393 protein-coding genes, 6 tRNA genes, 3 rRNA genes, 1 other RNA gene and 1 pseudogene (2 of these 404 cut by a window edge) are annotated in these 461,373 nt (G+C 58.7%); 165 read left to right on the top strand and 239 right to left on the bottom strand.

Annotated elements, in window-relative coordinates; translation table 11 throughout:
* The 6 genes from HF945_RS10350 to ccmA form a co-directional block, all read right to left on the bottom strand.
* Nucleotides 1-1,483, bottom strand: the 5' portion of a protein-coding gene (locus tag HF945_RS10350; RefSeq protein WP_290522533.1) for a RimK family protein. Its footprint begins 5 nt before the window's first position; the window shows 1,483 of its 1,488 coding nt (coding positions 1-1,483); its start codon is at nucleotides 1,481-1,483; its stop codon lies beyond the left edge, outside the window.
* 231 nt (nucleotides 1,484-1,714) lie between these two features.
* Nucleotides 1,715-2,167, bottom strand: a complete 453-nt coding sequence (gene ccmE / locus HF945_RS10355) for a cytochrome c maturation protein CcmE (protein WP_290522534.1) — start codon at nucleotides 2,165-2,167, stop codon at nucleotides 1,715-1,717.
* Nucleotides 2,164-2,343 (bottom strand): heme exporter protein CcmD, encoded by a 180-nt coding sequence (ccmD, locus tag HF945_RS10360; RefSeq protein WP_290522535.1) that lies wholly within the window; start codon nucleotides 2,341-2,343, stop codon nucleotides 2,164-2,166. The genes ccmE and ccmD overlap by 4 nt, the downstream gene beginning before the upstream one ends.
* 1 nt (nucleotide 2,344) lies before the next feature.
* Nucleotides 2,345-3,103, bottom strand: a complete 759-nt coding sequence (gene ccmC, locus HF945_RS10365) for a heme ABC transporter permease CcmC (RefSeq protein WP_290522536.1) — start codon at nucleotides 3,101-3,103, stop codon at nucleotides 2,345-2,347.
* Nucleotides 3,104-3,772, bottom strand: coding sequence for a heme exporter protein CcmB (ccmB, locus tag HF945_RS10370; protein WP_290522537.1), 669 nt, complete (start codon nucleotides 3,770-3,772; stop codon nucleotides 3,104-3,106).
* Nucleotides 3,769-4,386 carry a cytochrome c biogenesis heme-transporting ATPase CcmA gene (ccmA, locus tag HF945_RS10375; RefSeq protein ID WP_290522538.1) on the bottom strand — a complete coding sequence of 206 codons (618 nt, stop codon included), beginning with the start codon at nucleotides 4,384-4,386 and terminating at the stop codon, nucleotides 3,769-3,771. The genes ccmB and ccmA overlap by 4 nt, the downstream gene beginning before the upstream one ends.
* Before the next feature lie 139 nt (nucleotides 4,387-4,525).
* Between ccmA and HF945_RS10380 the strand changes: the two genes are divergently transcribed.
* The 6 genes from HF945_RS10380 (at nucleotide 4,526) to HF945_RS10405 (ending at nucleotide 7,122) form a co-directional block, all read left to right on the top strand.
* Nucleotides 4,526-5,074 carry a lipocalin family protein gene (locus HF945_RS10380; RefSeq protein WP_290522539.1) on the top strand — a complete coding sequence of 183 codons (549 nt, stop codon included), beginning with the start codon at nucleotides 4,526-4,528 and terminating at the stop codon, nucleotides 5,072-5,074.
* Nucleotides 5,071-5,481 carry a DUF4279 domain-containing protein gene (locus HF945_RS10385; protein WP_290522540.1) on the top strand — a complete coding sequence of 137 codons (411 nt, stop codon included), beginning with the start codon at nucleotides 5,071-5,073 and terminating at the stop codon, nucleotides 5,479-5,481. The genes HF945_RS10380 and HF945_RS10385 overlap by 4 nt, the downstream gene beginning before the upstream one ends.
* Nucleotides 5,465-5,935, top strand: a complete 471-nt coding sequence (locus HF945_RS10390; RefSeq protein WP_290522541.1) for a CYTH domain-containing protein — start codon at nucleotides 5,465-5,467, stop codon at nucleotides 5,933-5,935. Before HF945_RS10385 ends, HF945_RS10390 begins: the two co-directional genes overlap by 17 nt.
* A 7-nt stretch (nucleotides 5,936-5,942) precedes the next feature.
* Nucleotides 5,943-6,128 (top strand): hypothetical protein, encoded by a 186-nt coding sequence (locus HF945_RS10395; protein WP_290522542.1) that lies wholly within the window; start codon nucleotides 5,943-5,945, stop codon nucleotides 6,126-6,128.
* A complete protein-coding gene (locus HF945_RS10400; protein ID WP_290522543.1) occupies nucleotides 6,094-6,654 on the top strand; it encodes a carboxypeptidase-like regulatory domain-containing protein in 561 nt (186 codons plus the stop codon). Before HF945_RS10395 ends, HF945_RS10400 begins: the two co-directional genes overlap by 35 nt.
* A 153-nt stretch (nucleotides 6,655-6,807) precedes the next feature.
* Nucleotides 6,808-7,122: a multidrug efflux SMR transporter gene (locus HF945_RS10405; protein ID WP_290522544.1), complete on the top strand. Its 315-nt coding sequence runs from the start codon at nucleotides 6,808-6,810 to the stop codon at nucleotides 7,120-7,122.
* 312 nt (nucleotides 7,123-7,434) lie between these two features.
* Here HF945_RS10405 and HF945_RS10410 read toward each other — a convergent pair whose 3' ends face one another.
* Complete coding sequence (locus tag HF945_RS10410; RefSeq protein ID WP_290522545.1) at nucleotides 7,435-8,358, bottom strand: LysR family transcriptional regulator; 924 nt, start codon at nucleotides 8,356-8,358, stop codon at nucleotides 7,435-7,437.
* A 426-nt stretch (nucleotides 8,359-8,784) separates the two neighbouring features.
* On the opposite strand from HF945_RS10410, the gene metE reads away from it, so the two are divergent.
* Nucleotides 8,785-11,076: a 5-methyltetrahydropteroyltriglutamate--homocysteine S-methyltransferase gene (gene metE / locus HF945_RS10415; protein WP_290522546.1), complete on the top strand. Its 2,292-nt coding sequence runs from the start codon at nucleotides 8,785-8,787 to the stop codon at nucleotides 11,074-11,076.
* Between the two features lie 901 nt (nucleotides 11,077-11,977).
* On the opposite strand, the gene HF945_RS10420 is transcribed toward metE, so the two are convergent.
* From HF945_RS10420 to HF945_RS10465, 10 genes are all read right to left on the bottom strand, one after another.
* Nucleotides 11,978-13,144, bottom strand: a complete 1,167-nt coding sequence (locus HF945_RS10420; RefSeq protein WP_290522547.1) for a CmpA/NrtA family ABC transporter substrate-binding protein — start codon at nucleotides 13,142-13,144, stop codon at nucleotides 11,978-11,980.
* A gap of 201 nt (nucleotides 13,145-13,345) precedes the next feature.
* Nucleotides 13,346-13,933, bottom strand: a complete 588-nt coding sequence (locus HF945_RS10425; RefSeq protein ID WP_035229821.1) for an ANTAR domain-containing protein — start codon at nucleotides 13,931-13,933, stop codon at nucleotides 13,346-13,348.
* A gap of 175 nt (nucleotides 13,934-14,108) precedes the next feature.
* The gene (locus HF945_RS10430; protein WP_290522548.1) at nucleotides 14,109-14,516 is read right to left on the bottom strand and encodes a globin family protein; all 408 of its coding nucleotides are present in this window, start codon (nucleotides 14,514-14,516) and stop codon (nucleotides 14,109-14,111) included.
* Nucleotides 14,517-14,570: 54 nt separating this feature from the next.
* A complete protein-coding gene (locus HF945_RS10435) occupies nucleotides 14,571-15,164 on the bottom strand; it encodes a DUF3365 domain-containing protein (RefSeq protein WP_290522549.1) in 594 nt (197 codons plus the stop codon).
* Between the two features lie 42 nt (nucleotides 15,165-15,206).
* Complete coding sequence (locus tag HF945_RS10440; RefSeq protein WP_290522550.1) at nucleotides 15,207-16,544, bottom strand: cytochrome c3 family protein; 1,338 nt, start codon at nucleotides 16,542-16,544, stop codon at nucleotides 15,207-15,209.
* An 18-nt stretch (nucleotides 16,545-16,562) separates the two neighbouring features.
* Nucleotides 16,563-18,542 carry an FAD-dependent oxidoreductase gene (locus tag HF945_RS10445; RefSeq protein ID WP_290522551.1) on the bottom strand — a complete coding sequence of 660 codons (1,980 nt, stop codon included), beginning with the start codon at nucleotides 18,540-18,542 and terminating at the stop codon, nucleotides 16,563-16,565.
* A gap of 43 nt (nucleotides 18,543-18,585) precedes the next feature.
* The gene (locus HF945_RS10450; RefSeq protein ID WP_290522552.1) at nucleotides 18,586-19,764 is read right to left on the bottom strand and encodes an alginate export family protein; all 1,179 of its coding nucleotides are present in this window, start codon (nucleotides 19,762-19,764) and stop codon (nucleotides 18,586-18,588) included.
* A 128-nt stretch (nucleotides 19,765-19,892) separates the two neighbouring features.
* Complete coding sequence (locus tag HF945_RS10455; RefSeq protein WP_290522553.1) at nucleotides 19,893-20,732, bottom strand: ABC transporter ATP-binding protein; 840 nt, start codon at nucleotides 20,730-20,732, stop codon at nucleotides 19,893-19,895.
* A gap of 103 nt (nucleotides 20,733-20,835) precedes the next feature.
* Nucleotides 20,836-21,837: an ABC transporter permease gene (locus HF945_RS10460; RefSeq protein ID WP_290522554.1), complete on the bottom strand. Its 1,002-nt coding sequence runs from the start codon at nucleotides 21,835-21,837 to the stop codon at nucleotides 20,836-20,838.
* 27 nt (nucleotides 21,838-21,864) lie between these two features.
* Nucleotides 21,865-23,226 (bottom strand): CmpA/NrtA family ABC transporter substrate-binding protein, encoded by a 1,362-nt coding sequence (locus HF945_RS10465; RefSeq protein WP_290522555.1) that lies wholly within the window; start codon nucleotides 23,224-23,226, stop codon nucleotides 21,865-21,867.
* A gap of 518 nt (nucleotides 23,227-23,744) precedes the next feature.
* On the opposite strand from HF945_RS10465, the gene HF945_RS10470 reads away from it, so the two are divergent.
* The gene (locus HF945_RS10470; protein ID WP_290522556.1) at nucleotides 23,745-24,902 is read left to right on the top strand and encodes a YbfB/YjiJ family MFS transporter; all 1,158 of its coding nucleotides are present in this window, start codon (nucleotides 23,745-23,747) and stop codon (nucleotides 24,900-24,902) included.
* Nucleotides 24,903-24,913: 11 nt separating this feature from the next.
* Here HF945_RS10470 and HF945_RS10475 read toward each other — a convergent pair whose 3' ends face one another.
* Together HF945_RS10475 and HF945_RS10480 are read right to left on the bottom strand one after the other, a co-directional pair.
* Nucleotides 24,914-26,167 (bottom strand): patatin-like phospholipase family protein, encoded by a 1,254-nt coding sequence (locus HF945_RS10475; RefSeq protein WP_290522557.1) that lies wholly within the window; start codon nucleotides 26,165-26,167, stop codon nucleotides 24,914-24,916.
* A gap of 11 nt (nucleotides 26,168-26,178) precedes the next feature.
* Nucleotides 26,179-29,331: a hypothetical protein gene (locus HF945_RS10480; protein WP_290522558.1), complete on the bottom strand. Its 3,153-nt coding sequence runs from the start codon at nucleotides 29,329-29,331 to the stop codon at nucleotides 26,179-26,181.
* A 384-nt stretch (nucleotides 29,332-29,715) separates the two neighbouring features.
* Here HF945_RS10480 and HF945_RS10485 point away from each other — a divergent pair, with 384 nt between their 5' ends.
* A complete protein-coding gene (locus HF945_RS10485) occupies nucleotides 29,716-30,603 on the top strand; it encodes an oxygenase MpaB family protein (protein WP_290522559.1) in 888 nt (295 codons plus the stop codon).
* A gap of 401 nt (nucleotides 30,604-31,004) precedes the next feature.
* Here HF945_RS10485 and HF945_RS10490 read toward each other — a convergent pair whose 3' ends face one another.
* From HF945_RS10490 to HF945_RS10550, 13 genes are all read right to left on the bottom strand, one after another.
* The gene (locus HF945_RS10490) at nucleotides 31,005-32,009 is read right to left on the bottom strand and encodes a DUF2914 domain-containing protein (protein WP_290522560.1); all 1,005 of its coding nucleotides are present in this window, start codon (nucleotides 32,007-32,009) and stop codon (nucleotides 31,005-31,007) included.
* A gap of 356 nt (nucleotides 32,010-32,365) precedes the next feature.
* Nucleotides 32,366-32,455: transfer RNA gene (locus tag HF945_RS10495), tRNA-Ser, on the bottom strand.
* 106 nt (nucleotides 32,456-32,561) lie between these two features.
* The gene (gene csrA, locus HF945_RS10500) at nucleotides 32,562-32,750 is read right to left on the bottom strand and encodes a carbon storage regulator CsrA (RefSeq protein ID WP_035229872.1); all 189 of its coding nucleotides are present in this window, start codon (nucleotides 32,748-32,750) and stop codon (nucleotides 32,562-32,564) included.
* Between the two features lie 267 nt (nucleotides 32,751-33,017).
* A complete protein-coding gene (locus tag HF945_RS10505; RefSeq protein ID WP_290522561.1) occupies nucleotides 33,018-34,244 on the bottom strand; it encodes an aspartate kinase in 1,227 nt (408 codons plus the stop codon).
* 159 nt (nucleotides 34,245-34,403) lie between these two features.
* Entirely contained in the window at nucleotides 34,404-36,998 is a 2,595-nt protein-coding gene (gene alaS / locus HF945_RS10510) for an alanine--tRNA ligase (protein WP_290522562.1), read from the bottom strand.
* A 243-nt stretch (nucleotides 36,999-37,241) separates the two neighbouring features.
* On the bottom strand, nucleotides 37,242-38,009 hold the full coding sequence (locus HF945_RS10515) for a sulfite exporter TauE/SafE family protein (protein ID WP_290522563.1): 768 nt from the start codon (nucleotides 38,007-38,009) through the stop codon (nucleotides 37,242-37,244).
* Nucleotides 38,010-38,255: 246 nt separating this feature from the next.
* On the bottom strand, nucleotides 38,256-39,305 hold the full coding sequence (gene nadA / locus HF945_RS10520) for a quinolinate synthase NadA (protein ID WP_290522564.1): 1,050 nt from the start codon (nucleotides 39,303-39,305) through the stop codon (nucleotides 38,256-38,258).
* A gap of 279 nt (nucleotides 39,306-39,584) precedes the next feature.
* Complete coding sequence (locus HF945_RS10525; RefSeq protein WP_290522565.1) at nucleotides 39,585-40,841, bottom strand: cyclopropane-fatty-acyl-phospholipid synthase family protein; 1,257 nt, start codon at nucleotides 40,839-40,841, stop codon at nucleotides 39,585-39,587.
* Nucleotides 40,841-41,632 (bottom strand): DUF1365 domain-containing protein, encoded by a 792-nt coding sequence (locus HF945_RS10530; protein ID WP_290522566.1) that lies wholly within the window; start codon nucleotides 41,630-41,632, stop codon nucleotides 40,841-40,843. Before HF945_RS10530 ends, HF945_RS10525 begins: the two co-directional genes overlap by 1 nt.
* Nucleotides 41,629-42,897 (bottom strand): FAD-dependent oxidoreductase, encoded by a 1,269-nt coding sequence (locus HF945_RS10535; RefSeq protein WP_290522567.1) that lies wholly within the window; start codon nucleotides 42,895-42,897, stop codon nucleotides 41,629-41,631. Before HF945_RS10535 ends, HF945_RS10530 begins: the two co-directional genes overlap by 4 nt.
* Before the next feature lie 3 nt (nucleotides 42,898-42,900).
* Nucleotides 42,901-44,346 (bottom strand): deoxyribodipyrimidine photo-lyase, encoded by a 1,446-nt coding sequence (locus HF945_RS10540; RefSeq protein ID WP_290522568.1) that lies wholly within the window; start codon nucleotides 44,344-44,346, stop codon nucleotides 42,901-42,903.
* On the bottom strand, nucleotides 44,343-45,248 hold the full coding sequence (locus HF945_RS10545) for a MerR family transcriptional regulator (protein WP_290522569.1): 906 nt from the start codon (nucleotides 45,246-45,248) through the stop codon (nucleotides 44,343-44,345). The genes HF945_RS10540 and HF945_RS10545 overlap by 4 nt, the downstream gene beginning before the upstream one ends.
* Nucleotides 45,245-46,198 (bottom strand): DUF523 and DUF1722 domain-containing protein, encoded by a 954-nt coding sequence (locus HF945_RS10550; RefSeq protein ID WP_290522570.1) that lies wholly within the window; start codon nucleotides 46,196-46,198, stop codon nucleotides 45,245-45,247. The genes HF945_RS10545 and HF945_RS10550 overlap by 4 nt, the downstream gene beginning before the upstream one ends.
* A gap of 188 nt (nucleotides 46,199-46,386) precedes the next feature.
* On the opposite strand from HF945_RS10550, the gene HF945_RS10555 reads away from it, so the two are divergent.
* Entirely contained in the window at nucleotides 46,387-46,779 is a 393-nt protein-coding gene (locus HF945_RS10555) for a DUF2493 domain-containing protein (RefSeq protein WP_290522571.1), read from the top strand.
* A gap of 386 nt (nucleotides 46,780-47,165) precedes the next feature.
* The gene (locus HF945_RS10560; protein WP_290522572.1) at nucleotides 47,166-47,465 is read left to right on the top strand and encodes a hypothetical protein; all 300 of its coding nucleotides are present in this window, start codon (nucleotides 47,166-47,168) and stop codon (nucleotides 47,463-47,465) included.
* Between the two features lie 241 nt (nucleotides 47,466-47,706).
* Here the strand turns inward: HF945_RS10560 and HF945_RS10565 are convergent.
* The 16 genes from HF945_RS10565 to aspS form a co-directional block, all read right to left on the bottom strand.
* A tRNA-Lys gene (locus HF945_RS10565) sits at nucleotides 47,707-47,782 on the bottom strand.
* 384 nt (nucleotides 47,783-48,166) lie between these two features.
* Nucleotides 48,167-48,242 (bottom strand) — tRNA-Lys (locus HF945_RS10570).
* Nucleotides 48,243-48,315: 73 nt separating this feature from the next.
* The gene (gene queC, locus HF945_RS10575) at nucleotides 48,316-48,984 is read right to left on the bottom strand and encodes a 7-cyano-7-deazaguanine synthase QueC (RefSeq protein ID WP_290522573.1); all 669 of its coding nucleotides are present in this window, start codon (nucleotides 48,982-48,984) and stop codon (nucleotides 48,316-48,318) included.
* Nucleotides 48,985-49,007: 23 nt separating this feature from the next.
* The gene (queE, locus tag HF945_RS10580; RefSeq protein ID WP_290522574.1) at nucleotides 49,008-49,649 is read right to left on the bottom strand and encodes a 7-carboxy-7-deazaguanine synthase QueE; all 642 of its coding nucleotides are present in this window, start codon (nucleotides 49,647-49,649) and stop codon (nucleotides 49,008-49,010) included.
* 658 nt (nucleotides 49,650-50,307) lie between these two features.
* The gene (ybgF, locus tag HF945_RS10585) at nucleotides 50,308-51,066 is read right to left on the bottom strand and encodes a tol-pal system protein YbgF (RefSeq protein ID WP_290522575.1); all 759 of its coding nucleotides are present in this window, start codon (nucleotides 51,064-51,066) and stop codon (nucleotides 50,308-50,310) included.
* A gap of 15 nt (nucleotides 51,067-51,081) precedes the next feature.
* On the bottom strand, nucleotides 51,082-51,651 hold the full coding sequence (gene pal / locus HF945_RS10590) for a peptidoglycan-associated lipoprotein Pal (RefSeq protein WP_290522576.1): 570 nt from the start codon (nucleotides 51,649-51,651) through the stop codon (nucleotides 51,082-51,084).
* Nucleotides 51,652-51,732: 81 nt separating this feature from the next.
* Nucleotides 51,733-52,983, bottom strand: coding sequence for a Tol-Pal system beta propeller repeat protein TolB (tolB, locus tag HF945_RS10595; protein ID WP_290525407.1), 1,251 nt, complete (start codon nucleotides 52,981-52,983; stop codon nucleotides 51,733-51,735).
* 23 nt (nucleotides 52,984-53,006) lie between these two features.
* Nucleotides 53,007-53,789, bottom strand: coding sequence for a cell envelope integrity protein TolA (locus HF945_RS10600; RefSeq protein ID WP_290522577.1), 783 nt, complete (start codon nucleotides 53,787-53,789; stop codon nucleotides 53,007-53,009).
* On the bottom strand, nucleotides 53,782-54,219 hold the full coding sequence (gene tolR, locus HF945_RS10605; RefSeq protein WP_290522578.1) for a protein TolR: 438 nt from the start codon (nucleotides 54,217-54,219) through the stop codon (nucleotides 53,782-53,784). Before tolR ends, HF945_RS10600 begins: the two co-directional genes overlap by 8 nt.
* A 3-nt stretch (nucleotides 54,220-54,222) precedes the next feature.
* Complete coding sequence (tolQ, locus tag HF945_RS10610) at nucleotides 54,223-54,909, bottom strand: protein TolQ (RefSeq protein ID WP_290522579.1); 687 nt, start codon at nucleotides 54,907-54,909, stop codon at nucleotides 54,223-54,225.
* Nucleotides 54,902-55,345: a tol-pal system-associated acyl-CoA thioesterase gene (ybgC, locus tag HF945_RS10615; RefSeq protein WP_290522580.1), complete on the bottom strand. Its 444-nt coding sequence runs from the start codon at nucleotides 55,343-55,345 to the stop codon at nucleotides 54,902-54,904. Before ybgC ends, tolQ begins: the two co-directional genes overlap by 8 nt.
* Nucleotides 55,338-56,366, bottom strand: coding sequence for a Holliday junction branch migration DNA helicase RuvB (ruvB, locus tag HF945_RS10620; protein ID WP_290522581.1), 1,029 nt, complete (start codon nucleotides 56,364-56,366; stop codon nucleotides 55,338-55,340). Before ruvB ends, ybgC begins: the two co-directional genes overlap by 8 nt.
* 146 nt (nucleotides 56,367-56,512) lie before the next feature.
* Nucleotides 56,513-57,112, bottom strand: a complete 600-nt coding sequence (gene ruvA / locus HF945_RS10625; RefSeq protein WP_290522582.1) for a Holliday junction branch migration protein RuvA — start codon at nucleotides 57,110-57,112, stop codon at nucleotides 56,513-56,515.
* Nucleotides 57,113-57,136: 24 nt separating this feature from the next.
* Nucleotides 57,137-57,655: a crossover junction endodeoxyribonuclease RuvC gene (ruvC, locus tag HF945_RS10630; protein ID WP_290522583.1), complete on the bottom strand. Its 519-nt coding sequence runs from the start codon at nucleotides 57,653-57,655 to the stop codon at nucleotides 57,137-57,139.
* A 334-nt stretch (nucleotides 57,656-57,989) separates the two neighbouring features.
* Nucleotides 57,990-58,730 carry a YebC/PmpR family DNA-binding transcriptional regulator gene (locus tag HF945_RS10635; protein ID WP_290522584.1) on the bottom strand — a complete coding sequence of 247 codons (741 nt, stop codon included), beginning with the start codon at nucleotides 58,728-58,730 and terminating at the stop codon, nucleotides 57,990-57,992.
* 176 nt (nucleotides 58,731-58,906) lie between these two features.
* Nucleotides 58,907-60,670, bottom strand: coding sequence for an aspartate--tRNA ligase (gene aspS, locus HF945_RS10640; protein WP_290522585.1), 1,764 nt, complete (start codon nucleotides 60,668-60,670; stop codon nucleotides 58,907-58,909).
* Between the two features lie 365 nt (nucleotides 60,671-61,035).
* Between aspS and HF945_RS10645 the strand changes: the two genes are divergently transcribed.
* The 8 genes from HF945_RS10645 (at nucleotide 61,036) to HF945_RS10680 (ending at nucleotide 71,285) form a co-directional block, all read left to right on the top strand.
* A complete protein-coding gene (locus HF945_RS10645; RefSeq protein WP_290522586.1) occupies nucleotides 61,036-61,410 on the top strand; it encodes an HU family DNA-binding protein in 375 nt (124 codons plus the stop codon).
* 160 nt (nucleotides 61,411-61,570) lie between these two features.
* Nucleotides 61,571-61,870: a PA4642 family protein gene (locus tag HF945_RS10650; RefSeq protein ID WP_290522587.1), complete on the top strand. Its 300-nt coding sequence runs from the start codon at nucleotides 61,571-61,573 to the stop codon at nucleotides 61,868-61,870.
* Nucleotides 61,871-62,108: 238 nt separating this feature from the next.
* On the top strand, nucleotides 62,109-63,332 hold the full coding sequence (locus tag HF945_RS10655; RefSeq protein WP_290522588.1) for a hypothetical protein: 1,224 nt from the start codon (nucleotides 62,109-62,111) through the stop codon (nucleotides 63,330-63,332).
* On the top strand, nucleotides 63,332-63,952 hold the full coding sequence (locus HF945_RS10660; protein WP_290522589.1) for a class I SAM-dependent methyltransferase: 621 nt from the start codon (nucleotides 63,332-63,334) through the stop codon (nucleotides 63,950-63,952). The genes HF945_RS10655 and HF945_RS10660 overlap by 1 nt, the downstream gene beginning before the upstream one ends.
* A gap of 210 nt (nucleotides 63,953-64,162) precedes the next feature.
* Nucleotides 64,163-65,374 carry a HAMP domain-containing sensor histidine kinase gene (locus tag HF945_RS10665; protein WP_290522590.1) on the top strand — a complete coding sequence of 404 codons (1,212 nt, stop codon included), beginning with the start codon at nucleotides 64,163-64,165 and terminating at the stop codon, nucleotides 65,372-65,374.
* Nucleotides 65,367-65,939: a response regulator gene (locus HF945_RS10670; RefSeq protein ID WP_290522591.1), complete on the top strand. Its 573-nt coding sequence runs from the start codon at nucleotides 65,367-65,369 to the stop codon at nucleotides 65,937-65,939. Before HF945_RS10665 ends, HF945_RS10670 begins: the two co-directional genes overlap by 8 nt.
* A gap of 118 nt (nucleotides 65,940-66,057) precedes the next feature.
* Nucleotides 66,058-67,818, top strand: a complete 1,761-nt coding sequence (locus HF945_RS10675) for an autotransporter assembly complex family protein (RefSeq protein ID WP_290522592.1) — start codon at nucleotides 66,058-66,060, stop codon at nucleotides 67,816-67,818.
* Nucleotides 67,815-71,285: a translocation/assembly module TamB domain-containing protein gene (locus HF945_RS10680; protein ID WP_290522593.1), complete on the top strand. Its 3,471-nt coding sequence runs from the start codon at nucleotides 67,815-67,817 to the stop codon at nucleotides 71,283-71,285. The genes HF945_RS10675 and HF945_RS10680 overlap by 4 nt, the downstream gene beginning before the upstream one ends.
* 463 nt (nucleotides 71,286-71,748) lie before the next feature.
* On the opposite strand, the gene HF945_RS10685 is transcribed toward HF945_RS10680, so the two are convergent.
* Together HF945_RS10685 and HF945_RS10690 are read right to left on the bottom strand one after the other, a co-directional pair.
* On the bottom strand, nucleotides 71,749-72,159 hold the full coding sequence (locus tag HF945_RS10685) for a PaaI family thioesterase (protein ID WP_290522594.1): 411 nt from the start codon (nucleotides 72,157-72,159) through the stop codon (nucleotides 71,749-71,751).
* 47 nt (nucleotides 72,160-72,206) lie between these two features.
* A complete protein-coding gene (locus HF945_RS10690) occupies nucleotides 72,207-74,558 on the bottom strand; it encodes a hypothetical protein (RefSeq protein ID WP_290522595.1) in 2,352 nt (783 codons plus the stop codon).
* A gap of 156 nt (nucleotides 74,559-74,714) precedes the next feature.
* Between HF945_RS10690 and HF945_RS10695 the strand changes: the two genes are divergently transcribed.
* Nucleotides 74,715-76,433 carry a proline--tRNA ligase gene (locus tag HF945_RS10695; protein WP_290522596.1) on the top strand — a complete coding sequence of 573 codons (1,719 nt, stop codon included), beginning with the start codon at nucleotides 74,715-74,717 and terminating at the stop codon, nucleotides 76,431-76,433.
* A gap of 155 nt (nucleotides 76,434-76,588) precedes the next feature.
* On the opposite strand, the gene HF945_RS10700 is transcribed toward HF945_RS10695, so the two are convergent.
* Complete coding sequence (locus tag HF945_RS10700; RefSeq protein ID WP_290522597.1) at nucleotides 76,589-77,620, bottom strand: DUF4062 domain-containing protein; 1,032 nt, start codon at nucleotides 77,618-77,620, stop codon at nucleotides 76,589-76,591.
* A 269-nt stretch (nucleotides 77,621-77,889) separates the two neighbouring features.
* On the opposite strand from HF945_RS10700, the gene HF945_RS10705 reads away from it, so the two are divergent.
* Complete coding sequence (locus HF945_RS10705; protein ID WP_290522598.1) at nucleotides 77,890-78,636, top strand: ParA family protein; 747 nt, start codon at nucleotides 77,890-77,892, stop codon at nucleotides 78,634-78,636.
* 153 nt (nucleotides 78,637-78,789) lie between these two features.
* On the opposite strand, the gene HF945_RS10710 is transcribed toward HF945_RS10705, so the two are convergent.
* The 3 genes from HF945_RS10710 to chrA form a co-directional block, all read right to left on the bottom strand.
* Nucleotides 78,790-80,484 (bottom strand): acyl-CoA dehydrogenase family protein, encoded by a 1,695-nt coding sequence (locus tag HF945_RS10710; RefSeq protein ID WP_290522599.1) that lies wholly within the window; start codon nucleotides 80,482-80,484, stop codon nucleotides 78,790-78,792.
* Nucleotides 80,485-80,505: 21 nt separating this feature from the next.
* On the bottom strand, nucleotides 80,506-81,141 hold the full coding sequence (locus tag HF945_RS10715; protein ID WP_290522600.1) for a TetR/AcrR family transcriptional regulator: 636 nt from the start codon (nucleotides 81,139-81,141) through the stop codon (nucleotides 80,506-80,508).
* Between the two features lie 1,542 nt (nucleotides 81,142-82,683).
* Nucleotides 82,684-83,829, bottom strand: a complete 1,146-nt coding sequence (gene chrA, locus HF945_RS10720) for a chromate efflux transporter (RefSeq protein ID WP_290522601.1) — start codon at nucleotides 83,827-83,829, stop codon at nucleotides 82,684-82,686.
* A gap of 96 nt (nucleotides 83,830-83,925) precedes the next feature.
* Between chrA and recQ the strand changes: the two genes are divergently transcribed.
* On the top strand, nucleotides 83,926-86,067 hold the full coding sequence (gene recQ, locus HF945_RS10725; protein WP_290522602.1) for a DNA helicase RecQ: 2,142 nt from the start codon (nucleotides 83,926-83,928) through the stop codon (nucleotides 86,065-86,067).
* Nucleotides 86,068-86,100: 33 nt separating this feature from the next.
* Here the strand turns inward: recQ and HF945_RS10730 are convergent, their stop codons facing one another.
* Nucleotides 86,101-86,538: an MgtC/SapB family protein gene (locus HF945_RS10730; protein ID WP_290522603.1), complete on the bottom strand. Its 438-nt coding sequence runs from the start codon at nucleotides 86,536-86,538 to the stop codon at nucleotides 86,101-86,103.
* Nucleotides 86,539-86,708: 170 nt separating this feature from the next.
* Here HF945_RS10730 and HF945_RS10735 point away from each other — a divergent pair, with 170 nt between their 5' ends.
* Together HF945_RS10735 and HF945_RS10740 are read left to right on the top strand one after the other, a co-directional pair.
* On the top strand, nucleotides 86,709-86,843 hold the full coding sequence (locus tag HF945_RS10735) for a hypothetical protein (RefSeq protein ID WP_290522604.1): 135 nt from the start codon (nucleotides 86,709-86,711) through the stop codon (nucleotides 86,841-86,843).
* A 205-nt stretch (nucleotides 86,844-87,048) separates the two neighbouring features.
* Entirely contained in the window at nucleotides 87,049-88,419 is a 1,371-nt protein-coding gene (locus HF945_RS10740) for a DEAD/DEAH box helicase (RefSeq protein ID WP_290522605.1), read from the top strand.
* Nucleotides 88,420-88,799: 380 nt separating this feature from the next.
* Here the strand turns inward: HF945_RS10740 and HF945_RS10745 are convergent, their stop codons facing one another.
* The 3 genes from HF945_RS10745 to HF945_RS10755 form a co-directional block, all read right to left on the bottom strand.
* Complete coding sequence (locus tag HF945_RS10745; RefSeq protein WP_290522606.1) at nucleotides 88,800-89,474, bottom strand: hypothetical protein; 675 nt, start codon at nucleotides 89,472-89,474, stop codon at nucleotides 88,800-88,802.
* 147 nt (nucleotides 89,475-89,621) lie between these two features.
* Entirely contained in the window at nucleotides 89,622-90,110 is a 489-nt protein-coding gene (locus HF945_RS10750) for an activator protein (protein WP_290522607.1), read from the bottom strand.
* Nucleotides 90,111-90,253: 143 nt separating this feature from the next.
* A complete protein-coding gene (locus HF945_RS10755; protein WP_290522608.1) occupies nucleotides 90,254-91,159 on the bottom strand; it encodes an aspartyl/asparaginyl beta-hydroxylase domain-containing protein in 906 nt (301 codons plus the stop codon).
* A gap of 216 nt (nucleotides 91,160-91,375) precedes the next feature.
* On the opposite strand from HF945_RS10755, the gene HF945_RS10760 reads away from it, so the two are divergent.
* The 3 genes from HF945_RS10760 (at nucleotide 91,376) to HF945_RS10770 (ending at nucleotide 94,713) form a co-directional block, all read left to right on the top strand.
* Nucleotides 91,376-93,100: a mechanosensitive ion channel family protein gene (locus HF945_RS10760; protein ID WP_290522609.1), complete on the top strand. Its 1,725-nt coding sequence runs from the start codon at nucleotides 91,376-91,378 to the stop codon at nucleotides 93,098-93,100.
* The gene (locus tag HF945_RS10765) at nucleotides 93,087-94,388 is read left to right on the top strand and encodes an LssY C-terminal domain-containing protein (protein WP_290522610.1); all 1,302 of its coding nucleotides are present in this window, start codon (nucleotides 93,087-93,089) and stop codon (nucleotides 94,386-94,388) included. Before HF945_RS10760 ends, HF945_RS10765 begins: the two co-directional genes overlap by 14 nt.
* A gap of 151 nt (nucleotides 94,389-94,539) precedes the next feature.
* Nucleotides 94,540-94,713 (top strand): hypothetical protein, encoded by a 174-nt coding sequence (locus tag HF945_RS10770; RefSeq protein WP_290522611.1) that lies wholly within the window; start codon nucleotides 94,540-94,542, stop codon nucleotides 94,711-94,713.
* A 426-nt stretch (nucleotides 94,714-95,139) separates the two neighbouring features.
* Here the strand turns inward: HF945_RS10770 and HF945_RS10775 are convergent, their stop codons facing one another.
* The 8 genes from HF945_RS10775 to HF945_RS10810 all read right to left on the bottom strand — a co-directional run bounded on the left by HF945_RS10775 (nucleotide 95,140) and on the right by HF945_RS10810 (nucleotide 104,676).
* Entirely contained in the window at nucleotides 95,140-96,528 is a 1,389-nt protein-coding gene (locus tag HF945_RS10775) for a DUF4397 domain-containing protein (RefSeq protein ID WP_290522612.1), read from the bottom strand.
* 479 nt (nucleotides 96,529-97,007) lie between these two features.
* On the bottom strand, nucleotides 97,008-98,213 hold the full coding sequence (sat, locus tag HF945_RS10780) for a sulfate adenylyltransferase (RefSeq protein WP_290522613.1): 1,206 nt from the start codon (nucleotides 98,211-98,213) through the stop codon (nucleotides 97,008-97,010).
* 179 nt (nucleotides 98,214-98,392) lie between these two features.
* Nucleotides 98,393-99,451 carry a succinylglutamate desuccinylase/aspartoacylase family protein gene (locus HF945_RS10785; protein WP_290522614.1) on the bottom strand — a complete coding sequence of 353 codons (1,059 nt, stop codon included), beginning with the start codon at nucleotides 99,449-99,451 and terminating at the stop codon, nucleotides 98,393-98,395.
* A 109-nt stretch (nucleotides 99,452-99,560) separates the two neighbouring features.
* Nucleotides 99,561-100,469: a 30S ribosomal protein S6--L-glutamate ligase gene (gene rimK, locus HF945_RS10790; protein ID WP_290522615.1), complete on the bottom strand. Its 909-nt coding sequence runs from the start codon at nucleotides 100,467-100,469 to the stop codon at nucleotides 99,561-99,563.
* 66 nt (nucleotides 100,470-100,535) lie between these two features.
* The gene (locus HF945_RS10795; RefSeq protein ID WP_290522616.1) at nucleotides 100,536-100,970 is read right to left on the bottom strand and encodes an ATP-dependent zinc protease; all 435 of its coding nucleotides are present in this window, start codon (nucleotides 100,968-100,970) and stop codon (nucleotides 100,536-100,538) included.
* Nucleotides 100,970-101,353, bottom strand: coding sequence for a lactoylglutathione lyase (gloA, locus tag HF945_RS10800; RefSeq protein ID WP_290522617.1), 384 nt, complete (start codon nucleotides 101,351-101,353; stop codon nucleotides 100,970-100,972). Before gloA ends, HF945_RS10795 begins: the two co-directional genes overlap by 1 nt.
* Before the next feature lie 494 nt (nucleotides 101,354-101,847).
* A complete protein-coding gene (locus HF945_RS10805; RefSeq protein WP_290522618.1) occupies nucleotides 101,848-103,233 on the bottom strand; it encodes a serine/threonine protein kinase in 1,386 nt (461 codons plus the stop codon).
* Between the two features lie 219 nt (nucleotides 103,234-103,452).
* Nucleotides 103,453-104,676 carry an argininosuccinate synthase gene (locus tag HF945_RS10810; RefSeq protein ID WP_290522619.1) on the bottom strand — a complete coding sequence of 408 codons (1,224 nt, stop codon included), beginning with the start codon at nucleotides 104,674-104,676 and terminating at the stop codon, nucleotides 103,453-103,455.
* Between the two features lie 183 nt (nucleotides 104,677-104,859).
* On the opposite strand from HF945_RS10810, the gene rnt reads away from it, so the two are divergent.
* Nucleotides 104,860-105,528, top strand: coding sequence for a ribonuclease T (gene rnt, locus HF945_RS10815; protein ID WP_102790302.1), 669 nt, complete (start codon nucleotides 104,860-104,862; stop codon nucleotides 105,526-105,528).
* A gap of 128 nt (nucleotides 105,529-105,656) precedes the next feature.
* On the opposite strand, the gene HF945_RS10820 is transcribed toward rnt, so the two are convergent.
* From HF945_RS10820 to HF945_RS10840, 5 genes are all read right to left on the bottom strand, one after another.
* Nucleotides 105,657-106,259: a peroxiredoxin gene (locus HF945_RS10820; protein ID WP_102790301.1), complete on the bottom strand. Its 603-nt coding sequence runs from the start codon at nucleotides 106,257-106,259 to the stop codon at nucleotides 105,657-105,659.
* A 158-nt stretch (nucleotides 106,260-106,417) separates the two neighbouring features.
* The gene (locus HF945_RS10825; RefSeq protein WP_119917285.1) at nucleotides 106,418-107,143 is read right to left on the bottom strand and encodes a PepSY-associated TM helix domain-containing protein; all 726 of its coding nucleotides are present in this window, start codon (nucleotides 107,141-107,143) and stop codon (nucleotides 106,418-106,420) included.
* A 166-nt stretch (nucleotides 107,144-107,309) separates the two neighbouring features.
* Nucleotides 107,310-107,642 carry a Grx4 family monothiol glutaredoxin gene (grxD, locus tag HF945_RS10830; protein ID WP_102790299.1) on the bottom strand — a complete coding sequence of 111 codons (333 nt, stop codon included), beginning with the start codon at nucleotides 107,640-107,642 and terminating at the stop codon, nucleotides 107,310-107,312.
* 417 nt (nucleotides 107,643-108,059) lie between these two features.
* Entirely contained in the window at nucleotides 108,060-110,252 is a 2,193-nt protein-coding gene (locus HF945_RS10835; RefSeq protein ID WP_102790298.1) for a TonB-dependent receptor, read from the bottom strand.
* A gap of 95 nt (nucleotides 110,253-110,347) precedes the next feature.
* Nucleotides 110,348-111,910 (bottom strand): hydantoinase B/oxoprolinase family protein, encoded by a 1,563-nt coding sequence (locus HF945_RS10840; RefSeq protein ID WP_290522620.1) that lies wholly within the window; start codon nucleotides 111,908-111,910, stop codon nucleotides 110,348-110,350.
* Between the two features lie 215 nt (nucleotides 111,911-112,125).
* Between HF945_RS10840 and HF945_RS10845 the strand changes: the two genes are divergently transcribed.
* The 3 genes from HF945_RS10845 to HF945_RS10855 all read left to right on the top strand — a co-directional run bounded on the left by HF945_RS10845 (nucleotide 112,126) and on the right by HF945_RS10855 (nucleotide 115,356).
* Nucleotides 112,126-113,310: an aspartate aminotransferase family protein gene (locus HF945_RS10845; RefSeq protein ID WP_290522621.1), complete on the top strand. Its 1,185-nt coding sequence runs from the start codon at nucleotides 112,126-112,128 to the stop codon at nucleotides 113,308-113,310.
* Nucleotides 113,307-114,215: an ornithine carbamoyltransferase gene (gene argF / locus HF945_RS10850; protein WP_290522622.1), complete on the top strand. Its 909-nt coding sequence runs from the start codon at nucleotides 113,307-113,309 to the stop codon at nucleotides 114,213-114,215. Before HF945_RS10845 ends, argF begins: the two co-directional genes overlap by 4 nt.
* An 85-nt stretch (nucleotides 114,216-114,300) precedes the next feature.
* Nucleotides 114,301-115,356, top strand: a complete 1,056-nt coding sequence (locus HF945_RS10855; RefSeq protein WP_290522623.1) for an ABC transporter ATP-binding protein — start codon at nucleotides 114,301-114,303, stop codon at nucleotides 115,354-115,356.
* A 206-nt stretch (nucleotides 115,357-115,562) separates the two neighbouring features.
* On the opposite strand, the gene HF945_RS10860 is transcribed toward HF945_RS10855, so the two are convergent.
* The 5 genes from HF945_RS10860 to HF945_RS10880 form a co-directional block, all read right to left on the bottom strand.
* The gene (locus tag HF945_RS10860; RefSeq protein ID WP_290522624.1) at nucleotides 115,563-116,666 is read right to left on the bottom strand and encodes a GGDEF domain-containing protein; all 1,104 of its coding nucleotides are present in this window, start codon (nucleotides 116,664-116,666) and stop codon (nucleotides 115,563-115,565) included.
* Nucleotides 116,663-117,766, bottom strand: a complete 1,104-nt coding sequence (locus HF945_RS10865; RefSeq protein WP_290522625.1) for a GGDEF domain-containing protein — start codon at nucleotides 117,764-117,766, stop codon at nucleotides 116,663-116,665. The genes HF945_RS10860 and HF945_RS10865 overlap by 4 nt, the downstream gene beginning before the upstream one ends.
* Nucleotides 117,767-117,971: 205 nt before the next feature.
* Nucleotides 117,972-119,450, bottom strand: coding sequence for a glycerol kinase GlpK (glpK, locus tag HF945_RS10870; RefSeq protein WP_290522626.1), 1,479 nt, complete (start codon nucleotides 119,448-119,450; stop codon nucleotides 117,972-117,974).
* Nucleotides 119,451-119,753: 303 nt separating this feature from the next.
* Nucleotides 119,754-121,370 carry an ATP-binding protein gene (locus HF945_RS10875; protein WP_290522627.1) on the bottom strand — a complete coding sequence of 539 codons (1,617 nt, stop codon included), beginning with the start codon at nucleotides 121,368-121,370 and terminating at the stop codon, nucleotides 119,754-119,756.
* A 32-nt stretch (nucleotides 121,371-121,402) separates the two neighbouring features.
* On the bottom strand, nucleotides 121,403-122,125 hold the full coding sequence (locus tag HF945_RS10880) for a response regulator (protein ID WP_035231354.1): 723 nt from the start codon (nucleotides 122,123-122,125) through the stop codon (nucleotides 121,403-121,405).
* 634 nt (nucleotides 122,126-122,759) lie between these two features.
* Between HF945_RS10880 and HF945_RS10885 the strand changes: the two genes are divergently transcribed.
* The 4 genes from HF945_RS10885 to HF945_RS10900 all read left to right on the top strand — a co-directional run bounded on the left by HF945_RS10885 (nucleotide 122,760) and on the right by HF945_RS10900 (nucleotide 128,579).
* Entirely contained in the window at nucleotides 122,760-125,645 is a 2,886-nt protein-coding gene (locus tag HF945_RS10885; RefSeq protein WP_290522628.1) for a ribonucleoside-diphosphate reductase subunit alpha, read from the top strand.
* Between the two features lie 126 nt (nucleotides 125,646-125,771).
* Complete coding sequence (locus HF945_RS10890) at nucleotides 125,772-127,064, top strand: ribonucleotide-diphosphate reductase subunit beta (protein ID WP_290522629.1); 1,293 nt, start codon at nucleotides 125,772-125,774, stop codon at nucleotides 127,062-127,064.
* A gap of 173 nt (nucleotides 127,065-127,237) precedes the next feature.
* The gene (locus tag HF945_RS10895; RefSeq protein ID WP_290522630.1) at nucleotides 127,238-128,026 is read left to right on the top strand and encodes a hypothetical protein; all 789 of its coding nucleotides are present in this window, start codon (nucleotides 127,238-127,240) and stop codon (nucleotides 128,024-128,026) included.
* Nucleotides 128,027-128,354: 328 nt separating this feature from the next.
* On the top strand, nucleotides 128,355-128,579 hold the full coding sequence (locus tag HF945_RS10900) for a hypothetical protein (RefSeq protein WP_290522631.1): 225 nt from the start codon (nucleotides 128,355-128,357) through the stop codon (nucleotides 128,577-128,579).
* Nucleotides 128,580-128,646: 67 nt separating this feature from the next.
* Here HF945_RS10900 and HF945_RS10905 read toward each other — a convergent pair whose 3' ends face one another.
* Nucleotides 128,647-130,353 carry an amidohydrolase gene (locus HF945_RS10905; RefSeq protein WP_290522632.1) on the bottom strand — a complete coding sequence of 569 codons (1,707 nt, stop codon included), beginning with the start codon at nucleotides 130,351-130,353 and terminating at the stop codon, nucleotides 128,647-128,649.
* 289 nt (nucleotides 130,354-130,642) lie between these two features.
* Between HF945_RS10905 and HF945_RS10910 the strand changes: the two genes are divergently transcribed.
* The 9 genes from HF945_RS10910 (at nucleotide 130,643) to HF945_RS10950 (ending at nucleotide 142,558) form a co-directional block, all read left to right on the top strand.
* On the top strand, nucleotides 130,643-132,283 hold the full coding sequence (locus HF945_RS10910) for an acetolactate synthase large subunit (protein ID WP_290522633.1): 1,641 nt from the start codon (nucleotides 130,643-130,645) through the stop codon (nucleotides 132,281-132,283).
* A gap of 110 nt (nucleotides 132,284-132,393) precedes the next feature.
* A complete protein-coding gene (locus HF945_RS10915) occupies nucleotides 132,394-133,824 on the top strand; it encodes an aldehyde dehydrogenase family protein (RefSeq protein WP_290522634.1) in 1,431 nt (476 codons plus the stop codon).
* 622 nt (nucleotides 133,825-134,446) lie between these two features.
* Nucleotides 134,447-134,587 carry a hypothetical protein gene (locus tag HF945_RS10920; RefSeq protein ID WP_290522635.1) on the top strand — a complete coding sequence of 47 codons (141 nt, stop codon included), beginning with the start codon at nucleotides 134,447-134,449 and terminating at the stop codon, nucleotides 134,585-134,587.
* 184 nt (nucleotides 134,588-134,771) lie between these two features.
* A complete protein-coding gene (locus HF945_RS10925; RefSeq protein ID WP_290522636.1) occupies nucleotides 134,772-135,293 on the top strand; it encodes a spore coat U domain-containing protein in 522 nt (173 codons plus the stop codon).
* 155 nt (nucleotides 135,294-135,448) lie between these two features.
* Nucleotides 135,449-137,815 (top strand): fimbria/pilus outer membrane usher protein, encoded by a 2,367-nt coding sequence (locus tag HF945_RS10930; protein WP_290522637.1) that lies wholly within the window; start codon nucleotides 135,449-135,451, stop codon nucleotides 137,813-137,815.
* 14 nt (nucleotides 137,816-137,829) lie between these two features.
* Nucleotides 137,830-138,537, top strand: coding sequence for a fimbria/pilus periplasmic chaperone (locus HF945_RS10935; protein ID WP_290522638.1), 708 nt, complete (start codon nucleotides 137,830-137,832; stop codon nucleotides 138,535-138,537).
* Nucleotides 138,534-139,481, top strand: a complete 948-nt coding sequence (locus tag HF945_RS10940; RefSeq protein ID WP_290522639.1) for a spore coat U domain-containing protein — start codon at nucleotides 138,534-138,536, stop codon at nucleotides 139,479-139,481. The genes HF945_RS10935 and HF945_RS10940 overlap by 4 nt, the downstream gene beginning before the upstream one ends.
* A 197-nt stretch (nucleotides 139,482-139,678) precedes the next feature.
* Nucleotides 139,679-140,473 carry an endo alpha-1,4 polygalactosaminidase gene (locus HF945_RS10945; RefSeq protein WP_290522640.1) on the top strand — a complete coding sequence of 265 codons (795 nt, stop codon included), beginning with the start codon at nucleotides 139,679-139,681 and terminating at the stop codon, nucleotides 140,471-140,473.
* Nucleotides 140,474-140,605: 132 nt separating this feature from the next.
* On the top strand, nucleotides 140,606-142,558 hold the full coding sequence (locus tag HF945_RS10950; protein WP_290522641.1) for a monovalent cation:proton antiporter family protein: 1,953 nt from the start codon (nucleotides 140,606-140,608) through the stop codon (nucleotides 142,556-142,558).
* A gap of 367 nt (nucleotides 142,559-142,925) precedes the next feature.
* Here the strand turns inward: HF945_RS10950 and HF945_RS10955 are convergent, their stop codons facing one another.
* The 5 genes from HF945_RS10955 to HF945_RS10975 all read right to left on the bottom strand — a co-directional run bounded on the left by HF945_RS10955 (nucleotide 142,926) and on the right by HF945_RS10975 (nucleotide 147,663).
* A complete protein-coding gene (locus HF945_RS10955) occupies nucleotides 142,926-143,342 on the bottom strand; it encodes a hypothetical protein (RefSeq protein WP_290522642.1) in 417 nt (138 codons plus the stop codon).
* Between the two features lie 10 nt (nucleotides 143,343-143,352).
* Nucleotides 143,353-144,630 carry a hypothetical protein gene (locus HF945_RS10960; protein WP_290522643.1) on the bottom strand — a complete coding sequence of 426 codons (1,278 nt, stop codon included), beginning with the start codon at nucleotides 144,628-144,630 and terminating at the stop codon, nucleotides 143,353-143,355.
* A gap of 184 nt (nucleotides 144,631-144,814) precedes the next feature.
* Nucleotides 144,815-145,237, bottom strand: coding sequence for a hypothetical protein (locus HF945_RS10965; RefSeq protein WP_290522644.1), 423 nt, complete (start codon nucleotides 145,235-145,237; stop codon nucleotides 144,815-144,817).
* A gap of 9 nt (nucleotides 145,238-145,246) precedes the next feature.
* The gene (locus HF945_RS10970) at nucleotides 145,247-146,560 is read right to left on the bottom strand and encodes a hypothetical protein (RefSeq protein ID WP_290522645.1); all 1,314 of its coding nucleotides are present in this window, start codon (nucleotides 146,558-146,560) and stop codon (nucleotides 145,247-145,249) included.
* Between the two features lie 173 nt (nucleotides 146,561-146,733).
* Nucleotides 146,734-147,663, bottom strand: coding sequence for a glutathione S-transferase family protein (locus HF945_RS10975; protein ID WP_290522646.1), 930 nt, complete (start codon nucleotides 147,661-147,663; stop codon nucleotides 146,734-146,736).
* 321 nt (nucleotides 147,664-147,984) lie between these two features.
* Here HF945_RS10975 and HF945_RS10980 point away from each other — a divergent pair, with 321 nt between their 5' ends.
* From HF945_RS10980 to HF945_RS10990, 3 genes are all read left to right on the top strand, one after another.
* Nucleotides 147,985-149,580, top strand: a complete 1,596-nt coding sequence (locus tag HF945_RS10980) for an AarF/ABC1/UbiB kinase family protein (RefSeq protein ID WP_290522647.1) — start codon at nucleotides 147,985-147,987, stop codon at nucleotides 149,578-149,580.
* A 461-nt stretch (nucleotides 149,581-150,041) separates the two neighbouring features.
* On the top strand, nucleotides 150,042-152,507 hold the full coding sequence (locus HF945_RS10985) for a membrane dipeptidase (protein WP_290522648.1): 2,466 nt from the start codon (nucleotides 150,042-150,044) through the stop codon (nucleotides 152,505-152,507).
* A gap of 37 nt (nucleotides 152,508-152,544) precedes the next feature.
* On the top strand, nucleotides 152,545-155,613 hold the full coding sequence (locus HF945_RS10990; protein WP_290522649.1) for a parallel beta-helix domain-containing protein: 3,069 nt from the start codon (nucleotides 152,545-152,547) through the stop codon (nucleotides 155,611-155,613).
* Between the two features lie 942 nt (nucleotides 155,614-156,555).
* Here the strand turns inward: HF945_RS10990 and HF945_RS10995 are convergent.
* Nucleotides 156,556-157,173: a lysophospholipid acyltransferase family protein gene (locus HF945_RS10995; protein ID WP_290522650.1), complete on the bottom strand. Its 618-nt coding sequence runs from the start codon at nucleotides 157,171-157,173 to the stop codon at nucleotides 156,556-156,558.
* Between the two features lie 296 nt (nucleotides 157,174-157,469).
* Between HF945_RS10995 and acnA the strand changes: the two genes are divergently transcribed.
* The 3 genes from acnA to HF945_RS11010 all read left to right on the top strand — a co-directional run bounded on the left by acnA (nucleotide 157,470) and on the right by HF945_RS11010 (nucleotide 161,960).
* Nucleotides 157,470-160,217: an aconitate hydratase AcnA gene (gene acnA, locus HF945_RS11000; protein WP_290522651.1), complete on the top strand. Its 2,748-nt coding sequence runs from the start codon at nucleotides 157,470-157,472 to the stop codon at nucleotides 160,215-160,217.
* Between the two features lie 844 nt (nucleotides 160,218-161,061).
* Nucleotides 161,062-161,352 carry a hypothetical protein gene (locus HF945_RS11005; protein ID WP_290522652.1) on the top strand — a complete coding sequence of 97 codons (291 nt, stop codon included), beginning with the start codon at nucleotides 161,062-161,064 and terminating at the stop codon, nucleotides 161,350-161,352.
* Nucleotides 161,352-161,960 carry a GNAT family N-acetyltransferase gene (locus HF945_RS11010; RefSeq protein WP_290522653.1) on the top strand — a complete coding sequence of 203 codons (609 nt, stop codon included), beginning with the start codon at nucleotides 161,352-161,354 and terminating at the stop codon, nucleotides 161,958-161,960. Before HF945_RS11005 ends, HF945_RS11010 begins: the two co-directional genes overlap by 1 nt.
* Nucleotides 161,961-163,008: 1,048 nt before the next feature.
* Here HF945_RS11010 and HF945_RS11015 read toward each other — a convergent pair.
* Together HF945_RS11015 and HF945_RS11020 are read right to left on the bottom strand one after the other, a co-directional pair.
* Nucleotides 163,009-163,872 carry an SDR family oxidoreductase gene (locus HF945_RS11015; RefSeq protein WP_290522654.1) on the bottom strand — a complete coding sequence of 288 codons (864 nt, stop codon included), beginning with the start codon at nucleotides 163,870-163,872 and terminating at the stop codon, nucleotides 163,009-163,011.
* A gap of 22 nt (nucleotides 163,873-163,894) precedes the next feature.
* Entirely contained in the window at nucleotides 163,895-165,145 is a 1,251-nt protein-coding gene (locus tag HF945_RS11020) for an oxygenase MpaB family protein (RefSeq protein WP_290522655.1), read from the bottom strand.
* Nucleotides 165,146-165,281: 136 nt separating this feature from the next.
* On the opposite strand from HF945_RS11020, the gene HF945_RS11025 reads away from it, so the two are divergent.
* The 6 genes from HF945_RS11025 to HF945_RS11050 all read left to right on the top strand — a co-directional run bounded on the left by HF945_RS11025 (nucleotide 165,282) and on the right by HF945_RS11050 (nucleotide 170,985).
* Entirely contained in the window at nucleotides 165,282-165,899 is a 618-nt protein-coding gene (locus HF945_RS11025; RefSeq protein ID WP_290522656.1) for a TetR/AcrR family transcriptional regulator, read from the top strand.
* Entirely contained in the window at nucleotides 165,896-166,891 is a 996-nt protein-coding gene (locus HF945_RS11030) for an AraC family transcriptional regulator (protein WP_290522657.1), read from the top strand. The genes HF945_RS11025 and HF945_RS11030 overlap by 4 nt, the downstream gene beginning before the upstream one ends.
* Nucleotides 166,892-167,150: 259 nt before the next feature.
* The gene (locus tag HF945_RS11035) at nucleotides 167,151-168,029 is read left to right on the top strand and encodes a fatty acid desaturase (RefSeq protein ID WP_290522658.1); all 879 of its coding nucleotides are present in this window, start codon (nucleotides 167,151-167,153) and stop codon (nucleotides 168,027-168,029) included.
* Nucleotides 168,030-168,241: 212 nt separating this feature from the next.
* Nucleotides 168,242-169,120 carry a fatty acid desaturase gene (locus HF945_RS11040; RefSeq protein WP_290522659.1) on the top strand — a complete coding sequence of 293 codons (879 nt, stop codon included), beginning with the start codon at nucleotides 168,242-168,244 and terminating at the stop codon, nucleotides 169,118-169,120.
* Nucleotides 169,121-169,133: 13 nt separating this feature from the next.
* On the top strand, nucleotides 169,134-169,934 hold the full coding sequence (locus HF945_RS11045) for an SDR family NAD(P)-dependent oxidoreductase (RefSeq protein WP_290522660.1): 801 nt from the start codon (nucleotides 169,134-169,136) through the stop codon (nucleotides 169,932-169,934).
* 289 nt (nucleotides 169,935-170,223) lie between these two features.
* Entirely contained in the window at nucleotides 170,224-170,985 is a 762-nt protein-coding gene (locus tag HF945_RS11050; protein ID WP_290522661.1) for an NYN domain-containing protein, read from the top strand.
* A gap of 311 nt (nucleotides 170,986-171,296) precedes the next feature.
* On the opposite strand, the gene HF945_RS11055 is transcribed toward HF945_RS11050, so the two are convergent.
* From HF945_RS11055 to HF945_RS11095, 9 genes are all read right to left on the bottom strand, one after another.
* Nucleotides 171,297-172,601, bottom strand: a complete 1,305-nt coding sequence (locus tag HF945_RS11055; protein WP_290522662.1) for a TRAP transporter large permease subunit — start codon at nucleotides 172,599-172,601, stop codon at nucleotides 171,297-171,299.
* Entirely contained in the window at nucleotides 172,598-173,092 is a 495-nt protein-coding gene (locus tag HF945_RS11060; protein WP_290522663.1) for a TRAP transporter small permease, read from the bottom strand. Before HF945_RS11060 ends, HF945_RS11055 begins: the two co-directional genes overlap by 4 nt.
* Nucleotides 173,093-174,082 (bottom strand): TRAP transporter substrate-binding protein DctP, encoded by a 990-nt coding sequence (gene dctP, locus HF945_RS11065; protein WP_290522664.1) that lies wholly within the window; start codon nucleotides 174,080-174,082, stop codon nucleotides 173,093-173,095.
* 8 nt (nucleotides 174,083-174,090) lie between these two features.
* Nucleotides 174,091-174,942: a TRAP transporter TatT component family protein gene (locus HF945_RS11070; protein ID WP_290522665.1), complete on the bottom strand. Its 852-nt coding sequence runs from the start codon at nucleotides 174,940-174,942 to the stop codon at nucleotides 174,091-174,093.
* Between the two features lie 71 nt (nucleotides 174,943-175,013).
* Nucleotides 175,014-175,835, bottom strand: a complete 822-nt coding sequence (locus HF945_RS11075; RefSeq protein ID WP_290522666.1) for a rhomboid family intramembrane serine protease — start codon at nucleotides 175,833-175,835, stop codon at nucleotides 175,014-175,016.
* A 1-nt stretch (nucleotide 175,836) separates the two neighbouring features.
* Nucleotides 175,837-176,877: an aminopeptidase gene (locus HF945_RS11080; RefSeq protein WP_290522667.1), complete on the bottom strand. Its 1,041-nt coding sequence runs from the start codon at nucleotides 176,875-176,877 to the stop codon at nucleotides 175,837-175,839.
* Between the two features lies 1 nt (nucleotide 176,878).
* Nucleotides 176,879-177,445 (bottom strand): elongation factor P-like protein YeiP, encoded by a 567-nt coding sequence (gene yeiP / locus HF945_RS11085; RefSeq protein ID WP_290522668.1) that lies wholly within the window; start codon nucleotides 177,443-177,445, stop codon nucleotides 176,879-176,881.
* A gap of 229 nt (nucleotides 177,446-177,674) precedes the next feature.
* Nucleotides 177,675-178,460 carry a lysophospholipid acyltransferase family protein gene (locus HF945_RS11090; RefSeq protein ID WP_290522669.1) on the bottom strand — a complete coding sequence of 262 codons (786 nt, stop codon included), beginning with the start codon at nucleotides 178,458-178,460 and terminating at the stop codon, nucleotides 177,675-177,677.
* Nucleotides 178,461-178,509: 49 nt separating this feature from the next.
* Nucleotides 178,510-179,394 carry a GNAT family N-acetyltransferase gene (locus HF945_RS11095; RefSeq protein ID WP_290522670.1) on the bottom strand — a complete coding sequence of 295 codons (885 nt, stop codon included), beginning with the start codon at nucleotides 179,392-179,394 and terminating at the stop codon, nucleotides 178,510-178,512.
* Nucleotides 179,395-179,824: 430 nt separating this feature from the next.
* On the opposite strand from HF945_RS11095, the gene HF945_RS11100 reads away from it, so the two are divergent.
* On the top strand, nucleotides 179,825-180,067 hold the full coding sequence (locus HF945_RS11100) for a CDGSH iron-sulfur domain-containing protein (protein ID WP_290522671.1): 243 nt from the start codon (nucleotides 179,825-179,827) through the stop codon (nucleotides 180,065-180,067).
* A 471-nt stretch (nucleotides 180,068-180,538) separates the two neighbouring features.
* Here the strand turns inward: HF945_RS11100 and ppc are convergent, their stop codons facing one another.
* The gene (gene ppc / locus HF945_RS11105; protein WP_290522672.1) at nucleotides 180,539-183,205 is read right to left on the bottom strand and encodes a phosphoenolpyruvate carboxylase; all 2,667 of its coding nucleotides are present in this window, start codon (nucleotides 183,203-183,205) and stop codon (nucleotides 180,539-180,541) included.
* A 151-nt stretch (nucleotides 183,206-183,356) separates the two neighbouring features.
* On the opposite strand from ppc, the gene HF945_RS11110 reads away from it, so the two are divergent.
* The 3 genes from HF945_RS11110 to HF945_RS11120 all read left to right on the top strand — a co-directional run bounded on the left by HF945_RS11110 (nucleotide 183,357) and on the right by HF945_RS11120 (nucleotide 188,025).
* Entirely contained in the window at nucleotides 183,357-184,298 is a 942-nt protein-coding gene (locus HF945_RS11110; RefSeq protein ID WP_290522673.1) for a GGDEF domain-containing protein, read from the top strand.
* Between the two features lie 76 nt (nucleotides 184,299-184,374).
* Complete coding sequence (locus tag HF945_RS11115) at nucleotides 184,375-186,054, top strand: trypsin-like serine protease (RefSeq protein ID WP_290522674.1); 1,680 nt, start codon at nucleotides 184,375-184,377, stop codon at nucleotides 186,052-186,054.
* A 42-nt stretch (nucleotides 186,055-186,096) separates the two neighbouring features.
* Nucleotides 186,097-188,025, top strand: a complete 1,929-nt coding sequence (locus HF945_RS11120) for an acyltransferase family protein (RefSeq protein WP_290522675.1) — start codon at nucleotides 186,097-186,099, stop codon at nucleotides 188,023-188,025.
* Nucleotides 188,026-188,199: 174 nt separating this feature from the next.
* On the opposite strand, the gene HF945_RS11125 is transcribed toward HF945_RS11120, so the two are convergent.
* A complete protein-coding gene (locus tag HF945_RS11125; RefSeq protein WP_290525408.1) occupies nucleotides 188,200-189,219 on the bottom strand; it encodes an LLM class flavin-dependent oxidoreductase in 1,020 nt (339 codons plus the stop codon).
* Nucleotides 189,220-189,454: 235 nt separating this feature from the next.
* Here HF945_RS11125 and HF945_RS11130 point away from each other — a divergent pair, with 235 nt between their 5' ends.
* Both HF945_RS11130 and HF945_RS11135 read left to right on the top strand, forming a co-directional pair.
* Complete coding sequence (locus HF945_RS11130; protein WP_290522676.1) at nucleotides 189,455-191,266, top strand: serine protease; 1,812 nt, start codon at nucleotides 189,455-189,457, stop codon at nucleotides 191,264-191,266.
* A 124-nt stretch (nucleotides 191,267-191,390) separates the two neighbouring features.
* Nucleotides 191,391-192,200 (top strand): putative RNA methyltransferase, encoded by an 810-nt coding sequence (locus HF945_RS11135; protein WP_290522677.1) that lies wholly within the window; start codon nucleotides 191,391-191,393, stop codon nucleotides 192,198-192,200.
* A 250-nt stretch (nucleotides 192,201-192,450) separates the two neighbouring features.
* On the opposite strand, the gene HF945_RS11140 is transcribed toward HF945_RS11135, so the two are convergent.
* Nucleotides 192,451-194,067, bottom strand: coding sequence for an FAD-dependent monooxygenase (locus HF945_RS11140; protein ID WP_290522678.1), 1,617 nt, complete (start codon nucleotides 194,065-194,067; stop codon nucleotides 192,451-192,453).
* A 77-nt stretch (nucleotides 194,068-194,144) separates the two neighbouring features.
* Here HF945_RS11140 and dinB point away from each other — a divergent pair, with 77 nt between their 5' ends.
* Nucleotides 194,145-195,248, top strand: a complete 1,104-nt coding sequence (gene dinB, locus HF945_RS11145; protein WP_290522679.1) for a DNA polymerase IV — start codon at nucleotides 194,145-194,147, stop codon at nucleotides 195,246-195,248.
* A gap of 162 nt (nucleotides 195,249-195,410) precedes the next feature.
* Here the strand turns inward: dinB and HF945_RS11150 are convergent, their stop codons facing one another.
* A complete protein-coding gene (locus tag HF945_RS11150) occupies nucleotides 195,411-195,626 on the bottom strand; it encodes a hypothetical protein (protein ID WP_290522680.1) in 216 nt (71 codons plus the stop codon).
* 251 nt (nucleotides 195,627-195,877) lie between these two features.
* Here HF945_RS11150 and ppnN point away from each other — a divergent pair, with 251 nt between their 5' ends.
* Nucleotides 195,878-197,245 (top strand): nucleotide 5'-monophosphate nucleosidase PpnN, encoded by a 1,368-nt coding sequence (gene ppnN, locus HF945_RS11155; protein ID WP_290522681.1) that lies wholly within the window; start codon nucleotides 195,878-195,880, stop codon nucleotides 197,243-197,245.
* Nucleotides 197,246-197,878: 633 nt separating this feature from the next.
* On the opposite strand, the gene HF945_RS11160 is transcribed toward ppnN, so the two are convergent.
* On the bottom strand, nucleotides 197,879-198,649 hold the full coding sequence (locus HF945_RS11160; RefSeq protein WP_290522682.1) for a 3-hydroxyacyl-CoA dehydrogenase: 771 nt from the start codon (nucleotides 198,647-198,649) through the stop codon (nucleotides 197,879-197,881).
* A gap of 163 nt (nucleotides 198,650-198,812) precedes the next feature.
* On the opposite strand from HF945_RS11160, the gene egtB reads away from it, so the two are divergent.
* The 3 genes from egtB (at nucleotide 198,813) to HF945_RS11175 (ending at nucleotide 202,385) form a co-directional block, all read left to right on the top strand.
* Entirely contained in the window at nucleotides 198,813-200,102 is a 1,290-nt protein-coding gene (egtB, locus tag HF945_RS11165; protein ID WP_290522683.1) for an ergothioneine biosynthesis protein EgtB, read from the top strand.
* A 22-nt stretch (nucleotides 200,103-200,124) separates the two neighbouring features.
* Nucleotides 200,125-201,111, top strand: a complete 987-nt coding sequence (gene egtD / locus HF945_RS11170) for an L-histidine N(alpha)-methyltransferase (protein WP_290522684.1) — start codon at nucleotides 200,125-200,127, stop codon at nucleotides 201,109-201,111.
* 749 nt (nucleotides 201,112-201,860) lie between these two features.
* Complete coding sequence (locus HF945_RS11175) at nucleotides 201,861-202,385, top strand: acyl-CoA thioesterase (RefSeq protein WP_290522685.1); 525 nt, start codon at nucleotides 201,861-201,863, stop codon at nucleotides 202,383-202,385.
* A gap of 154 nt (nucleotides 202,386-202,539) precedes the next feature.
* Here the strand turns inward: HF945_RS11175 and HF945_RS11180 are convergent, their stop codons facing one another.
* Nucleotides 202,540-203,127, bottom strand: a complete 588-nt coding sequence (locus HF945_RS11180; RefSeq protein ID WP_290522686.1) for a DUF2846 domain-containing protein — start codon at nucleotides 203,125-203,127, stop codon at nucleotides 202,540-202,542.
* 244 nt (nucleotides 203,128-203,371) lie between these two features.
* Here HF945_RS11180 and HF945_RS11185 point away from each other — a divergent pair, with 244 nt between their 5' ends.
* The 4 genes from HF945_RS11185 (at nucleotide 203,372) to HF945_RS11200 (ending at nucleotide 207,046) form a co-directional block, all read left to right on the top strand.
* Nucleotides 203,372-203,872: a DUF1289 domain-containing protein gene (locus tag HF945_RS11185; protein WP_290522687.1), complete on the top strand. Its 501-nt coding sequence runs from the start codon at nucleotides 203,372-203,374 to the stop codon at nucleotides 203,870-203,872.
* A 237-nt stretch (nucleotides 203,873-204,109) separates the two neighbouring features.
* Complete coding sequence (locus tag HF945_RS11190; RefSeq protein WP_290522688.1) at nucleotides 204,110-204,745, top strand: TetR/AcrR family transcriptional regulator; 636 nt, start codon at nucleotides 204,110-204,112, stop codon at nucleotides 204,743-204,745.
* Nucleotides 204,745-205,548, top strand: a complete 804-nt coding sequence (locus HF945_RS11195; protein WP_290522689.1) for an SDR family NAD(P)-dependent oxidoreductase — start codon at nucleotides 204,745-204,747, stop codon at nucleotides 205,546-205,548. The genes HF945_RS11190 and HF945_RS11195 overlap by 1 nt, the downstream gene beginning before the upstream one ends.
* 13 nt (nucleotides 205,549-205,561) lie before the next feature.
* The gene (locus tag HF945_RS11200) at nucleotides 205,562-207,046 is read left to right on the top strand and encodes an NAD(P)/FAD-dependent oxidoreductase (RefSeq protein ID WP_290522690.1); all 1,485 of its coding nucleotides are present in this window, start codon (nucleotides 205,562-205,564) and stop codon (nucleotides 207,044-207,046) included.
* A 115-nt stretch (nucleotides 207,047-207,161) separates the two neighbouring features.
* On the opposite strand, the gene HF945_RS11205 is transcribed toward HF945_RS11200, so the two are convergent.
* Entirely contained in the window at nucleotides 207,162-208,094 is a 933-nt protein-coding gene (locus HF945_RS11205; protein WP_290525391.1) for an IS110 family transposase, read from the bottom strand.
* 537 nt (nucleotides 208,095-208,631) lie between these two features.
* Here HF945_RS11205 and HF945_RS11210 point away from each other — a divergent pair.
* Nucleotides 208,632-209,579 (top strand): patatin-like phospholipase family protein, encoded by a 948-nt coding sequence (locus tag HF945_RS11210; protein ID WP_290522691.1) that lies wholly within the window; start codon nucleotides 208,632-208,634, stop codon nucleotides 209,577-209,579.
* Between the two features lie 56 nt (nucleotides 209,580-209,635).
* Here HF945_RS11210 and HF945_RS11215 read toward each other — a convergent pair whose 3' ends face one another.
* Together HF945_RS11215 and HF945_RS11220 are read right to left on the bottom strand one after the other, a co-directional pair.
* Complete coding sequence (locus HF945_RS11215) at nucleotides 209,636-210,565, bottom strand: glucosaminidase domain-containing protein (protein WP_290522692.1); 930 nt, start codon at nucleotides 210,563-210,565, stop codon at nucleotides 209,636-209,638.
* Between the two features lie 35 nt (nucleotides 210,566-210,600).
* Nucleotides 210,601-210,840, bottom strand: coding sequence for a hypothetical protein (locus HF945_RS11220; protein ID WP_290522693.1), 240 nt, complete (start codon nucleotides 210,838-210,840; stop codon nucleotides 210,601-210,603).
* Nucleotides 210,841-211,118: 278 nt separating this feature from the next.
* Between HF945_RS11220 and HF945_RS11225 the strand changes: the two genes are divergently transcribed.
* Nucleotides 211,119-212,732 (top strand): ABC-F family ATP-binding cassette domain-containing protein, encoded by a 1,614-nt coding sequence (locus tag HF945_RS11225; protein WP_290522694.1) that lies wholly within the window; start codon nucleotides 211,119-211,121, stop codon nucleotides 212,730-212,732.
* Entirely contained in the window at nucleotides 212,711-212,914 is a 204-nt protein-coding gene (locus HF945_RS11230) for a hypothetical protein (protein WP_290522695.1), read from the top strand. The genes HF945_RS11225 and HF945_RS11230 overlap by 22 nt, the downstream gene beginning before the upstream one ends.
* On the opposite strand, the gene HF945_RS11235 is transcribed toward HF945_RS11230, so the two are convergent.
* The 6 genes from HF945_RS11235 to HF945_RS11260 all read right to left on the bottom strand — a co-directional run bounded on the left by HF945_RS11235 (nucleotide 212,881) and on the right by HF945_RS11260 (nucleotide 216,861).
* On the bottom strand, nucleotides 212,881-213,357 hold the full coding sequence (locus HF945_RS11235; RefSeq protein WP_290522696.1) for an NYN domain-containing protein: 477 nt from the start codon (nucleotides 213,355-213,357) through the stop codon (nucleotides 212,881-212,883). The two genes, HF945_RS11230 and HF945_RS11235, sit on opposite strands and share 34 nt — an antisense overlap.
* Nucleotides 213,358-213,718: 361 nt before the next feature.
* Nucleotides 213,719-213,803: transfer RNA gene (locus HF945_RS11240), tRNA-Leu, on the bottom strand.
* 58 nt (nucleotides 213,804-213,861) lie between these two features.
* On the bottom strand, nucleotides 213,862-214,545 hold the full coding sequence (locus tag HF945_RS11245; protein ID WP_290522697.1) for a hypothetical protein: 684 nt from the start codon (nucleotides 214,543-214,545) through the stop codon (nucleotides 213,862-213,864).
* A gap of 66 nt (nucleotides 214,546-214,611) precedes the next feature.
* Nucleotides 214,612-215,487 carry a hypothetical protein gene (locus tag HF945_RS11250; RefSeq protein WP_290522698.1) on the bottom strand — a complete coding sequence of 292 codons (876 nt, stop codon included), beginning with the start codon at nucleotides 215,485-215,487 and terminating at the stop codon, nucleotides 214,612-214,614.
* Between the two features lie 67 nt (nucleotides 215,488-215,554).
* Nucleotides 215,555-216,100 carry a hypothetical protein gene (locus HF945_RS11255; protein WP_290522699.1) on the bottom strand — a complete coding sequence of 182 codons (546 nt, stop codon included), beginning with the start codon at nucleotides 216,098-216,100 and terminating at the stop codon, nucleotides 215,555-215,557.
* A 173-nt stretch (nucleotides 216,101-216,273) separates the two neighbouring features.
* Nucleotides 216,274-216,861, bottom strand: coding sequence for a Fe-Mn family superoxide dismutase (locus HF945_RS11260; RefSeq protein WP_290522700.1), 588 nt, complete (start codon nucleotides 216,859-216,861; stop codon nucleotides 216,274-216,276).
* A 303-nt stretch (nucleotides 216,862-217,164) separates the two neighbouring features.
* On the opposite strand from HF945_RS11260, the gene HF945_RS11265 reads away from it, so the two are divergent.
* Complete coding sequence (locus HF945_RS11265) at nucleotides 217,165-218,346, top strand: acetyl-CoA C-acyltransferase (RefSeq protein WP_290522701.1); 1,182 nt, start codon at nucleotides 217,165-217,167, stop codon at nucleotides 218,344-218,346.
* 544 nt (nucleotides 218,347-218,890) lie between these two features.
* Complete coding sequence (locus HF945_RS11270; protein ID WP_290522702.1) at nucleotides 218,891-220,702, top strand: beta-ketoacyl synthase; 1,812 nt, start codon at nucleotides 218,891-218,893, stop codon at nucleotides 220,700-220,702.
* Between the two features lie 138 nt (nucleotides 220,703-220,840).
* Here HF945_RS11270 and HF945_RS11275 read toward each other — a convergent pair whose 3' ends face one another.
* Nucleotides 220,841-223,465 carry a DUF6351 family protein gene (locus HF945_RS11275; protein ID WP_290522703.1) on the bottom strand — a complete coding sequence of 875 codons (2,625 nt, stop codon included), beginning with the start codon at nucleotides 223,463-223,465 and terminating at the stop codon, nucleotides 220,841-220,843.
* Between the two features lie 199 nt (nucleotides 223,466-223,664).
* Between HF945_RS11275 and HF945_RS11280 the strand changes: the two genes are divergently transcribed.
* Entirely contained in the window at nucleotides 223,665-225,083 is a 1,419-nt protein-coding gene (locus tag HF945_RS11280; protein ID WP_290522704.1) for a phospholipase D family protein, read from the top strand.
* A 95-nt stretch (nucleotides 225,084-225,178) separates the two neighbouring features.
* Here HF945_RS11280 and HF945_RS11285 read toward each other — a convergent pair whose 3' ends face one another.
* The 5 genes from HF945_RS11285 to HF945_RS11305 all read right to left on the bottom strand — a co-directional run bounded on the left by HF945_RS11285 (nucleotide 225,179) and on the right by HF945_RS11305 (nucleotide 230,462).
* On the bottom strand, nucleotides 225,179-225,484 hold the full coding sequence (locus tag HF945_RS11285) for a hypothetical protein (protein WP_290522705.1): 306 nt from the start codon (nucleotides 225,482-225,484) through the stop codon (nucleotides 225,179-225,181).
* A gap of 60 nt (nucleotides 225,485-225,544) precedes the next feature.
* Nucleotides 225,545-227,764, bottom strand: a complete 2,220-nt coding sequence (locus HF945_RS11290) for an EAL domain-containing protein (RefSeq protein ID WP_290522706.1) — start codon at nucleotides 227,762-227,764, stop codon at nucleotides 225,545-225,547.
* 228 nt (nucleotides 227,765-227,992) lie between these two features.
* Nucleotides 227,993-228,373, bottom strand: a complete 381-nt coding sequence (locus HF945_RS11295; protein WP_290522707.1) for an MmcQ/YjbR family DNA-binding protein — start codon at nucleotides 228,371-228,373, stop codon at nucleotides 227,993-227,995.
* Nucleotides 228,374-228,470: 97 nt separating this feature from the next.
* The gene (gene prfC, locus HF945_RS11300) at nucleotides 228,471-230,051 is read right to left on the bottom strand and encodes a peptide chain release factor 3 (protein WP_290522708.1); all 1,581 of its coding nucleotides are present in this window, start codon (nucleotides 230,049-230,051) and stop codon (nucleotides 228,471-228,473) included.
* 75 nt (nucleotides 230,052-230,126) lie between these two features.
* The gene (locus tag HF945_RS11305) at nucleotides 230,127-230,462 is read right to left on the bottom strand and encodes a DUF2834 domain-containing protein (RefSeq protein WP_290522709.1); all 336 of its coding nucleotides are present in this window, start codon (nucleotides 230,460-230,462) and stop codon (nucleotides 230,127-230,129) included.
* Nucleotides 230,463-230,604: 142 nt separating this feature from the next.
* On the opposite strand from HF945_RS11305, the gene HF945_RS11310 reads away from it, so the two are divergent.
* Nucleotides 230,605-231,021 (top strand): hypothetical protein, encoded by a 417-nt coding sequence (locus HF945_RS11310; RefSeq protein ID WP_290522710.1) that lies wholly within the window; start codon nucleotides 230,605-230,607, stop codon nucleotides 231,019-231,021.
* A 492-nt stretch (nucleotides 231,022-231,513) separates the two neighbouring features.
* On the opposite strand, the gene rimI is transcribed toward HF945_RS11310, so the two are convergent.
* The 8 genes from rimI to HF945_RS11350 all read right to left on the bottom strand — a co-directional run bounded on the left by rimI (nucleotide 231,514) and on the right by HF945_RS11350 (nucleotide 240,389).
* Entirely contained in the window at nucleotides 231,514-231,999 is a 486-nt protein-coding gene (gene rimI / locus HF945_RS11315) for a ribosomal protein S18-alanine N-acetyltransferase (RefSeq protein WP_290522711.1), read from the bottom strand.
* Complete coding sequence (locus HF945_RS11320) at nucleotides 231,989-232,762, bottom strand: hypothetical protein (protein WP_290522712.1); 774 nt, start codon at nucleotides 232,760-232,762, stop codon at nucleotides 231,989-231,991. Before HF945_RS11320 ends, rimI begins: the two co-directional genes overlap by 11 nt.
* A gap of 94 nt (nucleotides 232,763-232,856) precedes the next feature.
* Nucleotides 232,857-234,407, bottom strand: a complete 1,551-nt coding sequence (locus HF945_RS11325) for a 2-isopropylmalate synthase (protein WP_290522713.1) — start codon at nucleotides 234,405-234,407, stop codon at nucleotides 232,857-232,859.
* Nucleotides 234,408-234,606: 199 nt separating this feature from the next.
* Nucleotides 234,607-236,325: a DUF3592 domain-containing protein gene (locus HF945_RS11330; protein WP_290525409.1), complete on the bottom strand. Its 1,719-nt coding sequence runs from the start codon at nucleotides 236,323-236,325 to the stop codon at nucleotides 234,607-234,609.
* Nucleotides 236,303-236,905 carry a rhombosortase gene (gene rrtA / locus HF945_RS11335; RefSeq protein ID WP_290522714.1) on the bottom strand — a complete coding sequence of 201 codons (603 nt, stop codon included), beginning with the start codon at nucleotides 236,903-236,905 and terminating at the stop codon, nucleotides 236,303-236,305. Before rrtA ends, HF945_RS11330 begins: the two co-directional genes overlap by 23 nt.
* Nucleotides 236,906-237,229: 324 nt before the next feature.
* Entirely contained in the window at nucleotides 237,230-238,873 is a 1,644-nt protein-coding gene (gene groL / locus HF945_RS11340) for a chaperonin GroEL (protein ID WP_290522715.1), read from the bottom strand.
* Between the two features lie 110 nt (nucleotides 238,874-238,983).
* Complete coding sequence (gene groES / locus HF945_RS11345; RefSeq protein WP_035231498.1) at nucleotides 238,984-239,274, bottom strand: co-chaperone GroES; 291 nt, start codon at nucleotides 239,272-239,274, stop codon at nucleotides 238,984-238,986.
* A gap of 437 nt (nucleotides 239,275-239,711) precedes the next feature.
* Nucleotides 239,712-240,389, bottom strand: a complete 678-nt coding sequence (locus tag HF945_RS11350) for a pyridoxamine 5'-phosphate oxidase family protein (RefSeq protein WP_290522716.1) — start codon at nucleotides 240,387-240,389, stop codon at nucleotides 239,712-239,714.
* Nucleotides 240,390-240,641: 252 nt separating this feature from the next.
* Here HF945_RS11350 and HF945_RS11355 point away from each other — a divergent pair, with 252 nt between their 5' ends.
* From HF945_RS11355 to HF945_RS11400, 10 genes are all read left to right on the top strand, one after another.
* Entirely contained in the window at nucleotides 240,642-241,403 is a 762-nt protein-coding gene (locus tag HF945_RS11355) for an SDR family oxidoreductase (RefSeq protein WP_290522717.1), read from the top strand.
* 253 nt (nucleotides 241,404-241,656) lie between these two features.
* On the top strand, nucleotides 241,657-241,965 hold the full coding sequence (locus HF945_RS11360; protein WP_290522718.1) for an MGMT family protein: 309 nt from the start codon (nucleotides 241,657-241,659) through the stop codon (nucleotides 241,963-241,965).
* 75 nt (nucleotides 241,966-242,040) lie between these two features.
* The gene (locus HF945_RS11365; RefSeq protein ID WP_290522719.1) at nucleotides 242,041-243,585 is read left to right on the top strand and encodes an MFS transporter; all 1,545 of its coding nucleotides are present in this window, start codon (nucleotides 242,041-242,043) and stop codon (nucleotides 243,583-243,585) included.
* A 494-nt stretch (nucleotides 243,586-244,079) separates the two neighbouring features.
* Nucleotides 244,080-245,084: a response regulator gene (locus tag HF945_RS11370; protein ID WP_290522720.1), complete on the top strand. Its 1,005-nt coding sequence runs from the start codon at nucleotides 244,080-244,082 to the stop codon at nucleotides 245,082-245,084.
* 238 nt (nucleotides 245,085-245,322) lie between these two features.
* Nucleotides 245,323-246,219, top strand: coding sequence for a 2-dehydropantoate 2-reductase (locus HF945_RS11375; protein ID WP_290522721.1), 897 nt, complete (start codon nucleotides 245,323-245,325; stop codon nucleotides 246,217-246,219).
* A 733-nt stretch (nucleotides 246,220-246,952) separates the two neighbouring features.
* A complete protein-coding gene (locus tag HF945_RS11380; RefSeq protein ID WP_290522722.1) occupies nucleotides 246,953-248,857 on the top strand; it encodes a TonB-dependent receptor in 1,905 nt (634 codons plus the stop codon).
* A gap of 206 nt (nucleotides 248,858-249,063) precedes the next feature.
* Complete coding sequence (locus tag HF945_RS11385; RefSeq protein ID WP_290522723.1) at nucleotides 249,064-249,621, top strand: cob(I)yrinic acid a,c-diamide adenosyltransferase; 558 nt, start codon at nucleotides 249,064-249,066, stop codon at nucleotides 249,619-249,621.
* Between the two features lie 566 nt (nucleotides 249,622-250,187).
* Nucleotides 250,188-251,540, top strand: a complete 1,353-nt coding sequence (locus HF945_RS11390; RefSeq protein ID WP_290522724.1) for an ATP-binding protein — start codon at nucleotides 250,188-250,190, stop codon at nucleotides 251,538-251,540.
* Entirely contained in the window at nucleotides 251,537-252,208 is a 672-nt protein-coding gene (locus HF945_RS11395) for a response regulator (RefSeq protein WP_290522725.1), read from the top strand. The genes HF945_RS11390 and HF945_RS11395 overlap by 4 nt, the downstream gene beginning before the upstream one ends.
* Before the next feature lie 311 nt (nucleotides 252,209-252,519).
* Nucleotides 252,520-252,855: a periplasmic heavy metal sensor gene (locus tag HF945_RS11400; protein WP_290522726.1), complete on the top strand. Its 336-nt coding sequence runs from the start codon at nucleotides 252,520-252,522 to the stop codon at nucleotides 252,853-252,855.
* A 244-nt stretch (nucleotides 252,856-253,099) separates the two neighbouring features.
* Here the strand turns inward: HF945_RS11400 and aceF are convergent, their stop codons facing one another.
* The 5 genes from aceF to HF945_RS11425 form a co-directional block, all read right to left on the bottom strand.
* Nucleotides 253,100-254,758 (bottom strand): dihydrolipoyllysine-residue acetyltransferase, encoded by a 1,659-nt coding sequence (aceF, locus tag HF945_RS11405; RefSeq protein WP_290522727.1) that lies wholly within the window; start codon nucleotides 254,756-254,758, stop codon nucleotides 253,100-253,102.
* 37 nt (nucleotides 254,759-254,795) lie between these two features.
* Nucleotides 254,796-257,468: a pyruvate dehydrogenase (acetyl-transferring), homodimeric type gene (gene aceE / locus HF945_RS11410; protein WP_290522728.1), complete on the bottom strand. Its 2,673-nt coding sequence runs from the start codon at nucleotides 257,466-257,468 to the stop codon at nucleotides 254,796-254,798.
* A 685-nt stretch (nucleotides 257,469-258,153) separates the two neighbouring features.
* Nucleotides 258,154-258,987 (bottom strand): hypothetical protein, encoded by an 834-nt coding sequence (locus HF945_RS11415; protein ID WP_290522729.1) that lies wholly within the window; start codon nucleotides 258,985-258,987, stop codon nucleotides 258,154-258,156.
* Nucleotides 258,984-259,550 carry a 1,6-anhydro-N-acetylmuramyl-L-alanine amidase AmpD gene (ampD, locus tag HF945_RS11420; RefSeq protein ID WP_290522730.1) on the bottom strand — a complete coding sequence of 189 codons (567 nt, stop codon included), beginning with the start codon at nucleotides 259,548-259,550 and terminating at the stop codon, nucleotides 258,984-258,986. Before ampD ends, HF945_RS11415 begins: the two co-directional genes overlap by 4 nt.
* Nucleotides 259,551-259,595: 45 nt before the next feature.
* A complete protein-coding gene (locus HF945_RS11425; RefSeq protein ID WP_290522731.1) occupies nucleotides 259,596-261,824 on the bottom strand; it encodes a DUF1631 domain-containing protein in 2,229 nt (742 codons plus the stop codon).
* Nucleotides 261,825-262,022: 198 nt separating this feature from the next.
* Between HF945_RS11425 and HF945_RS11430 the strand changes: the two genes are divergently transcribed.
* The 4 genes from HF945_RS11430 to HF945_RS11445 all read left to right on the top strand — a co-directional run bounded on the left by HF945_RS11430 (nucleotide 262,023) and on the right by HF945_RS11445 (nucleotide 267,071).
* Nucleotides 262,023-263,354, top strand: a complete 1,332-nt coding sequence (locus tag HF945_RS11430) for a sodium:alanine symporter family protein (RefSeq protein WP_290522732.1) — start codon at nucleotides 262,023-262,025, stop codon at nucleotides 263,352-263,354.
* Between the two features lie 408 nt (nucleotides 263,355-263,762).
* Complete coding sequence (gene nadC / locus HF945_RS11435; protein ID WP_290522733.1) at nucleotides 263,763-264,605, top strand: carboxylating nicotinate-nucleotide diphosphorylase; 843 nt, start codon at nucleotides 263,763-263,765, stop codon at nucleotides 264,603-264,605.
* Nucleotides 264,606-264,711: 106 nt separating this feature from the next.
* Nucleotides 264,712-265,941, top strand: a complete 1,230-nt coding sequence (locus HF945_RS11440; RefSeq protein ID WP_290522734.1) for a glycosyltransferase — start codon at nucleotides 264,712-264,714, stop codon at nucleotides 265,939-265,941.
* A gap of 23 nt (nucleotides 265,942-265,964) precedes the next feature.
* Nucleotides 265,965-267,071 (top strand): glycosyltransferase family 4 protein, encoded by a 1,107-nt coding sequence (locus HF945_RS11445; RefSeq protein WP_290522735.1) that lies wholly within the window; start codon nucleotides 265,965-265,967, stop codon nucleotides 267,069-267,071.
* A gap of 74 nt (nucleotides 267,072-267,145) precedes the next feature.
* On the opposite strand, the gene HF945_RS11450 is transcribed toward HF945_RS11445, so the two are convergent.
* From HF945_RS11450 to HF945_RS11480, 7 genes and pseudogenes are all read right to left on the bottom strand, one after another.
* Entirely contained in the window at nucleotides 267,146-268,177 is a 1,032-nt protein-coding gene (locus tag HF945_RS11450; RefSeq protein ID WP_290522736.1) for a polysaccharide pyruvyl transferase family protein, read from the bottom strand.
* Between the two features lie 32 nt (nucleotides 268,178-268,209).
* Nucleotides 268,210-269,040, bottom strand: coding sequence for a Stf0 family sulfotransferase (locus HF945_RS11455; RefSeq protein WP_290522737.1), 831 nt, complete (start codon nucleotides 269,038-269,040; stop codon nucleotides 268,210-268,212).
* Nucleotides 269,041-269,053: 13 nt separating this feature from the next.
* Nucleotides 269,054-270,313 carry an oligosaccharide flippase family protein gene (locus tag HF945_RS11460; protein WP_290522738.1) on the bottom strand — a complete coding sequence of 420 codons (1,260 nt, stop codon included), beginning with the start codon at nucleotides 270,311-270,313 and terminating at the stop codon, nucleotides 269,054-269,056.
* A gap of 313 nt (nucleotides 270,314-270,626) precedes the next feature.
* Nucleotides 270,627-271,490 carry a glycosyltransferase family 2 protein gene (locus HF945_RS11465; protein ID WP_290522739.1) on the bottom strand — a complete coding sequence of 288 codons (864 nt, stop codon included), beginning with the start codon at nucleotides 271,488-271,490 and terminating at the stop codon, nucleotides 270,627-270,629.
* The gene (locus HF945_RS11470) at nucleotides 271,477-273,342 is read right to left on the bottom strand and encodes a hypothetical protein (protein ID WP_290522740.1); all 1,866 of its coding nucleotides are present in this window, start codon (nucleotides 273,340-273,342) and stop codon (nucleotides 271,477-271,479) included. Before HF945_RS11470 ends, HF945_RS11465 begins: the two co-directional genes overlap by 14 nt.
* A gap of 366 nt (nucleotides 273,343-273,708) precedes the next feature.
* Nucleotides 273,709-273,825 (bottom strand): annotated as a pseudogene (locus HF945_RS11475) (prepilin-type N-terminal cleavage/methylation domain-containing protein); the annotation flags it as partial.
* A 337-nt stretch (nucleotides 273,826-274,162) separates the two neighbouring features.
* Nucleotides 274,163-274,528, bottom strand: a complete 366-nt coding sequence (locus tag HF945_RS11480; protein WP_290525410.1) for a prepilin-type N-terminal cleavage/methylation domain-containing protein — start codon at nucleotides 274,526-274,528, stop codon at nucleotides 274,163-274,165.
* 373 nt (nucleotides 274,529-274,901) lie between these two features.
* Between HF945_RS11480 and pilB the strand changes: the two genes are divergently transcribed.
* The 5 genes from pilB to yacG all read left to right on the top strand — a co-directional run bounded on the left by pilB (nucleotide 274,902) and on the right by yacG (nucleotide 279,798).
* Nucleotides 274,902-276,608 (top strand): type IV-A pilus assembly ATPase PilB, encoded by a 1,707-nt coding sequence (pilB, locus tag HF945_RS11485; protein ID WP_290522741.1) that lies wholly within the window; start codon nucleotides 274,902-274,904, stop codon nucleotides 276,606-276,608.
* Between the two features lie 2 nt (nucleotides 276,609-276,610).
* Nucleotides 276,611-277,834, top strand: coding sequence for a type II secretion system F family protein (locus tag HF945_RS11490; RefSeq protein WP_290522742.1), 1,224 nt, complete (start codon nucleotides 276,611-276,613; stop codon nucleotides 277,832-277,834).
* Nucleotides 277,835-277,839: 5 nt separating this feature from the next.
* The gene (locus HF945_RS11495; RefSeq protein ID WP_290522743.1) at nucleotides 277,840-278,715 is read left to right on the top strand and encodes an A24 family peptidase; all 876 of its coding nucleotides are present in this window, start codon (nucleotides 277,840-277,842) and stop codon (nucleotides 278,713-278,715) included.
* A gap of 151 nt (nucleotides 278,716-278,866) precedes the next feature.
* Nucleotides 278,867-279,469 carry a dephospho-CoA kinase gene (coaE, locus tag HF945_RS11500; RefSeq protein ID WP_290522744.1) on the top strand — a complete coding sequence of 201 codons (603 nt, stop codon included), beginning with the start codon at nucleotides 278,867-278,869 and terminating at the stop codon, nucleotides 279,467-279,469.
* 140 nt (nucleotides 279,470-279,609) lie between these two features.
* Nucleotides 279,610-279,798, top strand: coding sequence for a DNA gyrase inhibitor YacG (gene yacG / locus HF945_RS11505; RefSeq protein ID WP_290522745.1), 189 nt, complete (start codon nucleotides 279,610-279,612; stop codon nucleotides 279,796-279,798).
* Nucleotides 279,799-279,986: 188 nt separating this feature from the next.
* On the opposite strand, the gene HF945_RS11510 is transcribed toward yacG, so the two are convergent.
* From HF945_RS11510 to HF945_RS11525, 4 genes are all read right to left on the bottom strand, one after another.
* Entirely contained in the window at nucleotides 279,987-280,940 is a 954-nt protein-coding gene (locus HF945_RS11510; protein ID WP_290522746.1) for a Nudix family hydrolase, read from the bottom strand.
* A gap of 172 nt (nucleotides 280,941-281,112) precedes the next feature.
* Nucleotides 281,113-282,315 (bottom strand): bifunctional glutamate N-acetyltransferase/amino-acid acetyltransferase ArgJ, encoded by a 1,203-nt coding sequence (argJ, locus tag HF945_RS11515; RefSeq protein WP_290522747.1) that lies wholly within the window; start codon nucleotides 282,313-282,315, stop codon nucleotides 281,113-281,115.
* 128 nt (nucleotides 282,316-282,443) lie between these two features.
* Nucleotides 282,444-285,170, bottom strand: a complete 2,727-nt coding sequence (secA, locus tag HF945_RS11520) for a preprotein translocase subunit SecA (RefSeq protein WP_290522748.1) — start codon at nucleotides 285,168-285,170, stop codon at nucleotides 282,444-282,446.
* Nucleotides 285,171-285,391: 221 nt separating this feature from the next.
* Nucleotides 285,392-286,324 carry a M23 family metallopeptidase gene (locus HF945_RS11525; RefSeq protein WP_290522749.1) on the bottom strand — a complete coding sequence of 311 codons (933 nt, stop codon included), beginning with the start codon at nucleotides 286,322-286,324 and terminating at the stop codon, nucleotides 285,392-285,394.
* 111 nt (nucleotides 286,325-286,435) lie between these two features.
* On the opposite strand from HF945_RS11525, the gene HF945_RS11530 reads away from it, so the two are divergent.
* Nucleotides 286,436-286,909, top strand: a complete 474-nt coding sequence (locus HF945_RS11530; protein ID WP_290522750.1) for a hypothetical protein — start codon at nucleotides 286,436-286,438, stop codon at nucleotides 286,907-286,909.
* 76 nt (nucleotides 286,910-286,985) lie between these two features.
* On the opposite strand, the gene lpxC is transcribed toward HF945_RS11530, so the two are convergent.
* The 19 genes from lpxC to rsmI all read right to left on the bottom strand — a co-directional run bounded on the left by lpxC (nucleotide 286,986) and on the right by rsmI (nucleotide 307,264).
* Nucleotides 286,986-287,903: a UDP-3-O-acyl-N-acetylglucosamine deacetylase gene (gene lpxC, locus HF945_RS11535; protein ID WP_290522751.1), complete on the bottom strand. Its 918-nt coding sequence runs from the start codon at nucleotides 287,901-287,903 to the stop codon at nucleotides 286,986-286,988.
* 110 nt (nucleotides 287,904-288,013) lie between these two features.
* Nucleotides 288,014-289,180: a cell division protein FtsZ gene (ftsZ, locus tag HF945_RS11540; RefSeq protein ID WP_246973899.1), complete on the bottom strand. Its 1,167-nt coding sequence runs from the start codon at nucleotides 289,178-289,180 to the stop codon at nucleotides 288,014-288,016.
* A 191-nt stretch (nucleotides 289,181-289,371) separates the two neighbouring features.
* Nucleotides 289,372-290,607, bottom strand: coding sequence for a cell division protein FtsA (gene ftsA, locus HF945_RS11545; RefSeq protein ID WP_290522752.1), 1,236 nt, complete (start codon nucleotides 290,605-290,607; stop codon nucleotides 289,372-289,374).
* A gap of 1 nt (nucleotide 290,608) precedes the next feature.
* Nucleotides 290,609-291,391, bottom strand: coding sequence for a cell division protein FtsQ/DivIB (locus HF945_RS11550; RefSeq protein ID WP_290522753.1), 783 nt, complete (start codon nucleotides 291,389-291,391; stop codon nucleotides 290,609-290,611).
* A complete protein-coding gene (locus HF945_RS11555) occupies nucleotides 291,384-292,307 on the bottom strand; it encodes a D-alanine--D-alanine ligase (RefSeq protein WP_290522754.1) in 924 nt (307 codons plus the stop codon). The genes HF945_RS11550 and HF945_RS11555 overlap by 8 nt, the downstream gene beginning before the upstream one ends.
* The gene (murC, locus tag HF945_RS11560) at nucleotides 292,300-293,730 is read right to left on the bottom strand and encodes a UDP-N-acetylmuramate--L-alanine ligase (protein WP_290522755.1); all 1,431 of its coding nucleotides are present in this window, start codon (nucleotides 293,728-293,730) and stop codon (nucleotides 292,300-292,302) included. The genes HF945_RS11555 and murC overlap by 8 nt, the downstream gene beginning before the upstream one ends.
* On the bottom strand, nucleotides 293,720-294,790 hold the full coding sequence (gene murG / locus HF945_RS11565; protein WP_290522756.1) for an undecaprenyldiphospho-muramoylpentapeptide beta-N-acetylglucosaminyltransferase: 1,071 nt from the start codon (nucleotides 294,788-294,790) through the stop codon (nucleotides 293,720-293,722). The genes murC and murG overlap by 11 nt, the downstream gene beginning before the upstream one ends.
* Nucleotides 294,787-295,944, bottom strand: coding sequence for a putative lipid II flippase FtsW (ftsW, locus tag HF945_RS11570; RefSeq protein WP_290522757.1), 1,158 nt, complete (start codon nucleotides 295,942-295,944; stop codon nucleotides 294,787-294,789). The genes murG and ftsW overlap by 4 nt, the downstream gene beginning before the upstream one ends.
* A complete protein-coding gene (gene murD, locus HF945_RS11575) occupies nucleotides 295,937-297,262 on the bottom strand; it encodes a UDP-N-acetylmuramoyl-L-alanine--D-glutamate ligase (protein WP_290522758.1) in 1,326 nt (441 codons plus the stop codon). The genes ftsW and murD overlap by 8 nt, the downstream gene beginning before the upstream one ends.
* A 14-nt stretch (nucleotides 297,263-297,276) precedes the next feature.
* A complete protein-coding gene (mraY, locus tag HF945_RS11580) occupies nucleotides 297,277-298,359 on the bottom strand; it encodes a phospho-N-acetylmuramoyl-pentapeptide-transferase (RefSeq protein ID WP_290522759.1) in 1,083 nt (360 codons plus the stop codon).
* Complete coding sequence (gene murF / locus HF945_RS11585) at nucleotides 298,359-299,717, bottom strand: UDP-N-acetylmuramoyl-tripeptide--D-alanyl-D-alanine ligase (protein WP_290522760.1); 1,359 nt, start codon at nucleotides 299,715-299,717, stop codon at nucleotides 298,359-298,361. The genes mraY and murF overlap by 1 nt, the downstream gene beginning before the upstream one ends.
* Nucleotides 299,714-301,117, bottom strand: a complete 1,404-nt coding sequence (locus HF945_RS11590) for a UDP-N-acetylmuramoyl-L-alanyl-D-glutamate--2,6-diaminopimelate ligase (protein WP_290522761.1) — start codon at nucleotides 301,115-301,117, stop codon at nucleotides 299,714-299,716. Before HF945_RS11590 ends, murF begins: the two co-directional genes overlap by 4 nt.
* Nucleotides 301,114-302,835 (bottom strand): penicillin-binding transpeptidase domain-containing protein, encoded by a 1,722-nt coding sequence (locus tag HF945_RS11595; protein WP_290522762.1) that lies wholly within the window; start codon nucleotides 302,833-302,835, stop codon nucleotides 301,114-301,116. Before HF945_RS11595 ends, HF945_RS11590 begins: the two co-directional genes overlap by 4 nt.
* Nucleotides 302,832-303,098, bottom strand: coding sequence for a cell division protein FtsL (gene ftsL / locus HF945_RS11600; protein ID WP_290522763.1), 267 nt, complete (start codon nucleotides 303,096-303,098; stop codon nucleotides 302,832-302,834). The genes HF945_RS11595 and ftsL overlap by 4 nt, the downstream gene beginning before the upstream one ends.
* Nucleotides 303,095-304,033, bottom strand: a complete 939-nt coding sequence (gene rsmH / locus HF945_RS11605) for a 16S rRNA (cytosine(1402)-N(4))-methyltransferase RsmH (protein ID WP_290522764.1) — start codon at nucleotides 304,031-304,033, stop codon at nucleotides 303,095-303,097. Before rsmH ends, ftsL begins: the two co-directional genes overlap by 4 nt.
* Nucleotides 304,033-304,473 carry a division/cell wall cluster transcriptional repressor MraZ gene (mraZ, locus tag HF945_RS11610; protein ID WP_290522765.1) on the bottom strand — a complete coding sequence of 147 codons (441 nt, stop codon included), beginning with the start codon at nucleotides 304,471-304,473 and terminating at the stop codon, nucleotides 304,033-304,035. The genes rsmH and mraZ overlap by 1 nt, the downstream gene beginning before the upstream one ends.
* 356 nt (nucleotides 304,474-304,829) lie before the next feature.
* On the bottom strand, nucleotides 304,830-305,609 hold the full coding sequence (locus HF945_RS11615) for an MBL fold metallo-hydrolase (protein WP_290522766.1): 780 nt from the start codon (nucleotides 305,607-305,609) through the stop codon (nucleotides 304,830-304,832).
* A gap of 267 nt (nucleotides 305,610-305,876) precedes the next feature.
* Nucleotides 305,877-306,254, bottom strand: an RNA gene (gene rnpB, locus HF945_RS11620) — RNase P RNA component class A.
* 179 nt (nucleotides 306,255-306,433) lie between these two features.
* Nucleotides 306,434-307,264, bottom strand: a complete 831-nt coding sequence (gene rsmI / locus HF945_RS11625; RefSeq protein ID WP_290522767.1) for a 16S rRNA (cytidine(1402)-2'-O)-methyltransferase — start codon at nucleotides 307,262-307,264, stop codon at nucleotides 306,434-306,436.
* A 92-nt stretch (nucleotides 307,265-307,356) separates the two neighbouring features.
* Between rsmI and HF945_RS11630 the strand changes: the two genes are divergently transcribed.
* The 4 genes from HF945_RS11630 to HF945_RS11645 are packed head-to-tail and all read left to right on the top strand — an operon-like array spanning nucleotide 307,357 to nucleotide 310,818.
* The gene (locus HF945_RS11630; protein ID WP_290522768.1) at nucleotides 307,357-309,246 is read left to right on the top strand and encodes a penicillin-binding protein activator; all 1,890 of its coding nucleotides are present in this window, start codon (nucleotides 307,357-307,359) and stop codon (nucleotides 309,244-309,246) included.
* Nucleotides 309,224-309,604, top strand: a complete 381-nt coding sequence (locus HF945_RS11635; RefSeq protein WP_290522769.1) for a YraN family protein — start codon at nucleotides 309,224-309,226, stop codon at nucleotides 309,602-309,604. Before HF945_RS11630 ends, HF945_RS11635 begins: the two co-directional genes overlap by 23 nt.
* Nucleotides 309,605-309,645: 41 nt before the next feature.
* A complete protein-coding gene (locus tag HF945_RS11640; protein ID WP_290522770.1) occupies nucleotides 309,646-310,233 on the top strand; it encodes a phosphoheptose isomerase in 588 nt (195 codons plus the stop codon).
* A 6-nt stretch (nucleotides 310,234-310,239) separates the two neighbouring features.
* Nucleotides 310,240-310,818: a BON domain-containing protein gene (locus HF945_RS11645; RefSeq protein ID WP_290522771.1), complete on the top strand. Its 579-nt coding sequence runs from the start codon at nucleotides 310,240-310,242 to the stop codon at nucleotides 310,816-310,818.
* Between the two features lie 467 nt (nucleotides 310,819-311,285).
* Here HF945_RS11645 and HF945_RS11650 read toward each other — a convergent pair whose 3' ends face one another.
* The 7 genes from HF945_RS11650 to rplM all read right to left on the bottom strand — a co-directional run bounded on the left by HF945_RS11650 (nucleotide 311,286) and on the right by rplM (nucleotide 316,002).
* Complete coding sequence (locus HF945_RS11650; protein ID WP_290522772.1) at nucleotides 311,286-311,681, bottom strand: ClpXP protease specificity-enhancing factor; 396 nt, start codon at nucleotides 311,679-311,681, stop codon at nucleotides 311,286-311,288.
* A gap of 11 nt (nucleotides 311,682-311,692) precedes the next feature.
* Nucleotides 311,693-312,331: a stringent starvation protein SspA gene (gene sspA / locus HF945_RS11655; protein WP_290522773.1), complete on the bottom strand. Its 639-nt coding sequence runs from the start codon at nucleotides 312,329-312,331 to the stop codon at nucleotides 311,693-311,695.
* Between the two features lie 95 nt (nucleotides 312,332-312,426).
* Nucleotides 312,427-313,083 carry a cytochrome c1 gene (locus HF945_RS11660; protein WP_290522774.1) on the bottom strand — a complete coding sequence of 219 codons (657 nt, stop codon included), beginning with the start codon at nucleotides 313,081-313,083 and terminating at the stop codon, nucleotides 312,427-312,429.
* Nucleotides 313,083-314,357: a cytochrome bc complex cytochrome b subunit gene (locus HF945_RS11665; protein WP_290525411.1), complete on the bottom strand. Its 1,275-nt coding sequence runs from the start codon at nucleotides 314,355-314,357 to the stop codon at nucleotides 313,083-313,085. The genes HF945_RS11660 and HF945_RS11665 overlap by 1 nt, the downstream gene beginning before the upstream one ends.
* A 5-nt stretch (nucleotides 314,358-314,362) precedes the next feature.
* Nucleotides 314,363-314,950, bottom strand: a complete 588-nt coding sequence (gene petA / locus HF945_RS11670) for a ubiquinol-cytochrome c reductase iron-sulfur subunit (RefSeq protein WP_290522775.1) — start codon at nucleotides 314,948-314,950, stop codon at nucleotides 314,363-314,365.
* 214 nt (nucleotides 314,951-315,164) lie between these two features.
* A complete protein-coding gene (gene rpsI, locus HF945_RS11675; RefSeq protein ID WP_290522776.1) occupies nucleotides 315,165-315,560 on the bottom strand; it encodes a 30S ribosomal protein S9 in 396 nt (131 codons plus the stop codon).
* Between the two features lie 13 nt (nucleotides 315,561-315,573).
* Nucleotides 315,574-316,002 carry a 50S ribosomal protein L13 gene (rplM, locus tag HF945_RS11680; protein ID WP_290522777.1) on the bottom strand — a complete coding sequence of 143 codons (429 nt, stop codon included), beginning with the start codon at nucleotides 316,000-316,002 and terminating at the stop codon, nucleotides 315,574-315,576.
* 248 nt (nucleotides 316,003-316,250) lie between these two features.
* Here rplM and HF945_RS11685 point away from each other — a divergent pair, with 248 nt between their 5' ends.
* The 5 genes from HF945_RS11685 (at nucleotide 316,251) to HF945_RS11705 (ending at nucleotide 321,907) form a co-directional block, all read left to right on the top strand.
* Entirely contained in the window at nucleotides 316,251-317,288 is a 1,038-nt protein-coding gene (locus HF945_RS11685) for an aldo/keto reductase (RefSeq protein WP_290522778.1), read from the top strand.
* A 545-nt stretch (nucleotides 317,289-317,833) separates the two neighbouring features.
* On the top strand, nucleotides 317,834-318,817 hold the full coding sequence (locus HF945_RS11690) for an IS110 family transposase (RefSeq protein WP_290522779.1): 984 nt from the start codon (nucleotides 317,834-317,836) through the stop codon (nucleotides 318,815-318,817).
* A gap of 140 nt (nucleotides 318,818-318,957) precedes the next feature.
* Nucleotides 318,958-319,581 carry a TetR/AcrR family transcriptional regulator gene (locus HF945_RS11695; RefSeq protein ID WP_290522780.1) on the top strand — a complete coding sequence of 208 codons (624 nt, stop codon included), beginning with the start codon at nucleotides 318,958-318,960 and terminating at the stop codon, nucleotides 319,579-319,581.
* Complete coding sequence (locus tag HF945_RS11700; RefSeq protein ID WP_290522781.1) at nucleotides 319,578-321,203, top strand: NAD(P)/FAD-dependent oxidoreductase; 1,626 nt, start codon at nucleotides 319,578-319,580, stop codon at nucleotides 321,201-321,203. The genes HF945_RS11695 and HF945_RS11700 overlap by 4 nt, the downstream gene beginning before the upstream one ends.
* Nucleotides 321,203-321,907: an SGNH/GDSL hydrolase family protein gene (locus tag HF945_RS11705; protein ID WP_290522782.1), complete on the top strand. Its 705-nt coding sequence runs from the start codon at nucleotides 321,203-321,205 to the stop codon at nucleotides 321,905-321,907. Before HF945_RS11700 ends, HF945_RS11705 begins: the two co-directional genes overlap by 1 nt.
* Nucleotides 321,908-321,937: 30 nt before the next feature.
* Here the strand turns inward: HF945_RS11705 and HF945_RS11710 are convergent, their stop codons facing one another.
* The 5 genes from HF945_RS11710 to HF945_RS11730 form a co-directional block, all read right to left on the bottom strand.
* Nucleotides 321,938-322,600, bottom strand: a complete 663-nt coding sequence (locus HF945_RS11710; RefSeq protein WP_290522783.1) for an outer membrane beta-barrel protein — start codon at nucleotides 322,598-322,600, stop codon at nucleotides 321,938-321,940.
* A gap of 66 nt (nucleotides 322,601-322,666) precedes the next feature.
* A complete protein-coding gene (locus HF945_RS11715) occupies nucleotides 322,667-323,965 on the bottom strand; it encodes an outer membrane protein transport protein (RefSeq protein ID WP_290522784.1) in 1,299 nt (432 codons plus the stop codon).
* Nucleotides 323,966-324,193: 228 nt separating this feature from the next.
* Complete coding sequence (locus tag HF945_RS11720) at nucleotides 324,194-325,339, bottom strand: acyl-CoA dehydrogenase family protein (protein WP_290522785.1); 1,146 nt, start codon at nucleotides 325,337-325,339, stop codon at nucleotides 324,194-324,196.
* A 197-nt stretch (nucleotides 325,340-325,536) separates the two neighbouring features.
* The gene (gene zapE / locus HF945_RS11725; RefSeq protein ID WP_290522786.1) at nucleotides 325,537-326,619 is read right to left on the bottom strand and encodes a cell division protein ZapE; all 1,083 of its coding nucleotides are present in this window, start codon (nucleotides 326,617-326,619) and stop codon (nucleotides 325,537-325,539) included.
* 68 nt (nucleotides 326,620-326,687) lie between these two features.
* Nucleotides 326,688-327,320 carry an alpha/beta fold hydrolase gene (locus HF945_RS11730; protein WP_290522787.1) on the bottom strand — a complete coding sequence of 211 codons (633 nt, stop codon included), beginning with the start codon at nucleotides 327,318-327,320 and terminating at the stop codon, nucleotides 326,688-326,690.
* 116 nt (nucleotides 327,321-327,436) lie between these two features.
* On the opposite strand from HF945_RS11730, the gene HF945_RS11735 reads away from it, so the two are divergent.
* Nucleotides 327,437-327,982, top strand: coding sequence for a YhcB family protein (locus HF945_RS11735; protein ID WP_290522788.1), 546 nt, complete (start codon nucleotides 327,437-327,439; stop codon nucleotides 327,980-327,982).
* A gap of 310 nt (nucleotides 327,983-328,292) precedes the next feature.
* Here HF945_RS11735 and HF945_RS11740 read toward each other — a convergent pair whose 3' ends face one another.
* Both HF945_RS11740 and HF945_RS11745 read right to left on the bottom strand, forming a co-directional pair.
* Nucleotides 328,293-329,168 carry a diacylglycerol kinase family protein gene (locus HF945_RS11740; protein WP_290522789.1) on the bottom strand — a complete coding sequence of 292 codons (876 nt, stop codon included), beginning with the start codon at nucleotides 329,166-329,168 and terminating at the stop codon, nucleotides 328,293-328,295.
* Nucleotides 329,169-329,230: 62 nt separating this feature from the next.
* A complete protein-coding gene (locus tag HF945_RS11745; RefSeq protein WP_290522790.1) occupies nucleotides 329,231-329,986 on the bottom strand; it encodes a Nif3-like dinuclear metal center hexameric protein in 756 nt (251 codons plus the stop codon).
* 194 nt (nucleotides 329,987-330,180) lie between these two features.
* Here HF945_RS11745 and HF945_RS11750 point away from each other — a divergent pair, with 194 nt between their 5' ends.
* Nucleotides 330,181-331,278 carry a trypsin-like peptidase domain-containing protein gene (locus HF945_RS11750; RefSeq protein WP_290522791.1) on the top strand — a complete coding sequence of 366 codons (1,098 nt, stop codon included), beginning with the start codon at nucleotides 330,181-330,183 and terminating at the stop codon, nucleotides 331,276-331,278.
* 398 nt (nucleotides 331,279-331,676) lie between these two features.
* Here the strand turns inward: HF945_RS11750 and hisC are convergent, their stop codons facing one another.
* The 6 genes from hisC to HF945_RS11780 all read right to left on the bottom strand — a co-directional run bounded on the left by hisC (nucleotide 331,677) and on the right by HF945_RS11780 (nucleotide 337,308).
* On the bottom strand, nucleotides 331,677-332,735 hold the full coding sequence (gene hisC, locus HF945_RS11755) for a histidinol-phosphate transaminase (RefSeq protein ID WP_290522792.1): 1,059 nt from the start codon (nucleotides 332,733-332,735) through the stop codon (nucleotides 331,677-331,679).
* A 72-nt stretch (nucleotides 332,736-332,807) separates the two neighbouring features.
* A complete protein-coding gene (gene hisD, locus HF945_RS11760) occupies nucleotides 332,808-334,106 on the bottom strand; it encodes a histidinol dehydrogenase (RefSeq protein ID WP_290522793.1) in 1,299 nt (432 codons plus the stop codon).
* Nucleotides 334,107-334,287: 181 nt separating this feature from the next.
* Nucleotides 334,288-334,932, bottom strand: a complete 645-nt coding sequence (gene hisG / locus HF945_RS11765; protein ID WP_290522794.1) for an ATP phosphoribosyltransferase — start codon at nucleotides 334,930-334,932, stop codon at nucleotides 334,288-334,290.
* A gap of 15 nt (nucleotides 334,933-334,947) precedes the next feature.
* Nucleotides 334,948-336,210, bottom strand: coding sequence for a UDP-N-acetylglucosamine 1-carboxyvinyltransferase (gene murA, locus HF945_RS11770; RefSeq protein ID WP_290522795.1), 1,263 nt, complete (start codon nucleotides 336,208-336,210; stop codon nucleotides 334,948-334,950).
* Between the two features lie 41 nt (nucleotides 336,211-336,251).
* A complete protein-coding gene (locus HF945_RS11775) occupies nucleotides 336,252-336,506 on the bottom strand; it encodes a BolA/IbaG family iron-sulfur metabolism protein (RefSeq protein ID WP_246973823.1) in 255 nt (84 codons plus the stop codon).
* A gap of 154 nt (nucleotides 336,507-336,660) precedes the next feature.
* Nucleotides 336,661-337,308 (bottom strand): phospholipid-binding protein MlaC, encoded by a 648-nt coding sequence (locus tag HF945_RS11780; RefSeq protein ID WP_290522796.1) that lies wholly within the window; start codon nucleotides 337,306-337,308, stop codon nucleotides 336,661-336,663.
* 172 nt (nucleotides 337,309-337,480) lie between these two features.
* On the opposite strand from HF945_RS11780, the gene HF945_RS11785 reads away from it, so the two are divergent.
* The 12 genes from HF945_RS11785 (at nucleotide 337,481) to HF945_RS11840 (ending at nucleotide 347,439) form a co-directional block, all read left to right on the top strand.
* Entirely contained in the window at nucleotides 337,481-338,449 is a 969-nt protein-coding gene (locus HF945_RS11785) for a KpsF/GutQ family sugar-phosphate isomerase (RefSeq protein ID WP_290522797.1), read from the top strand.
* Nucleotides 338,449-338,946, top strand: a complete 498-nt coding sequence (locus HF945_RS11790) for an HAD hydrolase family protein (protein ID WP_290522798.1) — start codon at nucleotides 338,449-338,451, stop codon at nucleotides 338,944-338,946. Before HF945_RS11785 ends, HF945_RS11790 begins: the two co-directional genes overlap by 1 nt.
* On the top strand, nucleotides 338,943-339,500 hold the full coding sequence (gene lptC, locus HF945_RS11795; protein ID WP_290522799.1) for an LPS export ABC transporter periplasmic protein LptC: 558 nt from the start codon (nucleotides 338,943-338,945) through the stop codon (nucleotides 339,498-339,500). The genes HF945_RS11790 and lptC overlap by 4 nt, the downstream gene beginning before the upstream one ends.
* A complete protein-coding gene (gene lptA, locus HF945_RS11800) occupies nucleotides 339,484-340,002 on the top strand; it encodes a lipopolysaccharide transport periplasmic protein LptA (RefSeq protein ID WP_290525412.1) in 519 nt (172 codons plus the stop codon). Before lptC ends, lptA begins: the two co-directional genes overlap by 17 nt.
* Entirely contained in the window at nucleotides 339,999-340,724 is a 726-nt protein-coding gene (gene lptB, locus HF945_RS11805; RefSeq protein ID WP_290522800.1) for an LPS export ABC transporter ATP-binding protein, read from the top strand. The genes lptA and lptB overlap by 4 nt, the downstream gene beginning before the upstream one ends.
* A 271-nt stretch (nucleotides 340,725-340,995) precedes the next feature.
* A complete protein-coding gene (locus HF945_RS11810) occupies nucleotides 340,996-342,459 on the top strand; it encodes an RNA polymerase factor sigma-54 (protein ID WP_290522801.1) in 1,464 nt (487 codons plus the stop codon).
* 41 nt (nucleotides 342,460-342,500) lie between these two features.
* Entirely contained in the window at nucleotides 342,501-342,800 is a 300-nt protein-coding gene (gene raiA / locus HF945_RS11815) for a ribosome-associated translation inhibitor RaiA (protein ID WP_290522802.1), read from the top strand.
* Between the two features lie 15 nt (nucleotides 342,801-342,815).
* Nucleotides 342,816-343,289 carry a PTS IIA-like nitrogen regulatory protein PtsN gene (gene ptsN / locus HF945_RS11820; protein ID WP_290522803.1) on the top strand — a complete coding sequence of 158 codons (474 nt, stop codon included), beginning with the start codon at nucleotides 342,816-342,818 and terminating at the stop codon, nucleotides 343,287-343,289.
* A gap of 106 nt (nucleotides 343,290-343,395) precedes the next feature.
* A complete protein-coding gene (rapZ, locus tag HF945_RS11825; RefSeq protein WP_290522804.1) occupies nucleotides 343,396-344,247 on the top strand; it encodes an RNase adapter RapZ in 852 nt (283 codons plus the stop codon).
* A gap of 29 nt (nucleotides 344,248-344,276) precedes the next feature.
* Complete coding sequence (locus HF945_RS11830; RefSeq protein WP_290522805.1) at nucleotides 344,277-344,546, top strand: HPr family phosphocarrier protein; 270 nt, start codon at nucleotides 344,277-344,279, stop codon at nucleotides 344,544-344,546.
* A 153-nt stretch (nucleotides 344,547-344,699) separates the two neighbouring features.
* Nucleotides 344,700-346,064 (top strand): magnesium transporter, encoded by a 1,365-nt coding sequence (gene mgtE / locus HF945_RS11835; protein WP_290522806.1) that lies wholly within the window; start codon nucleotides 344,700-344,702, stop codon nucleotides 346,062-346,064.
* A gap of 373 nt (nucleotides 346,065-346,437) precedes the next feature.
* Nucleotides 346,438-347,439 (top strand): IS110 family transposase, encoded by a 1,002-nt coding sequence (locus HF945_RS11840; RefSeq protein ID WP_290522807.1) that lies wholly within the window; start codon nucleotides 346,438-346,440, stop codon nucleotides 347,437-347,439.
* 187 nt (nucleotides 347,440-347,626) lie between these two features.
* On the opposite strand, the gene HF945_RS11845 is transcribed toward HF945_RS11840, so the two are convergent.
* Both HF945_RS11845 and pmbA read right to left on the bottom strand, forming a co-directional pair.
* On the bottom strand, nucleotides 347,627-348,418 hold the full coding sequence (locus HF945_RS11845) for a BPSS1780 family membrane protein (protein ID WP_290522808.1): 792 nt from the start codon (nucleotides 348,416-348,418) through the stop codon (nucleotides 347,627-347,629).
* A gap of 27 nt (nucleotides 348,419-348,445) precedes the next feature.
* Nucleotides 348,446-349,801 carry a metalloprotease PmbA gene (gene pmbA, locus HF945_RS11850; protein ID WP_290522809.1) on the bottom strand — a complete coding sequence of 452 codons (1,356 nt, stop codon included), beginning with the start codon at nucleotides 349,799-349,801 and terminating at the stop codon, nucleotides 348,446-348,448.
* Between the two features lie 42 nt (nucleotides 349,802-349,843).
* Here pmbA and yjgA point away from each other — a divergent pair, with 42 nt between their 5' ends.
* On the top strand, nucleotides 349,844-350,383 hold the full coding sequence (yjgA, locus tag HF945_RS11855) for a ribosome biogenesis factor YjgA (RefSeq protein ID WP_290522810.1): 540 nt from the start codon (nucleotides 349,844-349,846) through the stop codon (nucleotides 350,381-350,383).
* A gap of 173 nt (nucleotides 350,384-350,556) precedes the next feature.
* Here the strand turns inward: yjgA and HF945_RS11860 are convergent, their stop codons facing one another.
* The 9 genes from HF945_RS11860 to HF945_RS11900 all read right to left on the bottom strand — a co-directional run bounded on the left by HF945_RS11860 (nucleotide 350,557) and on the right by HF945_RS11900 (nucleotide 361,769).
* On the bottom strand, nucleotides 350,557-352,050 hold the full coding sequence (locus tag HF945_RS11860) for a C13 family peptidase (protein ID WP_290522811.1): 1,494 nt from the start codon (nucleotides 352,048-352,050) through the stop codon (nucleotides 350,557-350,559).
* A gap of 38 nt (nucleotides 352,051-352,088) precedes the next feature.
* On the bottom strand, nucleotides 352,089-352,550 hold the full coding sequence (locus HF945_RS11865; RefSeq protein ID WP_290522812.1) for a cyclic nucleotide-binding domain-containing protein: 462 nt from the start codon (nucleotides 352,548-352,550) through the stop codon (nucleotides 352,089-352,091).
* The gene (gene tldD, locus HF945_RS11870) at nucleotides 352,550-353,986 is read right to left on the bottom strand and encodes a metalloprotease TldD (protein ID WP_290522813.1); all 1,437 of its coding nucleotides are present in this window, start codon (nucleotides 353,984-353,986) and stop codon (nucleotides 352,550-352,552) included. The genes HF945_RS11865 and tldD overlap by 1 nt, the downstream gene beginning before the upstream one ends.
* A complete protein-coding gene (locus HF945_RS11875; protein ID WP_290522814.1) occupies nucleotides 353,986-354,822 on the bottom strand; it encodes a carbon-nitrogen hydrolase family protein in 837 nt (278 codons plus the stop codon). Before HF945_RS11875 ends, tldD begins: the two co-directional genes overlap by 1 nt.
* Nucleotides 354,819-358,685 carry a YhdP family protein gene (locus HF945_RS11880; protein ID WP_290522815.1) on the bottom strand — a complete coding sequence of 1,289 codons (3,867 nt, stop codon included), beginning with the start codon at nucleotides 358,683-358,685 and terminating at the stop codon, nucleotides 354,819-354,821. The genes HF945_RS11875 and HF945_RS11880 overlap by 4 nt, the downstream gene beginning before the upstream one ends.
* Complete coding sequence (locus tag HF945_RS11885; protein ID WP_290522816.1) at nucleotides 358,673-359,266, bottom strand: Maf family protein; 594 nt, start codon at nucleotides 359,264-359,266, stop codon at nucleotides 358,673-358,675. The genes HF945_RS11880 and HF945_RS11885 overlap by 13 nt, the downstream gene beginning before the upstream one ends.
* Nucleotides 359,267-359,402: 136 nt before the next feature.
* Entirely contained in the window at nucleotides 359,403-359,894 is a 492-nt protein-coding gene (gene mreD, locus HF945_RS11890) for a rod shape-determining protein MreD (protein WP_290522817.1), read from the bottom strand.
* A complete protein-coding gene (gene mreC / locus HF945_RS11895) occupies nucleotides 359,884-360,732 on the bottom strand; it encodes a rod shape-determining protein MreC (protein WP_290522818.1) in 849 nt (282 codons plus the stop codon). Before mreC ends, mreD begins: the two co-directional genes overlap by 11 nt.
* Nucleotides 360,732-361,769 (bottom strand): rod shape-determining protein, encoded by a 1,038-nt coding sequence (locus HF945_RS11900; RefSeq protein WP_035231859.1) that lies wholly within the window; start codon nucleotides 361,767-361,769, stop codon nucleotides 360,732-360,734. The genes mreC and HF945_RS11900 overlap by 1 nt, the downstream gene beginning before the upstream one ends.
* Nucleotides 361,770-362,042: 273 nt before the next feature.
* Between HF945_RS11900 and gatC the strand changes: the two genes are divergently transcribed.
* The 6 genes from gatC (at nucleotide 362,043) to HF945_RS11930 (ending at nucleotide 367,549) form a co-directional block, all read left to right on the top strand.
* A complete protein-coding gene (gatC, locus tag HF945_RS11905; RefSeq protein WP_290522819.1) occupies nucleotides 362,043-362,330 on the top strand; it encodes an Asp-tRNA(Asn)/Glu-tRNA(Gln) amidotransferase subunit GatC in 288 nt (95 codons plus the stop codon).
* 15 nt (nucleotides 362,331-362,345) lie between these two features.
* A complete protein-coding gene (gene gatA / locus HF945_RS11910) occupies nucleotides 362,346-363,806 on the top strand; it encodes an Asp-tRNA(Asn)/Glu-tRNA(Gln) amidotransferase subunit GatA (protein WP_290525413.1) in 1,461 nt (486 codons plus the stop codon).
* The gene (gene gatB, locus HF945_RS11915; protein WP_290522820.1) at nucleotides 363,803-365,257 is read left to right on the top strand and encodes an Asp-tRNA(Asn)/Glu-tRNA(Gln) amidotransferase subunit GatB; all 1,455 of its coding nucleotides are present in this window, start codon (nucleotides 363,803-363,805) and stop codon (nucleotides 365,255-365,257) included. The genes gatA and gatB overlap by 4 nt, the downstream gene beginning before the upstream one ends.
* A gap of 125 nt (nucleotides 365,258-365,382) precedes the next feature.
* A complete protein-coding gene (locus HF945_RS11920) occupies nucleotides 365,383-366,198 on the top strand; it encodes a crotonase/enoyl-CoA hydratase family protein (RefSeq protein ID WP_290522821.1) in 816 nt (271 codons plus the stop codon).
* 380 nt (nucleotides 366,199-366,578) lie between these two features.
* Nucleotides 366,579-367,361: a cyclic nucleotide-binding domain-containing protein gene (locus tag HF945_RS11925; protein ID WP_290522822.1), complete on the top strand. Its 783-nt coding sequence runs from the start codon at nucleotides 366,579-366,581 to the stop codon at nucleotides 367,359-367,361.
* A 38-nt stretch (nucleotides 367,362-367,399) separates the two neighbouring features.
* The gene (locus HF945_RS11930; protein WP_290522823.1) at nucleotides 367,400-367,549 is read left to right on the top strand and encodes a hypothetical protein; all 150 of its coding nucleotides are present in this window, start codon (nucleotides 367,400-367,402) and stop codon (nucleotides 367,547-367,549) included.
* An 8-nt stretch (nucleotides 367,550-367,557) separates the two neighbouring features.
* Here HF945_RS11930 and moeB read toward each other — a convergent pair whose 3' ends face one another.
* From moeB to hemA, 4 genes are all read right to left on the bottom strand, one after another.
* Complete coding sequence (gene moeB, locus HF945_RS11935) at nucleotides 367,558-368,313, bottom strand: molybdopterin-synthase adenylyltransferase MoeB (RefSeq protein ID WP_290522824.1); 756 nt, start codon at nucleotides 368,311-368,313, stop codon at nucleotides 367,558-367,560.
* Nucleotides 368,314-368,399: 86 nt separating this feature from the next.
* On the bottom strand, nucleotides 368,400-369,236 hold the full coding sequence (gene prmC, locus HF945_RS11940; protein WP_290522825.1) for a peptide chain release factor N(5)-glutamine methyltransferase: 837 nt from the start codon (nucleotides 369,234-369,236) through the stop codon (nucleotides 368,400-368,402).
* A gap of 1 nt (nucleotide 369,237) precedes the next feature.
* The gene (gene prfA / locus HF945_RS11945; RefSeq protein WP_290522826.1) at nucleotides 369,238-370,323 is read right to left on the bottom strand and encodes a peptide chain release factor 1; all 1,086 of its coding nucleotides are present in this window, start codon (nucleotides 370,321-370,323) and stop codon (nucleotides 369,238-369,240) included.
* A 74-nt stretch (nucleotides 370,324-370,397) separates the two neighbouring features.
* Nucleotides 370,398-371,660, bottom strand: a complete 1,263-nt coding sequence (hemA, locus tag HF945_RS11950) for a glutamyl-tRNA reductase (protein ID WP_290522827.1) — start codon at nucleotides 371,658-371,660, stop codon at nucleotides 370,398-370,400.
* A 225-nt stretch (nucleotides 371,661-371,885) separates the two neighbouring features.
* On the opposite strand from hemA, the gene HF945_RS11955 reads away from it, so the two are divergent.
* The 12 genes from HF945_RS11955 (at nucleotide 371,886) to HF945_RS12010 (ending at nucleotide 385,580) form a co-directional block, all read left to right on the top strand.
* On the top strand, nucleotides 371,886-373,598 hold the full coding sequence (locus HF945_RS11955) for a tetratricopeptide repeat protein (RefSeq protein ID WP_290522828.1): 1,713 nt from the start codon (nucleotides 371,886-371,888) through the stop codon (nucleotides 373,596-373,598).
* The gene (gene lolB / locus HF945_RS11960; RefSeq protein WP_290522829.1) at nucleotides 373,595-374,164 is read left to right on the top strand and encodes a lipoprotein insertase outer membrane protein LolB; all 570 of its coding nucleotides are present in this window, start codon (nucleotides 373,595-373,597) and stop codon (nucleotides 374,162-374,164) included. Before HF945_RS11955 ends, lolB begins: the two co-directional genes overlap by 4 nt.
* A complete protein-coding gene (gene ispE, locus HF945_RS11965) occupies nucleotides 374,161-375,063 on the top strand; it encodes a 4-(cytidine 5'-diphospho)-2-C-methyl-D-erythritol kinase (RefSeq protein WP_290522830.1) in 903 nt (300 codons plus the stop codon). Before lolB ends, ispE begins: the two co-directional genes overlap by 4 nt.
* Nucleotides 375,064-375,088: 25 nt before the next feature.
* Nucleotides 375,089-375,164: transfer RNA gene (locus HF945_RS11970), tRNA-Gln, on the top strand.
* Between the two features lie 74 nt (nucleotides 375,165-375,238).
* Nucleotides 375,239-376,198 carry a ribose-phosphate pyrophosphokinase gene (locus HF945_RS11975; RefSeq protein ID WP_290522831.1) on the top strand — a complete coding sequence of 320 codons (960 nt, stop codon included), beginning with the start codon at nucleotides 375,239-375,241 and terminating at the stop codon, nucleotides 376,196-376,198.
* Nucleotides 376,199-376,459: 261 nt separating this feature from the next.
* Nucleotides 376,460-377,104 (top strand): 50S ribosomal protein L25/general stress protein Ctc, encoded by a 645-nt coding sequence (locus tag HF945_RS11980; RefSeq protein WP_290522832.1) that lies wholly within the window; start codon nucleotides 376,460-376,462, stop codon nucleotides 377,102-377,104.
* 8 nt (nucleotides 377,105-377,112) lie between these two features.
* Nucleotides 377,113-377,700: an aminoacyl-tRNA hydrolase gene (gene pth / locus HF945_RS11985; protein WP_290522833.1), complete on the top strand. Its 588-nt coding sequence runs from the start codon at nucleotides 377,113-377,115 to the stop codon at nucleotides 377,698-377,700.
* Nucleotides 377,701-378,187: 487 nt separating this feature from the next.
* Complete coding sequence (ychF, locus tag HF945_RS11990; protein ID WP_290522834.1) at nucleotides 378,188-379,279, top strand: redox-regulated ATPase YchF; 1,092 nt, start codon at nucleotides 378,188-378,190, stop codon at nucleotides 379,277-379,279.
* A 300-nt stretch (nucleotides 379,280-379,579) separates the two neighbouring features.
* Complete coding sequence (locus tag HF945_RS11995; RefSeq protein ID WP_290522835.1) at nucleotides 379,580-380,809, top strand: ATP-binding protein; 1,230 nt, start codon at nucleotides 379,580-379,582, stop codon at nucleotides 380,807-380,809.
* A 45-nt stretch (nucleotides 380,810-380,854) separates the two neighbouring features.
* A complete protein-coding gene (locus HF945_RS12000; protein ID WP_290522836.1) occupies nucleotides 380,855-381,142 on the top strand; it encodes a hypothetical protein in 288 nt (95 codons plus the stop codon).
* A gap of 116 nt (nucleotides 381,143-381,258) precedes the next feature.
* The gene (locus tag HF945_RS12005; protein WP_290522837.1) at nucleotides 381,259-382,992 is read left to right on the top strand and encodes a DNA methyltransferase; all 1,734 of its coding nucleotides are present in this window, start codon (nucleotides 381,259-381,261) and stop codon (nucleotides 382,990-382,992) included.
* Nucleotides 382,992-385,580 carry a DEAD/DEAH box helicase family protein gene (locus HF945_RS12010; protein WP_290522838.1) on the top strand — a complete coding sequence of 863 codons (2,589 nt, stop codon included), beginning with the start codon at nucleotides 382,992-382,994 and terminating at the stop codon, nucleotides 385,578-385,580. The genes HF945_RS12005 and HF945_RS12010 overlap by 1 nt, the downstream gene beginning before the upstream one ends.
* Before the next feature lie 118 nt (nucleotides 385,581-385,698).
* Here HF945_RS12010 and cysE read toward each other — a convergent pair whose 3' ends face one another.
* Complete coding sequence (gene cysE / locus HF945_RS12015) at nucleotides 385,699-386,466, bottom strand: serine O-acetyltransferase (protein ID WP_290522839.1); 768 nt, start codon at nucleotides 386,464-386,466, stop codon at nucleotides 385,699-385,701.
* A gap of 52 nt (nucleotides 386,467-386,518) precedes the next feature.
* Nucleotides 386,519-387,292 (bottom strand): tRNA (cytosine(32)/uridine(32)-2'-O)-methyltransferase TrmJ, encoded by a 774-nt coding sequence (trmJ, locus tag HF945_RS12020; protein WP_290522840.1) that lies wholly within the window; start codon nucleotides 387,290-387,292, stop codon nucleotides 386,519-386,521.
* Nucleotides 387,293-387,449: 157 nt separating this feature from the next.
* Here trmJ and HF945_RS12025 point away from each other — a divergent pair, with 157 nt between their 5' ends.
* From HF945_RS12025 to HF945_RS12055, 7 genes are all read left to right on the top strand, one after another.
* The gene (locus HF945_RS12025; RefSeq protein WP_290522841.1) at nucleotides 387,450-388,268 is read left to right on the top strand and encodes an inositol monophosphatase family protein; all 819 of its coding nucleotides are present in this window, start codon (nucleotides 387,450-387,452) and stop codon (nucleotides 388,266-388,268) included.
* A gap of 274 nt (nucleotides 388,269-388,542) precedes the next feature.
* Nucleotides 388,543-390,000, top strand: coding sequence for an NAD-dependent succinate-semialdehyde dehydrogenase (locus tag HF945_RS12030; RefSeq protein ID WP_290522842.1), 1,458 nt, complete (start codon nucleotides 388,543-388,545; stop codon nucleotides 389,998-390,000).
* 171 nt (nucleotides 390,001-390,171) lie between these two features.
* Complete coding sequence (locus HF945_RS12035; protein WP_290522843.1) at nucleotides 390,172-391,299, top strand: isocitrate/isopropylmalate family dehydrogenase; 1,128 nt, start codon at nucleotides 390,172-390,174, stop codon at nucleotides 391,297-391,299.
* Between the two features lie 34 nt (nucleotides 391,300-391,333).
* Nucleotides 391,334-392,581: an aspartate aminotransferase family protein gene (locus HF945_RS12040; protein ID WP_290522844.1), complete on the top strand. Its 1,248-nt coding sequence runs from the start codon at nucleotides 391,334-391,336 to the stop codon at nucleotides 392,579-392,581.
* Nucleotides 392,582-392,756: 175 nt separating this feature from the next.
* Complete coding sequence (locus HF945_RS12045; RefSeq protein WP_290522845.1) at nucleotides 392,757-393,728, top strand: D-2-hydroxyacid dehydrogenase; 972 nt, start codon at nucleotides 392,757-392,759, stop codon at nucleotides 393,726-393,728.
* 83 nt (nucleotides 393,729-393,811) lie between these two features.
* A complete protein-coding gene (locus tag HF945_RS12050; RefSeq protein ID WP_290522846.1) occupies nucleotides 393,812-395,218 on the top strand; it encodes an amidase in 1,407 nt (468 codons plus the stop codon).
* 263 nt (nucleotides 395,219-395,481) lie between these two features.
* Nucleotides 395,482-396,690: a pyridoxal phosphate-dependent aminotransferase gene (locus HF945_RS12055; RefSeq protein ID WP_290522847.1), complete on the top strand. Its 1,209-nt coding sequence runs from the start codon at nucleotides 395,482-395,484 to the stop codon at nucleotides 396,688-396,690.
* A gap of 148 nt (nucleotides 396,691-396,838) precedes the next feature.
* Here the strand turns inward: HF945_RS12055 and secF are convergent, their stop codons facing one another.
* The 10 genes from secF to lptF form a co-directional block, all read right to left on the bottom strand.
* The gene (gene secF, locus HF945_RS12060) at nucleotides 396,839-397,762 is read right to left on the bottom strand and encodes a protein translocase subunit SecF (protein WP_290522848.1); all 924 of its coding nucleotides are present in this window, start codon (nucleotides 397,760-397,762) and stop codon (nucleotides 396,839-396,841) included.
* 12 nt (nucleotides 397,763-397,774) lie between these two features.
* Nucleotides 397,775-399,655: a protein translocase subunit SecD gene (secD, locus tag HF945_RS12065; protein WP_290522849.1), complete on the bottom strand. Its 1,881-nt coding sequence runs from the start codon at nucleotides 399,653-399,655 to the stop codon at nucleotides 397,775-397,777.
* 76 nt (nucleotides 399,656-399,731) lie between these two features.
* Nucleotides 399,732-400,094: a preprotein translocase subunit YajC gene (yajC, locus tag HF945_RS12070; protein WP_290522850.1), complete on the bottom strand. Its 363-nt coding sequence runs from the start codon at nucleotides 400,092-400,094 to the stop codon at nucleotides 399,732-399,734.
* Nucleotides 400,095-400,117: 23 nt separating this feature from the next.
* Nucleotides 400,118-401,230, bottom strand: a complete 1,113-nt coding sequence (gene tgt / locus HF945_RS12075; protein ID WP_290525414.1) for a tRNA guanosine(34) transglycosylase Tgt — start codon at nucleotides 401,228-401,230, stop codon at nucleotides 400,118-400,120.
* A 101-nt stretch (nucleotides 401,231-401,331) separates the two neighbouring features.
* Complete coding sequence (gene queA, locus HF945_RS12080; RefSeq protein WP_290522851.1) at nucleotides 401,332-402,399, bottom strand: tRNA preQ1(34) S-adenosylmethionine ribosyltransferase-isomerase QueA; 1,068 nt, start codon at nucleotides 402,397-402,399, stop codon at nucleotides 401,332-401,334.
* A gap of 255 nt (nucleotides 402,400-402,654) precedes the next feature.
* The gene (locus HF945_RS12085) at nucleotides 402,655-403,128 is read right to left on the bottom strand and encodes an RDD family protein (RefSeq protein ID WP_290522852.1); all 474 of its coding nucleotides are present in this window, start codon (nucleotides 403,126-403,128) and stop codon (nucleotides 402,655-402,657) included.
* Between the two features lie 61 nt (nucleotides 403,129-403,189).
* Nucleotides 403,190-403,276, bottom strand: a tRNA-Leu gene (locus tag HF945_RS12090).
* A gap of 40 nt (nucleotides 403,277-403,316) precedes the next feature.
* Nucleotides 403,317-404,027, bottom strand: coding sequence for a PP2C family serine/threonine-protein phosphatase (locus HF945_RS12095; protein WP_290522853.1), 711 nt, complete (start codon nucleotides 404,025-404,027; stop codon nucleotides 403,317-403,319).
* A gap of 1 nt (nucleotide 404,028) precedes the next feature.
* Nucleotides 404,029-405,090 (bottom strand): LPS export ABC transporter permease LptG, encoded by a 1,062-nt coding sequence (gene lptG, locus HF945_RS12100; protein ID WP_290522854.1) that lies wholly within the window; start codon nucleotides 405,088-405,090, stop codon nucleotides 404,029-404,031.
* Complete coding sequence (lptF, locus tag HF945_RS12105) at nucleotides 405,087-406,196, bottom strand: LPS export ABC transporter permease LptF (RefSeq protein WP_290522855.1); 1,110 nt, start codon at nucleotides 406,194-406,196, stop codon at nucleotides 405,087-405,089. Before lptF ends, lptG begins: the two co-directional genes overlap by 4 nt.
* 254 nt (nucleotides 406,197-406,450) lie before the next feature.
* Between lptF and HF945_RS12110 the strand changes: the two genes are divergently transcribed.
* The 6 genes from HF945_RS12110 (at nucleotide 406,451) to HF945_RS12135 (ending at nucleotide 413,037) form a co-directional block, all read left to right on the top strand.
* Nucleotides 406,451-407,920, top strand: coding sequence for a leucyl aminopeptidase (locus HF945_RS12110; protein ID WP_290522856.1), 1,470 nt, complete (start codon nucleotides 406,451-406,453; stop codon nucleotides 407,918-407,920).
* A gap of 55 nt (nucleotides 407,921-407,975) precedes the next feature.
* Nucleotides 407,976-408,395: a DNA polymerase III subunit chi gene (locus HF945_RS12115; RefSeq protein WP_290522857.1), complete on the top strand. Its 420-nt coding sequence runs from the start codon at nucleotides 407,976-407,978 to the stop codon at nucleotides 408,393-408,395.
* 31 nt (nucleotides 408,396-408,426) lie between these two features.
* Nucleotides 408,427-408,765: a hypothetical protein gene (locus HF945_RS12120; protein ID WP_290522858.1), complete on the top strand. Its 339-nt coding sequence runs from the start codon at nucleotides 408,427-408,429 to the stop codon at nucleotides 408,763-408,765.
* Between the two features lie 102 nt (nucleotides 408,766-408,867).
* Complete coding sequence (locus HF945_RS12125; protein WP_290522859.1) at nucleotides 408,868-411,627, top strand: valine--tRNA ligase; 2,760 nt, start codon at nucleotides 408,868-408,870, stop codon at nucleotides 411,625-411,627.
* A 28-nt stretch (nucleotides 411,628-411,655) separates the two neighbouring features.
* Complete coding sequence (locus HF945_RS12130; protein WP_290522860.1) at nucleotides 411,656-412,222, top strand: TetR/AcrR family transcriptional regulator; 567 nt, start codon at nucleotides 411,656-411,658, stop codon at nucleotides 412,220-412,222.
* A 17-nt stretch (nucleotides 412,223-412,239) separates the two neighbouring features.
* Nucleotides 412,240-413,037, top strand: coding sequence for a methyltransferase (locus HF945_RS12135; RefSeq protein ID WP_290522861.1), 798 nt, complete (start codon nucleotides 412,240-412,242; stop codon nucleotides 413,035-413,037).
* Here HF945_RS12135 and HF945_RS12140 read toward each other — a convergent pair whose 3' ends face one another.
* Both HF945_RS12140 and HF945_RS12145 read right to left on the bottom strand, forming a co-directional pair.
* On the bottom strand, nucleotides 413,038-413,724 hold the full coding sequence (locus tag HF945_RS12140; RefSeq protein WP_290522862.1) for a TetR/AcrR family transcriptional regulator: 687 nt from the start codon (nucleotides 413,722-413,724) through the stop codon (nucleotides 413,038-413,040).
* A 50-nt stretch (nucleotides 413,725-413,774) separates the two neighbouring features.
* Complete coding sequence (locus HF945_RS12145; RefSeq protein WP_290522863.1) at nucleotides 413,775-414,002, bottom strand: DUF2061 domain-containing protein; 228 nt, start codon at nucleotides 414,000-414,002, stop codon at nucleotides 413,775-413,777.
* A 187-nt stretch (nucleotides 414,003-414,189) separates the two neighbouring features.
* On the opposite strand from HF945_RS12145, the gene yegS reads away from it, so the two are divergent.
* Nucleotides 414,190-415,092, top strand: a complete 903-nt coding sequence (yegS, locus tag HF945_RS12150; protein ID WP_290522864.1) for a lipid kinase YegS — start codon at nucleotides 414,190-414,192, stop codon at nucleotides 415,090-415,092.
* On the opposite strand, the gene HF945_RS12155 is transcribed toward yegS, so the two are convergent.
* The 8 genes from HF945_RS12155 to ilvC all read right to left on the bottom strand — a co-directional run bounded on the left by HF945_RS12155 (nucleotide 415,084) and on the right by ilvC (nucleotide 425,410).
* Nucleotides 415,084-415,629 (bottom strand): tyrosine-protein phosphatase, encoded by a 546-nt coding sequence (locus HF945_RS12155; RefSeq protein ID WP_290522865.1) that lies wholly within the window; start codon nucleotides 415,627-415,629, stop codon nucleotides 415,084-415,086. The two genes, yegS and HF945_RS12155, sit on opposite strands and share 9 nt — an antisense overlap.
* A gap of 615 nt (nucleotides 415,630-416,244) precedes the next feature.
* A 5S ribosomal RNA gene (gene rrf / locus HF945_RS12160) occupies nucleotides 416,245-416,360 on the bottom strand.
* A 189-nt stretch (nucleotides 416,361-416,549) separates the two neighbouring features.
* Nucleotides 416,550-419,439: ribosomal RNA gene (locus tag HF945_RS12165) — 23S ribosomal RNA — on the bottom strand.
* A 336-nt stretch (nucleotides 419,440-419,775) separates the two neighbouring features.
* Nucleotides 419,776-421,316: ribosomal RNA gene (locus HF945_RS12170) — 16S ribosomal RNA — on the bottom strand.
* The 16S, 23S and 5S rRNA genes sit together here, the layout of an rRNA operon.
* Nucleotides 421,317-421,638: 322 nt before the next feature.
* Nucleotides 421,639-422,223, bottom strand: coding sequence for a protein-methionine-sulfoxide reductase heme-binding subunit MsrQ (locus HF945_RS12175; protein ID WP_290522866.1), 585 nt, complete (start codon nucleotides 422,221-422,223; stop codon nucleotides 421,639-421,641).
* A complete protein-coding gene (gene msrP / locus HF945_RS12180; RefSeq protein ID WP_290522867.1) occupies nucleotides 422,223-423,218 on the bottom strand; it encodes a protein-methionine-sulfoxide reductase catalytic subunit MsrP in 996 nt (331 codons plus the stop codon). The genes HF945_RS12175 and msrP overlap by 1 nt, the downstream gene beginning before the upstream one ends.
* A 274-nt stretch (nucleotides 423,219-423,492) precedes the next feature.
* Nucleotides 423,493-424,275: a CDP-diacylglycerol--serine O-phosphatidyltransferase gene (gene pssA / locus HF945_RS12185; protein ID WP_290522868.1), complete on the bottom strand. Its 783-nt coding sequence runs from the start codon at nucleotides 424,273-424,275 to the stop codon at nucleotides 423,493-423,495.
* A gap of 118 nt (nucleotides 424,276-424,393) precedes the next feature.
* The gene (gene ilvC, locus HF945_RS12190) at nucleotides 424,394-425,410 is read right to left on the bottom strand and encodes a ketol-acid reductoisomerase (RefSeq protein WP_290525415.1); all 1,017 of its coding nucleotides are present in this window, start codon (nucleotides 425,408-425,410) and stop codon (nucleotides 424,394-424,396) included.
* Nucleotides 425,411-425,576: 166 nt separating this feature from the next.
* Between ilvC and ilvY the strand changes: the two genes are divergently transcribed.
* Nucleotides 425,577-426,464: an HTH-type transcriptional activator IlvY gene (gene ilvY, locus HF945_RS12195; RefSeq protein WP_290522869.1), complete on the top strand. Its 888-nt coding sequence runs from the start codon at nucleotides 425,577-425,579 to the stop codon at nucleotides 426,462-426,464.
* 93 nt (nucleotides 426,465-426,557) lie between these two features.
* Here ilvY and ilvN read toward each other — a convergent pair whose 3' ends face one another.
* Both ilvN and HF945_RS12205 read right to left on the bottom strand, forming a co-directional pair.
* Nucleotides 426,558-427,049: an acetolactate synthase small subunit gene (gene ilvN, locus HF945_RS12200; protein WP_290522870.1), complete on the bottom strand. Its 492-nt coding sequence runs from the start codon at nucleotides 427,047-427,049 to the stop codon at nucleotides 426,558-426,560.
* A complete protein-coding gene (locus tag HF945_RS12205; RefSeq protein ID WP_290525416.1) occupies nucleotides 427,049-428,770 on the bottom strand; it encodes an acetolactate synthase 3 large subunit in 1,722 nt (573 codons plus the stop codon). The genes ilvN and HF945_RS12205 overlap by 1 nt, the downstream gene beginning before the upstream one ends.
* Before the next feature lie 447 nt (nucleotides 428,771-429,217).
* Between HF945_RS12205 and HF945_RS12210 the strand changes: the two genes are divergently transcribed.
* Nucleotides 429,218-429,694 carry a DUF4124 domain-containing protein gene (locus HF945_RS12210; RefSeq protein ID WP_290522871.1) on the top strand — a complete coding sequence of 159 codons (477 nt, stop codon included), beginning with the start codon at nucleotides 429,218-429,220 and terminating at the stop codon, nucleotides 429,692-429,694.
* A 69-nt stretch (nucleotides 429,695-429,763) separates the two neighbouring features.
* Here the strand turns inward: HF945_RS12210 and clpB are convergent, their stop codons facing one another.
* The 3 genes from clpB to rluD all read right to left on the bottom strand — a co-directional run bounded on the left by clpB (nucleotide 429,764) and on the right by rluD (nucleotide 434,397).
* Nucleotides 429,764-432,349: an ATP-dependent chaperone ClpB gene (gene clpB / locus HF945_RS12215; RefSeq protein ID WP_290522872.1), complete on the bottom strand. Its 2,586-nt coding sequence runs from the start codon at nucleotides 432,347-432,349 to the stop codon at nucleotides 429,764-429,766.
* A 286-nt stretch (nucleotides 432,350-432,635) separates the two neighbouring features.
* Entirely contained in the window at nucleotides 432,636-433,388 is a 753-nt protein-coding gene (gene pgeF, locus HF945_RS12220) for a peptidoglycan editing factor PgeF (RefSeq protein ID WP_290522873.1), read from the bottom strand.
* A 37-nt stretch (nucleotides 433,389-433,425) separates the two neighbouring features.
* Nucleotides 433,426-434,397 (bottom strand): 23S rRNA pseudouridine(1911/1915/1917) synthase RluD, encoded by a 972-nt coding sequence (rluD, locus tag HF945_RS12225; protein ID WP_290522874.1) that lies wholly within the window; start codon nucleotides 434,395-434,397, stop codon nucleotides 433,426-433,428.
* Nucleotides 434,398-434,467: 70 nt separating this feature from the next.
* On the opposite strand from rluD, the gene HF945_RS12230 reads away from it, so the two are divergent.
* Entirely contained in the window at nucleotides 434,468-435,283 is an 816-nt protein-coding gene (locus HF945_RS12230; RefSeq protein WP_290522875.1) for an outer membrane protein assembly factor BamD, read from the top strand.
* A gap of 141 nt (nucleotides 435,284-435,424) precedes the next feature.
* On the opposite strand, the gene HF945_RS12235 is transcribed toward HF945_RS12230, so the two are convergent.
* Nucleotides 435,425-437,050, bottom strand: a complete 1,626-nt coding sequence (locus HF945_RS12235) for an NAD+ synthase (protein WP_290525417.1) — start codon at nucleotides 437,048-437,050, stop codon at nucleotides 435,425-435,427.
* Nucleotides 437,051-437,141: 91 nt separating this feature from the next.
* Between HF945_RS12235 and HF945_RS12240 the strand changes: the two genes are divergently transcribed.
* The 3 genes from HF945_RS12240 to HF945_RS12250 are packed head-to-tail and all read left to right on the top strand — an operon-like array spanning nucleotide 437,142 to nucleotide 440,325.
* The gene (locus tag HF945_RS12240; protein ID WP_290522876.1) at nucleotides 437,142-437,384 is read left to right on the top strand and encodes a PP0621 family protein; all 243 of its coding nucleotides are present in this window, start codon (nucleotides 437,142-437,144) and stop codon (nucleotides 437,382-437,384) included.
* A complete protein-coding gene (locus HF945_RS12245) occupies nucleotides 437,374-438,927 on the top strand; it encodes a HAMP domain-containing sensor histidine kinase (protein ID WP_290522877.1) in 1,554 nt (517 codons plus the stop codon). Before HF945_RS12240 ends, HF945_RS12245 begins: the two co-directional genes overlap by 11 nt.
* 12 nt (nucleotides 438,928-438,939) lie before the next feature.
* Nucleotides 438,940-440,325, top strand: coding sequence for a sigma-54 dependent transcriptional regulator (locus HF945_RS12250; protein ID WP_290522878.1), 1,386 nt, complete (start codon nucleotides 438,940-438,942; stop codon nucleotides 440,323-440,325).
* On the opposite strand, the gene HF945_RS12255 is transcribed toward HF945_RS12250, so the two are convergent.
* On the bottom strand, nucleotides 440,274-441,377 hold the full coding sequence (locus HF945_RS12255) for an FAD-dependent oxidoreductase (protein WP_290522879.1): 1,104 nt from the start codon (nucleotides 441,375-441,377) through the stop codon (nucleotides 440,274-440,276). The genes HF945_RS12250 and HF945_RS12255 overlap by 52 nt on opposite strands.
* A gap of 119 nt (nucleotides 441,378-441,496) precedes the next feature.
* On the opposite strand from HF945_RS12255, the gene HF945_RS12260 reads away from it, so the two are divergent.
* Nucleotides 441,497-442,018 carry a GspH/FimT family pseudopilin gene (locus HF945_RS12260; protein WP_290522880.1) on the top strand — a complete coding sequence of 174 codons (522 nt, stop codon included), beginning with the start codon at nucleotides 441,497-441,499 and terminating at the stop codon, nucleotides 442,016-442,018.
* Nucleotides 442,019-442,030: 12 nt separating this feature from the next.
* Here the strand turns inward: HF945_RS12260 and HF945_RS12265 are convergent, their stop codons facing one another.
* From HF945_RS12265 to HF945_RS12325, 13 genes are all read right to left on the bottom strand, one after another.
* On the bottom strand, nucleotides 442,031-442,453 hold the full coding sequence (locus tag HF945_RS12265; protein ID WP_290522881.1) for a type IV pilin protein: 423 nt from the start codon (nucleotides 442,451-442,453) through the stop codon (nucleotides 442,031-442,033).
* Between the two features lie 17 nt (nucleotides 442,454-442,470).
* The gene (locus HF945_RS12270) at nucleotides 442,471-445,512 is read right to left on the bottom strand and encodes a PilC/PilY family type IV pilus protein (RefSeq protein WP_290522882.1); all 3,042 of its coding nucleotides are present in this window, start codon (nucleotides 445,510-445,512) and stop codon (nucleotides 442,471-442,473) included.
* 9 nt (nucleotides 445,513-445,521) lie between these two features.
* The gene (locus HF945_RS12275; RefSeq protein WP_290522883.1) at nucleotides 445,522-446,061 is read right to left on the bottom strand and encodes a PilX N-terminal domain-containing pilus assembly protein; all 540 of its coding nucleotides are present in this window, start codon (nucleotides 446,059-446,061) and stop codon (nucleotides 445,522-445,524) included.
* Nucleotides 446,058-446,783 carry a PilW family protein gene (locus HF945_RS12280; protein ID WP_290522884.1) on the bottom strand — a complete coding sequence of 242 codons (726 nt, stop codon included), beginning with the start codon at nucleotides 446,781-446,783 and terminating at the stop codon, nucleotides 446,058-446,060. Before HF945_RS12280 ends, HF945_RS12275 begins: the two co-directional genes overlap by 4 nt.
* Nucleotides 446,780-447,301, bottom strand: coding sequence for a type IV pilus modification protein PilV (pilV, locus tag HF945_RS12285; RefSeq protein ID WP_290522885.1), 522 nt, complete (start codon nucleotides 447,299-447,301; stop codon nucleotides 446,780-446,782). The genes HF945_RS12280 and pilV overlap by 4 nt, the downstream gene beginning before the upstream one ends.
* Complete coding sequence (locus tag HF945_RS12290; RefSeq protein ID WP_290522886.1) at nucleotides 447,301-447,789, bottom strand: GspH/FimT family pseudopilin; 489 nt, start codon at nucleotides 447,787-447,789, stop codon at nucleotides 447,301-447,303. Before HF945_RS12290 ends, pilV begins: the two co-directional genes overlap by 1 nt.
* A gap of 259 nt (nucleotides 447,790-448,048) precedes the next feature.
* A complete protein-coding gene (ispH, locus tag HF945_RS12295) occupies nucleotides 448,049-448,984 on the bottom strand; it encodes a 4-hydroxy-3-methylbut-2-enyl diphosphate reductase (protein WP_290522887.1) in 936 nt (311 codons plus the stop codon).
* Nucleotides 448,985-449,081: 97 nt separating this feature from the next.
* A complete protein-coding gene (locus HF945_RS12300; RefSeq protein ID WP_290522888.1) occupies nucleotides 449,082-449,552 on the bottom strand; it encodes a peptidylprolyl isomerase in 471 nt (156 codons plus the stop codon).
* A complete protein-coding gene (gene lspA, locus HF945_RS12305; protein ID WP_290522889.1) occupies nucleotides 449,545-450,039 on the bottom strand; it encodes a signal peptidase II in 495 nt (164 codons plus the stop codon). The genes HF945_RS12300 and lspA overlap by 8 nt, the downstream gene beginning before the upstream one ends.
* Before the next feature lie 75 nt (nucleotides 450,040-450,114).
* Nucleotides 450,115-452,922, bottom strand: a complete 2,808-nt coding sequence (gene ileS / locus HF945_RS12310; protein WP_290522890.1) for an isoleucine--tRNA ligase — start codon at nucleotides 452,920-452,922, stop codon at nucleotides 450,115-450,117.
* Nucleotides 452,919-453,887 carry a bifunctional riboflavin kinase/FAD synthetase gene (gene ribF / locus HF945_RS12315; RefSeq protein WP_290522891.1) on the bottom strand — a complete coding sequence of 323 codons (969 nt, stop codon included), beginning with the start codon at nucleotides 453,885-453,887 and terminating at the stop codon, nucleotides 452,919-452,921. Before ribF ends, ileS begins: the two co-directional genes overlap by 4 nt.
* Nucleotides 453,888-454,009: 122 nt before the next feature.
* Nucleotides 454,010-455,587: a murein biosynthesis integral membrane protein MurJ gene (gene murJ, locus HF945_RS12320; protein ID WP_290522892.1), complete on the bottom strand. Its 1,578-nt coding sequence runs from the start codon at nucleotides 455,585-455,587 to the stop codon at nucleotides 454,010-454,012.
* Nucleotides 455,587-455,826, bottom strand: a complete 240-nt coding sequence (locus HF945_RS12325) for a hypothetical protein (RefSeq protein WP_290522893.1) — start codon at nucleotides 455,824-455,826, stop codon at nucleotides 455,587-455,589. Before HF945_RS12325 ends, murJ begins: the two co-directional genes overlap by 1 nt.
* A gap of 41 nt (nucleotides 455,827-455,867) precedes the next feature.
* Here HF945_RS12325 and rpsT point away from each other — a divergent pair, with 41 nt between their 5' ends.
* Nucleotides 455,868-456,134: a 30S ribosomal protein S20 gene (rpsT, locus tag HF945_RS12330; RefSeq protein WP_022986431.1), complete on the top strand. Its 267-nt coding sequence runs from the start codon at nucleotides 455,868-455,870 to the stop codon at nucleotides 456,132-456,134.
* Between the two features lie 100 nt (nucleotides 456,135-456,234).
* Here rpsT and proB read toward each other — a convergent pair whose 3' ends face one another.
* The 4 genes from proB to rplU form a co-directional block, all read right to left on the bottom strand.
* Nucleotides 456,235-457,365, bottom strand: coding sequence for a glutamate 5-kinase (proB, locus tag HF945_RS12335; RefSeq protein WP_290522894.1), 1,131 nt, complete (start codon nucleotides 457,363-457,365; stop codon nucleotides 456,235-456,237).
* Between the two features lie 109 nt (nucleotides 457,366-457,474).
* Nucleotides 457,475-458,665 (bottom strand): Obg family GTPase CgtA, encoded by a 1,191-nt coding sequence (gene cgtA / locus HF945_RS12340; RefSeq protein WP_290522895.1) that lies wholly within the window; start codon nucleotides 458,663-458,665, stop codon nucleotides 457,475-457,477.
* 136 nt (nucleotides 458,666-458,801) lie between these two features.
* A complete protein-coding gene (rpmA, locus tag HF945_RS12345) occupies nucleotides 458,802-459,062 on the bottom strand; it encodes a 50S ribosomal protein L27 (protein ID WP_022986434.1) in 261 nt (86 codons plus the stop codon).
* A gap of 30 nt (nucleotides 459,063-459,092) precedes the next feature.
* Nucleotides 459,093-459,404 (bottom strand): 50S ribosomal protein L21, encoded by a 312-nt coding sequence (gene rplU / locus HF945_RS12350; protein WP_290522896.1) that lies wholly within the window; start codon nucleotides 459,402-459,404, stop codon nucleotides 459,093-459,095.
* Between the two features lie 278 nt (nucleotides 459,405-459,682).
* On the opposite strand from rplU, the gene HF945_RS12355 reads away from it, so the two are divergent.
* The 3 genes in view from HF945_RS12355 to HF945_RS12365 are tightly spaced (at most 29 nt apart) and all read left to right on the top strand, a layout consistent with a single transcriptional unit that may run on beyond the window.
* A complete protein-coding gene (locus HF945_RS12355) occupies nucleotides 459,683-460,654 on the top strand; it encodes a polyprenyl synthetase family protein (protein ID WP_290522897.1) in 972 nt (323 codons plus the stop codon).
* 29 nt (nucleotides 460,655-460,683) lie between these two features.
* Nucleotides 460,684-461,265 (top strand): YajG family lipoprotein, encoded by a 582-nt coding sequence (locus HF945_RS12360; RefSeq protein WP_290522898.1) that lies wholly within the window; start codon nucleotides 460,684-460,686, stop codon nucleotides 461,263-461,265.
* Nucleotides 461,265-461,373, top strand: the beginning of a protein-coding gene (locus tag HF945_RS12365) for a SelT/SelW/SelH family protein (protein ID WP_290522899.1). Its footprint extends 167 nt past the window's final position; only the first 109 of its 276 coding nucleotides appear in the window; the start codon lies at nucleotides 461,265-461,267; the stop codon falls past the right edge of the window. The genes HF945_RS12360 and HF945_RS12365 overlap by 1 nt, the downstream gene beginning before the upstream one ends.

Consider the following 461,373-nt stretch of genomic DNA (forward strand, 5'->3'; position numbering starts at 1 on the left):
CCGGCAGGCCGATGCGTTTGGCTTCCAGACGGCGCAGGAATTCCAGCATCACCTGGCGATACAGGTCTTCACCCAGCCAGGCATCCTCCACGCCGGCGTCGATGTTGGGATTGTCGTTCACTTCGATCACCACCACCTGATCACCAGACTGTTTAAGGTCTACCCCGTACAGGCCATTACCCATCAGCCGAGCCGCCTTCAGGGCGGTTTTCAGTACCCTGGCAGGGACTTCCTGTATGGGCAGGGTGCGGCTGTTGCCGGATTCGGTCTTGCCATTGCTCTGATGGTGATAGATCTGCCAGTGGCCCTTGCTCATGAAGTACTGACAGGCGAACAGCGGCCGGTTGTTAAGCACACCGATACGCCAGTCATAGTCCGTGTACATGAACGCCTGGGCCAACACTACCGACGACTGTTTCAGATATCCCGCCAGTGCCTCGGCCAACGCCTCCCGGGTGGCCACCTTGCTGATCCCACGGGAAAAACTGCCGTCCGGGATCTTCAGCACCATGGGCAGCTTCAATTCGCTGATCAACTGGTCGATCTGTTCGGCCTCGTCGGAAAAGACAAACGCCGTGGGCGGCACCGGTACGCTATTGGCCTGCATCAACTCGGCCAGATAAATCTTGTTGGTGCAGCGCAGGATTGACCCCGGATCATCGATCACCACCATGCCTTCCTGCTCCGCCTTGCGGGCAAACTGGTAGGTGTGGTGATCCAGCGCCGTAGTCTCACGGATGAACAGACCATCGTATTCCCCCAACCGGGTGTAGGCATCGCGCCCGACCATGTCCACGCGAATACCCAGTTGGCGCCCTGCCTTGATAAAACGCTTTAGCGCAGTCTTGTTGCTGGGAGGCAGCACCTCCTGCTCATTGATCAGCATGGCCAGCTCATAACGGTCGCTGCGACGGCGGCGCGGGTTACGCCACACCCGAGCGTTGAACTGCTCCAGTGCCTGGGCGAACTGGTCTTCCTGACTGCCTTTCAATTGCTTCAGGGTGAGCGGTTTCAGCGCCTCGATGCTCCAGTTTTCCCGGCGACGGAATTCCACCTTCAACAGCGGACAAGGCAACTGGTCAAAAATTTGCCGGCCCAGTTCCGCCAGCCCTTCCTGCTCTGTCTGCCCAAAGAACAGCAACAAAGAGATGCGATCCGCACCACCGCCCTTACGCTTCATGGCCTTGTCCAGGGCCGCCTCGAACTGGTCAAAGTGCAAACCATAGAGGGCCTTGCGACTGAGATCGTTGACGGTGCGCACCGACGGCATCACCCGCTGACCACGGGCCTCCGCCAACAGCGAACAGTAATAACCCGGGCTCAGGTATTTGTAGCTACGGCACAGGTTGATGACCTGCACCTTCTTGTCCGTACAGACGGCTTGCTCAGCCTGCAGATATTCCCGGGCAGACAACAGGTGGCGGGCAGGATAGTAGGCGGCCCAGTCGGAGGGATCGTCTACCAGAATAATGACCTGACTCATGAAAAGCCCTGACACTGGAGGCGCCGCGAAGGGGTGCCGATAGTGGCGAATTTAGGGCCAGTGGGAGGGGGAGAGCAAGGGAAAGTTAACAGTTAACAGTTAACAGTGAATAGTTAACAGCGCGCGATAGAGGGTGTCAGTTCCCAAACGCAAGAGGCCGCGCCCAGGCTTTGGACGCGGCCTCTTACTTGCAGTCATGACAAAACCCGACCGCGCGCTATTAACTGTTAACTATTCACTGCCTTTTTGCGCCCCCGGATGCCCCGCCTTCTCCAGTGCTTCCTGCACTTCCGGTGGCATGTAGGTTTCATCATGCTTGGCCAGTACTTCTTCGGCTTCAAAGCGGGACGTGCTGATCAGGGTACCGTTGGCCACAATGCCCTGCCCTTCACGAAACAGGTCCGGCAGGATGCCCTGGTAGTGCACCGTAAAGCTGCCCTTGCCGTCGGTGATATCGAAGCTCACATCCAGGGTTTCTTCGTTGCGCTTCACCGAGCCATCCACCACCAGGCCGCCAACCCGCATCTGGGTGTCCAGTGGCGCTTCACCGGCAACCACCTGCTGGGGGGTATAGAACAGGTTGATATTCTGACGCAGGGCGTAAAACATCAGGCCCACTGCAATGGCCAGGCCCGCCAGAACCGCCAGCACCACAATCAGACGTTGCTTACGTACGGAATTCATTCATCTACCTCAGCTCTGCGCTGCTGTCGCGCAAGGGTTTGTCGCACCTTTCCCTGTCCACGAAGCGCCAACACCATGTTGGCAATAATCAGAACCGCACTGATTCCGTAGGCGGTCCAGACAAAAAAACCATGCTTGCCCATGGCCAGAAAGTCGGCAAAAGATTCGAATGCCATGTTACTTGCCTCCTGTCCGGATCAGGGTCTGCACCCACTTGCTACGGCGCTCTCGCCACTCCACTTCACTACGGGCGCGTATCAGGACGTTCACTGCATACAACAGCCACAGGCCCAGCATACTGATCAGTAGCGGGTACTTCATGGCCGGGTTGATGGTAGATTCGCCAAACAACTTGAGCGTGGAGCCCTGGTGCAGGGTCTGCACCCATTCCACGGAATACTTCACGATCACCACGTTGATCACCCCGACAATGGACAGCAGCCCTGCTGCCCGAGCGGCCTGACGGGGCTCGCGGATCACGTTCTGCAGGGCGATCACGCCCACATACATAAACAGCAGGATCAGCATGGAGGTCATCCGCGCATCCCACTGCCAGTAGGTGCCCCAGGTGGGCTTGCCCCACAGGGAACCGGTAATCAGGGAGATGGCGGCCAGTGCAGCGCCAAACGGCGCGATGGCCTTGAGCATCACTTCCGCCATCTTCATGCGCCACACCACGGCCACCAACCCGGATACACCCAGCGCCATGTAGCCCATCAGCGCGCCGCTGGAGGCCGGGACATGGATAAAGATGATGCGGTAGCTGTTGCCCTGCTGATAATCGCTGGGGGCAAACACCAGCCCCCATACCAGCCCGGTGAGCAGGGTAATCAGGGCAATGGGTGTCAGCCACGGCAGTACCCGGGAACTGAAGGTATGAAAGTAGCGCGGGGATCCCAGCATGTGATACCAGCGCTTGATCGTTTGCCAGACCATTTAATTTCCTGAGCTGATTTTGAGACCCGCCGCCACGGCCAGGGGGCCAAGGCTGGCGGTGAGCGCCAACAGCGCACCGAGGATGGCCAGCACACCCGGCACCGGACCACCCTCCACGGCGGTTCGAATCACCCCGGCGCCGAAAATCAGCACCGGAATGTACAGCGGCAACACCAGTACCGCCAACAATATCCCGCCCCGGTTCAAGCCCACGGTGAGGGCCGAACCGATGGCCCCGATCACCGTCAGTGCCGGGGTACCCAGCAACAGGCTGAGCATCACCACACCCAGCACCCGGTCGGGCAGTTGCAGCATGTGGGCCAGCACCGGTGACACCAGCACCAGGGGCAGGCCGGTGAGTAGCCAGTGGGCCAACAGCTTGGCTGTCACCGGCACCACCGTCATTACCGGCGAGGTGAGCAACTGCTCCAACACACCACTTTCCTGATCGCGGCGGAACAGACCATCCAGGGACAGCATCACCGCCAGCAGCGCCGCTACCCACAAGACCCCCGGTGCAATCAACGCCAAGGTCTCCGGTCTGGGTGAGATTGCCAGCGGGAACAGGCTGATCACCATGACGAAGAAGAACAGCGGATTGATGATTTCCGCCGGGCTGCGCCACAGCACCAGCAACTCCCGGGACAGGGCCGCACGAAACGCCGTCATGCCAGCACCTCCGCCCGGCCATTGGCCAGATGCAGCCTACGTACACCGTCGCCCACCTGATGATGGGAGGTGTAGAGCACCAGGGTGCCGGCATCCGCTGCCCGTTCAATCTGTTGGTCGAGTTGCGCCACGCCATCCTGGTCGATGGCGGTATAGGGCTCGTCGAGCACCCACACGCCCTTGCGGTCAAGCCACAGGCGCGCCAATGCCACCCGCCGCTTCTGCCCCGCAGAGAGGTGGGCGGCAGGCACATCCTCAAAACCGCGCAGGCCCACCGCCGCCAGTGCCGCCATGGGATCACCGGACTGGGCGCCCAGCGCACAGGTAAATTTGAGGTTCTCCAGCGGCGTGAGTTCCTCACGCACACCCGGTTGATGACCCAGATACAGTAGCTCACTGCGCCAGTTGTCATCCCACCAGTCACGCTGACCTTCATAGAAGCCATGCAGGCCGACCAGAATGCGCAGCAAGGTGGTCTTGCCGGCCCCGTTAGCGCCGGTTATCTGCCAGATTTCGCCGGCCCGGGCGGTCAGGGAGACATCACGGAACAGCACGCGATCATCACGTTCGCATTGCAATTGTTCGAGTGTCAGTCGGATGGTGGTATCGGACACAATCGGGCTCCCTGAAACAGCGCCGGAGTATAGCACGGCAGTGCGCGCCGGGGTTGATCCAGCACACTACCCGGGCATCAGGCTTGATTACCGCGCCGGCTACGCTAGCCTGTAACCTAGTTCATATCCCGGAGCCTCCATGAAACTGCTTCTGCTACCCCTGCTGACCCTGTTGTTGCTCACCGGCTGTGGTGACAACAAACCTCTTGCCACCGTCAAGGAAGTGGATCTGCAGCAATACGCCGGCACCTGGTATGAGATCGCCCGCCTGCCACAGTGGTTCCAGCGTGGCTGCTACGATTCCACCGCCACCTACAGCCTGAATGACGATGGTACGGTAAAGGTGATCAATCGCTGTGAACGCAAGGATGAGGACGCCACGGAAGCCGTGGGAACTGCCCGGGTGGTGCCCGATTCCGGCAATGCCAAGCTCAAGGTGCGCTTCGACAACTGGGTATCACGGCTGATCCCCACCATCACCGAAGGCAACTACTGGATCATCGCCCTGGACAAGGACTACCAGACCGTGGTGATTGGCGAACCCAGCCGTGAGTACCTGTGGATCCTGGCACGCCAGCCAGCGCTTCCGGAGGATCAGTATCAGGCACTGGTGCAAGTGGCTGAGAGCAAGGGGTTCCCGGTTGACCAGCTTGAGCGCAATCGCAACCTGCGTCCCGCATCACCATGAGCGATCACCACGTCTATTTTGCCATTTTCGGTTTCGACCACGACCCGGCCCAACTGGATCTGTTGATGGGCCAGAGTGCGGACGACTACTGGCGGGAAGGGGAAAGCTTCAGTGCCACAGTGCCTGAGGCACAACGGCGAGAGAACCGCTGGATTATTTCCAGCCAGCTGGACGAGACTGCCAGTCATAGCGATCATTTTGAAAAGCTGCTGCTCAAGCTGAAACGCCTCGCCCCGCAGCTTGAACAACTGCCCGATGACTACCGCTATGGCATCGGCGTATCACACTACTTTTTCATGGACGATCCGACCTTCTACCTGCCTGCCGAGATTCTCGACGGCTTTCAGGCACTCGGATTCGACATCAGCTTTGACCAACTGGGACTGGACCATGGCGCTGGAAATTGAACGCAAGTTTCTTGTTCGCGACACCGACATTACCGACACCCTGGCCGGCGAGCGCCTGACACAGGGCTATCTCAGCCACGACAAGAACGCCACCGTGCGGGTGCGCATTGCCGGCGACAGCGCCTGGCTCACCATCAAGGGCAAGACCGAAGGCGCCACCCGCAGTGAATTCGAGTACCCCGTCCCGGTTGAAGATGCCAACGCCATGCTGAACGAACTGTGCGGCCAGGGCGTCATCGACAAGACCCGCTACCGCCTGCCCCAAGGCGACCTGTGCTGGGAGATTGATGTCTTCCATGGCGACAATGAGGGGCTGATCGTGGCGGAAATCGAATTGCCCAGCGAAGACACGACATTCGATAGACCGGACTGGCTTGGCGAAGAAGTCACCGGTGAAGTGCGTTATTACAACAGCGCGCTAAGCAGCACGCCCTACAAGCACTGGACAAACTGATCCCCCGGTGAAACCAAAAAAGACCTACTCACTCTGGCGGCAAGACGACAACGGGGTTATTGCCCGGGTCGCCCGTTACCCGGATAAACAGAGCGCCGAGCAGGCACGGCAGCACTTCGACGCCACCGGTCACAAACAACACTACTGGATTGCTGCAGATGATGACGCTGAAGGCCCCGCTACTGATCGCTAGCCTGGTGGCCCTGACCGGCTGCATCCCGACGATCAAGAAACAATGGGATGTACAGCCTGTGCAGGGCTCCGTGATCGACGCCCACACCGGCCAACCCATCGCCGGCGCCACCGTTATTAGCCGCAACAACCCTTCGCTGATCGCCACCACCAACAGCGACGGGCGTTTCATCATTGAGGAACAGACCCACGTGGGTTTTCACCTGCTGATGGCCGCCAGCGCCATGACGCATCAGGTCTGGCAGGTCAGCCACCCGGATTATGAATACGGCATTGCCCGTACCAGCACCTTGCTTCCGCCCCTGTCACGGGAACTTCGAACGCCACAGATTCCGCTGTTTCAGCAACTGCCTGCGTCCCCGGAAGGCTGCCCGGATTTTGGCTATCTGATGCAGCTTGGCGAATGGAAGCGTCGCCACGATCAGCGCAATCAGGACATACGTTTTGTGGAAACAGAGGATTGCCACAACCCCGAGGCTCGCGAGGCGATTTATGAACTGTGGTTTCCCGAACCGGAAAGGAGATAGCCCACCGTTGACCCAACGCTACCGCCCATCCGCAACCCGGCCCGGCCTATTGAAATTCTGCCGGCAGACACTATAGTCCGAATTCAATTCATGCCCGGGGACGACCCCGACCACGGCATCAATTCGGGGACGACCCCATGCAGGAGTTAATTCATGGCATGGGTGTATATCTTCTTCGCGGGCTTGCTGGAAATTGGCTGGGCCCTGGGTCTGAAAGCCAGCCACGGTTTTACCCGCCCCCTACCCACCGTCTTCACCCTGATTGCCGCGGCCCTCAGCTTCTGGTTGCTGGCCCAGGCCATGCGCGACTTGCCCGCCGGCACCGCCTACGCCGTCTGGAGCGGGATTGGCGCCTTCGGCACCGTGTTGCTGGGGATCGTCTTCTTCCAGGACAGCGTCTCCGTGGCCAAACTGATCTGCCTGTTGATGATCGTGGCGGGGATTGTCGGGGTTAAGGTGTTCTCCTGAGAACACGCCCCCGATGCCTGACCCACACCTCGCTCACCCATCTTCGCTATTGGATTGGGATGCGCAGGCGGAGATCGGCCTTCGCCGATTTCCGCCTGCAATGGCTTGAGCCTGTGGGAGTTTCAGCTTGCTGAACGAAAGCGGTTCTTGATCGGGGGATTGTGCTGGAGCCTTCATTCAACACGCTGAATTTCCCACAAACCCACGCATCCGGTTTTGCCTTTAAAAAAGGGTCTCCCAATATTCGCAACCTTCTTCGCCCAGACAAGCTGGGCTCCTACAAGGGCTCGCGCCCCCTGGTTTCGCTATTAACTAACTGCCTTTAACTGCCTTCACCCCACTCAGCGTCTTGAAACACAACGCCTGAGCGGTTTCCTGAAATTCCTGGATATAGGCCAGCGCTTCATCCTCGATACGGACTGCCGCATACAGGGTTCGCCAGACCCCTTTCTCCCCCAGCCGCACAGTCTTCAAGAGATCGTGTTCGGTGTACTCGGTCAGCGCCCAACTTGGCAGTGCAGCGACACCACGCCCCGCAGCCACCAGCTGGGCAGTCATTGGCGTCAGTTCCGCAGTACGGATCGCAGCGGGCTCCACCCGGGCAGGATCCAGGAAGACACTGAACACATCCAGGCGCGCCCTTTCTACCGGATAGGTAATCAGGGTCTGCTCCGCCAAGTCTTCTGGCTCTACCCACTTTCTGCTCGCCAGGGTTGAACGCCCGGATACCGCCAGCACCAGCTCATAACGGAATAACGGCAGATACTTCACCGCCTCGTCTTCCAGCGGATCGGAGGTGATCACCATATCCAGATCGCCGCGTAACAGCGCCGGCAAGGGGGCGAAACCGAAGGCCGCAGACAGATCCAGCTCCACGTCCGGCCAATGCTCGCGGAAGGCATCCAGCGCCGGCATCAGCCACTGGAAACAGGAATGGCAGTCGATGGCAATGTGCAACCGTCCGGACTGTCCTTCCGCCAGCCGCTTCAATTCCCGCTCCGCCTGCAGCACTTTTGGCAGGATGTCCTGACCCAGCGCCAGCAACCGTAGCCCTGCAGTGGTGAAACGCACCGGCCGGGTGCGGCGCACCACCAGCTCCACCCCAAGGCGATGCTCCAGATCCTTCAACTGGTGGGACAGGGCCGACTGGGTCACATGCAACCGTTCCGCCGCCTCCACCAGCGAGCCGGCCTCATCAATGGCCCGCAGGGTGGCGAGATGTCGTAGTTCAAGCATGAAAACCTCCAGCGTTTTCCTTGTGGGAGCTTGCCTGCAAGCGATTCGTTCCAACAGTGAAAGCATCAATGGCGAGACGTGAGGTCGAGTTGAAAGTTCAAAGTTCAAAGTTTAAAAGCGCGGACCAGGCCATCTTGCCGGCCAAGCCGTACCCGCGCACAAGCGTTTGATGCGCGGAGCCCCCAAACCCCAGGGGCTCCCTATCCTCTCTTCGCGTTTCAACTTTCAACTTTGAACTTTCAACTGCTGCTCCCCACCCAGCCGACCAGTCACTGCAGCCAATCCCCTCGCCACACATTAATGAGAAAAACTCATAATCAGGATTAGTTATTTGATTTTGCCTCAAGTAACGACATCAGCACAATAGCCTCAACTGGCTCGCCCCGGCGAAGCCTGACTTATTGAGAGCATAGCGAAGGACATATCATGACCACCCTGCACAACCTGGGCTTCCCCCGTATCGGCGCCCGTCGTGAACTGAAACAGGCCCAGGAAGCCTACTGGGCTGGTGATCTCCAGCAGAGCGAACTGGAGCATGTCGGCAAGAGCCTGCGTCAGCGCCACTGGGCCCTGCAAGCCGAGACAGGACTGGATCTGGTGCCCGTAGGCGACTTTGCCTGGTACGACCAGATTCTCGAATTCAGCTGTCTGCTCGGCGTGGTGCCCAGCCGCTTTGGCCAGGATGCCGACCAGCCCGTGGATCTGGACACCCTGTTTCGCATGGCCCGCGGCCGCGCCCCCAGTGGCAGTCCGGCAGCGGCCTGTGAGATGACCAAGTGGTTTGATACCAACTACCACTACATCGTGCCGGAACTGGAAGCAGACCAGCATTTCAGAATCGCCCGCCACAGCCTGTTCGAGCAGGTGGATGAAGCCAGCGCCCAAGGCCACAACCCCAAGCCCGTGATTCCCGGGCCACTCACTTACCTCTACCTGAGCAAGGGAGCGCACTTTGCCAGTGCGGATGACAACGCCAAGCTGGCACTGCTGGACAACCTGATTCCCGTCTACCGCCAGATCCTGCAACAGCTGGCCCATCAAGGCGTGGAGTGGGTACAGATCGATGAGCCGATTCTGGTGCTGGATCTGCCAGACAGCTGGCAGCGTGCCTACCTGCGTGTGTATGACCAGCTGACCTCGGCCAGTGAGGCCCGACTGCTGCTGGCCACCTACTTTGGGGGGCTGGAAAACAATCTGTTCACTACCCTGGCATTGCCGGTAGACGGCCTTCACCTGGACTGTGTCCGGGGTCAGGATGACCTCCGCCAGGTGATTCCCCGCCTGGGAGACAAGGTACTCTCGCTGGGCTATATCGATGGTCGCAACATCTGGCGAACCGATCTGGATGCCGCTCTCGCTGCCCTGCAGCCCGTGCATGATGCCCTGGGTGATCGTCTCTGGCTGGCGCCGTCCTGCTCGCTGCTGCACAGCCCGGTGGACCTTGAACAGGAAGACACTCTGGACGATGAACTGAAGAGCTGGCTCAGCTTCTCCAAACAGAAACTCCAGGAACTGGCTCTGCTGGGGGGGGCGCTGAAGGGTGACAGCAACGTGGACGCCGGGTTGGAAACCCAGCGCAGCGTCCTGCAGGCCAGGGCCCGCTCTGCGCGCATTCACAATCCGGACGTGGCTGCCCGCCTGGCCAGGGCAGCCCGGGAATCCCGTGAGCGCAAGAGTCCCTTTAACGAACGGATCGCCAAACAACAGGCCGCCCTGGAACTGCCAGCGTTCCCTACCACCACCATCGGTTCATTCCCGCAAACCCGGGAGATACGCAGCGCACGCCGTGACTGGAAAGCCGGCAAGCTGAGTGAGGCCGAGTACACCCGTCAGATGCAGGAAGAAATAGCCCGCTGCATCCGTTATCAGGAAGAAGTGGAACTGGATGTATTGGTGCACGGCGAAGCCGAACGCAACGACATGGTGGAATATTTTGGTGAACTGCTGGATGGCTTTGCCTTCACCCGCTTTGGCTGGGTGCAAAGCTACGGCTCCCGCTGTGTGAAACCGCCGATTATCTTCGGCGATGTCCAACGCCCTAAACCCATGACGGTGGCCTGGGCACGCTACGCCCAGTCGCTCACCGACAAGCCGGTCAAAGGCATGCTTACCGGCCCGGTCACCATCCTGCAGTGGTCCTTCGTCCGTGACGACCAACCCCGTGCTGACACCTGCAAACAGATAGCGCTGGCACTGCGCGATGAAGTACAGGACCTGGAAGCCGCTGGCATCAAGGTGATTCAGATCGACGAACCCGCTCTGCGAGAAGGGCTCCCCCTGCGCAAAAGTAACTGGCAAACCTATCTGGACTGGGCGGTGGATTGCTTCCGTCTGAGTACCGTGGCCGTGGACGATGACACCCAGATTCACACCCACATGTGTTACTCGGAGTTCAACGACATCATCGAGAGCATCGCCGCGCTGGATGCAGACGTAATCACCATTGAAACCTCGCGCTCCAATATGGAATTGCTGGACGCTTTCCGGGATTTCCACTATCCCAACGATATCGGTCCTGGCGTGTACGACATTCATTCCCCCAATGAACCGGCGGTGGACTGGATGGTGAAGCTGATGGAAAAAGCCGCTGAACAGCTGCCGAAAGAGCGCCTGTGGATCAACCCGGACTGCGGGCTGAAAACCCGCAAATGGGAAGAAACCCGCGGAGCGCTGGCGAACATGGTGGAAGCTGCCAAGCGGTTGCGTGCGGCGGGGTAAAGCGGCGTTACCACATAGGGCACAGAGTTCACTGAGGGAAAACATTCCCCCTGTGGCTCTGTGCGCATCTGTCGTTGCTATTTCGCAGTGGAACTACCGCTCCCACAAATATCAGTAGCGCGTTGCGAGGGACGAGTTTCGAAAGGCAAAGGCGGAGAGGACAGATCTTGTGGGAAATTCAGCTTGCTGAATGAAGACGCCTGCGCCTTCCCCTGATCAACCGCAACATTCGTTCAGCAAGCTGAATCTCCCACCAGGTTAATCCCCGAAGGACGGAAATCGGCGAAGGTCGGTCTCCGCCTTCACATATACAATGGCGGAGATGGGCTCACGCCCATTTCCGCCCTACGACGGTTCCGAAGGTGTATTAGCATTGTTACTACAGAGGCGCAGAGTTCACTGAGGGAAAACATTGCCCCTGTGGCTCTGTGCGGAGCTGTCGTTGCTATTTCGCAGTGGAACTACCGCTCCCACAAATATCAGTAGCGCGTTGCGAGGGACGAGTTTCGAAAGGCAAAGGCGGAGAGGACAGATCTTGTGGGAAATTCAGCTTGCTGAATGAAGACGCCTGCACCTTCCCCTGATCAAACGCAGCATTCGTTCAGCAAGCTGAATCTCCCACCGGGTTAATCCCCGTAGGACGGAAATCGGCGAAGGTCGGTCTCCGCCTTCACACATACAATGGCGGAGATGGGCTCACGCCCATTTCCGCCCTACGAACTGAAATAAACCCTTCGCGTGCAAGCACGCTCACACATTAATCGCCTGGCGCTCTATCAGTGCTGACGAGCAGCGGGTTGATGTTGAGGTCTTGAACTTCAGCATCAGGCATAAAGCTTCTGGCGTCATGCTGCCAGCAGGCAGACGGAGTTTCGAAACGCGTTACTCGCTTCTCATCAACTCAGCTTTCTGCCGGATCCTCAATAACTTTCAACAGACGATCCGGGCCAAGCTCCACCGGCTTCGGTTCACCGGGCAGTTGCCAATGTCCGGCATGGCGTTCATCCGGCTTGCTGTCCATTAACGGCAGGCTGGTAAGATCCGCCAGTGCATCGCGGAACAGGTCAGTGCGGTAGCATTGCGCCGCAAACGTCTGTTTTTCTTCCAGCGAACATTGCCGCCAGCGCTGCATTTCTTCCAGCATGAAACGGGCGTCGGAGCGCCACGGGAAGTTGGCGTGGAAGCCTGCAAACACATGAAAATGATGGGCCGGGAACGGCTGGCCGGTAAGGCCGCCTGGCAGGCGGTTACTGAACGGCGCACGGATGATTTCTTCCGGCACATCCAGCCAGGCGGGGTGGGCCAACAGGGACAGGCTCTCTACCAGATTGTCATCGGCATAGCAGGCCGCCTTGTACAGCGCCCGCAACATGGCCCGGTGTTCGTCCGGATGGCGCGCCACCCAGTCACGGGACACCGCCAAGACTTTCTCCGGCGCATTTTCCCAGATCTGGTAACCGGACAGGATACAGTGCCCCGCACCGGTCAGAGCCGCCAGACTGTTCCAGGGCTCACCCACACAGAATCCATCAATGTGGCCCATGCGCAAGTGATCCACCATCTGTGAGGGCGGCAGTACCACCAGCTTCACATCGTGGTCCGGGTCCAGCCCGGCCACACTCAGCCAGTGGCGCAGTTGATAACTGTGGCAGGAGAACGGAAACACCACCGCCAGCACCAGCGGGGCTTCCCCGCCACTGGCGCGGGCCGCCACCAGCTTGTTCATGGCGCTGGCCATATCATTGGCAGTGGGACCTTCAGAGAGTGCACACAACCCTTGGAACAACATGGGCGACACGGTAATGCCATTACCGTTCAGGCCCATGGAAAAGGCCGTCGCCAGTGGTTTCTTGATGCACCCCAGCCCCAACGACGTGGCCAGCATCATGGGCGCCAGCATGGGTGCAGCATCCAGCTGGCCTACCAGCAGTCGATCACGCAGGCTGGCCCAGCTCCACTCCGGCTGAAGCTCCACATCCAGACCCTCTGCCGCGAAGTAGCCGGCCTCCTGAGCCACCGCCAGCGGCAGGCTGTCAGTCAGCGGCATGTAACCGATACGAATTTTCATCCATCTTGCTCCGCAAGAGCCTGACGCCGGACGCTTGAGGTCGAACGTCGCAGAGGCTCATTCATCTCTACAGGACGCCTTGCCCGACTCACCGGTTTGGCTGGTGCATCCACCAGGCTGCGGGACTTTTTCAATGGCATCACTCGTCGCATCTTTTCTCCTGTATTGACGCCAGGCATTCGGCCTCAGGCATCCAGCGTTTTATCCCTGCGCTTTCAGCATCTCGGCATAATCCAGCACCGATCGGGCCACCTGTATCAGCGGCTGCCCAGTATTCATGGCCTGCCGTCGCAGGGTGCTGTAGGCATCCTGCTCGTTGAGCCGGCGCCGCTGCATCAGCAGCCCTTTCGCCCGCTCGATAATTTTGCGCTCCGCCAGCGCTTCACGGGTCTGTTCCAGTTCTTCCCGCAGGGCCTGGTATTCGCGAAAACGCGCTGTCGCCACCCGCATCACACCGCGTACCCGGGTCAGGTCGGTTTCCCCTGCCACATAGGCACTCACACCAGCACGCAATGCTGCCACCACCAGGTCTTCATCATCCTGGTTGCAGAACATGACCATGGGACGCGGGATATCCCGCTGCACCAGCGCCATGCTTTCCAGGGTGTCCCGGTCCGGGGCATCCATGTCTACGATGACCACATCCGGGTTACTGCTGCGCACCTTCTCCGCCAGACCGGCTGCGCTGGTCAGGCGGCACAGGATCTCGTGCCCCTCATCAATGAGGGCCCGTTCGAGAATCGCGGCGCGCGGTGGCTGGTCATCCACCAGCATGATTTTCAGAGCCATAACGTCTGGGGCATCCGGACAAAAAGTGTTATCAGATTGTTCTGCAACGGTTGTGCCAGTCATGGTCACCCTAACCTTTTGTTTTAAAATAAGTTTTATTTTTCACCAATACAGCACCTCAAAAGCGCACCTCCCTGGTGCACTTTTGGGTACCAAAAACGCCCCCTCGCGTCGCTCAATACTCAGCGGCGTCGATCATGGTGGTGGCCAGTATGGTGTAGGCGGCGGTCCAGGCCGCTTCGGTGTCGCTGTCAAAGGCATCACCCAGTCCCTGGCCCAAAGTCCAAAGCAAGGCCTGTGCCACCGTGTCGTAATCCGCCGGTTTCACTCCGTAATCCTTGTGGCGAGCCCCCAGCTTCTGTACTGCGGGCACAATGGTGTCGAGCTTGTCCAGCCCCTTCACCACCACCCCGATCATGGTCATTAGCTTCTTGCCCTGCTCTTCCATGTTGCCCTTGAATAGCGGCTTGAGTGACGGGTCGGTGGTAAAGAGGCGCTCGTAGAACAGCGCCGCGGCCTGATCGGAAATACCTTCCACTTTCGCCCAGCTGTCCTGTACCAGAGCAATCTGTTCGGGAGTCATGGTGTTTCTCCTGTTATTGAATACTGATAAGCGTGAAAATCCGCAGAAGGCGGTTTACATCGGTACGCGAATAACCACACCACCCATCACATCGCCCATTTCGAAATCGGTCTTGGGGGAATCCTTGTGGTTGTTATGACATGCCACGCACGGCGCAGCCACCGCCACGTCCGGGTACACCGCTGTGTAATAGGTCACATCACCCAGTTTTTCTTCACCGTAAAAGTTCTTGCCTGGGTTATCGGCGATGTACTGCAGACCTTCCTTTTCCAGATCGGTCTTGGGTGCATTCTGGGCATTGATCGGCCACAGAGATTGCAGGGAATAGGTGAAGTCGCTGGTCATTTCACTGACCGCTTCAGCGCCGTAACGGAACATCTGCGCCGGCAGCGGCGCCCCGTTTTCCAGGTCTTCCCAGTATTCATGGGGTTTGATGCTGTCAGCCCCGGCCGGGCCAAGGCGGCCAATGATCATCTTGGTGTAGTTGGTACGGTCTGCCTTCATCACCGCAAACAGGGAATCGGTGTAGACCTTGGGTTCAATGCCCCCACTGGGAGCGGCTTTTTCTTCACCGCAGCCACTCAGGATCAGGGCGGACATGGCGGTGGCCATCAGGATGGTGACGTTACGCTTCATGACGTGTTGCATGGGTACTACCTCCTCAGGTTTGGAATCGTTCAATCAGACAAATCAATAAGGACCCTTCTTCTCGCCCCGGGCCTTGTCGCGTTCCACGGCCATATCAATGGACGGCACATGGGTTTGCGGCTGGCCATTGAAGTTGTTTTCACGCAAGTGCGGGTCTGCCAACGCATCCAGGGAAAACTCCAGGCTGTGGCATTGCAGACAGACCGGACGCGCCATCTTCTCCACCGGGCGCAGGGTCAGGTTCTGGTTGTGCTCAACAAAGATCTCGCCGTGGGTCTCTTGCCGCGGCATATGGCAAGAGGCACAGGTCACGCCGCTGCCCGGCGGCAGCTCACCGCGTTTTTCCTTTTTCCACAAATCATGATGGGGAGAGCGCAGGTATTCGTTACTGTGCTCGTCATTGTGACAACCGATGCAGCTGTCCACGGCGGCAGTTTGCGTGTCGAATTCATGGGCGCCGTGACAGCTGATGCAGGTCAGCTCCCGATGGCTGGCTTCCACATGCATGTTGAGCACTGATTGCGCCGGCGTCATGGGCGACAGCCCCTGGGCAAGGCGCATGCCATGCCGGCCCTCGAGGAAGCCTTCCGATTCCGGCTCGTGGCAGGTTGCGCACTGCAGCGGTTCCGGGGAATCCACCCAGTCCTCACCCCCACCGTGACAGGCGGAACATTCCACACCCGCCTCGGCATGGGCATTGCCATCCCAATGCTCCGGGGTTTCCACCTCTGCTGGCGGCGCGCCGTTGCCTTTCATCAGCGCCACCAGGTCGGCATCGCTCATCTGGCGGGCCAGCAAATCCCTGGGCGGCTGTTGGGCGGGCTGCTTCAGCCAGGGCTCATCGGCGTGGGCCAGCAGGAAATCTTCATAGAGGGCGCGGTTATCATGAAAGTTATGGCAGCCAGCATTGGCACAGGTATCAAAGCCCATGCCTTCATGACTGGGACGATCTTTTTCGATGTCTTCGTGACAATGGGCACACATGTCCATGGGCAAGGTCACGCCCATGCCCACATCCAGCTCCGGGCGGTGTTCCACATGACAGGACACGCACAAACGGGCATCCACATTGGCCAGCCGGTCAGCGTTACGCGGATCAGTGAATTTGGATTTGGGGTGGGAGTCCTGGGCCTCTTCCAGTTGCTCACCATGGCAATCCACACAGGCGTTCTGCAGGACGGTTTCGCTGTCAAAGCCGTCGCCATGGCAAACGCTGCACTGCATTTCGATCTGGTGATGGCCATGGGTCATCGGCCCGGGAATAAACGCGGTTTTCGGGGCGTCCTGATCCACCAGCTGCAGACTCAGCCAGATGGCCAACCCCAGCGAGGCGAACAACCAGATGGCCCAGAGAATCGGATTACGTTTCTTGCTTCCCATCATCGCCCCCACGCCCGATTAAAAGTAGTACGCCGAAACGATGTGAAAAATCAGCAGGGCTGGCAGCGGCCAGCACACCAGTATGTGTAGCCAGGTAGTGCCCTGTCGTAGCCAGCCGACCCCGGTCATGGCCGCCTGTAATCGCGTTAGCAGTGCCGCCGTAATCCCGACCAGAGCGGTCCCGATAAAGCTCAGCATCAACCAGCGGTTGAGGTTTTCTCCCAGGGAAAAACCGGTGTGCCAGTAGAGCAATAGCAACGCCGCCAGCCCCAACACCGCATGGGCCACACGCCAGCCGCTGAAGCCTCCCATTGGCACTTTCGGAAAGCGTTTCTTCAACGACATCAGCAGTAACAGGCCCGAGGCAGCCAATACGGCGTAGCCACTCCACTGGCGCCACAGGCCATTACGGGAAAACTGTTCAAAAAGGGAAATATCGAGCACGGATCTGGCCGGCGCGGGAGAGGGTAGCCAGAACGCCAGCGCCATCAGGGTGGCGGCAATCGCCGAAACAATAGCCAGGGGAGTGCCACCGGGAACCTTTCGTGCCGTTGCCGCCCCGCCGCTACACAAACTCTCCAGCAAAGGCTCACAACCGCCGCAAACCGTGCCCGCGCCACTGCGATTCATCAGGGTCGCCGTGTCACAGCTGTCACCCAGAAAACCCTGTAATTGCCCGCGGGACAATCCACGGCACTGACAGATCACCGTGGCAGCCGGCCATTCACTTACTTCTCCGGCCCCACCTTCGGCCAGCTCACCGGTAAACCGAAAGCGCAACAGCTCCCAGGGCATCAGTCGGCGTCCGTCAGCAATTCGGTTGAGAATTTGCTGGCGCTCAGGCCAGGCGCCCACGGACACCACGCCCACGAGGCGCCCGGTGCGCAACATCAGGGCACGGTAGATGCCGGCATCCGCGTCGCGGTACACCAGAGTGCGATGCACCATGCCCCTTTCTTCATCGGCAAAGCGACCGGCACTGAACACTTCCAGCGACAGCACTTTCAACCAGGTGCTGTCTGCTACCGGGGTATAACTGTCATGACTACCTGCCAGACAGCCTGCCGCAACACGGGCCTGCTGCAACGCAGGCATCACCAGACCACACACTTGATCCTGAAACTGGGCACACTCGCCCACTGCATAGATATTCGGGTCCGAGGTCTGCATGGAGGCACTGACTCGAATACCGTTGGCGACCTTGAGCCCGGCCTTGCGAGCCAGTTCGGTGCGCGGCGCAATCCCGGTTGCAAACACGACGGTGTCGCACGACAGTTCCGTCCCATCCGCCAATACCACCGCGTCCACCCGTTCGCTACCGGCAATGCTGCGAACACTGGTATTGAGCCGTACATCCACCCCTGCATCGCGCAAGCTGTCAGCGACCATATTGGCAGCATCACTGTCCAACTGCCGATTCATTAACCGGTCTGCATGCTGAATCAGGGTAACGCGGGTGCCGAAACGGCACAGGCCGTGGGCCGCCTCAATCCCCAGCAGGCCGCCGCCGATGACAACCGTATGAGTGCTACGCAGTCGCCGCGCCATCAGAGCCTGGGCGTCATCCATATCGCGGAAACGCAATACACCGGACAACCCAGTGCCCGGTATGGAAGGAATATGGGCGTCACTCCCCAGCGCCAGAACCAGGCGACTGTAGTGGTGACGCTGACCGAGCGCATCCTCTACCCAGCGACGGGCAGGACTGATCCCGGTAATGGACCGGCCAACCAGATGTTCAACAGAATCATCCAGTTCGGCCGGCAGATTGGTCAGATCATCAAACCCGGTAGATCCGGAAAGGAAGGTGGAAAGTTTAACGCGATCATAGGGGGCCCAATGCTCTGCACCGAACAGCTTCACCGGGGTGGTGACACCACGGCGACGCAGTTCCACCAGACACTGCATTCCCGCCGGGCCGTTACCCACAATGATAATCGGCTCAGCGGTTTCGGCATCGGGTACCCGGGGTTGCGGCTGATAACGTCTTGCTTCCACCTGAAACCTCCTTTTCTGAGGATCTAACGGGGAAGGTCGGGGATCAGAACTTCAGTTCTGCCCAGGCCCAGTACTTGCTGGTATCAGACTTGAAATCATCGGCGCTGTAGTCAGCGTATTTCAGGCCTACCACGTAGTTCTTGCCGATCGGACGCGCTACCAGCAAATCGGTTTCTGTACCGTAGTCAGTGCTACCTTCGTTGGACTTGAAGTCATGGAACACGGCCAGCAGCTTGAAGCCGGCCAGCTTGCCGCCCACGGATACGAAGGTATCTTCCAGACCGTCAGCCGGTGTCGCCAGGAACTGATCCGCCCAGCCGTTGAACGCATGCTTGGTCGCCAGTGGCGTCTGGAACGCGACAGTGCCGTCATCTGAACCAAGCACTTCCTGTGCCACTTTCACGGTGACGCCCGCAACTTTTGCGCCCAGCTCGGCAAAGTAGTATTCGGTATCACCGGCTTCCACTTCCTGTTGAGCCCCTTCCAACGTGAGCAACAGTTTCAGGGAATCCAGATCAAAGGCACCGGCATAACGCAGACCAAAGGTATCGTTATCGGAATCGGGCACGTTGTCGGTTTCCAGCAGGTAGCCGTAACCGGTCAGGGAACCGCCCGGTGCGCCAGTCCAGCTGGCATTGACAAGATAGTTGGACACATTGGCGTCGAAGCCCGGAGTGATGCCATTCACCTGGGTGAGGTAGGCGGTGGAGAGGGAAAAATCACCCACACCGTAATCCACTCTGGCACCATCAAAGGTCTGCTCATCCTGACGCCAACCCACATTGCCCACAAAGCGGGCATTGTCGTAGATAATGCGCTGGCGACCATAATTGGCCACCAGCCCTTCCAATGCATCGCTACCGGTGTAGCGAATGGCCGCCCGGTTAAGCTCAGTGACTTCCGGGTCGGCAATCACCGGATACCCGGCCTGCTCCGGCGCATAGTTGTCCACCTGACCGACGATCCGGGTATCTTCGAACTCCCCCATCACGTCAAAGCCATAAAGCTTGCCGCTTTGATAACCCAAACGGGTGCGCAGGGTCAGTGCCTGACCTTCATCAGAAACACCGTCAATATCCACTTCTTCATAACGAAGACGCATGTTCAGCAGCGGTGTGCCGCTCTTCAGTGCCGTAATGAACGCATCATCCTCAGCATTGGCAGTTCCGGTAAAACCCAGCGTGGACAGCACAACGCCGGCGGCAATGGCAGAATATTTCATCATCGTTTCCTCAACACTTCCCAAAAATAAAATCAGTAAAACCGTGAATTCTGGACGCACCTTTCCCGTTCCCGCTTTTCGGTGCGCGAAAAAAGCAGGCAGTTAAATCACTTTCTGAAATTAGCGGATCAGGCGCGCTTGCGTGTCGCCTCGTCCTTCTCCGCTTTACGCTTTGGCAGTGGTTCCACCTTGCGCTGTTTCTCATACAGGAACTGCAGTACCTGCTGACGACAACGCACAAAGGTGGGGTCGTCCGCCAGCGCCAGGCGATCTCTCGGACGCGGCAATGTCACATCCAGAATCTCGCCGATGGTGGCGGACGGGCCGTTGGTCATCATCACGATGCGATCAGACAGTAGTACCGCCTCATCCACATCATGGGTAATCATGATCACTGTGGTACCCAACTGGGCATGGATTTCCATCAGGGAATCCTGCAGGTGAGCACGGGTCAGCGCATCCAGTGCACCGAACGGCTCATCCATCAGCAGCACCTGGGGCTGCATGGCCAGCGCCCGGGCAATGCCCACACGCTGTTTCATGCCTCCGGAAATTTCATCCGGCTTCTTGTGCATGGCGTGCGCCATGTGCACCAGCTCCAGGTTGTGCTCCACCCAGTCACGGATCTCCGCCTTGCTCTTGGTCTTCTTGAAAACCTGCTTGACGGCCAGTTCCACATTTTCAAAGGCCGTCAGCCAGGGCAGCAGCGAGTGGTTCTGGAATACCACTGCCCGCTCCGGACCGGGCTCGGTAACCTCATGTTTGTCGAGAATCACACCGCCGTCGGTGGCTTGTAACAGGCCCGCCACGATATTCAGCACCGTGGACTTGCCACAGCCGGAATGCCCGATCAACGAGACAAATTCGCCGGAATCAATTTTCAGATTCACATCCTTCAGCGCTTCGAAACTGCCTTTCGGGGTGTCGAATTTCATGCCGACATTCGAGAGTTCCAGTAATGCTTTCATTGTTTATCTCCTTGAGATCTCTTTACCGCTGATTGAGTGCTTCAGGCCGCGCCCTTCGAGGCTGCTGCCTGAGCATGCAAGCAGCGGTACAGGGAACTCATAGTTAGCGCTGTACAGAAGATTTGTCCCACACCAGAGCGCGTTGCAGCATCAGCATTACGCGGTCCAGCAGGAAACCGATCAGACCAATCACGATCACCGCCACCATGATCCGGCCCAAAGACTGGGAGCTACCGTTCTGGAATTCATCCCAGACGAATTTCCCCAATCCCGGGTTCTGCGCCAGCATCTCTGCCGCGATCAGCACCATCCAGGCAATACCCAGACTCAACCGCAGACCGGTGAACATCATCGGCAGCGCGGAGGGCAGTACGATCTTGCGCACATGACTCAGTGCATTGAGTCGCAGCACCCGGGACACGTTGGTCAGGTCCTGGCTCACCGAGGTCACACCCACTGAGGTGTTCATCAGCGTGGGCCACAGGCAGCACAGCGATACCGTGAACATGGAGGTCAGGAATGACTTGGCCACCAGAGGATCATCTGTGACGTACACCGCACTCACCACCATGGTCACCAGCGGCAGCCAGGCCAGCGGTGACACCGGCTTGAACAACTGGATAAGCGGATTCATGGCAGCATGAGCCGTACTGCTCAGACCGATCACAATCCCCAGCGGAATGGCAATCATGGAAGCCAGCAGGAAGCCGCTCATTACCGTGATCAGGCTGGTACCAATCTGATCAAAGAAGGTCGGCGCGCCGGTGTAATCCCGGTACACCGGCTCCCATTCCGGCTGTTGCTCCAGCCGGGAGGCAATGTACTTCTCCTGACGTTCATGGAACGCCGCTTCCTTGGCACGGGACGCCTGGTGCTCATCCACCAGGGAGCCTGCCTGCTCCCAGACATCAACCGGGCCCGGGAACTGCCCCAGCGAGGTATCGATACGCTGGGCCGCCAGTTGCCACAGCAACAGGAAGACGGCGATGCCCATTACCGGCCAGATCAACTGACGCAGCAGTGTCTGCCACTGATCCGACGACATCTTGCCGGTAGCCAGGGCGCGATAGGGTTCCATCCAGGTCGGGAAAGTCAGGGTCACCATGATTGCTACTCCTCGAGTGGCGAGCGCTTAAAGCGCGTCGCCCTCTTTCAGACCAATCGGGAATTTCGCCAGGTATTCGTTGGGCTTGCGACCGTCATAGGTGATGTTGTCGATAAAGCCCTTCTGCGGCGGCTTGAAGCCCGTCTCGGTGGCGAAATCAGGGAACTCATCGGCAGCGATTTTGCCTTCAGCGATCAGGGCCTTGGCTGCCTGCGAATAGATGTCCGGGCGATACACTTTCTTGGCGATATCCATGTACCAGCTGTCCGGTTTGGTATCGCTGATCTGACCCCAGCGACGCATCTGGGTCAGGTACCAGATAGCATCAGAGTAGTAGGGGTAGGTGGCGTTGTAGCGGAAGAACACGTTGAAGTCCGGCACTTCACGCACGTCACCTTTTTCGTACTCGAAGGTGCCCGTCATGGAGTTGGCAATCACGTCATAATCCGCGCCCACGTAGTTGGGCTGAGACAGGATTTTTACCGCTTCCGGACGGTTGGCGTTGTCGTTTTCATCCAGCCACTTGGCCGCACGAATCATCGCCTTCACCACACGGATGTGAGTGTTGGGATACTTGTCGGCCCAGCCCTTGCTCACACCGAATACTTTTTCCGGGTTGTTTCTCCAGATTTCGTAATCCGTGATGACCGGCACACCAATGCCCTTGAACACAGCCTGCTGGTTCCAGGGCTCACCCACGCAGTAGCCATAGATAGTGCCCGCTTCCAGGGTAGCCGGCATTTGCGGCGGCGGGGTCACGGACAGCAGCACGTCCGCCTGCAGCTGACCACTGGTATCGCCCTTGTGCGGCGCGTAATAACCCGGGTTCAGACCTCCGGCCGCCAGCCAGTAACGCAACTCATAGTTGTGGGTGGACACCGGAAAAACCATGCCCATATTGAACGGCTTGCCTTCCGCCTTGTATTTCTCCACCACCGGTTTCAGGGCATCCGCCTTGATCGGGTGCACCGGCTTGCCGTCTTTTTCGGGGATGTTCTTCTTCATCTCCTCCCACACGGCGTTGGAAACGGTGATCCCATTACCGTTCAGGTCCATGCTGAAGGCCGTGATGATGTGGGCTTCGGTACCATAGCCAATGGTGGCGCCCAGCGGCTGGCCGGCGAGCATGTGCGCACCATCCAGCTGACCGTCAATCACCCGGTCCAGCAGGACTTTCCAGTTGGCCTGGGCTTCCAGGGTCACAAACAGGCCTTCTTCTTCAAAAAAGCCTTTTTCGTACGCCACGGCGAGGGGAGCCATATCAGTGAGTTTGATAAAGCCGAACTTGAGGTCTGCCTTTTCCGGCCAACCCACAGAGTCGTCCGCCATGGCGTTGGCCGAGAGCCCCAACGTCAGTGCTGTCATTGCTGTGCGAATAAACTTTTTCATCAGTCTTCCCTCATTTGCCCGCTATCCCGCAGGCATAAAAAAAGCGCTCAGGGCTTCCCGTCTTCATTGACCGGATGCCTTGAGCGCCTTTGCTCGAATCTGTTCGTGATCGCCTTTGATCACGACGCGGTATTTGGATCACAACGCTGTTGCTGTGATGCCCTCACTAAGGCAATAGCTGTGCCAACTTTTAAAATTGTTATTTTTCAACAGCTTACCCTTTCACCTAACCGTCACCCTTCTTCTCCACGCCCATAAATTGCACAAGCGGCACTGTTCTGAACCAATTAACGATCACCAAAATGCATCACGCCCATGCGACAACCTGGTCCACAACCGGATACGCCCCCTTTTTGCGCCAGCATGGTGAAAAAAGCTCGCACCGCTTGCGACCAAAGGCGAATTATCACGAGAAGAAATAATGAACATCATTCGCAATATAGAGAGCAATAAGCCATGACCTGCTACGCTTCCCCCCAACTTACTGACACCGTTTCCAGAACCGACCGAGAACCCCAATGGCCCCACAAGAACACAACGCTTTCCGCATAGCCCTGGCCGGCGCATTCAGCCTGGTCATTGCGCTGGGTATCGGTCGTTTTCTGTTTACTCCTGCCCTGCCGGACATGATTGCGGACACCAGCCTCACAGCGGTCACCGGTGGCTATCTTGCGGCGGTGAATTACGGCGGGTATTTTCTCGGTGCCATCCTGGCCATGACCGTGCCAGCCCACAGAGCCCGCACCGCATTCTGGTTGGCGTTATGGGTGAGCGTGATCACCAGCCTGTTGATGGGGCTCACCCATACCTTCACACCCTGGGCAATCAACCGCTTCCTGGCGGGCATTGCCAGTGCCATCATCATGGTCAACGGTTCTGCCCTGGTGCTTGGCGCCCTGCCCAATCACTTGCGGGCACGGCTGGGAAACATCCACTACGCGGGCATCGGTCTGGGCATCAGCATCGCCGCATTGACCGTAGCCCTGATCGAGGGGCTGGCCGGCAGTTACCCGGCCATGTGGTTTGCGTGTGGCATTGTGGCGCTACTGTTGATGGTATTCCTGCGCGTGATCCCCGCCTTGCCTCACGCCAGAGAAAACGCCCACACCCGCGTACCGGTAAACCGAAAAGCGCTCACTTTCCTCATTGCCAGCTATACACTCGCCGGCTTCGGCTATATCACCAGCACCACCTACCTGCCGGTGATCGCCCGACAACAACTGCCCGGCCTGGACAACGCGGCCTTCTATACCTGGCTGGCCGTGGGGCTCGCAGCCATTCCCGCCAACCTGCTATGGGGCAAGCTGGCCAGCAGGGCTGGCGAACGCAATGCCCTGATGATGGCCCTGGTCGTGCAAGCCATGGGCGTCAGCGCTCCCGCCTGGCTACCCGGCCTCAGCGGGCTGGTCATCAGCGGTATCCTGGTAGGCGGTACCTTTACTGCCGTGGTGGCCCTGAGCATGTACTGCGGCCGCCAACTGGCACCCCATGCCGCCAGCATGGCCCTGGGCGCGCTGACTGCGTGTTATGGGGTGGGACAGATTGTGGGGCCGGTAGTGACGGCGAACTTGCTGGAGACCAGCGGCAGCTTTGCACCGGGCCTGATCGGGGCTGCAGCGGCACTGGTAGGCGCGGCAGTGCTGTTGTTGCCTCTAGCCAGAGTCCGTTTCCAGTAGCCCTCCCGGATTCAGGGCGTCTGTCCGAAATATCGCTGCACTGCCCGTTCCGCTTCCCGGATCGGCGTCGCACTCTGTGACTGCGAAGGGGCAAAGTTGGTCGTCTCCAGATCATAGGTATAGAGATCGATACTCTGGTCTTCCTCTTCGGCTGTTCGGATCTGCCCCTGCTCAGACGGATAAAGCACCGTATTCACGATATTGCCCAGATGCTCCAGTAACACCGAGAACGTCCCCGTAGTTGATGAAGTCCCACCATGGCCGGGAGGCCCTTCAGTGAGACGCAAGCCCAACATCTTCGGGTTCAATGGCCGCAAGGCCGGGTACCGGGAAGAAACCTGCGGAGAAAGATGATCAAACGCATGAAGTGGAAAGTTATTGAGTATGCCACCGTCTACCCACAGGCCGTGATAATCACTGGCATTCTGGTTGTACTGACCAGTGGGAACATTGGCCTCCACCTTTACCGGTTTGAAAATGAGCGGCAGATTCATTGAAATGCCCACCGCCTCGGCCACCGGAAAGTCCGGCGTGTGACGTTTTGAGAACACCGCAGGACAATGGCGGGTAACATTCGCACCGGTAATGACCAGATCGACACCGGTAAGCTGGAAGAACTGGCTGAAGTTTAACGCAGCGGCACCGGAAACAATCACCCCTCCCGTGCTCTGCAGAATACGCCGGGACAGATACCCCGCCACGGCCCCACTGAGGAAACGTCGTGGCGCAAAGCCAGGAAACAGCCCACGGTCAAACACCAGATTATAGAGATACCCTTGTGGGTGTTGAGCAAGCTGGCGCACCATCGGATCACTGGTGGGCCCGAAAGCACCACTACTTACCAGGGCGCCAAACATCGCCGCCAGTTGAGACCATCCAGAAATGCTTTGCTGTCGGGCAGTGAGAAAGCTCGACACCGATACGCCTGCGGGCGCATCGTTTTTCATCTGTGGCTGGTTTCGGCTGTCAATAGAGCGATAGAACCCCGGATTCGGACCGTCAAAAAAACCGGTAAACGTGGACGCATTACTGAGGATGCGCTGCAGCTCAGCGGAATCGAGTCCCATCGCCAACATCAGGGCCGTGATAGCCCCAGCCGAAGCACCACTGATGCCCTTGATCTGGTTCTGCCCCGGACGGTTGATGTCGATGGGTAGCACCCCCATGCTCTCCAGCGCACGGATGGCACCGAGGTAAGTTACCCCTTTGCCGCCGCCGCCTTCCAGGGCCAGGTACTCCACATCCTGTGGTCTGGAAATCTGCATACCAGCTCCCGTTAGCCGTCAACCGGTAGCCAGTTTCCTTCCTCATCCTTCTCCCAGGCCGGCAGGCTGCCATCATCACGCAGGCGTACCAGGCTGGTTGGGAACCTTACCTCCCAGGGTTCACCCTCAGGAACCTCTTCCCCAGGGCGCCCCAAACGCTCGGCGATTTCCTCGGCAATAGGTAAATAGAGATCGCTGGTCACCGCCGGTAACGGTCCCCCCATCCATGGCTCTCCAAAGTTCATGAAATGATCCACCGCTCCTTCGAAGCCAGGACGCAACGGCACCACAACCCGACAATAGCCTGCCTTCATGAACTGATTGAACAACGGGTCCGCGTCTTCCATGGCAATGCGATCACTCCACTGTGACTTGCGCCCCCAGAAATAGGGATAGGTCAGCCAGGTCATCTGCTCCCATTCAAAGGCCTGCTCAAAGAAACGCACATAAGGACCTTCCGCTTCGTTCTCCCACAAATTGACCTGCGGCAAGCCATTGCTACCCGTTTCGACAGCATTGAAAAGCTCATAGTGCTGTTCTGTCATGATGCTGATACAGGCTTTTTTCAGTTCATCCACCATGATTTCCTGATTCAATGCCGGGCTTTTACCTTCAATCACAATGCCCGCTTCTGCTTTCAGGGCGGCCAGCTTTTCCTCATATTCGGCAAGGCGAGCCAGATAGGCCGTCGTAAGTTTCGCATGGGTTTCATGACGCCACTTGGCCATGGCCCGGTCGGTACGCTGACATTTCACTTCCACCGCAATCGCCAGATCAGAGTGGTCAAAACTGTTGATGGCCAGAGGAATTGCCAGTACTTCGTTATCCAGAGAGGTATGCCACACCCGAATACCCGCATTGGAAATACGGTTGCCACGCTGCCCCACCACAACATCCACACTGGCTTCATCAGACCAGGTGTTCCCCACCACTCCTACCGTTGCATAGATGGCACGGTATCCTTCATCAATCTGAATCTGGCTGGAATGGTTATAGTCTGTCTTGTCATCGCCACCACCCGCATTGTAATCATGAGACTTGGTGATATACGGCTCCGGAGGAGGCGTTACGTCGGTGGCATGGTAGGCGGATACCCAGGTGTGATAATTGAATTCCGTCAGCTGATCTGGCCGTATGCTGAAGGGCATGGGCTTGACCAGCTCAGTGGCGCTAACATGGGCACGACGCAGGGCTTCGAGCAAAAACGCCCCCGGTTCCGGAACCATGAAATCAAACATGGTACGCAGGCCGTAGTTGAACATCTGCGCTTCATAGACTTTCTCTATCCACTGGTAGATACCCCGTACATGCCCATCGCCACCGGTATTATCGAGAGTATGCTTATTGGTTTCCTCCACTTCCGTGGTGATCTTGCGCGACTCACGCTCAAGCACCCTCTCGGCAATTTTCTTTGAACTACGCTGCGTGACTTCCTTGGAAAACGTGGAGGCAGATTTGGTCACCTCCGTTTTGGAGCGTGAGTAAGACCCTTCCACACTGGCAGAGAACTCTACGGCAGGACCGTACTTGGCCGTAATACTCATTCCGGCCTTGAGCTTGGCATCTTCCTGAATGGTTTCACTACTTTCCCGGGCCATTTCGAAACGGTCCGTAGACTCCAGTTCGCGCTCTTCTGAGGTTGTGGTTTCCACTTCACGGAATGTGAGTTCTTCAGTCTGGTTACGACGGCGGTGGGTACGCTCCTTGCCTTCCCCCTGCAGCACATTCTCGATATGTGCAATATCACGGGCCTCATAGCGCTTGAGGAACTGCTTGACCACCAGCAGATCAGCCACCCCAACCGGTTTCACATCACCGTGGGTACGCGGTACACGAACGTCCAGCGGTAACAGCTCGGGGAGCGGAAACAAGGTGCCCGCAGAGATCCCCATGCTGGTCATCACCCAGGGCGTTGCTATAGGGGAATTGATCAACACCATGGTGTTGCCAATTCGTTTGAAGGTACGGTGCACACCAGGATCTGCCAGCTTTTCCAGCTGCTGACCCACCGCAGCAGCTTCCACACGCAACTGACTGACTACCTCATCCACGGGCTGCGCCGTGACACTCAGGTTGCGCAGCTTGAGGGCTTGCTGGGTATTCTTGCTGAGCTTTGCTCCCGCCTCCGCGGTCATCAGAAAAGACCGACTCTCCGGCTTGCTCGGCTCAAAAGCGGTTCGCCCGGCAAAGGTGGTGCGGGCCATCATTGGCGCCTTGTCCGCCATAACCAGCGGGGTAGAGAAATCAATCTCTGCCATCCGGGCCAACATCCCCGCATTATCCGTTTCCGGGACAGCGCGGGTCATATTCGGGTTGACCCGGGAAGACGGTGAGGCGATTGCGCTTTGTAGCGGTGACAGGTATGGCGAATACCCCTTGTCAAAGGCTGCCTTCAGGATACTTTGCGGCTGAAGCGCCTTGGGAGGCAACAGGGCCTTGCTGGGCTTGACGGGGGACTGCACCAACTTCTGTCCATCAATACGTGTCAGCTCATCAATGGCACCCAGTATGCCCTTGAAATTAGCCATCCCTTCGTCAAACGCCTTACGCGTTTCATCCGGATCAGGCTCTTGCTTTTTTTTCCGTGGGGAGCGGAGAATCGAGCCGAGAGAAAGCCCCTCAGGCATCAACAGGCTTCGCTGGCGGTATCTGCGAAGTCGCTCCGGCAGGTCAACCTGGTGAGCGTCCTCAGCCAATACCTGGAACAACATCATGTCACGCAACGCCTGGGTAATATGATGCAAGGGGCGGCGGTGCTCTTCAGGAAGAAACTTGATGGCAAGAATAGAATCCTTGAGCACACTCAGTTCCTTCTGATACTGAGCCATTGCCACCAGTTCAGTCGGTGACTTGCCAAAGGCTTCCTCAACCGCAGCAACCAAATCATCAGGATCAACCGCCGAGGCCTCTTGCAAGGCATCGAACGAAGCCTCTACGGTACGCAACTGGGTGTCGAAAAGCAGACTCTCACGTGCCCCGATGAACGCCTTACTGGCAACAAACTTCCGTGCCTGCCCCTTGATCTTTTCCCGAGGAGTGTCTGAAGAAGCGAACTCGCGGAGCTTTTCCTGAAAGGTGGATTCGGTAGCCAGCGAAATTGAGGTGATATCCTCTCTGGGCTCCACCGGTGGACGAATATGGATAAAGTTGAAAAGCGTTTCCATGGCGATCCCTCGCTTTCGTTTAATGGCATTGTTGTGCGATCCGTGCACGATGAAGTCACCCTAGTAGAGGACATAGCCATAAACTGAGAAAACAATCACAGATAGAAGAGAATACGAAATAGCTTACATGTCACGCTTTTGTGCCCGCGCGACGAAGACTCATACTTGTATCGATGCAACCGGAACCTTCTGGTTTCCCATCCTTCCAGCATGCTCCCGACGCAGCCACCTCCGTTCATTCAAGCGCTTGATACGCTCATGCGGGCGGCTCCGCAGTGAACAACTATCGGTATTCTGTCACTTGTTTGAACGCTTGTGCCAAGCCCAGAATGAGACATACTCTTTTCAAAGTCTCACTGCAAACAAAGGCAGAAGGAGCGCAAAATGGCTACTCCCTCCAATAAAAAAGCCGACCCCATCACCCTCGGGCCTGACTCCCTGGCCTGGACCCATGCCGGGGACAACCTCCAGCTGTTGATGGCGGGTACCACGCTGCTGTTGCAAGTCTCCCATCCTGTGGTGGGCGCTGGCGTGGGTGACCACTCCGTATTCAAGGAAGACCCCTGGGGTCGCCTCAAGCGTACCACCGAGTGGGGGCTACGCCTGATGTACGGGGGCGAGCAGGGTTCGCCCCAGGCAGGGCGTGATCTTCGCGAACTGCACCGTAACATCAAGGGTGCCGATGCCAAGGGGCGCAAGTATTTTGCGCTGGACCCGGAAGCCTATGCCTGGGTGCACATGACCACGTACTACGCCATGATCACTACGCAACGGCTATTCGGTGACAAGCCGTTCACTGCCAGTGAGGAAGCCCAGCTGTTGCAGGAATGGGTGCAGCAGGGCCGGGTGCTGGGCATTCGTGATCAGGATATGCCACACAGCGTTCCCGCGTTCTGGGAATACTTCAACAACATGGTGGAAAACCGGCTGGAGAATACCGACACCGCCCGTTATCTGCTGGATGTGAGCCTGAGCCGGGTAAAAAAACCGCCGCAGCTATCGCTCATGCCGGACTGGTTGTGGAAGCGCCTATACCGTCAGTTAGGCAAGGGCGCCAAGCTCACCACCTATGCCACCCTGCCCCCTGGTCTGCGCAAGAAATTCCACGTGCACTGGACCGGACGGCTGGCACGTCGCTTCGAGCGCAAGCGCCGGACGATTCGCAATCTGGCCAAGCTGGTGCCGCCGAAGGTGCGTTACCTGCCGCCGGCCTATCTGGCGGTCACCGGTCAGCTTGAACGCTTCCAACCGGTGATTCGCGAAGCCGCTTAGGTGCAGTTTTACCACAGAGGTCACAGAGTTCACTGAGGAAAAGCCTTACCTCTTTGGCTCTGGCTGATCTGTACCAAGCGTTTCGCGGTGGAACCACCGCCCCCACAAACAAAGATCACGAGGGACGAGTTTCGAAAGGCCAAAGGGAAAGACCCTCGCCTGGTCGGAAATTCAGCGCGCTGAAGCTCCCTCAGGGTCAAGCATCGTAGGGTGGAAATCGGCGAATGCCGATCTCCACCGTCACACCCAATGGCGGAGATGGGCTAACGCCCATTTCCGCCCTACCACGAATCTAAAATCATAGTAGCTGTCTTACCACAGAGGGCGCAGAGCTCACTGAGATAAAACACAAGTGATTCTCTGTGATCTCTGTAGTAAATAATCTTTTTGTGCGTCCTGCGTCAGGCATCAGGCTCAATCACAAACCGCATCACGCCGATGATCTGGTTGTCTTCGGTGCGCACTTCCACGCGCCAGTGGCCGGCTGACGGTTGCGGGACATGACGCTTGTGTGACCAGGTACGAAAACCCGAGTCCCGACCGCCGAAAACTTTCAAGGGGATGCGATCTACCCGTTCGCCGTTCTGGAACCAGTAATGATAAACCTCCTGCCCGAGGCCCAAGGGCGCTTTGATGGCGGTATAGGCATAGAGCCCCTCCTCCACTTCACTGGCAGAAAAAACCTCGCCGGTGACCAGCGGTAGCCGTTGTTCACGGTTAAACGACAACGCCATGGCCCGCTCTTGAAGTGACAAGGTCAACGGCGGCACCAGCGGCGCCAACCAGCGGGGCGCCAGGGCGATCACCGCAGAAACGGCGACCAGTCCCAGCCAGCGAAACCATTTTCGCGGCCCACCAACACGCCAGAAGCTGGGCAGGGCAAACAATGCTGTCAGCCAGCCCGACCAGGTCAGCGCCTTGTCGGTTTCCCATTGAAAGATCAGCGGCAGCAACACCAGCAACGCCACAAAAAGCGCCCAGGCGTGGAAGCCAAAATACAGCGCCCTGTGGCGGGCCAGCCAGAAGTAGATCGGATCAATGATGCTCATCAACGCCGCACTGATGACCAGGGTGGTGAAGAGGATATATTCCGCCCCACCGGACCACTGCAGCAGGACAAAAGGCAGACTGAAGAAGAAGGCTTCCTGATGCACCGCCTGCAGCATCAGCTTGAGCGCCCCCTGTGAGACTCCTTCCATGGCAGTACCAACAAACCTCTGCTGCCAAAGCCCCTCACTGAGTAACAACACCCAGCTGAGCACCAGAAACCCGGTGAGCACTGCGGCCAGCCAGGGTTGCCGGTCTACCAGAAAATAACTGCCAAGGCCCAACGCAAAACTGACCACCGCCCACAGGTGGCGGAGGCGATAGAGAGTATCTGACAGGGACTGCAGGGCCAGAGGCAAGGGCGTTCTCCGTTGGTGATTGGCAATTTGATGATGCTTGGCAGGCGGGGTTCCTGCGCCGGCGGATATTTTAGGAGAATTAAACAATACACCTTCCAGAATTCCGGAGATTCCAGAGCATAACGCGGCCAGTCTTGTTGTGGGAGCCCGGCTTGCCTGGGCGAACAACCCCGTTTCAAATGACGAAAGGCGGGGCTCGAAAGACAAAACCGGAAACCGTGTTGAGCGGTTTCGGATCTCGTTACCCGCTTGCGTCAAGGTTCGCCCAGGCAAGCTGGGCTCCTACAAAAGCGGAAAGCTATCTTATGGGACTGCACAAACAAAAACGCCCCGCAGTGCGGGGCGTTTTCAGAATATGGCGGAGAGGGCGGGATTCGAACCCGCGATACGGTAACCCGTATGGTTCCTTAGCAGGGAACTGGTTTCAGCCACTCACCCACCTCTCCGGAATGCGGTACTGCTGGTGTCAGGAAAATGTGCACTCTTTGTTGGCGCTGTTTCCTGACACGCCGCGCATCATAACGATTTTACGGAGAAAATACAGCCCAAAAATCAGGCAGACTCGCTGTCTGATGATTTTTCGTGCTGAATCCGCTGATAAATTTCTTCCCGGTGCACGGCAACCTCTTTCGGCGCGTTCACACCGATGCGTACCTGGTTACCTTTTACACCCAGAACGGTGACGGTGACTTCGTCACCGACCATCAGGGTCTCTCCGACTCGACGCGTAAGAATAAGCATGATGATCCCTCCTGGGGTCCTTGTTGTCCGTGAGCGCAATCCGTACCCGGGGCTAACGGGCTCCGTCTGGTGACGGTTCCTTGGTCGGGACCATTTGCCCACCCCTCGCACGAGGCCGGCAGTATGCCTGAATCCGATTCTCAAGTCTTGTCAGCAGCTGGGGCAAAACCTACCGGTCGTCGCCCGGCTACTACCGTGGACGCCTTCCGCCCCCCCCTGTCATACGGTGGTAAAACCGGGACAAGGGGGCTCGGAATGGCGGCTGGATCAGCCTTCCGGCTGATCCAGTTCGAAGGCGGAGTGCAAGGCGCGAACCGCCAGCTCCAGGTACTTCTCGGCGATGACCACAGACACCTTGATTTCCGAGGTGGAGATCATCTCGATGTTGACCCCTTCATTGGCAAGGGTTTCGAACATCTTGGAGGCCACGCCCGCGTGGGAACGCATACCGACACCCACCAGAGACACCTTGGCGATCTTGTCGTCACCGATGATTTCCGGGTTACCCAGCTCTTCGGACGCGTTGCGCAAGGCTTCCTGGGCGCGGTTGAAGTCGTTGCGGTGCACGGTGAAAGTAAAGTCGGCGGCCCCGTCCTTGCCCACGTTCTGCACGATCATGTCGACTTCAATGTTCTCTGCACTTACCGGACCGAGGATCTTGTAGGCGATGCCCGGGGTGTCCGGGGCGCCACGCACGATGATCTTGGCTTCATCACGGGTAAAGGCAATTCCGGAGATTACCGGCTTTTCCATATCAACCTCGTCGTCGACGGTAATAAGAGTTCCAGGGCCATCCTGGAAGCTGGACAGTACACGCAGCGGCACATTGTATTTGCCGGCGAATTCCACGGAGCGGATTTGCAGGACCTTGGAGCCCTGGCTGGCCATCTCCAGCATTTCTTCAAAGGTGATGGTGCTCAGACGGCGAGCATTGTCCACCACGCGCGGGTCGGTGGTGTAAACACCATCCACATCAGTGTAGATCTGGCACTCGTCTGCCTTCAGGGCAGCGGCCAGCGCTACTGCGGTGGTGTCCGAGCCGCCACGCCCCAGGGTGGTGATGTTGCCTTCCGCGTCCACCCCCTGGAAACCGGCAACCACCACCACACGCCCGGCATCCAGATCGGCGCGCATCTTCTTGTCGTCGATCTCTTCGATACGGGCTTTGGAGTAGGTGTTGTCGGTGCGTAACGGAATCTGGGACCCGGTATAGGAGCGCGCTCCCAGTCCCAGTTTCTGCAAGGCCATGGACAGCAGTGAAATGGTCACCTGCTCACCGGTGGAGACCAGCACGTCCATTTCCCGGGCCGGAGGGTTATCACTGATGCCTTTGGCCAGTTCGATCAGACGATTGGTTTCACCGCTCATGGCGGAGACCACAACCACTACCTGATCACCCCGTTTATGGAAGCCTGCCACCTTCTCGGCGACAGCTTGAATGCGTTCGACCGTACCTACCGAGGTACCGCCGTATTTCTGCACGATAAGGGCCATATAGTCGCTTTGTCTGCAAAAAAGAGCGCGTAACTTTAGCAGAAACGCACCTGGATTTCATGTCGGGGTGGTTTGGCGACCCTGGCAAGACACCATGACCGCCTGGCAAAAAACGCTGAAAATGGCGGAAATGCCCAGCACATCTGCCCTTCAGACCGCTTATTTACCTGCCACCCAATCCTTCACACTCGCCAGTGCTGCGGGCAGGGCCGCCGGGTTATTACCACCCCCCTGTGCCATGTCCGGGCGACCGCCGCCACGGCCGTCTACCTGCTCCGCCACATGCTTGAGCAAATCGCCGGCCTTGAAACGATCGGTCAGGTCTTTGGTGACGCCGGCCACCAGGGCCACCTTGTCACCTTCCACCGCTGCCAGCAGGATGATTGCGGAGCCAAGCTTGTCTTTGAGCTTGTCCATGGTCACCCGCAGGGTCTTGCCGTCGGCACCGTCCACGTTGGTGGCCAGCACCTTCACGCCATTAATCTCCTCGACACTGTCGGTGAGGTCGCTGCCGGCACCGCTGGCCAGCTTCTGCTTCAGGCGTTCGATCTCTTTTTCCAGTTCGCGCACTTTCTGCGCCTGGTTGCGCACCCGCTCGGCAGCGTTGTCCGGGGTGCTTTTCACCGTGGCGGCGATATCGCTGAGGGCCTGCTCCTGCTTGCGCATGGCGGCCAGCGCATTTTCGCCGGTTACCGCCTCGATTCGACGCACGCCAGCGGCCGCAGAGGCTTCCAGGGTAATGCGGAACAGGCCGATGTCACCGGTGCGGGCCACATGGGTACCGCCACACAGTTCCTTGGAGAACCCGTCACTGCCCATGGTCAGCACACGCACCTGGTCGTCGTACTTTTCACCGAACAGGGCCATGGCGCCGGCTTCGCGGGCCGCGTCGATATCCATCAGGTCGGTGGATACTGCCGTGTTGGCCAGGATCTGCCGGTTGACGATGGTTTCGATCTGCTCGCGCTGGGCTTCCGTCACGGCTTCGCCATGGGAGAAGTCAAAGCGCAGGTAATCCGCGGCCACCAGGGAGCCTTTTTGCTGTACGTGCTCACCCAGCACTTCGCGCAGGGCGGCATGCATCAAATGGGTGGCAGAGTGATTACGCATCACGGCCTTGCGGCGCTCCACGTCCACATAGGCGGCGATCTTGTCACCTACCTTGATGCTGCCACTTTCCATTTTGCCCATATGAATATGAGCCGCCTGGCGCTTGCGGGTATCGGCCACGGCAAAGCGGTTTTCGGCCTTCACCAGGAAACCGGTATCGCCCACCTGACCACCGGATTCCGCATAAAACGGGGTGCTGGCCAGCACCACCATGCCCTCTTCGCCGGCATTGAGGCTGTCCACCGCGTCACCGTCGCGGTAGAGGCCCACGACTTCATCTTCGTCAGCCAGCTTTTCGTAGCCGGAGAAATCGGTCACCGCTTCAATGTTGAGTCGATCGCTGTAATCGTTGGCAAAGCTGCCCGCGCCCCGGGCACGCTCACGCTGGGCTTCCATGGCCTTCTCGAAACCGGCCATGTCCACTTCAAGATCCCGCTCACGGGCCACATCGGCAGTGAGATCCGGCGGGAAGCCGTGGGTGTCGTAAAGGGTGAACAGCACATCACCGGACAGCACCTTGCCGTCCATGTCTTCAATGGCGCTTTCCAGCACTTTCATGCCGGCCGCCAGGGTTCGGCCAAACTGCTCTTCTTCCGCCAGCAGCGCTTTCTCGATACGGGCCTGCTCGCGCACCAGCTCCGGGTACGCCTCACCCATCTGTTCCGCCAGGGCGGCTACCAGAGTGGAGAAGAACGGCTTGTCTTGTCCCAGCTTGTGGCCATGACGCAGGGCACGGCGAATGATGCGACGCAGCACATAGCCGCGACCTTCATTGGACGGGATCACCCCGTCACAGATCAAGAAGCTGGACGAGCGGATGTGATCGGCGATCACGCGCAGGGACTTCTCTTCCAGATCATTGCAGCCGGTGGCCTTGGCCGCCGCCTTGAGCAGCGCCTGGAACAGGTCAATCTCGTAGTTGGAGTGCACGCCCTGCAGGACCGCAGCGATACGCTCCAGGCCCATGCCGGTATCCACGCTGGGCTTGGGCAGCGGCTTGAGCTCGCCGTCTTCCTGACGATCGTACTGCATGAACACCAGATTCCAGATCTCGATATAACGATCCAGGTCATCATTTTCGGAGCCCGGGGGACCGCCGGGCACGTCGGCGCCATGATCGTAGAAAATTTCGGAACAGGGACCGCAGGGACCGGTGTCCCCCATCTGCCAGAAGTTGTCTTCATCGAGACGGGAGAAGCGCTCGGCGCTGACGCCCATTTCCTTCAGCCAGATATCCGCCGCCTCATCATCGGACACGTGCACGGTGACCCACAGGCGATCTTCCGGCAGTCCCAGGGTGCCGGTGAGGAATTCCCAGGCGAACTTGATGGCTTCACGCTTGAAATAGTCACCGAAGCTGAAGTTACCCAGCATTTCAAAGAAGGTGTGATGGCGAGCCGTATAGCCCACGTTTTCCAGGTCGTTGTGCTTGCCGCCCGCACGCACGCAGCGCTGGGAGCTGGTGGCACGGGTGTAATCCCGGGATTCACGGCCCAGGAACACGTCCTTGAACTGGTTCATCCCTGCATTGGTAAAAAGCAGGGTGGGATCATCGTGGGGTACCAGCGAGGAGGACGGCACCTTGGTGTGTCCCTGGCTGGCGAAATAGTCCAGAAAGGCCTGGCGAAGTTCAGCACTGTTCATAGGAAAAACGGTTTCTTGGCTGGCTATCGGAAAGCGCCGAGTATACCGCCCATGGGACGCGGTTGCGATGGGAATAGAAGACAGGGCGAGTTCAAAGTTCAAAGTTGAAAGTTCAAACGCGGGTGAGGCCGAGGGAGGTTGCAAAGCCTTGCCCGCGCCCCCGGGGTATCGGCGCGGGCACGACCGTTCCAGGCCAGACATACCCGGCCCGCGCTTTTCAACTTTGAACTTTAAACTTTCAACTCAGCCCTTGATTGCCGCTGCCAGACACACCGTCAGCACCATCACCAGCAATATCCGCTTGAGGACCGTGGGAGAGACCCGGTGGGCAAAGCCGACGCCCAGGCGTACCCCCACCAGGGTGCCAGCGGCGACCAATAGACCTGGCAACCAGGCAACCTGATCGCGCCACATGAAGATGCCCAGCGCCAGCACGGTAAAGCTGCCGGTGATCGCCAGCTTCAGGGCATTACCGCGGAGCAGATCGTAGCGCATCTGCCCCACCAGCACGGCAATCAGGACAAACCCCACCCCGGCCTGCACAAAACCACCGTAGACGCCGGCAAAGAACAACCCGATCCAGGCCGGTAAGGAATCGTTGGGCACCAGTGGGGTTTCCTCCGGGCCCGGGGTCATCTGGTTGGGCTTGAGCACCATGATCAGGGCGACGACCACCAGGGTGGTCAGCAGTACCGGCTTGAGGATGGCTTCCGGCAGGTAGGCCGCCGCCAGGGCGCCCACCAGGGTACCCAGCAGACAGGGCACCAATATGGCGGGCAGGGGCGCAAACGGCATGGTGCCGCGCTTGTTGAACTGGCGCACCGCTTCAATGCTCTGGATCAATACCCCGACCCGCATGGTGCCGTTGGCCAGCGCGGCACTCATGCCTGTGAGCATCAGCAACGGCAGGATCAGCAACCCGCCGCCCCCGGCGAGGGTATTGATAAAACCGGCAAGTACACCTGCGCCCAGCAAGGCGGCGGCGAGCCAGGGGTCGGAGAGGTATTCCATGGGAGAGCCCGAATTCAGGGGATGGGAAACAGTTGAAAGTTCAAAGTTTAAAGTTGAAACGCGGGAAAGGCCAAGGGGAGCCGGGGCGCGGTGCCCGCGCACTGGAGGCATCGGCGCGGGCACCGCCTTTGAGAGCCGGAAAAGCCATCCCGCGCTTTTAAACTTTCAACTTTGAACTTTCAACTCAGCTCCGAATGGCGGAGAGGGTATTACCCTTTCCGCCCTACAGAGAGGTTGGAGAAGGCGTCAGCCCTTGAGGGACTTGCCGAAATCCAGCATGCGGTTCAGCGGGATCATGGCTTTTTCGGCCAGCGCCGGGTCGACGAAAATTTCCTGGCCGTTGCCGTCCGCGCTTTCCAGCACATCGACCATGTTCTGCAGGCCGTTCATGGCCATCCAGGGGCAGTGGGCACAGCTGCGGCAGGTGGCACCGGAGCCGGCAGTGGGTGCTTCCAGGAAGGTCTTTTCCGGGGCCAGCTGCTGCATCTTGTAGAAGATGCCCTTGTCAGTGGCCACGATGAAGGTGTCATTGTCCATGTCGCAGGCCGCCTTGATCAGCTGCGAGGTGGAGCCCACCACATCGGCGATCTCCACCACCGAGGCTGGCGATTCAGGGTGTACCAGCACCGCCGCTTCCGGGTAGGCCTTCTTCAGGTCCAGCACGCCTTGTGCCTTGAACTCTTCATGAACGATGCAGGCGCCGTCCCAGCACAGCACGTCCGCACCGGCCTTGTCGCGCACGTAGCTGCCCAGGTGCTTGTCCGGGGCCCAGAGGATTTTCTCGCCGTTACGGTCCAGATGCTCGATCAGTTCCACTGCAATGGACGAGGTTACCACCCAGTCGGCACGGGCTTTCACTGCGGCCGAGGTATTGGCGTACACCACCACGGTGCGGTCCGGATGCTGATCGCAGAAGTCAGAGAATTCCTGTTCCGGGCAACCAATATCCAGAGAGCAGGTGGCTTCCAGGGTGGGCATGAAGACACGCTTTTCCGGGCTGAGGATCTTGGCGGTTTCGCCCATGAACTTCACACCGGCCACGATCAGGGTGGAGGCCGGGTGCTCCTTGCCGAAGCGGGCCATTTCCAGGGAATCGGAAACGCAGCCGCCGGTTTCTTCCGCCAGTGACTGAATTTCCGGATCGGTGTAGTAATGCGCAACGAGCACGGCGTCACGTTCCCGTAACAATGTCTTGATACGTTCACGATAGGCCAGTCGCTGCTCTTCACTCAGCGAATCATCCTGTACCACCTTTGCCAAGTGGGCCTGTACCAGCGCTTGCGCTTCTGCCGTCATTGCTCTCACCGCCAGAAAATATCGATGGATATCAATCGGTTACCACCAGACCGGGATGGCTGGCGAAAAATAAGGCGGGCATGATACCACAACCCATGCCAATTCGGGCCGACAGCGGGGCTGAGCCCCCGCCCTCTTCCTAACCTGCGCCCGAAACGCCACTTTTTCAATGGCAAGGAGAATATGACGCCGGAAGTCTGAGGTCGGACGCTAAAAGCAAAAAACCGATTTCCTGCGCTGGCCTGGATTAGCGTCAGACGTCAGACCCAACTTCGTACTTCAGGACGCGTCAGGGCGCCAGAGGGGGCCATTGGCGACGATATGCACTGTGCTGATCGCCCGCTCAAGGAATGCCCCTTCGCAGTAGCACAGGTAGTAATCCCACATGCGAATGAAGCGTTCATCAAAACCCAGCTCACGGATGCGCGGCAACGCCGCCATGAAGCGCTCGCGCCAGTGATTCAGGGTGCGGGCGTAATCATGACCAATGTCGTAAAGCTCGGTGGTCACCAGATCAGTATGCCGGGTGAAGTGATCGGTCATCACCGAAACACTGGGCAGGAAACCGCCAGGGAAAATATAGCGCTTGATGAAATCCACCTGCTTGCGGGCATACTCGTAGCGTTGGTCCGGCACGGTAATGGCTTGCAGCAACAGCTTGCCCTCCGGCTTGAGCCGTTCACCCAGCACCTTGAAATAACTGGGCAGAAATTCGGCGCCTACCGCCTCGATCATCTCGATGGATACCACCCGGTCGTATTGGCCTTGCAACTCCCGGTAGTCCTTTTCCAGAATCGTAATCTGATCATTCAGACCGGCGGCATCGACCGCCTCCCGGGCGTAGCGGGCCTGCTCACGGGAAATGGTTGTGGTCGTGACATTGACCCCATAGTGCCGCGCAGCATGGATCGCCAGTCCACCCCAGCCGGTGCCAATTTCCAACACCTCCATGCCCGGCTTCAGCGCCAGGCGCTGACAGACCAGATCCAGTTTATGCTCGGCCGCCTCCTCCAGACCCGCATCCGGGCGTGGGTATACCGCACAGGAATACATCATTGAGCGGTCGAGGAAGAGCGCAAAGAAGTCGTTGCCAAGATCATAGTGTGCAGCAATGTTGCGGCGGGAACCTTGCAGGGAATTTCGATTGTGGCGGTGCAGCAGTTTGAGAGCCGGCTTCGACAGTTTCGCCAGACCGCCCTCCAGGGCTCGCATCGCCTGGATGTTGGCAGCAAAATAGCGGATCACAGCTACCAGGTCAGGGCTCTCCCAGCTGCCTTCCATGTAGGCCTCTGCCGCACCGAGCGCCCCGCCACTCATCATCATGGAGTAGGTTTGCCAATCGCGAAGTAAAATGGTGCCACCCTCGGTACCGCGACCGAGGCTGACCACATTGCCATCCGGTTCTTCAATACGCAGGGCACCATGCGGTAGAGCCTGGAGTTGTTTAAGCACCAGTCGGCGAGCCACGCCAGTGAGGCCACCCACCTGATCACTGACGGATATCGAGTTGTTGGACGCACTGTCACCAGACTGCATTACCCTCTCCTTTCACTGTTGTCCTGCACCCTTTCCTGAACCGGGTCTTTTTTTTTCGGGTGTCCGTAGAAACGGGCGCCTTTTCTCCACAGCTTGAATGCCTGCCAGTAGATTCCCTTCAGGGTGGCAAAACCGCGAGCGCCCATCCTTACAATGACATTACGCATCAGCGACGTTTCTGGATGCAGCAATGTCAGGTCCAAACCTGCGATAAAAACAACCTCATCATCGCACTTATCCTTCAATATTAGGCGTACATCGGGAAACGCCACGTGAAGGCGCCAGTGGTAACGCAACGCCATGGGCAGGAAGGGGGACACATGAAACGTTTTTTCATGGTCTACCGCGAGAGCACCATAATCATCGCGCTTCAAGGGCAGCGAGTAGAAGTGTTTCTCTTTCCACGGCGTGTTCTGCACTTCTGCCAGCATGCTGTCAGGCTGGTCCTCGCCGTCCGGGAAATGCAGATATAAAACCAGGGGATTGAACAGGGTCCCCAGGGTGCGCCACTGGCCCAGCATGCACACCCGCCCCTGCTGCCAGTGCAGACCCAATTCAGCCGCTTTACGCCGCACCTTCTGTGCCAGCGGAGTCTTGCTGTCATCCACAAAATCATCATCGCGAAACACCACCGGCCGCCAGGCGCGTCCCCACCAGGGCGACAGGTCCAGCAACTCATCGACCTGATCCAGATCACACCAGACCAACCACATCGGGTAATCAAAACGATGCTCGAAGGGCACCTTGCGCTGATGCCAGACTCGGCCGGTGGCCAGCGCCTGTCCGATCATGCCACCGCCCTCTTCTTCTCCAGTGCCGTCACCACATTCAGTGCCGACACCACGCCATCCTCATGGAAACCGTTGCGACACCAGGCGCCGGCGAACCAGGTGCGGTTGTTGCCGTTGGCCGCCAACAGGGTTTCCCGGGCAGCCTCCGTGTCCGGGGTGAACATGGGATGGGCAAAATGGCGCCGCTCCAGCACGGTGTCCGGATCGATCCGGTCTGTGGCATTGAGGGTCACACAGAAGGTCTCCGGAGCCTGGATACCCTGCAGGATATTCATGTTGTAAGTGACCTGAATCCGGTCGGTCTCCTCTTTCATCAACATGGCATTCCAGCTTGACCAGACACGCTGTCGCCGGGGCAGCAGTCGGGTATCGGTATGCAACACCACTTCATTGTCCTGGTAACCCAGACGGGCGAGACAGTGACGCTCGCGTCCATCCGCATCGCTGAGCAGCGGCAGCACCTGGTCGCTGTGGCAGGCAAAGATGACCTGATCGAACGTTCGCGTCTCGCCGTTGGCCACCACTGTCACGTGATCAGGGTGCCGGGTGACGGACTGAACCGGCGTAGCCACATGAAAAGTAGCCGGACAACGGTCCACCAGAGGAGACACATACTGGTTGGAACCACCGGGGACCACGTACCACTGCGGGCGGTTGGTCAGCGACAGCAGGCCATGATGATCGAAGAAGCGAATAAAGAAACGCGCCGGAAAGGCCTCCATCTGCGCCAGCGAGCAGGACCAGATGGCACCGCCCATGGCGAGCACATAGTCACGGCGGAACCGCTCACTGTAACCATGGCGTGTCAGGTATTCGCCCAATGGCATGTCCCCTGCCGGGTCCTCCAGCAAGGCCGTGGCTTCCTTGTTGAAGCGCAGGATCTCACGCACAAATCGCCAGTGCGTCGGGCTGACCCAGTTGCGCTTGCTCGCGAACACGCCACCCAGGCCATCACCACAGTATTCCAGACCATTGCGCTGGTCGCTCACCGCAAAGCCCATGGACGTGGGTTGCCCGGCCAGGCCCAGCTCGTCGAGCAGCTTCAGGTAATTGGGGTAGGTGCGGTCGTTGAAGACAATGAATCCCATATCGATGGCGTAGCGGCCATGATCCCGTTCTACGGGCACCGTACAGGTATGGCCACCCAGATAATCACCGGCCTCGAACACCTCCACATCATTGTCCTGAGCCAAATACCAGGCGGCAGTGAGGCCGCTGATACCGGCGCCGACAATGGCTATCCGCTGTTTACCGTCATTGATCATCTTTCAATTTCCGCCCTGTGCATGATTATCGTCATAGTCCTTTTTCACCGCCTTGAACGCCTGGGTGACCCGTTCGCGGACCCCGGCATGGGACACCACCGGCGCCGGATAATCCGGCACCAGCAACGGCTGCTTCCAGGGCTCGTGAATCGTCTTGTTATCCAGCGCCTTCAGCTCCGGCACCCAACGGGCAATGAAATGCCCCTCGGCATCAAAACGCTGACTCTGTCGAATGGGATTGAAGACCCGGAAGTACGGCACCGCATCCGTGCCCGTGGAGGCGCTCCATTGCCAGCCACCGTTGTTGGCGGCGAAGTCTCCATCAATCAGGTGCGCCATGAAGAAGGCTTCGCCCTTGCGCCAGTCCTGCCAGAGATGCTTGCTGAGAAACATGGCGGTGACCATGCGCAACCGATTGTGCATCCAGCCAGTAGCCACCAGTTGACGCATGGCGGCATCCACCAGCGGGTAGCCGGTGCGGCCCTCGCACCAGGCCTGAAACAGCGCATCATCACTGTCCCATTTCAGCAGATCGGTTTCCGGGCGAAATGCCCTGCCCCAACTCAGGCGCGGGTACTGGGCCATGATCTGACGATAGAAATCCCGCCATGCCAGCTCGCCAATCCAGCACGCGGCACCGTCGCGGGCACCGGCATCCGCCATGGCCTGTCGGGCAGCCAGATAGCAGCTGGCCGGCGACAGGGTGCCTGCGGACAGGGCCGCTGACAGGCCACTGGTGGCGGTGAGTGAAGGGAAATCCCGCAGCTTGCGATATTGGCCGAGATGCCGTGCGACAAAGTGCTCCAGCTGTGTTGCCGCCGCCTGTTCACCCGGCTGCCAATGCGCGGTGAGCGACTCAGCCACCGACACGCTTTCCAGCGCACTCTCCACTACTGCACGGTCGGCGAAGGCCACCGGTTTGGCAGAGGCTTTGCCAGGCAGTTCGGGCTGCTGAAAATGGGAATCCAGCCATACGTCCCAGCGTTTCTTGTAGGCACTGAACACGGTGTACGGTGTGCCCTTGCCCGTTCGCAGGGTGGCCGGAGGCACCAGCACGCTGTCATCAAACCCCCGAATGGATACGCCGGCATCATCCAGCGCCTTGGCCACTGCCTTGTCTCGGCGGCGTTCGTTGAGGGGATATTCGCGGCTACAGAACACCTGCGAGATACCCTGCTGTTGAGTGAAATCCTGCAACATGGCCGGGATACGACTGAAGTCACCGGCATCCTGCACGTGCAGGGTAATACCCCGTGCCGCCAGCTGTTCTCCCAGTTCGATCAGGCTGTGCAACACGTACCAGCGCCGCAGGGGGGCCACGCCATGCTCGTCCCACTGTTGGTCACAGAGAAAGTAGACGGCCGTCACCGGGCCTTCTGCCTGTAGCGCCTCCTTCAGGGCACGGTGGGCATGGATACGCAGGTCATTGCGATACCAGACCAGATTCATGCGCCTCCCTCCTGCTGTTCGGGCTGTTGTGGCTGTGTCAGATCAATCTGTGTCAGGGCCTCCGCCACCGCATCCCGCGAGCCGGAAAGCACGTTGACCCCCGGCAGTTCGGCGGATATGGGCTCGGCCAGGTCGCCCCAGATGCAGGCCAGAAAATCCGGCTGGACGCCGGGCAACCAGCGCGCCCGCTGGGCCGCAGAAGGCAGAGCATCGGCGACCCAGATCACGCCCAGTTGTGAGTGGCCGGCATGGCGTTGCGCCAGGGCCTCATAGTCCATGGGCTGATCCAGACACCACAGGGGCCCATTGATGACCATGGCCAGCTCCAGCGCCGCCAGCGGATCGCCCAGTGGCACCACCAACCAGCCCTGTCGTTTGCGCCCCGGCGCCAGCGACAGCGCCTTGCCGCTCCATTTCTGGCTCAGCAGGCTGTGCAACAGCGAGGCTTGCAAGGACAGGGAAGTCGAGAGGGACAACTGCTCGCGCAGCGGGTCGGTAAAGTCGGCGATCACCCGGGCATGGCCATAATCCGCAACCAGGCCATTGAGCTGCTGCTCAAGGCGCCGCAGGTTCAGCGCCTCCAGTGAGGCCAGCGCCTGCTCCCGGGCCTGCTGCCAGACCGGCTCCGCGGTCACCTCCGTGTTGCTACTGTGTGAATCCAGTAATGCCTGTACCTGACGGATCGGTACACCCTTTTCCAGCCACTGCACCACCGCCTTTACCCGGGCCAACTGAGCGGCGGAATAACGGCGATGGCCCTTGGCTGTGCGGGACGGCTTTAGCAGCCCGTAACGTCGCTCCCAGGCGCGCAATGTCACCGGGTTCACGCCACACTGCTCACTCACCGCCTGAATGCTGTACCCCGACTCGTCGGTGTTCATGGCCGTGTCCGCATCACTCACACCCGGTTCCTCAGTCCCAGCGAATCCGGATACGGGGTCAGGTAACGTTGTGCCTGCAGGTAGGGCTGATCCACCTTGCGCAGGGCGCCACGCAGCAGGGTCATGGGGACGACCAGGGGCACATCTTCACGCAGGTAGGCGTCAATCTGTTCGTTGATCAGGCTGCGATCCGCCTGGCTCAGGCCATCACGGAGAAACCCCGCCAGATGCTGCAGTGTATTCACGTGAGCGCCGCGGGATACCTGCTTTTTCATGGCCTCCATCACAGCGCTGATGTACTCGTCGGCAATTTCCTCCAGCGGGCGCGCCTTCAGGTTGCTGAGCAGCGGGCCCAGCTGCCGATAGGTACGCTGACAGTGCGCCAGCAGCTGGAATTTGTGGCGGCTGTGAAAATCGATCAGCCGCTGCGGGGTCAGGCCCGCATCCACCAGCTGACACCAGTCGTCATAGAGGAAGACACGCTCAATGAAGTTCTCTCTCAGACCGTCGTCATTCAGTCGACCGGCCTCCTCAAGCGGCATGAGCGGGTAATGCCGTTTCAGGCCGGCGGCAAACAGGCCATCCGCATCACGGTTGAGCAATTCACCGTCTTCACGGTAAAGCTTTACCCTTTCCATGCCACAGCTTGGCGATTTTGCCATCAGGATGAACCCGCGCAGACCCGACAGCCCCGGGACGGTGCGCTCTACAAAATCGGTCATCAAGTCGGTGTGATCACGCAAGCCATCCGTGGTCACCATGCGCACCTGGTCATTCTGCTCGATAAGGCGCAAGGCCTTGCGCGGGGTGCTCAGCCCGGAGCCCATTTCCGGACACAGGGAACGGAAAGAGAAATGCTGTGCCAACACACCGGTGCAATAACGGGAATGCTTGTGGCCACCATCGTGACGGACTTCCATGCCCAACAGGCAGGCACTGATACCAACCGGGATCTTCTCTGCTGCTTCCATGACACCACTCACCTGTACAGAAAATTAACGTTGTACAAGTTTAGTCTGCCCGCCTGTCAACGGCCCGTGAAGCTGAAATCACAGCGCGCCGACCGGCTGTTACCCCCTTGCCACACTTCCATCACAGGGATGCAACACCTTGCGCATAGTCTTATACTTATCCATACACTGATCATATGGACAGCATTATGCGAATTCTCGTGTGCGGCGGACGTGACTACCGGGACCAGGATTGTGTTACCGACAGCCTGGAGCGACTTCGCCGATCCGGCCTGATCAGCCTGTTGATTCACGGTGATGCCAGTGGCGCGGACCGCCTGGCCAGCCAATGGGCAAAGGACGTAGGTCTGGACCAGGTGAGCTACCCCGCTAACTGGAAAGCCCATGGCCGGGCCGCCGGCCCCATGCGCAACCGTCGCATGCTCCATCATGGCCGCCCCCAGGCACTGATTGCCTTCCCCGGTGGCCGGGGAACTGCGGATATGGTCCATCTGGCACAACAAGCCGGCCTGCCCATATGGCGCCCCGCGCAGGATGAAAACATACCCCGGTTTGACGGCGGCGTTGTCGCTAGCCGTTGACCGAGGGAGCCTCTGAATAACTCCTTGCATACTCAGTCTTTCAGGCTGGCTCGCAATCTAGGCGCACTTTTGATGGCATGCTGGTTGCCTGTCGAAAAAGTGCAACAACGAGTGTGAGTCAGCCTGGAAGACCCGAAGGGCGCGGCCTGGAGCGCCCATCTGCTGTGCCTTGCCTCTCGGAAAGGGAGCCACCCTGACCATCGAGACAAGACACAACAGCTGCACGCTCCAGGCCACGCTGAGTACGCAAGGAGTTATTCAGAGGCTCCCTAGGTGATGGCTATACAACTTTTGGGTAATTGCGCCACAGGGCTTACAGTGTGAATATAATTCACCCTCTGATAGCCCTTTCTTCAGACCTGCCTGATTCCGCCAAGGAGAGCCCCATGGAAAATGGTCAACTGCTGCGTAGCCTTGTTCCGATCTATCCCGGCAACGATCGCATGCCCAACCGCCACCATTTTCTGGGCTACCTGCTCTACAGCCAACAGAAACAGGCCTATCTGGTGGCCAGCAAAAAACTGGACCCGAGCCAGAAGAACAACTGGGTTGCTTACGCCGGCGCCGCCCACCGTTTCGACAACAAGGTCATGGCCCAGACCGCGCGTAACCTGGTCAAGAAAGGCTCGGACATCATGGAGTTGTATGAAAAGGACGGAAAGCTGGTGATTCGCAAGGCGGTATGAAGAACGCTGCACGCAACACGCACCACGCTCCATGCAACTAAAGGCACCGTCACCGCAACGCTGACAACGCGCGGCTGCATCTGAGCGGATTACCAGAACGCAGGAAAGGCAATTGCGCGTGCACGTTCCCCCCGCATCCCAGAGCCCGGATTTTTTTGCGTGCCGCGTGTTGCGTGAAGCGTGATGCGGCCGCGAAGCGGCCACAAAAAAAGGCTGCCATGAAGGCAGCCTTTTTTGAAGATGGTGGGTCGTGCTGGATTCGAACCAGCGACCAATTGGTTAAAAGCCAACTGCTCTACCAACTGAGCTAACGACCCTGGACCCGGCACATCTTACTGATTTCACGGCAAAATACAATTACGCCGCCGGAAATCCGCCCCTTTCACAACACGCAGCTCCCGTGTCCAGCTCCGCCCCGGGGTAAATCGATGACCGGTGGGAGATTCCGCTTGCTGAACGCAGGTTCTGGCAACATCCCCTGATCCGAAAGCTGCATTCGTTCAGCAAGCTGAACTTCCCACAAAAACGGCAAGGGCGGTTTTACTACAGAGGTCGCAGAGATCACTGAGTTAAAACAAGGGGGTCTCTGTGGTCTCCGTGATCTCTGTGGTAGATCATCTGCTTTTATCTTTGCGTGAAGCGTGTTGCAGCCGCGAAGCGGCCACAAAAAAAGGCTGCCATAAAGGCAGCCTTTTTGAAGATGGTGGGTCGTGCTGGATTCGAACCAGCGACCAATTGGTTAAAAGCCAACTGCTCTACCAACTGAGCTAACGACCCGCTCCCGAAGGAGGCGCAAATAATACGGATTTATTTCCCGCTGACAAGGGGGGAGAACCGATTTTTTTGCCCTTTATTGATAGTTTGTTGGATCTTTGACCAACGCCTCTTCAAAACCCAGTCTGCGTAGCCGACAGCTGTCGCATTTGCCGCAGGCATTCCCCTGGGGATCGGCCTGATAACAGGACACGGTAAGGCCATAATCCAGTCCCAGCGCCACACCTTCCCGGATGATCTGCGCCTTGCTCAGGTGCATCAGCGGGGTCTCAACCGTCATGGGGCGCCCTTCCACGCCAGCCTTGGTGGCCAGGTTGGCCATGGTCTGGAAAGCCTCGATGAACGCCGGCCGGCAATCCGGGTAACCGGAATAGTCCACCGCATTCACGCCGATGAAGATGGCTTGGGCATCCAGCACCTCGGCCAACCCCAGGGCCAGAGACAGAAAAACGGTATTGCGGGCTGGCACATAGGTCACCGGGATTCCGTCGCCACCGTCCTCAGGCACGTCAATACTGTGATCGGTAAGCGCGGAGCCACCAATATTGCCCATGCCCAGTTCCACCACCCGATGGCTGCGCGCGCCCAGAGCCGCAGACACGCGAGCTGCTGCGTCCAGCTCGGCACGGGTGCGCTGGCCGTAGTCAAAGGCAATGGTGTGGCACTGATAACCCTGATCCCGGGCAATGGCCAGGCAGGTGGCAGAATCCAGGCCACCTGACAGCAGCACGACGGCATTTTTCATGGGAAATCCTCGCTTGGTCCGGTTCAGCGCCCCCGGGCGTCATTCCAGAGCAGTTTGTGCAGTTGCAGCTGAAAGCGTACCGGCAATCGGTCGGCGACGATCCAGTCGGCCAGATCGCCGGGGGGCAGCTGCCCCTGTACCGGGGAAAACAGCACATCCTCGACCCGCTCTGCCAGTTGATGCTGATCCAGCATGAAACGTGCCCAGTCATAGTCCTTGCGGTCGGCGAGCACAAATTTCACCTGATGGTGGGGACGCAGATGGGGAATGTTTTCCAGCCGGTTGTTGTGCTGCTCCGCCGAACCCGGCGCTTTCAGATCCATGACTACAGATACCCGCTCGTCCACTTCACTGATATCCATGGCGCCGCCGGTTTCCAGGCTAACCTCATAGCCCAGGTCGCACAGGGCACTGAGCAGCGGCAGGCAGTTGGGCTGGGCCAACGGTTCGCCACCGGTAACGGTGATATAGCGTGCGCCATATTCAGCTACCTGCGCCAGAATTGCCTCAAGAGTCCACTTCTCACCGCCGGAAAAGGCATACTCGGTATCACACCAGACACAACGCTGGGGACAACCGGTCAGGCGCACGAAGACCGTCGGGCGACCCACGGTACGGGCCTCACCCTGCAGGGAATGGAAAATTTCGGTAAGACGCAGTTCCACAGCCTCTCCTGAATGCCTGACCGGGATAAAAACCGGCCAGAGGCGGAAATGCGGCGGATTCTATCACCTTTGCCGGCATCTGTGCCCCCGGCAGTCGGGAATCAGGGCGACGGGGGAGCCCACCGCAGAGACTGGCGGGAAGACAAGCAGGAGAAGGGACGCTACATGCTCTGCGAAAGGTTACAGGGGGGCGTAGGCATCAGTTATTCGCTCCACTCATCCTTGGCGTGCCCCTTGGCAGCGCGGTGTCACGGCATTTAAAAACAATGGTTACCACAGAGGTCGCAGAGGCCACTGAGAAAAGCATTTCCTCAATACTCCCTGTGCCCTCTGTGGCAAAACGCTTTTATGGATTTAGGTCCATCGTAGGGCGGAAATGGGCGTGAGCCCATCTCCGCCATTGGCGCCGTGCCGGCGGAGATCGGCCTTCGCCGATTTCCGCCCTACGGACAAACCGGCGGGAAATTCAGGCACAGATCCGCACAGAGCCACAGAGGCGATGTTTTTCCTCAGTGAACTCTGTGGTGAAACTGCTTTTGATCCGGGGCTTTTATCGCACCGCCACCGAGCGCAGCGAAGGAATGCCCTCAGTGCGGTTTTGCCGGATTTGCGGATTGCATGTTGCGTGACCCATGGTGCGGTCGCGGGCGACCAATCATCAGTCGTTCAGTTGCTCAAGCAATGACTTGGCCTGACTGACCTTGTTGGAATCCGGATATTGCTTGATCAGCTTGTGCAGGTTGATCTTGGCTTCTGAGACCTGTTCATTGCGGGCCTGCATCACCGCCAGAGTATAAAGGCTGGACGGGGCCTTGCTGTGATCCGGGTAATCATCGACAACCGCCTGGAACTGTTCCATGGCCTTGTCGTTCTGTGGGGTCTGCTGGTTACTGTAGACCTGCCCCAGCCAGAAGTGAGCATGGCCACGGTATTGGCCATTGGGGAAATCCTTGAGGTACGCCTCAAAGGCGTCGGCTGCCGCATCGAAATCACGGGCAACCAGGTGATCCTTGGCCGCGTTATAGGCCTGCTTGTCGGCTTCCGGGTCAGCGGGTACTGCGCCCTCACCGCTCTCTGACTGCTCGGCAACGCCTTGTTCAGCCAGGGTATTGATTCGAGTATCCAGATCCAGGTAGCGCTCACGTTCAGCGTCTTTCATTACCTGTAATTCATGGCGCAGCTCTTCAATCTGCCCCTGGAGCATCTGGATCTGCTCCTCGAACTGCTGCTGCTGTTGCATCAGCATGATCAAGCCATCTTCGTTCATCGCGGGGGCAGAACGAGGCTGCTCACCGGCGGCTTGCGACATGCTACGTGCAGCACTGCGGTCCTCAATGGCCAGCGGCCCAGTACCCTGCGCATGCGCGCAGAGCACCAGGGAGCTGAGCAAGACGCCTGCGAACAGGCGTTTTGTCATCACTGCAGCCATCGTTTACGGACGGCCCGCGGTGTAGTTCAGTTCAACACGACGGTTCTTGGCCCAGTCCATTTCGCTGTGGCCGAATGCCGCCGGCTTCTCTTCACCGTAGGATACGACTTCGATCTGGGAAGCAGACACGCCCTGAACGCGCAGGAACTTCTCTACCGCCTTGGAACGACGCTCGGACAGAGCCACGTTGTACTCGCGAGTACCGCGCTCATCAGCGTGACCTTCCAGACGCACTTTGGCGTTGGCGTTGTTCTTCAGGTGGGTAGCGTGTGCACGCAGGGTTTCGAAGGCAGCAGCCGGAACGGTGTTGCTGTCGAAAGCGAAGTAGATCACCTTGGTGTTGGTGGTGCCGTCGTAGTTGGACGGATGGTTGTAGAAGTTATCAGCAGTCATCGGGATGCTGCTGGTGTCCGGCTTGGCCGGCGTGGTGGGCTCTACCGGGGTTACCGGAGCAACTTCAGTCTGCTCGGTGGTATCGGTAGCGGATGTGTCTTCTTCAGTCGGCGTGCTGGAACAAGCGGCCAGCGCGGCAGCCAACATCAGGGCGAACAGCGGGTTGAGAAATGAACGCATGAAAAGCTCCTATTATTTCCTAAGTTTGGACTCCGAGAACCTGGCGAGTGCCGAGTGACTCCTTGCCCACTCGATACTCTGTCAGAGGAACGGCGACCATGCCGGTTCTCTGACTTCCCCTTCCTTCGACGGCAGCTCCACTTTCACTCTGCCATCGATGGATACGGCTTCCAGAACCCCCGTTCCCCGGTCTTGCGTCCCGTAAATTACCATACTTCCATTGGGTGCAACACTGGGAGACTCATCCATGTCGGTACGGGTCACGATATTGAATGTTCCCCGCTGGAGGTCCTGGACACCAACATTGAAATTTCCATTTCGTCGGTGCACATAAACCAGATAACGACCATCTGGCGTCACATCCGGGCGCGCATTATAGGCACCCTGGAATGAAACGCGTCTGACAGACTTATCATTTATGTTCAGTTTGTAGATTTGCGGCCCGCCTGAGCGGCTGGAGGTGAACACCAGACTCTCGCCATCCGGCAGCCAGCGCGGCTCGGTATCAATGCCATAATGGTTGGTCAGACGGGTCAGCGCCTTGGTATTGATATCCAGCATATAGATTTCCGGATTGCCGTCCCGTGACAGCGTCAGGGCCAGTTTCTGCCCGTCCGGAGACCAGTCCGGGGCACCATTGATACCTTTGAAGCTGGATACCTTCTCCCGCTTGGTGGTGGACAGCTCGTGAACATAGATCGCCGGCAGCCCCTGATCCTCGAAGGATACGTAGGTAACCCGGCGACCATCCGGAGACCAGGCCGGGCTCATGATCGGTTCCTTGCTGCGCAGGATGGTGGTCACACGGTGACCGTCAGCATCGGCATACTGCAGCTGGAACGGATTGGCCGCACCGCGATTATGGGTCACGTAGAGAATCTTGGTGGAAAAGGCGCCGGGAATACCGGTGAGCTGCTCATAGATCCGGTCGCTGATGGCATGGGCCACATCACGCAGTTGCGAGACCGGCGGACGGTACGTCTCCTCCAGCAGCTTCACTTCGCTGCTCACATCATACAGCGCGTAGGTGATTTCATAGCCGCCGCTTTCCTGCGCCTTCATGCTGCCCGCAACAATGTACTCCATGCCAAGCACACGAAAATCCCGGTAAATGACTTCACTCTGGGTGGTGGGGCGGCTGAGCATATCCTCTGCCGGCAGCGGCTTGAACTGGCCACTTCGATGCAGGTCGGCAGCCACAATGGCAGAGACATCCTCCGGGGCTCCCTGGGAACCGGCAAACGGCACGATGGCAATCGGCACGGCATCCACCCGCCCTTCGGTCACCTTGATCAGCAGTTCTGCACGGGCAACCACGCTTGCCAGCAACATCACCACTACCACTGCAATACGACTCACTGCGAAACTCCTGTTGGCTCAAATACCATTAAGAATGAGCGAAACTCTTTATCAAACAAGGCCCCGGAGGGCACCGGCAATGGCGCTGCCAACTGCACGGCTTTCATTACGGACTCATCAAATTGTGGATAGCCGCTGGACTTGACCACAGAAACATCCAGCACATCACCACCCGGGATGGTACGAATCCGTACCGTGGTCTGCAGATCATTGCGGCCCCGGTAGGTACCCGGAATACGCCAGCGCTGCTTTACCGCCGCCCGAATGGCATCACTGTGACTGGCCACTTCCACATCGGACTGATCCGCGTTGCTGGCCGCGTCTTCTGCTTCCTCGGCCGCGGCTTCATCCGGCTTGCGATCCATTTCAATTTCTTCGTCTGCCAGCATTTCTTCCAAGCTGGGCTCCTCGATCTCCGGCACCTTTGGCTTGGGATCGGGCTTCGGCGCCGGTTTCGGCTCCGGGGCCGGCTTGGGTTTCGGTGCCGGCGTTGGCTTCGGCTTTTCCACCGGTTTGGGTTTTTCCACCGGTTTGGGCTTGGGTTTTGGCTTTTCCACCGGCTTCGGCTTGGGCTTGGGTGCCGGCTTCTTCTCCGGCGTCGGCTTCGCTACCGGCGCCTTCTTCTGTTTCGACGTCTCCACCATGGTGGCTTTCACGTGCGGCGGAATCACCGGCGTCTTATGCAGCGTGGGATCCGTACTCCAGCTGAACACCAGCAACCCAAACACCAGCAGGTGAATGAACAGGGTAAAGGTAATCGCAACCTGACGATCACTCATTGCTGCCCGCGGGCTCCGTAACCAGACCCAGCTGGGTAATACCCGCTTCCTGCAAAGCCGCCATCAGGGAAATCACACTGGCATACGCTACCTTGCTGTCACCCTCGACCAGAAACAGGGTCTCCGGCTTGTGCTTGTGAATACGCAACACATGGCCTTTCACCGTTTCCAGGCTGGCGGATTTCTTGGTGTCGCCCCCCACATTGATGAAGTAGCTGCCATCAGCGGTCACCGATACGATCACTGGCTCATCCTTGGTGGTATCGATGGGCGCACTGTTGCTGTCCGGCAGATCCACATTGATGCCCTGGGTCATCATGGGAGCGGTGGCCATGAAGATCACCAGCAGCACCAGCATCACATCGATGTAAGGCACCACGTTCATCTCGGCCACCAGCTTGCGCGGCACCCTTACCTTCACGCCACTCATGGATCAGTCTCCCCGTCCATGGGCCTGGCGATGGAGCACCGATGAGAATTCCTCGGCAAACATTTCGTTTTCGGTCAGCAGGGAATCACTCTGTGCAGAAAAACGGTTGTAGGCCATGACGGCAGGAATAGCGGCGAACAGACCAATGGCCGTGGCAATCAGGGCTTCGGCAATACCCGGTGCCACCACACTCAGGGTGGCCTGTTTCACATTGGCCAGGGCCATGAAGGAATTCATGATCCCCCACACGGTGCCAAAGAGGCCCACATAAGGGCTGGTAGACCCCACTGTGGCCAGAAACGGCAGGTGACGGGTCAGACGGGTCTGCTCACGTTGCAGCGCCACGCGCATGGCACGCTGGCTACCATCCATGACAGCATCGGCACTACGAGAACTCTTGGACAGCCGCACAAATTCCTGAAACCCGGCGCGAAAAATGGACTCGGTACCGGAATCCGGGTGGGGGTTGTCGCGGCTCTGCTTGTAGAGGGAGGCCAGATCATCGCTGGACCAGAAGGTCTCCTCGAACGCCCTGCCGGCTTTCTGCGCACGTCCCAGCACCCGGTAGCGGCCCACAATCATGTACCAGGACGTCAGTGACGCCAGAACCAACAGCGCCATTACCAGCTGCACCACAATGGTGGCATTGCTGATCAGACTGACAACCGACATGCTGGATGCCTCAACCATTGAGCCCTTCTCCTTCGCTGGCTGCGATAAATTTCTTGTATAACGCCGACGGTATAGCCGTGGGCTTGAGTGTATCCACTGTGACGCAGGCCACCTTAATCTCGGCCTGACACAGCAAGGTGTTTCCCCGACGCACCTGCTGATCAAACAACAGCGTGGCTTTTCCCAGCTTGCTAATGCGTGCTGTCACGTCCAGCGCATCATCAATGCGCGCCGGCTGGCGATATTGCACGTTGGCCGTATGAACAACAAACTGAAAATTGTCCTCGGCCAGCACATAGTGCTGGTAGCCCAGAGTACGCAGATACTCTGTCCGGGCCCGTTCCATGAATTTCAGGTAATTCACGTAATAGACGATGCCACCGGCGTCAGTGTCTTCGATGTAGACGCGAACCGGGAGGGTAAATTCCCCACTTTGCGCTTTTTTTTCAATCATTAAACAAATCGCCATCCCGGCGGGGGGATTTCAGCCCGAAATGCCGCCATGCATGGTTAGTAACCGTACGCCCCCGTGGCGTGCGCTGAATAAACCCCTGCTGAATCAGATAGGGCTCCACCACTTCTTCCAGGGTGCCCGCATCTTCATTCAGCGCCGCCGCCAGCGACTCCAGCCCCACCGGACCGCCATCAAACTTGTGCATGATCATGTCCAGTAATCGACGGTCGGTACCATCCAGGCCGCAGCTATCCACCTCGAGCATATCCAGCGCTCGCTGTGCCATGACTTCAGTGATCTGCCCATCGCCCTTTACCTGGGCGTAATCACGCACACGCCGCAACAGCCGATTGCCTATCCGGGGGGTACCCCGTGAGCGGCGCGCCACTTCCAGAGCCCCTGCATCATCAATGGGAATGGCCAGAATCTCACAGGCTCTTTGCACGATTCCTGCCAGATCCTCCACCGAGTAGAATTCAAGCCGTTGCACGATCCCAAACCGGTCACGTAATGGGGCAGTCAGTAGCCCGGCACGGGTGGTGGCGCCGACCAGGGTGAAGGGAGGCAGATCCAGTTTGATGGAGCGGGCAGCAGGCCCTTCCCCGATCATGATATCCAGCTGGTAGTCTTCCATGGCCGGATACAGAATCTCTTCCACCACCGGCGAAAGGCGGTGAATTTCATCCACGAAAAGCACATCGCCTTCTTCAAGATTGGTGAGGATGGCCGCCAGATCACCGGCTTTTTCCAGAACCGGCCCAGAGGTGGACTTGAGCTCACAGCCCATTTCACGGGCAATGATATGGGCAAGGGTAGTCTTGCCGAGGCCGGGCGGGCCAAAGATCAGGGTGTGGTCCAGCGCTTCGCGACGCCCGCGGGCGGCATCAATGAAGATCTCCATGCGCTCGCGGACTTTTGGCTGGCCGTGGTAATCGGCCAGGCTGGATGGCCGAATTGCCCTATCCTGCTGTTCTTCCTGGCTGCCTTCGTTGGCGGCCGATATCAGTCTTTCGTTATCCATGTTTGCGGCGATGCCGCCCCTGCCCGGTTGTGGTGACTGTCTCGAGTGGGGCTAGCGTACCCCAGCACCCACGTGTCTACCATTGTCAGTATCACAGTTACTACGAAGAATTGACTAAATGACACCCGGAATAATGCCTTGGGACGTCATTTAGCCAGATTTTTCAGCGCCATGCGGATCATCTGCTCGCTGCTGGCGCCCTCTTCTGCCACCTTGCTGACAGCCGCCACCGCATCCTTGTTGCGATAGCCCAGTGCCTCCAGCGCGGCAATGGCATCACTGCGGGCATCATCCACCGGATCCAGTGCCACCCGGCCTGGCAAGCTGACCGGCCCGCCATCAATCTTGTCCAGCCGGTCGCTCATTTCGATCACCAGCCGTTCCGCGGTCTTCTTGCCAATGCCCGGTACCTTGACCAGGGTTGAGGCATCCTGATCCTGGATGCACTGGGCAAGGCGATCCGCTTCGATACCGGACAGAATCGCCAGCCCCATCTTCGGCCCCACGCCGTTGACCTTGATCAGCGCGCGGAACAGCTCACGTTCATAGCGGTTGGCAAAGCCGTACAACAACTGGGCATCTTCACGTACCACAAAATGGGTATGCAGGGTAAGTGGCTGGCCGGTTTCCGGCAGCTCGTAGAATACCGTCATGGGCGCTTCCACCTCGTAGCCCACCCCGTTCACATCCAGCAGCAGCAGCGGGGGGCGCTTTTCCAGCAAGGTGCCTCGCAATTGTCCAATCATGCGGAATCCTTAATAAGGTATCGGTTATCGAATGCGGCGATTACGTACCGCAGTAGCGCCGGCCATGCGCGCCAGGGAAACCCGCATGTGCGCATGACAAAGGGCAATGGCCAGGGCATCGGCGGCATCTTCCTGGGGGCGCTTGTCCAGCCCCAGCAGGTGACGCACCATCTCGCCCACCTGGATCTTCTCGGCACTGCCCTTGCCGACCACAGCCTGCTTGACCTGGCGGGCAGAGTATTCGAACACCGGAATCGAGGCCTGCATCACTGCCGCGATGGCAGCCCCCCGCGCCTGACCCAGCTTAAGTGCCGAGTCCGCATTGCGGGCCATGAAGACCTTCTCGATGCCCACCTCTGCCGGGCCATATTCCTTCACCACCTGATCAATACCGGCAAAGATCTCCCCCAGCCGTGGTGGCATCTCTTTATGGGACGTCGAGATAGTACCAAACGCCACCGCCCGGGACCGATTGCCCACATGCTCCACCAGCCCATAGCCGGTGTGCCGCGAACCGGGATCGATACCGAGAATCAATGCCATAACTGCCTGACCACAAATAGAAAATCTGCGTCAGTTGTACCGAAAGACTGTCCGGATGTCCAGTTGGGTTAAGAGACGCTGCACGCAGCATTCAGCACGCGGGAGGGTTCGATCACAGGTGGCGGGGATAGCAGGGACTTCGCTACTGACACGCTCCCACAATAAAACCATTAGCCACCCCGCTGCCTTGTGGCTGCTGTGGGAGCGTGCCTGCACGCGAATTTGCCTTTCGCAACTCGAAACTCGCCCCTCGCCGCTCTCCCCTAAAAACAAAAAACCCCGGAAAAATCCGGGGTTCTGCTTTTCCTGGAAGCTCATAGCTCATAGCTCGCAGCTATTCCTCTTCCGCCGGCCAGCTGGCATTGGTGTAGACGTTCTGCACGTCATCCAGATCTTCCAGCATGTCGATCATCTTCTGCACGGTTTCTGCCGTGTCAGCATCGATCTCGGCTTCGGTGGAAGGGTGCATGGTCACTTCGGCTTCGGCGAATTCGAGACTGGCTTCGCGCAGGGCATCCACCACGTCACCGAACTGCTTGTCCGGGTTGGTGATGACCAGGAAACCCCCACCATCGATTTCTTCCACATCTTCCGCGCCGGCTTCCAGCGCCACTTCCATGAGCTTCTCTTCATCCACGCTTTCCGGCTCGAAGTAAATCTCGCCACGCTTGCTGAACAGGAAGGCGACGGAGCCACTGGTGCCCAGATTGCCAGCGAATTTGGTGAAGGCATGGCGCACTTCGGCCACGGTGCGGTTCACATTGTCGGTCATGGTTTCCACCAGTACCGCCACACCACCCTTGCCGTAACCTTCGTAGGTGATCTCATCCATGTTGCCGCCGTCATCACCGCCAGCGCCACGCTTGATGGCACGGTCGATGGTGTCGCGCGTCATGTTGGCGCCCAGCGCCTTGTCCACCGCTGCACGCAGACGGGGATTATCCGCAGGCTCACCGCCGCCCATCTTGGCAGCCACGGTCAGTTCACGAATCAGTTTGGTGAAGATCTTGCCGCGCTTGGCATCCTGGGCCGCCTTGCGGTGCTTGATGTTGGCCCACTTGCTATGTCCAGCCATTAAATTCTCCGCTTGCTTGCTGGAGGCCGGATGTCGAACGTCTGACGTCGAACGCCAAAACCCGCAATTCGCGGCGGGGGTTGCCTGCCAATCCATGACTGGACCACAGCCCCCCCAATGCTTTCAAGTCCGGGTTTAAGCGCCCGGCGTCAGACATCCGGCGTCCGACATCTTTATCAATCGTCTTCCTTGCGCACCTGAACACCCACTTCTCGCAGCTGCTTGCTGTCCACCGGGGACGGCGCATTGGTCATCATGCAGGAGGCGGTCTGGGTTTTCGGGAAGGCGATCACGTCACGAATGGACTCGCAACCGGTCATCAGCATGACCATCCGATCCAGACCAAACGCCAGCCCACCGTGGGGCGGCGCACCGTACTTCAGGCCATCCAGCAGGAAGCCAAATTTCTCATCCGCTTCCTCGTCGGAAATACCCAACGCTTCAAAGACCGTACGCTGCATGTCCGGATTGTGGATACGGATGGAACCACCGCCCAGCTCGGTACCGTTGAGTACCATGTCGTAGGCACGGGACAGGGCACCTTCCGGGTTGCTCTTGAGCTCTTCCGGGCTGCAGCTGGGCATGGTGAAGGGATGGTGCAGCGCGTGGTACTGCCCTTCGTCCTCTTCGAACATGGGGAAGTCCACCACCCACAGCGGGGCCCACTCACCTTCTACCAGGTTCAGGTCATGGCCCACCTTCACACGCAGAGCGCCCAGGGCTTCGTTGACGATGCGCGCCTTGTCGGCACCAAAGAAGATCAGGTCGCCGGTCTGGGCACCGGTGCGCTCCAGGATACCCTGGATCGCTTCCTCGGTGAGGAACTTGAGGATCGGAGACTGCAGGCCTTCTGCACCCGCGGCCAGATCGTTGACCTTGATATAGGCCAGCCCCTTGGCGCCATAGATGCTGACGAACTTGGTGTAGCCATCGATATCCTTGCGCGACAGGCTGCAGCCGCCGGGCACTCGCATAGCTGCAACACGCCCTTTCGGATCGTTGGCCGGGCCGGAGAACACCTTGAAGTCCACGCCAGCCAGCAGATCAGCGATATCGATCAGCTCCAGCGGAATACGCAGATCCGGCTTGTCGGAGCCAAAGCGGCGCATGGCTTCTGAGAACGGCATGCGCGGGAATTCCGGCAGCTCCACATCCAGCAGATCCTTGAACAGTTTGCGGGCCATACGTTCGGTGACGCCCATGATGTCGTCTTCGTTGACGAAGGATGCCTCGATATCGATCTGGGTGAATTCCGGCTGACGGTCTGCACGCAGATCTTCATCGCGGAAACACTTGGCGATCTGGTAGTAACGATCAAAGCCCGCCACCATCAGCAGCTGCTTGAACAGCTGGGGGGACTGGGGCAGCGCGAAGAAGCTGCCCGGATGGGTGCGGCTGGGCACCAGGTAATCACGAGCACCTTCCGGGGTCGCGCGGGTCAGGATCGGGGTTTCCACGTCCATGAACCCTTCCCCTTCCAGGAAGGCACGGATGGCATGGGTCAACCGGGAGCGAAACTGGAAGTTGCGCAGCACTTCAGGGCGGCGCAGGTCCATGTAGCGGTACTTCAGGCGCACTTCCTCGCCAGCACCACCATGCTCGTCCAGCTCGAACGGTGGGGTGGCGGCTTCGTTGAGGATGGTCAGCTCCTTGCCCAGCACTTCAATGTCACCGGTGGCCATCTTGCTGTTACGCACCGCTTCGTCCCGCATGCGTACGCGGCCCTTCAGCTGCACAACAAACTCGCTGCGCACCTTGTCGGCACGGGCGAAAGCTTCTTCGGTGTCCGGGTCAAAGACCACCTGAACCAGGCCATTACGATCGCGCAGGTCGAGGAAGATGACCCCGCCGTGGTCACGGCGGCGGTGTACCCAGCCGCACAGCTCAACTGTTTCTCCATCGTGGGAGGCTCGCAAATCACCGCAATAATGGCTTCGCATGCTAAATGTCCGTTCGTATTTCTGATGGCACGCCCCGGTTCAGGCAGCCCATGGCCGCCCCGGAAAACCGGGCCGTTTAAAAAGGCGCCACAGTATAGCGATTCCACTGGCTGCGAGCCATGCCACCAGGCAATCCGGCGCCAAACAATGGGTGGATAGCCACTTTTTTCTCCATAACCTTGAAAAATAGTGGTCCGGGCGCTTGTGAACTTGATTTTCCTGCCTTATAAAAGGTTCGAACCACATCAGTGACCCTCTGAGGTAATGCAGTCCAGGGGCAAGCCTGATCAGGGAAGCATCGCCGGCGTCCATCTCAGAAGACGTCATCACAACTCAGGAAGACACCAAAAAGGGGTAAGCAATCCATGGCTGCAAAGAAGAAAGCCGCTGCCAAAGCCGCAACCGCACCTGCTGCGCGCAAGGTCAAAACCATCACCGAACCCATGAACAAGACCCAGATCGTCAACCAGATCAGCGAAACCACCGGCCTGACCAAGAAAGACGTCAACGCTGTGTTCGATGAACTGGCTGTGATCATGGAAGGCCACCTGAAGAAGCGTTCCGCCGGCCAGTTCACCCTGCCCGGTCTGATGAAAATCGTGACCCAGAAGAAGCCGGCCACCAAGGCGCGCAAGGGCATCAACCCGTTTACCGGCGAAGAAACCACCTTCGCAGCCAAGCCAGCTCGTACCATGGTCAAGGTACGTCCGCTGAAGAAACTCAAGGACATGGCCTCCTGATGACGGCCCGGCCGCCGGCATCCCCGGCGGCCAGTCTCTCCCTCCTTCCCGGCCACCTCTGGCCTCAAGCCTGCGCAACCTTCTATAATGCGCGCCCTTGATCAAGGGCAACGGTTCACCCTGTCCCACGCCCGAACCCGATATGGAAGCAGGAGCCCCCATGGCTGAGCGCAAAGACAAGAAAAAGGTTATCGGCGAGCCGATGACCGATGAGCAGATCAAAGTATTTCTGGATTTCAACGGCGAAGAGGGCGTTTCCACCGATTTTCACGTGCTTGAGAAAGCCTACCGGGCCCTGCGCGCGGAAGATTTCGAGCGCTTCATTGCCTTCTTCCAGGAACAGGGCCGCGACCTGAATGCCCGTGATCCCCAGGGACGCACCTTGCTGGCCCACATCGAGAGCCATGTGAAATGCGCGGATTACGCGGACGCCCTGCGCGCCGCCGGCGCCACGGCCTGATCCCTGCCCCAACTGCAGCCCATCAGGCCGGCTTTCCGGCGTGATGGGCTCTCCCCGGTTTCATTCCCTCCCGTGCCTGTTACCGCCACCCTGGCGTTACATAAGGGCGATGGAATACATACCAAGCTGAACTTGTTCACAGTGCCGGCCCATGGCATTGTTATGCCATTGGGGTATACAGAGGCAGATAAACGCCCGCTCCCTCCTTAGTCTAGACAACAACAACAAGAGCCGCTGCATGATGGCATCATTTTCTCAACCGCTATGGCGTAGCCTGCTTCTGGTTACGCTCTGTACCGTTAGCCTGCAAACCCTCGCCGCCCGAGATGACGACGCGGACGACGAGATGGACGAGGTCACACCGGAAGAGCTGCAAATGCAGGAGATTCCGGTGGACGAGCGCATCTTTGTGGAAACCTGGAATGAGGTTCCCTACAAGAAGAGCTACTTCACCTACAACGATCAGCAAATCCGTGAAAAATGGGATTACCTGATGCGGGGCCTGAAAGTGCCCTACCCTTCCGCCGAGTACATGCGTGTCCAGTTCAACAAGTATCCGTTCATGACCGACGGTATCGAAGACTGGCACGGTGACTACAACGCCCTGGAGGAACGTTACCTGGAAGTATGGCGACTGTTCTTTTCCGGTGATTTCCAGAAAGCCAGGGAACAAGGGATGAAACTGGGGCCCATGGGCGAAATCCCGGCCCTGTTCTCCCAGCTGATGTACGCCATTTACCTGGCCGAGCGTCAGAGCATCAAGTACATGATGCTGCAGGACGTGGCAAACCGCGCCGAAGAATACTTTGACGTGATGAAAGAGGCCGAGGACGACCCGGAAGTGGCACCTATTGTCGCCAGCGTGAAGCTGGGCTATGCCTATGCCATTGCCCGAATCGCCGAGGAATCGCCGGTGCCGGTGGTGGTCGCCCGTCGCTACATCGGCAAGATCAAGAACAGCGCCGAAGAAGTCGTGGAAATCATGCCGGAGCAGCCCCTGGCCCACGCTTTCCGGGCCGGTGTCGACGCCGGCATCATGCGCCGTGTGGGCAAGTTCACTGGTCGCATGACCTATGGCGCCCGCACCACCACGGTAGAAGACTCGTTCTCTGATGCCCTGGAACTGGCGCCGGATATTCCCATCGTCAACTACGAGTACGCCAACGCCCTGATCTACATGAACCGCAAGCGCGATCTCAACGACGCCATCAGCTACCTGGAAAAGGCCATGAAGATCCGCCCGCAGTTCTCCATGGATGCCCTGGATGTGATGTATTCCTACAAGCGCCTGCAGGAAGTCCGTCTTTATGCGCTGAACTTCCGCAGCTTCCGCAAGTTTGAAAAGCTGCGCCGCAAGTTCAGCAAGAAGACCGACCGCAACCTGACCAGCGTCCTGTCCGATCCGCTGACCATGGAAATGCTCAACAACCCGGACGACTACGTACTGCCACCGCGTAACTGATGATGGCAATGTACGAAGACCGTATTTTTCCGGTACTGCTGGACTGGGCGACCCGCCCGGTCTGGCGTGACCGGGAAAAGCTGCTCCGCCAGGCTCATGGCAAGGTCCTTGAGCTGGGCGTGGGCACGGGAGCCAACTTCCCGCTGTATTCCGACATGGCCACGGAAATCCACGGCATCGAACCCGGCGAAGCCCTTCTCGATCTGGCCCGTGAGTCTGCCAGCCAGTGCCCCCAGCCTGACCGCTTCCATCTGCAAACCGGTGACGCCCAGGCGTTGCCCTATGCCGACGAAAGCTTTGATACCGTGGTGGCGTGCTTGGTGTTCTGCACCATTCCTGATCCTGAAGCCGCTGCCCGGGAAGCCTATCGCGTGCTGAAACCCGGCGGCACCCTGCTTGCCCTTGAACATGTGGCCAGCGAGAAACGCTGGGTGCGACGGGTTCAGGCTGGCCTCAACCCGGCCTGGAAGCACTTGGCGTGCGGCTGCCAGCTCACCCGCGACACCGCCAGCACCTTCCGCGAAGCCGGTTTCCGCCTCAACAAGGCCACCCACCGCAAGCACCCCAAGCTGCCAGTATTCGCGGCGGAGTTGCTGGACGGGGCGTTGCTGAAACCCTGAAATGAAAGTTAAAAGTTCAAAGTTGAAACGCGGAGCCCGCCCCCGGTTTTAGAATGCCGTGCCCGCGCTTGCCGGTAATGGCGCGGGCACGGCGGCTTAGAACCCAGGCAGCTCTGGCGCGCTTTTCAACTTTGAACTTTTAACTTTCAACTCAACCACCGAGGCAAATTGCCACACCCCTCTCCCCCCTTTTGCCTCTACAATAGCGCCATGGACAATCGCCTCCCCGTTCGCAACTGGCGCCTGCGCCTGATCTGGCTGCGCAGCCTGCTGGTATTGCTGTTTACCCTGGCTTTGATGCTGCTGCAGAGCCTTGGCCACACTGGCTATCAGCTGGCACAGCTCAGCGGGCTGGGGGCCTTGCTGCTACCCAGTTTGATCACCCTGCTCAGCCACCGCTCACGCAAACACCAAAGTCAGTTACTCACGGTGGAGCTGGCTCTGGATACGGCGCTGTTCATCCTGTTGCTGCAATCGTTCGGAGGGGCCGGCAATCCCCTATCTTTTTACCTGCTGGTGCCCGCACTGCTGGCATCACTCACCTTGCCACTGGCCAACGGGCTGGTGGTGGCCGGGCTGGCACTGGCGGGATATCTGGTCACCTTCAACTGGTACCACCGCCCCGCCGATGATACGCCGCTGCATGCTCTCAGCCATGAGCTCAGCGGCCTGCACAGCGTGGGCATGGGCGTGGTGTTTGTGGCGCTACTGCTCATGCTGACCTTGCTGGGCCAGGTCATTCAACGCCTCATGCGCCAGCAACAGCGCCAGCAGGAACAGGCTCTGGATCTGGCCGGGCGCCGGGAGCACATGTACCAGATTGCCGCCACCCTGGCGGATCAAGCCCACGAACTGAACACCCCGTTGGGCACCCTGGTCATGCTGGCGGACAACTTGCAGCATGCCCCGGAACTACCGGCATCCCTGCGTGGCGAGGTGGGCCAGATCGACCAGCTTGCGCGCACCGTATCCCAGCGCCTGAAACGCAATGCCGCCGAACACCTTTCCGGGCCACAACGTTTGAGCACATTGATCGAACAGTTGTCCCAACAGCTGCGTCATCTTGCCCCCACTCTCCAGGTGCAGAGTGAGCTGGCGGTTGACCCCTTGCTTCAGGATGGGGAAAGCTGGTTCCGGGTGCTCAGCAATCTGGGCTACAACGCCATGGATGCGGGCGCCAGTCGCTGGATCATTCACAGCGCGAAAGACAGTCAGGGCTATCTGCTGCAGACCAGCGATAACGGCCCTGCCCATGCGGATTCGGAACGGCAGGGGCTGGGCATGGGCCTGATTCTGGTGCAGACCGCACTGGAAAAGATGGGCGCCAGTCTGGACATGGAATTTGGCAGCCAGTGGACCCAGGTGCGTATCTGCTCTCCCCATGCTGATATGTCGACTGGCAAAGAGGAATCCCATGACTGACAATCTGCATTTGCTGCTGGTGGAAGACGATGAACTGCTGGCCGAGCAAACCGCACGCGCGCTGGGGCGCCGGGTCGCCAACATAGATGTGGCCCATGACGCCAGCAGCGCGCTGACACACATCAACAGCCTCTCGCAACTGGACGCGGCCATTCTTGACCAGAATCTGGGACAGGATAACGGGCTGGACCTGATCGCCCCGATCCGCGAACGCTTCCCCCGTTGCAAGGTGCTGCTGCTGACCGGCTACGGCAGCATCGCCGCGGCCGTGGCCGCCACCCACCGTGGCGCCCACAATTATCTCACCAAACCCGCCAGCGCCACCGATATTCTTGATGCTCTGCAGGCGGACCCGGCCAGTCTTGGCACTGCGCTTCCCGAGACGCCCCCGTCATTGCAACGGCTGGAATGGGAACACATCCAGCGCACCCTGGATGCCCATGATGGCAACATTTCCAGGGCCGCAGATGCGTTGGGGATTCACCGTCGAACCCTGCAACGGCGTCTCAAGAAACGTCCCAGCGCCAGCGAATACCAGCGGGAACGGGGCAGCACCTCCGACTAGCCAGTGTGCATTGGAGCCCAACCTTTTCCCGGTTGCCTGGGCGACCTTCAGGCTCCAACCCAGGCAAATTTTCACAACCGGATTTCGTGCCGCACCCTGTTGGCTTACACTGGCAGCAATGACTGACAAGGACCAGGGATTGACCGCCAAGCTGCCAACAGGATGGATCGCAGTACTGCTGCTACTGTTGTTGCCGATCCCCGTCGTTGCCCAGACCAAGCCGGAGCTGATCATCAGCGGCAATGCCAGTGATGCGGTGGCCGCCAATATCCGTGCCCTGATCAATCTTGAGGGCTATGCCTGTCAGCCCCCCAAGGCCCAGTACGGTCTGATCCGCCGCCAGATCCTCAACAATGGTGACAATGCCCTGAAAGCCATGGGCTACTACGAAAGCCAGCTTTCCCTATCCGCCAACACGGACGGCGAGTGCGCCATCGTCACTCTGCAGGTTCAGACCGGCCCCCCTGTACTGTTGACCCATGCGGACATCCGCTTGCACGGGGATGCCGCAGAAGACCCGGTTTTCCAAAGGCTGGTGGACGAAGACGCACTCCACATCGGCGAACGCCTGCAGCATGACCGGTACACCCGGCTCAAACGCAACCTGCAGCAAAGCCTCATCAATCGCGGCTATGTGGAAGGCAAGCTTACCCGCCATGAACTCACCGTGGATACGGAAAAGCGCAGTGCCACTATTGTTCTGATCGTCGACAGTGGACCACGCTACCGGTTTGGTCAGGTAGAGGTGAGCGGCAGCGAATTGGATCCCGATCTGATCCAGTCCTATGTGCAGTTCGAGCAGGGGCAACCCTTTGACAGCAAGCGGGTGCTGGAAACCCAGCAGGCCTATCTGGGTGCGGGGTATTTCAGCGCGGCCAGAATCCAGAAAGGCACAGCTGATCCCCAGGCACACACCATCCCTGTCAGCATTACACTCAGCGACAACCATCGCTGGTCATTGCTCACCGGCATCGGCTTCAGCACCGACACCGGGCCACGGGTGCGTCTGGGTATCGAAAATCGCCGGGTGAATCGCCAGGGGCATCGTTTCCGTGCGGAAACCCAGCTGTCCGAAGTGGAACAGGGGGCCGGGGCCAGTTACCAGATCCCGCTCTCCGATCCTCTCCGTGAGCGACTGGATCTGCATAGCAGTTATGTCAACGAAGACACGGACAGCAACACCAATGAGCGCTGGATGACCGGGGCCGACTACATCGTCGAACTGAAAAGCAAATGGGTCAGCACCCTGTCACTGGAGTATCTGCGCGAGACCTGGCAGATCGCGGATGAGGTGGATCAGGCGGAACTGGTCATGCCCGGATATCAGCTGAGCCGGATCAAGGCCAACGATCCGGTTTACCCCACTTTTGGTTGGCGGCTGAACGGTAAGATCCGGGTGGCTCATCAGGGGCTCTCCTCCACCGCGTCTTTCGTGCAGCTTACACCCAGTGCCAAACTGGTGTTTCCGCTGGTCGGCGGGCGGGTGCTGACTCGCCTGGATCTGGGTTACACCGAAATCAACGATGTCACCGAACTGCCCGCCTCCATGCGATTCTTCGCCGGGGGGGATTCCAGCATCCGGGGCTTCAGCTATGAATCCCTTGGGCCAGAAGATGCCAATGGCGAAGTCATCGGTGGACGCCACATGGCCACCGGCTCCCTGGAGTATGACCATCCCCTCACGGAAAAATGGCACCTCGCCGTCTTCAGCGATGCCGGCAATGCCTTCAACGATGTGGAGGATTATGAATTGCGCCACAGTGCCGGTGTGGGGATACGCTGGCGCTCCCCGCTGGGCCCGATTCGCCTGGATGTGGCTCGGGCGGTGGATGAAAACCGGGATTGGCGCATTCATCTGAGCATGGGGCCAGACCTGTGATCCGGCGCGCGTTTATCGGCTTGTTCGCCCTGATCACCCTGGCACTATTGCTGGCCGGGTTGCTGCTTTATGGTCTGGCAGGTACCGCCACGGGTAACCGCTGGCTGCTAACACAGGTCAGTGACCTGATCCCCGGCGAACTGAGTTTTGAGCACTGGGACGGCAACCTGCTCGGCACGGTCTCCCTTCGTGGCCTGGTCTATGAGAATGACAGCCTCAGTGTGACCCTGAACCAACTGGATGCCCAGCTGCACCCACTCACGCTCACCCGTGGCTGGCTGACTTTCGACGACCTGAGTCTGGGCCATCTTCTTATCAAAACCACCCCGGGCCCTGCAGAAGAGAGCAACAGCACGTCATTACCAGACAGCCTGACCTTGCCGCTGGGCATCCGCATTGAGCACCTGAGCGTAGACTCTGTCACCGTCAATGACACGCAACTGGCACAGACACTGGAGGGCGAAAGCCTGTCTGCCTGGCGCCGTTTCCAGTTGGCCCGACTGGAGGCCACCCTGCTGGACGATCTGGACGTGAACCTGAGCGCCCATGGCCAACTCGCCAGCCCCTATAACCTGGATGGGCGTCTGCGCTGGCGCAAACCGCTGCCGGACAAGGGAGCCGTGGCGGCCGCGCAGACTAGCGGAGAACTGGTTGCCCGTGGCCCCCTGACCGCCCTGCAACTGAACCACGATCTCTACTCGCCTGTGACCCTGCACTCCGCCGGCCACTGGCGCTATCAGGACCAACAGTGGCAGGTAGACCTGAAACACCAATGGCAGCAGCAGCCACTGCCGCTGAGCAACGATCCGGGCCTGACTCTGGATGCTGGCACCCTGATCACCCGCGGGCCACTGTCAGCCATACAGCTCAAAGGAAAAACCGCCCTGACAAGAACGGTGGCAGATCAGCAACCGCAGACCCTGGACATCGAACTTGATGCCCAGCTGGCAGAACAGACACTGACACTGGCAACCCTGACGCTCCAGCAATCCGGTCAGCAACTCAGCGCCAGCGGCACCCTGCAGCTTCAGCCACTACAGTGGGACCTGGCCCTCAACGGCGCCCTGGATACCGGCATGCTGGTCCCCACACTTCCAGGGCAGCTGACCATCGACGGGCACAGCCAAGGGCAGATAAAGGACAACCACTGGCAACTGGAACCCGGCTCACTCCAGGTCACCGGCACCCTTCGCCAGCAACCCCTGAGCCTGCGTGCGCACACCCGGGGCCATGCGGACAATCTGCAGATCGACAGCCAACTGCACTGGGGTGACAACCAGCTTACGCTGGCCGGCAAGGCCTGGCCGGAATGGCAATTGGAGGGCGAACTGGCGCTGGCCAACCTGACACAGCTGGAGCGTTCATTGCAGGGACGCCTGACGGGTAACCTTAGCATTCAGGGGCCTCCCCAGCGTCCACGGTTCAGTGGCACGCTTGCCGGCAATGCCCTGCGACAGGGGGAGCTACAGCTAGACGCCGTGCAGGCCAACTTCAGCAATGTGGGCACAGGCCCACAACAGCAAGCCGTCAAGGTGAGCGCCGCAGGGTTACAGCAGAACGGACGGGGGCTGCTGGACCGGCTGACACTGGACCTTCAAGGAACGCTGCCGGACCATCAACTTACGCTGGCGCTGACCCAGGAAGACACTCGCCTGGACACCCAGCTTGAAGGCACTCTGTCCCTGAACGACAACACGCCACCCCGCTGGGAAGGCGCCCTGCAAAACACCCGGCTGGAACAGGCGCACCTGGGCCAGTGGACCCAACAGGCAGCCAGCGCGCTGTTCCTGTCCGCCTCCCGCCAGCAACTGGGAGAACTGTGTCTGCAACAACAACAGAGCCAGCTGTGTGCCCAGGGTAGCCTGAACGACGCTCAGCAATTCACGCTTGATGCCAATATGAACGCCCTGCCGCTGGCATTACTCACCCCCCTGATTGGTCCGGACCATACGCTGGAGGGCACCTTGCAGGGAGAAACCCGCCTGAAAGGCACGCTGGAGGCTCCCACCGGGGATCTGAAACTGCAGACCCGGGACGCCAGGCTCAGTTTCAATGTGGAAGACGGCCCTGCTCCCTGGCAGCTGGATACGGTGTCACTGGAAAGCCGCCTGGACGGCCAGCAGGCCCACACCCGCTTTGTGCTGTCCACCGCGCTGGGCCAGGTCAATGCCGAGATTGATCATGGCTTTACCCCGGACGCAGCCATGCAGGGCCAGGTCGCCTTTCGCATTGAGCGGCTGTCGGTGGTGGAAATGCTCACCGCCGATCTGCGTGACGTCAGCGGCAAGCTCCATGGGGACATACAGCTGGCCGGCACCCCCCGCGCGCCCATTATCGAGGGCACGATCGCCCTGCAGGATGGTCACACCCTGGTACCCGCCCTGGGCACGGCGTTCAGTGATATCAACCTGCGCCTGACCGGCTCACCCAAGGGCAGGCTTGCCGTGGATGGTCAGGCCCGGATGGGCACCGGCACCCTCAAGGTGACAGGCTATCTGGATCCCAGCCGCTGGCCGCTGGCCCTAAAACTGCAGTTCAGCGGCCAGCGCCTACTGGTAGCAGAGCGGCCAGACGCCCAGGTGTGGGTATCACCTGATCTGACCCTGAGCGGAGACCTGGAAGGGATGATGCTCAGCGGTGAACTGCGCATACCGGAAGCCGCCATTCGCCCCGAGCAATTGCCCGAGGGCGCCATCACCGTCAGCGAAGATCAGGTGCTGGTGCATCAGGAGGGCAACAAGGACCAGGCCCTGCCGCTGGGTATGGACGTGACCGTGAGACTCGGTGACCAGGTCAGTTTCAATGGCTTCGGCCTTAACGCCACCCTGGGCGGCACCCTGCAGATTGCGCAGCAACCCCGGCAACCGCCGCAACTTAACGGTGAGCTGATCGTCGTCGAAGGCCGCTACCGCGCCTATGGTCAGAATCTGGCCATCAGTGACGGACAGCTGATCTTCCAGGGGCAACCGGACAATCCCGGTCTGGATATCCGTGCCTATCGCAAGATTCCCAGCGAGGCGATCACCGTGGGCGTACAACTGGGCGGCACCCTGCAAACTCCGGAAGCCACGCTGTACTCCGATCCCGCCATGGAAACCAGTCAGATCATGTCCTACCTGCTCACCGGCCGCCCCCTGGAAGGCGGCACCCAGAGCGATGCCAACCGCATTGCCCAGGCACTAGCCGTCTACGGCCTGGAAAAAGGCAGCGGTGTGACCCAGAAGATCGGTGACAAACTGGGGGTGGATGAAATTACCGTGGGCAGCGACTGGGAAACCGAAGATGCCGCGCTGATGCTGGGCAAGCAACTGTCAGAGCGGCTCTACCTGACCTACGCCATCGGACTGTTCGATGCCGTTTCCACGGTGATGCTCCGCTACACCCTCTCCCGGAGCCTGCATCTGGAGGCCCGTTCCAGCTCGGAAGCCAACAGCCTGGATCTGATCTGGGAGAAGGAGCTGCGGTAGAGGCACAAGCTACAAGCTGCAACACGTGGACATGCCCTGTTAAGCGGGTAGTTTTATGCTCCGCGCGGGCATGCTCTGAAGACAAAAAGGCACCTCAGTTCCTCGCTTAGGCGCGGATCGCTTGCAGGCAAGCTCCTACAGCCCCGCTTGCCAACAGCGTCAGATGCGTGCTGCAGGAGTTCCCTTCCAGGGGACGAACCTCGCGCAGCGAGGCGGTCGAAGGGGTGGGCGTAGCGAATATCATGCGCTTCTACAGTTGGTACCAAAGGCGTTTCTGGAATCATTACCTCGCTTAGGCGCGGATCGCCCAGGCGAGCTGGGCTCCTACAGTGTCTTCGTGGAAACGCAGTTTTTGTAGGAGCCCAGCTCGCCTGGGCGAATCCGGCCTCAAGGGAAACCGCCGACCTCCGGGAACGTTGGGACCTCTGTTAGCCCTATCAGTGTAGCTCGTAGCTCGCCCCTGTCAGCTAACCGGCAGCGCATAGGTGCCGGTCACGTGGGCCACCATGTCATCGCTGCCCTCGCTGAACAGCTGCACTTCCAGTACCGCCGAACGCCGCCCAAGGCGCAGGATAACCGCCTCGGCAATCAGATCCTTCTGGGCCGGGCGAGACAGGAAGTTGATGTTGAGGTTCTGGGTCACCGCCATCTCCACTCGCCCCAGAGCCCCCAACACCGCCGCATACATGGCCGCATCGGCCAACCCCATCATGGTGGGCCCGGAGATGGAGCCTCCCGGTCGCAGGGTGGAAGGCCGGAACGGACTGCGCACCCTGGCACGGTGTTCGCCGATGGATTCCACCTGCAATCCTTCTTCCGACGCCGCAGGCAACCCTTCATAGATCACCGCCTGCACCTGTTCCGCATTCAACATACTAATTCCTCACAAAAAAGGGCCCAGCCGGGCCCTTTGACAAACACTTAGTGACGTCGTTTCCGCAAGCGGAAATAGAGCAGCCCGAGCAATCCGGTCAGCATGCCAAAGCTGCCGCCGCCACCGCCACCGCCGCCGGAACTGAATCCGCTGCCAGAGACCGCGCCATTTCCGCCGCCGCTGCCGGTCTCGCCACCGGTAGAGCCATCACCGCCGCCTTCACCGCCAGCATTGTCGCCAGACCCCTCAAAACTGGGGGCATCTGACAAATCGCTGCTGACCGCAGTGAATCGATACTGCCCCTGGTACAGGGTGGTGACCAGCAGATCGTCCGTCGCCGGATCAACAATATCCGTTCTCAGCGGCAAGCCCGCCAGGCTACCTTCACCCGCCGGGGTAAAGGTGGCATGACCATCGGCCCCCAGGGTCAACAACCAGCGCTGCAGGACTGAGGCCGTGGAGCCCTGGTTGTCTCCACCATTGAGGTTATACAGCGCATAATAGCCTGCCGAGCCCTGAATGGTCTCTGACCAGGTTGCTGCGCCCAACAAGTTGGGCAGGAAATCCTGCGGCTTGCCCTCGTTATACGCCGGACCGTTCTTGTCGAACAGGGCCGCACTGGCCTCCGGCAAATTGAGGGCAAACAGGGTCTGATCTCTTGAGGCCACCAGTGGCGCCTCAAGCGTCTCTACCGTGTCGTCCAGCACCCCATTAGCGTAGGGCGCCGCCTCAAACATGAACGACCCCGCATCTTCGTTAAAGTTGAGCAGACTCAAATCGTCCACTGCTTTCAGGGCCAGGCCTGAAGCCTCTCCCAGCACCGCCCGGGAATCCCAACCATCGATCTCACTTATCTGGCCTGATTCACTGTCTATATGAATATAGTCATCAAAGCCGCCGCCGGGACCGTGACCGGTGATTATGCTGAAGTCGGGTTGGGATGCGACCTCAAACTGGTACAGCACGGCATGACGACTGGCTTGCACCGTACTCAACCCGAAATAGGATGAACCGTAATCGGCAAAATCCAGGCTGGCATCTTCTTCCAACACACCGGCATTCAGGTCAATGAAAGTCGACAGCGGATCACTGCGTCCGTATCGGTCATAGGCCACTTCATAGACCACGGCCAGCTGATCGTCACTGGTATCGGGGTTGGCCCCGCCAACCACCGCCAGCGCATCCGCACGCCAACGGAGCGGGATGGTGCCCTGCCAGGTCTGGGTTGCCAGGTTATAAACTCTCACCATGGACTGACAGGTGGCATTCCCCTGATGCAGCACGTACGCGAGAGAATGGTCGTCATTGAAGGCCACATGGCGTCCCAATACGCCCTGCTGCAATTGATAGTCCGACAGGCTGGCACCCGCTGTCACAGAGTAAGGCACCTTGCCATCGTCGAAGTCCAGCCCATCAGCACGTTGCGACACCCTTGCCTGCAGGGTGCCCGGCGCACTCTCTCTGAACAGGTGGGTGCCCGGATTGGCGCCGGCGCCCCAGACATGGACCACATCAAACAGCACATCGGGGGTCCCCGCCTTCTCACGACTGTCAAAGGCGAGGGAATGGCCGTAATGAATCAGGTCAGAGCCCCAGTCACGCATTGCTTCGGGCTCACAGGCGATGACCTTGTCGCGTACCACTGACCAGTTGTCATCCTCCGCCTGATCCAGGAAGTGGAACTCCCGGCCCGCAATCCAGCCATTGTAAACGCCATCCAGTGACCATTCGGAGCCATTATCCATCAGGAGCACATTGCCGGTGCCCCCCTCCAGAAAGAAGATATCGTCCGGCTCTTCCAGGTTTTGCCCTGGCGGGATTTGGAAGCGCTCGGACTCGGCAATATTATCCGGATCAAACACCACCGGAAAACTCAAGCGGATAAGATCCTGGCCGTCAGGGCTGTAAAGCGCCTCAAGCGGCCCGGTGCCATTTGCGGGGTAGGCAGCCAGCTGGGACAGTGGCTCCCTGAGCGTCAGATAGGCCGCGCCGCCCGTCGCACTCAGGTCTGAAGTATTGAGCTGGTAAATGGCCTCACCTTCGCTGAAGGCAGCATACACGGTGGTACCATGAACCAGGATATCCGTGGTTTGAGGGAGAGTACGCTGAATCAGACCACTGGCATCACTCAACGGGGCACCGTTGAATCCCCGCTTTTCCACCAACGTCGGGTAGGCGACAAAGATGCCATCGTCAGTGGCATCCACGGCAACGGGGGCCATATCCAATGCCAGGGCATCCACGGTCCCGGCCACCGAGTCGTAGACATAAAGATGGGTTTCCGAGATCAGGTAGGCATTGTCGCCGGCGCGCACGGAATCGATCAGTTCGGCTTGGGCACTGGCACACAACGCCATGCCCAGGGCGCATCCTGACGCCCACTTGAAAAGGTGGTCCATTACTTCCCCCGTTCCCTGTAATTCTTATCAATACTGCTGAGACTTTATTCTGACATTGATTCTAGACAACACTGGCGACAAAAGCCAAGACTGGAGTCGCACCGTCTTTATCCCTAGAATCGTCCCTTTCCCCGAGAACCCTGATACAGAGCCCCTATGCGCACTTCCCAGTACCTGCTTGCCACTGTCAAAGAAACCCCGGCGGACGCCGTTGTCATCAGCCACCAGCTCATGCTCCGTGCCGGCCTGGTTCGCAAGCTGGCCTCGGGCCTCTACACCTGGCTGCCCACCGGGCTGCGGGTACTGCGCAAGGTGGAGAACGTGATCCGCGAGGAGATGGACAAGGCCGGCGCCCAGGAAGTGCTCATGCCGGTGGTGCAGCCCATGGAGCTGTGGGAAGAATCCGGCCGCGCCCCCGCCTATGGCCCGGAGCTGTTGCGCATCACCGACCGTCACAACAACCCTTTCTGCCTGGGCCCCACCCATGAGGAAGTGATCACTGACATGGTCCGCAACGAGATCCACAGCTACAAGCAGTTGCCGGCCAACTTCTACCAGATCCAGACCAAATTCCGTGACGAGATTCGCCCGCGCTTCGGCATCATGCGCTCGCGGGAATTCATTATGAAGGACGCCTACTCCTTCCACACCGACACGGATTCCCTGGCCGAGACCTACCAGATCATGCACAAGGCCTACTGTGCCATCTTCGATCGACTGGGCCTGGACTACCGCCCCGTGGAAGCGGATACCGGTGCCATCGGTGGTGCCGCCAGCCACGAATTTCATGTGCTGGCCGACTCCGGCGAAGACGATATCGCCTTCTCCGACAGCTCCGACTACGCCGCCAACGTGGAACTGGCCGAAGCGCTGGCGCCGGTTAGCGAGCGTGCCGCCCCCGGCGCCGCCATGGAAAAGGTGGATACCCCCAACGCCAAGACCATTGAAGAACTGGTGGAACAGTTTGATCTGGCCATCGAAAAGACCATCAAGACCCTGGTGGTCAAAGGCGCCGAAGAAGGCCAGCTGGTGGCCCTGCTGGTCCGCGGCGACCACGAACTGAACGACATCAAGGCGGAGAAACTGGACGCGGTAGCCGCGCCCATGGAATTTGCCAGCGAAGAAGAAATTCGCAAGGCCATCGGTGCCGGCCCCGGCTCCCTGGGCCCGGTGAACCTGCCCATCAAGGTCATCGCCGACCGCAGCGTGGCGGTGATGAGCGACTTCGGCGCCGGTGCCAATGAAGACGGCAAACACTTCTTCAACATCAACTGGGAACGCGATGTGGCGCTGCCGGACGTGGCCGACCTGCGCAATGTGGTGGAAGGCGACCCGAGCCCGGACGGCAACGGCACCCTGACTATCAAGCGCGGTATCGAGGTGGGCCATATCTTCCAGCTGGGTACCAAGTACTCCGAAGCATTGGGTGCCAAGGTGCTGGATGAAAACGGCAAGTCCGTGGTCATGCCCATGGGCTGCTACGGCATCGGCGTGACCCGTGTGGTCGCCGCCGCCATCGAACAGAACCACGACGACCGCGGCATCCTGTGGCCGGAAGCCATTGCCCCGTTCTCCGTGGCGCTGGTCCCGGTGAACATCAAGAAGAGCCCCCGCGAGCGCGAGCTGGCAGAAAAACTCTACGCCGAACTCACCGCCGCCGGCATCGAAGTGCTGTTCGATGACCGCGAGAAAGAACGTCTGGGCGTGAAACTGGCCGACACCGAACTGGTCGGCATCCCCCACCGCATCGTCATCGCCGAGCGCGGCATGGACAACGGCGTGTTGGAATACAAGGGGCGTGGGGATGCTGAAAATACCGATGTGCCGGTGGATGAGGTTGTGGCGTTCATCAAGGAAAAGCTGGGTGTTAATTAATAGTTAATAATGAATAATTAATAGCTGGCGCGAGCCAGCGCCTGAGCGCCTTAAACGCAAGAGGCCGCGTCCAGACTCTGGACGCGGCCTCTTTGCTTTCAGAACCTAAAAAATCAGGCCCGCGGCGTTATTAATTATTCATTATTAACTATTAATTAGAGCTTCACCGTCCGCTTCACCGCCATCACCTGACTCATGGTGTTGTCGCCATGGGCGGTGAGTTGCCAGAGGGGCAGGCCGCGGCTGTCGGTTTCCTGGGACTTGGCGATCAGGCCCAGGGCACGCAGGTGGATCTTGAGCTGGTTGAAGGAGTGCGCCGCCAGCACCACGTTGCGCACAGCATGGGCGCGGGGGAAGTCTTTCTGCACATCGCCCAGGGCCTTGCGCACAATGAAGTCTTCCAGGGCTTTCTGCATCACGGGCTCAGAGGCCGGGTTCAGCATTAGCGGCGCCACGCAGGAGAACGCCTGATCCCAGCTGAGGCGGGTGGTGACCATGGCCAGCTTGCAGTCACCGCCTTCATAGACGTTACAGGAGTAATCCAGCGCCACCTGGTCATTGCCCCGGGACAGGGTCTTCAGGGGAGGCCGGGACTGGGCCAATGCCTCTTCCCGTTCTTTCTCCAGCTCCTGAATACGGGCCTTCAGACCGTTGGTGTCCGCCCCACCGCCGCTCCCGGCCTGATCGGCACGCACCCAACCCGTGGCACGGTGTTCGCGCATCAGGTTTGGCAACACCTTGCGGGCCACCTCGGTGAGGCCGGCCTCGGTGCTCCAGCGAAAGCACGGCACTTTTTCTTCCAGCAGGCGAACAAAATCATCCCGTCGCACCATGCCATCGCGGGTGCCTTCCTGTTGATCGTCTCTGAGCAAGGAGGGGTTATCATGGATAAAGGCCACCACCGGTTTGCGCTTGGTGGCCGCAAAGATATATTCACGGTGAACTTCGCTGAGCCCCATGGGAGACAGGTGCCCATAGCGACCGCCGACGATCAGCACGAAGTAGTCACTGGTCTCGATCAGCTTCTGGATCACCGGCAGCAGGGTATTACCATCGGCAGCGGCACTGTCCAGCCCGGTGGGGATCATGCCGTTCTCGATCATGGGCAACATCAGCGCCTGCCGCGCTCCCTGCATATCGGGGTATGTGGCACTGATAAAGACCTGGTAGCGTTTTGAAGCGGTCACCCTGGTTCCCTGTTCCTTTGGCTTTTTGCCCGCTCAGGGCATTGGCTGGTCGGCTATTAAACAGCCTGTCGACCAGCATCACAAGAGATGCCCCCAGACTGGCACTACCGTCACAGGCAGGCAAAATGGGACATCGGCTTCGATCATGCTAGCCTGAGATCAACAATAAAGGTAGCCGTGAACCCTGTTCCCGACCGTAGGAACCCGGTGGATTCACGGCTATAGTACAGGCCACCACTGCTTTCGACTTGCTGACAGGATAGAACGCCATGCAAACCATTGCCTTTTATAACCTGAAAGGGGGCGTCGGGAAGACCGCCTCGGCGGTGAATGTCGCCTGGCATGCCGCCCGCTGGAAGCATCGCACCCTGCTCTGGGATCTGGATCCCCAGGGCGCCGCCAGCTTCTATCTGGGCGTGGATGATGGCGACGGCTACAAGGCGGGCAATGTACTGAAAGGCAAGCAGCCCATTGGCAGGCTCAAGCGGGAGACCCGCTGGGCCAATCTGGATGCCATCCCGGCAGATATCTCCATGCGCAATGCGGACATCAAGCTGAGTGAAGGCGGCAGCGCCAAAAACAAGCTCAAACAGCTGATCGCCCCGCTGGGCGAGACCTACGAGCTGGTCATTCTGGATTGCCCCCCCACCCTGAGCCCGGTGGCGGAAAGCATCTTTGCGGCAGTGGACTACCTGTTTGTGCCAGTGATCCCTACCCACCTGTCGGTACGTGCTTTCCAGCAGGTACGCGACTGGATCGACAGCAAGAACTACAAGAACCTCACCGTGGTGCCGTTTTTCAATATGGTGGACCGCCACCGCGACCTGCATGTGGAAATGCTGGTCAAGCGTCCCAAGGTGATGAAGGGAGGTCTGAAAACCTGGATCCCCTACTCCACCCACGTGGAGCAGATGGGCGACCACCGCGCCCCCGTCGGCGAATTCGCCCCCTACACCCCCAGCGCCCAGGCGTTTCGGGCGATGTGGTTTGAGATTGCGGGCAAGCTGAAGCTTTAATTAATAATGAATAGTTAATAATGAATAACGTCGCGAGACGGGTTTTCGTGTTTTGAAACGCATGAGGCCGCGCCCAATGTTTGGGCGCGGCCTCATTGCTTGGCATTAAGACAGTCGCTGCTCGCGCAGCTATTAATTATTCATTATTAACTATTAATTGCTCTCCCACGGGTTCGCCCTCGCCAGAATCCGGCCCAGGTCCAGCCCCCGCGGCAGGGTCCCGTAATTGCGGTCGCCGTGCTGACCGAGACGAGAGGCAATAAACGCCTCCGCCACAGACTGATTCCCCGCCGCTACCAACTGGCTGGCCTGCATGGTCAGCGACAACCGGTCGACGATGTTACGGGCACGGTACTGGGCGTCTTCCATGTCACCGAATTCCTGTTTAAGGGCATCGACGGCCTGGTCCAGTCGCGCATCGCTACCCCGGGTCTTGCCCTGTTCGGCAAACCAGGTCTCCAGCACCGCCGGAGTCTTGGCCAGGGCGCGCAGCATGTCCAGCGCCTGCACATTACCCGAGCCCTCCCAGATCGCATTGATCGGCGCCTCGCGGTAAAGCCGCGCCATGATGAAGTCTTCGGTGACCCCGTTGCCACCGAGACACTCCATGGCTTCGTAGGCATGGAAGGGAGTGCGTTTACAGATCCAGTATTTGCCCGCCGGCAGGCCAAGGCGCAGCAACAGCTTTTCGTGTTCGTTTTTCGGGTCCAGGGTGGACTGGTCCAACGCCTCCCCCATACGCATGGCAATCGCCAGCGAGCCTTCCACTTCCAGCTGCAGGTCCGCCAGCACATTACGCATCAACGGCTGGTCCAGCAGGGTCTTGCCGAACGCCGCCCGACCGGAAGCATGGTTCACCGCCTGAGCCACTGCCTGACGCTGGCCAGCCATGGAGCCGATCATGCAGTCGAAGCGGGTCATGGCCACCATTTCAATGATGGCAGGCACGCCGCGGCCTTCCTCGCCCACCATCCAGCCCAGCGCGCCGCGCAGTTCGATCTCGGAAGAGGCGTTGGACACGTTACCCATCTTGTTTTTCAGGCGCTGTACCTGGATCGGATTCTTGCTGCCATCCGGGCGCCAGCGCGGCACCAGAAAACAGCTCAGGCCATTCTCGGTCTGTGCCAGCACCAGGAAGGCATCACACATGGGAGCGGAGGTGAACCACTTGTGGCCCACTAATTCGTAGGCTTCACCGGGACCCTCGGTGCCGATGGCCCATGCACGAGTGGTGTTTGCCCGCACATCGGAGCCACCCTGCTTCTCGGTCATGCCCATACCAATCGTCAGTGCCTGCTTTTCATAATGCGGCACATTGCGCGGGTCATAGGCGTTGTTGAGAATTTTCGGGAGCCACTCTTTCGCCAGTGACGGGGTCAGACTAATAGACGGCACCGCGGCAAAGGTCATGGTCAGCGGACAACCGTGGCCAGCTTCCACCTGGGCCTGCAGATAACTCTGCGCAGCCCGGGCGACGTGGGCGCCGGGCTTCGGATCCGTCCAGGGCGCGGAATGAATGCCTGACTCCAGGCCCAGAGACATCAGCCGGTGGTAGGACTCGTGATACTTGACCAGGTCCACCCGATACCCCTGACGATCATGGGAAAAGAACTGCGGCTTGTGCTCGTTGGCCAGAAAGCCCCACTCGATCACTTCCGCCGTCCCGGTTTTGGCACCGTGGGCTGACAGTTTCGCCTCTGCCCAGCCAGCACCATGCCGTTGCACCGCATCTCGCAGGGCGTCGTCGGTGTCATAGGGGTTGTAGTCCTCCAGCGCCCGGGCCTGATTGAAGACCTCATGGGTCTGGGCCAACGGGTCCGGTTTGAGGGTGTCGTGTTTGGCATTCATGGTTGCTCTCCCAAAAAATGGTTACGCCGTCTTGTGCAGCGTTTGCAAGTTGTCAGTCGATGCCTGTGCGCCGGTGGCGCGCAGGCAGAATTGGGTCAGGGATTGCGCCAACCCGGCCTTGGGCAACGGATCGGACAGAGGTCCCACCAGCGCCTCGGCAATGGCGCCCACCATGGCCGCGGCAGTCACTGCGGTGTCCTGTTCAGGGAGCTCTCCCAACCGCACGCCCTCGGCCAGAAACTGCTGGTACAGCTCGGCATAACGCTGGCGATAGACCAGACGCTCGGCATCCACCGCCGGATCCACCGGCTCGGCGATCAGCGACCAGGCCAGGGTCGGAGCGACCTGGGCACGGCGCACAAAGGTTTCCAGCACATGGGACAGCCGGCGGGAAAAGCCGCCGTGCAAGGTCATGGCATCGGCCACCGCCGCCACCTCCCGCTCGGTCGCCAGCCTGAAGACTTCTGCTGCCAGCACCGGCTTGTTCTCGAAATAGCGATACAGCGTGCCCACCCCGACACCAGCCTCAGTAGCCAGGGTCTGCATGGTCAGGTTGGCAAAGCCACCCTTGCGGACCAACTGCTCGGCACTGCGCAGCAGATGCTCCCGCTGGGCCGCCTTGCGGGCGCGGACGTTGTCAGTTTCCCGGTAGGCCATGATCGGAACCCATGTTCATTTCTTTTAAGAAGTGAATCATGGTTCCGGACTTGAGGCAAGGCCGGTGGTCGGGGTGGAGATGAGTTGAAAGTTGAAAGTGCAAAGTTGAAAAGCGCGCTGGAGGTGATCGTGCTCCGGCAAGCCGTGCCCGCGCAATCACCAACTGACATTGGCGTTCTTTTATCGCGTAAATGCTGAAGATGGCTGTAGCGCCAGTTATTCGGCTCCGCTCACCCCTTCGGGGCCGCCTTGCAGGCTCCTTTGCTTCACTCGGTGAGGCGCGAATTTGCCGTGATCGTGGTCCCCGCCTGGGTGACACGGTATCTGCTGATATGTCATCGCAATCTGACAGGTGTTTGTCCTCGCCGGACGGGCCCAAAGGGAGAAACTGGCTCCCCCTCTGGACTCCCCGCCACCCCGACTCCGTTCGGCCTGCTTCGCAGGCACACTCCGGTACTCAGGGTCTGACGGACGCAAAAAAGACTCGCTCCGCTCAGACAGGTTTTTTGCTCTACGCCGCCAGATCCTTCCGTTCCTCGACTCACTCTAACGGGGAAGGTGCCGTGCTGATGTTGTTGGTGCGTTTTCATGGCTGAGCGAGTGAAGCCGGGGGGGGTATGCATGCCCTCAGTTAGCCATGTGCCTCCCCGATTAAAAGCCGTCTGTTCAAATGCTGCTGTAGGAGCCTGCCTGCAGGCGATCCGAGCCTAAGCGAGGTAAAGAAGAGAGTGACGAGAAGCGAGTTTCGAATACCGGGGTTCGAAAACCTAAAACCTGTGGAAAGGAACCCGGTTTGGAATTTTGACTTTCAAAACTAGTCTCTCGCAACTCGAAACTGATTACCTCGCCAAGGCTCGGATCGCCTGCAGGCAGGCTCCTACGGTGAGGGAGCGGGGGACGTTTTGGCATGGCGTGTTGCCGCCGCAGCGCGGCCCCAAAAAATGCGTATCCCCTAATTAGCCCTTGTCTGCGGGCGGGACGGAGCGACGATAAACGCAAATTTCGCGCCTCACCGAGCGAAGCGAAGGAACGCCTGCAAGGCGGCCCCGAAGGGGTGAGCGGAGCGAATAACTGGCGCTCCTACAGCAACCTTGAGCGTTTGCGCGATAAAAGAACGCCAATGCCACCAGCGCGGCATCTTCCCCGTTAGAGTGAGTCGAGGAACGCAGCCCTGTGACGGCATAGAGCAAAAAACCTGTCTGAGCGGAGCGAGTCTTTTTTGCGTCCGTCACAGGGCGAGTACCGGAGTGTGCCTGCGGAGCAGGCCGAACGGAGTCGGGGCGCGGGGGAGTCCAGAGGGGTGTCGCGTTACACCCCTTTGGGCCCGTCCGGCGAGGACACGCTCACATCATGATGCGATGACATATCAGCAAAAGTCATGTCAGTCAGGTGGGAGCCACCACAACCGTCGATTCGCACCAGGCAAAAGCAAATTGGCAAATTGAGGACACGCATGTCCCCATGAAGCGCGCCCTCTGTATCTCTGCCCAAACGTCCTCTCCCGCGCCTTTCAACTTTGAACTTTAAACTTTCAACTGTCCTTTACAGCGCCCCAGCCACTACCCCCAGCCCTGCCATCCCCAACACCATCCCCCACAAGGGCACCTTGCCGCTGCGCAGCAGCGCAAAACCCGCCACCACCACCAGCAGGTCCCCAAACCCGTGCACTGCGGACACAAAAACCGGCTGGTACAGCGCCGCCAGCAACAACCCCACCACCGCCGCATTGATACCCGCCACGGCGCCGGCCAGGGCCGGGCGGGAAGACAGCCATTGCCAGCCTTCCATGACGCCCAGCACCAGCAAGAAACCGGGCAGGAAGATAGCCAGGGTGGCTGTCAGCGCCCCCAGCCAGGGACTGGACGGCAGTAATACAGCACCCAGATAGGCCGCCAGTGAAAACATGGGACCGGGCACCGCCTGAGCGGCGGCATAGCCCGTCAGGAACTGATCCGGGCTCAGCTTGCCGCCCACCAGTTCCTGCAGCAGTGGCAGCACCACATGGCCGCCGCCAAACACCAACGAGCCGGCTGCATAAAAATCTTTCCACAGCACCCACAGCCCACCACCAAACAGCAGCGGTACCAGTGCCAGCAGTGCAAACAATAGCAACGGCTTGGGGCGCCAGACCGGTGCAGATTGATCACTGTCCGCCGCCTCGGGTTGCGCCGGTCGCAGAGCCTGCCAGCCCACCGCTGCGGCGACCAGAAGCGCCAGTATCTGGCCCGGCAGAGAGGACCAGACCAGCAACAGCAAGGCCACGGCCACCGCTAGCCCCCGGGTCAGTGGTGACGTACAGAAGCGCTTGCCCATGTTCCAGACGGCATCGGCCACCACGATGACGGCCAGCCACTTGAGCCCGGTAATCGCGCCCCCCTGTAGCCACTCCGGCAAGGACGACGCATAGATGGCCAACAAGGCCATGACCAGGAAGGAAGGCAGGGTAAAACCGACAAATGCCGTGAACGCGCCGGCCACCCCACCGCGCACCCGGCCAATGGCAAAGCCCAACTGGCTGGAGGCCGGCCCGGGCAGGAACTGGGTCAGCGCCATCAGGCGGGCAAACTCGGCCTCATCCAACCACTGCAGTTCCTCCACGAAACGGCGGTGAAAATAGCCCACGTGGGCCGCCGGTCCGCCAAAGCTGACCAGGCCCAGCACCAGAAACTGACGAAAGATATCTTTCATGGCTGACTCAAGAATCCGTTAATTTCGCACTGGAACCTACCACACTCCGCGGTCAGATGGATGTCAGACGCCGGGCGCTACCGGTATACTCCGCCCATGCAATCTGACGCCCACTCCGTTCTCCAGCATGTGTTCGGCTATCACCAGTTCCGTGGTGAACAGCAGGCCATTATCGACACCCTTGTCAACGGCGATGACGCCCTTGTGCTGATGCCCACCGGGGGCGGCAAATCCCTGTGTTACCAGATCCCGGCACTGGTGCGCGAGGGGGTTGGCATTGTCATCAGCCCGCTGATTGCGTTGATGCAGGATCAGGTGGACGCCCTCAAGGCACTGGGGGTCAAAGCGGCTTTCCTGAATTCCACCCTGGATTTCGGGCAGGTGCGAGAGATCGAGGATGGCTTGCTCAATGGCGAACTGGACATGCTCTACATTGCTCCGGAGCGCCTGATACAGCCCCGCACACTGTCCCTGTTGCAGCAAGCCAATATCGCATTGTTCGCCATCGACGAAGCCCACTGCGTGTCCCAGTGGGGCCATGACTTCCGCAATGATTATCTGCAACTGTCGCTGCTGCACCGGGATTTCCCTGCGGTGCCACGCATTGCCCTGACCGCCACCGCCGACCAGCGCACCCGCACCGAGATTGCCGAACGGCTGGACCTGACCCAGGCACGCCATTTCGTCTCCAGCTTCGACCGGCCCAACATCCAGTACCGCATCGAACGCAAGGACGGTGCCCGTAACCAGCTGCTGCGTTTTATCCGCAGCGAGCACAGCGGCGATGCCGGCATCGTCTACTGCCTGTCCCGCAACAAGGTGGAAACCGTGGCCGAGTGGCTGTGCCAGCAGGGCATCAATGCCCTGCCCTATCACGCCGGTCTTGCCGCCAATGTGCGCGAAAAGCACCAGCAGCGCTTCCTGCGTGAAGACGGCATCGTGATGGTGGCCACCATTGCCTTCGGCATGGGCATCGACAAACCGGACGTGCGCTTCGTGGCGCACCTGGACCTGCCCAAAAGCATCGAGTCCTACTATCAGGAGACCGGCCGGGCGGGCCGCGATGGCGAACCGGCCACCGCCTGGATGGCCTATGGCCTGGAAGACGCCATCAAGCTCAAACAGATGCTGGCCCAGAGCAACGGCAACGAGCAGCACAAGCGCAACGAGAACCAGCGCCTGGAAGCGATGCTCGGCCTGTGCGAAGTGACCCATTGCCGCCGTCAGGCGCTGCTGCACTACTTCAATGAGGAGCTGACCAAGCCCTGCGGCAACTGCGATACCTGCCTTAATCCGCCGGAAACCTTCGACGCCAGCGTGGCCGCGCAGAAAGCCCTCAGCTGCGTGTACCGCACCGGTCAGCGCTACGGCGCCGGCCACCTGATTGATGTGTTGATCGGCAACCGCAGTGACAAGATTGCCAGTGCCGGCCACGACCATGTCTCCACCTGGAACATCGGCGGCGAATACAGCGCCACCCAATGGAAAAGCATCTACCGACAACTGGTGGCCCGGGGTCTGCTCAGCGTGGACATGAACGGCTACGGCGCCCTCAAGCTCACCGACACCTGCCGCCCCTACCTGCGCGGCGAACAGCCCCTGCACCTGCGCAAGGAGCTGGCCAAGGCGAAGAAAGCCACCACCCGCAAGACCCAGGCACATATCGCCGAAGCCGACCGCAGCCTGTGGGAAGCCCTGCGTGCCTGCCGCAAACGGCTGGCGGACGAGGAAGGCGTACCTCCGTACGTGGTATTCCACGATGCCACCCTCATGGACATGCTCGCCATTCGCCCACGCAACCGCCGGGAAATGGCCGCGGTCAGCGGGGTGGGGGATCGCAAGCTGGAAAGCTACGGGGATGAATTTCTGGCGGTACTCAACGGCAGTGACGGCGACGACGCCAGCGGTGTAGCCGAGCCCGCCGGTCCCGATCGCAACGACATCCTGGCCCTCGCCCAGGCCAACATGGCCCCGGCCGAGATTGCCCGGCAACAGAACCTGAATGAACAGACCGTGTACCGTGAGCTCAGCCAGCTGATCGTGGGCGGGCAGGTGGGGCTGGAACAGGCGTTGGGTCTCAGTGAAGTGGAAATCGGTATCATCCAGGACGCCCTGCTTAGCCAGCCCAATCTGGCCGAAGACTCCTTCAGCTACCGCCAGATCAAGGAATACCTGGCCGATGACTGGCCCACGGGGGTGCTCCATTGCGTGCGCCAGGCCATCCTGGCGGCACAATAACCCAGGTTCAGAAAGGACGCCCCCCAGGGAGGCTCATGACGCCTCCTCGTCATCCTCGCGCTTGAATGATCGCGAAAACTGCAGGATCAGGAAATTGATGATCGATAGCACCAAGGCGATTTCATACCGGCTGTAGGCCACCGAAATACCGATGGCCCCTGTATTCCAGAGACTTGCTGCGGTAGCAGTCCCGCTCACATTGCCCCCGTTTTTCAGAATCGCACCGCCGCCGATAAAGCCCATCCCGGTGATCAGGCCATACATCACCCGGGCTTCCGCATCCGAGCCGGTGTAGACCTGCATGCCCACCAACATGTAACCACAGGCTGCAATCGAGACCAGGGGAAAGGTCCGCAGCCCGGCGCCCCGGGCCATTTGCTCACGGTTCCATGCCACAGGAAGGGCCAGCACAAAGGCGATGCCCAGCTGATACAGGTGGGTGAGCACCTGCTCCCAGTCCAGTTCACTCATACATTACCTCCCTGTTCCAAGTGTGATGCACCAAGTCACATGCTATCCGGAAACACCTCTCACACTCTGTAAGAAAAAGCTTACAAGCTTGCAACAGTTTCTCCCGGACTAGCCCCATAGAGTATGAATATCTCTTCACCACAACCCTGACGTGAACACGGGAGCGCACAATGGAAAATGAAACCATGCTGGATCTGGACTGGATGCCCAGCGGGATGGACGCCATTTTTGAAGATGCCCATGCCGATATGGATGGCCAGTGGGAATCTGTGCAAAGCCAACAGCAGGACACCCGGGCAGCCTGATCCGTTGTCGGACACTGGCCGCCCTGCGCCTGCCTTTGCCCCGGATCTCCGCGGGCAACATCACTTGATCACCGCCTCCCAGCCCTGCACGTATACCTCCCGCAGGCACCCTGATCTTCTCTATCCCCTTGAACCGACAAAAGCCCTCGTCGCGAGGGGCCGAATCAGTTAGGCTTGCCGCCCATTTCGCGCTGATTGATCCCTGATGCATTTTTCCGAACTCGGGCTCTGTGAAGCCCTGCAAAACGCCGTGGCCGACAAGGGCTACGACACCCCGTCCCCGATTCAGGCCCAGGCGATCCCTGCGGTACTGGATGGCAGGGATGTGATGGCCGCCGCCCAGACCGGTACCGGCAAGACTGCCGGCTTCACGCTGCCCCTGCTCGAACGACTGCGCAAGGGCAAACCCGCCAGCAATAATCAGGTCCGGGCGCTGGTGCTAACCCCCACCCGGGAACTGGCAGCCCAGGTGGGCGAAAGCGTGGCGACCTACGGCAAACACCTGCCACTCAAGTCCGCCGTGGTGTTTGGCGGCGTCAAGATCAATCCCCAGATGCAACGCCTGCGTGGCGGCGTGGATATTCTGGTGGCTTGCCCCGGCCGCCTGCTGGACCTGTACCAGCAAAACGCCGTGAAGTTCGACAATCTGGAAGTGCTGGTACTGGATGAAGCGGACCGCATGCTGGACATGGGCTTCATTCACGATATCCGCAAGATCCTCAGCAAGCTGCCGCCCAGGCGCCAGAACCTGATGTTTTCTGCCACCTTCTCGCCGGACATCCGCGCACTGGCCAAGGGGCTGGTGAACGATCCGGTGGAAATCGATGTGAGCCCGCGCAATACCACCACCGAGCTGGTCAGCCAGTGGGTAGCCCCGGTGGACAAGAAGCGCAAGGCCGCCCTGCTCACCCACCTGATCCAGGAACATAACTGGTATCAGGTGCTGGTGTTCAGCCGTACCAAACACGGGGCCAACAAGCTGGCCAAACAACTGGAAGGCAACGGCATCGAAGCGGCCCCCATTCATGGCAACAAGAGCCAGAATGCCCGTACCCGGGCGTTGGCGGACTTCAAAAGTGGCAAGATCCGGGCGCTGGTCGCCACCGATATCGCTGCTCGCGGCCTGGATATCGAACAGCTGCCCCAGGTGGTGAACGTGGACCTGCCCAACGTACCGGAAGACTACGTTCACCGCATCGGCCGTACCGGCCGGGCGGGGGCCACCGGCCAGGCCATTTCCCTGGTGAGCGCCGATGAATTCCAGCAGCTCAGTGATATCGAGCGGCTGACCCAGCAACATCTGGAGCGCCGTATCGTGGCAGGGTTCGAGCCCGGCGAACCACTCCCCCAGGCTCGTGCGCTTCAACCCCCAAAACGCAAGCGCCCCAAGAAACCGAAAAAACCCGGTCAGGGCCAGGGACAAGCTCGCAGCCAGGGCAACCAGAAAGAGGCCAAACCGGCGGGCAATCGCCCACCTCGTGGCAATAGCAATAACGGCAACAAGCCGGGAGGCAACGGCCAGCAACGCCGCCGTCGCCGCCCCAGCGGCAACCGGGCACAAGCCAGTAAGGCCTGATGCCTGACGAAAAAAAGGCCCGCCCGGAAAACCGGGCGGGCCTTTTTGCATCAGTAAAAACACTCGCTATACCCCGCCGTAGGAGCCCAGCTTGCCTGGGCGATCCGAACGACAGCGAGGTAAGGAGTCCAGAAACGAATCCCGAAGCGCAAACCCCAAACAACGTTCATGCTTCCGGTCTTGCCTTTCGAAACTCGCTTCTCGCAACCCGAAACTTTATTCCCTCGCCAAGGCTCGGATCGCGAGCAGGCTCGCTCCTACAGCGGCTCCGTAGAAGCGCCCCAACCAGGAACACACCAACAACATCAACAAGACATCAACCACAAAAAAGGCGCCAGTCGGCGCCTTTCCTGTTTTCACGTGTGCGTGCTTGCGTCTCTTTACCGCTGCATCAGCAAGGTGGCGTAGTGCCCCATGTAACCCTTCAACTCGGCATCATTCAGATCCTTGAGGACCTTGTTGTTGACCGAGTGAACGGCCTTGCGACTGCCATCCACGCCCACATTCAAGGCTTTCTGGGTCACAAAGCCAATCTTCACTTCCTTGGTGTTCACCAGAAAAACATCATTGATGATCTTGTCGGACAGCTCACTCATGACACGGGTTACCAACGCGAGATCCTCGGTGCCACGGCCTTCTGCACACATTTCACAGGCCTTCTGGAAGTCCCTGGCGAACGCATCTTCCACCGGGAACGCAATATAGGGGTGGTTGCCATTATCATCACCCGCCGCCCAGTACATCTCCTTCACATTCGCCAGCACAGGCGCGAATTCGGCATTGGTCACTTTCTTGAAGATCTGCCGAGTGAGCATGCTGGATGCCTTGCCCGCTGTGGACACGGCAAAATCAATCACCTTCTTCTGGCCCCCGGACAGGTTCGCCATATTGGCCGGTTCGACCAGGAAAAGGCTGATGATACGGTCGGTCAGGTGGTCTGCCATGTGAATGAACTTTTCGGCGCTATCCTTGCGATCGTGCTCAACGGCGTGAATAAAATCTTCGGTGCTGTTCACCAGCGCCGGGTTCGCGGGAATCGCCACCACGTTCTGCATGTGTGTAATCCTTGCCTGTTGGTTTCAATCAGGGTCTGACCCAAGAAAAAGGCAATATTAAGTGCCCGCGGCAGGTTGTGGAACCGCCATAGGGACCAGATTACAAAGCGAATACGTCAATACCGCAAAGTGTCTACACCTCCCCCCTCAGGGGGAGGGGGAGCGGGGATGGATCTGGACCGGTGGCGTGGTCAGCATGACCCCGTCCATGGCGCAATCCGGGCCCAGCGTGACTGCATCGAAGGTGGCACCCGCATTGTCATTGGTCCAGCCGAGGGTTACCGGGCCGGGGCCGCAGATGCCGCCCAGCAAGGGCACCCTTACCTTCACCTGCATGTCCTCAACGGTAAGCTGGCCGGGGTGATCGACCTGGCCCTGCCAGGGCAAACCCAGCGCCTTGATGCTCTTGCACAGGGGATTGAACCCGCCAAAATGCACGGCCGTGACGGTGATTTCCCCGTTGTCAGCCACCTGGCCATCAAACCGGGTATGGCAACTTACCGGGATGCTGCCCTTTTTCAGGGCGAGATCACCACTGGCGGAGAAGTCGCCGGCAGGGAGCACAGTGACCGGGGTAGACGCCATGGCGGTGCCTGCCTGCGCCATAAGCAGTACCGTTACGATATTCCTTATCATTATTATTGTCCTGCCAATTTATGCGTTGGCATGGTGGCATGGACGACGACAGGCTGCCAAGCCAGACGCGCCGCAGAGGGCGCCTCAGAAATACCGCTGGGTGAGCGAAAACCGCCGCCCGGCGAAAGGGCGGCGTAACAGCATCACACCAGGCTGGCGCCTATGGCGTAGAGAATGCCGAGAATTACCGCCCATTTGGCGACAACATAGAAGGTTTTATTGCGACGTTTGACGGACTTGAGGAAGTGCTTGTAGGCCAGCACACCCTTGCCGATCTTGTTACCCACCCCGGTGTGCGTCGGATCCAGGTTGTCGATGAAGAACAGGCGATTGAAGAACCATCCGAAGGACCAATAGATCTTCTGCACCAGCTTCGATTTCAGCGGACGATCCACATCTGTCATCAGGATGATGCGTGGCTTGTCGGTATTGTTCCAGGCCGAGTGAATATAGGTTTCGTCGAATACCACACTCTCACCATCACGCCAGATGTAGTCATCCTCATTGATGGTCAGGCCACAGCCTTCATCATTGGGAGTACTCAGGCCCAGGGAGTAGCGCACCGTGTAGGCGAATGGATCGTGGTGACGATTAAGCTTCTTGCCCGGCATCAGCACTGCGAACAGGGCGATATTCATGGTTGGCATCTGATCCAGCAGCGCCATGGTCTTGGGCGCCAACTCATAGGCCGAGGGTAACTTGTTGTCGTAGACCTTCAGATAGAAGCTGGTCCAGCGACCATCCTTGTAGAAGCTGCTGGCGGGCAGATCATCCTTGGCGGTGATATTGCCACCGGTATACAGTGCCAGCGCCTCGTCCCGGATGGTTTCCCAGTTATCGTCAATCAGCTTCAGTTCGGGCAGGTGTGCCTTGTCGATCTGCGGCGTGGTGGGGATCTTCGACAGCAGGTACGCCGGAATATTGAACGGCACCATAAAGGTGGAAAAGTCCGTCAGCTGGCGCTTCAGCCCAAAGGGTTCCGCATTGCGGATGCGGATAAAAACAATACACCCCACATAGATCAACAGGGCGCTGATAATCACTGCCATGGTTTACCTCTCGACGCTCACAGCCTCAGCGACACAATCGCACGGGCCGCCTTCATTATGGCGGGGATTCTAAAGCAAAACGGGACGTAAATCCGGGACTATATCGGCTCGACGGCACCGCTGCTCGGTCAATATTCCACCCGGGCCAGCAACGAATTTGGCGGCCGGCCCCCAAACAGGTACATTTCCAGACTCGCCCCCAGACGAGACGCTTCCATGCGCAGGATCGCCCCTCTTGCACTGGCCTTTATCGGCCTGTTTCTTGCCACCCTTGGCCACGCCAGTGAACCCGCTATCACATTCAAGGACGTCATTGATACCGGCGAAAAGGCCCAGGAGGTCAAGGAGCAGGCTCAGAACGATGACTCCCTGCAACCCGGTGACACCCCGCTGAGTACCCTGCTGGCGATCATTGATGCCACCGAGCAGCGCGACTGGGCAGCGGCGGGCGAATATCTGGACATGCGCTATCTGCCTGCTGATATGGCCGATGCGGACCCTGCCGTCCTGATCAAGCAGCTCAGCATTGTCTGGAGCCAGCAACGCATCCTGGACCTGACCCGGATCTCCAATGAACCGGAAGGCCACAGCAATGATGGCCTGCCCAGCTACCGGGACAAGATTGGCACTCTGACGCTGCCGGATGAGACCCTAACGCTCTATCTTCAGCGTATCCCTGACGATGGCCGCCGGGTGTGGAAGATTTCCAATACCACGGTACGCGAGATCCCCCAGCTCTGGGAGACCTTTGGCTATAATCCCGCCATTGTTAAGCTGGCAGACTATCTGCCTGACTTCACCTTCCTGCATATGCAGAACTGGCAGGTAGCCGGGCTGGTACTGATTCTGCTGGGCTGCTGGATCATTGCGGCGCTCACCCGCCGGTTGCTGCTGGCCGTGCTGGAGCACTCTGATCGCTATCGCGACACCCTGCATCGCTTCTTTGCCGTACCGGTGCGCTGGTTTCTGTTCTTCAAGTTATTGCAACTCGGAGTTGGCGAGCTGGGCCTGTCCATCAAGGCGCGGGTCTACCTGAATGAATCCGCGCTGGGGTATCTGGCCAGCGTGTTTCTGGCGTTGGGCATCATCGAACTGCTTTCTGCGTTGTTCCTGAGCAATGCCACCAACCAGAAGTACTGGTCCGGGATCATCCGGCCGGTGCGCACCATCCTCAAGATGATCGCTATTGTGGTGATCTTCCTGCTCTGGCTCAGCGATTCCGGGTATGACATCACCACCGTGCTGACGGGCCTGGGCATTGGCTCCATTGCCATCGCGCTGGCCGCCCAAAAAACCCTGGAGAATGTGATCGGGGCCTTCACCCTGTATATCGCCAAGCCCATCCAGCCGGGCGATTTCTGCAAGGTGGGGACCACCGCTGGCATCATCGAAGAAATCGGCCTGCGCTCCACCCGCATCCGCCGTACTGACCGCAGCGTGGTGTACGTTCCCAACTCCGTGCTTTCCAGTGCCAGCATCGAAAACATCAGCGAGTCAGACCTGCGCCGTTACCGGCGCGACCTGCATATTCGGCTGGGCGCGACACCGGATCAGCTGCGCAACCTGCTGGCCGATCTTCGCCGGTTGATCTACAGCCACCCCCGCCTGACCGAGAAGGCTGCCCGGGTTCGCTTTGTGGATATCCTGCGCGACAGCTACCGGCTGGAAATCAACGCGTATGTAGACAGCAGTGAGTTCGGCGAGTACCTGGCGGTCAGCGAAGACCTGAACCTGCGAATCCTGTCCTTGCTGGAGCAACAGGGTCTGCAGCTGGCCGTACCGGTTCAGCAATGGATTCGGGGGGAGCGCCCGATGGAAAGCGAAGCGGAAAACGTTCCCGACAGCACTCTGCAGGCCTTTCCTGATTTCGAAAAGGAGGCCAAGACCACCATGAAAGGCACCCTGGACTACCCGGAAAAAGGACGCCATGAACAAGAATAAGCGCACCCTCACCCTGCTCCTTCTCGGCGCCTTGCTGCCTCTTGGCGCCTGCAGCTTTCGGCCGGGCAATGTGGACGAAGCGACGTTACGCACCGATGCCCGCCATCATCACGAGGAAGATCTGACGGTCAGCGCCAGCGTGATCAGCGACAGTGATGCCCGTGACATTTTCGGGGTGGGGCTTGGCGGACATGGCATCCAGGCGGTATGGATCGAGGTAGACAACCGCACCGGCCACCCCTTGTACTACCTGCCCGTAACCACAGACCAGCAGTATTTTTCACCGCTGGAGGTGTCGTGGAAGGTCAAGGGCAAATTCAACAGTGACGGTGAAAAGGCTGCCGACAGGATGTTCATCTCCCGCGCCATGCCCGTGGATGTCCCCGACGGCGAGCGCACCAGCGGTTTCGTGTTCACCAACCGCGATCTTGGCATCAAGGTAATCAATGTGGATTTGCTGGGTGGCGGCAAAAGCTGGCAGACCTCCTTCATGATGGATGTGCCCGGCATCAAGCTGGATGTGGAGAAGGTCAATTTCGACGGTCTCTATGCCGACCATGAATATCAGCAACTGGATCGGGATGGCCTGCGCCAGTGGCTTTCACAGCAGCCCTGCTGCACCACCAACGAAGACAACAGCAATACTGGCGACCCGGTCAACTTTGTCCTGGTGGGCGATAGCCAACTGCTGCTCAGCGCCATGGTGCAACGGGGCTGGGATGTGACGGAACGGATCCACGGCGGCTCCATCTGGAAAACCACCAAATCCTTCCTGGTGGGTTCCAGCTACCGCTATTCGCCTGTGAGCTCGCTCTATACCCTGGGACGCCCCCAGGACCTGGCGCTGCAGAAAGCCCGGGGCAACATCCATCAGCGCAATCACCTGCGCCTGTGGCGTGCCCCGGTGCTGTGCGATGGCGAGCCCGTATGGCTGGGCCAGATCAGCCGAGATATCGGCGTGCGCTTTACCTTCAAATCGCCCACCCTGACCACTCACAAAATCGATCCGGATGTGGATGAAGCGCGGGATTACCTGCTCCAGGACATGATCTTTTCCCAGCGGCTTGCCGAGTTTGGCTACGTCAGGGCCATGCCCCCCCACCCCATTGAAGACCCCGGCCATAACCTCACCGGCGACCCCTTTATTACTGACGGCCTGCGGTTAGTGATGTTTTTTCACAGCCCCATGACCCCAATGCACGAAGTCAGGAATCTGCACTGGCTGGAGGCCAACCGGGACCGCCGTCACTGGGTGGAGCAAAGCGAGAAAAGCGACGAGGCGCCCTGACCACAAGCGTTACTGCACTAACCCGCAGCAGGCCGTCATAAAGACTTAATGTGTATATACATTGACTATCTTTAAGATAGCCAATAACTTGATTGCAAGTCGCCGATAATCCAGCGACGATGCAGCCTGTTTTTTTGTGGTGTTTACTCCCATGTCCAAAGACAAGAGCAAGTCACGTAAGAAGAACAGTCAACTCATCGTTCGCATCAACGACGAAGAACGCCTGCGCTTTATCGAGCTCTGCGAAGAACTGGATACCAGTGCAGCGCGGGAAGTGCGTCGCTTTATCCGTGACTTCATCAAGGCCGAGGAATCGAAGTCTTAGTCTCGACCTGGCCTACACTTGCGTTTAATGGAGAGACATCATGTCCAAGAAGAAAAAGCTGAAAAAAGCCATCAAGCAAAGCAAAGCCAAGATCAACAAGCAGGAAAGCGTGCTGAAGAAACTGAAGAAGAAGCTCAAGAAGCTCTGATTCAGACAGCATGAAACGGGCCTGCGGGCCCGTTTTTATAGCCTCTGACAAGCTCGCCGCTCACTCTTTCTACCGTGCGGTAATTTCACCCCGTGTGCATGGCATCAAGTTTACCTCTTCCCCCTGTTACCAATACGGGCTCGCTCTTTTGTCCGTCTCCCGCTTGAAAGAGCGCCACGTCAACAGCACATATTACGGAATCTTGTTGGCCTCTCGCCGCAAACAAAGGGCCCACATAAGCGGGCCCTTTGCCTTGGATCCACTCGTTTGCCAAAGGGTTATGGCGCAGGCTGATCCGCCAGAGGCAGCAGGGTCAACGCCTCCGTTGAGCCATCACCAAGCGCGATCACGGTATAGACCTTCTCGCTCTCCAGCGTCACCTCTGCAGCAATGGCCACGTCGTTACTACCTGCTGCAGTGACCAGCGCCGTGATGTCACCCAACACACTAACAGGCAGATACCCGGAATCTTCCTGATACCCCAACCCAGTACCCAAGGTAAGCAGGGGAGCAACACCGCTCACGGTGGTGGTAACGCCCGCCACCAAGCCAGTGGTGGCATAGACGTCCACATCCGCACCCTCGCCCTCTGCAAAGGGGGCCGCATGCACAACCCGAACCCTGGCTTCCATGGACGGGGCACTGGTGAAATCATCCTGCAGGGCGAAGAGCCCCAGAGGCAGGGAGTCCGCAGCATTCACTGTACCGTTGGCAATCACGGTGTAATAACCACCACGCTGCAGTGTCGGCTGGCCTTCGATCACCGCGTCGGCAATATCGCCATCGGCCAGTACCACATCAAGCTTTGGCTGGCTGTTGACTGCCACATACCCACCCGTGCTATTGCCAAAAGCAAAGTCTTCCAGAGCCGGCATGGCTGATTCGTTGATGTACACATCAACCAACGCCCCTGGCACACCATGCACCACTCGCACATAGGCGGTGTCGTCCACAACCACAGGATTGCTGTCCGTTCCCGTCAACACCACCAGGTCGACCGGGGCTCGGTCGGTAAGGCTGTCCAGGGCCACCACCGAAATATTGTCGCCACTGTTCAAGTCAATGGGGCCGGAGTCATACACCACATCCTGACTGGCACCACCGGTGATACGAATCTGGTATTCACCCGCGTCCTGATCCGGCAGCAAGACATTGGCATTAAAGACAGCGTCATCCACTGTAGGAGCGCTTGGCAGGGCATCCCCATAGGCTGTTACATAGATATCCACGGTACCGGCGTTCGCGGCTGCGTGGATCACGTTGACCCGCGCCTTTCCAGACATCACCGCGTCCCGGGATTCTTCAACGGCCAGCAGATCGCCCAACATGGGGTCGGCCGCGATAATACTGAATCGATCGTTTCTTTCCAGATCATACGTTTGCGAAAACAGCACGTTGTCAGTCCCGGCTTCCAATACCTGCACAGCGCGCTCACCCGGAGCAAGATCGAGATTGCCGGAAGCCTGCTGGTAGGCCACATCCTGCAACACCACCTCACCGTCGACAGCCACATCCACGTTCACTGCACCTCGAATGCCATGCAGCACACGCACCTGGGGTTCAGCCAAATCCAGCGCTGCGCGGATATCATCATCCGAATCTCCACCACAACCGGCCAGCACACCCACCAAGGCCACAGCACCGATTCCTTTCCAGCACATCTTCATCACCAGACTCCTTATCGTAATTGTGTCGATAACAACATCCCCCCGGTACACAACCGGGATGACCCCAAGGGTCAGGTGAGATTTGAATCCCAACCGGGTAAAGCAAAGGTGAATAAATGCGTGAAAATTCAGTGAGTACGGCGTTCAAAAACCGTGAAAGCGACAACCGTGTCACAGGTTGTATTTGATGGGATCAACAAAACAGAGGAAATACCCCGGGCGGCTATAGCGTCTGTTTTGAGAAAACCGGTATCGGGTTCAGGGTGATAAATAACAGCTGTCAGCGTAAGCGCAACTATGAAATGCCGCCAAGGATTTCCATTGGCGCAGCCAGGCAAGCAGGCTCACACGCATACACCGGCTCAAATGTTTTTTGCGTGTCATATGATGCGTTGCAACCGCGCAGCGACAAAAAAAAAGCCTCTTTGCAGAGGCTTCTTCTTGTTCCTGTTTCCTGAGCGCAGGCGCTCATGGCCAGGTTATTTACCGGCGTCCAGCGCCTGGTAGTAATCCATCAGGATTTGGGCCACTTCCGGGCGGGAGAATTCCGGCGGCGGGGCAATGCCCTGGCCCAGCATCTCGCGCACCTTGGTGCCGGACAGCAGCACAAAGTCGTCTTTGGTGTGATCCGGTACATCGCGCATCATCACCACGCGATCGAGCTTCTTGGAATAGGCAGTGTGGTCCGCTTCGAAGATCTTGATCTCCAGGGCGCCTGCCGGCACTTTTTCCTGGAAGATGGTCTGGGCGTCGAAGGCACCGTAGTAATCGCCCACACCGGCGTGGTCACGACCCACGATCAGGTGAGTACAGCCACAGTTCTGGCGGAATACCGCATGCAGCACGGCTTCACGGGGGCCGGCGTAGAGCATGTCAAAGCCATAGCCGGTGATCATGACGGTGTTGGGCGGGAAGTACACTTCCACCATCTTGCGGATGGAGGCATCGCGCACGTCGGCAGGAATATCACCCGGCTTCAACTTACCCAGCAGCATGTGAATCAGGATACCGTCAGCGTTCAGGGCTTCCTGGGCCATGCGACACAGTTCTTCGTGGGCACGGTGCATGGGGTTACGCGTCTGGAAGGCGACCACATTGTTCCAGCCACGCTCAACGAATTCATTACGGATGGACACCGCAGTGCGGAACGTATCCGGGAAATCATCGGCAAAGTAGGAGTAGTTCAACACCTGGATGTCACCGGACACGATGAAGTTGCCGGCGGCCAGGAAGTTGGCCACGCCCGGGTGCTGCTTGTCGGTGGTGGCGAAGACCTGCTCGGCTACGGCTTCCAGTTCCGCGTCAGAGGCTTCTTCGATGGCCGCCACATCCATCACCGCAATCACCGGCTCGCCGTCCACATTGGGGTCACGCAGGGCGATGCGCTTGGCGCCCTCGATGGCGCTGACGTCCTTGAGCATGTTGACGATGGGCACGGGCCAGAACAGGCCATTGGCGGTGGTCATGTTTTCCGCCACAGACAGCATGTCAGCCTTGTTCATGTAGCCGCTCAGCGGGGTGAAATAACCGGCAGCCATCATCACCGCATTGGCGGCAGCAGCCGAGCTGACCACCACCGAAGGCAGGGACTCGGCTTCTTTCTGCAGGGCAACGCGCGCGTCTTCATCGGCGACGTACAGGGGGGTTAGTGCGTCCGCACCATGCGGCTTGACCAAAGCGACCATCTATTCACTCCAAATGCTCTATCAACGAGGTGTCCATTTCGCGGCGGAGTATAACAAAGGAAAAGCGTCAGGTCGGCCCGGCAATAAGGCATAAGGGAAGCACCAACAGGAATAAGAGGCGTGACGGGCTTCAGATGCTCTCGTCAGAGCGCCTGCGCCCCCCTTCCTGCCCAGCGCGTCTACACAATCGGTGGCTCGCCGGCCAAGGTCGGGCCTTCCTCGATATCATGGGTAAACTCTTCCAGGGACTGGGCCACCTCGTGCACTTCCTCGAAGCGGGCAATGTGGTAGAGCGCCTCGCCTTCATTGACCAGGGGCAGGTTGTTGCGGCCCACCAGGATACCGGCAGCAGGGGCGTGGATGTTCACATCATCGCCCCCGAACGGGCTGGATATCCGGCCGATCAGATCGCCCTTCTTGATCCAGGCGCCCAGGGCCACCAGCGACAGGAAAACACCGTCGCGTTCGGCACGCACCCAGCTTGAAGAGCGGGCGATGTAGGGTTCGGCAGGCGCCTTGGTGCGGCGGGAACCGGTCATGCCAAGGTACTGCATCACGTTCAGCACACCTTTCACACCAGCACGGATGCAGGACTCGTCAAAGCGCAGCGCCTCGCCAGCTTCGTAGGTAATTACCGGAATGCCCTGGGCCTCAGCCTGTTCCCGCAGGGTGCCCTCGCCCAGCACCGAATTGATCACCACCGGCACCCCAAAGGCATTGGCCATGGCAGCGGTATCGTCATTGGAAAGGTCTGCGCGAATCTGTGGCAGGTTGGCGCGGTGGATCGCGCCGGTATGCAGGTCCACGGCATGGGTGGCCCGGTCCAGCACCTGGGTCTTGAACTGCCAGGCCATGCGCGCCCCCAGGCTACCGGTTTCGGATCCCGGGAAACAGCGGTTCAGATCCCGGCGATCGGGCAAGTAGCGGGTCTTGTGAATAAACCCAAAAACGTTCACCACCGGCACCGCCAGCAAGGTGCCACTGAGCGTCTTCAGCGCGGAATGACGCAACAGGCGGCGGATGATTTCCACTCCGTTGAGTTCATCCCCATGAATGGCCGCACTGACCATCAACACCGGCCCGGGGCGACGACCGTGGATCACATGGATAGGCACATTCAGCGGGGTCTGGGTATAGAGCTGCGCCAACGGCAACTCCACCTTGGCCCGCGTCCCCGGCTGCACAGTAATGCCATCAATTTCAAAAGGCACGTTTTTCGGTTCTTTTGGATTTTTCATTTTTTCCGAAACCACCAGCTCACCCTGGGACCCGTTTTACGCACTAAAGCGTCCGAAGCAGCAGGGTTTTCGCTATTCACTATTCACTATTAACTGTTAACTGCCTTTGTTACCCCTTGGAGCCCTTGGTCTGTGTCCGGTAAGGCCGCGCATCCTTTTCGATGAACGCCATGACCATGCCGGCCACGTCCTTGCCGGTGGCCTGCTCGATACCCTCCAAACCCGGTGAGGAGTTGACCTCCATAACCACTGGGCCATGATTGGAGCGGAGGATATCCACCCCGGCCACGTTCAGGCCCATGATGCGGGCCGCGCGTACGGCGGTGGCACGTTCTTCCGGGGTAATACGGATCAGGCTGGCACTACCGCCACGGTGCAGGTTGGAGCGGAATTCACCCGGTGCGGCCTGCCGCTTCATGGCGGCAATCACCTTGCCTCCCACAACGAAACAGCGGATATCCGCACCGCCTGCTTCCTTGATGTACTCCTGCACCATCACCGACACATTCAGGCCCATAAAGGCCTCGATCACCGATTCTGCAGCCTTGCGGGTTTCCGCCAGCACCACGCCAATCCCCTGGGTACCTTCCAGCATCTTGATAACCAGAGGCGCACCACGAACCATGTTGATCAGGTCGGGAATGTCATCCGGAGAGTGGGCAAACCCGGTGATTGGCAGCCCCACCCCCTTGCGTGACAACAACTGCAGGGAGCGCAGTTTGTCGCGGGAGCGGGAAATGGCCACCGACTCGTTGACCGGGAACACCCCCATCATCTCGAACTGACGCAGCACCGCTGTACCGTACTGGGTAATGGAGGCGCCGATCCGGGGAATCACCGCATCAAAACCTTCCAGCACTTCGCCCTTGTAATGAATCTCGGGTTTGTGCGCCACCATGCTCATATAGCAACGCAGGGTATCGATGACATGCATTTCATGACCGGCAGCCTCACCAGCCTCCACCAGACGACGGGTGGAATAGAGTCGCTTGTTTCTCGAAAGAATCGCAATTTTCATGGCAGCACTTGTCTGTTTGGGTTAACTATCTAAGTAAGCGTAATAAAGGGTCGCTGGCAAGGCGGCTTACGGATTGTCCCGATCACCGCCCAGCAGGAAGGATTCTGTTGGCTCTACCAGGATTTCCGTCATGGCAGTGCGGCCGAGCAGCATCCGGAATTTCATGTTTTCCCGATCAGTCAGGGTAACTTCGATTGGCCACTGGCGGCCGCCCAGATCAATACGGGTAAGAATCACCGGGCGCTCTTCCTTGTGGCCGCCAGAGTCGGTGACCACCCGGCGATCCAGCACCGGCGCTTCACAGACGGTGACCTGGGGCTGATCCTGAATCGGGTGCAGGGAAAAACGCACCCATTCGCGACCATCGCGCTCGAAGCTTTCCACTTCAAAGGCATGGATGGCCGAGGTTCGCGCCCCGGTATCCACCTTCATCTTGATGGCATCAATGCCCAGTTCCGGCAGGCTGGCCCATTCGCGCCACCCTACGACCACTTTGCCCATCAGTCGCGTCCCAGCAGTTCAATCTTGTATCCATCCGGATCTTCCACGAACGCCAACACCGTGGTGCCGTGTTTCATGGGCCCGGGTTCACGGGTGATCTTGCCGCCCCGCTTGCGAATCCGCTCACAAGCAGCGTACACGTCATCCACGGCCAGTGCGACATGGCCATAGCCGGTACCCAGGTCATAGGAAGACTGGTCCCAGTTACAGGTCAGCTCCAGCACCGCACCGTCAGACTCGGGCTGATACCCCACAAACACATTGGTAAAGCGGCCTTCCGGATACTCCTTGCGACGGATTTCGTGCATCCCGAGCACTTCGGTATAGAAGGCCACGGATTTTTCCAGATCGCCCACACGCAACATGGTATGCAGAATTCGCATGATCGGAGTCTCCTGACAGGGAGGGAAATTCACAGGCGGGAAGCGAGCGCCTGCTTGTCAGGGCGAAGTGTGGTGGCAGAAGACGGAATTGACAAGAAAAAACGCCGGAGGCACGACGCCGAAAGGCCGACGCAAGGAAACGCTGTCAGGCGCCTGGCACGGTGGCCGGTTATTCGCGATCGGGGGCGAGTTGAAAGTTTAAAGGTGAAAAGCGCGCCAGAGCTTAGGTTGGGCACTGAACCGCCGTGGCCGCGCCATTACCGGAAATCGCGGGCACGGCATCTCAGTCACGATGACGCCATCCGCGTTTCAACTTTAAACTTTGAACTTTCAACTCAAGATCGCCAGCAGGCTGGCTCCTACGGTGGGTGTGCGAGATTGGCGATCGTCGGAGCGGCCCCAAAATTCCCGGCGCCTGACGCCAAACGCCCGATGCAGTATCGCGGGCCTTTGAATTTATGCGTCAGGCGTCGGGCATCCGGCGTCCAGCGTTTTTACGGCAAGAACATCGACCCCTGGTCTTCTACCCAGGCCTCCGGGACGCGGCCTTCGCGGATCCGTTGCGGATGATCGCCCACATCCACCCGGGCCACTTCCTGGCCGCTGGCATAGTTGAAGATTGACATCTGGTCAGTGCCACTCCAGGACACGTAGCAATGCTCACCATCCTTGCTGGTGGTGACCCAATACGGTTTCTCGCCAACCCCTTCCTTGAGGGTATATTCAAAGGTCTGCCGGTCCACCAGGGCCACGTAGTCACTCATGGTCCCTGCAACACACAGTGTCTTGTCGTCTGCGCTAAGCGCAATGCCATGGTGGGCCGAATCGTTCACATACAGTTCCCGAGGCAATCCGTTGGTCAGATCCGGCAGCTCCGCAAGCCGCAGCACCTTTTCCTCCTCCAGGTCATACTCGATAAAGCCGTGCAGGAACGACAGCTGGAAGTAGAAGTAGCGATCATCCGCGGTGTGCGCCATGGGCCGTACCGCCGTGCTGAGATCACCGTACCCTGCCGCCTCCAGGTCTGCCGCCAGGTCCAGCTTCTTGATGATATCCATGCTGTCCGCATCCACCACCTGGAAGACCCGCTCCCCCTTGGTGGCATCAAGCAGATTCTGGCCCAGCAGGGCGTCGGTGAGGTCACCGATCAGCTTGCTGTCCAGCGGGGTGTAAACCGTACCGATACTGGCGTGATAGATGCGATCTCCATCCTTGGAGTAAATGTTTTCATGGGGGGAGTCACCTGAAGGAAAACGCTTTAGCTCCGCGCCCGTTTCCACATCCAGAATGTGCACCACATTGCCTGTGGAGGCAGAGACCGCCACCTGGGTGCCATCCGGTGATACCGCCATATGATCGGAACGATAGCCATCCACTTCGAAGCGCCATTCGATCTCGCCGCTGGCGATATCAATGCCCACCACATCCGCGTAACTGGGGCGCGACACAATCAGCAGACGGCCATCGTTGCTGCTGTACATGTCGTCCACATACTGGTGGTTCCCCTCCCCAATCAGCAGGCGGATGCCCTGGAAGAACAACAGATCCTCAGGATTGCTGGCAATCGCTGCTTCTCTTTCCTGCTGATCAGGGATGCCGTTGATACGGCCCAGCCGGGCATAGGAGTCACGATCAATCACATCAACCATGCCTTCCCAGTTGTTACCCACGAAGATCACATCACGGGCCTTGGCCGCCGGCTCGGGCAGCTCGGGGGTCTGGGCTTCTTCCGCCACATTGGCCGTGGGTGCCTCACTGCTGGCGGCGCCAGTGACGGGAGTCGGCGTACTGCTGCCCCCGCCCCCACAGGCCGCGAGGGCAAGCGTCAGAGCGGAAGCCAGCAGTGAACGGCGAAAATTCAACGACGCGGCAGGGGTCATGGTCGGTATCCTCCCAATCAAAAGGGTGTTGTTATTCTGAGGACACCAGCCTAATTAAGACGATGGTACAAATTAAACAAGACTTCGTTTTCGATATGTAACGGAGGAGGCTGGACGCCAAATGCCTGACGCCAGAGGCAAAAAACCGCCGTAGCCTTGCGGCGTACGGCGGTTTTTTGTTTGAGCGTCAGGCGTCGGGCATCAAGCGTCCGGCGTAAATCAACTCAACTTTCGGCCATTCTTGGCAGCGATGCGCAGGCGCAGGGCATTCAGCTTGATGAAACCTTCCGCATCTTTCTGATCATAGGCACCGGCATCGTCCTCGAAGGTGGCGATGGAGGCGTCGAACAGGCTGTCGTTTTCAGAACGACGGCCCACCACGGTCACGCTGCCCTTGTAGAGTTTCAGGCGCACTTCGCCATTCACATGCTGCTGGGTCTCGTCGATGAGCTTTTGCAGGGCCAGACGCTCCGGGCTCCACCAGTAGCCGTTGTACACCAGCTCGGCATACTTGGGCATCACGGAATCCTTCAGGTGTGCGGATTCACGGTCCAGGGTGAGGGACTCGATGGCACGGTGGGCCGGCAGCATGATGGTGCCGCCCGGGGTTTCGTAGCAGCCACGGGACTTCATGCCCACGTAACGGTTTTCCACGATATCCAGACGACCGATACCGTTATCGCCACCCAGCTTGTTCAGCTTGGTCAGCACTTCCGCCGGAGTCAGATTCTCACCGTCGATGGAAACGATGTCGCCCTTCTCGAAGCCCAGGGTGATGTAGGTGGGTTTGTCGGGCGCCGCTTCCGGGCTCACGCTCCAACGCCACATGTCTTCCTCGGCTTCCCACCACGGATCTTCCAGGTTGCCGCCTTCATAGGAGATGTGCAGGAGGTTGGCATCCATGGAGTACGGGGATTTCTTCTTCTTGCTGGTGAAATCCACCGGGATCTTGCGCTCCTCACAGTAGGCCATCAGTTTTTCGCGGGAGTTCAGATCCCACTCACGCCAGGGGGCGATGACCTGAATGCCGGGGGCCAGGGCGTAGGCGCCCAGCTCGAAACGGACCTGGTCGTTACCCTTACCGGTGGCACCGTGGGAAATGGCATCGGCCCCGGTCTCCTCGGCGATTTCCACCAGTCGCTTGGCGATCAGGGGACGGGCGATGGAGGTACCCAGCAGGTACTCACCCTCGTAGATGGTGTTGGCGCGGAACATGGGGTAGACGTAATCACGCACGAATTCTTCGCGCAGGTCTTCAATGTAGATCTCTTTCACGCCCATGGCTTCTGCCTTGGCGCGGGCCGGCTCCACTTCTTCACCCTGACCAATATCCGCGGTGAACGTCACCACTTCACAGTCATAGGTATCCTGCAGCCATTTAACGATGACAGAGGTATCCAGGCCGCCGGAATACGCCAGCACCACCTTGTTGATCTTGGACATGAAAAGACTCCGCAATTGGGCCGACGACAGCGCATGGGCCGGCAGCCCGGTGAATCGAGGGTGCGTATTGTACCTGCACCCCAGTGGCGCCGTCACCTGTCACCACCGGCGGGATTCCGGTAGCATAGCCACTCCCGGCTGCCGGAGCGGCCAGTTCGGGGCTTTTTCTCTGTTGGAGTCATCATGAGCGATCAGCACCCCAGCCTTGCGCTGCGGTTTCGGGGTTTTCTGCCGGTAGTCATCGACGTGGAAACCGGGGGATTCAATGCCAGTACCGATGCCTTGCTGGAAGTCGCCGCCGTCCTGATTGATATGGACGCCCAGGGCTACCTGCGCCCTTCCACGCGTATCCAGTTCCATGTAGACCCCTTCCCGGGGGCAAACATCGAGCAGGCCGCACTGGATTTCACCGGTATCGATCCTGACAACCCCTTACGTGGCGCGGTCTCCGAAGACACCGCCCTGAAGGGCGTGTTCGAGCCAGTCCGCAAGGCCATAAAGAAACATGGTTGCAACCGTGCCGTGCTGGTGGGCCATAACAGCTTCTTCGATCTGGGTTTCATGAACGCTGCCGCCGAACGGGCGGATATCAAGCGCAATCCGTTCCACCCGTTCTCCAGCTTCGACACCGCTGCCCTCGCTGGCCTTGTCTACGGTCAAACCGTGTTGGCGAAAGCCTGTGAGGCCGCCGGCATCCGCTTCAGCCAGCGCGAAGCCCACTCCGCACTGTATGACGCCACCCGCACGGCAGAGTTGTTCTGCTCCATGGTGAACCGCTTCCGCGACCTGGGCGGCTGGCCGCCCCCTCCCCCCGGCGAAATGCCGCCGACTCTGGCAAAAGCATTAGACTGATTGGACGCCTGACGCTGCCCATTGTTTTGACCCTGTTTTAAGCGTCAAGCATCTGGCGTCAGGCCTCCAGCGAGCGGGCACAAAAAAAGGGCCGCTAAAAAGCGGCCCTTTTTTTGTGCCTGCGACAATTACAGCTTGTCTGCATTACCAGACAGGTACTCGGCTACGCCATCCGGGGAGGCGTTCATGCCGGCGTCGCCTTTCTGCCAGCCAGCCGGGCACACTTCACCGTGCTCTTCGTGGAACTGCAGGGCGTCAACCAGACGGATCAGCTCTTCCATGTTACGACCCAGCGGCAGATCGTTAACGATCTGGCTACGTACCACGCCGTTCTGGTCGATCAGGAAAACACCACGGAAGGCCATGCCACCTTCAGACTCTACGTCGTAGGACTGGGCGATGGTGTGGTTCATGTCAGCGGCCAGGGTATATTTCACCGGACCAATACCGCCTTCGTTGATGGGGGTGTTACGCCAGGCGTTGTGGGTGAAGTGGCTGTCGATGGACACGCCGATCACTTCCACACCACGCTCCTTGAAAGCGTCCATACGGTGATCCAGTGCGATCAGCTCGGACGGACATACGAAGGTGAAATCCAGCGGGTAGAAGAATACCAGGCCGTACTTGCCCTTGATGGCTTCGGACAGGGTGAATTCGTCAACGATGCTGCCATCGCCCAGGACGGCAGGAACAGTGAAATCCGGTGCGGGCTTACCAACCAGAACAGCCATGTTTATCTCCTTGTGTGAGAGGGGTAAAACCGGGGACATCACGTCCCGCGAAACTGTGCTCTATCATGGGGATTCCGGCGCGGCATGCAACCGGCTTTGTTGCGGAATCCAACCAATTGCTCAATGAATAGGCAATTGGGGCACTTCTGCAGCCATCTTTAGCGGCGGCTTCGACTCCAGATCACCGTGCCGGTAATGGCCAGAATGGTGAGTACCAGGGCCGCGAAGTCCATCACCAACTGCCCCGCCACGCCGGCAATCCGGCCCGCGTGCAGATCCAGCAACAACCGCTGCCAGGTCAGGGAAGGCGGCACACTCTGGTCAATCAGGGCTTTTTCCAGACCGTTTGGCAATGGCCTGGCGTCCAGCGGCTGCCAGTCCCCCTGATACGGACTTGCCATCAGCTGGTCCACGTCGTAACGCAGCAATCCATCGCCGGTGTCCAGGATCAATCCAGTGTCATCACTGCCCAGATGTTCAAAGGCCGGTAACCCATAGGCCTTGCCGATGCGTTCCACCAGCTGACCATTGCCGTCCAGCAGCATCAGCTCCTGCCCGCAACCGACAATCAACAGTCCGTTGTGGCGCGCAACCCCATGCAATGGCGGCGTGCAATGCAGAGTGTCAGCACCATCCACATACAAGCGCTCATTCAGTTCTGCATACCACTGACCTTCCAGAGAATAGCCCCTGATGTCGCTGGGCACCGGCGCACCGTACCAGCGCGCCAGCAAGGGCGACATGGGCTTGCTGGACCAGCCAAGGGACTCGATGTGATTGAGCATCACCCCCGTAATCGACAGCACCAGCACCGGCAATGCCACCGCCAGCCCCAGCCAGCGGTGCCAGCGACGCCACTGGCGTGTAGGGTTCCGTTTTTTCACCTAGCTACCTCAATGAGGCCAATAATCCACGTCGATTGTAGGCGCTAATGCATTAGGGCCAACACCGGAACCTCCAGCAGTCTGAGCAAAACCGTCAAGAGCCCCACACGCAGGCATAAAAAACCCGGCGCTGGGCCGGGCATTCATTCATTACAGAGTAACGAGATCAGTCGCTGCCGCCAGTCTCTGCCGCTGCGCCATCCACCAGCTCCTTGAGCTGACCGGAGCGATACATGTCCATGATGATGTCGCAGCCACCCACCAGCTCGCCACCCACCCACAGCTGGGGATAGGTCGGCCAGTTGGCATACTCCTTCAAACTCTGACGAATTTCCGGCGCTTCCAGGATATTCACATAGGCAAACGGCTTTCCCACCGCGGTCATGGCTTCCACCACCTGAGCGGAGAAGCCGCACTGGGGGAACTGCGGGGTGCCCTTCATGTAAAGGATCACCGGGTTTTTTTCGATCTGGTCTTTGATGACCTGAATAACATCCATACTGAACTACCTGGCGTTTTGAGGGGGTTGATTGGCTCTATTCTAGCACTGATGGCCCTGCTCCTCCCAGATGGGGCCGGAGAGCCACGCCTTCAAGGGTCACGGAACAGAAAAGGGGGCCGAGGCCCACCGCTGTCCCACATTTTTCAGGCTCCTCTTTGGGACAGGCCCCTCTTCCTTTGTGGGAGCTTGCTTGCAAGCGAATTCGGCCTTTGCGAACACGTCTTCGCCTGCAAGCAAGCGCTTACCCTGGAAGAATCTAGGGAGCCTCTGAAGATTGGCTCACCGCCAATTCATGTCTTCATATCACGAGATACCCTGCCGGCATGTCAGCCCCGCAGAGCTCCGTCAAGCAGACACAAACTGTGGGACAGCGGTGGGCCTCGGCCCCCAGTTCTGTTGTCACCGCTTTCCACCTCAGAAGCGTACTTTCATGCCCACATAGCCAGTGCGCGGCTTGTTGGGGCGAGCCCCTGCGGGATCACGGGAGACAATTTCCTGATCGTCAAACACGTTATCCACTTTGGCATACACTTCCATGTCGCTATTCACGTGGTAGGTGGCCACCACATCTGCGATCACGTAGTCACTGGTGCGTTTGAACGTGGTGCTCTGACCAGTACGGTCACAGCTGTTGTCGATGCACATGCCATCCGTGTGGCTGACCGACATCAATGCAGACCAGGCAGCGGCTTTTTCCAGGCCGAAGGTCAGGCTGGCCAGATGTTCAGGCAGGTAAGGCAGCACATCGCCATCCAGCACGGACAGATCATCAGCGTCCCTGGTGATTTCGCCATCGGTGTAGGTATAGGCCAGCCGAACCGGAACTCGCAGGCCATTGTCACCCTCCCAGGCCACGCTGTTCAGCCCCACCTCCAGACCGCGAACCTCGGATTCACCAAAGCTCTGGGTGCCGGAATCATTGCCATTGGGACATGGATTGGCGATGGAACAGTTCTGGATCGTGTTCTCATAGTCGCTGTAGAACGCGATCACATCGGCACTGAAGTTTTCCTGCCAGTAGCGGAAACCGGTTTCATAGTTAACACTCTTTTCCGCCTCGGTACCTTTCTGGGAGGAGGCTCCGGCCGGCGCAAACCCCTGATGCACACCAGCCAGCAGTGACCAGTTGTCATTTAGCAGCCAGGTGGCACCCAGGCCCGCCATCAGCTCTTCGTTGCGGTTTTCTGTCCGTGAACTCACCGTGTTGCGAGCCGGGTCACCCCAGCGCTTGCTCTTGCTCTCCACGTTCTCGTACCGCAACGAGCCGGTGACAATGAAATCCCCCACATAAGCGTGATCGATGATCCAGGCCGACATGGCATCGGCATTTTCCAGACGGTTATCACCGCCGGTGGGCAATGTGGACGTCTGATACACCAGGCTGCCATTAGTCTGATCGAAGGTGTCCGTGGGCTGATAACGATCCACTTCGTCCTGGTGGTAGCGGGCCCCTACGATCAGATCATTTTGCACAGAGCCTACCTGGAACTGGTGACTCAGTTCAGTCTGAATTCCTTCAGAAATGTACTCACGGTTGTTGTTCTTGAACACTAGATCAGAGGCGTCGGCGCTACCACGCAGAACTGCTTGCTTGACTCCACCATTGGTGTTGGCATCCGACACATAACCACCAATGCCCTGGCCATCAATACTGGCCAGCTTGTACCAGTTGCGGTTGAACTCGTTGCGGTACACTACAGAGTTCAACCGGGTATTTTCAGCAAACACCAGAGTGTGGCGCAGGGACACCGCATCCCTGTCATTGTCCATCTGGTCGATATCACTCATGCCGTAACGCCGGTTGGCATCACGCTCAAAATCCCGGTCGGTCAGCCCCAGATAGGTTTCGTCGGAGACTTCGCTGGAATGCTCCAGTTTCAGTTCCAGCGCCTGCTGGATAGCGGCGGTTTCCGGAGCCTGCCAACGTAGCTTGGCTACATAATCACGCTTGTCAAAACCACTGTCACGGTTGGAACGGTCAATATCCTTGAAGCCCAGGGTGCGTTGCTGATGCGCTTCCAGCATGAAACCAAACTGGCCCTCAGTGGCGCCATAATAGGCATGAGCTCGCTGAGATCCGTCCTCTCCACCTTCCACATTCACCATGCCTGAAGCACGGGCAGGAATCGGGGTAGACAGGAAATTGATGGCACCCCCAACAGTGAAGGGACCGTAGCGCAAGGTGTCTGGACCTTTCAGGACTTCAACGCCATAGAAACGACCAGCACTGGGAAAATAATAGGCTGCCGGTGCAGCGTAAGGTGCCGGGGCAATCAACACCCCGTCTTCCATGAGAGAAACCTTGCTGGAGCGGTCACGACCGGAGCCACGAATACCGATGTTCGGACGCAGGCCATAACCTTCTTCTTCCTGGAAATACACGCCGGGCACATCTCGCAGAATGCGGTGCACATCCGTGTTTTCCTTTTCTTCCAAATCTTCGTTAGACAGTACGTAAGCAGAACCACTGATACTGAAAGTATCCTGGCGATCCCCGAGGATCTGTACCGGTTTCAGTTCATTGGTCTGATCCGCAAAAGCCGGAGCTGCTCCGGTAGCCATGGCAGAGGCGATGGCACAGCAAATTAGGCGACGCTGTAAATGCATAAGTATTCCTTCCCGACGCAAATGCAAAAAATGTAAACATCGTAAGCACGGGAAAAATACAGTGAAGAAGAACCAACTTCAATTATTTATCATTCTCATTTATACTTCGTATCGTAATACCCTCCCCCGCCAGGAGAGGCTACCAGCAACCGATCACCGACTCTGGCGGCAAAACCAGTCTTTGACGGCAACAACCTGCCGTTATGCCGGTTTTCCCCCACTGCGCCATTCTTTCCGCCCGCCAGCCCCCAGGGCGCGGAACGGCGGCGGTCTGTGAGCAGGGTGACCTGAGCTTCCGCAAGAAACTCCAGCTCACGGACAAGACCATCCCCACCGCAGAACACTCCGGCCCCACCGCTGCCATGGCGAATACGGTATTCCAGTACCCGCAGCGGATAATGAGCCTCCAGGCTCTCGATGGGGGTGTTCAAAGTATTGGTCATGTGGGTATGCACAGCGCTGAGTCCAGCCCCGCCCGCATGGGCGCCGGCGCCACCGGCCATGGTTTCGTAATAATCCCAGCCCTGCTCCCCTGAAGCGCCCATGGCCACATTGTTCATGGTGCCCTGGCTGGCGGCGGGCACCGCCTCCGGGGCCGCCTGGGCCAGGGCGCCCAGCACCACATCCACCACCCGGGAGCTGGTTTCCACGTTGCCGGCAGCCACGGCCGCCGGACGATGGGCATTAAGCAAGGATCCCGGCGGTGCGGACAGGCTGATGGGACGGAACAGACCATCGCAGGCCGGCACATCATCATCCATCAGACAGCGAAAACAGTAGTAGGCCGCGGCGGCGACCACCGATAGCGGGCAATTGATATTGCCGGCCACCTGATCCGCCGTGCCGGTGAAATCCAGCGATGCACTATCGCCCTCGATACGCAGGGTCACCGAAATGGTGATGTCCTGCTGACCCTGACCGTCATCATCCATCACGTCCGTAAAGTGGTATTGTCCATCCGGCAGCGCCGCAATACGGGCGCGGGCGCGTTTCTCTCCGTAGGCATTGAGGGCATCGAACCCGTGACCAATATCTGCCAGGGTGGCCGCCATCTCCGCCAATCGGCGGGCCCCGGTTTCACAGGCGCTGGCCTGGGCAGCAAAATCCCCGAACCGCAGGTTTTCCATGGGCGGCGAATCGGCCCCTGGCAGCGGCTCCAGACCCGCCAGACGGCGGCACAGGGGAATCTGCCACTGGCCAGCCGCTTTCAACAGGGTGGGGGCAATCACCAGCCCTTCCTGCGTCAGATGGGTGGACACCGGCATGGAACCGGGACTATGCGCGCCAATATTGGCATGGTGGGCCCGGGTGACCGCAAAGCCGATCAGGGCGCTGTCCGCCGCATACACCGGTGCGACCACGGTCACATCCGGCAGATGGGTGCCGCCCAGATAGGGGTCATTGACCACCAGCAAATCGCCTGGCGTCCACTCGCGATCACTGACCAAATCAGCCATGGCATAGGCCATGGAGCCCAGATGCACCGGGATATGCGCCGCCTGGGCACAGAGCCGCCCCTGCACATCAAAGATCGCGCAGGAGAAATCCAGCCGGTCCTTGATATTGGGCGACAAGGCACTGAGCCGCAGTACCGCTCCCATTTCATCACAGATACCGGAGAGGCGATTGGCGAAAATGCTGAGCTGGACGGAATTCATAAGGGCAATGAACAGTGAACAGTTAATAGTTAACAGCTAAAAAAACAGTGACAAAATCAGGCCGGCCCCAGCCTACCCTTATTCGCTGTTCACTGTTAACTATTAACTGTTCACTAAAATGTGCGCTATCATCGGCGGTTCCCGGCAGCCCACAGCTGCCGTTTTTTGTTTCAGTGAGGCTGAAACAGACAAATTCGCATCAACGAGTCTGGGTAATGAGTCAGCAATATTTGATTCCCACCTACGCACGGCAGCCGCTGGCGTTTGTGCGCGGTGAAGGGGTGTGGCTGTTCGATGAGAACGGCGACAAGTACATGGATGCCATTTCCGGCATCGGGGTCTGCAATCTGGGACACTGCCATCCAGCGGTGAGCCGAACCCTGGCCGAACAGGCCGGGCAGCTGATGCACACCTCCAATCTGTACCGCATTCCCGCCCAGGAAGCGCTGGCCCAGCGTTTGTGCGACATCAGCGGCATGCAGAGCGCCTTCTTTTCCAATTCAGGGGCAGAAGCCAACGAAGCCGCGATCAAGATTGCCCGGCTTTACGGCAACCGCAATGGCATCAGCAAACCCACCGTGCTGGTCATGGAAGGCAGCTTCCACGGCCGAACCATGGCCACACTCTCTGCCACCGGTAACAGCAAGGTACAGGAAGGCTTTACCCCACTGGTAGAGGGCTTTGTCCGGGTGCCCTTCAACGACGTGGATGCCGTGGCTGCCCATGCCGACAATAAGGATGTAGTGGCAATTCTGGTGGAACCGGTACAGGGCGAAGGCGGTATCAATATCCCCGACGCCGGCTACCTGAAAGGCCTGCGCCAACTGTGTGACCAGAATGACTGGTTGCTGATGGTGGACGAGATCCAGTCCGGCAACGGCCGGACTGGCCATTACTTCGCCTGCATGGGCGATAACGTGCTGCCGGATGTGCTGACCACTGCCAAGGGGCTGGGCAACGGCTTTCCCATCGGCGCCTGTCTGGTTGCCGGCAAGGCTGAGGGCGTGTTTGGCCCGGGCACCCATGGCAGCACCTACGGAGGCAATCCGCTGGGCTGTGCGGCTGCGCTGACTGTGGTCAACACCCTCACTGACGAGGTGGTTGACGGTGTTGCCGGCAAAGGCGAACGACTAAAAGCCGCTTTCGAACACGCCCTGTCGGATGTGCCACTGGTCACTGAAGTGCGCCAGAAAGGCCTGATGATCGGTATCCAGCTGGACCGCCCCTGTGGCGAGCTGGTCAATAGCGCCCGGGAAGCGGGCCTGCTGATCAATGTTACCGCCGGTTCCGTCGTGCGCTTGCTGCCTCCCCTGGTGATCTCCGATGCCGAGATGCAAACCCTGGTGGACGATCTGTCCGCCGTCATCCGCTCTTTTGCCAATGCACAGGAGGTCGCATGAGTCGGCATTTCCTGACACTCAATGATCTGACCGCGGACGAGCTGGGTTACCTGATCCAGCGCGCCATTGAACTCAAAACCATGCTGCGTAATGGCCAGAGCCATGAACCCTTGAAGGGCAAGACCCTGGGCATGATCTTCGAGAAATCGTCTACCCGTACCCGGGTGTCCTTCGAAGTGGCCATGACCCAGTTTGGCGGCGCCAGCATCTTCCTGTCCCCCCGCGATACCCAGCTGGGCCGCGGCGAACCCATCGAGGATTCGGCCCGGGTTCTGTCACGCATGGTGGATGCGGTGATGATCCGCACGTTCGACCATGCCACCGTGGAAACCTTTGCGGCGCACTCTTCAGTGCCGGTCATCAATGCCCTGACCGATGATTTCCACCCCTGCCAGCTGCTGGCAGACATGCAGACCTATGTGGAGCATCGCGGCAGCATCCAGGGCAAGAAGGTGGTGTGGGTAGGCGACGGCAACAACATGTGTGCCAGCTACATGAATGCGGCCCGCCAGTTTGATTTCGATCTGGTGATCAGCTGCCCCCAGGGCTTCTCCCCGGATGACGAGCTGCTCAGTCGCTGCGACGATCACGTCAGCATCGAGCCAGACGTTCGCGCCGCAGTGAAAAATGCCCACCTGGTGGTGACCGATGTGTGGGCCTCCATGGGCCAGGAAGACGAGCAACAGGCACGAATGAGTGCTTTTGAAGGCTATCAGGTGACCCCGGAGCTGATGGATCTGGCCGACCCGGAAGCCTTGTTCATGCACTGCCTGCCTGCCCACCGTGGCGAAGAAGTGAGCCATGAAATGATGGACGACCCCCGTGCCGTGGTCTGGGATGAAGCGGAGAACCGCCTGCACGCCCAGAAGGCCCTGCTGGAATTCCTGCTCACCGGGCAGCATTGATGAAGACGCAGCACGCAGCACGCAACATGCATCACGCAACCCGGGTTCCGTGTTGCGCAGAGCATGATGCCTGGAGCACAGGAGCATGAGCACGCCTCTCCTGAATATTGAAAGTCTCACTTGCGGCTATCATCAACAGGCAGTGGTCAGGGATCTCAACCTGTCCCTGGCGGCTGGAGAAATTGCCTGCCTGCTGGGCCCCAGCGGCTGCGGCAAAACCACCACTTTGCGTGCCATCGCAGGACTGGAACCGGTCAATGGTGGCAGCATTCGTATTCAGGATCGGCTGGTGTCCTCCGCCAGCCAGCAAATCCCGCCAGAACAACGGGGGCTGGGGATGGTGTTTCAGGAACATGCCCTGTTCCCGCACCTCACCGTCGCCGACAATGTGGCCTTCGGCCTGCGCAAGCTGTCCGCCGAAGAGAAACGGGCGCGGGTACGCGAATGCCTTGGCCGAGTACGGCTGGCGGGCATGGAACAGCGTTACCCCCATGAACTCTCCGGTGGACAGCAACAGCGCGTGGCCCTGGCCCGGGCACTGGCCCCGCGACCTGCCCTGCTACTGCTCGACGAACCCTTTGCCAGCCTGGATCTTGATCTGCGTCGTCAGCTGGCCAGGGAGCTGGGTGATATCCTGCGGGAAGAAAATGTCACCACCCTGATGGTGACTCACGATCAGGAAGAAGCCTTCGCGCTGGCCGATCGTGTGGGTGTGATGCAGTCTGGCAAGCTGGAACAGTGGGACACGCCCTACAACATCTACCATGCACCGGCGAATCGCTTTGTGGCGGAATTTGCCGGCTATGGGGCCTTCCTGCGTGGCAAGGTCACCGACCAGCACAGCGTGAAGACCAGCCTGGGCGAACTCACCGGCCGCCACCAGGACAACCTGACCCCCGGCACCACCGTGGATGTGCTGCTGCGTCCGGAAGACATCGTCGCCGACGAAACCGCCCCCCTGGCCCTGCCCGTCACCCGCCGCCAGTTCACCGGTGCGAGCATCCTCTACCATTTGCGCGTCAGCGCCTCGGAAACCCTGCTCTGCCAGACCGACAGCCACACCAACGTCCTCGAAGGCGACACGCTGCATGTCAGGTTGGGGACCAAGCATCTGGTCTCCTTTGCAGTGAACAGTGAATAGTTAACAGTGAACAGCGCGCGTTATGGCGCTGGTCGGTTCTGACGGGTATAAGGCCGCGACCCGAGCTCGGTGCGGACTTTTGCTTTTATCAACGCAAGAGGCCGCGTCCAGACTCTGGACGCGGCCCCTGTGCTTTCAGTCACCACCACACTTCGCACGCGCAACTATTAACTATTAACTATTCACTGTTAACTGTTAACTGCTCTTCAAGCCACCCTGCTCTGGTTGCGCCCCGAGCTCTTGGCCTTGTAGAGCCCACGATCGGCGCGGTTGAGTACGTCTTCGGTGGACTCCTTGTCACGGAAGGCGGCCACACCCACGGACAGGCTGACCGTGGACGGGCCGCCTTCCTGGCCGAAGGCTTCCTCGCTCCAGCGCTTGCGTAACCGCTCGGCCACCTGCAGGGCGCCCTGCTCACCACTCTGGGGCAGAATCAACAGAAATTCCTCGCCCCCCAGCCGCCCGAAGTAATCACCGTCACGCATATCGGAAAGCACCACCTGGGAAAAACGGCGCAGAACCCGGTCCCCCCATTCGTGGCCGAAACGGTCGTTGATCTGCTTGAAGTGATCCAGGTCCACATAGCACACGGAGAAAGGTACCCGCTTGCGGTCTGCCAGGGCTTTCTGCCGTTCGAGGATCTCCAGCAGATGGCGGCGGTTGAAGAGCCCGGTCAGATCATCACGAATCGCCATCTCGCGAACCCGCTCCAGGCCCTTGCCCAATTCCCGGTTCTTCTCCGCCAGGTCCATCTTCAAGCGATTGATACTGCCCCCGGTGATTGCAAAGCTGATTGAAATCATGGTGAACACCAGCCACTGCAATGCCTCCACAGAAAGACTCAACTGCACCCCGCGGTCGTCCATGGCCAGCCACAGCATGCCTGCATAGGCCGCACTGGAGAGCATGGCCACCCCGACCATCACCTTGCCACTGAGCTGGAAAGACACCAGCAACAGGATGGCAAAGAACAAGGTCACCACACTGAGACGAAACTCATCCACGTAATAGCCGGAAACCGTAAACACACCCACGCAGAAGATGATCAGCGGCAGAGACAGGGAGGGATCATGAAAACGCAGTGTGACACCGCTGGCGAGCAACAGCACATAGCCCAGCATGGACAGCCACACACCGGACAACAGGATGGCGCCCAGCTCCAGGTCGATACTGAATTGCCCCATGCGGTAATAGAGCAGGCACAACAGGGTGTGCATGGCCATGATGGCCACGGCCGCCCGGCCGTGACGCCTTAACAGCCGGGTCTCATTGAACGTGAGGTGTTCAGCCTGGCGCAGCTCGCTGTTCATAGCCCGGACTCCAGTACCAATCTGTCCCGGCCGGACTCCTTGGCCCGATACAGCGCCGCATCTGCCCGGCGCACCACCTGCTCCGGCATCTCCCCCGGGGCCAGCATGGCCAGCCCGGCTGAGAGGGTCACTGCCAGCCCTGGCGCGTCAGAAAAGCGCTGGCTGCGCATCCCCATCAGAATCCCCTCCACCAGATGCGTTGCCTCCTGCTGGTCGCTTACCGGCAGCACCAACATGAATTCCTCGCCCCCCAGCCGGGCGGCAAAATCCTGACCGCTGAGATGGCGCCCCACCACGTCCGCGAAGCGCTGCAGCACCAGATCGCCCACCCCGTGTCCGTACTGATCGTTGATACTCTTGAAGAAGTCCAGATCCGCGTACACTACCGCCAGGGAGAATGCCCCCCGTGAGGCCTGTCCGCAGGCCTTGGACAGCAGCTCCATGGCATGACGACGACGGTAGAAACCGGTCAGCTCGTCCTTGACCGCCATGTCATGAATGCGCTCCAGCACCTCCGCCAACTGGGTATTACGTCTGCCCAGCAAGCGCCGAATGGTGGAGATTTCCGCAGCCAGCACCGCCACCGCCATGACCATGACCGCAAACAGGCCCCACTGGATCCACTCCCCTTGTACATCGACCACTTCAGGCCAGTAGATCCAGACTATACCCAGCACGATGGCGTAGCCGAGCACGCAGTACACCGCCAGAAAAATGAACTGCCGCAGGGATGCCTGCAGCACACCCAGCTGCACAATGGCAAAGAAGATCAGCATGACGCACAACCGCACCTGATCCACCACTGCGGCCGTGACCAGTAGCCCGGTGGTGGACCAGATCATCAGCGGCAGAATCATCGAAGGTTCGGAAAGACGACGGTTAAGGCCCAGCAACATGAATGCCACGAACAGGGCATGGCCTGCCCAGATGATGGAAAACAGGACAGCAAAAAGAGCGTCTCCGCCACGGAAGAAGTCCAGTTGCAGCGCAATCCAGCAAAGCAGGGTATGGGCACTGCCCCCCATAACAATCGCGAACAGCACACGGCGCACACGTTGAGATTGAAGGGTTGCCGGATGCAAGGATAAAGATTGATCCATTCGGGTACCTGATTGGACGCGGCCAGCCCACCCCTACCAGGGCCGCACTGAGTGACTCTTTAGTATTATTGTTAAACCCATATTAATACTAAATGCGTATTACGTCACAGTTTTACTGTCGACCCAAACAGACCGTCCATCGCCAGATGATAGGACCAGTCAATGGCAAGCGACTGATTTTCTGACCCAAAGCTCCCCTTTCTGCTTACTCCTGGCGGACCCTGTCCACTGCATCGCGCCAACCGGCATAGCGACGCTGACGCTCCTCCTCCTCCAGCGCCGGCGAAAACTCTCGCTCGCAGCGCCACTGGCCAGCGATAGCCTCCAGCGAAGGATAAAGACCACACCCCAACCCGGCCAGGTAGGCCGCCCCCAGCGCAGTGGTTTCAGTGACCACTGGCCGATCCACGCACACACCCAGCACATCCGCCAGGGTCTGGCTGAGCCAGTTGTTCACTACCATGCCACCATCCACTCTCAGGGTGGTGGGTCGCGTACCACAATCTGCCGCCATGGCGTCCAGCAGATCCCGGGACTGATAACACACCGCTTCAAGGCCGGCGGTGACCACTTCCGCAATGCCCGTATCCCGGGTCAACCCCAACAATGCCCCACGGGCATGGGGGTCCCACCAGGGCGCGCCCAGGCCGGTGAAAGCAGGTACCAGATACACTCCGCCCGCCGAACCGGCCCGACGTGCCAGAGCTTCGGTTTCACTGGCATCGGAAATCAGCTTGAGACCATCGCGCAACCACTGGATCGCCGCCCCGGCCACAAAGATGGAGCCTTCCAGCGCGTAGGTGGTCTTGCCATTCAGGCGATACCCCACCGTGGTCAGCAGCCGATTCTCGGACTGCACTGCCTCTCCGGTGTTCATCACCATGAAGCAGCCGGTGCCGTAGGTGCTTTTAACCATGCCCGGGGAAAAACAGGCCTGCCCGACCAGCGCCGCCTGCTGGTCACCGGCAATACCACAGACCGGCACCGCCGCCCCGAGTAACTCAGGGCAGGTTTTGCCAAACTCACCGGCACTGTCACGCACTTCCGGCAGCACACTGGCTGGCACCTGAAACAGGTCCAGCAATTCGTCATCCCACTGCTGGGTATGGATATTGAACAACAGGGTGCGTGAAGCGTTGGTGGCATCGGTGGCGTGCACCTTGCCGCGGGTCAGCTGCCACAGTAGCCAGCTGTCGATAGTGCCGAACGCCAGCTCCCCCGACTCTGCCCGCTGGCGAGCGCCGGGGGTGTTGTCCAGCAACCAGGCCAGTTTGGTGGCGGAAAAGTAGGGATCCAGAAGCAGCCCGGTTTTGGCCCGCACCGTGTCTTCATGGCCCGCCTGGCGCAGGGTCTTGCAGGTGTCCGCGGTTCGGCGATCCTGCCAGACGATGGCCCGGGCCAGCGGATCACCGGTTTGCCGGTCCCACAGCACCGTGGTTTCCCTCTGGTTGGTGATGCCGATAGCGGCCAGTTGCTGTGCCTCGATATGGGCATTGCGTAACGCCTCGCGACACAGAGTCAGGGTATCGTTCCAGATTTCCTTTGCATCATGCTCCACCCAGCCATCCTGAGGGAAATGCTGGCCAAACTCTTTCTGGGCCTGCCCCACCGCCTTGCCATCGCCATCAAACACGATGGCACGGGAGCTGGTAGTACCCTGATCGATGGAGAGGATGTATGACATGGCTTGGCTTCCCTGTTATCGGTATTGGCGGGATCGGACAAATACGTCCCGGCGGTATCGGGGGCGCGCATTTTACCCGAACGCCCCAAGGCAGATTGCACCAAAACGGACAATGTTATGGACAAAGCCTGACGCGAGTTGAAAGTTCAAAGTTTAAACGCGGATCAGGTCCCGGGGTTTTGCTGTTCCCTGCCCGCGATTAACGGTAAGGGCGCGGGCACGCCCTCACAGAACCGAAAGCGTTGGTCGCGCTTTTCAACTTTAAACTTTGAACTCGAAACTCGTAGCTCGCAGCTCGCAGCTTCAATTCACCCGCCCCAGCACATGCTGTCCCTGCTGGGTGGCCGGCAGGGTAACCGTGAAACGGGCGCCGCCTTCCGGGCTTTCGTCCACACGAATATCGCCACCGTGCCAATCCACAATGCGCTTGACGATGGAAAGCCCCAGACCGTAGCCCCCGCTGGCACGGTGACGACTCTTGTCCAGGCGAGCAAAGGGTTTGAACACCCGCTCTCTCTCATGCTCGGGAATGCCGGGCCCGTCATCATCCACATGGACGGTTATCTGATCACCCACAACCTGGATACGCATGACAATGACCCCGTTGGCATATCGCAGCGCATTGGTCACCAGGTTCTGAAGCACGCGATGCAGATAGCGCTCTTCCGCTTCCACTTCCAGCGCGGGTGAGTCGCTTTCCACTGAAATGCGGGTGACCCCCCGGATGGTCTCCATCTCGTCACGGAGCTGGTCGCACAGGTCTGTGACATTCACCGGCTTGAATTCGATATTCGGGGTACCCTGCTCCAGGCGCGCGTAGGTAAGGATTTCGTCGATCAGCTGGTCCAGCTGCTCGATATCGTGGTCCAGGGCATTGAGCTTCTCACGGCGCAGGTCCGCTGATTCGATATCCGCCAGCATCTCCAGACCGAAACGCAACCGCGCCACAGGCGTGCGCAACTCATGGCTCACCGCTCGGGTCATTTCCCGCTGGGATTCAATCAGTCGCCGAATGTGTGCGGTCATGCCGTTAAAGGTAGCCGCCACCTGCCCGATGGCATCGTTGCCTTCGATATTGGCATAGGCACCCAGATCCCCGGAGCCAAGCTGGCTCACCGCCCGGTCCAGCTGCTTGAGCCGCCGCTGCAATGGACTCACCTGCAAGTAGGTGGCCAGCGCCACCGCAAGCAGACTCAGCATCCCGGCCACCAGCAACAGTTCGATGGGGAACTGGTCGAACAAGGTAAGCGGCCCGATCACCAGCAACTTGCCGGTTTGGGCAACGGGCGCATAGATACGAATACTGGAGTCCCGTCGGGTACTGTCATCCAGCGCAATCACCACCTCGCGCCGGTTCAGCCGCTGCTCCTGCTCCGCATCCAGATCCAGGGTTGCCCTGTCCACCATGGCCAGCTCGTAGCCAAAATACTGTTGTAGCGCCGCAAGGGCGCTTTCCCATTGTTCTTCGGAAAAATGTGAAAGGTGATTGAGGATCAGTACCGCAGTGGCCCGGGCCTGCTGCTCGGACACCTTGGTCATGCGGGTAGTAATGTAATTCTCTTCACCGGGCAGCTGAAACAGGATGTCTGCATAGCCCTCGGCATCATTCAGGCGCATGACCACGAGACCTTCACTGAGGTGCAACGCCTCGCGATAGCCCAGATTCAATGCCTGTGCGTCTTTCAGGCTGATCGGAGCCCCGAACAGCTGTGTCAGCACCTGGCTCCAGCGAGCCCGCTCCTCCGGCTTGTAGCGCTGGTACCCCTCTGCCATGAGGTAGAAGGTGCCCCGCGCCATCTCTTCCCGGTAGATATCGGAACGGTATTGATTGACCAGCTGCACGGAGGCGTAGGTGATGGCACCGATAAAGCACAACGCCAGCAGCAGCCCACCGTAGAGCCGCACAAAAATACTATTCAAAGGTCACCCAGCGTCACAGCGCGGCTGAAATATCAGGCCGCGCCGATTTCCTTGACGAACAAATACCCCTTGGAACGCACCGTCTTGATGCGTTTCGGGTTTTCCGGATCATCGCCCACCTTGGGACGAATCCGGGAAATCCTCACATCGATGGACCGATCCTGTCCATCGTACTGGATGCCACGCAACTTCTCGAAGATGGTTTCCCGGGACAGCACGGTGCCGGCATTGGAGGCCAGCAACCAGAGCAGATCATATTCCGCACTGGTCAGGTCCACGGATTCCCCTGCCAGGGTCACTTCCCGGGCCGAGTTGTCGATGACCAGCGCACCGAATTCCAGGCGAGCCGGAGAGTTGTCGCGCTCATTATCCGTTTCTACCCGGCGCAGCAGGGCACGAATTCGCGCCAGCAGCACCCGGGGCTTGACCGGTTTGGCCACATAATCATCCGCGCCCATCTCCAGACCCAGCACCTGATCCATGTCATCCGTGCGGGCGGTGAGCATCAGGATAGGGTTCTTGTAGGCACTACGTACTTCGCGGCATACCGTCAGGCCATCGGCGCCCGGCAGCATGAGATCCAGCACCACCAGATCAGGCTGTTCGGCCCGAATACGACGAATGGCCTCTTCACCGTCACTGACCACAGTGACGTCGAGACCATTGGCTTGAAGATATTCACAGGTGAGATCGGCAAGACGTTCATCATCTTCCACGATCATGATGGCTGGCGGGTTATCCTGCACCGTTGTCATCCCGTCCTTATCCTTGTTGATTTGTATCGTTATTGTCGTTTCCTGTCATGACCAACCCGGTCACTGTCAAAAACGTATCCCTAACGCACGTTTATACGCATACGCACCGCCCACGGCAACCTTGTAAACGTCGCACTTCTGTTCGAACCCCATTCATTTTGCATTTCACCCGTTGACAAACACAATATCTAGTACTTGTCTGCACTGCAGCGGTGCCCTCGAAATGCACCCACATCGCTCCACAAGTTATCCACAAAATTTCCCCAGCCGAAGTGCTTGCAAATCCGCAGGAGCAACTATAACTTGTACTGATCCTGAGCGGCAGCCCCAACATATTGGGTTTCCAGCAGACCGCCGCCTCCCAACAGACAGACCAAGAAAAACGGCAAAAAGTGCCCGCCGATCAGCAATTTAGCGGCAGGATGGCACTCAGGGAAGGGGAAAGCGTCATGGAAAAGACACAATATATAGTGGTCCGTTGTCAGGACCCGCTTACTGGCTTCACCCACAACACAGCTTTTTCACGCCATGGTGTAACGCCGTGGCGTTTTGCGTGATTCAAACCGCACGCAACACGATAGACAACACCCTACAAGACAAACAGACAGAACAGCACCACAACGGAGAGGGCACCATGCAAACGGACATGAACCAGAACCCACAGAACCCCACCGGAGCCGCGGGCGCCGATGCCGGCCAGGACCAGGACATCGCCAATACCGCACCGGGCCAGCTGCGCGTCATCAAGCGCAACGGCAAGGTTGTCAGCTACGATGACGACAAGATCACCGTCGCCATCAGCAAGGCGTTTCTGGCGGTAGAAGGCGGCACGGCGGCGGCCTCTTCCCGTATCCATGAAACCGTGGCGCGTCTCACCGAGCAGGTCAGTGCCACCTTCAAGCGCCGCATGCCCTCCGGCGGTACGATTCATATTGAAGAGATCCAGGACCAGGTTGAGCTGGCACTGATGCGCAACGGCGAACACAAGGTTGCCCGAGATTACGTGCTCTACCGTGACCGCCAGGCACAGAAGCGTGCCGAACAGGCCAGCCAGTTCCCGGAGCCCACCCACAAGGTGGAAATGTCCGTCACCATGGAAGATGGCAGCAAGGCACCGCTGGACATGGGCCGTCTGGAGCACCTGATCCGCACCGCCTGTGAAGGCCTGGACGATGTCCACGCGGACAAGATCATCACTGAAACCGTCAAGAACCTTTACGATGGCGTGTCCATCAATGACGTGAACACCTCCATGGTGATGACCGCGCGCACCCTGATCGAAGTGGAGCCCAACTACTCCCTGGTGACTGCCCGCCTGCTGATGGACAAGATCCGTGCCGAAGCGCTGCAGTATCTTGACGTGGCCGAGCGCGCCAACCAGGAAGAAATGAACGCACTGTACAGCGATGCCCTCAACGCCTACATCACCAAGGGCATCGAGCTGGAACTGCTGAGCCCGAAGCTGGGTGAATACGACCTGGCCCGTCTGGGTGCTGCCATTCAGGGCGACCGCGACCTGCAGTTCTCCTACCTGGGCCTGCAGACCCTGTACGACCGCTACTTCATTCACCACAACGACACCCGCATCGAGCTGCCGCAGTGCTTCTTCATGCGTGTCGCCATGGGGCTGGCCATCGAAGAAGAGAACAAGGAAGAACGCGCCATCGAGTTCTACAACCTGCTCTCCAGCTTCGACTACATGAGCTCCACCCCGACCCTGTTCAATGCCGGCACTCTGCGTCCGCAGCTGTCCAGCTGCTACCTGACCACCGTGCCGGACGACCTGCACGGCATCTACGGTGCCATCCAGGACAACGCCATGCTGTCCAAATTTGCCGGTGGCCTGGGCAACGACTGGACCCCGGTGCGCGCGCTGGGCTCCTACATCAAGGGCACCAACGGCAAATCCCAGGGCGTCGTGCCTTTCCTTAAAGTGGTCAACGACACCGCCGTGGCCGTGAACCAGGGTGGCAAGCGCAAAGGCGCTGTCTGTGCCTACCTGGAAACCTGGCACATGGACATCGAGGAATTCCTCGAGCTGCGCAAGAACACCGGTGACGACCGTCGTCGTACCCACGACATGAACAGCGCCAACTGGATTCCCGACCTGTTCATGAAGCGTGTACTGAACGAAGAGGACTGGACCCTGTTCAGCCCCAACGACACCCCGGACCTGCACGACCTGTACGGCGAAGCCTTCGAGAAAGCCTACCTGGCCTATGAAGAGCAGACCCGCACCGGTGAGCTGAAACTGTTCAAACGCATCCCCGCCATCAACCTGTGGCGCAAGATGCTCTCCATGCTGTTCGAGACTGGCCACCCGTGGTTCACCTTCAAGGATCCGTGCAACCTGCGCAGCCCGCAGCAGCACGTGGGCGTGGTGCACTCCTCCAACCTGTGCACCGAGATCACCCTGAACACCAACAAGGATGAAATCGCCGTGTGCAACCTGGGTTCCGTGAACCTGGCCCAGCACGTGGACGAAAACGGTCTCGATACCGACAAACTGCAGCGCACCATCAACACCGCCGTGCGCATGCTGGATAACGTGATCGACATCAACTACTACAGCGTGCCGCAGGCGGAAAACTCCAACATGAAGCACCGCCCGGTGGGCCTGGGCATCATGGGTTTCCAGGATGCGCTGTACAAGCAAGGCATCAGCTATGCCTCTGAAGGCGCCGTGCAGTTTGCCGACACGTCCATGGAAGCAGTGAGCTACTACGCTATTCAGGCCTCCGCCAAACTGGCCGAAGAGCGCGGTGCCTACCAGACCTTCGACGGTTCCCTGTGGAGCCAGGGCGTGCTGCCGATCGACTCCATTGACATTCTGGTGAAGCAGCGTGGCGAAGATTACTGCAAGGTGGACCGCAGCCAGACCCTGGACTGGGACGGCGTGCGCGAGATGGCGAAGAAAGGCATGCGTAACTCCAACGTGATGGCGATTGCGCCGACGGCGACCATCGCCAATATCACCGGGGTTTCACAGTCCATTGAACCGACGTATCAGAACCTGTACGTGAAATCGAACCTGTCCGGCGAGTTCACCGTAGTGAATCCGTACCTGGTCAACGCACTGAAAGCACGCGGCCTGTGGGACAACGTGATGGTCAACGACCTGAAGTACTACGACGGTTCCGCACAGCCCATCGAGCGTATTCCTGCCGATCTCAAAGAGCAGTTCCGTACGGCCTTTGAAGTGGAAACCCGCTGGATTGTGGAAGCCGCCAGCCGCCGCCAGAAGTGGATCGATCAGGCCCAGTCCCTGAACCTGTACATCGCGGAAGCCAACGGCAAAAAGCTGGACGTGACCTACAAAATGGCATGGCTGCTCGGCCTCAAGACCACTTACTACCTGCGCGCCATTGGCGCCACCCAGACCGAGAAGTCCACCATCACCGATGGCAAGCTCAACCGTGTTTCTTCCAAAGTGGAAGAAGCGCCGGCAGAGTTCAGCCAGGCCGCCGACGTACCCCAGGCCTGCTCCATCGATGATCCGGATTGTGAGGCTTGCCAGTAAGCGCTCCGCGCTCGCTGCATGCTTCACGCAACAAGCAACACGCGTGGGCATGCAGCCACAACAAAATGATTACGCAAGCGGTGACCTGACGACACCAAACTTGTTAGAAAGGAATGGAGAGAACACATGCTGAGCTGGGACGAATTCAATGCGCAAGAGACGCCTGCCGCCAAGCCGCAACCAAAGCCCGCAACGCCGCCGCAATCTGAGACGGTTTCTGACCAAGCGGCATCTGCACCTCAAGCACCGGCACCGGGAAGTGCAGCGGATGCTGGAAATTCAGGAAGCGATGAGCTGCGAGGACGAACCGACAACGCGGTAAGCGACGCCGTTGAGCGCGCCCAGGCCGCCGTTGCCGACATGGACGTGGCCGAGGGTGTGGCCGAACTGGAAGGCACCGCAGGCCGTGTGGAAGTTGACGACAAGCGCATGATCAACTGCCGCGCCGACCTCAACCAGCTGGTACCGTTCAAGTACGACTGGGCATGGCAGAAATACCTGGATGGCTGCGCCAACCACTGGATGCCCCAGGAAGTAAACATGAACGCCGACCTGGCGCTTTGGAAAAAGCCTGATGGCCTGACTGACGACGAGCGTCGCATCGTCAAGCGTAACCTGGGCTTCTTCTCCACCGCCGATTCCCTGGTTGCCAACAACCTGGTGCTGGCCATCTACCGCCTGATCACCAACCCGGAGTGTCGCCAGTACATCCTGCGTCAGTCCTTCGAAGAAGCGATCCACACCCACGCCTACCAGTACTGCATTGAGTCCCTGGGCATGGATGAAGGTGAAATCTTCAACATGTACCGCGAGATTCCCGCCGTAGCCAAGAAGGCCCAGTGGGGCATCCAGTACACCCGCGACCTGTCCGATCCGGAATTCAAGACCGGCACCGTGGAAACCGACAAGGCACTGCTGGAAAACCTGATCGCGTTCTACTGCGTACTGGAAGGCATCTTCTTCTACTGCGGCTTCACCCAGATCCTCTCCATGGGCCGCCGCAACAAGATGACCGGCGTGGCCGAGCAGTTCCAGTACATCCTGCGTGACGAATCCATGCACGTGAACTTCGGCGTGGACGTGATCAACCAGATCAAACTGGAAAACCCGCACCTGTGGGACCAGGCCATGCGCGACAAGGCCACCCAGATGATCCTGGAAGGCACCGAGCTGGAAATCCAGTACGCCCGCGACACCATGCCCCGCGGTGTCCTCGGCATGAACGCCGCCATGATGGAAGAGTACCTGCAGTTCATCGCCAACCGCCGTCTCGCCCAGCTGGGCCTGCCGGAGCAGTTCAAAGGCGTGAACAACCCCTTCCCGTGGATGAGCGAAATCATGGACCTGCGCAAAGAGAAGAACTTCTTCGAAACGCGGGTCACCGAATACCAGGTCGGCGGCGCGCTGAGCTGGGATTAAGCAAAAAACATAGGGCGCTTCGGCGCCCTTTTGTTTTTTAACGCAGCACGCTTCACGCAACAGGCAACACGCTAAACCAACAACTCTTTCTCACCTTGTAGAGAACTAATGATTCCAGCCTGTCACAAGGGGCTTCAGATTCAAGAATAGAGAGCAAGGGAGAAAAACAACTGATGAGAGAAATAATCGAGGCAGTAAACGCAAGAATTAAAGCCCCCTATTTCGGCTACACCGCACTCACATTCATAGCACTAAATTGGCGGGGAATATTTCTTCTCAGTACAACAAACGCCTCTCCTCTGGAGCGATTAGCCATATTTGATAGCCATACAAGCTTCAACTCCCTAGTAATCCTTCCCCTAATTATTGGCGCAGCCGTTGCAGTAGCCTCACCTTGGATTCACTTTGTTTTCAGCTTCATTTCCAGAAAGCCCACCGCACTAATAGACAACCTTTACCTAGAAGCAGAACACAAAAGAACCATACGCCAAACAGAGCTAGAACAGTCTCGGGCAGACCTCTTCGCTGTTAAAGAGAAAGAACTAATTGAAAGGGCACATAGAGATCAAAAAGTTGCCGACATCGAAGATGCGGAGACAAAAGAAAAGTTAATTGCACAACTAGAAAACCTTAGGAAGGAGCGGGATCGGCTTACCGAAAAACTTGATGGCCAACCAAGTAATCAAAAGCAGACTACTATCCCCCTGTCTAATGAAGCAGCCCAGATATTGAAAGCTGCCTCAAACAGTAAAGATGGCACTATTATGAAGTCAGAGTCTCTAGGTCTTTGCTCTATAGAGGCCGGAGGAATGGCCTTTGGTGCAAAGAGCCCCAGAGACTACGCAAAAAGCGAAGCAGCACTAGACGAATTAATGTCAAAAGACTTGGTTAAATCTTCTGGCAACCAAGGGATAATGTTCGATCTAACGCATCTAGGTTGGCAGACCGCTGATACGTTATAACCAATAGCAAAGCGGCAGAAGGAGGATGAGCAGCCGTCAAAAACCTCGACTGCCCTTTTATCGAGCCACAAGCAACCCCCTACGAAACAACAAGACGCGCCCTGTGGGAGCGTGCCTGCCTGCATGCGAATGGGGCGCTCGGATCGCCCTGCTTCAGCCCGCTGGCCCGCGGTTTTGAACCGTTCGCGAAAAGCGCCCGACCATCCATCACAAACGCTCAAAGTTTAACCAAATAGCGGCAATTGCCGTTTGTTTTACGCCCCTATCGTTGGCAACATGGAAGAGAGTCTGGATGCAACGGACTCATCAAACCATCAGGAGGCTTCGCATGAGCGACTACGAGAAAGACGAATACCTGAGTGAAGAGTATCTGCAAGAAGCCGAGGATCTGCTGGAAACCATTGAGCAGGTAGAAGAAACCCTGACCGTGATGTCCAAAGTGGTTGGACAGTTGAAAGAGCAGGTGGCCTCACACCTGGATCACGACACGATCGAAATGAGCGCAGAAGAGTTTCTGGAACAGTGCGAGAACCTGGAAGGCACCTGGCACTGAACCACAGCGGCGCCTGACCGGCGCCCCTGAACAGGGGCCGCATCGTTGGCCCCATCATTGCTCGCCGCTACTCTGACTGCCCGCCAGGAAAGCGACGAACCCCATCGACCCAGACCCCATGCACCTGGATGGCTTTCCAGTCCGCAATGGAGACACGGGGATCCCGGTCGAGCCACACCAGATCCGCTCTCATGCCGGGTCGCAATTGTCCGACCTCCTCTGCCACCCCCAGCTGTCTGGCCGCATCCACGGTGACAGCACGCAAGGCCCGCTCCACCGACACCGCCTGCTCCGCCCCCAACAGCTGGCCTCCTGCGGTTTCCCGATGTACCGCATTCCAGACCAGCTGAAGCGGCTCAAAGGGCACCACCGGGGAATCAGCATGCAGGGTAAACGCCAACCCCAGCTGCTCCGCTTCTGCCAGCGGAGAAATCCGTTCGGCGCGCTGAGGGCCCAGGAAGATATCCCGGTGACGATCCCCCCAGTAATACACATGGGTATTAAAGAAGGACGGAATCACATCCAGCTCGGCCATCCTTTGCAGCTGTCCCGGGGTGGCCATCTGCGCATGGATCAACACCGGCTGGTGACGCACTTCAGGACAACGTTCACGGGCAGCGGCGACGGCATCCAGACTCAGGCTGATGGCCGCATCACCATTGGCATGAATGGCCACCTGGCGATTCTGACAATGAAACCGGGTCACCTGTTCATTCAGCTCAGGCCCCGACTGAGTAGGAAAGCCAACATAATCCTCGGGGTAATCCCCGGGCACCGTGTAGTAAGGCTCGCTGAGAAACCCCGTATAGCCCTGCAGCGAACCATCACTGACCAGCTTTACCGGGCCGATGTAGCTGCGCGGGCCATCAGGCAGGCTCAGTCGCCCTTCCGATATCTGCTGTTGCGCACCGGCATCTGGCCAGATGCTAAGGCGCAACGGCAGCAGGCCATACTGCAACACCGGGGCCAGTGCCTTGATGTTGTTGGCATCGGCCAGGCCATTCTGGGCAAAAGTAATACCGCGAGAGAGATACCGTTGTGCCGCACGGCGCATGACGCGCCATCCATCCATGGCGGGCAGGTTCAGCAAGCGGGCCCGCACATCACTGAAAGCAGTTTCCGCCAACAGACCATTAAGGCGCCCCTGTGGATCTCGACCGTAAAAACCACCGGGCGGATCCTGTACGGTCTCCGGGATGTCCATGGCGGCCAGGGCCGCGCTGTTTAACACCCCCAGATGACCGGAAATATGCATCACCATGATGGGGCGCTTTTCACTGACAGAATCCAGTTCCTGGCGGGTGGGAAACCGTTGTTCGCCGATGGTGGTATCGTCGAAACCATAGGCCATCAGGGTCCCCTCGGGGCGACGCTGAGCCAGTAACTTCAAGCGTTCCAGCAGGGTGTCGATACTGTAAAGGTCACCAATGGGCGGACTGTTGGCATCCACCGCAATGGCCGCCAACCCCTCACCGGGAAAGTGACCGTGGGCCTCGATAAAGCCCGGCATCAAAGTGCCGCCCTGCAGATCCACCTGAATCGCGTCCCGGCTGACTTCATCACGGAGGGTGTCTGCATCGCCAAAGGCAATAATCTCGCCGCGCTTGACCAGCATGGCTGAGGCTTCAGGGTGCTGCGCATCCATGGTGAGGATGGTGCCGTTATAGAACAGTTGCGCCGCCGGGGAAGGAGGATTGAACCAGCGATGCAGCCCGGCCAGCACCACCACCACCGCCAGCACCACCGCCGCCACGATTCCAAGCCAAATTTTCATAGTCTCCCTCCTAGCAGGCTGTGCACCGCCAACACCCTGACGGCAATGGTCCATGATCACATTTGTTAATAAAACAAATCAGTATTCCCTACGCCCTTATTGCACCATGTCGCGCTATAGTGAAGCCCGAAATGTCTACATGACACCATGATGGTGCATTTTTCCTGCACTATTACAGGGAAAAGCAGGCACAACCCTTGCATTAAACCGCGTTGAAATTGCATTGCCACACATCGTGGATACCTGCTGCGAAGACCATCAGACAGGCAACAACCGGAGAGACCACCTCATGAAAGCATCAGATTTGTTCGTCCGTGCCCTGGAAGCCGAAGGCGTTGAACACGTCTTTGCCATTCCCGGCGAAGAAAACCTGGACCTGCTGGAGTCCCTGCGCGGCTCCAAAATCAAACTGGTGATTACCCGTCATGAGCAGGCGGCCGGTTTCATGGCCTCCACCTATGGCCGTCTCACCGGCAAGGCCGGTGTCTGCATGTCCACCCTTGGCCCCGGTGCCACCAACTTCGTGACCGCCGCCGCCTACGCCCAGCTGGGCGCCATGCCCATGGTAATGATCACCGGACAGAAGCCCATCAAGAGCAGCAAGCAGGGCCAGTTCCAGATCATTGATGTGGTCGACATGATGCGCCCGCTGACCAAGTTCACCAAACAGGTGGTCAGTGGCGATTCCATTCCCACCCGCATCCGCGAAGCCTTCCGCCTGGCCCAGGAAGAGCGCCCCGGCGCCACGCACCTGGAGCTGCCGGAAGATATCGCCCGTGAACATTCCACCATGCCGGTCACCGAGCCCAGCATGACACGCCGCCCCATTGCCGAAGACAAGGCCATCTGCAAGGCCATCGAAGCCATCCAGGGCGCGCGCAAGCCGCTGCTGCTGGCCGGTGCCGGCGCCAACCGCAAGCTCACCAGCAAGATGCTGCGACAGTTTGTCGAGAAGCTGGGTATCCCGGTGATCACCACCCAGATGGGTAAAGGGGTGGTGGACGAAACCGGCCCGCATTTCCTCGGCAATACCGCCCTGTCCGCCGGCGATTTCGTGCACCGCGCCATCGACCAGGCTGACCTGATCATCAACGTGGGCCACGATGTGGTTGAGAAACCGCCGTTCTTCATGCGCCCCGGTGGCGCCGAGGTCGTTCATATCAACTTCAACTCTGCCCAGGTGGACCCGGTCTACTTCCCTCAGATCGAAGTGATCGGTGATATTGCCAACAGCCTGTGGCAGCTCAAGGAACGCCTGGAACCCCAGGAGCACTGGAGTTTCTCCGATTTTCATCGCATCCGCGATGCCCTGCAGAGCCACATCCGCGAAGGCATTGTGGATGACAGCTTCCCGATCAGACCGCAGCGCCTGGTGGATGAAATTCGCAAGGTCATGCCCGAGGACGGCATCCTCACCCTCGATAACGGCATGTACAAGATCTGGTTTGCACGTAACTATCCGGCCACCAAACCCAACACCGTCCTTCTGGACAATGCCCTCGCGACCATGGGTGCCGGCCTGCCCTCCGGCATGGCCGCCAAGATGGTGTACCCGGACCGTCGCGTCATGGCCATTGTGGGTGACGGAGGCTTCATGATGAACAGCCAGGAACTGGAAACCGCAGTACGCCTGAAGCTGGATATCGTGATTCTGATTCTCCGCGATGACGGCTACGGCATGATCAAGTGGAAACAAAGTGACATGGATTTCCAGGATTTCGGCCTGGACTTCACCAACCCGGACTTCGTGGACTATGCCCGCTCTTACGGTGCCAACGGGCACCGGGTAGAATCCACCGCCGGCCTCGCCCCGCTGATCGAAGAATGTTATGCCGCCGGCGGCGTACATGTGATTGATTGCCCGGTGGACTACCGCGACAACAACCGCATTCTGAATCAGGAAATTCGTGATCTCAGCTCAAAGCTGTAATTGCCGCTGCACGCAACACGCAGCACGGAACAGGCTTTTGCGTGCCACATGTTGCTGGTCATTCATTGCTTCCAACCTCTTGGCAGCGACAACGCCATTAAGGAACTGACATGCTGAAAGAATCCTACCCTTACTACCTGGCCAATGAGGCGGTGTTCGCCAACCAGGACCTGGACGTTACCGACAAGTACAGCGGTGAAGTGGCCACCCGTGTGGCCATGGCCGATGCGGCCACCATTGATAAAGCGATTGATGCCGCTGACAAGGCCAGCGCCGCCATGGCCGCACTGGCACCCTACGAGCGTCAGGAGATTCTCTATCACTGTGTAAAACGCTTTCAGGAACGCTTCGAGGAACTGGCGGAAGCGCTGTGCATCGAAGCGGGCAAGCCGATCAAGGATGCCCGTGGTGAAGTGACGCGTCTGATCGATACCTTCCGGGTGGCCGCCGAAGAAGCCGTGCGCATTGAAGGCGAAGTACTGAACCTGGAAATTTCTGCACGGGCCAAGGGCTACCGCGGCATGGTCAAGCGTGTCCCCATTGGCCCCTGTTCCTTTATTTCTCCGTTCAACTTCCCGTTGAACCTGGCCGCCCACAAGGTGGCTCCGGCCATCGCCGCTGGCTGCCCCTTCGTACTGAAACCCGCCAGCCGTACTCCCATCGGCGCCATCATCATTGGCGAAGTGCTGGCTGAAACCAATCTGCCCAAGGGCGCGTTTTCCGTGCTTCCCTGCCACCGTGACGGTGCGGACCTGTTCACCACCGATGATCGCTTCAAGCTGCTCAGCTTTACCGGCAGCCCCGATGTGGGCTGGGACCTGAAAGCCCGCGCCGGCAAGAAACCGGTGATTCTGGAGCTCGGCGGTAACGCCGCGGTAGTAGTCGACGAAGACGCCGACCTGAACGACGCAGTCGAGCGCATCGTGTTTGGGGCTTTCTATCAGTCCGGTCAGAGCTGCATCGGCGTTCAGCGCATCATGATTCATGACAAGGTCTATGACGAGCTGAAAGGAAAACTGGTAGAAAAGACCGCCTCCCTGAAAATGGGTGACCCCAAAGACGAAGACACCTTTATTGGCCCGGTAATTTCCGAGGGCGAAGCCACCCGTCTGGAAAACTGGATCAACGAAGCGGTGGACGCCGGCGCCACCCTGCTCACCGGCGGCAAGCGCAACGGCGCCATGCTGGAGGCGACTCTGTTGGAAGATGCCCCTGCCGGCACCAACATCGTGGAAGAAGAAGCCTTCGGTCCAGTGGCCGTGATCAGCCGCTTTAACGATTTCGATGACGCCCTGAACGCAATCAACGAATCCAAGTTTGGCCTGCAGGCCGGCATCTTTACCCGCGATCTGTACAAGGCCCAGAAAGCCTGGGACGTACTGGAAGTAGGCGGCGTGGTAATCGGCGATGTGCCGAGCTGGCGGGTGGACAACATGCCCTACGGCGGCGTGAAGGATTCCGGTCTGGGCCGCGAAGGTATCCGCTGGGCCATCAACGATATGACCGAAGAACGCCTGCTGGTGATCCGTACCCCGCAGTAAGTTTGCGGTTGGCAGTTACCTCCCTCTGGACCAGGGAGTGCGGGCCCGCTTTCGCAAGGAAGCGGGCCCGTTTTATTTGCCGCTGCGCGGCGGCACCACGCTTCACGCAACAGGCAACACGCTCAACAAAGCCTGCTGTAGGAGCGCCGCTTGAGGCGCGAACCGAGCGTAGCGAGGCGACCGAAGGGGCACTACTGTCCCACAGTTTGATTTAGCGAGGTCCGAAACCCGCCAAGCTGGCAAGCCGGCGAGTTTCTCTGTTTAGGGGAGCAGGGTTTCACCGCCGCATTTTGACTCTCGCAGATGCCTGTCTCGTGGGAGCCTGCTTGCAGGCGAATGTTGGTGCGGAAACGGCTATTCGCTTGCAAGCAAGCTCCCACAGTGACAGTCGGGCAGCGCTTGCGGATACGGGTGCTCAAGAGGTTTCCCCGCTAACCCGCTATGAACCATTTTTTCTGCAATTCGAAATGCGTTTCCGGAACCCTTACGTTGCTGCCCGCACACCACCCAAGTCCTGCACCCACTGCTCATCCGCTATCGGCGTACGCCTGTCCCGAAACCATGGCGACGTCGAAATCCATCCGTCTACTGTGAAAGGCAACACCATCATGGAGGACAGGGAATGACCACCACGCTGAAAGAAATGCTCCACGCACTGGCCACCCTGTTGGGGGGCACCCGCTACAACGACTATCTGGACCCCCGCCAGCCCGCAACCATCCAGGTAAAAGCTACACGCCCCCAACCTGGTGAGCGGTACTAAAACCGCTCATACCCCCAAAAAAGCCGCCCAGACACCTCCGAACGCCATTCATCTCCATTTTACAGAGTCTTAACCTAACTTCATTTACCACTCACCCCCCATTAAGTATGTTCACAATCGAAATCGAATCGTGACCAAATTCACATTATTGCACGACCCAATGGCTTGTCCCGGAGAAACAACGATGAAAAAACTGATCCCAATGGCAGTGCTTGTATCCGCCCCGATGCTGGGCTCTGCGGCAACCCTGACCGACACCTTTAATGTGCTGCTCAACCTGCAATCTTCCTGCACCCTGGATAGCACCACCGACCTCAACTTCGGTGACCAGACCGACGCTGATGTGGTGGCCGGCAACATCGACGCCGCCAACACCGTCACCGTCACCTGTTCCGATGGTGCAGACTTCACCATCGGTTTGGACAACGGCGGGAACTTCGGTAACGGTCCTGTAGCCAGCGAGCGCGCCATGAAGTCTGGAAACAATTCCTACGTCAGCTACCAGCTGTACTCTGACTCCGCTCGAACCGCTGCCACTGTTTGGACCAGCGCCGATAATGTTCCCTTTGAGGGCACCGGCGCTAGCCAGGACATCGATATCTTCGGTCGCATTCCGGCGCAAACACCGACCATTGATGGAGCGGACACCTTCAACGCCACCGGCCTGTCCCTGTCCGACATCGTGACAGTGACTCTCGAATACTGATCACACCTTTCCCCGTTGCCCCAGGCAACGGGGCATTCAGGAAAGGACATCCGTGAAGCTCTGGGATAACCACAGGTGTTGTCGCTATAAAACCGTGCGGCGCTTTCTCGCGGCCCTTGTCGCTGCGGGCAGCGCCACCCTTGACACCACCGCTCGTGCAGATCCCCCCCCCATTGCAGGTGGCTTCAAACGAAGTTCAGGTTGTTAGCCTGGACAACCAGTTATCCCAATCCGATCTTGCCCGCTTACGCGCCCAGGCTAGAGGCCAGGGTGGCAATGCCTATATTGCGTACCCCCAGCTGATTCTGAATGGCCGCCCCACGGCCCATATGTTGCCCGTTCAGGTGTACGGTGAAGAGCTGGCTATTGATACTCATGAGCTGGTTACCCAGGGGGTCAGATTTCCGGATAGTGTCAGCCAGGAACAATGGCAGACACTCAGTCAGCTGGACATAGCCGGCCGGTACGACAACAACGCCCAGCAGATCAACCTGATCGTTCCTGCAGAATGGCTGCCCCACCAATCCATCAAGGCGGGCTTTGACCAGGACAGCACACCGCTGCAACGGGGCCAGGGCATCCTGATGAACTACGATGCCTACAGCACCTGGCTGGACAATGGCGACCAGACCACCTCCGCCAGCCATGAACTGCGTGCCTTCGATGACTGGGGCATTGCCAGCACCAGTGGCGTGGTTCGCTGGAATGACAACGCACAGGATGATGGCGACTACATCCGCTTGGACAGCTACTGGCGCTACACCGACCCGGAGCGGATGCGCACCTGGATGGCCGGGGACACCGTCACGGGGGCGCTGAACTGGACACCCTCCATCCGGATGGCCGGGGTGCAGCTTTCCCGGAATTTTGGCTCTCGCCCGGACCTGATTACTTTCCCGCTACCGCAAATCAGTGGCTCAGCCACCCTGCCATCAGCACTGGAAGTGTTTGTGAATGATTTACGGCTCACCGACCAACCGGTGCAGCCCGGCCCCTTTGTGCTGGAGACCGCCCCCAGGGTCACGGGCCTGGGCGAAGTGCAGGTGGTGACCACCGACACGCTGGGCCGGCAGGTGACCCAGACCGTACCGTTTTACGTCAGCCCCAAGCTGCTCCGGCAAGGCTACTGGGATTACTCTGCGACGCTCGGCGCGCCAAGACGCTTCTACGGCCAGCGCTCCAATCAATATGACGACTTCTCCGTGGCCACCGGCGTGGCCCGTTATGGCTTCAGTGATACGCTGACGCTGGAGGGAACACTGAACGCCAGCGACACCCTGTTCAACAGCGGGGCGGGCATTGTTGTCCGCCCGGGTCTGCTGGGCGTATCCAACCTGGCCATCGCCCATGGCAGCAATGAGGGCGACCAGGGCACCCAGTGGGTGGTCGGCCACGAATTTCGCACCCAGCGCTACGGGGTCAGCGCCCAATATACAGAACGCTCCCGCGGCTACCGGGACCTGTCCAACTCCATCGACATTCGGCTCCCGGTCAAGAGCAGCACCCAGGTCAACGGCAGCGTCAGTTTTGGCCGGCAAGGCAATCTCAATATCAGTTATCTGGATACCCGCCTGTTTCAGGGAGAAGACAGCCAATTCCTGGTGATCAGCCATAACCGCACGCTCTGGCAGCAGTTGTCACTCACCTTCAGCGTGAACCAGAACCTGAAAGAGTCCGACGACAGGACCTGGCTGGCCGGGTTTAACTATCGGTTCAGGGAGCCCAGCCAGCGCCCGATTCAGGCCGGCGCCCGGATCAATCACGATGAGCAGAGCGGAGAGACCGATACCGTACTGACACTGCGACAACACGTTCGCGACTTCTGGGACCTGGGCTGGGATCTGGCTTACAGCCCGGATTCAGAAGGCTATCGCCAAGCCAGGGGCCGCTGGTGGACGCCCTATGGCGACATCCAGGCCGGGGTGTACGGTCAGGATGGCGAGAACAACAGCTTCGCCAGCCTGAGTGGCTCGGTGGTATCCAACTACGAGGCGGTGTACGCCGCCAACACCATGAATAACAGCTTTGCCATCATTGATACCGGTGGCTATGCAGATGTGCCGGTACGCCAGTCCAACCGCCTGATCGGCAGGACCAATCACCGTGGGCGCCTGCTGCTGCCCAACCTGATTCCCTATACGGAAAACGAACTGGCCATCGACATTGATGACCTCCCCGTTGATGCGCAAAGTGGTTCGCAGAAACTGACCATCAAGCCCTCCGAATTGACAGGGGTTACCGCGCGGTTTGAAATTTCACAACAGAACAGTGCCGTGGTGGTGATTCATGATCCCCAGGGTAACCCTGTCCCTGCCGGCGCAAGAGTGCTGATGCCCGACGCAGAAGCCACAGTCGTCGGCTATGATGGAGAAGTGTTCCTGCAGGGCATCACTGAAGGCACGAATGAATTCGGTATCATCAGCAAAGGCCAACTGTGCACCGTCGTCTTCGACTTCACCGCGGCCCCCGGCACTCTGCCACGGCTTGGCCCTTATCAGTGTCTGCCGCCGTCGGCGCAGTAATAACAGGATTAGCCATGATCAAGCGCATACACAACACCCTACTGATTTCCCTGCTGACACTGGTGTCCCTGTCGGCGTGGGCAGGCCAGCTGACGGTTTCCCCCTTGAGCATGAATATGGCTCCGGAGCAGGCCAACGCCACCTACAAACTCAAGAACGGATCTTCACTGGAAGGGTTTTACCAGATTCAGCTTTTCGCCTGGGACCAGGGCCCCAACGGGGAAACACAGCTGCGCCAGCAAGATGACCTGATCATTACGCCACCGGTCACACTGATTCCCGGCAATGGCGAGCAACTGGTCCGTGTCATTCAAAAAAATCCGCAGGCGGAGTCCACCAGTGAAAAGAGCTACCGCCTGATCATTAGCGAAGTGCCCGATACAGAATCGGATCAGGGCGCTAATCTGAGAGTCTTGCTGCGCATGTCGCTGCCGCTGTTTGTGGGACTGCCAGAACAGGAGCACGAACTGACCGTGTACTTCCAGGACGGCGCTTTACGTGTTCGCAACAACGGCACTGCCCACGCCCGACTGTCCGATGCTTACTGGCAGCCCCGCAACGAAAACCAGCAGTTTCTGATTCAGGAGGGTCTGCTCGGATACGTCCTGCCCGGCAGGGAATTGCAAATTCCGCTGGAAAACACCCCGCCGGAGGGAAGCGTGGAATTTTTCACTGCCGCAATCAATGGTGACCCGATTACCCTGATGGTGGAAGAGAAATGACCACGAAAAGTACAATACTGACATGCCTGCTTTTTTTTCCGGGTTCCGGTTGGGCGTTTCAGTGCTCTATCACCAATTCCCCTGTGCTGAATTTCGGCGTTAGAGACCCATTTGTGGGAGGTAATGCCAACACAACCACTTCTCTTCAATGGCAGTGTTCCCGAAGTTTGTTGGAAGCTATTCTTTTGCCGAGCGACTACAAGTTATGTATCTACGTCAACACAGATCAAGATAACAGCACATTCCCTAGAAACATGATAGGTGCTAGTGCGGGTCCATCTATCCCTTTCAATGTTTATAGTGATGCTGCTCGTACCACTGTAATACAACCGACAATGAATGCCGTCTCTCAAGCCGTTAACTTCACCGGCTTTTTTAACTCCAACGACAATGGTGCGGTGACAGTCTTTGGACTGGCTCCCGGCCCGGTGCCCGGTAATGTCGTAGCCGAAATTCATACCGCCACCATGCTCAGCTCTCAACTACGACTAGTGCGGTCCTTTCAGCCATGCGACTTTGCCAGCGGCGATCCGATGACACCCTATACCCTGGAAGCCACCATGGAGATCCAGGATCAGTGTCAGTTCACTGCCAATGATCTGGATTTCGGCACCCAAAGCACCCCACTGGCACAAACCGATGCCGATACCTTCATTGACGTTCGCTGTACCAACACCACACCATTTACTGTCGGCCTGAATGAGGGCAGCAACTTCGCCGCAGGTTCACGCAGAATGAGCGATGGCGCCAACTTTGTTGATTATGGCCTGTTTCAGAATGCGGCCCGAAGCACCGAATGGGACAACACCTCCAATCGCCGAAGCGGCACAGGACTGGGCACAGGCAGCAGCATCATGATGACCGTGTTTGGCCGTATTCCCGCCGACCCCACGGCCGTGCAGGGCACCTACTCGGACACCGTAACCGTGGATATTGTTTTTTGATCCGACCCCGCCGGCACAGGACGGGAAAGCCATAGACCTTTTCCGGGTGTTATCTCGTTAGCAACGCTCAACCGCTGCTGATATGCCTTATTCGTACAAGGCATTTACACAAATAACGCGATTCCACCACATTTTTCACCGCTTCATCACCCTAGTATCAGAGTCGTACCTTCTTTTTCTTACCTCACGATACGGCTATGAACAATCTGGGTCTGCTTGGCAGCATACTGTCCTCCCTGATCAACCCGCCACCGCACACACCCTCCACGGAGTGGTATCAGCCCACCGTGGACAGCACATGGCAGATCCAGCTTCAGGGCCCGGCGAACACCGGTTATGCGGTAGACCTGTTTATCCTGGATCTGTTCGACACCCCCCAGTCCGTCATCAATGACATCCACGCCAGTGGTCGCAAGGTGATCTGCTATTTCTCGGCAGGCAGCCACGAAAACTGGCGGGAAGACAGTGACCGTTTCCGGTCGACAGACAAAGGGCACGCGTTGGATGGCTGGCCCGGTGAGCGCTGGGTGGACATCCGCTCGCGTAATGTTCGCAGCATCATGGCCGACAGGATCGCCCTTGCCGCACAGAAAGGCTGTGACGGCGTGGACCCGGACAACGTGGATGGCTATACCAACGACACCGGTTTCCCGCTCACCGGCAGAAACCAGCTCGACTACCACCGCTTTCTGGCACAGCAGGCCCATGACCAGGGCCTGGCGATTTCCCTGAAGAACAATGTGGAGCAGGTAGAGAAACTGCTGCCGTACGTGGACTTCGCCGTCAACGAATCCTGTCACCAATGGAACGAATGCGACCGACTCGCCCCTTTCATTGACGCCGGCAAACCGGTATTCCATATCGACTATCTGTATGCCAACGACCCACTCACCCGGGCCGGGTTCTGTCACGTCATGAACAGCCGGGGTTTTCGTTCTCTCACTTTGCCCCGTGCCCTGGACGACAGCTACCGATTCAGCTGTGCGGATTGATTCACAGCGCACCTTGATTGAGTCCCTCTCTCCACCGGCGATGGACCAACTCTGGATTACATGACTCATGGGCGGCCCCACTGCCACTGACCTGCTACACTGGTTGGCATTGACCCAGGGGCCACCTTTTCCATGCATGATGCATTAACACTGATCGTTGTCTTGCTCGGTTCTGCCGTTGCCGCGGTGGTGCTGTTTCGCCGCCTTGGCATGCCGCCCATCCTGGCGTATCTGTTGTGCGGCCTGGCCGCCGGCCCGTTCGGGTTTGGCTGGATCACCAACCTGGAAGGCATCCAGCATCTGGCTGAGTTCGGCATTGTTTTTCTGCTGTTCACACTGGGACTGGAATTCTCCATCCCACGTTTGCTGACCTTGCGGCGGGTGGTCTTTGGCGCCGGGCCACTACAGGTTATTCTCACCGGGCTGGCGGTGTTCGCCGTCATGCGCCTGCTGGGGTTCTCAGCGTTGACCGCGGGCATCACCGGGTGCGCCCTGTCACTCTCTTCCACCGCCATTGTGATCCGCGAGCTGATCGGCCGCGGAGCCGTCAATACCGGTTACGGTCGTTCTGCCACGGGCATCCTGCTGTTTCAGGATTTGGCTGCGGTGCTGATGCTGGTGTTGCTGCCGTTGTTCAGTCAGGAAGGCAACGACAACCTGCTGGCCATGACCGCCCTGACCCTGGGCAAGTCCCTGCTTCTGTTCGTGGGTATTTTTATCGCTGGCAAATGGATACTGCCTCGCTTGCTGGAAGAGACCGGTCGCACCCGCTCTGACGAAGTGTTTGTGATGACAGCCTTGTTGCTGGCACTGGTCGCCGCCTGGGTGACGCACTGGCTTGGCCTGTCCATGGCGCTTGGCGCTTTTCTGGCCGGCATGATGCTGGGCGAGAGCCACTTTCGCCACCAGATCGAAGCGGACCTTCGTCCGTTCCGGGACCTGCTGCTCGGCCTCTTCTTCATCAGTGTGGGCATGCTGGTGGATCCGGATCTGTTTGCTGCCAAATGGCACTGGATCATTCTCGCGGCGGTGTCCATCATGCTGTTCAAGGGGCTGCTGATCGTGGTGTTGCTCAAGGTACTGGGAGAGCGCACGGAAGTGGGCCTGCGCAGCGGCATGGTGCTGTCCCAGTGCGGCGAGTTCGGTTTTGTACTGGTGGCCCTGGCGGTCTCTCACAACGTGATGACCCCGGGCAAGGCCGGCTTGCTGGTCTCCATCACCGTACTCACCATGGCCGTGACCCCGGCATTGATACAGCACAGTGGCCGCTGGACACGCCAGCTGCTGCGTCCATGGATGACTGTGCCGGAAGAGCCGCCGCTGTCCAGCGACATCCAGGGACATGTGATTCTTTGCGGCTATGGTCGGGTAGGCCAAAACCTGATGCGCTACCTGGCCAACTTCCACCACCAGGCCATCGCGGTGGATCTGGATCTTGTCCGCCTGCAGGAGGCCAGTGCCGCCGGCGAAAACATCCTCTTCGGCGACGCCAGTCGCAAGGATATCCTCGAACGGGCCGGGATAGAGCGGGCCCGCTTGTTGGTCGTCACCTTCGACAACGCCCGGCTTGCCGAACGCATCATTCACACCGCGCGGGACATCAACCCGGATCTCCGCGTACTGGTGCGCACCCGGGATGAGACCCATCTGGAAAGCCTCACCGAAGCCGGCGCCGCCGAGGTGGTGCCTGAAGTACTGGAGGCCTCACTGATGCTGGTGGCCCACGCCCTGATGATGCTGGACACTCCCTTCGAGCGGGTCCTTGCCACCCTGCGCAAGACTCGCCGGGAGCGCTACCGGATGCTGCGCGGTTACTACCATGGCGACAGCTTCCCCACCGCCGACAGTGCCGGCAATCCCTACCGGCTACTGCATGCCGTCACCCTCACCGGCAAGGCCCACGCCATCGGCAACAGTATTGAAGCCTGCAGCCTGAAGGATGTGGAGATTCGCGAGATCAAGCGCCATGGTCAGGGGGAAGAAAACCCCCCTCCGGCCACACTGCTGCAAGAAGATGACACCCTCATTCTTTATGGCCCCCTGGAAGCCGTGGAAGCAGCGGAGAGCAAATTGCTGGGCGGGTGATGGGAATGCCTGATGCCTTTTTGCGTCGGTAAAGACTCGCTATACCCCGCGTAGGAGCTCAGCTCGCCTGAGCGATCCGAGCCTAAGCGAGATAAGGAGTTTCAAGTCACGAGTACCGAGTTTCGAAAGGCAAAACCCCAAACCTCGTGCCAGGTTGTTCTCTTTGCTCTTCGAAACTCGGTACTCGAAACCTGCTTCTGGAATCCTTACCTCGCCAAGGCTCGGATCGCGGTCGAACGACCGCTCCTACGGGCCGCACTCCGTGCGTTACTTCGCTACGCTACGTTCCTACAGCGGCTTCGTAGAAATGAAGAAACAAGGGAACTTTTCTGCCCTTCTTAATCCAATCAAGCGTAGCTCGTAGCTGTCAGTCGAGCGTTCGCAACACCTTGAGCCCTTCCGTTACCTGATCCGCGGGCAGGTAACCTATCAGCACGGGATTGTTTTCCAGCATGAGCTGCATCTCACGGACACCTGATACACTGCGCGGTGGCGCGCCACGCCCGGTGAAAATCATCCGCGCCCAGTAGCTTTTCATTCCCGCCGGCGTCTTGCCGACTGCCAAACGGTAAAACAGGGTACGAGTGCGGCTATCCTCTGACAAATCCAGCGCCGTGACACGTTGACCATCCACCACGCCCGCCCCTTCCAGATATACCTGACGCAGCCGGCTTTCACTGATGGCACTCAGCGGCGAGGCCTGACTGACCACCACCACTACCTGGGCCAGCACCGGCAACGGCAGCAGCAAAAGGGCGATCAGCAACATCTTGACTGTTTTCATCTGATCCCCCTCAGAACACGGCATCAATGGCAATGCGGTAAACCGTGGGATCACGGGTTTCCATTTCACCCGCGGTCGTACTGGAGGTGAACAAGCCATTCACATTGGCGCCATCCTCCCGGTACGAACGGGTGCTCATGTCATAAAATGTTTGTGCTTCCAGTTTCATATCCATGCCGGAAGCCAGCTCATAGCGCAGCCCGTAGGTCCAGCTCTTGCTGCGTACCATGCTTTGCCGGGCCAGGAAAACCCGGGCGGGGTCGCCTTCTTGCACTACTTCTCCCAGACCGGATGAGTTCGTTGCCCCCCAGGTGAGATGGGGCATCCATTTACCAAAGCGATAACCCGCACTCACATAACCGCCCCAACGCTGCGGAATCCAGTTATCGGTCTCATAGAAGGAACGCTCGGCCATCATCATGAAACTGCCGTCGTCATACCCCAGGCCGACACTGCCCTGTGAGATCTTCTCCTTGTCCAGCGATGCCGACGCCAGACCCAGAGAGGAGAAATCCGCCGTGAAACTGGATTCCGTATAACTCATCCAGCTATTCACTGCCCCCCAGGTAGAACGCAGGTTTACGCCCACATAATCGCGCAGCTCATACGCCACTGAGACCGGTGGATTGCCCTCTTCCAGATCCACACCGCCATAAAAAGCGCTGACTTCATGGGACAGCGGGCCAGTGTTGAAACTCCAGGTCAGGTCCATGCCATCGAAAGTATCAAAGGGCACGGTGCCATAAATTTCGGCAGGCAGGCTGGCCCAGTGATAGGCATAACCCACGTTGAGGTACTGGGAGTGCATGAACGTGGGCAGCACCAGGCGACCACCGCGCCAGTGCAACCCGGGCAACAGCTCATAATCCAGGTAGGCCCACTGCACTTCCGCGTCGTAGTTATCACCTGCCTGGCCGAGGATCTGAATCACCGCGCTGGTCTTGTTATTGATGCGCGCATCAAACTGTAGCCCCACCCGTGACAGTTCGCGGTGAGACACCTCATCACTCAGGGTATCCAGGTAGTAGTAACTTTCACCCTGTTCAGGATTGGGGAAAGCCATCCCCGGCCCCTGATTCTCATGAACATCGTGCCGGGCCAGGCCATAGGTGATAAATCCGTTGATGGAAACCCGGTCAGTCCAGTCATAGGATGTTGTGTCCGTGGACTCCAGTTCCAGCTGCGCAAGACGCTGTTCCAGTTCTTTCAGGGTCGCCGCATCGCTGGCAAAGGCGCCAGCGGATACCACCAGCCCTGCCGTGCACAGCAGCCCATGGAGTGATTTCATTCTGTCCTCGTCAGTGTTCAGGATTCGCAAGCAACCGCGGCAAAAGCGCCGCAAAGATAATCACCGTTTTTTATATGGTGGCAAACCGCCACCATTCAGCAAAGCGTAACAAATACCCCATGAAAAAGCCGCCGAACGAAAACCGTTCGGCGGCTTTATTTGTATACCAATCGGTCTACCCTGTTCAGGGAAGGCGGTACAGCACCTTCAGACCACTGGACACCTGATCACCTGGCAGGTAACCAATCAGCTCAGGATTGCTTTCCAGCATCACCTGCATGGCACGATTACCCGACACCATACGCGGCGGTGCACCACGGCCTGTGAAGATCATCCGCGCCCAGTAACTCTTCATCTGGGCCGGGGTCTTGCCCACGGCTTCCTGATAAAACTCCTTGCGGGCACGATTATCTTCCGGCAAATCCAGCGCCTTCACACTGGTACCGTTGATACGACCAGAACCTTCCAGATACAACTGTCGCAGCTGACTTTCACTGAGACTGGAAATGGGAGAATCCTTTCCAACTACGACCACGACCTCTGCCATCACCTGCAACGGCAGGCAAATGATAAGGGCGGCCAGACACTGTTTGAATAATTTCATCATGGCCTCCTCTTAAAATACGGCATCGACAGCGATGCGATAGACAGTGGGATGATCGTCTTCAAGCGGTAATGCACTTCGACTGGAAGTGAACATACCGTTCAGGTTGCTTTGAGTACGCTCATATTTATCGTTGCTCAAGTCGTAAAACCGTTGGGCTTCGACTTTCAGATCGATACCGGATGCCAGCTCGTAGCGCACGCCCCAAGTCCAGCTCTTGCTGCGGATCATATTACTTCGCGCAAGCTCATCATCCACCGGTGTCGCATTATTGAGCACCTGGGAAATATCACTGGAATTCGTGGCGCCCCATGTCACATGCGGCATCCACTTGCCAAAGCGATACCCTGTACTCACATAGCCACCCCAGCGGTAGGGGAACCAGGCTTTCGGGTCCAGATCAGAGCGCTCCGCCATCAGCATGAACTTGCCATTGTCGTAGGTAAAACCAACACTGGTGCCGGAGATACTGGCATCATCAATGGAGGCTGATGCAAAGCTGAGGCCTGGGGGCAGAGGAACAACAGCATCCATGCCTGAAAGGTCTGCCGTCAGCTTGGCGTGGCTATAGCTGAGATAGGTACTCAGATCGCCCCAGCGGGAACGCAGGTTGATACCGCCATAATCCCGACCTTGATAAATCACCGTCACAGGCAACGTATTATCCGGCACATCCAGACTACCGTAGAAAGCACTCAGTTCGTGGGACAGGGAGCCGGTATTGAAACTCCAGGTCAGATCCATGCCATCCATGGTATCGAACGGCACAATGTCGTAGACCTCACTGGGCAACGCAGCCCAATGGTAGGCATAGCCCACATTGTAGTACTGGGAATGCATGGAGTTGGGCAGCATCAAGCGCCCGCCCCGCCATTTCAGCGACGGCAATAATTCATAATCCACGTAGGCCCACTGAACTTCCGCATCATAGTTATCCCGACCCCGTGCCAGCATCTGCACCACCACGGAGGTCTTGTCGTTGACCTCCGCATTGAACTGGATACCCGCACGGGACAGCTCGCGATGGGAAACTTCATCGGTGACTCGTTCAAGGTATGTAAAGCGCTCTCCCTCATCCGGATTCGCACCTGGAGACAGCGCACCCTGCTTCTGATGCACATCATGACGAGTGAGGCCATAGGTAATAAAACCGTTGATGGTGACGCGGTCGGTCCAGTCCGAAGCTGAAGGCGTGTATTCCTGCCCCTGGGACTCCAGCCGGGACAACCGCTGCTCCAGTGCTTCCAGCGAGGCCGCATCGCTGGCATGCACGGCCCCCGATGCTGCCAGAGCCAGAGCTCCAAGCAACTTCAATCGTGATTCCATGATTTCCCCTGTATTTTTGTTATCCAACCACGGCACCTGTTTTTATTGTTGATGCCGTTCCCCTCATTAAACCCTTTGTTCTGATGACCGAACAGTCACACAGGGTGCGCCAGTCCACAAAACCGATAAACGCCGCCCCCTGAGTGACGGAATGATGACAGACGGCTACCCCCCTACAACGCCTCACGGACCTCAAACCCATCCGCAGGAAAATACACATGCACAACCGCATCTCCTGCGTTGGCCAGCGCCACAACGATATGGTTATCGTCGCGGTAAACCAGCGTGCCAGTGGAAGGCACCTGACCATAATCCGTGGGCGTAACCTGAACGGTTTTACCCAGCAAAGCGTCTTGCGTGGCTGCCTCAGGCAACGGACGCGGACGGGTTTTGCGGGCAGCTTCCAGCGCCCCCTCCTGACTTAATGGCGTACTGGCACCCTGCCCGAACGCCTTGATGCGATCCATCCACGCCAGAACCGACGGAAAGGGCTGCAGCATCGTTGATTCCGCCACTTCACGCAGAAACCACAGTGCATGGTAAGCACTGAAATCCGCAATACAGGGCTTGTCCCCAAACAACCAGGGCTGCGCCTGCAGACGCGTTTCCATATCGGCAAGATGTTCACGGGTCCTGGCCCGGGCTTCCTTCAGACTGATCCTCGGTACGGTGGAGGTGCGACCAATCTGAATCCGGTCCTTGAAGAATCGCAGCAGCTGGCCGAAAGACAGGGCGCGGAACAATTTGATATTCACCCGCAATCCCACCGACGACATCATCACTGCCATGAACAGAGCCAGATCGGTTTCGGCCACAAATGCCCGCACCTCTTCATCCACCCCTTCCAGCGCCAATTCCGGCTTGCCGGAAAGGCGAGCGATTTCCCGGGTAATGGTGCGCGTATCGCAGAAAACATCGGCGCCGATCTGGGCAACCGGGATCTTGCGATACCCACCCGCCAGAGGCGCCAGCATGGGCCGCGGCGGCATCTCGTCGGTGGTCACTGACTGCCAGGACAAACCGGCATAGCCGAGCATGGCGCGCACTTTCTCGGAGAAGGGCGACAAGGCGTAGTGGTGGAGGATCATTGCAGATTCAGGCATAACGGCTCTCACTCCATGGCAGACTTCAGCCTGCGTTCAGCCCCCGATGCCGTCAATGTCACAAAACACTCGGAAATGATCCTTTTGTACATATCAGACCGTTTTCTGATCAATACTCAGGTCTTATCGGTGTTCACATTCCCAACCAGGGAAAGAGGGAGATCGCGCTGCACAAGCATTGCAGCAGGGGCAGGGATAGTCCGGAAACAACATGGGCAACACATCTCTTCCAGATGTGTACATGTGTACATTTTTATATTGCACATCGGCCCCGGTCAGGCTAAATTGTGAACACTCATTCACTAGCAGGGGTGCGTGGCCATGTCTGATCACGACTCAAAACCGACTCAGGATCCCGGTGCTGCCTGGCAGCCACTGACCGATTTTGCCGGCCAACGCCAGCAGGACAGCGGCCTCAAGGCCTGGCTGGCTGTCATCAATGGCTGCATCAAGGCGATCGAAACAGCCGCCTGGCAAGGCCGCGGGCTGGCAGATCAGGCATTTCGTGCCTGCCAGGCCATTGGCCGGGGCGCCAATGCCGTGAACGAGGAAATGCAACAGCTCGCAGAGGAAGCCCGGCGCTGGCCTGCCCGCCTCAAGCGCCTCAGCATCACCGGCTGGATGCTCACAAAGATTCTCACCAGTTACCGCCTCTGGAATACCCGTTCGGCCTTCCTGCCTGCCAGCATGCGTGAAAAAGCCCTGATGACATTGCATGAACGCAATGCCCAGCGATTTCTGGACACCTCCCAGAAACAGGGAGGGGCGTTCCTCAAGATAGGGCAACTGCTCTCCAGCCGACCCGATCTGTTGCCACAGCCCTGGGTGGATGCGCTGGCAGTGCTACAGGATCAGGTCTCGCCTATCTCCTTTGAAGATGTCCGTACCGTCATCGAGGGGGACTTTGACCAGCCTCTGGAGCAGCTGTTTGCCGAGTTCGACCCCGCACCACTGGCCGCCGCCAGTATCGGCCAGGTACACCGGGCCCGACTGAAAGATGGGACGGAAGTGGCCGTCAAGGTGCAACGACCAGGACTGGACGAGCTGGTAGAACTGGACATGGCCATACTCAAGGTCTTCGTGGATGCGGTGAAAAGTTCCCTGCCCCCCATGGATACCGACACCATCGTGCGCGAGATCCAGCGCACCGTGCGTGAGGAGCTGGACTATGAACGCGAGGCCCGCATTCTCGACAGCATCGGCAACCAGCTGAAGACGATTGAAGGTGTGACCACACCTGCGCTGGTGCCCGCCCTGAGCACCCGCCATGTGTTGACCACCGAATTCGTGAAAGGCCGCAAGTTGACCCTGGTGCTGGATGAGCTGGCCCGGGACAACCCTGCAGCGCTCAATCTGACCCTGCACCGTCTGTTGGATGCCTGGTTCAGTCAGGTGCTGCATGGTGGCCATTTCCATGCGGATCCGCACCCCGGCAATATCATGGTGTCCGATCAGGGCGAGCTGGTATTGCTGGATTTTGGTTGCAGTCAGGCCATCAGCCGTGAAGCCCGACATGGTTATTTCCGTGTACTGCAGGCCTGCGTGGTGAACGAGCCGGCAGTCATCGCCGAGACACTAAATACGCTGGGTTTTCGTACCCGCAGTGGCCAGCCGGATACCCTGCTGGCCTTCGTGTCTGCCATCCTGGACCAGGTCCGCGACGCCATCATCAACCCGGAACAGCAGGACGGCTGGCCCTCCTCCGAAGACATCATGCAACAGCTTGCCGACCTTCTCGGCCAGCTGGAGCATGACCCGGTGGAGAGCATGCCCGATGACTTCATCATGCTGGCAAGGGTGTTCGGTACGCTGGGAGGCCTGTTCCTGCACTACCAGCCGGACATCGATATCGCCGGCCTGATGCTGGGTTACCTGACCAAGCCCATTGATAGTCATCCGCAGCAGGCAGCAGCGTAAGATGCCTGATGCAAAAAGGCCCGCCCGGGAACCGGGCGGGCCTTTTTGCATCAATACAACACTGGCTATACCCCGCTGTAGGAGCGGTCGTTCGACCGCGATCCGAGCCTGGGCGAGGTACGGATTCCAGAAGCGCGACTCGAAGATCAAAACCCAAACCTCTCTCAATGCTTCTGGCTATGCCTTTCGAAACTCGCTTCTCGTAACTCGAAACTGATTACCTCGCCAAGGCTCGGATCGCCTGCGGGCAGGCTCCTACAGCGCCCCCCCCTCCCTCCCAACATTGGCCCCCTTTCTCTCCCCGCTACAAACCCGTAAACAAAGCGTCAAGAACCCTCACAAATCTGCAACAGCCCCCTTATCCCAAAAAAAGGTACAAACGTACCAATAACAATACAGCCGCAGCCCATAACGCCAACCACAAACCATAACTGCGGATAATCATCACCAAGGGGTTAGTCATGTTGATCAAACGGACACTGCCAGTCGTGGCAGTCACTGCGGTTGCTACTTTCCTGTCAGCCTGTGGCGGCGGGGGCAGCAGCGCCACACCGGCGCCCGCCGGCACTCCGCCAACCGCCCAGCAACCAACGGCACCACAACCGCCACCCGCCACGCCCAACCAGCCACCGGAAGAGCCGCAACCCCTGACCCGCTACACCGTCGCCAATGGCTGCTACACCCTCGCCAGCGAGGGCCGCTTTGTCGCCGCCGCGGACAATGGCTACCAACTGACCGCCAATGCAGCAGACGCCCGCGCCTTTTATCTGAAGCCCACCGACCTGGGCCGTTACCTGTTGGTCTCGGCGTATCAACGGGATCCCGGCGCCTACGGCACGATAGAACTGCTCGGGATCAGTGATCCCGCCGGCGAGTTTCTCGATGAGGGCGGCAACTTCATCGGTGAAGTCAGCTATCTGGTGGCCGGCCTTGGCGATACTCTCAATCTGGTCCTTGACCCTGTCGCGCCCCTGGGAGGCCTGCTGCGCGAGTTGGGCGAAAGCCTTGAGGGACTGGGCGGCAACCTGGGCGACATCAATGTCCAGCCCACACTGGGCAAGGTAGACAAGGCCAGCGATCTTGCCGTGTGGAACCTCAATCCCAGCGAAGGTGAGCATTTCACCCTTGCCTCCCAGGTTACCGGTCTGTTGCTGACCGCCGGCGAGGACAGCCTCACGCTTACCTCCCCCGGCCTGGAAGACGACAATACCCGCTTTACGCTTGCCCCTGCAGAGCAGTGTGCCAGCTATCCCGAGGCCATGGTCAGTGCCGAGGTGGCCGAACCGGGACCGGCCATCTACCTGAAGGACGTGGACCGCTTCCGCGACGTACCTGGCCTGGATAACGATGATCTGTTTGGCTATGTGGATGCCCACAGCCATATTTCCGCCTATGAGTTCATCGGCGGGCGCGTCAACTACGGCGACCCCTTCCACAAGTTCGGTGTGGACCATGCACTGCATGACTGTGCCGAAAATCATGGCCCGGAAGGGCTCACCGGCGTGGTTGAGCAAGTCACCAGCACACCGGGGCCCCATGCCACACGAGGCTGGCCGGACTTCCCCTACTGGCCTCGCAGCAACTCCCTGCAACATCACCAGAGCTACTACAAATGGATCGAACGGGCACATCTGTCCGGTCTGAAAGTGCTGGTGAATCATCTGGTACACAACGAAATCCTGTGTCAGATCAATCCGCAGAAACAGAATGACTGCGACACCATGGCCGCCATCGAAATGCAGGCGGAACAGATGCATCGCATGCAGGACTACATTGACGCCCAGCACGGAGGCCCTGGCGAGGGCTGGTTGAGCATCGTTACCGACCCGACCCAGGCTCGCGACGTGATACGCGACGGCAAGATGGCCGTGGTGCTCGGGGTAGAAGCATCCAAGGCCCTGAACTGTGGTGAATTCCTGGATGTGGCGGAATGCACCCGGGAAGAAATCATCGAACGGCTGGACCGACTCTACGCCCTGGGTGTGCGCAATCTATTCCCGGTACACAAGTTCGACAATGCGTTTGGCGGGCACCTGCCGGATCTCTCCGACGGCATTGGCATTGGTGCCGTGCTTTACGGCGGCAACTTGCTGGAGACCGGCCACACCATCGAATTTGAAGAATGCCCCGACCATGATCACGGCGATACTCGTGGGCCACTGGCGGACAACCTCCAGCCCTTCGGCATCCTGGATCAGCTGCTGTTCCAGATCGACTATGTGGGTGAGCGTTTCCCGGCCACACCCGAAGAACTGGCCGAGTACGATCCCCGTCGTGGCACCGACCACCTGTGTAACACCCGAGGCCTCACCGACCTGGGTTTCTTCCTGATCGAAGAGCTGACCAAGCGCGGCATGATGATCGAAACCGACCACATCAGTCGCAAGGCGGCCAACCAGATCCTCGAACTTACCGGCGCACAGGGCTATCCCGTGATCAACAGCCATGGCGGCTGGGGGGGGACCGAGGCGCTGCGCGACCGCGTGGCGGCACAGGGCGGCATTTCCGCCTCCTTTGGCAGTGTGCGTGGAGACTGGGTGGATCAGCTTACCCGGGACGGCAACCGCCCCCGCCCTGACGAATTCAAGGTGGGACCGTTTGGCGGCGCCCCCTTCGCTTCAGACGTCAATGGCATTGCCAATCTGGCCGGCAACCCCGGCACCCCGGATCAGGAAGCCTCGCTCTACCCGTTCACCTCTGTGGATGGCCGGGTGGTGTTCGACAAGCAACTCACTGGTGATCACGCGTTCAGTCTTTACGAAGGCCGCGGGGTTGCCCACTACGGTCTCTACCCGGACCAGATAGCCGACATGATCGCCAACAGCGATCGTCCGGAGGAGCAGGTGAACGATGCTGTAAACCAGCTCTTCACCTCGGCGGAAGCGTACATACGAATGTGGGAACGACTGGAGCAGGCAGTCCGTTAACGGCCTGCTGCTGATTTCTCAACGAGGGGAAAGGATCATGAAAACCGAGCTTTGGCACTGGCTGGCAATGACCATGCTGGCCAGCACACTGACACTGGCGGGCTGCGGGGGAAGCGACAGCAGCAGCCCCACACCCGCTAATACACCCACCGCCAACAGTGGCGATGACAGCGATGACAACGGGGGCGAAGACCCCGGCGACGGCGGCGACAACCCGGGAGACGATGGTGGCGATGGTGGCGATGACGGTGGCGATACCCCGCCAGACACTGTCGGTCGCACCTTTATCATCAGCCCCGGGGACAATGCCACCGAAGACATGGTCAATGCCATGGTGCAACTTCGTCCCAAGGACACACTGCAGTTCGAGTGCGGTTATTTCGAACTGGATCAGGGGCTGCTGATTCAGGCCACCGAAGATGTGCTGATCAAAGGCTGCGGCAAGGACGAAACCATTCTCTCCTTCAAGAACAGTGTCAATGTGACCGGCCTGGAAGCCCTGAACATCCGTGGCATCACCGTGGAAGACCTGACCATTCTGGATTCCCCCGGTGACGCCTTCAAACTGAAGAGCGTGAAATGGGGCACACTGCGTAATGTTCGCGCCATGTGGTCCGGCGGCGGCGAGCCCGTCACGGAAGACAACTACGCGGAACGCATTCATGTTGAATGTACCGCCCCGCCCTTCAATGAAGGGGACACCAGCCCCGATTATACGCCCAGCTCGGCCAGTGGCCGCTACGGGATCTACCCGGTGGAATCGGAAAACATCCTTGTGGAGGGTAGTGAGTCCATTGGCGCCAGTGACGCAGGCATCTACGTGGGCCAGACCAACACCGCCATTATCCGTGACAGCCGCGCGGTCTATAACGTGATGGGCTTTGAGATCGAGAATGTCCAAGGCGGCGAATACGACAACAATATTGCCGAATGCAACACCGGCGCCTTCCTGATCTATGATCTTGAAAACATCACCCGTTACGGCGACACCTCCGTGATGATCAACAATGTGGCGCGCAACAATAATACCTACAACTTTGCCCACAGCGGTCTGGTGTCTGCGGTACCCCGCGGTACCGGCTTTATCACGCTGGGCTATGACAATATTGAAGTACTGAACAACACCTTTGAAGATCACAGTACGGCCGCCGTGATTTATGCCAGCTATGAGCTTATTGATGGCAAAGGAAAAACCGCGGACCGCAAACTGGACCCTTATACCGAAGGACTGCACATTCACCACAATGTGATGAAAAACTCCGGTTATGACCTGCCACCACCGGACCTGGAAAAAGTAGCCAACGGAGAAGTGGAAAGCGTATTGCCTTTCCTCATCGGTCTGAAAAACCTGCCCACCCTCAACGATCCGACCCAGTTGCTCGGCAGCCTGACCAACATCCTCAACCAGGGCAAAGGGGCTCACATCGTGTGGGATGGGCTGCGGGATGAACTGGACGAAGATTGTCCTTACCCGGTGGACAGCAATGGTGACCCTGTCCCCATGTGGGAAAGCGGAAAACCGGTGCATACCAATGAGCACCCGAATCCCGCCTGCCACTACAATGCCTACAAATTTGACGACAATGGCGAGCGCAAACTACCCGAGTGGGGTTCCTGCATTCACAGCAATGACCTGTCCGAGGACAGCGCCCCCTACCTGAATTTCCATGGCACGGACGGTCTTGAGCTGGTACTTGCCCTTGCCGAACAGGATCTCTCCATTCTTTCTCCCTCCGGCCTCATGGAGGTGCTGGAAGGATTGCTCAACATGCCTTCAGACACCAGGCTTTCCGATCATGACTGCGAAGCGCGCTTCGGCAAGCTGTTGGCGCCACTGCCACGTGTAGAGATACCCCCGTTCGAGCCCAGCGGTGAATTCGACCCTGCCCCGTCAGACGAAGTGGTCGATTTCTACTGCAACGCCGATGTTGCCGATGGCGAGATCAATCGCGAAGCCCTGAATTACAACTGCCCGACGCTGGATCAGTACAACCTGTTTGCCGATCCGGAAGATCCGCGCAGCATGCCCAACGAAAGTGGCCAGCCTTTCGTACTGAACACCAAGCTGTTCTCGGACTACTCCACCAAGTACCGAGTGGTGTTTGTACCACCGGGTGAGCAGGCGGTGTACCGTGACGGGCAGGACGGCAATAACGTCAACGGTTCCATTTTCTTCCCGGAAGGGACCGTCATCGCCAAGACCTTTGCCTTCACCGATGAAAGTAACGGCACGGAAGTGCCGGTGGAAACCCGCTTGCTGATCAAGCGCAAGAACAGCCAGGGAAGCGCGGTATGGACAGGGCTGCCTTATATCTGGGAAGAACAGGACGGCAAACGGGTGGCACGCCTTGCCATGAATGGCGGCACCGCGTCGGTGGCCTGGCATTACCGCGATGCGGATTCCAACACCCTGCTGAGTGGCAGCACCGACAGCTACAGCGTGCCCAACTCCAATCAGTGCATTACCTGCCACGCGAACGATGACCAGCCTGCCGGTAGCGCCCCCATCGGCCCCAAGCCCCGCAATTTGAACCGTGCCTACAAGCCGGAATCCGCGTTTATGGGGACCCGTGGTCAGGGCGGCTTCCCGCAAGTGAACCAGCTCAAGCAGTGGCAGGATATCGGTATCCTTACCGGGGTGCCGTCACTGACCATCAGCAATGGGGTGGCAACCAACATTGAACACCTGCCGCGCTGGAATGTGCCCGGTGACAGCGGAGAAACCGCCAACTCCGCTGCAGACATTGAAAGCCGGGTGCGCGCTTACCTGGAGGTCAACTGCCAGCATTGTCACAACGACAAGGGCGCGGCATCCAACACCGGCTATTATCTGGATCACTTCGGCGATGTGGACGCCAGCTACGGGGTCTGCAAGAAGCCCACCGCCACCGGTGGCGGCTCCTGCGGACGGCAACACGTAGTGGTACCGGGCAGTTCAGGCAGTTCCATCGTTTCCTGTCGTGTGGCGGCAGAAAATGATCCGCAAAAGGTAATGCCACCGATTGCCCGTAGTGTGGCCCACGCAGAAGCGAGCGCCTTGCTGGATCAGTGGATCAATACCGTGGTGGACAGCAGCTACACCAACGCTGACGCCTGCGACAACTGAAGCCTCAACCCCTCCGCCTCCCGTTTTTGCGGGAGGCAGCCTCCCCGCCTGCGGGGAGGTTTTTTTTGGCCGCTTCGCGGCCGCCAGACGCTGGATGCCTGACGCTTGACGCCAAGGGCTGAAACCACCCCCTCTTTCACCGCAGAGTTCACAGAGAAAAACCTTCTTTCCGCAGTGATCTCTGTGTCCTCTGTGGTAAATCTGCCTTTAACGAGGCAGGGCAATAGCGTTGCCTGACCTGACGAGCACAAGAGCGATGCTCGTGCGGGGGGGCTCCGTAGCAGCCGATTCCCGCTAACCCGCGAGGAACCTTTTTTTGGGGCCCCCGAGGTAGCAGGAAATCCTGACTGAACATCAGTATCAGCAAACGTTGCTCCGATTCTCACTGTGGGAGCTTGCCTGCAAGCGAAGGGGTATTGGTCGGGTGTGGAAAAACCTTCGTTTGCAAGCAAACTCCCACCTCCTTGCTCTCTGCAGGAACCGGAGTGCAACGGAGGTAACAGCCGAAGGGTAAGCGCAGCGAGGCGACCGAAGGGAGGTGATGATTTTGATGACCTGTCGAGCCCGGAGAGGCCTGATCGCTCTGAGATACGTTCGTTTTTTAACGGGACGCGTTCTCTCACAATTCGAACAGCGGTTCTGGAATCCTTTAGGCTCGGATCGCGGTCGAATGACCGCTCCTACAACTCCAGGGACGTTTCTGGAATCCTTACCTCGCTTGGGCTCGGATCGCTTGCAGGCAAGCTCCCACAGCGGCTTCGTAGAAATGATGGAGCTCGGGAACTTTTTGGGGTTTTCCTTTCCAATCAAGCGTAGCTTGTAGCTTGTAGCTTGTAGCTTGTAGCTTGTAGCTTGTAGCTTGTAGCTTGTAGCTTGTAGCTTGTAGCTTGTAGCTTGTAGCTTGTAGCTTGTAGCTTGTAGCTCGTAGCTCGTAGCTCGTAGCTATTCCGCTTTTCCGGCCTTTTCCCGCAGCGCCTTGATCGGCGCAGACAATTTCTCCGGATGGCGAGGATGCACATGCGCGTAGCAGTCCAGAATGGTGGCCAGGTCCGCCTCCAGATCACCGGAGGCAGGCACCACCAGAGGAAAGTCGATTTCCTTCTTTTTGTAATCCGCCGAGGCCACAATGATCGGCACACCGGCCTTTTCGGCGATACGGTAGAAGCCAGTCTTCCACTGACTGGCACCACTGCGGGTACCTTCCGGTGCCACGATCATGAAAAGCTTTTCACGCTCATTGAACTGGGCCACCGTCTGCTCCACCACCCCGCCCGCCTTGCTGCGGTCAATGGGTAGCGCCCCCATCCAGCGCAACAGGGAACCCAGCGGCCCCTTGAAGGCACTGTCCTTGATCATCACATGCGCATCCAGCCCCAGTTCCATCATGGCGGCCAGGGTCACAATGCCATCCCAATTGGACGTATGCGGGCCACCAATAATGACCGCCTTGGGCACTTCCGGGAGCGGGCTGACCACCTTCCAGCCAATGGTCTTGAGAAAGCCGCGGGCCAGTGCGCGGGAAAAGCCGGTGCCGCGCCGCGGGTAGGATGCTTTGCTCATCAATAGGTCCAGGTGCTCTGAGTCAGGGGGCGCCATAGTACGGCCTGTATCTGAACACCGCATTGACCGTGACGACCTTTCCGCCCAGTGGCATACCGCAGCACCGCCGGCGGCGGCATGATTTCACGTCTGCGCCATATGGGCGTAGTATGAATTCTCTCAAGGGAACCAGGGAGCTTTTGCATCGCTCCCCCAGATTCAGGGTCCCGGAACTACCGTCCAGGACCCTGTTGTCCCACACTACCGCGGCCCAAACGGCAGCGGGCAACCCCCTCATATCCACCAGGAGGTGTACAGTGACACGGATTGGCCAGGACACCCTGAACAGCAAGAAAACCCTGCAAGCCAACGGCAAGACCTACCACTATTTTGATATCAACACCGTGGCCGACAAGGGTTGGGGTGATCTCAGCAAGCTTCCCTTTTCCCTCAAGGTACTGCTCGAAAACCTGCTGCGTTTCGAGGATGGCGAAACCGTCAGCGGCAAGGACATCGAAGCGGTAATGCGCTGGCTGGACAACAAGCGCTCTGACCATGAAATCAACTACCGGCCGGCCCGGGTCTTGATGCAGGACTTCACCGGTGTACCCGGGGTGGTGGATCTGGCCGCCATGCGCGATGCCATCAGCAAGGCCGGTGGCGACCCGTCACGCATCAACCCCCTCTCCCCGGTGGATCTGGTTATCGACCATTCGGTGATGGTGGACAAGTTCGGCAATCCCCAGGCGTTTTCCGAAAACGTGGACATTGAGTACCAGCGTAACCGTGAGCGTTACCAGTTCCTGCGCTGGGGCCAGAAAGCGTTTGATAATTTCCGTGTGGTGCCACCGGGCACCGGCATCTGTCACCAGGTAAACCTGGAGTATCTGGCCAAGGGGGTGTGGTCCTCCGAAAGTGATGACGGCAACACCTACGCCTACCCGGACACCCTGGTAGGCACCGATTCGCATACCACCATGATCAACGCCCTGGGCGTACTGGGCTGGGGTGTGGGCGGTATCGAGGCAGAGGCGGCCATGCTCGGCCAGCCCATCGCCATGCTGATTCCCGAGGTGATCGGCTTCAAGATCAGCGGCAAGCTGCGCGAAGGCATCACCGCCACTGACCTGGTGCTGACGGTCACCGAAATGCTTCGTCGTCGCGGGGTGGTGGGCAAGTTCGTGGAGTTCTTCGGTGATGGCCTGGCCGATCTGACCCTGGCCGACCGGGCCACCATCGCCAACATGGCACCGGAATACGGGGCCACCTGTGGCTTCTTCCCCATTGATGAGCGCACCACTGAATACATGGAGCTGTCCGGCCGCGACGCCGACACCATTGCCCTGGTGGAAGCCTACTGCAAGGCCCAGGGCCTGTGGCGCTCCAGCGCCGACCCGGACCCGGAGTTCACCGACGTACTGGAACTGGATCTGGGCGATGTGGTGCCCAGCCTGGCGGGCCCCAAACGTCCCCAGGACCGGGTGCCCCTCACCGCCGTGAAACGCACCTTCATTGATGTGGTCACCGATACCCTCAAGCTCAACGATGAGGAAATCAGCAAACTGGAAGGCGAAGGTGGCCAGACCGCCGTGGGTAATCATGAGCCCAGCGGGGGGCAGGTGCCGGTCATGATTGATGGCCAGAAGCACTACATGAGCCATGGTGATGTGGTCATTGCCGCCATCACCTCCTGCACCAATACCTCCAACCCCAGCGTCATGCTGGCTGCCGGCCTGGTGGCGAAGAAAGCCGCCGAGAAAGGCATGAACCGCAAACCCTGGGTGAAAACCTCGCTGGCCCCCGGCTCCAAGGTAGTCACCGATTACCTGGAAGTAACCGGTCTTCAGAAACCGCTCAACGACATCGGTTTTGATCTGGTGGGCTATGGCTGCACCACCTGTATCGGCAACTCCGGCCCCCTGCCTGAGGAAATTGATAAAGCCATTTCCGACGGTGATCTGGTGGTCGCCTCGGTACTGTCCGGTAACCGCAACTTTGAAGGCCGTGTTCACCAGAGTGTCCGCACCAACTGGCTGGCCTCGCCGCCGCTGGTGGTGGCCTATGCCCTTGCGGGAACAGTGAAGATTGATCTGGACAAGGATCCCATTGGCAAGGACAAGGACGGCAATCTGGTCTACCTGAAGGACGTATGGCCCAGCTCCGATGAAATCCAGGCTGAGCTGGTGAAGATCAACAACGACATGTTCCGCAGCCAGTACGCCAGCGTGTTCGAAGGTGATGAAACCTGGCAGAGCCTGCCGATCCCGGATTCGCAGACCTACGACTGGGACAGCAGCTCCACCTACATCCAGAACCCGCCTTTCTTCGACGGGCTCACCGCCGAAGTGGACGATGTGGAGCCGGTAAAGAATGCCCGCATTCTGGCGCTGCTGGGCGACTCCATCACCACCGACCACATTTCCCCCGCCGGGGCCATCAAGGCGGATTCGCCGGCTGGCCATTACCTGCAGGGCCATGATGTGGAACCCATCGACTTCAACTCCTACGGCTCACGCCGGGGGAACCATGAAGTGATGATGCGCGGCACCTTCGCCAACATCCGCATCCGCAACGAGATGACGCCGGACATTGAAGGCGGCTTTACCAGACACCTGCCCCAGGGTGAGGAAATTTCCATCTATGGTGCCGCCATGCGTTACCAAAAGGATGGCGTACCCACGGTAGTGGTGGCCGGCAAGGAATACGGTACCGGCTCCAGCCGGGACTGGGCGGCCAAGGGCACCAACCTGCTCGGGGTGAAAGCAGTGATTGCGGAAAGCTTCGAGCGCATCCACCGCTCCAATTTGATCGGTATGGGCGTGCTGCCACTGCAGTTCCCGGAAGGTACCGACCGCAAGACCCTGAACCTGGATGGCAGCGAAGAAGTGGATATCCCGGACCTGACCAATGGCCTGAAAGCCGGGGATACCGTGAAAGTAGTATTCCGCCGCGACGGCAAGGAACAGACCGTGGAGGCCATCTCCCGCCTGGATACCGCCGCCGAAGTGGAGTACTACAAACACGGCGGCATCCTCCATTATGTGCTGCGGCAGATGATGGGTTAGGAGACGCTGCGCGCAACATGCTTCATGCAACACGCGCGAAGGGGCGGTGCCAGTCGGCACCGCCCTTTTTATGTCTGCCGCCGTAGGAACGTAGCGCAGCGAAGTAACGCACGCAGTGCGGCCCCGAAGGGGTGAGCGAAGCGAATAACCGGCCTGCAAGCGATCCGAGCCTTGGCGAGGAATAAAACAGAAGCGAGCGACGAGTTTCGAGTTGCGAAAGGCAAAACCCGAGATGGCCAAGAAGGGCCACTGCTGTCCCACATTTTCAGGAACCCTCTTTGGGACAGGAGCGCCTTCCTTGGTGGGAGCTTGCTTGCAAGCGAATTACGTTCTTGCGAACACATCTTCGCCTACAAGCAAGTCCCTACCCAGGAAGCACCTACAGAGGCTGTGGGGCGACATCTGAACATTGGCTCGCCGCCAATTCATGTCTTCAAATCACGAAAGCCCCTGCCGGAATGTCAGCCCCCGCAGAACTCAGTCAAACAGATACAAACTGTGAGACCGCAGTGCAGAAGGGGCTGGCTTTTCGAGACTCGCTTCTCGCAACTCGAGACTCACCCCTCGCTGTCGCTCGGATCGCGGTCGAACGACCGCTCCTACAAATGCGACGGCGCGGCATCATCGCTTCGGTGCGGCTGAGGTGTTTCCTTCATTTCACGCCGGTTCCTGCACAATTCGAACAACGTTTCTGGAATCCTTACCTCGCTCAGGCTCGGATCGCTTGCAGGCAAGCTCCTACGGGAACCGCACCCTGCACCCTGCTTATAACGTTACCCCCTCCCCCTCGAGGCCCTGTTTTTGCTATGCTGACTCTCCTTCACGTTGAGTTTGGGGAAGCTCCGTGCGTCGTCTGATAGTCATTACATTACCGTTCCTGGCCCTGTGCGGAACATTGCACGCCAGTGATAACGAACTGCTCAATGCCGAGCAACGCGACGCCCGCCTGCGAGAACAGAAAGAGCTGGAGTCTCGCACGGAAGCGCTGGAAGCCCGGCAGCAAACCACCCGTGAGCTGCTGGATCAGCAGGACGCCTATCTCAAGGCACTGCGCGAACAGATAGACGCCTTGAAAGCCGCCAACGGGGAACAGGGTGACAGCGAACAGGAAGAATCTGCCGGGGGCACACCATAATGCTGAACTGGATACGCCGCTTCTTTGGCAAGCCGCAATCGACCACCGAAGCGCCGCCGGCACAACCCATGCCGCTGGTGGAGCCCGAACTCCCTGTCAGCCCAGCAGCGCCTGAAGAAGATGCTTTTGCCGCCTTTCTGCCGTTCCAGATCCGTCCTCTTGAAGTCACTGATGTGAGCAAGCTGATCCGGGTCTTTCGAGACGCTATTCAGCTAGGTACTGCAGGGCAATACGACCAGGCACAACGGGATGCCTGGAGCCAGGCACAGAGCCACGACAGCCTCATCTCCTTGCTAAGTGAAGGGGAGACCGTGGTGGCAGAGTGGGACCAGGAGTTGGTAGGTTTTGCCCAACGGATTCGCGACTGCATCAACATGATCTATGTGCATCCCGATTCGGCCCGAGTTGGTATTGCCACCCTGTTGTATCAACATCTGGAAGACAGCGCCCGTGTCGACGGCGTGAGCGGGCTGACTGCCCATGTGAGCCTGACTGCCCACGATTTCTTCCAGTTCATGGGCTTCAACAGCGAGGGTCAGGAACAGGCAGACCGGGACGGCGTGACCCTCACCCGCCACCTTATGCGCAAATCATTAGTGACAAACTAGGTATACATGCCATTTATTGATCAGTTTTTCTGATCAAATTTCCCAATCCAGTGCGCTGGGTTCCCTGCCCTCTTCGCCATATTCTGTATCCACGGTCAGCGAACGTCGCGACCCAACGAATGAAATTGCGCTCATTCTGTTATCCCCCGGAGTCATGGATGACTCCTGGAGCCGCCCCTCCCATGGCAGGCTCCACGAACCCCCTTCTGGCCGTCTCCCCCGACGGCCATTTTTTTTGGCCGCGCTGCGGCCGCCAGACGCTGGATGCCTGACGCTTGACGCTAAGAGCTGAAACCAATCCCTCGTTCACCACAGAGGGCACAGAGTTCACAGAAAAAAACCGTCTTTCTTCAGTGATCTCTGTGTCCTCTGTGGTAAATCTGCCTTTAACGACGCTGGGCAATAGCATTGCCTGACCTGACGCGCACAAGAGCGGCGCTCGTGCGAGGGTCTTGCTTGCAAGCGAAGGGGTTTTGGTCGAGTGTGGGAAAACCTTCGTTTGCAAGCAAACTCCCACATCCTTGCTTTCTGCAGGAACGGGAGTGCAACGGAGGTAACAGCCGAAGGGAGAGCGCAGCGAATACGCCACTTGAGGCCCGAACCTCGCCCAGCGAGGCGACCGAAGGGAGGTGTTTTTCAAAGGCCTGTCGAGTCCGGAGATGCCTGATCGCTCTGGGACCGGTTCGTTTTTTTGGGGACGCCGGCTTTCACGATTCGAACAGCGGTTCTGGAATCCTTACCTCGCTTGGGCTCGGATCGCTTGCAGGCAAGCTCCCACAGCGGCTTCGTAGACAGCAGCAAACGCGGGAACTTTTTAGGTTTTCCCAGTCCAAGCGTAGCTTGTAGCTTGTAGCTTGTAGCTTGTAGCTTGTAGCTCATGGCTGATAGCTGATAGCTTGTAGCTGAACCCACCGCTTGCAAAGCGAATCTGACCCGACCGGGTAGCGGCAAGCTTGCCAACCCCCGCCTGTTCGCCCGGGAAAAACCCGCTTTGCAAACGGTCGCACCACCCGCTTGCGGGTGGCGCCATCGTTGATCAGGGCTTGTCTCAGGACTTGTAGAGCAGCTTGCCCACGCTGTTGAACGCCTTGTCAGAAAGACTCATGCGAATCATGGAACGGAACAGGGTTTCCGGCAGCAGACGGCGGGCAGTCAGCAGCATGCGGGCATCCACCCCTACGCTGTAACGCAGGCGGGAACTGGTATCCGTGGAGGCACGATAGATCACCTCGGCGGCCTGTTCAGGCGTGGAACCACCCGGCCCGGTCTTGTCCATCACTCCGAACTGCTCTTTGGCATAGCCATCATAGGAGGACACACCGGTCTGGTTATCGCGATCGGAAGAGCGACCAAAGAAGGCGGTATTCACTGCACCCGGCTCGATGATCTTCACATTGATACCCAGCGGCGCCAGCTCATAGACCAGCCCCTCAGTGAAGCCTTCCACCGCCCACTTGCTGGAGTTGTACACGCTGTACAACGGCAAGGGCACACGACCCACCATGCTGGCCACATTGACCAGCGCCCCACTCTTGCGCTCACGGAAGTGCGGCAGCACCGCGCGGCAGGTTTCCATCAGCCCGAACACATTGGTATCAAACTGACGAATGATCTGCTCTTCGCTAAGGGTTTCGAATGCTCCCATCAGGCCGTAACCCGCATTATTCACCAGCACATCAATGGCGCCGAATTCCTTGATTGCTTCTGCTACGGCGCTGTAGATGCTGTCGCGGTCATTCACATCCAACCGCAACAACAACACCCCAGGGAGCGATGCCAGACCACCGGCGTCACTGGGGTTGCGCATAGTCGCCACCACATTCCAGCCCTTCTTTTGAAAGAGCTGGGCGGTGGCATAACCGATGCCGGATGAAGCACCAGTAATCAGTACAGTCTTTTGCTTGTCAGTCACAATAGTCACCTGCTGCGTATTCTCAAACGTGGCCCGGGTGTTTGCTGTCGGGGCGAATAATTCCCTGCTCGGCCTCGCCGAACATCTGGTTCAACACTTCCAGTTGATCACGACGGCCACGGCGCTCCTGACGGCGGCGCAACACCGGGTTATAGCGTTGCGAAACGTGACCCACAAAACGGGGCACCAGAGTGGCCACCGGATACCAGGGCAAGGTGGACGCGGGCAGCCCCAGCTGCGCCATCTTTTCCTTGTCCAGGAAATAGCTGCTCATGCTGAGATGCTTCTCATAGGCCAGTCGGCGCTGAATCCCTTCCAGGTGGCTGAAGTGACGCTCCAGCGGCTCGTCTGCCAACGCCTTACCCAGCTCCCGGGTGGTCTCGTCCGGGCGGCTCTGGGTCATCAGGGTATGCTGCAGCAGCACGATGCCCTGGCGTTCAGTATCCACCAGCCAGCGCTCTTCCACCCCCATCAGCCAGCTGGCGTATTTCCACAGGTGCATCACCGCTTTGGACTCCCGCGGCGTCACCGGCACGCCCAGCTTGCGCAGGCCACCGAGCATCACCACACAGAAGCCCAGATAGGTGGCCACCATGTCCACCTGGCTGAGGGGCATGCCCCACTCGCTGGCATCCCAGTCTTCCCGACGGTTGAGGTTGCGGCGTACCAGGGAATGCACCATGCGCACATGCAGGGTGGAACGGAACCCCGGCCCAAAGCGCTTGAGACCATCGATTTCCGTGCAGTCCACCCACCATTTGCCGGTTTCTGCCACCCGCTGGGAAGCGCCCTTATTGAGCGCGCCAGTGAGCACCAGTGACTGGTTGAAACCGGACAGCAGATAGCCGCCCATCAAGGCCAGGTCACGCAGCACATAGGGGGCGGTCATGCCTATGGAGTGAATGAAGCGGGCACCTTCGTTGATCAGGTCGAAATTCACCCATGCCGGGCGCTTTTCCACCTTGCGGATGAAGGCGCGCAACGGCTCCGGGCAGTCTTCCACCGCCGACAGCCCTTCATTGATGGCGGTCTCGAACTTGGCACGGGCTTCACGGGCGCCGTATTCCATCATCCAGTCCACCAGTGCGTCCATCTCCGGGTCCCCCACCCAGAGCGCGCCCACAACTCCGTCAAATTCTTCCCGGCTGGGCGCCAGATCACGGCCCAACAGGGTCTTCAGCAGCAGCGGTGTGGGCTGCTGGGTCTTCTCGAAAGGCCGTACCCGTCCGGGTACCGCTGGCAATGTTTCCTGAGCCTTGGCTTGAGCGTTCATGCTCGCCTCCACGTGTCAGTACGACAGTTGTTGCAATGACAGGCACCCTAATGCGAATATGTATTCGCATTCAATTCGCATTTTAAAACTGGCTCAGCATGAGTCGTCACAAGAAGCGCTACAAAGAAGAGTCGTTATGCGCAAACGTCCACAGCAACAGCGTTCAAGGGAACTGGTACAGGCACTGATTGATGCCACCGCCAAGGTGATCCAGCAGCAAGGGCTGGATAACACCACCACCGCCCGGATTGCCGAGGCCGCCGGGGTCAGCGTGGGCTCGCTGTATCAGTACTTCGGGGACAAGGAATCGCTGATCGAGGCCCTGATGGAAAGCCTGGCGGAAGGTATCGGCACAGGCCTGCGCCAGCTACCGTTGCTGGATAACGACGACATGCACGCCCTCATCGGTAATGCCATTCGCTTCGGCTTTGCCGTGCTGCATTCCCGCGATGGCCTGTATCTGGAACTGGTGCGCAACTGGCACCGGCTGCCCACCGACCGGGTGGTAGATGTGCTACAACAGCACTTCATGGAACTGGCAAGGGTCTATTTCCTGCGCCACTATCGGGATTACCCCATCGAGAATCTGGAAGTGCGGGTGTTCATCGTCACCAACAGCGTACTGTTCACCATGGTGCGACATATCAGCCAGCACAACGGTCTGATCCGCGAAAACGCCCTCGCCACGGAACTGACCAGCATGGTAGCCAATTACATGACCCTGCCCCCGTCCTCATCGGAGGTGCAAGCATGAGCCCGGATCTGGCACTGGCTTACTGCCGCATGATTGCCCAGGCCATGGGTCTGGATCAGGACGGCCTGGAAAATCTGGTCTGCAACACTGGCATCAATGTGGAGACCCTGCAGCATGGTGATGGCTTTATCGACTGGGCCGGCACCTGCCAGCTGATCGCCAATGCCCAGGCCATCAATCCGCTGCCGGATCTTGCCCTGCAGGCCGGCCTGCGTGCCCTGCCCGCCATGCACGGCCCCATGGGCATGGCAGCCATGGCCAGCCCCACCCTGCGCGATGCCATGCGCGTGTTTGTCGCCTTCACCAATACCCGCACCCGGGTATTCCATACCGAGATGGAAGAAGACGCCGACACCATCACCCTGCATCTGCAGTTCAACTACCCCATGGATGACTACATCCGCTTCCTTACAGAATCGGCCATGGCGTCCGCCTATGCCTGCCACGTAGTACTACGCGGCAAACCGATCAACGACGGGGTGGCCTACTTCAATTACCCGGCCCCGCCTTGGGCGGATGCCTACAAGAAGATCTTCCGCGGCACCGAAGTGGTGTTCGATGCCCCGCAAACCGGCCTCACCCTGCCCGCCCATTACGGCGACGAATCCCTGGCCAGCCATGACCGGGAACTGCTGTGGATGGCCATCGGCCAGTGTGAAGCCCGCCAGGAATCCCTGCGCAAGATGGGTACCGTCACCGACCAGGTGCTGGCCCTGTTGCATCAGGCCGAAGGCAAGGCAGACCTGGACACCATCGCCGACCGCCTGCACATGAGCCCAAGGACCCTGATCCGCAAGCTCAAGCTCGAAGACACCCGCTTCCAGCAACTGCGCGACCAGACCCTCAGCCGCCGCGCCACCCAGCTGCTCAGCCTGCCCCACTACACCGTCGCCGAGGTGGCAGAGGATCTTGGCTACACCGATGTAGCCAGCTTCCGCCGTGCCTTCCAGCGCTGGTTCGGCACCAGCCCGGGGAAATTTCGGCAGGAATAGAGCAGTTGAAAGTTCAAAGTTTAAAGTTGAAAAGCGCGGGGCCGTTTATCGTGACGATCCATGTCACTGCCCGCGCTGAACCCAGGATCGCGGGCACGGCCACCCCATTCCACGGCTTCTGATCGCGCCTTTTCAACTTTAAACTTTCAACTTTCAACTCGCCCCTGTCATTTTCTATCCCCCCCTTGTCAGCATCCGCGCTTATCCGTGAACCGGTTTCCGGCAACACTGAATAAAAGCACCATTGGAGACTGGCGCAATGAGTAACGCAGACAAAAATAACGAACTGGCAAAATTGAAGGTGTCACCGAAATTTGCGTGGCCCACCCTGGCCATTCTGGTTGGCTCGCTGGCAGCCATCGCCCTGACCTGGATCATGGTCCCCATGGGCATCTGGCCCCTGTGGCTGGGCATGGTGGTCAACAGCATCGCGGGCTACGCCCTGTTCACCCCGGCCCATGAGGGCATTCACCGGGCTGCTGCTCAGAAGTCCGAACACAACGATTTCATTCTGGCCGCCGCCACCTTCGTGGCCGTACCATTCGGCAAGGGCAAGCTGTTCCGCCTGCTGCACATGCGCCACCACCGCTTCGCCAACGACCCGGAGAACGATCCGGATCACTGGATGGCCAGCAGCCTGTGGACCATGCCGCTGTGGGGCCTGTGGCCGTACTTCTATCTGTACAAGTTCCTGCGCAACCCGGAACTGCTGCCGAACGTGAAGGTATCGGAAATTGTCCGCGAGATCGTGGTGGCCGGCGCCATCTTCGGTGTCCTGATTGTGCTGATGCCGTACTACATGCTGATGCTGTGGCTGATCCCCACCTACTTCGCCTTCTTCCTGATGTGCCTGGTGTTCATGGTGCTGCCGCACTACCCACACACCGGCCGCCAGGACGAAGACCCGAACACCACCGCGCTGATGCGCATGGGCCAGGAATGGTGGCTGACCCCGGTGCTGATGTTCCAGAACTATCATCTGGTGCATCACCTGTACCCCACCGCTCCGTTCTATCGCTACGGCAAGATCTGGAAAGCCCGCGAGGCGTATCACCTGGAGCATTCCGGCGACATGATCATCGGCCCCTTTGGTCTCGGCCCGGAAAATCGCAGCGAGTCCACTGGCAATCCCGCCTGATTGTCCGGCTGAACGCCTGACGCCTGACGCCTGACGCCAAAAGCGGAAGGCGTCTGGCCGTTTGGCGCCGGGCATCCACCGTCTGGCCTCAGGCGTCCTATCAGACGTTCCGCCTGACACTATTTATCCCCTTTTTTGGCAGCTTTGGTGCTTAACAAGCCCTGCGAAAAGGTAAACACTGTGTATGCACAACCTGCAGGGAGACTGCCCCAATGAGCACAACCACTGAAGCAGAAGAACTCAAGACCCTGGCCAAACTGAAGGTTTCCCCGAAGTTTGCCTGGCCCACCATCACCCTGATGGTGCTGTCCCATGCGGCCAACATTGCCAGCTGGGTGATGGTGATTGGTGGCTACTGGCCGGCCTGGGTCGGGCTGGTGATCAACAGCATCTCCGGCTATGTCATGTTCACCCCGGCCCACGAATCCATTCACCGTGCCGCCGCCCAGAAGTCTGAACACAACGACCTGATTCTTTCCATCGCCACCTTTGTGGCGGTGCCGTTCGGCAAGGGCAAGCTGTTCCGCATCATGCACATGCATCATCACCGCTTTGCCAACGACCCGGAAAAGGATCCCGATCACTGGATGGCCAGTAGCCTGTGGACCATGCCGCTGTGGGGCTTCTGGCCCTTCATCTACCTGATCAACTACATGCGTCATCCGGAAAAACTGCCCAACGTGGAAATGGCCGAGATTCGCCGTGAGCTGATCGTCGCCGGTATCGCCCTGACCGCCCTGTTCATCTGGCAGCCCTATGTGACCCTGATGCTGTGGCTGATCCCGTCCTACTTCTCGTTCTTCCTGATGTGTCTGGTGTTCATGGTACTGCCCCACTACCCACACACCGGCCGTCAGGATGTGGATCCGAATACCACCTCCCTGATGCGCATGGGCAAGGAGTGGCTACTGACCCCGATCCTGATGTACCAGAACTATCACCTGGTCCATCACCTCTACCCCACCGTTCCGTTCTATCGTTACGGTAAAGTCTGGAAAGCCCGCGAGGCCTACCATCGCAAGCACTCCGGCAGCATGATCATTGGCCCCTTCGATCTGGGCCCCAAAGAACAACCCGGCGACGCCGCCTGACAGGAGCATAACAATGACAAGAACTGTACTGGTCACCGGCGGCGCCGGTGGCATTGGCCGTGAATTCTGCAAGCTGTTCAACAACGACGGTTACCGCATCGTGGTGTTCAGCCTGTTGCAAGACGAGCTGGATCAGCTGGGCAAGGACCTGAAAGCCCAGCGCGCCAACGTGGACTACCACGGCGTACAGATGGACCTGTCCGAACCGGATGCCGCCGAACGCATCGTCGAGTGGCTGGAGCAGGAAAAGATCGAGCTGGACGTGCTGGTCAACAATGTGGGCTTCGGCATGATGGGCGAGCATGTTGAACAGGACAGCAAGAAGCTGGAGCGCATGCTCACCCTGAACAACATCCTGCTCAGCAAGCTGTGCATGCTGGTAGGCGCCAAAATGAAAGCCCGCGGCACCGGCCAGATCATGAACATCGGCTCCCTCGCCGGTTTCTGCCCCATGCCGTTCTTTGCCGCCTACAGTGCCAGCAAGGCCTTCGTGATCAACTTCAGCGCCTCCCTGCACGAAGAGCTGAAGCCCTACGGTGTCCAGGTCACCTGCTTCTGCCCCAGCACCACCAAGACCGCCTTTCTGGATACCGCCCAGAGCAAGCACCAATCCTCCAGCGGCATCACCAAGTTCGTCTCTGCCCAGATCGACACCCCGGAAGAGGTGGCCATCGCCGGCTACAAGGCACTCAACGAAAAGAAAACCTTCGCCCTGCCCAGCCTGCCGATCACCCTGCAAAGCATCTGGATCCGCACCATGCCGCTGCGCTATATGGCGAATTTTGTGTTCAAGAAATCCGTTAAAGAGCAGTGAACAGTTAATAGTGAATAGTTAACAGCTGCGCGAGCGAAGCGTGGCGAACACGGAAAAGATAGAGGCCGCGCCCAGGTATTGGGCGCGGCCTCTATCGTTTGTGGAGCAAGGTTTTCTGTGGGAGCGTGCTTGCACGCGAAGGGTTTATAGCAAAGCCCCGCTGTCGCTCGATTCGTCTGCAGGCACGCTCCTACAATGCCAGGAAGGCTCCGCCCACACTTATCGATTAGCAGTTAACGATTACCCCTCACCACGATAAGCTTGGCGTAACCACCCACAAGGAAGGCTAATGAGCAAACGGAATGGGAATAGTTCGGACCCCGATCATGCGTCCCTCGCGGTGCTAATCGATGCGGACAACGCGCCAGCGAAGATCATCGATGGTCTGTTTGAGGAAATCGCAAAATACGGTACCGCCAGCGTCAAGCGTATCTACGGCGATTGGACCAAGCCCAACCTGGGCGGTTGGAAGGATGTGCTGCTCAAACATTCCGTACAGCCCGTCCAGCAATTCGCCTATACCAAGGGCAAGAACGCCACCGATAGCAGCATGATCATCGATGCCATGGATCTGCTCTATACCAAGCAGCTGGATGGTTTCTGCATCGTCTCCAGTGACAGCGATTTTACCCGGCTGGCAGCACGTCTCAGAGAAGAAGGCTTGATGGTCTACGGGTTCGGTGAGGAAAAGACGCCCGAGCCCTTTGTATCAGCCTGCGACAAGTTCATTCGAACCGAAGTACTTCGATCTGATCACAGCCCGGAACAGGATGAGAGCAAAGAGGCGCCAACAGAAGCCACTCCCAAGCCGATACAAAAAGAGCCGCCGCCATTACAGTTGATCGCCAATGTCATCGACTCCATCGGCGACGAGGATGACTGGGCCAACCTGAGCACCGTTGGGCAACTGATGAGCAAACGCAAACCGGACTTCGATACCCGCTTGTACGGCCACAAGAAACTCAGCGACCTGCTGCGGGCCTACCCAAAATGGTTCGAGCTAAAAAAAGGCGCCGGCTCCGGTGTTCTCGTCAAAGCCCTTCGCAAATAAACTCACGAAATCTTTCTGTAGGAGCGCCACTTGAGGCGCGAACCGAGCGGTAGCGAGTCACGGGTTTCGAGTTGCGAAAGGCAAGATCAAGAATCACACCTACGAGAACCGGTTTGTTGGTTTTCGAAACTCGCTTCTCGCAACTCGAAACTGGTTTGTTCGCACCTCCAGTGGTGCTCCTACAGCTCCAGATTGGCTTTCCCAAACGGTAGAGGCCGCGCCCAATGCCTGGGCGCGGCCTCTATCTTTGCAGTCACCGCCACGCTTCGCTCGCGCAACTATTCACTGTTAACTATTAACTATTCACTGCTTTATCTAACCAGCCACAAACTCAACTGCGGAATATAGGTGATCATCAGCAGCGCCACGATCAGCACCAGCATGAACGGAATGGTGGCGGCGAACAGTTCGGTGACACGTTTCTTGAAGCGGTAGCTGGCGATAAACAGGTTCATGCCCACCGGCGGGGTGATGTAGCCGATCTGCATGTTGGCCACGAAGATCACGCCCAGGTGAACCGGATCAATGCCATAGCGCAGGGCCACCGGCAAGATCAGCGGCACCATGATCACCAGCGCCGCGAAGATATCCAGCAGCGCCCCCAGCAGCAGCAGCAGGATATTGAGCAGGATCAGGAAGGCAATCTTGCTCTCCACGTGGGTCTGGATCAGGGTGAACAGTTTCTCCGGCACACCGGCGTACACCAGATAATCGGTAAAGGCCAAGGCCACCGCCAGGATCAGCAGAATGCCACCGACCATGATCATGGATTCCCGCATGATGGCAGGCAGCTTGCGCAGGGAAATTTCCTTGTACAGGAACACCTCCGCCACCAGCACATAGAGCGCCGTCACCGCGGCCGCCTCACTGACGACCAGGAAGCCGGAGAAGATCCCGCCCAGTACCACGACAGGCAGCGGCAACTCCCAGCGCGCCTCCCACAGGGCATCCACCAGTTCGCGGAAATCGAACGGCTGACGGGGAATGGGATGGCCGGCCTTGGCCGCGCCACGGGTGGCCCAGACACAGTATCCATACAGCAGCACGATCATCAGCAGCGCCGGCACCAGGCCTGCCAGATAGAGATCGACGATTTCCACCGGGGGCATGTCCAGCTGCTGGGACATCTGCTGGGCAATGATGCCGTAGATCAACAGCGGCACCGAGGGCACCAGCAACAGGCCCAGGCTCCCCGATGAGGTCACCAGCCCCAGGCTGAAGCGCTCCGGATAATTGCCTTTCACCAGTGCCGGCAACAGCAAGGCACCCAAGGCCACAATGGTGACGCCGGAACCGCCAGTCAGCGCGGTAAAGAAGGCACAGGCAATCAGCGACACAAACGCCATGCCACCGGGCATCCAGCCGAAGGCGGCCTGGCTGAGACGCAGCATCCGGTCAGCAGTCTTGGATTCACTGAGCAGGAAACCGGCAAAGGTGAACAGCGGCAGCGCCATCAGCACCACCGAGTTGCTCAGCTGGTAGATATCGATGTGCAGCACCGCCAGCTCGATATCCAGGGTATAGAACCCCAACGCAGCGGCACCCAGAATGATGGCGTAGAGCGGGGCCCCCATCAGCGCCAGCAGGATCAGCAGTAAAATGGCGATCGTGATCATGCCACCGGCTCCTGCATCCGCGGCCGCTTGCCCGCCAGCGCCATCAGGAACAACAGCACATAGCGCGCCGCCATGACCGTGAAGCCCACCGGAATAATGGCCTGCAACAACCAGCTGGGCACATCGGCAAAGGCCGGGGTGGCGTATTCATATTCCTCGATCACGAAACCCACGCTGTACCAGGCCACCAGCCCACAGATGAAGGCGGTGAACAGATCCACACCGATGGTCAGGAAGGGGTGATACTTTTCCGGCAACAGAGTGGAGGCCACATCGATGCGGATGTGTTCATCCTTGCGGGAGGCAATCATGGCCCCCAGCAGGCCGATCCACAGTACCGCGTTCTGCAGCAGGGGCTCGATCCACACCAGGCTGGTGCCAAAGAAATTACGCAGCACGATCTGCGCCACCGCCAGCAGGATCATAAACAAAAGGACGGCCACGATAAGGCCGTCCTCGATACGGTGTAACCAGCGAAGCAGCGCTGTCATTTACTGCCCTTCACGCTGCTTGGCCAGGATGGCATTGAGCCGGTCCAGCATGGCCTGGCTGATTTCGCCTTCTTCCACCAGCTCTGCGGTGGCACGGTCAGCGTAGGTTTTCCATTCCTGGAACTGCTCGTCAGTGGGCTTGATCACGGAGAGGCCCTGCTGCTGCACCGCCTGGAAGGCGCTCAGGTTCTCCTTGCGGCTTTCCGCATCCAGTTTGGCGAAGGTGGCTTCCAGCACTTCTTGCACGGTTTTCTGATCTTCTGCACTCAGGCGGCCAAAGTATTTCTTGTGGATGCCCAGCAGACCAAAGGTGTACAGCAACGGCATGTCGGTTACGTTGTTCACGCGGGAATACCATTGCAGGGTCAGGGCTGCCACCGGCGGTGCGGCAAAGGCATTGATGGCACCGGTCTGCAGGGACGTCAGTACCGCGCCGATGTTGAGCATGATCGGGGACAGCTCGAATGCCTTGGCTGCCTTGGCAGAGGCCTCGTCGTTGGCCGGCAGCCACAGCTTCTGGTCACGCAGGTCATCCAGGCTACGCACCGGGTTTTCTGACATCACGTAGGCAAAGCCGCCGTCGATCAGGCCGAAGCTGACCCAGCCACCGGCTTCCAGACCTTTCTGGATTTCCGGGTCCAGCTCGGCGCGTACCGCATCCACTTCCTCATAATTGTTGAAGGCCAGCGGCACATTCAGGATCTGGCTGTCCTTGTAGGCGGAAGCAAAGGCACCGCCCTGGGCAATCTGGCCATGCAGCTGACCAATGCGGATCTTGCGCTCCACCGCCCGGTCATCGCCCATCACCCCGCCGGGATAGATCTTCAGCTTCACCCGGCCCTCGGTCTTCTCGGCAATTTCCTTGCCGGCATCCTTGAGCCCGGTAACGATGGTGGTGCCATCCGGGTAGAGGGTGGAAATCTTCAGGGTGGTGGCGGCGGTGGCCACCAGCGGCAGCAGGGCTACCAGTACCGTCGCAAGACGCAACATATCAGCTCCTAGAAATATTCATCCGCGTCGGCAAGCAAGGCTTCCGCCTCTTGCTGCGCATAGGTGTTTTGCAGGGTCAGGCCATGCACGTCCGGGTCCGCCGCCAGCACCTCGTTGAGCAGGCGATCATGCAGCTCCCGGTCGAAGACCAACCGTGCGTAATTTTCGGCATACAACACCGGGGCGAGCAGGTTCTTGCCCCCGGACAGCACCACTGCCTTTTCGAAATGGGTCTGGGCCACATCCGGCTTGCCCCCCAGAGAGGCAGGCAGAATGCTGTTGAGTACGCCCAGATACATGTGCGCCTGGCCATACTGGTAGCCCTCGTCGAGCGTCACGATACGCTCCATGATGGCTTCTACGCGGCCCAGTTCGGCCACCGCATTCCAGTCACTGGTATTGGCCTGGATGTAGCCGGCCCAGGCCCCGCCCAGGGTGAACAGCATGGGCACATCCTTCTCACCCGCGTCTTCCAGCAAAGCCTCGAATTCAGGAACGCTCAACCCACGCAGATCACAATAATCCTCGTCGCTGGCACAAGCCGCACGGAAGGCGTAATCCAGCGCCTTGGTACTGAGCTTGCGGGCCCGCGCCGGATCTTCCACAAACAATCCGGCGTAGGCACCGTACAGATCCGCACCACTGGCCAACAGAGACTCACTCTCCGGCCAGTTCTCGATCAGGCCATCGACCATCAGCAGGTAGGTGGGCAGGCCCTCGGCCACCAGCTGAAGATCATTATTGTTCAGCACGCCGTAGGGCAGGTTGTCATCGACCCGGGCCAGGGAACAGCCCTGAAGGGTGAACGCCGATGCCAGTAAAACGGTGGGGACCAGCCCCTTGAAGAAGCGCCACTGCATAGGTCGCTGATTCCCTTTCTTTATTATGACAATGGAATTGGCTGTCTTTATAGCAGCCCCACTGGGGTAACTCAAACCGCCCGGTTACCGGAATGACGGCGCATCAGGCCGAATAGGCCACCCAGGGCGCAACCACTGACCAGACCGGACAAGTGGGCGGTGTTAGCCACAATACCGGACAAGCCCACAAAACAGATTACCAGCCACGCCAGCATGAAGATCACAATCTCCCGGCGCAGGGCATAACCAGCGCCGGGATTGACCTTGCCGTAGATCCACAAGTACCCCAGCAGCCCGTAAACCACACCGGAAAGCCCGCCGAACAAAGGACCGGAATCCAGGAACTGGGCCACGTTGGACACCCCCGCGGTAATCAGGGTGATCATCAGCAGTTGTCCGGAAGACTGGAAACGCTCGATCAGCCGGCCCAGGTCCGCCCACCAGAGCAGGTTGAAAATGATATGCATCAGGGAAAAGTGCAGCAGCATGGGAGTGATCAGCCGCCAGGGCTGGGACGCCAGACCATCCAGGGTCTGCGGAAACATCAGGGCCCGGTAGACCGTCTCGCCAAACACATACGGGGTCAGGAAAATCAACGCACACAGCACCAGGCCGGTCTTGGTGACCCAACCCAGGCTGGCCAGCCAGCCCCCGGACAATAACGGCTGGGGCCGCCCGGTGAGCGGCTCCACCGCCTCCCTGCCTTGCTGACGCTGCAGATCACCAATCAACTCTTCCACCAGCTTGCGGGCGTGGGGGTATTGTTGTTGATCCGGGATCGACAGCACCTGCTGATCGCCCTCCTCGCGACGCTCCACCGTAAAACCGTTGCGGGTGAGAGTATGTTGTATCAGGTCAGCCAGTTCCGGCTGGGGGGTGCGAATCAGTTCCATGTCAGTTCCCGGAAAGCCCCATCAGGGCGTCCCTGCGTTGTTCATCGGTCAGGTCAGCCAGGTTATCCACCTGCTGCCAGAAGCAGCCCCAGTCACGCTGGCACTGCTCAAGCAGACGGGCGAACCCGGGCACATAGCCATTATAGTCACTGACCCCGTTCAGCTGGGCATTGTTCAACGGCCCATCAAAAAAGCCCTGATAACCGGCCAGCGCCGGGTGTTCGATCTGTTCGCGGGTAAAGCGCTCGCGGGCCTGCTGCTGTATCAGCGCCTTGTCTGCCGCCATCACCGCTTCAGACTGGCCACTGTTATAGAGGGTCTTGAGGGCACTACGGGTGTCCTCGATGATCGCCAGAAAGGCCTGCTCAGCCCGGTCCCGCCGGGCAAGCGCGTCATTGTCCACCGCAATGGCCTGATCGGCCAGAAACGCCAGTGCACCTTCCCGGCCGACCAGCATGGCCAGGGATTCGTTGAAGCGGGTGTCATTGGCGATATAAAGGCGGCGATGGGTCAGTTCGTGGATTAGCAATTCCGCCAGTGCCGGTCGTGAGCGCTGCAGCATGGGGGTCGTCAGGGGGTCGGCAAACCAACCCAGCGTGGAATAGGCAATCGCGCCCCCCACCCAGGTATCCATGCCCTCCCCGGCCAGACTGGCGGCCACTTCCTCCGCCTGCTGGCGCTCGAAATAGCCCCGGTAACTGACACAGCCCAGCAATGGATAGCACCAGGTCTTCGGCGTCAGGGACCAGGCCGGGGCCGCCAGCACATTCCAGACCACCGCATCCTGATCCAGTGCCACATACTGGTGGTAAACCTCCTCGGCGGGCAACGCCAGGTTGTCGCCAGCCCAGGCGATGACCTGCTGGCTGAACGTCAGCTGGGCCGCCAGTTGAGGGGAAGTGTCTGGGTCCGCCAGCACCGTCGCAACCGGCTCACGTTGCTTCATGAGGGCAAAATGCCCACTGACCGCCTGGCTGTAATACCCCAGCTGACAGCCACTCAGCAACAGGGCCAGCACACTCAGGCAAACGAGATGCCGCATCTCAGGCCCGGGACATGAACTTGCGTTCGGCGGTGTTCACCCGCACCTTTTCCCCTTCCACAATGTACTCCGGCACCTGCACCACCAGGCCGGTATTCAGGGTAGCGGGCTTGGTACGGGCAGACGCCGACGCGGCTTTCATGGCGGGCGCAGTCTCAGTGACTTCCAGCACCACAGACGCCGGCAGCTCCAGACCGATCACCGAGTCTTCTACCTTGAGGGCCAGCACGCCTTCGGTCTCTTCGGTAATGAATGCCAGTTCGTCACTGATGTCGTCCTGCTTGAGCAGGTACTGGGAGAAGTCCTCGCTGTCCATGAAGATATAGTCGTCGCCATCCACATAGGAAAACTGCACAGCCCGGCGCATCAGATCCACAGTGGTCACGTCCTCATCGCCCTTGAACCTTTCCTCGTACTTGGGGCCACCGCCCACGGCACTGGCCTTCACCCGATACAGCGTGGCCGCGCCCCGGGCCGAGGGGGACTGCACCTCGATCTGACGGATGGCGTAGAGGGTGCCGTTGACTTCAATAACATCGGATTTCTTCAGTTCACTGGCGCGGGTCATGAAATAGCGTTCCTGAGATTGAGATGCGCCAATGCTACATCAAACCGGGGCGGCAGGGGGGAAGCAGTTGAAAGTTCAAAGTTCAAAGTTGAAACGCGGATCAGGCCAGTGGGTTTTGCAATGCCATGCCCGCGCTCACCGGTAAGGGCGCGGGCACGGCAGCCCAGAACGGCAAAGCCTGCCTCGCGCCTTTTCAACTTTGAACTTTCAACTTTAAACTGCTTGCGACTCAGGATGTCAGCTGCTGGGCGATACGCTCCCGGGCCTGCTCACAGAGACCCTTGCGATCCCCTGCAGCCTTCAACGGCTCACAGAAGTGCAGACGAATACGGATCTCACGGCGCAACAGCATGGCCCAAAGGTGATGATGAAACTCGTCATCGCCCACAAACGCCATGCCTTGATCAGGCGAACCCATGCTGTCCAGGTAGCGAATGGCCAGAGGCTGAATCGGGGTTTTCGAGAGAAGCGGCGCATCGAACAGTTGTGGAAAGAAGCGGCGCAGGCGGGTGCCATCGGTGGTGGTACCTTCCGGAAACACCAGCACGGTATGCCCCTGCTGCAGACGACTGGCAATCTCTTTTGCCTTGCTGACGGATTCACCACTACCACGCTTGATGAACAGGGTGCCCACCGCCCGGGCCAGCTGGCCGATCAGGGGCCACTCTCCCACTTCCGCCTTGGAAAGAAAATAAAGATGACGCTGGCTGGCTATCACCGGAATATCCAGCCAGGACACATGGTTGCTGACCAGAAAGACGCTTCCGCTTTGCGGCGTCCCGGTCACCGTGAGTTCGGCGCCGAGAATGCGCAGGAATCGTTGACACCAGCGCTGCTTGGCCGCCAGTACCCGGGGCTGCTGAGGCGACCAGAAGGCGCCAAGCAGAAATGCCAGGATGAACCCCCAGAGCAAGTGCATCACGATCCGCAACACCCGCCACAAGCGACGCAGCTGCGGCCAGCTGCCACTATCCACATCGGGGTGGGTGCCGACGCTACCGTTGATCTGGCTCATCGCGAGGCCCCCTTCGCTGTCAGCGGTCCACTCTCGAGCATCAACGGATTCATACCGCCTGGGCGGTGTGTGTAGCCGCCAGGCTATCCACCGGTTGCATGAAATGCTGCACGTACCGGGCAGGCAGATCCTTCACATCCATCAGCACAAAGAAATCCAGACAGTTGAAATCCGGATCCCAACACGGCTCACCACAGATCTGTGCCCCCATGCGGACGTAGGCCTTGAGCAACGGCGGCATCTTCATGACCCCCTCGCTGTCGCCCGGCAGCTTTTCCAGCTTGAGGTGAGGAATGACCCGGTGGCCTTCTGCGCTCATATGCTTGTCGGTGATGCGCTGCCAGATACCCGCCACGTTGTAGCCTTCGCCCAGGGCGATGCTGGCGCAGCCCAGCAGGTAGCGAATGTCGTTCTCAATCATGTACTGGGCCAGGCGCGCCCACAGCACCGTGATCACGGCACCATTACGGTGAGCCGGGTGAATACAGGTGCGACCAATTTCCGCCAGCCGCCCTTCCAGCCCATTAAGCATGCGCAGGTCAAACTCACCACTGGAATAGAACCCCCCGGTACGGTGCAGACGATCACCGGGCAGTACCCGGGTGTAACCGACAATCTCACCGCTGTGGTTGTCTTTCACAATCAAGTGCAGGCAATGACGATCATAGCGATCCCGGTCCAGGCCAAAGGGTGCGCTGAAGCTGGCGCCGTATTCTTCAGAGAAAATCCGGTAGCGCATGCGCTGAACCTTGATGATCTCACGGCGGGAGCGGGTGAAGTAGGCGCTAAAGCGACCCTGCTTTTCCGCCTCGTTCAGATCACGCAACTCACGGGGAAAACGCAGAATATCCGCCGTGGCTACAAACGGCTTGGCCAGGGCTCCCTTCAATTGCGGGCTCAGTGCTTTGATCTTTCCTGCAGCTTGCGCAAGCATGACGTACTCCACTGGTATTTTGTCGCAGTGTGGTATCGCGCCGTGGCAAGGTGGTGACGGTTGGGTGACAGTTCAGTTAATGGTTAACAGTGAATAGTGAACAGTTGCGCGTGTGGTGGCGGAAGGGGCGGAAAGCCCGGTGCCCGCGCACCACGGCGGGTGCGGGCTGCAACGGTTTTTTTGTAGGAGTTCCACTGGTGGGACGAACCGAGCGTAGCGAGTACCGAGTTGCGAGTTGCGAGTTGCGAAAATCCAAACCCATGGAAGCGGGAAGGTTTGGCCTTTCGAAACTCGTGACTCGCAACTCGAAACTATTAGCTGCGCTCCCACAAAAAACATCTCCGCATCGTAGGGCGGAAATGCCTCAGGGCATCTCCGCCGTCCAGCCTTTCCGCACCTCCCAAAGCCAATTCAGGAAACAGGATCTCTAATGGACAAACCCGTTGCTACCCGATGGCCTTACCCCTTACCGGTAAAAAAAGGCGAAACCGTTCATTGGTGTTCCTGCGGCAAAAGCGCCAACCAACCCTTCTGCGATGGCAGCCATAAAGGGACCGATTTCAAACCCGAAGCCTTCACAGCCAAAAAGGATTGCATCGTGTTTTTCTGTGGTTGCAAACAAAGCAGAAAAGGAATGGTGTGCGACGGTAGCCACAGCAAGATTAGTGAATAGTTAATAGTGAACAGTTAACAGCGCGCGAGCCTGGGTTGTTGTTGCTTGAAGGGTGTGCGCCGCGGGCAGGATGTTAGCGGGCGGCCGAACGGCGGAGATGCCCTGAGGCATTTCCGCCCTACGATACGATTTAAGCTGTGGGAACGTAGCGCAGCGGAGTAACGCACGGATTGCGGCCCGAAGGGTGAGCGTAGCGAATAACCTGCCTGCAAGCGATCCGAGCGACAGCGAGGGAAGAGAAGCGTGTTGCGAGTAACGAGTTCGATAAGCCAACCCTTCCCGCTTCCAAGGGTTTGGATTTTCGAAACTCGAAACCCTTTACTCGCTACGCTCGATTCGTCCCACCAGTGGAACTCCTACAAAAAAACCGTCACAGCCAGCACCCGCCGTGGTGCGCGGGCACAGCCCTTTCCGCACCCACCACCGTCACCCGCGCAACTGTTAACTATTCACTATTAACTGTTCACTGCTTTAACCGGTGTTACGCAGCCCTGCCGCGATCCCCGCAATAGTTACCATCAACGCACTTTCCAGGGTTTCGTCGCCGTCATGACCACGCAGACGGGCCATGAGTTCGGCCTGCAACAGATGCAGGGGGTCGGTATACGGATCGCGGACGCGGATGGACCAGCGCATCACCGGGTTGTTTTCCAGCAGATCCTCACGGCCGGTAAGCCCTCGCAATGCGGCCACGCAGGCAGTAAGCTTGTCACGCAGCACTTCGCCCAGCGCCAACAAGTCCGCATCGTCCCCCGCCAACCGCTGCTCATACCAGGACGCCACGTTCAGGTCGGCCTTGGCCAGGACCATCTCCAGCATATCCACCACGCCCTGGAAGAACGGCCAGTTGTCGGCCATATCGCGCACCGTGGCGGCCTGGTCGCTGTCCGCCAGCGCCTCCTCAAGCGCACCACCGGTACCCAGCCAGGCGGGCAGCATCAGGCGAATCTGGGTCCAGGCAAATACCCAGGGAATGGCCCGCAGTGAGCTGATGCCGGCATCGGCCTTGCGCCGTGCAGGGCGGCTTCCCAGTGCCAGCCGGGACAGTTCGGTTTCCGGTGTGACCGTGCGCAGGTAGCGCACCAGCTCCGGCTCGTCACGCACCACGCCGCGGTAACCGGCCACCGACACATCGGTGAGCGTCTGCATCTGTTCCCGCCAGGCAGCCTGCGGCGCGCAGGGCGGCAGCAGGGTGGCTTCCAGCGTCGCGGCCACGTATTGGGTCAGGTTGAACACCGCCACGGAGGGACGCCCGTATTTGAAGCGAATCACCTCGCCCTGCTCGGTGACCCGAATACGTCCGGCCACCGATCCCGGCGGCTGGGACAACAACGCCATCCGCGATGGCGCCCCACCACGGGAAATGGACCCACCTCGACCGTGGAACAGGGTGAGCGGAATGCCTTGTTCCGCGAACAGGGCGGTGAGGCTTTCCTGGGCACGATACTGGGCCCAGGCGGCGCCGAGAAAACCCGCATCCTTGGCCGAGTCCGAATAGCCGATCATCACCTCCTGGCCGTTCGCCACCCTTTCCCGGTAAAAAGGAATCCCCATCAGGGCACGCATGGTGTGCTCAGCGCCATCCAGATCCGAGAGGGTTTCAAACAAGGGCACCACCCGCATGGGCTCGCGGACACCGGCGATCTTCTGAAGCAACATCACCGCCAACACATCAGACGGGGTGGTGGCCATGGAAATCACATAGGCCCCCAGGCCCTCACTGCCCTGCTCCGCAATCACCGCACAGGTATCCAGCACCTCGGCTACCTCCGCCGTGCAGGCTTCACTGCTGCGGAAAGCGGCATCAATCAACGGCCGACGGGCCTGGAGTTCCTCCACCAGAAAGGCCTGGCGCTGCGCCTCATCCCACTGGTGGTAACTCCCCAGTTGCAGGTAACGGGTGATCGCATCCAGGGCATCACTGTGGCGGGTGGATTCCTGACGGATATCCAAGCGCAGCAGAGTAATGCCAAAACAGTTGAGGCGACGCAGGGTGTTCTTCAGATCACCGTTGGCGATATCCGCCAGCCCCACTTCACGCAGGGACTGATCGATCAGCCTCAACGGCGCCATCAACTGGTCCCGGAACCAGTAACCCTCACCGTCCGGCTCGGGCTGGTTGTCCACCCGGGACTGCAGTTGACGGCGGGTCAATTTCAGACGGGCGCGTACCTCACGCAACAGGACCCGATAGGGCTCATGGCTGGGGCCGGTCTCGGCGAGCAAGGCATCACTGGCTGATGCCATGGACAGGTCCGCCAGCAGATTCTCGATGTCGCGCAGATACAGATCCGCCGCCATCCAGCGCGCCAGCAGCAAGACCTCGCGGGTCACGTCCGCCGTGACATTGGGGTTGCCGTCCCGGTCACCGCCCATCCAGGATGCCAGCTTCACCGGTGCCCAGTCTGCCGGTGGCAGTGGCAGCCCGCGGTCGGCGAAGTGCATTTCCAGTTGCCGCACCATGTCCGGCACCGCCTGCCACAGGGATTGCTCAATGGTGGCAAAGCCCCATTTGGCCTCATCCACCGGCGTCGGCTTTTCACGGCGGATCTCATCGGTGGTCCAGGCGGCCAGGATCACCCGCCGCAAACGGCCACGCAGAATGCGCCGCTCTTCGTCGTTGAGATCCGAACGATCCAGTTCGCCCAACAGATCGGCCATCTGATCGTACTTGCGAATCAGGGTGCGGCGTGTGACCTCCGTGGGATGGGCGGTCAGCACCAACTCCACGGACAATGTCTGCAAGGTCTGGCACAGCGCGTCGTCACTGACGTCCTCCTGCTTGAGCCGCTCCAGCACATCCAGCAGCCCCTGGTCACCACCGGGGTCACCCGGATAGCGCTGGTGCTGTCGATGCAGACGCTCGCGGTGATGCTGCTCGGCGATATTGCTCAGATTGAGAAACTGGCTGAAGGCCCGGGCCACCTCCAACAACGTGTCGTCATCCAGGGGGGACAACAGGTCCGTGAGGGTAGTCAACGGTGCCCCCTGTTCACTGCGCGTGGCCACGGCGGCCTGCCGGATCTGTTCGATGGTATTGAACAGATCGTCGCCGGCTTGCTGGCGCAGACATTCACCGAGCAGATCGCCCAGCAAACGAACATTGTCCCGTAATGGTGCATTCACGTTGTGATCCACACAGCCTCCTTGAAATGCGCACAAAATATGTCCTGTTATGACAGTTTCGCTGATTCGCATAACAGTTTTAACAAGATTACCCCTCCAGGCATCTTTATTCCTCTGTCAGGCTATCGCAACATAGGCGCCTCAGTGACAGGGACGAAGTATTATGAGCACAACAAGCCGCATCACGTCTGAACAAGGTGTCGTGCTTATGCAGTATCTGGCCAGGGCACTGTTTGCGCTTCTGGCCGTTGCCTACTTCCACAACACGGATCAGTTTTACTTCGCCCTGCCCCAGGCGACCCCCTGGGTGCTTTTCGTTGCCTATGTGGCCATTCAACTTGCCCTGCTGTTCTGGCGGCCCGCCAATGGGGATGTCTTTGCCTCGGCGCTGGATCTGCTCACCCTGGGCATTGTCATGTTGCTGGATACCGGCAACCCGCCCCCAACCATGGCCTTGCTGTTTGTCGCGGTGCTGAGCAACGGGCTGCTGCATGGCCTCAAGCGGTTTTTGATCATGCTGGCTGGCGCCGAGGTGGTGCTGGCCATCGTACTGCCCATCCGGCTCAGTTACGCGTCCAGTCCCGATAGCTCCGCCAGCCTGTTTCTGATGGCCGCCATGAGTATCTGCATGCTCTATTTCGGGCTGATGATCTGGCGCAATCAGGTGCTGGCCCGCGCCGCGCTTGAGGCCACCTGGCGGGACCCGGACACGGACTTCATCAGCCGTGAGGCCCTGGTCAGTACGGCCGGCTGGCTGGTGCCCCTGCATGACCGCATCTCTTCTCCGCTGACGCTGGTATTGATACGCCATGACGCCCTGCCCCAGCTGTCCGATCAGGTAGCACAACGCATCCGTCGCAGCGACGTGGCGGCCCGTTACGATGACACCCAGCTGGCCCTGCTGCTGCCCTGTACGGCCACCGCCGCCGCCGAACAGCTGCTTAATGACTTGCGTGACCGCCATCCGGGCATGCGCGCGGCGCTGATGACCCTGTCAGATGGCGACGTAGCCCTGGAACAGGCGCTCGCCCACCTTGAGCAAAGCATGGCCCGAACCAGCGAAGAAGAAGGCCACTGGCTGGCCCACGCTGCACCGATTCACTGACGACTCAATACACACCTTCACATAACATTGGGGGCGTTCCCGATACACTGCGTGCACACCCTAACCGGTCCGTACCATGCAGTGTTTACGCCTTTTTCTGACCTTGTTCATCGCCCTGTCTGCCTTCTTTCAGACAGGCCATGCGGCGGAGCAAGGCAACGCCACACCGCGCATTGTCGGCGGCCAGAATGCACCAATAGACCGCTGGCCCTGGATGGCACAGCTGGCCATCCAGGATCCCAACCTGAGTGGCGGCTATCTGTTGTGTGGCGCCAGCCATATCAGTACAGGCTGGATTCTCACCGCTGCACACTGTCTGGAATACACCAATGGCGCCCCCGCCGACGCCAGCAATGTCTATGTATTCATTGGCGACACCGAGCGCAACAACAGGCCTACCGATGGCATTCAGGCCCAACAGCTATTGATTCATCGCCAGTACAGCAATCTGAACCATGACCTGGCGTTGATTCGCATACCCGCCCGCGGCAACACCCTGTGGCCCAGCATCATTACACCCGAGGGCGCCAGCGCCCTGGAAACCGCTCCCTTTTCTCAACGGGATGAGGCAATGACCGCACTTGGGTGGGGGGAAACCGGCAATGGACTGAGTAACCAGCTTCAGCAGGTCCAGCTGGATTACATTCCCCGCACCTTGTGCCGGCAGCTGTCCGGATTGACGATTTCAGACTTTGTCATCTGTGCCGCCGAATTGAACCCGGTGAATGGCCGCGATCAGGACAGCTGTTTTGGCGACAGTGGAGGCCCGCTGTTACTGGACCAGGAGGGCACGGCCTGGCTGGCCGGTATCACCAGCTTCGGCGAGCAGACCTGTGCCACCGGCGCCCCGGGCGGCTACACCCACCTGGCGGCAGAAACCGGTGAACTGGAAGCACTGACCGCCTCTGCCGGAGACCCGCTGGTAGACCTGGCGCTGCTCTGGAACCTCACGCCGCCGGCGCGCTATTACAGCCGGCCTGGAAGTAGCCGCTCCCTGGCTCTCACCCTGCGCAACAACGGCAACAACAGCATCAGTGACCCTACCCTGAGCCTCACCCTGACAGGCCAGAGCGTGGCCTCCGCCCAGTGGGACAGCTGTACGGGCAGTCTGCTGGGCAATACCTGCACCCCGACAGACAGCCTTGCAGGCAGCCGTACCCAGTCTTTCACCGTGAACGGCAACAACGGCCAGGATCAGGTAGTGACCATCGATATCCAGGGGCGCGCCAACCAGGAAGATTTTCGTCGCCCCAACAACACCCTGCAGCAAGTGGTGGTGTTCTCCAACCATCCGGACATTGCCCTTGAGGCCCGCCAGACCAGCCAGACCACCGACCGCGCCACTGTCACAGTGACACTGAGCAACCTGTCCACACTGAATGCCGCTACCGGCACCGCCGTGGAATTCAGTTTGCCCAGCGGCATCAGCCTGGCCAATGCCGCTACCCTGGGCTGCACGGGCACCAGCCCCACCCGCTGCCCAATGGGTACTCTGGCCGCCGACACCAGCAAGCGTCTTACCCTGCAACTCGACAACAGCGCCGGCATCAGCCGCACGCTGAACCTGACGGCCACACTCAACGAACGCGACGTGCCCGATGGTGACACCCGCCAAACTGTCAGCGTGAATTACGCCGCCGTCGCCACCAGCACCTTCAACCGCGACGAGAGCAGTGGCGGAGGCGTCCCCATGCCTGCCCTGCTGCTCACCCTCAGCCTGTTGGTCCTGCGCCGCCGGCCTTGTTCCCTGCCCTGACCCCCTATATTCTCCCCGCTTTATCTGTCAGTCGGGGACAACATGGTGGACAGCAAACCGGGCTATCGCGCAGATATTGAAGGCTTGCGCGCACTGGCGGTGATTCTGGTCATCCTCTATCACTTCGAGGTGCCCGGCATCACCGGCGGTTTCATTGGCGTGGACGTGTTCTTCGTCATCTCCGGGTTTGTGATTACCCAGCTACTGCAACGGGCCTTCAGCAAGGGCACCTTCAGCTTCAAGGACTTCTACGCCCGCCGCATTCGCCGTCTGGTGCCCCTGTTTCTGCTGGTCTCCACCGTCACCTTCCTGATGATCTCGCCGTTTTACATTGGCGATGCCTACTACATTTTTGCCAAGAGCTGGCTGTCCTCGCTGATCGGTATCAGCAACCTGTATTACTTCAGTGAGCTGACCCAGTACTTTGCCCCGGAAACCCGCTCCCTGAACCTGTTGCACACCTGGTCACTGGCGGTGGAAGAACAGTTCTACCTGATCTGGCCACTCACGCTGTACCTGGCCTATCGTTTCGGTAAGGGCCGGGAAGGTCACTGGCCCTTCAAGATCACACTGGTGGCTACCTTTGCGCTGTCGGTATACATGGCCAACCAGTGGCCTGCCGCGGCCTATTACCTGCTGCCCGCCCGGCTGTTCGAATTCATGCTGGGCACCGGTGTGGCCCTGTTTGCCTCCCAGCTGCCGAAACTCAAACGCCCCACCGCCGAACTGCTGGCCGTCACCGGCCTGACCATGGTCATTGCCACCGCGCTGCTGATCACCAAGCATGATGTCTTTCCCGGCTTCAATGCCCTGTGGCCTACCCTGGGCACGGCCCTGGTGATCTACGCCGGTCTCCACCAACCGGAGACGGTCAGCGCACGCCTGTTGAGCCTGCCGGTGATGGTCTTTCTGGGAGGCATCTCCTACTCCCTGTACCTGTGGCACTGGCCACCGGTAGCGCTGCTGCACTATCAGCTGGTGGAACTGACCGCCTTGAATCGCACCGCCCTGATGATTGGCGTGTTGATTGTCTCCTGGCTTAGCTATCGTTTCGTGGAGAACCGCTTTCGCCACCGCCCCTGGAGCCTGAAAAAATCTTTCTGGATTCTGGTTTTCACCCCGCTGCTGATCATCTGGGCCATCCAGTCCACCATCCGCATCGCCGATGACCTGAGCTTCCGTATCCCGGAAGAGCGCCGCGAGCTGTACAAGATCATCGCCAACAACAACCCGGCCGATCTCTACAAGCGCTGCTTCAAGGGCGACCCGGTGGCATTCAACACTGGCAAGGCGTGCCTGTTTGGCGAAGAGCCCGTTAACGGTCAACCCAACAGCATGCTGATCGGCGACTCCCACGGCATTGCCCAGATTGGTTTTGTGGAGCAGTTGATTGAAGGCAAGGGTTACTCCCTGCTGATGGTCACCCGTGCCTCCACCCCCTTCCTGCCAACCCGGGTCGCGGAAACCGTCCAGGCCGCCGACCCCACCCAGGTGGCCCGCAACCAGGCATTGAGTGAGTACCTCAGTGAGAGGCCCATGACGGTGTTTGTGGGGGCCTGGTGGAATGCCTATCTGAAGCAGGAAGCCTTCCAGGGGTATTTCCTGGAAACGCTGGACTGGCTGAAAGCGAAAGGTCACACGGTGATCGTGCTGGAGGATGTCCCGGAACTGCCGTCATCGTCCTACGCAGAATGCCTGCTGAAAAGCATGGAGGATTGCGCCATCGATGCCTCGAAAGTGGAGAACAACCTGGCCAACTTCCAGCGTTTTAAGGAAGCGGCCAGGCAACAGCACCCGGACATTATCTGGACCAACCCTCGCAAAGTGCTGTGCAATGAAGCGCGCTGTGAGACTGTGCTCAACGGCATCCCGCTATACCGCGATGAAAGCCACCTGAACAACGTGGGCGCCATCGAAATCGGCAAGGAATATCTCAAGCGCTTCGACAACCCCCTGCCAGATTTACGCTGAGTAGCATCGCGGTCGAACGGCCGCTCCTACATCGCCAAGCGATTCGTGGGAGCGGTGCTTCCACCGCGATAATCGGCCTCACAAAGCGGCTTTGCCACAGGTTTCAAAGAGCGTCCCTCAGTGCCCTCTGTGGTAATTCCGCCTTTGATCCAGCCTTTCGCAACTCGAAACTCGTTACTCGCTCCCGCCTGCGCCCTGAAACTGCGGCAACGACGCCAGAATATCCAGCGCATGACGGCGCTTGGCCGGATCATAAAGATCCACCGTCACCATCAATTCATCCACCTCCACCGTCTCCAGCAGCTGCGCCAGCTGCTCTTCAATGGCTGCGCCATCGCCAAGCAACTGCAGACCGAGAAAGCCTTTCACCCCTGCCTCCTCCTGCGGACTCCACAGCCCGGCCATGCTATTAACCGGCGGCCGCATCCATAACGGCTGCCCCCGGAACAGGGCCAGGATACGCTGATAGCTGGTGGTACTGAGATAACGAGCTTCCTCCACCGTGTCCGCAGGAACAGCCGGCACCGCCAGCATGGCATGTGGCTCGTCCAGTTGTTCAGAAGGCTGGAACTGATCCCGGTATATCCGCAGCGCCTCACGGTAAAGGCGTGGTGCAAAGTGGCCGGCAAAGGCATAAGGCAGCCCCCGCTGCGCCGCCAGTTGTGCGCTGTACAAACTGGAACCCAGCAACCAGATCGGCACCTGGGTGCCCGCCCCCGGAATGGCATTGACCGGATGCGAGGGATCCAGCGGACCCAGCAAACGCTGCAGCTCAGCGACATCCTGGGGAAACTGCTCGGCACCCAACCCTTCCCGTCGCAAGGCCCGCCCGGTCATGGGGTCTGTGCCCGGCGCCCGCCCCAGCCCCAGATCAATGCGCCCCGGGTACAGGTGCTCCAGTGTCCCGAACTGCTCGGCAATCACCAGCGGCGGATGATTCGGCAACATCACCCCACCGGAGCCCACTCGTAGGGTTTGCGTATTGCCGGCAATATGGCCGATCAAGACCGAAGTAGCGGCACTGCTGATGCCCTGCATATTGTGATGCTCGGCCAGCCAGAAACGTTGAAACCCCAGGGACTCCGCATGGCGGGCGTAAGTCACACTGTTGGCCAGCGTTTGGCCCACGCTGTCGCCCTCACGCACAGAGGCCAGTTCCAGCAAGGAAAACGGGACAGGATTGATCAAAAGGATACTCCAGTTTGAACGCAATTCAGGATCATGATCCTCATGTCATGGGGGCATGTCGAGGCCGTTTCCAGTGCCCGCCGATATCCGGTGGCACAGAACAGCTTTCCCCTCTCTCGCGCCAGCAACGAGAGCTTGATCACACTCCCCCGAATTTAGCCGCAAGTGTAGTCAATGTCCTACATTCATAGGACGGAAGGGCAACTATAATCGCAGCCTTGAACGATTTAACGGGGGAACCATGATTCAACGACTCATCATCACACTCACCTTCCTTCTCGCCAGCCAGCTGTTGGCCGCTCAGGAGGCTCAACCCAAGATCATTGGCGGTGAAGACGCCAACAGCCAGTGGCACACACTGGTTGCCCTTATACAGAAACCTCTCAAGGAGCAGGCTGCTGCGGGCGGGGCTCAATACCCGGTCTTCCAGGCGCAGTTCTGCGGCGGCACGCTCTTGTCTGAAAACTGGGTAATGACTGCAGCGCACTGTGTCGAGTCCGGCACCACCTCAGGCAACCCGGCCAATCTGGAAGTGCTGGTTGGCACCCATTCACTGGCCGGCTCGCCGAACAGCGAGTTGTTGCTGCAGGTACAGAGCATTCATCGGCACCCCGGCTACAATGCCAGCACCAGTCGCAACGATATTGCCCTGCTGCGCCTGGCTGAACCGGCAAACCCATCGCTCAGCGACCAGGCGTCGGCCGTCCTCGCCCTGCCCGAGACGGACACCGAGCTGGAAGACGCGGAGTCCTATGATGAGATTCTTACCGCGCTTGGCTGGGGGGTGGTCAGTTACAACACCCCAGACCGAACGGGACCGATCTATGCTCTAGACCTTCAGGAAGTAAATCTCGACTTTGTTACCAACGAAAACTGCCAAGACCTTTACACCGCCAATGCCCCCGGCCAGGACCCGATCTTCAGCACCATGATCTGCGCCAACGAGCCGGAACCCGATGCCGGAGAGGATCCCTTTGGGGAAGACTCCTGCCAGGCTGACAGCGGCGGCCCCCTTTTCCTCAACGGCTCAGGTCCACGTGACGACAATCCGCAATTCGGGATCACCAGCTTCGGTTATGAATGCGGGGACTTCACTCTGCCCGGAGTTTACACCCGTGTTTCCCAGTTCCTGGGCTGGATCGAACAAGTCACCAGCTTCAACGGTATCGAAATGCGCAACCTGACCATCGGCGACGACGATGGCCAGAACCAGGGTATCAATAACTTCCCGATTACCATTCCCGTGGAGAACACCGGCACCCTCAGCGCCACCGGATTCAGCCTGACCATCCAGCATTCCAAGGATATCACCCTGTCCGCCAGCCAAGCTGGCCTGGAGTGCGCATCAGCCAGCAGCACCCTTACCGAGTGCACCTACACGGGGAGCGCTATCGCCGGTGGCAGCACCACCGCGTTGTCTCTTAACGCAGATGACAATGGCGGCCGCAGCACGGGTAGCGAGGCCATGACAGTCACCGTGACGCTGGACAAGCACCGCGACTATCACCGCCTTGATGACAGCGGCACAGTTACACTGTACTTCGGCGAACCACTGCTGCAATTCAGCGCTGAAGCTGTCTGCCTGACGCCGGGGGCGAGTAGTTCACAAATGCGCGTGGAAGCCACGCTGAACAACACCAGCACCCAGATCGATTCCCTGGGCACTCAAGTGAGTGGCACCCTGCCGGAAACCCTGACACTGGTGGGCAAGGCCTCCCCGGCCTGTGACTTCGACAGCGGCGACGTGGTCTGTGAACTGGGAGAAATTGAGGCTGGCGAAGAAGGCAGTACCACCATCGGCGTGACCGCCGATCCCGAGACCATGGAAACCCTGACCCTGGCTCTGGGCAATGACAATGGTCTTGCTGTCGGCTCCAGCCTGTCCGTCGATGTGGAACTGGACTTTACCCGGGAAGATCTTGAGGAATGCCCGGTTATTCCAACCACAACGGCACGCCCCACCACTGGAGGCGGAAGCAGTGGCGGGGGCGGTGCATTCCAACTCCTCACCCTGCTCCTGCTGGGGTGGACCGGGCTGGCCCGCCGCCGGTAGCACCTTTTATCCCCCTCTCCAGTGACAGCCGTTGCTGGAGTGGGGGTATCACTGTTGGCCTCACCCTGTCCTTCACGCCGGGTCTGTGTTTCACTCTTCCAGCCATTCCCAACCGACACAACCCATGCCGACCCTGAAATGCCCCAGCTGTGATATCCCCTTGCAGCTCACCGACACCACCTGGCACTGCGATAACGGCCACCGCTTCGACCGTGCCCGGCGCGGCTACACCAACCTGTTGCTGGCCCAGCATCGCCGTTCCCGTTCTCCCGGTGACGACAAGGCCATGGTACAGGCGCGTACCGCCTTTCTGGATCTGGGACGCTATCAACCGCTGGCGGACGAGTTACTGAACAAGTTACCCGCCGAACCGGATGGCGACTGGCTGGATCTGGGCTGTGGCGAGGGTTGGTACAGCGAACAGTTCGCCAGCCAACTTGGTGCGGAGCACGGGGTCGGCGTGGATATTTCCAAGTTCGCCATCGATGCCGCCGCCAAGCGCAACAAGCAAGTGACCTGGCTGGTGGCCAGCGGCGCCCGCCTGCCCCTGTTTGATGAATGCATGCAACGGGTACTGGTGCTGTTCACCCGCCTGTTCACGGATGATATTGCCCGGGTGCTGAAACCCGGCGGAGAACTGATCGTCGTTGGTACCGGTGAAAACCACCTGATGCCGCTGCGAGAGGCGCTTTACGAAGACGTGCGTCAGTCAGGCTTCGATGCCGGCAAGTTCCTTGATGCGCGATTCGAGCTCATCGATAGCGAAGAAGTGCAGTTCGAATGGACGCCGGAAAATGAACAGGAACTGCAAAACCTGCTCACCATGACCCCCCACCACTGGCGCGCCAAACCGTCTGCCAAGGCTGACATCGGCAAGCTGGCGGGCAAGACCATGCCGGCGCACTTTGTGATTCAGCGATATCGGAAACAGTGAACAGTGAACAGTGAACAGTGAACAGTGAACAGTGAACAGTGAACAGTGAACAGTGAACAGTGAACAGTGAACAGTGAACAGTGAACAGTGAACAGTGAACAGTGAACAGTGAAGACTGCCCGAGCAGCATACCCTGTCAAGTATTTTTTCCCTTATCTTTAAAACGCAAAAAGGCCGCGCCAAAAGCACGGCCGCGGCCTCCTTCTTGGAAGTTACAACGACGCGCTATCGCGCCGCTGTTAACTGTTCACTATTCACTGTTAACTTTCTTCAAAATCGTATCCAGATACTCCAACAGATGATCCGCATTGCTCACCGGCGCCCGGTAAGCCAGATGGCCATCCGGGCGCATTAGCCACAGACGCGGGCCGTGGCCGAAGGCGGCGGCGAAGTGGCCTTCGTGGTCCTGCCAGATGCGGGTGGTACCTTCACGGGGCACGTCCGCGTGTGGGGTGGCTTGCGCTGCCACCACGGTGAGATGGGCGCGGTCCCGGTAGTCCTGGCCCAGTCGATCACTGAAGGCATAGAGCACCAGCTTCTCGTTGTGTTCCGGGTTATCGCTTAGCTGCAGAATCAGGTGGTGCACCGGCTTGCGCAGCAGGTCATGGAGCTGATGCAGGTGACCCGTGCGCACTGACTTGAGGGGCGCATCCGGCAGCCGGTCACCCGGTAGCGGCCCTTCCCGGCGCCAGCCCAGTTCTGATTCCGGGCCACTGGTGACAATGGGCGAATGGCGATAGTGCACGTCCAGCTGACTGGCCGTACGCAGAATCCGGCTCGACATTTTTCCGCGCCCACCCGCCAGCTTCAGCAGTGAATCACGGCTGCGACGCAGCAGTGGCAGCTTGACCAGCGAGGCACGGGACAGCATATCCACCCCGTAGATCATCTTTTCCGCCACCGGGCGGCGCTCCTGCTCGTAGCTGTCCAGCAGTTCGCCACTGCCAAAACCATTCAGGTAGTAACCCAGCTTCCAGCTCAGGTTGAAGGCATCGGCCAGGCCGGTGTTCATGCCCTGGGCACCCAGCGGGCTTTGCACATGGGCGGCATCGCCGGCCAGATAGACCCGGTTGCGCCGGTAATGCTGTGCCAGACGTCGCTGCACGGAAAATTCACTGATCCAGCGTGGGGAGCCCAGATCCGGTTTGTCACCCAGTATCAGCGCCAATCGTTCTTCAAAGATGGAAACATCCAGCGGTACGTCCGGTGGTGTATCCGTGGCCATGATCAGACGCCATCCGCTGGGCAGCGGAATGGCGATCAGCAACCCTTCTTCCTGCAGGAAACCGTGGGAGCTGTCATTGCGCCAGGGGCTTTCCCAGTCCACATCCGCAAGCAGAAAATGTTCGCTGTATTCCACCCCGTGGAAACCGATTCCCAACTGCTGACGCACCGTGGAAGCGACACCGTCTGCCCCCACCATCACATCGCACTGCAGTGTCTGGGTCTCGGTGCCTTGACGAATCCGGGCAGTGACACCGGTCCCATCCTGTGTGAAATCCAGCAGCTCCACTTCCCGAACCAACTCGCCACCCAGCGCCTTGTAACGCTGGATAAGAGCTTCTTCCACCTCAGACTGGGGGCAGCTGAGCACCCAGGGATAAGGCGCATCCAGGGAGGTCAGGTCCAGCTCGAACAGGAAGCCATTGTCGCCATACACCGACACGGCCTTGAGCACCCTGGACGCCTTGCGTACCGGGCCCAGCACATCCATGGCGGCAAACACTTCCAGACTGCGTGAATGCAGCCCCAGCGCCTTGGACCAGGGCGACGGCGCTGCCAGACGATCAATAATGGTGCAGGCAATGCCCTGTCGGCGCAGCCCGATGCCGAGCGTGAGGCCAGTGGGTCCCGCCCCGACGATCAATGCCTGGGGCGTGCTGTTCTCCGTAATGGCGATGGTACAATCTCCTTATCCTGCATTCTGGCCAACAACCGGTGACCATGACCCCGCCTACCCGCAAGATCATTCACGTGGACTGCGACTGCTTCTATGCGGCCGTGGAAATCCGTGATGACAAGACCCTGCGCGGCAGGCCGGTGGCAGTGGGCGGCGACCCGCACCGACGGGGCGTCATTGCCACCTGCAATTACCCGGCGCGGCACTTTGGGGTGCATTCGGCCATGGCCTCTTCCCAGGCATTGCGGTTGTGTCCGGATCTGATCATCGTGCCGCCGAACTTTGATAAATACCGCAAGGTCTCAGCCCAGATCCACGACATCTTCAAACGTTATACCGCGCTCATCGAGCCGCTGTCACTGGACGAAGCGTATCTGGATGTCTCCCAGAGCGAACAGTTTGAGAATAGCGCAACCCGCATTGCCGAGGCGATCCGTAACGAAGTGCGCCAGCAACTGGGTATTACCGTGTCGGCCGGGGTGGCCCCCAACAAGTTTCTCGCCAAGGTGGCCAGCGACTGGCGCAAGCCCGATGGCCTGTTCGTGATCACTCCCGCCCAGGTGGAAGACTTTGTCGCGACTCTTCCCGTGAAGAAGATTTCCGGGGTGGGCCGTGTCACCGCCGAAAAGATGGCCGGCCTGAAACTGCATACCTGTGGAGACCTGCAAGGTTTGAGCCGACTGGAACTGGCCCAGCAATTCGGCAGCTTTGGCGAACGCCTGTATCACCTCAGTCGGGGCGAGGATAACCGGCCAGTGCAGACCGGCCGACGACGCAAGTCCGTGTCCGTTGAACGCACCTACGACAAGGATCAGCCCACGCTGAAGGAGTGGCTGCGGGAGCTGGATACCCTGCTGGACAAACTCGAGGAACGGTTTGCCAAACTGGATCAGAACTACCTGATCAGCGGCCTCACCGCCAAGGTAAAGTATCAGGATTTCGTCAGCCTGAGCTGCGACAAGGCCGGCACCGACCTGAATCGGGAGCATTTCGAGGCATTATTCGAGCAACTCTGGGAGCGCCGCCAGGGACCGGCAAGGCTGCTCGGCATCGGCGCCCGGCTGCGGGATATGAAAGCGCCCCAGCAACCGGACCTGTTTCCGGAGGAGTGGGACAAGGCACTTCGGCAGCGGCGGGGGAAGAGCTGAAAAGCAGTTTAAAGTTGAAAGTTCAAAGTTTAAACGCGGATCAGGCCAGTGGTGGGTTTTGCCATGCCCTGCCCGCGCTCGCCGGTAAGGGCGCGGGCACAGCGGGCCAGAACGGAAAAACCTGCCTCGCGCCTTTTCAACTTTAAACTTTTAACTTTCAACTCAGTGAACCGAGTGCCCCACCCGCTCCAGCAATTCCGGCGGCATCAGGCCATCCATCAATTCCCGCCCGCGCTGTTTCACCGGCTCCATCTGCTCGTCCAGATAGGCATCCAGGGTAGCGACACAGTGGGTGCAGCGGGTCAAGGTGTCACTGTCGGGATGGTCGGCCAGTGCCTGCACCGCCACTTCCAATTCATTGAGATACTTGAGCAACATGGTTTGCTCCCTCGCTTAAGACTACATGCCGTGATCGGCAACCCATCCACAATAAGACACTTTCAAGTCAGTCTCATGACACAGATCATCATGCACTGAGTATGCCAATGCAGATAGTGGTGTGACGCGAACAGGGAAGTGCCGTTCCCGCGGGAATGTAAAAAAGCCGGCAGCCACCCCCTACTTTTCTTCACAAGCGTCCCTCTGGCCTTTCAGTTACTCTACCCACTGTTTGCGAGGAAAAGCCCTTTATGACCAAGACAGTAACGACGATTGTGGCCCCGGAAGGCAGCCTTGAGGTGCTCAGCCAGCATGAGGTAGAACGCCTGCGGGACACCTCAGGCAGCGGTCTGCATGACCTGTTGCGCCGCTGCGCCCTGGCCGTACTTAATTCCGGCACCCCCACCGATGACAGCCGCGAAGTGCTGGAAACCTACAAGGATTTCGATATCGAGGTCATCCAGGAGGACCGCGGCCTGCGGCTGAAGCTGGAAAATGCCCCGGCCGGCGCCTTTGTGGACGGGCGCATGATTCGCGGTATCCGCGAGCATCTGTCGGCAGTGCTGCGGGACATTGTCTACGTCTCCAACGAGATCCAGAACAACGACAGCTTTGATCTGAACAACAGCCAGGGCATCACCAACGCGGTGTTCCACATCCTGCGCAACGCCGGGGCGCTGAAATCCGGCTATTCGCCGAACATGGTGGTGTGCTGGGGCGGGCACAGCATTTCCCGTGAAGAGTACGATTACAGCAAGAGCGTGGGCTACCAGCTGGGCCTGCGCCACAAGGATATCTGCACCGGCTGCGGCCCCGGTGCCATGAAAGGCCCCATGAAAGGTGCCCATGTGGCCCACGCCAAGCAGCGCTTTGACGGCGGCCGCTATCTGGGGATCTCGGAACCGGGCATCATCGCCGCCGAAGCCCCCAATCCCATCGTCAATGAGCTGGTGATCATGCCGGACATCGAAAAGCGGCTGGAAGCCTTTCTGCGCGTGGGCCATGGCATCATTGTCTTTCCCGGCGGCGTGGGCACCACGGAGGAAATTCTTTACCTGCTGGGTGTACTGATGCACCCGAATAATGCGGACATGCCGCTCCCGGTGGTGTTCACCGGCCCGGCCAGCAGCGCCCCCTACTTCGAGCAGGTGGATGCCTTCATCCGCTCCACACTGGGCCCCCAGGCGGCCAACCGTTACCAAATCATCATTGATGATCCGGTGGCAGTGGCCATGGCCATGTGTCACGGCATCGACCGCCTGACCCTGTTCCGCCGCGACAACGATGACGCCTTCTACTTCAACTGGCGCCTGACCGTGCCGCTGGAATTCCAGCAACCCTTCAACCCCACCCACGACGCCATGGCGGGGCTCAATCTGGGACTGGAACAACCGGTACACGAACTGGCCGCCAACCTGCGCCGGGCATTCTCCGGCATCGTGGCGGGCAACGTGAAGGAACAGGGGATCCGCGCCATCGAGGAACATGGCCCGTACCAACTGCATGCACCCGGTGAACTCATGCGTCAGCTGGACAGTCTGCTCAAGGCCTTCGTCACCCAGCACCGCATGAAACTGCCGGGCTCGAATTACCAGCCGTGCTACGAGCTGGTGGGGTGAAAGGCAGCTTCGAGCTATGAGCTGTGAGCTGTGAGGGGAAACAGCACCACAGGCAGCGCAATGAGACAGAGGGGAGTAACTCAGCGCTGTACTTCGCGGTGACCTGCCTTGAGCCTGGCTGTACCTGTGGGAGCGTGCCTGCACGCGATGGAAAAGCAGGAGCGAGTTGAAAGTTTAAAGTTGAAAAGGAAATTCAAAAGCCAGACCGGGGTGCAAGCGAGGGGGTGGCTTTTTTGTGGGAGTCTGCTTGCAGACGAAGGTTTTGGCTATTCGCGTGCAGGCACGCTCCCACTGCGGGAGCCCTTGTTTGCCAAGCCCTCCGGATGCGACCGAGAATTGACGCAAACCCGAAAATCGCGGTGGAACCACCGCTCCTACAAAACAGGGAGCCCCCCTGGTAGGAGCCTTGCTCGCAAGGCGATCCGCCCGCAGGGGCATGAGCTCTCGTTGCCGGGCAAGATAGAGTCTCCCCCGTGTTTTCTGCGGTGCCTTTAGCCTGTTGCGTGATGCATGAAGCGTGAAGCGTGAAGCGTGAAGCGTGAAGCAGCCGCGGAGCGGCCCACAAAAAAGCCCCGGAAAACCGGGGCTTTTCTGTTTCAGCTCATAGCTAGCAGCTGGTCGCTCGCAGCTGCCTTACCGCGGCTGCATACGGATACCGCCATCAATTCGGATGGTTTCGCCGTTGAGGAACTTGTTTTCGATCATGTGGCAAACCAGCTGACCGTACTCTTCCGGGTGGCCCAGGCGCTTGGGGAACTGGGTCATGTCGATCAGCGGCTGCTTCACCTTGTCCGGGGCCGCATTCATCAGCGGGGTATTGAAGATACCCGGGGCGATGGTGTTGCAGCGGATACCCAGCGGTGCCAGATCACGGGCGATGGGCAGAGTCATGCCAACCACAGCCCCCTTGGTGGCGGAGTAGGCAACCTGACCCACCTGGCCATCGAAGGCCGCAACAGAAGCGGTGTTCACAACCAGGCCACGCTCGTTGTCTTCGCCCGGCTCATTCTCAGCCATGGCGGCAGCAGCCAGACGGGTCACGTTGAAGGTACCGACCAGGTTGATCTGTACCACCTTGTTGAACACGCCCAGATCGTGGGGCTTGTTCTCGCGGCCCACGGTCTTCATGGCAGAACCGATACCGGCACAGTTGACGGCAACATGGATAGCACCGAACTTTTCCAGGGTCGCCGCGATGGCCGCCTGTACGGAAGCTTCGTCGGTGACGTCGGTTTTCACGAAAGCCGCGTTGTCACCCAGCTGGGCAGCCACTTCCAGACCCTGCTCTTCGTTCAGGTCCAGGATCATCACCTTGCCACCCTTGGCAACAACCGCCTGGGCAGTAGCGTGACCGAGACCGGATGCACCACCGGTGATGACAGCAACTTTATCTGCAATGTTCATATGCTCTCCTTGGGTAAGGGCCATTGAGGACCCGCTGAGACATTGAGCCGGCAAGGATAACTTCAAGGGCTCCGTAACAATGCCCGGAGTATACCCACCCGTCCCCGGGGGCTCATTGTTGCTTTCGCTCAAACCGCCAGTGTTTTAAGGTGAGATTACGTCAATGGATACTGACAACGGCATGGGAGGGAGAACCTTGCCCGAGACCGATCGACAGCAGCGCCTGTCTGCACTGGCTCATGACTACCTGCGTATTCGCCGCTTCAGTGAGCAGCTGTGTACACCACTGGTTCCCGAGGATATGGGCCTTCAGGCCTGTGCGGATGTGAGCCCGCCCCGTTGGCACCTGGCCCACACCACCTGGTTCTTTGAAACCTTTCTGCTGGTGCCACACCTGCCCGGTTATCGTCCTTTCAATCCCGCATTCGAATACCTGTTCAACAGCTACTACAACGGCATCGGAGAACAGTACCCGCGCCCGCAACGTCACCTGCTCTCGCGCCCCACCAACGGGGAGGTGCTGCGCTGGCGTCAGCAGGTGGACGACGCCATGCTGACACTGATTCACAGCAATCCTGCGCTGACGGCACTGATTCAGCTGGGGCTCAATCACGAACAACAACACCAGGAACTGCTGCTTACCGACCTGAAATACAGTCTTTCCTTCAACCCCCTGTCCCCGGCGCTTTCCTCCCCGCTGGCGGCCAATGAGGACGCGGCACCCGCCATGACCTTCCAGCCGTTTACCGGCGGCAAGGTGGAACAGGGCGCGGCCCCCGGCGACGGCTTTAGCTTTGACAATGAGACACCCTGTCATCCGGTCTGGCTGGCCCCGTTCCAGCTGGCCAACCGGCCGGTCAGCAACGGCGAGTTCAGGGCCTTTATTGATGATGGTGGCTACCAGCGGGCGGCGTTGTGGCTATCCGACGGGTGGGCCTGGGTGCAGCAACAAGGCATCCAGCGGCCACTCTACTGGCAGGCAGATCTTGAGCACCACTGGACCCTGGCTGGAATCCAGCCGTTGTATCCCGGCCAGACCCTGGCCCATGTGAATTACTATGAGGCCGATGCCTACGCCCGCTGGGCAGGCCGGCGTCTGCCCACAGAACAGGAATGGGAGCACGCGGCCCGTCACAGCCAGCAGCATGGACACTTCGCCGATAGCGGCCACTTTCAACCCGGCCTGGCCGGCGCCGGCCAGCTCAGCCAGATGCTGGGAGACGTCTGGGAATGGACCGCCAGCGCCTACCTTCCCTATCCGGGCTTTCGCAACGCGGACGGCGCAGTAGGCGAGTACAACGGCAAGTTCATGTGCAACCAGATGGTGCTGCGCGGCGGCTCCTGTGTCTCCAGCCGGGACCATATCCGTGCCACCTACCGAAACTTCTTTTACCCCCATCACCGCTGGCAATTCAGCGGTATTCGTCTGGCGACAGACTATCCAGCCCAATAACAACTAGCCCCTGGAGGGGACCATGAAACAGGCAATGCCGGTGAATGAGCAGCAACTGGGCCCCAATCTCACGTTTTACGACCTGCATCCACCTGCCACTGACATGCTCGCCGAGGTCCGCCAGTCACTCTCTGCCCGTCAGCCGCACCTGCACCCCAAGTTCTTCTACGACCAGACAGGCTCACGCTTGTTTGATGCCATTACCGCCACCGAAGAGTATTACCCCACCCGTACCGAAGCGGCTTTGCTGGCCCGGCATAACGGGGAGATGCAGCAACAGCTGGGGGACACCGCCATCATTGCTGAACCCGGAGCGGGCAGCTGTCAGAAGGTGCGCCAGTTACTGGAGTGCTGGTCACCAGAGCGCTATATGCCTCTGGAAATTTCCCGCGACTGCCTGCTGGATGCCACCCGTCAGTTGTCCCGGGACTTTCCGGCGGTGCAGATCCGCGCCGTCTGCGCGGATTATTGCCAGGCCCTGTCCCTGCCCGGCGATAGTCGCCAACCGGGACAGGTGGTGTTTTTTCCCGGCTCCACCATTGGCAACTTCGAACCGGATGCGCGCCGACAGTTTCTGCGCGGTCTTCATCATCTCGCCGGTCCTGGCGGCGCCCTGCTGATTGGCGCTGACCTGCAAAAGGACAGCGCACGCCTCCACGCCGCCTACAATGATGCCCAGGGGCTCACTGCGGCCTTCAACCTGAATGCCCTGCATCACCTCAACCGGGAACTGGATTGCCAGTTTGACGTGGACAACATGCGCCATCTGGCCTTCTATAATGCCGACGCCGCACGTATCGAAATGCACCTGGAGTGCCTGGAAGACCAGCGCCTGCAACTGGGGGACACCCACCTGACCCTGAAAAGCGGCACCCGCATCCATACCGAGAATTCCTACAAGTTCACCGTGGAAGGATTCACCCGGGAACTGGTGGATGCGGGCTTTACGCCTCAGGGCTGCTGGACCGACCCTGACAACCTGTTCAGCTTGCATCTTGCCCGCCACTAGGGAGCCTCTGAATAACTCCTTGCATGCTCAGTCTTTCAGGCTGATTCACAATCTAGGCGCACTTTTGAAGGCATGCTGGTTGCCTGTCGAGAAAGTGCAACAACGAGTGTGGATCAGCCTGAATGACCCGGAGGGCGCGGCCTGAAGCGCACATCTGCTGCGCCTTGCCTCTTGAAAAGGGAACCACCCTTCCCTTCGAGACAAGACACAACAGCTGCACGCTCCAGGCCACGCTGAGTACGCAAGGAGTTATTCAGAGGTTCCCTGGATCTGCAAACACGGCTGTAACCGCCACATAACCGGAGTACAAGGGCGCTCGCCCACGCACAGCTGTCCCACAAATTCATGAAGGTCCTGAGGAAGCGGAGGCGCTTTCTCTTGTGGGAGCTTGCTTGCAAGCGAATAGCCCCTGCCGCACCAATATTCGCCTGCAACCAGGCTCCCACGAGACAGGCATCTGCGCGAGTCAAAATGTGCCGGTTAAATCCTGTTCGCCTAAACAGAGAAACCCGCCGGCTTGCCAGCCTGGCGGGTTTCGGAGTTCACCAAGTTAAACTGCGGGACAGCAGTGCCCGCCCATGGGCAGTTCATGCCATCGGACTGACGAATCCAATCGTCTGCTCGCCAGCTTTGGTAAGCTGGCGATAGTGTGAACTGTGTCCTGTCACGCTATAATGAATCCGGTTCTTCCCCCTCGATACCAAGAATGAAACCATTGCCATGACCGGGGCATGGCTAAGGGAGTTTGGATGCTTGAACTGATCAGCGCGGCGCGCAGACGCAAACGCCCGCCTACACACCAGCTATTTGATGTGGTCACCCTGGAGTTCCGGGTGGGCCTGCTGGATATCGACCTGAACATGCATCTGAACAATGCCAAGTACCTCAAATTCATGGATCGCAGCCGGCTGGAACATGCCGTGGTCACCGGCAGCCTGAACCGCATGATCGAGGCCCGTTGCAACGTGGTGGTGGCCAACACGGAAATCGCCTATATCCGGGAATTGCGCCCCTACCAGCAATTCCAGGTCCACACCCGCATCCTGGGTTGGGACGACAAGTACGTCTACTACGACCAGCGTTTCGAGTCGCAACGCAAACTGCATACCCACGCGCTGGTCCGGGTCGTCAATGTGTACGGGGGTAAAGCGATCAGCCCGGAAACCGCTCAGGACATCATGGGCATGCACCTGGAATCCCCCCCCCTGCCGGAGTACGTGGAGCAATGGAAACGGCTGCTGCAATCCAAGAAACGACTGACGGAAACAGACTAGCTGTGAGCTGTGAGCTGTGAGCTGTGAGCTGTGAGCTGTGAGCAAATGATCACCCAGTCCAAAACGGGATCAACTAACAGCACAAAAAAGCCCCGGAATTCCGGGGCTTTTTTTGTTTTTCTCGCAGCTCGAAGCTCGTAGCTGGCAGCTGCTTTCAATCCACTGAGTATGTATAAAACGGCGCCCAGCGCGGTTCTTTCTTCATGCGGTCTGCATAGTACACTCCGGGCTCGTCCAACCGTAGATCGGCAATTTCACGCAACGCGATGGCGCGTGGCACTTGTTGCAGCGGACCAGCCTGTTGGTAGTCTTCCGGGTTGGCAACGATCTCGGTCAGGTCCAGGGGCTTCAGTTCTGAATAGCGGAAGTAGTAGTCCTGGCCACCCTGGATCTCGAGATCCATTTCAAAGATCATCTTCAGGTAAAGAACACTGAACGGACGGCGGGCATAAAAATCGTGGGTGCCGGCGGGCAGTTCCAGCCAGGTGTAAGCACCCGCCTTGAGCCCAAAGAGCTGGGAAGAATCCAGGAAAAAAACCGGCGCCTGCACTTCTTCATACCCCCAACGGGTAATCGGCCGGTAGATATAGACCATGGAATTACGCGGATCCAGCGTTTCGATGGGATCGAAGGTCTTGCCATCCGGCGCATCCAGAAAGGCCCCCGGTGTAGAAGGAATCCCCATCCCGGAACACCCCGACAGGGTCAGACTGAACAAGGCCAGCCACACAACCAATCGCATTATTATTCTCCATTGGCACCGTGGCTCACGAATGGCCCGGCCCTGTTATTATTGCGCTCGTCTGGTCTGCCGGCACCGCTACCGGACTCAGAGGGCGAATCGTTATGAAATATAGTGCCTTAATTTGGCTCTAACTATGGCCGATTTGACCGCGTTGCTCAAGATTGCAGCAACCCGCCAGGGGCCTTGCTCATCGGACTATTAGCCCTCCCCGCAGCGGGGGGATTTCTGGTAATCTTTCGCCATGTCCGTAAATCGTATCCGCACCCCCTGTATTGGCGTTTGTTCCACCGTGTTTGGCGACACGGTGTGCCGTGGCTGTCGCCGTTTCAGTCATGAGGTGGTGAACTGGAACGCCTATACCAATGAACAGAAGAGCATTGTCTGGAAGCGACTGGACCTGCTGCTCAGTCAAGTGGTGGACAACTACTTCCATGTGGCCGATGCCACCCTGTTTGCCGAGCAACTGACCTTTCAGAACCTGCGCTTCCAGCCCCAACTTTCTCCACAGGGCTGGGTGCCGGAGCTGTTAAAGGCCGCCGGCAAACAGGCGATCCCCTACGACCGTTTCGGCCTCACCCCCCTGGCCCCCAGCCATGGCCTGACCCCACGTGAACTCTACGAGCAAATCAGCGCCGAGTGCCACGCCCTCTCCCAGGCCCATTATGACCGCTCTTACGCCCGCCCGGTCACCCTTGTCGCGGAACTCACCGAGTATGCGGCGCGGGAGAAAGGGCTAATTTAGCTATGAGCTATGAGCTATGAGCTATGAGCTATGAGCTATGAGCAGGATGATGCGCGCCACAACGTCAGAATCAACAACCGACTCCTGGAGTACCTCCGGTTTTTCTCGCCGCTAGAAGCTGGTCGCTCGCAGCTGCTTTTATTTGTCCCAATCTGACCCACAACCCCCTTCCACCAATACATCACTCAATGGCACATTTACGGAATGAACATTCATTATTCATTTCGCAGGTGAGTCATGGACACAGCCACATCCATCGCCAACAACGCTTCCCGGCCCGTCAAGGAAAGAGGGAAACGGGAACAGATCATCAGGGCCGCCTTGCAGGTATTCGCCGAACACGGACTGCATGGCACTCCGGTACCGCCCATCGCCGACCAGGCTGGTGTGGGTGTAGGCACCCTGTACCGGTACTTTGACGGTAAGGAAGCACTTATTAATGCGGCCTTCTGCGATGCCAAGCAGCGGCTCCAGGATCATCTGCTGACCGACCTGGATCTTCTCGACCCGAGCCGCGCCCTGTTCGATACCCTGTGGGCCCGACTGACGTCATTTGCCCGCAACGAACCGGAGACCTTCCAGTTTCTGGAAATACAGGATCACCACAGCTACCTGACCCCGGAAAGCCGCAGCCAGGAACAGGCCCTGCTCATCCCCTTGGGCATGATGGTGATCATCGGCCAGCGCAACGGTCTGCTTAGCGACCGCCTCAAGCCAGATCTGGCCATTGCCCTGTTCTGGGGCGCCTTTGTGGGCATCTTCAAGGCGGAGCGCCTCAACTACCTGACCCTCACCGATGATGATCTGAAACGGGCCCGCGATGCCTGCTGGCTGGCCATGGCCAATGACACCGCCAATGGAGTGACCTCATAATGCCTTCTTCACTCACTCGCACTGCGGTCATGAAACCCCGACACATTCTCATCACCGGGGCTGCCGGCGCCATCGGCAGTGCCCTGGCGGACCAGTTTCGCAGTCATCATCCGGATGCCGATCTGACGCTGGTTGATCTCAATCCGGAGGCTCTTCAACCCATTGCTCAGCAGCACGCAGCCAACACCGAAGTGTGCGACCTGACGAATATCGAGGCACTGCCGAGTTGGTGGGAAGCGCTGGTCAGCCGACATGGCCCGGTGGATGTACTGGTCAACTGTGCCGGCATCATGGACATCATGACCCTGGCAGGCACCGGCTGGGAACGTGGCAAGCGTCTCATGGACATCAACTTCACCGCTCCCATGCGGCTCATGGACCTGGCCTTGCCCGCCATGATCGAAAGCCAGCAAGGTTGCGTGATCAATATTTCCAGTATGGCAGGCAAGGTACCCATCCGCGGATGCAGCTACTATGGCGGCGCCAAGGCGGGTATTGGCATGGCCTCGGAAATCGCCCGGCTGGATCTGAAGAAAGAGAACGTCAATGTGGTCACCGTCTATCCTGGTCCGATTTACTCCGGGCTGGAAAACCATGCTCGCAGCCAGGTGAAGCGCGGACCCGTCTCCCGCTTTATTCCCACCGGCAAGCCGGACGTATTGGCCGAACGCATCTACCGAGCCTTCCACAAGGGCGGCGCCCGGGTTATCTACCCGGATGTCTATAGCCTGGCCAAACAGGTGGCCAATCTGAACCTGACCAACAAAGCCATGGACTTCTTCAGTCCCCAGCCCAACCAGTAACTCGGATACCCTCATGACTCAACACGCAAACACGCCTATTCATGATGTGCTGATTGTCGGCGCCGGCATCAGTGGTATTGGTCTCGGCATCAAGCTGAAAGAGGCCGGCATCCACAATTTCCTGATCCTGGAAAAAGCCACAGACCTGGGCGGCACCTGGCGGGACAATACTTACCCCGGCTGTGCCTGCGATGTACCGTCGGCGCTCTATTCCTATTCGTTCGCGCAGAAACCGGACTGGACCCGGGCTTTTGCCGGCCAGGCAGAAATTCTCGACTATGTGCGCGAAGTGGCAGAGCAGCACCGGATTGTGCAAAGCATCCACTTTAACCAAGGTGTGGAACGCGCCCAGTGGCGGGAAGACAAAAACCTCTGGGAAGTGCAGACCGCCGACCAGCTCTATCTGGCCCGCACCGTGGTGGCCTGTTCTGGCTACCTGCATGAACCCATCATCCCGGCGATCCCCGGCCTGAAGGATTTCAGCGGCACGCTGTTCCATTCTTCCCGCTGGGATCACGACCATGACCTGAGCGGCGAGCGTGTGGCGGTGATCGGCACCGGCGCCTCTGCCATCCAGTTCGTCCCGGAAATTCAGCCGAAGACAAAGCACCTGACACTGTTCCAGCGCACGCCACAATGGGTGCTGCCCAAGCCGGACCACAGCATTCCCAAAGTGGAAGAAAACTTCTTCCGCCTGCCGTTCACCCTGAACGCCTGGCGCAAGATGCTGTATGGCGGTTTCGAAACGTTCGGCATTGGCTTCCGCCGCCCGGCCATCCTTAAACAGATTCAGAAGCTGGGCCAGGCCCACCTGAAAGTGGCCATCAAGGACCCCGCGCTACGCGCCAAGCTGACCCCGGATTACACCCTGGGCTGCAAGCGGGTACTGATGAGCAACAACTACTACCCGGCGCTGAATCAGCCTAACGTGGATGTCTTCCACACCGGATTAAAGGAAGTCCGTGGCAACACCCTGGTAGGCCAGGACGGCAGCGAATGCGAGGTAGACACTATCATCCTCGGCACCGGTTTCTTCGTCACCGAGCCGCCCATTGCCAATCATATCTATAACGACGCTGGCCAGTCCTTGAGCGAAATGTGGCAAGACGGCATGCAGGCCTATCGTGGCACCACCATCGCCGGCCTGCCCAATGCCTTCATGGTCCTTGGGCCGAACCTTGGCATCGGTCATAACTCCGCGTTTATTGTTATCGAGGCACAGATCAACTACATCGTCAGCACCCTGACCACCATGCGCGACAAACAACTGCAACGTATCGAGGTGAAAGCCGAAGTACAGCGAGACTACAACCGCAAGGTGCAGAAAGACCTGCAAGGCACGGTATGGAATACCGGCGGCTGCTCCAGTTACTACCTGGACAAGAACGGCTTCAACAGCGTCGGTTTCCCATGGAGCACGCTGGAGATGCAGCGTCTGCTGAAACAGTTCGACAGTGACAACTACAGCCTGACACCGGCGAATCAACCGGTTTTTTAAGCCGCTTCGCGGCTGCATCACGTAACGGGTGACACGCAAAGATCAGAAGCGGGTTTACCACAGCGGGCGCAGGGCTCACAGGACTCCGTAGGAGATTCTATGTTGTCCACCCCTTTTATGCGGCGGACGACGGCGCGTAGCTGGTGCGGTTCTTCATCAACGCGAAGGCGATACGGACCAGCTTGCGTGCGAGGATGACCAGGGCCTGCGTTTTCGCCAGGCCACGGTCGAGATAACCTTGGTAGACACTAGCCCAGCGGGCGCTTTTACGGGCAGCCATAGCTGCGCAATAAAGCAGTCTGCGGGTTTCTGAGTCGCCTTTCTTGGTCAGCTTGCGTTTTCCCGTTCTGGTGCCGGAGTCCTTTACATGGACATCCATCCCCAGGAAGGCGACGAAGGCGTCGCTGTTGCGGAAGTCTCCTCGTAGGAAGGCCATAACGAGCGCATATGCAGTCAGGTCGCCCACACCTTCCAGAGCCTTGCACCGTTGCACCTGATCACTAAGTCCAGCTTCTCTTACGGTGTCGCGAAGGTGTTTCTGGATCAGCGTATCCAGACTATTGATCTGTGAGATCAGCTTTTTCAGGCTTGCCTTGAGGATCTTTTCGCCACCCAGACTTTGCTGGATCATGGAGCGTGCCTTGATGAGCGCGGCGCGGCGGCGCAGCAGTGTCTGCAGTGTTCGATACGCCTTGGGTGGCGGGCTCCAGCGGCGTAGATCCTCTTTTTCTCTCTGCAAATGGCGGGCGAGCAGCTGGGCGTCAGAAGCGTCTGTTTTGGCTCGACCGCCTGTTCCCTTGCGGTAGCTGCTGAGCCGTGAAGCATCAACGACGTAAATGTGGTGCCCTTTGGCATGGGCCAACTCGATGACTGCCATGTGGTAAGTCCCTGTGGCCTCAATGGCGATCTCACAGGGGCATGGCAGGCTTTTGAGCCAGCGCTTGATCGCTTGGGGGGTGTTCTCGATAGTGAGCGTCTTGCCTTGGAAATGAATGACCAATTCGGCCTTGGCGACGTCGATGCCGACGATGGATCTTACTACTTGCATTGCCACTGAACTGCCCCTTGAGCTAGGTTACACATGCTTGTCGGGGCGCACCTAAACGCTGGCTTGCTGGTATCGTCGGTCTGAGGTGCGACTCAGCCGATGGATTCTTTATCGGCGTATGAATAGGTGCGGGGTGGGGCCAAGTCTCCTACCGTCTGTACCCTTGGGTCAGATGCGTCGTTGGTCCCTCCACCCCGGCAAGTCCTGCATTGTTGCAGGAGGGGCATTCAAACATACAAGCGTCGCTCGCGGCGCGATAACCCAAATATGGAAAACGATATTTACCACAGAGAGAACAGAACACACAGAGTAAAGACCTTCTTGTTCTCGGTCACCTCTGAGCCCTCTGTGGTGAAAGTTTGTTTGATCATGGCCGGAATCGCGCCGCCAGCGACGTTCCTACGGGAAGGCCTCAGTAACAGCGAATTCACGCAAATCCGCGATGTACCACAAAAAGCGGGTTTACGATTTTGATTTTAGCGTCCGACGTCCGACCTCAGACGTCCGACCGCCCAACAACTTATGCAGGGAACCACCATGCCAAAAGACAACACCCCTTCAGCTCCCAAACGCGCTCTGGTCCTCGGCTGTGGCGGCGTCGCCGGCGGCGCCTGGAGCATAGCTGCACTGCATCAGCTGGAACAGCAACTGGGCTGGGACTGCCGTGATGCCGATGTGCTCATCGGCACCTCCGCCGGCGCCGTACTGGCTGCACTTCTCGGCAGCGGCATCAGCGTCGATCAACTGCTGGCCTGCCAGCAAGGCACCAGCGACATCTGCCAATGGAACCACGACACAGACACCGGCGGCGCCTTGCCACCACTTCCTGGCGCTCGCTTCACCGGCAAATCACTGGCTCTGAAGGGCCTGCGCGGGGAGGTATCGGCACTCACCGCCATCTGCGGGGCGTTGCCTGCTGGCCAGTTCGACATGAGCGCCTTTCGCACATTGATTAACGATGCGACAAAAGGCAAAGACTGGGTGAAACACCCCGCCACCTGGATCATGGCAGTGGATACCGGCTCAGGAAAACGCATTCCTTTCGGCAAGGGCGGCGCCCCCAAAGCCACCATCAGCGATGCGGTGTGCGCCTCCTATGGCGTGCCCTTCTGGTGCCCACCCGTGACCGTCAACAACCGTACTTATATTGACGGCGGCGTCGCCTCTCCTGTATCTGCCGACATGCTGGTAGACAGCGCCGTGGAGGAAGTCATCGTGCTGGCTCCCATGGCGTCCCGGCACCCGGACAAACCCTGGCACCCGTTTGAGCGAATCGAACGATGGGTACGCCGCTACATGACCGGCATTGTGGACAAGGAAGTGGCGGCACTGGAAAACGCGGGCAAGAAAGTCATCCGGATCGAGCCTGTAGCCGATGACCTGAACGCCTTTGGCTACAATATGATGGACCCTGCCCGCCGCAAACGGGTACTGAAGACGGCATTATCCACAACACCCACCACGGTAAACCGAGCACTTGCTTGAAGTGTGGGCGCAGCTCCGCCGGCTAACTCTCCCTGAAAACACCAGGGCAGTTTGCGTCAGAGGCTGGCCTGATCAGCTGGCACCAACACCAGGGCACGCATGTCGGCAAACTGGGCATCATCCGTTCCCTGCAGCTTGTTGAACGTGATGATGGACTGGAGAGATTTCACATAGTCCATGCCGCGTTCCGAGTATTTATCCAAGGTGGTTGCTGCCTGCAGGCCGGTAAAGGATTGCCCTCTGTCTCGCTGGCTGGCACGTAACTCACGGAAGGCCGCATAGGCTGAATGACGGTTCAGGTTGAGGGCATGCGCACGCACAGACTGCAGCGGCGATTCGAAGGCTGCGATCCGGTAATCCCCCATGCCACTGCGTTGCCCCTTTGGCGTGATGCCGTTTCCTCCCCAGGTCCACTGCCCAAACAGGGCATTGCCTTCGAAGGCAAAACGCGAGGTGCCCCAACCGCTCTCCTCAGCCGCCTGGGCAAGAATCAACGACGGAGGGATGACATCCACTCGATCAAGCAACCTGTTGATCTGGTCATCCAGCGCACCCTCGCCGACACCGTATTGCTCTGCCAGCTGACGCACCCATGCCTTGTCCTCCGCCGGCAGGTCGCCCCGGGAAGACAACCCAAGCAGCCGCTTGCGGTCCTGCAGGATCAATTCATTGCTGCGCAGCACCAGCGGCCCCACCGTGCGGAAGAACAGTCGTTTCTTCAACGCCACCGTAACGGCGTGGCTCACTTCCGCGCCCCACTGCGCGGGCACCGAAGTCAGATACAGGCGGGGCACATGTCGGTCACCCGCTAACCAGGTTTCATCGGTGTAATCCAATTGCTCATACAGATCCAGCAACCCGTGGTAATCCTCAAGGACCACCACGCTGACTTTACTTTCCCCGCCGGTGGCCTCAGCATAATCCGCAGCCTGCAGCGTCGAACAGAGAAACAGCAGCACACCCGCAACCCAACATTTGATCATCATTCCCCATCCCTGGTCTAAAGCGACTGCATGGCGCTCTACGGCTCTGCGGAAGACGTCGGTTCGTCTTCAACCATTATTTTGAAGCCTTTCATGGCATCACGCACTTCAAGACTTTCTGCGTGGGTTAGCACACCAAGCACCAACGCACCGGCGATCAGCATCGCCAACCCCAGTAACGCCCACTTTTCTTTCTCGATCTTTCGCTGACCACCCGGGCGGCTTTCTTCACCCTCATCCTGATGATAGTGATGATCGTGCGGCCTGTTATCCGGCATAGATACCTCCTTCTCTCCCGTTCTACGCCGCTGAAAGACCGCCTGCAAGACGAGGAGAGGATCAAAGCGATAACCGGGTGCCGGAATCAGAGCGGCATAAAGAGTGGCATAAATGGTGGAACTTATTCAGCATGGGCCACTCTATGGAATAACACGGGCGACCCGCCCGCCAACACAGGTATTTGTCCAATGCGCTACTGATGCCGCCGTTATCACAACGGCCAGTCTCCACCGCCCCCCAAATGCAGGGGGAGTACATGGCATCCAGGGCATAGAGCATGACAAATCCCGTTATCACGCTGAGAGACGTGTCTCTCAGCTTGCCGGACAGCCGCCAGCTGTTCTCCGGCCTCAACCACACCTTTGACCATAACCCGACCGGATTGGTGGGACGTAATGGTGTGGGCAAGACCCTGCTGGCCAGAATTCTGGCCGGGCAGCTTTCTCCCTCTCAGGGACAGCGCAAGTCCTCCGGCAGCGTCCATTACCTCGGCCAGCAAATCACACCTTGCGCACGGGCAACCGTGGCGGATCTGGCCGGGCTGGGGTCGGCATTACAGGCGCTTTCACGGATTGAATCCGGCGGCTGTGACCCGCAAGACTTTGACCTGATAAGTGACCGCTGGGACCTGAAAGCGCGCTTCAGACTCCAGCTTGATCAACTGGGGCTGGGCGCTGTCCCCCTGTCTGCGTCCGCCAACGCTCTGAGCGGCGGTCAGCGTATGCGGGTAGCACTGGCCGGGGCCCTGCTGTCGGACGCCGATTTCCTGATTCTGGATGAACCCAGCAATCATCTGGACCGGGATGGCCGGGAATTCCTGATGACCCAGCTCGGCCAGTGGCAACGAGGGTTGATTGTGATTAGCCATGACCGGGAACTGCTGGACACGATGGCATGCACCGTGGAGCTGACCCACCACGGACTGCAGCGATATGGCGGCAATTATGCCTTCTATGCACAAGCCAAGACCCGTGAAACTCAAAACGCACAACAGCACCTCGATCAGGTCAGATTGGCTCGCCAGCGGGCGGAGCGACCCCTGCAGCAGCAACAGAACAGACAGGCCCATCGCCAGGCGCGCGGCCGACAAAATGCCAAACAGGGCAACCAGGCAAAGGTACTGCTGGACAAGCAAAAGGAACGCTGCGAGTCCAGTCATGGCGCACTGAAACGGCAACAGGCCGCGATCCGTGAAAAGCATCAACAGGCCGTCAGCACGGCAGAAGCAGCCCTGGAGAATGATACCGCCATCCACCTGCATTCCATCCCTTTGCCCAGCATGAAAGGCGGCATTGCCGTGCGACTGAATCAACTGCATCTGCCTTTCGGTGGCACAACCCGGCACCCCATCAACCTGTCCATCCGGCAGGGACAGCGCATCGCTGTGACCGGACCCAACGGGTGTGGAAAATCCACATTGCTCAAAGTGATGACCGGCATGCTGACGCCCCTGGCGGGGGACTGTCAGATACCGGAACACAGCCGCTATCTGGACCAGCATCTGGAGTCTCTCAACCCGGAACACACCTTGCTCGATCAGCTCAAGAGCGCGAACCCAATGGCCCCCGAAGGACAACTGCGGATGCTCCTGGCTCAGCTCGGTCTTGGTGAGGAAAAGGTCCGTTGCCGATTCACGGAACTCAGTGGCGGAGAAAAGTTGAAAGGTACGCTCGCCTGCCTGCTCTACGCGGCATCGCCCCCAGCCCTGCTCCTGCTGGACGAACCGGGCAACCATCTGGACCTGGCCTCACTCAATGCGCTGGAAAGCATGTTGAGGCAGTATCGGGGAACACTCATTGTGGTGTCTCACGACAGGGTATTTCTAAACAACCTCGCATTAACCCATCACCTGACGGTGGCTGAGAAAGAATGGCAATTGCAGCCGGTGTGATCTTTTATTGGCACATAAGCGATATGCAAGCAGGGAGTCCTGCCGGCTACACAGCCGTGGAGAAGAAGCGCCTGCTTGCAGGCAGTAAGCGTCAGCGGATTTCAAAACAGCCGGCCCCGGAAAAGCTGGCCGGAATCCGCCATCCGTATCAAGGCAACAACAAATCTGTATCTATGGGGTGATACACATCGGCACTCTCGATCAAGGATCGGGCAGTCAGCGATTCGACCCCGTACACCTCGGTACACACACCCGCGCTCACCTTGATGGCCGACAACAGCACATCAAAATCCCCATCCCCGGACAGCAACACCACCGTATCCACCTGCGGCGCATGGGTCATCACATCCACCGCGATACCCACATCCCAGTCGCCCTTGGCAGAGCCATCGCTTCGCTGGATAAAGGGTTTGAGTTTGACGGTAAACCCCATGTGCCTGAGCGCATCCTGAAACCGGGTCTGCCCGTCATCGCCGCGCTCCGTGGCGTAGGCCATAGCCATCACGATATCGCCTTGCTTCGAAAGTCTTTCCCACAAAGCCCGGTAGTTAAACTGACGACCAAACGCCTGGCGAGTGGTGTAATAGATGTTCTGAACGTCGGCGAAGACGGCGATGCGAGGCATGGCACTTTCCATTAACGGGGAGCTTTTCGAACCATGAAGACTAGCACAACAATGTCACCGCTAAGCCCAACGCACCGCACACCTGGCCTTGATGGAGCATGTAAACTAGGCGAGAGCCACAATCTCCGAAGGTTCGCACCTCAAGAGGCGTTATTCGCTTCGCTCACCCTCCGGGCCAGACTGCGTCTGTTACCTCCACTGCGTTACGGTTCCTACAGCAATCTTCTGCGTTTGTGCGATGAAAAAGCATCAATGCCATCAGCACGGTATCCCAACATAACCCCCCATGCGTGTTGCACCCACAGAGCGGGCCCCACAAAAAAGGCCGTAGCAGAAAACTGCTACGGCCTTTCTCTTGAGATGGTGCGCCAGGAAGGACTTGAACCTTCACACCTCTCGGCACCAGAACCTAAATCTGGCGTGTCTACCAATTCCACCACTGGCGCAATGGGCCGCTATTCTAGCAGGGTGTCCGGCAATTGCCAGCGCGGTTTTCCGGCTGTGTCAGCCCTGGAGAATCCGGTATAGCGCCTGGAGATCCTTGTCGATCTTGTTCACCTTGGTCTGCAACGCGTCCACCCGGGGGTCCGGTGCAGCCTGTGCAGACACAGGGGCGGGCGCCGGGGCGGCGGGGGAAGCAGGCCGGCTGGCCAGGGCGGACACTCTGCCTGAGACAGCGTTGAGGCCAGACTCCACTTCCGCAATGCGTTTTGTCAGCGTTGCGGTTTCGCCATCGTCCTGACCGGCCTTGGCCACCGCAACACTGAGATTGCGCACCCTGGCGCTGAGTTCACGCAGGTCGTCACGGAGATTGGCGACCGCGCTGCTGTCCACCGAGCCACTGGCAACGGCATTCAGGGCGACACGTGTCGGTTTGTCAGCAGAATCTGCAACGCTGGCGGACAGCGTTGCATAATCGGCTTTCAGCTGTGCCAATTCATTGCTCAGTTGCTGCTGCCCCACCCATTGCCAAATCGCCAACAGCAAGGCAGCGACGGCCAAGCCCAATGCCAACCACACGGTGTTGGCTGACTTGCTGCGAGGTTCGCTGACCGGCTGTTGACCACGGGCGGCCTTGCGTAGTGGCACCGGTTCGCTGGCAACAGGCTCGACGGGTACCTGTACGGCGAGCACATCCTGATTGAGCCCCTGCAGGCGTCGTTTTTTATTTTCCGGCAACTTGGCCATGACAAATTGCTCTTTGTCATTATTGTTAGGGGGAACCTGGGGCTCCCCTCCCCCGATCTACCCGAATCAGCGACTTTCCAGCTGATCCAGGCGGTTGTTCACCTGCAGGCGGTAGGCGTCGAAGGCTGCCACGGCAGCTTCTGCATCATCCACTCGTCCCTCAAGTGAAGACAATGCGGCCTGCGTCTTGCTGATCTTGTTCATTTCCGCATCCAGGTTCTTCTGTTGTTTTTCTACCTGGTTCAGGTTTTCCACCAGTACATCCAGCTGCGTCTGCATCTGGCTGATCTGGGTGCGCCACTGCTGGCTGCTCTTGTTCACTGCAGAGACAGCGCTTTCCACCTGCTTCTTCAGGGACGCCGCCTCCTTGTTGATATCCGTTATCTTACCATCGACCCCCGCCTGGGCTTTTTTGACCTCTGTCACAGACGAGGACAGCGACTTCAGCTTTTTATCATGTTCAGCAATGTCTGCCCGGTTTCGCTTGTTGGCCAGATCCCACAATTTGCGAATCTCGCTGCCATTCTCGTTCAGTGCCTTGCCATGGCCGGCCACGATGTCCTGCAACTTTCCGGAGGACTGGTTGAGACTTTCGTCCGTGGCCGACAATTGGGATTCCAGGTTGCCCAGTTTCTGGGTGGATTCACTCAAGCGGTTATCCAGTTGGGCCTGCAAGGTGCCCACCTGTTTGTGGAACCACACTCCCATTACGGCGATCAAAACCACAAGGACCAGGCAGGCCGCCATCCAGCCGCCATTTCCGCCGCCACTGGCAGGCCTGGGCCCCTTGGGGCCCTCCGGTTTCCCCGGCGGCTTCCCTCCCGGCTTACCCGGGGCGGGTTTGCGGGGCGCCGTCTGCGCGGCTTTTGGGGCAGGTTTGCGGTGGTCATCCACCGATACGTCATCCAGATCTCCCAGATTGATTTCACGATCTCTTGTCATTACTGCAGCCTTACCTGTATGCAAACGCCAATACTACCGGAAATCACGGTGCCATGGCCGTGACGCCCTACTCCTGTTCGCCGCCCTGCGGCGCAAACAACGATTGCTCGGTGGCATAGTAGATCGGCTCGCCGACCTCATGTTTGCCCTCTTCGTTCTTGAGCAAAGGCAGGAAGATCACCCAGGGACGAACCTGGCGATGATCGACCTGGGCCCACACCCCGACCACCTCTTCACCGGCATCGTTGGTAATGGTGTGCAGCCGAAACAGGGACAGCATGTCCACTTCCGGTTGCTCTTCGCCAATCTTGCGAAGCTGCATGTACAGGCCTTTGGCCCACTCTTCCGGGGGCGGGGCATCTGCGCGGTTGCCGGAATAGCCCACCGCCTTCACGTCGCCGTTAATGCTCATCAATCCGAACGGGTACATGCCGCCGGATTTGGCGATGGCTTGAAGGGACTGGCGAATGCCGGCCTGGGCCAGCTTGTCCATGTCCTGTTGTTCGCTGCTTTTTTCCTGGTTGTTTTCCGGTGTGGTTGTCGCTGGAGCCTCAGCCAGAACCGGCTGAAAAGCGCATAGAAGCAGAACCAGAACCCAAGACGGGAACCGCATATATCACCTTTATTGTTGTGTTCTGACTCTCGTATGGACAGTCAGGGGCGCATTTATATCCCGAAACGGCACGCTATCAGAGTTACCCCAATGCCGCCATATAGCCACAAAAAAGGCCGCAAAGCGGCCTTTTTTGTGGTCTGAACGGCTCCCTGAGTCAGGGAGGCGATCAATTACGCTGCAAAGTTAGCGGCAGCGAAGTCCCAGTTGATCAGGTTCCAGATGGATTCCAGATACTTGGGACGGGCATTGCGATAGTCCACGTAGTAGGCGTGCTCCCACACGTCCACGGTGAACAGCGGGGTCTGACCCTTGCCATGAGCGATCGGGGTGTCTGCATCGTCAGTGTTGACGATTTCCAGGGAGCCATCGCTGTTCTTCACCAGCCAGGTCCAGCCAGAACCGAAGTTGCCGGTGGCCTTGGCATTGAACTGGCTCTTGAACTCGTCGAAGGAGCCGAAAGCCGTGTCGATGGCTGCAGCCAGGTCACCGCTGGGCGCACCACCGCCGTTGGGGCTCAGGCTGTTCCAGTAGAAAGTGTGGTTCCAGACCTGGGCTGCCTGGTTGAACAGACCGCCTTCAGCGCTGGCGATGATCTCTTCCAGAGATTTGCTCTCGTTCTCGGTGCCCGCTGTCAGTTCGTTCAGCTTGGTCACATAGGCGTTGTGATGCTTGCCGTGATGAAACTCCAGAGTCTCCGCAGAGATGTGCGGTTCCAGAGCATTCTTTTCGTACGGAAGCGGCGGAAGTTCGAAAGCCATAGTCATTTCCCCTGACATTGTGTGTCCTGTTGCCTGTGCAACAGGTGCGTATTTGTCCGCCAACAGCGCATGGCAGCGGTCGGCGGGTGAATGATAATAACAAGCTACCGGTAACAATCTCCACCTTGCAGAGGGCGGGCCTCTTGCCGCTATAGGCTTACGCTATATGCAAAACCCAAACGTGACCGGCAGGTCCATGAGACTTGGGGCATGCCGCCCTTGTTTCAAGTACAATGCGCCCCAATTTTTCATGATTCACGCTTTGCTGAACGTGAAGCCAGTCAACCTCGGCAGGAGAAAAACATGTCTGATGATGCCATCGTTATTGTAAACGGCGCCCGTACCGCCATGGGCGGCTTCCAGGGTTCGCTGTCCGGCGCCAGCGCCACCGAGCTGGGTGCAGTATCCATCCGTGAAGCCGTATCCCGTGCCGGCCTGAAGCCGGAAGACGTACAGGAAGTCATCATGGGCTGTGTCCTGCCCGCCGGCCTCAAGCAAGGTCCGGCTCGTCAGGCCATGCGTCAGGCCGGCCTGCCCGACAATGTGGGTGCGACCACCATCAACAAGCTGTGTGGCTCCGGCATGAAAGCCACCATGTTTGCCTACGATTCCATCAAGGCCGGCACCAACGATATCGTGGTTTCCGGCGGCATGGAGTCCATGACCAATGCGCCCTACGTGCTGGACAAGGCCCGCAGCGGCATGCGCATGGGCCATGGTCAGGTTTACGACCACATGTTCCTGGATGGTCTGGAAGATGCCGAAACCGGCCGTCTGATGGGCTCCTTCGCTCAGGAAGTCGCTGACAAGCGCAGCATCACCCGCGAAGACATGGACAACTACGCCATCGAATCTCTCAAGCGTGCCCAGGCCGCCATCGAAAACGGCTGGTTCAAAGACGAGATCACTCCCGTCACCATCAAGACCCGCAAAGGCGAAGTGGTGGTAGACACCGACGAGCAGCCCGGCAACGCCAACATCGACAAGATCCCGACCCTGCGTCCGGCCTTCGCCAAAGACGGTACCGTGACCGCTGCCAACGCCAGCTCCATCTCCGATGGGGCCTCCGCGCTGGTGCTGGCCCGCGAATCCGTAGCCAGTGAACGTGGCCTGCAGCCGCTGGCGCGGGTTCTGGCTCATGCCACCAACAGCATGCATCCGGGTGAGTTCACCCTGGCGCCGATCGGTGCCACCGAAGCGGTACTGAAGAAGGTGGGCTGGAGCGTTGACGACGTGGATCTGTTCGAGATCAACGAAGCCTTCGCCATGGTCGCCATGATGCCGATGATTGACCTGGGCATCCCCCACGAGAAGGTCAACATTCACGGCGGCGCTTGCGCTTTGGGTCACCCGGTAGGTTCCACGGGTTCTCGCATCATCCTCACCCTGATCCACGCGCTCAAGCGCACCGGCGGCAAGCGCGGTGTAGCCAGTCTGTGCATTGGTGGCGGCGAAGCGACGGCGGTGGCCATTGAGCTGGCGTAAGAAGCCAGACACTGGACATTGATGCCTGACAAAAACGGGGCCTTTGGGCCCCGTTTTTTTGTGCCGCTGCGCGGCTGCATCAGGCTTCATGCAATACGGGAAAGTTTTTTCGTCGTAGGAGTCTGCCTGCAGGCGATGTTGGAGATCTTCGAGGACAATCGCTCCAGGCAAGTTATTCGCTGCGCTCACCCTTCGGGCCGCACTCCGGCCCTATCTTCGAACAGGCTTTCTGGAATCCTTACCTCGCCCAGGCTCGGATCGCTTGCAGGCAAGCTCCTACAGCGGCTTCGTAGAAATGAGAGAGGTCGGGAACTTTTAGGTTTTACCCAATCCACAGTCCAAGCTTGTAGCTTGTAGCTTGTAGCTCATTATCCCCCAACCCATTGATCTGCAAGCCTTTCCTTCCTGGCAAACCTCTCCTGCTTAAAACTCTGTTGCACTTTAAACCGCAAATTGCCCGTGCGGCGTATACGCAAGAACCGTGTTCACCTGTACCCTGACCGGCTAGTCATCAGTTTGGGTTGGGATCATTCCCGGGAGCACCATGACAGCATTACCCGTTATCACCGCCATGGGCGGCATCAATGCGGCCGGCCGCAGCGCCCTGCATTTCGGTTTTCAGCGTCTGATTTTCGACTCGCTCCCGGAGATCCAGCGCCAGGCCACCCTGCGCGCGCTTGCCCAGCTCACCGACCGTGCCGATGACACACAACTCAATGGCACCCTGATTCGTGCTCTCCCTGAAGAGTACCGCCTGCATGCCGCCATCAGTGGCACCAGCGACATTCCCGTTACCCTGGAAATGCGCAACATGGACCTGCCTGACCCGCTACCCGCTGGCTGGCAGGTCACCCCTCTCGACAAGCGTCGCAGCCGCGTGACCCTGCCCGCCGGGCTGGGCATGAACGTGCCGCTGGACGCTCCGCGCCGTGTCAGCGCCGCCGGCCAGCTGCCGGACGGGTTTGATCCCGGCGCCCTGTATGCGTCCCGCAATCATCCCCGTGCCCTGCAGATGGCCATCTTTGCCATCAGCGACGCCCTGGGAGATCTGGGTATCGACTGGGCCACCGTCGCCGGCCGGGTGCGCCCGGATCAGGTTGCGGTTTATGCCAGTAACGCCATGTCCCAGATGGATGACAGCGGACTGGGCGGCGTCATGCGCTTTCCACCCAACGGTCACCGCATCACCTCCAAACAGGTTCCGCTGGGCCTGGGGGAAATGACCGCCGACTTCCTCAACGCCTATGTGCTGCATTCCGTGGGCACCACGGGCGGTATGCTCGGCGCCTGTGCCACCTTTTTATACAATCTGGAAAAAGGGGTTCAGGCCATTCGCAGCGGCAAGGTGCGCATTGCCATTGTTGGCACCAGTGAAGCTCCCCTGGTACCGGAGATCATGGAAGGCTATCGCGCCATGGGGGCGCTGGCGGAAGACCAGGAACTGGCGGCGCTGGACGACACTCCACATGCGGATGTGCGCCGCGCCTGTCGCCCGTTTTCTGACAACTGCGGCTTCACCATGGCCGAGTCCGCCCAGTTCACAATCCTCATGGATGACAGCCTGGCACTGGAGCTCGGCGCGGATATTCTTGGCGCGGTACCGGATGTGTTCATCCATGCGGATGGCGCCAAGAAGTCCATCTCTGCGCCCGGCGTAGGCAACTACCTGACCATGGGCAAAGCCGCCGCCCTTACTCGTCAGCTGATCGGCGAAGCAGGTTTGCAGCAGCACAGTTTTGTCCATGCCCATGGCACCGGCACACCGCAAAACCGGGTGACCGAATCCGTAATTCTGGACCGCACTGCGGAGGCTTTCGGGATTCAGCAATGGCCCGTGGTGGGCATCAAATCCTACGTGGGCCATTCCCTGGGCAGTGCCGGCGGTGACCAGCTTGCTGCGGCGCTGGGCAGCTTTACCCGAGGCGTTCTGCCGGGCATTCGCACCATTGATCACATTGCCAACGACGTACACCGCAACCGACTCAATTTCTGTCTGGATCACCAACCACAGGACGGCCTGCAGGCCAGCCTGATCAACTCCAAGGGATTTGGCGGCAACAACGCCACTGCCGTGGCCCTGTCCGGCAGCATCACCGAAGCCATGCTACGCCAGCGCCATGGCGAGAAAGCCATGACCGCCTGGCAGCATGCCCGGGAGGTCACCCTGGGCAGCAAGGCCCGCTTTGCCGAGCACTGCATCAGCGAAGCACCCACGCCGATATACCGTTTTAACGAAGGGGTGTTGGGCGACGAGCACGTGGCCCTGAACGGCCAATCCGTACGTTTCAATGGGGGCACGGATATGCCCTTCGACGATGATCCTGGCCTGCGGGAATTCCAGCTCAAGTGCGATTGAGCCGGGTTGCAGATACCCGCATCCCATGACGACTGTTTCCTGGTGATTGTCATGGGGCGGGCTATTTGCTGTAGGCGACTCGAAGCGTTGCGTTGCAACCTGCGACTTGAAACTTGCCAATTCTGCCCCTGATCCGAGTTACTCCACCGCCACCCCAAACGCCGGTGAGGCCCAGCCCTGACGGGACCCGCTGGCGTCGGTGCGAATCATCTCGCCGCCATGGATCACCTGCTCAGCATCACCGTATTGCAACCAGGTCAGGGTACGGGTCACACCCTGACCCGGGCGGCTGTAATCACAGACACCCTGCGGGAAGATCTCCGCCACCTGTTGTGCAAACCCCTGCGCATCCATCGCCAGCGGATAGTCTGCCGGATCCACCGGCTTGAGCTGACACTTGTTGGTGAGGGTACGGATATCATCCCCCGCGACGGTACGGGGGGTCCCGAAACGGGTCTGAATCAGTAATGCTTGAAGCTCCACCAAGGGTTCGGTCAGCGGGGACAACAGCTCACCCAGGGTATCCGACAGCTCCCCCGGAAGGGGCAGCGACGACACCACCGGCAGCTCCCCCACATCCAACCCACACACCTGCCCGGTCACCGCATCCACCACAAGCCCGGCTTCTGCCGGGGGCGGCGGCAACAGGGACAGATCCAGACCGGGAAGGATCGGATCCGGGTATAGCAGGTTGCCCGTCAGGGGCACGATCGGCCCCTCCGGCGAAAACAGGGAAGACACGGACAGACAACGGTCACGGGCATACAGCGGTTTGTTTGCCACCACTTTCTCCGCCACGCTCAGATCGCGATGGTCCTCCTCCATTTCTGACAACCACAGGTCCATGGCCAGCAGCGCCTCGGTGGTATAGACCGTATCGCCAATCAAGGGAGCGACGCCGTACCAGATCACATGGTTGTCGGCATGGCCCTGGACCGCTTCCAGCCGCGCACGCATTTGCCAGGAGTGGTAGGCATCGTGGGCAATACCCGGGTCAGGGCCACGCAAATCAATGATCGGCACGTTGGCCAGGTGCTCCGCCGTATTGATGGCCCCGGTGCGGTAGGCATTCTGCAATGCCTGGCTATCGGCCACGGTACGCTCTGGCTGGTAATCAATGTCCACAGACAGCCCCCCGATCTCGCGGTTGAGCTTGAGAAACTGCTCCCCGGTGATCAGACCGGCCTGAAGGGATTTCAGGCCGTATTGCACGCCAACGTTATCCAGTGGAATACCGCCAAAGCCCTTGCCCAGCAGTTGTTCGTTGGGACTCCACACCTCCACTGCACGGGGACCAAACTGGCTCTTCATAAAATCCAGCAAGCCACAGCGCAGGCCGTCCGGGCGTTCCCGGGCATCATAGACCGGGACACCATCTGCCAGGCCCGGGCAGCTTTGCTGATCAGGATAGGCCGATGGAAAAAACGCCAGGTCGGAAACCAGCGGATTCAGGGGCAGATGACCATAGAATGCGGACCACTGCACAACCGGAATCACCTGCGAGGAAAGCAGGCTGGCGAATACGTTCTGAAAATCGTCAGCCTCCATGGCCAACTGGTTACCGAAGTAGTTACTCAGCAGGTTGTAGTCAGCAAACTGCGTGGCCGTGGTCCATACATCCGGATAAGAACACTGCACAATCAGTCCCTGGTAAATGCCCGGATACGCGTTGGCCACATGCTGCTGCGTGATGGACCCGCCGGAGCAGCCGGTGCCAATGGTGTAGCGAATTTCCCCGTACTGTTCGACGATCCGCTCCTTGGCCATCATCAGGGATTCAGCGGCAGTCACCAGGTTGGCGTTGTGGCCCAGATTACCCTGGGCGGTGGACAGCGTCATGAAACCGCGCCCCAGGGCCGTGGTAATACTGTCCCCCAGAAGCACCTCGGCACCGGCCGGGGCCGTACCGGCAATATCCCCTTCTGGAGGCGCCCCCATGCCATAACTGACCCCCACGTTACCGCCATGATGAATCAGCAGCTTGCCATTCCACTGCGGTTGGGGTTCAAGGCTGTTCCAGGGCTGGTCTGGCTGATACAACGCCATGATCAGGTAACGGTCACGATTCTGCACCCCTTCCTCAACCCGGATGATAAAAGGCACCTCCACTCCCTGGTCCGTGGTGACCTGGGCAATCGCCTCCTGAGCCGGCGGGTTGGCCGGATCATAGGGCAACATGCTGTCTGGCAAGCCGGGGTTCTGCGGGTCGAAGCCCGTGATCAAGGCCTGTAACCGGTCTGCGGGCACATACTTGAACGAATACTCAGCAGGCTGGTTGCACTGGTCATCCACCGCAGCAGAGTTGGTGCATTGCCAGGGCTGTATCTGTGGCCCGGATATTACCGGCCCGCCGTTGGGGTGATTGATGATCTGCCGCTCCAGAAACTCACCATTACCCAGCACCACGCGAAGGGTGTTGCTGCCCGGAACGAGCCCCTCCACCAACCCCCTGCGCGCCCCGGCGTCCGTTGCCACCAGCGGGGTAGCCACCGGTTCCCCGTTAAGTAACATCTTCAGCTCATCCAGCTGTTCTGACTGAGTGGCCACAACCTCCACCAAAGCATCTCCGCCACTTATCAGGTCAGCCCGGTTGGACAACACACGGATTTCACCCTCACCCTGACCGGGCGCATCGGGTTGATTCGGGACGGGATCAGGGTTATCCGAGGCGGGTGCCAGGGGCACCGTGGCGGATGAACCACCACCACCGCAGGCGGCGAGCACCGCACCCAGCGTGATCACGCTCAGCATACGTAACATCATTGCAGGCTCCCGGGCAGCCATGGGTACTGCCCTCTGTTTATTGTTTTGATACCTGTCTGATTCTCGGGGGCCGCCCGCAAGGGTACAGTTGCCTCCACGTTGGGGCTTGGTTACACCAACCCTCAGATTGTTGCACTTTCGTACCACAATTCTTGCGCACCCGACCCGTTCAAACATCTGGAGCTGCTAGACTGCCGCCATGACTCGATTGAAACTCTCACTGCTGCTACTCGCCGCCATCCTGATCAGCGGTGCGCTCTGGCATCGTTACAAGCCGCTCCCTGACGGTCTTGCACTGCATTCTCTTCGCCACCCCGCCAGCAACCTTAAACTGCTGGTGGATGACACCTGGGAAACGCCGCAAGGCACCCGTGACATGCGGCAGACGATCTTCGATGAAGTCTTTCGTCTGATTGAGCAGGCGGAGCAACTGGTGGTGGTGGACATGTTTCTGTTCAACGACTTCCTGGGCGCCGGCAGCCGGGCACACCGGCCGCTGGCGGAGCAACTCACTGCCGCCCTGGAAGCCCGCCGGCAACAAGGCGTGCCTGTGGTGCTGATCACCGACCCCGTCAACACCCTCTATGGCGGCCTGAAGAGTGCCCATTTACAACGGCTGCAAACCGCAGGCGTGAAGGTGGTGATCAGCCCACTCAATGCGCTGCGAGACTCCAACCCCAGTTGGTCCGGGTTATGGCGGCTGTGCTGCCAATGGCTCGGCAACAACCCGGACGGAGGCTGGCTGCCCAACCCCATGGGGCCAGGCCAGATCACCCTGCGCAGTTATCTGACGCTGCTCAATTTCAAGGCCAACCACCGCAAGACCCTGGTTGTGGACGAAGGAGACCAATGGACCGGACTGGTGACCAGCGCCAACCCCCACGATGGCAGCAGCGCACACAGCAACATCGGCCTGCGTTTCAGTGGACCCGCAGCACAGGCGTTGCTGGAATCTGAATTGACGATACTCGATATGGCGGGGGCGGAACGCCCACCGCTACCCGCACTGAGCACGCCTTCATCGCCACCAGCCAACGCTTCAATTGAAATCCTCACCGAAGGGGCCATTCGTGATGCGTTACTGGAAACGGTGGACCGCAGTCGCGACGGCGACGTGCTGGATGTGTCCGTGTTCTACCTGTCTCATCGCCCCCTGATCAATGCCCTCAAGGCGGCGCACCAGCGTGGGGTAACCGTTCGGGTGCTGCTGGATCCCAACAAGGACGCCTTTGGTCGGCAGAAAAACGGTATCCCCAATCGCCAGGTGGGTGCAGAGCTAAAGGACGCAGGCATCACGGTGCGTTGGTGCAATACCCGGGGTGAACAGTGCCATACCAAGATGCTGATGCTGACCCGGCAAACGGATGCACAGCTGATACTCGGCTCTGCCAACTTTACCCGCCGAAACCTGGATAACCTGAACATGGAGACCAGCGTTCGACTCACCGCCACCAGTGATCATCCGGTAATGCGGGCGTCATCAGACATGTTCTTGCGTCGGTGGCAGAACCGCAACGATGAGAAACACAGTGTGGGGTATCACGCCTATGCGGATGAAGCGCAGTGGAAGAAGGGGCTGTATCGGGTGATGGAATTCAGTGGGTGGAGTAGTTTCTAGCTACCAGCTATGAGCTATGAGTTTCGAAAAGCAAAACCGATACCGGTTAGCGGAACCGGTTTTTTTGACTTTCGCTCCTCGAAACTCGTCACTGGCTACTGGTCTGGCTGTGGCGCCTCCCTGGGCGGACGATGCTGATACCAGTAAAGCCCGCCGACACCCCCATTGATCAACCAGGCCGCCGCGATGAGCCCGCCGGTGAGCGGCCAGTGCCAGCTTTCTGCCACCAGTGCACTACCGGGAATGGCGAGCAGGAACAACAGGGTTTCCAGTGCCGCCAGCAGCAACGGGGCAGCAATACGGGCCGGATAGTGCAATTCGATTCCCAGCCAGCGCAGCAGGGCTGCCCCCATGCTCAAGCCCAACCCGATAACCATCAGGCCGCCAATAATCATCGCCATGTCATCTACTCCCTCAAAGACACCGGCATGGTAGGCAGCAAACGGCACAAAGACCAGTACTCAGGCTTGCTCCTGGCTTGGCGAATGGGTAAACGACTGCTGGCGCAGGGCCGCAAAGGCCTCCACTTCTACGGGACGGGAAAACACATACCCCTGGCCCCGGTCACAGTTCAACGACAATAACGCCTGGACGGTCTCCCAGTCTTCCGGACCTTCTGCCACCACGGTCAGTTTGAGCTCATGACAAAGTGCAATCACCGCGCTGACGATGGCGTGATGAGCCTTCTGGCTCAGCATGTCATAGACGAAACTGCGGTCGATCTTGACCTCACTCACGGCAAATTGACGCAGGTGCGACATGGAAGAGTAGCCCATACCAAAGTCATCGATGCTGCAGGTAACCCCCATGTCCACCAATCTGGAGATCACCATGCTCACCCGCTCCGGCTCACTGATCATGCAGGTCTCGGTCATCTCAAGCCGCAGGTCCTGAGCCTCACCGCCATGGGTAGCCAGTGACAACGCCACCTTGGTACACAAATCGGTCTCAAGCAGATCCACGGCAGAGATGTTGACACTCAAACAGGTTGGCATGCCCTGACGACGGAGCTCCGCCGCAAGCCGTATGGCTTCGTCCAGTACGAACTCGGTGAGGATGACGACCAACCCCGCTTGCTCCAACAAGGGAACAAACAATGCTGGCGATAACTCTCCCAACTCAGGATGCCGCCAACGAACCAGCACCTCAGCGCCCACCACCGCCCCGGAGCGTAAATCCACCTGTGGTTGCAACACCACCCGCAGCCCTTCTCGCCCCTGACGGCGAAAATCACGAATGATGAACAGATTCTGGGGGTCCGGATCCATCGTCTGCTTGTATTCCATCCAGCTTCGGCCGGAACGACTGGCAAACGCCATGGCGGTTTCCGCCTGGCGCAAGGTTTCACCCACATCGGCGCCCTGCAACGGGCACTGGGCGAGACCAATGGTAAAGCGCGGCTCCAGTTCCAGTCCGTCGAAGACGATGGACTGGTCATCCAGCAACCCGTCTTTCAACGCTTTCTTGTCCTGGGCTAGCAAGGCGAACACCCCACGGCCCATATAACAGAGTGCCGGGAAACCTTTTCGCTTGAGACGCCGGGCCACTTCCGACACCAGCTTCTCACCAGTACTGAACCCCAGAGAACAGATGAAGTCATCAATCTCTGACAGTTTCGCCACCATCAGCACATGGACCGCACCCTTGCGCTCCGCACGCAGCAGATGAGCTCGCACCCGGGCCACAAATTCCGGCCGGGTGGGCAGCCCGGTAAGCCGATCATGATATTCCCAATGCAGCATTTCCTTTTCCGCCCGCGACTTGCGCACCCGGGCATTCTCCAGCTGCCAGGATAAACGCCGCACCATAGCCCGCAGCCGCCAGGAATAAGCGTAGATCATCAGTAACAATAACCCGAGCAGGGCAGCCCCCAACACCAGCCAGCCGGCATACCGCTGCCAGTAACCGGGTCGATTCCATTCGATTTCTTCGCGCCAACGCTCGTAAATGTCGTAGTACCGTCCAGAAGACACTACCAGTCCCAATTGCTGCTGCAGCCAGGCATGTAACTCCGGTTGCTGTCGCGATACGGCAAACACATAGGGTCTTGGCCACACGGGGGGCCCAAGCAAACGTAAAGGCAGGTATTCACGGGCAAGCGTACGATTGGTGACCGGTTGAGGCAGCAGGGCAAAGTCTGCCTGGCCGTCCAGCACGGCTTGCAAGGCACTGCGGTAATCGTCACGGATCACCGCAATGATCTCTATCTCAGACGCCTGAAGCGCATCCGCCGCATACCCCCCGTCCTCCAGGGCTACCCGGTGCCCTTGCAGCGCCTCCACGTTCGGCACGCCCTCACGGTCAGCCGGTCCGTAGATACCATGGGTCACGAAATAAAACGGGGTGGTGAAGAGAAAGTCCTGCGCCCGCTCCGGGGAGGCAAACATGGCGACCACATCCACATCACCGTTTCGCAGGGCTGCAAGGGCCTGCGGCCAGTCCAGCTGCTGATGACTCGCCTTGCGCCCGCCCTGGTGGGCGATGGCGCGCCCCAGTTCCACCACAAAGCCATTTGCCTGACCACTTTCAGACAGCCATTCAAAGGGGGGATAGTTATCATCACCGGCAAAGCGCAGTGGCTCCGCGAGTGCTTCCTGCCCGGCCAATGCCCCCGACAGTAATAGGCCTAGCCCTGCCAGCAGCCCCTTGAGGGACCTGTTCTTGATATTCTGTTCCGCCACTACGTGTCTCCGCCAATCCTGGCCTGACGCTTGCGCGCGGTAATGCATTCATCGGCCACTGTAATGCCAGCCATCACAGCGCCGCACTCCTCTCGGCTCATTCCGGACTCCTCGAGTCTCTTCCCTCGGAACGATGCGGTTTATTGTATATGGGTTATACCTCTGTGACCGGCAAGTCAAGGAAGGGGCGGAGAATTTATCCTCCTGGAGGGGGATGCTGAGCGGGGATCAGGGCGTCAGAAGATGGCGACCATGGCGTATGGCCATGGCGTCACGCTCTGCTTTGGGCAGGCCTTTGAGCACCAGAAAGTAGGAATGGTCAATCATTCGTTCCAGCTCCCCCTGGGGGATGGAGCCGTCCAGACACACCGTATTCCAGTGTTTCTTGTTCATATGATAGCCGGGCTGCACCGCGGCAAAAATATCTCGCAGCGCCAACGCCTGGTCCGGATCACACTTCAGATTCATGCGCCCTTCCCCTTCAACGGTCGACAGCGTGGCAAACATCTTGCCCCTCACCTTCATGACGGCCACATCGGGACCAAAGGGATAATCTTCCAGTGCTTCGGGTTTGCCGAGGAGATACTGGCGAGCGGTTTCGACATCCATGTCTACCCCCAAAAGGCACAAGCTATGAGCTATGCAGAGCAAAACCCGCACCGATTAGCGGGTCCACGGTTTTCGCAGTTAACTATTAATTGCTCTGTCAGATTTCCCGCGTCTCACGGAAGCGGATATCCGGGTGACGTTCTTCCGCCAGTTGCAGGTTGACCCGTGTCGGCGCCAGATAAGTCAGATGGCCGGCGCCATCGCGGGCCAGGTTATCGTGGGCCTTGCGCTCGAAGGCCGCCAGCTCCCGCTCGTTTTCCGCCTCCACCCAGCGGGCCGTGGCGACGCTGACAGGCTCATAGCGGCAATCCACGCCATACTCACCCTTGAGTCGGGCGGCCACCACGTCGAACTGAAGGGTACCCACCGCACCCAGAATTACATCATTGTTGCGCAGGGGGAAGAACACCTGGGTAGCCCCTTCCTCCGCCAACTGAGTGAGCCCCTTGTGCAGCTGCTTGCTCTTCAGCGGATCATTCAGCACCACGCGCTGGAACAGTTCCGGCGCAAAGTGGGGAATACCGGTGAAATTCAGGTCTTCCCCTTCAGTGAAGGTGTCACCAATCTGGATAGTGCCATGGTTGTGCAGACCAATGATGTCCCCGGAAAAGGCTTCTTCCACATTGTCCCTCTCACCGGCCCTGAACGTGAGAGCGTCGGCAATACGGACATCCTTGCCGGTACGGATCTGTTTGAGCTTGATGCCCTTCTTGTACTTGCCAGAGCAGATGCGCATGAAGGCCACCCGGTCGCGGTGCTTGGGATCCATGTTCGCCTGAATCTTGAACACAAAGCCGGTCATCTTGTCTTCGCTGGCCTCCACGGTGCGAGAGGTCGCATCCCGGGGCTGCGGTGCTGGCGCCCAGTCCACCAGGCCATCCAGCATATGATCCACCCCGAAGTTACCGAGGGCGGTACCGAAGAATACCGGCGTCAGCTTGCCGGCCAGAAAGCGCTCCAGATCAAATTCATGGCTGGCACCCTGCACCAACTCCAGGGTTTCGCGCAGCTCTTCGGCGTAGTCAGCGCCCACCGCTTCGTCCAGCTCAGGGTTATTCAGGCCCTTGATCTCACGCACGTCCTGCACGGTGTGCCCCTGACCGGTCTGGTACAGAACGGTGGTATCGCGCAGCAGGTTGTAGACGCCTTTGAAACTCTTGCCCATGCCGATGGGCCAGGTGATCGGCGCGCACTCGATATTAAGTACATCCTCGATCTCGTCGAGAACCTCAATCCCCTCACGCACATCGCGATCCAGCTTGTTGATGAAGGTCAGGATGGGGGTATCTCTCAGCCGACAGACTTCCATCAGCTTTACGGTCCGTTCTTCCACACCCTTTGCGGCATCGATCACCATTAACGCGGAATCCACGGCAGTGAGCGTCCGGTAGGTATCCTCGGAAAAGTCGGCGTGACCGGGGGTGTCCAGCAGGTTCACCGTGGACCCCTTGTAGGGAAACTGCATCACCGAGGTGGTGACGGAGATACCCCGTTCCTTCTCCATTTCCATCCAGTCAGAAGTGGCATGCTTACCGGATTTCTTGCCCTTCACAGTCCCCGCGCTCTGGATCAGGTTTCCGTACAGCAGCAGTTTTTCGGTAATGGTGGTCTTACCGGCATCCGGGTGACTGATAATCGCAAAGGTGCGGCGCTTGGCCACCAGGTCTTGCAGACTCATGGAACAGGTTCTCTGACTGGAAATTTCGAGGGCGCGAGTATAGCAGTGTTGGCCCCGGCTTTGACCCCACTCCGGTCAGACCAGGCCTGAGCCCTTGAGCTGCCGCTGGCGCATCAGTAAATAAAGCGCAAAGCCCACTGCCACCCCGGGCACGATGCCCAGCAACAATGCCAGCCAGCCGCCACGGATCTGGTAGTGCTGGCGCTCGAACAGCACCCAGATGGCCAGAATGACCCAACACAGGATCACATCCGTGGAGTAACCGGCCGCATAGGGATTGACGAAACCGGCCGCAAAGGCTCCGATAATGTCCGGATTCTCCAGCATGGGAGGGCCGGCCAGCACCACCAGGGCAACACAGAAGATCAGTGCCACCAGCACCAGTAAACGGCGAAACAGGGATTCAGACATGGCAGGGCTCTCCATCAATCATTCCTTTGAGAGCTCTATGGTTGGAAATTTGTCGGGGCCTGTCCAGCTTTTACACACTGTACTTTGGGCAGCTCAGCCAGCAGTGATAGAGTGAACGCACCTTCATCTGTGGATACCTGCCATGACCCAGTATGCCCGCGTAACCTTCCTCCTTGCTGTTACCCTTTTCATGGCGGCCTGCAGTCAGTCGCCCGGCGAGAGCGACGCTCGCAAGGTGCTTCAGTCAGAGCTGGAGAACGCCCGCCTGGCCGAACTGCTGAAGATCAACAGTGTTGAGAAGCAAAACGGTTACCAGGATAACGATGGGCGCTACACCATTGAGGTGAACTACCAGCTGAAAGCGTCGGAGTCGCTGTCCGATTACGCCACCAAGGTCAAAGGAGATGAGGCCCTCACCGGCATGGACCGCTTCGCCATGATCATGGCCCTCAGCGCCCTGCGGGTGGAATACGGCAACTTCGCCAAGGGCGACACCTTTGATGAACAGCGGGTACTGACCTTCCGGGATACCGAGCAGGGCTGGATGCCGGTGGAGTGAGGTAGCGACAAGCTTCAAGCTGCAACGCGTGTCAGGCCGTGCAGGATTCTGACGCCTCGCGCTGCCAGCCAACCAATACCAAACCGCACTCCAGGTGCGGTTTTTTGTGCTTCATGCTTTGCACACCGGGCAGACTAACCCTCATACACGGTCATAACCCTGTAGGAGTTCCCTTCCAGGGGACGAACCGAGCGTAGCGAGGCGACCGAAGGGAGGTGTTTTAAAAGGCCTGTCGAGCCTGGAAACACCTGATCTCCAGGGAGTTTTGTGGCAGGGCAAGCACAGAAATGCGTTTCTGGAATCCTTACCTCGCTTAGGCTCGGATCGCTTGCAGGCAAGCTCCTACAGCGGCTTCGTAGAAACCCCGGAGACCCGGGAACTTTTCAGAGGTTTCCTATCAAATCAAGCGTAGCTCGTAGCTCGTAGCTCGTAGCTCGTAGCTCGTAGCTCGTAGCTCGTAGCTCGTAGCTCGTAGCTCGTAGCTCGTAGCGATTATTTATGCCCGCCGGATAGCAGGCACTGCATCAATACCGCATTCTCGTGCCCGTCGCCCCGGCGGTAGTAATTCTTGCGCACGCCGCAGACATCAAAACCCAGCTGCTGATAGAGGGACTGGGCGGCCATATTGGTTTCCCGCACTTCCAGGTACATCACCGTCATGGCGTCGTTGCGGGCGGCGTCCATGGCCTGCTCCAGCATCAGGCGCGCAATGCCACGGCGCTGCCAGCCAGGCGCTACCACCACGTTGAGGACATGGGTTTCGTCGAGGATGCGAGAGAGGATTAGAAATGCCACCGGCACATCGTCACGATCCACCACCACCTGACACAGGTAATTGGCATTCTTGAGACAATCGCCAAAATGGCTACGGGTCCAGGGAGTCAGCTGGGCCGCGGTTTCGATGGCCATGACCGCATCCAGATCGTCCAGCTCCATGTCGCGAAGGGAGTCAGGCCCGAACACCGTGTCAGACCCCATCGAACCCGTTGGCCTGCATGGCCTGCCAGCTGGCTTTCTTGTGAGTGGCCGGATCGTCCAGCATTTCACTGAGTGAGCTGATAACCAGCGCCGGATGACCCGCAATCTCGAAAGGCCGATAGCGCGGCTGATCAAACAACGCCTCATTGAGCGCCTCAGGCAAAGCCATCAGCACCCGCTCCCCACCGGCCTGATCACACAGACCGGAGATAAAGGCTGACAGGGCCTGAGCCGCTTCTGCTGCCTGCATGGGTTGATCTGTGAGCGGACAGAAGAACCGCCGCGGGCGACCTGGACGCCCCTGAAACAGGGCCAGCAGGCTGGCCATCAGCGGCACCTCAAAGCGACCCAGCCCCGGCGCCTGGGAGTCTTCCTGGGCGCACAGCAACCAGGTGCCTGTACCGAGATGCGCCTCCAGAGTAAACACCAGCCCCTTGCCTTTACCCGGTGCGGCTACCTGCGCCTCTGGTTTCGCCGCCGGCACCACTTCAGGCGTCCTGTTTTGCTGTGGGGTTTCCAGCGTCGCTTTCAGGGAAGGCGCCGACTCAGTCGTTTCCCGGGGAGGCGACACCGTCTCGGGCGCTGGCGCAGCACCGCGATCATTGCCGTTCTGGGTCGCTCCCGATCCCGGAGTGGGCGGTGTATCTTCTTCCTCATCCCAGTCCAGCCAGGGGGATGGCGCCGCTCCCGGCAGCGGCGTATGGGCCACCCAGGGCGTGAGCCCCATGGCCTTCAGATAACTCTGCCGCTGTGCTTCATTCATTAAACGCTCCGCGTACGCTGGCAGGCATCACGCATCACGCCTGCACGCAAACCCACACCACCTGCTGTCGGGGTGTCCCGAAACTTCATGCTGATCAGACTCCGTCTGCCGCTTGCGGGTGGGCCTTTTCCAGGCCGGCTGCAAAGTGGTTCAGGGCATTCAGGTAAGCCTTGGCAGAGGCGGTGATGATGTCAGTATCGGCACCGTGGCCGTTGACGATACGACCGCCCTTCTCAAGTCGCACGGTCACTTCACCCTGGCTGTCAGTGCCCGCGGTGATCGCATTCACGGAGTACAGTAACAGGGTGCTGTTGCTCTCTGCCAACGACTCAATGGCCTTGAAGGCCGCATCCACAGGACCGGCGCCGGTGGAGCTGGCTTCCTGCTCCTGCCCGTCGATGGTCAGGACAATGCGGGCTTCCGGGGTTTCCCCGGTACGTGCGGTAGCCTCCAGCAATACCAGTTTGAAACGCTCGTCTTCGGCGGCTTTTTTGGTGTCGCTGACTAGCGCCTGAAGATCCTCATCGAATACTTCATGTTTCTTGTCCGCCAGATCCTTGAAGCGCTGGAACGCCTCATTCATGGCCGCTTCGGATTCGAAGGTGATACCCAGCTCGTCCAGACGGGCCCGGAACGCGGCACGGCCAGAATGCTTGCCCAACACCATGCGGTTGGTGTGCCAGCCCACATCTTCGGCAGACATGATTTCATAGGTTTCGCGGTGCTTGAGCACCCCATCCTGGTGAATGCCGGATTCGTGGGCAAAGGCATTGGCACCGACGATGGCCTTGTTGGGCTGTACCGGGAAGCCGGTAATCTGCGACACCATTTTTGAGGTGGGCACGATTTCCCGGGCATTGATGCCGGTATCCACTGTGAACAGATCCTGACGGGTGCGAATCGCCATCACGATCTCTTCCAGAGAGGCGTTCCCCGCCCGTTCACCCAGACCATTGATAGTACATTCCACCTGACGGGCACCGGTTTGTACTGCCGCCAGAGAGTTGGCCACCGCCAGCCCCAGATCATTATGGCAGTGCACTGAGAAGATCGCCTTGTCGGCATTGGGGATACGGGTCAGCAACTGGCCGATGGTGTCCCCAAACTGCTCGGGAATGGCGTACCCCACGGTGTCGGGGATATTGATGGTGCGCGCACCGGCATCGATTACTGCTTCGATAATGCGGCACAGAAAATCAATCTCGGAGCGCCCCGCATCCTCACAGGAAAACTCCACATCGCCCATATGATTACGGGCATGTTTGACGGCAGCCACCGCATGCTCGATCACCTGATCCGGCTCCAGCCGCAGCTTGTGTTGCATGTGGATCGGGCTGGTGGCGATAAAGGTGTGAATGCGCCCGGATTCGGCACCGGCCAGCGCTTCCGCGGCCCGGTCGATATCCGCTTCCTTGGCCCGCGCCAGGGAACAGATGGTGGATTCCTTGATGGTATCGGCAATGGCTTTCACCGACAGGAAGTCCCCCTGGCTGGCAATGGCAAAGCCGGCCTCGATCACGTCCACCCGCATTCGCTCCAGCGCCTTGGCGATACGCAGCTTTTCGTCCTGGTCCATGGTGGCACCGGGGCTCTGCTCACCATCACGCAGGGTGGTATCAAAAATAATCAGGCGTTCTTTGCTCATTGGGGTCTCTCGCAAAATAAGTGACGAGCTTCAAGCTACAAGCTGCAACGCGCCGGCGGCCATCAGGTTCTGTCAGGCTGCAGCCGCGCACAAAACCAAGGGCGCGAACGACGAACCTGTCAATTCGCAGCAGCCTCTCCCGCGTTGTAGCTTGTAGCTTGTAGCTTGCCCCTGACGGGCATCCGTTATGGCGATTAGTCTACACCAGTCTCAGGGCTCGCAGCACGGCTTCACGCAGGGCTTCGCCCACTTCCCGGCCCTTGATGCCCTCCGCCAGGCGCAGGGTCTTGCCATCCACGTCCGCCTGCAAGGTCATATATTCGGTCTTGCGGCCATTGCTGGTGCTGCTCATGCCAGATTTGAGCACCAGCTGCTCGGCCCGCAGCAGGCGCCCTTCTCGTCGGTAGATGGCAATCCCCAGCCAGCGGCGCACCACCTTCACCTCACTGCCACGAATCCACACCTGCAGGCCCCGGGCAAGGGTATACACCGTGCTGAAGACAATGGCATAGCCGATCAGACCAAAGATACTGCCCATGAAATACAGCATGAAGCCTTCCGAGGCGGCGGCGATGAACAGTCCGGTACCCACCCCGGCAAAGATACCGCCAAACAGCAACATCCCCAGCTTCATGCCCAGATTTCTTCCCGCCCGGCTTTCCAGATACAGGCCTTGCCCGGTCTGCTCCACATGGATCTGCTCGCTGGCCGACTCAACCGCCTCCAGCTCCCGCTCTCGGCGGTCCGCCATGACATGGGATTCCGGCAGCTGGAAACGGCTGGTACCGCTGCCGGCCACCACCGGGATCTCCCAGGTACGCTTCAAATCCCGCCCGGCCAGTTGCCCTTCTACAGCCACACGCCAGCGGATCCAGTCCTGCCGGCCAGAAATACCCGGCTCACGCTCGCGGGTACCGGGCTGATCTGCGGGGGCATCAAAACAGAACTGGATATCGGTGCCATTCTGCCGGGGTGAACAGTAGGCTCGCTGACTGGTCTGCCAAAGCACCGACTCGCGGGTCTTGCGGTCTTTTCCGGAGCCGCTGTAATAACAACGGATGCAACTAAGCCAGACGGTTAATGAAGCGTCCTCAGGCACCGCTCTGCCCAGATGGATCTCTCCGCCCACCTGCCCACCGGCCTGCCCGGGTTCCGGGTCCATTGCCAGCGGGGTGGGCCCGAAGAACCGGTAGTTCTGGCGCATCTTCCAGCCAGCAAAGGCGATGCCGGCCCCCACCAGCGGAAACAACAACACCATGAGGATCATGTAATCGCCGCGGCTAACCTCCTTCCAGACCTCCAGATAGGCTGGCGAAGGCAGCAGAATGAAAATGGCGCCAAACCCCACCAGGAACCAGTGACCCGACTTTTCCTGACTGGAATAAAAACCGGTTTCTGACACTAACTCAGCCTCCTTGCTGCCACGGCGCATCAGGAACATGACGCCACCGCCCACCAGCGCAAAGACACCACCAAAGGCAAAACCGAAAATCACCGAACCCCAGCGAAAGGTTCGGTCCAGATAGGCTTCGTGGGGCGCATCCGGGTTGACCCAGGCGCTCACGGTGCGGTTGTTCCTGCGGGCAGTATCAATCAGCCCATACAGCTGCTGCCAGTAATCACCGAAATTGTCGGAGCCGCTGTACTGACTGATCTGGCTGCTGGTGTAATCCACCCCACGAAAACGATAGCGGTAACTGCCGCTGACACTGTACGTGGTGGAACCATCCGAACGATGGGAATTGAGCTTGCTGCTCAGTACAGTCGCCGGGACACGAGCCCAACTCCCGGATTCCATATATTTGCCAATCGGCACCACCGCCACGAAAAACATCACGGCGAGGCCGACGAGCAGGAAAATACCCCCGAACAGGTAGCCACCAATTCCACCCTTTTTATTCTGCTTGTTCTCGTCCACCGACAAACCGTTCTCCCCCCTTGATCAAGCCCCACAGCACCACCCCACTGATGGCACCGTAAAGATGGGCATTCACATAAACCCTTCCGTTAATCCAACTCTGCAGATAATCCACGTCATATCCAGGCATGTGCTCACTGACCAGGCGCCCCACAATCACCGCCAGCACTACAGAATGCAGCACCGGATTCCCCCGCCAGCCAAGCAGCAGGCACAGGATCAGCAAGCCATGAAGAATGCCGGACAGCCCCACATAGTGCGTCAGCTGACCATCAATAAGATAAAGCGCCAGCCCCGACGTCAGGGCACAGAACAACAGCCAGCTCCAGAACCTGTAACGGTCCAGAAGATCTTCAAAGAAATAACCGCACAGCAACAGCCCGGACAGATTGAGCAGCAAATGCCAATGATTCAGGTGTACCAGATGACAGGTAAAAATCCGCCACACCTGCCCCCCTTCGATAGCCACCCGATCAAACGCCAGCCACGGGTTCACCCACTGATGGGTAAACCCCAACACCGCCAGCACCACAGCAAAGGCAATGAATTGGGGACGGAGTTTTTTATCTCTGGGTTGCATGGGGAATCCGATACGAATGAGTCGGTCATTATGGGGAGGGTGTGCCCGGACAGGCAACCGGGACAGTTCAAAGTTTAAAGTTGAAAGTTCAAAAGCGCGGGATGGGCTATCGATAGATTGAAAAGGTGTCACCGCGAAGCTGGCCCCCGGGAATTAGCCGTAGAAAAGCCAAACAGTTCTTTTTCGATGGTTGAGGCGCGGCTCCATCCTGCGCGGGTTGGCACTTGGCTCGCCCGCGCTTTTGAACTTTCAACTTTAAACTTTCAACTAACAAAAAGCCCCGCACGAGGCGGGGCTTTTGGGATGGTCGGATGACCGGCTGATTTACATCATGCCGCCCATACCGCCCATGCCACCCATGCCGCCCATGTCCGGGGCAGCCGGGGCGTTTTCTTCCGGCTTGTCAGCCACCATGGCTTCGGTGGTGATCATCAGGCCAGCCACGGAAGCGGCAGCCTGCAGCGCGGAGCGGGTTACCTTGGCGGGATCCAGGATACCCATTTCCAGCATGTCACCGTACTCACCGCTAGCCGCGTTGTAGCCGTAGTTGCCGGAACCGTTACGTACTTCCTGAACGATCACAGAGGCTTCGGCACCGGCGTTGAAGGCGATCTGACGCAGCGGCGCCTGCAGGGCGCGGATCGCGATGGCGATACCGGCGTTCTGCTCTTCGTTGTCACCCTCAATGTCACCCATGTTGGCCAGGGCGCGTACCAGCGCCACACCACCACCCGGTACCACACCTTCTTCTACCGCCGCACGGGTCGCGTGCAGGGCATCGTCAACGCGGGCCTTCTTCTCTTTCATTTCCACTTCGGTGGCAGCACCGATCTTGATCACGGCAACACCGCCGGCCAGCTTGGCCACGCGCTCTTGCAGCTTCTCTTTATCGTAGTCAGAAGAAGAGTTTTCGATTTCGCGACGGATCTGTTCCACACGCGCATCGATGTCAGCCTGCTGGCCAGCGCCATCAACAATGGTGGTGTTTTCCTTGTCGATGTTCACTTTCTTGGCGGTGCCCAGGTCTTCCAGGGACACATTTTCCAGGCTCAGGCCCACTTCTTCGCTGATCACGGTGCCACCGGTGAGGATGGCGATATCCTGCAGCATGGCCTTGCGACGGTCACCGAAGCCCGGCGCCTTCACGGCGGCACACTTGATGATGCCACGCATGTTGTTCACCACCAGGGTAGCCAGCGCTTCGCCCTCGATATCTTCGGCGATGATCAGCAGCGGCTTGCCCTGCTTGGCCACGTTTTCGAGAACCGGCAGCAGCTCACGGATGTTGGAGATCTTCTTGTCAACCAGCAGGATGTAGGGAGTTTCCAGCTCAACCTGCATCTTTTCCTGATTGTTGATGAAGTAGGGGCTCAGGTAACCGCGGTCGAACTGCATCCCTTCAACCACTTCCAGCTCGTTTTGCAGGGACTGGCCTTCCTCAACGGTGATAACACCTTCCTGACCCACTTTCTCCATGGCCTGGGCGATGATTTCACCCACAGACTTGTCGGAGTTGGCGGAGATGGTGCCCACCTGCTCGATGCTCTTGGTGCTGTCACAGGGAGTGGACAGTTTCTTCAGCTCTTCAACAACAGCTTCTACCGCCTTGTCGATGCCGCGTTTCAGGTCCATGGGGTTCATGCCAGCGGCAACGGACTTGAGACCTTCGTTGACGATGGCCTGGGCCAGCACGGTGGCGGTGGTGGTGCCGTCACCGGCTTCGTCGTTCGCCTTGGACGCGACTTCCTTCACCATCTGGGCGCCCATGTTCTCGAACTTGTCTTCCAGTTCGATTTCCTTGGCCACGGACACACCATCTTTGGTGATGGCCGGCGCGCCGAAGGATTTTTCCAGCACAACATTACGGCCTTTCGGGCCCAGGGTTACCTTTACTGCGTCAGCCAGAATGTTGACGCCTTTGGCCATACGGGCACGAGCGTCATCACGAAAGAGTACTTCTTTAGCCATGGTTCTTTACCTCTGCGAAATCTTTTCCAGCCCCGTTGGCGGGGCACCGTGGTGTTCTTGATCCTGTGGCTGCCTTGGGCGCCTGGCCCTCAGCACGCCACCTTCAACGTTTAGCCTTCGATAACGGCCAGGATCTCGGATTCGCTCATGATCAGCAGTTCTTCACCTTCCACCTTCACGGTGTTGCCGGCGTACTGACCGAAGATCACCTTGTCGCCCTTCTTCACATCCAGCGGACGTACATCACCGTTGTCAGTGATCTTGCCGTTACCGGCGGCGATCACTTCACCACGGGACGGTTTCTCGGTGGCAGAACCGGGCAGCACAATACCGCCAGCGGACTTGGTCTCTTCTTCTTCACGGCGAACCAGCACGCGATCATGCAAAGGACGGATGTTCATTTTCCTTAAACTCCCAGTTTCAGTTCTGATGACATCCAAGCCCGCCGTAGGGCAGGCTTGGCAGTCCGAATTAGCACTCTAACGAGTCGAGTGCTAATCATAGTAATGATGACAGCGCAGTCAATAGGCGAGATACAGCTCCCCTGTGACTGTCTGCGGGGTCAGGAATGGGGCTGGACGTCAGGGTTTCAAGGGGGCGGGGGGGTAAAAAAGCGCCTGGCAGGTGTTTCGGGGAAGCCAGGGCACCACGAGAGAGGAGCGAGGCACGAGTGACGAGTTTCGAAAAGCGAGACCCGGATTTTGCCCTACGCAGCTCGAAACTCGTACCCCGTTCCTCTATGTAAGCTATTTCTGTGGGAGCGTGCTTGCACGCGAAAACCGGGCCAAGACTTCGCTTGCAAGCAAGCTCCCACAATTCACCCTCCTCCCGGACTGACTCACACAGGCGTGCGAGCCAGGGCGACCAGCGCCTCGCGCACCTGCACAGCATCTTCGGCACGGTTAGCAAAAGGGAGCCGGCGCAGCTTGCCTTCATGCAGCAACCAGCTACCCCAGGGATCCACCGCCAGCATCTCGGCGCCCTCGCCGGGACAGTCCAGCAGGCTCAGGTAATGGTCACAGGCATCGCTGTGGTCGGCGTTCATGTGCCCAACCATGCCCTGCTCCCGGGCCAGATCCCAGCCATGGGCCGGTAGCAAAGCCTGGCCATCCAACCACACAGCCTTGCCGAACCCGGGGATCCAGCGGGCTTTTTCCGGGCGCAGGGCAAAGAAGTGAAAATCCAGCTGCAGATAGTCGCGCATGTGCGGAAAGATCTTCAGGTAACGCTCTCCCTCCTCCACCGGTACCGGCTCAAGTGAACCGGTCACCGACAACCGCTGTGCGGCCTGCCAGTCACTGTGCCCTTCCTCGATCCACATCAGCGATACCACCGGGTTCTGGCGGATATTGATGGTGTGTTCGGCCAGGTCGCTCAGCAGCAGAAGCAGCCTGCCGGCCCCGTCAGACACCACATTCACCGCCGAGGACAAGGGCTGTCCATCCCCATCTATGGTCGCGAGAGCAGCATGACTATGCTGGTAGACAAAGGCCTGGGCCTGGGTGGTCGGTTCCATGAGGGCTCCGTTTCAGGATTCATTGCTGTATCAGGGACATTCCTGATTACAAGGTAGAGTAATGGGTCGGACGTCAGACGTCCGCCGCCCTATCTCACTCCGACACTCTCTCCCCTGCTTGCCCCTTTCCCAAGGCCCAATCCTGACGATTTTCCCCGCTTTCCCGGGGCCCTGAGCAATCCGGTCATTGGTCTGACCGGGAGCGACCACCATAATCGCCTTCATCGTGAACCGACAGTGTAAGGAATCACCATGGATCTGAACCAGAAAGTGATCGTAGTGACCGGTGCCGGTCGTGGCCTGGGCCGCGGTATTGCCACCTACTTCGCCGGCAAGGGCGCACGCATTGCCTGTGTGGACCTGAACCAGGAAGACCTGGACGGCACCGTGGCCGCCTGTAAGGAAGCTGGTGGCGACGCCCGCGCCTACATTGCCAACGTGGCAAAGGAAGAAGATGTTGAAGCCCTGTTCAACAACGTGGGTAACGACTTCGGCGCCCTGCACGGTCTGGTCAACAACGCCGGTATCACCCGCGACGGTCTGCTGGTGAAGTACAAGGACGGTGAAGTGGTGAGCAAGATGAGCCTGCAGCAGTGGCAGGCGGTCATCGACGTGAACCTGACCGGTGTGTTCCTGTGTGGCCGCGAAGCCGCTGCCAAGATGCTGGAACTGGGCACCGAGGAAGGCGTCATCGTGAACATCTCTTCCCTGGCCCGTCACGGCAGCTTCGGTCAGAGCAACTACTCTGCCGCCAAGTCCGCCGTTGCCGCCATGGCCGAGGTATGGGCGAAAGAGCTGGCCCGTTACAACATCCGTACCGGCGCCGTTGCCCCGGGCACCATCAACACCGACATGCTGGCCGCCATGAAGCCGGAAGCCCGCGAGCGTCTGGTGCAGGCGGTGCCGCTGCGTCGCCTGGGTGAAGCCGAGCATATCGCGCGTTCCGTGGCCTTCATCTTCGAGACCGACTATTTCACCGGTCGTTGCATCGATATGGATGGCGGTCTGCGATAAGCAGCTACTAGCTGTGAGCTGTGAGCTGTGAGCTGTGAGCTGTGAGCTGTGAGCCAGCATGATGTGCTGGACACTAAAAAGGGCAAGCCTTCGGGCCTGCCCTTTTTTGTGTGCCGTTACCCTCCAGCAACAGAAAACACCGTAGGGCGGAAATCGGCGAAAGCCGATCTCCGCCGCCTTGCGTCAGGCATCCAGCCGCTGGCATCAAGCATTTCCCCTTGCAGCTTGTCGGTTGTGGCTTGAAGCTTACCTGATGAACGATGAATTCCGAGACGCCGTCTACCAGATCGTGGCCGCCATCCCGGCTGGCAAGGTTAGCAGCTATGGCGCCGTGGCCAGACAGGCCGGCTTTCCACGCCATGCCCGCTTTGTGGGGCGACTGATGAGCCGGCTGCCCAATGACTCCCGCCTGCCCTGGCACCGGGTGCTGCGTAGCGACGGACACATTGCCCTCGCTGACACACCAGCCGGTGATATTCAGATACAGCGTCTGCTGGACGAAAACGTGGCCGTGACCGGCACACGGGTGCCCGGACATTTTTTTGTGAAGTGGGACGACTGAACCCACATCGCTCCCCGGTGACAAAGTGTCTATGATGATCCCTTCGCCCACCGGCAGACCCCATTAAGAGAATCCATGCCTCCACAAGACACCAGCTGGCAGCAGTCCCTCAAAGCCTTCCTGCACCCCCGGGTTGTGACCATGTTCTTCTATGGTTTCTCTGCCGGGATCCCGCTACTGCTGATTTTTTCTTCCCTGTCCCTGTGGCTCAGGGAAGCCGGCGTGGATCGCTCCACCGTGACCTATTTCAGCTGGGCGGCGCTAGCCTACTCCTTCAAGTTCCTGTGGGCCCCACTGATCGACCGACTACCGATCCCCGTCCTAACCCGGTTGCTTGGACGCCGCCGTGCCTGGCTGCTGGTGTCCCAGCTGGCCGTGGCGCTGTCTATCTTCACCATTTCCCAGGTTGACCCTTCACAACCCGGCGCCCTGAACCTGATGGCCTTTACCGTGGTCGCCCTTGGTTTTACCGCGGCCACTCAGGACATTGTGATAGACGCCTACCGCATCGAATCGGCTGGTGTTGAACTGCAGGCGCTGATGTCCTCGTCCTATATCGCCGGCTACCGGGTCGGTATGCTCACCTCCGGCGCCGGGTCACTGGTACTGGCCAGCCAGCTGGGCTCCACCAGTGAAGCGTATAGCTACAGTGCCTGGCAAAGCACCTATGCACTGATGGCCCTGACCATGCTGGTAGGTGCCATTACCACCCTGATTATCCGCGAGCCGGACAATCCACGACCGTCGTCATTCGAATACAGCAGCCAGCAATACCTGCGCTTTCTCAGCATCTTTGTCCTCGGCATCGCCACCTTTGTGACCCTGTATGTGATTACCGGGGCCCAGGCTGACGCCTTGCGGGCACAACTGGTCGACATGACCCACAACGGCGCGCTTGCCGGTTTGGTGGTAGAAAGTGCTCGCCTCCTGCTGGCTTTTGCCGTGGTCTTCGGGGTGGTGAAACTGCTGTCGCTGACACCGCTTTATGAGAAGCAGCTGGTGGAAGAGAGCTACATCGAGCCTGTGCGTGACTTCTTCCACCGCTATGGTGCCCGGCTGGCGCTGGTGATTTTGCTGTTTGTGGGCTTCTACCGGATTTCCGATATCGTGCTGGGCGTGATCTCCAATGTCTTCTTTGAAGACATCGGTTTCACCAAAGTGGAAATCGCCAAGGTGGTCAAAACCTTCGGGCTGTTCATGACCATCGCCGGCGGTTTCCTGGGCGGGATACTGGCTGTCCGTCATGGCGTCATCAAGGTGCTGTACCTTGGCGCTGCCCTCACCGTGGCCACCAATCTGCTGTTCCTGTGGCTGGCCCATGCCGGTCATGACATCCGGATTCTGTACGTGGTTATCTCAGCAGACAATCTCACCGCCGGCCTTGCCAGTGCTGCGTTCGTGGCGTTTCTGTCCCAGCTGACCAATGTCTCCTTCACGGCGGTGCAGTACGCCATCTTCAGCTCACTGATGACGCTGCTACCCAAGACCATTGGGGGCTATTCCGGCAGCATGGTCGACAACATGGGCTATCCGGGCTTCTTCCTGCTGGCCAGCCTGATGGGGGTTCCGGTGCTCGCCCTGATCTATCTGATCCAGCGCAACGGCGCCTTTCGGGACTAAGGAGCCTCTGAATAACTCCTTTCGTACTCAGCGTGGCCTGGAGCATGCAGCTGTTGTGTCTTGTCTCGATGGTCAGGGTGGTTCCCTTTCCGAGAGGCAAGGCGCAGCAGATGTGCGCTCCAGGCCGCGCCTTTATGCCCGAACGGGTGCTCCCGGGTCTTTCAGGCTGACTCGCACTCGTTGTTGCCTGTTCTTGAAGGTATGAGTTTCGACAGGCAACCAGCATGCCATCAAAAGTGCGCCCCTCTTTACCTTGGCCGAGGGGGCGAGCCAGCCTGAAAGACTGAGCATGCAAGGAGTTATTCAGAGGCTCCCTAAGACCTGCCCCTTAACCTTATCTGCCATCCCTCCCCCGCAATGGCCTTAACAGCGGGCAGGACCACGCCCCGGGAAATAGCAATGCCCCCGTCTGCCACCCCCTGCGCATCGACCAATTTTCAATCAACCAAAAACCGGCTATAGTTCACAGATTACAAAAAACAACAAGAATGCCAATGAACTTTGCCGAAATGGATATTCTGGTCGTAGACGATGCCCGCTTCTCGGCGGCCGTGGTCAACCGTACGCTGGCAGCCGCCGGCTACACCAACATCCGTCACGCCAACAGCGCGCAGGATGCGTTGGGGCAGCTGGCCCAGCAGCCCGCGGATCTGGTGGTGGCTGACTGGCTGATGCCGGGCATGGACGGTCTGGAGCTGACCCGTCGCATTCGGCAGAACGATGAAGCCAGCAACCGCTACACCTATGTGCTGCTGCTCACCGCGCGGGAAGGCGTGGACGCCCTTCAGCAGGCCTTCGACCAGGGCGTGGATGACTTTGTGTCCAAATCCTCCATGACCGAACAGCTTCAGCACCGGGTCATGGCCGCCGATCGTATTATCCAGCGCCACAATCGGGTGCAAACCGATTACCAGCGCATGCTGTCCTTCAATCGCCAGCTCAAGAAACAGGCCCTGATCGATCCACTCACCGGCTTCGGTAACCGCCAGGACAACCTGCGAGCCCTGCAAAATACCCTTAGACAGGCAGAGAAACGCGGCGGCGCGGCCTGCCTGATACTTCTACACCTGGAGCAATTCGAGGTTCAGCAGAAAGAGCGCGGCGCCAAGGTCATGCAGCAGGGCGTGTTGGCCTTCAGCCGCCGGCTGCGCCAGTCAGTACGACCACTGGACAGCGTTTGCCGGATACAGCCCGACCTGTTTGCCCTGGTCACCTGGCAACCGCACCTCAATCACTGTGAGCCCTCCGGCTTTCGCCGCCTTTATGAATCCCTCAATCACCGCGCCTACCAGACCGCCGCCGGCTTTATCAGTCTGCACGTGAGCATGGCGCTGACAGCCTCGGAAGGGGCTGCCTCGCCAGAGGCCATGTTCGGTCAGGCCGCAGAAGCGCTGCCCCTGTCGGTGGCCGAGAAACGGATCGTGGCCGCGGCGACCTCGGACAAGGAAAACAAAGAGGCGCAACCCGACATCCCCAGCGCCAACAAGGGCGCTCTTTGAGGAGCGAGTTGACTCAACGGCCCGGCAACAGACCTATGTTGTTTGCAGTAGTCCACTAAAACCGGACACCAAAGTGTTTGTGGGAGCGTGCTTGCACGCGAATGGCGCTCCCAAGAAAAGGCTTCGCGTGCAAGCACGCTCCCACAAAAAATCGACACCTCGGCAATGAGCCTGCTTAAGACAACCGGCCGCGCTTTCGATTTAGGCCTGACTCTCACCTTCTCCTGACTTTCGCACCATGCTGGCATACCATGCGAGCATGATCACACCGCTACCCCACTGGTATTTGCTCGGTGCCGGCAACATGGGCACCCTGGCCGCCTGGTATCTGACCCGGGCAGGACACACCGTCACCGTCATCAAGGCAGAGCGCTCCGCCACTCTGGAAAAAAACCTGCAGCTACCCGATGGCACATCGGCCAACTTGTCGCTACCGGTGGTGACGCCTGAGGCGCTGCCCCCGTCCATTGATTTCCTGTTGGTGGCGGTCAAAACCCCCTATTCCGCCGCCGCACTGGCCCCCGTCACCTCGCACCTGCACACCGGCAGCCAGGTTCTGCGCCTGCAGAATGGGCTGGGCGCACTGGATGGCCTGCTGCCGGACAACCTGACGGTGCTGGAAGCGGTGTCGACCAGCGCCGTGAAAGGCCAGCACCCGCACCACCAGATTGTCGCGGAGAATCTCACCTGGCTGGGTGGGCAAGCCAATCCCCCCGACTGGCTGGCAACGCTGCAAGCCCACTGGCCCAACCTGCAGTGGGCTGATGAAATTCATACACCCCAGTGGCAGAAGCTGGTGGCCAATGCCGTGATCAATCCTCTCACCGCAATCTACGATGTCCCCAACGGGGAGATCGTGGACGATCCAGAGCTGCGCAAGAGAGCCGAGCGAATTTGTGCAGAAGCCGACCGGGTCTTGCAGGCACTGGACCCAACCTGGCCGGCACAGTCCATCGAGAACGTGCTCGCCGTGGCCCGCGCCACCGCTGGCAATACCTCGTCCATGCGGGCTGACCGCCAGCGGGGCGCGGAAACAGAAATCGAGGTCATCAACGGCTGGATCGTGAAACAGGCGAATCGGCTAGGGCTGGAGGTGCCGGAGAACCAGGCCGTGATGGATGTGCTGAAAAGGTAACCTCGTTGAGCGGGTTGCGAAAATCACAACATGGTCTGGTCTTTCGTAATGCCTAACGAGTTTCTTCAGCGCCGAAACGCCTGCCTCTCTAAAGACGTTTATGGAATCATTACCTCGGGCAGGCTTACAGCAATTCCAGACACCGCGAAGTACACCAAGCCCTGTAGGAGTCCCACTTGAGGGACGAACCGAGCGCAGCGAGGCGAGCGAAGGGAGATCATTCTTTCGTGACATTTCGGGAATGATTGCTCGAAATCCGTTTCTGGAATCCTTACCTCGCCAGGGCTCGGATCGCGGTCGAACGACCGCTCCTACGGGTTCTAGCGGAGATATGTGCCAGCTGCATCCCGGTTCCTCGCTGTCGCTCGGTTCGCACCCCAAGTGGAGCTCCTACAGCGGCTTCGTAGAAATGAGGGAGGTCGGGAACTTTTTGGTTTCATCCAATCCAAGCGTTAGCTTGTAGCTTGTAGCTTGTAGCTTGTAGCTTGTAGCTTGTAGCTTGTAGCTTGTAGCTTGTAGCTTGTAGCTTGTAGCTTGTAGCTTGTAGCTTGTAGCTTGTAGCTTGTAGCTCGTAGCTCGTAGCTCGTAGCTCGTAGCTCGTAGCTCGTAGCTCGTAGCTCGTAGCTCGTAGCTGAAATCATCCCCGCTGTTGCCCTCCGTTACACCCAACTACTGGATTTAACGCCCGTTTTTCGCCATCGTAGCGGGCATTGTTCAATGTCTTGGAAACCCGATGCAGCGCAACCTTGTTTTGGCCATCAGCCTGATCGCCAGCGCCCCTCTGTTGGCCAGCAATGAAATCCAGACCGTGAAGGTCAGTGGCGCGGTGAGCCATGAGCTGGCCAGCGAACTGCCTACCGGTACCGTGGTCATCGACAGGCAGATGATCGACAGCCTGCCGGCCAGTGACCTCACCGAAGTCCTCGACAGTGTGGCCGGACTGCAGGTCAGTCAGCTGTACGGCATCAATGGCGGTGGCGCCAGCGTGGACCTGCTGGGGTTTGGGGCCACCGGTAACCAGAACACCCTGCTACTGCTCAATGGTCGCCGCCTCTCCGGCATTGATCTGGGCACACCGGATCTCACCGGCATTCCACTGGCCGCCATTGAACGTATCGAGATCCTGCCCGGGGCCGGGGCCGCGCTCTACGGTAACGGGGCCACCGGCGGCACCATCAATATCATTACCCGCCAGCGCTACCAGAACAGTGCCGGCATAGAAGCAAGTGGTGGCAGCTATGGCCTGCGCAGCGGGCAGCTGCATGCCACCGGTCGTCACAATAATCTGAGCGGCGCCCTCGCCGGCCACAGTCTCACCAGCGACGGTTACCGGGATAATAACCGCACCCGCAATAACAGCCTGTTCACCGACCTGCGTTATCAAGGCGAAGGCCTGCAGGCCTATTTCACTGCCACCGCCGAAAAGCAGTTCATGGGCCTGCCCGGCGGGCGTGGCGTCACCGCCACGGAAAACCAGTTCCGCAATGATCCCGAAGGGACCGACACCCCGGACGATGAGGTCGAACAGGAAAACTACTGGCTGATGCCCGGCCTGCGCATCAATCTGTCCGACCGTACGGCACTGACCCTGGAAGCCAGCAAGCGCCGCCAGCATCAGGAGTTCGACTTTGTCTCCGGTAGCTATGCCAGTGATACCGTCATTCACAGCTACAGTGTGACGCCCAAGCTGGAAAGCCAGCTGACTACCGGCAGTGCGGTACACAACTGGACCTTGGGCTTTGACCTGAACAAATACGACTATGATAGCCGCACCAGTTTCGGTAATCGGGATCTGGAGCAGGAGCAACGAGCCTGGTACCTGCATAACCTGATCAGTTTGACCCCGAAGCTGTCGCTAAGCGCAGGGGCACGCCGGCTGGAAAGCAACCTCACCGGCGAAGGGGACGACAAGGCGCAGGACGGCGAGATGTACGAAGGCGGGATTCGCTATACCTTCACCGGCAACCTTTCCCTGTTTGCCGGGGCGCAACGCAGCGTACGCATTGCCAACCTGGATGAGCTAACCCCCTTCAATCCGCCCATTGATCCCCAGACCGGCCACACCTATACCCTTGGCGCCAGCTGGTCTGAGGGAATGCAACACTCCACCCTGACCCTGTGGCGGGCCGACATCGACAACGAAATCCTGTTCGACCCGATCAGTTTCACCAACCGCAATCTGGACGACCCCACCTTGCACAAGGGCATCAGCATCAATTCCCGCTGGCGTCTGGACAGGGACCTGACCTTCACCGCCAACGCCAGTGCCCAGCAGGCAAGGTTTGACGGCGGCCCGTTCAGCGGTAACGATGTGCCCCTGGTACCCGAGCACACCATGAGCCTGAGCGCTGACTGGCAGGCCCTGCCCTGGTTGTCAGCCCAACTGCACCACCGCTATGTGGGTGACCGCCGATACGACAGTGATCTGGCCAACCAGTACAGCAAGCTGGATCATTACCGCAGCAGTGATATCCAGCTGACTGCCCATTACCGTGGTGCCTACCTGCGCGCCGGGGTATATAACCTGGAAGACAATCTGGTAGCTGACTACGGTGTCTACAGCCCCGCTAGCGGCGGCACCACACTCTACCCGCTGCCGGAACGCCACTACCGCATTGCCATCGGCTACGAGCTTTAAAGCAGCTGCAAGCTTCAAGCTGCAACGCGGGATGAGATGCTCCCTAACTTAAGCGCCTTGCCCGCGAGTTATTTCAGAAATTGTGCGCGGGCAAGGCTTTCGCCTCCCTGTCCACGCTTATCCGTGTTGCAGCTTGTGGCTTGTAGCTTGCTTTCCCATCACTTGCAGGCATGCTCCCACAGCGAAATGCCCAAAAGGATTGATTCATGACTGACAAAACCCGCATCAACCGCGTCATTACCCGCACTGGCGACAAGGGGGAAACCGGGCTGGCCGATGGCTCCCGGGTCAGCAAGAGCCACCCGCGTATCATCGCACTGGGTGAGCTGGATGAACTGAACGGCACCCTTGGGGTACTGCGTACCCATGGACTGGATGAAGACATGGAAACCCTGCTTGCGGAGCTGCAACAACGCCTGTTCGATATCGGCGGCGAGCTGGCCATCCCCGGCCGGATCGTCATCGACGATCATGATCTGGTGGAAGTGGAATCCCAGGCCGACACCCTGAATGCCGAACTGCCACCGTTGAAGGAATTTGTCCTCCCCGGCGGCCACCCTGCCGCCGCCTGGTGCCATCACTGCCGCACCGTGGCACGCCGGGTAGAGCGCCAACTGGTGATACTGCACAACGATGACGACGACGCCGTCAATCCCGTCAGCCTGGCCCTGGTCAATCGCCTCTCCGACCTGCTGTTCGTCATGGCCCGCCTGATCAACCAGCGCAACGAACACCCGGAAACGCTGTGGGCACCAAAAGGATAGGGACGAGCTTTGAGTTACAAGCTAACACCGGGATCAGGAAAAGCCGGAGTGTTCCCTGACTCCTCTAGGGAGCCTCTGAATAACTCCTTGCATGCTCAGTCTTTCAGGCTGATTCACAATCTAGGCGCACTTTTGAAGGCATGCTGGTTGCCTGTCGAGAAAGTGCAACAACGAGTGTGGATCAGCCTGAAAGACCCGGAGGGCGTGGCCTGAAGCGCACATCTGCTGCGCCTTGCCTCTTGAAAAGGGAGCCACCCTTCCCTTCGAGACAAGACACAACAGCTGCACGCTTCAGGCCACGCTGAGTACGCAAGGAGTTATTCAGAGGCTCCCTAGCTCTACGAAACCGCCGAACCCAACAAGTTGGAAGGCTTTTCCGTTCTTCTGAAAACCCGGGAACTATTTGGGATTTTCCTTTCCAATCAAGCGTAGCTTGTAGCTTGTAGCTTGTAGCTTGTAGCTTGTAGCTTGTAGCTATGATCCACCCTTTATGAAAACATTGTGCAAATGCTCCCCTGCCCCCGACGGCGCGGTACACTGGGTTACCGAACAGCCGAACTGACGCCATGGGCATCCGCAACAAGCTTTTTCTGATCTTTCTGGGCACCTTCCTGATTCTGACCCTGGCGGCCAGCGGGTTCTATTACCTCTCTTTCGTGCGCAGCCTGGACTCCTATCTGGATGAGCGTCAGCAGGAGCAGGTGGTTCGGCTGGCCGAGCATCTCGGTACTCTGTACGAACAGAACGGTAGCTGGGCCTTCCTGCTGGACGATCCCCGTCGCCTGGGGCGACTTTATCGACTGGCAGGCGAGGATGATCAGGGGCCAGGTCAACGGGGAGAGTCCCGGCATCTACAATTGCTGGACCCCCAAAAATCCGTGCTGATCGGTCGCCCCGCCCCACCCAGGCTCCGCTCCGAGATTCCCGTGCAGGCCCGGGGGGAACTGGTGGGCTTCCTGACCCACCCAAACCAGGATGCCATTCGCGACAAGCTGGCCGACCGCTTCCGGGACCGTCAGCGAGGGTTCATGAGCTGGATGGTGGCCGTGGGCGTGGGGCTTTCCCTGCTGGTCTCCTGGCTGCTGGCGCGCCATTTGGTGGCCCCCTTGCTGGCGCTCACCCGCCACGCCCATACCCTGCAAGAAGGTGACTACAGCACCCGCCTTGCCGACCCGAGAAAGGATGAGCTGGGCGTCCTCAGCCGCCAGCTGGATCAGCTGGCTGAACGGCTTGAGCAGGGCCAACAGGCTCGCCAACGCTGGTTCTCGGATATTGCCCACGAGTTACGCACTCCGGTGGCGATCCTCAAGGGAGAGCTTGAAGCCCTGGTGGACGGTGTGCGCCCACTCAACCGGGAGGCGATCCTGGCACTGGAGAGTGAAACCGGGCAACTGGCGCACCTGATTGATGACCTGCACGACCTGGCACTGGCGGACGGAGGCAACCTGCGTTACCAGTTCCAGCACCACGATTTAGCCGCACTCATACGCGACGTGCTGGACAGCTACCAGCACCCGCTGGAGCAACACAACCTGACACTGGAAACCCGCCTTCCTGAACAGGCACAGGCCCTGCTCGACCCGGTCCGCATTCGCCAGTTACTGGATAACCTGCTGCAGAATACGGTGAAATATACCCATGACGGTGGCCAGCTGCGCGTGCTACTGCAACAGGACAATAGCCAATGGCGACTGGTCGTGGAAGACAGCGCCCCCGGGGTACCCGATGATGCCCTGCCGCAATTGTTTGACCACCTCTATCGTGTGGACAGTTCCCGGAACCGTCGCACCGGTGGCGCTGGCCTGGGGCTGGCCATTTGTCGGCGTATTGCCCAGGCCCATGGCGGTACGCTCAACGCGGCGCACAGCCCCCTTGGCGGCGTGCAGATTATCCTGACCCTGCCGGGAGAGACAGCATGACCCGTATCCTGATTGTGGAAGACGAACCCCGGCTGGCGCAGCTTGTAGCAGATTATCTCACCCACGCTCACTTTGAGACCGAGCAGACTGACAGCGCCAATGCAGCAATTACGCTGGCCCAGAGCGGTCGTTTTGACGCCATGCTGCTGGATCTGATGCTGCCGGACGGAGACGGCATGGATGTGTGCAAGGCCGTGCGCAAAGACAGCAACCTGCCCATTCTGATGATCACCGCCAAGGTGGATGAGGTCGATCGGCTACTGGGCCTGGAACTGGGTGCCGACGATTATATCTGCAAGCCTTTCAGCCCCCGGGAAGTAGTGGCACGCGTCAAGGCCGTTCTGCGCCGTGCCCATCCAGAGCCGGCCCACGACAGTCCGTCCCTGAAACTGGATGAGGACCGTTTCGAGGCCATCATTGGCAACCATCCCATCACCCTGACAGCCATCGAGTTCGCCCTGCTGCAAACCCTGGCCCGCCATCCCGGCCGCATCTGGTCCCGCGACCAGCTGATGGACGAGATTTATCAGGACCACCGGGTCGTCTCCGACCGCACCATCGACAGCCACATCCGCAAACTGCGCAAGAAACTGACCGAGCACAGTGCAGACGCCCACTATTGGATCGGCAGCGTCTACGGCGTCGGCTATCGGCTGGAAACGCCATAACTGCCCACCCCTCCGCCCTTGTAGGAGTTCCCTTCCAGGGGACGAATCGTGCGCAGCACGGAATTACCCGAAGGGTCATCAAATCATTCAGATCTCCCTTCGGTCGCCTCGCTGCGCGAGGTTCGTCCCCTGGAAGGGAACTCCTACAGTTCACCCCGGCGTTTTCCGGTTTTGATTTTCCTTGTAGCTGGAAGCTCAAAGCTCGCCCCTGCTGTTTCCACATTCCCTGCATATTCCTTGCACGCTTTCCATGAATACTGGTCACATCAAACACAGGGACTACGTGTCCCGAGGACTTCCCCAAGGAGAGCATGATGAAAAAAGTCGCCGTTATTCTTCTCGCCGTATTCTCTACCGCCGCTTTTGCCTATGGACCGGGTCACGGTCACAAAGGTGGTGAGCGGATGGTGGAACACATGACCCAGAAGCTGGATCTAAGTGAGGAGCAAAGCAAACAGATGCAGGCCGTTTTCGAAGAACAGGGCAAGAAAATGAAAGCCCTGCACGACGAGACCCAGGACAAGATCAACGCCATCCTGACCCCTGAACAACAGGACAAAATGGCCGATATGAAAGAGAAGCGCAAAGAGCGTTGGGAAGAGCGCAAGGAAAAGCGTAAAGAGAAAATGGAAAAGCGGGGCAATTAACAGGTTAGGTCGGACGTCTGAAGTCAGACGTCCGACCCTTCCCTTGAACGGAAAAAGCCGGCAATCGAGCCCAATACCGTTAACCCAAGCGCGATGCTTCTGTGGGAGCGTGCTTGCACGCGAATGGCGCGCCATGACACAAAGACTTCGCTTGCAAGCAATCTCCCACAAGAAGAGCAAACCACTTCTTAGGTGAACAGCATTAGGCAATCGAGCCGGCTTTTCCGTTCAAGGGAAGCCCCTTTTAGAGCAGCACCCGCCGCATATCTGACAGCAACTGGCTCAGATAAGAGGTGAAGCGCGCCGCATCGGCCCCGTCAATCACGCGATGATCATAGGACAGACTCAACGGCAGGGTCAGACGCGGCACGAACTGGCTGCCATCCCATACCGGCTGCATGTCCGAACGGCTCACCCCCAGAATGGCCACTTCCGGCCAGTTCACAATGGGGGAAAATGCCGTACCACCAATCCCGCCCAGTGACGAAATGCTAAACGTACCGCCCTTCATGTCCGCCGGCGTCAGCTTGCGATTACGCGCCTTCTCCGCCAGGTCTCCCATTTCTACAGCGATTTCTTTCAGGGTCTTCTTGTCCGCATCCTTGATCACTGGCACCACCAGACCATTGGGAGTGTCCACTGCAATACCAATATTGATGTAGTGCTTGTGAATCAGGGCTTCGCCGCTATTCTCGAGAGAACTGTTGAAGCGCGGAAACGCTTTCAGCGCCTTGGCACAGGCCGCTACCAGGAACGCCAGCATGGTGAGCTTGACGCCCTCGCGTTCCAGCGCCTTGTTCTGCTGCTTGCGGAAGGCTTCCAGGTCGGTGATGTCGGCATTGTCATGCTGGGTCACATGGGGAATCGTCAACCAGGAACGATGCAGATTCTGGGCAGACACCTTGCGCAGCTTGTTGAGCTCTTCCCGCTCGATATCCCCAAACTGGCTGAAGTCGATCTCCGGCAAATCCAGACTCAGGCCACCACCGCCAGCAGAGGCTGCCGGCTGGTTTTCCAGACGCTGTTTCACCCAGGCATGCACATCTTCCTTGAGGATGCGTTCCTTGGGCCCGGTGCCGGGCACCTGCGCCAGATCCACCCCCATTTCTCTGGCCAGCTTGCGGACCGCCGGCCCTGCATGGACCGATTTACTCGGGGAACTGGCCGCAGCAGAGGTAGCTGACGCCTTCTTGGCCGGTTCAGCCTGTTGCTGCGCTTGCTCCTGTTTCCCGGTAGCGTCGCTCTGGGGTTCGGATGCTGCGGATGCGGACCCGGCGGCCTCCTGCTCTGCGCTCTCTGCGCTCTCACCGGATACCGTCAGGGTCAGCAGGGCGTCCCCGGTGCTGACCTTGTCACCCACCTTGATAGTCACTGACTCCACCGTGCCCGCCTGGGGCGCGGGGATTTCCAGCGAGGCCTTGTCGGATTCCAGTACCGCGATCACCTGCTCGGCTTCCAGCGCATCACCGGCAGCCACGCTGACCTCGATAATTTCGGCCCCTTCGATATCACCCAGGTCCGGTACTGTCACCGTTTCCGTGCGTGAGCCGCTACTGCTGGCCGACTTTGCTGGCGCTTCTTCAACGGCAGGCTCGGGGGTATCCTGAGACTCTGCAGGAGTCGCGTCTTTTCCTTCGGGCTCGGCAGGGGCGCTGTCGCCAGCCTCATCGCCTGCCTCCACCATCAGCAGGTCATCGCCTTCTTTCACCCGGTCACCCACCTTCACATTGATGGCGGTAACCTTGCCCGCTTTCGGTGCCGGCACCTCCACCGTGGCCTTGTCGGATTCCAGCACCACGATGGTATCTTCCGCGGCGATGGTATCGCCGACTTTTACGCTGATCTCGATGACGTCAACAGGATCACTGCTGCCCACATCGGGAACCTGAATCTTCTCACTCACACCAGTCTCCTTTTAGTGAGATTATCTTGAGGTGCGATCAATGCATCACCGGATAGGGTTTATCCGTGTCGATGCCGTATTTCTCGATGGCCTGCTTCACCTTGGCTGCATCCACCTTGCCTTCCTTGCGCAGCGCATTCAGCGCCGCCAGCACCACAAAGTGACGATCCACTTCAAAGAAGTGACGCAATTTCTGGCGCGAATCACTGCGACCGAAGCCATCGGTACCCAGCACCGAGTACGGCGCCTTGATCCAGGGGCGGATCTGGTCGGCAAAGCTGCGCATGTAATCGGTAGAGGCAATGACCGGGCCATCGCGGCCGTCCAGACATTTCTCAACCCAGTTCTGTTCACGTTCGCTGTCCGGATGGAGCAGCTCGTCACGGTCCTTCTGGATGCCTTCGCGGCGTAGTTCATTGAAGCTGGTCACGCTCCATACGTCCGCGGCAATACCGAAGTCATCGCGCAGCAGTTCGGCTGCAGCTTCCACTTCACGCAAGATAGTGCCACTGCCCAGCAGCTGGACCCGGGGAGACTTTTTGGTCTTTGCCTTGCCTTCACGCAGCAGGTACATGCCGCGACGGATGCCCTCTTCAGCGCCTTCCGGCATGGCACCATGCACGTAGTTCTCGTTCATCAGCGTCAGGTAATAGAAGACTTTTTCATTGTCTTCGTACATGCGCTTGAGACCGTCGTGCAGGATCACCGCCAGCTCATAGCTGTAGGTGGGGTCGTAGCTGACACAGTTGGGAATGGTGCCCGCCAGGATATGGCTGTGGCCATCCTGATGCTGCAGGCCTTCGCCGTTGAGCGTGGTACGCCCGGCGGTGGCACCCAGCAGGAAACCGCGTGCCTGGCTATCGCCCGCTGCCCAGGCCAGATCACCAATGCGCTGGAACCCGAACATGGAGTAATAGATGTAGAACGGAATCAGGGCGAAGTTGTGCACGCTGTAGCTGGTGGCGGCCGCCAGCCAGCCGGACATGGCACCGGCTTCGTTGATGCCCTCCTCCAGAATGCGTCCCTTCTTCTCTTCCCGGTAGTACATCACCTGACCGGCATCTTCCGGTTCGTATTTCTGGCCACCGGAGGAGTAGATGCCCAACTGACGGAACAGACCTTCCATACCAAAGGTACGGGCCTCATCCGGCACAATGGGCACCACGCGCTCACCAATCTGCTTGTCTTTGATCAGCGCACTCATCATGCGCACAAAGGCCATGGTGGTGGAGATTTCCCGATCACCACTGCCCTCCAGGAAGCTGGCAAACACATCCAGCCCGGGGATGGTCAGCGCCTGGCTGGCCTGCTGACGACGCACCGGCATATAGCCACCCAGCTTGTTGCGCTGCTCGTTCATGTAGCGCAATTCCGGTGAATTTGGCTCGGGACGGTAATACGGCACATCCTTGAGCTCTTCATCGGTGAACGGCATATCGAAGCGGTCGCGGAAATCTTTCAGGCTTTCCAGATCCAGTTTCTTCATCTGGTGGGCCTTGTTCACCGCTTCGCCGGCACCGGTGGCATAGCCCTTCACCGTCTTGGCCAGAATCACAGTGGGACGACCAGTGTGCTTGGTGGCCTCGTTATAGGCGGCGTACACCTTGAACGGATCATGGCCACCACGGTTAAGACGATAGATGTCCTCGTCGGACATATGGGCCACCAGCTCCTTCAGCTCAGGATATTTGCCGAAGAAATGCTCACGGGTATAGGCCCCGCCGTTCTTCTTGTAAGCCTGATATTCCCCATCCACACACTCTTCCATGCGGCGGCGCAGCAGGCCTTGATTGTCTTTTTCCAGCAACGGATCCCAGAGACGCCCCCAGACCACCTTGATCACGTTCCAGCCAGCACCGCGAAACACCCCTTCCAGCTCCTGGATGATCTTGCTGTTGCCACGCACCGGACCATCCAGACGCTGCAGGTTACAGTTGACCACGAACACCAGGTTATCCAGCTTCTCGCGGCCAGCCAGCGCCAGCGCGCCCAGGGACTCCGGCTCGTCCATCTCACCATCACCGAGGAAGGCCCAGACTTTACGATTGTCCTGCTGGATCAGTTCGCGATTCTGCAAGTACTTCATGATATGGGCCTGGTAGATGGCCTGAATCGGCCCCAGCCCCATGGAGACGGTGGGGAACTGCCAGAAATCCGGCATCAGCCACGGGTGCGGGTAGGATGACAGGCCCTTCCCGTCCACTTCCCGGCGGAAGTTGTCCAGCTGCTCCTCACTGATTCGCCCTTCCAGATAAGCCCGGGCGTAGACCCCCGGCGCCGAGTGCCCCTGGAAGAACACCAGGTCCCCTTCGTTGTCATCGCTGGGGGCCCGGAAGAAATGGTTGAACCCCACATCGTAGAGGGTCGCGGATGAGGCGAAGGAGGCAATATGGCCGCCAAGCTCATCATCGTTGTTCATGTTTGCCCGCATCACCATGGCAAGGGCATTCCAGCGCACCAGGGAACGGATACGACGTTCCATGAACATATCGCCGGGAATGGAGGCTTCGTCTTGCGGGGAAATGGTGTTGAGATAGGGGGTGTTCAGGTGGGTACGATGGATGCCCTGTTCCTGGGCTTCGTTGGCAATGACGTCGAGTAGCCAGGCGGCCCGTTCCGGACCTTCCCGCTCGACCACTGATTCCAGTGCATCAAGCCATTCCCGCGTTTCGGCGGGATCCATATCATCAAAGAAACTTCTTTTGTGCATGGGCGTGCGTCCTTTTTCGCGTAGCCGGGCGGCACGTCAGGATCACTGTCGTACCGCAAACATACCCGGGGGTGTCCGGGCGAGGCGAACCTCATTGTGCTCCGGGTGATACCGGAAACCTGCATTCATACTAGCGATGATGACCGGGCGGTCAAATGACAATAACCATCAAAAACAGTTATTTGGGCATTATTTCTTTACCAGTCATTACCAGCTTGCACCGAGTGCCGGAAAGACGCCATAAGACGAACAGCGAAAGGATGAGGTACCCGTTGCGAGAAGCGAGTTTCGAAGGGCAAAAACCGAGCCATTCATTCACTGCTGTCCCACAGTTTGACTTAGCGAAGTCCGAAACCCGCCAGGCTGGCAAGCCGGCGGGTTTCTCTGTTTAGGGGGACAGGATTTCACCGCCGCATTTTGACTCTCAGATGCCCGGCTCGTGGGAGCCTGCTTGCAGGCGAATGTTGGTGCGGCAAGGGCTATTCGCTTGAAAGCAAGCTCCCACAAAGGAAGGGGGGAGGCTTTCCCAAAGAGGGGGCTGAAAATGTGGGACAGCAGTGAAAACCCGGGAACTTTTCCGGTTTTCTTGATCGAATCGAGCATAGCTCATAGCTCATAGCTCATAGCTCATAGCTCATAGCTCATAGCTCATAGCTCATAGCTCATAGCTCATAGCTCATAGCTGTCAGCTCAACATCACCCACAGCGCGGCCAGGATCAACCACACGGCCAGGCACCGCAGCAACAGGCCTTGCAGGGATTCCAGGGGCGCGATGATGCGGTAGAAGGGGGAGCCCTCCTCCTGATCCGGCAGCTCCATGGCAACCCGGGCAGCCATGGCCGCATGCTGCTCTGCGCCCTGCAGCTTGAACCAGTGCCCACGCATACAATCGAGCACCGCCGCGAAATCACCCACCAGCGCCATGCTGAAGATGAGCAAGCGCTGGGCAGGCCAGCACAGCCATTGATCCAGCCGGGTCGCCCAATGGGTATGCTCCCGCTCCGTGCGGCTGGCCCAGGCATGGTTGAGCACCACCACCAGGGCGGCGGGCAACCCGGCAATCACCAACCAGAAGATCGCCACGAACAGGCGCTGTTCCCGAGACAGGACTTTTTCTGCCAGTGCTTGCTGCATGGCCGGTGAATGGGGATCGCCCTGGATCTCGAATTCATCTTCTGCCAGCGCTGCAAACCCCTCCGGGTCGCTCATTCGCCCACGAACCAGCAGCTCATCCACCTGCCGAAATTCACTGTGCCCGCCCAGCAGCCACAACAACACGCCACCACCCAGCAAAAGCCACAGCCACTGCCCCCAGAAGCCTTGCAGCTGGCACTCGACCACTGCCAGCACCACCGCGGGCACAACGATGCCCAGCCCCCAGGACAAGCCCCCATTGCCAAACCGGCTCGACATGCGCTGGAGCCAGGCCTGATGGCGCTGTCGGTTGGTCATCCAGTGAGGCCAGTCACTTTCCAGACGACGCAGCCCCAGCACCAGAATCAGCATCAGAAAGGTCATGTCTGTGTCTCCTTGAACGCGGCCAGGCTCTGCAAATACTTCTGCCATTGAAACGCCGGGCCCGGATCCGTCTTGCGACCCGGGGCTATGTGCTCATGACCGGTGATACGCTGGTCGGTAATGGCCGGGTAATGCTGCTGTAGCGCGGCGGTTAACGCCACCAGGCTCCGGTACTGGGCACACTCGTAGGGCGACTGGTCGGTGCCTTCCAGTTCAATACCAATCGCGTAGTCATTGCAGTTTGCCCGGCCCTCAAAGGTGGACACCCCGGCATGCCAGGCACGCTTGTCACAATCCACAAACTGCATTAGCTGGCCATCACGGCGTATCAGAAAATGAGAGGACACCGTCAACTGATGGATCTCACGAAAATAGGGATCCCGATCCGGATCAAGGCGGTTGCAGAACAGGTCTTCGATATAGGGCCCGCCAAACTGGCCCGGAGGCAGGCTGATATTATGGATAACCAGCAGGGAAATATCGTCAGGGGCGGGTCGTTCATTGAAGTTGGGCGACGGACACCATTGCGCCTGTTTCACCCGATGCTCGCTAAGGGTCAGCACCCATGCTCTCCTTGCCGGATCTGAATGGAGGCGGGGCGCGTTTGGTCAGTGACTGGCCTGCATGCGCCGCAGGTCGCCAATCACGGCTTCCAGTGCACGGTCGAAAAGAGCCCCTTCTTCAATGAGTTTAACAGCCCCCTTATGAAGGGCAACGGCCAGGCTGTAAGCTGAGAACTCTGCCACCTTGATACCGCGGCGGTTGGTGAACACCAACTTGACGCCGCCACGAATATTGGCCGCCAGTTTGGCACGACGGGGCTCTTCACCATCCAGCAATTCAATCCAGTGCCCGGGGGACAGCTGTGCGGTCTTGCGCACCAGGAAATGATCCTCCGGCAACTCGGGATCCGCCGCCACAGGCGCTTGCGCTTCAGGCGCTGGCGCCACGGCTACCCGCTCAGTCTCCAGCCCCTTAAGCAGTTGCTGATGCACATCGCGCAGTTTGAGCAACCATTGCCGCGCATCCGCTTCATCATAGTTGATCCGGGCCAGCCCGGCTTGCAGGGATTTGAGCAGCTTGGGGCTGAGTGCCTTGAGTTTCTCCAGGGCAGCCTGATCGCGATGTGCCAGTGTACTCCAGACAACCGCGTCCACGATTTTGGCACTCTGCTGCCAGGCAGGACTGTCCTCCCCTTCCTTCAACCAGGTCAGGTATAGCACCTGTTGCCAGCCTTCGCGCAGCAGCTGCACGACCACATCGGGCAGTTTCCGCCCGGCGATGCGCTTGTCGAGCAAGGTGGCCACCGCCAGGCGGGCCTGCTCTGCGCGCACCTTGCCCTCTTCCGCTTCACGCACGCGTTGTTCGACGCGATCGGAGCGAGAGGTCTGGCTGGCAAAGTACTGCTCGAATTCCTGCAAGAGCCGATGAAACAGGCTGGCATCATCTTCAAAATCATCAATGACACGATGAACGGCCTCATTGATGCGTTGATAAAGCTCGTCCTGAATACCCTGTTGCGGGTCCCACTGGCACCCGGCTTTCGCCAGCACGTTGAGCAACTGCCGGGCTTCATGATTCTCGTTATTGAAGAACGTCTTGTCGGTGATGGCCACCTTGAGCAGGGGAATCTGCAGACGCCCGATCAGGGCCTTGATTTCGGACGGCAGGCCTTCATCGTCCAGGATGAAATCAAACAGCATGGACACCAGATTGATCACATCGTCGTCAGCCTGGTCCAGGGCATGGATTGCCTCGCCGTGCTCATTATCCAGCAACTCGGAAAGGTCTTCCTTCAGATTCGCCTTCTCGACCGCGTCACTTTCAAGGCTTCGCTCTACGCGCTGCAGGCGGTTAAGCATGCCCAGCAGGTCGTCAGAACTGACCGGGTTTACTGATGCTGTATTGGCTACCGGGGCACCGTTCATGTACGGCACACCGTTCTGCATCACCGCCATGGCGGTATTCACTGCTGCATGACTGTCCGGATTAGCTGCAGGTGCCGCCCCCCCCTGCATACCTCGCATGGTGACCAGCAACTCCTGCAAGACGCCAAACATCTGGTCATTTATCTGCCCGCCGCCACCGGCAGCGGCATCTGTGGCCCCGCTGGTGATAGTGCGATTACCCGGCTTGCGAGCAGGCGCAATGGGGGCCGATTTCATTTCCGGCAACACCCCGGCCTCAATCAACAGCTTATTGGCTTCGCTAACCAGATAACCGGTTTCCGCCATGACTTCACGCTCGAACAGCTTGAGTACGATCAGGCGTGCCTTGATATCAATGGCGAGCTTTTCCAGCCCGTCATTGAAGGCGGACACCAACTGGCGAGGTTCAAGGGGGTTGTTCTTTTCCGTGAGGGCAACTTTCCCTTCCAGCAGGTACTCCATGCGGTGGGCGAGCACCTTGAGCTGCTCATCACAGCCATTACGAGCACGGCGAGCCATATTGTCCAGGGCGACGGACGTTTCCAGCTCGTCCTCATTGACCAGCGTCAGGGAATCCAGATCCAGTTTTTCCGGCTGCACACTCTCGCTACCTGCATCCGGTTTCTTCTGTAACCCCTGGAACAGGTTGATGACAGACTGACGGAAACCGGTTTCCAGCCCTGCCCGCTGGATACGCAGTTCTCGCATGGCCTCAAAATAACGCTCTCGCTCACTATCCGAGGCCTTTTCAGCCAGGTCATACAAGGCATCGTCGGCGCCATCCAGCATGTCACTGAGGTAGGCGCAAACCAGTTTGAGATTGCCGTCACGCACCCTTTCCAGCGGTCTCGGCAGGGCGCTGGAAACCGCTTTTTCGGCAACAGGCTTCAATTTAGTGACCTTGGACATGGGACTCCCGGCGAGACGGACCGCATCAATGGGACGTTAGTTTTGATATTATTTACCGTACCACACAACACAAACTACGAATTTTGAACTAGTTGGCATTCATACCAAAGAGCAATCCAGCTACCGGACTCACCCGGCGCTTTCCCTGCCTGCCAATTTCACCTAGCCTAAGGCTTTTCGGGGCATTGGACGACCGCCATGGATGCAGCAGTTACGATTCTTAACCAGATAAGTGGATTCCTGTGGGGATGGCCGGCACTGATCCTGATCGCCGGCACCGGGGTATACCTGACCCTGGTGTTACGTTTCCTCCCAATTCGCCAGCTTGGCTTTGGCTTCAAACAAATGTTCGGGCCGCAGACAGGGGTCGGCACTATCGGCGCCAGTGCCGCCCTGGCCACCTCGCTATCAGCGACGATCGGTACCGGCAATATTGTCGGTGTGGCCACAGCCATTCACTCCGGCGGCCCCGGCGCACTGGTATGGATGTGGTTAATCGCCCTGGTGGGCATGGCTACCAAATACGCTGAGGCCGTTCTGGCCGTGCATTACCGGGAAAAGGATCACCGCGGCCAATACGTGGGCGGCCCCATGTATTACATCCGCAATGGCCTGGGCAAGAACTGGGGCTGGATGGCCATCGCCTTTGCCTTCTTCGGCATGTTTGCCGGTTTCGGTATCGGCAATACCGTGCAAGCCAACTCCGTGGCCCACGGCCTTAACGACAGCTTTGGCCTGCCCACCTGGGTCACCGGTGTCACCCTGGCAGTCCTGGTCGGCCTGGTCGTACTGGGCGGCGTAAAACGGATCGCCCATGTGGCCACCGTGGTGGTGCCGTTCATGGCCCTGGCCTACCTGCTGGCCGGCCTGGTGGTACTGATCGATCACGCCAGCGCCATCCCCGGCGCCCTGGCCCTGTGTTTCGAAAGTGCCTTCACCGGCACCGCCGCCGCTGGGGGGTTTGCTGGCGCCCTGGTCAAGGAAGCCATTCGCTTTGGCGTCGCCCGCGGCATCTTCTCCAACGAAGCCGGCCTGGGCAGCGCGCCCATCGCCCACGCCTCCGCCAACACCGATCACCCGGCCCGGCAGGGCTCCATCGCCATGCTCGGCACCTTCATCGATACCATCATCGTCTGCTCCATCACCGGCCTGGCCATTGTCTCCACCGGCGTGTGGACCAGCGGCGCAGAAGGGGCCCCGCTGTCATCCATGGCGTTTGCTGCCACCTTTGGTGATTTCGGTAACATTATTGTGGTCTGCGGGCTGGCCATCTTCGCCTTCACCACCCTGCTGGGCTGGAGTCTGTACAGCGAACGCTGCACCCAGTTCCTGTTTGGCGAGAAAGCCGTTATCCCGTTCCGGGTGGTCTGGGTCATCGCCATCCCGGTTGGGGCCTACGTGAGCCTGGATTTTGTCTGGGCGATGGCTGACATCATGAACATCCTGATGGCCATCCCCAACCTGGTCGCCCTGCTGCTGCTGTCCCCCATTGTGGTCATGCTCAGTCGGGAGTTCTTTGCCAAGAAATGATGTGAGGAGGGTCGGGCGTCTGAAGTCGGACGTCCGACGCTAAAACCCGACGCCTGACGCCTGACGAACAAATCACAACACCGGGTAACACCGAGCGCCAGCGCTTTGCACACTGCTCGGTGAAAGCACCGCTCCCACAACAGAGCCGCACTCCGCCAGACAAAGCGGATTAACACTTGGCCCCGCCACTGGTATCCTCACTGCCCGTCTGCGTGCGGGTAATGCTGCGCTTATGAGCCGTGATAAAGTTTTTTTGTGGGAGCGTGCTTGCACGCGAAGCTGTTAGTCCAGAGCACTTCCTTCGCGTGCAAGCACGCTCCCACAGAACCCCGTGTGTTCAATGAGCTGCGTTACACCACCTCGCGGGCCATTTTGATATTACCGTCGCAAATCAGAGAGATCGCAACCATGAGCCAGCCCCAGCCCGACTACATCCGTGATGACATCGCCCGGAACGTGGCCTTCGCGCTGGAAGAAGACATTCGCGACGGCGATATCACCGCCCAGCTGATCGACGCCAACAGCACCAGCACCGCCACCATCATCACCCGCGAAGACGCAGTGATGTGCGGCACCGCTTGGGCGGACGAGGTATTCCGCCAGCTAGGCGACGTCAAACTGGAATGGCACGTGGCCGATGGTGACCGCCTCACCCCGGATACCAACCTCTGCACCCTCAGCGGCAACACCCGCCAGATCCTCACCGGCGAGCGCACCGCCCTGAACTTCCTGCAGACACTCATGGGCACCGCCACCACCGCTCGACGCTACGCAGACGCGGTAGCCGGTAGCCGCGTCACCATTCTCGACACCCGCAAGACCCTCCCCGGCCTGCGCGCCGGACAGAAGTATGCTGTGCTTTGCGGCGGCTGCCAGAATCACCGCATCGGTCTCTACGATGCGTTCCTGATCAAGGAAAATCACGTCGCCGCCTGCGGCGGGATCACTGCGGCAATCGAGCGGGCGCGGGCGCTGGCGCCGGAGAAAAAAATTATCGTGGAGGTGGAAACGCTGGAGGAGTTACAGGAGGCGGCAAGACTCACCCCTGATCAGATCATGCTGGATAACTTCAGTGCGGACATGCTGACTGACGCGGCGAAAATGGCGCTGACATCAGCATTGGAAGTCTCTGGTAACCTGACCGTTGAAAATGCAGCCAGCCTGCCGGCGAGCCGAGAATGGTTTCTCTCCTCTGGGGCCTTAACCAAACATGTCATCGCAACTGACCTGTCCCTCCGACTGACAAAATAAGCACCAGACAGCGAGATCTGTGGCACAGTCAAGATGAAATAGGGAACGTATTAGCCCCTGCCCTACAAGATTACTGAGAGGATTGTTTCAGTATGAGTAGCAAACAATGAATGACAAAGTGATAACCAGCAAAAAAAAACCAACACTTCTGGTCCTGGCATCCACCTATCCAAGATGGAAAGATGACCATGAGCCAAATTTTGTACACAAGCTTAACCAGCAACTTCGGGACCATTACGACATCACTGTAATTACCTCCAGAGCACCAGGGGCGAAACAGGACGAGATACTGGACTCAATTAGAATCAAACGGTTCGGGTATGCCCCAAAACAGCTTGAGACCTTGGTATACGGCGGCGGAATACTTACCAACCTGCGCAATCATAAATGGAAATGGGCTCTGGTTTTACCCTTTCTGCTCTCAATGGCAATATACACAAGGCAGCAAATCAAAAAACAGTCCCCGGTTGCTATTCACTGCCACTGGATCATCCCGCAAGGCCTTGTGCTATGGATAATGAGTCTAGGCATTAAGCTCCCGCCCGTACTCATCACTTCACACGGCGCAGATCTGTTCAGTCTTAAAGGGAAAACAGGAACCTGGATAAAGACAAAGACTCTGCAAATCGCGAGCGCCATTAGCGTAGTTAGCACGCCGATGAAACAGGCTGCGCTAGAGCTGGGAGCCAAGGATAAAACCACCCACATTGCCCCAATGGGCTTTGAATTCCCTGAACCCGACAAACCATCACTCAGGACACCAGGTGAAATACTGTTTGTCGGACGACTGGTTGAAAAAAAAGGGCTAAAATACTTGATTGAAGCCATGCCAAAGGTTCTCGACAAAGTGCCTGAATGTACTTTGCGGGTTATTGGCGATGGGCCAGAAAGAAGTGCACTGCAGGCGCAGGCAAATAATCTTTCGCTTGCCGGGAACGTGATCTTTATGGGCGCCCTTCCCCAAACAGAACTTCCCAGATACTACCAGTCAGCGAGCCTGTTCTGCGCGCCTTTTATTGAAGCCGAGAATGGAGACGTAGAGGGATTGGGGCTAGTCACCCTGGAAGCAATGAGCTTTATGTGTCCCGTATTAGTTGGCGATGTCCCGGCAATTGAAGATGTGATACCCGCCAGGCAAAGACGAACCTGCATCACATCCCCAAAAAACCAACATGATCTCGTCACCAAGATCACAAACAAACTGACAGCGAAAACGTGCGAAGAAGAAATCTCTAGCCTGAAATATCATGCAACTCATCATTTCTCTTGGCGAGCAGCCAGAAGCAATTACCTCAGAATTCTGAAAGAGATAGAGGCAAGTAGTTACAATCACTAACTCCTTACACCACGAGGCCACATGTGAAAATACTGGTCATCACAAAACGACAGTACACAGGAAAGGACTTGCTCGATGATCAGTATGGCAGGCTTTTTGAAATCCCCGCCGAACTTGCCAATCTGGGGCATGAAGTAACCGGAATCGCTCTAAGTTACGCCAGAAAAGAGGAAGGCCTGTACCAATGGAGCAACAGGCCGAATCTGAAATGGCATTCTTTGAACGCCCTTCCATTTGGCTTGATTACCTATACAAGGCATGTTGACCGGATCACCAGGAATTGGAAGCCCGACGTCATCTGGGCAAGCTCCGATATGCTCAACGTGATTCTGGCCAATCAATGGGCCAGGAAAAACCAAGTGCCGGTTGTCGTTGACCTGTACGACAACTATGAAAGCTTTGGGCTTTCAAAGTTTCCCTTTCTGGCTCGCCAATTCAAGAAAATCTGCCGTGAAGCCCAAGGCCTTACAGCTGTTAGCAACACACTACTGAGAAAGGTAGAACGTGATTATGGTCGGCATTCCGGCTGTCAGCTAATCCCGAATTCAGCAAGAACCGATTTATTTTACAAGAGAAGCAAATCCGAAAGCAGAGCAAAGCTGGGACTTCCTGAAGAAGCAACCATCATCGGCACAGCAGGCGCCATCAGCAGGCACAGAGGGATCGAAGACCTATTTAAGGCATTCGAATACCTTGCCAGTCATGACCCCAATATATGGATGGCCATTGCCGGCCCAAAAGATAATTTCTCAAAACGATATACACATCCAAGACTGATAGATTTGGGCATTCTCGATCTTGAGCAAGTACCGGATCTACTTTCCTCATTGGATGCGGGCGTCATATGCAATAAGGCTTCAGACTTCGGCGAGTTTTGCTCGCCTCTTAAGCTAATGGAGTTTCTCAGTGCCGAAATACCGTTTGTTGCTGCAAATACCGGAGATATCGCGGAGCATATAAATCAGGACGAAAGGTATTTATACAGGCCCGGAGACTGGAAAGAACTTGCCAGAAAAATCGAGACTCAACTTACTGGAAATCTTGAACGAAGCACACTACCCAAAGCAAGAAATTGGAAAGATTCCGCCAGACGTTTTCACCAATTTATAAAAGCTGTAAATATTGATTAATTCACTTCAAATCGACAACGATAGCATAGTAAAAAGAAGCGACAATTCATACCAGAAAATGACTCACAACCCTCTTATTCTTTTTTACCAGAACGCGACTTCACTTTGACAAGAAGATCATTTAGCTTCTTGACATTATGACGAAAAACATCTTCATCACTCAGCTGCCCACCAAACCGTGCCGCCTCCGCCAGCCTCTCTGCAGCAGAACTAATATATCGTTCATTGACCGCAGCAAAAAAAAACCGCTCCACAAATGCCAATATCTTATCAGGAAATTTGTAAAATACAGTGCGCGACAAAGATTCATAGAGCGGCCACCACCGCCTGCTTTTGTAGACTTTCATCCGATAAAATTCATCCATAACCACATCAGGCTTGGATTCATTCATAAAATAGCAATCACCATACAGTCGCAGTGATTTATTACGCACCGATTCTCGCAAAGAACTACTTCCCAAAATCCAAGGCTTGTAAGTTTCATTGATGGTTTCAGTCCAGTCGATCCACTTGAATGTGTTGATATGATCGGAGCTCACCACTGGCACCCATGGCACTCGCATAGCATCGGCAATAATTGCCGCGTGCATAGCATCTGCCAAAACCAGCTTTGATTGACGTATTCTATGTATGACCGTTCTAGCGTCATCCTCGGGATTAACGAAACCAACACCAGAGCGTCGACAAGCCTCTTCCCAGAGGCCGGACTGGAGAGCCTTGTGATGCGGTATAAAAACAACACCTTTTCGCTCAGTTTCAGGAATTGGCTGAAACTCTGGCAGCAAGCTGAGCAGTGCCGCACCATCAGTAACGCCCTTGTCGTCACTTAGACCCAGAACGCGGGCACTTAGTGGACCACGGACACAAAGAATATCCCAGTTATCATCGCCAAAACTTTCAGGCGGGGCACCGTACCCTGCCCCACTGCTAAATACGACCCACCTTTTATGCTTGGGCATCAAGACTGAATTGATGATTGTTCCTATTCCACAAAATAAATAATCCTCATTACCATCAAAACAACCAGGAAGCAGCTCGTCCCAAATCCACTCATTAAGATCATCGCCAAAGTTACCCTTGGCCGATTTATAGTAATAGACCTTCATTTACTGACTCGATACATAGGAGCCAATCCTCTTCATCCCAACCAACCCTTACCGGTTGACCGATACAGGCTTGACTCTTCAATAAAGCGCCTCTTCCACTCAGAGTTAAGGTTATCTGACTGAGGCTTTTTCAAGTATGCTTGATTCACGTGAATATCACTGTCCGCAATACCGACATGCTTGGCAATTTTCATAACAGCCTCATCTGGCGATCTGCAAACATCCTCAAATTTCAAGTCCAGAAAACCAATATCATTCAAGGCAAAAAAATACCTCCAGGAAGCCTCATCATTGATCGTCCTGGAGAGTTTTTTTTGAATCAACTTCCGATTATATTTAAGCTTTCCCCTTTCCTCGACATCAGATATATATGCCCCACTCTGCTGTGCTCTAGCCGCTGATACAGCTTGAGAAAGCTTGTCTTCCCTGGTCAGGAAAACGAAAGAGAAATCGGACAGATCTAGCCCTGACTTCTGATCAAGAAACCGACAAAACAACTCCAGTTGCGACCAGTGCAGTTTTATTCCAAAACAGCCGTTAGGGGAGGTGCGTTTCCTTAGAATATAATCAATGTGATTCTTTTTTCCCGCCCTATCCTGCCAGAATGGAATGTTGACCGGGTTAAAATACTCCAACGGATAACCAAATTTGCCTGTCGAATACAACAAGTGGCCAAGATAATGGCTACCAGACCTTGGTGTAGAGCAGATCACATACTGACGCCCTCCAGCCCCGGTAAAATCAGAGAAATCGTGAACAGCCTCAAATTGCTCCATCCAAAGAGCAGTCTTACGTCTACGCCCGCCATGGGGTATCAATTTTTTCGCTTTGTTAAAGCCGTAATTGAAAGTATCCCTAATCATGAAAAACAAATCCCTAGATTGCAGACGGCTTTATCCTCAAATTTCTGTAAACTGAAATGCCAAGCATAGCATTCCATACCACCAATCCAACACTAATACCAACTGCCGCTCCCGATGCACCATAATGAGGGATCAAGAGAAGACACAAACTAACAGAAACAAGCAAAGCCACAATATGACACTTCAAGGTCTCACCCTCATGATTGGTCATAGTCAACAAAATTCCAACCGGGCCACAGAAACCTTTCACTATCTGACCAAAAGCAATAATACTCAGCGGCTGGGCAGCTATTGCAAAAGCCTCGCCGTAAACAAGCGAAAGCAATGGTTCACCCCAAAGAATGAAAGCCATCGAGAATGGCAAACAAAGAAGAAAAGTCGCTCTCGCAGAGTGTCGCGCCAGCAATTGCATCCTTTCCATATCGCGCTTCTTCCACGCAACAACAATATGTGGAGCAATAACGAAGTTAGAAATAATCACCGGAAGCACAATAAGCTGCGAAAACTTTTCAGCAACTCGCATTGCCGCCACTTCCGCATCTGTACTCAAAAACCCAACAAGCACAGTTCCAATGTTAAGATTCAACACTGCAAAAATCTGAAGCAAACCGAACGGAAGTAGTGCTTTCAACCATTGTTTTTTCCTGAACTCTGGTTCTGGCCCATGCACCTCTTCTGGCAACAACCTCCGTAAAATAACTACGGCAGAGATCATGGCAAATAAAGCCGACACAACATGGGCGCTCAGAGCAGCAAGCAAATTCAAATCAAACAGGGTATTGAGCACAAACAGAGAGACAAGCAATAGTAGTGGCTGAACTAGCATTTCAGGAAGCACCGCCATTGAAGGCGACCCCAAACCTCTCATAATACCTTGTCTGACAGCGTTCAATCCATTAAGCCCGACAAGAAGCAAAGCCAAAGGAATCACGAAGCCATAGCCCGCCAGAGGAATAAGTCCCGACAGAAAAAAAACAAAACAGACCAGAACAAGAACCGCAGAACTCAAACCCACCCAAGAGTATGCAGATTTGATCCCTCCTTGGAAAAGCCCCCACTGCTTTAGCTCGATATAGCCAGCTATTTCTCTGGTAAGTAACTGCGGAAGCCCTGCCGCTATCGGCAACGCCAAAAGTGGCACCAGCGACATAATAAAGGAGTACTGCCCAAAAACCTCAACACCCAATGATCTTGCCAATAGCACACTTACCAAAAAACCGACAAGGAGTGCAAAAGCGTTAATCACACCAACGCTCAAAAAGTTTTTAATCAACCGACTCCGCAAACTCATCATTCCTCCGAGACCGGCATACCATCAAGCCTTCCATACTCTTACTGACTCAATTCGATCGAGTGATTTCTTCTTTAATAATAAGCGGAGGAAAATTTCGGCGAATCACACTCCCAAGGCACACTACCGAAGAGAAAAACTCCAAGATCGAATAGTGCCCAAGGGAGTTATTCACAAAAAAACAATCCATTCTACTTGCTAGCATATTAAAAAACTGAACTATGCATGGACGAGACTCATTCTCACAATGGACTGCGTTATAGCTATAGAAAGGGTGGGATCGTGGCAACAGCCATCAACCATTATCCTTATACATTAAAGCCGTTATTTGTTCGGATATGAGCCCCATCAGGAAAACCATCACACCGCCCGTGTATAGCAATGCGCTCATGTTCGTGAATCGACCAATTGAGAAGAATGTATATCCATACCAAGATGTCGCCAAGATGAACAAAAAAACGGCAATAGGAAGAAAGAGTTTAAGCGGCGAGAATAATGTCCCTATCTTGAATATGATCAACAGAAACCTAACGCCATCTTTTAACAAGTGAATATGGCTTTTCCCTATTCGTTTTGCTGCATGTATAGGCTCATAGGCTACAGAGTAGCCCGCCCTGAAAAATGCCATTGTGCTAGTTGTCGGGTATGAGAAACCATTCGGAAGCAAGTAAAGAAACTCTCTGAATTTATCGGCCTTAACGGCACGAAACCCAGAGGTAAGGTCCTCAATTCTTTGTCCAGTCATATAGGTTGCCAGGCCATTATAAAAACCATTGGCCAGACCTCGACCAAGGCTTGCCTGAGAACCCGACTGTCTAGCCCCAACCACCATATCAAAGCCACGACTCATCTTAGCCAATAGTCTTTGAATATCTTCAGGGTTGTGCTGACCATCAGCATCCATAAAAACAATCACGTCACCCCTTGCTGCACGAGCACCTGTCTTGATCGCTGCTCCATTGCCTTTACTGTAAGGGTGACGCACAACTGTTGCCCCGGCGCTTGCAGAAATCCCGGCGGTATCATCAGTTGATCCATCGTCAACGACAATAACTTCTGCCTCTGGATAGCACTCACGTATTTTTCTTACTGTTTCACCAACGGCAGCAGCTTCATTTTTTGCAGGCAGCACTATCGAAAGAAGATCAGAGTTCATCATTATGCTTCTCATTTCTCTCATTTACTTCCAGGATCCTGTCCACCCAATCTTGACGACCAATCGCTTTAAGCTGAGAAAGCATTTTCTGTATTTCAGGGTCATCCAATGAAGACTGGGCTACTGCAGACTGAAGAAATGGCAATGCCTTGATAGGCTCATGTGTATCATTAAAAATATATGCTGCGACTCGTAAATATTCATGGGAACGAAGCTTTGCTTTCCCTGTCACAATATCAATAACTTTTAATATCTTTCTTTCATCATCAATAAGCCCATAATCTACATTATTCAGTGTTACCCAAAGAACCCTTTTATTCTGCACTGTCATTGGAGCACGCTCTAAACGTTCCAACAACGCATTCCAGTCTTGCTCCGTTACTGAGCCCTGGATTGTCTTGTAGATAACCACATTATTCATCAGCACCACAGAATCACTAATCCTGTCAGCCCCCCTTTGACAAAAATCGATAGCCATAATCAAATGAGGGTCATGCGCCCCTTTCTGTCGCAACCTGAAATGCGATGTACACAAATCAAGCCAAGCGCGCTCTGAACCGTTAGCGATACTCACGTTATATTCAGCCCGTCTTAATTCATCACCCCAAATATAAGCGCGATAGGTTGCCGCTCCGACCTCTGCAATACAGACACACGAAAGTACTGATATCACAACCCATTTCGGAAACTTCATTGAACGTATTATGGCCGCCATCAATGCAGCAACAGCCAAAACAATCCCAATTAGCGGAAAGTGATTTCTATGCTCAAATACCATCTCAAGCCCAATAACGTTGCTGGTCAAAAAATGGCCCGCAAAAAAAAGCAAAATTCCCAGAGAGAACACAGGGAAAACCTTCCGCCATCGCAAGGCGCAGAACAGCAAAGCAACCAAGCCTGCAATGGCTGGTAACGTAGTTATCGGTTGCCACAGGTTTTCTGAAACAGGAAAGTGGTCATAATTGAACAGCAGCATCGAAGGCAACGGGCATACTATCTGTGCCAGATACATCCACAGCACCCTAGCTTGGGTCAACAGCCTTTCAATAGTGGAAAAATCTCTCCCAGGATACCAATCCGAGTACCAGTAGTAAGGTACGACAATGAAGAAATAAGCAAGCACTCCGGCAATAAAGAAAGCACCATAACCCCACTTCAACAATCTCTGCCTCGACGGGTCTTTGGCAACAAAATTCAAAATGGTCAGCTCAATTACAAAAAAGTAGACGGGCAGAAGAACAGCATCTTCTTTACAGGCAAATGCAATTAATCCAAACAATATCACCAGGAGCCCTTGCCGCTTTCCCTCTTCACCCTGGATGTTGCTCTGACGCATAGACAAGTATGAAAGAAGCGAGAGCACCACAAACAAAGTGCCCATTATCTGCATTCTTTGAACAATATACAGGACAGATGAAACCTGTAGCGGGTGAACAGCCCAAATCAAGGCGAGCAAGGGCGCAAGAAACCTTATCTCTTTTGCTGGCCAAGCAGCCAACATCAAAATTTTTTGAAAGAAAAAAACCAATATAAAGCTGGTCAGAGCATGGATAACGATGTTGGTAACTTTAAACGCAACGGGGTCCAGCCCAGAGCGCAAGATATCCAACGCGAAGCTGAGCATCACCAATGGGCGCGTTCCACCACCTGGATCAAAGCTATAGGCGGCATATAAAAGATCATCAAGGCTTTCAATTTCAACAAGATGAACGGCACTGTTCTGAACGATACTTTGCATATCATCCAGCATAAATCCGCCGCCAAGCCCTGGAAGCAACACAGCTATTCCGCTGATGGCCACTAGTAACGCGGGTGTACAGGCCATACCCACAGCCCACAATTGTTTATTCTTCAATCGATTCGCCTTTTGCTTGCCACCCACAGCCCAGCTCACAATCAATCACAAGCAGACCCTCCATATACACAAAAAGCGCCTTTCGGCGCTTTTTGCTGGTTCAGACAACCTTATGAAATATTAATCATCAAGGCGACAGGAACCTTTACCTGCATCACAAATGGTATCGTACTTCAGATTGGCATTACCTTTTGTAGTAGCAGCGAAGGTAACAGAAGTGCCATTATTGTAGTCGCTGGTATCCAGAGTTGTACTAATGCTCTCACAAGCACTGGCTTCATAAGTAGTTGGGGCGCGGCTATCAGCCATATCCGCAACAGCGGTACCCATGTAAGCCTTGGCTTCTGCCAGACAGGCACCGTTGGCAGAGCGCTGAGTGTAATCACGGTAGGCCGGCAGGGCGATGGCGGCCAGAATGCCGATAATCGCAATAACGATCATCAGTTCGATAAGGGTGAAACCCTGCTGAGTTTGCTTCTTCATGTGTTCTCTCCAATCATTGGCAAATCTTGTCATGAGCTCACCCCCGGCGAGCATCTACTGTGAACTAATGCAGGTAGCGGGCCAACTTTTTTCTGAGGCCCCTCAGCCCCCTGAGTAAGCCGTTTTTACTGGACCACACTCGTTTTCTGCTTTTACTCTCGCGACCAATAAGCGTCACACAAGGCCAAAAAAGTGACAAATATTGTCGCCCATGAGCAAGAAGCGTCACCCCTTCTCCGCCGTTCAATCGCCCAGCCTCCGCGCCATCCCTGGCGGCCAAACATATTAAAAGGGCGCCTCTCAGCGCCCTTTTTACAAACCCAATTGTTTTGCTCGTCTAGTCATCAAGACGGCACGAACCTTTACCGGCATCACAGATGGTATTAGCCAGGAGACCAGCATTTCCTTTGCTGGCGGCATTAAATGTTACCGAAGACCCGCTGCTGTAGTCAGCCGTAGACAGGGTTACAGAAGTCCCACCATCACAGGCCGTGGGAACGTAAGCGGTGGGAGAGCGACTGTCAGCCATATCAGCAACAGCAGTCCCCATGTAGGCCTTGGCCTCAGCCAGGCAGGCTCCATTCGCCGATTTCTGTGTGTAGTTATGGTAAGAGGGTAAAGCAATCGAGGCCAGAATACCGATAATGGCAATCACAATCATTAATTCAATCAGGGTAAACCCTTCTTGACCTATCCTGTTCATCTTCATGCCCTACCCCCCTCAACGGCAGCCCCATGCATTGACGCCACTTCATTGTTGTTCTGTGCAATTCCGTACACCAATGCAGTTAGCGGGCCAATTTATCCATCTCGCCCTATCAAGCCACAGGCCAGACCTGGAGCCACCGCCCCTCAAGCCTTTCCCCACCCCAGAGAGTGACGAAATTTGCCAGATGCAAACATAACCTGTCACCAAGCCAGCTTTCGCGGGCCTTTTCCTCAACTATCGGGTGAAATAAATGTGGCAAGATGCTGATTTTTAGAGTTTCAGACTTCACTGTACCCCCATCAAGGGGTATGTTAAGAATAAATTATTGGGCACCCCCACAACTCTAAGCATAAACAAGCAGGTTGCCATGACGTCTCAGAACATCCCTTTTAGCGGCCTCCCTTTGCGGCTGGTACGCCAAGAGCTACTGACACAGGATGAAGCACGTTCCGCTATCGAGCAGGCAAAGAAGGATCGTATCAGCCTGATCCAGCATCTTGTGGCAAACGGCAAGGTTCCCTCTGTATCCCTTGCCTGTGCTGCCGCTGACGAGTTTGGTGACCCGGTTCTCGATCTCTCAGCCTTCTCTCGGGACAGCCTGATCAAGGATCTTGTCGACCCCAAGCTGATCACCAAACACCACGTTCTTCCGCTTTTCCGACGTGGCAGCCGTCTCTTTGTGGCGGTATCCGACCCGACCAACCTGCCCGCTCTTGAGGAAATCCGCTTCAATACCGGCCTCAATATCGAGACGGTGATTGTTCAGGAAGACAAGCTAACCCAATGGATCGACAACCTGGAATCCGAGGCCGAGGGTTCCGCCTTCGAAGATCTGGATGATGGTCTCGACGATCTGGATGTCTCAGCGGCCGAGGACAAGAATGATGAAACCCAGTCTGGCTCGGATGATGCCCCCATTGTTCGCTTCGTAAACAAGCTGCTGCTGGATGCAATCAAGGGCGGGGCATCGGATCTCCATTTCGAGCCCTATGAAAAAACATACCGGGTGCGTTTCCGTCAGGATGGCATCCTTCAGACTGTCTCCAAGCCGCCGATCAATATCGCCAGCAAACTATCCGCGCGCCTCAAGGTCATGTCCCGACTGGATATTTCCGAGCGACGAGTCCCGCAGGATGGGCGAATCAAGCTGAAAATTTCCAAGACCCGGGCCATCGATTTCCGGGTGAATACCTGCCCCACCCTGTTTGGCGAAAAGATCGTATTGCGGATCCTGGACCCGGAGTCCGCCAAAATGGGAATTGATGCTCTGGGCTATGAAGACGATCAGAAACAGCTGTATATGGATGCCCTGCACAAACCCCAGGGGATGATTCTGGTCACCGGACCCACCGGCTCCGGCAAGACCGTCTCCCTGTATACCGGGGTGAATATCCTCAACACACCGGAGCGCAACATATCCACCGCCGAAGACCCGGTGGAAATCAATCTGGATGGCATCAATCAGGTCAATGTGAATCCCAAGCAAGGCATGGACTTCTCCGCAGCGCTACGCGCCTTCCTGCGGCAGGACCCCGATATCATCTTGGTGGGGGAGATTCGAGATCTGGAGACAGCCAATATCGCCATCAAGGCCGCCCAGACAGGACACCTGGTATTATCTACCCTGCATACCAACAGCGCCCCGGAGACCCTCACCCGTTTGCGGAACATGGGGGTGCCTTCCTTCAACATTGCTACCTCCGTTATTTTGATCATTGCACAGCGTCTTGCCCGCCGACTCTGCGAACACTGCAAGACGTCAGTGGACATACCCGAAACTTCTCTCCGTGAGATGGGCTTCACTGACGAAGATATCCAGTCCGGTTTTACTGTCTACGGCCCTCAGGGTTGTGACAGATGCAAGAATGGGTACAAGGGGCGAGTGGGGATCTACGAGGTCGTCAAGATCACTGACGGCATTTCCCGAATCATCATGGAAGAAGGCAACTCACTGGAAATTGGCGACCAGTGCCGCAAAGATGGTTTTAACGACCTGTACCGTTCAGGTCTTGTAAAAGTGATGCATGGCGTGACCAGTCTGGAAGAAGTCAGCCGTGTAACGAGTGGACATTGATTATGGCCAGTAAACCAGCACAACAAAACGTCACCTTTCTCTATGAAGGGACTGATCGCAGGGGAACCCGCGTCAAGGGCGAAACCACCGGCAAGGCACCGTCCATTGTCCGCGCTGAACTGCGCAAGCAGGGGATTGATGCCAAGAAGGTCGTTCGAAAACGGGAAATCAAGATCGGTGGTGATAAAAAGATCAAAAGCATTGATATCACCATCTTTACCCGTCAGATGGCTACCATGATGCGTGCGGGGGTGCCTTTGGTACAGGCCTTCGAAATTGTTGCTGACGGCCTTGAAAACCCGTCGATGAAGAAGGTGGTTCTTCAACTGAAAATGGATGTGGAAGCGGGCGGCAACTTTGCCAGTGCCCTGCAGAAACACCCCGATCAGTTTGACGACCTCTACTGCAGCCTGATTGATGCCGGCGAGCAATCCGGTGCACTGGAAACCATGCTGGACCGGGTAGCGATCTACAAGGAAAAAAGTGAAGCTCTGAAGCAGAAGATCAAGAAAGCCATGAAGTACCCCATGTTCGTGGTTTCGGCAGCAGTTATCGTTACCGCCATCCTGCTGATCAAGGTGGTACCGGTGTTTGAGGAACTGTTTGCGGGTTTTGGCGCGGAATTGCCCGCCTTTACCCAGTTTGTTATCGGCCTATCTCGCGGCCTTCAGGCACACTTCCTTCTCATTGTCTTATTGTTTGTCGGCTTCATCGTCGGTTTTACCCAATTAAAAAAGCGCTCTCAGGCATTTGCAGATGCAATAGACCGGTTATTGCTGAGACTGCCCATCGTTGGCGATCTGACGTTTAAATCAACCATCGCGCGTTATGCACGCACGCTTTCCACAACATTTTCAGCTGGTGTGCCGTTAATCGAGGCATTGGAAACCTGTGCTGGTGCCACCGGCAACGTGGTTTACCGAAATGCAGTATTGCAAGTGAAGGATGATGTAGCGACAGGGCAGCAACTTCAGTTTGCCATGCGCTCCACCGGTGTTTTTCCTGCCATGGCCTTACAGATGACCGCCATCGGTGAAGAGTCCGGTGCTCTGGATGCTATGCTGGAAAAAGTCGCCATCTATTACGAGGAAGAAGTGGACAATGCTGTTGATGGCCTTACGAGCATGATGGAGCCAATGATTATGGCCGTGCTGGGTGTTGTCATCGGTGGCCTCCTCGTCGCCATGTACATGCCGATCTTCCAGATGGGTAACGTTGTAGGCTAATTCTCTTGAGTGAAATACTGAACCTTCTTGAAGCAAGCCCAACCGTTCTGGTTGGGCTTTGTATTGTTCTGGGGCTGCTGGTGGGCAGCTTTCTGAATGTGGTGATCTACCGGCTTCCGGAGATGATGCAGCGGGAATGGCGTGCGGAAGCGCGGGAAATTCTCGAACTGCCGGACGAGGGCGCTCAGCCGATCTTCAATCTGGTCACGCCGCGGTCGCGCTGCCCCAAGTGCGGCCATGCCATTGCCTGGTACGAGAATGTGCCGGTGGTGAGCTGGCTGCTGCTGGGTGGCAAGTGCAAGGACTGCAAGACCCCGATCAGCAAGCGCTACCCACTTATTGAGATTGTGAGTGGTGTGCTGGCTGGCGTTTGTGCCTGGCACTTCGGTTATGGTGGCTGGCTGGTCTTTACCCTGTTTGCCTCATGGCTGCTGCTGGCTGCGGCCATGATTGATGCCGACACTACCCTGCTGCCGGACTCCATGACCCTGCTGCTGCTGTGGGCAGGCTTGCTGGCCGCCCTGCTGGGGGTGTCGCCGGTATCGCTGCAGGATGCCGTGATCGGCGCCATGGCGGGCTATCTGTCCCTGTGGAGCGTGTACTGGCTGTTCAAGCTCATGACCGGCAAGGAAGGCATGGGCTTTGGTGACTTCAAGCTGCTGGCCGCCCTGGGGGCTTTTGTGGGCTGGCAGTATCTGCCGCTGATCATCCTGCTCTCTTCCGTGGTCGGGTTGGTGTTTGCGGTGGGGGGCATGCTGCTTGGCGGCGAAAAACGCGTGCAGATCCCGTTCGGCCCCTACCTGGCCACCGCCGGCTGGATCGCCCTGCTGTGGGGCGATACCATCGTCACTTCGTACCTGGAAATGTACAAGCTCAGTTAATAGTTAACAGTGAATAGTGAATAGCTAAAACCCTTCCCGTCTCGATGACAGGAAAAGGTTAACTTACCTCTATCAACTGCCAACCTCACTCAGGCGCTAATATAAACCAGCAGGCTTTAACTTCTTTCGGCCTGATTAGGAGACTCCAAACGTGTTCGTAATCGGACTTACCGGTGGTATTGGTAGCGGCAAGACCGCTGCTACGGATTACCTGACAACGCTGGGTGTCACTATCGTTGATGCGGATTTGGCATCGCGGGTGGTGGTGGAGCCGGGCAAACCGGCGCTCAAGGCGATTGCCGAACGTTTCGGGGATCATGTGATTGCCGAGGATGGCTCTCTGGATCGCCGAGCCCTGCGTGAGATCGTGTTTGCTGATCCCGATGCTCTCAAGGCGTTGGAAGGCATTACCCACCCGGCCATCGGTCAGGAGCTGCGCAACCAGATTGCCGGCAGTAAATCCCCCTATACCGTTCTCGTTTCCCCCTTGCTGTTCGAGACCAGCCAGAAAGATCTGGTCCACCGCACTTTGGTGATTGATGCCCCTGCCGAGCTGCAGGTAAAGCGCACCATGGCCCGGGATCATGTGCCCGAGGAGCAGGTCGCCGCCATCATGAAAGCACAGCTGGAACGCACCAAGCGATTGGACCAGGCGGATGATGTGGTGGAGAACCATGGTTCGCTGGAAAAGCTGCATGACGAGTTGGATGCGCTGCACAAGCGCTATTTGGAGCTAGCCAGCAATCATTCTTAGGGTGGAAATGCCTCAGGCATCTCCACCCGCCTGCACAACGGCGGAGATTGGCTCACGCCAATTTCCGCCCTACGATATTGATCCCAAAAGCGTTAAAATCCAGCCTTTCGCTGTCCACTATCAACTGTCAACGGCCTCTCATGACCGACAAGAAGACCACGCAGACCTACCCCTGTCCTCAATGCAAGACACTCACTCGCTGGGATAACAATCCCTGGCGGCCATTTTGTTGTGAGCGTTGCAAACTGATTGATCTGGGAGACTGGGCGGCGGAGCGCCATGCGATTCCGGGGGACCCGGAAATGCCTGGGGCAGATTTTGAGGACTAGGCCTCGCTCTCTTCTCTATGTATAACGTAGCGTAGCGGAGTAGCGCACGCAGTGCGGCCCCGAAGGGGTGAGCGTAGCGAATAACCCTGACTGCAGGCGATCCAAGCCTTGGCGAGGCATTCCTACTCATTAAATGCGCTTCTGGAATCCTTACCTCGCTTGGGCTCGGATCGCTTGCAGGCAAGCTCCTACGGAGAAAGACGTGGCCAGAAGGCACGAATCCCTGCCACCCCCATCGCCCCATGCTCCCGGGCACGACTGATGTCCTCCGGCCCGACCCCGCCCAGCATGTAACAGGCCAACGGCTGGCCCGTGGCCCATTGCCCTGCCTTCTCCCAGCCCAGTGCAGGCTGGTCAGGGTGGGTGGCGGTGGGATTGACCGGGGACACCAGGGCGCTATCCAGGCCCAGCGATACCGCCTTGTCCAGCGCCTGTTGATGATGGCAGGCCGCACTCACCACACCACCGAAATCCGGGCGGCGATCACAGTCAACCAGCACCTGTCCGGGCAGATGCAATCCAAACACGCCTTCTGGAATACCGCCTGCCAAGCCTTTCGGCGAGTCCGCCCGCAGCCAGACTTTCAGCCCTTGGTCGGCACAGGCCCCAAGCACCGTGTCTCTGGCAGGGTGGTGGGTCCAGTTGCGCAGGTAGAGGCCCGTGCGGACCGGGTCTAGCTGCTTGATACCGGCCAGCAGTTGTTCCAGCGAAAAGCTATCAGGTGCAATGGCCAGCAGAGGAGGCAAGGTAATGGCCGTGACCACCGGCTGATTGGCCGCCGGAAACGTCAGGCCGGGTAGCTGCTCAAGAGTAAACCAGTCCACCTGCTGCCCTTCCCGTCCCACGGGGCTGCCCTGCCAGGCAGTCACATCACGAAAGTGCAGCGTCACATGCAGGTCGGGATACTGATGGGCTATCGTCATGAACGGGGAGGAATGGGAATCCTCCATTCCCAGCTCCTCATGGAGCTCACGGGCCAAGGCATCTGACAACGGCTCCCCCCCTTCCACCTTCCCTCCGGGAAACTCCCAACGTCCGCCCTGATGCTTGTTGTCCGGGCGCTTGCTCAAGCAGATGCGCCCATCTTCACCACGAATGATGGCGGCGACAACGGTGATGGCGGGGGTCGGTTCGGTAGTCATGGGCGCCTTGTTCTTGTCTGATTATCAGGTAACACAGAGGCCATAGCTGTCAGTCTGCCAGAGTAACGAGCCATGTGGCGATCCACCCTGTACTGACGCACGGTTCGCGCCTCAAGCGGCGCTCCTACAGCGCGCCGCGCAGGCGTCAGGCCTCTGGCATCAGGCGTTTTGCTTACGTCCTGTATTCCGCGTTGATTTTCACGTAGTCGTAGCTGAAGTCGCAGGTCCAGACGGTGCATTCACCGGTGCCCGCGGAAAGGTCCGCACGGATCACGATTTCCGGCTTTTCCATGACGGCCGCGCCATCCGCTTCCTGGTAGCTCTCGGCTACGCCGCCCTGCTCCACCAAGAGCACATCGCCCAGCCAGACATTCACCTTGTCCACATCCAGTTCAGCAATGGGAGCCCGGCCAATGGCTCCCAGAATACGGCCCCAGTTGGGATCTGACGCAAACAGGGCCGTTTTTACCAGAGGGGAATGGGCAATGGTTTCTGCCACCACGCGGGCGTCATTATCAGAGGCGGCACCTGTGATTGTGATTTCCACAAACTTGGTGGCACCTTCACCGTCACGCACCAGTGCCTGAGCCAGCTCCACAAACACGGATTCCAGCGCATCGAACAACACCTGGCTGCGATCATCCAGTGCGGTTATCTCGTCCATTTTCGCCTGTGCGGTGCTGATCAGCATGCAGGCGTCATTGGTGGAGGTATCGCCATCCACCGTCACTCGATTGAAGGACTTGTCCGCCAGTGCTTTTACCCACTGATCCAGCAGCGGCTTGGCAATCGGCGCGTCAGTGGCGATATAACCCAGCATGGTGGCCATGTTCGGCTTGATCATGCCGGAGCCTTTGGACATACCCGTAATCGTCACCGGCACACCGTCAATTTCCACCCGGCGGCTGGCCACCTTCGGGTAGGTATCGGTAGTCATAATGCCTTCCGATGCCCTGCCCCAATGATGCTCATCCAGTTCGCCAAGTGCTGCGGGAATCCCTTTCGCGAAAGCCTCCAGAGGGAACTGCTCACCAATCACCCCGGTGGAATACGGCAGGATTTCCTCTTCCCGGCAGCCCGTCTCCTCGGCCAGCAGCTTGCAGCTGGCCAGGCAGTTTTCCATGCCCTTCTTGCCGGTACCCGCATTGGCATATCCGGTATTGATCATCAGGTACTTGGGGGTGGTTTGTGCCAGACGCGCCTTTGCCACTTGTACCGGCGCGGCACAAAAACGGTTCAACGTAAACACGCCGCTGACACGGGCCTCATCCGCCAATTCCAGAATCACCAGATCCTTGCGATTGGCTTTCTTGATACCCGCTTCTACAGCGGCAAGCCGAATACCGGGAACCGGCAACCACTCTGTTTGTGTCATAACCATTTCCTCAAAAAAGCAGCTGACAGCTATCAGCCGCCAGCTGCCAGACAAAACAAAGAAAAGCACCGGCATTACCGGTGCTTTTATCTTTACTCACAGCTGAAAGCTCATAGCTCGAAGCTGGTTTATTCAATCTTCCCGTGGCACTGCTTGTATTTCTTGCCAGAGCCACAGGGGCACGGCTCGTTGCGGCCCACCTTGCGACCTTCACGGACCACGGTGCCGCCGGCCTGTTGGGCTCCACCCTCACCACCGCCTGCCGCGGACTCGGTGCCGGGCTCTGCCGCTGCCTGCATCTTCATTTTTTCAGCCTGACGGCGGGCTTCTTCCTGGCGCTGTTGTTCCATGCGTTCCAGTTCGTCATCACGACGCACCTGGAAGCTGTGCAACACCCGAATCAGCTCATGCTGAATCTGGTTAAGCAAATTCTGGAACAGCTCAAACGCTTCCTTCTTGTATTCCTGCTTGGGGTTCTTCTGGGCATAGCCACGCAGATGAATGCCCTGACGCAAGTGATCCATGCTGGCCAGATGCTCTTTCCAGTGTCTGTCGAGAATCTGCAGCATGAGATGCTTCTCAATACGGCGCATGTCTTCCACACCGATCTCTGCTTCCTTGCGCAGGTAATCGGCTTCCATGTGCTCGACCAGCTTTTCCACGACGCCATCAATGTGCAGCTGGTTATCTTCATTGAGCCACTGGCCCACCGCCGCGTTGCACTGGAATTCGGCTTCCAGGGCTTTTTCCAGACCGGGGACATCCCACTGGTCTTCCACTGAGCCCGGGGGCATGTAGCTATGTACCACCTCCAGAATCACATCGTAGCGGATGCCCTTCACCGAGGTGGTGAGATCATCGGTTTCCAGTATCTGGTCACGCTGGCTGTAAACCACCTGCCGCTGATCGTTGGCCACGTCATCGTATTCCAGCAGATTCTTGCGGATATCGAAGTTACGCCCTTCTACCTTGCGCTGGGCATTCTCGATGGCGCGGGTCACCCAGCGATGCTCGATGGCCTCGCCGTTTTCCAGACCCAGCGAACGCATCATGCCGCGGATACGATCAGAGGCGAAGATACGCATCAGATCATCTTCCATGGACAGGAAGAAACGGGTGTAACCCGGATCCCCCTGACGGCCCGCACGACCACGCAGCTGGTTATCAATGCGGCGGGATTCGTGACGCTCGGTACCGATGATGTGCAGGCCTCCGGCTTCCATGACCTTGTCATGATTGGCCTGCCACTCGGCGCGGATCTTCTCCGCTTGCGCCTCTGAGGGCTCATCCATGTGCTTGATCTGCTCTTCCGGGTTACCACCGAGCATGATATCGGTACCCCGGCCTGCCATATTGGTGGCGATGGTGACTGCACCGGGACGACCGGCCTGGGCAATGATCTGTGCCTCACGCTGGTGGAATTTGGCATTCAGCACTTCGTGATGGATCTTGTCCTGCTTGAGGCGCTTGTGCAGATACTCTGACGCTTCAATGGTCGCGGTACCCACCAGCACCGGCGCACCCTTTTCCACCGCGGCCTTGATCTCTTCAACAATGGCTTCGAACTTTTCCTGCAGGCTCAGGTACACCAGGTCATTGGCATCCTCACGCACCATGGGCTTGTTGGTGGGAATCACCACCACGTCCATGCCATAGATCTGGCGGAATTCCACCGCCTCGGTATCCGCGGTACCGGTCATGCCGGACAACTTGTTATAGAGGCGGAAATAGTTCTGGAAGGTGGTGGACGCCAGCGTCTGGTTTTCCTGCTGGATATTGACCCCTTCCTTCGCTTCGATGGCCTGGTGAATGCCTTCTGACCAGCGCCGCCCGGGCATGGTACGGCCGGTGTGCTCGTCCACAATGACGATCTGGCCACCCTGGACAATATAATCCCGGTCCACATGGAACAGGGCGTGGGCCTTGAGTGCCGCATGCACATGATGCAGCAGGTTCAGGTTGTGGGCAGCGTAAAGACTTTCGCCCTGCTCAAGCAGGCCGTTGCTGACCAGCAACGCTTCGATCTTCTGATGTCCATCTTCAGTGAGCTCGACCTGGCGTTGTTTCTCATCCACATAGAAATCACCGCCTTCATCTCCTTCCTCTTGCTGTTTCGCCAGGTTGGGCATCAATTTGTTGATGGCCATGTAAAGCTCAGAGGAATCCGCAGCCGGACCGGAAATGATCAGCGGGGTGCGCGCCTCATCAATGAGGATGGAATCCACCTCATCCACCACCGCGTAGTTGAGGCCACGCTGCACCCGGTCTTCCAGCCGGAAGGCCATGTTGTCGCGCAGATAGTCGAAACCGTATTCGTTATTGGTGCCATAGGTAATGTCGCAGGCATAGGCATCGCGCTTCTGCTCCGCGGGCTGCTGGGACAGGATGACGCCAACACTCAGGCCCAGAAATTCATACAGCGGACGCATCCAGTTGGCATCACGCTCAGCCAGGTAATCGTTCACTGTCACCACATGCACGCCTTCACCCGACAGCGCATTGAGGTACACCGGCAGGGTGGCGGTCAGAGTCTTGCCCTCACCGGTTCGCATCTCGGAAATGCGCCCTTCGTGAAGGGCGATCCCGCCCATCATCTGGACATCGAAGTGGCGCATGCCCATGACACGGGTGGATGCTTCGCGCACCACCGCAAAGGCCTCCGGGAGCAGTTCGTCCAGCGTCTTCCCCTGCTGGAAGGCCTCCCGGAATTCCCGGGTCTTGAACTGCAGGTCTGAATCCGTCAGTTGCGCCAGCGTTTCCCCATGAGCATTGATCGCCTCCACCAGCTTGCCCATACGCTTGAGCTCGCGATCATTTTTGGTGCCGATAATTTTTTTTACGATGGTACCCAGCATAAAACTTCCGATTCAGTAAACAGTCAGGCCACTCAGTCACGTGCGGGAAAGAACCGCCGGAAAGATTCGCCATGCAAGCATGACTCCAACGGTCGCAAGACGGACTCAGGCGAGGAGGAAGCCATTCTAAACACAATAGTTTGGAGAGATAAGGTGGTATTCGCGGTTATCAAGGTCTGCCCATAAAAAACGGCCCCGATGGGGCCGTTTTCGCAGTCATTTCAGCGTCTTGCACGGTAAATGTAGGGCTGCGGATTCACCTGGGCGCCATTTTTCAGCACTTCGTAGTGCACGTGAGGGCCCGTGGAACGGCCAGAGTTGCCCACCTTGGCGATGATATCGCCGGTGCGAACAATCTCGCCCGCCTCTACCAGCAGCTGCTTGGCGTGCCCGTAGCGGGTGGTGATACCGTTACCGTGGTTGATTTCCACCAGATTGCCGTAGCCGGATCTCACCCCGGAGAAGGTCACGACACCGGAACCGGTAGCCACGATGGGGGTACCTTCCTTGCCGGCAAAATCCACCCCTTTATGCCAGGCAACACGACCGGTAAAGGGATCAGAACGGCGGCCAAAACGGCTGGACATCCAGCCCTTGGACAATGGACGACCTGACAGCCAGGTCTGGTCTTCGATCTGCTTGTCCGCCAGCAGGTCTTCAAGAATATCCAGCTGACGCTCACGGCGTTCAAGGGTTGCCGCCATCTGATCGACGGCCTCCATAAAGGAAGGCAATTCGTAGCTGGCACCCTCATCCGCAGACTCCGGGCCACCCAGCCCAGGCACGGTGCTGAAATCAAACTCATCGCTGCCCACATCGGCCACTTCCACCAGACGCTCGCCCAGCGCATCCAGTCGTACCAGACGGGCCTGGGCCTGGGCCAGTTTCAGGGTCAGGGCACGGAACTGTTCCTGGCTCAACTGATCCAGGTCTGACAGGGCCTTTTCCTGCTCATTGAGCTGATCAGCAAAACGCGCCGTCATTAAAGGTGTATATTCGGGGCGGTCATCAACGTGATAGATCAGTTGGTAAGCACCCACTCCAATCAGGGCCGGCAACAGCACCAATACCGCTGCCAGCAACCAGGGCCAGTGCCTTGGGACCGGAAGAGTGCGCGAATGGCCGCGCCGGCTGTTAATGACTATGATGTTCATATCGTTGAGTAACGCACGTGTTAGTTAAGGCTAACGCCAAATTTTTCAGCAACTTACGCCAGCTTTTTAAAATAGTTTTACATAGCTGGCAGGCTAGTCTATGTAAAACCCATGAGCAAGACAACTTCGCCCAAAGCCTTCAAGACCCTGCTGAGCGGTAATCGCATCCTGGCCGAACTGGCCCGGCAGGCCCGTAAATCGCCCTCTGCGGAGGAACAGGATCCCCGTGATTGCCTGCCCCCGGCCCTGCGCGAGCGGGTGACCCTGATTCGCGATCAGCACCGCTGGCTGGCACTGGTGGAAACCAGCGCCACCGCCCAGCTGCTGCGCTTTCACTTGCCCCGCCTTCAGCAGGCCCTGCCCGGTGAGCAAGTGAAGATTGTGGTGGGCGGCAAGCGCCAACCCCGCTCTGCCGGTCACTCAGGCCAACAGGACGCTGCCAGCAAACAAAGCAATTACCGGGCCAATGGCCCCACACTGAGCAAGGAAAGTGCCGGCTATATCAAGGCACTGGCAGACGATATGGATGACGATGCGCTCAAGGCATCACTGCTGCGGCTGGCCAGCCGGGGTGAACAGGAGTAGGAAAAGCAGGCCCGAAGGGTACCAGCCAGCGGCGGGAGAACCGCCAGCTGGTAACAGGGCTTCGACGTGGCTGGCCTTATTCCGCGGCAGCCAGCACCGGGCGCATATAGGACACCGGCGCGTCAGTGGCATCCTCAAAGGTCACCACTTCATAGGAATCCTCCTGACGAAGAATTTCCCGCAACAACGCGTTATTCAGGGCATGGCCGGATTTGTGGCCAATGAACTCGCCGATCAGGCTGTGCCCGAGCAGATACAGGTCGCCAATGGCGTCCAGCATCTTGTGCTTGACGAACTCATCCTCATAACGCAAGCCGTCTTCATTGAGGATACGGTACTCATCCACCACGATGGCGTTATCTACGCTGCCGCCCAGCGCCAGGTTCTGGCTGCGCAGAAACTCGATGTCGCGCATGAAGCCGAACGTCCGCGCCCGCGCCACTTCCTTCACGAATGAGGTCGTGGAGAAGTCGATGCTGGACACCTGGTTACGGTCTTCAAACACCGGGTGATCGAACTCGATGGAGAACGTCACCTTGAAGCCATCAAAAGGAACAAAGGTCGCCGTTTTGTCGCCCTCTCGCACCGTGACTTCCTTCTTGATGCGAATGAACTTCTTGGCTGCTTCCTGCTCCTTGATACCGGCAGATTGCAACAGGAAGACGAACGGACCGGCACTGCCGTCCATGATCGGCATTTCCGGCGCAGACAGTTCCACAAAGGCATTATCAATGCCCAGGCCCGCCATGGCGGACAGGAAATGCTCCACGGTACCGACTTTGACACCATCCTGAACCAGCGTTGACGACAGCGTGGTTTCACCCACGGCATCTGCCGCCGCCTTGATCTCGACGACCGGGTCCAGGTCCACACGCCGGAATACGATACCGGTATTCACCGGTGCCGGGCGAACGGTCATGTAGACCTTTTCGCCGGTGTGCAGGCCCACGCCGGTGGCGCGGATCACGTTTTTCAGTGTTCGTTGTCTGATCATCAGTCTGTCACACAGCTGCGGGTATCCTGAAGGATACCGCTTTCCTCAACACAAAATTAGGGGCGGATTATACTCCAACGCCCTGATTTTGCACCAATGCGGAGCCACCGTTAGTCGGCCTGGCGACGCAGGAAGGTCGGAATATCAATGAAATCCAGATCTTCCGCGGTGTTTACCGCCTGCTGGCCACGTCCGCTGGCCGCCTGCTGGGCCGCGCGCTTGCGCTCTACCGCCGGGCGATCCAGGTCGCTGTAGTCCACCCGACCGTCTGCCGCGACAGGGGTCTGACGCCCACGAACCACTTTTAGTTCCTGAGCAGCCGCACCCAGGCCGGTAGCCACCACGGTTACACTGATATTGTCGCCCATATCCGGGTCGATGGCGGTGCCAATGATCACATTCGCGTCTTCGCCGGCCAGTTCGCTGACAATTTCGCCCACTTCAGAGAACTCGTCCAGGGCGATGGATTCGTTGGCGGTGATGTTCACCAGGATGCCGCGGGCACCTCGCAGGTCCACATCTTCCAGCAACGGGCTGGAGATGGCAGCACGGGCCGCTTCGGCAGCACGCTCTTCGCCGCTGGCGGTGCCAGACCCCATCATGGCGGTACCCAGCTCGCTCATCACGGTACGCACGTCAGCGAAATCCACGTTGATCATGCCGGGACGAACAATCAGGTCAGCAATGCCCTTAACAGCCCCCTGCAGTACGTCGTTGGCGGCTTTGAAGGCATCCAGCAGGCTGGTGGAACCACCCAGTACGGACTGCAGCTTCTCGTTGGGAATGGTGATCAGGGAGTGAACGTGTTCTTTCAGCTCCTCGATGCCTTCCTGGGCAGAGCGCATACGCTTCTTGCCTTCGAACGGGAACGGCTTGGTGACCACCGCCACGGTCAGGATACCCAGCTCCTTGGCGATTTCAGCCACCACCGGGGCCGCACCGGTTCCGGTACCACCACCCATGCCGGCGGTGACGAATACCATGTCGGCACCGTCCAGCAGCTCGGCGATGCGATCGCGGTCTTCCAGCGCAGACTGGCGACCAATTTCCGGGTTGGCACCGGCACCCAACCCCTTGGTGACCTGGCTACCCAGCTGGATAACGGTCTTGGCCTGGGCATTACGCAGTGCCTGGGCATCGGTGTTGGCGCAGATGAAATCCACCCCTTCCACACCGGAACGCACCATGTGATCCACGGCGTTACCACCGCCGCCACCGACACCTACTACCTTGATTACTGCGCCATGAGGGACGCTGTCTTCCAATTTGAATTGCATGGTTAATCTCCCGTTTTCATCCCTGTTTACTACTTGTTTCACGTCGAAGTGTCCCGGTGGTGTTACCGCGGCCCGGAACCGCCGCTTGCGCTCAATAGACGCTGGATGCCTGATACTCGACGCCTGACGCTTTGGCGGCTTTGCCGCCGGTTTTTAGCGTCCAGCTTCGGGCGTCCGGCATCCGGCGCCCCTTAAAAATTGCCCTTGAACCAGCTCTTGAAGCGCTCCAGCCAGTCCACCTGGCCGCCTCCGGCTTGTGCGCGGGGGCTGCCTCCTTCCTTTTCCATCCGCTGGCCGTACAGCAGCAGGCCCACCGCGGTGGAATAGATCGGGTTCTTCACCACGTCGGTAAGGCCGGAAATGCCCTGCGGGCTGCCCAGCCGAACCGGCATGTGGAAAATTTCTTCGGCCAGATCCACCGCCCCTTCGATCTTGGAGGAGCCCCCGGTGAGCACGATGCCCCCGGGAATCAGGTCCTCGTAACCGGAACGGCGGATCTCCGCCTGCACCAGGGTGAACAGCTCGTCGTAACGGGGCTCCACCACTTCCGCCAGATTCTGGCGACTGAGAGTGCGCGGCGGACGATCACCCACGCTGGGTACCTTGATGGTTTCATCCGCCCCGGCCAGCTGGGTCAGGGCGCAGGCGTACTTGATCTTGATCTCGTCGGCATGCTGCTTGGGGGTGCGCAGGGCCATGGCGATGTCGTTGGTCACTTGGTCACCGGCAATCGGAATATTGGCGGTATGACGAATCGCCCCTTCGGTGAAGATGGCGATATCCGTGGTGCCGCCACCGATATCCACAATGCACACGCCCAGCTCTCGTTCATCCTCGGTGAGCACGGAATGCGCACTGGCCAGCTGTTCAAGGATGATGTCATCCACTTCCAGATTGCAGCGCCGCACACATTTCTCGATGTTCTGGGCGGCATTCACCGCACAGGTCACCAGGTGCACCTTGGCTTCCAGACGCACACCGCTCATGCCGATGGGCTCGCGCACCCCTTCCTGGTTGTCCACCACGTATTCCTGGGGCAACACATGCAGGGTCTTCTGATCCGCAGGAATGGCCACCGCCTGGGCTGCGTCGATCACCCGGTCGATATCCGCCTGGGCCACTTCGCGATCGCGGATGGCCACAATGCCGTGGGAATTCAGGCTGCGCACATGAGAACCGGCAATACCGGCGTAGACGGTATGAATGTGACAGCCCGCCATCAGCTCGGCTTCTTCCACGGCACGCTGAATGGAGCGCACAGTGGCTTCGATATCCACGACCACACCCTTTTTCATGCCCCGTGAGGGCTGAGAACCGATCCCCACAATCTCCATGGTGCCATCGGCAGATGTCTGACCGACGATGGCCACCACCTTGGAGGTGCCAATGTCGAGTCCGACAATCATGTTTTCAGTTGCAGTTGCCATGTCACCCTTTCTCCTGTTGCTCGCCCCAGGTCACCGCCATGCCATCTGCATACCGCAGATCCACGCGGGTCACCTGGCGACTGTCCGTGCTCAGCACACCCCGATAAAGCCGCACAAAGCGGCGAAGTTTGGTGGTGTAGTGCTCACGGTCGACCACCAGTTGCATGTCGTTATCCAGCGTCAGCCGCGCGGTCAGCCGTGCGTTGACGTCCATGCTGCGAATGCCCAGATCCACACCCGCCAGCATCTTGCCCATGCTGTGATAGAAGCCCATGACTTCCTCCAGCCGTTGCTGCGGGCCATTCAGATGCGGCAGGCCCGTCAGATCGTATTGCTTCAGTGCCTTGAACGGTTCGCCACTGTCTGAAATCAGCACCGTCTCGTTCCATACGGCCACCGGACGACGCTCACTGACCGTGAGCACCACGGTGTCGGGCCACTGGCGGCGTACGGAAACACCTTCTACCCAGCTCAGCCCCTGCGCCTGCTGGTAGATGTCTTCCAGCGGCACGGAAAAATAATTTTCATCCCGCACCAGTGCAGCCAGTGCGGTCTGAATTTGCTGTTGGCGACGCACGTCGGTCACACCATCCACCCCCACCTTGCGGATGGGGTAACCATCCAGGAGGGCGGGCAGGTAGATCACTGCGACCAGCAACACCATCGCCACAGTGCCCACCAGCATCCATGGCACAGCGGCAGCCAGCCTGTCACGCAGCGGCACAGCAGCGGGCTTCGCCGGCTTGCGCCGGGCGCCGCGCGGCGTGACGGCTGCTTTAGCCACGGTGACTCTCCAATGCCAGCAACAGGATTTCGCCCACCAATGCCTCGAAGTCCCGGCCCGTGGCCTTGGCAGCCATGGGAACCAGCGAATGGTCGGTCATCCCCGGTACCGTATTGATTTCCAGCAGCTGCCAGCTGCCCTGCTCATCGCGCATTACATCCACCCGACCCCAGCCGCGGCAGCCCGCTACCCGGAAAGCGGTGAGCGCCAGCTCGCGAATCGCGGCTTCATCCGCATCATCCAGACCGGCCGGACAGAGGTATTCGGTGCTGTCTGACTGATACTTGGCCTCAAAGTCATAAAAGGCATGGGGCGTTTTCAGGCGAATGGCTGGCAGCGCTTCATCACCCAAAACCGCCACGGTGTATTCCGGACCGTTGACCCAGGCTTCCACCAGCACGTCAGAATCAAACTTGCCCGCCTCGGCCAGCGCTGCCGCCAATTGTTCGGCGTTATCCGCCTTGGCCATGCCAATGGAGGAGCCTTCATGTGCCGGCTTGATCATCAGCGGAAAACCCAGCTCCGCATCATCGCGGCCGGCAACGTAAAACGCTGGCGTGGGCAGCCCCGCGCCTTTCCACAACTGCTTGGTACGAACCTTGTCCATGCCAATGCCGGACGCCATCACCGCTGAACCGGTATAGGGGATGCCGAGATGCTCGAGAACGCCCTGAATGACCCCGTCCTCACCGCCGCGGCCATGCAGGGCGATAAAGGCGGCATCAAACCCCTTGAGCGCGTCGACGCTGGATTCAGAAGGGTCCACCAGTTCGGCGATGACACCCAGATTACGCAGCGCCTGATGCACCGCTGCCCCACTCTTCAGGGACACCGGACGTTCGGCAGACTTGCCACCGGCCAGTACCGCTACCCGGCCCACATTGGCCAGTTTCTGTTTCAGCAGCACCTTATCCACGCTTGGCGCCTCCTTTTTCAGCCAGGTCTTTGGCAATGGCCCCCACATTCCCGGCGCCCTGAGTTACCAACAGGTCACCGTCCTGCAACTGGGTAGCGAGAATGTCGGCCAGCTTGGCCGGATCATCCACAAACACCGGCTCTACTCGACCCCGCTTGCGAATACTGCGACACAAGGCCCGGGCATCCGCTCCGGGGATCGGGTCTTCGCCGGCACCGTACACTTCCAGCATCAGCAACACATCTACCCCGGAGAGCACTTCCACGAAGTCTTCGTACAGATCCTGGGTACGGGTATAACGATGAGGCTGAAACAGCATGGCCAGACGACGGCCCGGCCAGCCGGCACGAATCGCATCAATGGTCACCGCCACCTCGCTGGGGTGATGACCGTAATCATCCACCAGGGTCGCGCTGCCGCCCTCAAAGTGATATTCGCCCTGCACATCAAAACGACGCCCCACGCCGGTGAAGTTATTCAGGCCACGGATGATGGCGTCATCGTCGGCTCCTTCATCCGCTGCCACGGCAATGGAGGCCAGGGCATTCAGCACATTGTGTCTGCCCGGCATGTTGAGGCTGATATCCAGCGGCTTCCCTTCCTTGCGAACCACCCGGAACGTGGTAGTCATTCCCTGCTGCTGCACGTTCTCGGCACGCAAATCCGCATCTTCACTGAAACCGTATCGGATCACCTGCCGATTGACCCGCGGCAGAAGCTTGCGCACCACCGGGTCGTCCACACACATTACGGCCACGCCATAGAAGGGAAGATTATGGAGAAACTCGATAAAGGTGTTTTCCAGCTGGGCAAAGTCACCACCGTAGGTGTGCATGTGATCCGCTTCGATATTGGTCACAATGGCACTCATGGGTTGCAGATGCAGGAAGCTGGCATCGGACTCGTCCGCTTCCGCCACCAGATAACGGCTCTGTCCCAGACGCGCATTGGTGCCGGCACTGTTGAGTCGGCCTCCAATCACAAAGGTGGGATCCAGGCCGGCCTCGGCCATAATGGCCGCCGTCATGGACGTGGTGGTGGTCTTGCCGTGGGTCCCTGCCACCGCAATGCCGTGGCGGAAACGCATCAGCTCCGCCAGCATCTGGGCACGGGGAACGACGGGGATACGACGCGCATGCGCCTCGGCCACTTCCACGTTCTCGGTGTTAACGGCAGTAGAGGTGACCACCACATCCGCGCCATCAATGTTGCCGGCACGGTGACCGATCTCCACCCGCACACCCAGGCCGCGAAGACGCGCCACCACGGCGGATTCCTTGATGTCGCTGCCGCTGATGGCATAGCCCTGATTGGCCAGCACCTCAGCAATCCCGCACATGCCCACACCGCCAATACCCACAAAATGGATACCACGGATGCGGCGCATCTCCGGCACGATATGAATGTTGTCGTTATCGGCCATTGGCCACCTCCTGACACAGGGTGGCCGCCCGCTCTGCGCTGTCGGCCACGGCCTGCTCACGGGCCCGTTGCGCCATCTGCGCCAACGCACCCCGTTCTGCAACCGGTTTCAGGGTCGCAGCCAGACTGGCTGCGCTCAGTTCCCGCTGGGGCAGCAACAGGGCCGCACCCTTGTCGGACAGCCAGCGGGCATTCAATGTCTGGTGATCATCCACCGCGGTGGGCAGCGGAATGAACAGGGCCGCCACACCGGCCGCCGCCACTTCTGCCACCGTCAGCGCCCCTGCCCGACAGATCACCAGATCCGCCCAGCTGTAGGCTTCCGCCATGTCATCAATAAATTCACTCACCTGGGCATCTACGCCCAGGGCCTGGTAGACCGGTGCCGCTTCACCGGTCCGGCCTGCGCCGCACTGATGACGTACCTGAATCTCCTTGCCCAGTACCGCCAGCATCAATTCAGGCAGGTCCTGATTCAGTACCAACGCCCCCTGGCTTCCACCGATGACCAGCACACGCAGGCCTCCCTGATGGCGGGCGTAGCGGCCCGCAGGCTCGGCAATGGCAGCAATCTCGGCACGCACCGGGTTGCCCACCCAGCAGGCATCACGCTGACCAAAGGCACCATCGAACCCTTCCAGGGTCACCGTGGCCATTTTCGACAGCAGACGATTGGTGAGACCGGGCACCGCATTCTGTTCATGGACCACCACCGGCACGCCACACAGGCGGGCGGCCAGTCCGCCAGGGCCACTGGCAAAGCCGCCAAAGCCCACCGCCAGCACGGGCTTGTGCTGACGGATCAGCTGGCGGGCCTGCAGCACCGCACGCAGCAGATTGAAGGGGGCAGCGACCTTGCGCTTCAGGCCGCCACCACGCAGCCGTGAAACCGCCAGTTCAGCAATTTCATAGCCGTGACGACGCACCAGCTTGCCTTCCATGCCGTGCTCGGCACCCAGCCAGAGAATGTCGAACCCTCGCTCGCGCAGCTGGTCTGCCACCGCCAGCGCCGGAAAAACGTGCCCGCCGGTACCCCCGGCCATGATCAGGACAGTACTCATCGTGCTGCCCTCCCTCTGGCCTTGAGCTGTTCCGCTTCTGCACCTGCGCGCAGGATCATGCCGACCATGGCGGCGGAGATCAGCAACGAAGAGCCGCCGTAACTGATAAACGGCAGGGTCAGCCCCTTGGTGGGCAGCATGCCCATGTTTACGCCCAGATTGATAAAGGCCTGGGAACAGAACACAAACGCGCAGCCGTACACCAAATAGGCGTGGTAGAGGAAACCGCGCTCTTCCAGGGAGTGCCCCAGGCGGAAGACACGCCAGCCCAGCAGAATAAAACCGCTAATCAGGGCAATGTTGCCCAGCAGCCCCAACTCTTCCGCCATCACCGCATAGACAAAGTCGGTGTGTGCTTCCGGCAGGTAGAACAGTTTCTGCACGCTGTTACCCAGCCCCACGCCGGTCAGGTGACCGCGGCCAAAAGCGATCAGACTCTGGGTAAGCTGGTAGCCGGCACCGTACTGGTCAGCCCAGGGGTCGGTAAAGGTCATCAGACGTGCCACCCGGTAAGGCTCTGCCACCGCCACCAGCGCACCCAGTGCCACAGCCGCAAGGCCGATCAGCAGAAAGCGCAGGGTAGGCACACCAGACAGGAACAGCATGCCCATGGCGGTAATCCCGAGCACCACGACCGCACCAAAATCCGGCTCCAGCAACAACAGGACCATCAGCACCCCGAGCAGCCCCAGCGGCAGCAGAAAGGCCTTCCACTGGGTTTCCAGAGCCGCCTTGCGCTCAGCCACATAACCGGCCAGGTAAAGAACAAAACAGAGTTTGACGATTTCCGAGGCCTGGATGGTCAGGCCCGGCAGGGCAATCCAGCGCGTGGAGCCATTCACCGTGCGTCCCAGCCCGGGAACGAACACCAGCACCAACACCACCAGCGCGATGGGCAACATCGCGAAACGCAGACGCTCCAGCAGGGCCAGCGGCACCGCATAATAAACAAAAGCGCCCACCCCAAGCCCCAGAGCCAGATAGATCCCATGGCGCAGCGCATAGTAGAACGGGTCACCCAGGCGGGTTTCCGCAATCTGCAGACTGGCAGAAGACACCATCACCAGCCCCGCCAGCGCCAGACCGATGGCCGTCCACAGCAACGGCTTGTCCACCCCACGGCTATCCAGCTTCAGGATCATGCGCTCAGTCATGGCACACCTCCTGGACCCGGGCAGTAAAATCATCGCCGCGATGGGTAAAGCCCTTGTACATATCAAAGGAAGCACAGGCCGGCGACAACAGCACCGCATCGCCGGGTTGGGCCAGCGCGAAGGCACGCTCCACTGCTGCCTGCATGTCGGCCACCAGCTCACAGGGCGCCGCGGACATACCCTGGGCCAGCTGGGTACGATCTTCACCCAACAGCAGGCCGGCACGCAGGTACTGCCGGGCCGGTTCCGCCAGCGGGGAGAAGTCCTGGCCCTTGCCCTGCCCGCCAGCAATCAGGATCACCTTGCCTTCAATGCTTTCACCGATGCCGGTGAGCGCTGCCAGGGTGGCCCCCACGTTGGTCGCCTTGGAATCATTGAACCAGCGCACGCCGCCATGATCGGCAACCAGCTGGCAACGATGGGCCAGACCGGTAAAGGCCTTGACGGTGGCCAGCGCCTTGTCGCGATTGAGAGACAGGGCGTCGCTGATGGCCAGCACCGCGAGAATATTCAGAGCGTTGTGGTGCCCGGTCAGCGCCAGTTCATCCAGTGCCAGCAGACGCTGGCCGCGGCACAGCAGCACGCCGTTGTCGCTATCCAGACGATAATCCGCTTCAGGGTGCGCGCCGAAAGTCACCTGGCGCGGCACCGATTCGGGCGGACGGGTTGCCAGATCATCCCGGTTCCACACTGCGACCTGACAGCCGTCATAGATGCGCTGCTTGGCCGCCAGATAATCGGCAAAGCTGGCATAGCGGTCCAGATGATCCTGGGACACATTGAGAATAGTGGCCACGTCGGCACTGAGACTGTAGGTGGTTTCCAGCTGGAAGCTGGACAGCTCCAGGGCGTACAGACGGGCATCATCATTGAGCAAATCCAGTGCCGGTACGCCCAGGTTGCCGCCAATGCCCGGATTCATGCCACAGGCCTCGGCCACCTGGCCCAGCAGGGTGGTCACCGTGCTCTTGGCGTTGGAACCGGTAATGGCAACCAGCGGTTCGCTGGCCGCGCGGGCAAACAGCTCCACATCGCCGATGACTTCCTTGCCAGCCACAATCTGTTCCGCAATGGCCGGCGTGGCAACGGCCACGCCCGGGCTGACAATCAGGCGAGACGCTTTCTTCATCCAGCCGGATTTGAAACCGCCGGTATGAATCTTCACACCCGGAAAATCAGACCGCAGGGCCTCAAGACCGGCAGGCTCGGCACGGGTATCCAGCGCACGCACAGGCATCCCCTGATCCGTCAGGTAACGGATCACGGAACGCCCGGTAACACCCAGGCCAATAACCAGATCAAAGCCGTCTTTCGCCATGCTCGGTCAGTTCCTTATCGAATCTTCAGGGTCGCCAGACCCACCAGTACAAGAATCACGGTAATGATCCAGAACCGAACGATGATCTTCGGTTCCGGCCAGCCTTTCAGTTCAAAGTGATGATGAATCGGCGCCATGCGAAAGATGCGCCGGCCTGTGAGCTTGAACGACCCCACCTGCAGCATCACTGAAACGGTTTCCATCACGAACACCCCGCCCATGATGAACAACACGATTTCCTGGCGGACAATCACTGCCATCACGCCCAGTACCGCGCCCAGCGCCAGTGCGCCCACATCGCCCATGAACACCTGGGCCGGGTAAGCGTTGAACCACAGGAAGCCGAGACCGGCACCACACAGGGCCGCAGAAATGATCACCAGCTCACCGGCACCCGCCACGTAAGGGATCTGCAGGTAGGTGGCAAACTCAGTGTGGCCGCCGGCATAGGCAAAGATGCCCAACGCCCCGCCCACCAGCACCGTGGGCATGATGGCCAGACCATCGAGCCCATCGGTGAGGTTCACCGCATTGCTGGTGCCGTTGATCACGAAGTAGGTCAGGACGATGTAGAACCAGCCCATGTTGATGGCCACGTTCTTGAAAAACGGCACGATCAGCTGGGTCTCTGGCGGGCTCTGTGCAGTAAAGAACAGGGCAAAGGCGGCACCGAAAGAGCCCACGGACAACCACAGGTATTTCCATTTGGCCGGCAGACCACGCGGGTTCTTCTCCACCACCTTGCGCCAGTCATCTACCCAGCCCACAGCGCCAAAGATGAACAGTACGCCCAGGGTGATCCACACGAACCGGTTACTCAGGTCTGCCCACAGCAGGGTGGAAATCACGATCGCTACCAGTATCAGCGCGCCACCCATGGTGGGGGTCCCGGCTTTGCTCAGATGGCTCTTGGGACCATCATCACGAATCGCCTGCCCCACCTGCTTTTCCTGCAGCTTGCGGATCATGATCGGCCCCACCCAGAATGCGATGAACAGTGCCGTCAGCACGCTGAGAATGCCGCGCAGGGTGATGTACTGAAACACCAGAAACCCGTTATGAAATTGGGCCAGATATTCGGCCAGCCAGAGCAGCATCAGTGAGCCCCCTCATTGTGTGTCTGCGGGCTTTCGCCCTGTGTCAGTCGCTTCACAACCGCTTCCATTCCGGCCGTGCGCGAACCTTTCACCAACACGGTGCCGCCTGCTTGCAGCACCGGGGCACTCCAGTCCACTGCCTGTTGATGGTCGTCAGCGATCAGTGCTGCATCGCCAAAGCCGATGGCCGCCGTCTGCGCGCCGCGCATGGCAACCAGTTTTTCCAATCCTTTTTCCCGGGCATAGCCGCCAAGTTCCTCAACCAGGCGCTCGGCCTGAGGACCCAGCTCCCCCATGGCGCCCAGCACCAGCATGCGCGGCGCGGGCTGTGCAGCCAGCCAATCGATGGCGACACGCACTGAACCGGGGTTGGCGTTGTAGCTGTCGTCGACCAGCAGCCCCTTGCCCACAGGATGCAGATTCATGCGGCCGGGAACCGGTTTGAGCCGGGCCAGCCCGGGCAATGCCTGATCCAGCGACAGCCCCAACGCCTGCACGGCGGCAATGGCCATCAACGCATTGTTGACCTGATGCGCTCCTGCCAACGGCACGGCGACCTCATGTCCGGAAGGCTGCAGCACAAAGCGGGCACTGTCCTGCTGCAGCACAATGTCCTCGGCGTACAGATCCGCCGGGGCCATCGTGCTGATGCGAATCACCCGCAGCCCTGCTTTTTCGGCCTCACCCGCAAAAAAATCAGCGAAGCGGTCATCCCCATTGATGATCGCCTGACCACCCGGCTGACAGCCGCCGAAGATTTCCGCCTTGGCATTGGCAATGCCCTGCATTGAACCGAAGCCTTCCAGATGCGCCCCGGTCACATTGGTCACCAGCACCACCCGTGGCTTGACCAGAGCGCTGGTCCAGGCAATCTCTCCCGGCGCATTGGCGCCCAGCTCGATCACCGCATGGCGATGCTCGGGCCCCAGCCGTAACAGGGTCAGCGGCACGCCAATGTCATTATTGAAATTACCCGCAGTGGCCAGGGTGTCTGGCCCCAGCATGGCGGCAGCCATTTCCTTCACCGTGGTCTTGCCGGCATTACCGGTCACCGCCAGGCGGTCATGGGTGAACTGGTCGGCAAAGCCGCTGGCTAGCCTGCCCAACCCCTGGCGGGTATCAGCCACTTTTACCGCATTGGCGAATTGGTCCTGATCACGATCCACCAGTGCCGCCACCGCCCCCTCTTCTGCCGCCCGGGCAAGAAAATCGTGAGCATCAAAACGCTCCCCCTTGAGGGCCACAAACAGGCAGCCGGGACGCATGGCACGGGTATCGGTTACCACCGCACTGATCTGCACGTCATCGCCCACCAGCTCGCCGCCGGTCCACTGAGCGATCCGGGACAGCCACATCATTGGCCACCTCCCAGTGCACTCAAGGCATTACGTGCCAGTTCGCGGTCATCGCTGGGATGGCGCACGCCGTTAATTTCCTGATAATCCTCATGCCCCTTGCCTCCGGCCTTGTCAGGGGAGGTCAGTCCGGTCTGCATGTGTTGAATAATGGTGTCCGGGTCTTCATTGCGCGGGTTGTCGCTGGTCAGCACCACCACATCAGCCAACTGCTCGGCGATTGCCGCCATCTGCGGACGCTTGCCGGTGTCCCGATCGCCGCCACAACCCACAATGCAGAAGAGGGCGCCATCAAAGTGGGCACGGCAGGCCTGCAGGGCTTTTTCTAGGCCATCCGGGGTGTGGGCATAATCCACGATCACAGTGGGACCTTGCCCGGCACTGACAGGTTCCATGCGACCCGGAACCGGGGTCACCGCCGCCAGCGCCTTGCCCAGAGAAGCGTTATCCACGCCCTGGCCATGCAGAATGGCCGCCACCGCCATCAGGTTGCTGAGGTTGAACGGCCCGAACAGGGGCAACGACACGGGGACCGCCTCACCGGCCACATTGAGCGTGGCAGCCAGGCCATCGGCATGGTAGGCCACCTGATCGCAACGCACGGTAGCCCCTTGCTGAGCGCCGAAGGTGACGCAACGCACGCCATCCGCCAGACAGCTGAGCAGGGAACTGGCAGCGTGATCATCACAATTCACCACCGCCAAACGCACGCCATCACGGGAAAACAACACCGATTTCGCCGCCAGGTAAGACTCCATATCACCGTGATAATCCAGGTGATCCCGGCTCAGATTACTGAACACGGCCGTGCTTATAACGGTGCTGCCAAGCCGTCCCTGATCCAGCGCATGGGACGACACTTCCATGGCCACGTGATCTGCACCGGCCCCACGGGCCTGCGCCAGTGAGGCCTGCAAGGTGATCGGGTCGGGGGTGGTATGCCCGGTATGCTTTTCCTCACCCTTGAGCCCCACACCCAGTGTGCCCACCAGCGCACAACGATGACCCAGCGCATTCAGTGCATCGCGCAGGAACCAGGTGATACTGGTCTTGCCGTTGGTACCCGTGACACCGGTAATCGCCATCCGGGTAGCCGGCTCACCGAACCAGCGGGCAGCAATATCGCCCACCTGTGCAGCCAGCTCCGGCACATGCACACAGGGAACCTGCTGTTCCAGGCCGACCGTAAACGGCCCCTGCTCGGCATCAACCAGCACCGCAGCCGCACCAGCTGCCACCGCCTGACCAACAAACTGTCGTCCGTCACTGTTCACTCCCGGGACGGCAACGAAGGCCTGACCGCTTTGCACCTGGCGGCTGTCCAGCTGTAGCCCGGAAACGACAATACCTGCCACATCGGCAGGCAGGTTGAGATGGGGGAGGAGTTGCTGGAGGCTCATCATGAACGGTCCTCCGACTCCGGCGTGCCCGCCAGCAGCCCTTCGGGCCGGTCCGGCGGCACATGCAGGGTGCGCAACACCCCGCTCATAATATTGGAAAATGCCGGCGCAGCGACCAGCCCGCCGTAGTAGGCTTCTCCGCGCGGATCATCAATCACCACCACGGTTACGATGCGCGGGTCTGTGGCAGGTGCCAACCCGGCAAACAGGCCGATATAGCTGTCGTCGGCATAACCACCCGCCACCACCTTGTGCACCGTACCGGTCTTGCCGGCCACCTGATAACCCGGCACCTGGGCGCGGCTTGCGGTCCCTTCACGACTGACCACGGTTTCCAGCATCTGTACCAACTGACGGGAGACCGCCCGGCCCACCACCTGCTCACCACGAGGCACCCCTTCCACCTTGCGAAGGGTCAACGGCACCTTCATGCCGTCATTGGCAATCACAGCGTAAGCCTGGGCCAGCTGCACGGCGGACACGCTCAGGCCATAACCGTAAGACAGTGCCGCACGTTCCACATCGCGCCATTTGCTGCGCAGGGGCAACAGACCATCACTTTCACCCGGAAAAGCAATACCGGTAGCCTGGCCGAAGCCGAACCGCTCCAGATAATCTGGCAACGCCTGCTGATCCATGGCCAGGGCCAGTTTGCTGGTACCCACGTTGGAGCTCTTGGTCAGCACGGTTGTGATATCAATGATCCCGTAGTCACGGTGATCACGGATGGTCTTGCTGCCCACGCGCAGGGTGCCCGGGTGGGTATTGATCGTGGTGGACGGTGTCACCATGCCCATTTCCAGCGCGGCCGCCACAGTGAACGGCTTCATGGTGGAACCCGGCTCGAACAGATCGGTCACTGCCCGGTTACGCAGGGCAGCCGTGTCCATGTTGCCGCGGTTATTGGGGTTATAGGCAGGCTGGTTCACCATGGCCAGCACCTCGCCGGTGCGCACATCCACCACCACGGCACTGCCACCCTTCGCCTTGTGTTTCTGTACCGCAGAAAGCAGTTCGCGATAGGCAAGGTACTGCAAGCGAAGATCGATACTCAGGGTCACATCTTCGCCCGGCTCGGCCGGTTCCAGCACTTCGATATCCTGAATCACCCGGCCCAACAGATCACGCACCACCTTCTTGCGGCCACTGTGGCCTTCCAGGTGCGTATCCATGGCCAGCTCAGTGCCTTCCTGGCCCTGATCATCGATATTGGTAAAGCCCACAACGTGACTGGACACCTCACCCGCCGGGTAATAGCGACGGTACTCGGTGAGCGAGTGGATACCCGGCACATCCAGATCCAGCACTTTCTTCGCGGTTTCCGGTGCCAGCCCACGCTCCAGATAAACAAACTCACGACTCTCGTGACGGCGCACCTTGCGGGCAAACACTTTCTGGTTCACCACCGGATTGTTACCCAGACGCGCCCAGGCATCCTGATGCGCCAGCGCTTCGCGGGGGTTCACCCACAGGGTGACAACCGGGGTACTTACTGCCAGAGGACGACCCGACCGGTCACGAATGACACCACGATGTGCGGCCAGCGGCTCCACCCGCAGATTGCGGATATCGCCCTGATGCGCGAGGAAATCGTGCTGAATCACCTGCAGGTCCACCGCCCGGGCCAGCAGCAGACAGGCACACAGCGCCCAGAACGCCAGCACAAAGCGCCAGCGGGTCTGGAGGTGTGGTTGCCGTGTCTTGCGGACCCGGTTCTTCATGGTCGAATCAACACTCGCTCATCGGTCTTCGGTAACTTCATGCCCAGCTTTTCTCTGGCCAGGCGCTCCACCCGGGCATAGCTGCCCCAGGTGCTGTGCTCCAGTAACAACTGGCTCCACTGGCTTTCCAGCCGGGTCTGTTGCTGCTGCAGCTTCTGACTTTCATCCGTGAGCCGGCGCGCCTCATGGACGCTGTAGCTCACTCCAAGCGCGGACAGCGCAATCAGCACCACCAGGACACGTATGGCCCAGGGCGCCGTCACGCCACCTTCTCCGCCACGCGCAATACTGCACTGCGCGAGCGCACGTTAACCTTAAGCTCTGCCTTGCCGGCACGAATCGCCTTGCCAACCGGCTCCAGCCGCTGCGGCAACTCATCCCCCAACGGCAAACCACCACGCCCTTTCGGAGCACGGCCGGAATGATCGCGAATGAACAGCTTCACGATGCGGTCTTCCAGGGAATGGAAGCTGATAATGGCGAGACGCCCGCCGATGGCGAGCGTCTCCAGGGACTGTTCCAGCACTTCATTCAGCGCATCCAGCTCCCCGTTTATATGTATTCTCAGCGCCTGAAAGCTGCGCGTGGCCGGGTGCTTGCCCGGCTCACCCCGCCCCAGCACCGACTGGATCAGCTCTGCCAGCTGGAGGGTGCGAGTGATGGGCTGCTCCTTGCGGGTCTCGCAGATGCGTCGGGCAATCCTGCGTGACTTTCGCTCCTCGCCGTAGCGATACAGCACATCGGCAATCTCTTTTTCCTCCGCCCGGGCCAGCCACTCAGCGGCACTTTCGCCCGAGGTGGGGTCCATCCGCATATCCAGCGGCCCATCACGCAGAAAGCTGAAGCCACGCCCGGCATCATCCAGCTGCGGGGAAGACACCCCAAGATCCAGCAGCAGACCATCAATGGGACGGCCCTGCTCTGCCACTACCTCAGGCAGACAATCAAACCGGCTGGCCTTGATCTGGAAACGACTATCCTCACCGGCCAGCTTCTCGCCTTCGGCAATCGCCAGGGGGTCCCGGTCAATGCCTGTCAGCCGACCGTCGGCATCCAGCTTCGCCAGCAGCGCACGGCTATGACCACCTCGCCCGAAGGTGCCATCCACGTAAAATCCATCGCCACGGCTGAACCACATTTCCAGTACCTCCTCCAGCAAGACTGGCAGGTGCTCGTACTGCTTCCCTGTGTCGGTCATTAGAAAGACAACTCCTGCACGCTGTCCGGCAAGGCTTCCGGATCCAGGGTGCCGTCCTCTTCTGACCAGCTTTCTGCTGTCCAGATTTCGAAACGGTGCATCTGGCCAATGAGCATGGCCTGCTTCTCCAGACCGATGGCGGCACGCAACTCCGGCGGCACCAGCAAACGGCCATTGCTGTCCATTTCGATTTCCACCGCCTGACCGAGGAAACGACGTTTCAGCTGTCGCACCTGGGGATTGGAGTCCCGTTGCGCGGACAGCTTGTTGGCGGTTTCGGTAAATTCGTGGCGCGGGTAAAGAGCCAGACATTCATCAAAGGGGTGACGGGTAAGCACAAGCTGGCCGCCGCAGGCTTCGATCAACGAAGCGCGGTACCGGGTCGGCATGGTGAGCCGCCCCTTGGCATCCAGATTGAGTGATGTGCTCCCAGTAAACACTGGCCGTCCTCTGTCTCGTTATTAAGCGGTTCCTTCCGGGCGCTCCGAAGAGCCCCACTTTGCGACACTTGCCGCTTCAAAAAACCCACTTTTTCCCACTTTTCACCACAATGAGACACTCTAGGGCCACAACAAAGCCCAAGTCAAGCAAACCGCACACAGCAAACGTAAAAGAATTGCTAGCTGAATCAGTAAGTTAGGACGATGAAAAGCGCCAAACCCTTAAATCGGGAGACGACCAACGGAGGGAGTTTCGAGACGAATCAGAGCGCTGGGACGCGCTAGTGAGAAAGCACTTTAAGTGTTAGACAAATTAGTTATTACTAACCGCATCCTTTATTACAAATAGCCCGTCCTCAGGACGGGATCCGGAAATCCACCTCCGACAACAGATCCACACCACACTCCAGACCCGAAAACCAATCCAGAAAGCGGCCCACCTGCTCGCCCCCGAAGTAGCCCCCGTGCTGGGGCACAATCATGGCCGGGTCCAGCTTGCGGACCATGCCTGCCCACAGGCGGCAGGCCCGGTTACTGGCCATGTAGCGACGATGGAAGCCGAGCATACTGTCCACATGCGCATTGAAATCCTGCACACTGCCCTCCTCCCCGCCCAGGGAGGCGCCCACATCCCCGGAGAACAGGATGCGACTGACCGGATCATAGAAACTGAAGTTGCCCACCGAATGGAGAAAATGCGCCGGCAATACCCACAGGCTGTCACCGCCAAACGGCAGCACCGCCCCCTGATCGCCCACCCCCTGAATACGCGTCTGCAACTGCTCACCCATGCGGGCAATCTCGTAGGTAGACGCCAGGTGGGGCAGAAAGCGCGACCACAGCCGGCTCACCACAACCTTGCAGGGGGTGTGCATGAGCCAACGCGGCAGGGAGGCAATGATGTCCGGATCCTGGTGGGAGGCGAGAATGTATTCCAGATTTTCCAGCTTGATCAGACGACTCAAGGCGATATTGAGTGGGGTAAAGGTGAGGTCCCCACCGGGATCGATTAGCGCGGCACGCTCGCCATGGCGAATGCAGAATTGGTTGGCCTGCACCCCTTCGCCGGAGACCAGATCCGCAAAGCGCAGCACCTCATGATCATCACGGCTGTAAAGGATATCGATCTGTGACATAAGAGCACTCTCCGGCAGGAAATCCCGATAGCGGGGAGTGCAGTTTATTCACTTCTATTGATGCCACCTTGATACACATCAAGAGCATCAATATGGCGCTTCTCCAGCCAGAGAATCACAGTGCCTCGCGACGTGGTAACGCCTGACGCCGGTTTTGCATTTACCGTCGAGCGTCAGGCATCAAGCGTCAGGCAGCCTCTGCGTGTCATTCACAGTTCAGAAGCTTTCCGTCAGGCCATGCCCTGAAGAGCAAGGCGAACCTGGAATTAAGTGGACCGGTCGATAAGCCGGGTTCTGTCGTGGACAGTCATTCATCTGGGGCTGACGTCGCCATCAGCCTCTAGCAACCTACCCGGATCCAGCGCGGGCCACGCCACAGGATCCCTATTTGGTCTTGCTCCGGGTGGGGTTTACCCTGCCACCGCTGTTACCAGCGGCGCGGTGCGCTCTTACCGCACCTTTTCACCCTTACCTGAACCTTCCGGAGAAGGAACGGGCGGTATCTTCTCTGTGGCACTAGCCGTAACTTTACCGTCGCCAGTAAAGTCCCCAGGCGTTACCTGGCACCCTGCCCTTTGGAGCCCGGACTTTCCTCCAGCAGGCCCTTCAGGGAAAAGCACTGCCAGCGACTGTCTGACCGGTCCGGGGGCGAGTTTAATCAGTTAACAGTGAACAGTGAACAGTTAATAGCGGCGCGAGCCGGGTTTTCTTTCCCTGAAAGACATGAGGCCGCGCCCAATCGCTGGACGCGGCCTCCAAGCCCGAAGCAAACAGCACACCCGGAGCGCGTCGCTGTTCACTATTCACTGTTAACTGTTCACTGATCAGCCACTCATTGCCTCTAGAAGTGCATAAACCTCCTGCCGCTTCATCCCCGTATGCGCAGCCAGGATCTTGGCGGCGCGGGACGCGGGGAGTTCGGCCAGCAGCAGTTTGGCCAGGGCCTGGTCCCTGTCGCTCCAGCCGGCAGCCTGTTCGCAGGGTGAGAGAATCAGCACCAGTTCTCCTCGCTGCTGGTTGCTGTCGCTGGCCACCCAGTCGCTCAGCTCCGCCACCGGGCCGCGGCGGATGGTTTCAAACTGTTTGGTCAGTTCACGGCACAGGGTGATTTCACGCTCCGGCGAAACCACCTCGCGCAGGGACGCCAGAAACGACAGCACCCGATGAGGGGCTTCGTAAATAATGCTGGTGATCTCAGAAGCGGCGAGGCGTTCGATGGCCTGCTGACGCGGCGCCCCCTTTGACGGGATAAAGCCTTCGAACACAAAACGGTCTGATGGCTGCCCTGCTGCCGCCAGCGCGGCCAGTAACGCCGACGCACCCGGCACGGGTACCACCTGAATTCCCGCATCCTGGCAGGCGCGCACCAACCGATAGCCCGGATCGCTCACCAACGGCGTCCCGGCATCACTGATCAGTGCACCTTTTTCACCATTTTGCATTCGCTGAACAAGCTCTGCACTGCGCTGATTTTCATTATGATCGTGGCAACTGATCATACGCTTGCGCAGGCCCAACTGGTCGAGCAAACGCTGGCTATGCCGCGTATCCTCTGCCGCTACCCAGTCCACCGCTTCCAGCACGGCAACGGCGCGACGGGAAATATCATCCAGATTCCCGATGGGGGTGCTTACTACATACAAGACAGAGTTCATAATTGTCGAACTTCCTTAAGGCTGGCCGCTGGAGACCCTACTACGAAGCGCCTACAATAGCCGCTCCATTCTGGTAATACGAACCTCACGCCATGGATTTTAGAAAGGCATACTGGGTTGCACTGGCAGCCACCTTTGCTCTCGCCAGCTGTACGTCCACCCCGACGCGCACCGGTCAGCCAACCGCGCCTGCTGTAGAGCAGGCCGCCGGCATGGAGAAGGCGCCGGAATCGCTGTCTGCTGCCCGCGCCCAGATTGCGGCGTTGGCCAGCCCGGAACAGCGCACCGACACCGCCCTCGCATGGGCAGCCGAATACCTTCAGCAGCAACGCGCTGCAGATGCAGAACAACTGCTCGGCGATATCAACCCGGACGCCCTCAACCCCGAAAAGCGATTTCAATGGATCCTGCTCAGTGGGCGCGCCAGCCTCAGCCAGCAGAATGCCACCCCAGCGGTGGAACTGCTGAACCGTTACCAGGATGAAATCCAGCAATACCCCGTGGAGCAGCAGGCACAACTGGACCTGATGCGCGCCGATGCCCTGGCTATGGAAGGTCAGCTGAGCGACAGCCTGCAACAACGAGTGGCGGCTCATCCCCTGCTCAATGAACAGGATCAGGACTACAACCATGAAATGATCTGGCAACTGCTGATGCAGCTCTCGCCCCAGGAACTGGCTGACGCCATCCAGAACAGCAGTGGCGACCTGCGTGGCTGGCTCACCCTGGCGCAACTTTACCGTGACCCCATCGCCGACCTGGATGCCCAGGTATCCCGGCTTGACCAATGGAGCGCCCAGTGGCGCACTCACCCCGCCATCGGTGATGTGCCCGCCATGCTGGATGCCCTGCGCGAAGCTGCCAGCCAACGCCCAAGCCAGGTTGCCATCCTGCTGCCGACCAGCGGCCCGCTTCAGAATGTGGGCAAGACCTTGCAGGAAGGCATCATGACAGCGCATTACCAGCAAAAGCAGAACAGCCTGTCCCCCACCCTGCGTTTTTATGATTCCGGCCCGGACAACATTCTGGCGGTGTACCAGCAAGCCATTAACGACGGCGCCGATTTTGTGCTCGGTCCACTGTCAAAAGACAAGGCCGCCACTATTGCCGCCCAGGGAACCCTGCCCGCCACCACGCTGGCGCTGAACTACATAGAGAACGAACAGGTGCCGGAGAATTTTTTCCAGTTCGGCCTGGCACCAGAAGACGAAGCCCGCCAGATTGCCCGCCAGGGCGCCCATGAAGGCAGCACCCAGGCCGGCATTCTCTACCCCCAGGGGGATTGGGGTGAACGGGTGGCACAGGCTTTCGCCGAGGAATGGCAGAATCTGCACGGCACCGTGACCGTGACCCGCGCCTATCAAGAAGGCCCGGAAATCGGCGAGACCGTAGAGGAGCTGCTGTTGGTTGCGCAAAGCGAGCAGCGTGGCAAGGCCGTCAGCCGCTTCACCAATCTGGAAATGGATATCCAGCCCCGGCGCCGCCAGGACATGGATTTCCTTTTCCTGATCGCTAACCCCAACCAGGGTCGCCAGGTCAAACCGGCTTTGAACTTCCACTACGCCAAGGACCTGCCGGTATACTCCACGTCGCTGATCTACAGCGGGCAGAGCAATCCCCGTCGGGACCAGGATCTTAACGGTATCCGTTTCGTGGACATGCCCTGGATCATCGGTGACCAGAACAGTGACCTGCACCAGGTCGCTGCCGAACAATGGCCAGATGGCCATGGTCGCTACGAGCGTCTGTATGCCATGGGGATTGATGCCTACCGGTTGCAGAGTCGCCTTTATCTTCTGAACACCCTGCCGTCCAGCGAACTGCCGGGTGCCACCGGGCGCCTGCAGATTCGCGACCAACAGGTGGTTCGCAAGCTGGACTGGGCCATCTTCCTGCGCGGTGAAGCCAAGGCACTGCCCCAGGTCAGCAACCCGGCCAACAGCCTGCCAGTGCGTCGCAATGCCGTTTCTAACTCGCCGTAGACAAACCCGGGGCGACCAGGCGGAAGCGGCGGCATTGCAGTGGCTTGAGCAGCAGGGACTGAGCCTGGTCACCCGCAACTATCGCTGTCGCCAGGGCGAAATCGACCTGGTCATGCTCGATCAGGATTGCCTGGTGTTCACGGAAGTGCGCTGGCGCCAGCAGCGCAGCTACGGTGGGGCCCTGGCTTCCGTGGATCACCACAAACAGCGACGCCTGATCCAGGCAGCCAGAGACTATCTGGCCCGGCATCCCGCCCATCAGCAGCGCCCCTGCCGCTTTGATGTGATCGGTATGGAACCGGCAATCGACGGCTCTGTCAGTTATGAATGGATACAAAATGCGTTCTACAGCGAATAAGCTGTAGCCACCGCACCAGAACAAGACCAGTTGAGGTATTTATGAGCGTGGACCGAATCCGGCAGTTGTTTGCCGAAAGCATTGAAACCAAGGCCAAGGCCGGCGAAGTTCTTCCCGGGGTCATTGAAGCGGCCGGCCAGGCCATGGTCGAATGCCTGCTCAACGGCGGCAAGATCCTCACCTGCGGCAATGGCGGCTCAGCCGGTGATGCTCAGCACTTTTCCTCAGAGCTACTGAATCGTTTTGAGATGGAACGCCCTGCCCTGCCCGCGATTGCCCTGACCACTGACTCGTCCACGCTGACGTCCATCGCCAACGACTACAGCTACAACGAGATCTTTTCCAAGCAGGTCCGGGCCCTGGGGGGCAGCGGCGACATTCTTCTCGCCATCTCCACCAGCGGCAACTCCGCCAACGTGATTCAGGCCATCCAGGCCGCCCATGACCGGGAAATGCGCGTCGTCGCCATGACCGGCAAGGAAGGCGGCGAGATGGTCAATCTGTACGGTCCTGACGATATTGAAATCCGGGTTCCGGCGACCTCCACTGCGCGTATCCAGGAAGTACATCTGCTGGTGATTCACGCTCTCTGCGACCACATCGACCAGCAACTGTTCGGAGGCCAGTAAGCCACTATGCAAACTCGTTTCTCTTTGCTGAGCTGCCTGCTGGCAGCCTGCCTGACGCTGTCTGGTTGCGTCTCCCTGAGCAAGGGCATGTCCGACCAGCCCACCGACCAGGACCACGGCTCTCGCACCTTTGGGGCCTTCTGGGAAGATGGCAGCATCGAACGCAAGGTTTCCATTAATATTGCCCGCGCCAGTGAGGCGCTGGATCAGTCCCGCATTGTGGTGGTCAGCTTCAATGGCAACGTTCTTCTGGCAGGACAGGTAGACAGTGAAGACCTGAAGAGCCAGGCCGGCAACATCGCCTCCCAGGTTCGCCATGTGCGGCACGTACACAACGAACTGGAGATTGCCGGAGGCAGCTCTTTCCTCGCCCGCACCAACGACGCCTGGCTCACCAGCAAAGTGAAGAGCCGGCTGTTGGTCAACGGTGAAGCCGTTGGCATGCGCACCAAGGTGGTGACCGAAAACGGGGTTGTCTACCTGATGGGGCTACTCACCCATGCCGAGGCAGACGCCGCGGTTAATCAGGCACAAAAAGTCTATGGCGTGCAGAAGATCGTGAAGATTATCGAATATATTGATTAGGCGCTCCGCGCCGGAAGCACGCGTCACGCAAAAGCTTCACACCAAAACACAAAGCCCGCTCATTGAGCGGGCCTTGTGTGTTGCCGCAGGCATCCTGTATCTTTGAACGAGCCTCTGGAATCCTTACCTCGCTTAGGCTCGGATCGCCTGCAGGCAGGCTCCTACAGCAGCTCCGTAGCAATGCACAAACCGGGGAACTATTTGGGGTTTTCCTATCCAATCGAGCGTAGCTCGTAGCTCGCCAGCCGCCTCGCACCAACAAAAAAGCCCGCTCAATGAGCGCAATACCGTTCACCTAAGCGCGATGTTTCTGTGGGAGCGTGCTTGCACGCGAATGGCGCGCCATGGCACAAAGGCTTCGCTTGCAAGCAAGCTAGCTCCCACAAGAAGAGCCAACCACTTCTTAAACAGCATTACGCTCAATGAGCGGGCTTTTGCGTGTTGCCTGTTGCGTGACGCGCGCGGCCCTACTTCACCACCTTGAGGTGATTGACCTTCCCTTTTCCGTCATCCTTTTTTTCGGGCTCGGGCGGGGTGCTTGGGGGCTCTGGCGGGTCGACGGGGTCAAACGCCATGCCCTGGCCATTCTCGCGGGCAAAGATGGCCACCACGGCATTGATCGGCACCCGGATAGACATGGGCACACCACCAAAACGGGCAGAAAACGCAATCTCGTCATTATCCGCCACAAAGTGCGTGACCGCACGGGGAGCAATATTCAGGACAATCTGACCATCCTGGACAAAGTCCTGGGGAACCTCCACGCCCGGGTAAACCGCATTGACCGCCAGATGGGTAGTCAGGCCGTTATCGCAGATCCACTCGTGAATCGCCCGTATCAGATACGGGCGATTGGAGGTCATCTCTTCACTCATCAGAGCGGGTTGCGCAGTTCGCGCTCGGCGTCAGTCAGGCTGGCCTGGAAGGCATCACGGTCAAACAGACGCTCGGCGTAATCCAGCAGCGGCTTGGCTTGCTTGGCCGGCAACTCGATACCCATGGCCGGCAACCGCCACAGGATCGGACCCACCACACAATCCACCAGGGTAAATTCTTCACTCATGAAGAACGGCAGCTCGCTGAAGATGGGCGCACAGGCAAGAATCGCTTCACGGAGCTCCTTGCGGCGCTTGTTGAGGCTGGCCTCTTTCTCTTCACCTGCCAGAATGGCGTCCACATGGGCACACCAGTCACGCTCAATGCGGTGAATCAGCAGACGACTCTGGGCACGGGCCACCGGATACACCGGCAACAGCGGCGGATGCGGGAAGCGCTCGTCCAGATATTCCATGATCACCGTGGATTGATAGAGCGTCAGCTCACGATCAACCAGCGTGGGCACTTCGTTGTAGGGGTTCAGCGAAGCCAGATCTTCCGGCTTGTTGTTACTGTCCACATCAACAATGTCTACCGTGACCCCTTTCTCGGCCAATACGATACGCACGCGGTGGCTGTAATGATCTTCCGGGGAAGAGAAAAAAGTCATTGAGGAACGCTTGGTCACCACACCCATTGTCGAGTCATCTCCACTTGTGATCTATAACAGAAACAGGGTAACCGCTTTCGCGGGTACCCTGTTCATCGCTGGAAAGGAGCGTTACTGAAAAATCAGTGTACGTCTTTCCAGTATTCTTTCTTGAGCAGGTAGGCCGGGATTAGCAGAATACCCAGGAATACCAGCACATAGACACCCAGACGCTCACGCTCCAGACGTACAGGCTCAGCCGTGTAGGTCAGGAAGTTGGTCAGGTCACCCATGGCTTCCTTGAAGCCTTCTTCACCCAACTCGGCTTCCACATTCGCCATCACGTGGGGCATACCCACATTCGGGAACACGTGGTTGTTATAGCCAAACGGACGAGAGTCGTCTTCGTAGAAGTTAATCAGGTAAGAGTACACCCAATCCGCATCCCGCAGGCGAGTCACCATGGTCAGATCCGGCGGCGCGGTACCAAACCATTTCTTGGCGGCCCCCTCCGGCATGGCATTTTCCATCTGGTCACCGAATTTGTCAGAGGTGAAGTTCAAATTCTTCATCACCAGCTCTTCGGAAATATCCAGATCCTCGGCCATGCGGCTGTAGCGCATGTACTGCAGGCTGTGACAGCCCATGCAGTAGTTAACGAACAGCTTGGCACCGTTCTGCAGGCTGACTTTATCCTGCAGGTTCACCGGTGCCTTGACCACATACTCGTTATGGCCACCGCCGGCCGCGAACGCGACCAACGGCAGGCAGCTGAAAAGAATAACCGCTAGTTTCTTCATCAGTGTCCCCCCGTTACCCGTTCTGGAACCGGCTTGGATTTCTCGAATTTATGTACGAACGGCATGATCAGCAGGAAGTAGCTGAAGTAATAAATCGTGCCGAACTGCGCCATCATGGTCTTGCCAGGCGTTGCTGGCTGGGTACCGAAATAACCCAGCATCAGGAAGTCCAGGACAAAGATAGCCATGAAGATCTTGCTCCAGATTCCACGATAACGGATGGACTTCACCGGATGACGGTCCAGCCACGGAATCACGAACAGAATCACGATGGCACCACCCATGGCCACCAGCCCCCACGCCTTGGAAGACATGATGAAGTCGATGGTTGTGGCACGCAGCATGGCGTAGTACGGGCCGTAGTACCATACCGGGGCAATGTGATCCGGGGTCTTCAGCGGGTTGGCCGGCTCGAAGTTCGGCTTCTCCAGCAGGTAGCCTCCGCCATCCGGGAAGAAGAAGATCACCACGGAGAAGATCATCAGGAACACGATCACGCCCGGCAGATCCTTCACGGTGTAATAGGGGTGGAACGGGATGCCGTCTACCGGAACACCATTCTCGTCCTTGTTCTTCTTGATTTCCACGCCATCCGGGTTGTTGGAACCCACCTCGTGAAGCGCCAGAATGTGCAGCACCACCAGGGCCAGCAGCACAATCGGAATGGCTACCACGTGCAGCGCGAAGAACTTGTTCACCGTAGCAGTGGACAACAGGTAGTCACCACGCACCCAGGTGGTCAGGCCTTCGCCAATTTCCTTGGCGTCAGCAGGGCTGATACCGGGCAGCAGTTCAAACGGGATCGCACCGGCCAGGGAAATGATTACCTGGGCACCCCAGTAGGACATGTTGCCCCAGGGCAGCACGTAACCAAGGAAACCTTCGGCCATCAGCGCCAGGTAGATCAACATACCAAAGATCCACACCAGCTCCCGCGGCGGCTTGTAGGAGCCGTACATGAGGCCACGGAACATGTGCAGGTACACCACGGCAAAGAACGCTGAGGCGCCCACCGCGTGCATGTAACGGATCAGCCAGCCCCACTCCACATCACGCATGATGTATTCAACGGAAGCAAAGCCTTCGTTGGGAGAGAAGAACATGGTCAGCCAGATGCCGGTGAGCAGCTGGTTCACCAGTACAACGATGGAGAGCACCCCAAAGTAGTACCAGAAGTTGAAGTTCTTCGGCGCATAATATTCGGACATGTGACGCTTGTAGGCGTCCACTACGGGCAGACGTGCATCTACCCAATCGACAACGCGATTCACCATTCCCATCATGCCTTGGTCTCCCCTTCTTCAGAGCCAACAATGACGACGGATTCGCTCAGGTAAGAGTGAGGCGGAACCACCAGATTGGTCGGCGCCGGTACGCTCTTGTACACGCGGCCGGCCAGATCGAATTTGGAACCGTGACAGGGGCAGAAGAAACCGCCGAACTCCAGTTCCACGGTAGGCTGCTCCTCGAACAGGGGAGAACAACCCAGGTGGGTACAGGTGCCCACCAGCACCAGGTATTCCTTCTTGATGGAACGCCATTCGTTCCGGGCGTAGTCCGGCTGCTGATCTGCTTCGGACTTCGGATCGCGAAGGTTTTCATCCAGCTTGGGCAATGTGCCCAGCATGTCTTCGGTACGACGCACAACCCAGATGGGCTGACCTCGCCACTCCTCGACCACACGCTGGCCGGCTTCCAGTTTGCCAATATCAATCTTTACCGGGGCACCGGCATTCTTGGCCTTGGCACTGGGTTGCCAGGATTTTACGAATGGAACAGCCACACCGACCGCACCTGCAGCACCAATTGCCGAGGTCAGGCCGATCAAAAACGTGCGGCGGCTGCTGTTTACGCCGTCGTTGCTCATTGAGTTATTCTCCCCTCAGATCCCACGCTCGGGGTTTGTCCGGGACACGAGGCTCATCCTCGTGCTACGGGCGGAGTAAGGCGGCGCAAATGGTAAAGAAAAAGCCCACACCTGACAACCGGTTATTCCCTGCCCTGAAACCCTAAACGCCTGATTTAGACACAAAAAAGCCCAGCATTGCTGGGCTTTTTTGTGAACCTGTTGACCGGAAGTATCAACGCTTGGAGAACTGCGGACGACGACGCGCCTTACGCAGACCAATCTTCTTACGTTCCACTTCACGAGCATCACGGGTTACGTAACCGGCACGACGCAGCTGACCACGCAGCTCACCGTCGTACTCCATCAGCGCACGGGTGATACCGTGACGGATGGCGCCAGCCTGACCGTTGTTGCCGCCACCGCTAACGGTAACCAGCACATCAAACTTGTCGGTGGCCTCAACCAGTTCCAGCGGCTGGCGAACAACCATCTGGTTGGTCTTGCGACCAAAATACACGTCCAGCGGACGGCCGTTTACGGTGATCTTGCCACTGCCCGGACGCAGGAAAACACGAGCAGCAGAAGTCTTGCGGCGACCGGTGCCGTAGTTGGTTTCTACAGTTGCCATCGTCTAAAACCCCTTAGATTTCCAGCTGCTGCGGCTGCTGAGCAGCATGAGGATGCTCGGCGCCTGCATAAACTTTCAGTTTGCGATACATGTCGCGACCCAGCGGGTTACGCGGCAGCATGCCTTTTACAGCCTTCTCGATGATCATCTCAGGCTTCTCGGCCTGCAGAGTCGCAAAGTTGGCTTCTTTCAGGCCACCCGGATAACCGGTGTGACGGTAGTACATCTTGTCGTTAGCCTTGTTACCGGTAACGGCCACTTTTTCGGCATTGATTACAACAATGTAATCACCGGTGTCGACGTGTGGAGTGTACTCCGGCTTGTGCTTACCGCGCAGACGGCTTGCGACTTCGGTCGCCAACCGACCCAGCGTTTTGCCGGAGGCGTCTACCACATACCAGTCGCGCTTTACGCTTTCCGGTTTTGCGCTGTAGGTCTTCATGGAATTCTGCCCTAAAATCAATATGTTACGGGTCGTAAACACCCGCCGGCGGCAGTTCCGCCGGGCAAGAGAGCGCGAATTCTACCCAAGCCCCCCAAAGAACACAAGCTATAAAGGGGGGATTTGTTGCATTGTCGCGCCCAACAATGGTCAAGACCATTTCCACCCTTGTGGATGGCAGGTCTGCATGATCAGATTGGCCGCCTATCATCGCGCAGAATGAAGTCACAGTAAAACAGGAGCAGCACATGGAATACCGTCGCCTGGGACGCACCGACCTTGAGGTCAGCAGCCTTTGTCTTGGCACCATGACGTGGGGAAGCCAGAACACCGCAGAGGAAGGCCACGCCCAGATGGACAGGGCCCTGGATTACGGCATCAATTTTTTTGATACCGCAGAAATGTATGCGGTACCGGCCAGCCCGGAGACGTCGTTCCGCACCGAAACCATCATCGGTGACTGGTTTGCAAAAACCGGCAATCGAGACAAGATTATCCTGGCCACCAAGGCCGCCGGCCCCGGCGACTACGTCAAGCACATCCGTGGTGGCCCTCGCTTTTCCGCCGAAAGCCTTGCCAGCGCCGTGGAAGGCAGCCTCAAGCGACTGCAGACCGACGTCATCGACCTGTACCAACTGCACTGGCCTGAACGCACCACCAACTATTTCGGCCGCCTGGGCTACAAACACCGTGAAGGCGAAGACGGCATCGCCATCAGAGACACCGTGGCCGGCCTCAAGCAATTGATGGATGCCGGCAAGATCCGCCATTGGGGGCTGTCCAATGAGACCCCCTGGGGCCTGATGACCTTTCTCCATGAAGCAGACAAGATCGGCCTACCCCGCCCCGTCAGCATCCAGAACCCCTATTCCCTGCTTAATCGCAGCTATGAAGTCGGACTGGCAGAAATCAGCCATCGCGAACAGGTGGGGCTGCTGGCCTACTCGCCGCTGGCCTTCGGCATGCTCACCGGCAAATATCGCAACGACACCTGGCCGGATAAGGCCCGCCTGACCCTGTTCAAGCAATTCTCCCGCTACACCAACCCCCAGGCCATCGCCGCCACCGAAGCCTACTGCCAACTGGCAGAGGAACGCGGAATCAGCGTGACCCAGCTGGCGCTGCAGTTCGTGACCACCCGGCCCTTCGTCACCAGCAACATCATTGGCGCCACCCACCTGGAACAGCTGGAAGAAAACCTGAAGAGCGTAGAGCTGGCCTGGGACCGGGATCTGGAGAAAGCCCTGGAAGCCATCCACACCCGCTTCCCCTATCCGGCGCCTTAGACGCCTGACGCCTGACGCCTGACGCCTGACGCCTGACGCCTGACGCCTGACGCCTGACGCCTGACGCCTGACGCCTGACGCCTGACGCCTGACGCCTGACGCCTGACGCCTGACGCAAAAAGGCCCGCCCGGTACCCGGGCGGGCCTTTTTGCGTCGGTAAAACACTCACTAGTGGCTGCTGTGGGAGCTTGCCTGCAAGCGATCCGAGCCTAAGCGAGGTATGGATTCCAGAAACACATTTTGAAGATCAGAATCCGAACACATTTGGATACTTCCGGTTTTGCCTTTCGAAACTCGCTTCTCGTAACTCGAAACTTTCTTACCTCGCCCGGGCTCGGATCGCTTGCAGGCAAGCTCCTTGTATCTCTCCACGAGTGCTGATTAGCTACCAGCACTCACGGGTCGGGTTAAAGCCTGACAAGCTCCTGAGGGCATAGACCCTGTGACGTAGATCCTGGCTCCGACCCATTCTCTTAAATCTGAACGGTATCCGGGCTCTCCCCTCCGCGGGATGAAGCCGTATAAGCAAGGGAAGACACGAGAGATGCACTTCGTTGGAATTGATGTCAGCAAAAAGAGCCTCGATACACTTTGGCTGCGCCAGGCCAATCCCCGGAAGGTAAAAACACGGGTTTTCCAGAATCGGCGCGGGAAGGAGCACGAGGTTGCGCAGTGGCTGCTCAAGCAGACCGGTGCTGAGCCGTCCGAGATTCATGTGGTGCTGGAAGCCACCTGTATTTATCACGAGAACCTGACCTACGCACTCCATGAAGCTGGGTTGCAGGTGTATGTGGCCAATCCGGCGCGCACCAGGGACTTCGCCAAGAGTGAAGGGTTCTCAAGCAAGACAGACAAGCTCGACTCGCTGTGCCTGGCTCTCTACGTGAAAGAGAAGCATGAGCGACTACATAAATGGCAGCCGGAAGCGCCAGAGATCAGGCAGTTACGAGCGCTTGGTGCTCGTCTGGAGGCCTTGGAGAAAGACCGTCAGCGGGAAGAAAACCGGCTTGAGAAAGCGGAATTCAACCAGTCAAGCGAGCGAGTCATTGCCTCTATACAGGACATGATCGCGACACTGAATGAGGAGATCCGCAAGCTCAAAAAGGACATCGATGACCACATTGATGGCCATCCTGAACTGAAACAGGACCGCTCACTGCTGGAGAGCATCACTGCGGTAGGCGATGTGATGTCCCGAGAGCTGCTGTCGCTAATACACAGTCGGGACTTCCGGTCAGCCAAGCAATGTGCCGCCTTCCTGGGCATTACGCCGGTGCACAATGAATCCGGCGACTCCAGAAAGCCGACAAAGATCCGCAAAGGTGGCCGCGCCAACGTACGGGGAAAATTGTTCATGGCAGCAGTCACAGCATGCACCCACAACCCCGATATCCGGGCACTGAGACGGCGCATGGAAGACAGGGGGAAGACAGGTAAAGTGATTGTGGTGGCAGCAATGCGCAAGCTGGTGCAAATCGCCTATGGGGTAATCAAGCACCAAAAGAAATATACCCCACAAGTCGCATAGAGACGGCTTGCAGGGTATGGAGAGAGACGGTATCTACAGCGGCTTCGACCAAGGCGCCTGATCGGTTCCGCCACAGGCGCTTGACGTCAACACTCTCACCATGCCAATGTTAACACTGTTAACTTATACAACGGACCAACATGGCACGCACCGCATACCACCACGGCGACCTGCAGCAGCAGGCCCATGAACAGGCAATGACCATTGTGCGCGAGCATGGCGACAGTGCCATCAGCCTGCGGGCGCTGGCGAAACAGCTGGGCGTCAGCGCCCCGGCCCTGTATCGCCACTTTGCCGACCGCGAGAGCCTGCTGGCCGAACTGGCCATCAGCGGCTTCCAGTGGCTACGTCAACGCTTGCTGAAGGTGGATCAGCGCGATTCACGCCAGGCGCTGATCGGCATTGGCCTGACCTATGTGGCCTTTGCCCAGGATGAGCCCAACCTGTACCGGCTGATGTTTGGCGGGCGTGTGCTTCCCCTGGGCATCCACCCACGCCTGGACGCGGCCGGCAAAGGCGCTTTTCAGGTTCTGGAAGACACCATTGCCAACGGTCGCCAGCGGGGCTATCTCAAGCCCGCCCCACTGGACCTCATGACCGCCACCGCCTGGTCCCTGGTTCACGGCCTGTCACAACTGAGCATTGATGGCCATCTGCCCACCGCGGATGTCGAGCCCCATCTGGCCGAGGGCGTTACCAGCCTGTTGCTGGATGGTGCTATCGCCACGCCACCCCATTCACAGAACAATAAGGACACCCCATGAGCAGCCCACAACCCAGCACTATCCGCGTTGGCCGTCGCTATCGCGCCAACCGTCTCGACGGCCCCTACGATGCCATTGTCATCGGCTCCGGCATCGGCGGGCTCACCGCAGCTGCCTGTCTCAGCAAACTGGGCAAGAAGGTGCTGGTGCTGGAACAGCACTATACCGCGGGCGGTTTCACCCATAGCTATGACCGCAATGGCTACGAATGGGATGTGGGCGTGCATTACATTGGTGACATGGGCGCCAAACACACCATGGCCCGCCGGCTGTTCGACTATGTCACCGACAGCCAGCTGCAATGGGCCCCCATGGACGACCATTACGACCGACTCTTCATTGGCGAGCGCCAGATCGATCTGGTCGCAGGCCCCAAGCACTTTGCCGATGAACTGAAAAAACAGTTCCCCGGCGAAGAGGAGGCCATCGACACCTATCTTGATTACCTCAGCCAGGTCGCCAAAGCCATGCCCGGCGTGACACTGGGCAAGGTGCTGCCCAAACTGCTGGCAGGGCCGTTCCGACACCTGGCCCGCCGCAAGGCGCCAGCCTTCCTCAATCAAACCACCCAGCAGGTGCTGGAAAGCCTCACCGGCAATCAAGAGCTCATTGCCGCCCTGACAGGCCAGTGGGGAGATAACGGACTGGTTCCCAATGAATCCAGTTTCATCATCCACGCCCTGATCGCGCGCCACTATCTGCACGGCGGCTACTATCCCATCGGTGGCGCGTCGGAAATGGCCAAGACCATTATCCCGGTGATCCAACAAGGCGGCGGTGAAGTATTTACCTACGCCGATGTGAAAGAAATTCTTGTCGAGAACGGCAAGGCCGTGGGCGTGCGCATGGCGGACGGCAATGACATTCATGCCCCTGCCATCATCAGCAACGCCGGCGTATTCAACACCTTCGGCCCTCTGCTGCCAGACGGCGCCCCGCACAAGGACTTCTACCAGATGAAGCTGGGCCAGGTGCAGCGCTCCATGGCCAGTGTCTGCCTTTACATTGGCATCCAGGATACTGCCGAAAACCTGAAGCTGCCGAAAACCAATTTCTGGATTTACCCGGGGAGTGATCACGCCACCCAGGTGGCAGCGTTCCTGGAGGATCCGGAGAACCAGGAGATCCCCCTCACCTACATTTCCTTCCCCTCTGCCAAGGATCCCGGTTTCGAAGATCGCTACCCCGGCCGGGCCACCATCGAAATCGTCGCCCCCGGGCCGTTTGAGTGGTACCAAAGCTGGGCGGACAAGCCCTGGGGCAAACGCGGAGAAGACTACGAGGCCAAAAAGGAAGCCTACGCCCAGCGCCTGCTGGAAAAACTGTACGAGAAAATGCCGCACCTGCGCGGCAAGGTGGATTATTACGAGCTTTCCACCCCGCTCTCTACGGATTATTTCTGCCGCTATAGCACAGGCGAGATTTACGGCCTGGATCACACCCCGGAACGCTTTGAGCAGGACTGGTTGAAACCCAAGACCCGCATTCCCGGGCTCTTCCTCACCGGCCAGGACATCATGACCTGTGGCGTAGTGGGCGCCATGATTGGTGGCTTGCTCACCACCATCGCCGTGGGCGGGGTGAAAAGCCTGCCTCTGGCCAAAAAGATGTTCGTGGGCTGATGCACGCTCCCTTCTGGCTGGGGTTTGCCAGCCTCGCCCCACTGCTCCTTGCGCAAGCGGTGCACACCCGTCGCACCACGGTGCGACTGCCGGACGGGCAGGGCCCCGCGCAAGGCCAATGGGGCGAAGGTGCATGCTCGAAGCGGCTGCTGGTTATCGGTGAATCCACGGCCGCCAGCGTGGGCGTGGAGGCGCATCAGGAGGGTCTGGCCAGCCAGCTGGCCCGACTGCGCCATCAACAAAGCGGGGAAACGGTGGGCTGGCATACCCTGGGGGTAAACGGCATACGCATGGATGCCCTGCAGAAAACACTGGCCGCCACCCCAACGCCGCAGGCGGACGCCATCTTCATCAGTATGGGGGTGAACGACACCACCGGACTCACACCGCGCAAACATTACGCCTCGGCATTGGCCAGGCTGATCACACACTTGCAGTCACAACAGCCCGGGGCACCGGTCTATCTGCTTGCCGTGCCGCCTATGGACCGTTTCACTGCCCTGCCCTCCCCATTGAGACAGATGCTCGGCTGGCGGGCCCGGCTACTCAATCAACAACATCAGAGCCTGGCGCGGAGTAGCCAGAACCTGTTCAGCCTTTACTACCCCCCGCTGGATGATCCGGCCCTGCTGGCACAGGATGGCTACCACCCCGGAGCCCGGGGTTACCAGGCCATGGCAGAGGCCATCCTGGCACAGCTTTAAGCCGTTCCGGCCGCCAGCCGCAGGGCATGATCAGTTAAACAGCATGCCAATGCCAAAACGCCACAATCCCTGATCCACAGTGCCAGCGCCACGGTCCACGTCCAGCCATTGCTGACTGTAACCGGCGCGCATGAAGGCGGTATCAGACATGTCCAGGCGCAAACCGGCACCCACCTCATAGCTGAACACCGTGTCATTGAGGGTTGGGGTATCCAGCCCGCAATAGTACCCCCACCAGGGGTCATACCAGCACACCGGCACGGAGGGCCCGGTGGCCACGTTGGTGTCCAGGTAGGTCGCCCCCACCGCCCCGTGCACATAGGGAGTCAGCGCCTTGCGGGCAAAGTGCCAGGTGGCGTTGAGATTCATGGTGGTCATTTCCAGCTCCCCACGACCATCAAAACTGCCGTTGGCGTCGGAGGTGGTGTCAGAACGGAAATCGGTTTCCAGCCATTCCAGGGCAAAACCCAGGGACAGGTGCTCATCACGGTTATAGGCCATGTCAAAGCCGAAGCCCACATCATCGGTGATGTCGACGCTGGAACCACGCTCACCGGAAACGGTTTGCCCTTCCAGGCCAATGACCCGAAAGCTGCCTTCCCAACGCTCGGCGCGATAACTATGGGGAATTTCCGCCAATAACTGCAGTGGCATTACCCCGGCCAGCAAACCCAGCCATACCGTTCTCTTCATTCTCGACCTCATAAAAAAGCGGGCCAGTCTGGCCCGCTCTTCTTATAGCACATCAGCCGGCTCGAATCAGAACCGGTAGTTCAGCTGGGCACCGATAACATCCGCTTCCAGCTCATAGGTCCCTTTAAGCTGGCCCCCCTTGTCTGCGCGGTTGATATCAGCATCATCCACAAAGATATGGGCATAGCCCACATCAATGGTCATGTTCTCCGATGGAGAGAAACCGGCCCCCAGCGTCGCCCAGACACGATCCGAATCCGGTGAGATGGCAGAACGATTGTCTGTGCCCTGGGTGGCGTCCTCCTTGGCCACGCCAACCCGCAACACCGTGCCTCCAGCCAGTTCATGGTTCATGCCCAGCGAGTAGCGAACCGTATTGTTCCAGTCGAACTCTTCAGTGGGATTGAATGCGAGACTTGGGCTTTCCACCACGAGAGCATCCAGAGAACTCCATTCTGTCCATTCCACACCCAGCAACAACCGGGTTCGTTCAGACAGATCACCCGCATAAGACAGCTGCAGCGAAGCAGGCAGGTCAATATCCGCCGTACCCGCATAACGTCCGGGAGCAACCGGACTGCCGCTGGCCGTTGACAGCGCCGCCCCGGCATTCGAGAAGGTGATATCCCCTTCCACCTCGTAGCTCATTTCAGAACGATAGGCGATGCCGAAGTGGTTGTTGTCATCGGCACTGAAGGTCGCCCCGACATTCCATCCGAAGGCATCATCATCACCCTCCAGACGGGTGGCCGCATTGCGAATGTCCGCATCCAGAGTCTGGTAGCTAAGCCCCAATGCAACGCTCAGTCTGTTCGAGAGCTGGATCGCCAGAGAAGGATTGATATTCAAGGTCTTCAGGTCGGACTCCGTGGCATAGAAATCCCCTGCCGTGACCGGCCCCAGTCCGCCCGGAGGCGGCGGTGTGACGTAGGCATTACCCCAGCCGCTCTCATATTCAATTTTGGTGCCGAACGGAGAAAGCACACTCAAACCAAATGTCATCGAATCACTGACGGGGACCGCCATGAACAGGCTACCAACAAAGGGTTCCACATCATCGAAATCGCCAGCACCGGCGCCGGCCTGCGGGATCAACCCGTTAAAGGTTCCTCCGGACCCGGTTTCAAACGACGTGTCCACCCAGACTTGATGAATTGGCACTGAAAATTCCGTGGTTTCCAGCTGGGTCATCGTTGCAGGATTGAACCACTGACTGGAAGCATCCTCACCCAGTACACCGGCACCGGCGTAAGCCGTGCCCATGGCAGACACCGACTGGTATGAAACGGCAAAACCGCTTGCCATTACCGGACCTGAGATCAGGCAAATGGCACCACCGAGAAGCTTGGCATGTGATTTTTTCATTATTGCTCTCCCTGATAGCTAAAAAATCTCCAAAGCGCATCTGGCCTTCCGAGCCATGTTTTGTATAAAAAACGCTCAAACCCAGACTATGCCTGTCAAAAAAAATGAAAAAGCGTTTTTTTGTAAAACTGCGGTCACAGCGTCAAGGCGGGGTCAATACAGAACTAACGGGTTAAAAACGAAAAAGGCCGCCCGAAGGCGGCCTTTTTCAGACACCGGATAACGTGATCAGTCAGCCAATACCGCCTTGGCGATAATGGTCTTCATGATCTCGTTGGTGCCGCCGTAGATACGCTGTACACGGGAATCGGCGAACATGCGCGCGATCGGGTATTCCCACATGTATCCGTAACCGCCGTGCAGCTGCAGACATTCGTCGATCACTTCGCACTGCAGGTCGGTGATGTAGTACTTTCCGGCTGCGGCGGTGGGGATATCCAGCTCTTTCTTCAGGTGCAGCTCCAGACACCGGTCCACGTAGCAACGCGCCACTTCCAGCTTGGTGTGCATTTCTGCAATCTTGAACTGGGTGTTCTGGAAATCGGCAACGGACTTGCCGAAGGCCTTGCGCTCTTTCACGTATTCAACGGTCTGCGCCAGCGCAGACTCGGCCATGGCCAAACCACCGATGGCGATACCCAGACGCTCCTGGGGCAGTTCCTTCATCAGGTAGATGAAGCCCATGCCTTCTTCACCCAGCAGGTTCTCGGCCGGTACTTTCACGTCCTGGAAGAACAGCTCGGAGGTATCCTGGGCCTTCATGCCCACTTTCTTCAGGTTGGTGCCTTTCTCAAAACCTTCCAGGTTGGTATCCACCACGAACAGGCTAATGCCCTTGGCACCCTTGCTCGGGTCGGTCTTGGCCACCACGATCACGATGTCAGCGTTCTGACCGTTGGTGATGAAGGTCTTGGAACCGTTCAGCACATAGTGGTCACCCTGCTTCACGGCGGTGGTCTTCACGCCCTGCAGGTCGGAACCGGCACCCGGCTCGGTCATGGCGATGGCGCCGATGCACTCACCGGTGACCATCTTCGGCAGGTACTTTTCTTTCAGGAACTCGCTACCGTTGTTCTGGATGTAGGGAGCAACGATTTCGGTGTGCAGGCCCCAGCCGATGCCGGTCAGGCCCAGGCGGGAAATTTCTTCATTGATCACCACGCTGTACAGGAAGTCGGCTTCGATACCACCATACTGTTCCTTGACCATGGGGCACAGGAAACCCTGCTCACCGGCTTTAAGCCATACTTCACGGGGAACAACCCCTTCTTTTTCCCATTCTTCGTTGAAGGGAACAGCTTCGGCTTCCAGGAACTTGCGAACGGTATCGCGGAAGGTTTCGTGGTCAGAACTGAACAGCGTACGCGGGATCATGAATCTCTCCGGTCTCGTGTAATGGGAGCAGCCCCGAAACCGGACGCGGCCGGGGCACAGAATGCCCCATGATGTTCACTTACCCGTTGTGTCGGCAATGACCGAATAGATCACCGCCCATGGGCGCTGAGAATTCCGGCCAATATCTGTGAACGCTGCGCCAAAAGGAACCCTGCGCCCAGCGCGCCCCAATGGCATCAGGCCCGGTGCTCGCGGCCCAGATATTCCGATGATTGCATTTCCTGCAACCGCGACCGGGTTCGCTCGAATTCGAAGTCGAGCCGCCCGCCGGCATAGATATCCTCAATGGGAGCTTCGGCAGTGATCACCAGCTTCACCGCGCGATCATAGAACTCATCCACCATGTTGATGAAGCGACGGGCCATATCATCCTTGCTGGCACTCATCTGCTCCACATTGCTGACCAGCACCGTATGGAATTCCCGGGCAATCTCGATGTAATCAGTCTGGCTACGAGGGCCATCACACAGCGCCTTGAAGTCAAACCAGACCACGTCGTCGGCGCATTGCAGCGCAGCGATCTTGCGCCCTTCAATCAGCACATTGCAGGACTCGCGGTGACGGGAATGGTCCGGCTCCAGGGTCCGGAACCGCTCCTGCATGAAAGCATCCGCCACCTCACCCAGGGGGCAGTGGTAAAGCTCAGCCTGCTCAAGCAGCCGCAACCGGTAATCGGTGCCCCCATCCACATTCATGACCTGGGTGTGTTGCTTGAGCAGGTCGATGGCCGGCAGGAAGCGGGCCCGCTGCAAACCATCCTTGTAGAGTCCATCCGGCTGGATATTGGACGTGGCCACCAGCGTCACGCCGTTGGCAAACAACTCTTCCATCAAACCGGCCAGGATCATGGCGTCGGTGATATCGGTGACAAAGAATTCATCAAAGCACAGCACCCGCGCCTGGGAGGCAAACTTGCGGGCAATATTGATCAGCGGGTTCTTTTCCCCCTGCCGCTCACGCATTTCCCGATGGACTTTCTGCATGAAACGGTGGAAGTGCATGCGACGTTTTTCCTCGAAGGGCAACGCTTCGAAAAACACATCCATCAGATAGGTCTTGCCGCGCCCTACCCCACCCCACATATACAGCCCCATTTGGGGCTGGGGCTTGCGAAAACGCCCAAACAGCCCGCCTTTGACCGGCGCCTCCAGCAAGCGGTGGTAGAGATCATCCAACGCCTCCACCGCCCGCAGCTGGGCAGCATCCTGAAAGAAATCCTCGCGCTCGAGGTCGGCCTGATATTGTTCGAGAGGGGTCATAGTCATCTGTACAGCTGATAAAAAGCGGGCCAATGTAGCGTTGGCCAATCATATAGGCAATCGGCGAATCAGGCCGGCAAATGGCTGGCAGCAGCCTCCTTGAGCTCCACCAGGCGCCCATGGAAAAAGTGGCCACACTCGGGGAAGCGAATCAAGTCCGGTTGCAGGGGCGTTGCCCCAGCCCACTGGTACACCTGCTCGGCGGGCACGACCTCATCATCCTCTCCCTGCACCACCGTCACCGGGCAGCCGGTCTTCTCGATGTCGGTGAAGGGGTAGTGATGCACTGGCGGAGCGACCAGCAGCAGGTTATCCACCGGCTCACCATTGGCGCAAAGAATCTCCGCACCGCGAGCCGCCACAAAACTGCCAAAGGAAAAGCCGGCCAGCCACAGAGGCAGCCCGGGCCATTGCTGGCGCAGCCAGCTGTGCACCGCCAGCAGGTCTTCGGTTTCGCCAATGCCATCGCTGTAGGCACCCTGACTTTCGCCCACACCCCGGAAGTTGAAACGCACCACTACACCACCGCGGTCACGGACCAGGCGTGTCAACGTGGTCACCACCTTGTTATCCATGGTGCCGCCAAACAGCGGATGCGGGTGGCAGACGATAGCGATGAAGGCCGGCGTCTCGCTGCCTTGCTCAATAACCGCCTCCAGCGTACCTGCGGGACCGGCCAGCTGTTCGCGTTGCGCTGCCATCTGCCACCTCCATCGAAGAATTGTTACGAGTTATCCCCTTGGCGACCACCCGGCTCTGTGCTGCAATAGTCCCGAATCTGTCGCCACGTTCTGGTGACATTGTACAGGAGTATGCCATGGATATGCTGACAACCGGGGTGCTGAGCTTTGCTGCCGGCGTAATCGTTGGAGCGGGCCTGCTATTCTGGCTGTTACCGGCACGGCGTCAGGCCGGCCAGTTGATCAGGGATCGGGATGAGGCGCGCCAGGCGCTGAATCATTATCGTGAGCAGGTGGACGATCACTTCCTGCATACCGCAGAACTGGTCAACGACATGACCCAGGCCTACCGCACCGTCCATGAGCACCTGTCACGCGGTGCCCAGGCATTGTGTTCCGAAGGCGGGCGCAAGCGTGCTGTGGCCAAATCGCTGGATTCCGCCTCCAACCGGGAAAACTCCAATCCGGTGTCGCCACCGCTGGATTATGCCCCCAGTGCCAAGGGGGGCACCCTGGCTGAGGACTTTGGCTTGCGCAACAACAAGGCAGAGGGCCCCTTCGAACCGGTGGATGTGGCGCCGGCGGCGGTTCCCGACGCCATTGCCGAACCACCACGGGATTATGCCGAGGGCTGCGACGAGCAGGGCTGCCCGCCGGGAGAAGACAAGAAGCAAGGAGCCTGACGTCGGACGTCGGACGTCGGACGTCAAAGAGCAGGATCAGGAACGGAAATGTCGGCAAGGCATTTCCGTTTTTTGTGCCTGGTGAGGCCCGATAGGTGCTTCCGCTTGCGGAACGAAGGGCGCGGCACGAGATCCGCCAGCCCCATTTCGACCAGTTGAAAGTTCAAAGTTCAAAGTTTAAAAGCGCGGTGACGTTGATCATTTCTCAATGGCCATGCCCGCGCCCAGGCGGGATCGCGGGCACGGCACAGCAACCCCCGCAAGGATTCGCCGCGTTTCAACTTTGAACTTTAAACTTTCCACTCAACCCCTATGGCAAGAAGGTCTCAGCCACCCGCACCGGGACCGCCAGTTCATCTACTTCGATCTCTGCCGGCAGCATCCCCGCCGGGTCGCCATCCGCCTGTATCGGCTCCTGGGCCCCTTCGCACTGGATAGTGACCTTGCCGGCGCGCAGGCTGGCCACACCATCCATCCGCTCCATTTTTCCGAACAGCAGCGCGGTGAGGCAGCGGAGCAGGAAACGCACTCCCGGTTTCTGGAACAGCAGCACTTGCACTTGGGGACGCACAATATTGGCTTCGCGGCTGAGCACAAAACTGCCGCCATAGTGCTTACCATTGGTAATGATCGCCGAAAAGCAGTCCAGTGGACGGCCATCCACCGTCACCCGATAGCGCCGCTCACCATAACGGCGAATCTGCGCCACCATGGCGAGCACGTAGGCCAGCTTGCCAAAACGCTCCTTGATGCCCAGATCCACACCCTCGACCACCCAGGCGTCATACCCGATACCGCACATCATGATAAAGCGGCGCCCGTTCAGGCGAGCCGGGGTCACGGGAACACTCTTGCCCTGCACCACAACCCGGGCGGCCTCTTCCGGCTTTTTCGGCAAGCCCAGCTCCTTGGCCAGCACATTGGCGGTGCCAGTGGCAAACACCCCCATGGCCACGCCCGGTGCCAGACCGTTAAGCACCTCGTTGGTGGTGCCATCACCGCCCACCGCAACAACACAATCGCCCTGATCCTCAAGGGACTGTAAATAGCGGGTGGCATCATCGGGCCCGGTGGTGTGATAAAGACGCACCCTGGCCTGCAAACGCTCCAGTTCGGCCACAAACCGGCAAAGCAAGGCCTCCCGGCCGCCCCCTGCCGCCGGGTTATAGATAACGGTGATATTCATGACTGCGGGTAAATCCTCGTACTACTACCGGTTGCGCATGACTGCGTGTCTGCGCACGCTTGCTAGGCCGGATTGTCGATGTCGATAAAGGTATGCTCGATGCCGTAATTGTCGCTGAGCCACTGGCCCAGCGCCATGGCGCCGTAACGCTCTGTGGCATGGTGGCCGCAAGCAAAATAGTGAATCCCGGTTTCCCGGGCAAAATGGGTCGTTGGCTCGGAGATTTCCCCGCTCAGGTAGGCATCCACGCCTTTGAGCTGGGCTTTGTCGATAAACCCCTGGGCGCCGCCGGTACACCAGGCAATGGTTTCAATCTCGTCTCCCGGATCGCCCACATGTAACGGTGTGCGACCCAACACCGCCTCGGCCTGGGAGCAAAACTCTTCCGCGCTCATGGGACTGTCCAGACGCCCCACATTGCCAATGGGATGGGGCGAGTCGTCCAGCCCCCCTTCCATCACAAAACCCAGACGGCGGGCCAGCTGGGCGTTGTTACCCAGGGTCGGGTGGGCATCCAGCGGCAGGTGATAGGCAAACAGGTTGATGTCATGGCGAAGGAGAGTCTGCAGGCGTTGCTTCTTCATCCCGCGCACACGCTGATCTTCGCCCTTCCAGAAATACCCGTGATGCACCAGGATGGCGTCAGCGTCTTCAACGATGGCCGCATCAATCAACGCCTGACAGGCGGTCACACCGCTGACCACCCGGCGAATCTGCTCCCGGCCCTCTACTTGCAAGCCATTCGGGCAATAATCCTGGAATCGGTCTGCCGCCAGTTCCTTATCGAGCAGAGACAGCATGTAATCGCGCTTGAGCATGACACCTACCGGGCAATATCCTGACAATGTGTTAGGCCTGTGACGCCGTCTGGACGGTAGAATTTATCTGTCACAGGCCCTACTATGCGCGCAGTTTACCTACCCGGGCCTGCTCTTGTCTCGCCATCCGGCTGTCGTCACCATTCAGCGCAGGCGGGACAACCGGTTACCGCATACCTATGGGGGCATTTCAGGTGGTCAGAGTGATACGTTTTTTTGCCGGCCCGATCCTGGCCGGTCTGGCCGTGGGACTTGCCGTACTCTGGTGGTACGAATGGGGCCCCAGTGCCCAGCCCGCCCGCCATGACACCGGGGTAGCCAGCTATGCCGGCGCGGTGAATCATGCCGCCCCAGCGGTGGTCAACATCTACACCACCCAGATCGTCACCAACGACGATGATGCCGAGGCTCCCCTGTTCAACCGTTTTATGGAACAGCCGCGCCGTGAACGGGCCTTGAGCAGCCTGGGCTCCGGCGTGATTGTGGATGACAAGGGATACATCCTGACCAGTTATCACGTTATCCGCGACGCGGATGAAATACTGGTGGCCCTGCGTGATGGCCGTGATAGTCCGGCACGCGTAGTCGGCACGGACCCGGAGACCGATCTGGCTCTGCTGCATATTGCTCTTGAAGACCTGCCTGAAGTGGAACTTAACGGTAACGGACCGGTGCAGGTGGGTGATGTGGTGCTGGCCATCGGCAATCCGCTGGGCGTGGGACAGACCGTCTCCATGGGCATCGTCAGCGCCACCGGCCGCAGCCATCTGGGTATTGCCACCTTTGAAAACTTTATCCAGACCGACGCGGCCATCAATCGCGGTAACTCCGGCGGGGCGCTCATTGACACCAACGGGCACCTGATCGGCATCAATACGGCCATCCTCTCCGCCGATGGCAGCTGGCAGGGCATTGGTTTCGCGACCCCCGCCTCTATCGCCAGCGAGGTAATGACAGACCTGATCGAGCATGGCCGGGTGATCCGTGGCTATCTGGGGGTCACGGTTCAGGACATGACGCCGTCACTGGCCGACACCTTTGGCATCGATGAAGTGCGCGGCGGCGTGGTCACCGCGGTGGTAGTAGACAGCCCGGCCCACAAGGGCGGCCTGCAACCGGGCGATGTATTGGTGGGCGTTAACGGGGACCTCATGAAGGACGGCTACGAGGCCATGAACCGAATCGCTGGTATGAAGCCGGATCAGCAAGTCACCCTGAACATCATCCGCAACCGCCAGCCCATGAGCATGGACGTCGTCATAGGCACCCGCCCACCGGCGGAAGCGGAATAGGTGACGCCTGACGCCTGACGCCTGACGCCTGACGCCTGACGCCTGACGCCTGACGCCTGACGCCTGACGCCTGACGCCTGACGCCTGACGCCTGACGCCTGACGCCTGACGCAAAAAGGCCCGCCCGGTAAACCGGGCGGGCCTTTTTGCGTCGGTAAAACCCTCGCTATACCCCGCCGTAGGAGCCCAGCTTGCCTGGGCGATCCGAGCCTAAGCGAGGCAAGGATTCCAGAAGCCAGGTTCGAAGATCAAAAGAACTGAACCAGGCACACGATCTGTGGTTTTGCCTTTCGAAACTCGCTTCTCGCGACTCGAAACTCATTACCTCGCTTAGGCTCGGATCGCTTGCAGGCAAGCTCCTACACCCCCCCACAGCCTCCAGAGCCGCCAGAGCCCTCTTACAGCAATGTATCCAGCGCTTTAATCAACGCCTGGTTCTGCTCCGGGGTGCCCACGGTGATACGCAGGTGGTCTGCTATACGCTCAGGCTTGCCGAAGTGGCGAACAATGACACCCTGCTCTCTCAATCCTTTCGCCAGGCTTTCGCCACTATGTTGCGGATGGCGGGTAAAAAGAAAGTTGGCGGCGGACGGCAGGCTTTCAAAACCTCGACGGGAAAGCTCGCTATCGAGCCAGTCTCGTTGGCTGATCACCAACTCACAGCCCTTCTCAAACCATGCCTTGTCTTCAAAGGCCGCCGCACCCGCCGCAATGGCGATACGATCCAGCGGGTAGGAGTTGAAGCTGTCCTTGATGCGGTTCAAGCCATCGATCAGTGCCGCATCGCCGACGGCCAGACCGATGCGCAGACCGGCCAGGGAGCGGGACTTGGAAAGTGTCTGGGTGACCAGCAGGTTGGGGTACTGATTCACCAGGGCAATGGCACTGTCACCACCAAAGTCGATATAGGCTTCGTCCACCACCACCAGGGATTCCGTATTGGCCTGCAACAGACGTTCGATCTCACTCAGGGGCAACAGCCGCCCGGTGGGCGCATTGGGGTTGGGGAAGATGATCCCGCCATTGGGCTTGAGATAATCATCCACGGCAATGGCCAGATCCTGGTCCAGCGCCACCGGTTCATAGTCAATCTGGTAGAGCCCGCAGTACACCTTGTAGAAGCTGTAGGTGATGTCCGGAAACAGCAGCGGCTTGTCCTGTTTGAAGAAGCCAAGGAACAGATGCGCCAGCACTTCATCGGAGCCATTACCGACAAACACCTGATTCCGTTGCACACCGTAATAGGCAGCAACGGCGTCTTTCAGCTGGCCACTGTCCGGATCCGGATACAGACGCAAACGCTCATCCGCTTCGCCACGAATCACGTCCAGTACTTTCGGTGACGGGCCCAGTGGATGCTCATTGGTGTTCAGCTTCACCAGCTTGCTGATCTTCGGCTGTTCACCCGGCACATAGGGCTCCAGCTGATGAACGAAGTCACTCCAGTATTTGCTCATAATGTCTCCGCCGGAAGCCTGACACCGGACGCCGGACAAAAACCCGCGCGTCAGGCGTCTGGCGTCCGGCCTCTAGCGTTTAATCCGGTATTCCGCACTGCGGGCGTGGGCGGTGAGGCTTTCGCCGCGGGCCAGGGGAGAAGCAATGCCGGCCAGGGTGCTGGCCCCTTCCGGGGAGCAGCCAATCAGGGAGCTGCGCTTCTGAAAATCATAGACGCCCAGCGGCGAAGAAAAACGCGCCGTGGCGCTGGTGGGCAGCACATGATTGGGGCCGGCGCAGTAGTCACCCAGCGCTTCCGGGGTATGTCGACCCAGGAAGATGGCGCCGGCGTGACGAATCTTTTTCGCCCAGGTTTCCGCATCGTCGATGGACAACTCCAGGTGCTCGGAGGCAATGGTGTTGGCGATCTCGATGGCCTCATTCAGGTCCTTCACCTGAATCAGGGCTCCACGGTTTTTCATGGAGGTGCGGATGATGGTTTCCCGCTCCAGAGTCACCGCCAGGGCCTCCATGGACGCTTCCACCTGCTTGAGGTAATCCGCCTCCGGGCACAACAGAATCGCCTGGGCTTCCTCATCGTGCTCCGCCTGGGAGAACAGATCCATGGCAATCCAGTCCGGGTCGGTCTTGCCATCACACACCACCAGAATCTCGGATGGACCGGCAATCATGTCGATCCCCACCTTGCCGAACACCTGACGCTTGGCTTCGGCCACGTAGATATTGCCGGGGCCGACAATCTTGTCCACCGCCGGTACGGTATCCGTGCCATAGGCCAGTGCGGCAACAGCCTGGGCGCCGCCCACGGAAATAAAACGGTCGACGCCGGCAATGGCGGCGGCCGCCAGCACCATGTCATTCAGCTCACCAGCAGGCGCCGGTGACACCATGATAATCTCGGCAACACCGGCCACCTTGGCTGGCAGGGCATTCATCAGTACAGAACTGGGATAGGCCGCCTTGCCGCCCGGCACATAGATGCCCGCCCGGTCCAGCGGTGTGACCTGCTGCCCCAGGAGCGTGCCATCGGCTTCACGGTAGCTCCAGGAATCCTGCTTCTGTTTCTCGTGATAGCTGCGCACCCGCTCGGCCGCGGCTTCAAGCGCCTGACGCTGGTCGGCAGGAATACGCGCCAGTGCCGCCTGCAATTGCTCGGGGCCGACCACCAGATCCGCGGCAGCGGACAGTTCACGGCGGTCAAATTTGCGGGTGTACTCCACCAGCGCCTCATCACCACGACGGGCCACATCCCGTACGATGTGATGCACCCGCTCAGCCACTTCCGCATCGCGCTCTTCCGACCAGGCGGTCAGCGCGGCAAGCTGCGCATCGAAGTCAGCGTCTTGAGTGTTGAGCCAGGTGGTTTCCATGCTTGAGTACCGTAAAAGTCAGAATCAAAGTCCAGTTTTACCACAGAGGGCACTGAGTTCACTGAGGGAAAAACCAGATATTTTCTATCACCGGGATCAGCAGAAACTCTCGCCTCCTCAATGAAGGGCGTTTTTTACTCTGTGATCTCTGTGGTGAAAAACGCTTTTGGTCTTTTCTGGACTACTCTTTACGCGACGCGACGGCCTCGGCGAGCTTGTCCAGGATCGCCTGGATATCCCCGTGACGGGTCTTCATGCTGGCGCGATTGACGATCACCCGGGTGGAAATATGGGCGATCAGTTCGGTGGGCTCCAGACCATTAGCGCGCAGGGTGTTACCGGTATCAACGATATCCACAATCCGGTCCGCCAGCCCTACCAGCGGCGCCAGTTCCATGGCGCCATAGAGTTTGATGACCTCGGCCTGTTTTCCCTGCTCGGCAAAGTAGGCCTTGGCCACATTGACGAACTTGGTCGCCACACGCAGGCGCCCACCCACCTCCGGGGCATCATTGACCGCCGCCACCATCAATTTGCAACGGGCAATATTCAGGTCCAGTGGCTCGAACACTCCGTCCCCGCCATGCTCCATGAGCACATCCTTGCCCGCCACACCGATATCCGCAGCCCCATGCTGCACGTAGGGAGGCACATCAGTGGCGCGAATGATGATGATCTTCACGTCATCACGGGTGGTGTCGAAGATCAGCTTGCGCGATGCGGACGGATCTTCCAGCAGTTCAATCCCGGCAGCCTTCAACAGCGGCAGGGTTTCCTTGAGGATGCGACCCTTGGACAGGGCGATGGTCAACGGTTTCTGAGACATATTCTTAGGCCAGACCTAGCGTGGCACGCGGCGAATGACCGCGCCCAGCGATTGCAGTTTCTCTTCAATACATTCGTAGCCGCGATCAATGTGGTAGATGCGGTCCACGGTGGTTTCCCCTTCCGCTGCCAACGCAGCAATCACCAGGGACGCCGATGCACGCAGGTCAGTGGCCATTACCGGGGCACCGGTAAGCTGCTCCACACCACGACAGATCGCCGTGTTGCCCTGCACTTCGATATCCGAGCCCATGCGGTTCATTTCCTGAACATGCATGAAGCGGTTTTCAAATACAGTTTCCACGATGGTCCCGGTGCCCTCGGCGATCAGGTTAAGGGCCATGAACTGGGCCTGCATGTCGGTGGGCATGGCCGGATAAGGTGCGGTTCGCAGGGACACGGCTTTCGGCCGGCGGCCTTCCATGTCCAGCTCGATCCAGTCTTCACCCGTGGTGACCTTGGCGCCCGCTTCCTTCAGTTTCTGCAGCACCACATCAAGAATGCCGGGAACGGTATCCTTGGTCTTGATCCGGCCGCCGGTAATCGCCGCAGCGATCAGGTAGGTCCCGGTTTCAATCCGGTCGGCGATGACCTGGTGGTGACAACCACCGAGTTTCTCCACCCCTTCAATGGTGATGGTGTCCGTGCCGGCGCCACTCACCTTGCCTCCCATGGCATTGATGAAGTTGGCCAAATCCACCACTTCCGGTTCACGGGCCGCGTTTTCCAGATAGGTCGTGCCCTCTGCCAGGGCGGCGGCCATCATCAGGTTCTCGGTACCGGTCACGGTGACCGTATCCATGACAATGCGGGCACCTTTCAGGCGACCGTCCACGGAGGCATGCACATAGCCGTTGGCCACCTCGATCTGGGCACCCATGGCCTCAAGACCGCTGAGATGGATATCCACCGGCCGGGAACCAATGGCACAGCCCCCCGGCAAAGAGACCGTGGCCTTGCCAAAATGTGCCACCATGGGGCCCAGCACCAGAATGGAGGCGCGCATGGTCTTCACCAGTTCGTAGGGCGCCACCAGCTCCTTGATGGTGCTGGCATTCACCTCCACGCGCATGCGGTCATCGATCACCACTTCCACACCCATGCGCCCCAGCAGCTCGATCAGGGTGGTTACATCCTGCAGATGGGGCAGGTTGCCCACAGTGACCGGCTCACTGGCCAGCAAGGTGGCGGCCAGAATCGGCAGGGCGGCGTTCTTGGCGCCGGAAATGCGGATCTCGCCGTCCAGACGGCGGCCACCGGTGATGATCAATTTATCCATGAACTGTCTCTAGGCTTGTCTTGAAAGGCCCGGCGTGAAAATCAGGCCAGCCCCATCTTCTGGGCTTTTTCCCACTCGGCGGGAGTAAAGGTGATGATCTGCACCGCGTGGATGGTGTTGCTCTGAATCTGCTCGTTGATAGTGGCATACACCAGCTGCTGCTTCTTCACCGGCATCAGGCCTGCAAAGGCCTCTGACACCACGCGAATCTGGAAACGGTCACCGCCACCTTCCACGGCCACATCGGCATCGTCAAAGCCGGCTTCCACCAGCGCTTTTACCTCTTCCGGATTCATGTTGGCTCCTTATCGGGGGGCATCAGCCAAAAAGCAGGCCCCAAACAGCACAGGAGCGAGTGAAAACTCACTCGCTCCATCTCAGGGGCGCAATAATACGCGAGGCGTAGCAGGCTTGCCACGGCACCGCGTTCAGGTGTCGCTGACAGCGCAGTTATTCCTTGCTGCCTTCCTCGCTATCCAGACCCGCATCGATATTCGCGTCAGCGGTCCAGTTATCGATCACCTTGTCCATATCGCCATATTGCTCCATGCCCTGGGCAAACTGGCTCTTGAAGGTATCTGCCAGATCCAGTCCGTTCACATACACATTGATCACTTTCCACTGACCATCCCGGGAGAACAGGGTGTAGAAGATGGGAATGGTCTTGCCAGTGTTGGTCTGGATTTCCATGCGCACCCGTGCATAGTCCCCCCGCAGATCCCCCTCCTGCATGGGTAGCGTGGTGATCTGCTGACCTTCGTAGAGGGTAATACCGGAGGCGTAGGTGTTAATCAGGCTGTTCTTGAACACCTCCAGAAAACGGTATTTCTGCTCCTTGCTGGAGTGACCGAAGTAGTCGCCCATGACCATGCGGGTGATGCGCTTGAAATCCACCAGCCCCGCCAGCTCCTCGCGCACCAATCCCCGGGCCCGCTCAGGATCCGCCTTGAGCTGCTCACGTTCGGCATCAATACGGGTGGTCATGCGGTCCACCGCATCCATCACCACCTGCCGCGGGTCGCTCTGGGCCTGTGCCAGCGAGCCCATCAGCATCAACACCAGCGCCATTGCCGCGGAAAAAAAGAATTGTCGTTGCATCCAAAGTCTCCCTCTCATCATCGGGCGGTTTTACGGGGTTCCGCCGTCCCTGTCCAGAACCAGTATGTAGTCTTGGAGTCACAACCAGAGTGAACAGTTCCGAAAGAACACTTTTCGGCTCAACCCGGACGGGTTTTGGCGTGTATAATCGCCGCAATTACAGGGAGATTGCATGAGTCACGACCATATCAGTGTCGGCAAACGGGTCCTGGATATCGAGGCCCGCGCCGTCAACGCGCTGAAAGACAGCCTGGACGACCAGTTTTCCGCCGCCTGCGACCAGATGCTCAACGCCCGGGGCCGCGTTATCGTCACTGGCATGGGCAAAAGCGGTCACGTGGGCAACAAGCTGGCCGCCACCCTGGCCAGCACCGGCACCCCATCCTTCTTTGTGCATCCGGGCGAAGCTTCCCACGGCGATCTGGGCATGATCACTCCGGATGATGTGGTACTGGCCCTGTCCAACTCTGGCGAAACCGCCGAAGTGCTGGCCATCCTGCCGGTCATCAAGCGCAAGGGCACCGTACTGATCGGCATGACCGGTCGCACCGCCTCCACACTGGCGCAGCTTTCCGACGTTCACCTGACCGTCGCCGTGACGGAAGAGGCCTGCCCCCACAATCTGGCACCCACCTCGTCCACCACCGCCGCCCTGGCCATGGGGGACGCCCTGGCCATTGCCCTGCTGGAAGCCCGCGGCTTCACACCGGAAGACTTCGCTCTCAGCCATCCGGGCGGCAGCCTGGGCCGCCGACTGCTATTGAAGGTGGACGACATCATGCACGCGGGCGAGGCCCTGCCCGCAGTCTCCACCGACACCAGTGTCAGTGACGCCTTGCTGGAAATGACCCGCAAGGGACTGGGCATGACCGCCATTACCGACAACGACGGCGCCCTGGCCGGCATCTTCACTGATGGTGACTTGCGCCGCCTGCTGGACCGCGATCTGGATATTCGCACGGCCAGTATCGCCGAGGTCATGGTTAGCAACCCGATCACTATTGAAACCGGTCACCTGGCGGCAGAGGCACTGCAGATCATGGAGACCCGCAAGATCAATGGCCTGGTAGTACTGGATAACGAGCGCAAACCGGTGGGTGCCTTCAATATGCAGGACCTGCTGCGCGCGGGGGTGGTGTAATGCAGATTTCCGCAATCGACGCCCAGAACCTGCGGTTGATGGCCTTTGACGTGGATGGAGTGATGACCGACGGTCAGATCTATTTCAGCCCGGAAGGCGAAACCCTCAAAGTGTTTCACACCCTTGACGGGCACGGTCTCAAGAAACTCGCCGCCAGCGGCGTAACGCTCGCCATTATCACTGGCCGCAACACCCCCATGGTGGCAAAGCGCGCCGCCGACCTGGGCATCCAGCACGTCATTCAGGGGCGCGAGGACAAGGGCGTGGCCCTGGCCGACCTTGCCGAACAACTGGGCATTGCTGCCAGCGAAACCGGCTATGCGGGCGATGATGAACCGGACGTGGACGCCCTGGCGTGGGCGCAACTGAGCTTCGCTCCAGCCAATGCCCATGACTGTGCCAAACAGGCCGCGGATCATCACACCCTGCGCAGCGGCGGCGCTGGCGCGGTGCGGGAAATCTGCGATGCCATCCTTGCCCAGCGAGGCGCCCCATGAAGCGCCAGGGCCTGCTCAGCGCCAGCGGCATCCTGTTGCTGGGACTGGTGGTATTGATGACCCTTCACGAATGGGACAGCACCCTGCCGGGTGAAGATCAGGGCGTCCTGACCGCTCCCGCCATCGTGGCCCAGAAGATCACGGCCCGCGCCTTCAGCGAAGAAGACGGTGAACTGCAATACCATCTGATTGCCGACAATCTGGTCCAGTATGATCATGCCCCTCTCACCGAAATGACCCACCCACAGCTGTCCATGGCCAACGAGCAAGGCACCTGGACCATTACCAGCGACGACGGCACAGTGCAGGAAAACGGCAAACTGATTGTCTTTACCGGTGAAGTGGAAGCGCGCAACCCGGATCAGAACATCGAGCTGGACACCAACGAATTACGCTTCGACAGTGATACCAACACGGCCACCAGCCCCGCTGATGCCGTGCTGCGGTTTGAAAGTGGCGAGACCCGGGCCGGATCACTGGAGGCGGATCTCGACAAGGGGGTATTATCCCTCGACCAAGGAGTAGAGAGTGAATTCAATGCACCGGCATCGTAAGGTACTGGCCGCCAGCCTGACCCTGTTAGCCAGCCTGGCCAGCGCCGCCCCGGTGGAAGGTCCCATCTCCGTATCCGCGGACAGCGGCCGCTTCGAACAGGAGGCCGGCACAGGGGTCTACAGCGGCGACGTGGAGCTGCTGCAGGGCAACCGCACCATGCAGGCGGAAGAAATGTCCCTGTTCACCCGCAATGGAGAGCTAGTCAGGGTGGAAGCCACCGGCACCCCGGTCAAACTGTCCGAGGGCGAAGACCTGGAGGCCCATGCCAGTAATCTGGTGTACGACATCAAGGCCCGCACCCTGGTTCTTACCGGCGACGCCTTTATCCGCCACAAAGGCAACACCTTCGAAGGCGCCAAGGTCGAATACAGCCTGGATTCCAAACGCGTGGATGCCAGCAGTGAAGGCGACCAGCGTGTTCGCCTGGTAATTCCGGCAGAAAACCAGGCCCCCGGCCAGAACCAGAACGACAACACAGATTCGGAGCCCACCGCCCCATGACGCATCTGCGCGCCCACCACCTGGCCAAAAGCTATAAAGGCCGCCGGGTCATCGAAGACGTTTCCCTGGATGTGGAATCCGGACAGATTGTGGGCCTGCTTGGCCCTAACGGGGCTGGCAAGACCACCTGCTTTTACATGATTGTAGGGCTGGTGGAAGCTGATGCCGGCCGCATCGAAATCAATGACAACGACATCACCCACCTGCCCATGCATGGTCGCGCCAAGCGCGGCATTGGGTATCTGCCCCAGGAAGCCAGCATCTTTCGCCGCCTGACCGTGGAAGAGAACATCATGGCCATCCTGGAAACCCGCAAGGAACTGAGCAAGCAGGATCGCCATGAGCGCATGGAGAGCCTGCTCAAGGAGTTCCATATTACCCACATCCGCGACTCCCTGGGCATGAGCCTGTCCGGTGGTGAGCGCCGCCGCGCCGAGATTGCCCGCGGCCTGGCCACCGATCCGGATTTCATCCTGCTGGATGAACCCTTTGCCGGGGTCGATCCGATTTCGGTGAACGACATCAAGAGCATCATCCGCCACCTCAAGGAACGTGGCATTGGCGTCCTGATCACCGACCATAACGTGCGCGAAACCCTGGATATCTGCGACACCGCCTACATCGTTAGCGCCGGCCACATCATCGCCTCCGGCGACGCCGACACCATTCTCTCCAATCAGCAGGTGCGGGATGTGTATCTGGGAGCGGATTTCAGGCTTTGAAAGAGCAATTAATAGTTAATAATGAATAATTAATAACTTCGCGAGACGGGCTCCCGGATTTGAAACGCAAGCGGCCGCGCCCAAAGGTTGGGCGCGGCCTCTTGGCTTGAAGCGGCAGAATGGCTTTGCCGCGCAGCTATTAACTATTCATTATTAATTATTCATTCGCTCCTCATCCCTACCACACCTTTCTCGCTGGCACAATTATTGCTTGATAGAGTTTCAAGCTGTTATTCTCGGGTTTTTGGGGACCACACCAAACCTGAGCAGTATGAAGCCCACACTACAACTACAAATCGGCCAGCAGCTGACCATGACGCCCCAGCTGCAGCAGGCCATCCGCCTTCTTCAGCTGTCCACCCTGGATCTTCGACAGGAGATTCAACAGGCCGTGGAGAGCAACCCGCTGCTCGAACTGGCCGATGACTTCGGTGACGATTCCCTGCCCGAGGCTGACGAAGAGCGTCAGTCTGATGAACTCGACACCGACCGCGACGACGCACTGGAAGAGTTTGTGGATGGCGATCCGGGCATCGAGACGGAGTGGGATGACGTCTATTCCGGACAGAGCAGCAGCTCGGCAGCCGCCCTCCCCGATGACGCGGACGAATGGCAGCAGCGCCATGCCGTTTCCGGCAACCTTCAGGATCACCTGCTCTGGCAACTGAACCTGACACCCATGAGCGATGTGGACCGCATCATTGCCATGGCCATCATCGAGTCTGTGGATGACCGCGGCTACATGACCACCACCATCGACGACATTGTCGAGATGGTAAACCGTCAGGAAGATCTGCTCACAGAAGGCGATGAACTGGAGACCGATGAGGTGCTCGCCGTACAGCACCGCCTGCAGCAATTCGACCCCCTTGGCGTCGCCAGCCTGAATCTGGCCGACTGCCTGGGCGTCCAATTACGCCAACTGCCGGCGGACACCCCGCACCTGCCCCTGGCCCTGGCCCTGCTCGAACACCTGGAATTGCTGGAAAAGCATGACTATGCGGCGCTGCGCCGGGTATTGCAGACCAGCGAACAGGAGCTGCTCGACGCCCTCTCCCTGATCCGCACCCTGGACCCGGCTCCCGGGGAACAGATTGGCGAAAGCCAGGTGGATTATGCCGTGCCGGACGTGATCGTGCGCCAGCACAATGGCCGTTGGCAGGTCAGCCTCAACGATGACATCCTGCCCAAGGTGAACCTGCAGCAACAATACGCCAGCCTGGCCAGAAAAACCCCCGGTGAGGACGGCCAGTACCTGAAAAACTGCGTGCAGGAGGCCAAGTGGTTCATCAAGAGCCTGCAGAGCCGCCACGACACCCTGCTCAAGGTCGCCACCCGCATTGTGAAAGTGCAGCAGGACTTCTTCGACTACGGTGAAGAAGCCATGAAACCCCTGGTACTGGCCGACATTGCCGATGCCGTCGAGATGCATGAATCGACCATCAGTCGGGTCACCAACCAGAAGTACATGATGACACCCCTCGGCGTCTTTGAGCTGAAATATTTCTTTTCCAGTCACGTGGGCACGGACGGCGGCGGTGAGTGTTCCTCCACAGCTATTCGTGCCATTATTAAGAAGCTGGTCGCTGCCGAGAATCCCCGCAAGCCGCTCAGTGACAACAAACTGGCCAGCTTGCTCAACGAGCAGGGAATCAACGTAGCGCGCCGGACCGTTGCCAAGTATCGTGAGGCAATGAGAATACCGTCATCCAGTGCTCGCAAACGTCTGGTGTAGCGTCTGAATGACGGCCCAATAAGCAGGTAAAGGAGCCAGCCATGCAAATTAATATCAGCGGTCATCACCTGGAAGTTACCGATGCTCTGCGCACCTATGTAGGCGACAAGTTTTCTCGCCTGGAGCGTCATTTCGACCAGATCACCAGCGTCCAGGTGATTCTCTCTCCGGAACCGAAGACCCATAAGGCAGAATCCACCGTTCACATTTCCGGGGCCGACCTGTTTGCCACCGCTGAAGCCGACGATATGTATGCGGCCATCGACAAGCTGACCGACAAACTTGACCGTCAGATTCTGAAACACAAGGAAAAGGCCGTCAGCCACAAGCACGGCCACTAAACCGAAGCGACAATTATGCGAGTTCGCGAAATACTCACCGAAGCACGTACCCACAGTGGGGTACAGGCCAGCAGCAAGAAACAGCTGCTGGACCAGGTTGCACAGCTGGCTGCGGCCAGCTGTGACACCCTCAAGGAGCAGGAGGTGTTCGATGCCCTGGTGGCCCGGGAAAAACTGGGCTCCACCGGCATCGGCGAAGGCATTGCCATCCCTCACTGCCGTCTGGGGCACTGCCAGCAACCGGTGGGACTACTGCTCAAGCTGGACACGCCCATCGATTTCGATGCCGTTGATGGCCGCCCTGTGGATCTGGTTTTTGTACTGCTGGTGCCACAGGAAAACCCTGAACAGCATCTCAAGACGCTCAGCCACCTGGCGACCCTGTTCAACGATGACGATTATCGCAGTGAACTGCGCGGCAGCCAGGACAACCACGCGTTTTATCAAACCGCTGTAGAGTCCGAGGCCGAACTCAGACTGGCATCGTGATGAAACGCATCAGGCAACCATGCAGCATGCCACTCCACCGCCAGTTCAAAGCTGACGCCCGTGCCAAATACCTGCATGTGGCCAGCGGCCTGCGAGCAATCACACCATGAAATTGACCATCATCAGTGGCCGTTCCGGCTCAGGCAAGACCACAGCCCTTCAAGCCATGGAAGACCAGGGCTACTACTGTGTGGACAATTTACCCGTGGGTATGCTGCCCACGCTGGCCACCCAGCTTAACGCCGGCGAGGCCCCCATCGAGCGGGTGGCTGTGGGGATTGATGCCCGCAACGTCCCCGCCCAGCTTCAAGCCTTCGACAGTATTCTTGATGCCCTGCATCAGCAGGAAATAGAAACCGAGATTGTCTATCTGGATGCAGACGATTACACCCTGCTAAAGCGTTTCAGCGCCACCCGTCGCCGTCACCCACTGGGCACCGGTCAGCGCACCCTGGAAGATGCCATCCAGCATGAACGGGAATTACTGGCCAACATTCGCCAGCGAGCCGACCTGGTCATCGATAGCAGCAACTACGAAGTACACAGCCTGCGCAACCAGATTCGGGAGCGGGTGGCCCGACGCCAATCCAATCTGTCACTGCAGCTGGAGTCCTTCGGCTTCAAGAACGGCCTGCCCAACGATGCCGATCTGGTCTTCGATGTCAGGGTTCTGCCCAACCCCCACTGGGATCCGGCACTGCGCCCGCTTACCGGTATGGACCAGCCAATCATTGATTTTCTCCAACAGCACCAGGCCAGCCACGACATGCTGGATGACATCAGTCGCTTCATCCAACGCTGGCTACCCGCTTTCGCCCACAGTGACCGCAGCTACGTGACAGTGGCCATCGGTTGTACAGGCGGCCGCCACCGTTCGGTGTATATGGTCGAGCAGCTCGCCGCCCGCCTGCGCGAGGAAGACATTGAGCTCCAGGTGCGTCACCGCGAGCAGCACTGAGCCGCTGCCTATTCAGGAACACCTTCCCCATGATTGAGAAACAACTCGACGTAACCAACAAACTGGGCCTGCACGCCAGAGCGGCCGCCAAGGTGGTCAGCGTGGCCTCACGCTATGACAGCCGCATTCACGTCATTCACAACGGCAATCCCATCGATGCAAAAAGCATCATGGGGCTACTCATGCTGGGCGCAGCAAAGGGAAGCCAGGTGACCTTTCAGGTAGAAGGCGAAGACGAAAACGCCGCCATGGAGGAACTGGAAGACCTGTTTGCACGAATGTTCGATGAGGGAGAATAAAAGACAGTGAATAGTTAACAGTGAAAAGTGAACAGTTGAAAAATCAAGTACCACACACACTGCAGGACTGTTACTGTGTGGACATCCCAGCCGAGCAGCAGCACGTTTTGTTTTCGCTGTTAACTATTCACTGTTAACTGTTAACTGAGTTCCATGCCCGCCGACAGCAGCCGCAGCCAGCAACACCTCAAAGCGATCAACCGGGCCCTCGCCAGCGGGACCTATACCCAGGTGCGTCAGTTGATCAACAATCTGCCCGGCGCAGAAGTGGCTCACCTGCTGGAATCGTCTCCGCCCCGTGAGCGGGAAATTCTCTGGCAGCTGCTCAACAAGGAGCAGGAAACCGAAGTGCTCCAGTATCTGGGCGAGGAAGTCCGGGTAGAGTTGCTGCGCAATCTGAGCACCGACGAACTGGTCTCGCTGGTTGAAGAGCTGGACACCGATGATCTTGCGGACTTGCTGCAGGAACTCCCTGACCATGTCACCAGCCAGGTCATGGCCAGCCTGGACGAGCAGAACCGCGAACGCCTCGAACATGTGATGAGCTACCCGGTAGACACTGCCGGGGGGATCATGAATACCGATGTGATCACGGTACGCCCGGAGATCACTTTTGAGGTAGTACAGCGATACCTGCGCCTGCGGGGTGACATCCCCCGTACCACCGATAACCTGGCCGTGGTGAACAGAAAGAACCAGTTCATCGGCCTGCTGCCGCTCACCAAGGTATTAATCAGTGACCCGGGCACCACCGTCCGTGAAGCCATGATCACCGATATCCAGTCCATCCCTGCCACCATGCCCGATTCGGAAGTGGCCAAGATCTTCGAACGCCATGATCTGGTTACCGCGCCGGTGGTGGATGAGGACGGCATGCTGGTGGGCCGGATCACCATTGATGACGTGGTTGACGTGATCATGGAAGAGGCAGACCACTCATTGATGAGCATGGCGGGCCTGGATGATGACGAGGACACCTTCGGTTCTGTCTGGCAGACAGCACGCCGCCGCGCCCTGTGGCTGGGCATCAACCTGCTCACTGCGCTCGCGGCTTCCGCCGTGATTGGCCTGTTCGAGGCCACCCTGGAAAAAGTGGTGGCCCTGGCTATCCTCATGCCCATTGTGGCCAGCATGGGCGGCATCGCCGGCAGCCAGACACTGACACTGGTGATCCGCGCCATGGCACTGGGCCAGATCCAGTCCAACAACACGCGCTATCTACTCTTCAAGGAACTCTCGGTAGGGGCCATCAATGGCCTGCTGTGGGCCACTGTCATTGGTATCACCGCCGGGCTGTGGTTCCAGGATCCCAGCATCGGCCTGGTGATCGGTGTGGCCATGGTGATCAACCTGATCATGGCCGCCTGTGCCGGCGCCCTGCTGCCCATGGTCATGAAGAAAATGGGCATCGACCCGGCCCTGGCCGGCTCCGTGGTGCTCACCACCATCACCGACATTGTCGGCTTCATGGCCTTCCTCGGTCTGGCCACGATTCTGTACGCCAATCTGTTGGTCTGAACAGGCGACGCTGCATGCTGCATGCTGCATGCGAAAGCCGCAGGAGCCACCTGCTCTCCTGCCTATTCTAAATGCGTTTCTGGAATCCTTACCTCGCTGGGGCTCGGATCGCGGTCGAACGACCGCTCCTTGTATGTTGCCACCTCACCATATGAATTATGGTATCGCCGTTACCGGGGAGGCCGTTCGCTCCTGGAAGCAGCTTGCTCTGACTTCGTCTGTAGAGCGGCTCCCCGCCTCATTACCTACTCCGAAGGGTATCCCGAAGCCGCTTGCGCGAGACTTCGTATCACAAGGTCGGTAGCAGGTAAGTCAGTGCGAGGTCGGGGAACCGGTGACTATTGTCGTTAATTCAGCGTTGTGAGTGAAGGGTATGTCTGTATTTGCCGGTGTGGATATTGGTGCTAGATCTGTGGATGTTGTGAGCTTTGGCGATGACAGGTTCAGCAAGCCCAAGCAGTACAAGCAGTCCCCTGATGGCCACCATTCCCTGATTCGCGCGATGAAAAAACTTCGACCGAAGTGCATCGTCATGGAAGCAACGGGGGTGTATTACTTTGATCTGGCGGTGGCTCTGGTTGAGGCTGGCCTGCCCGTGGCAGTGATTAACCCCAAAAGCACCAAGAACTTCGCCAATATCAAGCTGCAGAACAGCAAGACCGACAGCATAGATGCGGCACTGCTGGCCGAGTACGGCATGCGTATGGAGCCCCGGTTGTGGACACCACCAGATCAGCACCGTCAGGCCCTTCGAAGCCTCGGAAGGCAGATCAACCGCCTGACCGGTAGCCGGACACAAGCAAAGAACCGCCTCCACGCCATGAAGGCCACGCTGTCTACGCCCACGCTGCTCGTTGAAGATGAGCAGGAAGCCATTGAGATGCTGGATCGACGCATTGATCGGCTGAAGCGGGCTGCGGTGGAGCTTCTGGGACAATCACCTAAGCTCAAGCGCTTGTATAAGCACTTCTGCGCGGCCAAAGGCATCGCGGAGGCAACGGCCCTCGCATTGCTGGCTGAGCTGTGCGTCTTGCCGGATCACCTGAAATCCGCTCAGGTAAGCCGTCATGCCGGCCTGGATATACGCCTGTACCAGTCTGGAAGCAGCGTTCATCAGGCCTCAAGGATCAGTAAAGCGGGCAACGTGTACATACGCTCAGCCTTGTATATGCCTGCCATGTCAGCCGTGCGCTTTGATCCGAATGCCAAGGCATTTTATGAGGCCCAGGTGGCCCGCGGGAAAACCAAGCTGCAGGCCCAGGTGGCAGTAATGCGTAAGTACCTGACAGGCCTGTGGGCCTGCGTTAAGACGGACACCCCGTTCGATTCATCACTGCTTTTTAGTGATTGCCATGCGAAAAATGCTTGCGCTTGAACAGGGTATCTACAGCGGCTTATCAGGTTCCCAAGCCGCCGAACTCAACGATTTGAAAGTCTTTTCCGTTCTTCGCAAAAGCCCGGGAACTTTTCCTGTTTCTCGATCGAATCAAGCATAGCTTGTAGCGCAAACAAAAAAGCCGAAAGGAAATCCTTTCGGCTTTTTGGGTTGGTGCGGCTTCGGCTTATTCCGCGAACACCTGCTTGAAGGACGCGTAATAGGCTCCCGCCAGCAGTGGCATGGCGAACAACAGCCCCAGCATGAAGGGAATAGACGCCACCACCACCAGCAATGTGGCCACGATGCCGTACAGAATCAGTGGCAACAGGTTTTTCAGGCAGGCCTTGAAGCTGGTGGCCAGGGCCTCACCCGGGCCCATGTCGCCAAGAAACACCAGGGGGATGGAGAAGTAGAACAGGAAGCCCAGCGCCACAAACATCACGAACATGGCCGCCACCGACAGCCCTATGGCGGCGCCGCTGGCAGCGGGATCAGGCATCCTTCCCACCTCCATGGCGCTGATCATGTCCGCATCCAGACCGATCACCATGAACATGATCGCCACCGCAGCAATGATCACCACCACATACAGCGCCAACTGAATCAGCGCCAGTATCACCAGTGGACCGGTCTTCTCGGAGAAACCGGCAAACAGATCGGCAAATTCCGCGCTGCCCTCGCTATCCAGACGGTGAAACATCCTGACCAGACCGGCGTAAAGCAACGTCATCAGGAACATGCCTGCCAACCAGCCAATGAAGGGAATGAATTGCACCGCCGCATTCAGCAGTGCCACCACAATCAGGGCGCCGATCACCAGCCCCCAGTTCCCGGTCAGCAGGGCCTTGCCCTGACCAAACCAGCCCATGGCATCGCCGATGGACACCTTTCCCGGCTCACCGACGACAAAGGCAGCGGCCGGATTTGGCGCCGCCACGTCGGCAGTCGGTTGTTGATACGGATTCAACTCGGACATGACACTCCCCCTCAATGGGCACAATGATTATCGACCTGCGATTTTCATGGGCGACAGCAGCAGCGAACCGCAGGCAATATTGCCGCGCCGGTCCACATCGGTACCGCTCCCCTGAATCCCTGTCAGCATTTCGCCAAGATGCCCGGCAATGGTGAACTCCTGGAGAGGCTGAGTGATGACACCGTTTTCAAACAGAAAACCACTGGCGCCACGGGAGTAGTCCCCGGTCACCACGTTCACCCCCTGCCCCATCACTTCGGTGACCAGAATCCCCTTGCCGGCCTTGACCATCAAGGCCTCAAGCGACTCACCGGTATCCGTTATGCTCAGGTTACGCACACCGCCACCGTTGCCTGTCGGCGTCATATCCAGCCTGCGACCGGCATACAAACTCAGGGCGAACTGTTTGAGGATACCGTCTTCGACAAAGTTCTGGGCACGGGTCGGCAGGCCATCCCCGTCAAAGGGAGCAGAGGCATTTCCGGCAAGCCGATGGGGTTGCTCAGCCAGCACAAAGCCCTTGGGCAATACCGCTTCGCCAAGGCTGTTCTGCAGGAAGGAACTGCGCCGATAAACAGAGCCACCACTAATGGCGGAAACCAGGTGTCCGAGCAACCCGGAAGCCACCTGTGGAGCAAAGATAATCGGCAATTCGCCGGTTTCCGGTATCACCGCACCCAGCCGGGCGAGAGTACGTTCACGAGCCTGCTCGCCGATCTGCTCCGCTGTTTGCAACGCCGAGCCGATACGGCCACCGTCATACCAGTAGTCCCGCTGCATGCCGCCTTCATCTTCGGCCACCACACTGCAAACCCGGCTGTGATGCGTGCCCCGGTAACCATGCAAGAAACCCTCTGAGGTAGCGAAGACCCGCAAACTGGCGCCACTGTTTACCGAGGCGCCTTCGGAGTTCACGATGCGGGCATCATCACGGGCCACCGTTTCACAGGCCAGCGCCTCCTCGATGGCACGCGGGGTATCCATTTCCCAGGGGTGATACAAATCCAGATCCGGGATATCCCGGGCCAGATCTGCAGCCGGCGCCAAACCGGCATACTTGTCTGCCTCGGTATAACTGGCGATGGCAGCGGCGGCCTTGAGGCTATCTCGCAGGCTCTCGCGGTTGTCGTCAGAACTGCTTGCATGGCCCTTGCACTGCCCCTTGAAGACCGTCAGCGACACGCCCCGGTCCCGATGGAACTCCACCGTTTCCACTTCCCCCTGACGGACATTGACCGAAAAACCCTGGCTGAGGCTGACGTTGACCTCCACGCCATCCAGCCCCAGGCGTTTTCCCTCTTCCAGCACCCAGGCCGCTGTGTCTTCGGCCTGGCGCAGTTGGCCGGTATCGAGTACTGCTGTCGTTGCGGGGGAATCAGACATAAAATAGAACTTCCGTTACCTAGACGATAAATAGTGGACCTGATGACCGAGTATAACGACGACCTGTATACCAGCAAGTCAGAACAGAAGCGCGATGATCTGGCCTTGCAGGAACTGGGGCAGACCCTGATGGCACTGAAACAAGGCGAGCTGGACCGGCTGCCACTCAGCGATGCGCTCAAGAAAGGTCTGGAAGAAGCCCGTCGCATCACCAGTAACGAGGCTCGTCGACGCCACTCGCTGTATATCGGCCGTCTGGTGCGCGAATCCGATAGCGACCAGATCGAGAAAGCGCTGGCGGCCCTCAAGGATCCCTTTCGCCAACAACGACTGAGCAACTGGGTAGACCAGATTGCCAACAGCGATCAGGCAAAAGACGCCGACAGCACCTTGCAGCAGATTCTCGAGGCATTTCCCCACGGGGACCGCCAACAGTTGCGCAACCTGACCCGCAATACCCTTAAAGCAAAACTGTCCGACCCGGAATCAGCCAGCAACGACGAGAAAGACAAGTTCAAACGCGAACGCCGCAAGCTGATGAACTATCTCAACCAGCTGGACAAGACCGCACCGCTATATTGAGTCGACGCAACGCGCAACATGCCAAATACATCACACCCTCGGAGCGGCAAGCTACAACGCGACCAGTGCTGACATGATTTGAAAAGCCCCACCCGCGAGCCACCAGACATGGTGCGCGGGCACAAGCACCTGAAATTACTATCGTGTTATTTCGCGTTGTAGCTTGTAGCTCGTCACTTCGGTGCGTCGAGGGTCTCGCTCTGCCACCAACTGACAAACGCCTTGCCAACGGATTTCTGTGGCAGGGAGTATTCGTCTTCGGGCACTGCCTGCTCGGCTTCCATGGCGGACACCCGGTCGCTGGCCGCAGCGAACCAGGCATCCGGATCATGTATGCCCGCGGTCATGTCCTCACCATAAAGGGCCGTGCTGAACCAGGTGCGCTCGGAGTCATCCCCACAGCCAAACGATGTGCGATCCTGGGCCGCCGACGAGAACACCGCCCGCTGCGGTGCCGCGAGAGCATTAACCCACTGGCCGGAGTAACAGGCGGACACCACCACCCACTGGTGCTTCACCTTGAGATTGTTCAACCAGTCTCTGCCGTCATCCACGGTCAGGTTATTCAGCCGCAGGTTGCGCGTATCCAGCACCAAATCACCATTGCGCAAACCGTGGCTGACCATATGCACCAGCAGCAGGTCCTCGTCAGGATCCATCAACCCATCCAGGGCATTGAGCGCTTCACGAACACTGGTGCGGGTCGCCAGCGGTTGTTCACTGGTACCGTCGTTGACCAGTTTTATCTGGCGGCGTTTGAGATCAAGCACCCCGCCAAGACGTTCACTCACCCAGTTCACCTCGCGACTGAAGACCCTTTCAGTACCATCCCCCCCGATGGCAAGAAAGTAGACATCACGCACGCCCGGTCTTTGCGGCGCCAGCGAGGACAATACGGACTGTAGTCGACTGGACTCAGTATACAGACGGGCCTCCGTGCCGGCGGCCTGTTCCCGTTCACGGGCCGCCCAGTCCTGCTGGCTGGGATAATACTGGCCGGCTACGAAATAGCCCTTTTCTTCCACCGGGCCATCCTCTCCGGGACGAATACGTACGCCCTTGCCCTGGGCCTCACCGTTGACAAACTGTGCCCTGATGACCACACCGTCCGGTCGAGTCAATTTGCCCTGGCCTTCGAACGCGAACCACTGGAACTCACCCTCATAAACCAGGCCCTCCTGATTACGGTAAGTCCCGTCCTTCAGGTAGCCGTCGACAAAGGTACCCTCGAATTCCTCTCCAGACTCGGTGCGCCAGAGCCCCTGCCCATGGGGCTGGAATTGACTGAATTCCCCCTGGTAAGTGTTGTCATCCAGATAATCAACGCTGCCGCGAATCAGTTCGCCCATGGCAAATTCGCCCTGATAGTGGACGTCTTCGCACACATACTGCCCTTCGCCATGGAGCACGCCCTTGACAAACTCTCCCTCCAGGACACAGCCGTCACGCTCTTCCAGTCGTCCCTTTCCCGTCATCAATCCATTGCGGAACTCACCACTGTATTGACGTCCGTCAGGCCAGCGAAGTACCCCGTCGCCATGGAACAGGTTGTTCTCGACCTCTCCCTCATAAACCGCGCCATCAGGCATCTGAATATCTGCCGGCAACAATTGCGGATCACAGGCGGACAGGAACACGGTCAGCAACAGGGAAAGGGGCTTTTTCATGGTCAGATTTCCGTGGTTACAGGCTGGAGAGAAGGAATTCAGCCTGCTGCCAGCTTGAATTGCGCCAGCTGGGAAGAGGTGCGGCGCAGGTGGGCACACAGCAGCCGGGCAATATTTTCCATCACCTGCGTCGCCGCCTGGGGGCTACGTTTGCGCAGTTGGTCCAGGCCCTTGTGAGTCAGCACAATCAAGGTCGCATCCTCGGCCACGCGCACGGTGGCTGAGCGGGGCGCATTGTCCACCAATGCCATTTCCCCCATGGAATCACCCGCCTGTAATTGGGCAATCACCACTTCGCCACCCTCAACATTATTCTTGACGATATCCAGACTTCCGCGCACCACGAAGCAGACGAAATCACTCTTGTCACCTTCCTGGCAGAGGGTTTCACCGGCAGAGACCCTATTCACGAACACCAGGGTTTCCAGCAAGATCAGCTCGTCCTCATTAAGCCCTTCAAACAAACGCATGCGGGCCAGGGAGTCCAGCACCGTGGTCATCAGGCAGTGCCCCCCACCGTCAGTGCGTCCACCCGCAAGGTGGGCTGCCCAACGCCGACAGGCACCGACTGACCATCCTTGCCACAGACCCCGATGCCGGAATCCAGGGCCAGGTCATTGCCCACCATGGATATCCGCTCCATGACTTCGGCACCACTGCCAATCAACGTGGCACCTTTCACCGGACAGACAATCTTGCCTTTCTCCACCAGGTAGGCTTCGCTGGTGGAGAACACAAACCGGCCGGAGGTGATATCCACCTGACCGCCAGCAAAATTCACCGCATAGATGCCGCGATCGAGGCTGGCCACAATCTCCTGCGGATCACTCTCCCCCGGCAGCATATACGTGTTGGTCATGCGAGGCATGGGCAGGTGGGCATAGGACTCACGGCGACCGTTGCCGGTAGGCGCCACGCCCATCAGCCGGGCGTTGGTCTTGTCCTGCATGTAGCCCACCAGCTTGCCATTCTCGATCAGGGTATTACAGGCACTGGGGGTGCCTTCGTCATCCACATTCAGCGAACCACGACGGTCTGCCAGGGTGCCATCATCCACCACGGTGCACAGGCTGGAGGCCACCTGCTGACCCAGCTTTTTGGCAAACATGGAGGTGCCCTTGCGATTGAAGTCACCCTCCAGGCCATGCCCCACCGCTTCATGCAACAGTACACCGGGCCATCCCGGGCCCAACACCACCGGCATGGTACCCGCCGGTGCGGCTTCCGCCTCCAGGTTCAGCAAGGCTCCACGGACCGCTTCCCTGGCCCAGATTTCAACACGGTCTTCCTGCAACAGCCAGTCGTAGCTGACCCGGCCACCCCCACCGGCACTGCCACGCTCCCGGCGACCATTGCGCTCAGCAATCACACTCACATTACAACGGATCAGTGGTCTCACATCCGCCGCCAGGGTGCCGTCACTGGCCACCACCATGACCACGTCCTGCACACCACTGAGACTGGCGGTCACTTCCACAATGGCAGGATCCAGGGAGCGCGCCAGCGCATCCAGCCGCTGCAACAGGGCCACTTTCTTTTCGGCCGGCCAGCCCTGCAGGGGGTCCTGCCCCTGGTAACGCACCGGCGCTTGACGACTAGCCAACTGGATCTGACGCTCCTGACCCTGACGGGTAATGGCTCGCGCCGCGCCACTGGCCTGCTGGAGCGCCGACAACGTGATGTCGTCACTGTAGGCAAAACCGGTCTTGTCACCCTGTACAATCCGCACCCCGGCGCCCCGCTCGGTACTGAAACTGGCATCCCGGACGATGCCATCCTCGAGCACCCAGGCTTCATGACGGCTGTGCTGGAAATAAATATCCGCATAGTCCGCCTGCCCGGTGACTTTGCCATTCAACAGGGTTTCCAGCTGGCCGGTGTGCAAATCCGCAGGGGCCAGCAGGATGGATTCGGCAATAGACAGGGTATCGCTCATCAGGGTCCTTTAATCTGGAGTCGTTGGTGCTGCTGCACCGGTATGCGTTGACGAAGTTCCTTCATGGTAGCAAGGTCCAGCTCGGCAACAAGTACATCTATAGTGTTTCCCAGTGAGGCCTGCACCTCACCCCAGGGATTGACCAGCAGGGAATGACCATAGCTGGCACGGCGCGGCGCATGCTGACCACACTGATTGGCTCCCAGGGTGTAGCAACCGCTCTGTACCGCAGTGGCACGGAGCAGCAATTCCCAGTGGGCCGCGCCGGTAACCGCCGTAAAGGCCGATGGGTAAACCAGCAAATCCGCGCCCTCACTGGCCAAACGCTGTGCCAGTGCAGGGAAACGCAAGTCATAGCATATCGCCAATCCTACCTGCAGACCCGCCAACGACACTACCCGGGTCTGGTCACCGGGCTCGAACACGTCCGACTCACAATAACGCCCCTGGGCGTCGTTGACCTGGGCATCGAACAGGTGGAGCTTGTCATAGTCGGCCTGTACCCGGCCTTTTTCATCGATGGCCAGACTGCGGGTGCGCACCCGGGGCGCCGGCACCGGACTGCCGTCCGGCCGCTCGCTGGCGGGAATGCTGCCACCGATAATCGCCATGCCAAGCGTCCTGGCCTGCTCGCAAAGCCATTCCTTCAGCCATACGTATTGGGCAGACAGGCCGCGATAATCCCCGCCATACTGGGCAAAGTTCTCCGGCAGCACCGCCAGCGCGGCGCCTGCATCAGCCGCCTTTTGCAAACCCCGGCGCGCTTCATCCAGGTTAGCCTGGACATCATTGCCACTGGTCATCTGGATGGCCGCCACCTTCACTGATTGCGTCATTCGAATATCCCTTCGGTCTCGGTCACTTTCGGGTTGGCCCAGGTGCCGGTTACTGCATATTCCAGGGTCGCCGTACGGTCAAGCTTGTCGCCCCAGATCCGTTCCACGACAAAAATCCCGGCACAGGCCGCCGGGCCTGCCAGGCAGCCAGCGTACAGGTTGCTGGACAACGGCAACGTCACTTCCATCTGGTGGTCCAGGGTCTCCTTCTGCAGATTGATCTGCCCTTTCACATCAATCAATGCCGATGGGGAACGAATCTCCAGATTACTGGTAGACACCAGCGGCCCTTCCAGCCGGAAGTCACCGGTGATGCTGTCACAGCTCAACCCCTTCTTGTACAGGTCGGAGAAATTCAGTCGCAACCGGCGCTGGATGGTGCCCAAATTCAGCACGCCCAACACTCGCAGGAAGGATGTCCGGCTGTCTGTTTCCGGTATCCGGCATTCACCGATATCCACCCGGGCCTGGCCGTCCAGGGCCAGATAGTCCGGGTTGAGGGGCCAGTCCTGCCATCCCAGTACAACTTTGGCCTGGGCTTCTTCCGACTCGATCAGCTCGGGCAGGTCCCAGGCCTTGAGCGCGCGCTCCAGCTTGTCTGCCTTGATCAGTCCACTGAACCGGCTGTGCTGGCTGCGCGCCTCGCCGGCCTGCTCGGTCCAGTCCAGACTGCCTTCCAGCTCGGTAAAGCGCCAGCGCCCCTCCAGCTCGGCAATGCGCACTCCTCGTGGCAATGGCCGGACTTGCCCGGACCACTGCCCGAAGTCCTTCCCGCCCACCCGAATATTGTCGAGACGGGCATCCATGGGCGGCAGATCCATGGGCGAAACCGGGGGTGCCGCAGGTGCCCCGTCTTCCCCCTCATCAGTATCCGGCATGGCAATATTCATGCGACTCACAGACAGCGAAAGCGGCTTGTCGCCCCGGGCAGTAAACCCGTCCGGAATCCTCACCGACCCGGCAATGGCCTGGCTACTCAATGCCAGATCCCAGCCCTGTCCGGTGGGAAGCACCGACAGGCTGGCGTTATCCACCCCAACCCCAAACAGGTCCAGCTGATCCACACGCAGGCTGACTTTGCTGATGGAGGCGCCACCGGCGGCGTCCGCCGGTTCGGACTTACTCCGCTCAAACGCAGGCACCATCTGGCCGGAAATAAAGTCGATCCAGGCGCCGGCTTGCGCTTCGGCCAACTGGCCACGAAGGGAGATACCTGATTCAGGCAACACCAGGCTGCCCGGCCCCACCACCACATCACCGCGCACCGGCGTCTGGCCAAGAGCGATGCGGCTGCGCCAGAGGCTGTCATAATCCAGATACAGGTTCTGGCGGGTGCCTTCACCGCGTATCTCCATGCTCAGGCTACTTTCCTGTTTGGCAGGCTTGCCCAGGGGCGCTGGCGCGTCTACCGCCACCCCTTTCAGTGAGGAAAAGGCTCGCAAGGCAAAGGGAGAACCTTTCCAGGGCACATCCAGGGTCAGATCCAACGGCAAGCTGCCACTCACCGGGGACAACCAGGCAAAGCCCAGCCAGTCCTGTAACGAGCCCACCGGAACGGCGCCCTGCAACTGAATCTGGCTACGCGTGTCGCGGGTCTGCCAATGTCCACTGACCTTGCCCCCCAATATGGAAGCCTGCAGGTCCGGAATCTGCACCCCTTCACGGAGATGGAAATACACCGGTGCCTTGACATCACTGACCACCAGACGGCGGGCGGCATTCTCCGCAACACCCTGCTTCACCTGACCATCCACAATCACCGTCAGGGGCGTCTCCTGATCACGGTTGAAGGGGAAGTCCAGCAACAGACGACCTTCCATCTCACCCGCCTGCAGGCGCCAGTCCAGCAACTCCTCTGGTAACTGTTTTTGTAGCGGCGAGTCATGAATCAGTGAATCCAGGTCTGACAGCGGTCCCTGAACCTGACCCGACACCACCAGGCGCGGCCCCTCTTCAGTGCTAAATGCCGGCACATCCACATACACCTGACTGACCCGACTGCTGTAGACATCAGCACCAGAGGCAAAGCCACGCACCTCACGGCCGTTGATAAACACATCCGCGCTCAGATTTCTTGCCTGCGGCCAGTCCGGGAGCATCGACAGAGTGATATCCTCTCCCTGGTAGCGCATCTGGAAGGTACGATCCTGCTGGCGGTCGGGATCGATCTTTACCGGCCCCTGATAAAGCAGCTGGCCACGCTTCAGGTGCCCCCCTTGCAGGGCCTGCCCCAACCAGCCGGACAGCCCGTCCGGCAAACGTCGCAGGGGAATGTAGCGACTGGCATGGGCGCCATTGCCATCATAGATCTCCGCAGTCAATCGCAGTTCAGGAACCTGCCCCTGCGCCATCTCAACCGACAGCATGGCTTCGCCATGGGCATCATCGTTAACCACTCGCAGTCTGCTGGACCGGACCCGCAGCACATCTTCCTGCCGCTGCCAGTCAAGCACCCCCGCCATCTGCCCAGCCAGAGGTTGCTCGAACAGGCGCGGCAGATCCAGAGCCAGACTGTCGCTGTAAAGATGCACCTTGCCCTGATCCAGATTCCCGGAAACCCAGCCGCTCAAACGCGCAACACCCGGTATCCTGTCTTTTGCCTGATTCCCCAGGGCGGTAAACCGGGCCTGAAATTTCTCCAGCTGCCGCGCCACTCCGCGGGCATAGAATCCTTCCACCACGCCCCGGGGCTCAAGCGCCCTGAGCAGCTCTCGCACCTTGTCGGCTTTCTCCGGCAATGGGAACGGCCACTGCTGGAATTGCTGCCCCAAGGCGCGCACCGGCAAATCCCCGGTGCGAAGCTGCCAGGCCCGCTTCTGGCCCTGCGTCTCCCATTGCAGCGCCATATCCCCCAACCGCAACTGCCCGGCCGGGGTCTGGCCAGACAGATCCAGCAGGGACAGCGTGGCCCGATCGTTATCTCGCTCCAGCGCCAATCTGGCTGACAGCGCGGTTAACGGCCAGCTGTGCGCGTCACCCGCCAGGGTCACCGCAGGCACCGTCAGGGCCAGCTGGCCCTGACGGGGCTGGCCGGCCTGCAAGCTCCCCCAGAACTCCATCTGTCCCGACAGTTCGGAAACCGACAACGGCATCTCCAGCGACGACGGCAACCACTCTTCCAGACGCTGGCCACGCACCCGCAGATAAAGGTCCGCATCCACCTCATCCAGCGCAAAGGCATCGTCATGCAGATGCGCCTTGGCCTCTACCCGTAGCGGGCGATCCCGAGCCTCCAGGTTCAATGACAATAAATGGTTTCCGCCATCATTGAGCAAGGTAGCGCTCAATCTTGAGGCTGCCAGCGGCGGCATACCCGGCCAATCCAGGGAAAGTTGCACATTGTTGAGGGTCAGCAGCTGCTGACGATAGAACATGCGCAGGAACCGTTCGACCGGCGGGGGCGCATCGCTGGACGACGCCTCCATGATGTTCAGGCCGCGCAGATGAACCTTGCCGTCATCCCCTCTGACAAGATGCAGGGCCACCCCGTCAATTCGCAGTTCTTTCAGCACCAGGTCACGGACCAGCAGTGAACGCAACACATCCACACTGAGCACCACTTCCTGCAATTCCAGGGGCGACTCACCCTCCGGTGCCGGAAGACGAATCCGGCGGGCGACAAACTGCGGCACCAGCCCGTCCATCTTTCCTTCCAGTTCATCGATGACCAGGGGCGTCTGGATGCGCGCTTCGAAGAACTGTTCCAGTTTTTCGCGATAATCCGGCACCAGCAGCATGGCCTGGCGGGCCAGCACCACATAGGCCGCCAGCAACAACAGACACAAGGCCACCAGCCCCCACAGGGACAGATAGAGGCGTCGCCAGGTTTTGAACGGAATTCCTGCCATAGTCAGTCGATGCACCAGTAATCAATGCCGGCGTGCTCCAGCAGCGCGACGGTCTGCTCCAGGGGCAGCCCCACCACCCCACTGTAACTGCCGGTTATCTGTGCCACCAGCGCCGCACCCAGCCCCTGGATGCCGTAGCCCCCAGCCTTGTCATTGCCTTCCCCGGTGGCCACATAGCGGCCCATTTCCCGGTCGGTCAAATCCCTGAAACGGACCCGGGTAATGCTGGTGGCAACCTGACAACTTGCGCCACAGGTCAGCGCTAGCGAAGAGATCACCCGATGTTCATTACCACTGAGGGCCGCCAACATGGCCAGTGCATGCTTCCGGCTTTCGGGTTTGCCCAGAATCAGGTTCCCCAGTACCACGGAGGTGTCCGCACCCAACACAGCCCCGGCGGGCAGCCCCTCAGCCTGACGACGCAGCTCTCCGACGCGGGACTTTTCCTGTGCCATACGCTCCACGTAGGCCTGCGGATCTTCATTGTCCAGTGGCGTTTCATCAATATCCGGCGCCCTCAAGACGGTAAACGGCACCGCAATCTGCTGCAGTAACTCGGCACGGCGGGGGGAGCCAGAGGCAAGGTAGAGAATCATAAGAATCAGTTAACAATGAATAGTTAACAGTTAACAGCGAAAACAACAGGCAGTCGCGGGCACCGGCTCCCGATAAAGTACAAGGCCCCGATCGCGTAACTGTTCACTGTTAACTATTCACTGTTAACTGAATTTATCAGCGTACAATAAACCGTAACTGAACCCAGCGCAGCAGCGCACAGACCGGACGCCAGACAATAGCACTGGCCAGAGAAGAATAGAGGATGGTGTAGGGAGGATAGAGGGTACGCCCTACCGCTTCCTGCACCAGATACGCCAATAGACTCACGGAGCCTACCAGCAGGAATATCACGGCGCATTGCTGCAGCACCGTGAATACCCGCATGCGTTTGTAGGCGAGTAGCATGATGAAGGCGCCGAGGGAAAAGCCGAGCCCCCATTGGCCCAGCGTCGTACCGGTCAGCACATCCATATAAAGGCCAACAAAAAAGCCCCACAACACGCCCACACGACGCGGCAGGATCAGCACCCAGTAGACCAGCACCAGCAGCATCCACTCGGGGCGCACCCAGTTAGCGGCATCAGGCAAGGGAACCACTTCCAGCAGGGCTGCCAGCAACAAGGTTACGATCAGCACACCGGTACCGGCAGGACGATCATCCCTCATCACGCAACTCCTCGCTCTGTCGCACCGTCAAGGCTGATGACTGTACCAGCAACACATGACTGGCGCGGTCGATACGGGCCGTGGGCCGGGCACTAATTTCCGCAAAGGCCGCCCCTGACTGGTGCCGTACGCGGGTAATGGTCGCCACCGGATAACCGCGGGGATAGCGCTGCCCCAGACCCGTGCTGACCAGCAAATCGCCTTCCTGAATATCCGCCGTATCAGGCACATAAAGCAGTCGCAAACCGCCCGCCTGACCGGTGCCGGCCAATACCGCCCGCACCCCGTTACGATTAACCTGCACACTCATGGCATGACTGGCATCGGTGAGCAGCAGTACCCGGGAGCTCAACGGCCCGGCCTCCACCACCTGCCCGATCAGGCCCTGGGCATCCAGCACCGCCTGCCCCTTCACTACTCGGGATCCGGTGCCCTTGTTGATCACCAGCTCCTGACGGTTGGGGTCCGCATCGAGCCCGATGATCTCGGCCACCAGCACATTGTCATCCAGATCGGCGGAAGAATTGAGCAACTCGCGCAAGCGTACGTTCTCGGCTTCCAGCACCGCCAGGCGCTGAACCTTCTGCTCCAGAATCAGGGATTTACGCTGCAGGCGGCGGTTCTCTTCCAGCAAGGAGGATCGGCTCTGGGCCTGCTCGGTCAGCCACTCACCAGAATCCACCGGCAGGTGGGCAACATAGTGAACGGGTGCTGTGAGCGCACCGAGGAAATAACGCACCGGTTGCGCCCAGGGCGTACGCTGATCCAGCACCATCACGATGATGGACAGAATCAGCGCGGCAACCAGACGATAGAGGGGATTGGCCGAAGCCGTCATCAGCCCATGGCCAGCATGTCAAAGCCCTGGCTGTCCATCAGCTCCAGAGCCTTGCCGCCACCACGTGCCACACAGGTCAACGGATCGTCGGCAATGATCACTGGCAGGCCGGTTTCTTCAGACAACAGGCGGTCAATATCACGCAACAGGGCTCCGCCCCCGGTAATCACCAGGCCACGCTCGGCAATATCGGAGGCCAGCTCAGGCGGAGAGGCTTCCAGCGCATTTTTCACCGCATTGACGATGGCCGCCAGCGGCTCTTTCAGCGCTTCCAGAATTTCCTCGGAATTGAGGGTGAAGCTGCGCGGCACCCCTTCTGCCAGGTTTCGGCCCCGCACATCGATTTCACGGATCTCACCACCCGGATAGGCCGTACCAATCTCGTGCTTGATGCGCTCAGCAGTGGATTCACCGATCAGGGAACCGTATTCCTTGCGTACGAAGGCCACAATCGCTTCGTCGAAGCGGTCACCACCGATACGCACGGACTCGGAGTAAACCACGCCGTTCAGGGAAATCAGGGCGATCTCGGTGGTACCACCACCAATATCCACCACCATGGAACCCCGTGCTTCTTCCACCGGCAGACCAGCGCCAATGGCGGCAGCCATGGGCTCTTCGATCAGGTAGACGTCACGGGCACCCGCGCCGTAGGCGGAATCCTGAATCGCCCGACGCTCCACTTGGGTGGATTTACAGGGGACACAGACCAGTACTCGCGGTGCCGGCGGGAAAAAGCCGGTGTCATGCACCTTCTTGATGAAGTACTGGAGCATCTTCTCGGTCACGTCAAAGTCGGCAATGACACCGTCTTTCATGGGCCGGATGGCGGTAATATTGCCGGGGGTACGGCCCAGCATGCGCTTGGCGTCAGCACCCACTGCAGCAACGCTTTTCTGGGCACCGTGGTGACGGATGGCAACCACCGAGGGCTCATCCAGTACGATGCCGCGGCCACGCACATAAATAAGAGTGTTAGCGGTCCCCAAATCGATGGAGAGATCGGTGGAGAACATCCCCCGAATACGCTTGATCATGGACATCCTGGCCAGTTTCCTGAATTTTTCGCGAAAATCCGATGCCCGGCGCGAAAAAGCAGGGCATCGCTAAGATGGCGCAACTCTAGCAACGGCGCGATCATTGGGCAAGCAATGGCGTCACGCTTAATGCGCCTTCCACACCGCCGGACAGTGGTCGCGGACAGCCGGTCTATGGTACTTTTTGCGGCTTTCCGGCCCTTGTTACCGGCGTGCACCTCTTTGCACCCCGTGCCGGCAGAGCTCCGATACCGTGCCAACATGGAGAAAACCATGGCCATTGATTCCAAGGTGGTAGCCCAGGTCGCCCACCTGGCCCGCCTGAAAGTGGACCAGGCGGACACCGACGCCCTGTCCAGCCGCCTCAATGACATCCTCGCGATGGTCGACCAGCTGCAACAGGCTGACGTCACCGACGTGGCCCCCATGGCCCATCCGCTGGACGTGACCCAGCCCTTGCGGGAGGACGCCATCAGCGAATCCGACATTCGCGACAAGGCACTGGAAATCGCCCCCGCCGCCGAAGAAGGCTGCTTCCTGGTTCCCCGGGTGATCGAATAACAGATGAGCGACGCCATGCATAACAAGACACTGACCGAACTCAAGGCCGGCCTGGCCAGCGGTGACTTCTCTTCCCGGGAGCTCACCGAACACTTCCTGGCCCGCATCAAACAGCACGATGGCGAGCTGAACAGCTTTATCACCGTCACCGAAGCCCAGGCGCTGGCCCAGGCGGACGCCGCCGACCAGGCCATTGCCGCCGGCCAGGGCGGACTGCTTACCGGCCTGCCCATCGCCCACAAGGATATTTTCTGCACCGAGGGCGTGCGCACCAGCTGTGGGTCCAAGATGCTGGATACCTTTATTGCCCCCTACACCGCCACCGTGGTGGAAAAGATGGCCGCAGAAGGCGCGGTGATGCTGGGCAAGACCAACATGGACGAGTTCGCCATGGGTTCCTCCAACGAGACCAGCTACTACGGGCCAGTGAAGAACCCCTGGGATCTGGAACGGGTTCCCGGCGGCTCCTCTGGCGGCGCCGCTGCCTGTCTGGGCGCGCGTCTGGCCCCCGCCGCCACGGGTACCGATACCGGCGGCTCCATCCGCCAGCCCGCGGCCCTGAACAACATCACCGGCCTCAAGCCCACCTATGGCCGAGTGTCACGCTGGGGCATGATTGCCTTTGCCTCAAGCCTGGACCAGGCCGGCCCCATGGGGCAGAGCGCTGAAGACTGCGCACTGCTGCTGCAGGCCATGGCCGGTCACGATCATCGTGACTCCACCAGCCTCAATGAAAAGGTGGACGATTACCTGGGCGCGCTGAAAGACGACATCACCGGCCTGACCATCGGCATCCCGGAGGAGTTCTTCCCGGATACCCTGGACGGCGCCATTGCCGACAACAGTCGCGCAGCCATCGCAGAACTGGAGAAACTGGGTGCCAAGGTGGTCTCTGTCTCCCTGCCCAGCATCAAGCTGTCCGTTCCGGCTTACTACGTGATTGCCCCAGCGGAAGCCAGCTCCAACCTTAGCCGCTTTGACGGTGTGCGTTTCGGTCACCGCTGTGATGATCCGCAAGATCTGGAAGACCTTTACAAGCGCTCCCGCTCCGAAGGCTTCGGTGACGAAGTGAAGCGCCGCATTCTGGTCGGCACCTATGCGTTGTCTGCCGGTTACTACGACGCCTACTACCGCCGTGCCCAGCAAGTGCGCCGCCTGATTCGCGACGACTTTGCACGCGCCTTTGAAAAGGTGGATGTACTGATGGGCCCGACGGCCCCGGAAACCGCTTTCAAACTCGGCGCCAAAAAAGACGACCCGGTCAGCATGTACATGGCCGACGTCTTTACCATTGGTGTGAACCTGGCCGGCTTGCCCGCCCTGTCCATGCCCACCGGCTTTATCAATGGCCTGCCCACCGGCACCCAGATCATTGGAAATTATTTCCGCGAGGGTCAGATTCTCAATGTGGCCCACAAGTATCAACAAGCCACTGACTGGCACAAACAGGTGCCGGCTTTTGGAGGTGAACAATGAGTTGGGAAGTCGTGATCGGTCTGGAAATTCACGTCCAGCTCAACACTGCCAGCAAGCTGTTTTCCGGCAGCAAACTGTCCACCGGCGCCGAGCCCAACACCCAGGCTTCCCTGGTCGATCTGGGCATGCCCGGCACCCTGCCCGTGGTTAACAAGGAAGCTGTGCGCAAGGCCGCGCTGTTTGGCCTCGCCATCAATGCGGACATCTGCCGTCACAGTGTGTTTGAACGGAAAAATTATTTTTATCCGGACCTGCCGAAAGGCTACCAGACCACCCAACTGGACAAGCCCGTCGTGGGCGCCGGCATCGTTGAAGTGCAACTCGATAACGGTGATAAAAAAACCGTTCGCATCCACCACGCTCATCTGGAAGAAGATGCGGGCAAGTCCTTGCATGAAGCTTTCTTTGATGAAAAGGGCCATGGCATGACCGGCATCGACCTGAACCGCGCCGGCACCCCACTGATCGAAGTGGTCACCGAACCGGACATGAGCAATGCCGAAGAAGCGGTGGCGTTTGCGAAAAAACTGCACGCCATTGTCACCTCCATCGGCATCTGCGATGGCGACATGTCCCAGGGCAACATGCGCTTCGATGTAAACGTGTCCATCCGCAAACCCGGCGAGCCGCTGGGCACCCGCACCGAGACAAAAAATCTGAACTCTTTCCGTTTTATGGAGCGTGCCATCAAACTGGAAGTGGAACGGCAGATTGATGTCCTCGAGGATGGCGGCGAGATCGTGCAGGAAACCCGTCTCTACAATGGCGAAACCCACACTGCCCGCTCCATGCGCAGCAAGGAAGACGCCAACGATTACCGCTACTTTCCCTGCCCGGATCTTCTCCCGGTGGAAATCACCAATGCAGATCTGGATGCCCTGAAAGCGGCTATGCCGGAACTGCCGGATGCCCGCAAAGCTCGCTTCATCGCCGATTACCAGCTGTCTGACTACGACGCTGATCTGCTCTCCGGTGACCTTGCCACAGCCGCTTTCTTTGAAGGCGCAGCAAAAGCCGGTGGCGATGCAAAACTGGCCGCCAACTGGGTCATGGGTGAACTGGCCGCCAAACTGAATACGGAAGAAAGAATCATCAGCAGCAGCCCGGTGTCTGCGGATCAACTCGGCCAGCTGATTGCTCGCCTGAAAGACGGCACCATCAGTTCCAAGATCGCCAAGCAGGTGTTCGAAGCGTGCTGGGCCGGCGAAGGGGATCCGGATGCCATCATTGAAGCCAAGGGCCTCAAACAAATGAGCGACAGCGGCGAACTGGAAAAGATCGTCGACGACATCATCGCCAACAATGCCCCCCAGGTTGATGACTACCGCAACTCTGATGACGCGAAGAAAAAGAAAAAAATCGGTTTCTTCGTCGGCCAGGCCATGAAGGCCACCCAGGGCAAGGCCAACCCACAACAGCTCAACCAGTTGCTGAAAGACAAGCTGGGTTAATTGGCACAGGGCCGGACGTCTGAGGTCGGACGTCCGACGCCTTGAAATTCAATACCGCCTCTCGGCAGGCGGTTTTTGACTTTGCGTCCGACGTCAGACCTCAGACGTCCAACCAGGATTCAATCATGACCCAAACCTTCCGCAATCGCGTCACCCTGGAAAAGAAAGACGGTACCGCCTACATCACCCTGTCCCGCGCCGATAAATATAACGGTCTGGACTTCGACATGATGGAAGGATTGATCGACGCAGCGAAAGCCGTGAAAAAAGATCGCAGCCTGCGCGTGGTTATCCTGCAAGGCGACGGCAAGGCTTTCTGTGCCGGGCTGGACTTTGCCACCGTGATGACCCAGCCACTGAAAGTGGTAAAGGGTTTTACCAAGTACGGCATCAAGAAAACCAACCTTTTCCAGCAGGTGTGCTGGTGCTGGCGTGAACTGCCCATCCCGGTGATCGCCGTGCTGCACGGGTACTGCTATGGCGGCGGCATGCAGATTGCCCTGGCCGCAGATTTCCGCATGAGCACGCCGGACTGTGAAATGTCGATCATGGAAATCAAGTGGGGGCTGATTCCGGACATGACCGGCACCGTCACCTTGCGCGAGCTGGTACCGATGGATGTGGCCAAGGAACTGACCATGACCGGCCGGCTGTTCAAGGGAGAGGAAGCGAAACAACTGAACCTGGTGACACGGGTAGCGGAAAACCCGCTGGAGGAAGCTGAAAAACTGGCTGAGGCCATCAAGACACGCTCCCCGGATGGCATCAGTGCCGGCAAGAGCCTGTTCCAGCAGACCTGGAATGCCTCTGAATCACAGGCCTTCGATATCGAAAGCAAGTTGCAGTTCAAACTCATGCGCGGCAAGAACTATCGCCGCGCCCTGGCCGCCGGCAAGAAGAAACAGGCGCCGGAGTTTGTTGACCGCGAACGGGATTACTAACACGCCGGACGCCTGACGCTGGATGCTCGACGCGAAAAGCCCGCCCGGAAAAACCGGGCGGGCTTTTTAGGGCTCAGTCGGAGGTCGGACGTCAGAGGTCAGACGCAAAAACCAACCCCGCCTGGGCTGGACTGCTGCTTTTTGGCCTTTCGCGTCAGTCGTCCGACGTCAGACCAACTCTCTCTCCCCTTTCATCCCCGACAAACCCTTCCTGTCAGCCTCTCCTGCCCGGCACCCGGAACACGTCGCTTCTGTCTTTTCCCGTCAGACCTCAGGCGTCAGGCATCAGGCGTACACTGCACATCTGCCAACCCCGTCCTGTTTCCTCATGCTTTCTTCCTGCATACTCGGACAACACGACCCTGTTGGAGAGGCTCTGCATGATATCTGTGGCCGAAGCCAGTGGCGGTTTTTCCGCCTTGTCCCGGATGTACAAACGCCTGGTAAATGAGCTTATCGGGCAGCTTCCCCTGCAACCTCAAACGCTGCCGCTGGCCCCCACCGAGGACGCCTTCAAACACGGCATGTGCGAGAAAACCACCTATGTGATCAAGGGCGGCATGCTGGGCATGCGCTGTGAGGAGCGCAAACTGTTCATCTGGGATGAAGGAGACCTGGTCCTGCCCGATGCCGGCAATCAGGAAGTCACCTATTACGCAGAGAGTGCGGTTTTGCTGGCCGCCTACCCCACCGTCAAACTGGTGGAGTGCATCCTTGAAGAGTCCCATCTGGCGCGCCTGTGGACACGTATACTGACCACGCAGCAAGCCATGCTGGTACGCCTGCTGGCAGCGCATATACCGGATGAATCCTATACCACCACCGGTTTCGCCTATTTCGAACCGGGAGACGTGATCATCCACCAGGGCGAACCCGCCGACTTTGTGCTCAGCCTGTTTGAAGGGGAGGCCGACGTGATCGTGGATGACGTGGTGGTCGGCAGTGTGAGCGAGGGAGAAATCGTGGGTGCCATTGCCCTGCTGACCCACTCGCCACGCAGTGCCACGGTGCGGGCCAGAAGCCGCTGTTCCGTGGTTAAGGTACCCAAGCACGAGTTCAAGGACCTGATCCGTTCCAACCCGGGCATGATCCATAGCCTGCTTACAGACATGGCCCGGCAAATCAAGACGCTCAATGGACAGGTGGTGGAACTGTCAGCGTAAAGGGCCGACGCCATCACCGGTGAGGAAAAGGTGTTGTGATGAAACACTTATTCGGTGCAGCGTTACTCATTGCCGTCGTCATTCTGATTATCATCGGGTTAACCAGTGATGAACAGGCGATGGAAATACCTCAGAGCGCCACTCCTGGACAGCCAGCGCCGGCCGGTCAACCCGACCACGAAACCTGATATACGGATCAGTCGGCAGGCCTGCTGCCAGCACAGACCGGACACCCCGGATCCCGGCGCATCACCAGATTGCGCCATTGCAGAGTGCGGCCATCAAACAGCTGTAATGACGGTGGCAGGCTCTGCCCGGTGATCAGCTGCAACGCAGCCTGAGCCTGCAGAGTGCCAATAACACCCACCACAGGGCCAACGATGCCAGCCTGATTGCAGGCCAGATCGCCGTCCACCCCGTCACCGTAGACACAGGCATAGCAGGGAGACTCAGGCTCGCGCAGATCAAAAACCGCGAACTGGCCATCCATGCGAATGGCGGCCCCGCTGACCAGCGGCACGCGGTGCGCCACGCAGGCACGATTGATTGCTTGCCGGGTGGCAAAATTATCGGTGCAGTCCAGCACCAGGGAGGCATCGGCCACCGCCCGCTCCAGCCAGGGCGCATCCACCCGCACCACCTCGGCACGGATATCCACCTCCGGGTTGAGCAGCTGCAATTGGTCACGGAGGGCTTCGGCCTTGGGCTGATTCACCTGGCCACCGCGGAAAGCCACCTGACGATGCAGATTACTTACCTCCACCACATCATCGTCTGCCAGCACCAGCCGCCCGGCACCGGCACCGGCAAGGTACAGGGCCGCTGGACTGGCAAGGCCACCACAACCAACGATCAGCACCCGTGCCGCAGCCAGGGCTTCCTGGCCGGCGAGATCGACTTCGCTGACCATCAACTGACGGCTGTATCTTTCTAGCTGTTCGTCGTTAAACATGGATCAAATCCGCTGCACGCAACATGCTTCACGCTTCACGCGCAAGATCAAAATTCCGATGAAAATGGCCTATGGCAATTTCCAACCTATGAAGAAGTCAGGGCAATCCTGCCGAGCGTGACACGATCATTGCCGCCCAGATCCAGTTCCGTGCGCACGTCATGGAAGCCGGCCTCGCCAAGCAACGCCCGCACCGCTTCGCCCTGCTCGAAACCATGCTCCAGCATCAGCCAGCCGCCATCAACCAGCTTGCCACTGGCCTGGCGCACGATCTCGGACAGGTCCGCCAGCCCATGATTTTCTGCCACCAGGGCCGAGCGAGGCTCGAAGCGCACATCGCCTTCGTCCAGATGATGATCCGCTGCATCGATATAGGGGGGATTGCTGACGATCAGATCAAAGCGGCCCTCACAGAACGAAAGCCAGCTGCCCTGCAGACACTGCACCTTGGCAGAAAACTGCCGGGCGTTGCTTTGCGCAACCTGCAAGGCCGCGTTACTGAGATCCACCAGCGTCACCTGCCAATCCGGGTTTTCGAGAGCCAAAGTGACGCCGATGGCGCCACTGCCCGTGCCCAGATCCACCACTTTCGCCTGAGCCGGCAGCGGCAACGTCAGGGCCACATCAATCAGGGTTTCTGTGTCAGGGCGGGGTATCAGGGTATCGGCAGTGACCCGAAACGGCCGACCAAAGAATTCACGCTCACCGGTCAGGTGGGCCACCGGCTCTCCGGCTTCGCGGCGTGCCAGCAGCACCTCAAAGGCGGCCAGCTGGTTGGCATCCAGCTCACGATCAGACCAAGTAAACAGCCAGGTGCGAGTCTTCGCCAGCACATGACAGAGCAAAAGCTCCGCATCCAGCGCGGCGGAGGGCGACGATGTCAGCCGTCTGCGGGCATCACGCAGAACCGCATCAATGCGCATGTTACTGTTCGCCCAGAGCGGCCAGCTGGTCAGCCTGATACTCCGCCAACAGGGCCCCCAGCACTTCGTCCAGATCCCCCTCCATGACTTCCGCCAGTCGGTAGAGCGTCAGATTGATACGGTGATCGGTCACCCGCCCCTGGGGATAGTTGTAGGTCCGAATACGCTCGGACCGATCGCCGGACCCGACCAGGGATTTACGTTCCGCAGCCTGTTCCGCGTGGGCCGCATTCTGCTGGGCGTCGAACAGTTTGGCGCTGAGCAGGCTCATGGCCTTGGCCTTGTTCTTGTGCTGGCTACGCTCGTCCTGGCACTCCACCACCACGCCGGTGGGCAAGTGGGTGATCCGTACCGCCGAATCGGTGGTATTAACGTGCTGGCCACCGGCACCGGATGAGCGATAGGTGTCAATCCGCAGGTCTTCATTGCGAATCTCGATATCGCCCAGATCTTCCGCCTCGGCCATGATGGCTACCGTGCAGGCAGAGGTATGAATACGTCCCTGGGACTCTGTGGCTGGCACCCGCTGTACCCGGTGAGCACCGGATTCGAACTTGAGGCGAGAATAGACGCCCTCGCCGATGACCCGGGCGATCACTTCCTTGTAGCCGCCATGCTCCCCTTCACTGGCATTGACCAGCTCAACTTTCCAGCCCATGCGATCAGCATATTTGGAGTACATCCGAAACAGGTCGCCAGCAAAGATCGCCGCTTCATCCCCGCCTGTGCCGGCACGGACTTCAAGAAACACATTGGCACCATCACGGGGATCCTTCGGCAGCATCAACATCTGCAGTTCGTCGGCCAACTCATCCATGCGCGCCTGGGCGTCACGGGCTTCTTCCGCACCCATTTCCCGCATTTCCGGATCACTGTCGTCCTGCATGGCACGTGCAGCATCCAGATTGTCCACGCTCTGCTGATATTCGCGGTAGCATTTCACCACCGGATCGATTTCAGAATATTCACGGGACAGATCCCGGAACTGGTTCTGGTTACCAATCACATCCGGGTCGGACAGCAACGCTGACAGCTCTTCGAAACGGTCAACCAGCTTGTCCAGCTTGCCTTGCAGTGACGCTTTCATAAATTCGTATCCACGCTTCACGCAACATGCGGTCCGCAGACGCACGCAACGATCAATTCAAACCTGAAAAAGTGCTATTGCGACGACTTGTCGTCATCCAGCAACAGCTCACGAGCGATCAGCAGGGCTTCAGCTCGCCCCTCTGCCGCCATTTTGCGCAGGGTGACACTGGGCGCGTGCAGCCATTTATTGACCAGGGAATGCTGGAAACGGCGCAACACTTCTTCTGCATCTGCGCCGTTATTCAGCTGTTGAAGGGCCTTGTCCAGTTCCTCTCCGGCCATGCGGGTATGCTGCTCACGATAATCACGCAGCACGCCCACGGCATCCTGTTCGCGGCGCTGGCGGCGATGACGGACGATGGCATCGCGGATCAGCTCCGACGCTTCCTGGGCGGCATCCTGACGGGCGCGCACATTCTCCTGAATGGCTTCCTGCAGGTGGTCCACGGTGTACAGATAGACATCATCCAGATCGCCCACCTCCGGTTCGATATCCCGTGGTACGGCGATATCCACCATGAACATGGGCCGGTGGCGACGTTGCTTGAGGGCACGCTCCACCATGCCCTTGCCCAAAATCGGCAAGGGTGCCGCAGTACAGGAAATCAGGATATCCGCACGCTCCAGCGCCACCGGCAATTCTTCCAGACTGATCCCCCGCCCACCCACACTGGCGGCCAGCTCACTGGCCCGCTCTGCGGTACGGTTGGCAATGGTGATCTCACTGACCTGCTGCTCACTGAGATGCCGCGCCACCAGCTCGATCATTTCCCCGGCACCGATCAACAGGGCCCGGCTTTTTTTCAGATCCGCAAAGATATGCCGGGCAAAGGACACCGCCGCATAGGCCACGGACACCGGGTTAGCGCCGATACCGGTTTCAGTGCGAATCCGCTTGGCTACCGAAAAGACTTCCTGGAACAACCGGGACAACTCGCCGTTGAGCAGGCCCGCCTCATGGGCTCGGGCGTATGCTTCACGCATCTGCCCCAGAATCTGTGGCTCACCCAGTACCAGCGAGTCCAGCCCACCGGCCACCCGCATCATGTGCTCCACCGCCTGCTCGCCCTGATGCTGATACAGCACCGACTCCAGCTTGTCGCGGGACAGACTGCGACGCTGGGCCAGCCAGTCCACCAGATCCGGACAATCTTCATCCGTCAGGCAATAGAGTTCGGTTCGGTTACAGGTAGAGAGAAGAGCCGCCTCACGGACACCCGGGGTTTCTCGAAGGCTGGCCAGCGCTGCCTGCGCCTGCTGCGTGGAAAACGCCAGGCGTTCGCGTATCTCCACATCGGCAGTGGTGTGATTAACGCCAACAGCAACCAGATTCATAAATTCCCGCGCCCGTCAGTCGCAACGGGCAACACTCGCGCCCGTCCGTACCAGTCAGCCTGCACACCCCGGTTTCCGGGGCGCAAGGGTCAGGCATTTTGCGTGAAAGCGCCCGTTAAAACAATGATATGCCCCGTAGAACCCGGTCATGGCCGCAATATGGTTTTCGGCCTGCGGACCACTGTGCCATGATAGCCAAAACCGAAATCAGGCAATCTTCCTTTAATGACGCGTCTTTTCATTTTGCCGCTGTGCGGCCTCCTACTCCTGCAGGGGTGCACCCATCAACCTGCTGATGTCACGCCAAAGCCCCCTCCCCGGGAACAGGCGGAGCCGGTCCCGCTGGCGCCTCCCGGTTATGACAGCGAATCACTGGCCGATCTGCTGGTGGCGGAAGTGGCGGCGCAACGCCAGGCCTACGGCGTGACCCTGGGGTACTACACCGATGTGGCCAAAAACACCGGAGACATCAAGGTACTCAGCCAGGCCTCCAAACTGGCCCACTATCTGGAAGATCACCATCAGGCACTGCAACTCAGTCAGCAATGGCTGGAACAGGAACCACAAAGCGAGGAAGCCCTTCAGCTGGCTATCCTGTCCGAAATCCGGCTGGGCAACACTGAAGCCACCACCCGTTATCTGGACACCCTGCTCGGCACCCATGGCGAACCCGCCCTCGGCCGCCTGGTAGCACAGGCACGAGGGCTGGACGCCGAAGGCAACCTGCACTTGGTGGAAGCTCTGGCTCAACTGACGGACCACTACCCCGAACAGGCCCCCCTGTGGTACGCCCGCGCCCTCTGGAAAGAGCGTGAGGGGGACCTGCAAGCCGCTCTGGAGGCTGACGAACAGGCCCTCAAACGCATGCCCCGTCACGAAGACGCCCTGTTGCTCAAGGCGCAACTGCTCTACAAGCTGGGCGAAACGCGCAAGGCACTGCGCCACCTGAAAAAGCTGGTCCGCAAATACCCGGATGCCCGCCGAACACGGCTGGCCTATGTGCGCATGCTGCTGGCTGAGGGCGACATCAAGCAGGCCGAAAAGCAGCTCAACATCATGGCCGAGCGCAACCCGGATGACCTGGATCTGAAATTTTCACTGGCCCTGCTGGCGCTGGAAGCCGGCGCCACCAATACCGCCCGGGACCAGCTGGAACAGCTGCTGGCTCTGAATTACCGCCCTGACGAAGTGCACCTTTACCTGGCCCAGGGAGAAGAGCAGGACAAGAATCTGGACGCGGCCATCGATCACTATCTCAGGGTGCGAGGCCCTCAATCCCTGCGCGCCCGGGTACAGGCGGCAAGGTTGCTGGTGGTTCAGGGAAATACAGGCCAGGCCTCCGCCTTGCTCAACGACCTGAAGAACCAGCATCCGGAGATGGCCACCAGCCTCACGCTCAGCGAGGCCGAGATGCTCAACAACAATGGTCAGGGACAACAGGCGCTGACTCTGCTCAATACCGCCCTGGCGGCCAACCCGGACAACAAGGATCTGCGCTACAGTCGCGCCATGCTGTCAGAAAAAACGGGCGATCTGGCCCAACTGGAAACGGATTTGCGCCACATTCTCTCGCTCAATCCGGACGACTCCAGCGCCCTCAACGCGCTGGGCTACACCCTCGCCGACCGGACCGGCCGCCTGGAGGAAGCCCACGAGTATGTCTCCAGGGCTCTGGCATTGAGCCCGGAAGACCCGGCTATTCTCGATTCCATGGGCTGGGTGCTGTATCGCCAGGGCAAGCTCAAGGAGGCACGCAATTACCTGAGACGCGCCTACGAAAAATTCCCTGACCCGGAAGTGGCCGCCCATTACGGCGAAGTCCTGTGGAAACTGGGCGCCCAGAACCAGGCCCGCGAAATCTGGCGAGACGCCCTCAACAACAACCCGGACGCGCCCTTCGTCCGGGAGACCATGGAAAGACTTGGAGCCCGTCTTTGAAAGCCCTAGCCCCCCTGATTGCCCTATTGTTTGTTCTGGGCGGCTGTCAGACCCGCCCTGCCAGCACAGAGACTTACACCCACCCGGGCCAGATCCAGCAGTGGCAAATGGATGGCAAACTGGGCTATCGCACCGCCAGTGACGGCGGCAGCGCCACCTTCGAATGGCAGCAAACCCCCACCCGCGGTGACATACGCTTTTCCGGCCCATTGGGCTTTGGTAGCGCCGAACTGCGCTGGGACACTGGCCGTGCCGAGCTGATCACGGCCAAGGAACAATACCAGGCCCGCAGCCCCGGGGAACTGGCCTGGCATCTGACCGGGTTCTGGCTGCCCATCTCGGCCCTCCAGTACTGGGCCCGTGGTCTGCCTTGGCCTGGTGCCCCGGGCGAAGCCAGCTACGATGACAGCGAGCAACTGCTGACGCTGGACCAGCTTGGCTGGCACCTGGAATTCGACCGTTACCAACCGGTCTCCGGTGTGAGCCTGCCCCACCGGGTCAAGGCACAACAGAATGGCAACCGGTTCACCCTGCTGATCAAGCAATGGGCACCCGGCAAGCCATGACGCTCACACTCCCGGCCCCGGCCAAGCTCAACCTGTTTCTGCATATCACCGGGCGTCGAAACGACGGCTACCACAGCCTGCAGACGCTATTTGCCCTGCTCGACCAGGGCGACACCCTGACCTTCGAGTCCGCACCCAGCCTGCAGCTGCACTGTGATGCCCCGCAAGTACCCTGCGATGAGAGCAACCTGATTCTCAAGGCAGCAGCCGGACTTCGGGAGCATACCGGCTGTCAGCAAGGCGCCCGGATCACGCTGGACAAGCGTCTTCCCATGGGCGGCGGGGTGGGCGGCGGCTCTTCCGATGCCGCCACCGCCCTGCTGGGGCTGAATCAGCTCTGGGGGCTAAACCTGTCTCTGGCCACTCTTGCCGAACTGGGACTGTCATTGGGGGCAGATGTGCCCGTGTTCGTGAAGGGAAAATCCGCCTGGGCCGAGGGTGTGGGAGAGCAAATCACCCCCGTTTCACTGCCAGATGCACATTTTTTAGTCATTCATCCCGGAATTCATGTATCAACTGCTCGAATTTTCGGCGACCGGGAATTGACAAGGGATACCCCCATCAGTAAATTACCGGCCTCGCTTGAGGCGGTGCTGACCCGCGACTTTCACAACGACTGTGAAGCGGTGGCAACAAAGCACTTTCCGGAGATCGGAAAGACGCTGGACTGGCTCAGGCAACATACGGGCAACGCCCGTATGACCGGCACAGGCGCTTGCTGCTTTGCAAGACTGACCGGACCGCAACAGGGGCAGCAATTGCTGCAACAGTTGCCACAACACTGGACAGGTTTCGTCGCTCGAAGCAGAAATACTTCCCCTCTTCATGAGGCACTGGCAAGGTTTCGAGAGACACAGAATTCAGGCGAATCTGCACAAACCGGAAAGACACACCGGTAAAAAGTGCAGACCTGAAAACGAGTGTTGGGGTATAGCCAAGTTGGTAAGGCAGCGGGTTTTGATCCCGTTATTCCCAGGTTCGAGTCCTGGTACCCCAGCCATATTTCCTCACCGGCCCCACCCCTTCCCCGGGGCCGGCATAATACACGACAGGTCATCACGAAGAGAGGCGCCAGTGTCCAAGCTCGTCGTTTTCACCGGTAATGCTACCCCCGAACTGGCCCGCTCGATGGTCAACCACCTGAATCTGCCGATCGGCAACGCCGATGTGGGCACCTTCAGCGACGGCGAAGTGGCCGTCGAGATTCAGGAAAATGTCCGCGGCAAGGACGTGTTCATCGTCCAGTCCACCTGCAACCCCACCAACAACAACATCATGGAACTGCTGGTCATGGCCGACGCTCTGCGTCGCTCCTCCGCTGGCCGGATTACTGCCGTGATGCCGTACTTTGGTTACGCCCGTCAGGATCGCCGCGTGCGCTCCGCCCGTGTACCAATTACAGCCAAGGTGGTGGCCGACATGATTACCACCGTGGGCATCGACCGGGTGGTAACCGTTGACCTGCACGCCGACCAGATTCAGGGGTTCTTCGATATCCCGGTAGACAACGTCTACGCCACCCCGCTGATCGTGGCCGATATCGAGCGCCAGAAGCACGATGACCTGATGGTAGTCTCCCCGGATGTGGGCGGTGTAGTCCGCGCCCGTGCCCTGGCCAAGCAGCTCAACGATGCGGACCTGGCCATCATCGACAAACGTCGGCCCAAGGCCAATGTTTCCCAGGTAATGCACATTATCGGTGAAGTAAAAGGCCGCACCTGCATCCTCGTTGATGACATGGTCGACACCGCCGGCACCCTGTGCAAGGCCGCCCAGGCCCTGAAGGACCACGGTGCCGCCAAGGTATATGCCTATATCACTCACCCGGTACTGTCTGGCCCCGCCATCGACAACATTGCCGGCAGCGCCCTGGACCAGCTGGTGGTCACCGACACCATCCCGCTGTCTGAAGCCGGCCGTTCCTGCGACAAGATCCGGGTACTCAGCCTGGCACCGATGCTGGCTGAAACCATCCGCCGGGTGAACAACGAAGAGTCCCTGAGCGCCATGTTCGACCGGCTGGAGCTGGTTTAACAGGCCGCAGCACGCTTCACGCTGCACGCATCAACACGGAGCAGGTTTTCTTGATCTGCCAAGCCGGAGGCCGCGCACCAGACCTGGGCGCGGCCTCTTGCGTTTCAAACCTGACCCCACTTGTCGCGTTGTTGCATGGTGCGTGTTGCGTGTTGCCGCCCGAAGGGCCATAATCGCGCCCCCGCGGAATCCTCCGTGGTTTTATCAACCTCTCTGGCCGACCTGGTCGCGGGAAGCCTGAGAGCATACTGGAGACAGACCATGTCCAATGAATTCCTGCTGAATGCAGAAAGCCGCAGCGATACAGGGAAAGGTGCGAGCCGCCGCCTGCGTCGTCTGCAAGAGCGTGTTCCCGGCATCGTTTACGGTGGCGACGCCGAGCCGCAGATGATCAGCGTTGAACTGCGTGAATTGAAGAAGGCCCTGGAGAACGAAGCCTTCTACAGCCACATCCTGACCCTGAAGATCGACGGCAAGGAAGTACAGGCGGTTCTGCGTGACCTGCAGCGCAACCCGGCCAAGGGCTTCCCCACCCACGCTGACTTCCTGCGTGTGGACAAGACCCACAAGATCACCATGAACGTACCGCTGCACTTCATCAACGAAGCCGCCTCCGTGGGCGTGAAGCAGCAGGGTGGCGAGATCCAGCACAACATTTCCGAAGTGGAAGTGAGCTGTCTGCCCCAGGATCTGCCCGAGTTCATCGAAGTGGACATGGCCGACGTGGAGCTGAACGCCATCGTTCACCTGTCTGACCTGAAACTGCCGAAAGGCGTGGAACTGACTCAGCTGGCGCTGGGCGACGACCACGACCAGCCGGTTGCTGCGATTCACGCGCCGAAAGTTCGTGCTTCCGAGTCTGACGACGAAGCCGGCGAAGGCGAAGAAGCCGCCAGCGAAGAATAAGACCCGACGTGGCGGATCCGGTTCGACTGATCGTAGGCCTGGGCAATCCGGGCCGCGAATACGAAGACACCCGCCACAATGCCGGCGTCTGGTATGTGGATGCCCTGGCTCGACGCCAGGGCATCTTCCTTACCGAAGACAAGAAATATTTCGGCCTCACCGGCACCTTTACCTTTGAAGGCGAAACCATCCGCCTGCTGGTACCGACCACCTTCATGAACCGCAGTGGTCAGGCCACCGCCGCTCTGGCGAACTTCTTCAAGATTCCCGTTACGCAGATTCTCGTCGCCCACGACGAACTGGATCTTCCCCCCGGCACCGCCCGCTTCAAACAGGGTGGCGGTCACGGCGGTCACAACGGTCTGCGCGACATCATCAGCAAGCATGGCAACAGCCGTGACTTCTACCGCCTGCGCCTGGGCATCGGCCACCCCGGCTCTGCCGCACAGGTCACCCCCCATGTGCTCAACAAACCCTCCAAAGCCGACCGCGATCTGATCGACCGCGCCATCGACGAAGCCGTCTACTACACCCCGGACCTGCTGCGCGGCGACCTCAACACCGCCATGAACAAGCTGAACGGGTTTAAGGCGTAAGAGCCGCACCAGGCAGACAACAACACGAAGCCCCCTGTCAGTTTTGAATGCTTGCGTTCCGCGCTGCTGCGCCAGCACGCCCCTCTCCAGGCTTTGTGGGAGATTCAGGCAACCCGGCTAATCCACACATCCAGCCTCGCAGCCGCTGTAGGAGCGCCGTTCAGGGCGCGAACCGAGCGCAGCGAGGCGACCGAAGGGAGATTTTTTTCAGTGATCTGTCGTGAGTTGAAGTTCCTGATCATGTCTCAGTAGCGCTCAACACTCGAAACCGTCTCTGGAATGCCTACCTCGCTTAGGCTCGGATCGCTTGCAGGCAAGCTCCTACGGGTTATAACAAGGACATGTGCCAGCAGCATCTCAGCCCGGCCAGGCTGAGCAGAGGCACCTGTCCCCTGCTCCCGCCAGCAACCGCCCTTTCCGCCCTGCGGTGGTCGCTTTTTCAGCCCGTGTTCAGTAGCATTGCGCCCTCGAATTACGGAGGTCTGTCATGGGTTTCAAATGCGGTATCGTCGGTCTGCCCAATGTGGGTAAATCCACCCTGTTCAACGCGCTCACCAAAGCGGGGATTGATGCCGAGAACTTCCCGTTCTGCACCATTGAACCCAACACCGGCGTGGTCCCGGTGCCGGATCTGCGTCTGAACAAGCTGGAAGCCATCGTGGACCCGGAACGGGTGATGCCGGCGACCATGGAGTTTGTGGATATCGCCGGTCTGGTAGCCGGTGCCTCCAAGGGCGAAGGGCTGGGCAACAAGTTCCTGGCCAACATCCGTGAGACCGACGCCATTGCCCATGTGGTGCGCTGCTTCGATGACGAAAATGTGATCCATGTGGCCGGCAAGGTCTCCCCCCTGGATGACATTGCGGTGATCAACACCGAGCTGGCCCTGGCCGATCTGGACACTGTGGAAAAGGCTCACCTGCGCGCCACCAAGGCGGCCAAGGGACAGGACAAGGATGCCAAAGGCCTGCTGCCCATCCTGGACAAGCTCATGCCCGCACTGAATGAGGGCGAGCCGGCCCGCTCCGTGGAACTGAACGACGATGAGCGCAAGACCCTGAAGAGCCTCAACCTGCTTACCCTCAAGCCCACCATGTACATCGCCAACGTGGATGAAGGCGGCTTCGAAGACAACGCCCTGCTGGACGCCGTCCGCGAACTGGCCGAGAAAGAAAATTCCTCCGTGGTACCGATCTGCGCCAAAATCGAATCCGAAATCGCCGAACTGGACGATGAAGAAAAAGCCGACTTCCTGGCAGATCTGGGCATGGACGAGCCAGGCCTTAACCGGGTAATTCGCGCCGGCTTCAGCCTGCTCGGTCTGCAGACCTACTTCACCGCCGGCAAGAAAGAAGTCCGTGCCTGGACCGTAAAAGTCGGTGCCACTGCCCCCCAGGCAGCCGGTGTCATTCACACCGATTTCGAAAAGGGCTTCATCCGCGCCGAAGTCACCGCCTACGATGACTACATTGAGCACAATGGTGAAGCCGGTGCCAAAGATGCCGGCAAGTGGCGCCTGGAAGGGAAGGACTACATCGTCAAGGACGGCGACGTAGTGCACTTCCGCTTTAATGTGTAAAAGCCGCTGCACGCAACACGCATCAGGCAACACGTAAACCAAAAGGCCGCACCCTTCCGGGCACGGCCTTTTTGTTTTTCGCTATCAACTGCCTTCTCAATTCGTCAGCCCCAGGGGTTCGCCTTCCCCGCCTGTTCCATTTTGCAGGCAAATATTGATTTTTGCCTGCAAAATGGAACATCCAGACCTCTGGCATCAACCCGATTAGCGACAAGTCAATTTCAACCAGACGGCATATAACTTTCAATTGGACGCCACAACACTTACAGTTAGACGAAGAAATCGCACCGGACGCACTCCATGCACTACCCCCGTTTTTCGGAAAACCAACTGCTGGAAGCCCTGGAGGACTCCCCCGTCGTCCTGCTCCATGGCCCCCGCCAGTGCGGCAAAACCACCCTTGCACAGGCCGTAGGCGCAGCAACGGGTTACCACTACATCAGTTTTGACGATGACAACCAGAGCCAGGCAGCCCAATCAGACCCTGTGGGTTTTGTGCAGTCTTTACCGGAAAAAGTGATTCTGGATGAAATTCAGCGCGTACCATCGCTATTTACCAGCCTCAAGGCCGCCGTCGACCAGCATCGCCAGCCAGGGCGATTCATTCTGACCGGCTCCGCCAACGTACTGTTATTACCTGCACTGGCAGACTCGCTGGCAGGACGAATGGAAGTGATACGGCTACGCCCTCTTGCCTGCTGTGAAATCACTGGCCAGAAACCAGACCTGCTGCAACGGATATTCCAGGCCAACCTGATCAGTAACCCGGGCCAGCAAACCCGGCTGGGCGAAACCCTGCCCGAACGGATCTGCCAGGGCGGCTATCCCAGTGCCATTTCCCGGCGCACCGAAAAACGCCGCACCAACTGGTATCGAGACTACAGCCAGGCCCTGATCCAGAGAGACATTCAGGACCTGGCCAACATCCGCAACCTCGGCAGCCTACCCAAACTACTCAGCCTGTCAGCCGGGCAAACCGCGCGGCTGTTCAACGCCAGCGAACTGGCCGCCCCCTTCTCGCTCAGCCGCCCCACCATCCGCGAATACCTGACGCTGCTGGAACAGATTTTCCTTATCGAGCAGCTGGAACCCTGGCACAACAACCGGCTAAAGCGACTGGTAAAAACGCCCAAATTGCACCTTGTCGATACCGGCTTGGCCTGCGCCCTGCTGCGGATCAGCAGTCAGGACCTCTGGCAAGACAAGGCCCTACTTGGGCAGATGCTGGAAACCTTTATCTACCAGGAGCTGCGCAAGCAGGCCGACTGGCACGCACAGGAATTACACTTCAGCCACTACCGGGACAAAGACAAGCTGGAAGTGGACATCATCATTGAGCAGGGCCGGCAACTGGCCGGCATCGAGATCAAGGCCGCCGCCACCGTCACCCAGAGCGATTTCAAAGGCCTGAAACGCCTGCGCGACATCACCGGTGACCGTTTCGCCGCTGGCGTACTGTTCTACGATGGCGATACCATACTGCCTTTTGGGGAAAAGCTGTTTGCTGTGCCGGTCAGCGAGCTAACTTGATAACGTCCCCATGACCACCAGAACAAACCAACAAGAAGGTACACCGTGTCACGACTGACAGACCTGATTGCCCAGACCAAAGCCAAAGACCCTGCCCTGGGCGAAGAACTGGAGCGGGAAGTGAAGGCCCTGCGCAACCGCCGCGCCTTTGGCCTCAATTTTGAGCGTCATGCCCCGGAAACCGTGGAGCTGCCTGGCAGGCCGGTGCGCCGTGGCGACAAGGTGCGGATTACTGCAGGGGATAACGCCAGCGACACGATCTGGCGTGTGCTGCGCGTAGAACGCGCACAAGCAAGCAAGCAAGCAAGCAAGCAAGCAAGCAAGCAACGATAGCCCCGCTGGATTCAGACGCAACTCCTGAAGACATTGTTTCCTGCCCCATTGACGACCTCACCGTCGTCGCCGAATTCCGTGACCCCATCTACCCCGGCCTGATCTCCACCGGCCGCGTGGAGCGCGGTGGCGACAAGCCTTACCACACCATCATCAACGCCGAAAACTTCCACGCCCTGCAAACCCTGCTCTACACCCACGAGGGCAAGCTGGACGCCATCTATATCGACCCGCCCTACAACACCGGTGCCAAGGACTGGAAATACAATAACGACTACGTAGAAGCCGACGATGCTTATCGTCACTCCAAGTGGCTGGCGATGATAGAACGGCGGCTGAAGTTAGCCAAGCGGCTGTTAAATCCGGAAAACTCCGTGCTGATCGTAACGATTGATGAGAAGGAGTATTTGCGGCTGGGGATGTTATTGGAGCAGACATTTCCAAGCGCTGAAATTCAAATGGTGGCAACAGTTATTTCTCAGCGTGGCGTTGTCCGTGATAGCGGTTTTTCAAGAGTTGATGAGTACATATTCTTTATCACTTTCGGTAACGCTACAGCAGCCCTGCTCACGAAAGATTTGTTGGGGGCAGTGGAATCATCTAAAAAGCGGCAAATGTGGTATCAATTTCGAAGAAACGGTGCAGGGTCACTCAGGGCAGACTCGCCTAACCTATTCTATCCCTTACTAGTTGACCCGAAGACCCGACGAATCGTTGAGATCGGGGACCCGCTGCCGGCCAACCAACCACGAGAAAGCTATGCCGTACCGAAAGATCTCACTGCTGTCTGGCCATTACGAGAAAATGGCGTGGAGGCTCGTTGGCGAACCGGCGTTGACATAGCTAGACGAAACGCCGAATCAGGTTACTTACGAGTAGGAAAATATGACGAGTCCAAAGGGGTTTGGTCCGTTCTAATGATTAACGAAGGAGGTGTACGTTCGATTGAAGAAGGAGAAATATCGATAGTTGGCCGAGCGGAAAGCGGTGAAGTCATACTTGGTGAAGCAAATCGTGCTGAATTCCATGCAAAGAGTGTTTGGAATTCATCAGCCCACGATGCTGGATGGCATGGCAGTCGTATGCTCGCCTCGATCATGCCAGGGCGACGCTTCCCTTATCCAAAATCTCTCTACGCCGTCGAAGACGCTCTACGTTTATTTATCAGCGACAAACCCAACGCCACCATATTGGACTTCTTCTCAGGCTCAGGCACCACTGCCCATGCCGTGATGCGTCTAAACAAACAGGATGGCGGGCAGCGTCAGTGCATCAGCATTACCAATAACGAAGTCAGCGCCGACGAACAGAAAACCCTGCGCGAGAAGGGCCTACGGCCCGGCGATGCGGAGTGGGAAGCGTTGGGAATTTGCGATTACATCACCAAACCGCGCATCCGTGCCGCCATTACCGGCCAGACCCCGGAAGGCGAACCCATCAAGGGGGATTACAAGTTTACCGATGAATTCCCCATGGCCGACGGCTTTGAGGAAAACGCCGAGTTCTTCACCCTCACCTATGAAGCGCCCCGGCCCATCGCCCATAACAAGTCATTCAGCATTATTGCCCCGCTGTTATGGCTGAAGGCCGGCGCTCGCGGCAAGCGCATCGACAAACGCTGTGACGACTTTGCCGTGGCCGATACCTATGGCGTGCTGTTCGACCTGGATGTCACCGCCGCTTTTATTGCGAAACTCCACCAGGCAAAAGACTGCCGCATGGCGTTTATCGTCACCGACGATGACCGTGGCTTTCAGACCGTGTGCGCAGAACTGCCGCCCGGTATCGAGGCGGTGCGGCTGTACGAATCCTACCTGACCAACTTCACCATCAACACGGGAAGGGACTGATGCGCTATACCCTCAAGGATTATCAGGATGATGCGGTTGGCGATGTGCTCACCAACCTGAAGAAAGCGGCCCGTGACTGGAAACAGGATGGCGATACCTCTGCCTTTTCCCTGACGGCCACCACCGGTGCCGGTAAAACCGTGATGGCGGCGGCAGTGATCGAGTCCCTGTTCGATGGCAACACCGAGCACAATTTCGAACCGGACCCGGGTGCGGTGGTGTTGTGGTTTACCGATGATCCGTCACTGAACCAACAGACCCGCCTGAAACTGATGGATTCCGCTGACCGCATTCCGCCGTCCCGGCTGATGGTGATCGAGAACACCTTCAGCCAGGAAAAGCTGGAAGCCGGCAAGGTCTATTTCCTTAATCAGCAGAAACTGTCCAAAAACTCCCTGCTGGTGAAGGGTGGCCCTGACGCCGACGACGCCGATACCCAACAGAATCTGCAGGGCATGCCGCCCCCGGACAATCGCGCCCAAACCCTGTGGGAGACGCTGCGCAACACCATTGAAGATGACACCCTCACCCTGTACCTGATTCTGGATGAGGCCCACCGGGGCATGAAATCGTCCACCCAGCGAGCGCGCAACGAAAAGGCGACCATCGTTCAGCGACTGGTGAATGGCGCCAATGGCGTGCCGCCGGTGCCGGTGGTCTGGGGCATCTCAGCCACGGTGGAGCGCTTCGATCAGGCCATGGCGCAACAGCAGGGCCGCACCCAGCGGCCCAACATTGTGGTAGACCCGGCACGGGTGCAGGAATCCGGGCTGTTAAAAGACGATATCCGTCTGGATTTTCCCACCGAGCAGGGCACCTTTGACACCACCCTGCTGGCCCGTGCCGTGCGCAAGGTAAAAGAGGCCAGCGAACACTGGCAGAAATACGCCGAGCGGGAAGATGTGACTGACGAGCAGGTCATCCCCCTGCTGGTGGTGCAGATGCCGAACACGCCGTCGGACGAACTGCTGCAACTGGCGTTCAGTACCATTTACGAGCACTGGCCCGAACTGCCCAGCGATGCCATGGCGAACGTCTTTGGCGATCACAAGGATATCGGTCTCGCGGGATTCAATGTTCCCTACATTGAGCCTGAACGGGTACAGGATCGACCCCATATCCGCATCCTGTTTGCCAAGGACGCCATCTCCACCGGCTGGGACTGCCCCCGTGCAGAAGTGTTTGTATCGTTCCGACCCGCCCAGGACATGACCTACATCACCCAGTTGCTCGGGCGCATGGTGCGCACACCACTGGCGCGCCGTATTCCCGGTAACGATCTGCTCAATTCCGTGACCTGCGTGCTGCCGCACTTCAATCGGGCCACCGCCAAGGCGGTAGCCGAAACCATGATCGGTGATCGCAGCCATGATGAAGACGGCAGCGGCGGCGGGGATGGCCGTCGGGTACTGATTGCCCCGGTGGACATGACGCCCAACCCGGCAATTCCGGAGGCGATCTGGCAGGCACTGGATTCGCTGCCCACCCACACCTTGCCCAGAAAAGCCGCGCGACCGGTGATTCGCTTTACCGCCCTGGCCCAGGCCCTGTCACAGGATGGGCTGCGAAAGGACGCCCTGAAAGAAACTTACAAGGAACTGTGCGCAGTGCTGGATGGCATTACTGCCCGACACAAGGACCGGCTGATCGCCGCCCGCGAGGACGTGCAAAAGCTGGATGGGGAAACCCTGCTGGTCTCCGTGAAGCAAAAGGCGGTGAGCGAAGAACGCGGCGCCTTTATGGAGTTGGCCGATGACAGAGCCATCGATGCGGATTACAAAGCGGCCGGCAGGCTGCTGACACAGGAACTGGCGAAACGCTACGCTGAGCATCTCGCGGACGAGGAGGACGATGACACCTTGCTGGATGCCCACATCACCGTGGCCGCCCTCGGCAAAATGCAGGATACCCTTACGGCGCTGGATGAAGAAGCGGACAAGCTCTCCCGCAGCTGGTTCGACCAGCACCGGGTCGATATCAAGGGGCTCAGTGACGAACGGCAAGTCAGTTACGACCGCATCAAGGGCATGTCCCCCGACCCGCAACGCATTGATATCAAACGCCCCCGAGTACGTACCGAAGAAACCCAGGATGAAGACGGCAATCCGCTGGATACCCGCTCCCTGCACCTGATGGCCGATGAGAACGGCCAGTTCCCCGTCGCCACCCTCAACGAGTGGGAAATGCAGGTTCTGGACAAGGAAATGGGCCGCAACGGCTTCCAGGGCTGGTATCGCAACCCTTCCAGAGCCTCCGATGATGCGCTGGCGGTTGCCTGGCAGGACGCCAGCGACAATTGGCGGCGCATGTGCCCGGACTTCCTGTTCTTCCATGGCAGCGGCGAGGACATCAAAGTCTCCATCGTCGACCCCCACGGCCAGCACCTGAGCGATGCCCTGCCCAAACTACGCGGCCTGGCCACCTTTGCAGAAAGCTTTGGTGAGGAATTCCACCGCATCGAAGCCATTGCCAAAACAGGGGATCAATTGCGGGTACTGGACCTGAAGAAAGCCAGCGTCCGGGAAGCCATCAACAGCGCCCAGGATGCAGAATCGCTTTACGCTGGACCAGCAGGAAGCAACTACTGAGTCTGTGAAGCCTCCGCTCCCACAGAAACAGCCCCCTCAAACAAAAAGGCCGCACCCTTCGAGCGCGGCCTTGTTGTTTTCGCTATTCATTATTAACTGTTAACTATTAACTGCCTTTTCAGTCAGTGCCGCCCGCATTCACCGGTTCGAAGTCTTCATCCTTCAATTCCGGCAACTTTTCGTCGCAACCCTGGATCCCCTGCTTCTTGAGGTTGGTGCATACCCGGTCCAGCTTGTTATCCACAGCATGCATGTGGTCCAGCAACAGGTGGATGGCTTCGGCCACCGGATCGGGCATGTCGTTGCTGACCCCGTAAGCCTGGAAACCAATTTTTTCGGCCATTTCCTGACGGGTCTTTTCCTTTTCGGTGAGCGGCTTGTTGATGACACGCCCCGGAATGCCGACCACCGTGGCCCCTTCCGGCACCTCCTTGGTCACTACGGAATTGGAGCCGATCTTGGCATCCTTGCGCACAATGAAGGGGCCCAGCACCTTGGCACCGGCGCCCACCACAACACCGTCCTCCAGGGTGGGGTGCCGCTTGCCCTTGTTCCAGCTGGTGCCGCCCAGGGTAACGCCGTGATAGAGCGTCACATCATCACCAATTTCCGCGGTTTCCCCGATCACGACGCCCATGCCGTGATCAATGAAGAAACGACGGCCGATCTGCGCCCCGGGATGAATCTCGATCCCCGTGAGCCAGCGGGAAAACGTGGAAATAACCCGCGCCAGCTGCTTGAAATTGCGACGCCACAGAGCATGGGCCAGGCGGTGAAACAACACCGCATGGAGCCCGGGGTAGTTCAGCAACACTTCCAGGGTGTTACGGGCCGCCGGGTCCCGGTGGAAAACCGACGCAATATCCTCACGAACTCGATCAAACATAACTACCTCATCTCGGGCCTTAGCCCTTTTGGATGCGCCAACCCCGAAGGCGTTACGGGTTGCCGCCCTCCTTCATCTTCTTTTCCAGCGCCACCAGCACACCACGCAAAATGCTCATCTCCATTTTGTCCGGTCGGGCACGCATAAACAAACGGCGCATACGGGTCATCACCTGGCCGGGCTGCTGCGGGTTCAGGAAGCCGCTCTGCTCCATGACCGTTTCCAGATGATCGAGAAAACCGGATACCGCTTCGTTGGTGGCCAAGGGCTCATCCCAGAACATTTCCGGCAACGGCATGGCCTCACGACGGGAACGGGACTCTTGCAGGTCAAACTCTTCCCCCAGCAGCGCCATGCGCAGCTCATAGCTGATCAACTGCACCGCCGAGGCCACATTCAGCACCCCGTATTCCGGGTTGGTGGGCACGCTCACGTGCAGGTTACAACGACGAAGCTCGTCGTTGGTGAGCCCCCGATCCTCGCGGCCGAACAGCACGGCAATACGGGTTTCCTCAGGCTCGTGGGACAGCTGGGCCGCCAGCTGGCGGGGCGTCAGGCAGGGCCAGGGAATGCGACGCTGACGGGCACTGGTACCAATCACCAGAGTGGCGCCTTCCAGCGCTTCATCCACGCTCTGGCATACCTGGGCCGCTTCCAGCACATCCCCGGCGCCCGACGCCCGTGCGGTGGCTTCCACACTGGGATAGGACTGCGGCTGCACCAGACGCAGATCAGACAGGCCCATGGTCTTCATGGCCCGGGCAGCGGCCCCGATATTGCCGGGATGGGTGGTTTCCACCATCACGATACGCACATTTTCCAGCATCAGTGTTCCTGTACAGAGGTCTGGTCGTAAAAGATGGCAATGTTATCATGAGCGCTGCCCAGAACGCCCGGGCTCTGCTACAATCCGCGCCCCGGTCAGGCCCTGCCTGTATCCCGGCGTTCTTTGACAGCCCTACTGACTTATTGAGGACAGACGCATGCATGCGCCGCAAGTGAATATCGCCCTGCGAGCCGCCCGTTCCGCGGGTAACCTGATTCGACGTGCTGCGGAAAGCAGTGATCCGGTGTCTGTCACCAAGAAGGGCATGAACGACTTCGTTACCGAAGTGGATCGTGCGGCTGAAAAGCGCATCATCGAAACCATCCTGAAAGCCTATCCGGACCACGGCATCCTCGCCGAGGAATCCGGCATCATCGAAGGCAAGGGCGAAGGCGTCGACTACCAGTGGGTGATCGACCCCCTGGATGGCACCACCAACTTTATCCACGGTTTCCCCCAGTTCTGTGTGTCCATTGCCCTCAAGTACAAGGGCAAGGTAGAGCATGCCGTCATCTATGACCCGAACCGCGACGAGGAATTCACCGCCAGCCGCGGCCGTGGCGCCGCCCTCAATGGCCGCCGCATCCGCTGCACCAACCGTCCGGGGCTGGACGGCTGCCTGATCGGCACCGGCTTCCCCTTCCGCAAGGATCAGGCCCCGTTCATGGACGCCTATCTGGGCATGTTCGCAGACATCGCCGCCAGCACCGCAGGCCTGCGCCGTCCCGGCTCCGCCGCCCTGGACCTGGCCTGGCTGGCCGCCGGTCGCCTGGATGGCTTCTTCGAATTCGGCCTGGCCGAATGGGACATGGCCGCTGGCGCCCTGCTGATCACCGAAGCCGGCGGTCTGGTGGGCGACCTGAGCGGTGGCCACAAGTACCTGGAGAGCGGCGGCGTCGTCGCCGGCAGCCCGAAAGTCTTCAAGGGCCTGCTGCAAAAGATCAAACCGCACCTCACCGACGGTCTACGTAGATAAAAGCAGCAGCAAGCTACAACGCGGCTCATGCCCGGTGCCAACCGACACCACCTGAGCCGCGCCTCACTCTCTTCCCAGGCCCGCCGAAAACGCACGCTGAATCGCGGCCACCTACAGCCCGCGTCCACTCCAACACAAGCCCGCGTTGTTGCGTGTTGCGTGATGCGTGTCGCGTCAAATCCTTAGACCCCAAACCGATTTTTGCAATTGAGCATGGACTTCTGCGCCTCCTTTGCTAGCGTGAAAGACAGACGCTTTCGCAAGGAGACCCGGAATGACCGTAGTGAAGCTTTCTGAGCAGGCCCTTTTTCGTGAGCAGTGCTACATCGGCGGCCAATGGTGTGACGCTGATGACGGCAGCACCATCGAGGTAGACAACCCGGCCACCGAAGCCGTACTGGGCAAGGTGCCGAAAATGGGTGAGACCGAAACCAACAAGGCAATTGACGCTGCCAACGCCGCCTTCCCCGCCTGGCGGGACAAAAGTGCCGCAGAGCGCGCCAACCTGCTGGAAGCCTGGCACGACCTGATGATGCAGCACCAGGACGATCTGGGTCGGTTGATGACCCTGGAACAGGGCAAACCGCTGGCCGAAGCCAAGGGCGAAATTGCCTATGCCGCCTCTTTTCTGAAGTGGTTTTCCGAAGAAGCCCGCCGCGCCTATGGCGACACCATTCCCGGCGCCAAACCTGGCCAGCGCATCGTGGTTATCAAACAGCCCATTGGCGTCACCGCCGCGATCACCCCATGGAATTTCCCCTCTTCCATGATCACCCGCAAGGCCGGCGCCGCCCTGGCGGCGGGCTGCACCATGGTGGTCAAACCCGCCAGCGCCACCCCCTACTCGGCACTGGCCTTGGCCGAACTGGCCGAACGTGCAGGTATCCCTGCCGGGGTCTTCAATGTGATTACCGGCAGTGCCGGCGCCATCTCCACCGCGCTCACCGATTCCTCCATTGTCCGCAAACTGAGCTTTACCGGCTCCACCGAGGTGGGCAGCAAATTGATGGCCCAGTGTGCCAAGCATATCCAGAAAGTCTCGCTGGAACTGGGCGGCAACGCCCCCTTCATCGTCTTTGATGATGCAGACCTGGACAAGGCCGTGGAAGGCGCCATGGCCAGCAAGTTCCGCAACACCGGCCAGACCTGCGTGTGCGTGAACCGCTTCCTGGTGCAGGACAGCGTGCACGATGCCTTCGTGGAAAAACTCAAGGTCGCCATCGAAGCCATGAAGATCGGCGATGGCCTGGAAGAGGGTGTCACCCAGGCAGCACTGATCAACCGCGGTGCCGCAGACAAGGTCATGGAACACATCGAAGATGCCCTGGGCAAAGGCGCGAAAGTGGTCACCGGCGGCCAACGCCACGAGAAAGGCGGCAGCTTTGTGCAGCCCAGTCTGATCACCGGCGTCACCCCGGACGCACAGCTCTGTCTTGAAGAAACCTTCGGCCCCCTGGCCGCTGTGATCACCTTCAAGAATGAAGAAGACGCCATTCGCATCGCCAACGATACCCCCTACGGCCTGGCAGCCTACTTCTACAGCAACAATATCCATCGTTGCTGGCGCGTTGCCGAAGCCCTGGAAAGCGGCATGGTGGGTGTCAACGAAGGCATCATCTCCAACGCCGCAGCACCATTCGGCGGCGTCAAGGAATCCGGCCTCGGCCGGGAAGGTTCCCACCAGGGCATGGATGAGTACCTGGAAGAGAAATACCTCTGCATGGGGAGTTGAAAATCAGGAGCGAGTTGAAAGTTTAAAGTTGAAAAGCGCGACTAACCTGCTTGCGGACTGAAAGTCACTGCCCGCGCAAAGGGCTGCCGCGCGAAATTCAACAGCCTGAGAACACGACAACCGTGCCTCGCGTTTTAACTTTCAACTTTAAACTTTCAACTGGAGACATGGATGACCGAAACGCTGAAGATTGCACTACTGCCCGGTGACGGTATCGGCCCGGAGGTAATGACCGTTACCGCGGAGATCCTGGCCGGACTGGTATCGCGCTTTCAGCTGCCAGTGGAAGCACAGACCTTTGCCTGGCCCTCCCATGACTGGCACCAGCAGCACGGCCAGATGATGCCGGAAGACGGGGTGGATCAGCTGCGCGCATTCGATGCCATTCTGCTGGGCGCCCTGGGCGACCCGGGGCCCATTGATGACCCGAAGCGCTATGTGCTTTCCGACAGTGTTTCACTAGGACCACTGCTGGCCCTGCGCAAGGAACTGAACCTGTGGGCCTGTGAGCGTCCCGCCCGCTGGTTGCCTGGCGCCCCCCAGTACCTGGCCGACACCCGCGCCAATGACGTGGACATGCTGGTGATCCGGGAAAACAGTGAGGGCGAATACAGCAACCAGGGCGGTCGACTGCGCGCCGGCACTCCCAGCGAAGTGGCCACCCAGGTAGAAGTGTTCACCGCCGGCGCCACCGAACGATTGATTCGCCACGCCTTTGAGCGGGCCCGCCAGCGTGCGGCACAACGCCCTGCCCCGCGACAGTTCAAGGACGACAGGCACGCTCAGGTCTGCCTGATCACCAAGCGCAATGCACAACCCTTCTGGGGCGACCTGTACACCGAAACCTTTACCCGTATTGCCAAAGAATACCCGGATGTGGATACCCACCATGAACTGGTGGACGCGGCGTGTATGAAGTTCGTGCAATGCCCCTGGCGCTTCGACGTGGTAGTGGCCAGCAACCTGCACGGCGACATCCTTACCGACCTGGCGGCGGTGCTGTGCGGCGGCCCGGGGCTGGCGCCCTCTGCCAATCTCAACCCGGCGGACGAACGCATTCCGGCCCTGTTCGAGCCAGTGCATGGCAGCGCGCCAGACATTGCCGGTCGCAACCTGGCAGATCCCAGAGCCACCCTGATGAGTCTGGCCATGTTGCTGGATTATCTGGCTCCCAAACATCCCGCTATCGGTAATGCGGCACAACATCTGCATGACCTGATTGCAGAGGATATGCAATACGCTTTCTCGGGAACACGAGAAACCGGGCAACGACTGAGTCAACGACTGGCGGCGGGATAACCCCGCAGCCAAAGCGCGACAGAAAGGAGGCGCCATGAGTCATCTGTCCCCCCTGCTGGTACAGTCCAGCGGCATTTGTGCGGAGCGCGGCGAAGGTAGCTGGCTCTACGACAAGGACGGCACCCGCTGGCTGGATTTCACCTCCGGCATTGGTGTCACCGCCACCGGCCACTGCCACCCGAAGGTGGTCGCGGCCGCCCAGGAGCAAGTGGCCAAGCTGGTTCACGCCCAGTACGCCACGGTCAAGCATCCCAACATGCTGGCACTGACTGATCGCCTCTACAGTCATCTTCCCAAACACATGGATGCGGTGGCGTTTTCCAACTCCGGCAGCGAATCCGTGGAAGCCGCCTTCCGTCTTGCACGCCAGGCTACCGGGCGTCCCAACATCGTGGTATTCCGCGGCGGCTTCCATGGCCGCACCATGGGGGCGGCCTCGCTGACCACCTCCAACAACAAGGTGCGCACCGGCTGGGCGCCCTTGATGGCCGGCGTTTCCGTGGCCCCCTTTCCCCACGCCTACCGCTATGGCTGGGACGAAGACACGGCAGTGGATTTCTGCCTGAAAGAGCTGGACCACCTGATGATCACCGAGTGCAATCCCAAGGATACCGCCGCCATGATCATCGAGCCGGTGCAGGGTGAATACGGTTACTACCCTGCCCCGAAACGCTTCATGGAGGGCCTGCAGGCACGCTGCAAGGAACACGGCATCCTGCTGATCGTGGATGAAATCCAGGCCGGTTACGGACGCACTGGCAAGTTCTGGAGCCATGAACACAGCGGCGTCAGTGGCGACATCCTGATCACCGCCAAGGGCCTGGCCAGTGGTTACCCGCTGTCTGCCATTGCTGCCAGCAAGGAACTGATGGAACACGGCTACCCCGGTTCCCAGGGCGGCACCTATGGCGCCAACGTGGTGGCCTGTGCCGCTGCACTTGCCACACTGGATGTGATCGAAGAGGAACAGCTGGTAGCACGGGCGGACAAACTGGGCAACCAGCTTGTCAGCCAGCTGGAAGGGCTCAAGGCGGAGCACGATTGCATCGACGAGATCCGAGGTGCCGGTCTGATGCTGGGCGTGGAAATGGTCAGTGCCCCGCATACCCCGGATGGCGACCGTGCCGCGCGCATACTCAAACATTGCGAGCAGAACGGCATGCTGATGCTTCGCTGCGGCAGCCACGGCCAGGTGGTTCGCTGGCTACCGCCGCTCACCGTCACCGAAGCGGAAATGGAACAGGCCGTCAGCCTGTTCGAAGCCGCGCTGAAAGAGACCTGAGTTAAAAGTTGAAAGTTTAAAGTTCAAAAGCGCGCCCGGATGCCCGCTGTAATTAAGGCGTCCGTGGCCGCGCCCACCTCTAGTTGAGCGCGGGCATGGCCCCTGAGATAGAGATAAGCCCTCCCGCGCCTTTCAACTTTAAACTTTGAACTTTCAACTCAACCAAGGAGTTTTAATGACACAACCCACCATCACCGTGCTGCTCGCAGAAGACGAACCCAGCCTGCCCGGTCTGGATTCCCTTTCCGGACAGGCCGAGGTGCGTGAGGCGCGGACCCGTGCCGAGCTGGAAGCGGCGCTGCCCGTCAGCGACGTTCTGGTGGTAACAGATTTCCGCACCGAGATGTTGGCTGAGGTCTGGCCGGAGAACTGTCCGGTGCGCTGGGTACACGCTACCAGTGCCGGGGTGGATGCCCTGATGATTGATCCGATTCGCCACAGCGACATCGTGGTCACCAATGCCCGCGGCATTTTCGACCGTGGTATTGCCGAATACGTGCTTGGCGCCCTGCTGATGTTTGCCAAGGACACCCTCACCAACCTTTCCCTGATGAAGGAACACCGCTGGCAGCATCGGGAAACCGCGCTGCTGCGAGGCACGCGTGCCGTGGTGGTCGGTGCCGGGTCCATTGGCCGCGAAGTCGCCACCCTGCTGGGCGCACTGGGCGTCAGCGTCGCGGGAACGGCCCGCAATGAAAGGGAGGATGCCGCCTTTGAAAAAGTGCATGCCCAGCAGGATCTCCCCGCACTGCTAGCCGATGCTGACCACGTGATCATTACCGCCCCACTAACCCCGGATACCGAAGGCCTGTTCGATGCAGACCAGTTCCTGCGCATGAAACCCGGCGCGGTGCTGGTCAACGTGGGGCGAGGCCCCATTGTCGAAACTGGCGCGCTGCTTGCAGCGCTTCAGAGTGGCCGCCTGGGCGGCGCCGCGCTGGATGTGTTCGAAGAAGAACCCCTGCGTGCCGATCATCCACTATGGGACGAGCCCAACGTGATGATTTCCGCCCACATGGCCGGTGACTTCATCGGCTGGCGGGCGGCACTGGGGCAACAATTTGTCGATAACTTTCAACGCTGGCAGAACGGGGACAAGTTGAATAACCCCGTCAGCAAGGAACATGGCTATGTAAGTAACGCTTGAAGCCAGACGCCGGATGCCTGACACGGCAAACCTGCGCCGGCTTCTGACTCCAAGCGACGAGCGTCAAACCAGGAGGTACGCCGATGAGCAAGGAACTACTGACCATGAGTGCCCAGGCACTCAAAGCCGCTTACCAGACCGGAGCTCTGTCGCCGGTGGAAGTCTGCTCCAGCCTGCTGGACCATATTGAAAAGCACGACGAGGCGCTCAATGCCTGGTGCCTGATTGACCGTGACACCACACTGAACTGGGCCCGGGAGTCCGAACAGCGCTATCAGGACGGTAAAGCGGAAGGGCTGCTGGATGGTATCCCGGTGGCGGTCAAGGATGTGTTCCTCACGCCCATGTGGCCCACCGTCAAAGGCTCCAGGACCATTGATCCGGAATCCACCCTCAACAAGCGCTCCCCCGCCGTTGCCGCACTGGAGCGTCACGGTTATGTCCCACTGGGCAAAACCACCACGCCGGAATTTGGCTGGAAAGGGATCACCGACAGCCCGCTCTGCGGCCCCACCAACAACCCCTGGGACCCGAGCAAGACTGCCGGTGGCAGTAGTGGCGGTAGCTCTGCCGCGGTTGCCGCGGGCATGGCGCCGCTGGCGCTGGGTACCGATGCCGGCGGCTCCATCCGTATTCCCGCCGGTTTCTGCGGCATTGTCGGCCACAAGCCCACCTTCAGCGAGGTGCCCCACTGGCCTGCCAGCCCCTTCGGCACTCTGGCCCATGCTGGCCCCATGACCCGCACCGTGGCAGATGCGGCGCTGATGATGAACGTGATGACCGAAGCGGATCCCCGCGATAGCCTGGCAGCCCCCCGTCGCCACATCGATTACGTCAAGGAGCTGCATCAGCCCATGAAGGGGCTGCGCATCGCCATGAGTCCCAATCTGGGCTACGTGGACGTGGATGCGGACATCGACAAGGCCTTCAAGGAAGCTGCCAAGGTGTTCGAAGCCCTTGGCGCCATCGTCACCGAAGCCGACCCGGGCTTCAGTAACCCGCTGGCCGCCTTCAGCCACCTTTTCTACAGTGGTGCCGCCAATGCCATGCGCGACCTCGGCGATCGCCAACGCAGCCTGATGGATCCGGCTCTGGTGGAAGTGGCTGCCAAGGCAGAGAAGCTCAGTATGCTGGATTACCTCGGCGCCATGAACGAGCGGATGGCGGTAAGTGAACGCATGGCGGTGTTCCACACCAGATACGATCTGTTGATCACACCCACCCTGCCCATCGAAGCCTTCGACACTAACCGTGAAGTGCCGGTGGACTGGCCCAGCACCCGCTGGCCCACATGGACGCCGTTTACCTACCCCTTCAACATGACCGGCCAGCCAGCGCTGTCAGTCCCCATGGGGCTAAACAGCAATGGTCTGCCCATGGGCCTGCAAATTGTCGGCGCCCGCTTTGACGACGCGCGGGTACTGGCCGCCGGCCACGCCTTCGAACAGGCACAACCATTCGTTCACCTGCCGCCGATGCTGCAGGATTAAAAGGTTACCGCGGGGTGCACGCGGACAACGCGGACACTGCGGTAAACACGCTAGCAAGTTGAAAGTTAAAAGTTGGAACGCGGGCCAGGTTGTCATCTTTTCAATGCCCTGCCCGCGATTAGAGCGAATGGCGCGGGCAAGGCCCTCACAACACACCAATAACCATTGCCCGCGTATTTAAACTTTCAACTTTGAACTTTGAACTCAACCATCCCGCTGCGATGCCTCGCTCATGCGGATAAGGTTTTTCAGGAAAGGAGAACATGATGGGCAATATCAATCTGGACACGGATTTCTACGAAAGCGAAGACCCGATCTGGAACCCGGCGTTGCTCACCATTCCGGTGCCGGGCATTCGCCGCATGGTGAACCTGGCCGCAGACCTGGACGACGTGATCCACCTGTCCATCGGCCAGCCAGACTTCAAACCACCGGGCCATGTTATCCAGGCCGGGGTAGATGCACTGAACGCAGGCCAGACCGGCTACACCATGGACGCCGGCCTGCCGGAATTGCTGGAAGCGCTGGCTGAATATTACAGCACCCGTTATGGTCGGCCACTGTCACCGGAAAACCTGATGATTACCACCGGGGCCACTGAAGCCATCTACCTGGCCCTGACAGCCACCTCCGCTCCGGGACGCGAGTTCATCGTTCCTGATCCTTCTTTCATGTTGTATGGACCATTGATACGCATGAATGGAGGAACGGTAAAAAGCATTGCCACCCGGGCCGAAAACGACCACCAACTGGATCCCCAGGAAGTGATTGATGCCATGGGCCCTAATACTTTCGCCGTGGTACTCAACTCTCCCAGCAATCCCACCGGCACCATCTACCCCCGGGAGACCATTGAAGCCATCGTGGAAGAAGCGGCCTATCGCGGCATTCATGTGATCAGTGACGAGGTCTACGACCACCTGATCTACGATGGTCGCGAATATCCCAGCGTGCTCTCCTGCTGCTCAGATCTGGATCATGTCATGGTGATCAGCAGTTTTTCCAAAACCTTCTCCATGGCGGGCATGCGGGTTGGCTGGCTGATCGGCAGCCAGGGCGCCATCAAGAAACTGCGTCGCTACCACATGTTCACCACCACCGTGGCCAACACGCCGTGTCAGTGGGCCGGGGTAGCCGCCCTGCGCGGCAGCAACCAGTTCATCGACAGCATGGTCGAGGAATACCAGCAACGCCGCGACCGACTGGTAGAACTGGTAGAACAGACCCCGCACCTGACCGGCTACCGACCGGAAGGCGCCTTCTATTTGTTCCCTTCACTACCGGAAGGCGTAGACGGCGCCAATGTGGCCCTGAAAATGCTGCGCGAAACCGGCGTCTGCACCATCTCCGGCGACACCTTCGGCGAAGCCGGCAAGAGCGCGTTACGCATCAGCTACTCCACCTCCCTGGATCAGATAGAGGAAGCATTCGAACGAATCATTCCATGGATGAAGAAACAGAACTTCAGTTGAACGCCCGACGCCCGACGCCGAATGCCTGAAGCAAAAAACCGCCTGCAGGCAGGCTCCTACAGCAAGACCAAAACCAAAAAAGCCGCGAACGATTCGCGGCTTTTTTGGTTTTAGCTGTTAACTATTAATTATTAACTATTAACTGCTCTTAAGGCATTTCATCAATTTCTTCCGGCTCCGGAATGATGAAGTCTTCCTTGCTCACATTCATCATGAACAGGATGTTGCTCACCACATAGATGGAAGAGTAGGTACCGACCAGCACCCCCACCAGCAGCGCTTCAGAGAACGCGCGCATCACTTCACCACCGAAGAAGAACAGCGCCAGCAACACCAGCATGGTCGTCAAGGAGGTGTTGATAGTCCGGCTGAAAGTGGCATTCACCGCGCTGTTGATGATCTTGTCCGGATCATTCTGCCGGGAATTGCGGAAGTCTTCACGGATTCGGTCAGCCACCACAATGGAGTCATTGAGCGAGTAACCGATCAGCGCCAACACCGCCGCCAGCACCGTCAGATCAAACGGCCACTGCACCAGCGAGAACAATCCCAGCACAATCAGCACATCATGAAACAACGCCACAACCGTCGCCACACCAAATTTGTTGGAGAAGCGGAACCAGACGTAAATCATCATCAGACCCAGCGCCAGCAACATGGCCGTACCGGATTCATCACGCAGTTCGTCGCCCACCTGGGGGCCAACAAACTCCACTTTCATCAGTTCCAGCTGGTCGTTCTGCAGCTTGAGTGCCGCGAACACGTCATAACCCACTTCATCCGCATCTGCACCATCACGGGGTGCCACACGGACATTCACTTCCTTCGGTGAACCGTAGTGCTGCACGACGGCATCATCAAAACCGGCATTGGCCAGATCCGAACGCGCCTGGGCCAGCTCCACGTCCACCGGGCTTTTCACTACCACGGTGGTGCCACCGGTAAAGTCCAAGCCCAGATTCAAACCACGGGTGACCAGCAACACCACGGAAGCGATTACCAGCAGCACGGAAAGGATGCCCAACGGTTTGCGGGCGCCCATAAAGTTGATGTTCATGGTTGCTTTACTCATCGCATCACCGCCTTAAATACTCAGTTTCGCCGGTGCACGGGCGCCACGCCCGTAAACCATTTCCGCCAGGGCACGGGTACCGATGATGGCCGTGAACATGGAGGTCAGAATGCCGATAAACAGCGTTACGGCGAAGCCCTGTACCGAACCGGTACCGGCAGCAAACAGGATCACAGCCACGATCAGGGTAGTGATGTTGGCATCGAGAATGGTGGTAAAGGCACGACCATAGCCTTCCTCGATGGCCTGTCGCGGGTTCAGTCCGCGGCGCAGCTCTTCCTTGATCCGTTCAAAGATCAGCACGTTGGCATCCACCGCCATACCCACGGTCAGAACGATACCGGCAATACCCGGGAGGGTCAGGGTCGCGCCGGGAATCAGGGACATGATACCGACGATGATGATCAGGTTGCCCAGCAAGGCCACATTGGCGATCACACCGAACAGCTTGTACCAGACGATCATGAACACCAGCACCAGCACCAGACCCAGCGCCATGGACTTGAGACCGGCCTCAATGTTTTCAGCCCCCAGGCTCGGGCCGACGGTCCGTTCTTCAACAATGCTTACCGGCGCAGCCAGGGAACCCGCCCGCAGCAGCAAGGCCAATTCAGAGGCTTCCGCCGGATTGTCCAGGCCGGTAATCCGAAAGCGGCTGCCCAGGGTGTCCTGAATGGTGGCCACGTTGATCACGAACTTGTCCGTGCTACTGGTGATCTTGTCCACCAGCTTGCCATCCGCGTCTTCCACCTTCTTCACATCGGTTTTGGTTTCGATGAACAGCACGCCCATGGGATTGCCCACGTTCTTGCCGGTGATGCGCTGCATACGACGGGCACCGTCGGAATCCAGTGTTACGTTCACTTCCGGCGAACCGGATTGCTGGTCGAAACCCATGCGGGCATCGATGACCTGATCACCGGTGGCGATTTTGGACTTGTTCAGCGCAACGATGCGACCTTCCTGGCCCTTGAACGGGAAGAACTCCAGCCCCGGAGGCGCCATACCAGTGCGCAGACGAGCCTGTGACACCGTGTTGTCCACCAGACGAAATTCCAGCGTGGCAGTCCTGCCCAAAATACGGCGAGCCTGGGAGGCATCCTGAATACCCGGCAACTGCACCACAATGCGATCCGCACCCTGACGCTGCACCACCGCCTCTGCCACACCCAGTTCGTTAACCCGCTTGTTCAGGGCGGTGCGGTTCTGGTCCACCGCGTAATCCTGCATTTCCTTGAGGGCGCTGTCGTTGAGCTGCAGAACCGTTTCCGGGGCATCGCCCGCGGGTTTCATGGTGAACTTGTCCAGCGCCTGACGCAGCGGTGCACGGGCGGCATCTGCCGCCACTTGATCCGCAAAGGTCACCGTCAGGGTGGTGCCATCCACATCCACGCTGCGATAGCGCACGCCGGCGTCACGCAGAGTCAGCTTGGCATTGCCGGCCCAGGCTTCCATACGGCTGGTCACCACCGCATCCATATCCACCTGCAGCAGGAAATGCACCCCGCCACGCAGGTCCAGGCCCAGGTTCATGGGGCTGGCGCCGATGGAGCGCAGCCACTCCGGAGTGGTTTCGGCCAGGTTCAGGGCAACCACGTAGTTGTCGCCCAGCTCAACGGCGGCCAGATCACGGGCCCGCAGCTGTGCTTCCGTGTCACTCAGGCGCACCAGCAGGGAAGTGCCGACGGATTCGCCGGGGCCGTGACTGAGTCCGGCCTCATCCAGTGCCCCCAGCACTCTCTGACGGGCAACATCAGAGACTTCGCCCCCCGCATCAGCATGGCTGATCTGAATGGCGGGGGCGTCCGGGTACAGGTTCGGCAGGGCGTAGAGACCGCACACAACGAGTACGGTCAAAAGCAGGAAAAATTTCCAGCGTGGGTAGCGGGTCATAGTTCTTTCCGGTGTTTATTCCGGTTGTTGTCCGGGGTAATGAAAAAGCCCCGTACAGGACGGGGCTGAGTCTGCCTTAGATGGACTTGATAGTGCCTTTGGGCAGGGTGGCCTGGATGCTCTGCTTTTGCAGTTTGATTTCCAGGTTGTTACTGATCTCCACCACCACAAATTCGTCAGTTACCTTGGCAATTTTGCCCAGGATCCCGCCGCTGGTGACCACTTCATCACCCTTGCTCAGGTTTTCCACCAGGCTCTTGTGTTCCTTGGCACGCTTCTGCTGCGGACGAATCAGGAAGAAGTAGAACACCACCATCATCACTACCAGCATGATCAGCTCGACACCACCCGGGCCGGCAGGCGCGGCGGGCGCGGCAAAGGCCGGGGAAACCATGGCGGTGGCCAGCAGAGCCAGCAGGGAACGCATTGCGATTTTCATTGTTTACTCCAGTTTCCAATAAGCTACAGCGCAGGGGTTTGCTCGCCCCGCGCTGCGTAGAAGTCGTCCACAAAGGCGGACAATGTACCCCCTTCAATGGCCCCCCGCAATCCAGCCATCAGGCGCTGGTAATAGCGCAGGTTATGGATGGTATTGAGCTGGGAGCCAAGCATTTCGTTGCAACGATCCAGATGATGCAGGTAGCTGCGCGAGAAATGCTGGCAGGTATAGCAGTCACAACCCGCCTCCAGGGGAGACAGGTCATGGCGATGTTTGGCGTTGCGGATCTTGATCACGCCTTCGGCGGTGAACAGGTGGCCGTTACGGGCATTCCGGGTGGGCATCACGCAATCGAACATATCCACACCACGGCGAACCGCTTCCACGATATCTTCCGGCTTGCCCACCCCCATCAGGTAACGGGGACGGTCTTGCGGCATGTGCGGGGTCAGATTGCCGAGGGTACGCAGCATTTCGTCCTGGGGCTCGCCCACGCTGAGGCCGCCGACCGCATAGCCGTCGAACCCAATATCCACCAACCCGGCCAGGGATTCACGACGCAGGTTGTCGTACATACCGCCCTGGACAATGCCAAAACAGGCGGCATCGTTGCCTTCATGGGCGTCCTTTGAACGCTTTGCCCAGCGCAGGGACAGCTCCATGGAATCACGGGCCTGTTGTTCGGTGGCCGGAAACGGAGTGCACTCATCAAAGATCATGCAGATATCGCTCCCCAGGGAACGCTGCACTTGCATGGCACGCTCCGGGGTCAGCTCCACCTTGTCGCCATTGATGGGGTTCTTGAACACCACGCCCTGCTCGGAGATCTTGCGCATTTCCCCCAGGCTGAACACCTGAAAGCCGCCAGAGTCAGTAAGGATCGGTTTATCCCACTGCATGAAACCATGCAATGAACCATGGGCTTCAATGACCTCGGTACCGGGGCGCAGCATCAGGTGAAAAGTATTGCCCAGACAGATCTCGGCACCGGTATCGGCCAGATCCTTCGGCAACATGCCCTTCACGGTGCCATAGGTCCCCACCGGCATGAACGCCGGAGTCTGGATAGTGCCCCGCGGAAAGGTAATCTCCCCCCGCCGCGCCGCGCCATCGGTAGTGTTGAGCTGGAATGTCATTCGGGACATGGATTTACTCGCCTGACGCCAGACGCTTGACGCCGGACGCTGAAAAAACAGAAACAACAGGGACCTTTACGCTTGTTGCAAGCAACATACCTTTATGCCCCCTCCAAACCCGAAGCGTCAGGCATCTGGCGTCCAGCTTCCGGCATTCTTTCAATAAACATGGCATCGCCATAACTGAAGAAGCGATACTCTGCCTCGATCGCGGCCTGATAGGCAGCCATGACCCTTTCCTTCCCGGCGAAAGCGCTGATCAGCATCAGCAGGGTGGACCTGGGCAGATGGAAATTGGTTAACAGACACTCCACCAGCCGGAACTGGTAGCCGGGGTAGATGAAGATGTCGGTTTCACCCTGCCCGGCCTGCAGGCTGCCGGACTGGCTGGCCGCTTCCAGCGCCCGCAGGGCGGTGGTGCCCACGGCCACGATGCGGCCGCCACGGGCATGGGCCTGGGCCACCTGCTCCACCAGGCTGTCCGGAACCTGGTAACGCTCGCTGTGCATATGGTGGTCTTCCACCTTGTCCACCCGCACCGGCTGAAACGTCCCTGCTCCTACATGGAGGGTGACATAGCCAATATCAACCCCGTGCTGCTCCAGCGCCGCCAGCATCTCGTCATCAAAATGCAGCCCGGCGGTAGGCGCTGCCACCGCACCGGGCTCGCGGGCATACACGGTCTGGTAACGCTCCATATCACCGGCTTCATCCGGACGGTCGATGTAGGGCGGCAGCGGCACATGGCCGATCTGCTCCAGGGCCCCAAGCAGGGTGTCGCAGCCCTGAAACTGAAGAATGAACAGGGCATCCCGGCGGCCGGTGACCTGGGCGCGCACGCCCTGGTCAAACTGCAACCAGCTTCCCGGTTTGGGGGATTTTGAGGCACGCACATGGGCCAGCGCCTCGTGGTCATCCACCACCCGCTCAATCAGCACCTCGACCTTGCCGCCGCTGTCCTTCTGGCCAAACAGGCGAGCCGGGATCACCCGGGTGTCGTTGAAGATCAACAGATCGCCAGGTCGCACATGGCTCAACAGATCCGGAAACTGCTGATGCTGCAGGTGGTCAAGGGTGAGAGCCAGCAGACGCGCATCGCGACGCTGGGCGGGCGGGTGGCGGGCAATCAGCCCATCCGGGAGTTCAAAATCAAAATCGTCGACGTTCACGTACTGTACCGGCACGGAAGTTCAAGGGAGAGCAAGGATACCCGGTATTGGAAAGGGAAAAAACACCCTTCAAGGCTTCTACGGAGCCCCCGCAGGAGCTCCTCTCGAGGGGCGAATCCGAGCCTTGGCGAGGAAATGCTACGACGCCAGGCTCCAGCTCGATCTAGGGAACCCGACGGCCCTTTCTCGCTAACGCGTGATTCGTCCCTCAAGAGGAACTCCTACAGCGGCTTTGCGAGAAAGGCAGAGGAGGAATCAGCGCTTCTTTGCCTGTTTCGGCAGCTGCACGGTGGCCGTGGCAGACAGACGATCATGCAGGGTCTGGTGAGGGGCGATCAACACCACCAGATAACCGGCGCCAAACAGCCCCCAAGACAGGCAGGCCGCCAGAAAACGGGCCAGGGTTTGCCACAACTTCACCGGGCCACCCCGGTAATCACGCACCTGCAGGCGCCAGGCACGCATGCCCAGGGTCTGGCCGCCACGCATCCAGAACCAGGCATAGAACAGCCAGGTTTCCACCATCAGGATCGGGAAAAGCAACCCTTGCAGATAGGCTGGCGCCGCCCGGTCCACACCATTGATGGATTCCATGGGCAACCCGAGGCTTGGGTATACCAGTACAAAAATACCGGCAGTGACAAACCACAGTGCCAGCACCAGAAAGCCGTCATAGACCAACGCCATCAGGCGCTTGAGCAAACCGGCTGGGGGAGCATAATCAGTCATGCATCACTCCGTCGGACATCCGACATAAAAAAGCCCGCATAAAGCGGGCTTTTTTATTGTTTGGTACCAGAGGCCGGACTTGAACCGGCACGCCCGTGAAGGCAACGGATTTTGAATCCGTCGTGTCTACCAATTCCACCACTCTGGCAGTGGGGCGCGAGTATACCAGCCCGCGCCGGGTTTTCCAGCTATTCTTCTGCGTCTGCAGCAATGACCACGGCAGTGACATTATCTCTGCTACCACGATCCAGCGCAGCCTTGAGCACGCCGGAAGCGGTAACCCCATGGCGCATCAAGGACGTCAACTCGTCCACCGCCAGTACGGAATGAATGCCATCGCTGGTCAACAGAAAGCGGTGTTCGTGATCTGGCTCAAAGCGGATCTGATCCAGTTGCAGCCGCTCGCCTATGCCCACCGCCTGATAGATCACGTTGGCTCGGGGGTGCTGCATGGCCTGCTTCTCATCCAGCTCGCCGGCATCTACCAGCGCCTGCACCGGGGTGTGGTCCCGGGTCAGCATGGCCACCCCGTCACCGTCATAGCGATAAAGCCGTGAGTCTCCGGCCCACACCACGGCAGCTTCACCGCGATATACCAGCAACACCGCCACCGTGGCCCCCATGGGCTTGCTGCGCATGTTGATGGCGGCATGGTGGCGAATGGCATGATTGGCGGTCTGGAGTGCAGTTTCTACCGCTACCAGACGGTGGGCGATACCGCCCCCCAGCGAGAGGGTTTCCAGTGATTCACACACCATGCTGGCCGCCAGGTCGCCGGCCTCATGGCCGCCCATGCCATCAATCACAGCCCACAACCCCTCGCCGTCACGACAGACAAACGCGTCCTCGTTGGCCGGCCGACGGCCCTTGTGGGTACGTCCCTGTCCCCGCCAGATCATTCTATCGCACCCTCTGAAGCAGCCAGACACCCAACACCAGGCACAGCACCGGCGGCAATGCCGCCGCCACCAGAGGCTCGGTGTGGAAGACCAGGGAGAGCTGGCCAAAGAACTGCTGGCCGTAATGGAAAATCAGCCCGGCCACGATCCCGGCGGTCAGCCGCAGCCCCATGGTCACTTCCCGGAGCGGACCGAACACGAACGAGATGGCAATCAGCACCATGCCAATGGTCGCCAGCGGCATAAACAGCTTCTGCCAGAAACTGAGCATGTAGTCTGCCGTCTCCAGCCCCTGCCGCTTCAGGTAGGCGGTGTACTCCAGCAGTTTTTCCAATGCCAGGTTATCCGGCTCGAGCACCACAATGCTGAGCAGCTCGGGCGTCAGCTTGGTCTGCCATTGGCCGTTTTCCTTACTGTAAGTGTCGGTTCGTTCCTCAGTGAGACGGGTACCGGTGATGCCCTCAAGTACCCAGATATCCCCCTGATAGATCGCCCGTTTCACAAACTGGGTTTCCTGCAGCTTGTGGCTGTCATCGAACCGATACCGGGTCAGCCCGTACAGCACGCCATTGGGCTGCACCGCGTTGATATGAATAAATTCCTTGCCTTCCCGGTGCCAGTAACCGTACTTGGAACGCAGGGCTTCACCGCCACCTTCGGCCATGGAGCGGTTACTCTGCGCCACCTGTTCCGTATAGGGGGTAAGGTACTCGCCCAGCGGAATCGACAAGGCGATCAGCAGCAACACCGGCCTCAGCACCAGCCAGCTGACCCTCAGGGTAGAGACCCCGGCCGCACGGATCACCGACAGCTCCCCACTGTTGGCCAGCAGGCCAAGGCCAATCAGAGTGCCCAGCAAGATTGCCATGGGCATATATTCATAGATCCGTCGCGGCGTGGTGGTGAGGATGAACTGCAGCGCCTGCCAGACCTGATAATCGCCCCGCAACGCCTCCAGTTCGTAGATAAAGCCGAACAGACAATCCAGCCCGACAATGATGGCCAGAATGGCCAGGGTGGGCACCAGCACCGCACGCCAGAAATACCGGTTCAGTAACCTCATGCGGCCGCCCTCCGGCGGAAGAGCCGCCCGCCAAAGTAGAGCAGAAAGACCGACACCATGGCGATCAGGTGGATCCATGCCATATGCAGATACCAGGGCAGCGGGCCTGCGCGGTGGTCTTCGATGGCACTACGACACACCAGCAGCATGCCCACATACAGCATGTAGCCCAGAACCGCCGGAATCAGGCGATAGAACCGCCCCTGTCGGGGGTTGACCCGGGCCAGAGGAATCGCTGCCAGCGCCATGATCGGCACTGTCAGAATCAGCGAGATACGCCACTGCAATTCCGCCATGGCATCCTGGTTATCGCCACGCACGGACAACAAATCCCGGGTGGAGCGGCCTCGTACTTCCGGGGGGCGGCTGTCTGACTTTTCCCCGCCGATACGCACCCGCGCCTCATCAAAACCGATTTCCCGGTAGTCGAGTTGCCCGGGCTTGCCCTGGTACTGGAAGCCATCAGTCAGCAACAGGTAGCTAACCCCGTCTTCCATTACCAGCTTGCCACTCTTTGCCCAGACCGTGAGCAGCCGGTTGGCTTCGCCCTGCACTTCGAACCGGGCATCCGCAACGAACACATTCTCCAGCACACCCTTTTCACGATTGAGGTGTTCGGCATAGGTGGCCCGCTGGGCATTGCGCGAGCCCTTCACATGGAAACGGCCGGGAGTCAGTAGCTCGAGTACCGACCGGTCCTTCTGTTCTTCAAAGATGCGGGTCACTTCCGCATCGCCTCGCGGCGTCACGTAGAGGGAAAACATGCCCACCAGTGTGGTGGCCATCACCACCGGCACCACCAGCGAGCGCACGATACGGCCATGCCCCTGCCCGCCGGCCTGCAGCACGACCATTTCGTTGTCCATGTGCATGCGACCCAGAACCAGCAGCAGCGCGATATAAAGGCTGAGCGGCACGATCATCTGCAGGAATTCCGGCATCCGGAATGCCATCACCAGGAACAGGGCATCCGCGGCAATCTCGCCGGCCGCCGCTTCCGCCAGGTACTTGATGAAACGCCCACTGACCAGCACCATCACCAGAATGAAGGTGACCATGACGGTGGTCATGAAAAGCTGACGATTGATATAACGATGAAGAATCAAGGGGTAGCCCACTCGTCCCTGTCTGCGTGAGAGGTAATGGTGTCCATGATGGCAAGCCAGGCCTGCGACACCCTTACACTCCACTGAAAAAACTGCCGCCGGCACGCATGCCACGCCGAAGACCGCAGAGAATTCGGCCTAGTGTAACTGACAGGCAGTGAAAGGTGATAATGGTTCCGCCCCGGATTGCGTTTCACTCGCCAAGGCCCCACTATTTCCGGTTGTTGGCAGTCGCATAACATTTTGGAGACCACATGGATTTCGCAGCAACTCACCGGCCCCTGGAAAAGATCAAAGCTGACGCCCTGATTGTGACGATGGGCAAGAAAAGCGATCTGCCCGGCGCACTTCCGGACGAAACCGGCGCTCAGCTGACCGCATTGATCAAGTCTGGCGACTTCAATGGCAGCACCGGCCAGATGGTGTGGCTGCATAATCCTGCCGGCATCAATGCCAGTCGCATCCTGCTTGTGGGCGCAGGCGATAACCCGCCCAGCGATCAGCAATGGCTGGCCCTGCTGCGCAACACCGTGAAAACCCTTAACAACGCTCCGGTCAAACATGCTGTCTGGATGCTGGATGACGCCCTGTCACAATCTCTCGAGTGGCAGGTGCGAGAAGGGGCGCGGCTGGTGGAAGAAGGCGGTTACCGCTTTGACCAGTATCGCAGCAAGCCCGCTCCGGCGGCCAAGCTGGCCAAGTGGACCTTCTGGCACGCTGAAAAGGATGCCGCACTGAACAAGGCCCACAAGACCGGCAAGGGTGTCGCCGAAGGGGTCAACCTGGCCCGGGATCTGGGCAACCTGCCGCCCAACGATTGCTACCCGGAATACCTGAGCGGCGTGGCACGTGACCTGGCCAAGTCCTACGACAAGCTCACCGTGAAAGTCATCAGCCAGGCACAGGCTGAAAAAATGGGCATGGGCGCCTTTATCGCCGTGGCCAAAGGCTCCGAACGGCAGGGGCAGATCATCATCATGGAATACAAGGGCGCCAAACCCTCCAAACAGGGCCCTGTGGCGCTGGTCGGCAAGGGCATTACCTTTGATACCGGCGGCATTTCCCTCAAACCCGGCGCCAGTATGGATGAAATGAAGTACGACATGGGCGGTGCCGCCAGCGTGTTCGGGACCGTGAAATCCGTCTGCGAGCTGGACCTGCCCATCCATATGGTCGCCGTGGTCGCCGCAGCGGAAAACATGCCCGACGGCCGCGCCTCTCGCCCCGGCGATATCGTCAAGACCCTGTCCGGTCAGACGGTGGAAATCCTCAATACCGATGCCGAAGGCCGTCTGGTGCTGTGTGATGCACTCACCTATGTGCAGCAGAAGCACAAACCGCATACGGTGATCGACATCGCCACCCTCACCGGCGCCTGTGTCGTGGCTCTGGGCGCCCACGCCCAGGCGGTCTATGCCAACGATGACGCACTCAGCCAGGCCCTGCTGGACGCCGGCAAGGCCACCGGCGATCGTGGCTGGCCCATGCCCCTGTGGGATGACTACCAGAGTCAGCTGGACAGCCCCTTCGCCGACATGCAGAACATCGGCGGCCCCAAAGCCGGTTCCATTACTGCCGCCTGCTTCCTGTCCCGTTTTGCCAAGGACGTGAAATGGGCCCACCTGGACATTGCCGGCACAGCCTGGATCAGTGGCGGCATGAGCAAAGGCGCCACGGGCCGTCCCGTCCCCATGCTCACCCGCTATTTGATGGATAACGCCTGAGGCCCGATGCCAGACGCCTGACGCTACTCCCGGCGTCCGGCGTCCAGCTTTCAATATGACCGAAGTAACCTTTTATCTCAGTAGCAAGGCTGGTGACGGTGTTCGTCAGGCACTGGCCTGGCGCATTGCCGACAAGGCCCTGAAACAGGGCCGTCTGGTCTATGTACATTGCCAGAATGAGGCCCATGCACGGCAGCTGGACAGCGAATTCTGGCATTCTCCAAAGACAGGATTTCTTCCCCATGCGGTTCACGGGGCCGGGGATGCCCCGGTTATTCTGGGCCACGGGCCCGACCCGGGTGACCACCACGATGTGCTGATCAATCTTACCGATCAGGTACCGGATTTCGCCTCTCGTTTCCAGCGCGTGGCAGAAATGATCAGCGGGGCGGAGAATGAAAGGCAGGCCGGGCGCCAGCGCTTCCGTTTTTACCGTGAACGGGGCTTTCCGGTCACCACTCACGAACTGGGCTGAGCTAGCACCGCCCGTTTCAGGGTCCAAAGGCATGAATAACGATCGCGAATCACGCAAGCAGGCGCTGCTCCAGGAACTGGGCGATATCCAGTCCCTGCTTGATGATATGGAATCGTCGCCATCGGCAGCCAGCCGCCCCATGGACACCGAACAGATTCGCAAACTGGCCAGCGAGCGGGCCAATCCGTTTCTTGACCGCCCCTCGGCGCCCCCAGCGCAACCGCCTGCCGCGCCCCGGTCCCAGCCCCCGTTGAACAACAATGATATCGACCAGATTGTGGACAGCCTGGTCGAAGAAGCCCTGCCCAAGCTGGAAAAAGCCCTGCGCCTTCGGCTGCGGGACGCCCTTCGCCGCAAGAACCAACCCTGATTACTCCTTCACGCCCGGCCTTCAGGGCGCGACGTCGCCGCCTGGCTTCGTTATAATTCGCCCTCATTTTTGCAGGCAACTCTTCAGGCACAGGCGCTGATCATGGACAAGACTTACCAACCCGATCGCATTGAGCAATCCTGGTACGAAAGCTGGGAAAAAGCCGGACACTTCAAACCTTCCGGTCAGGGTGATTCCTTCTGCATCATGATCCCGCCGCCCAATGTGACCGGCAGCCTGCACATGGGCCATGCTTTCCAGGACACCATCATGGACACCCTGGTGCGCTATCGCCGTATGCAGGGCCGCAATACCCTGTGGCAGGTGGGCACTGATCACGCCGGCATCGCCACCCAGATGGTGGTGGAGCGCAAGCTGGCCGGTGAAGGCACCAACCGCCATGAACTGGGCCGTGAAAAATTCCTGGAAAAGGTCTGGGAATGGAAAGGCGAATCCGGCGGCACCATTACCCGCCAATTACGCCGCATGGGCGCCAGCGTGGACTGGACCCGTGAACGTTTCACCATGGACGAAGGCCTGTCCAATGCGGTGCGCGAAGTGTTCGTGCGCCTGCACAAGGAAGGCCTGATTTACCGTGGCAAGCGCCTGGTGAACTGGGACCCGAAACTGCACACCGCCATTTCCGACCTGGAAGTGGAAAATGTGGAAGAGCAGGGCCACATGTGGCACTTCCGCTATCCGCTCTCTGACGGCTCCGGCCACCTGGTCGTCGCCACCACCCGCCCGGAAACCATGCTCGGCGATACCGCCGTGGCCGTGCACCCGGAAGATCCGCGCTACAAGGACATGATCGGCAAGACCATTCGCCTGCCCCTGGCCGACCGCGACATCCCCATCATTGCCGACGATTACGTGGACCCGGACTTCGGCTCAGGCTGTGTGAAGATCACCCCGGCCCATGACTTCAACGACTATGAAGTGGGCAAGCGTCACGACCTGCCGATGATCAACATCTTGACCATTGATGCAGCACTGAATGACGAAGTGCCGGAAGCCTATCGCGGCATGGATCGTGTGGATGCACGCAAGAAGGTGGTCGACGATCTGGACGCCCTGGGCCTGCTGGAAAAAGTGGCCGACCACACCCTGCAGGTACCCCGTGGTGACCGTTCTGGCGTCATCATCGAGCCCTACCTGACAGACCAGTGGTTCGTGGCCGTGGAAGAGCTGGCCAAGCCGGCCATTGCCGCCGTGGAAAATGGCGACATCCAGTTCGTGCCCAAGAACTACGAAAACATGTACTACTCCTGGATGCGCGACCTGCAGGACTGGTGTATTTCCCGCCAGCTGTGGTGGGGTCACCGCATCCCGGCCTGGTACGACGCCGACGGCAATGTCTATGTAGGCCGCACGGAAGAAGAAGTGCGCGCCGAGAATAATCTCGGGGACATTCCCCTGAGCCAGGACGACGACGTGCTCGACACCTGGTTCAGCTCTGCCCTGTGGACCTTCTCCACGCTGGGCTGGCCCGATGATGAGGAGATGCTTCGCACCTTCCACCCCACCGATGTGCTGGTCACCGGCTTCGATATCATTTTCTTCTGGGTCGCCCGGATGATCATGATGACCCTGAAGTTCACCGGCGAGGTGCCCTTCAAGAAGGTCTATGTTCATGGTCTGGTACGCGACAACGACGGCCAGAAGATGTCCAAATCCAAGGGCAACGTGCTCGATCCGCTGGACATGATCGACGGCATCACCCTGGACGAGCTGGTGGAAAAGCGTACCAAGGGGCTGATGCAGCCACAGAAAGAAAAGCAGATCACCAAGCGCACCCACAAGGACTTCCCCGACGGCATCAACGCCTACGGCACCGATGCCCTGCGTTTCACCTTCCTGTCACTGGCCTCCACCGGCCGCGACATCAAGTGGGACATGGGGCGCATCGAGGGCTACCGGAACTTCTGCAACAAGATCTGGAACGCCGCCCGCTATGTAATGATGAACACCGAAGGCCAGGACTGCGGACTTGAGGGCGAGGTGGACCTGTCCATCGCCGACCGCTGGATCACCTCTGCCCTGCAGCGCGCCGAACAGGAAGTCAGCGAAGCCCTCGACAGCTTCCGTTTTGACGTGGCCAGCCACGCGGCATACGAATTCATCTGGAACGAGTACTGCGACTGGTATCTGGAACTGTCCAAGCCGGTGCTTTACAGCGACGACTATTCCGAAGCGCAGAAGCGCGGCACCCGTCGCACTCTGGTACGGGTATTGGAAGCCATCCTGCGTCTGGCCCATCCCTTCATGCCCTTTATCAGTGAAGAGATCTGGCAGAAAATCGCCCCGCTGGCAGGCAAGAACGGCGACACTATCATGCTCCAGCCTTTCCCGGCTCCGCAGCAGGAGCTGATCGACAGCGAAGCGGAAACCGGTATTGCCTGGATCAAGAGCGTGATCACCGCAGTACGTAATATCCGCGGCGAGATGGGCATCCCTCTGGGTAAAGCCCTGCCCCTCTACCTGCATAACGGCAAGGACAGTGACAAGGCCTTGCTGGATGCCAATGGCACCTTCCTCAGCAAACTGGCCAAGCTGGAGTCCATCACCTGGCTGAGCCCGGAAGATTCCGCTCCCGCCTCGGCAACCGCCTTGGTGGGGGACATGGAAATCCTCGTGCCCATGGCTGGCCTGATCGACAAGGAAGCCGAGATCGAACGTCTCAGCAAGGAAATCGACAAGCTGCGCAAGGAAGTAGGCCGAGCGGAAGGGAAGCTGAAAAACCCGAACTTCGCTGACAAGGCTCCCCAGGCGGTGGTCGACAAGGAAAAAGCCAAACTGGATGACTACCGCTCCCAGCAAGCCAAGCTGGAAGAGCAACTGGAAAAGATCAAGTATCTATAAGGCAAGCAGGACACAGGAGCCTCGAGTCATGGACGACCCACGCCGCGCCCGCATTCTTGTTGCCGCCCAGGAAGTGTTTGCCCGCGAAGGCTTTCGCACCGCGGAGGTAAAAACCATTGCGGAGCAGGCCGCTGTGGGCAAGGCCACCATCTACAAGTTCTTTGCGTCCAAGGAGGCCTTGCTACTCACCATCGTTGAAGAAAACCTCAACGATATCCGCGACATCATTCTCGCCGCGCTGATGAGTGTAGAACCGCCTCTGCAGCGTCTTGAAGATCTGTGTCGCAGGGTAGCCCGCTATCTGGAACAGAATCAGGATTTCAGCCGTGTCCTGATCCAGGAAGCCGGTGATTTCATGGGAGACATACAACGTCAGTACCTTGCACTGATGGAACAGAACCTGCCCGTGGCCGACGCCTTTTTCAATGAGCTGCGCAAAGACGGCTATTTCGTCGCCCTTCCCACTCGCGATACGATCCTGTTAATGGTAAATCTGGTGGTAGGTACCACCTATACCTGGGCCCTCACCGGTGAGGGCAGCCTGGAAACCCAGGCCGCTGACTACATGAAGGTGTTGATTCGCGGCCTGAGATAGCAGCTTGGGATGGATTCATGCGCATTATGATTATTTTCAGTGCCTTCCTCGCCGCCAGCCTGGTTCATGCGGATTCCCTCCATGAGCTGGTTGACGGCCCGCACCGCAGCCAGCAAGAGATCGCTCGCAACGAGTACCGGCATCCTGTTAAAACCCTGGAATTCTTTGAAGTTGAGCCCAACCAGACGGTAGTGGAAATCTGGCCAGGAGGGGGGTGGTACACGTCTATCCTCGCACCCTGGCTGCATCAGCACGGTACTTACTATGCCGCTCATTTCCCTGAAGACAGTGACATCCCGTTCTACCGCCGCTCTGTCACCCTGTTCAAGACACGGTTGGCCGAAACGCCCCGCATTTACAATCGTGTTCGAGTCACCGCACTCAATCCCCCCACCCACACAGTGATCGCGCCTGCGGGCACCGTCGACCGGGTACTGAGTTTCCGCAATGTGCATAACTGGGCCAAGGCGGGCAAGACCGAAGCCATGTTTGCCAGCTTCCATGATGCGCTCAAGCCCGGCGGGATACTCGGCATTGTCGAGCACCGGGCACCGGAAGCTCGCCCACTGGATCGGCAGATCGAAACCGGCTACATGAGCGAAGGGTATGTGATTGAACACGCGGAGAAGGCGGGGTTTACCCTGGTTGCGCGCAGTGAAATCAACGCCAATCCAAAAGACCAGGCCAACCACCCAGCCGGGGTATGGACCCTGCCCCCCACTTTGCGGCTGGGCGACAAGGACCGGGAGACGTATCAGGCGATCGGGGAAAGCGATCGCATGACACTGAAGTTCATCAAGCCGGAATCACCCTGATCAGGAGGCGTGCTGACGCTCGAGCATACCGGGCGTCACCTCTCCCAGCACCAGCGACTCGGCAATACCGATGGCCACTCGTTGGCACTGTTCCAGACGCTCCTGGGAGAAACCGCCGTCATCAAAGATGTACAGGGAATAGTTCTCCAGCATCCACAACATGGTTCGGAAAACCAGCGGATCGTAATCCTTCCCGGTGAAGCGGCTGATCTGTGCAGTGAGCACCTCAGAAGCAATACCCTGTGCCCGCATGCGATGAGGCGCCAGCGCAGAAGTTGAAGAGCGCGCCTCTTCCATCATCAGCTTGATGATCGGCCCCATGCTGACGTGATATTCAAAGTACACCTTGGTGGTGTTGCGAATAATGTCGTTGGCGGAACCCGCCTGTTTCACTTCCTTGTGGAAGTGCAACAGCATGTTGTCCACGAAGATCCGGTAGATGCTTTCCAGCACATCCATCTTGTTGCGGAAATACTTGTAAAAAGTCCGCCGGGACACATCAGAGGCGTCTAGAAGATGCTGCACCGTGGTGCGCGCCAAACCTCGCTGGGCAAACACCTGCATGGAGTGAATCAGGATCTCAGCCCGAGCCTGGGAGCGTTGTCCTCCCTCTTCACGCGCGTGTACTTCCAGTACCTGATTCACTACCTGACGAATTGCATCTATGTCACTGCTACGACTTTGCACCTGACATCCACCCCTGAAAATGTATACTTGTCGGTAGCTTAACGAAGGCCCTATAGGGAGTAAACACTGAGTTTATCCTCGGACATGACCGTTTTGTTCAAGGATTGGCCGTTGTTTCGCCGCTTCCAAACCTTTTCATGGAAGTGGTAGGCCACCGTGTTCACACAGGGCTCAACCAGCGCCGTCAATCCACCGATGCGCCAGTCTCCAGTCATTACCCAAACCACTGCAAACGCCACCGAAAAGTGTACGGCGGCAAAACTCATTGTCTTGATCATGGCTGCCTCCATTGATTGATAATGATTATTAAATACAATTTAGCCATTCTCTATAACTATCCCTGTATGGCACTGATAGCCAAACCCGATAAAGAGCATCAACAGTTGTAAAGTCCGGCCGCCAACAGCGGACATCGCAACAATCGCCCGCTAGGATTTAGCCATTCATACCTGCAGAGGACATGCGATGAGTGACCGAAAATTTCTTATCCTGCACGGCAAACAAGCCAGCAACGATGCCCTGCGCAAAGCCGTACAATCACGACGGGACACCGGCGAGGATCTGGCCGTCCGGGTCACCTGGGAAGGGGGTGACGCTGAACGATATGTCAAAGAAGCCCTGGATAGTGGTTACAAGACCATCGTCGCCGCCGGCGGGGATGGCTCCATACGAGACATCGCCAATGCCATGATTGCCAGTGAAAAGGACGATCTGGCCCTGGCGATCGTGCCATTGGGTACCGCCAATGACTTTGCCACCGCCGCAGCGATCCCTGATGATGAAGCTGATGCCCTGGCGCTGCTGGACCATGGCCCCATCCCCTGCGATGCCGTTCGGATCAACGATCAGTACTTCATCAATATGGCAACCGGCGGGTTTGGAACGGAAGTCACCACCGAAACCTCCGAAGACCTCAAGAAGATGCTGGGAGGCGCAGCCTATTTCCTCACCGGGCTCAGCAAGTTCACCGAGATCAAGGCCGCGTCAGGTACATTTACCAATAACGACTTCCACTGGCAGGGAGAGTTTCTTGCCGTGGGTCTGGGCAACGGCCAGCAGGCCGGGGGAGGACAACGTCTGTGCCCAGACGCCGTTATCAACGATGGCTTGATCGATGTGGCCATCCTGCCTGCAGACATGGACCTGCTCGCCGGGGTCAGGGAGCTTTTTGACAGCGAAGCGCGCCAGGATCCGGACTATGAAGGGCTCTTCATTCGTCACCGGGTGAGCACGCTCACCGTCGAAACCCCCTCCCCCATGCATTTCAATCTGGATGGTGAGCCAATCAAGGACACCCGCTTTGAAATCAAGGTTCTCCCCGGCAGGCTCGCGCTCTATCTTCCCAGCGAGTGTCCGCTATTAGGCTGACACCTTGCCCGATACGCCCGCCGCACAGTGCAGGATGAATTCCCTCACTCGCTGGCGGCGGGCGTCCAGCTTGTGTCCATATAGCGGGAAGTGCTCCCAGACCTGCTGGTCGCGAACACCAAATCGACGCGTTGCCACCGCCACCACCATCATGCCAGTGCGAATCACCCCCATTTCGCAGTGAATCAGACAGACACTCCCCTCACGATCCAGCTCGTCCACAAACTGCTGGATCTGGGACTCGGTTGGCGGCGTGTCCTGTGCCATCGGGATATTAACCAGGCGAATCTGGTGTTGCTCACAAAAAGCGGCCTGGCGGGCATACCACCCTTTCTTGGGGTACTCGGATTCCAGGCGCAAATTGATGATCGTGTTCACCCCCAACACACGATGGACCACCCACAACCCCACAGGCCCCAGCGTACCGCTGCGATACAGCTTCCCTGCCTTAACCGGGCGAAAGTGGTACATCAGTTTGTGATAGCGATACACAAGAAAGGCGATAACGACTGCAGCGCACAACAAGGCAATCCACATGGCATTGGGTCCGGGCAATGAAGTTGCCACCCAGTATTAGCGGCAATCTAGTAATTCTGGTTAACGGGGAGTTGCGATCCGATGACACACATGGGCATGGTGCGATGTTCGGGTTTCCTGGATGCGTAGGACGCTCGTAACTGCAGGCGCTGGATTGGGTCTGCGCCTGCTCGACATTGAGCACGTGTTGCAGCGCCAGGTGCCGGATGGCCCCCCACGGCAGTGTGGGAGCGTGCCTGCACGCGATGGTTTGGTGAAGATCGCCTGCAGGCAGGCTCCTACGGCGGGGTTGGTGTTGGGCTTTGGGCTTTGGGCTTTGGGCTTTGGGCGTCGGGCGTCGGGCGTCTGGCGGGATGATGACCTACTTAGGTAGCGAGCGAGCTCGCTATCCCTTCGGGACGCCTGCGGCGCCTCACCCTGGCACCTGCGGTGCATCGGGTGTCACATGGCGACTTCGTCGCGAGGTAGGGAGAGGAGTTCACCGTATCCACGTGCTTCGCTTGCGAAGCCGAACAGCCGCTTTTCAGGCTGGCCCGAAGGGTGAGCGCAGCGAATCAAATATAAAAAAAGGCCCCTCAGCATAATGCGCTGAGGGGCCTTCTTTTATATTTAAGAGCCTGACGATGACCTACTCTCACATGGGGAAGCCCCACACTACCATCGGCGATATGTCGTTTCACTTCTGAGTTCGGCAAGGGATCAGGTGGTTCCAACACTCTATTGTCGTCAGGCAAACTGGTTTGGTTTTCCTGATGAGATCAGGAGGACCAAATAAGTTGCCTTACCGGTCGACGACTCGACTGACCGGCAAAGCCAAATTGGGAACGAGAAGTTTGCTATTCACTGTAGCAAGCTGACTTCTGACACACTGTCTTTACGCTGTCCTGTGGCCTGGAGCCAAGGGACTGCTTTGGTGTTATATAGTCAAGCCTCACGGGCAATTAGTACGGGTTAGCTTCACGCCTTACAACGCTTCCACACCCCGCCTATCAACGTTGTGGTCTTCAACGGCCCTTCAGGGGAATCAAGTTCCCAGGGAGATCTCATCTTGAGGGAGGCTTCCCGCTTAGATGCTTTCAGCGGTTATCCCGTCCGAACTTAGCTACCCGGCAATGCCACTGGCGTGACAACCGGAACACCAGAGGTTCGTCCACTCCGGTCCTCTCGTACTAGGAGCAGCTCCTCTCAAATCTCCAACGCCCACGGCAGATAGGGACCGAACTGTCTCACGACGTTCTAAACCCAGCTCGCGTACCTCTTTAAATGGCGAACAGCCATACCCTTGGGACCGGCTTCAGCCCCAGGATGAGATGAGCCGACATCGAGGTGCCAAACACCGCCGTCGATATGAACTCTTGGGCGGTATCAGCCTGTTATCCCCGGAGTACCTTTTATCCGTTGAGCGATGGCCCTTCCATACAGAACCACCGGATCACTAAGACCTGCTTTCGCACCTGCTCGACTTGTAGGTCTCGCAGTCAAGCACCCTTCTACCTTTACGCTCGTTGCACGATGTCCGACCGTGCTGAGGGTACCTTTGTGCTCCTCCGTTACTCTTTGGGAGGAGACCGCCCCAGTCAAACTACCCACCACACAATGTCCCCGACCCGGATAACGGGCCTGGGTTAGAACCTCAAACATGCCAGGCTGGTATTTCAAGGACGACTCCACAATGACTGGCGTCACTGCTTCAAAGTCTCCCAGCTATCCTACACAAGCAGGCTCAAAGTCCACTGTGAAGCTGTAGTAAAGGTTCACGGGGTCTTTCCGTCTAGCCGCGGGTACACAGCATCTTCACTGCGATTTCGATTTCACTGAGTCTCGGGTGGAGACAGCGCCCCCATCATTACGCCATTCGTGCAGGTCGGAACTTACCCGACAAGGAATTTCGCTACCTTAGGACCGTTATAGTTACGGCCGCCGTTTACCGGGGCTTCGATCAAGAGCTTCGCCGAAGCTAACCCCATCAATTAACCTTCCGGCACCGGGCAGGCGTCACACCCTATACGTCCGCTTACGCGTTTGCAGAGTGCTGTGTTTTTAATAAACAGTTGCAGGGGCCTTTTCACTGCGACCGCCGATAGCTTAGGGAGTAAATCCCATCACCGTCAGCGGCGTACCTTCTCCCGAAGTTACGGTACCACTTTGCCTAGTTCCTTCACCCGAGTTCTCTCAAGCGCCTTAGAATACTCATCCCAACCACCTGTGTCGGTTTGGGGTACGGTTCCTTATAACCTGAAGCTTAGAAGATTTTCCTGGAAGCATGGCATCAACCACTTCCCGGTCACAAAGGACCAGTGGTCTCGACTCTCAGCCTTAAGAACCCGGATTTGCCTAAGTTCTCAGCCTACAGCCTTTCCCCGGGACAACCAACGCCCGGTAGGCATAGCCTTCTCCGTCTCTCCATCGCAGTTATAAGAAGTACAGGAATATTAACCTGTTTCCCATCAGCTACGCATTTCTGCCTCGCCTTAGGGGCCGACTCACCCTGCGCCGATTAGCGTTGCGCAGGAAACCTTGGTCTTTCGGCGTGGAAGTTTTTCACTCCCATTATCGTTACTCACGTCAGCATTCGCACTTGTGATACCTCCAGCATGCTTCTCAACACACCTTCACAGGCTTACACAACGCTCCCCTACCCAGTGACATAAGTCACTGCCGCAGCTTCGGTATCCAGTTTTAGCCCCGTTACATCTTCCGCGCAGGCCGACTCGACTAGTGAGCTATTACGCTTTCTTTAAAGGGTGGCTGCTTCTAAGCCAACCTCCTAGCTGTCTGAGCCTTCCCACATCGTTTCCCACTTAACTGGAATTTGGGGACCTTAGCTGGCGGTCTGGGTTGTTTCCCTCTCCACGACGGACGTTAGCACCCGCCGTGTGTCTCCCGGATAGTACTCACTGGTATTCGGAGTTTGCATCGGTTTGGTAAGTCGGGATGACCCCCTAGCCGAAACAGTGCTCTACCCCCAGTGGTATTCGTCCGAGGCGCTACCTAAATAGCTTTCGGGGAGAACCAGCTATCTCCGAGCTTGATTAGCCTTTCACTCCGATCCACAGGTCATCCGCTAACTTTTCAACGGTAGTCGGTTCGGTCCTCCAATGCGTGTTACCGCATCTTCAACCTGCCCATGGATAGATCGCCCGGTTTCGGGTCTAATCCCAGCAACTCAACGCCCTATTAAGACTCGGTTTCCCTACGGCTCCCCTAAACGGTTAACCTCGCTACTGAAATTAAGTCGCTGACCCATTATACAAAAGGTACGCCGTCACCCTACAAGAGGGCTCCGACTGCTTGTACGTACACGGTTTCAGGTTCTATTTCACTCCCCTCTCCGGGGTTCTTTTCGCCTTTCCCTCACGGTACTGGTTCACTATCGGTCAGCCAGGAGTATTTAGCCTTGGAGGATGGTCCCCCCACATTCAGTCAAAGTTTCACGTGCTCCGACCTACTCGATTTCACTTGATCAGATTTTCGGATACGGGGCTATCACCCACTATGGCCGGCCTTCCCAGACCGTTCTCCTAATCATTCACAAGCTTAAGGGCTAATCCGCGTTCGCTCGCCGCTACTGACGGAATCTCAATTGATTTCTGTTCCTAAGGGTACTTAGATGTTTCAGTTCCCCTCGTTCGCTTCACATACCTATGGATTCAGTATGTGATACCTGCCTTATGACAGGTGGGTTTCCCCATTCGGAAATCTCCGGATCAAAGTCTGTTTGCCGACTCCCCGAAGCTTATCGCAGGCTACAACGTCCTTCATCGCCTCTGGCTGCCAAGGCATCCACCGTGTACGCTTAATCACTTGACTATATAACCCAAAACAGTCTCTTCATCGTTGACCTCTCGACCAACAACTCCAATCCCGTCCAGGCTTTTTCATCGTGATAACGATTCACCATAAAGACACAAGTGTCAGAAAGTCTCTAACGCTTGCATTCTCAATGAATACTTGGACTTCTCATTTCCCAAATTGTTAAAGAGCTTCTCATATCATCAAATATGAGACCGATTAAAAAACCGGAAACAAATAATCCGACTCTCTTCACAAGGAAGGGGAATCACTTGTTTCCGGCTTCTTGCCGGCAACTTTAACCAACAGACAAGCAAACGTGTGGGCCCTGAACAGGACGGAGATCTTTGTCGTTAAGGAGGTGATCCAGCCGCAGGTTCCCCTACGGCTACCTTGTTACGACTTCACCCCAGTCATGAACCACACCGTGGTAATCGTCCTCCCGAAGGTTAGACTAACTACTTCTGGTGCAATCCACTCCCATGGTGTGACGGGCGGTGTGTACAAGGCCCGGGAACGTATTCACCGTGGCATTCTGATCCACGATTACTAGCGATTCCGACTTCATGGAGTCGAGTTGCAGACTCCAATCCGGACTACGAACGGTTTTAAGGGATTTGCTTGGCCTCGCGACTTCGCTGCCCTCTGTACCGCCCATTGTAGCACGTGTGTAGCCCAGGCCGTAAGGGCCATGATGACTTGACGTCGTCCCCACCTTCCTCCGGTTTGTCACCGGCAGTCTCCCTAGAGTTCCCACCCGAAGTGCTGGCAACTAAGGACAAGGGTTGCGCTCGTTACGGGACTTAACCCAACATCTCACGACACGAGCTGACGACAGCCATGCAGCACCTGTCACTGCGTTCCCGAAGGCACCAATCTATCTCTAGAAAGTTCGCAGGATGTCAAGGCCTGGTAAGGTTCTTCGCGTTGCATCGAATTAAACCACATGCTCCACCGCTTGTGCGGGCCCCCGTCAATTCATTTGAGTTTTAACCTTGCGGCCGTACTCCCCAGGCGGTCTACTTATCGCGTTAACTTCGTCACCAAGAATACTAAGATCCCCAACGACTAGTAGACATCGTTTACGGCGTGGACTACCAGGGTATCTAATCCTGTTTGCTCCCCACGCTTTCGCACCTCAGCGTCAGTGTCAGTCCAGGAGGCCGCCTTCGCCACTGGTGTTCCTTCCGATCTCTACGCATTTCACCGCTACACCGGAAATTCCACCTCCCTCTACTGCACTCTAGCCTGCCAGTTTCAAATGCAGTTCCCAGGTTGAGCCCGGGGCTTTCACATCTGACTTAACAAACCGCCTACGCGCGCTTTACGCCCAGTAATTCCGATTAACGCTCGCACCTTTCGTATTACCGCGGCTGCTGGCACGAAATTAGCCGGTGCTTCTTCTGCAGGTAACGTCAAGTACTCACCGGTATTAACAGTAAGCCTTCCTCCCTGCTGAAAGTGCTTTACAACCCTAGGGCCTTCTTCACACACGCGGCATGGCTGGATCAGGGTTGCCCCCATTGTCCAAGATTCCCCACTGCTGCCTCCCGTAGGAGTCCGGGCCGTGTCTCAGTCCCGGTGTGGCTGATCATCCTCTCAGACCAGCTACGGATCGTCGCCTTGGTAGGCCTTTACCCCACCAACTAGCTAATCCGACGCGAGCTCATCCATCTGCACAAGGCCCGAAGGTCCCCTGCTTTCCCCCGTAGGGATTATGCGGTATTAGCTCGAGTTTCCCCGAGTTATCCCCCACAAATGGGCAGATTCTCACGCGTTACTCACCCGTCCGCCGCTCGACGCCTGGGTGCAAGCACCCATCGTTTCCGCTCGACTTGCATGTGTTAGGCCTGCCGCCAGCGTTCAATCTGAGCCATGATCAAACTCTTCAGTTAAGAAAAGCGTTTAAAGTGGCCTCTCATAGAGAGGAGCACTTAATGCATGCTCAGTTCGTCATCTGAATTAACAAAAACTTTGTTGACTCGTTCAGAACTGAAATCTTTTAAAGATCCCATCCCGAACAGGTCCCACACGTTTGCTTGCCTGATTGTTAAAGAGCGTCTCGTCCGGCGCCGCGCTTCGCGTTGTTGCCCCGTCGAGGAGTGCGCATTCTAGAGATTTCCCGGGTCCCGTCAACACCTTTTCTGCATCTTTTTCATCAAACGGTCACCTCTTGACCATCAAGTGCAAAAAAGCGCCAAAAGCGGCCGGTTTCGTCTACTTCCTGACCATGTTGCGCCCATGCAGCAGCCGGTACAAGAGCAGGATGGCGGTGACACCGACAAACACCAGGGTTTCACCATATCCGGATTTTTGCACCCAGCTCTGATGCACCAGCGCCAGCAACACCGCCAGAAAAACCAGACGGTGCAATTTCGCCCAGTTTCGCCCCAGTCTGCGACGAGCCTTGCGGGTACTGGTCAGCGCCAGCGGCCACAGCGCCAGCCAGGCGCCCATCCCCACAATGATATAGGGCCGTCGGGTGAGCTCCTCGCCCAGAAAAGACGGATCCCAACCCAGCAAAAGCGTAGCCCAGGCCAAAAAGTGGAGCGAAACATAGGCAAACGCCCACAGACCAAAGGTTCTTCGCCAGATCACCAGACCAGGCACCTTCAGCAACCGTGCTGTCGGGCGCATTGCCAGGCACACCAGCAAACACACCAGCGACCACCAGCCGAGCAGTTCCACCAGGGTCTCGGCCGGGTCCGGCCCCAATTGGCCGCTGACTGCCAGATATGTCACCCAAACCAGAGGGACAGCACCCAGTGGCCAACCGACCCAGGTCCATTGACGGCTTTTCATCAGTAAAACATGCTCAGGTCCATGCCCTTGTAGAGGGAAGCCACTTCTTCATAGCCATTGAAGGGCCGCGTGGGCACCCAGTTGGGATCAAAGAAGGAATTGGGCAGGCGCCGCTCCCTGCTCTGGGACCAGCGAGGATGATCCACCGCCGGATTCACATTGGCGTAGAACCCGTACTCCTCAGGGGCCAGCATGTTCCAGGTCGTTTCCGGCATGGTGTCGGTCAACTCGATCCGGACAATGGATTTGATGGACTTGAAACCGTATTTCCAGGGCACCACCAGCCGGAAAGGTGCGCCATTCTGGTTGGGCAGGGTTCGTCCGTAGAGCCCCACCGCCATCAGGGTCAAGGGGTGCATGGCTTCATCCAGGCGCAACCCTTCCCGGTAGGGCCAATCGATGCCACTGAAAGGAGAGCGCACTCCCGACATCTGATCAGGATCAGCCAGACTGGTAAACGCCACGTATTTTGCCTTGCTGGTGGGCTGCAGTCTTTTCAGCAGACTTGCCAGCGGCACACCCACCCAGGGTATCACCATGGACCAGGCCTCTACACAACGCAGACGATAGATCCGCTCCTCCAGGGCAAGCCCCTTCAGCAGGTCCTCCAGGGCATACTCCCCCGGTTTTTCCACTTCCCCGGCCACCGTCACCGTCCAGGGATCCGTTTTCAGGGTATGGGCATTTTCAGCCGGGTCGGTCTTTCCGGTGCCAAACTCATAAAAGTTGTTGTATTGGGTAACGTCGCTGTAAGGGGTCAGCGCTTCGTCCGTATCGGGAGCACCGTCCACAGCACGCGCCACCTGCTCCTTGAGCCAACGGGGGCGCGAGGCGTCCTCGTCCACCGCTTTCACCTCTCTGGCCCAGGCGGGCATCGCGCTGAACAACCCAGCCAGCCCGCCGAGCATCATCAACTCCCTGCGCTTCAGGTACACCGACTCGGGAGTAATTTCATGACTCTTGGGGGCAGCAGGGTCTTTATGGCGAATAATCATTACAGCTCCCGGTTATCTCTCAGGGAGCCCCTGAATCACCAACGCGCCCCTCTTAACATTGCCGAGGGGGGCGCACCTGCCGGAAAGGCCAAGGATGCAAGGCGTTATTCAGAGACTCTTTCTTTACAGCCTAAAACAAAAAAGGGGCATCTTCGTGAAGATACCCCTCTTCGATGCCCCCCATGAGCCGCTGTTACAGATACCCGGGCAGTGAATCAGCGGTTAAGGTGACCGCACTGACAACAGGGAGAGCCACCGGCATCACCAATAACCATCAGGAAGCCGCTTTTCGAAGCCCCCAGACGCTCATGGCAAGGCCGACCAATACGTAGATCACCGCCACACTCAAGAGCACCAGCGGCGGATCCAGAAACACAATGGCAAACGCGATGATCACGCCGAGGAGGACCTTGAAGGGCACCCGACCAATATGAAACTCCTTGAACGAGTGGTACTTCACTGAAGACACCATCAGCAGCCCCGCACCGGCGACCATCAAGGCGACCACCCAGGACACGTCTGCCCCTTCAATACCCCTGCTGGCACCCAACCAGACCATGGTGGCCACCAGACCCGCGCCGGTGGGGCTCGGCAGGCCAATGAAGAAGCGCTTGTCGGTGGACTCTGCCTGCACGTTAAAGCGCGCCAGGCGCAACGCCGCACACGCCACATAGATGAAGGCGGCGACCCAGCCGAACTTGCCGAGCCCTGAAAGCGCCCAGGAGTAGGCGACCAGACCCGGAGCTACGCCGAACGCCACACAGTCTGAAAGCGAGTCATACTCTGCCCCGAACTTGCTCTGGGTGTTGGTCAGGCGGGCAACGCCACCATCCATGCCATCCAGAATACCCGCGACGATGATGCCCAGTGCGGCGTTTTCGAACATGCCATTCATGGCAGAGACGATGGCGTAGAAACCGGCGAAAAGGGCGCCGGTGGTGAACAGATTCGGCAGCAGATAGACCCCCTTGTGACGGGCGCCAGTGCGATGCTCCGCTTCAACCACTTCAAACGTCTCGGGCTGCTCTGAGGTTGTTGTCTTGTCGTTATCCTGCATGGTGGTCCATCCCGTTGATAGTGGGGCTAGTGTAACGCACCCCCCGTAAACAAAAAACGCGGCCGAAGCCGCGTTTTTCTGGGGAGCCACTGAGTAACTCCCGGATCGTCACGAAAGCTTAGTTTTTGCTCTTGTCGACGATCTGGTTTGCCTGAATCCACGGCATCATGCCACGCAGTTTTTCACCTACCTGCTCGATGGGGTGCGCCGCGTTGTTACGACGGGCTGCGGTCATGGACGGGTAGTTCAGGGCACCTTCGGAGATGAACTGCTTGGCGTACTCACCGCTCTGGATACGCTTGAGGGCATTGCGCATGGCGGCGCGGGATTCATCGTTGATCACTTCCGGGCCAGTCACATACTCACCGTACTCCGCGTTGTTGGAGATGGAGTAGTTCATGTTGGCGATGCCACCTTCGTACATCAGGTCGACAATCAGCTTCAGTTCGTGGAGACACTCGAAGTAGGCCATTTCCGGGGCATAACCGGCTTCGGTCAGGGTTTCAAAGCCAGCTTTCACCAGCTCTACCGCGCCACCACACAGAACCGCCTGCTCACCGAACAGATCGGTTTCGGTCTCGTCCTTGAAGGTGGTTTCGATGATACCGGTACGGCCGCCGCCCACACCGGAAGCGTAGGACAGGGCCACGCTCTTGGCGTTGCCGGACGCGTCCTGGAAGACCGCGATCAGATCTGGAATGCCACCACCCTTGGTGAACTCGGTGCGCACGGTGTGACCCGGTGCTTTCGGAGCGATCATGATCACGTCCAGGTCGCTCCGCGGAACGATCTGGTTGTAGTGGATAGCGAAGCCGTGAGCAAAGGCCAGAGTAGCACCTTCCTTCAGGTTCGGTTCGATTTCTTCACGGTACAGCTGGGACTGGAACTCATCGGGAGTCAGGATCATCACCACGTCAGCAGCGGCAACAGCGGAAGGCACATCGCTAACCTTCAGGCCATGGGCTTCGGCCTTGGCGATGGAAGAAGAACCCGGGCGCAGGCCCACGGTCACATCAACGCCGGAATCATTCAGGTTGCAGGCGTGGGCGTGGCCCTGGGAGCCGTAACCGATGATGGCAACCTTCTTGCCCTGGATGATGGAAAGATCGCAATCCTTGTCGTAATACACTTGCATGCTCATAGCTCTGACTCGTTCTGGTAACGGAAATTCGGTGGCGAGCCGCCAAGCGGCGCCTCGATCAGGCCAGCCACTCTAGGCTATTCGCCGCGTTGCGTAAAATGATATATTTGAAACATTGCATTCCAATTAACGCAACATTCAATAATGGCGAAATCACTGCATGGATACCAAGCCACTGCGCCTTTTCCTGACCCTGGCGGACACCCTGCACTTCGGCCGCGCCAGTACCATGTGCCATGTGAGCCCCTCCACCCTGAGCCGCACAGTACAACAACTGGAAGACGAACTGGGCGCCCCGCTCTTTTACCGGGACAACCGCAGCGTCACCCTCACTCGGGAAGGCCAGCGCTTTCAGGAATATGCCCGCGACACCCTGACCCGCTGGGACAACCTGCGCCATGCCCTGCAGGAAGACCGCCGGGTCCTGCAGGGGGAACTGAGTCTGTACTGCTCAGTGACCGCCAGCTACAGCTTTCTCTATGACATTCTCAGCAGCTTCCGGCATCAGTACCCTCGCATCGAACTGAAGTTGCACACTGGCGACCCGGCCCAGGCGGTACACCGAATTCAGCAAGGTGAGGAAGACATCGCCATCGGGGCGAGGCCGGATCATCTGTCCGCCAGTATCGCCTTTCGCCCCATCGCCCGCTCCCCGCTGCTTTTCATTGCCCCCGCCAGTCAGCCGCAGCTGGCCGAGCGGCTTGGCGGTCGCGCAGACAAAACGGACTGGGAAGACATCCCCATGATTCTCTCCGAAGAAGGCCTGGCCCGGGAACGCACCGACCGCTGGTTCCGCCAGCTGGGCGTCAAACCCCATATCTATGCTCAGGTCAGCGGTAACGAGGCCATCGTCAGCATGGTCAGCCTGGGTTTCGGCGTAGGCGTGGTGCCGAAGATCGTGCTGGACAACAGTCCACTGGCGGCCCGAATTCGACCGCTGGATGTGCAACCGGCACTGGCGGCTTATGAGGTGGGACTATTCACCCAGGAGCGCAGACTGGAAGAACCGCTGATCAATGCATTCTGGTCGCAAGTGAGGGACGCCTGACGCCGGACGCCCGATGCCTGACGCCGAAAAGAAAAATGCCGCTCCGGGGAGCGGCATTTTCGTCTGGCATCCAGCGTCAGGCGTCAAGCGTACTTACAAGCTCAACACCTTCTCGCCGCGGGAAATGCCGGAGACACCGGAACGCACCACTTCCAGCACCTGGGCTTCGCCGATGGCACTGATGAAGGCGTCCAGCTTGTCGGAAGCACCGGTGAGCTGGATGGTGTAGACCGTGCTGGTCACATCCACGATCTGGCCGCGGAAGATGTCCACACTGCGCTTCACCTCGGCACGCTGGGCACCGGTGGCCTTCACCTTGATGAGCATCAGCTCACGCTCGATGTGCGCCCCCTCGGTAAGATCCACCAGCTTCACCACCTCGATCAGCTTGTTGAGATGCTTGGTGATCTGCTCGATCTTCAGGTCATCCCCGTAGGTGGTCAGGGTCAGACGGGACAGGGTGGTGTCCTCGGTGGGGGCCACCGACAGGGAATCGATGTTGTAACCCCGCTGGGAGAACAGACCAATGACCCGACTCAGTGCGCCCGGCTCGTTTTCCATGAGAATAGAAATAATTCGACGCATCAGGTCCGCTCCGTCTTGCTCAGCCACATGTCGCGCATGGAACCGTCTGCAATCTGCATCGGGTACACGTGCTCGGTGGGATCCACATAGATATCCATGAATACCAGACGATCCTTCAGGGCGAAGGCCTCGTTCATGGCCCCTTCCAGGTCCTCGAATTTGGTGACCTTCATGCCCACGTGACCATAGGCCTCGGCCAGAGCCACAAAGTCAGGCAGGGATTCCATGTAGGACTGGCTGTGGCGGCCACCGTACTGCATGTCCTGCCACTGACGTACCATGCCCAGGGCCTGGTTGTTGATGTTGATAATCTTCACCGGCAAACCGTACTGCAGACAGGTAGACAGCTCCTGAATGTTCATCTGGATGGAGCCTTCACCGGTGACACAGGCCACGGTGGCGTCCGGGAACGCAAACTGCACGCCCATGGCCGCCGGCAGGCCGAAGCCCATGGTGCCGAGACCACCGGAATTGATCCAGCGGCGGGGCTTGTCGTACTGGTAGTACTGGGCGGCGAACATCTGGTGCTGGCCCACATCGGAGGTCACATAGGCATCACCCTTGGTGGCCTTGTACAGGGCTTGCACCACTTGCTGAGGCTTCATGGGGCCGTCTTCATTGGTCTCGAAGCGCATGCCATGGATCTTGCGCCAGCCAGCGATTTCCTCCCACCAGCGCTCCAGCGCCTTCTGGTCCGGCTCGCCACCGTGCTCATCCAGCGCCGCCAGCATTTCTTCCAGCACCTGATCAACCGGGCCCACAATAGGGATATGCGCCATCACATTCTTGGAGATGGTGGCCGGATCGATATCGATGTGGATGATTTTGGCGCCCGGGCAGAACTTCTTCACGTTGTTGGTCACGCGGTCATCGAGACGGGCGCCGACAGCCAGAATCACATCGGAGTTGTGCATGGTCATGTTGGCTTCATAGGTGCCATGCATGCCCAGCATGCCCACGTTCTGCGGGTCGGTGCCAGGGAAACCACCCAGCCCCATGAGAGTGTTGGTTACCGGGAAGTTGAGGCGATGAGCCAACTTGGTCAGCAACTCGCTGCCCTCGCCCTGCACCACACCACCGCCGGCATAGATCACCGGGCGCTTGGCTTTCATCAGCTCTTCCACCGCCTTGCGGATCTGGCCGGAATGGCCACGGCTGACCGGCGCATAGGAGCGCATCTTCACTTTCTTCGGGTATTCGTAGGGGTTCTTCACGTTCGGCGCGGTCTGATCCTTGGGAATATCGACCAGAACCGGGCCGGGACGGCCAGTGGTGGCAATGTAGAACGCCTTCTTCATGATCTCGGGGATGTCCTTGGCGTCACGGACCATGAAGCTGTGCTTCACCACCGGGCGGGACACGCCGATCATGTCGGTTTCCTGGAAGGCGTCATCGCCAATCCAGTCGGAACGCACCTGGCCGGACAGCACCACCATGGGGATGGAGTCCATGAAGGCGGTAGCCAGACCGGTAATGGCATTGGTGGCACCCGGGCCCGAGGTCACCATGACCACACCCGGCTTGCCGGTGGCACGGGCGTAGCCGTCGGCCGCGTGGGTCGCTGCCTGCTCGTGACGCACCAGAATATGGTTGACGCTTTCCTGCTGGAACAGCGCATCGTAGATGTGCAGTACGGACCCTCCGGGATACCCGAAGATGTACTCCACCCCCTCGTCTTGCAACGCACGGACCACCATTTCCGCGCCGGATAACATTTCCACGGTTGCTACCTCAAAATCAGAATGCATGAGCCCACTACGCCTGGCGCAGCAGCGGGACGGCTTTGCTTTTGCTGGAGACCTGCAGAGAGAACGCCATAGTTGGGCATTCTGAAGTCCTGTCGGAGGTGGCCGACAAGGACGCAGGCAGAGAGGCAATCTGGAGGTACTGAATCAGGGAGGAATGCAGACGAACTGATCCCGCTCAGAAAACAGAAACCTCCGGAGGCTCCCACAGCGGGACGAGAGTGCAGTGATACTGCTGACCGGACATCGCGGTAACGATGCCCCGGGTCCCGGCCACACACACGCCGGTAAGCGAATGCGGGTCCCGATCTCCGGAAAGCGTCAATTTTGTCAGAAATGTGCAGCCAATCAAAGCCCTTTGTCGGCTTTGGCTTGCAGAAAAACCCGTTATCGAGTCATGCTAAAGTCTGACTATGGACCTTAATGAATAAGAAGACTGACACCATGAGCCGAATCAGCCTGCTACTGAGTATTGCCTTGCTTGCCCTCGCCTCCACCGGCACGGCCGACAAGTTCTACAAATGGGTGGATGAAAACGGGGTTACCCATTATGGCAGCCAGGCGCCAAATGACAGGGACGCCAGCGTGGTGAATACCCGCGCCAACGCCAGCTCCGATCAGGGAGAGGCACTGGATGCACTGGAAGCCAGACGCAACGCCAACCAGAAAGCCCGCAAGGCGGCCACCCAACAAGCCGAAGAAGAGCAACGCCTTGAGACCGAGCCCGATGCAGTCGCCCAGGAACGTTGCGAACAGCACCGCAAGAACCTGGAAACCCTTCAGAACAAACCGATCGTGCGGCAAGAGAACCCGGACACCGGCGAACTGGAAGTCCTTGGGCAAGAAGAGAAGGATAAAATGATTGAAGATGCCCGCCAGGCCCTGGAGTTGTGCAAATAGCGCAGATATCAACGCCCTAACCCAAAAGGCCGCTCAAATGAGCGGCCTTTTTGATTATCCGGTGGATGATCAGCGGTTGAAGCTGAAGGCATCTCCGTCCACATCCAAGCGAATCGCATCGCCCTGGCCAAACTCCCCTCTCAACAGGGATTGCGCCAGCGGATTCTCCAACTGCTGCTGGATAGCCCGCTTCAGAGGACGGGCACCGTAGACCGGATCGAAACCCGCTTCCACCAGCTTTCCGAGAGCGGCATCGCTGATCTCCAGGCGGATCTCCCGCTCGGCCAGCCTTTTGCGCAGGTAGTCCAGCTGGATGGCGGCAATCCCCTTGAGCTGGTCTTTCTCCAGCGGGTGGAACACCACCGTCTCGTCCACGCGGTTGATGAATTCCGGACGGAAGTGGTTCCCGACCACCTCCATAACCGCGGATTTCATGGCCTGATAATCCCCTTCGCCGGCCAGGGTCTGGATCAGATCCGAGCCCAGGTTGGAAGTCATCACCACCACCGTGTTGCGGAAGTCCACGGTACGGCCCTGACCATCCGTGAGGCGACCATCATCCAACACCTGCAGCAGGATGTTGAATACATCCGGGTGGGCCTTTTCCACCTCGTCCAACAGCACCACCGAGTAGGGTTTGCGTCGCACCGCTTCGGTCAGGTAGCCGCCCTCCTCATAGCCCACATAGCCCGGAGGGGCACCCACCAGCCGCGCCACGGAATGCTTCTCCATGAACTCGGACATGTCGATACGCACCATGGCTTCTTCCGTATCGAACAGGAAGTTGGCCAGGGCCTTGCACAGCTCGGTCTTGCCCACCCCGGTGGGACCCAGGAACAGGAAGCTGCCGTTGGGGCGATTGGGATCAGAGAGCCCGGCACGGGAACGGCGCACCGCGTTGGCCACCGCTTCCACCGCCTCGCTCTGCCCCACCACACGCTCGTGCAGTGCGTCTTCCATGCGCAGCAGTTTTTCCTTTTCGCCTTCCAGCATCTTGGACACGGGAATGCCGGTCCACTTGGATACCACCTCGGCGATTTCTTCCTCGGTGACCTTGTTGCGCAGCAGCTGGTTCTGGGTCTGCGCCTGCTGCTCTTCCTGGTCCTGCGCCGTCTGCACCTTTTTCTCCAGATCCGGGATCACCCCGTACTGCAGCTCAGACATGCGATTTAGATCGCCGGCACGACGGGCCTGCTCCAGCTCCACGCGAGCCTGCTCCAATTCCGCCTTGTACTCTTGCGCTCCCTGAAGGGCTGCCTTCTCGGCCTGCCAGATTTCTTCCAGGTCAGCGTACTCCTTTTCCAGCTCGTCGATCTCGCCTTCCAGCTTGTCCAGGCGCTTCTTGCTGGCATCATCATCTTCCTTGCGCAGCGCCTCGCGCTCCATCTTCAGCTGGATCAGACGACGATCAAGACGATCCATCTCTTCCGGCATGGAATCAATTTCCATGCGGATACGGCTGCCCGCTTCATCGATCAGATCGATGGCTTTATCCGGCAGCTGGCGATCGGTGATGTAGCGATGGCTAAGGCGCGCGGCTTCCACAATGGCGCTGTCGGTAATATCCACGCCGTGGTGCACTTCGTAGCGCTCTTTCAGGCCACGCAGGATAGCGATGGTGTCTTCTACGGTGGGCTCGTCCACCAATACTTTCTGGAAACGACGCTCAAGCGCCGCATCCTTTTCAATATACTGCCGATACTCATCCAGGGTGGTGGCGCCCACACAGTGCAACTCACCGCGGGCCAGTGCCGGCTTGAGCATGTTGCCCGCATCCATGGCCCCGTCACCCTTACCGGCACCGACCATGGTGTGCAGCTCATCAATAAAGAGGATGATCCGCCCTTCCTGCTTGGCCAGCTCGTTGAGCACCGCCTTGAGACGCTCCTCGAATTCCCCACGGTACTTGGCACCGGCAATCAGCGCCGCCATATCCAGCGACAGCACCTGCTTGTCCTTGAGACCTTCCGGAACCTCACCGTTGACAATTCGCTGGGCGAGCCCTTCAACGATGGCCGTCTTGCCCACACCGGGTTCACCGATCAGCACCGGGTTATTCTTGGTACGGCGCTGCAATACCTGAATGGTGCGGCGGATTTCATCGTCACGGCCGATCACCGGATCCAGCTTGCCCGACTCCGCGCGCTCGGTGAGATTGACGGTGTACTTGTCCAGCGCTTCACGCTTGTCTTCGGCATTGGGATCGGTCACCGCTTCGCCTCCTCGCACCTCGGCAATCTTTTCCGCCAGCACCTTCTTGGTAACGCCGGCATTTTTGAGAATTTTGCCTAGCTCACCACTGTCATCACAGGCGGCCAGCAGCACCACTTCCGACGACAGGTACTGGTCACCATTCTGTTGCGCCTCGCGATCCGCCAGATTGAGCAGGCGGCCGGTGCCCTGGCCCATGGTCACATCACCATTGAAGTTGCTTACCGTGGGCAGCTTGTCCACGGCCATGTTCAGGGCAGTGATCACATCGGCGGTGTTGGCACCGGTTTTCTCGATAAGAGGCTTCGCCACGCCACCTTGCTGCTGCATCAGCGCCAGCATCAGGTGAACAGGTTCGATGGTGCTGTTGCCCTGCCCCACGGCCAGGGATTGCGCGTCAGAAAGGGCTTCCTGCAAACGCGCAGTGAGTTTGTCCATTCGCATTGTCTTGGCTCTCCTTTGTCCGGGGTCGATCCACCCGGACACTCCCTGACGGCAAGCGACCGGTGATCACCGGAAATCAATCAACTGGACCTAAGATGGGTCCGATTGGGCCAAACTCAAGGGCAGTTAACAGTGAATAGTGAACAGTTAACAGCGGCGCGAGGGCGCATGTCAGGTTTTAAAACGTCAGAGGCCGCGCCCAACCTATGGGCGCGGCCTCTATGCTGTCCAAACAGAGCCCCCCCTAATCGCGAGCTGTTCACTGTTCACTGTTCACTATTCACTGTTAACTGCTCTCATCCAGCCAGATCAACGACGCAAACCGCCCCGTCTCACCTTCCTTGCGATAGGAATAGAAGCGCTCCAGGTCACAGGCGGTGCACAGTTCGCCGCCCTGTACATCGTCGACGCCGAGGTTGGCCAGTTCGGTCATGGCGGCGTGAGCCACGGAGAAGCGCCAGTGGTGGGGTGTGGCATCCTGGCTGAAAGCAGTTTTGAAGGCGGGATTCGCATCCACGAAGGCGCGATAGACTTCATCACCGACCTGATAGCATTTGCCGCAGATCGCAGGCCCCAGCCAGGCGCTGACAGGTTCGCCGTTGGGGGCAATCCTGTTCACGCCCTCGGCAACAATCCCCGCCTGAAGGCCCCGCCAACCGGCATGCACCGCGGCGACCGCGGAACCATCCTGCCTGGCCAGCAGCACAGGAAGACAATCGGCCGTCAGCACCACACAGGGCCAGCGCTGCTGATCGGTCCAGACACCATCAGCTTCATTATCCGGATCATCGGCGCGAATCACGCGCTTGCCATGCACTTGCCACAACCAGGCGGCAGGATGATCGGCTTGCAGCAGCTTTTCCACATGATGGCGAGCCTGCTCTACCCGAGTGGACTGATCTCCGCAATTCAAACCCAGATTGAAGCCATCCCAGGGTTGTGGGGAATGGCTGCCTGCCCGGGTGGTCACCGCCACCCGTACGGCCGGGTGAGGATGCCAGTCGGGCCAGAGCCAGTCTGAGCGATCAGGTAACGTCATGGGAGCCGCCTTCAAGGTGCCTCGGGCACGGTGGGTATCACGCGTTGGCCGCGTCGTCTTCCAGCACCTTGATCAGCCCCTGCATATCGTCGGGCAACGGCGCTTCGAATTCACAGTATTCTCCACTTGCCGGGTGAATCAAGCCCAGTTTGCGGGCATGCAGAGCCTGGCGGGGAAAACGGCGCAGGGCCTGACGAAGCTCCTCGGTCGCACCCGCCGGGAATTTCAGGCGGCCACCGTAGAGCGGATCCCCTACCAGGGGGTAATTGCGGTAAGCCATGTGCACCCGGATCTGGTGGGTGCGGCCGGTTTCCAGCTTCACCTGAATGCGGGTATGGGCACGGTAGCGATCCATCACACGGTAGTGAGTAACCGCTTCCTTACCTCCTTCCTTAACCACTGCCTGCCTTTTGCGGTCTACCGGGTGACGGCCAATGGGCGCATCTACCTTGCCCCCGCCGGTCATCACCCCCACCGCAATAGCTTCGTACTGGCGGAACAGGCTCTTGTCCTGCAGCTGTGACACCAGGCTGGTATGCGCCTCCAGGGAACGCGCTACCACCATCAGCCCGGTAGTATCCCGGTCCAGCCGATGCACGATCCCCGCCCGTGGCAGGCTGTTCAGGCGCTCATCGTGATGTAGCAGCCCGTTCAGCAGGGTCCCGTCGGCATGACCTGCCGCCGGGTGCACCACCAGCCCGGTGGGCTTGTTGATGACAATCAGGTCATCATCCTCATAGACCACGTCCAGGGCGATGGCCTGGGCCTGATCTTCCAGTTCAGGTTCGATCACCACTTCCAGGCTGAGGGATTCGGTTCCGGTAAGCTTGTCCTTGGGTCTGGCCTTCTTGCCATCGACAGTGAGCACTCCGTCCTTGATCCAGCTCTGCAGACGGGAACGGGAAAATCCGTCAAACAGCTCGGCCGCCGCCTGATCCACCCGCTGGCCCGCCTGTTCCGCTTGCACCTGCTCGGTACGTTGAATTTTCTCGCCGCCAAGATGTCCCATAATCCAACCTGTGTTTAAATGTCGCTCTACGTAACTAACGCGCCATTGTAACCCGTCCGACGAGGAAAGAATGCCACGCTTTTTCTGGCCACTCCTGGCCCTGATGCTGCTTGCCGGCTGTGCCAGCAACAAGGATGCTCCGGAACTCACCGAAGCCGCCCAGTATCGGGAAGCCCATGACTCCATCGAGTCAAAGAACTACCTCACAGCCATTGACCAGCTCAAGGAGCTGGAGGTCCGCTTTCCCTACGGCGATTTTGCTGAACAGTCCGGCCTTGACCTGATTTACGCCTATTACATGTCCGTGGATTATCCGGCCACCGTAGTCGCGGCACAGCGGTTCATGCGTAATTACCCGGCACATCCTCGTACCGACTACGCCCTTTACATGCGCGGACTGGCCAACTTCAACATGGAAAAGGGCCTGTTCGACAACCTGGTCAGCTCCGACCGTTCCGCCCGTGATATGGATGCGGCCAAGGATGCCTTCCGGGATTTCGAGCGACTGGTGACCCGCTACCCGGACAGCGAGTATGCGCCAGACGCCCGCGCCCGCATGGTCCACATTCGCAATCAGCTGGCCCGGCAGGAACTGCATGTGGCCCGCTACTACGCCCGTCGCGGCGCCATTGTGGCTTCCGTGAACCGTGCCCAGTACGTGGTCAAACACTACCAGCGAACCCCGGCGGTGGAGGAAGCGCTGGCCATCATGGTGAAGAGCTACGAGCGCCTGGAATACCCGGAACTGGCCGCCAAAAGCCGCGCCGTGCTGGCGCTCAACTTCCCGGAGAGTGGCTATCTGGGCGACGAACAGGAAGTGGACCTGGCCTGGTGGCCCGACGAGGACAACGGCATCCTCAGCCTGCTGACATTCGACCTTCTTTGAGCTTCTAGCTTCTAGCTTCTAGCTTCTAGCTTCTAGCTTCTAGCTTCTAGCTAAAAAAGGGTGGCTCCGATACCGATTCGGGCCACCCTTTTTTGATTTTGATCTCCCTCGAAGCTCACAGCTGGAAGCTCGTAGCTGCCTTTAGTCCCCCGGCCGCCAGCCGTTGGTGATCGGGTAGCGGCGGTCCTTGCCGAAAGCGCGCCGGCTGACCCGGGGGCCCACCGCCGCCTGGCGGCGCTTGTATTCGTTGCGGTCAGTGAGCTTGACGACACGATAGACGTTGTCACGGTCGAAGCCGTCACGAATCACCGCCTCTGCGCTCATGTCCTGTTCCACATAGCGCTGCAGAATGGCATCCAGCTCGTCGTAGTCGGGCAGGGAGTCGGTATCTACCTGGTCCGGTGCCAGCTCGGCGGAAGGTGGTCGAGTGATGACCCGCTCGGGAATGATCTCGCTACCCGCCTGCTGGTTACGCCACCAGCAAAGCCGGAACACCATGGTCTTGAAGACATCCTTGAGCACGGAGAAGCCGCCGGCCATGTCTCCATACAGGGTGGCATAACCCACCGCCATTTCACTCTTGTTGCCGGTGGTCAGCACGACTGAGCCACTCTTGTTGGATAACGCCATGAGAATCACCCCCCGGCAACGGGCCTGCAGGTTTTCCTCCGTGGTGTCTTTGGGCAAGCCGGCAAACGCCTCATCGAGAATCCCCATAAAGCCGTTGAACGCCGGCTCAATAGGCATCACGTGATATTTCACCCGCAGGGTACGAGCCTGTTTTTCTGCATCCTCGAGACTCATGGCTGAGGTGTAACGGAACGGCATCATCACCGCTTCTACCCGTTCCGGCCCCAACGCGTCCACAGCCACCGCCAGGGTGAGTGCGGAATCAATGCCGCCGGACAGTCCCAGCAAGGCGCCCTTGAAGCCATTCTTGTTCACGTAGTCCCGGGTGGCCAGTACCAGCGCCTGGTAGAGACTCTGCTCCAGTTCCGGCACGGGCAGCAATTCCCCCACAGGGTCACAACTGCCCCCCTCACACTGCAGGTCCACCGGCACCAGCGCCTCATTGAAGCTGGCGCCCTGGACGCACTTTTCACCACGGGAGTTGCAGGCAAACGACGCCCCGTCGAACACCAGTTCATCCTGGCCGCCCACCAGGTTGCAGTAGAGGATGGACATACCGGTTTCCCGGCTACGCGCCTGGACCTGCTCCAGCCGCTCTGCGACCTTGTTGGCGCGGAACGGTGATGCATTCAGGTTCAGCACGATTTGTGCGCCGGCCTCCTGAAGCTGGCTGGCGGGTGCACTGTGCCAGATGTCTTCACAGATGGTGATGCCGAAGGTCCAGCCCCCCAACTCGAATGTGCAGGGCGCGTCGCCAGCCTGGAAATAACGCTTTTCATCGAAAACACGGTAGTTGGGCAGACATTGCTTGAAGTACTCATGGCGCGGTTGCCTTTCGCCGGGGAAAAGCACCCCGGCAGCATTGCGCCGCAGCCCATTGCGAACCGCGGGATAACCCAGCACGACAGGTAACGTGATCGCCTCGCCAATGGCGGCCAGTGCATCGTCCACGCGGCTGTTGAGGCTGGGGCGCAGCAACAGGTCTTCCGGCGGATAGCCCGTGAGCATCAGCTCCGGAAAAACCACCAGATCAGCGCCCAGCAGCCGCCGGGCTTCGTCGGCGGCCTCGATCACACGCTGTGCGTTACCCTCAATGTCCCCCACCAGCGCATTCTGCTGGGCCATGATAATTCGCATCTTCACCGGCCTTTCATGAAATGAGCGCTGATTGTACTCTTTAGACCGCGATCCATGAATGCATCAGGGTGCACAAAACAAGGAGAAAAGAATGGGGCTGATTCGCCTGCTGGTCATTGCAGCACTGATTTATATTGTCTGGCGGGTGGTCAAGAACCTGCTTTCCTCTCCCCGCCAGGACACCCCGCCCGCCTCCGGTGGCCGGCAGGAACTGATGCGCAAGTGCGCGCAGTGCGGCGTGCATGTGCCCGACCACGAAGCGTTCACGCACAACGGCCAGCACTTCTGCAGTATGGAGCATCAACGGCTGTATCTGGAGCATCATGACCAGTAGTCAGGGATGGACCCCCGCCCGCATCTATAATGTCTACCGTATTGCCATCGCCTGTGCGTTGCTGTTTCTGCATTTCGCACCGGATGCACCGCTGATTGGCAAACATTCACCGAACCTGTTTCAGGCCACGCTTTTTGCCTACCTTGGGCTCATCCTGGCCTCCACCACCCTGGACCACCGGCGCCACCAGCGCGCCTTCCCCGGATGGGCCCAGCCCACGGCCCTGATCACCGACCTGATCATGCTGACCCTGGTTGTTCATGCCCAGGGAGGCCTGGAAGGCGGGCTTGCTGTACTGCTGCTGGTCACAGTGGCCGCAGGCAACATACTCCTGCGCGGCCGACTGGGTTTTCTCATCGCAGCACTGGCCACCCTGTCAGCCATGTTCGAGCAGTTCTATTTTTCCATTCAGGAACAGTTCGATTCGCCATTTATGCTGACCGAGTCCGGGCTACTGGGGATTGCTTTCTTCATGGTCTCACTGATCATTCAGCAGGTTGCCCAACGGCTGGAGCACAGCGAACAGATTGCCCGTCGTCAGCGGGTGGCGATTGAAAGGCTGGAAGCGCTCAATCAGCAGATTGTTCAGCGCATGCGTACTGGCGTGATGGTGTTCGATGAACAGCACCAGGTGCTGATGTCGAACCATGCAGCCAACAACCTTTTTGACTCACCCATGCTTGGCAAGCGCTTGCCGCAAACGCTGATCAGCCGGCATGAACGATGGCAAGACAACCCCATGCTGCCGCTGGCCACACTGCGCGTGTCCGAGCAAAGCCCCACACTGAGTCCCCGCTTTGCCAGCCTGGATACCGGCCATGAAAACCTCACCCTGATCTTTCTGGAGGATACCGCACGGGTCGCACAGGAAGCCCAGCAACTGAACCTCAGTTCACTGGGGCGATTGTCAGCCACGCTGGCCCATGAAATCCGCAATCCACTCAGCGCCATCAATCATGCCACCGACCTGCTGCTTGACGGAGAGCCCAGCGCCGAGGATCAACATCTGCTGTCCATCATTCGAAACCATGTCAACCGGGTGAATGGCATCATTCACGACGTACTGGATCTATCACGGCGAGGCAAGGGCAACGCCGAACGCTTCGTTCTCACCACCTTGCTGCAGTCGATTCAGGAAAGCTGGAACCTGAAAACAGAAGGATCGCCCGTGGAGCTGGCCTGTGGTGATGATGTGGAGGTGCGCTTTGATCCCAATCAACTGACCCGGGTGCTGGATAACCTGATTGCCAATGCCCTCAAGCACGGCGGCGAAGGCACGCGGATCAGACTCCACTGCGGCACCCATGACCGCACCGGCCTGCCTTGGCTACGTATTCACGATAATGGCACCGGCATTGATGAAGAAGCCGCCCGTCACTTGTTCGAGCCCTTCTACACCACCGCCACTGATGGTAATGGCCTTGGCCTGTATCTGTGCCGCGAGCTGTGTCAGGCCAACCAGGCTACCCTGGATCTGGAGGACACCGAAACCGGCGCCTGCTTTGTGATAACCTTTGCCCACCCGCACCGACAATTTCAATAACAGAGTTCGACTATGAGTGCAGATACCCCCCACGTTCTGGTTGTGGATGACGAAGCGGATCTTCGTGAGCTGCTGGTCATCACTCTGGGACGAATGAAGCTCAAGGCAACCGCTGCGGAATCCCTGGGGGCCGCCAAGGACAAACTGAATGATGGACACTTTGACCTCTGCCTGACCGACATGAATCTCGGCGATGGCACAGGCCTGGAACTGCTTCAGCATATCGCCCAGCACTGCCCGGAAATGCCCGTGGCCGTCATCACCGCCTACGGCAACATGGAAACCGCTACAGACGCCATGAAGCTGGGCGCCTACGATTTTATTTCCAAGCCCGTGGCGCTGGACCGGCTGCGTCAGCTGATCGAAGACGGTCTCGACATCAGCCATGTGGAAGAACATCAGGAAGAGGAAAACAACCTGATCGGCGAAGCCCCTGCCATGCAGGCGCTCAAGGCCCAGGTCAGGAAACTTTCACGCAGTCAGGCACCCATCTATATCAGTGGCGAGTCCGGTAGTGGCAAGGAGCGCATCGCGCGCCTGATCCATAACCTGGGCCCGCGACGGGATAAACCCTTTGTTGCCGTCAACTGTGGGGCCATTCCTTCAGAGCTGATGGAAAGCGAGTTTTTCGGCCACCGCAAAGGGGCGTTTACCGGCGCCGTGGAAGACCGCAAGGGACTGTTCCGTGAGGCGGATGGCGGCACCCTGTTTCTGGATGAAGTCGCCGATCTCCCCCTCCACATGCAGGTCAAGTTACTGCGGGCGATCCAGGAAAAAAGCGTGCGGCCGGTGGGGGAAGCGCGGGAGTTTCAGGTCAACCTGCGGATTCTTTGTGCCACCCACAAGGACCTTGCCCGGGAAATGCAGGAAGGCCGCTTTCGTCAGGATCTGTTCTACCGGCTGAATGTCATTGAAGCCCATGTCCCCCCCCTTCGTGAAAGAAAAGACGATATTCCCGCACTGGTAGCGCACATCCTGCAGCGACTGAGTCAGGCCTGGGATACCCAGCCTCCCACCGTCAGTGATCGGGCGATGGCAGCCCTGTGTGACTACCCCTTCCCGGGTAATGTTCGGGAGCTTGAGAATACCCTTGAGCGGGCAATGACACTGTGTGAAGGGCAGATCATCGAAACCGACAATCTCCATCTTCAAGGACAGTCACAACCTGTCTCGGCAGCAACCCAAACGCCGGTTGGCAACGCACTGCCAGAACGTGACAGCGCCCAACCCCTTGAAGATTTCTTGCAGGACATTGAACGCCAGGAAATCCTCAAGGCGCTGGACTCCACTCACTGGAACCGCACTGCGGCCGCCAAGAAACTGGGCATGACCTTCCGTTCTCTTCGCTATCGCCTCAAAAAGCTGGAACTGGACAGGGATGACGATGGCAGCGAATAAGGCGTCGGGTCGGTGAACGTTGGCTGCCCGCACATGATCTGGGCGAGCAGTTCAGCGCTGGCCGGTGCCGATACCAGGCCATTGCGAAAATGACCGGCAGCCGCATACACACCGGGCATGCCGGGCACGGCGCCCAGGAACGGCACATCCCTTTCGCAGCCGGGCCGTACGCCTGCCCAGTGGAAGCGCGGTTTGTGTTCTGCCAGCTGCGGCCACAGTCGGGCCGCCACCGCCTCCAACTGGTAACGCCCTTGCACCGTTGGGTAGCAGGACGCATCCCCCTTGCGCAGGGTCGACCCCACCAACACGGCGCCATCGTTGCGGGGAATCAGGTAACCTTCATCGGTCAGCATCACTGCTGGCACCTGCCCGGGGGCCATCTGGTATAGCAGCATCTCTCCCTTGGCAGGAAATACCGGCAAGCGGATCCCCAGCCCGTCGAGCAAGACACGCATGCTTGCCCCCGCACTCAACAACACCTGTTCTGATTGCCAACAGCGACCATCGGAAGCGGTAAGCTGGAGGCCACCATGACGCTGACACAGCCTTTCTACCTGGGCATTTTCAAATCTGACGCCTTTGCGCAGCAGCGTTTGCCGAAGGCGTTTCAGCAGTCCCGGGTTACGAATATTGCCCTGTTCAGGAAATAACAAACCGGTATCCGGCCTGAAATTTTCCATGAGCCCGCGGGCCGACCTGGGCTCAACCGGTATATGCCAGCGCTCGGCCCATGCCTGTGCCTTATCGCACTCTTGCCCTTGAACTGACACCCACACCCCTCCGCGATGCAACAACTCAGCCGCCACAGCACCACCAGGATCCAGCGCATCAAGCAGGCGCTCAAAACGCGGCACCGCATCCACCGAAAGGCGCGTCATGGCATCGCTGTAGCGCCACGCAAACAAGGGAGTAAGAATCCCGCCACCCGCCCAGGAGGCTGGAGGAAACAGGGAGGGTGCATCAATGAGGGTGACCGATTTCTGACGCTGTGTAAGCTCAAGCGCACTCAACAGACCGACGATTCCCCCACCCACAACAAGCACATCAGACATGGGCACTACCGGAAAACACTGACAGGAAAAGAGGCAACAGTAGCACACCCGGAACAGCGAATCCGCATTAGTCTTCCTTGAGCCATGCTCACCTTGTGAGTCAACGCGAAGGAAACACCATGCTACTCAGAGACCACTCACCGCCGACCGCAAAGGGCGGATTCACCCTGATTGAACTCATGATCAGTCTGGTGCTGCTGAGCATCTTTTCCGTCATTGCACAGCAAGCCTGGAACACGATCATTCCGCGCTATCGCGTCAAGGTAGCAACCGCAGACATACATTCACTGATCAGAAAAGCACGGGCAGATGCGCTGTCACAGGGACAGCAATTACTGTGCGATGGCGAGCGTGGTTGCTCACGGTTTGAAACGACGGGAATCATTCATGTTGGACATGATCGCGACCGGGATGGGCAGCTCTCTGACACGGAGATCACTGAGGCTTACCGGCTACCCGATGGCGTCACCGTCACCTGGAAGCGCTTTAGGGGTAATGCCTTGATGTTTGGTCACCGTGGAATCGCCCATTTCCAGAATGGCAGCTTCTATGTTTGCAGCACCCACAGTGCGAAACGCATCGTCATGAACTGGATTGGCCGCCCCCGAATAGAGACGGCCACATTGGAGGATTGTCAGTAGCAATCTATCTCGTTACCAGTGAGTACTACTACTCGGTGTACAGGAGGAGGCCCCTTTACAGGCTCGACCTTCACTATCCAGCGCCATGAAATCCGTGCCAGACATCAAACCACCTTTCGGTGCCGCGCTGATTTGGTACTGCTGATTACCTGTACCGGTGATGGAAAGCGTCACCGTATAAAACTCGCTGTTGGCCAAGTCTGGCGCCAGATTGGCCACTGTCGCGCCCTCATAGGTAAAGTTCTTTGCGCGGTAACGTTCCAGCGCCCCCGCCAGTGACATGATCTCCGCCTGAGCATCAGACTGGCGGGCGTTCTGCACATAACGGGTATAACTGGGGTAAGCAATGGCGGCCAGAATGGCCACCATCCCTGCTACCACCATGACCTCGACCAGGGTAAAACCACCCTGGCGGGCCTTGCGTGTTGTCATCATGATCCCAAGTCCTCCGGTTACTCTTTCTCGACGGATTTGAACTCGTTCGCCTGAGTCTTATCCATCTGATACCAGCGGCGCTTGCGCAGGTGCTGATAGCCAAGGTCTTCCGCACCGATCACTTCAGTACCCACCACCACATGTACATTGCCTTCGCCGTCACTTACCAGCACTGGCGTTGGAGGAGGTGTGGACTGTTCCAGCTCCTCTCTACGGCTGGAGGGGATGGTGCCATCATTGGTGATTGGCACCGGTTCAGCAGTTTCGATGCTGACGGTATAGAGATAGGACTTGCCATAGGTCACTGTACAGGGGTTTTCATCATCTTCTTCCTGGGCGGGCTCATAGGTAGTGAAACGCAGCACATTGTTGAATACGACTGGAGACGCCAGGGACTTCTCTCCCTTGTCGAAGAAGAAATACCAGCCCATCTCATCCTTGTCCGGCGTACCCGTTCCAACGTTGGTCATATCGGCGAGAGACACATCTTTCGGCGCGGCGCCCTTGCCGGCCAGCGCAGTTTGATCTTTCACCACAAAGATGCCGTCTTGAACGTTTTCATCAAGAGGGTGAGAGCGGTAACCGGAACCAACCGCAACATAAAGCGTTTTCTTGCCCCCATCATTAAGGTAAACCACAGAGGGAGCCTCATAGAACCGGCGATTACCCGAAGCGCCCGAACCACCAAGAGAAGCCAAGCGGTTCACTTTCATATCCTTGCCTCCGGATTGATCGATATCAACCCTAAATAGCTGACCGCCAAGATCCCCAAAGTAGAGAAAATCAGCAACGCCATCAAATTCCTTATCCACCACCGCAACACTACTCGGGATAGACCACTTCATATCACTATTGTTGGTGCTCGCACCGCTGTCACTGGCCGACCAGATCAGCTTTCCATCCCGGGCGTCTACGATGTAGACCGCATTACCCATGGCATCGCCATTTCCCCGGGAATCCCCCTGTTTCAAATCATGAGCATCCGGGTCATAACCCCCACCAAAGATCAGTACGGGCACCACTTCATCACCCACTGGAATCTGGGTCAGAGTGGGCGTAGACCAAGTCTGGCCAAGGTTATCAAAGCTGCCTGAACCACCGGAAATCTGCCATTTTAGCGACGGGCTGTTCACATTCCCCACATCCAGAGCATAGTACTCACGCCCACCTCGGCGCATACCACCATAAATAAATACATCTTTCGGAGCAGCATCAGGAGTGTCTCCTGGGCGTCGCCACGCCACCCAGCTACCATCCAAGCCATACGCCTGGCGCTGATTAGCCCCGCTTAATCCTGGCCGCTCAATCGTGTACTGATTGGCTTTGCTCATGATTTCATGGGGCATAAAGGCAAATTTTTCCTCGCCCGTACCAGAATCCACTGCGTGCAGCATGCCACCGTTATTGGAAACAAAGATGATATTGTTATCGCTGTTTCCGCCATAGTTCACCATTAGCGGCACGCTATGCAGGGGGTCGCCCCACATGCCCTGCAACTCGGCCATCAGCGCATCAAAGTTTTCGTCAGAATCACCGGAGCTCAACCCCACGCTGGTTTTAGTCAACCCTGACGCCGCAGGATCAGTCCAGTTCACCTTGCGTGTAGCGCCGCCAGAAGTGCTGTAGAACAACTTGCGCGCGGACACTTCATCACGTGCACCACCCAACTTGGCATCGTATCCATCAACATCCTCACTCCAGTAGCTCTGTGAGAACTCCTTGAAATAACCGGTATCAGGATCCACAGCGTCACTGCCGTCCTGTCCCTTGATAACGCCATCCTCCAACTTGTAGCGCTTCAGATTGCCTTCCCAGTAACTGTTTTCACTGGGCTCAAAAATGGAGTAATAAAGCTGATCCAGATGCTGAAAACGGTTCATCTGGTTGATCGCCACACCCGGAGCAGCTATTGATCGCGACTGCTTGTCGATCAAGTCAAAGGCTTCCAGGAATGCCGCCGCCAAACTTTCCGTGTCCGATGCCGTAAAGGTTCCAGCCTCTCCATCGGTGGACACTTTCTCCATATTTGCGCGATTGTCATCCATGTACAGCCCCACATTGTAGGTGCTGACATTGAAGTTATTGTGCAAGTAATTAGAAATAATTCGCTGACACTCATAAGAGGAGTTCGCCCCCCCGCAAGGCAGGTTCACATCGTTTGCCTCGCCATCGGTAAACAGCACGATATGATTACTTTCACACTGGTTCGCCGTATTCCGGGGAGAGACATACTGGCCAGAAGAATCAACAATAGGCTCTTCTCGAATACATGTGGATGTAGTGTCACATTGCTCTTCTGTGCCGGTTACCTGGTATTTTTGATAAGCATAGTCCCGACATCTCCACCCTCTCCAACGAACACATTCGCGGCGACAATTCCACGCGTTAGTATTACAGGTCCCAGATATATTAACCCAGTCGCTGACCTGAACATCCTCGCACGTTGTACTTTCCTCATACTCTAGACAGACAGATTTGGTGTTATCGTCGTCAGAATCATTACCGTATGAGGTATAGCTCTGAGGAGTTGAGCCAATCATATACCGACCCAATTCCCAGTAGGCTTCCGCGGTGGGAGTACTGCCATAGGGAGACCCCTGGCTCGGACCATTGGAGGAATCGCCCGCGGTGTTGAGCTCAGACACCGTATCCTTGAAGACTCGCTTGGTAGTAGCATCAATCTTGGTTGCTGGCAGCAGAACATGAGCACCACAGGTGTTCCGCCCATCATTACAGTTATAGCCTTCATTGAATCGTCCCAGCCCCATTTTGATTTCAGTAGGGACAGAATCAATCAGAATGTGCATGGCGTCTTCCAGCATATTGATACGACGCTTGTCCGCATCACTGCACCAGCCCACATTGCTTTCGCTATCTTTGCAAAAACGCATACTCCCGGACGTATCCAGCAATACCATGACATTGGCACCGGGACGGTTCTCATTGTTGTCAGCTTCCGCCCACGCATAATAAATTTCGGTATCATCTGCGTAGAGCGACGTGGGCGCCAGCCCAATCGCTACCAACAACAGCAGGCAAACCTTGAATGGAATTTTCATTGTCCCCTCCTATTCAATCTCTGAGCCTGGTTTGATACCGCGCTTCAACGCTTCCTGAAGGTGGTGGTTTTCCAGGTTGAAACTGTTCATTTCACTCTCGCCAAGCATGGCGATCTTGTAATCCACAAAAATGGCTCCGCCTCCAGAACTACTAATCTGGGAACCGGCCACTGGCTCATAGCCGTTCAGTCGGCTTGTGGAAGATGCTTTCAACAAACCTCGAGAATCCAGATGATCGCTATTCCCACACACCCCTTCCTGGCTGGTGTTGTCTTCTGATACGCACCGCTGAAACACATTCGCCCCCGCCAGGTTGTTATACAGCTCCTGACCATCCATCTGGTTGAGTTCCGCATAGGTCTCCGTCAAGGCGGTTTCTGCAGCCTCAAATGTCATGGCATCCGCCTGGGTGCTGGTTGCTACCTTGGTGGAGAACACACTGGACTTCATTGCCGAGACGCCCAGCAGGGACACCACCACCAGAATCATCAGGGCCACCATCAATGCCGCGCCCTTCTGCCGGTGCAAAGTCATAACGTTTGTGTTCATACCGCATCCCAGTTGTAGTTGCGTAATTTCACCGTTGACATGAAGACGCGACGGACGGCGCGGTCCGCAGGCTCAGAAACGGTCTTGGTCAATACATGGATTTGCCGGTTTCCATCACTCTCCGGCAAGTTGTTGCTCTCTTCTTTCAACAGCACGGCAAAACGCACCGCAATAACCGGGTTCGCGCCCTGGGAACCCGCCTCCACATAACGATTAACGTTGGCGAAACCGTCAACAACTTCGTCAATCCCGTAAAGCACCTCAAAAGCTTCTACACCATCCAGCAATACCACACCGCCCCCACCGGTCAGATTTCCCTGGCAGACCAGTTCGCTGTCAGCGTTGACGAAATAGGTATTCACCACATCCACCGTGATCGCGGACACCGAACCTTCACAGTCTGTGACACCGTGGTAAGAGACCGTCAGCCGATCATAATCCGCACCGTTTGATGAGCCGGGCAGACCGTCTGCGACCGCAAACTGGACGCCTTTGTTGACCGCAGATGCCACATCACTCATTTCAAGACCGGTGCGCCGCAGATCCGTCACCAGAAATCGCACAAACAACTGACCATTTTCCTGCACGCGGGACAGTGTTTGCTGAAGTAGAAAGGAACGTTGATTGGTCAGGAACAGCTGCACCGCCGCGCCAGTGATCAGCAACCCCAGCAACAGCGCCACCATCAGCTCAACCAGACTGAAACCTTGCTGACGTTTCATCGTGCCACCTCCATCACCACACACGACGTGCCCTCATCCGTATTCACCCCAGTATTGGTCAAACAGTCCTCCGGGGTTTGCTGATTCCAGCTCACGGATACACAGCTGATTGCCGCCGCATGCTGGCAATCATCCACTGCGATCCTCCCCCCCGGAAGAAGATTCCCCGCCTGCCAGGCAAGCACTTCGATATCCCAGTCCGCCATGCCTGCAGCATCACAAAAACTGTCAATACAGTCCTTCAAGCTGCCAAGGCCGGCTCCCGGAGCCACTCCGTCTTCGGGCCAATTATCCACATCCATATAGGTGGCCATGGCCACCTCATTGGCAAAAAAACTTTCCAGGGCACCCTGGGCCAGCAAGGTAGCCTGAGCGCGGTTATTAGCATCTTCGGAGGCTTTGAGTGCAGTCAGCTGCATGGCGGCATAACCCAGAACGCCAATGGCCAGCACCAGCATGGACACCAGCACTTCGATAAGCCCTACACCCTGCTGCTTTTTCTTCCTGGAAAATTTCATCAGCTGCAACTCTTCACTTCATTGGTTACCTTGCCAAAGGGGGAAATGGTGATGGTTCTCCCTCTCTCGCCACTGCGGGCATCACAGAGGGAAAACTCGGCTTCACCCGCATTGGTCAGGCCATTGTTGCGAAACTGGATCTCGCTGAGCCCACCCTCTGACACCAGCGTGCTCGTCCCACTGGGAAGAAAAGTCTGGTTCTGTTCTGTGGTCACGGTTGCCGGGTACTCGATCACCCAGCCACTACTCCAGTTGCTGCCCGAAACCGGCTTCAGGGTCACGGTGGTTCGCAGGCTGACAGCCTGCACACGGGCGACATTGACGGCCGTCACAAAATCCGACGCCGTGGCACGAATAGCCCCCCGGGCCTGCATCTCATTGAACGCCGGCACGGCAATGGCCGCCGTGATTGCGACGATCAGGATCGACACAATCAGTTCAATGAGGGTGAACCCCGTCTGATGACGTAGGGAAAGTGAGTTACTCATCTGCGCCCCAATAATTTTTCTTTTCTAGCCTGCGTACTACTGTAAACATGGCCGGTCATGCATCAATCGAATGGAGACCAGTGGGGCCTTGACGGCACCGAACGGTATAAGCTGCTGAAATGTAATGACTTTTGGTACTTTCGGGTGTGAAAAGCCTCACACTATCGTCGTAGACTGGCGCAACTTTATGCCTATACAAAAGTATTAGGCCAATAAAAAAGCAATGATGCTCCGGACGGAGGCACAAAAAGGACAGGCGTTACGGACGTAACGCCTTGGGCATGGAAAAGCGAATATTTTCTTCACGGCCAGGGATCTCTTCAGCATCCTGGCCACCGAAGGCCTTGAGTGTGGCAATCACTTGCTGCACCAGCTCTTCCGGGGCACTGGCACCAGCGGTGACGCCAACGGTCTTCTTTCCCGCCAGCCATGCCTGGTCGATCTGGCCTGGCTCATCCAGCAGATAGGCTTCGGTCCCACAACGCTCCGCGAGTTCCCGCAGACGATTGGAATTGGAACTGTTCACCGAGCCCACCACCAGCACCAGATCGCATTCCAGGGCTAACTGGCGAACCGCATCCTGCCGATTGGTGGTGGCGTAGCAGATATCTTCACGCTTGGGGCCATGAATGTCCGGAAAACGCTCACGCAGGGCATCGATCACCTTGGCGGTGTCATCCACGCTGAGGGTGGTCTGGGTGACAAAGGCCAGCTTGGCGGGATCTCGCACTTGCAGCGCGGCCACATCGGCCTCGTCTTCCACCAGATAGATATCGCCGCCAAAGGACTTGTCATACTGCCCCATGGTGCCTTCCACTTCCGGATGGCCTTCATGGCCGATCAAGATGCTTTCGCGACCCTCGCGGGCATAACGAATCACTTCCATGTGCACCTTGGTGACCAATGGGCAGGTGGCGTCGAAGACCTTCAGCTGACGCCGCTCCGCCTCCTGCTGTACCGCCTTGGAGACGCCGTGGGCACTGAAGATGACGATGGCATCGTCTGGCACTTCATGCAGCTCTTCCACGAACACCGCGCCGCGCTGACGCAGATCGTCCACCACAAAACGGTTATGGACCACTTCGTGACGCACATGAATGGGCGGCCCGAAGACTTCCAGGGCCCGGTTGACGATGTCGATGGCACGATCCACCCCGGCACAGAAGCCGCGGGGGTTGGCGAGACGAATTTCCATAAGGCAATTAATAATTAATAGTTAATAATTAATAGCTCAGCCCTGCGGGCCACGCACCCACTTTACTCTCTCGTTATTAACTATTCATTATTCACTATTAATTGAGTGTCACCGGTTGCTCGGGGGCGTAGCGTTCTACTGAAACGATTTCCACCTCGAAGGTCAGGTCGCGGCCGGCCAGGGGGTGGTTGAAGTCCACATAAACCCAGTCGTCTTCCACCCGGCTGATGACCCCGGGCAATTCGCCACCGGCGGCATCGGCAAAGCTGAGCACCATGCCCGGCTCAAGCGTGTCGTACTGGACGAAGGTATCGCGAGTGAAGTGCTGCACGTTTTCCTCGTTGTACTCGCCGAAGGCCTTTTGAGCCTCCAGAAAGACGCTGCGCTTGTCGCCTGCCTTGAGGCCACGAATGGAGCTTTCGAAGCCCGGCAACAGGGATTCATCCCCCCACACGAAAGACGCGGGATCGCCACCGAAGGTGGAGTCCATCTCGGTACCGTCCATCAGGCGCACGGCAAAATGCAATGTGACCCGGGTTTCCGGGCCTGCGCGGAGAATCTCAGTCATCGGTCTTTTTCGCTCCCAGCACCATATCGAGAAGGATCAGGCCGGCGCCGATGGTGATCGCGGTGTCGGCAATGTTGAACGCCGGGAAGTGGTAGTTACCCCAGTAGAAATCCAGGAAGTCCACCACATGCCCCAATACCAGGCGATCGTAGAAATTGCCCAGGGCGCCGCCAAGGATCAGGGCCAGCGCCGCTCCCTGCAACTTTTCCGCCTTGGTCAATCGAGCCAGCCAGACCAGAATCATCACGGACGCCACCACGGCCACCGCGGTAAAGAACCAGCGCTGCCAGCCCCCGGCATCGGCAAGAAAGCTGAACGCGGCCCCACTGTTATAGGCCAGCGTCAGATTGAAATGGGGAAAGATCTCAAGACGCTCATAAAGCGAGAAACGATCCACGACCCTATGCTTGGTGATCTGGTCCAGCACGATGACCACGGCGGTGAGCCAGAGCCACACCAATTGCCCGGGAATCCTGGCTGCATTCATTGATTATGTACCTGGTTAATGCGTTGAATGCCCCGGCGGAGATGGGCTGATGCCCATTTCCGCCCTACGGCATGATCAGGCGAAATGACGAACCTCGCCTTCGCCATCCACGTTGGTGACACAGCGGCCACACAGCGCTTCGTGACCGGCATGGCTGCCCACATCCGGCTGATGGTGCCAGCAACGCACGCACTTGGTGTTTTCAGAAGCCACGACCTGCACTTTAAGCCCTTCAGCGCCCTCTTCCAGTTCCGCCGGCGCCTCGGCCAGGGGTTTGAGCGTAGCGGCAGAGGTGATGGTCACAAAGCGCAGTTCGTCACCCAGCTTTTCCAGCAGCGCCTGCCGTTGAGCATCCACGAACAGCACCACTTCGGCACTGAGACCACCCTTGATGATCTTGTCGCGACGGGCCCCTTCGATGGCCTTGTTCACACCCTGCTTCACGTCCTGGACCTGCTCCCAGAACTCACGGCCCATGGCCACATCACCCAGCGCAAACAGGCCGTCATACCATTCTGCCAGGAACACGGAATCCAGGCGTTCGCCGGGCAGGTTCTCGTAGATCTCTTCCGCGGTGAAGCTGAGGATCGGCGCCATCCAGCGCACCAGTGCCTGGGCAATATGATACAGCGCGGTCTGACAGGAACGCCGCGCCACGGAATCCGCCTGGGTGGTGTACTGGCGATCCTTGATGATATCCAGATAGAAGCCACCCAGATCCAGCGCACAAAAATTATGCAGACGCTGATAGATCTGGTGGAAGTGGTAGCCGTCGTACAGCCCCTTGATCTCCTCCTGCAGCTGCAGGGCACGATCCACAATGTAACGATCCAGCGCCAGCATCTGCTCCGGCTGCAACGCATCCACAGCGGGATCAAAACCACTCAAATTGGAGAGCAGGAAACGGCTGGTATTACGGATACGACGATAGCTGTCGCCCATTTGCTTGAGGATGTCCCTGGAGACGGACATCTCGCCACGATAGTCGGTGGCCGCCACCCACAGGCGCAGGATATCGGCCCCCAGATCATTCCACACTTCCTGCGGAGCGATCACGTTACCGATGGACTTGGACATCTTGCGGCCTTGCTCGTCCACGGTGAAACCGTGGGTGAGGACCGTGTCGTAAGGCGCTGCATCGCGGATCGCCAGGCTAGTGAGCAATGAAGACTGGAACCAGCCACGGTGCTGGTCTGAGCCTTCCAGATACAGATCCGCCGGCGCGCGTAATTGTTCACGCTGATCCAGCACACAGTAATGGGTAACACCGGAATCGAACCACACGTCCAGGGTATCGGTCACCTTGCTGTACTGGTCCGCCTCGTCGCCGAGCAGCTGGGCCGGGTCCAGGTCAAACCAGGCATCGATGCCTTCCTTCTCAACACGCTGGGCCACCTGCTCAATCAAGGCCGGGGTGTCCGGGTGCAGTTCGCTGGTTTCCTTGTTCACGAACAGGGTGATGGGCACGCCCCAGGTTCGTTGACGGGAAATACACCAGTCCGGACGGTCGGTAAGCATGCCTTCGATACGCGCCTTGCCCCATTCCGGCAGCCATTGCACCTTGTCCACTTCCTGGCGGGCGCGACCGAGCAAGCCATTCTTGTCCATGGACACGAACCACTGGGCGGTGGCACGGAAAATCAGCGGAGTCTTGTGGCGCCAGCAGTGCGGGTAGCTATGTTCCAGCTTGGCGAACTTGACCAGCGCACCATGCTCTTTCAAAGCTTCGATCACCGGCTCATTGGCCTTGGCCACATGAACGCCGCCCACCACGGCCAGATCATCACGGAACTTGCCGTTGTCCAGCACCGGGCTCACCGGATCCAGATCGTATTTCTGGCCCACCACAAAATCGTCGGCACCATGGCCGGGAGCGGTATGCACCAGGCCGGTACCGGCGTCCGTAGTCACGTGCTCACCGAGAATCACCGGCACCTGGAAGTCCAGGAACGGGTGCTGCAGGGACAGCATTTCCAGCGCTTCACCTTTCACCGTGGCGGAACGGGATACGTTCTCCAGGGCCCACTTTTCTACCAGATCATCTGCCAGCGCTTCCGCGACCAGCAACTCGCGGGCCTCGCCATCCTGCTCGGCGGACAGCAGCACATAATCCAGCTCCGGATGTACCGACACAGCCCGGTTGGCGGGCAGGGTCCAGGGCGTGGTGGTCCAGATCACCAGGCTTGGCGCTTTCGCTTCGATACCGCTGCGCGCGCTGAAGTCCGCCGCGTCCACTACCGGGAAGGCCACATCGATGGCGAAGGAAACCTTGTCGTAGTACTCCACCTCCGCTTCGGCCAGGGCAGAACCACAGTCCAGACACCAGTGCACCGGCTTGAAGCCCTGCTGCAGGTGGCCGTTATCGACGATCTTGCCCAGGCCTCGGATGATATTGGCTTCGAAGCCATAATCCATGGTCAGGTAGGGATTGTCCCAGTCACCAAACACGCCCAGGCGCTTGAAGTCTGCCTTCTGGCCTTCTACCTGCTTGCTGGCGTACTCGCGACACTTCTGACGGAAGGTGCGCGCATCCACCTTGTGGCCGGCCTTGCCCACCTTCTTTTCCACCATCAGCTCGATGGGCAGACCATGACAGTCCCAGCCCGGCACATAGGGGGCATCAAAACCCGCCAGGGTGCGCGACTTGACGATCATGTCCTTGAGGATCTTGTTCACCGCATGGCCAATGTGAATGTTGCCGTTGGCGTAGGGAGGGCCATCGTGAAGAATGAATTTGGGACGGCCGGCAAAGGCCGTGCGAATCTTCTGATAGAGCTCTTTTTCCTGCCACGCTTTCAAGCGCGCGGGTTCACGCTGGGACAGACCGGCCTTCATGGGGAAGTCGGTATGGGGAAGGTTAAGCGTTGCCTTGTAGTCCGTCATAGTACCGTCTTGGATTGTCCCGTCTTATCAAAGTAGTCTCGGACCGCCTCAACATCCTGCCAGATAGCAGTCTTTAGCTGGTCCAGATCCGCAAATTTCTCTTCCGCCCGCACATAATGGCGGAACGCGACCGATAGATGTTTCCCATACAGGCTGTCCTTGCCAACACCGGCGTCGGTGTAGTCCAGCAGATGGACTTCCAGGCGGTTTTCCGTGCCATTCACCGTGGGCCGGGTGCCCATATTGGCGGCACCGGGCTGCCCGTTAAACCCTTCACCCTCCACAGTCACCGCAAAAATGCCCTGTAATGGCGAGCGCAAGCGCTTCAGTGCCAGATTCACCGTGGGCAGATTGAGGGTGCGGCCGATCTTGTCACCGTGGCGAACCCGACCACTGATGCTGAAGGGGCGCCCCAACAGGGTTTCCGCCAGTGTAAAATCACCGTCCTCGAGAGCTGCCCGCACCCGGGTGCTGGACACCCGCTCTCCGTCAATCTCGCAGGTGGCCGTGTCGGTAACCGCAAAACCGAATTGCTCACCGGCCTGTTGCAGATAGGCGAAATCACCATCACGACCACAACCGAAACGGAAATCATCACCCACCACCAGATATTCGATGCCCAGCCCCTCCACCAGCAGACTGCGCACAAACGCCTCAGCGGTGAGTGAGCGAAAACGGTCATCGAAGCGCACGCACAATACCTGATCGACCCCGGTTTCACGCAACGCGATCAGCTTGTCACGCAGGGACATCAGCCGGGCAGGAGCCTGATCCGGCGCAAAGAATTCCTGGGGCTGGGGCTCGAACAGCATCACCGTGGCCTTGCTGCCACGGCGACGGGCTTCCGCAATCACCTGATCGAGGATCTTCTGATGTCCCTGATGCACCCCATCGAAATTGCCAATGGTGGCCACACAGCCGCGATGCCTGTCGCGCAGATTGTGAATGCCGCGAATCAGTCGCATCTCACCCTCGCCTTGAAAGACGCACGATTATACAGGAACGCAACGTGCAACACGCAACACGCTTGCGCCCCTTGGCCGATAATCCTGCTTTTTTGTCATACACAGAACATCAGTGCGCTCCATCAGCGCCGCAGATGTCGCACTCTCAGTCCAAGAATCACCAGCGCCAAAGCGTAAAGCAGCAGCCCGGAGACCACGATCAGCGCCAGCCATCCAACCCGCTGCAGCACGCCTGCCTCGGTCCATACTGTGGTCTGCCCGGCCAGCCACCAGGTCGCCGCGGCCATGCCGACCCCGGCCACCAGCATCCTGCCCCAGTGGAACAACCAACCCGCCTGCGGCGTGTAAACCCCGGCCCGACGCAAGCCAATATAGAGCAAGCCAGCATTCAGCCAGGCAGACAGAGCCATGGCCGTGGCCAGGCCCACATGACGCATCTCCCATACCAGCAAGGCCCCGAAAACCATATTGGCCAGCATGGCCAACACCCCGATTTTCACCGGTGTTTTGGTGTCCTGGCGGGCATAGAAACCGGGCGCCAACACCTTGATCAGCATGGCCGCCAGCAAGCCGGCACTGTAAGCACGCAATGATTGCGCGGTCTTCGCCACATCAAAGGCGGTGAACTCGCCATACTGAAACAGGGTCGAGAGCAACGGCTCGGCCAGCACAGCCAGCGCCAGCGCCGCCGGCAGCCCTATCAAGAGCACCATGCGAATTGCCCAATCCATCATCCGCGAGAAATTTTCCGGGTCCGACTCCGCATGCTGTTTCGACAGGCTGGGCAGGATCACCGTGCCGATGGCTACCGCAAAGATCCCCAGCGGCAGCTCAATCAGGCGATCTGTGTAGTAAAGCCAGGTCACCGAGCCCGTCTCCAGCAACGAGGCTAGCACGGTATTCACCAGAGAGTTGAGCTGATAGACCGAAGCCCCGAACAGGGCCGGCACCATCAGCTTCATGATCTTGCGCACCCCCGGGTCCTTCCACCCCATGCGAGGCACCGGCATCAGATTCAGCCGTGCCAGAAATGGCAGCTGGAACAGCAGCTGCACCGCCCCGGCAATCAGCACCCCCCAGGCCAGCGCCACCGCCATGCGGTCTTCAGCAAAGTATGGCGTCAGAAACAGGGCGCAGCCGATCAGGCTCAGGTTCAGTAATACCGGGGTGAAAGCCGGCACGGCAAAGCGGTTCCAGGTGTTCAGAATACCGCCGGCAAAGGCAGTGAGCGCAATAAAGAACAGATAAGGAAAGGTCAGCCGCAACATTTCCACAGCCAGGGCCCGTTTGTGCGGGTCATCCCCGAATCCGGGGGCAAACACCCAGATAATGGCCGGTGCACCGATCACTCCCAACAATGTCACCAGCATCAGGGTACCGCCCAGCGTCCCCGCCACCCGGTCGACCAACAGCTTGGTCGCGGCCAGGCTGCCTTTGCTTCGGTATTCCCCCAGCACCGGCACAAAGGCCTGGTTAAAGGCCCCCTCAGCAAACAGCCGACGCAGGAAATTGGGAATTTTCAGGGCCACAAAGAAAGCATCCGCCCCTGCGGAGGCCCCCAGCATACGAGCGATCACCACATCGCGCACCAGCCCCAGCACCCGCGACAGCATGGTCATGGCCGACACCACCAGCGTGGACGCGAGCAAACCGGCCTGTTTCGGGCGGTCCTGCTGCGGTGTATCCTTTTCTTCGCTCATCAAGTCTCCATGGGCGCGGCGGCAAAAGCCTGAAAACAGCCCTCCTGCAGGGCAGAACCGGGCAAGATTAGCGAAAGGCCAGCACAACCGCTACCGATGATCATTTCACGCCCGCTTTTCCATTGACAACGCCCCTCGAGATCGGCATAGTTGCGCGTCTTTAGACCGTGGCACGCCTGTTTTTTGACCATCAACTCGGGTCTCAACGGTGCGGGCCGGCCGATCACGGCTTGTGTCATAAACCAATTTCGATTTCAGAATTCAAGATAGGAGCAGGACCTTGGCTAATTCACCGCAAGCACGCAAGCGTGCGCGTCAGGCGGAAAAGCGCCGTCAGCACAACGCAGCGATGCGCTCCATGGTGCGCACATACCTGAAGAAGGTGAACGCGGCTATTGCGTCCGGCGACCAAGGTGCCGCCCAGGAAGCTTACACCCAAGCGGTATCCGTGCTGGACAAAGCCACCCGCAAGGGCAAGTTTCACCCGAACAAGGCAGCTCGCCACAAGAGCCGCCTGAACACCAAGATCAAGGCAATGGCTGCCTAAGCCTCTTGGTGGACACAAAAAAACCGGCCTCGTGCCGGTTTTTTTATGCCGCTCTGCGGCTGCATCACGCTTCACGCAACAGGCTGCACGCAAAACCCCTTCAGGCGTCCAGCGTCTGGCCTCCAGCGTCGACCACCACCATATTATCCCGGTGGATCAGCTCCTCTTCGTTCATGAAGCCAAGCACATCGGCAATCTCTGAACTCTTCTTGCCGCACAAACGACGAGCATCGGCCGCATCGTAGTTGGCCAGCCCGCAGGCGATACGCTCACCCTGCTCGGTTTCGCAAGCCACCATCTCGCCCCGGGAAAACTGGCCGAATACATCCACCACCCCGACAGGCAACAGGCTGGAGCCGCCTTCACGGACGCGCTTGACCGCACCGGCATCCAGGACGACCCGACCGCGCATCTGCAGATGCCCAGCCAACCACTGCTTGCGGGCATTCATGGGGGAAGTGTCCGGCAATAAGGTGGTACCCGGGCCCCGACCCTCCGCCAACTCGATCAGCACCTCAGGACTACGCCCCGACGCAATGGTTGTCAGGGCGCCGGAACGAGCCGCCAGCTTGGCCGCACGCACCTTGGTCGCCATGCCACCGCGCCCCAGCAAGCCGCCACCGCCGGCCACCCGCTCGATCAGCGGGTCCGACGCCTGCGCCTCGGCAATCAATTTGGCATCCGGATTATTGCGGGGGTCGGCATCAAACAGACCCTCCTGATCGGTAAGAATGACCAGATGATCCGCCTCCACCAGATTGGCCACCAGCGCCGCCAAGGTGTCGTTATCGCCAAAACGGATTTCGTCGGTGACCACGGTATCGTTCTCATTCACCACCGGCACCACGCCAAAACCCAGCAGGGTGAGCAGCGTGGAGCGACCATTCAGGTAGCGCTTGCGGTCGGAAAGATCATCATGAGTCAGCAACACCTGGGCGGTGTGCAGATTATGTTTCTGGAAGCGGGACTCCCAGGCCTGCACCAGCCCCATCTGACCCACGGCAGCGGCGGCCTGCAGTTCATGGACGGAATCCGGGCGACGGGACCAACCCAGGCGAGTCATGCCTTCAGCAACCGCCCCGGAAGACACGATCACCACCTCAATGTCACGCTCACGCAGCATGACCATGCGATCCACCCATGACTGCATGAGGGCACAATCCAACCCCTTGCCGTCATTGGTCAGCAGGGCACTGCCGATCTTGATTACCCAACGCTGGCGATCTGCCACCTTCGCTCCTTACAGGTTCCGTAGGGCGGAAATTGGCGTCAGCCAATCTCCGCCAGCCAATGCAGTCACGGCGGAGACGGGCACGGCCCCATTTCCGCACTACGAAATATCAGGGCTCGTAGACGATCTCCACATCGTGATCGTCATCATCGTCGTCATCATCCCGGTCATTGTCGCGGGCACGGCGAGCCTCCGCCTTGAGCTCCTGCACCTTGTCCCGCGCTTCTTCTTCCAGGCGAGCACGCAGGTCCTGCTGAGCAGCCGCATACTCGGTATCCTCCTCCTCGAGACGGCGACGATCCTCAATGGCATTCATCAACGCATAAACCAGCTCTTCACAACCCACGCCAGCAGCAGCAGAAACCCGGAAAACCGGCCCCTGCCAGCCGAGCTCCTCGACGATACCGTCAATACGAGCATCCGCCTCTTCATCCGCTAGCAAATCAATCTTGTTGAATACCAGCCAGCGCTCCTGCTCCGCCAGCGCCGGCGAAAACTGATCCAGCTCATCCGCGATGGCGTCAATATGATCGGCAGGATTACCGCCATCCATGGGGGCCAGATCCACCACATGCAGCAATAAGCGGGTGCGAGCCAGATGCTTGAGAAAGCGAATACCGAGGCCAGCACCTTCAGCCGCGCCTTCAATCAGGCCAGGAATGTCCGCCACCACAAAGCTGCGATGGCGATCCGCCTTTACGACACCCAGGTTGGGCACCAAGGTGGTAAACGGGTAATCCGCCACCTTGGGCTTGGCCGCGGAAATGGCGCGAATCAGCGTACTCTTGCCGGCATTGGGCATGCCCAGCAAGCCCACATCCGCCAGCACCTTGAGCTCAAGGCGCAGGCGACGGGATTCACCCGGCTTGCCCTTGGTTGTCTTGCGCGGCGCCTGGTTGGTGCTGCTCTTGAAATGGATGTTGCCCAGACCACCACGGCCGGAGCGAGCGATCATCACCGGCTTGCCGGATTCGGTCAGATCCGCCAGCACCTCATCGGTGTCAACGTCGATCACCGTGGTCCCCACCGGCACCAGCAGGATCACGTCATCTGCGGATTTGCCGGTCATCTGCCGGCCCTTGCCCGGCTCACCATTGCGGGCCTTGAAGATCCGCTCGTAGCGATAATCCACCAGCGTGTTCAGGTTACTGTCCGCCTGAAAGAAAACACTGCCGCCGGCACCGCCATCACCGCCGTCAGGCCCGCCAAATTCCACATACTTTTCACGACGGAAACTCAGGCAGCCATCGCCGCCCTTGCCAGCGTGTACTTCAATGGTCGCTTCGTCGACAAATTGCATGGAAAAGGACTCTCTTTCGGATCGGTGCCATTCTACGGCAAGGAATTCACTTTGGGGACAGCGCAGAACCCCTGATTCAAATACAAAAAAACCCCGCGGGCAGAGCCTCGCGGGGCTTTTTGATGATCCAGATGGATCAGGCCACGGGCTCGATAACCACGTACTGACGGCTCAGCGGGCCTTTGACCTCAAACTTCACACGGCCAGTTTCGGTAGCAAAGATAGTGTGATCCTTGCCCATGCCAGCATTGACGCCAGCGTGAAACTTGGTGCCGCGCTGACGAACGATGATTTCGCCTGCATTGACCAGCTGGCCGCCGAAACGCTTAACGCCAAGGCGCTTACTCTGCGAATCGCGACCGTTACGAGTACTACCACCGGCTTTTTTATGTGCCATGTCTCAATCCTCTCGGTTGTCTGTTAAGGATCAGCCCTGGATCCCGGTGATTTTCACCGCAGTGTACCACTGACGGTGACCTTGTTGCTTGCGGTGGTGCTTGCGACGACGGAACTTGAGGATCTTCACTTTCTTGTGACGACCCTGCTCAAGCACCTCTGCGGTCACCTTGGCGCCATCCACAACCGGCTGACCGACTTTGACGTCGTCGCCGTTGGATACCAGCAGCACCTGGTCGAAATCCACGGATTCGCCGGTTGCTACTTCAATTTTCTCGATGCGAACAACATCGCCTTCTTCGACGCGATACTGCTTGCCACCAGTTTTGATTACTGCGTACATTCAGTGTGCTCCAGCACGGCTCCACTCAGGCGGGCGCACCCTTAACTCAGGGCACTAACCACTTGCAGGCCAGGAAGAGGGTTAAATCGGGCCGCGAAGTGTACGGCAAATAACCAGCCTCCGCAATGCTGAACACGGGATATTTTCCCGCTCTCCAACAGAGTTCGCGCGGCTTTGACATCGGACAATGACAATACGGCAGAATACATTGACTGCCAGCCCCCCCCTGATAGCATTGCCGGCTGTCGCGCCACCTTCATTCGCCTGGACTCAAGTACATGGATTTCAAGGCCATTTATGCCTCGGTCGAGCAGGATTTTGCTGCCGTCGATACCTTCATTGCCCAACACCTCGACTCCAGCGTTCCGCTGATCCGGGAAGTGGGCGACTACATCGTGCAGTCCGGCGGCAAGAGACTGCGCCCCCTTGTTGCCATTCTTTGTGCCCGCGCCTCCGGCTATGAAGGCGACCGTCATGTGGATGTGGCAGCCATCATCGAGTATTTGCATACCGCCACCCTGCTTCATGATGACGTGGTGGATGAATCCAACCTGCGCCGCGGCCGCCCCACCGTGAATGCGGTGTGGGGCAACGCTGCCAGCGTACTGGTTGGCGATTTCCTGATCTCCCGGGCCCTGCAACTGATGGTAGCGCTGCGCCATCCACGCCTGCTGGATATCTTTTCACAGAGCACCAACACCATTTCCGAAGGCGAAGTGCTGCAACTAATCAATGTGCGGGACCCGAACACCACCGAACAGAACTACATGCGGGTGATCCACCACAAGACCGCCAAGATGTTCGAATCCGCGGCGGAGACCGGCGCGGTACTGGGCATTACCGATGATCAGGATTTCACTGCAGCATTCGCTGAATACGGCCGCCATCTGGGCATCGCCTTCCAACTGATTGACGATGTGTTGGACTATCAGGGCGACGCCAGCGAGCTGGGCAAGAACGTGGGCGATGACCTGGCCGAAGGCAAGCCCACCCTGCCGCTGATCCACACCATTGCCAATGGCTCTCAGAAGCAGGCCAATCTGATCAAGGACGCCATTCGCAGTGGCGGGCTCGACCACCTGCAGCACATTGTTGAAACTGTTCGCGCCAGCGGAGGTCTTCAATACACCATCGACAAGGCTGACGAACATACCCGGCTTGCCCTTGATGCGATTGCCGAGGTGCCGGCCTCCCCTTACAAGGATGCGCTGGTCACCCTGGCCGAAGAATCGCTGCAACGCACCTACTAACTTTTGATCACGATCAACCAGGAGAAATCATGCTGCGAGCCGCCCTGCTGCTGACCCTGAGCGCCGCCTTCGCAGGCTGCGCCCTGAGCCCCCAGTCCATCGAAATCAAGCCTGCCGCCAATGTGCAGACCACCAACATCGGCCAGAACCAGCCTGTCCAGGTTATGGCCGTAGACTCCCGCGACCAGCTGGCCTTTGGCACCCGCGGCGGGGTCTACAAGGAGACTTCGCTGGTACAGCCCGCCAATGACGTGAAAGCCGCCGTGGAAGAGGCGGTGCGTCAGGGCCTGCAACAGCAGGGCTTCAATGCCTTTAACCCCGGCGAGAACGCCACTCGCCTGGAAGTGCGCCTGGAGCAGCTGGACTACGTGCCCGAAGAAGGATCGGTGGTCAACACCGTCACCCTGTCACTGGTACTGGCCGGGGAAGCGAGCCGCCCTGACGTGGCCTATACCGGCACCTACAAGAGCAGCGTCAAGCACGACCAGCCTCTCACCCCCAGCGCAAAACGCAATCAGGAAATGATCAACGAGATCCTCAGCGGCGCCATCACCCGCATGCTGGAAGACCCCAAGATGCAGGACTTCCTGCTCGGCAACGACCCCGCCTGATGTACCGCGTAACCATCCACTACTGCAGCCAGTGCAACTGGCTGCTGAGAAGCGGCTGGTACGCCCAGGAGCTGCTCAGCACCTTCAGCGAAGAGCTGGACGAAGTGG

The organism is Alcanivorax sp. (assembly GCF_017794965.1).
Lineage (GTDB): Bacteria > Pseudomonadota > Gammaproteobacteria > Pseudomonadales > Alcanivoracaceae > Alcanivorax.

Excerpts from the sequence above, each read along its gene's own strand:
- yjgA (WP_290522810.1), top strand. The coding sequence starts at position 349,844 with ATGACCGAGTATAACGACGACCTGTATACCAGCAAGTCAGAACAGAAG.
- tolR (WP_290522578.1), bottom strand. The coding sequence starts at position 54,219 with ATGAGTGGCGTGAAGGTAAGGGTGCCGCGCAAGCTGGTGGCCGAGATG.
- rrtA (WP_290522714.1), bottom strand. The coding sequence starts at position 236,905 with ATGCAACCCAGAGATAAAAAACTCCGTCCCCAATTCATTGCCTTTGCT.
- HF945_RS11395 (WP_290522725.1), top strand. The coding sequence starts at position 251,537 with ATGACCCGTATCCTGATTGTGGAAGACGAACCCCGGCTGGCGCAGCTT.
- HF945_RS11305 (WP_290522709.1), bottom strand. The coding sequence starts at position 230,462 with ATGTCTGAATCCCTGTTTCGCCGTTTACTGGTGCTGGTGGCACTGATC.
- HF945_RS12095 (WP_290522853.1), bottom strand. The coding sequence starts at position 404,027 with ATGATCTGGCGGGGACAGGGACGTACCCACAAGGGCCGTCGGCCGGCC.
- HF945_RS10845 (WP_290522621.1), top strand. The coding sequence starts at position 112,126 with ATGAGTCAGCAATATTTGATTCCCACCTACGCACGGCAGCCGCTGGCG.
- HF945_RS11415 (WP_290522729.1), bottom strand. The coding sequence starts at position 258,987 with ATGACCTTTCTGATGCTGATTCTGGTGCTGGGGCTGCGTCGTCTGGAA.
- HF945_RS11705 (WP_290522782.1), top strand. The coding sequence starts at position 321,203 with ATGCACGCTCCCTTCTGGCTGGGGTTTGCCAGCCTCGCCCCACTGCTC.
- nadC (WP_290522733.1), top strand. The coding sequence starts at position 263,763 with ATGAGCCAGCCCCAGCCCGACTACATCCGTGATGACATCGCCCGGAAC.
- HF945_RS10710 (WP_290522599.1), bottom strand. The coding sequence starts at position 80,484 with ATGAATGCCAAACACGACACCCTCAAACCGGACCCGTTGGCCCAGACC.
- rplU (WP_290522896.1), bottom strand. The coding sequence starts at position 459,404 with ATGTACGCAGTAATCAAAACTGGTGGCAAGCAGTATCGCGTCGAAGAA.
- HF945_RS11025 (WP_290522656.1), top strand. The coding sequence starts at position 165,282 with ATGCGCAAACGTCCACAGCAACAGCGTTCAAGGGAACTGGTACAGGCA.
- hisD (WP_290522793.1), bottom strand. The coding sequence starts at position 334,106 with ATGGAAACCACCTGGCTCAACACTCAAGACGCTGACTTCGATGCGCAG.
- HF945_RS10740 (WP_290522605.1), top strand. The coding sequence starts at position 87,049 with ATGCATTTTTCCGAACTCGGGCTCTGTGAAGCCCTGCAAAACGCCGTG.
- egtD (WP_290522684.1), top strand. The coding sequence starts at position 200,125 with ATGAAACAGGCAATGCCGGTGAATGAGCAGCAACTGGGCCCCAATCTC.
- secF (WP_290522848.1), bottom strand. The coding sequence starts at position 397,762 with ATGAGTAAAGCAACCATGAACATCAACTTTATGGGCGCCCGCAAACCG.
- egtB (WP_290522683.1), top strand. The coding sequence starts at position 198,813 with ATGGATACTGACAACGGCATGGGAGGGAGAACCTTGCCCGAGACCGAT.
- HF945_RS10695 (WP_290522596.1), top strand. The coding sequence starts at position 74,715 with ATGCGCACTTCCCAGTACCTGCTTGCCACTGTCAAAGAAACCCCGGCG.
- HF945_RS11150 (WP_290522680.1), bottom strand. The coding sequence starts at position 195,626 with ATGTTGCTCAAGTATCTCAATGAATTGGAAGTGGCGGTGCAGGCACTG.
- HF945_RS10865 (WP_290522625.1), bottom strand. The coding sequence starts at position 117,766 with ATGGATCAATCTTTATCCTTGCATCCGGCAACCCTTCAATCTCAACGT.
- HF945_RS12175 (WP_290522866.1), bottom strand. The coding sequence starts at position 422,223 with ATGAAAAGCCGTCAATGGACCTGGGTCGGTTGGCCACTGGGTGCTGTC.
- HF945_RS11280 (WP_290522704.1), top strand. The coding sequence starts at position 223,665 with ATGACTCGATTGAAACTCTCACTGCTGCTACTCGCCGCCATCCTGATC.
- HF945_RS11530 (WP_290522750.1), top strand. The coding sequence starts at position 286,436 with ATGAGCAAGACAACTTCGCCCAAAGCCTTCAAGACCCTGCTGAGCGGT.
- HF945_RS10940 (WP_290522639.1), top strand. The coding sequence starts at position 138,534 with ATGACCACGAAAAGTACAATACTGACATGCCTGCTTTTTTTTCCGGGT.
- HF945_RS11845 (WP_290522808.1), bottom strand. The coding sequence starts at position 348,418 with ATGTCCGAGTTGAATCCGTATCAACAACCGACTGCCGACGTGGCGGCG.
- HF945_RS11780 (WP_290522796.1), bottom strand. The coding sequence starts at position 337,308 with ATGCAACGACAATTCTTTTTTTCCGCGGCAATGGCGCTGGTGTTGATG.
- HF945_RS11200 (WP_290522690.1), top strand. The coding sequence starts at position 205,562 with ATGACTCAACACGCAAACACGCCTATTCATGATGTGCTGATTGTCGGC.
- HF945_RS10905 (WP_290522632.1), bottom strand. The coding sequence starts at position 130,353 with ATGAAAATTTGGCTTGGAATCGTGGCGGCGGTGGTGCTGGCGGTGGTG.
- HF945_RS11885 (WP_290522816.1), bottom strand. The coding sequence starts at position 359,266 with ATGATTCTCTACCTTGCCTCTGGCTCCCCCCGCCGTGCCGAGTTACTG.
- HF945_RS11740 (WP_290522789.1), bottom strand. The coding sequence starts at position 329,168 with ATGAATATCACCGTTATCTATAACCCGGCGGCAGGGGGCGGCCGGGAG.
- HF945_RS10555 (WP_290522571.1), top strand. The coding sequence starts at position 46,387 with ATGCGAATTCTCGTGTGCGGCGGACGTGACTACCGGGACCAGGATTGT.
- HF945_RS10675 (WP_290522592.1), top strand. The coding sequence starts at position 66,058 with ATGACTGACAAGGACCAGGGATTGACCGCCAAGCTGCCAACAGGATGG.
- HF945_RS11715 (WP_290522784.1), bottom strand. The coding sequence starts at position 323,965 with ATGAAAAAATCACATGCCAAGCTTCTCGGTGGTGCCATTTGCCTGATC.
- ybgC (WP_290522580.1), bottom strand. The coding sequence starts at position 55,345 with ATGATTGAAAAAAAAGCGCAAAGTGGGGAATTTACCCTCCCGGTTCGC.
- HF945_RS11050 (WP_290522661.1), top strand. The coding sequence starts at position 170,224 with ATGAGCAAACGGAATGGGAATAGTTCGGACCCCGATCATGCGTCCCTC.
- lptG (WP_290522854.1), bottom strand. The coding sequence starts at position 405,090 with ATGAGGTTACTGAACCGGTATTTCTGGCGTGCGGTGCTGGTGCCCACC.
- HF945_RS11210 (WP_290522691.1), top strand. The coding sequence starts at position 208,632 with ATGCCAAAAGACAACACCCCTTCAGCTCCCAAACGCGCTCTGGTCCTC.
- pal (WP_290522576.1), bottom strand. The coding sequence starts at position 51,651 with ATGCGTTCATTTCTCAACCCGCTGTTCGCCCTGATGTTGGCTGCCGCG.
- yacG (WP_290522745.1), top strand. The coding sequence starts at position 279,610 with ATGACCGACAAGAAGACCACGCAGACCTACCCCTGTCCTCAATGCAAG.
- HF945_RS11035 (WP_290522658.1), top strand. The coding sequence starts at position 167,151 with ATGAGTAACGCAGACAAAAATAACGAACTGGCAAAATTGAAGGTGTCA.
- HF945_RS11735 (WP_290522788.1), top strand. The coding sequence starts at position 327,437 with ATGGATATGCTGACAACCGGGGTGCTGAGCTTTGCTGCCGGCGTAATC.
- petA (WP_290522775.1), bottom strand. The coding sequence starts at position 314,950 with ATGAGCAACGACGGCGTAAACAGCAGCCGCCGCACGTTTTTGATCGGC.
- cysE (WP_290522839.1), bottom strand. The coding sequence starts at position 386,466 with ATGTTTGATCGAGTTCGTGAGGATATTGCGTCGGTTTTCCACCGGGAC.
- HF945_RS10425 (WP_035229821.1), bottom strand. The coding sequence starts at position 13,933 with ATGGCTCTGAAAATCATGCTGGTGGATGACCAGCCACCGCGCGCCGCG.
- HF945_RS12290 (WP_290522886.1), bottom strand. The coding sequence starts at position 447,789 with ATGAGTAACTCACTTTCCCTACGTCATCAGACGGGGTTCACCCTCATT.
- HF945_RS10380 (WP_290522539.1), top strand. The coding sequence starts at position 4,526 with ATGAAACTGCTTCTGCTACCCCTGCTGACCCTGTTGTTGCTCACCGGC.
- HF945_RS10530 (WP_290522566.1), bottom strand. The coding sequence starts at position 41,632 with ATGATCGGACAGGCGCTGGCCACCGGCCGAGTCTGGCATCAGCGCAAG.
- HF945_RS11215 (WP_290522692.1), bottom strand. The coding sequence starts at position 210,565 with ATGATGATCAAATGTTGGGTTGCGGGTGTGCTGCTGTTTCTCTGTTCG.
- HF945_RS10690 (WP_290522595.1), bottom strand. The coding sequence starts at position 74,558 with ATGGACCACCTTTTCAAGTGGGCGTCAGGATGCGCCCTGGGCATGGCG.
- gatB (WP_290522820.1), top strand. The coding sequence starts at position 363,803 with ATGAGTTGGGAAGTCGTGATCGGTCTGGAAATTCACGTCCAGCTCAAC.
- tolQ (WP_290522579.1), bottom strand. The coding sequence starts at position 54,909 with ATGGTTGAGGCATCCAGCATGTCGGTTGTCAGTCTGATCAGCAATGCC.
- HF945_RS11225 (WP_290522694.1), top strand. The coding sequence starts at position 211,119 with ATGACAAATCCCGTTATCACGCTGAGAGACGTGTCTCTCAGCTTGCCG.
- HF945_RS11695 (WP_290522780.1), top strand. The coding sequence starts at position 318,958 with ATGGCACGCACCGCATACCACCACGGCGACCTGCAGCAGCAGGCCCAT.
- rsmH (WP_290522764.1), bottom strand. The coding sequence starts at position 304,033 with ATGACCGACACAGGGAAGCAGTACGAGCACCTGCCAGTCTTGCTGGAG.
- HF945_RS11785 (WP_290522797.1), top strand. The coding sequence starts at position 337,481 with ATGAGTCACGACCATATCAGTGTCGGCAAACGGGTCCTGGATATCGAG.
- HF945_RS11745 (WP_290522790.1), bottom strand. The coding sequence starts at position 329,986 with ATGCTCAAGCGCGATTACATGCTGTCTCTGCTCGATAAGGAACTGGCG.
- HF945_RS11650 (WP_290522772.1), bottom strand. The coding sequence starts at position 311,681 with ATGACCTCCAATCGCCCGTATCTGATACGGGCGATTCACGAGTGGATC.
- HF945_RS11230 (WP_290522695.1), top strand. The coding sequence starts at position 212,711 with ATGGCAATTGCAGCCGGTGTGATCTTTTATTGGCACATAAGCGATATG.
- HF945_RS11100 (WP_290522671.1), top strand. The coding sequence starts at position 179,825 with ATGGACAAACCCGTTGCTACCCGATGGCCTTACCCCTTACCGGTAAAA.
- murA (WP_290522795.1), bottom strand. The coding sequence starts at position 336,210 with ATGGATAAATTGATCATCACCGGTGGCCGCCGTCTGGACGGCGAGATC.
- ilvN (WP_290522870.1), bottom strand. The coding sequence starts at position 427,049 with ATGCGTCGAATTATTTCTATTCTCATGGAAAACGAGCCGGGCGCACTG.
- HF945_RS12145 (WP_290522863.1), bottom strand. The coding sequence starts at position 414,002 with ATGATCAAGACAATGAGTTTTGCCGCCGTACACTTTTCGGTGGCGTTT.
- HF945_RS12280 (WP_290522884.1), bottom strand. The coding sequence starts at position 446,783 with ATGAAACGTCAGCAAGGTTTCAGTCTGGTTGAGCTGATGGTGGCGCTG.
- HF945_RS10645 (WP_290522586.1), top strand. The coding sequence starts at position 61,036 with ATGGCTGCAAAGAAGAAAGCCGCTGCCAAAGCCGCAACCGCACCTGCT.
- HF945_RS10535 (WP_290522567.1), bottom strand. The coding sequence starts at position 42,897 with ATGATCAATGACGGTAAACAGCGGATAGCCATTGTCGGCGCCGGTATC.
- HF945_RS10450 (WP_290522552.1), bottom strand. The coding sequence starts at position 19,764 with ATGAAATATTCTGCCATTGCCGCCGGCGTTGTGCTGTCCACGCTGGGT.
- HF945_RS11980 (WP_290522832.1), top strand. The coding sequence starts at position 376,460 with ATGTCCAATGAATTCCTGCTGAATGCAGAAAGCCGCAGCGATACAGGG.
- recQ (WP_290522602.1), top strand. The coding sequence starts at position 83,926 with ATGCAATCTGACGCCCACTCCGTTCTCCAGCATGTGTTCGGCTATCAC.
- HF945_RS11450 (WP_290522736.1), bottom strand. The coding sequence starts at position 268,177 with ATGAAGGTCTATTACTATAAATCGGCCAAGGGTAACTTTGGCGATGAT.
- HF945_RS11995 (WP_290522835.1), top strand. The coding sequence starts at position 379,580 with ATGCACTACCCCCGTTTTTCGGAAAACCAACTGCTGGAAGCCCTGGAG.
- HF945_RS12040 (WP_290522844.1), top strand. The coding sequence starts at position 391,334 with ATGAGTCATCTGTCCCCCCTGCTGGTACAGTCCAGCGGCATTTGTGCG.
- gloA (WP_290522617.1), bottom strand. The coding sequence starts at position 101,353 with ATGCGAATTCTGCATACCATGTTGCGTGTGGGCGATCTGGAAAAATCC.
- prfC (WP_290522708.1), bottom strand. The coding sequence starts at position 230,051 with ATGAGTCTGCAAGACCTGGTGGCCAAGCGCCGCACCTTTGCGATTATC.
- ppnN (WP_290522681.1), top strand. The coding sequence starts at position 195,878 with ATGACCAAGACAGTAACGACGATTGTGGCCCCGGAAGGCAGCCTTGAG.
- HF945_RS10985 (WP_290522648.1), top strand. The coding sequence starts at position 150,042 with ATGTTGATCAAACGGACACTGCCAGTCGTGGCAGTCACTGCGGTTGCT.
- moeB (WP_290522824.1), bottom strand. The coding sequence starts at position 368,313 with ATGTTTAACGACGAACAGCTAGAAAGATACAGCCGTCAGTTGATGGTC.
- HF945_RS10650 (WP_290522587.1), top strand. The coding sequence starts at position 61,571 with ATGGCTGAGCGCAAAGACAAGAAAAAGGTTATCGGCGAGCCGATGACC.
- HF945_RS11310 (WP_290522710.1), top strand. The coding sequence starts at position 230,605 with ATGACCCAGTATGCCCGCGTAACCTTCCTCCTTGCTGTTACCCTTTTC.
- rpsI (WP_290522776.1), bottom strand. The coding sequence starts at position 315,560 with ATGGCAACTGTAGAAACCAACTACGGCACCGGTCGCCGCAAGACTTCT.
- HF945_RS12245 (WP_290522877.1), top strand. The coding sequence starts at position 437,374 with ATGACCAGTAGTCAGGGATGGACCCCCGCCCGCATCTATAATGTCTAC.
- HF945_RS11860 (WP_290522811.1), bottom strand. The coding sequence starts at position 352,050 with ATGAAAAAGCCCCTTTCCCTGTTGCTGACCGTGTTCCTGTCCGCCTGT.
- HF945_RS10840 (WP_290522620.1), bottom strand. The coding sequence starts at position 111,910 with ATGAATTCCGTCCAGCTCAGCATTTTCGCCAATCGCCTCTCCGGTATC.
- prmC (WP_290522825.1), bottom strand. The coding sequence starts at position 369,236 with ATGCGCATTGATGCGGTTCTGCGTGATGCCCGCAGACGGCTGACATCG.
- murG (WP_290522756.1), bottom strand. The coding sequence starts at position 294,790 with ATGAGTACTGTCCTGATCATGGCCGGGGGTACCGGCGGGCACGTTTTT.
- HF945_RS11710 (WP_290522783.1), bottom strand. The coding sequence starts at position 322,600 with ATGAAGAGAACGGTATGGCTGGGTTTGCTGGCCGGGGTAATGCCACTG.
- HF945_RS10635 (WP_290522584.1), bottom strand. The coding sequence starts at position 58,730 with ATGGCTGGACATAGCAAGTGGGCCAACATCAAGCACCGCAAGGCGGCC.
- HF945_RS10955 (WP_290522642.1), bottom strand. The coding sequence starts at position 143,342 with ATGAAAACAGTCAAGATGTTGCTGATCGCCCTTTTGCTGCTGCCGTTG.
- HF945_RS11180 (WP_290522686.1), bottom strand. The coding sequence starts at position 203,127 with ATGCGATTGGTTGTGTGGCTGGCCTTGTTCAGTCTGACCCTGTCGGGG.
- hemA (WP_290522827.1), bottom strand. The coding sequence starts at position 371,660 with ATGAATCTGGTTGCTGTTGGCGTTAATCACACCACTGCCGATGTGGAG.
- HF945_RS10705 (WP_290522598.1), top strand. The coding sequence starts at position 77,890 with ATGCAAACCATTGCCTTTTATAACCTGAAAGGGGGCGTCGGGAAGACC.
- HF945_RS11615 (WP_290522766.1), bottom strand. The coding sequence starts at position 305,609 with ATGTCACAGATCGATATCCTTTACAGCCGTGATGATCATGAGGTGCTG.
- HF945_RS11195 (WP_290522689.1), top strand. The coding sequence starts at position 204,745 with ATGCCTTCTTCACTCACTCGCACTGCGGTCATGAAACCCCGACACATT.
- HF945_RS12125 (WP_290522859.1), top strand. The coding sequence starts at position 408,868 with ATGGACAAGACTTACCAACCCGATCGCATTGAGCAATCCTGGTACGAA.
- ftsW (WP_290522757.1), bottom strand. The coding sequence starts at position 295,944 with ATGACTGAGCGCATGATCCTGAAGCTGGATAGCCGTGGGGTGGACAAG.
- HF945_RS11525 (WP_290522749.1), bottom strand. The coding sequence starts at position 286,324 with ATGAACATCATAGTCATTAACAGCCGGCGCGGCCATTCGCGCACTCTT.
- HF945_RS11080 (WP_290522667.1), bottom strand. The coding sequence starts at position 176,877 with ATGCGGCATCTCGTTTGCCTGAGTGTGCTGGCCCTGTTGCTGAGTGGC.
- prfA (WP_290522826.1), bottom strand. The coding sequence starts at position 370,323 with ATGAAAGCGTCACTGCAAGGCAAGCTGGACAAGCTGGTTGACCGTTTC.
- HF945_RS11930 (WP_290522823.1), top strand. The coding sequence starts at position 367,400 with ATGAAACACTTATTCGGTGCAGCGTTACTCATTGCCGTCGTCATTCTG.
- HF945_RS12240 (WP_290522876.1), top strand. The coding sequence starts at position 437,142 with ATGGGGCTGATTCGCCTGCTGGTCATTGCAGCACTGATTTATATTGTC.
- ileS (WP_290522890.1), bottom strand. The coding sequence starts at position 452,922 with ATGACGGACTACAAGGCAACGCTTAACCTTCCCCATACCGACTTCCCC.
- argJ (WP_290522747.1), bottom strand. The coding sequence starts at position 282,315 with ATGACACAAACAGAGTGGTTGCCGGTTCCCGGTATTCGGCTTGCCGCT.
- ilvC (WP_290525415.1), bottom strand. The coding sequence starts at position 425,410 with ATGCAAGTGTATTACGACAAGGATTGCGATCTTTCCATCATCCAGGGC.
- HF945_RS11810 (WP_290522801.1), top strand. The coding sequence starts at position 340,996 with ATGAAGCCCACACTACAACTACAAATCGGCCAGCAGCTGACCATGACG.
- HF945_RS10455 (WP_290522553.1), bottom strand. The coding sequence starts at position 20,732 with ATGAAAGCATTACTGGAACTCTCGAATGTCGGCATGAAATTCGACACC.
- HF945_RS12110 (WP_290522856.1), top strand. The coding sequence starts at position 406,451 with ATGGATTTCGCAGCAACTCACCGGCCCCTGGAAAAGATCAAAGCTGAC.
- pilV (WP_290522885.1), bottom strand. The coding sequence starts at position 447,301 with ATGAAATTTTCCAGGAAGAAAAAGCAGCAGGGTGTAGGGCTTATCGAA.
- murC (WP_290522755.1), bottom strand. The coding sequence starts at position 293,730 with ATGGCCGATAACGACAACATTCATATCGTGCCGGAGATGCGCCGCATC.
- HF945_RS11190 (WP_290522688.1), top strand. The coding sequence starts at position 204,110 with ATGGACACAGCCACATCCATCGCCAACAACGCTTCCCGGCCCGTCAAG.
- HF945_RS11245 (WP_290522697.1), bottom strand. The coding sequence starts at position 214,545 with ATGGCCAAGTTGCCGGAAAATAAAAAACGACGCCTGCAGGGGCTCAAT.
- yegS (WP_290522864.1), top strand. The coding sequence starts at position 414,190 with ATGAGTGACCGAAAATTTCTTATCCTGCACGGCAAACAAGCCAGCAAC.
- tldD (WP_290522813.1), bottom strand. The coding sequence starts at position 353,986 with ATGAGCGATACCCTGTCTATTGCCGAATCCATCCTGCTGGCCCCTGCG.
- rimI (WP_290522711.1), bottom strand. The coding sequence starts at position 231,999 with ATGGGGTCTGACACGGTGTTCGGGCCTGACTCCCTTCGCGACATGGAG.
- HF945_RS11250 (WP_290522698.1), bottom strand. The coding sequence starts at position 215,487 with ATGACAAGAGATCGTGAAATCAATCTGGGAGATCTGGATGACGTATCG.
- tolB (WP_290525407.1), bottom strand. The coding sequence starts at position 52,983 with ATGTTGCTGGCAAGCGTGGTTGCCCGTGCAGAACTGCTGATCAAGGTG.
- HF945_RS10410 (WP_290522545.1), bottom strand. The coding sequence starts at position 8,358 with ATGCTTGAACTACGACATCTCGCCACCCTGCGGGCCATTGATGAGGCC.
- gatA (WP_290525413.1), top strand. The coding sequence starts at position 362,346 with ATGCATAACAAGACACTGACCGAACTCAAGGCCGGCCTGGCCAGCGGT.
- HF945_RS10385 (WP_290522540.1), top strand. The coding sequence starts at position 5,071 with ATGAGCGATCACCACGTCTATTTTGCCATTTTCGGTTTCGACCACGAC.
- HF945_RS11595 (WP_290522762.1), bottom strand. The coding sequence starts at position 302,835 with ATGAAGAACCGGGTCCGCAAGACACGGCAACCACACCTCCAGACCCGC.
- grxD (WP_102790299.1), bottom strand. The coding sequence starts at position 107,642 with ATGGATGTTATTCAGGTCATCAAAGACCAGATCGAAAAAAACCCGGTG.
- HF945_RS10895 (WP_290522630.1), top strand. The coding sequence starts at position 127,238 with ATGAGAGAAATAATCGAGGCAGTAAACGCAAGAATTAAAGCCCCCTAT.
- mreC (WP_290522818.1), bottom strand. The coding sequence starts at position 360,732 with ATGACGGCTTCGGCCAATCCCCTCTATCGTCTGGTTGCCGCGCTGATT.
- HF945_RS11090 (WP_290522669.1), bottom strand. The coding sequence starts at position 178,460 with ATGAGCCAGATCAACGGTAGCGTCGGCACCCACCCCGATGTGGATAGT.
- HF945_RS11045 (WP_290522660.1), top strand. The coding sequence starts at position 169,134 with ATGACAAGAACTGTACTGGTCACCGGCGGCGCCGGTGGCATTGGCCGT.
- HF945_RS11115 (WP_290522674.1), top strand. The coding sequence starts at position 184,375 with ATGCAGTGTTTACGCCTTTTTCTGACCTTGTTCATCGCCCTGTCTGCC.
- HF945_RS11840 (WP_290522807.1), top strand. The coding sequence starts at position 346,438 with ATGTCTGTATTTGCCGGTGTGGATATTGGTGCTAGATCTGTGGATGTT.
- HF945_RS10835 (WP_102790298.1), bottom strand. The coding sequence starts at position 110,252 with ATGCATTTACAGCGTCGCCTAATTTGCTGTGCCATCGCCTCTGCCATG.
- lptB (WP_290522800.1), top strand. The coding sequence starts at position 339,999 with ATGACGCATCTGCGCGCCCACCACCTGGCCAAAAGCTATAAAGGCCGC.
- ispH (WP_290522887.1), bottom strand. The coding sequence starts at position 448,984 with ATGGAAATTCGTCTCGCCAACCCCCGCGGCTTCTGTGCCGGGGTGGAT.
- HF945_RS10935 (WP_290522638.1), top strand. The coding sequence starts at position 137,830 with ATGATCAAGCGCATACACAACACCCTACTGATTTCCCTGCTGACACTG.
- HF945_RS11075 (WP_290522666.1), bottom strand. The coding sequence starts at position 175,835 with ATGGAACTGATTCGCACCCCCCAGCCGGAACTGGCTGACCTGATACAA.
- HF945_RS11430 (WP_290522732.1), top strand. The coding sequence starts at position 262,023 with ATGGATGCAGCAGTTACGATTCTTAACCAGATAAGTGGATTCCTGTGG.
- HF945_RS11425 (WP_290522731.1), bottom strand. The coding sequence starts at position 261,824 with ATGTCCAAGGTCACTAAATTGAAGCCTGTTGCCGAAAAAGCGGTTTCC.
- HF945_RS11055 (WP_290522662.1), bottom strand. The coding sequence starts at position 172,601 with ATGATCACGATCGCCATTTTACTGCTGATCCTGCTGGCGCTGATGGGG.
- HF945_RS10660 (WP_290522589.1), top strand. The coding sequence starts at position 63,332 with ATGATGGCAATGTACGAAGACCGTATTTTTCCGGTACTGCTGGACTGG.
- mgtE (WP_290522806.1), top strand. The coding sequence starts at position 344,700 with ATGCCCGCCGACAGCAGCCGCAGCCAGCAACACCTCAAAGCGATCAAC.
- HF945_RS11955 (WP_290522828.1), top strand. The coding sequence starts at position 371,886 with ATGACGCGTCTTTTCATTTTGCCGCTGTGCGGCCTCCTACTCCTGCAG.
- ruvA (WP_290522582.1), bottom strand. The coding sequence starts at position 57,112 with ATGATTGGACAATTGCGAGGCACCTTGCTGGAAAAGCGCCCCCCGCTG.
- metE (WP_290522546.1), top strand. The coding sequence starts at position 8,785 with ATGACCACCCTGCACAACCTGGGCTTCCCCCGTATCGGCGCCCGTCGT.
- HF945_RS10540 (WP_290522568.1), bottom strand. The coding sequence starts at position 44,346 with ATGAATCTGGTCTGGTATCGCAATGACCTGCGTATCCATGCCCACCGT.
- HF945_RS10480 (WP_290522558.1), bottom strand. The coding sequence starts at position 29,331 with ATGGAAACGCTTTTCAACTTTATCCATATTCGTCCACCGGTGGAGCCC.
- HF945_RS10910 (WP_290522633.1), top strand. The coding sequence starts at position 130,643 with ATGAAAGCATCAGATTTGTTCGTCCGTGCCCTGGAAGCCGAAGGCGTT.
- HF945_RS10915 (WP_290522634.1), top strand. The coding sequence starts at position 132,394 with ATGCTGAAAGAATCCTACCCTTACTACCTGGCCAATGAGGCGGTGTTC.
- lptC (WP_290522799.1), top strand. The coding sequence starts at position 338,943 with ATGAAGCGCCAGGGCCTGCTCAGCGCCAGCGGCATCCTGTTGCTGGGA.
- HF945_RS11590 (WP_290522761.1), bottom strand. The coding sequence starts at position 301,117 with ATGATGAGCCTCCAGCAACTCCTCCCCCATCTCAACCTGCCTGCCGAT.
- HF945_RS12050 (WP_290522846.1), top strand. The coding sequence starts at position 393,812 with ATGAGCAAGGAACTACTGACCATGAGTGCCCAGGCACTCAAAGCCGCT.
- HF945_RS11160 (WP_290522682.1), bottom strand. The coding sequence starts at position 198,649 with ATGAACATTGCAGATAAAGTTGCTGTCATCACCGGTGGTGCATCCGGT.
- csrA (WP_035229872.1), bottom strand. The coding sequence starts at position 32,750 with ATGCTTATTCTTACGCGTCGAGTCGGAGAGACCCTGATGGTCGGTGAC.
- murF (WP_290522760.1), bottom strand. The coding sequence starts at position 299,717 with ATGATGTGGCTGTCCCGGATCGCTCAGTGGACCGGCGGCGAGCTGGTG.
- HF945_RS11365 (WP_290522719.1), top strand. The coding sequence starts at position 242,041 with ATGCCTCCACAAGACACCAGCTGGCAGCAGTCCCTCAAAGCCTTCCTG.
- HF945_RS10795 (WP_290522616.1), bottom strand. The coding sequence starts at position 100,970 with ATGGGCAAAGTGGTCGTAGGGTGGCGCGAATGGGCCAGCCTGCCGGAA.
- murD (WP_290522758.1), bottom strand. The coding sequence starts at position 297,262 with ATGGCGAAAGACGGCTTTGATCTGGTTATTGGCCTGGGTGTTACCGGG.
- ispE (WP_290522830.1), top strand. The coding sequence starts at position 374,161 with ATGACGCTCACACTCCCGGCCCCGGCCAAGCTCAACCTGTTTCTGCAT.
- rpmA (WP_022986434.1), bottom strand. The coding sequence starts at position 459,062 with ATGGCACATAAAAAAGCCGGTGGTAGTACTCGTAACGGTCGCGATTCG.
- HF945_RS10745 (WP_290522606.1), bottom strand. The coding sequence starts at position 89,474 with ATGCAGAACGTGGTGGCGATTCCCGCGAACCCGGCGCTGGTGAACAGC.
- zapE (WP_290522786.1), bottom strand. The coding sequence starts at position 326,619 with ATGACCCCTCTCGAACAATATCAGGCCGACCTCGAGCGCGAGGATTTC.
- gatC (WP_290522819.1), top strand. The coding sequence starts at position 362,043 with ATGGCCATTGATTCCAAGGTGGTAGCCCAGGTCGCCCACCTGGCCCGC.
- HF945_RS10765 (WP_290522610.1), top strand. The coding sequence starts at position 93,087 with ATGAACAAGAATAAGCGCACCCTCACCCTGCTCCTTCTCGGCGCCTTG.
- HF945_RS12010 (WP_290522838.1), top strand. The coding sequence starts at position 382,992 with ATGCGCTATACCCTCAAGGATTATCAGGATGATGCGGTTGGCGATGTG.
- HF945_RS11130 (WP_290522676.1), top strand. The coding sequence starts at position 189,455 with ATGATTCAACGACTCATCATCACACTCACCTTCCTTCTCGCCAGCCAG.
- HF945_RS10665 (WP_290522590.1), top strand. The coding sequence starts at position 64,163 with ATGGACAATCGCCTCCCCGTTCGCAACTGGCGCCTGCGCCTGATCTGG.
- HF945_RS10995 (WP_290522650.1), bottom strand. The coding sequence starts at position 157,173 with ATGAGCAAAGCATCCTACCCGCGGCGCGGCACCGGCTTTTCCCGCGCA.
- HF945_RS11490 (WP_290522742.1), top strand. The coding sequence starts at position 276,611 with ATGGCCAGTAAACCAGCACAACAAAACGTCACCTTTCTCTATGAAGGG.
- HF945_RS11110 (WP_290522673.1), top strand. The coding sequence starts at position 183,357 with ATGAGCACAACAAGCCGCATCACGTCTGAACAAGGTGTCGTGCTTATG.
- HF945_RS10465 (WP_290522555.1), bottom strand. The coding sequence starts at position 23,226 with ATGAAAAAGTTTATTCGCACAGCAATGACAGCACTGACGTTGGGGCTC.
- HF945_RS11275 (WP_290522703.1), bottom strand. The coding sequence starts at position 223,465 with ATGATGTTACGTATGCTGAGCGTGATCACGCTGGGTGCGGTGCTCGCC.
- HF945_RS11720 (WP_290522785.1), bottom strand. The coding sequence starts at position 325,339 with ATGATCCCGCGTACGCTGTTCAGTTCTGACCACGAAACCTTCCGCGAT.
- HF945_RS12035 (WP_290522843.1), top strand. The coding sequence starts at position 390,172 with ATGACCGAAACGCTGAAGATTGCACTACTGCCCGGTGACGGTATCGGC.
- msrP (WP_290522867.1), bottom strand. The coding sequence starts at position 423,218 with ATGATTATTCGCCATAAAGACCCTGCTGCCCCCAAGAGTCATGAAATT.
- HF945_RS10485 (WP_290522559.1), top strand. The coding sequence starts at position 29,716 with ATGGCTACTCCCTCCAATAAAAAAGCCGACCCCATCACCCTCGGGCCT.
- HF945_RS12265 (WP_290522881.1), bottom strand. The coding sequence starts at position 442,453 with ATGATGACAACACGCAAGGCCCGCCAGGGTGGTTTTACCCTGGTCGAG.
- HF945_RS11205 (WP_290525391.1), bottom strand. The coding sequence starts at position 208,094 with ATGCAAGTAGTAAGATCCATCGTCGGCATCGACGTCGCCAAGGCCGAA.
- HF945_RS10860 (WP_290522624.1), bottom strand. The coding sequence starts at position 116,666 with ATGAACAGCGAGCTGCGCCAGGCTGAACACCTCACGTTCAATGAGACC.
- HF945_RS10755 (WP_290522608.1), bottom strand. The coding sequence starts at position 91,159 with ATGGCAGTGATTATCAGCGCCCTGTTGATCTATGTGGGGTGTATTGTT.
- HF945_RS11385 (WP_290522723.1), top strand. The coding sequence starts at position 249,064 with ATGACTGACAAAACCCGCATCAACCGCGTCATTACCCGCACTGGCGAC.
- HF945_RS12255 (WP_290522879.1), bottom strand. The coding sequence starts at position 441,377 with ATGTCTGATGTGCTTGTTGTGGGTGGGGGAATCGTCGGTCTGTTGAGT.
- HF945_RS11010 (WP_290522653.1), top strand. The coding sequence starts at position 161,352 with ATGCTGAACTGGATACGCCGCTTCTTTGGCAAGCCGCAATCGACCACC.
- HF945_RS10560 (WP_290522572.1), top strand. The coding sequence starts at position 47,166 with ATGGAAAATGGTCAACTGCTGCGTAGCCTTGTTCCGATCTATCCCGGC.
- HF945_RS11020 (WP_290522655.1), bottom strand. The coding sequence starts at position 165,145 with ATGAACGCTCAAGCCAAGGCTCAGGAAACATTGCCAGCGGTACCCGGA.
- HF945_RS10925 (WP_290522636.1), top strand. The coding sequence starts at position 134,772 with ATGAAAAAACTGATCCCAATGGCAGTGCTTGTATCCGCCCCGATGCTG.
- aspS (WP_290522585.1), bottom strand. The coding sequence starts at position 60,670 with ATGCGAAGCCATTATTGCGGTGATTTGCGAGCCTCCCACGATGGAGAA.
- HF945_RS10770 (WP_290522611.1), top strand. The coding sequence starts at position 94,540 with ATGTCCAAAGACAAGAGCAAGTCACGTAAGAAGAACAGTCAACTCATC.
- HF945_RS11510 (WP_290522746.1), bottom strand. The coding sequence starts at position 280,940 with ATGACTACCGAACCGACCCCCGCCATCACCGTTGTCGCCGCCATCATT.
- HF945_RS11400 (WP_290522726.1), top strand. The coding sequence starts at position 252,520 with ATGATGAAAAAAGTCGCCGTTATTCTTCTCGCCGTATTCTCTACCGCC.
- HF945_RS11095 (WP_290522670.1), bottom strand. The coding sequence starts at position 179,394 with ATGCTTGCGCAAGCTGCAGGAAAGATCAAAGCACTGAGCCCGCAATTG.
- HF945_RS10760 (WP_290522609.1), top strand. The coding sequence starts at position 91,376 with ATGCGCAGGATCGCCCCTCTTGCACTGGCCTTTATCGGCCTGTTTCTT.
- HF945_RS12115 (WP_290522857.1), top strand. The coding sequence starts at position 407,976 with ATGACCGAAGTAACCTTTTATCTCAGTAGCAAGGCTGGTGACGGTGTT.
- HF945_RS11660 (WP_290522774.1), bottom strand. The coding sequence starts at position 313,083 with ATGAAGAAACTAGCGGTTATTCTTTTCAGCTGCCTGCCGTTGGTCGCG.
- alaS (WP_290522562.1), bottom strand. The coding sequence starts at position 36,998 with ATGAACAGTGCTGAACTTCGCCAGGCCTTTCTGGACTATTTCGCCAGC.
- HF945_RS10505 (WP_290522561.1), bottom strand. The coding sequence starts at position 34,244 with ATGGCCCTTATCGTGCAGAAATACGGCGGTACCTCGGTAGGTACGGTC.
- sspA (WP_290522773.1), bottom strand. The coding sequence starts at position 312,331 with ATGGGTGTGGTGACCAAGCGTTCCTCAATGACTTTTTTCTCTTCCCCG.
- HF945_RS11235 (WP_290522696.1), bottom strand. The coding sequence starts at position 213,357 with ATGCCTCGCATCGCCGTCTTCGCCGACGTTCAGAACATCTATTACACC.
- HF945_RS10805 (WP_290522618.1), bottom strand. The coding sequence starts at position 103,233 with ATGACCCCTGCCGCGTCGTTGAATTTTCGCCGTTCACTGCTGGCTTCC.
- ilvY (WP_290522869.1), top strand. The coding sequence starts at position 425,577 with ATGGATACCAAGCCACTGCGCCTTTTCCTGACCCTGGCGGACACCCTG.
- ychF (WP_290522834.1), top strand. The coding sequence starts at position 378,188 with ATGGGTTTCAAATGCGGTATCGTCGGTCTGCCCAATGTGGGTAAATCC.
- HF945_RS10785 (WP_290522614.1), bottom strand. The coding sequence starts at position 99,451 with ATGAAAAATCCAAAAGAACCGAAAAACGTGCCTTTTGAAATTGATGGC.
- ccmD (WP_290522535.1), bottom strand. The coding sequence starts at position 2,343 with ATGGCATTCGAATCTTTTGCCGACTTTCTGGCCATGGGCAAGCATGGT.
- HF945_RS11875 (WP_290522814.1), bottom strand. The coding sequence starts at position 354,822 with ATGACGCAATCAGTGAAGGTGGCGGCCATCCAGATGACCAGTGGCAAT.
- HF945_RS10965 (WP_290522644.1), bottom strand. The coding sequence starts at position 145,237 with ATGATGAAATTATTCAAACAGTGTCTGGCCGCCCTTATCATTTGCCTG.
- HF945_RS11220 (WP_290522693.1), bottom strand. The coding sequence starts at position 210,840 with ATGCCGGATAACAGGCCGCACGATCATCACTATCATCAGGATGAGGGT.
- HF945_RS11285 (WP_290522705.1), bottom strand. The coding sequence starts at position 225,484 with ATGGCGATGATTATTGGCGGCCTGATGGTTATCGGGTTGGGCTTGAGC.
- ftsZ (WP_246973899.1), bottom strand. The coding sequence starts at position 289,180 with ATGCAATTCAAATTGGAAGACAGCGTCCCTCATGGCGCAGTAATCAAG.
- HF945_RS11900 (WP_035231859.1), bottom strand. The coding sequence starts at position 361,769 with ATGATCAAGCGTATTCGGGGGATGTTCTCCACCGATCTCTCCATCGAT.
- rplM (WP_290522777.1), bottom strand. The coding sequence starts at position 316,002 with ATGAAGACCTACAGCGCAAAACCGGAAAGCGTAAAGCGCGACTGGTAT.
- ruvC (WP_290522583.1), bottom strand. The coding sequence starts at position 57,655 with ATGGCATTGATTCTCGGTATCGATCCCGGTTCGCGGCACACCGGCTAT.
- HF945_RS12085 (WP_290522852.1), bottom strand. The coding sequence starts at position 403,128 with ATGACTGATTATGCTCCCCCAGCCGGTTTGCTCAAGCGCCTGATGGCG.
- HF945_RS11630 (WP_290522768.1), top strand. The coding sequence starts at position 307,357 with ATGGATTTTAGAAAGGCATACTGGGTTGCACTGGCAGCCACCTTTGCT.
- HF945_RS11775 (WP_246973823.1), bottom strand. The coding sequence starts at position 336,506 with ATGAATCCGGAAGAGGTAAAAGCGCTGGTGGAAGCCGGCTTTGACGAT.
- HF945_RS11830 (WP_290522805.1), top strand. The coding sequence starts at position 344,277 with ATGATTGAGAAACAACTCGACGTAACCAACAAACTGGGCCTGCACGCC.
- pgeF (WP_290522873.1), bottom strand. The coding sequence starts at position 433,388 with ATGACGTTACCTGATCGCTCAGACTGGCTCTGGCCCGACTGGCATCCT.
- HF945_RS11440 (WP_290522734.1), top strand. The coding sequence starts at position 264,712 with ATGAATGACAAAGTGATAACCAGCAAAAAAAAACCAACACTTCTGGTC.
- pssA (WP_290522868.1), bottom strand. The coding sequence starts at position 424,275 with ATGCAGGATAACGACAAGACAACAACCTCAGAGCAGCCCGAGACGTTT.
- HF945_RS10880 (WP_035231354.1), bottom strand. The coding sequence starts at position 122,125 with ATGACAACGGTGCAGGATAACCCGCCAGCCATCATGATCGTGGAAGAT.
- HF945_RS10405 (WP_290522544.1), top strand. The coding sequence starts at position 6,808 with ATGGCATGGGTGTATATCTTCTTCGCGGGCTTGCTGGAAATTGGCTGG.
- HF945_RS11350 (WP_290522716.1), bottom strand. The coding sequence starts at position 240,389 with ATGGAACCGACCACCCAGGCCCAGGCCTTTGTCTACCAGCATAGTCAT.
- pilB (WP_290522741.1), top strand. The coding sequence starts at position 274,902 with ATGACGTCTCAGAACATCCCTTTTAGCGGCCTCCCTTTGCGGCTGGTA.
- rapZ (WP_290522804.1), top strand. The coding sequence starts at position 343,396 with ATGAAATTGACCATCATCAGTGGCCGTTCCGGCTCAGGCAAGACCACA.
- pmbA (WP_290522809.1), bottom strand. The coding sequence starts at position 349,801 with ATGTCTGATTCCCCCGCAACGACAGCAGTACTCGATACCGGCCAACTG.
- HF945_RS12250 (WP_290522878.1), top strand. The coding sequence starts at position 438,940 with ATGAGTGCAGATACCCCCCACGTTCTGGTTGTGGATGACGAAGCGGAT.
- trmJ (WP_290522840.1), bottom strand. The coding sequence starts at position 387,292 with ATGCTGGAAAATGTGCGTATCGTGATGGTGGAAACCACCCATCCCGGC.
- HF945_RS10430 (WP_290522548.1), bottom strand. The coding sequence starts at position 14,516 with ATGACTCCCGAACAGATTGCTCTGGTACAGGACAGCTGGGCGAAAGTG.
- HF945_RS10990 (WP_290522649.1), top strand. The coding sequence starts at position 152,545 with ATGAAAACCGAGCTTTGGCACTGGCTGGCAATGACCATGCTGGCCAGC.
- HF945_RS11465 (WP_290522739.1), bottom strand. The coding sequence starts at position 271,490 with ATGATGAACTCTGATCTTCTTTCGATAGTGCTGCCTGCAAAAAATGAA.
- HF945_RS10855 (WP_290522623.1), top strand. The coding sequence starts at position 114,301 with ATGAGCACGCCTCTCCTGAATATTGAAAGTCTCACTTGCGGCTATCAT.
- nadA (WP_290522564.1), bottom strand. The coding sequence starts at position 39,305 with ATGACGGCAGAAGCGCAAGCGCTGGTACAGGCCCACTTGGCAAAGGTG.
- yeiP (WP_290522668.1), bottom strand. The coding sequence starts at position 177,445 with ATGACCCGCGCCAGTGAACTGAAGAAATCCGATGTTATTGAAGTCAAC.
- HF945_RS11665 (WP_290525411.1), bottom strand. The coding sequence starts at position 314,357 with ATGGTGAATCGCGTTGTCGATTGGGTAGATGCACGTCTGCCCGTAGTG.
- HF945_RS10460 (WP_290522554.1), bottom strand. The coding sequence starts at position 21,837 with ATGGTGACCCTGACTTTCCCGACCTGGATGGAACCCTATCGCGCCCTG.
- HF945_RS11925 (WP_290522822.1), top strand. The coding sequence starts at position 366,579 with ATGATATCTGTGGCCGAAGCCAGTGGCGGTTTTTCCGCCTTGTCCCGG.
- HF945_RS12270 (WP_290522882.1), bottom strand. The coding sequence starts at position 445,512 with ATGAAAATTCCATTCAAGGTTTGCCTGCTGTTGTTGGTAGCGATTGGG.
- chrA (WP_290522601.1), bottom strand. The coding sequence starts at position 83,829 with ATGAAAGATATCTTTCGTCAGTTTCTGGTGCTGGGCCTGGTCAGCTTT.
- HF945_RS10950 (WP_290522641.1), top strand. The coding sequence starts at position 140,606 with ATGCATGATGCATTAACACTGATCGTTGTCTTGCTCGGTTCTGCCGTT.
- rluD (WP_290522874.1), bottom strand. The coding sequence starts at position 434,397 with ATGGGACATCTTGGCGGCGAGAAAATTCAACGTACCGAGCAGGTGCAA.
- lptA (WP_290525412.1), top strand. The coding sequence starts at position 339,484 with ATGCACCGGCATCGTAAGGTACTGGCCGCCAGCCTGACCCTGTTAGCC.
- HF945_RS11135 (WP_290522677.1), top strand. The coding sequence starts at position 191,391 with ATGCCGACCCTGAAATGCCCCAGCTGTGATATCCCCTTGCAGCTCACC.
- ccmE (WP_290522534.1), bottom strand. The coding sequence starts at position 2,167 with ATGAATTCCGTACGTAAGCAACGTCTGATTGTGGTGCTGGCGGTTCTG.
- HF945_RS11685 (WP_290522778.1), top strand. The coding sequence starts at position 316,251 with ATGGAATACCGTCGCCTGGGACGCACCGACCTTGAGGTCAGCAGCCTT.
- HF945_RS11120 (WP_290522675.1), top strand. The coding sequence starts at position 186,097 with ATGGTGGACAGCAAACCGGGCTATCGCGCAGATATTGAAGGCTTGCGC.
- HF945_RS10810 (WP_290522619.1), bottom strand. The coding sequence starts at position 104,676 with ATGTCCAAGATCAACAAGGTGGTGCTGGCGTATTCCGGCGGCCTGGAT.
- HF945_RS10400 (WP_290522543.1), top strand. The coding sequence starts at position 6,094 with ATGATGACGCTGAAGGCCCCGCTACTGATCGCTAGCCTGGTGGCCCTG.
- HF945_RS10525 (WP_290522565.1), bottom strand. The coding sequence starts at position 40,841 with ATGCAGTCTGGTGACAGTGCGTCCAACAACTCGATATCCGTCAGTGAT.
- HF945_RS10750 (WP_290522607.1), bottom strand. The coding sequence starts at position 90,110 with ATGATAAGGAATATCGTAACGGTACTGCTTATGGCGCAGGCAGGCACC.
- HF945_RS11175 (WP_290522685.1), top strand. The coding sequence starts at position 201,861 with ATGCTTGAACTGATCAGCGCGGCGCGCAGACGCAAACGCCCGCCTACA.
- HF945_RS12045 (WP_290522845.1), top strand. The coding sequence starts at position 392,757 with ATGACACAACCCACCATCACCGTGCTGCTCGCAGAAGACGAACCCAGC.
- dctP (WP_290522664.1), bottom strand. The coding sequence starts at position 174,082 with ATGTTGCGTCTTGCGACGGTACTGGTAGCCCTGCTGCCGCTGGTGGCC.
- ccmB (WP_290522537.1), bottom strand. The coding sequence starts at position 3,772 with ATGACGGCGTTTCGTGCGGCCCTGTCCCGGGAGTTGCTGGTGCTGTGG.
- HF945_RS10435 (WP_290522549.1), bottom strand. The coding sequence starts at position 15,164 with ATGCAACACGTCATGAAGCGTAACGTCACCATCCTGATGGCCACCGCC.
- HF945_RS11645 (WP_290522771.1), top strand. The coding sequence starts at position 310,240 with ATGCAAACTCGTTTCTCTTTGCTGAGCTGCCTGCTGGCAGCCTGCCTG.
- HF945_RS12360 (WP_290522898.1), top strand. The coding sequence starts at position 460,684 with ATGCTGCGAGCCGCCCTGCTGCTGACCCTGAGCGCCGCCTTCGCAGGC.
- HF945_RS11380 (WP_290522722.1), top strand. The coding sequence starts at position 246,953 with ATGCAGCGCAACCTTGTTTTGGCCATCAGCCTGATCGCCAGCGCCCCT.
- clpB (WP_290522872.1), bottom strand. The coding sequence starts at position 432,349 with ATGCGAATGGACAAACTCACTGCGCGTTTGCAGGAAGCCCTTTCTGAC.
- ruvB (WP_290522581.1), bottom strand. The coding sequence starts at position 56,366 with ATGGATAACGAAAGACTGATATCGGCCGCCAACGAAGGCAGCCAGGAA.
- HF945_RS11865 (WP_290522812.1), bottom strand. The coding sequence starts at position 352,550 with ATGACCACGGTGCTGGACTCCCTGGCCCGCATGCGTTTGTTTGAAGGG.
- HF945_RS10715 (WP_290522600.1), bottom strand. The coding sequence starts at position 81,141 with ATGGCCTACCGGGAAACTGACAACGTCCGCGCCCGCAAGGCGGCCCAG.
- HF945_RS11255 (WP_290522699.1), bottom strand. The coding sequence starts at position 216,100 with ATGCGGTTCCCGTCTTGGGTTCTGGTTCTGCTTCTATGCGCTTTTCAG.
- HF945_RS12260 (WP_290522880.1), top strand. The coding sequence starts at position 441,497 with ATGCTACTCAGAGACCACTCACCGCCGACCGCAAAGGGCGGATTCACC.
- hisG (WP_290522794.1), bottom strand. The coding sequence starts at position 334,932 with ATGTCTCAGAAACCGTTGACCATCGCCCTGTCCAAGGGTCGCATCCTC.
- HF945_RS10475 (WP_290522557.1), bottom strand. The coding sequence starts at position 26,167 with ATGCAGATTTCCAGACCACAGGATGTGGAGTACCTGGCCCTGGAAGGC.
- groES (WP_035231498.1), bottom strand. The coding sequence starts at position 239,274 with ATGAACATCCGTCCTTTGCATGATCGCGTGCTGGTTCGCCGTGAAGAA.
- HF945_RS11070 (WP_290522665.1), bottom strand. The coding sequence starts at position 174,942 with ATGCAGTGGCGCTTCTTCAAGGGGCTGGTCCCCACCGTTTTACTGGCA.
- murJ (WP_290522892.1), bottom strand. The coding sequence starts at position 455,587 with ATGAGCGAAGAAAAGGATACACCGCAGCAGGACCGCCCGAAACAGGCC.
- HF945_RS12025 (WP_290522841.1), top strand. The coding sequence starts at position 387,450 with ATGCATGCGCCGCAAGTGAATATCGCCCTGCGAGCCGCCCGTTCCGCG.
- ribF (WP_290522891.1), bottom strand. The coding sequence starts at position 453,887 with ATGCGACTGATTCGCGGCATTCACAATCTGCGCGACAGGCATCGCGGC.
- HF945_RS11390 (WP_290522724.1), top strand. The coding sequence starts at position 250,188 with ATGGGCATCCGCAACAAGCTTTTTCTGATCTTTCTGGGCACCTTCCTG.
- HF945_RS10550 (WP_290522570.1), bottom strand. The coding sequence starts at position 46,198 with ATGGAAGCAGCAGAGAAGATCCCGGTTGGTATCAGTGCCTGCCTGTTG.
- HF945_RS10900 (WP_290522631.1), top strand. The coding sequence starts at position 128,355 with ATGAGCGACTACGAGAAAGACGAATACCTGAGTGAAGAGTATCTGCAA.
- HF945_RS12355 (WP_290522897.1), top strand. The coding sequence starts at position 459,683 with ATGGATTTCAAGGCCATTTATGCCTCGGTCGAGCAGGATTTTGCTGCC.
- mreD (WP_290522817.1), bottom strand. The coding sequence starts at position 359,894 with ATGAGGGATGATCGTCCTGCCGGTACCGGTGTGCTGATCGTAACCTTG.
- ftsA (WP_290522752.1), bottom strand. The coding sequence starts at position 290,607 with ATGGCAACTGCAACTGAAAACATGATTGTCGGACTCGACATTGGCACC.
- HF945_RS11920 (WP_290522821.1), top strand. The coding sequence starts at position 365,383 with ATGACCCAAACCTTCCGCAATCGCGTCACCCTGGAAAAGAAAGACGGT.
- raiA (WP_290522802.1), top strand. The coding sequence starts at position 342,501 with ATGCAAATTAATATCAGCGGTCATCACCTGGAAGTTACCGATGCTCTG.
- HF945_RS10600 (WP_290522577.1), bottom strand. The coding sequence starts at position 53,789 with ATGAGTGATCGTCAGGTTGCGATTACCTTTACCCTGTTCATTCACCTG.
- HF945_RS10970 (WP_290522645.1), bottom strand. The coding sequence starts at position 146,560 with ATGGAATCACGATTGAAGTTGCTTGGAGCTCTGGCTCTGGCAGCATCG.
- HF945_RS10945 (WP_290522640.1), top strand. The coding sequence starts at position 139,679 with ATGAACAATCTGGGTCTGCTTGGCAGCATACTGTCCTCCCTGATCAAC.
- argF (WP_290522622.1), top strand. The coding sequence starts at position 113,307 with ATGAGTCGGCATTTCCTGACACTCAATGATCTGACCGCGGACGAGCTG.
- rimK (WP_290522615.1), bottom strand. The coding sequence starts at position 100,469 with ATGAAAATTGCGATTCTTTCGAGAAACAAGCGACTCTATTCCACCCGT.
- HF945_RS11060 (WP_290522663.1), bottom strand. The coding sequence starts at position 173,092 with ATGACAGCGCTGCTTCGCTGGTTACACCGTATCGAGGACGGCCTTATC.
- HF945_RS11790 (WP_290522798.1), top strand. The coding sequence starts at position 338,449 with ATGCAGATTTCCGCAATCGACGCCCAGAACCTGCGGTTGATGGCCTTT.
- HF945_RS10670 (WP_290522591.1), top strand. The coding sequence starts at position 65,367 with ATGACTGACAATCTGCATTTGCTGCTGGTGGAAGACGATGAACTGCTG.
- HF945_RS11730 (WP_290522787.1), bottom strand. The coding sequence starts at position 327,320 with ATGGCAGCGCAACGCGAACAGCTGGCCGGTCCCGCAGGTACGCTGGAG.
- HF945_RS12135 (WP_290522861.1), top strand. The coding sequence starts at position 412,240 with ATGCGCATTATGATTATTTTCAGTGCCTTCCTCGCCGCCAGCCTGGTT.
- HF945_RS12210 (WP_290522871.1), top strand. The coding sequence starts at position 429,218 with ATGAATAAGAAGACTGACACCATGAGCCGAATCAGCCTGCTACTGAGT.
- HF945_RS10390 (WP_290522541.1), top strand. The coding sequence starts at position 5,465 with ATGGCGCTGGAAATTGAACGCAAGTTTCTTGTTCGCGACACCGACATT.
- HF945_RS12055 (WP_290522847.1), top strand. The coding sequence starts at position 395,482 with ATGATGGGCAATATCAATCTGGACACGGATTTCTACGAAAGCGAAGAC.
- rsmI (WP_290522767.1), bottom strand. The coding sequence starts at position 307,264 with ATGAACTCTGTCTTGTATGTAGTAAGCACCCCCATCGGGAATCTGGAT.
- tgt (WP_290525414.1), bottom strand. The coding sequence starts at position 401,230 with ATGACATTCCAGCTCAACACTACCGATGGCGCGGCGCGGCGGGGGGAG.
- HF945_RS10735 (WP_290522604.1), top strand. The coding sequence starts at position 86,709 with ATGGAAAATGAAACCATGCTGGATCTGGACTGGATGCCCAGCGGGATG.
- HF945_RS11270 (WP_290522702.1), top strand. The coding sequence starts at position 218,891 with ATGACAGCATTACCCGTTATCACCGCCATGGGCGGCATCAATGCGGCC.
- ybgF (WP_290522575.1), bottom strand. The coding sequence starts at position 51,066 with ATGACAAAACGCCTGTTCGCAGGCGTCTTGCTCAGCTCCCTGGTGCTC.
- HF945_RS10980 (WP_290522647.1), top strand. The coding sequence starts at position 147,985 with ATGTCTGATCACGACTCAAAACCGACTCAGGATCCCGGTGCTGCCTGG.
- HF945_RS10685 (WP_290522594.1), bottom strand. The coding sequence starts at position 72,159 with ATGTTGAATGCGGAACAGGTGCAGGCGGTGATCTATGAAGGGTTGCCT.
- aceE (WP_290522728.1), bottom strand. The coding sequence starts at position 257,468 with ATGCACAAAAGAAGTTTCTTTGATGATATGGATCCCGCCGAAACGCGG.
- HF945_RS11700 (WP_290522781.1), top strand. The coding sequence starts at position 319,578 with ATGAGCAGCCCACAACCCAGCACTATCCGCGTTGGCCGTCGCTATCGC.
- HF945_RS12300 (WP_290522888.1), bottom strand. The coding sequence starts at position 449,552 with ATGACTGAGATTCTCCGCGCAGGCCCGGAAACCCGGGTCACATTGCAT.
- HF945_RS11295 (WP_290522707.1), bottom strand. The coding sequence starts at position 228,373 with ATGGATGTCGAAACCGCTCGCCAGTATCTCCTCGGCAAACCCGAAGCA.
- HF945_RS12120 (WP_290522858.1), top strand. The coding sequence starts at position 408,427 with ATGAATAACGATCGCGAATCACGCAAGCAGGCGCTGCTCCAGGAACTG.
- ptsN (WP_290522803.1), top strand. The coding sequence starts at position 342,816 with ATGCGAGTTCGCGAAATACTCACCGAAGCACGTACCCACAGTGGGGTA.
- HF945_RS11635 (WP_290522769.1), top strand. The coding sequence starts at position 309,224 with ATGCCGTTTCTAACTCGCCGTAGACAAACCCGGGGCGACCAGGCGGAA.
- queC (WP_290522573.1), bottom strand. The coding sequence starts at position 48,984 with ATGAAAAATGCCGTCGTGCTGCTGTCAGGTGGCCTGGATTCTGCCACC.
- glpK (WP_290522626.1), bottom strand. The coding sequence starts at position 119,450 with ATGTCATACATCCTCTCCATCGATCAGGGTACTACCAGCTCCCGTGCC.
- HF945_RS12235 (WP_290525417.1), bottom strand. The coding sequence starts at position 437,050 with ATGCGAATTATCATGGCCCAGCAGAATGCGCTGGTGGGGGACATTGAG.
- lpxC (WP_290522751.1), bottom strand. The coding sequence starts at position 287,903 with ATGATCAGACAACGAACACTGAAAAACGTGATCCGCGCCACCGGCGTG.
- HF945_RS10730 (WP_290522603.1), bottom strand. The coding sequence starts at position 86,538 with ATGAGTGAACTGGACTGGGAGCAGGTGCTCACCCACCTGTATCAGCTG.
- HF945_RS11455 (WP_290522737.1), bottom strand. The coding sequence starts at position 269,040 with ATGATTAGGGATACTTTCAATTACGGCTTTAACAAAGCGAAAAAATTG.
- HF945_RS10890 (WP_290522629.1), top strand. The coding sequence starts at position 125,772 with ATGCTGAGCTGGGACGAATTCAATGCGCAAGAGACGCCTGCCGCCAAG.
- groL (WP_290522715.1), bottom strand. The coding sequence starts at position 238,873 with ATGGCTAAAGAAGTACTCTTTCGTGATGACGCTCGTGCCCGTATGGCC.
- rnt (WP_102790302.1), top strand. The coding sequence starts at position 104,860 with ATGAGCGATCAGCACCCCAGCCTTGCGCTGCGGTTTCGGGGTTTTCTG.
- cgtA (WP_290522895.1), bottom strand. The coding sequence starts at position 458,665 with ATGCAATTTGTCGACGAAGCGACCATTGAAGTACACGCTGGCAAGGGC.
- secD (WP_290522849.1), bottom strand. The coding sequence starts at position 399,655 with ATGACCCGCTACCCACGCTGGAAATTTTTCCTGCTTTTGACCGTACTC.
- HF945_RS10470 (WP_290522556.1), top strand. The coding sequence starts at position 23,745 with ATGGCCCCACAAGAACACAACGCTTTCCGCATAGCCCTGGCCGGCGCA.
- HF945_RS11690 (WP_290522779.1), top strand. The coding sequence starts at position 317,834 with ATGCACTTCGTTGGAATTGATGTCAGCAAAAAGAGCCTCGATACACTT.
- HF945_RS11360 (WP_290522718.1), top strand. The coding sequence starts at position 241,657 with ATGAACGATGAATTCCGAGACGCCGTCTACCAGATCGTGGCCGCCATC.
- HF945_RS11040 (WP_290522659.1), top strand. The coding sequence starts at position 168,242 with ATGAGCACAACCACTGAAGCAGAAGAACTCAAGACCCTGGCCAAACTG.
- HF945_RS10655 (WP_290522588.1), top strand. The coding sequence starts at position 62,109 with ATGATGGCATCATTTTCTCAACCGCTATGGCGTAGCCTGCTTCTGGTT.
- HF945_RS11355 (WP_290522717.1), top strand. The coding sequence starts at position 240,642 with ATGGATCTGAACCAGAAAGTGATCGTAGTGACCGGTGCCGGTCGTGGC.
- HF945_RS11370 (WP_290522720.1), top strand. The coding sequence starts at position 244,080 with ATGAACTTTGCCGAAATGGATATTCTGGTCGTAGACGATGCCCGCTTC.
- HF945_RS10960 (WP_290522643.1), bottom strand. The coding sequence starts at position 144,630 with ATGAAATCACTCCATGGGCTGCTGTGCACGGCAGGGCTGGTGGTATCC.
- dinB (WP_290522679.1), top strand. The coding sequence starts at position 194,145 with ATGACCCCGCCTACCCGCAAGATCATTCACGTGGACTGCGACTGCTTC.
- HF945_RS10975 (WP_290522646.1), bottom strand. The coding sequence starts at position 147,663 with ATGCCTGAATCTGCAATGATCCTCCACCACTACGCCTTGTCGCCCTTC.
- HF945_RS11320 (WP_290522712.1), bottom strand. The coding sequence starts at position 232,762 with ATGAATGAAGCACAGCGGCAGAGTTATCTGAAGGCCATGGGGCTCACG.
- HF945_RS10920 (WP_290522635.1), top strand. The coding sequence starts at position 134,447 with ATGACCACCACGCTGAAAGAAATGCTCCACGCACTGGCCACCCTGTTG.
- HF945_RS12325 (WP_290522893.1), bottom strand. The coding sequence starts at position 455,826 with ATGACACAAGCCGTGATCGGCCGGCCCGCACCGTTGAGACCCGAGTTG.
- HF945_RS11640 (WP_290522770.1), top strand. The coding sequence starts at position 309,646 with ATGAGCGTGGACCGAATCCGGCAGTTGTTTGCCGAAAGCATTGAAACC.
- HF945_RS11030 (WP_290522657.1), top strand. The coding sequence starts at position 165,896 with ATGAGCCCGGATCTGGCACTGGCTTACTGCCGCATGATTGCCCAGGCC.
- HF945_RS10440 (WP_290522550.1), bottom strand. The coding sequence starts at position 16,544 with ATGGGAAGCAAGAAACGTAATCCGATTCTCTGGGCCATCTGGTTGTTC.
- mraY (WP_290522759.1), bottom strand. The coding sequence starts at position 298,359 with ATGCTGCTCTGGCTGGCCGAATATCTGGCCCAATTTCATAACGGGTTT.
- ccmC (WP_290522536.1), bottom strand. The coding sequence starts at position 3,103 with ATGGTCTGGCAAACGATCAAGCGCTGGTATCACATGCTGGGATCCCCG.
- secA (WP_290522748.1), bottom strand. The coding sequence starts at position 285,170 with ATGCTGGGTACCATCGTAAAAAAAATTATCGGCACCAAAAATGATCGC.
- HF945_RS12030 (WP_290522842.1), top strand. The coding sequence starts at position 388,543 with ATGACCGTAGTGAAGCTTTCTGAGCAGGCCCTTTTTCGTGAGCAGTGC.
- HF945_RS11375 (WP_290522721.1), top strand. The coding sequence starts at position 245,323 with ATGCTGGCATACCATGCGAGCATGATCACACCGCTACCCCACTGGTAT.
- HF945_RS10885 (WP_290522628.1), top strand. The coding sequence starts at position 122,760 with ATGCAAACGGACATGAACCAGAACCCACAGAACCCCACCGGAGCCGCG.
- HF945_RS10820 (WP_102790301.1), bottom strand. The coding sequence starts at position 106,259 with ATGGCTGTTCTGGTTGGTAAGCCCGCACCGGATTTCACTGTTCCTGCC.
- HF945_RS11325 (WP_290522713.1), bottom strand. The coding sequence starts at position 234,407 with ATGAGCAAAGAACGCCTGATTATTTTTGATACCACCCTGCGTGATGGT.
- HF945_RS12275 (WP_290522883.1), bottom strand. The coding sequence starts at position 446,061 with ATGAACACAAACGTTATGACTTTGCACCGGCAGAAGGGCGCGGCATTG.
- HF945_RS10420 (WP_290522547.1), bottom strand. The coding sequence starts at position 13,144 with ATGAAAATTCGTATCGGTTACATGCCGCTGACTGACAGCCTGCCGCTG.
- HF945_RS11480 (WP_290525410.1), bottom strand. The coding sequence starts at position 274,528 with ATGAACAGGATAGGTCAAGAAGGGTTTACCCTGATTGAATTAATGATT.
- HF945_RS11185 (WP_290522687.1), top strand. The coding sequence starts at position 203,372 with ATGTCCGTAAATCGTATCCGCACCCCCTGTATTGGCGTTTGTTCCACC.
- HF945_RS12155 (WP_290522865.1), bottom strand. The coding sequence starts at position 415,629 with ATGTGGATTGCCTTGTTGTGCGCTGCAGTCGTTATCGCCTTTCTTGTG.
- HF945_RS10775 (WP_290522612.1), bottom strand. The coding sequence starts at position 96,528 with ATGAAGATGTGCTGGAAAGGAATCGGTGCTGTGGCCTTGGTGGGTGTG.
- yajC (WP_290522850.1), bottom strand. The coding sequence starts at position 400,094 with ATGAAAATCGCAATGCGTTCCCTGCTGGCTCTGCTGGCCACCGCCATG.
- sat (WP_290522613.1), bottom strand. The coding sequence starts at position 98,213 with ATGGTCGCTTTGGTCAAGCCGCATGGTGCGGACGCACTAACCCCCCTG.
- HF945_RS12230 (WP_290522875.1), top strand. The coding sequence starts at position 434,468 with ATGCCACGCTTTTTCTGGCCACTCCTGGCCCTGATGCTGCTTGCCGGC.
- HF945_RS12130 (WP_290522860.1), top strand. The coding sequence starts at position 411,656 with ATGGACGACCCACGCCGCGCCCGCATTCTTGTTGCCGCCCAGGAAGTG.
- HF945_RS10515 (WP_290522563.1), bottom strand. The coding sequence starts at position 38,009 with ATGGAATACCTCTCCGACCCCTGGCTCGCCGCCGCCTTGCTGGGCGCA.
- lspA (WP_290522889.1), bottom strand. The coding sequence starts at position 450,039 with ATGAATGCAGCCAGGATTCCCGGGCAATTGGTGTGGCTCTGGCTCACC.
- HF945_RS11260 (WP_290522700.1), bottom strand. The coding sequence starts at position 216,861 with ATGGCTTTCGAACTTCCGCCGCTTCCGTACGAAAAGAATGCTCTGGAA.
- HF945_RS11265 (WP_290522701.1), top strand. The coding sequence starts at position 217,165 with ATGTCTGATGATGCCATCGTTATTGTAAACGGCGCCCGTACCGCCATG.
- hisC (WP_290522792.1), bottom strand. The coding sequence starts at position 332,735 with ATGAGCAAATACTGGAGTGACTTCGTTCATCAGCTGGAGCCCTATGTG.